At 71.9% G+C, this 370,531-nt stretch carries 328 protein-coding genes, 6 tRNA genes, 1 other RNA gene, 10 pseudogenes and 2 riboswitches; of the genes and pseudogenes, 170 read left to right on the plus strand and 175 right to left on the minus strand.

Features of this window, described 5'->3' with window-relative positions; translation table 11 throughout:
• Positions 1-168: 168 nt before the first annotated feature.
• From ACIGWZ_RS04670 to ACIGWZ_RS04685, 4 genes are all read right to left on the minus strand, one after another.
• The gene (locus tag ACIGWZ_RS04670) at positions 169-1,374 is read right to left on the minus strand and encodes an MFS transporter (protein WP_400060829.1); all 1,206 of its coding nucleotides are present in this window, start codon (positions 1,372-1,374) and stop codon (positions 169-171) included.
• Positions 1,375-1,508: 134 nt separating this feature from the next.
• On the minus strand, positions 1,509-2,513 hold the full coding sequence (locus tag ACIGWZ_RS04675) for an endonuclease/exonuclease/phosphatase family protein (RefSeq protein ID WP_400061981.1): 1,005 nt from the start codon (positions 2,511-2,513) through the stop codon (positions 1,509-1,511).
• 305 nt (positions 2,514-2,818) lie between these two features.
• On the minus strand, positions 2,819-3,490 hold the full coding sequence (locus tag ACIGWZ_RS04680; RefSeq protein WP_400060831.1) for a TetR/AcrR family transcriptional regulator: 672 nt from the start codon (positions 3,488-3,490) through the stop codon (positions 2,819-2,821).
• A complete protein-coding gene (locus ACIGWZ_RS04685; protein WP_400060833.1) occupies positions 3,487-5,103 on the minus strand; it encodes an MFS transporter in 1,617 nt (538 codons plus the stop codon). The genes ACIGWZ_RS04680 and ACIGWZ_RS04685 overlap by 4 nt, the downstream gene beginning before the upstream one ends.
• Positions 5,104-5,304: 201 nt before the next feature.
• Here ACIGWZ_RS04685 and panB point away from each other — a divergent pair, with 201 nt between their 5' ends.
• The 3 genes from panB to ACIGWZ_RS04700 all read left to right on the plus strand — a co-directional run bounded on the left by panB (position 5,305) and on the right by ACIGWZ_RS04700 (position 8,184).
• A complete protein-coding gene (gene panB / locus ACIGWZ_RS04690) occupies positions 5,305-6,183 on the plus strand; it encodes a 3-methyl-2-oxobutanoate hydroxymethyltransferase (protein WP_400060835.1) in 879 nt (292 codons plus the stop codon).
• 148 nt (positions 6,184-6,331) lie between these two features.
• A complete protein-coding gene (locus tag ACIGWZ_RS04695) occupies positions 6,332-7,357 on the plus strand; it encodes an ATP-binding cassette domain-containing protein (RefSeq protein WP_400060838.1) in 1,026 nt (341 codons plus the stop codon).
• Complete coding sequence (locus tag ACIGWZ_RS04700) at positions 7,354-8,184, plus strand: ABC transporter permease (RefSeq protein WP_400060840.1); 831 nt, start codon at positions 7,354-7,356, stop codon at positions 8,182-8,184. The genes ACIGWZ_RS04695 and ACIGWZ_RS04700 overlap by 4 nt, the downstream gene beginning before the upstream one ends.
• Before the next feature lie 51 nt (positions 8,185-8,235).
• On the opposite strand, the gene ACIGWZ_RS04705 is transcribed toward ACIGWZ_RS04700, so the two are convergent.
• Positions 8,236-11,595 carry an ATP-binding protein gene (locus ACIGWZ_RS04705; protein ID WP_400060842.1) on the minus strand — a complete coding sequence of 1,120 codons (3,360 nt, stop codon included), beginning with the start codon at positions 11,593-11,595 and terminating at the stop codon, positions 8,236-8,238.
• A 319-nt stretch (positions 11,596-11,914) separates the two neighbouring features.
• Between ACIGWZ_RS04705 and ACIGWZ_RS04710 the strand changes: the two genes are divergently transcribed.
• Positions 11,915-12,721, plus strand: a complete 807-nt coding sequence (locus tag ACIGWZ_RS04710; protein ID WP_400060843.1) for a site-2 protease family protein — start codon at positions 11,915-11,917, stop codon at positions 12,719-12,721.
• A gap of 14 nt (positions 12,722-12,735) precedes the next feature.
• Here ACIGWZ_RS04710 and ACIGWZ_RS04715 read toward each other — a convergent pair whose 3' ends face one another.
• The 7 genes from ACIGWZ_RS04715 to ACIGWZ_RS04745 form a co-directional block, all read right to left on the minus strand.
• Complete coding sequence (locus ACIGWZ_RS04715) at positions 12,736-12,945, minus strand: hypothetical protein (protein WP_400060845.1); 210 nt, start codon at positions 12,943-12,945, stop codon at positions 12,736-12,738.
• Positions 12,946-13,021: 76 nt separating this feature from the next.
• Positions 13,022-13,753 (minus strand): NADPH-dependent F420 reductase, encoded by a 732-nt coding sequence (gene npdG / locus ACIGWZ_RS04720; protein WP_400060847.1) that lies wholly within the window; start codon positions 13,751-13,753, stop codon positions 13,022-13,024.
• A 39-nt stretch (positions 13,754-13,792) separates the two neighbouring features.
• Positions 13,793-14,653: a carbohydrate ABC transporter permease gene (locus tag ACIGWZ_RS04725; RefSeq protein WP_400060849.1), complete on the minus strand. Its 861-nt coding sequence runs from the start codon at positions 14,651-14,653 to the stop codon at positions 13,793-13,795.
• Entirely contained in the window at positions 14,650-15,630 is a 981-nt protein-coding gene (locus tag ACIGWZ_RS04730) for a carbohydrate ABC transporter permease (RefSeq protein ID WP_400060851.1), read from the minus strand. Before ACIGWZ_RS04730 ends, ACIGWZ_RS04725 begins: the two co-directional genes overlap by 4 nt.
• Complete coding sequence (locus ACIGWZ_RS04735; protein ID WP_400060853.1) at positions 15,627-16,958, minus strand: ABC transporter substrate-binding protein; 1,332 nt, start codon at positions 16,956-16,958, stop codon at positions 15,627-15,629. The genes ACIGWZ_RS04730 and ACIGWZ_RS04735 overlap by 4 nt, the downstream gene beginning before the upstream one ends.
• Positions 16,955-18,046, minus strand: coding sequence for an exo-alpha-sialidase (locus ACIGWZ_RS04740; protein ID WP_400060854.1), 1,092 nt, complete (start codon positions 18,044-18,046; stop codon positions 16,955-16,957). Before ACIGWZ_RS04740 ends, ACIGWZ_RS04735 begins: the two co-directional genes overlap by 4 nt.
• Positions 18,047-18,254: 208 nt before the next feature.
• Positions 18,255-18,938, minus strand: coding sequence for a FadR/GntR family transcriptional regulator (locus ACIGWZ_RS04745; protein ID WP_400060856.1), 684 nt, complete (start codon positions 18,936-18,938; stop codon positions 18,255-18,257).
• A gap of 201 nt (positions 18,939-19,139) precedes the next feature.
• On the opposite strand from ACIGWZ_RS04745, the gene ACIGWZ_RS04750 reads away from it, so the two are divergent.
• The 3 genes from ACIGWZ_RS04750 to ACIGWZ_RS04760 all read left to right on the plus strand — a co-directional run bounded on the left by ACIGWZ_RS04750 (position 19,140) and on the right by ACIGWZ_RS04760 (position 22,248).
• Positions 19,140-20,111 (plus strand): dihydrodipicolinate synthase family protein, encoded by a 972-nt coding sequence (locus tag ACIGWZ_RS04750; protein ID WP_400060858.1) that lies wholly within the window; start codon positions 19,140-19,142, stop codon positions 20,109-20,111.
• A gap of 54 nt (positions 20,112-20,165) precedes the next feature.
• On the plus strand, positions 20,166-20,792 hold the full coding sequence (locus tag ACIGWZ_RS04755) for a hypothetical protein (protein WP_400060860.1): 627 nt from the start codon (positions 20,166-20,168) through the stop codon (positions 20,790-20,792).
• A 118-nt stretch (positions 20,793-20,910) separates the two neighbouring features.
• Positions 20,911-22,248, plus strand: a complete 1,338-nt coding sequence (locus ACIGWZ_RS04760; RefSeq protein WP_400060862.1) for an MFS transporter — start codon at positions 20,911-20,913, stop codon at positions 22,246-22,248.
• Positions 22,249-22,266: 18 nt separating this feature from the next.
• Here the strand turns inward: ACIGWZ_RS04760 and ACIGWZ_RS04765 are convergent, their stop codons facing one another.
• Positions 22,267-22,512, minus strand: coding sequence for a hypothetical protein (locus tag ACIGWZ_RS04765; RefSeq protein WP_400060863.1), 246 nt, complete (start codon positions 22,510-22,512; stop codon positions 22,267-22,269).
• Between the two features lie 67 nt (positions 22,513-22,579).
• Between ACIGWZ_RS04765 and map the strand changes: the two genes are divergently transcribed.
• The gene (gene map / locus ACIGWZ_RS04770; RefSeq protein WP_400060865.1) at positions 22,580-23,437 is read left to right on the plus strand and encodes a type I methionyl aminopeptidase; all 858 of its coding nucleotides are present in this window, start codon (positions 22,580-22,582) and stop codon (positions 23,435-23,437) included.
• A 167-nt stretch (positions 23,438-23,604) separates the two neighbouring features.
• Positions 23,605-24,303 (plus strand): heme oxygenase (biliverdin-producing), encoded by a 699-nt coding sequence (locus ACIGWZ_RS04775; RefSeq protein ID WP_400060867.1) that lies wholly within the window; start codon positions 23,605-23,607, stop codon positions 24,301-24,303.
• A gap of 82 nt (positions 24,304-24,385) precedes the next feature.
• On the opposite strand, the gene ACIGWZ_RS04780 is transcribed toward ACIGWZ_RS04775, so the two are convergent.
• Positions 24,386-25,069: a PhzF family phenazine biosynthesis protein gene (locus ACIGWZ_RS04780; RefSeq protein ID WP_400061982.1), complete on the minus strand. Its 684-nt coding sequence runs from the start codon at positions 25,067-25,069 to the stop codon at positions 24,386-24,388.
• Positions 25,070-25,486: 417 nt separating this feature from the next.
• Between ACIGWZ_RS04780 and efeO the strand changes: the two genes are divergently transcribed.
• The 4 genes from efeO (at position 25,487) to ACIGWZ_RS04800 (ending at position 29,889) form a co-directional block, all read left to right on the plus strand.
• A complete protein-coding gene (gene efeO / locus ACIGWZ_RS04785; RefSeq protein ID WP_400060869.1) occupies positions 25,487-26,641 on the plus strand; it encodes an iron uptake system protein EfeO in 1,155 nt (384 codons plus the stop codon).
• Between the two features lie 28 nt (positions 26,642-26,669).
• Positions 26,670-27,959 (plus strand): iron uptake transporter deferrochelatase/peroxidase subunit, encoded by a 1,290-nt coding sequence (gene efeB / locus ACIGWZ_RS04790; RefSeq protein ID WP_400060871.1) that lies wholly within the window; start codon positions 26,670-26,672, stop codon positions 27,957-27,959.
• A 69-nt stretch (positions 27,960-28,028) separates the two neighbouring features.
• Positions 28,029-29,021, plus strand: coding sequence for an iron uptake transporter permease EfeU (gene efeU, locus ACIGWZ_RS04795; protein ID WP_400060872.1), 993 nt, complete (start codon positions 28,029-28,031; stop codon positions 29,019-29,021).
• Positions 29,008-29,889 (plus strand): hypothetical protein, encoded by an 882-nt coding sequence (locus tag ACIGWZ_RS04800; RefSeq protein WP_400060874.1) that lies wholly within the window; start codon positions 29,008-29,010, stop codon positions 29,887-29,889. The genes efeU and ACIGWZ_RS04800 overlap by 14 nt, the downstream gene beginning before the upstream one ends.
• Positions 29,890-30,004: 115 nt before the next feature.
• On the opposite strand, the gene ACIGWZ_RS04805 is transcribed toward ACIGWZ_RS04800, so the two are convergent.
• On the minus strand, positions 30,005-30,748 hold the full coding sequence (locus tag ACIGWZ_RS04805; RefSeq protein ID WP_400060876.1) for a bifunctional DNA primase/polymerase: 744 nt from the start codon (positions 30,746-30,748) through the stop codon (positions 30,005-30,007).
• A 141-nt stretch (positions 30,749-30,889) separates the two neighbouring features.
• Positions 30,890-31,489: a TetR/AcrR family transcriptional regulator gene (locus tag ACIGWZ_RS04810; RefSeq protein ID WP_400060878.1), complete on the minus strand. Its 600-nt coding sequence runs from the start codon at positions 31,487-31,489 to the stop codon at positions 30,890-30,892.
• A gap of 131 nt (positions 31,490-31,620) precedes the next feature.
• On the opposite strand from ACIGWZ_RS04810, the gene ACIGWZ_RS04815 reads away from it, so the two are divergent.
• Entirely contained in the window at positions 31,621-31,797 is a 177-nt protein-coding gene (locus ACIGWZ_RS04815) for a DUF6243 family protein (protein ID WP_400060880.1), read from the plus strand.
• Between the two features lie 201 nt (positions 31,798-31,998).
• Here ACIGWZ_RS04815 and ACIGWZ_RS04820 read toward each other — a convergent pair whose 3' ends face one another.
• From ACIGWZ_RS04820 to ACIGWZ_RS04835, 4 genes are all read right to left on the minus strand, one after another.
• Positions 31,999-32,949 carry a small ribosomal subunit Rsm22 family protein gene (locus ACIGWZ_RS04820; protein ID WP_400060882.1) on the minus strand — a complete coding sequence of 317 codons (951 nt, stop codon included), beginning with the start codon at positions 32,947-32,949 and terminating at the stop codon, positions 31,999-32,001.
• A gap of 40 nt (positions 32,950-32,989) precedes the next feature.
• Positions 32,990-34,060 carry a serine hydrolase domain-containing protein gene (locus tag ACIGWZ_RS04825; RefSeq protein ID WP_400060884.1) on the minus strand — a complete coding sequence of 357 codons (1,071 nt, stop codon included), beginning with the start codon at positions 34,058-34,060 and terminating at the stop codon, positions 32,990-32,992.
• Between the two features lie 56 nt (positions 34,061-34,116).
• The gene (locus tag ACIGWZ_RS04830) at positions 34,117-35,448 is read right to left on the minus strand and encodes a multidrug effflux MFS transporter (protein ID WP_400060886.1); all 1,332 of its coding nucleotides are present in this window, start codon (positions 35,446-35,448) and stop codon (positions 34,117-34,119) included.
• Between the two features lie 158 nt (positions 35,449-35,606).
• Positions 35,607-37,259 carry an alkaline phosphatase D family protein gene (locus tag ACIGWZ_RS04835; protein ID WP_400060887.1) on the minus strand — a complete coding sequence of 551 codons (1,653 nt, stop codon included), beginning with the start codon at positions 37,257-37,259 and terminating at the stop codon, positions 35,607-35,609.
• 230 nt (positions 37,260-37,489) lie between these two features.
• Between ACIGWZ_RS04835 and ACIGWZ_RS04840 the strand changes: the two genes are divergently transcribed.
• Both ACIGWZ_RS04840 and ACIGWZ_RS04845 read left to right on the plus strand, forming a co-directional pair.
• Positions 37,490-38,314, plus strand: coding sequence for an SDR family oxidoreductase (locus tag ACIGWZ_RS04840; protein WP_400060889.1), 825 nt, complete (start codon positions 37,490-37,492; stop codon positions 38,312-38,314).
• 53 nt (positions 38,315-38,367) lie between these two features.
• Positions 38,368-39,264, plus strand: a complete 897-nt coding sequence (locus ACIGWZ_RS04845) for a PhzF family phenazine biosynthesis protein (protein ID WP_400060890.1) — start codon at positions 38,368-38,370, stop codon at positions 39,262-39,264.
• Positions 39,265-39,488: 224 nt separating this feature from the next.
• Here the strand turns inward: ACIGWZ_RS04845 and ACIGWZ_RS04850 are convergent, their stop codons facing one another.
• Positions 39,489-39,728 (minus strand): hypothetical protein, encoded by a 240-nt coding sequence (locus ACIGWZ_RS04850; protein WP_400060892.1) that lies wholly within the window; start codon positions 39,726-39,728, stop codon positions 39,489-39,491.
• Positions 39,729-39,944: 216 nt separating this feature from the next.
• The gene (locus ACIGWZ_RS04855) at positions 39,945-40,205 is read right to left on the minus strand and encodes a hypothetical protein (RefSeq protein WP_400060894.1); all 261 of its coding nucleotides are present in this window, start codon (positions 40,203-40,205) and stop codon (positions 39,945-39,947) included.
• 777 nt (positions 40,206-40,982) lie between these two features.
• Here ACIGWZ_RS04855 and ACIGWZ_RS04860 point away from each other — a divergent pair.
• Complete coding sequence (locus ACIGWZ_RS04860) at positions 40,983-41,135, plus strand: hypothetical protein (protein WP_400060896.1); 153 nt, start codon at positions 40,983-40,985, stop codon at positions 41,133-41,135.
• Positions 41,136-41,477: 342 nt separating this feature from the next.
• Here ACIGWZ_RS04860 and ACIGWZ_RS04865 read toward each other — a convergent pair.
• Positions 41,478-41,657 (minus strand): annotated as a pseudogene (locus ACIGWZ_RS04865) (hypothetical protein); the annotation flags it as partial.
• Between the two features lie 170 nt (positions 41,658-41,827).
• Positions 41,828-42,229: RNase P RNA component class A (gene rnpB / locus ACIGWZ_RS04870), an RNA gene on the minus strand.
• A 77-nt stretch (positions 42,230-42,306) separates the two neighbouring features.
• On the opposite strand from rnpB, the gene ACIGWZ_RS04875 reads away from it, so the two are divergent.
• Together ACIGWZ_RS04875 and ACIGWZ_RS04880 are read left to right on the plus strand one after the other, a co-directional pair.
• Positions 42,307-43,119 (plus strand): MerR family transcriptional regulator, encoded by an 813-nt coding sequence (locus ACIGWZ_RS04875; RefSeq protein ID WP_400060898.1) that lies wholly within the window; start codon positions 42,307-42,309, stop codon positions 43,117-43,119.
• Positions 43,116-43,766 carry a hypothetical protein gene (locus ACIGWZ_RS04880; protein ID WP_400060900.1) on the plus strand — a complete coding sequence of 217 codons (651 nt, stop codon included), beginning with the start codon at positions 43,116-43,118 and terminating at the stop codon, positions 43,764-43,766. The genes ACIGWZ_RS04875 and ACIGWZ_RS04880 overlap by 4 nt, the downstream gene beginning before the upstream one ends.
• On the opposite strand, the gene ACIGWZ_RS04885 is transcribed toward ACIGWZ_RS04880, so the two are convergent.
• Positions 43,753-45,237, minus strand: a complete 1,485-nt coding sequence (locus ACIGWZ_RS04885; protein ID WP_400060902.1) for an RNB domain-containing ribonuclease — start codon at positions 45,235-45,237, stop codon at positions 43,753-43,755. The two genes, ACIGWZ_RS04880 and ACIGWZ_RS04885, sit on opposite strands and share 14 nt — an antisense overlap.
• A gap of 201 nt (positions 45,238-45,438) precedes the next feature.
• Here ACIGWZ_RS04885 and yaaA point away from each other — a divergent pair, with 201 nt between their 5' ends.
• Together yaaA and eda are read left to right on the plus strand one after the other, a co-directional pair.
• A complete protein-coding gene (yaaA, locus tag ACIGWZ_RS04890; RefSeq protein WP_400060904.1) occupies positions 45,439-46,236 on the plus strand; it encodes a peroxide stress protein YaaA in 798 nt (265 codons plus the stop codon).
• An 88-nt stretch (positions 46,237-46,324) separates the two neighbouring features.
• A complete protein-coding gene (gene eda / locus ACIGWZ_RS04895) occupies positions 46,325-46,984 on the plus strand; it encodes a bifunctional 4-hydroxy-2-oxoglutarate aldolase/2-dehydro-3-deoxy-phosphogluconate aldolase (protein WP_400060906.1) in 660 nt (219 codons plus the stop codon).
• 106 nt (positions 46,985-47,090) lie between these two features.
• Here the strand turns inward: eda and ACIGWZ_RS04900 are convergent, their stop codons facing one another.
• The 3 genes from ACIGWZ_RS04900 to ACIGWZ_RS04910 are packed head-to-tail and all read right to left on the minus strand — an operon-like array spanning position 47,091 to position 49,882.
• Entirely contained in the window at positions 47,091-48,272 is a 1,182-nt protein-coding gene (locus ACIGWZ_RS04900; RefSeq protein WP_400060908.1) for a bifunctional RNase H/acid phosphatase, read from the minus strand.
• A 3-nt stretch (positions 48,273-48,275) separates the two neighbouring features.
• On the minus strand, positions 48,276-49,019 hold the full coding sequence (locus ACIGWZ_RS04905; protein ID WP_400061984.1) for a zinc ribbon domain-containing protein: 744 nt from the start codon (positions 49,017-49,019) through the stop codon (positions 48,276-48,278).
• Positions 49,016-49,882 (minus strand): Nif3-like dinuclear metal center hexameric protein, encoded by an 867-nt coding sequence (locus tag ACIGWZ_RS04910; RefSeq protein ID WP_400060909.1) that lies wholly within the window; start codon positions 49,880-49,882, stop codon positions 49,016-49,018. Before ACIGWZ_RS04910 ends, ACIGWZ_RS04905 begins: the two co-directional genes overlap by 4 nt.
• Positions 49,883-50,165: 283 nt before the next feature.
• Here ACIGWZ_RS04910 and ACIGWZ_RS04915 point away from each other — a divergent pair, with 283 nt between their 5' ends.
• Positions 50,166-51,602, plus strand: coding sequence for a hypothetical protein (locus ACIGWZ_RS04915; RefSeq protein WP_400060911.1), 1,437 nt, complete (start codon positions 50,166-50,168; stop codon positions 51,600-51,602).
• 8 nt (positions 51,603-51,610) lie between these two features.
• A complete protein-coding gene (locus tag ACIGWZ_RS04920) occupies positions 51,611-51,778 on the plus strand; it encodes a hypothetical protein (RefSeq protein WP_400060913.1) in 168 nt (55 codons plus the stop codon).
• A 99-nt stretch (positions 51,779-51,877) separates the two neighbouring features.
• Here the strand turns inward: ACIGWZ_RS04920 and ACIGWZ_RS04925 are convergent, their stop codons facing one another.
• From ACIGWZ_RS04925 to ACIGWZ_RS04935, 3 genes are all read right to left on the minus strand, one after another.
• A complete protein-coding gene (locus ACIGWZ_RS04925; protein WP_400060915.1) occupies positions 51,878-52,849 on the minus strand; it encodes a 3-oxoacyl-ACP reductase in 972 nt (323 codons plus the stop codon).
• A 29-nt stretch (positions 52,850-52,878) separates the two neighbouring features.
• Positions 52,879-53,964 carry a Zn-dependent alcohol dehydrogenase gene (locus tag ACIGWZ_RS04930; protein WP_400060917.1) on the minus strand — a complete coding sequence of 362 codons (1,086 nt, stop codon included), beginning with the start codon at positions 53,962-53,964 and terminating at the stop codon, positions 52,879-52,881.
• A gap of 78 nt (positions 53,965-54,042) precedes the next feature.
• The gene (locus ACIGWZ_RS04935) at positions 54,043-54,918 is read right to left on the minus strand and encodes a MaoC/PaaZ C-terminal domain-containing protein (RefSeq protein ID WP_400060919.1); all 876 of its coding nucleotides are present in this window, start codon (positions 54,916-54,918) and stop codon (positions 54,043-54,045) included.
• A 515-nt stretch (positions 54,919-55,433) separates the two neighbouring features.
• Between ACIGWZ_RS04935 and ACIGWZ_RS04940 the strand changes: the two genes are divergently transcribed.
• The 4 genes from ACIGWZ_RS04940 (at position 55,434) to ACIGWZ_RS04955 (ending at position 59,103) form a co-directional block, all read left to right on the plus strand.
• Positions 55,434-56,384 (plus strand): ABC transporter ATP-binding protein, encoded by a 951-nt coding sequence (locus ACIGWZ_RS04940; RefSeq protein WP_400060921.1) that lies wholly within the window; start codon positions 55,434-55,436, stop codon positions 56,382-56,384.
• Entirely contained in the window at positions 56,384-57,112 is a 729-nt protein-coding gene (locus ACIGWZ_RS04945; RefSeq protein ID WP_400060923.1) for an ABC transporter permease, read from the plus strand. The genes ACIGWZ_RS04940 and ACIGWZ_RS04945 overlap by 1 nt, the downstream gene beginning before the upstream one ends.
• Positions 57,113-57,283: 171 nt before the next feature.
• Positions 57,284-58,501 carry a histidine kinase gene (locus ACIGWZ_RS04950; protein WP_400061986.1) on the plus strand — a complete coding sequence of 406 codons (1,218 nt, stop codon included), beginning with the start codon at positions 57,284-57,286 and terminating at the stop codon, positions 58,499-58,501.
• Positions 58,498-59,103 (plus strand): response regulator, encoded by a 606-nt coding sequence (locus tag ACIGWZ_RS04955; protein WP_400060925.1) that lies wholly within the window; start codon positions 58,498-58,500, stop codon positions 59,101-59,103. The genes ACIGWZ_RS04950 and ACIGWZ_RS04955 overlap by 4 nt, the downstream gene beginning before the upstream one ends.
• A 131-nt stretch (positions 59,104-59,234) precedes the next feature.
• On the opposite strand, the gene ACIGWZ_RS04960 is transcribed toward ACIGWZ_RS04955, so the two are convergent.
• Positions 59,235-60,680, minus strand: a complete 1,446-nt coding sequence (locus ACIGWZ_RS04960) for an MFS transporter (protein ID WP_400060927.1) — start codon at positions 60,678-60,680, stop codon at positions 59,235-59,237.
• 559 nt (positions 60,681-61,239) lie between these two features.
• Here ACIGWZ_RS04960 and ACIGWZ_RS04965 point away from each other — a divergent pair.
• Positions 61,240-62,367 carry an FAD-dependent oxidoreductase gene (locus ACIGWZ_RS04965; protein ID WP_400060929.1) on the plus strand — a complete coding sequence of 376 codons (1,128 nt, stop codon included), beginning with the start codon at positions 61,240-61,242 and terminating at the stop codon, positions 62,365-62,367.
• A gap of 196 nt (positions 62,368-62,563) precedes the next feature.
• Here ACIGWZ_RS04965 and ACIGWZ_RS04970 read toward each other — a convergent pair whose 3' ends face one another.
• Both ACIGWZ_RS04970 and ACIGWZ_RS04975 read right to left on the minus strand, forming a co-directional pair.
• On the minus strand, positions 62,564-63,757 hold the full coding sequence (locus ACIGWZ_RS04970; RefSeq protein ID WP_400060931.1) for a lipid-transfer protein: 1,194 nt from the start codon (positions 63,755-63,757) through the stop codon (positions 62,564-62,566).
• A 53-nt stretch (positions 63,758-63,810) separates the two neighbouring features.
• Positions 63,811-65,994 carry an acyl-CoA dehydrogenase gene (locus ACIGWZ_RS04975; RefSeq protein ID WP_400060933.1) on the minus strand — a complete coding sequence of 728 codons (2,184 nt, stop codon included), beginning with the start codon at positions 65,992-65,994 and terminating at the stop codon, positions 63,811-63,813.
• 391 nt (positions 65,995-66,385) lie between these two features.
• Here ACIGWZ_RS04975 and ACIGWZ_RS04980 point away from each other — a divergent pair, with 391 nt between their 5' ends.
• The 4 genes from ACIGWZ_RS04980 (at position 66,386) to ACIGWZ_RS04995 (ending at position 70,441) form a co-directional block, all read left to right on the plus strand.
• Positions 66,386-67,045, plus strand: coding sequence for a class I SAM-dependent methyltransferase (locus tag ACIGWZ_RS04980; RefSeq protein WP_400060935.1), 660 nt, complete (start codon positions 66,386-66,388; stop codon positions 67,043-67,045).
• A 57-nt stretch (positions 67,046-67,102) separates the two neighbouring features.
• Complete coding sequence (locus tag ACIGWZ_RS04985) at positions 67,103-68,056, plus strand: N-acetylmuramoyl-L-alanine amidase (protein ID WP_400060937.1); 954 nt, start codon at positions 67,103-67,105, stop codon at positions 68,054-68,056.
• A gap of 221 nt (positions 68,057-68,277) precedes the next feature.
• The gene (locus ACIGWZ_RS04990; protein ID WP_400060939.1) at positions 68,278-69,201 is read left to right on the plus strand and encodes a hypothetical protein; all 924 of its coding nucleotides are present in this window, start codon (positions 68,278-68,280) and stop codon (positions 69,199-69,201) included.
• Positions 69,202-69,430: 229 nt separating this feature from the next.
• Complete coding sequence (locus ACIGWZ_RS04995; protein WP_400060940.1) at positions 69,431-70,441, plus strand: LLM class F420-dependent oxidoreductase; 1,011 nt, start codon at positions 69,431-69,433, stop codon at positions 70,439-70,441.
• A gap of 44 nt (positions 70,442-70,485) precedes the next feature.
• Here the strand turns inward: ACIGWZ_RS04995 and ACIGWZ_RS05000 are convergent, their stop codons facing one another.
• Positions 70,486-71,055: a hypothetical protein gene (locus ACIGWZ_RS05000; RefSeq protein WP_400060942.1), complete on the minus strand. Its 570-nt coding sequence runs from the start codon at positions 71,053-71,055 to the stop codon at positions 70,486-70,488.
• A gap of 228 nt (positions 71,056-71,283) precedes the next feature.
• On the opposite strand from ACIGWZ_RS05000, the gene ACIGWZ_RS05005 reads away from it, so the two are divergent.
• Complete coding sequence (locus ACIGWZ_RS05005) at positions 71,284-71,808, plus strand: DinB family protein (RefSeq protein ID WP_400060943.1); 525 nt, start codon at positions 71,284-71,286, stop codon at positions 71,806-71,808.
• Positions 71,809-72,013: 205 nt separating this feature from the next.
• On the opposite strand, the gene ACIGWZ_RS05010 is transcribed toward ACIGWZ_RS05005, so the two are convergent.
• From ACIGWZ_RS05010 to ACIGWZ_RS05020, 3 genes are all read right to left on the minus strand, one after another.
• A complete protein-coding gene (locus tag ACIGWZ_RS05010) occupies positions 72,014-73,081 on the minus strand; it encodes a prenyltransferase/squalene oxidase repeat-containing protein (protein ID WP_400060945.1) in 1,068 nt (355 codons plus the stop codon).
• Positions 73,078-73,944, minus strand: a complete 867-nt coding sequence (locus ACIGWZ_RS05015; protein WP_400060947.1) for a class I SAM-dependent methyltransferase — start codon at positions 73,942-73,944, stop codon at positions 73,078-73,080. The genes ACIGWZ_RS05010 and ACIGWZ_RS05015 overlap by 4 nt, the downstream gene beginning before the upstream one ends.
• A gap of 123 nt (positions 73,945-74,067) precedes the next feature.
• The gene (locus ACIGWZ_RS05020; protein WP_400060949.1) at positions 74,068-75,420 is read right to left on the minus strand and encodes a glycosyltransferase family 4 protein; all 1,353 of its coding nucleotides are present in this window, start codon (positions 75,418-75,420) and stop codon (positions 74,068-74,070) included.
• A gap of 295 nt (positions 75,421-75,715) precedes the next feature.
• Here ACIGWZ_RS05020 and ACIGWZ_RS05025 point away from each other — a divergent pair, with 295 nt between their 5' ends.
• Entirely contained in the window at positions 75,716-76,357 is a 642-nt protein-coding gene (locus ACIGWZ_RS05025) for a TetR family transcriptional regulator (RefSeq protein ID WP_400060951.1), read from the plus strand.
• Positions 76,358-76,620: 263 nt separating this feature from the next.
• Here ACIGWZ_RS05025 and ACIGWZ_RS05030 read toward each other — a convergent pair whose 3' ends face one another.
• Both ACIGWZ_RS05030 and ACIGWZ_RS05035 read right to left on the minus strand, forming a co-directional pair.
• Positions 76,621-76,854 (minus strand): ferredoxin, encoded by a 234-nt coding sequence (locus ACIGWZ_RS05030; RefSeq protein ID WP_400060953.1) that lies wholly within the window; start codon positions 76,852-76,854, stop codon positions 76,621-76,623.
• Positions 76,854-78,308: an aldehyde dehydrogenase gene (locus ACIGWZ_RS05035; protein ID WP_400060955.1), complete on the minus strand. Its 1,455-nt coding sequence runs from the start codon at positions 78,306-78,308 to the stop codon at positions 76,854-76,856. Before ACIGWZ_RS05035 ends, ACIGWZ_RS05030 begins: the two co-directional genes overlap by 1 nt.
• A 364-nt stretch (positions 78,309-78,672) precedes the next feature.
• On the opposite strand from ACIGWZ_RS05035, the gene ACIGWZ_RS05040 reads away from it, so the two are divergent.
• The 6 genes from ACIGWZ_RS05040 to ACIGWZ_RS05065 all read left to right on the plus strand — a co-directional run bounded on the left by ACIGWZ_RS05040 (position 78,673) and on the right by ACIGWZ_RS05065 (position 86,009).
• Positions 78,673-79,770, plus strand: coding sequence for an MBL fold metallo-hydrolase (locus ACIGWZ_RS05040; protein ID WP_400060957.1), 1,098 nt, complete (start codon positions 78,673-78,675; stop codon positions 79,768-79,770).
• A 178-nt stretch (positions 79,771-79,948) separates the two neighbouring features.
• Positions 79,949-80,020: riboswitch (cobalamin riboswitch) on the plus strand.
• 200 nt (positions 80,021-80,220) lie between these two features.
• A complete protein-coding gene (locus tag ACIGWZ_RS05045) occupies positions 80,221-81,501 on the plus strand; it encodes a prenyltransferase/squalene oxidase repeat-containing protein (protein WP_400060958.1) in 1,281 nt (426 codons plus the stop codon).
• Between the two features lie 17 nt (positions 81,502-81,518).
• The gene (locus tag ACIGWZ_RS05050) at positions 81,519-82,172 is read left to right on the plus strand and encodes an SCO2322 family protein (protein ID WP_400061988.1); all 654 of its coding nucleotides are present in this window, start codon (positions 81,519-81,521) and stop codon (positions 82,170-82,172) included.
• Positions 82,169-83,365, plus strand: coding sequence for a CbiQ family ECF transporter T component (locus tag ACIGWZ_RS05055; protein WP_400060960.1), 1,197 nt, complete (start codon positions 82,169-82,171; stop codon positions 83,363-83,365). Before ACIGWZ_RS05050 ends, ACIGWZ_RS05055 begins: the two co-directional genes overlap by 4 nt.
• Complete coding sequence (locus ACIGWZ_RS05060) at positions 83,362-85,116, plus strand: ABC transporter ATP-binding protein (RefSeq protein ID WP_400060962.1); 1,755 nt, start codon at positions 83,362-83,364, stop codon at positions 85,114-85,116. The genes ACIGWZ_RS05055 and ACIGWZ_RS05060 overlap by 4 nt, the downstream gene beginning before the upstream one ends.
• Complete coding sequence (locus ACIGWZ_RS05065; RefSeq protein ID WP_400060964.1) at positions 85,113-86,009, plus strand: ECF transporter S component; 897 nt, start codon at positions 85,113-85,115, stop codon at positions 86,007-86,009. The genes ACIGWZ_RS05060 and ACIGWZ_RS05065 overlap by 4 nt, the downstream gene beginning before the upstream one ends.
• Positions 86,010-86,232: 223 nt before the next feature.
• Here ACIGWZ_RS05065 and ACIGWZ_RS05070 read toward each other — a convergent pair whose 3' ends face one another.
• On the minus strand, positions 86,233-87,597 hold the full coding sequence (locus tag ACIGWZ_RS05070) for an alpha/beta hydrolase family protein (RefSeq protein WP_400060966.1): 1,365 nt from the start codon (positions 87,595-87,597) through the stop codon (positions 86,233-86,235).
• Positions 87,598-87,683: 86 nt separating this feature from the next.
• Positions 87,684-88,853: a steroid 3-ketoacyl-CoA thiolase gene (locus ACIGWZ_RS05075; RefSeq protein ID WP_400060968.1), complete on the minus strand. Its 1,170-nt coding sequence runs from the start codon at positions 88,851-88,853 to the stop codon at positions 87,684-87,686.
• Between the two features lie 366 nt (positions 88,854-89,219).
• On the opposite strand from ACIGWZ_RS05075, the gene ACIGWZ_RS05080 reads away from it, so the two are divergent.
• Complete coding sequence (locus ACIGWZ_RS05080) at positions 89,220-90,452, plus strand: cytochrome P450 (RefSeq protein ID WP_400060970.1); 1,233 nt, start codon at positions 89,220-89,222, stop codon at positions 90,450-90,452.
• 224 nt (positions 90,453-90,676) lie between these two features.
• On the opposite strand, the gene ACIGWZ_RS05085 is transcribed toward ACIGWZ_RS05080, so the two are convergent.
• Positions 90,677-91,015, minus strand: coding sequence for a hypothetical protein (locus ACIGWZ_RS05085; RefSeq protein WP_400060971.1), 339 nt, complete (start codon positions 91,013-91,015; stop codon positions 90,677-90,679).
• 20 nt (positions 91,016-91,035) lie between these two features.
• Positions 91,036-92,634, minus strand: a pseudogene (gene ctaD, locus ACIGWZ_RS05090) (cytochrome c oxidase subunit I); the annotation flags it as partial.
• Positions 92,635-92,787: 153 nt separating this feature from the next.
• Here ctaD and ACIGWZ_RS05095 point away from each other — a divergent pair.
• The 9 genes and pseudogenes from ACIGWZ_RS05095 to ACIGWZ_RS05135 all read left to right on the plus strand — a co-directional run bounded on the left by ACIGWZ_RS05095 (position 92,788) and on the right by ACIGWZ_RS05135 (position 102,233).
• Positions 92,788-93,327, plus strand: a complete 540-nt coding sequence (locus ACIGWZ_RS05095; RefSeq protein WP_400060973.1) for an RNA polymerase sigma factor — start codon at positions 92,788-92,790, stop codon at positions 93,325-93,327.
• Complete coding sequence (locus tag ACIGWZ_RS05100) at positions 93,320-94,330, plus strand: CU044_5270 family protein (RefSeq protein ID WP_400060975.1); 1,011 nt, start codon at positions 93,320-93,322, stop codon at positions 94,328-94,330. Before ACIGWZ_RS05095 ends, ACIGWZ_RS05100 begins: the two co-directional genes overlap by 8 nt.
• Positions 94,331-94,832: 502 nt before the next feature.
• Positions 94,833-96,317 carry a glycine betaine/L-proline transporter ProP gene (gene proP, locus ACIGWZ_RS05105; RefSeq protein ID WP_400060977.1) on the plus strand — a complete coding sequence of 495 codons (1,485 nt, stop codon included), beginning with the start codon at positions 94,833-94,835 and terminating at the stop codon, positions 96,315-96,317.
• Between the two features lie 344 nt (positions 96,318-96,661).
• The gene (locus tag ACIGWZ_RS05110; RefSeq protein ID WP_400061989.1) at positions 96,662-97,717 is read left to right on the plus strand and encodes a DUF2330 domain-containing protein; all 1,056 of its coding nucleotides are present in this window, start codon (positions 96,662-96,664) and stop codon (positions 97,715-97,717) included.
• Between the two features lie 362 nt (positions 97,718-98,079).
• Complete coding sequence (locus ACIGWZ_RS05115) at positions 98,080-98,304, plus strand: hypothetical protein (RefSeq protein WP_400060979.1); 225 nt, start codon at positions 98,080-98,082, stop codon at positions 98,302-98,304.
• Between the two features lie 669 nt (positions 98,305-98,973).
• Positions 98,974-99,105 (plus strand): annotated as a pseudogene (locus ACIGWZ_RS05120) (antibiotic biosynthesis monooxygenase family protein); the annotation flags it as partial.
• Between the two features lie 544 nt (positions 99,106-99,649).
• Positions 99,650-99,979: a WXG100 family type VII secretion target gene (locus tag ACIGWZ_RS05125; protein ID WP_400060981.1), complete on the plus strand. Its 330-nt coding sequence runs from the start codon at positions 99,650-99,652 to the stop codon at positions 99,977-99,979.
• On the plus strand, positions 99,976-101,331 hold the full coding sequence (locus ACIGWZ_RS05130) for a WXG100 family type VII secretion target (protein WP_400060983.1): 1,356 nt from the start codon (positions 99,976-99,978) through the stop codon (positions 101,329-101,331). The genes ACIGWZ_RS05125 and ACIGWZ_RS05130 overlap by 4 nt, the downstream gene beginning before the upstream one ends.
• Positions 101,328-102,233: a hypothetical protein gene (locus tag ACIGWZ_RS05135; protein ID WP_400060985.1), complete on the plus strand. Its 906-nt coding sequence runs from the start codon at positions 101,328-101,330 to the stop codon at positions 102,231-102,233. Before ACIGWZ_RS05130 ends, ACIGWZ_RS05135 begins: the two co-directional genes overlap by 4 nt.
• A 122-nt stretch (positions 102,234-102,355) precedes the next feature.
• Here ACIGWZ_RS05135 and ACIGWZ_RS05140 read toward each other — a convergent pair.
• Positions 102,356-102,538, minus strand: a pseudogene (locus ACIGWZ_RS05140) (histone-like nucleoid-structuring protein Lsr2); the annotation flags it as partial.
• A 32-nt stretch (positions 102,539-102,570) separates the two neighbouring features.
• Here ACIGWZ_RS05140 and ACIGWZ_RS05145 point away from each other — a divergent pair.
• A complete protein-coding gene (locus ACIGWZ_RS05145; RefSeq protein ID WP_400060987.1) occupies positions 102,571-102,897 on the plus strand; it encodes an antibiotic biosynthesis monooxygenase family protein in 327 nt (108 codons plus the stop codon).
• A gap of 95 nt (positions 102,898-102,992) precedes the next feature.
• A complete protein-coding gene (locus ACIGWZ_RS05150; RefSeq protein ID WP_400060989.1) occupies positions 102,993-103,538 on the plus strand; it encodes a GNAT family N-acetyltransferase in 546 nt (181 codons plus the stop codon).
• A 52-nt stretch (positions 103,539-103,590) separates the two neighbouring features.
• On the opposite strand, the gene ACIGWZ_RS05155 is transcribed toward ACIGWZ_RS05150, so the two are convergent.
• A complete protein-coding gene (locus ACIGWZ_RS05155) occupies positions 103,591-105,669 on the minus strand; it encodes a DHA2 family efflux MFS transporter permease subunit (RefSeq protein ID WP_400060991.1) in 2,079 nt (692 codons plus the stop codon).
• A gap of 262 nt (positions 105,670-105,931) precedes the next feature.
• Here ACIGWZ_RS05155 and ACIGWZ_RS05160 point away from each other — a divergent pair, with 262 nt between their 5' ends.
• Positions 105,932-106,891, plus strand: a complete 960-nt coding sequence (locus ACIGWZ_RS05160; RefSeq protein ID WP_400060993.1) for a peptidoglycan-binding protein — start codon at positions 105,932-105,934, stop codon at positions 106,889-106,891.
• 267 nt (positions 106,892-107,158) lie between these two features.
• Positions 107,159-107,821, plus strand: a complete 663-nt coding sequence (locus tag ACIGWZ_RS05165) for an HAD-IA family hydrolase (protein ID WP_400060995.1) — start codon at positions 107,159-107,161, stop codon at positions 107,819-107,821.
• 89 nt (positions 107,822-107,910) lie between these two features.
• Here the strand turns inward: ACIGWZ_RS05165 and ACIGWZ_RS05170 are convergent, their stop codons facing one another.
• On the minus strand, positions 107,911-108,492 hold the full coding sequence (locus ACIGWZ_RS05170) for a TMEM165/GDT1 family protein (RefSeq protein WP_400060997.1): 582 nt from the start codon (positions 108,490-108,492) through the stop codon (positions 107,911-107,913).
• A gap of 179 nt (positions 108,493-108,671) precedes the next feature.
• The gene (locus ACIGWZ_RS05175) at positions 108,672-109,430 is read right to left on the minus strand and encodes an ABC transporter permease (protein ID WP_400060999.1); all 759 of its coding nucleotides are present in this window, start codon (positions 109,428-109,430) and stop codon (positions 108,672-108,674) included.
• 210 nt (positions 109,431-109,640) lie between these two features.
• Between ACIGWZ_RS05175 and ACIGWZ_RS05180 the strand changes: the two genes are divergently transcribed.
• From ACIGWZ_RS05180 to ACIGWZ_RS05195, 4 genes are all read left to right on the plus strand, one after another.
• Positions 109,641-110,285: an HNH endonuclease family protein gene (locus ACIGWZ_RS05180; RefSeq protein WP_400061001.1), complete on the plus strand. Its 645-nt coding sequence runs from the start codon at positions 109,641-109,643 to the stop codon at positions 110,283-110,285.
• 284 nt (positions 110,286-110,569) lie between these two features.
• Positions 110,570-112,516, plus strand: a complete 1,947-nt coding sequence (locus ACIGWZ_RS05185; protein ID WP_400061003.1) for an FAD/NAD(P)-binding protein — start codon at positions 110,570-110,572, stop codon at positions 112,514-112,516.
• A 65-nt stretch (positions 112,517-112,581) separates the two neighbouring features.
• Positions 112,582-113,076, plus strand: a complete 495-nt coding sequence (locus ACIGWZ_RS05190; protein ID WP_400061005.1) for a DoxX family protein — start codon at positions 112,582-112,584, stop codon at positions 113,074-113,076.
• A 232-nt stretch (positions 113,077-113,308) separates the two neighbouring features.
• Positions 113,309-113,965, plus strand: coding sequence for a DedA family protein (locus tag ACIGWZ_RS05195; RefSeq protein ID WP_400061007.1), 657 nt, complete (start codon positions 113,309-113,311; stop codon positions 113,963-113,965).
• Positions 113,966-114,048: 83 nt separating this feature from the next.
• Here the strand turns inward: ACIGWZ_RS05195 and ACIGWZ_RS05200 are convergent, their stop codons facing one another.
• Positions 114,049-114,993: a universal stress protein gene (locus ACIGWZ_RS05200; protein ID WP_400061009.1), complete on the minus strand. Its 945-nt coding sequence runs from the start codon at positions 114,991-114,993 to the stop codon at positions 114,049-114,051.
• Positions 114,994-115,186: 193 nt separating this feature from the next.
• Between ACIGWZ_RS05200 and ACIGWZ_RS05205 the strand changes: the two genes are divergently transcribed.
• A complete protein-coding gene (locus tag ACIGWZ_RS05205) occupies positions 115,187-116,365 on the plus strand; it encodes a methyltransferase (protein ID WP_400061011.1) in 1,179 nt (392 codons plus the stop codon).
• 117 nt (positions 116,366-116,482) lie between these two features.
• Here ACIGWZ_RS05205 and ACIGWZ_RS05210 read toward each other — a convergent pair whose 3' ends face one another.
• Complete coding sequence (locus ACIGWZ_RS05210; protein ID WP_400061013.1) at positions 116,483-117,064, minus strand: TetR/AcrR family transcriptional regulator; 582 nt, start codon at positions 117,062-117,064, stop codon at positions 116,483-116,485.
• Between the two features lie 125 nt (positions 117,065-117,189).
• On the opposite strand from ACIGWZ_RS05210, the gene ACIGWZ_RS05215 reads away from it, so the two are divergent.
• A complete protein-coding gene (locus tag ACIGWZ_RS05215) occupies positions 117,190-117,675 on the plus strand; it encodes a cupin domain-containing protein (RefSeq protein WP_400061014.1) in 486 nt (161 codons plus the stop codon).
• Positions 117,676-117,721: 46 nt separating this feature from the next.
• Positions 117,722-118,393: a nucleoside/nucleotide kinase family protein gene (locus tag ACIGWZ_RS05220; protein ID WP_400061016.1), complete on the plus strand. Its 672-nt coding sequence runs from the start codon at positions 117,722-117,724 to the stop codon at positions 118,391-118,393.
• On the opposite strand, the gene ACIGWZ_RS05225 is transcribed toward ACIGWZ_RS05220, so the two are convergent.
• Positions 118,341-118,754, minus strand: a complete 414-nt coding sequence (locus ACIGWZ_RS05225) for a hypothetical protein (RefSeq protein WP_400061018.1) — start codon at positions 118,752-118,754, stop codon at positions 118,341-118,343. The two genes, ACIGWZ_RS05220 and ACIGWZ_RS05225, sit on opposite strands and share 53 nt — an antisense overlap.
• A 100-nt stretch (positions 118,755-118,854) precedes the next feature.
• Here ACIGWZ_RS05225 and ACIGWZ_RS05230 point away from each other — a divergent pair, with 100 nt between their 5' ends.
• The 3 genes from ACIGWZ_RS05230 to ACIGWZ_RS05240 all read left to right on the plus strand — a co-directional run bounded on the left by ACIGWZ_RS05230 (position 118,855) and on the right by ACIGWZ_RS05240 (position 121,710).
• A complete protein-coding gene (locus ACIGWZ_RS05230; protein ID WP_400061020.1) occupies positions 118,855-119,391 on the plus strand; it encodes a MarR family winged helix-turn-helix transcriptional regulator in 537 nt (178 codons plus the stop codon).
• 69 nt (positions 119,392-119,460) lie between these two features.
• Positions 119,461-120,309 (plus strand): alpha/beta fold hydrolase, encoded by an 849-nt coding sequence (locus ACIGWZ_RS05235; RefSeq protein ID WP_400061022.1) that lies wholly within the window; start codon positions 119,461-119,463, stop codon positions 120,307-120,309.
• Between the two features lie 46 nt (positions 120,310-120,355).
• Positions 120,356-120,570: riboswitch (cobalamin riboswitch) on the plus strand.
• A 30-nt stretch (positions 120,571-120,600) separates the two neighbouring features.
• Positions 120,601-121,710, plus strand: coding sequence for a HoxN/HupN/NixA family nickel/cobalt transporter (locus tag ACIGWZ_RS05240; RefSeq protein ID WP_400061990.1), 1,110 nt, complete (start codon positions 120,601-120,603; stop codon positions 121,708-121,710).
• Positions 121,711-121,738: 28 nt separating this feature from the next.
• Here the strand turns inward: ACIGWZ_RS05240 and ACIGWZ_RS05245 are convergent, their stop codons facing one another.
• The 6 genes from ACIGWZ_RS05245 to ACIGWZ_RS05270 form a co-directional block, all read right to left on the minus strand.
• Positions 121,739-122,239, minus strand: coding sequence for a VOC family protein (locus tag ACIGWZ_RS05245; protein ID WP_400061024.1), 501 nt, complete (start codon positions 122,237-122,239; stop codon positions 121,739-121,741).
• A 97-nt stretch (positions 122,240-122,336) separates the two neighbouring features.
• Positions 122,337-122,888, minus strand: a complete 552-nt coding sequence (locus ACIGWZ_RS05250; RefSeq protein ID WP_400061026.1) for a DoxX family protein — start codon at positions 122,886-122,888, stop codon at positions 122,337-122,339.
• A 188-nt stretch (positions 122,889-123,076) separates the two neighbouring features.
• Positions 123,077-123,607, minus strand: a complete 531-nt coding sequence (locus ACIGWZ_RS05255) for a hypothetical protein (protein ID WP_400061028.1) — start codon at positions 123,605-123,607, stop codon at positions 123,077-123,079.
• Between the two features lie 217 nt (positions 123,608-123,824).
• On the minus strand, positions 123,825-124,235 hold the full coding sequence (locus ACIGWZ_RS05260; RefSeq protein ID WP_400061030.1) for a VOC family protein: 411 nt from the start codon (positions 124,233-124,235) through the stop codon (positions 123,825-123,827).
• Positions 124,236-124,316: 81 nt separating this feature from the next.
• Entirely contained in the window at positions 124,317-124,709 is a 393-nt protein-coding gene (locus ACIGWZ_RS05265) for a helix-turn-helix domain-containing protein (protein WP_400061032.1), read from the minus strand.
• Positions 124,710-125,430: 721 nt separating this feature from the next.
• Positions 125,431-125,502, minus strand: a tRNA-Val gene (locus ACIGWZ_RS05270).
• A gap of 143 nt (positions 125,503-125,645) precedes the next feature.
• Here ACIGWZ_RS05270 and ACIGWZ_RS05275 point away from each other — a divergent pair.
• From ACIGWZ_RS05275 to ACIGWZ_RS05305, 7 genes are all read left to right on the plus strand, one after another.
• Positions 125,646-127,025 carry a hypothetical protein gene (locus ACIGWZ_RS05275; RefSeq protein ID WP_400061034.1) on the plus strand — a complete coding sequence of 460 codons (1,380 nt, stop codon included), beginning with the start codon at positions 125,646-125,648 and terminating at the stop codon, positions 127,023-127,025.
• Positions 127,026-127,190: 165 nt separating this feature from the next.
• Positions 127,191-127,922: a DUF4383 domain-containing protein gene (locus ACIGWZ_RS05280; RefSeq protein ID WP_400061036.1), complete on the plus strand. Its 732-nt coding sequence runs from the start codon at positions 127,191-127,193 to the stop codon at positions 127,920-127,922.
• A 105-nt stretch (positions 127,923-128,027) separates the two neighbouring features.
• On the plus strand, positions 128,028-128,732 hold the full coding sequence (locus ACIGWZ_RS05285; protein ID WP_400061038.1) for a FadR/GntR family transcriptional regulator: 705 nt from the start codon (positions 128,028-128,030) through the stop codon (positions 128,730-128,732).
• Between the two features lie 171 nt (positions 128,733-128,903).
• Positions 128,904-130,049 carry a galactonate dehydratase gene (gene dgoD, locus ACIGWZ_RS05290; RefSeq protein WP_400061040.1) on the plus strand — a complete coding sequence of 382 codons (1,146 nt, stop codon included), beginning with the start codon at positions 128,904-128,906 and terminating at the stop codon, positions 130,047-130,049.
• 37 nt (positions 130,050-130,086) lie between these two features.
• Complete coding sequence (locus tag ACIGWZ_RS05295) at positions 130,087-130,707, plus strand: bifunctional 4-hydroxy-2-oxoglutarate aldolase/2-dehydro-3-deoxy-phosphogluconate aldolase (protein WP_400061042.1); 621 nt, start codon at positions 130,087-130,089, stop codon at positions 130,705-130,707.
• The gene (locus ACIGWZ_RS05300; RefSeq protein ID WP_400061044.1) at positions 130,704-131,804 is read left to right on the plus strand and encodes a sugar kinase; all 1,101 of its coding nucleotides are present in this window, start codon (positions 130,704-130,706) and stop codon (positions 131,802-131,804) included. The genes ACIGWZ_RS05295 and ACIGWZ_RS05300 overlap by 4 nt, the downstream gene beginning before the upstream one ends.
• A gap of 24 nt (positions 131,805-131,828) precedes the next feature.
• A complete protein-coding gene (locus tag ACIGWZ_RS05305; protein ID WP_400061046.1) occupies positions 131,829-132,041 on the plus strand; it encodes a zinc ribbon domain-containing protein in 213 nt (70 codons plus the stop codon).
• Positions 132,042-132,056: 15 nt separating this feature from the next.
• Here the strand turns inward: ACIGWZ_RS05305 and ACIGWZ_RS05310 are convergent, their stop codons facing one another.
• From ACIGWZ_RS05310 to ACIGWZ_RS05320, 3 genes are all read right to left on the minus strand, one after another.
• On the minus strand, positions 132,057-132,716 hold the full coding sequence (locus tag ACIGWZ_RS05310; RefSeq protein WP_400061048.1) for an O-methyltransferase: 660 nt from the start codon (positions 132,714-132,716) through the stop codon (positions 132,057-132,059).
• Positions 132,717-132,801: 85 nt separating this feature from the next.
• Positions 132,802-133,443 carry a LuxR C-terminal-related transcriptional regulator gene (locus ACIGWZ_RS05315; RefSeq protein ID WP_400061992.1) on the minus strand — a complete coding sequence of 214 codons (642 nt, stop codon included), beginning with the start codon at positions 133,441-133,443 and terminating at the stop codon, positions 132,802-132,804.
• Positions 133,443-134,582 (minus strand): sensor histidine kinase, encoded by a 1,140-nt coding sequence (locus ACIGWZ_RS05320; RefSeq protein WP_400061049.1) that lies wholly within the window; start codon positions 134,580-134,582, stop codon positions 133,443-133,445. The genes ACIGWZ_RS05315 and ACIGWZ_RS05320 overlap by 1 nt, the downstream gene beginning before the upstream one ends.
• 109 nt (positions 134,583-134,691) lie before the next feature.
• On the opposite strand from ACIGWZ_RS05320, the gene ACIGWZ_RS05325 reads away from it, so the two are divergent.
• Entirely contained in the window at positions 134,692-135,330 is a 639-nt protein-coding gene (locus ACIGWZ_RS05325; RefSeq protein WP_400061051.1) for a DedA family protein, read from the plus strand.
• Here ACIGWZ_RS05325 and ACIGWZ_RS05330 read toward each other — a convergent pair.
• The 3 genes from ACIGWZ_RS05330 to ACIGWZ_RS05340 are packed head-to-tail and all read right to left on the minus strand — an operon-like array spanning position 135,293 to position 139,833.
• Entirely contained in the window at positions 135,293-136,114 is an 822-nt protein-coding gene (locus tag ACIGWZ_RS05330) for an HAD family hydrolase (RefSeq protein ID WP_400061053.1), read from the minus strand. The genes ACIGWZ_RS05325 and ACIGWZ_RS05330 overlap by 38 nt on opposite strands.
• Positions 136,114-138,645, minus strand: coding sequence for a phosphoribosyltransferase (locus ACIGWZ_RS05335; RefSeq protein WP_400061055.1), 2,532 nt, complete (start codon positions 138,643-138,645; stop codon positions 136,114-136,116). The genes ACIGWZ_RS05330 and ACIGWZ_RS05335 overlap by 1 nt, the downstream gene beginning before the upstream one ends.
• Before the next feature lie 15 nt (positions 138,646-138,660).
• Complete coding sequence (locus ACIGWZ_RS05340; RefSeq protein ID WP_400061057.1) at positions 138,661-139,833, minus strand: HpcH/HpaI aldolase/citrate lyase family protein; 1,173 nt, start codon at positions 139,831-139,833, stop codon at positions 138,661-138,663.
• Positions 139,834-140,050: 217 nt separating this feature from the next.
• Here ACIGWZ_RS05340 and ACIGWZ_RS05345 point away from each other — a divergent pair, with 217 nt between their 5' ends.
• Complete coding sequence (locus ACIGWZ_RS05345; protein WP_400061059.1) at positions 140,051-141,118, plus strand: TerD family protein; 1,068 nt, start codon at positions 140,051-140,053, stop codon at positions 141,116-141,118.
• Between the two features lie 35 nt (positions 141,119-141,153).
• On the opposite strand, the gene ACIGWZ_RS05350 is transcribed toward ACIGWZ_RS05345, so the two are convergent.
• The 6 genes from ACIGWZ_RS05350 to ACIGWZ_RS05375 form a co-directional block, all read right to left on the minus strand.
• On the minus strand, positions 141,154-141,897 hold the full coding sequence (locus ACIGWZ_RS05350; protein WP_400061061.1) for a Tellurium resistance: 744 nt from the start codon (positions 141,895-141,897) through the stop codon (positions 141,154-141,156).
• A 99-nt stretch (positions 141,898-141,996) separates the two neighbouring features.
• Complete coding sequence (locus ACIGWZ_RS05355) at positions 141,997-143,130, minus strand: DUF475 domain-containing protein (RefSeq protein WP_400061063.1); 1,134 nt, start codon at positions 143,128-143,130, stop codon at positions 141,997-141,999.
• Between the two features lie 53 nt (positions 143,131-143,183).
• Positions 143,184-143,759, minus strand: a complete 576-nt coding sequence (locus ACIGWZ_RS05360; protein ID WP_400061994.1) for a TerD family protein — start codon at positions 143,757-143,759, stop codon at positions 143,184-143,186.
• A 127-nt stretch (positions 143,760-143,886) separates the two neighbouring features.
• Positions 143,887-144,462 (minus strand): TerD family protein, encoded by a 576-nt coding sequence (locus ACIGWZ_RS05365; RefSeq protein ID WP_030068391.1) that lies wholly within the window; start codon positions 144,460-144,462, stop codon positions 143,887-143,889.
• Between the two features lie 171 nt (positions 144,463-144,633).
• Entirely contained in the window at positions 144,634-145,092 is a 459-nt protein-coding gene (locus ACIGWZ_RS05370; RefSeq protein WP_400061065.1) for a peroxiredoxin, read from the minus strand.
• 151 nt (positions 145,093-145,243) lie between these two features.
• Complete coding sequence (locus tag ACIGWZ_RS05375) at positions 145,244-145,684, minus strand: DUF3052 domain-containing protein (RefSeq protein ID WP_400061067.1); 441 nt, start codon at positions 145,682-145,684, stop codon at positions 145,244-145,246.
• Positions 145,685-146,199: 515 nt separating this feature from the next.
• Between ACIGWZ_RS05375 and aceE the strand changes: the two genes are divergently transcribed.
• A complete protein-coding gene (gene aceE, locus ACIGWZ_RS05380; RefSeq protein ID WP_400061069.1) occupies positions 146,200-148,932 on the plus strand; it encodes a pyruvate dehydrogenase (acetyl-transferring), homodimeric type in 2,733 nt (910 codons plus the stop codon).
• Positions 148,933-149,006: 74 nt separating this feature from the next.
• On the opposite strand, the gene ACIGWZ_RS05385 is transcribed toward aceE, so the two are convergent.
• Positions 149,007-149,423 carry a peptidase inhibitor family I36 protein gene (locus ACIGWZ_RS05385; protein WP_400061071.1) on the minus strand — a complete coding sequence of 139 codons (417 nt, stop codon included), beginning with the start codon at positions 149,421-149,423 and terminating at the stop codon, positions 149,007-149,009.
• A 524-nt stretch (positions 149,424-149,947) separates the two neighbouring features.
• Positions 149,948-151,549 carry an MFS transporter gene (locus ACIGWZ_RS05390; protein ID WP_400061073.1) on the minus strand — a complete coding sequence of 534 codons (1,602 nt, stop codon included), beginning with the start codon at positions 151,547-151,549 and terminating at the stop codon, positions 149,948-149,950.
• Between the two features lie 115 nt (positions 151,550-151,664).
• Between ACIGWZ_RS05390 and ACIGWZ_RS05395 the strand changes: the two genes are divergently transcribed.
• From ACIGWZ_RS05395 to ACIGWZ_RS05420, 6 genes and pseudogenes are all read left to right on the plus strand, one after another.
• On the plus strand, positions 151,665-152,321 hold the full coding sequence (locus tag ACIGWZ_RS05395; RefSeq protein WP_400061074.1) for a TetR/AcrR family transcriptional regulator: 657 nt from the start codon (positions 151,665-151,667) through the stop codon (positions 152,319-152,321).
• A 273-nt stretch (positions 152,322-152,594) separates the two neighbouring features.
• A complete protein-coding gene (locus ACIGWZ_RS05400; RefSeq protein WP_400061076.1) occupies positions 152,595-153,809 on the plus strand; it encodes an alpha/beta hydrolase in 1,215 nt (404 codons plus the stop codon).
• A 104-nt stretch (positions 153,810-153,913) separates the two neighbouring features.
• Positions 153,914-154,792, plus strand: a complete 879-nt coding sequence (locus tag ACIGWZ_RS05405) for a DUF4429 domain-containing protein (RefSeq protein WP_400061078.1) — start codon at positions 153,914-153,916, stop codon at positions 154,790-154,792.
• A 580-nt stretch (positions 154,793-155,372) separates the two neighbouring features.
• Positions 155,373-156,191 (plus strand): annotated as a pseudogene (locus tag ACIGWZ_RS05410) (sensor histidine kinase); the annotation flags it as partial.
• 128 nt (positions 156,192-156,319) lie between these two features.
• Positions 156,320-157,000, plus strand: a complete 681-nt coding sequence (locus ACIGWZ_RS05415; protein WP_400061995.1) for a response regulator — start codon at positions 156,320-156,322, stop codon at positions 156,998-157,000.
• A gap of 186 nt (positions 157,001-157,186) precedes the next feature.
• Positions 157,187-158,353 (plus strand): alpha/beta hydrolase, encoded by a 1,167-nt coding sequence (locus ACIGWZ_RS05420; protein ID WP_400061080.1) that lies wholly within the window; start codon positions 157,187-157,189, stop codon positions 158,351-158,353.
• 56 nt (positions 158,354-158,409) lie between these two features.
• On the opposite strand, the gene ACIGWZ_RS05425 is transcribed toward ACIGWZ_RS05420, so the two are convergent.
• Together ACIGWZ_RS05425 and ACIGWZ_RS05430 are read right to left on the minus strand one after the other, a co-directional pair.
• Positions 158,410-159,441: an aldo/keto reductase gene (locus ACIGWZ_RS05425; RefSeq protein WP_400061082.1), complete on the minus strand. Its 1,032-nt coding sequence runs from the start codon at positions 159,439-159,441 to the stop codon at positions 158,410-158,412.
• 6 nt (positions 159,442-159,447) lie between these two features.
• Complete coding sequence (locus ACIGWZ_RS05430) at positions 159,448-159,954, minus strand: MerR family transcriptional regulator (protein ID WP_400061084.1); 507 nt, start codon at positions 159,952-159,954, stop codon at positions 159,448-159,450.
• Between the two features lie 251 nt (positions 159,955-160,205).
• Here ACIGWZ_RS05430 and ACIGWZ_RS05435 point away from each other — a divergent pair, with 251 nt between their 5' ends.
• Entirely contained in the window at positions 160,206-161,018 is an 813-nt protein-coding gene (locus ACIGWZ_RS05435) for a serine hydrolase domain-containing protein (protein ID WP_400061085.1), read from the plus strand.
• Between the two features lie 81 nt (positions 161,019-161,099).
• On the opposite strand, the gene ACIGWZ_RS05440 is transcribed toward ACIGWZ_RS05435, so the two are convergent.
• On the minus strand, positions 161,100-161,777 hold the full coding sequence (locus tag ACIGWZ_RS05440; protein ID WP_400061087.1) for a pirin family protein: 678 nt from the start codon (positions 161,775-161,777) through the stop codon (positions 161,100-161,102).
• A 58-nt stretch (positions 161,778-161,835) separates the two neighbouring features.
• Here ACIGWZ_RS05440 and ACIGWZ_RS05445 point away from each other — a divergent pair, with 58 nt between their 5' ends.
• From ACIGWZ_RS05445 to ACIGWZ_RS05465, 5 genes are all read left to right on the plus strand, one after another.
• Entirely contained in the window at positions 161,836-163,020 is a 1,185-nt protein-coding gene (locus ACIGWZ_RS05445; protein WP_400061089.1) for a PucR family transcriptional regulator, read from the plus strand.
• An 89-nt stretch (positions 163,021-163,109) separates the two neighbouring features.
• Positions 163,110-164,066, plus strand: coding sequence for an ACP S-malonyltransferase (locus ACIGWZ_RS05450; protein WP_400061092.1), 957 nt, complete (start codon positions 163,110-163,112; stop codon positions 164,064-164,066).
• A 14-nt stretch (positions 164,067-164,080) separates the two neighbouring features.
• The gene (locus ACIGWZ_RS05455) at positions 164,081-165,127 is read left to right on the plus strand and encodes a ketoacyl-ACP synthase III (RefSeq protein WP_400061094.1); all 1,047 of its coding nucleotides are present in this window, start codon (positions 164,081-164,083) and stop codon (positions 165,125-165,127) included.
• A gap of 131 nt (positions 165,128-165,258) precedes the next feature.
• Positions 165,259-165,507 (plus strand): acyl carrier protein, encoded by a 249-nt coding sequence (locus ACIGWZ_RS05460; protein ID WP_400061095.1) that lies wholly within the window; start codon positions 165,259-165,261, stop codon positions 165,505-165,507.
• 77 nt (positions 165,508-165,584) lie between these two features.
• Complete coding sequence (locus ACIGWZ_RS05465; protein ID WP_400061097.1) at positions 165,585-166,850, plus strand: beta-ketoacyl-[acyl-carrier-protein] synthase family protein; 1,266 nt, start codon at positions 165,585-165,587, stop codon at positions 166,848-166,850.
• A 76-nt stretch (positions 166,851-166,926) separates the two neighbouring features.
• On the opposite strand, the gene ACIGWZ_RS05470 is transcribed toward ACIGWZ_RS05465, so the two are convergent.
• Both ACIGWZ_RS05470 and ACIGWZ_RS05475 read right to left on the minus strand, forming a co-directional pair.
• The gene (locus ACIGWZ_RS05470) at positions 166,927-167,802 is read right to left on the minus strand and encodes an NAD(P)-dependent oxidoreductase (RefSeq protein ID WP_400061100.1); all 876 of its coding nucleotides are present in this window, start codon (positions 167,800-167,802) and stop codon (positions 166,927-166,929) included.
• 111 nt (positions 167,803-167,913) lie between these two features.
• Complete coding sequence (locus tag ACIGWZ_RS05475) at positions 167,914-168,408, minus strand: DUF3145 domain-containing protein (RefSeq protein ID WP_400061102.1); 495 nt, start codon at positions 168,406-168,408, stop codon at positions 167,914-167,916.
• Between the two features lie 322 nt (positions 168,409-168,730).
• Here ACIGWZ_RS05475 and ACIGWZ_RS05480 point away from each other — a divergent pair, with 322 nt between their 5' ends.
• Positions 168,731-169,648: an SGNH/GDSL hydrolase family protein gene (locus tag ACIGWZ_RS05480; protein WP_400061104.1), complete on the plus strand. Its 918-nt coding sequence runs from the start codon at positions 168,731-168,733 to the stop codon at positions 169,646-169,648.
• A gap of 157 nt (positions 169,649-169,805) precedes the next feature.
• Entirely contained in the window at positions 169,806-170,510 is a 705-nt protein-coding gene (locus ACIGWZ_RS05485) for a DUF4097 family beta strand repeat-containing protein (RefSeq protein WP_400061106.1), read from the plus strand.
• A 104-nt stretch (positions 170,511-170,614) separates the two neighbouring features.
• Here the strand turns inward: ACIGWZ_RS05485 and ACIGWZ_RS05490 are convergent, their stop codons facing one another.
• Positions 170,615-171,496: an NAD(P)-dependent oxidoreductase gene (locus ACIGWZ_RS05490; RefSeq protein WP_400061108.1), complete on the minus strand. Its 882-nt coding sequence runs from the start codon at positions 171,494-171,496 to the stop codon at positions 170,615-170,617.
• A 155-nt stretch (positions 171,497-171,651) separates the two neighbouring features.
• Here ACIGWZ_RS05490 and ACIGWZ_RS05495 point away from each other — a divergent pair, with 155 nt between their 5' ends.
• On the plus strand, positions 171,652-172,686 hold the full coding sequence (locus ACIGWZ_RS05495) for a GlxA family transcriptional regulator (RefSeq protein ID WP_400061110.1): 1,035 nt from the start codon (positions 171,652-171,654) through the stop codon (positions 172,684-172,686).
• Between the two features lie 158 nt (positions 172,687-172,844).
• Here the strand turns inward: ACIGWZ_RS05495 and ACIGWZ_RS05500 are convergent, their stop codons facing one another.
• Entirely contained in the window at positions 172,845-174,173 is a 1,329-nt protein-coding gene (locus tag ACIGWZ_RS05500; protein WP_400061112.1) for a benzoate/H(+) symporter BenE family transporter, read from the minus strand.
• Positions 174,174-174,275: 102 nt separating this feature from the next.
• Here ACIGWZ_RS05500 and ACIGWZ_RS05505 point away from each other — a divergent pair, with 102 nt between their 5' ends.
• Positions 174,276-175,646: a nitrilase-related carbon-nitrogen hydrolase gene (locus ACIGWZ_RS05505; RefSeq protein ID WP_400061114.1), complete on the plus strand. Its 1,371-nt coding sequence runs from the start codon at positions 174,276-174,278 to the stop codon at positions 175,644-175,646.
• Between the two features lie 296 nt (positions 175,647-175,942).
• Here the strand turns inward: ACIGWZ_RS05505 and ACIGWZ_RS05510 are convergent, their stop codons facing one another.
• The 6 genes and pseudogenes from ACIGWZ_RS05510 to ACIGWZ_RS05535 all read right to left on the minus strand — a co-directional run bounded on the left by ACIGWZ_RS05510 (position 175,943) and on the right by ACIGWZ_RS05535 (position 183,520).
• On the minus strand, positions 175,943-176,854 hold the full coding sequence (locus ACIGWZ_RS05510) for a ribokinase (RefSeq protein WP_400061997.1): 912 nt from the start codon (positions 176,852-176,854) through the stop codon (positions 175,943-175,945).
• A gap of 23 nt (positions 176,855-176,877) precedes the next feature.
• Positions 176,878-178,841: pseudogene (locus ACIGWZ_RS05515) on the minus strand (substrate-binding domain-containing protein).
• A complete protein-coding gene (locus ACIGWZ_RS05520) occupies positions 178,831-180,420 on the minus strand; it encodes a sugar ABC transporter ATP-binding protein (RefSeq protein WP_400061115.1) in 1,590 nt (529 codons plus the stop codon). Before ACIGWZ_RS05520 ends, ACIGWZ_RS05515 begins: the two are co-directional and overlap by 11 nt.
• Positions 180,421-180,480: 60 nt before the next feature.
• Complete coding sequence (locus tag ACIGWZ_RS05525) at positions 180,481-181,479, minus strand: LacI family DNA-binding transcriptional regulator (protein WP_400061117.1); 999 nt, start codon at positions 181,477-181,479, stop codon at positions 180,481-180,483.
• 345 nt (positions 181,480-181,824) lie between these two features.
• Positions 181,825-182,253 carry an organic hydroperoxide resistance protein gene (locus ACIGWZ_RS05530; protein ID WP_400061119.1) on the minus strand — a complete coding sequence of 143 codons (429 nt, stop codon included), beginning with the start codon at positions 182,251-182,253 and terminating at the stop codon, positions 181,825-181,827.
• Positions 182,254-182,497: 244 nt separating this feature from the next.
• Positions 182,498-183,520 (minus strand): NADP-dependent oxidoreductase, encoded by a 1,023-nt coding sequence (locus ACIGWZ_RS05535; RefSeq protein ID WP_400061121.1) that lies wholly within the window; start codon positions 183,518-183,520, stop codon positions 182,498-182,500.
• Positions 183,521-183,637: 117 nt separating this feature from the next.
• On the opposite strand from ACIGWZ_RS05535, the gene ACIGWZ_RS05540 reads away from it, so the two are divergent.
• Together ACIGWZ_RS05540 and ACIGWZ_RS05545 are read left to right on the plus strand one after the other, a co-directional pair.
• Entirely contained in the window at positions 183,638-184,069 is a 432-nt protein-coding gene (locus ACIGWZ_RS05540) for a MarR family winged helix-turn-helix transcriptional regulator (RefSeq protein WP_400061123.1), read from the plus strand.
• A 92-nt stretch (positions 184,070-184,161) separates the two neighbouring features.
• Positions 184,162-184,866: a disulfide bond formation protein DsbA gene (locus tag ACIGWZ_RS05545; protein WP_400061125.1), complete on the plus strand. Its 705-nt coding sequence runs from the start codon at positions 184,162-184,164 to the stop codon at positions 184,864-184,866.
• A 113-nt stretch (positions 184,867-184,979) separates the two neighbouring features.
• Here the strand turns inward: ACIGWZ_RS05545 and ACIGWZ_RS05550 are convergent, their stop codons facing one another.
• Together ACIGWZ_RS05550 and ACIGWZ_RS05555 are read right to left on the minus strand one after the other, a co-directional pair.
• A complete protein-coding gene (locus tag ACIGWZ_RS05550) occupies positions 184,980-186,272 on the minus strand; it encodes a helix-turn-helix domain-containing protein (RefSeq protein ID WP_400061127.1) in 1,293 nt (430 codons plus the stop codon).
• A 32-nt stretch (positions 186,273-186,304) separates the two neighbouring features.
• Complete coding sequence (locus tag ACIGWZ_RS05555) at positions 186,305-186,451, minus strand: hypothetical protein (RefSeq protein ID WP_400061129.1); 147 nt, start codon at positions 186,449-186,451, stop codon at positions 186,305-186,307.
• Positions 186,452-186,786: 335 nt separating this feature from the next.
• Between ACIGWZ_RS05555 and ACIGWZ_RS05560 the strand changes: the two genes are divergently transcribed.
• The 11 genes and pseudogenes from ACIGWZ_RS05560 (at position 186,787) to ACIGWZ_RS05610 (ending at position 201,195) form a co-directional block, all read left to right on the plus strand.
• Entirely contained in the window at positions 186,787-187,776 is a 990-nt protein-coding gene (locus ACIGWZ_RS05560; RefSeq protein ID WP_400061131.1) for a DUF3068 domain-containing protein, read from the plus strand.
• A gap of 206 nt (positions 187,777-187,982) precedes the next feature.
• Complete coding sequence (locus tag ACIGWZ_RS05565; protein ID WP_400061132.1) at positions 187,983-189,164, plus strand: glycosyltransferase family 4 protein; 1,182 nt, start codon at positions 187,983-187,985, stop codon at positions 189,162-189,164.
• 7 nt (positions 189,165-189,171) lie between these two features.
• Positions 189,172-189,897: a class I SAM-dependent methyltransferase gene (locus tag ACIGWZ_RS05570; RefSeq protein ID WP_400061134.1), complete on the plus strand. Its 726-nt coding sequence runs from the start codon at positions 189,172-189,174 to the stop codon at positions 189,895-189,897.
• A gap of 41 nt (positions 189,898-189,938) precedes the next feature.
• Complete coding sequence (locus ACIGWZ_RS05575) at positions 189,939-194,411, plus strand: alpha-(1->3)-arabinofuranosyltransferase family protein (protein WP_400061999.1); 4,473 nt, start codon at positions 189,939-189,941, stop codon at positions 194,409-194,411.
• A complete protein-coding gene (locus ACIGWZ_RS05580; RefSeq protein ID WP_400061136.1) occupies positions 194,408-195,865 on the plus strand; it encodes a condensation protein in 1,458 nt (485 codons plus the stop codon). The genes ACIGWZ_RS05575 and ACIGWZ_RS05580 overlap by 4 nt, the downstream gene beginning before the upstream one ends.
• Positions 195,862-196,704 (plus strand): class I SAM-dependent methyltransferase, encoded by an 843-nt coding sequence (locus tag ACIGWZ_RS05585; RefSeq protein ID WP_400061138.1) that lies wholly within the window; start codon positions 195,862-195,864, stop codon positions 196,702-196,704. Before ACIGWZ_RS05580 ends, ACIGWZ_RS05585 begins: the two co-directional genes overlap by 4 nt.
• Before the next feature lie 178 nt (positions 196,705-196,882).
• On the plus strand, positions 196,883-197,959 hold the full coding sequence (locus ACIGWZ_RS05590) for a DMT family transporter (protein ID WP_400061139.1): 1,077 nt from the start codon (positions 196,883-196,885) through the stop codon (positions 197,957-197,959).
• Positions 197,960-197,962: 3 nt separating this feature from the next.
• Positions 197,963-198,166, plus strand: a pseudogene (locus tag ACIGWZ_RS05595) (Trm112 family protein); the annotation flags it as partial.
• Between the two features lie 269 nt (positions 198,167-198,435).
• Positions 198,436-199,365 (plus strand): FkbM family methyltransferase, encoded by a 930-nt coding sequence (locus ACIGWZ_RS05600; RefSeq protein ID WP_400061141.1) that lies wholly within the window; start codon positions 198,436-198,438, stop codon positions 199,363-199,365.
• The gene (locus tag ACIGWZ_RS05605; RefSeq protein WP_400061143.1) at positions 199,349-199,999 is read left to right on the plus strand and encodes a hypothetical protein; all 651 of its coding nucleotides are present in this window, start codon (positions 199,349-199,351) and stop codon (positions 199,997-199,999) included. Before ACIGWZ_RS05600 ends, ACIGWZ_RS05605 begins: the two co-directional genes overlap by 17 nt.
• A 167-nt stretch (positions 200,000-200,166) precedes the next feature.
• Positions 200,167-201,195 (plus strand): rod shape-determining protein, encoded by a 1,029-nt coding sequence (locus ACIGWZ_RS05610; RefSeq protein ID WP_400061145.1) that lies wholly within the window; start codon positions 200,167-200,169, stop codon positions 201,193-201,195.
• Positions 201,196-201,370: 175 nt separating this feature from the next.
• Here ACIGWZ_RS05610 and ACIGWZ_RS05615 read toward each other — a convergent pair whose 3' ends face one another.
• The 7 genes from ACIGWZ_RS05615 to ACIGWZ_RS05645 form a co-directional block, all read right to left on the minus strand.
• Complete coding sequence (locus tag ACIGWZ_RS05615; protein ID WP_400061147.1) at positions 201,371-201,967, minus strand: histidine phosphatase family protein; 597 nt, start codon at positions 201,965-201,967, stop codon at positions 201,371-201,373.
• Positions 201,964-202,503, minus strand: a complete 540-nt coding sequence (gene trxA, locus ACIGWZ_RS05620; protein ID WP_400061149.1) for a thioredoxin — start codon at positions 202,501-202,503, stop codon at positions 201,964-201,966. The genes ACIGWZ_RS05615 and trxA overlap by 4 nt, the downstream gene beginning before the upstream one ends.
• Before the next feature lie 144 nt (positions 202,504-202,647).
• Positions 202,648-203,376: a maleylpyruvate isomerase family mycothiol-dependent enzyme gene (locus ACIGWZ_RS05625; RefSeq protein ID WP_400061151.1), complete on the minus strand. Its 729-nt coding sequence runs from the start codon at positions 203,374-203,376 to the stop codon at positions 202,648-202,650.
• A gap of 327 nt (positions 203,377-203,703) precedes the next feature.
• A complete protein-coding gene (locus ACIGWZ_RS05630) occupies positions 203,704-204,321 on the minus strand; it encodes a LysE family translocator (protein WP_400061153.1) in 618 nt (205 codons plus the stop codon).
• Positions 204,322-205,068: 747 nt separating this feature from the next.
• A tRNA-Ile gene (locus ACIGWZ_RS05635) sits at positions 205,069-205,145 on the minus strand.
• Positions 205,146-205,336: 191 nt separating this feature from the next.
• Positions 205,337-205,409, minus strand: a tRNA-Asn gene (locus ACIGWZ_RS05640).
• 5 nt (positions 205,410-205,414) lie between these two features.
• A tRNA-Asn gene (locus tag ACIGWZ_RS05645) sits at positions 205,415-205,487 on the minus strand.
• Between the two features lie 263 nt (positions 205,488-205,750).
• Between ACIGWZ_RS05645 and ACIGWZ_RS05650 the strand changes: the two genes are divergently transcribed.
• Positions 205,751-206,050 carry a YtxH domain-containing protein gene (locus tag ACIGWZ_RS05650; protein ID WP_400061155.1) on the plus strand — a complete coding sequence of 100 codons (300 nt, stop codon included), beginning with the start codon at positions 205,751-205,753 and terminating at the stop codon, positions 206,048-206,050.
• Positions 206,051-206,168: 118 nt separating this feature from the next.
• Positions 206,169-207,650 (plus strand): FGGY family carbohydrate kinase, encoded by a 1,482-nt coding sequence (locus ACIGWZ_RS05655; protein ID WP_400061156.1) that lies wholly within the window; start codon positions 206,169-206,171, stop codon positions 207,648-207,650.
• A 27-nt stretch (positions 207,651-207,677) separates the two neighbouring features.
• Here the strand turns inward: ACIGWZ_RS05655 and ACIGWZ_RS05660 are convergent, their stop codons facing one another.
• From ACIGWZ_RS05660 to ACIGWZ_RS05705, 10 genes are all read right to left on the minus strand, one after another.
• Complete coding sequence (locus ACIGWZ_RS05660; protein ID WP_400061158.1) at positions 207,678-208,916, minus strand: sigma-70 family RNA polymerase sigma factor; 1,239 nt, start codon at positions 208,914-208,916, stop codon at positions 207,678-207,680.
• A gap of 337 nt (positions 208,917-209,253) precedes the next feature.
• Complete coding sequence (locus ACIGWZ_RS05665) at positions 209,254-209,685, minus strand: hypothetical protein (protein WP_400061160.1); 432 nt, start codon at positions 209,683-209,685, stop codon at positions 209,254-209,256.
• A gap of 234 nt (positions 209,686-209,919) precedes the next feature.
• A complete protein-coding gene (locus tag ACIGWZ_RS05670) occupies positions 209,920-210,909 on the minus strand; it encodes a helix-turn-helix domain-containing protein (RefSeq protein ID WP_400061162.1) in 990 nt (329 codons plus the stop codon).
• 178 nt (positions 210,910-211,087) lie between these two features.
• Positions 211,088-212,995 (minus strand): DNA primase, encoded by a 1,908-nt coding sequence (gene dnaG / locus ACIGWZ_RS05675; RefSeq protein WP_400061164.1) that lies wholly within the window; start codon positions 212,993-212,995, stop codon positions 211,088-211,090.
• A 62-nt stretch (positions 212,996-213,057) separates the two neighbouring features.
• Positions 213,058-214,101: a pyridoxal-phosphate dependent enzyme gene (locus tag ACIGWZ_RS05680; RefSeq protein ID WP_400061166.1), complete on the minus strand. Its 1,044-nt coding sequence runs from the start codon at positions 214,099-214,101 to the stop codon at positions 213,058-213,060.
• Between the two features lie 9 nt (positions 214,102-214,110).
• Positions 214,111-215,373: an NAD(P)/FAD-dependent oxidoreductase gene (locus ACIGWZ_RS05685; protein WP_400061168.1), complete on the minus strand. Its 1,263-nt coding sequence runs from the start codon at positions 215,371-215,373 to the stop codon at positions 214,111-214,113.
• Positions 215,374-215,659: 286 nt separating this feature from the next.
• Positions 215,660-216,991 carry a deoxyguanosinetriphosphate triphosphohydrolase gene (locus ACIGWZ_RS05690; RefSeq protein ID WP_400061170.1) on the minus strand — a complete coding sequence of 444 codons (1,332 nt, stop codon included), beginning with the start codon at positions 216,989-216,991 and terminating at the stop codon, positions 215,660-215,662.
• Positions 216,988-217,959: a sirohydrochlorin chelatase gene (locus ACIGWZ_RS05695; RefSeq protein WP_400061172.1), complete on the minus strand. Its 972-nt coding sequence runs from the start codon at positions 217,957-217,959 to the stop codon at positions 216,988-216,990. Before ACIGWZ_RS05695 ends, ACIGWZ_RS05690 begins: the two co-directional genes overlap by 4 nt.
• A gap of 112 nt (positions 217,960-218,071) precedes the next feature.
• Positions 218,072-219,097, minus strand: a complete 1,026-nt coding sequence (locus tag ACIGWZ_RS05700; protein WP_400061174.1) for an adenosine deaminase — start codon at positions 219,095-219,097, stop codon at positions 218,072-218,074.
• Between the two features lie 5 nt (positions 219,098-219,102).
• Positions 219,103-219,615: a gamma-glutamylcyclotransferase family protein gene (locus ACIGWZ_RS05705; protein ID WP_400061176.1), complete on the minus strand. Its 513-nt coding sequence runs from the start codon at positions 219,613-219,615 to the stop codon at positions 219,103-219,105.
• Positions 219,616-219,785: 170 nt separating this feature from the next.
• On the opposite strand from ACIGWZ_RS05705, the gene ACIGWZ_RS05710 reads away from it, so the two are divergent.
• A complete protein-coding gene (locus tag ACIGWZ_RS05710) occupies positions 219,786-220,493 on the plus strand; it encodes a vancomycin high temperature exclusion protein (protein ID WP_400061178.1) in 708 nt (235 codons plus the stop codon).
• A 108-nt stretch (positions 220,494-220,601) separates the two neighbouring features.
• Here ACIGWZ_RS05710 and ACIGWZ_RS05715 read toward each other — a convergent pair whose 3' ends face one another.
• Both ACIGWZ_RS05715 and cutA read right to left on the minus strand, forming a co-directional pair.
• Complete coding sequence (locus ACIGWZ_RS05715) at positions 220,602-221,591, minus strand: trypsin-like serine peptidase (protein WP_400061180.1); 990 nt, start codon at positions 221,589-221,591, stop codon at positions 220,602-220,604.
• Positions 221,591-221,962: a divalent-cation tolerance protein CutA gene (cutA, locus tag ACIGWZ_RS05720; protein ID WP_400061182.1), complete on the minus strand. Its 372-nt coding sequence runs from the start codon at positions 221,960-221,962 to the stop codon at positions 221,591-221,593. The genes ACIGWZ_RS05715 and cutA overlap by 1 nt, the downstream gene beginning before the upstream one ends.
• Positions 221,963-222,215: 253 nt before the next feature.
• Here cutA and ACIGWZ_RS05725 point away from each other — a divergent pair, with 253 nt between their 5' ends.
• Complete coding sequence (locus ACIGWZ_RS05725; protein WP_400061184.1) at positions 222,216-222,581, plus strand: cupin; 366 nt, start codon at positions 222,216-222,218, stop codon at positions 222,579-222,581.
• A 70-nt stretch (positions 222,582-222,651) separates the two neighbouring features.
• Positions 222,652-223,524 carry a class I SAM-dependent methyltransferase gene (locus ACIGWZ_RS05730; RefSeq protein WP_400061186.1) on the plus strand — a complete coding sequence of 291 codons (873 nt, stop codon included), beginning with the start codon at positions 222,652-222,654 and terminating at the stop codon, positions 223,522-223,524.
• Between the two features lie 40 nt (positions 223,525-223,564).
• Here the strand turns inward: ACIGWZ_RS05730 and ACIGWZ_RS05735 are convergent, their stop codons facing one another.
• The 3 genes from ACIGWZ_RS05735 to ACIGWZ_RS05745 all read right to left on the minus strand — a co-directional run bounded on the left by ACIGWZ_RS05735 (position 223,565) and on the right by ACIGWZ_RS05745 (position 226,094).
• Positions 223,565-224,353 carry a sulfite exporter TauE/SafE family protein gene (locus tag ACIGWZ_RS05735; protein WP_400061187.1) on the minus strand — a complete coding sequence of 263 codons (789 nt, stop codon included), beginning with the start codon at positions 224,351-224,353 and terminating at the stop codon, positions 223,565-223,567.
• A gap of 104 nt (positions 224,354-224,457) precedes the next feature.
• Positions 224,458-224,652 (minus strand): hypothetical protein, encoded by a 195-nt coding sequence (locus ACIGWZ_RS05740; RefSeq protein ID WP_400061189.1) that lies wholly within the window; start codon positions 224,650-224,652, stop codon positions 224,458-224,460.
• A 32-nt stretch (positions 224,653-224,684) separates the two neighbouring features.
• A complete protein-coding gene (locus ACIGWZ_RS05745; protein WP_400061191.1) occupies positions 224,685-226,094 on the minus strand; it encodes a ferric reductase-like transmembrane domain-containing protein in 1,410 nt (469 codons plus the stop codon).
• A 189-nt stretch (positions 226,095-226,283) separates the two neighbouring features.
• On the opposite strand from ACIGWZ_RS05745, the gene ACIGWZ_RS05750 reads away from it, so the two are divergent.
• The 9 genes from ACIGWZ_RS05750 (at position 226,284) to ACIGWZ_RS05790 (ending at position 235,394) form a co-directional block, all read left to right on the plus strand.
• Entirely contained in the window at positions 226,284-227,495 is a 1,212-nt protein-coding gene (locus tag ACIGWZ_RS05750; protein ID WP_400061193.1) for a M20 family metallopeptidase, read from the plus strand.
• Positions 227,496-227,652: 157 nt separating this feature from the next.
• Entirely contained in the window at positions 227,653-227,961 is a 309-nt protein-coding gene (locus tag ACIGWZ_RS05755) for a hypothetical protein (protein ID WP_400061195.1), read from the plus strand.
• A 95-nt stretch (positions 227,962-228,056) separates the two neighbouring features.
• The gene (locus tag ACIGWZ_RS05760; protein ID WP_400061197.1) at positions 228,057-230,018 is read left to right on the plus strand and encodes a glycoside hydrolase; all 1,962 of its coding nucleotides are present in this window, start codon (positions 228,057-228,059) and stop codon (positions 230,016-230,018) included.
• Between the two features lie 131 nt (positions 230,019-230,149).
• Entirely contained in the window at positions 230,150-230,341 is a 192-nt protein-coding gene (locus tag ACIGWZ_RS05765) for a hypothetical protein (protein ID WP_400061199.1), read from the plus strand.
• A gap of 2 nt (positions 230,342-230,343) precedes the next feature.
• On the plus strand, positions 230,344-232,956 hold the full coding sequence (nirB, locus tag ACIGWZ_RS05770) for a nitrite reductase large subunit NirB (protein ID WP_400061200.1): 2,613 nt from the start codon (positions 230,344-230,346) through the stop codon (positions 232,954-232,956).
• The gene (gene nirD / locus ACIGWZ_RS05775; RefSeq protein WP_400061201.1) at positions 232,956-233,369 is read left to right on the plus strand and encodes a nitrite reductase small subunit NirD; all 414 of its coding nucleotides are present in this window, start codon (positions 232,956-232,958) and stop codon (positions 233,367-233,369) included. Before nirB ends, nirD begins: the two co-directional genes overlap by 1 nt.
• Before the next feature lie 101 nt (positions 233,370-233,470).
• Positions 233,471-233,956 carry an SRPBCC family protein gene (locus tag ACIGWZ_RS05780; RefSeq protein WP_400061203.1) on the plus strand — a complete coding sequence of 162 codons (486 nt, stop codon included), beginning with the start codon at positions 233,471-233,473 and terminating at the stop codon, positions 233,954-233,956.
• Positions 233,953-234,315: an ArsR/SmtB family transcription factor gene (locus ACIGWZ_RS05785; RefSeq protein WP_400061205.1), complete on the plus strand. Its 363-nt coding sequence runs from the start codon at positions 233,953-233,955 to the stop codon at positions 234,313-234,315. The genes ACIGWZ_RS05780 and ACIGWZ_RS05785 overlap by 4 nt, the downstream gene beginning before the upstream one ends.
• Before the next feature lie 92 nt (positions 234,316-234,407).
• Positions 234,408-235,394, plus strand: coding sequence for an oxidoreductase (locus ACIGWZ_RS05790; protein WP_400061207.1), 987 nt, complete (start codon positions 234,408-234,410; stop codon positions 235,392-235,394).
• Here ACIGWZ_RS05790 and ACIGWZ_RS05795 read toward each other — a convergent pair.
• A complete protein-coding gene (locus ACIGWZ_RS05795; protein ID WP_400061209.1) occupies positions 235,380-235,958 on the minus strand; it encodes a hypothetical protein in 579 nt (192 codons plus the stop codon). The two genes, ACIGWZ_RS05790 and ACIGWZ_RS05795, sit on opposite strands and share 15 nt — an antisense overlap.
• Before the next feature lie 325 nt (positions 235,959-236,283).
• Here ACIGWZ_RS05795 and ACIGWZ_RS05800 point away from each other — a divergent pair, with 325 nt between their 5' ends.
• The 8 genes and pseudogenes from ACIGWZ_RS05800 (at position 236,284) to ACIGWZ_RS05835 (ending at position 243,333) form a co-directional block, all read left to right on the plus strand.
• Entirely contained in the window at positions 236,284-238,209 is a 1,926-nt protein-coding gene (locus tag ACIGWZ_RS05800; protein WP_400061211.1) for an APC family permease, read from the plus strand.
• A 113-nt stretch (positions 238,210-238,322) separates the two neighbouring features.
• Positions 238,323-239,144, plus strand: coding sequence for a maleylpyruvate isomerase family mycothiol-dependent enzyme (locus tag ACIGWZ_RS05805; protein ID WP_400061212.1), 822 nt, complete (start codon positions 238,323-238,325; stop codon positions 239,142-239,144).
• A 67-nt stretch (positions 239,145-239,211) separates the two neighbouring features.
• Positions 239,212-239,388: pseudogene (locus ACIGWZ_RS05810) on the plus strand (DUF397 domain-containing protein); the annotation flags it as partial.
• A gap of 32 nt (positions 239,389-239,420) precedes the next feature.
• Positions 239,421-239,552, plus strand: coding sequence for a hypothetical protein (locus tag ACIGWZ_RS05815; protein ID WP_400061213.1), 132 nt, complete (start codon positions 239,421-239,423; stop codon positions 239,550-239,552).
• A gap of 15 nt (positions 239,553-239,567) precedes the next feature.
• Complete coding sequence (locus ACIGWZ_RS05820; protein WP_400061215.1) at positions 239,568-239,873, plus strand: hypothetical protein; 306 nt, start codon at positions 239,568-239,570, stop codon at positions 239,871-239,873.
• A gap of 240 nt (positions 239,874-240,113) precedes the next feature.
• Positions 240,114-241,406, plus strand: coding sequence for an ABC transporter substrate-binding protein (locus tag ACIGWZ_RS05825; RefSeq protein ID WP_400061217.1), 1,293 nt, complete (start codon positions 240,114-240,116; stop codon positions 241,404-241,406).
• Positions 241,407-241,486: 80 nt separating this feature from the next.
• Positions 241,487-242,395 (plus strand): carbohydrate ABC transporter permease, encoded by a 909-nt coding sequence (locus tag ACIGWZ_RS05830; protein WP_400062001.1) that lies wholly within the window; start codon positions 241,487-241,489, stop codon positions 242,393-242,395.
• Positions 242,396-242,487: 92 nt separating this feature from the next.
• Positions 242,488-243,333 carry a carbohydrate ABC transporter permease gene (locus ACIGWZ_RS05835; RefSeq protein WP_400062003.1) on the plus strand — a complete coding sequence of 282 codons (846 nt, stop codon included), beginning with the start codon at positions 242,488-242,490 and terminating at the stop codon, positions 243,331-243,333.
• 74 nt (positions 243,334-243,407) lie between these two features.
• On the opposite strand, the gene ACIGWZ_RS05840 is transcribed toward ACIGWZ_RS05835, so the two are convergent.
• Complete coding sequence (locus ACIGWZ_RS05840; RefSeq protein WP_400061218.1) at positions 243,408-243,893, minus strand: hypothetical protein; 486 nt, start codon at positions 243,891-243,893, stop codon at positions 243,408-243,410.
• Positions 243,894-243,981: 88 nt separating this feature from the next.
• Between ACIGWZ_RS05840 and ACIGWZ_RS05845 the strand changes: the two genes are divergently transcribed.
• Positions 243,982-244,122, plus strand: a complete 141-nt coding sequence (locus tag ACIGWZ_RS05845; RefSeq protein ID WP_400061220.1) for a hypothetical protein — start codon at positions 243,982-243,984, stop codon at positions 244,120-244,122.
• A 216-nt stretch (positions 244,123-244,338) separates the two neighbouring features.
• Entirely contained in the window at positions 244,339-245,289 is a 951-nt protein-coding gene (locus ACIGWZ_RS05850; protein WP_400061222.1) for a TauD/TfdA dioxygenase family protein, read from the plus strand.
• A 25-nt stretch (positions 245,290-245,314) separates the two neighbouring features.
• Here ACIGWZ_RS05850 and ACIGWZ_RS05855 read toward each other — a convergent pair whose 3' ends face one another.
• Complete coding sequence (locus ACIGWZ_RS05855; protein WP_400061224.1) at positions 245,315-246,142, minus strand: helix-turn-helix domain-containing protein; 828 nt, start codon at positions 246,140-246,142, stop codon at positions 245,315-245,317.
• A gap of 629 nt (positions 246,143-246,771) precedes the next feature.
• On the opposite strand from ACIGWZ_RS05855, the gene ACIGWZ_RS05860 reads away from it, so the two are divergent.
• Positions 246,772-247,134 (plus strand): hypothetical protein, encoded by a 363-nt coding sequence (locus ACIGWZ_RS05860; protein WP_400061226.1) that lies wholly within the window; start codon positions 246,772-246,774, stop codon positions 247,132-247,134.
• Between the two features lie 182 nt (positions 247,135-247,316).
• Here ACIGWZ_RS05860 and ppdK read toward each other — a convergent pair whose 3' ends face one another.
• The 3 genes from ppdK to dusB form a co-directional block, all read right to left on the minus strand.
• Positions 247,317-250,010 (minus strand): pyruvate, phosphate dikinase, encoded by a 2,694-nt coding sequence (gene ppdK, locus ACIGWZ_RS05865; RefSeq protein ID WP_400062005.1) that lies wholly within the window; start codon positions 250,008-250,010, stop codon positions 247,317-247,319.
• 688 nt (positions 250,011-250,698) lie between these two features.
• Positions 250,699-251,274, minus strand: a complete 576-nt coding sequence (locus tag ACIGWZ_RS05870; RefSeq protein WP_400061228.1) for a MarR family winged helix-turn-helix transcriptional regulator — start codon at positions 251,272-251,274, stop codon at positions 250,699-250,701.
• Between the two features lie 140 nt (positions 251,275-251,414).
• Entirely contained in the window at positions 251,415-252,551 is a 1,137-nt protein-coding gene (dusB, locus tag ACIGWZ_RS05875) for a tRNA dihydrouridine synthase DusB (RefSeq protein ID WP_400061230.1), read from the minus strand.
• 64 nt (positions 252,552-252,615) lie between these two features.
• Between dusB and ACIGWZ_RS05880 the strand changes: the two genes are divergently transcribed.
• Positions 252,616-254,067 carry an MFS transporter gene (locus ACIGWZ_RS05880; protein ID WP_400061232.1) on the plus strand — a complete coding sequence of 484 codons (1,452 nt, stop codon included), beginning with the start codon at positions 252,616-252,618 and terminating at the stop codon, positions 254,065-254,067.
• Between the two features lie 38 nt (positions 254,068-254,105).
• On the opposite strand, the gene ACIGWZ_RS05885 is transcribed toward ACIGWZ_RS05880, so the two are convergent.
• Positions 254,106-255,023, minus strand: a complete 918-nt coding sequence (locus tag ACIGWZ_RS05885; RefSeq protein ID WP_400061234.1) for a helix-turn-helix transcriptional regulator — start codon at positions 255,021-255,023, stop codon at positions 254,106-254,108.
• Between the two features lie 101 nt (positions 255,024-255,124).
• On the opposite strand from ACIGWZ_RS05885, the gene ACIGWZ_RS05890 reads away from it, so the two are divergent.
• From ACIGWZ_RS05890 to ACIGWZ_RS05905, 4 genes are all read left to right on the plus strand, one after another.
• On the plus strand, positions 255,125-256,579 hold the full coding sequence (locus tag ACIGWZ_RS05890) for an MFS transporter (RefSeq protein ID WP_400061236.1): 1,455 nt from the start codon (positions 255,125-255,127) through the stop codon (positions 256,577-256,579).
• A gap of 168 nt (positions 256,580-256,747) precedes the next feature.
• Positions 256,748-257,752, plus strand: a complete 1,005-nt coding sequence (locus ACIGWZ_RS05895) for an aldo/keto reductase (protein WP_400061238.1) — start codon at positions 256,748-256,750, stop codon at positions 257,750-257,752.
• Positions 257,753-257,969: 217 nt separating this feature from the next.
• Complete coding sequence (locus ACIGWZ_RS05900; protein ID WP_400061240.1) at positions 257,970-258,551, plus strand: TetR family transcriptional regulator; 582 nt, start codon at positions 257,970-257,972, stop codon at positions 258,549-258,551.
• Positions 258,552-258,727: 176 nt separating this feature from the next.
• The gene (locus ACIGWZ_RS05905) at positions 258,728-260,086 is read left to right on the plus strand and encodes a hypothetical protein (protein WP_400061242.1); all 1,359 of its coding nucleotides are present in this window, start codon (positions 258,728-258,730) and stop codon (positions 260,084-260,086) included.
• A 158-nt stretch (positions 260,087-260,244) separates the two neighbouring features.
• Here the strand turns inward: ACIGWZ_RS05905 and ACIGWZ_RS05910 are convergent, their stop codons facing one another.
• Complete coding sequence (locus ACIGWZ_RS05910; RefSeq protein WP_400062006.1) at positions 260,245-260,883, minus strand: response regulator; 639 nt, start codon at positions 260,881-260,883, stop codon at positions 260,245-260,247.
• 8 nt (positions 260,884-260,891) lie between these two features.
• Positions 260,892-262,118, minus strand: a complete 1,227-nt coding sequence (locus tag ACIGWZ_RS05915) for a sensor histidine kinase (RefSeq protein WP_400061244.1) — start codon at positions 262,116-262,118, stop codon at positions 260,892-260,894.
• A 176-nt stretch (positions 262,119-262,294) separates the two neighbouring features.
• On the opposite strand from ACIGWZ_RS05915, the gene ACIGWZ_RS05920 reads away from it, so the two are divergent.
• Positions 262,295-262,732 (plus strand): hypothetical protein, encoded by a 438-nt coding sequence (locus tag ACIGWZ_RS05920; RefSeq protein ID WP_400061246.1) that lies wholly within the window; start codon positions 262,295-262,297, stop codon positions 262,730-262,732.
• Positions 262,733-263,030: 298 nt separating this feature from the next.
• Here ACIGWZ_RS05920 and ACIGWZ_RS05925 read toward each other — a convergent pair whose 3' ends face one another.
• Positions 263,031-264,413 carry a glycine--tRNA ligase gene (locus ACIGWZ_RS05925; RefSeq protein ID WP_400061248.1) on the minus strand — a complete coding sequence of 461 codons (1,383 nt, stop codon included), beginning with the start codon at positions 264,411-264,413 and terminating at the stop codon, positions 263,031-263,033.
• Between the two features lie 210 nt (positions 264,414-264,623).
• Here ACIGWZ_RS05925 and ACIGWZ_RS05930 point away from each other — a divergent pair, with 210 nt between their 5' ends.
• From ACIGWZ_RS05930 to ACIGWZ_RS05950, 5 genes are all read left to right on the plus strand, one after another.
• Positions 264,624-265,589, plus strand: a complete 966-nt coding sequence (locus tag ACIGWZ_RS05930) for a metal ABC transporter substrate-binding protein (protein WP_400061250.1) — start codon at positions 264,624-264,626, stop codon at positions 265,587-265,589.
• 11 nt (positions 265,590-265,600) lie between these two features.
• Positions 265,601-266,380, plus strand: a complete 780-nt coding sequence (locus ACIGWZ_RS05935; RefSeq protein WP_400061252.1) for a metal ABC transporter ATP-binding protein — start codon at positions 265,601-265,603, stop codon at positions 266,378-266,380.
• Entirely contained in the window at positions 266,380-267,276 is an 897-nt protein-coding gene (locus ACIGWZ_RS05940; protein WP_400061254.1) for a metal ABC transporter permease, read from the plus strand. Before ACIGWZ_RS05935 ends, ACIGWZ_RS05940 begins: the two co-directional genes overlap by 1 nt.
• A gap of 175 nt (positions 267,277-267,451) precedes the next feature.
• The gene (locus ACIGWZ_RS05945; RefSeq protein ID WP_400061256.1) at positions 267,452-267,880 is read left to right on the plus strand and encodes a Fur family transcriptional regulator; all 429 of its coding nucleotides are present in this window, start codon (positions 267,452-267,454) and stop codon (positions 267,878-267,880) included.
• 287 nt (positions 267,881-268,167) lie between these two features.
• Positions 268,168-268,743 (plus strand): hypothetical protein, encoded by a 576-nt coding sequence (locus ACIGWZ_RS05950; RefSeq protein ID WP_400061258.1) that lies wholly within the window; start codon positions 268,168-268,170, stop codon positions 268,741-268,743.
• 48 nt (positions 268,744-268,791) lie between these two features.
• Here the strand turns inward: ACIGWZ_RS05950 and ACIGWZ_RS05955 are convergent, their stop codons facing one another.
• Together ACIGWZ_RS05955 and recO are read right to left on the minus strand one after the other, a co-directional pair.
• Positions 268,792-269,610, minus strand: coding sequence for an isoprenyl transferase (locus ACIGWZ_RS05955; protein ID WP_400061260.1), 819 nt, complete (start codon positions 269,608-269,610; stop codon positions 268,792-268,794).
• A gap of 102 nt (positions 269,611-269,712) precedes the next feature.
• Positions 269,713-270,459 (minus strand): DNA repair protein RecO, encoded by a 747-nt coding sequence (recO, locus tag ACIGWZ_RS05960; RefSeq protein ID WP_400061262.1) that lies wholly within the window; start codon positions 270,457-270,459, stop codon positions 269,713-269,715.
• A gap of 114 nt (positions 270,460-270,573) precedes the next feature.
• On the opposite strand from recO, the gene ACIGWZ_RS05965 reads away from it, so the two are divergent.
• The 8 genes from ACIGWZ_RS05965 (at position 270,574) to ACIGWZ_RS06000 (ending at position 277,521) form a co-directional block, all read left to right on the plus strand.
• The gene (locus ACIGWZ_RS05965; RefSeq protein ID WP_400061264.1) at positions 270,574-271,419 is read left to right on the plus strand and encodes a helix-turn-helix domain-containing protein; all 846 of its coding nucleotides are present in this window, start codon (positions 270,574-270,576) and stop codon (positions 271,417-271,419) included.
• Positions 271,401-271,691: a DUF397 domain-containing protein gene (locus tag ACIGWZ_RS05970; RefSeq protein WP_400061266.1), complete on the plus strand. Its 291-nt coding sequence runs from the start codon at positions 271,401-271,403 to the stop codon at positions 271,689-271,691. The genes ACIGWZ_RS05965 and ACIGWZ_RS05970 overlap by 19 nt, the downstream gene beginning before the upstream one ends.
• A 221-nt stretch (positions 271,692-271,912) precedes the next feature.
• A complete protein-coding gene (locus ACIGWZ_RS05975; RefSeq protein ID WP_400061268.1) occupies positions 271,913-273,433 on the plus strand; it encodes an ATP-binding protein in 1,521 nt (506 codons plus the stop codon).
• The gene (locus ACIGWZ_RS05980; RefSeq protein ID WP_400061270.1) at positions 273,430-273,864 is read left to right on the plus strand and encodes a roadblock/LC7 domain-containing protein; all 435 of its coding nucleotides are present in this window, start codon (positions 273,430-273,432) and stop codon (positions 273,862-273,864) included. Before ACIGWZ_RS05975 ends, ACIGWZ_RS05980 begins: the two co-directional genes overlap by 4 nt.
• A complete protein-coding gene (locus ACIGWZ_RS05985) occupies positions 273,861-274,220 on the plus strand; it encodes a DUF742 domain-containing protein (protein ID WP_400061272.1) in 360 nt (119 codons plus the stop codon). The genes ACIGWZ_RS05980 and ACIGWZ_RS05985 overlap by 4 nt, the downstream gene beginning before the upstream one ends.
• 10 nt (positions 274,221-274,230) lie before the next feature.
• Positions 274,231-274,803 (plus strand): GTP-binding protein, encoded by a 573-nt coding sequence (locus tag ACIGWZ_RS05990; protein ID WP_400061273.1) that lies wholly within the window; start codon positions 274,231-274,233, stop codon positions 274,801-274,803.
• A gap of 97 nt (positions 274,804-274,900) precedes the next feature.
• Positions 274,901-276,319 (plus strand): cytochrome P450, encoded by a 1,419-nt coding sequence (locus ACIGWZ_RS05995; RefSeq protein ID WP_400061275.1) that lies wholly within the window; start codon positions 274,901-274,903, stop codon positions 276,317-276,319.
• Positions 276,244-277,521 (plus strand): cytochrome P450, encoded by a 1,278-nt coding sequence (locus ACIGWZ_RS06000; protein WP_400061277.1) that lies wholly within the window; start codon positions 276,244-276,246, stop codon positions 277,519-277,521. Before ACIGWZ_RS05995 ends, ACIGWZ_RS06000 begins: the two co-directional genes overlap by 76 nt.
• Before the next feature lie 261 nt (positions 277,522-277,782).
• On the opposite strand, the gene ACIGWZ_RS06005 is transcribed toward ACIGWZ_RS06000, so the two are convergent.
• Positions 277,783-278,490 carry a TerB family tellurite resistance protein gene (locus tag ACIGWZ_RS06005; RefSeq protein ID WP_400062008.1) on the minus strand — a complete coding sequence of 236 codons (708 nt, stop codon included), beginning with the start codon at positions 278,488-278,490 and terminating at the stop codon, positions 277,783-277,785.
• A 274-nt stretch (positions 278,491-278,764) separates the two neighbouring features.
• The gene (gene leuA, locus ACIGWZ_RS06010; RefSeq protein ID WP_400061279.1) at positions 278,765-280,543 is read right to left on the minus strand and encodes a 2-isopropylmalate synthase; all 1,779 of its coding nucleotides are present in this window, start codon (positions 280,541-280,543) and stop codon (positions 278,765-278,767) included.
• A 335-nt stretch (positions 280,544-280,878) separates the two neighbouring features.
• On the opposite strand from leuA, the gene ACIGWZ_RS06015 reads away from it, so the two are divergent.
• A complete protein-coding gene (locus ACIGWZ_RS06015) occupies positions 280,879-281,946 on the plus strand; it encodes a M4 family metallopeptidase (RefSeq protein ID WP_400061281.1) in 1,068 nt (355 codons plus the stop codon).
• Between the two features lie 82 nt (positions 281,947-282,028).
• Positions 282,029-282,295, plus strand: a complete 267-nt coding sequence (locus ACIGWZ_RS06020; protein WP_400061283.1) for a protealysin inhibitor emfourin — start codon at positions 282,029-282,031, stop codon at positions 282,293-282,295.
• A gap of 40 nt (positions 282,296-282,335) precedes the next feature.
• Here the strand turns inward: ACIGWZ_RS06020 and ACIGWZ_RS06025 are convergent, their stop codons facing one another.
• Positions 282,336-283,541, minus strand: coding sequence for an acyltransferase family protein (locus ACIGWZ_RS06025; protein ID WP_400061285.1), 1,206 nt, complete (start codon positions 283,539-283,541; stop codon positions 282,336-282,338).
• A gap of 30 nt (positions 283,542-283,571) precedes the next feature.
• Positions 283,572-284,279 (minus strand): TetR/AcrR family transcriptional regulator, encoded by a 708-nt coding sequence (locus tag ACIGWZ_RS06030; protein WP_400061288.1) that lies wholly within the window; start codon positions 284,277-284,279, stop codon positions 283,572-283,574.
• A 108-nt stretch (positions 284,280-284,387) separates the two neighbouring features.
• On the opposite strand from ACIGWZ_RS06030, the gene ACIGWZ_RS06035 reads away from it, so the two are divergent.
• The 3 genes from ACIGWZ_RS06035 to ACIGWZ_RS06045 all read left to right on the plus strand — a co-directional run bounded on the left by ACIGWZ_RS06035 (position 284,388) and on the right by ACIGWZ_RS06045 (position 288,106).
• Positions 284,388-285,761 carry a GH1 family beta-glucosidase gene (locus tag ACIGWZ_RS06035; protein ID WP_400061290.1) on the plus strand — a complete coding sequence of 458 codons (1,374 nt, stop codon included), beginning with the start codon at positions 284,388-284,390 and terminating at the stop codon, positions 285,759-285,761.
• Positions 285,758-286,999, plus strand: coding sequence for an MFS transporter (locus ACIGWZ_RS06040; protein WP_400061292.1), 1,242 nt, complete (start codon positions 285,758-285,760; stop codon positions 286,997-286,999). The genes ACIGWZ_RS06035 and ACIGWZ_RS06040 overlap by 4 nt, the downstream gene beginning before the upstream one ends.
• Positions 287,000-287,152: 153 nt before the next feature.
• Entirely contained in the window at positions 287,153-288,106 is a 954-nt protein-coding gene (locus ACIGWZ_RS06045; RefSeq protein WP_400061294.1) for an IS481 family transposase, read from the plus strand.
• On the opposite strand, the gene era is transcribed toward ACIGWZ_RS06045, so the two are convergent.
• The 4 genes from era to ACIGWZ_RS06065 form a co-directional block, all read right to left on the minus strand.
• Complete coding sequence (era, locus tag ACIGWZ_RS06050) at positions 288,103-289,041, minus strand: GTPase Era (RefSeq protein ID WP_400061296.1); 939 nt, start codon at positions 289,039-289,041, stop codon at positions 288,103-288,105. The two genes, ACIGWZ_RS06045 and era, sit on opposite strands and share 4 nt — an antisense overlap.
• 49 nt (positions 289,042-289,090) lie before the next feature.
• Positions 289,091-289,456 carry a cytidine deaminase gene (locus ACIGWZ_RS06055; RefSeq protein ID WP_400061298.1) on the minus strand — a complete coding sequence of 122 codons (366 nt, stop codon included), beginning with the start codon at positions 289,454-289,456 and terminating at the stop codon, positions 289,091-289,093.
• Between the two features lie 43 nt (positions 289,457-289,499).
• Positions 289,500-289,727 carry a hypothetical protein gene (locus ACIGWZ_RS06060; RefSeq protein ID WP_400062009.1) on the minus strand — a complete coding sequence of 76 codons (228 nt, stop codon included), beginning with the start codon at positions 289,725-289,727 and terminating at the stop codon, positions 289,500-289,502.
• 95 nt (positions 289,728-289,822) lie between these two features.
• Positions 289,823-290,200 (minus strand): hypothetical protein, encoded by a 378-nt coding sequence (locus ACIGWZ_RS06065; protein WP_400061300.1) that lies wholly within the window; start codon positions 290,198-290,200, stop codon positions 289,823-289,825.
• A 413-nt stretch (positions 290,201-290,613) separates the two neighbouring features.
• Between ACIGWZ_RS06065 and ACIGWZ_RS06070 the strand changes: the two genes are divergently transcribed.
• Positions 290,614-291,543, plus strand: a complete 930-nt coding sequence (locus tag ACIGWZ_RS06070; protein ID WP_400061301.1) for a LysR family transcriptional regulator — start codon at positions 290,614-290,616, stop codon at positions 291,541-291,543.
• 125 nt (positions 291,544-291,668) lie between these two features.
• Here the strand turns inward: ACIGWZ_RS06070 and ACIGWZ_RS06075 are convergent, their stop codons facing one another.
• The 4 genes from ACIGWZ_RS06075 to ACIGWZ_RS06090 all read right to left on the minus strand — a co-directional run bounded on the left by ACIGWZ_RS06075 (position 291,669) and on the right by ACIGWZ_RS06090 (position 295,917).
• Complete coding sequence (locus tag ACIGWZ_RS06075) at positions 291,669-293,000, minus strand: hemolysin family protein (RefSeq protein WP_400061303.1); 1,332 nt, start codon at positions 292,998-293,000, stop codon at positions 291,669-291,671.
• A gap of 13 nt (positions 293,001-293,013) precedes the next feature.
• Complete coding sequence (ybeY, locus tag ACIGWZ_RS06080) at positions 293,014-293,511, minus strand: rRNA maturation RNase YbeY (RefSeq protein ID WP_400061305.1); 498 nt, start codon at positions 293,509-293,511, stop codon at positions 293,014-293,016.
• A 59-nt stretch (positions 293,512-293,570) separates the two neighbouring features.
• Positions 293,571-294,584 carry a PhoH family protein gene (locus tag ACIGWZ_RS06085; protein ID WP_400061307.1) on the minus strand — a complete coding sequence of 338 codons (1,014 nt, stop codon included), beginning with the start codon at positions 294,582-294,584 and terminating at the stop codon, positions 293,571-293,573.
• A 184-nt stretch (positions 294,585-294,768) separates the two neighbouring features.
• Complete coding sequence (locus ACIGWZ_RS06090; protein ID WP_400061309.1) at positions 294,769-295,917, minus strand: carbohydrate kinase family protein; 1,149 nt, start codon at positions 295,915-295,917, stop codon at positions 294,769-294,771.
• Positions 295,918-295,983: 66 nt separating this feature from the next.
• Between ACIGWZ_RS06090 and ACIGWZ_RS06095 the strand changes: the two genes are divergently transcribed.
• A complete protein-coding gene (locus ACIGWZ_RS06095) occupies positions 295,984-297,318 on the plus strand; it encodes a 6-phospho-beta-glucosidase (RefSeq protein WP_400061311.1) in 1,335 nt (444 codons plus the stop codon).
• Positions 297,319-297,592: 274 nt separating this feature from the next.
• Here ACIGWZ_RS06095 and ACIGWZ_RS06100 read toward each other — a convergent pair whose 3' ends face one another.
• The 3 genes from ACIGWZ_RS06100 to ACIGWZ_RS06110 all read right to left on the minus strand — a co-directional run bounded on the left by ACIGWZ_RS06100 (position 297,593) and on the right by ACIGWZ_RS06110 (position 300,788).
• Entirely contained in the window at positions 297,593-298,222 is a 630-nt protein-coding gene (locus tag ACIGWZ_RS06100; protein WP_400061313.1) for an MBL fold metallo-hydrolase, read from the minus strand.
• Positions 298,222-299,307, minus strand: a complete 1,086-nt coding sequence (locus ACIGWZ_RS06105; RefSeq protein ID WP_400061315.1) for an S-(hydroxymethyl)mycothiol dehydrogenase — start codon at positions 299,305-299,307, stop codon at positions 298,222-298,224. The genes ACIGWZ_RS06100 and ACIGWZ_RS06105 overlap by 1 nt, the downstream gene beginning before the upstream one ends.
• 185 nt (positions 299,308-299,492) lie before the next feature.
• Positions 299,493-300,788: a glucarate dehydratase family protein gene (locus ACIGWZ_RS06110; RefSeq protein WP_400061317.1), complete on the minus strand. Its 1,296-nt coding sequence runs from the start codon at positions 300,786-300,788 to the stop codon at positions 299,493-299,495.
• 231 nt (positions 300,789-301,019) lie between these two features.
• Here ACIGWZ_RS06110 and ACIGWZ_RS06115 point away from each other — a divergent pair, with 231 nt between their 5' ends.
• Positions 301,020-301,841 carry an HAD family acid phosphatase gene (locus tag ACIGWZ_RS06115; RefSeq protein WP_400061319.1) on the plus strand — a complete coding sequence of 274 codons (822 nt, stop codon included), beginning with the start codon at positions 301,020-301,022 and terminating at the stop codon, positions 301,839-301,841.
• 73 nt (positions 301,842-301,914) lie between these two features.
• Here ACIGWZ_RS06115 and ACIGWZ_RS06120 read toward each other — a convergent pair whose 3' ends face one another.
• A complete protein-coding gene (locus ACIGWZ_RS06120; protein ID WP_400061321.1) occupies positions 301,915-302,820 on the minus strand; it encodes a ribonuclease Z in 906 nt (301 codons plus the stop codon).
• A 6-nt stretch (positions 302,821-302,826) separates the two neighbouring features.
• Positions 302,827-303,186, minus strand: a complete 360-nt coding sequence (locus tag ACIGWZ_RS06125) for a histidine triad nucleotide-binding protein (RefSeq protein WP_400061323.1) — start codon at positions 303,184-303,186, stop codon at positions 302,827-302,829.
• Positions 303,187-303,356: 170 nt separating this feature from the next.
• Here ACIGWZ_RS06125 and ACIGWZ_RS06130 point away from each other — a divergent pair, with 170 nt between their 5' ends.
• From ACIGWZ_RS06130 to ACIGWZ_RS06150, 5 genes are all read left to right on the plus strand, one after another.
• The gene (locus ACIGWZ_RS06130) at positions 303,357-303,785 is read left to right on the plus strand and encodes an OsmC family protein (protein WP_400061325.1); all 429 of its coding nucleotides are present in this window, start codon (positions 303,357-303,359) and stop codon (positions 303,783-303,785) included.
• A 198-nt stretch (positions 303,786-303,983) separates the two neighbouring features.
• Positions 303,984-306,419 carry a hypothetical protein gene (locus tag ACIGWZ_RS06135; RefSeq protein ID WP_400061327.1) on the plus strand — a complete coding sequence of 812 codons (2,436 nt, stop codon included), beginning with the start codon at positions 303,984-303,986 and terminating at the stop codon, positions 306,417-306,419.
• A 69-nt stretch (positions 306,420-306,488) separates the two neighbouring features.
• The gene (locus ACIGWZ_RS06140; RefSeq protein ID WP_400061329.1) at positions 306,489-309,041 is read left to right on the plus strand and encodes a hypothetical protein; all 2,553 of its coding nucleotides are present in this window, start codon (positions 306,489-306,491) and stop codon (positions 309,039-309,041) included.
• A 117-nt stretch (positions 309,042-309,158) separates the two neighbouring features.
• Complete coding sequence (locus tag ACIGWZ_RS06145) at positions 309,159-311,627, plus strand: hypothetical protein (RefSeq protein ID WP_400061332.1); 2,469 nt, start codon at positions 309,159-309,161, stop codon at positions 311,625-311,627.
• A gap of 137 nt (positions 311,628-311,764) precedes the next feature.
• The gene (locus ACIGWZ_RS06150; protein ID WP_400061334.1) at positions 311,765-314,182 is read left to right on the plus strand and encodes a hypothetical protein; all 2,418 of its coding nucleotides are present in this window, start codon (positions 311,765-311,767) and stop codon (positions 314,180-314,182) included.
• Between the two features lie 11 nt (positions 314,183-314,193).
• On the opposite strand, the gene ACIGWZ_RS06155 is transcribed toward ACIGWZ_RS06150, so the two are convergent.
• From ACIGWZ_RS06155 to hrcA, 4 genes are all read right to left on the minus strand, one after another.
• Complete coding sequence (locus ACIGWZ_RS06155; protein WP_400061336.1) at positions 314,194-314,937, minus strand: 16S rRNA (uracil(1498)-N(3))-methyltransferase; 744 nt, start codon at positions 314,935-314,937, stop codon at positions 314,194-314,196.
• Entirely contained in the window at positions 314,934-316,043 is a 1,110-nt protein-coding gene (locus ACIGWZ_RS06160; protein WP_400061338.1) for a nitronate monooxygenase, read from the minus strand. The genes ACIGWZ_RS06155 and ACIGWZ_RS06160 overlap by 4 nt, the downstream gene beginning before the upstream one ends.
• Positions 316,044-316,198: 155 nt before the next feature.
• A complete protein-coding gene (dnaJ, locus tag ACIGWZ_RS06165; protein ID WP_400061340.1) occupies positions 316,199-317,332 on the minus strand; it encodes a molecular chaperone DnaJ in 1,134 nt (377 codons plus the stop codon).
• A 2-nt stretch (positions 317,333-317,334) separates the two neighbouring features.
• Positions 317,335-318,351 carry a heat-inducible transcriptional repressor HrcA gene (hrcA, locus tag ACIGWZ_RS06170; RefSeq protein WP_400061342.1) on the minus strand — a complete coding sequence of 339 codons (1,017 nt, stop codon included), beginning with the start codon at positions 318,349-318,351 and terminating at the stop codon, positions 317,335-317,337.
• A 216-nt stretch (positions 318,352-318,567) separates the two neighbouring features.
• Between hrcA and ACIGWZ_RS06175 the strand changes: the two genes are divergently transcribed.
• Together ACIGWZ_RS06175 and ACIGWZ_RS06180 are read left to right on the plus strand one after the other, a co-directional pair.
• Positions 318,568-319,305, plus strand: a complete 738-nt coding sequence (locus ACIGWZ_RS06175; RefSeq protein ID WP_400061343.1) for an MBL fold metallo-hydrolase — start codon at positions 318,568-318,570, stop codon at positions 319,303-319,305.
• A 42-nt stretch (positions 319,306-319,347) separates the two neighbouring features.
• On the plus strand, positions 319,348-320,181 hold the full coding sequence (locus ACIGWZ_RS06180; RefSeq protein ID WP_400061345.1) for a DUF3097 domain-containing protein: 834 nt from the start codon (positions 319,348-319,350) through the stop codon (positions 320,179-320,181).
• A 107-nt stretch (positions 320,182-320,288) separates the two neighbouring features.
• On the opposite strand, the gene hemW is transcribed toward ACIGWZ_RS06180, so the two are convergent.
• The 4 genes from hemW to lepA form a co-directional block, all read right to left on the minus strand.
• Positions 320,289-321,521 carry a radical SAM family heme chaperone HemW gene (gene hemW / locus ACIGWZ_RS06185; RefSeq protein WP_400061347.1) on the minus strand — a complete coding sequence of 411 codons (1,233 nt, stop codon included), beginning with the start codon at positions 321,519-321,521 and terminating at the stop codon, positions 320,289-320,291.
• 56 nt (positions 321,522-321,577) lie between these two features.
• Entirely contained in the window at positions 321,578-323,650 is a 2,073-nt protein-coding gene (locus ACIGWZ_RS06190; RefSeq protein WP_400061349.1) for a SpoIIE family protein phosphatase, read from the minus strand.
• 264 nt (positions 323,651-323,914) lie between these two features.
• Positions 323,915-325,804 carry an AMP-dependent synthetase/ligase gene (locus tag ACIGWZ_RS06195; RefSeq protein ID WP_400061351.1) on the minus strand — a complete coding sequence of 630 codons (1,890 nt, stop codon included), beginning with the start codon at positions 325,802-325,804 and terminating at the stop codon, positions 323,915-323,917.
• Between the two features lie 462 nt (positions 325,805-326,266).
• Positions 326,267-328,135, minus strand: a complete 1,869-nt coding sequence (gene lepA / locus ACIGWZ_RS06200) for a translation elongation factor 4 (RefSeq protein WP_400061353.1) — start codon at positions 328,133-328,135, stop codon at positions 326,267-326,269.
• A 408-nt stretch (positions 328,136-328,543) separates the two neighbouring features.
• Here lepA and rpsT point away from each other — a divergent pair, with 408 nt between their 5' ends.
• Together rpsT and ACIGWZ_RS06210 are read left to right on the plus strand one after the other, a co-directional pair.
• Positions 328,544-328,810, plus strand: coding sequence for a 30S ribosomal protein S20 (rpsT, locus tag ACIGWZ_RS06205; protein WP_400061355.1), 267 nt, complete (start codon positions 328,544-328,546; stop codon positions 328,808-328,810).
• 671 nt (positions 328,811-329,481) lie between these two features.
• Complete coding sequence (locus ACIGWZ_RS06210) at positions 329,482-330,207, plus strand: hypothetical protein (protein WP_400061357.1); 726 nt, start codon at positions 329,482-329,484, stop codon at positions 330,205-330,207.
• 12 nt (positions 330,208-330,219) lie between these two features.
• On the opposite strand, the gene holA is transcribed toward ACIGWZ_RS06210, so the two are convergent.
• A complete protein-coding gene (holA, locus tag ACIGWZ_RS06215) occupies positions 330,220-331,206 on the minus strand; it encodes a DNA polymerase III subunit delta (RefSeq protein WP_400061359.1) in 987 nt (328 codons plus the stop codon).
• A gap of 71 nt (positions 331,207-331,277) precedes the next feature.
• Here holA and ACIGWZ_RS06220 point away from each other — a divergent pair, with 71 nt between their 5' ends.
• Positions 331,278-331,532 carry a hypothetical protein gene (locus tag ACIGWZ_RS06220; RefSeq protein ID WP_400061361.1) on the plus strand — a complete coding sequence of 85 codons (255 nt, stop codon included), beginning with the start codon at positions 331,278-331,280 and terminating at the stop codon, positions 331,530-331,532.
• Between the two features lie 144 nt (positions 331,533-331,676).
• On the opposite strand, the gene ACIGWZ_RS06225 is transcribed toward ACIGWZ_RS06220, so the two are convergent.
• Positions 331,677-332,165, minus strand: coding sequence for an RrF2 family transcriptional regulator (locus ACIGWZ_RS06225; protein ID WP_400061363.1), 489 nt, complete (start codon positions 332,163-332,165; stop codon positions 331,677-331,679).
• A 421-nt stretch (positions 332,166-332,586) separates the two neighbouring features.
• Between ACIGWZ_RS06225 and ACIGWZ_RS06230 the strand changes: the two genes are divergently transcribed.
• Positions 332,587-334,119 (plus strand): PstS family phosphate ABC transporter substrate-binding protein, encoded by a 1,533-nt coding sequence (locus ACIGWZ_RS06230; protein WP_400061365.1) that lies wholly within the window; start codon positions 332,587-332,589, stop codon positions 334,117-334,119.
• Here the strand turns inward: ACIGWZ_RS06230 and ACIGWZ_RS06235 are convergent.
• The 7 genes from ACIGWZ_RS06235 to ACIGWZ_RS06265 form a co-directional block, all read right to left on the minus strand.
• Complete coding sequence (locus tag ACIGWZ_RS06235; protein ID WP_400061367.1) at positions 334,049-336,742, minus strand: ComEC/Rec2 family competence protein; 2,694 nt, start codon at positions 336,740-336,742, stop codon at positions 334,049-334,051. The two genes, ACIGWZ_RS06230 and ACIGWZ_RS06235, sit on opposite strands and share 71 nt — an antisense overlap.
• Entirely contained in the window at positions 336,739-337,473 is a 735-nt protein-coding gene (locus ACIGWZ_RS06240; RefSeq protein ID WP_400061369.1) for a helix-hairpin-helix domain-containing protein, read from the minus strand. The genes ACIGWZ_RS06235 and ACIGWZ_RS06240 overlap by 4 nt, the downstream gene beginning before the upstream one ends.
• A gap of 492 nt (positions 337,474-337,965) precedes the next feature.
• On the minus strand, positions 337,966-338,811 hold the full coding sequence (locus ACIGWZ_RS06245) for a DegV family protein (protein ID WP_400061371.1): 846 nt from the start codon (positions 338,809-338,811) through the stop codon (positions 337,966-337,968).
• A 170-nt stretch (positions 338,812-338,981) separates the two neighbouring features.
• Positions 338,982-339,764: a hypothetical protein gene (locus ACIGWZ_RS06250; protein ID WP_400061373.1), complete on the minus strand. Its 783-nt coding sequence runs from the start codon at positions 339,762-339,764 to the stop codon at positions 338,982-338,984.
• A gap of 176 nt (positions 339,765-339,940) precedes the next feature.
• Complete coding sequence (locus ACIGWZ_RS06255; protein ID WP_400061375.1) at positions 339,941-342,862, minus strand: leucine--tRNA ligase; 2,922 nt, start codon at positions 342,860-342,862, stop codon at positions 339,941-339,943.
• Positions 342,863-343,145: 283 nt separating this feature from the next.
• Positions 343,146-345,104, minus strand: a complete 1,959-nt coding sequence (locus ACIGWZ_RS06260; protein ID WP_400061377.1) for a protease pro-enzyme activation domain-containing protein — start codon at positions 345,102-345,104, stop codon at positions 343,146-343,148.
• Positions 345,105-345,462: 358 nt separating this feature from the next.
• Positions 345,463-345,535 (minus strand) — tRNA-Ala (locus ACIGWZ_RS06265).
• 153 nt (positions 345,536-345,688) lie between these two features.
• Here ACIGWZ_RS06265 and ACIGWZ_RS06270 point away from each other — a divergent pair.
• On the plus strand, positions 345,689-347,047 hold the full coding sequence (locus tag ACIGWZ_RS06270) for a glycosyltransferase 87 family protein (RefSeq protein WP_400061379.1): 1,359 nt from the start codon (positions 345,689-345,691) through the stop codon (positions 347,045-347,047).
• Between the two features lie 243 nt (positions 347,048-347,290).
• Here ACIGWZ_RS06270 and ACIGWZ_RS06275 read toward each other — a convergent pair whose 3' ends face one another.
• From ACIGWZ_RS06275 to ACIGWZ_RS06285, 3 genes and pseudogenes are all read right to left on the minus strand, one after another.
• Positions 347,291-347,524 carry a hypothetical protein gene (locus ACIGWZ_RS06275; protein ID WP_360122434.1) on the minus strand — a complete coding sequence of 78 codons (234 nt, stop codon included), beginning with the start codon at positions 347,522-347,524 and terminating at the stop codon, positions 347,291-347,293.
• Positions 347,525-347,527: 3 nt separating this feature from the next.
• Positions 347,528-347,776, minus strand: coding sequence for a hypothetical protein (locus ACIGWZ_RS06280; protein ID WP_400061382.1), 249 nt, complete (start codon positions 347,774-347,776; stop codon positions 347,528-347,530).
• Positions 347,777-347,831: 55 nt separating this feature from the next.
• Positions 347,832-348,677 (minus strand): annotated as a pseudogene (locus tag ACIGWZ_RS06285) (MFS transporter); the annotation flags it as partial.
• Here ACIGWZ_RS06285 and ACIGWZ_RS06290 point away from each other — a divergent pair.
• Complete coding sequence (locus ACIGWZ_RS06290) at positions 348,645-348,821, plus strand: hypothetical protein (RefSeq protein ID WP_400061384.1); 177 nt, start codon at positions 348,645-348,647, stop codon at positions 348,819-348,821. The pseudogene ACIGWZ_RS06285 and the gene ACIGWZ_RS06290 overlap by 33 nt on opposite strands.
• A gap of 63 nt (positions 348,822-348,884) precedes the next feature.
• Here ACIGWZ_RS06290 and ACIGWZ_RS06295 read toward each other — a convergent pair.
• The 7 genes from ACIGWZ_RS06295 to ACIGWZ_RS06325 form a co-directional block, all read right to left on the minus strand.
• Positions 348,885-348,957 (minus strand) — tRNA-Ala (locus ACIGWZ_RS06295).
• A 123-nt stretch (positions 348,958-349,080) separates the two neighbouring features.
• Positions 349,081-349,734, minus strand: coding sequence for a histidine phosphatase family protein (locus ACIGWZ_RS06300; RefSeq protein ID WP_400062011.1), 654 nt, complete (start codon positions 349,732-349,734; stop codon positions 349,081-349,083).
• On the minus strand, positions 349,731-350,165 hold the full coding sequence (gene rsfS, locus ACIGWZ_RS06305; RefSeq protein ID WP_400061386.1) for a ribosome silencing factor: 435 nt from the start codon (positions 350,163-350,165) through the stop codon (positions 349,731-349,733). Before rsfS ends, ACIGWZ_RS06300 begins: the two co-directional genes overlap by 4 nt.
• Positions 350,166-350,351: 186 nt before the next feature.
• Entirely contained in the window at positions 350,352-352,190 is a 1,839-nt protein-coding gene (locus ACIGWZ_RS06310; protein ID WP_400061388.1) for a LytR C-terminal domain-containing protein, read from the minus strand.
• A gap of 24 nt (positions 352,191-352,214) precedes the next feature.
• Positions 352,215-352,826: a nicotinate-nucleotide adenylyltransferase gene (gene nadD / locus ACIGWZ_RS06315; RefSeq protein ID WP_400061390.1), complete on the minus strand. Its 612-nt coding sequence runs from the start codon at positions 352,824-352,826 to the stop codon at positions 352,215-352,217.
• Positions 352,827-352,878: 52 nt separating this feature from the next.
• Positions 352,879-353,088 carry a hypothetical protein gene (locus ACIGWZ_RS06320; protein ID WP_400062045.1) on the minus strand — a complete coding sequence of 70 codons (210 nt, stop codon included), beginning with the start codon at positions 353,086-353,088 and terminating at the stop codon, positions 352,879-352,881.
• Between the two features lie 70 nt (positions 353,089-353,158).
• Positions 353,159-353,311: a hypothetical protein gene (locus tag ACIGWZ_RS06325; protein WP_400061392.1), complete on the minus strand. Its 153-nt coding sequence runs from the start codon at positions 353,309-353,311 to the stop codon at positions 353,159-353,161.
• Between the two features lie 130 nt (positions 353,312-353,441).
• Between ACIGWZ_RS06325 and ACIGWZ_RS06330 the strand changes: the two genes are divergently transcribed.
• Entirely contained in the window at positions 353,442-354,545 is a 1,104-nt protein-coding gene (locus ACIGWZ_RS06330; RefSeq protein WP_400061394.1) for a M48 family metallopeptidase, read from the plus strand.
• Here the strand turns inward: ACIGWZ_RS06330 and ACIGWZ_RS06335 are convergent.
• The 5 genes from ACIGWZ_RS06335 to proB form a co-directional block, all read right to left on the minus strand.
• A complete protein-coding gene (locus ACIGWZ_RS06335; protein ID WP_400061396.1) occupies positions 354,508-355,641 on the minus strand; it encodes a hypothetical protein in 1,134 nt (377 codons plus the stop codon). The two genes, ACIGWZ_RS06330 and ACIGWZ_RS06335, sit on opposite strands and share 38 nt — an antisense overlap.
• A 126-nt stretch (positions 355,642-355,767) precedes the next feature.
• Positions 355,768-356,382, minus strand: coding sequence for a hypothetical protein (locus ACIGWZ_RS06340; protein ID WP_400061398.1), 615 nt, complete (start codon positions 356,380-356,382; stop codon positions 355,768-355,770).
• 157 nt (positions 356,383-356,539) lie between these two features.
• Positions 356,540-357,808: a glutamate-5-semialdehyde dehydrogenase gene (locus tag ACIGWZ_RS06345; protein WP_400061400.1), complete on the minus strand. Its 1,269-nt coding sequence runs from the start codon at positions 357,806-357,808 to the stop codon at positions 356,540-356,542.
• 397 nt (positions 357,809-358,205) lie between these two features.
• On the minus strand, positions 358,206-358,700 hold the full coding sequence (locus ACIGWZ_RS06350) for a hypothetical protein (protein WP_400061402.1): 495 nt from the start codon (positions 358,698-358,700) through the stop codon (positions 358,206-358,208).
• A gap of 271 nt (positions 358,701-358,971) precedes the next feature.
• Positions 358,972-360,069, minus strand: coding sequence for a glutamate 5-kinase (gene proB / locus ACIGWZ_RS06355; RefSeq protein ID WP_400062013.1), 1,098 nt, complete (start codon positions 360,067-360,069; stop codon positions 358,972-358,974).
• A 490-nt stretch (positions 360,070-360,559) separates the two neighbouring features.
• Between proB and ACIGWZ_RS06360 the strand changes: the two genes are divergently transcribed.
• Positions 360,560-362,656 carry a hypothetical protein gene (locus tag ACIGWZ_RS06360; RefSeq protein ID WP_400061404.1) on the plus strand — a complete coding sequence of 699 codons (2,097 nt, stop codon included), beginning with the start codon at positions 360,560-360,562 and terminating at the stop codon, positions 362,654-362,656.
• Between the two features lie 144 nt (positions 362,657-362,800).
• Here the strand turns inward: ACIGWZ_RS06360 and obgE are convergent, their stop codons facing one another.
• From obgE to ACIGWZ_RS06390, 6 genes and pseudogenes are all read right to left on the minus strand, one after another.
• Positions 362,801-364,237: a GTPase ObgE gene (gene obgE, locus ACIGWZ_RS06365; RefSeq protein ID WP_400061406.1), complete on the minus strand. Its 1,437-nt coding sequence runs from the start codon at positions 364,235-364,237 to the stop codon at positions 362,801-362,803.
• Positions 364,238-364,379: 142 nt separating this feature from the next.
• Entirely contained in the window at positions 364,380-364,637 is a 258-nt protein-coding gene (rpmA, locus tag ACIGWZ_RS06370) for a 50S ribosomal protein L27 (RefSeq protein ID WP_030066598.1), read from the minus strand.
• 14 nt (positions 364,638-364,651) lie between these two features.
• Positions 364,652-364,972, minus strand: coding sequence for a 50S ribosomal protein L21 (rplU, locus tag ACIGWZ_RS06375; RefSeq protein ID WP_393542324.1), 321 nt, complete (start codon positions 364,970-364,972; stop codon positions 364,652-364,654).
• A 229-nt stretch (positions 364,973-365,201) separates the two neighbouring features.
• Positions 365,202-368,915, minus strand: coding sequence for a ribonuclease E/G (locus tag ACIGWZ_RS06380; protein ID WP_400061409.1), 3,714 nt, complete (start codon positions 368,913-368,915; stop codon positions 365,202-365,204).
• 219 nt (positions 368,916-369,134) lie between these two features.
• Entirely contained in the window at positions 369,135-369,935 is an 801-nt protein-coding gene (locus ACIGWZ_RS06385; protein WP_400061411.1) for a TIGR03936 family radical SAM-associated protein, read from the minus strand.
• A gap of 47 nt (positions 369,936-369,982) precedes the next feature.
• Positions 369,983-370,531 (minus strand): annotated as a pseudogene (locus ACIGWZ_RS06390) (hypothetical protein); the annotation flags it as partial.

A 370,531-nucleotide genomic window follows, 5' to 3' on the forward strand; every position in this document is an offset into this window, starting at 1 on the left:
AACGGGGAGGTGCCGGGTCGTAGCGGCGGAGCCGTGTAGGCCCGGTGCCGCTGCCGAACAGCCCCGCGCAGCGGCAACCAGCCCGCCGCAGGCGCCACGGCGAGACACCACCACGGCGGGAAAGCCAAAAACGTGGGGCCCAGACCAAGCGCAGCGACAACGTGGGGGTCAAAGCCCCGCCGACGAGGCGACCGGTTCCGGGGAGCGGGCCACGATGCGGGAAGGGTCGTGGGTGTTGCGGTCCAGGAGGCCGGCGATCACGGCGACGGCCAGGCCCACGGCGGCCAGGACGGCGCCGACCAGGGTCGGGGACGTCCAGCCCCAGCCGGCCGACAGGGCCAGGCCGCCGACCCAGGCGCCGCCCGCGTTGGCGAGGTTGAAGGCGGACTGGTTGGAGGCGGCGGCCAGAGTGGGGGCCCGGTGGGCCTTGTTCATGACCAGCATCTGGAGCGGGGTGGTGGTCAGGAAGCCGATGGCGCCGATGAGGACGACGGTGACCAGGGCGGCCCATCTGACCTGGGCGGTGAAGTGGAAGGCCGCCAGGACGAGGGCCAGCGCCGCCAGGGAGCCGTAGAGGGTGGGGCGCAGAGCGCGGTCGGTGAGCGGTCCGGCGGCCAGCGCGCCGAGGGTCATGCCGATGCCGAAGAGGGCGAGGACGAGCGTGACCGAGGTCTCGGAGAAGCCGGTCACCTCGGTCATCATCGACGCGAGGTAGCTGTAGACGGCGAAGATGCCGGCGAAGCCGAAGACGGTGGTGAGGAGGCCGAGGAGGACCTGGCGGTCGCCGAGGGCGCGCAGTTCGCGGCCCAGGCCGGTGCGTTCCTCGGCAGGCAGCGGCGGGATCAGGCGGGCCAGTGAGGCCATCGCGGCGAGCCCGATGACGGCGACGACCAGGAAGGTGGCGCGCCAGCCGAGGTGCTGGCCGAGCAGGGTCGCGGCGGGCACGCCGACGATGTTGGCGATGGTCAGGCCGAGGAACATCGTGGCCACCGCGCGCGCCTGGCGGCCCTCGCGCACCAGCCGGGCCGCGACCACCGCGCCGACGCCGAAGAACGCGCCGTGCGGCAGCCCGGCCAGCAGTCGGCCGGCGATCAGCAGGCCGAAGGTGGGGGCGAGGGCGGAGGCGAGGTTGCCGGCCGTGAAGAGCGCCATGAGGAGGACCAGCATGCGCTTGCGCGGAATGCGGGAGCCGAGGGCGGTCAGCAGCGGGGCGCCGATGACGACGCCGAGGGCGTAGGCGGAGACGAGGTAGCCGGCGGTGGGCACCGAGGTGCCCAGATCGTCCGCGACGTTGGGCAGCAGGCCCATCATCACGAATTCCGTGGTGCCGATTCCGAAGGCCGAGATCGCGAGAGCGAGCAGAGCCAAGGGCATGTGGACCTGGACCTTTCAGGGGTGGGTGCGCGCGAGTGGGTGCGCGGCGACGGAGACCTTAAGTTCGTTTACGGAACAAAGTCTCTCAGGTCCAGTATTCCAGCGCGAAAACAGCAGGTTAAGAGCTCGCCACGTCAGATCTTGACGGACGCGGCGAGGGGCAGATGGTCGCTGCCGGTGGCCTTCAGCGTCCAGGCCGCGACCGGGTCGACGCCCTTCATCATGATCTGGTCGATCCGGGCCATCGGGAAGGCGGCCGGCCAGCTGAAGCCGAAACCGTCGCCCGCGGCGCCCTGCGCGGAGCGCATCTGGGAGGTGACCGGGGCCAGCGAGCGGTCGTTCATGGTGCCGTTGAGGTCGCCGAGCAGGACCACCTTCTTCAGCGGGTCGGCGGCGATCGCCTCGCCCAGCGCCTCGGCGCTGCCGTCGCGCTGTCCCGCGGTGAAGCCCGCCTCGACCTTGACCCGTACGGAGGGCAGGTGCGCGACATAGACGCCGGCCTTCTGGCCGTCGGCGGCGGTGACGGTGGCGCGCAGCGCGCGGGTCCAGCCCATCTTGATGTCCACCGGCCGGGCGTCGCTCAGCGGCAGCTTGCTCCACAGGCCGACGGTCCCCTCGACCGTGTGATACGGGTACGCCTTCGCCATCTCCCTCTTGTAGGTGGGCAGGGCGGTGGCGGTCAGCTCCTCCAGGGCGACCACGTCGGCCTTGGAGTTCACGATGTCCTGGGCGGTGGCCGCCGGGTCGGGGTTGTCGGCGTTGACGTTGTGGGTGACGACGGTGAGGTTGCCGCCGGTGTCCGCCTTGTCGGTGAGCTGTCCGCCGAAGAGGTTGAGCCAGACGGCGGCCGGCAGGACCAGCGCGAGCAGCGCGGTAGCGGAGCGGCGCAGCACCGCGAGGGCCAGCAGCAGCAGGACGGCGAATCCGAGCCAGGGCAGGAACGTCTCCAGCAGACTGCCCAGGTTCCCCACGGTGTTGGGGACCCGGGCGTGCAGGAACATCAGCAGCCCGAGCAGTACGGCCAGCACCGCGAGCACGATGCCGCGGCGCCACATCCCTTCGGGGCGCCACCAGTTCCGCAGGCGCCCGGCCCAGGAACGGGCCCGCTCGGGGGTGTGCCCCTGTCCCGGCTCCGTCATATATGCCTGCGCCATGTAGCTGCCCTCACTGCCTTGCTCTGTCGCGCCTCGCCTGTGATCCCCGACCCTAGGCGATGGCCCTTATAACCGTTCTTAGATCAGCACTGTCCCGGAAGTGCACCGCGTATGTGTGCACCGCGGCTTTCCGTCCGCGTCCGGTCGCCCGTGTAGACGGTGCGGCGGCGGGCCGGGGTTCCGGCGGAAGGGTTCGTGACAGCAGCTGTGACAGAACGGGCATGGTCCGGTCATGCGAGGAGGGACATTTGGGATGCGGGCGGCGCAACCGGCCGGTGCGGCGGCGGGGTTCAGCCGGCTGCCCGCTGCGGCCGGGGACGTACGCCCTCGAGGACCAGGTCGACGATGTCCGCCGCGAGCCCTTCGGGGAGTTCCTTCCATTCGTGGAGGATGGCGCGGGCCAGCATCGGGCCGACGAACAGGTCGGCGAGGGTCTCGGCGTCGTGGTCGCTGCGGATCTCGCCGCTGGCCATGCCGCGCCGGAGCACCTTGAGCACCGCCTCGTTACGGGCCCGTACGACCGTCTCGTGGTACTCCGCCCACAGCTCCGGGTGCCCCTGGACATGGCTGACGACGGTGCGCAGCAGCGCGGAGTTGCGCTTGGCCAGTCCGCGGCGGCGCAGGAACTCCAGCAGCGAGACCAGGTCGTCCCGTACGGATTCGCCGTCGAGCGGCGGGGGCGGCGCGTCCAGGGACCGCATGACGTCGAGCATCAGGGCGTTCTTGCCGGACCAGCGGCGGTAGACCGTGGCCTTGCCCACGCCGGCCTCGCGGGCGATGCGCTCCATCGACAGTTCGCCGATGGCCGCGCCCTCCTCGATCAGGCGGAGGACGGCCTCGATGATGGCGGAGTCGGCCGCGGCGCTGCGCGGTCTGCCGCGGCGCGCGGGATCCGCCTGGCCAGGCCGTCCCGGTCGCGCACCGGCTGCCGCCGCCTCGGAGTCTCCCGCCGCCCGGCTCATCCCTGTACGCCCGCCTTCCGCTGTTCGTTCGGCTCCGCGTCCCGCGGGGCCGGTGCCATTTTGCCGGGCAGGAACACGGCGACCACCACGGCACCCACCACCGCGATGCTCGCCGAGCCGAGCGCGGTGACGTGCATGGCGTGCACGAATGCCTCCCGGGCGGAGACGATCAGCGCCCGGCCGTCCGGGCCCAGGTGCCGGGCGAGGCCGAGGGTGGCCTCGATGGATTCGCCGGCCGCGTGCCGCGCGGCGGCCGGTACGCCGGGCAGCGCGCCGAGCTTGCCCTGGATGCCTTCGCGGTAGGTCGTGGACAGCACCGAGCCCAGTACGGCGACGCCGAGGGTGCCGCCGACCTGCCGGAAGACGTTGTTGAGCGCCGAGCCGGAGCCGGCCTTCTCGCGGGGCAGCGACTGCATGATCGCGACGGTGACCGGCGGCATGATGTGCGCCATGCCCGTGCCCTGGAGGAAGAAGAGCACCTCGAGGATCCAGATCGGGGAGTCGGTGTCCAGCAGCAGCATGCCGGTCATGGTCACGGCGATGGTCAGCATGCCGGCGGTGCACACCGCGCGGGCGCCGAAGCGGTCCACGGCGAGCCGGGCCCGGGGCGAGAAGATCAGCTGGGCGGCGGCCAGCGGCAGGATCAGCAGACCGGCCTCCAGCGGGCTGTAGCCGCGCACGCTCTGCACGTAGAAGACGATGAAGAAGGTGACGCCCATCAGCGCGAAGAAGACCAGCGCGATGGCGCCGACGGCGGCCGCGAAGGCGGGCTTGCGGAAGTAGCCGATGTCGATGGACGGATGGCTGCTGCGCTTCTGGTGCAGGACGAAGACCGTCATCACCGCGACGCCGCCGGCGAGGGTGCCCAGCACCTGCGGGTCGGTGAAGTCCGCGAGCTGGCCGCCCTTGATGATCCCGTAGACCAGCAGGACCAGGCCGACGACGGACAGCAGCACGCCGAACGGGTCGAGCCTGCCGGGCCGGGGGTCCCGGGAATCCGGCACCAGGATCAGCATCGCGACCAGCGCGATCAGCACGATCGGGACGTTGACCAGGAAGACCGAGCCCCACCAGAAGCGGTCGAGCAGCAGGCCGCCGGTGATCGGCCCGACGGCGATGGCCAGGCCCACGCCGCCGGCCCAGATGCCGATCGCCCGGGGCTGCTCGTCGCGCTCGAAGACGTTCATCAGGACGGCGAGCGTGGAGGGCATGACGAAGGCGCCGCCCAGGCCCATCACGGCGCGGAAGACGATCAGCTCGGTGGGCGAGCCGGCCATCCCGGCGAGTACCGAGCCGGCGCCGAAGACCGCCAGGCCGAAGAGCAGCACCTTCTTGCGGCCCAGGCGGTCGCCGAGCAGGCCGGAGGTGAACAGCAGCCCGGCGAAGACGAGCGTGTAGGAGTTGATCGCCCACTCCAGCTCGCCCTGGGTGGCGCCGAGGCCGTGCGGGGCCGGGGTCGCGATGGTCTTCATCGCGACATTGAGGATGGAGTTGTCCAGCACCACTATCAGCAGGCTGAGCATGAGGACGGACAGGATCATCCAGCGGCGCCGATGTATCCGGTCGGGGACCTGGCGGGCGGGCAGGCCGCCGGGTGCGGTGGAGGAGGTCATGGCGTCCACCATACCTTTTTCGATACGATCCCGTTCCGTATTGATGCAAGTGATCTTCCGGGCGGGCGCCGCCGCAGGTCATGGCCCTGCCCCCGGACGGGTCGCGGCCCCCTTCCCCTCCGCGCGCCGCGCATGCCAGCATGGAGGGGAGTCCGGGGACACCGTCAGGGTGCCTCGAGATGATGAACAGGAGCCGTCACCATGACGCAGCTTTCGCCTGCCCGGAAGCCGGGCAAGCCCGCCTCCGAGAGCAGCAAGACCCTGTACGGGGGAACCAGCTCGCGCCGCATCACGGTCCGCGACATCGCCGCCGCCAAGGAGCGCGGCGAGAAGTGGCCGATGCTCACCGCCTACGACGCGATGACCGCCTCCGTCTTCGACGAGGCCGGCATCCCGGTCCTGCTCGTCGGCGACTCGATGGGCAACTGCCACCTCGGCTACGAGTCCACCGTGCCCGTCACCATGGACGAGATGACCCTGCTGTCCGCCGCGGTCGTCCGCGGCACCAAGCGCGCCCTGATCGTCGGCGACCTGCCGTTCGGCTCGTACCAGGAAGGCCCGGTGCAGGCGCTGCGCAACGCCACCCGGCTGGTCAAGGAAGCGGGCGTGGGCGCCGTCAAGCTGGAGGGCGGGGAGCGCTCCGCGCACCAGGTGGAGCTGCTGGTCTCGTCCGGCATCCCGGTGATGGCCCATGTCGGGCTGACCCCGCAGTCCGTCAACGCCTACGGCGGCTACCCGGTCCAGGGGCGCGGCGAGGAGGCGGCCCAGCAGCTGCTGCGGGACGCCAAGGCGGTGCAGGACGCCGGCGCGTTCGCCGTCGTCCTGGAAGCCGTACCGGCGGAGCTGGCCGCCGAGGTCACCCGCTCCCTGCACATCCCGACCGTCGGCATCGGTGCGGGCCTGGACTGTGACGCCCAGGTGCTGGTGTGGACCGACATGGCGGGAATGACGGCGGGGCGGGTGCCGAAGTTCGTGAAGAAGTACCTCGAGCTGCGGGAGCTGCTCGGCGACGCGGCGAAGTCGTTCGCCGACGAGGTGGTCTCGGGCGCCTTCCCGGCGGAAGCGCACACGTTCCACTGAGACCCGGCAGGTCCGGCAGCCGGTGCCGCGGGCGCCGTCGGACGGCCGACAGGGGCGCCCCCCTTGTCGGCGCGATGTCGGCGCGGCCGGCCCCGGCTGTCGGCGGCCTGTCGGTGCGTTGTCGGTGCCGCATGGCACCTTGAGGGCCATGACGCGACAGACGATATCCACCAAGGGCGGCAACGCCGTGGAGGTGCGCGGTCTGGTCAAGCACTTCGGCGATGTCAAGGCCGTCGACGGTGTGGACCTGGACGTGCGGGAAGGCACCGTGCTCGGCGTGCTCGGCCCCAACGGCGCCGGCAAGACGACCCTCGTACGCTGCCTGTCCACCCTCCTGGTGCCGGACGCCGGCCGGGCCGTGGTGGCCGGCTACGACGTGGTGCGCCAGCCCCGGGCACTGCGCCGCACGATCGGCCTGACCGGGCAGTACGCCTCGGTCGACGAAAAGCTCTCCGGCTGGGAGAACCTCTACATGATCGGGCGGCTGCTCGATCTCTCCCGCAAGGACGCCCGCAAGCGCGCGGACGAGATGCTGGAGCGGTTCTCCCTGACCGAGGCCGCCAAGCGCCCCGCCGCCAAGTACTCCGGCGGTATGCGCCGCCGCCTGGACCTGGCCGCCTCGATGATCGGGCAGCCCGCGGTCCTCTATCTGGACGAGCCCACCACCGGCCTCGACCCCCGCACCCGCAACGAGGTGTGGGAAGAGGTGCAGCGGATGGTCCGCGAGGGCGCGACGGTGCTGCTCACCACCCAGTACATGGAAGAGGCCGAGCAGCTGGCGAACGAGCTGACGGTCATCGACCGCGGCCGGGTGATCGCCGAGGGCAAGGTCGATGAGCTGAAGGCCAAGGTCGGCGGCCGGACGCTGCAGATCCGGCCGACGGACTCCGGCGAACTGGACCGGATGGTCGGCGCCCTCGCGCAGGCCGGTCTGGACGGCATCGCGGGCGCCACCGCCGACCACCAGGAGGGCGTGGTCAACGTCCCCGTCATCAGCGACGAGCAGCTGACCGCCGTGGTCGGCCTGCTCGGGCAGCGGGGCTTCGCGCTCTCCGGGATCAGCACCCATCTGCCCAGCCTGGACGAGGTGTTCCTGGCCATCACGGGCCAGAAGACCTCCGCGGCCGGCGACGACCTGACGGACCAGCAGCAGTACGCGGAGGTGTCGGCATGAGTGCCGCAACGATGACGGCGCCGGCCGTGAAGCCGGGCGCCGACGAGGGACGGATCGGCCTGCGCGCCAATCTGCGGCACATCGGCGCGCTGGCGCGCCGCAACGCCCTGCAGATCAAGCAGGACCCGGAGTCGATGATGGACGTGCTGCTGATGCCCGTCATCTTCATCCTGCTGTTCACCTATGTCTTCGGTGGCGCCATCGCCGGCCGGAACCATCAGCAGGACTACCTCCAGCATCTGGTGCCCGGCCTGATGGCGATGATGGGACTGAACATCGCCATGGCGGTGGGCAGCGGCGTCAACGACGACTTCCGCAAGGGCGTCATGGACCGCTTCCGGACCATGCCGATAGCCCGCTCCTCGGTCCTGATAGCCAAGATCGTCGTGGAGATCGGCCGGATGCTGATCGCCACCGCGATCCTGCTCGGCATGGGCTTGCTCCTGGGCCTGCAGATCAAGGGCAGCCTGCTCGCCTTCCTCGCCGCGATCGTGCTGTCCACGGCCTTCGGTGCCGCCCTGATGTGGATCTTCATCCTGCTGGGGCTCAGCGTGAAGACCCCGCAGGCGGTGCAGGGCATGGCGATGCTGGTGCTGATGCCGCTGGAGTTCGGCTCGTCGATCTTCACGCCGACGACGGACATGCCCGGCTGGCTGAAGGACTTCACCACCGTCAATCCGCTCTCCAACCTCGCGGACGCGGCCCGCGCACTGATCAACGCGGACGGTGCCGTGGCGCACCCGGTGCTGATCACCCTCGGCTGGGCGGTCGCCATCACGGCCCTCACCATGCCGCTCGCGGTCCGGAAGTTCCGCAACAAGACCTGACGCATGCCCCGCGGGGGACTTCCCCGCGGGGCGGTCCTCGCCCGGCTCGCGTCAGATGAGGGCGGTGGCCTCTTCCAGTGAGAGGCCACCGCCTTCGGCGTACCCGCGCGCGTACGCCGCCTCGCCCAGCAGCGCCCGCGCGGCCTCCTCCGTACGTCGGCGGTCGACCCGTACGAGCATCGGCGGCACGTGCGAGGGTGACCGCAGTGCGTCGTAGGCCCCCACCAGACGTGCCGCGTCCGGGCCGGCGCGCTCGCCGTGCACGGCCATCAGCACCCGTGCCCCGGTGAGGAGTTGGATCACCGGGAGATCCGGGGCGACCATCTGCGTCATCTCGTCCTGCGTCAGCTCCAGTGCCGCCCGGAACCTCGGCAGCAGATCCCCGCCGCGTCCCTCGTCGACATCCAGCGAGACCAGCGACAGCTCCAGGACCCCCACGAACAGCTCCGGGGCGCGCGACCCGAACACCTCGCGCACCGTCTCCAGTTCCGCGCGCGCCTCCGCCGTGCGCCCCTGGACGGTCAGATGCGTCGCCAGCGTCAGACGGGCGAACGGCACCGCATCGCGGCCGCTGCCCTCCTCCTTGTCCTGCTCCAGGACCTCGCGCAGCAGCCGCTCCCCCGCCTCCGCCTGGCCGTCCTCGAGCAGGACGCCGCCGAGCCGGCCGCGCATCAGCAGGATCCGGCCGTGCGCACCCAGCTCCTCGGCGCAGTCCATCGCCGCCCGGTAGTCCTGCGCCGCGAGCCCGTACTCGCCGCGCTTCTCCCGGGTTTCGCCGCGCCCCTCCAGCGCCTCGGCGGCGCCCCAGGCATCGCCGAGGCGGCGGAAGATGCGCAAGGCCTCGTCGGCGTCCGCCAGCGCCTGTCCCAGGCCGCCGGCCCGGTCGTTGAAGACCTTGGAGCGCAGTTGCAGGATGTAGGCGAGCTCCCATTCGTGGCCGTAGCCGCGGCTGGCGCGCACCGCGCCGTCGACCAGCCCCGTCAGCTGGTCGAACCGGCCGGAGATCAGCACCGCGTAGTACCACATGGCGCCCGGCATCCGGCAGGTCTGCGGCATCCCGGCGCGGTAGGCGGCGATGATCCCCGCCAGCTGCTCGCTCATGTCAGGACTGCGCAGCGCCGCGATGTCGCTCTCGCGGCAGGAGAGCGCCACCAGCCGGACCCCGCGGCGGGCCTCCAGGAGCTGCTCGGGGTCCATCGGCGGCGGCTTGTCGATGGCCCGCTCGAAGAGGTCGGGGACGGCGGCGACCGGCGCCGCGAACGGATCGGGGCCGAGCGTGCCGGCCGCCTCCGCCCAGTGGCGGGCGTCGCTGCGGTGGTCGCGCAGCGACCAGAACCAGTGCAGCGACAGCACCAGGCACAGCGCCTCGTGTTCGTCGCGGGCGGCGACCGCGCGGCGCAGCGCGGTGCGCAGGTTGTCGTGTTCCAGCTCCAGGTGGTCCATCGCGGCGCGCTGGCCGGGCCCGCGCAGCAACGGGTCGGTGGTACGGGCCAGTTCGCGGTAGGCGACCAGATGGCGGCGCTCGGCCGCCTCCCTCTCGCCGGCCTCGTCCAGCCGCTCGCCGGCGTACTCCGCCACCGTCTCCAGCAGCCGGTAGCGCATGGCCCCCTCGGGCGCGGGCGCCGCCACCACCAGCGACTTGTCGATCAGCGAGCCGAGCAGCGCGGCCACATCGCGCCCGTCGACGCCGTCGCCGGCGCACACCTCCTCGGCGGCGGCCAGATCGCAGCCGCCGGCGAAGACGGACAGCCGGCGCAGCACCGCCCGCTCGGCGGCGTCGGTCAGCTCCCAGGACCAGTCCACGACGGCGCGCAGCGTCTGCTGGCGGGGCAGGACCGTACGGCTGCCGCTGGTCAGCAGCCGGAAGCGGTCGTCGAGGCGGTCGGCGATCCCGCGCGGGGAGAGCATCCGCAGCCGGGCGGCGGCCAGTTCGATGGCCAGCGGCAGTCCGTCCAGGCGGCGGCAGATCTCGGCGCAGGCCGCCGCGGTGTCCTCGTCGGCCTCGATCCGGAAGCCGGGGCGGGCGGCGGCCCCGCGGTCGGCGAGGAGGCGCAGCGCCACCGGGTCGGGCAGCGGCTCCACGGGCCGCAGCACCTCGCCCGGTACGGCCAGCGGCTCGCGGCTGGTCGCCAGGACCGTGACGCCGGGGCATTCGGCCAGCAGCCGCTCGGCGAGTTCGGCGGCGGCGCCGATCACATGCTCGCAGTTGTCGAGGACGAGCAGCATCCGGCGGCCCGCGCACTGCTCGGCGAGCCGGGCGAGCGGGTCCAGCGCGGTGGGATCGGCGGCGGCGCGCAGCCCCTCGGCGGCGGTGCCGCGGACGACGGTCTCGCGGCCGCCGAGCGCGGTGAGCACCGCCTCGGGCACGGTCGCCGGGTCGTCGACCGGCGCCAGCTCCGCCAGCCAAACGCCGTGCGGCCAGGCGTCCGGCGCGGCGGCCGCGGCGCTTTCGGCGCCCTCCTGCGAGAGCCGGGTCTTGCCGGCGCCGCCCGGTCCCAGCAGGGTCACCAGGCGGTGGGTGGCCAGGTCGGTGCGGAGCGCGGCGAGGTCGGCGTCGCGGCCCACGAAGGAGGTGAGGCGGGCGCGGAGATTGCCGGGGCGGCGGGCCGTCGCGGGCCGCAGGGGTTCCGTGGGCGGGGCCGGTGCGGGGGCCGTGGCGGGCGGTGCGGCCGGCTCCGGGGACAGCAGCTCGGCGTGCAGGGCGCGCAGCTCGGGGCCGGGGTCGGTGCCCAGGCGCTCGGCGAGATCGGTGCGTATCGCGTCGTAGGCGGCGAGCGCCTCGGCACCGCGCCCGGCGGCCCGCAGGGCGCGCAGCCGCAGGGCCTGGAGGGGCTCGTCCAGGGGATGGTCCTGGCAGAGCGCGGTCAGGGTGGGCAGCGCCCGCTCCGGGCGGCCCAGGGCGAGGTCGGCGGCGAGGCGGGCGCGCTGGGCGTCCAGGCGGCGGCTCTCGGCGCGGGCGCCCTCGACGCCCGGCTCGGGCAGATCGGCCAGCGCCGGGCCGCGCCAGAGGCCCAGCGCCTCGTCGAGGAGGGTGGCGGCGCGGGCCGGGTCCGCCTCGGCGAGCGCCCGGCCGCCTTCCGCGGCCAGCCGTTCGAAGCGGTGCAGATCGACGGCGTCGGGCTCGGCGCACAGGCGGTAGCCGCCGTCGGCCGAGGCGACGGCGGCGTGGCCCAGGGCCCGGCGCAGGCGGCCGACCAGCGCCTGGAGGGCACCGGCCGCGTCGGCGGGCGGTGCCACGCCCCAGACGTCGGCGATCAGCAGGTCCGGGGGGAGCGCCCGGCCGGGGCGCAGGGCCAGGGCGGCGAGCAGGGCGCGCAGCCGTGCGCCGCCGAGGGCGACGGGGGTCCCGTCGGCCCGGCCGGCCTGCGTGGTGCCGAGAATTCCGTAGCGCACCGGGTCATTGTCGTGCACGGCCGAGCCGCTCACCGTGCGTTCACGCCTCTCGCATTCCTGATACGGGCCCCCTGAAAAGTCGCCGATGTCACGGATGCATCCCTGTCGAGTCCCCGACGGGCCCCTGAGGCGCGGCCGACGCATACCCCCGATGCGTCCCCGATGCGGCCCGGGTCCGTCCCCTGATTTCCCCCCGAGGTCCACTGTGCCCGGAACCCGGCGGGTGCCGCGCGGCGTTTTCCGCCCGGGGCCACCGGAACGGGACCCGTGCGCCGAAGGCCGTCGCGCGGTTACGGTCATGGCTGCCCACCACGTCACCTCGGGAGAGCACGCCACCATGACCACAGCCAGTCCGCGGGCCGACCACCGCATCAGTCCGGTCTTTCTCGCGCTCGTCGCCGTCATGGCCGTGTCGGGATGGGCGGTATGGACCCGGACCATAGCCGCCAACACCGGCTTCGCGGTCTTCTTGTTCGTAGTGTCCGGCTGGGTGGTGTCCCTGTGCCTGCACGAGTACGCGCACGCCCGTACCGCGCTGCACAGCGGCGACATCTCGGTGGGCGCCAAGGGCTACTTGACGCTGAACCCGCTCAAGTACACCCATGCGCTGCTGAGCATCGTGCTGCCGGTGATCTTTGTGATCATGGGCGGGATCGGGCTGCCCGGCGGCGCGGTGTTCATCGAGCGCGGCCGGATCCGGGGCCGCTGGCGGCACAGCCTGATCTCGGCGGTCGGGCCGCTGACGAACGTGCTGTTCGCGGTGGTGTGCACCGCACCGTTCTGGCTGCACGGCCTGGACGGCGTGCCCGAGCCGTTCCGCTACGCCCTGGCGTTCCTGGCGCTGCTCCAGGTCACCGCCGCGATCTTGAACTTCGTGCCGGTGCCCGGCCTGGACGGCTACGGCGTGATCGAGCCGTGGCTGTCGCTGAAGATACGGCGGCAGGTGGAGCCGTTCGCGCCGTTCGGGCTGCTGGCGGTGTTCGGCCTGCTGTGGGTGCCGGAGGTCAACCACGTGTTCTTCGATGCGGTCGACGCAATCCTGCGCGCCCTGGGCGTGACGGACTGGGACGCGTTCCAGGGCCAGGAGCTCTTCCGGTTCTGGCGGGGCGAGCCGCAGGTTCCGCCGCTCGGCGGCACCCTGTAACACCCGGTGGGGCCTCAGCCGGCCGCCGCCTGACGCTCCAGCTTCGCCTTGCGCACGTAGAACCACGCCATGTTGCTGGAGATGCCGGCCATCAGGACCCAGACGATGCCGACGAAGCTGCCGTTCACGAACGACACGACGGCCGCGGCGACGGCGAGGACGCACAGAGCGATGGCCATGAGGGCGAGTCGCCGGGACGGGCCGGGCGGGAGCAGGGCGGGCATGGGGGCGTCTCCTGTGTGAAGGGTTCGGGCATTCCCACCCAGTGTCCCCCATGCCCCGCCGGCACCGAGGACCGCCTCAGACGTCCGTGATCCGCAGCCCCGCGTGCGCCTTGTAGCGGATGTTGGTCGAGATGAGGTTGGCGACCAGCGATTCGACCTGGTGGGCGTTGCGCAGCCGGCCGGCGAAGACGCCGCGCATCCCGGGGATACGGGCGGCCAGCGCCTGGACCAGATCGGTGTCGGCGCGGACCTCGCCCAGCACCATCACATCGGTGTCGATCCGCTCGGTCTCCGGGTCCTGGAGCAGCACCGCGGACAGGTGGTGGAAGGCGGCGGTGACCCGGGAGTCGGGCAGCAGGGCGGCGGCCTGCTCGGCGGCGCTGCCCTCCTCCGGCTCGAGCGCAAAGGCGCCCTTCTTGTCGAAGCCGAGCGGGTTGACGCAGTCGATGACGAGCTTGCCGGCCAGCTCCTCGCGCAGCGCCTCCAGCGTCTTGGCGTGGCCGTCCCACGGCACAGCGACGATCACCACGTCGCTGCGCCGCGCGCACTCGGCGTTGGCCGCGCCCTCGATGCCGAGGCCCAGCTCATCCGCGGCGGTCTGGGCGCGCTCGGCCACCCGGGAGCCGATGATCACCTTCTGGCCGGCCTTGGCGAACCGGTAGGCCAGGCCGCGTCCCTGGTCACCGGTGCCGCCGAGGACGCCGACGACGAGGCCGGAGACGTCCGGGAGGTCCCAGGGGTCGCGCTTGAGGGCGGCCTTCGCGCGGGTCGCGGCGTTCGGGGACTGGGCAGCGTCAGGAGTAGTCATGACAGCGATACTGTCACGCCATGGCGGCGGGCGATCCGGTCATGCCTTCACGCTGCCCTCCGTCAGCCCCGTACGCCAGTACCGCTGGAGCACCAGCATCAGCACCATCAGCGGCACCACGGACAGGAACGCGCCGCCCACCGTGTACTGGTAGAGCACCGGTTTGCGGTCGGCGAAGCCGGTCCAGGACGTCAGGCCCAGCTGGATCGGATAGAGGTCGGAGTCCGAGAGCATCACCAGCGGCAGGAAGTAGTTGTTCCAGATGTGCACGAACTGGAACAGGAAGACGGTGACCAGCGCCGGGGTCATCAGCCGCAGCCCGAGGCGGCCGAAGATCCGGGCCTCGCCCGCGCCGTCGATCCGGGCCGCCTCCAGAAGCGAGTCGGGCACCGCGGCGGTCGCGTAGATCCGGCACAGATAGACGCCGAAGGGGCTGACCATGCTGGGGATCAGCACCGCCCAGTAGGTGTTGGCCAGGCCCAGTTCGCTGAAGAGGAAGTAGAGCGGGAGGGCGAGCGCGGTGCCCGGGACGAGGACCCCGGCGAGCACGGTGTTGAAGACCGCCTCCCGGCCCCGGAAGGGGAATTTGGCCAGCGCGTAGCCGGCCGCGGCGGACAGCAGGGTCGCGCAGACGGCGCCGATCCCGGCGTAGAGGAGGGAGTTGGCGAACCAGCGGGCGTAGATGCCGTGGTCGTAGGTGAGGACGTCGGCGAGGTTTCCCAGGGGGCGCGGGTGGTCGGAGAACCAGAAGCCGAAGGTGCCGAAGAGGTCGGCGCTGGACTTGGTGGACGAGACGATCAGCCAGTAGACCGGCACCAGGAAGTAGAGCGCGGCAATGGTCAGCAGCGATGCGGTGATGATCCGGTAGCGGACCGGGGGCCGGGTCAGGGTCCGGGTCATCCGCGCTCCTTCTTGCGCCCGCCGACCAGGCGCAGAAAGCCGAAGGACAGCACGCACGCCACCAGCGCGAGCAGCACCGCCTCGGCCGCCGCCACATGCTGGTTGTTGCCGACGAACGCCTCGCTGTAGGCGTGCAGGTTGGGGGTGAAGCCGGTGTCGATCGTGGCGGCCAGCGGGCGCAGCACCTTGGGCTCGGCGAACAGCTGGAGGGTGCCGATGATGCTGAAGACGCAGGTCAGTACGAGCGCCGGCCGGATCAGCGGGATCTTGATGTGCCGGGCGACCTGCCAGGCGTTGGCGCCGTCGATCCGCGCGGCCTCGTACAGCTCGCTCGGTACGGACTTGAGCTGGGCGATCAGCACCAGCATGTTGTAGCCGGTGAACTGCCAGGTGACGATGTTGGCGATGGACCACAGGACGGTGCCGCGGGCGAGGAAATCGACGTCCCAGCCCACGGATTGGGCGATCTTCACCAGCGGGCTGATGCCGGGGACGTAGAGAAAGCCCCACAGGATCGAGGCGATCACGCCGGGCACGCCGTACGGGAGGAAGAAGGCGCTGCGGAAGAACGGGATGCCGCGGGCACCGGCGCTCTCCAGGAGCAGTGCGAGGGCGGTGGCGAGCACGATCATCAGCGGGACCTGGACGGCGCCGAAGAGCAGCACCCGGCCGAATCCGGCCAGGAACCGGTCGTCGGAGAGCGCATGGGCGTAATTGGCGAGGCCGGCGAACGCCTCGTGTTCCTGGCCGCCGAGGCCGAGCGGGCCGGTGCGTTCGGTCTTGTGCAGGCTCTGGTGGACGGCGTAGACGATCGGCGCGATGAAGCAGAGGGCGAACAGGGCGAGGAAGGGCAGGACGAAGCCGGCCGCGGCGCGGGCGTTGCGGATCTCGGTGCGCGAGGCGCGGCGCTTGGGGCGCCGGACGTCCCGCCTCGGCGGAGTGACCGGCTCGGGACGGCTGAGCGTGTCCCGGCTCACCCTCCGCTCTCCACCTTCAGGCCCTTGCCCTTGAGGTCGGCGACGGTCTGGCCCTGGACCTTCTTCAGCACGGAACGGAAGGAGGCGCCGGTGCCGAGCGCGTCGGTGAAGGCGTCGCCCAGGCGCTGGTAGAGGGTGTCGACGCCGGGGCCCCACTGCCAGCTGGTGTCGACGTGCGATCCGGCGTCGGCGAAGATCTTGCTGTACTCCTGGCCGCCGAAGAACGCCTTGTCGACGTCGAGGTCGGTGGTGGCGTAGCCCTTCTTGGCGCTGGGGAAGCCGTAGCCGCCGTCGATGAGCAGGGCGATGGACTCGGGGGCGGTGTTGAGCCAGACGGCGAAGTCCAGGGCGTCCTTGGGGTAGGGGGCCTTGGCGAAGACGGCGGTGGTCGAGCCGCCCCAGTTGGCGAACGTCTGCGCGCCCTTCTGCCACTGCGGCAGCGGCGCGGCCCGCCATTTGCCCTTGGTGCCCGGCGCGTTGCCGACCAGCAACGCATCGCCCCAGCTGGCGCCCACCCAGGCGGCGATGGCGCCGGTCTGCAGATCCTTGTACCAGGCGTTCTGCCGGTCGGGGATGGTCTTGACGATCTTCTGTTTGACGAGGGCTTCCCAGTAGTCGACGACCTTGCGGGTGGGTTCGTCGTCGACATTGATGATCCAGGTGTCGCCGTTGGTGGCGTACCACTTGGCGCCCGCCTGCCAGGCCAGTCCGGCGAGGCGGTTGCCGTTGGTGGCGGAGAAGGTCTCGATCCAGGCGCCCTTCTTGCGGATCTTCTTGGCGGCCGCCTCGTACTCGTCCCACGTTTCGGGGAGGGGGACGTCCCACTTCTCGAAGAGGTCCTGACGGACGAACAGGCCCATCGGGCCCGAGGCCTGGGGGATGGCGTAGATGCCCTTGCCGAACACCGACTGCTGCCACTGCCAGCCGAAGAACTTGTCCTTGTGGCGGGCCGCGCCGAGCGGGGCGAGATCGAGCAGGCCGTTGTCGAGCAGGAAGCTGGGGATCACCGGGAACTCGATCTGGCCCAGGTCGGGCGGGTTGCCCGTCTTGATGGCGGCGTGCATCTTCGCGTACTGCTCGCCGTCGACGGCCGACACCTTCTCGACCTTGACCTGCACCTCGGGATTCTTGCGGTTCCACAGATCGACGGGCTTGTCGATGCCCGGCACCCAGGACCAGAAGGTCAGCTCGATCTTCTGGCCCTTCTTGCGCTCCTTGGGCGCGGTGTCGTCGTCGCCGCTGTCGCCGCAGCCGGCGAGCGCGAAGGCGGCGGCGACGGCGGCCGCCCCACCCAGGACCGATCTGCGGTGCATGTCGTTGCTGGTCATGCCGGCTCCTCCACGGGGATGCGGCGGAAGGTGATCGTCGAGTAGGCGCTGTAGTCACCGGTTTCGTAGAGCAGTCCGACGCTCGCCGGGTCCAGCCGTACGAGGTCGGAGTAGGCGGCGGGCAGCCCGGAGACGGTGCGCAGGGTCCGCCAGGTCAGGCCGCGGTCGCGGCTGGCGCGCAGGGTGAGCAGGGCGCGGGCGGCGGGCAGCGCGGGCCCGGAGAACAGCAGCTCGTCGCGGTCGGCGAGGTGGAGCAGGCTGCCCTGGCAGACCGGTCCGGCCAGGGCGGCCTGCGGGCGGAAGGGCGCGAGGAGATGCTCGCCGCCGTCGGCCGAGCGGGCGTCGGCGCGGTGCCAGGCCGCGGTGGTCTCGGTCCGGGTGTTCAGATAGACGGTGCCGTCGGGGAGTTCGGCGGCGGTGGTCTCGTTGGGCGCCACGGAGGGGTGGGTGTCGCCGTCGGTGTAGCCGATCCGCCAGGTGGCGCCGTCGTCGTCGCTGAGCAGCGCGTGCCCGCCGTTGTAGCGGGCCTCGGTGCCGGTGTCGCCGGCGGCGCTCGGCGGGGTGGAGTGGTTGGCGGGGACGACCAGCCGTCCGGCGTACGGGCCGTGGCGCAGCCGCAGGGCGTGGCCGGGGCCGGTGGCGTACCACCGCCATTCGGGGCGTTTGGCCTGGTCGGTGATCTCGCGGGGCGCGCTCCAGGTCGCGCCGTCGTCGTCGCTGTGCTGGATCCAGGCGCGGCGGCCGTCGGCGGGCGGGACCTGGCCGCGGCGGATGCGGTCCTCGGTGGCGTCGGCGGCGTTGTGGACCTGCAGGAGCAGCACCCGGCCGCCGGCGAGGACGACGGGGGCGGGGTTGCCGGCGGTGCCGGTGCCGTTGCGGGCGAGGACCTGGAGGGGGCCCCAGGTGCGGCCGCCGTCGGTGGAGCGTTTGAGGACGACATCGATGTCGCCGGTGTCGGAGGCCGAGGCGACGCGGCCCTCGGCGAAGGCCAGCACGGCACCGGAGCGGGCCCGCACCACGGCCGGGATCCGGAAGCTCGCATACCCCTCGGTCCCGGCGCGGTACGGCACCGAGCTCTCGTCCACCACGGGTCACCCCCAACGGCCGGACGTAGGATGTCCGCTGTCCTGCGGCGACCATAAAGAGGGCCCAACTGACCGTCAAGGCACCCGACATGACCCGTTTTCGTGTCGGCAAAGAGACACCTGACGGCGAGTGAAATCGCGGTGAACAATGCGACGCCCGGGACCGGGGCGCCGCAGGGACCCGGGCCGCGGGACGCCCCGGCGGACGGCGCTACTCGGCGAGCCGGCGGCGGATGCCGTCGAAGTGCCGGTGCATGGCCGCCACGGCGCGGTCGCCGTCGCCCGCCTCCAGCGCCTCGACGATCGCCAGGTGCTGACGGTATGTCACCTGCGGGTCCTGGCTGTCGTCGGAGAGGTCGTCGCGCACCCGCCGCAGCGCCTCCCAGAACGCATCCAGCACCTCGCTCAGCAGGTGGTTGCCCAGCGAGCGGTACAGCGCCTGGTGGAAGGCCCGGTCGGTGACGCTGAGCACCGCGCCCCCGCGCGCCTCCGTCGCCATCCGCTCGACCAGGCTCCGCAGCACGGCGAGATCCGCGGCCGGCAGACCGCGCGCGACGGCGGGGACGAGCCCGGCCTCCAGCGCCTCGCGGACCTCCATCAGCTCGTACAGGCTGGGGACGCCGTGGTGGTGGCCCACCGCGGCGCGGAAGGCGACGCCCTCGACGAACGGTTCGAGGGTGAGCGGGCCGACGAAGGTGCCGAAACCGTGCCGGATCTCGACGATGCGCAGGGCCTGCAGCGCTTTGAGCGCCTCCCGGACCGAGTTGCGGCTGACGTGGAGCAGGTTGACCAGCTCGGTCTCCGACGGCAGCGGGTCACCCGGCGTCAGTCCGTCCTGGAGGATGAGCTGTTTGATCCGCGCCTGGACGACCTCCGCCATCGTGCCGTGTGCCATGTGGTCACTCTCCCTCTCCCGCGGCTGCCGCACCCCGCCCGTTCGGCCGCCGGACCGCGCGTCCCTGGGCCGGGCGTCGGAGCACGCGCCTATTGTGACCCCGCACAGGACATCCCACGTCCCACGTCCCACCTCCCCTTCGTCGACGGGATCGGGCGGGAAACCGGCGTGGGAACCGACCTCGGAGCCGCTGGAGCCCCCATGGCACTCCCCGCACCGCTGCGCGGCGTCATCCCGCCCGTCTGCACCCCGCTCGACCGGCACGGCGAGGTCGACATCGCCTCGCTCTCCCGCCTGGTCACCCACCTCGTCCACGGCGGCGTCCACGGGCTGTTCGCGCTCGGCTCCAGCGGCGAGGTCGCCTACCTCACCGACGCCCAGCGCGCCACCGTCCTGGAGACCGTCGTCAAGGCCGCGGACGGCCGGGTCCCGGTACTCGCCGGCGTCATCGACACCACCACCCCCCGCGTCCTGGACCACGCGAGGACCGCCGCCGCACTGGGCGCCGACGCCCTGGTCGCCACCGCGCCCTTCTACACCCGCACCCACCCGCGCGAGATCGCCGCGCACTTCCGCCGCCTGCGCGCCGACGCCGCCCTGCCCCTCTTCGCGTACGACATCCCCATGGCCGTGCACCGCAAGCTGCCCCTCGCCCTGATCCGCGAACTGGCCGAGGACGGCACCCTCGCCGGGCTCAAGGACAGCAGCGGCGACGAGGGCGCGCTGCGCCGCCTGCTCGTCGCACTCGGCGGCCGCACCGGCCGCGGCACCGGCCCCGCGCCCGCCTTCTCCGTCCTCACCGGCTCCGAACTCGCCGTGGACGCCGCCCTGCTGGCGGGCGCCGACGGCGTCGTGCCGGGCATCGGCAATGTCGACCCGGCGGGCTATGTGCGGCTCTACGAGGCCGCGCGGACCGGCGACTGGGCGCGGGCGGCGGCCGAACAGGAGCGCCTGGTCGCGCTGTTCTCCCTCACCGACATCGGCCCGGAGGACGAGATGGGCCGCAGCTCCGCCGCGCTGGGCTCCTTCAAGACGGCCCTGTGGCTGCGCGGGGTGATCGACCACGGCGCCACCGCCTTCCCGCAGATCCCGCTGAGCGAGGAGTCGGTGGCGGAGGTGGGACGTCTGCTCACCGCCGCGGGGCTGCCGCCGGAGAAGAGCCCGTACGGGTGACCCCCCGGGGAAACGGCAACCAGGTCCCGGCGGCCCGCGGCAGGATGCGGGCCCATGGATGCCGTACGGGTCGCGCTGCTGCGCGAGGTGCTCGCCGGAACGGAGTGGATCCAGTCCACCCGCCGGTTCGCCGGATCGCTGCGGGCCTCGGTCGCCGCGCACGACGGCGGCCTGCTCCTGGTCGGCAGCGCCGTGTACGAGCCCTGGCATCTGGCCGCCCACCTGGACGACGAGGCCGCCTGGTCGGGCCTGCCGGAGCTGTCGCCCACCCTGGTGCGGCACCGCGTCCCCGGTGGTGCGCCGGCCCATCTGTCCGTGGGGCTCGGCCGGCTGGAGGCCGCCGGGCGCGGCGCGACACTGCTGGTCGTCACGCCGGAGCGGCCCGGCGCCGGGCTGCTGGAGCGGGTGCACGACGCCCGCCGCAACGGCGCGACGGTGCTCGCGCTGGACGGCGGCGACCGCGATCTGCAGGCGCTGGCCCATGACGCGCTGACCGCGCCGGAGGACGCCGGCGGCCGGACCGGGGACCTCGATCTCGACACGGTGCAGCACCTGGTGAGCGCGGCCGCCGGGGAGAACAGCCTGCCCGCCCCGTTGGGCACCGCCCCCCGCCGCCGCTTCCGCGACCGGCTGGCCCGCCTCGCCGACGGGCTGACGGCGCCACCGCCGCCGCGGTGGTGAGCGGGCCGCCGCGGTGGTGAGCGGGCCGCGGTGCCCCCGCGCGGCGGCCGTGCGCGGCCGGTGGCCCGCCGGGTAAATCCTTTGCCCCGCCCGCCGCGGGCGCGCACGATGGTGGCTCGTGACCCCGGACCACCCGCCGTCGCCCGCGCCACGGCGCCGGGCCGCCGCGCTCCTCCCCGACCTCGCCCCGTGGCGCTCCTCCCGCGACTTCCGGCTGCTGTGGTGCGCGGGCGCGATCACGGTCTTCGGCAGCGCGCTGACCCTGGTCGCGCTGCCGCTCCAGCTCAAGGAACTGACCGGGTCCCCGCTCGCCGTCGGTGCGCTGGGCGCCGTCGAACTCGTCCCGCTGATCGTCTTCGGCCTCTACGGCGGCGCGCTCGCCGATGCCCTGGACCGCCGCGGGCTGATCATCCGCACCGAAGCCGCGCTCGGTGTCATGTCCGCGCTCCTGCTGCTCAACAGCCTGCTGCCGCACCCCCTGGTGTGGCCGCTCTATGCCGTCGCCGCCGCCGCGAGCGCGCTGACGGGTCTGCAACGTCCGGCGCTGGACGCGATCGTGCCGCGCATCGTGCCGCGCGAACAGCTCGCCGCGGCCGCCGCGCTCAATGCGCTGCGCTGGCAGCTCGGCACCATCGCGGGGCCCGCGGTGGCCGGCTGGCTGCTCGCCTGGGCCGGGCTGCGCTGGGCGTACGCCCTCGACGCGGCCACCTTCGCGGTCTCCGTGCTGCTCGCCCTGAAGCTGGCGCCGTCGCCCGCCTCGCACGACGCCTCCCGCCCGTCGCTGCGCGGGATCGCCGAGGGCGCACGGTACGCCTGGAGCCGCAAGGAGCTGCTGGGCACCTACGCCATCGACCTGACCGCGATGCTCTTCGCGTTCCCGCTGGCGATCTTCCCCTTCCTCGCGGACGACCTGGACGCCCCGTGGGCACTGGGGATGATGTACGCGGCGCTGCCGGCGGGTTCCGCCGTGGTGAGCCTGACCAGCGGCTGGACGACGCGGATCCACCGCCACGGCCGCGCGGTCGTGCTGGCGGCGGCCGGCTGGGGGCTGGCGGTCACCGCGGCCGGGCAGCTGCACAGCGTCTGGCTGGTGCTGCTCTGCCTCGCCCTGGCCGGTTCCTGCGACATGGTCAGCGGCATCTTCCGCTCGGCGATGTGGAACGGGACCATCCCCGACGCGCTGCGCGGCCGGCTGGCCGGTATCGAGCTGCTGTCGTACTCGGCGGGCCCGCAGCTGGGCCAGCTCCGGATCGGCTCGATGGCGGCGCTGACGTCCGTACGGACCTCGATCTGGGCGGGCGGGGCGCTGTGCTTCGCCGCGGTGGGACTGCTGGCGCTCGCGCTGCCGAAGCTGATGGCGTACGACGCGAGGACGGACGAGCATGCGGCGGCGTTGCGCGCGGGCGGAGCGGCGGACGAGGACAGCGCCCCGCGCACCGCGTCCGCCGGCGCCTAGGTGTATTGACCTGGGGCGTCAGGCCCCGGGGGCGGGTGGCTGGTCCCCCGGCCCCTCCCCCTTGTCGTGCCACTTGGGGTCGGTCTCCCACTCCAGGTTGCGTTCGCGTGCCGTCTCCATGGCGTGCGCCGCTTCCTCGCGGCTGGCGTAGGGGCCGAAGCGGTCGGCGGCCCGGCACTCGGGGCCTTCCTCGACCGTCTGGTGCCGCAGGCAGTAGTACCACTCGCCGGGCCTGCCGACCGTACGCCTCTTGAACAGCGCCATTGCCGCCTCCTGTGGGTGACTCCCGTGCCGCCATCCTGCCCGATGGCCCGCGGATACACTCGCTGGCATGTCTGGCCAGTCGCTTCTTGTCCCGGGGAGCATCTCCCCCACCCGCCCCGTCCCCGCCTCGATCCCTCGCCCCGAGTACGTCGGGAAGGACGCACCGACGCCGTACACCGGGCCCGAGGTGCAGGACGCCGAAACGATCGAGAAGATGCGGATCGCAGGCCGGATCGCCGCGCAGGCGATGGCGGAGGCCGCCAAGCACATCGCGCCGGGCGTGACGACCGATGAACTGGACCGGGTCGCCCATGAGTTCATGTGCGACCACGGCGCCTACCCGTCCACGCTCGGCTACCGCGGCTTCCCCAAGTCCCTGTGCTCCTCGCTCAACGAGGTCATCTGCCACGGGATCCCGGACTCCACCGTCCTCAAGGACGGCGACATCGTGAACCTGGACGTCACCGCCTACATCAACGGTGTGCACGGCGACAACAACGCCACGTACCTGTGCGGCGAGGTCGACGAGGAGTCGAAGCTCCTGGTGGAGCGCACCCGCGAGGCGCTCAACCGCGCCATCAAGGCGGTCAAGCCGGGCCGTCAGATCAACATCATCGGCCGGGTCATCGAGTCGTACGCCAAGCGCTTCGGCTACGGAGTCGTCCGCGACTTCACCGGTCACGGCATCAACTCCTCCTTCCACTCCGGCCTGATCGTTCCGCACTACGACAGCCCGCACCACGCCACCGACATCAAGCCCGGCATGACCTTCACCATCGAGCCGATGCTGACGCTGGGCACCCACGACTACGACATGTGGGAGGACGGCTGGACCGTGGTCACCAAGGACCGCAAGCGGACGGCGCAGTTCGAGCACACGCTGGTGGTGACGGAGACCGGGACCGAGATCCTCACGCTTCCCTGACGCGGGCGCGGCCGAGGCGGGGCCCGGACCGGGCCCGCGCCGGGCGAAGCCGGGTCAGATTTTACCGACAGGGCGTCGGGAACAGGGGTAGGCTGGTTACCGACAGGCTGTCGGGAACGGATGGACCGCCTGTTCCCGTCCGCTCCTCTCGGCCCCGGAGGCCCGCTTTGGAAGCGTCCCGCCCGACCCCGTCGCCCTCTGGCAAGCGTTCGGATCCGCCCCCGCCCTTCTCCACGGTCATCCGCACCGCCTCGCACGAGCAGCACACCGAGGCGGAGAACTCCTCCTTCATGAGCGACCTCCTCGGCGGCCGGCTCGGGGTCGCGGCCTACCGGCGCTATACCGAGCAGCTGTGGTTCGTCTACCGCGCCCTGGAGGAGACCTCCGGGACGCTCGGCGACGACCCGGTGGCGGGCCCCTTCATCCGCCCCGAGCTCGCCCGCACCACCGAGCTGGAACGCGACCTGACCCACCTGGGCGGCTCCTCCTGGCAATCCGGCCTGGAGCCGCTGCCCGCCACCGCCGCCTACGCCGACCGGGTCCGCGCCTGCGCCCGCGAGTGGCCGGCCGGCTACGTCGCCCACCACTACACCCGCTATCTCGGCGACCTCTCCGGCGGCCAGATCATCCGCGGCACCGCCGAGAAGACCTGGGGCTTTGCGCGCAAGGGCGACGGCGTGCGGTTCTACGTCTTCGAGGACATAGGCAACCCCGCCGCCTTCAAGCGCGAATACCGCGAACTGCTGGACGCGCTGCCCGTGGACGACCTGGAGAAGCAGCGGGTGGTCGACGAGTGCAAGCGCGCGTTCGCGCTGAACAGTGCGGTCTTCCGGGAGCTGGGCGAGGAGTTCCCGCTGAGCGCCTGAGGGGCGTACGGAGCGGACGGGCGGGGCGGGCACGTCACGCCCGTCCGTCCGTCACACCCGGTCCGTCACTTCCGCTCGTCCGTCACGCCCGTCCGGTCCGGCCGATCTCGGTGAGCGCGACGCGGCCACCGAGGTCGATGGCGCCGTCCGGCCGCGGCCGGGTCAGGATCTGTGAGCCCGCGCCCTGGCGGATGTCGAGGGCGCGGCCCAGCTCATGGGTGAGGGTGAGCGCGGCGGCACCGGTGGCCTCGTCCTCCCTGATGCCGTCGCCGCGCCGCGGAAAGGCGCGGGCCCGTACACCGCCCGCCGCCCGGTCCCGCCAGGCCCAGGCGTAGAGCCAGCCCTCGCCCGGCGGCGGCGCGGGCAGCGCATCGACCTCGGCGGGGGACCCGTACTCCTCGGTCCGGCGCCCGGTCGCCCACTCGGGCCGGCCGCGGACCCAGGTGAGATCCCCGTCGTACGCGACCGCCACCTCGCCGGCGGGCGGCCGCAGCGTCGCCACCGGACGCCCGAGGTGGCGCAGCAGCCAGGCCACGCCGACGAGCGGATGCCCGGCGAACGGCAGCCGCGCGGTCGGGGTGTAGATGTCGACCACGCCGCGGGCCGCATCGTCGATGAACACCGTCTCGCTGAAGCCGAGTCGAGCGGCGAGGGCCTGCCGGTCCGGCTCGGCCGGGACGGCGGCGCCGTCGCACACGACGCCCAGGGGGTTGCCGCCCCCGCCGTCGCCTCCGCAGAAGACGCGGAGCACATACAGCTCCGTCACCGCCCCGGTCGCGCCACCCGCCCCCGTATCGCCCGTCCCCGTATCGACCCTGCACCCACCGGTCGTCCCGCTCTCGGTCATCCCCGCATTCAACAGCAGCCGTTCCCGCATGGCGATCATGGCCGGGAGGCGGCCGGTCCGCCCGGCCGCGGCCGATCCGCCGGGAGAGCCGCGACGACTGGCCGAATATCACCGGTCATGCCCGGGCATGGGCGAGGCCCCTTACCTTGACCGTTCCATGACGGTTCCGTGACCGGGGTCGACCCAACCCGTGATCGGGTCGTTGTCCGTGAGAGCGGGATCACTGGACAGGGTGGGCAGAAGCAGGTAAGCCTCAGATAACTTAGGGCTGCCTTAGTGGCAGCCCTAGTGTTCGTCCCCCCGTTTGTGCACCGCTCGAGCCCGCCTGGAGTCCGTATGCGAGCCCACCGCTCCCCCGTCGTCGCCGCCATCGCCGTGGCCGCGACCCTGACCGCCGTCGCCGGCTGCGCCGAGAAGAGCGACGGCAAGGGCACGGGCGCCAAGGGTGCGATCGAGGTGACCGCGACGGACAGCGAGTGCAAGGTTTCGGCCAAGGAGTTCCCGGCCGGGCATGTGCAGTTCGCCGTCCAGAACAAGGGCTCCAAGGTCACCGAGATGTACGTCTATGCGCCCGGCGACCGGATCGTGACCGAGCGGGAGAACATCGGGCCCGGCACCAAGGTGGAGATCACCGCCGAGATCAAGCCCGGTACGTACGAGGTCGCGTGCAAGCCCGGCATGAAGGGCGACGGCATCCGCCAGAAGGTGACCGCGAGCGGCAAGGGCGCGGCGGTCAAGCGGGACCCGAAGCTGGACGCCGCGGTCGCCGCGTACCGCAAGTACGCCCAGGAGCAGGCCGACCTGACCCTCCCCGCGGCGCAGAAGTTCGCCGACGCGGTGAAGGCCGGGGACGTCGAGGCCGCGAAGAAGACCTATGCGGTGTCGCGGGTCGGGTGGGAGCGGACCGAGCCGGTGGCCGAGTCGTTCGGTGACATCGACCCCAAGGTCGACACCCGCGCGGACGGTCTGGCGAAGGGCCAGAAGTGGACCGGCTGGCACAAGCTGGAGCAGTCCCTGTGGGAGAAGAAGAAGATCTCCGGGGACGACAAGAAGCTCGCCGACACGCTGATGACCGACCTCAAGGACTGGCAGAAGCGGGTCGGCAAGGCCGTGATCAACCCGACCACCATGGCCAACGGCGCCAAGGAGCTGCTCGACGAGGTCGCCACCGGCAAGGTCACCGGTGAGGAAGAGCGCTACAGCCACACCGACCTGATCGACTTCCACGCCAACGTCGAGGGCGCCCAGAAGGCGTACGACCTGCTGAAGCCGGTCGCCGCCAAGAACGACCCGGCGCTGGCCAAGGAGCTGGACAAGCAGTTCAAGGCGATCCTCGGACAGCTCGACAAGCACCGCGACAGCAAGTCCGCCGACGGCTTCGCCTCGTACGACACGGTCGACAAGGGCGAGCGCAAGACCCTGTCCGACAGCGTCAACGCGCTGGCCGAGCCGCTGTCGAAGCTGGCCGCCGCGGTGGCCGTCAACAAGTAGTCGGGTACGGGAGAGGGAGGGACGCCGGATGTCCAACGACGAGACGCACGACGGCGCGGCCGGGCACGCCCCCTCGCGGCGGTCACTGCTGGGCTGGGGCGGCGCGGGGCTGGCGCTCGGTGCGGTCGCGGCCGGCGGTACGGCGGCGGCGCTGCGCACCGGCGGCGACGCCCAGCCGGCCGGGGCGGATGCGACGGCGGGCGCCGCGGTCGCCTTCCACGGCGCCCACCAGGCCGGAATCGCCTCGGCGGTCCAGGACCGGCTGCACTTCGCCGCCTTCGACGTCACGACGGACGACCGCGACGAGCTGATCGGGCTGCTCAAGGAGTGGACGAAGGCGGCGGCGCGGATGACCGCGGGCGACGCGGTCGGCGACGGCGCGGTCGGCGGGCTCGCGGAGGCGCCGCCGGACGACACCGGCGAGGCGCTGGGACTGCCGCCGTCCCGGCTCACCCTCACCTTCGGCATCGGCCCGTCGCTGTTCGAGAAGGACGGCAAGGACCGGTTCGGCATCAAGGCGCGCCGGCCCGAGGCACTGGTCGATCTGCCGCAGTTCCCCGGCGACAACCTCGACAAGGCGCGCAGCGGCGGCGATCTGTGTGTGCAGGCGTGTGCGGACGACCCGCAGGTCGCGGTGCATGCGATCCGTAATCTGGCCCGGATCGGCTTCGGCAAGATAGCCATCCGCTGGTCGCAGCTGGGGTTCGGCAAGACGTCCTCGACGACGCCGGATGCCCAGACCCCGCGCAACATGATGGGTTTCAAGGACGGCACCCACAACATCGCGGGCACCGACGCCGCGGCCCTGGACAAGCATGTCTGGGTCGGCGCGAAGGACGCCAAGGGCGACGCGGGCTGGATGGCCGGCGGCTCGTACCTCGTCGCGCGCCGGATCCGGATGCACATCGAGACCTGGGACCGCACCTCGCTCAAGGAGCAGGAGGACATCTTCGGCCGGGACAAGGGCGAAGGTGCCCCGGTCGGCAAGAAGCACGAGCGGGACACCCCGCATCTGAAGTCGATGCTGCCGACCGCGCATGTCCGCCTCGCACACCCGGACTCCAACGGCGGGGTGCGGATCCTGCGCCGCGGCTACTCCTTCACCGACGGGACGGACGGCCTGGGCCGGCTGGATGCGGGGCTGTTCTTCCTCGCCTACCAGCGCGACGTCCGCCATGGCTTCGTCCCGCTCCAGCAGAAGCTGGCGGCCGACGACGCCCTCAACGAATACATCCAGCACGTGGGTTCGGCGATCTTCGCGGTGCCGCCGGGCGTCCGGAATGCGGACGACTGGTGGGGCCGGGAGCTGTTCGCCTGATCCGTCCGACGCCGTCGGCACCGCCGTCGCCACCGTCGTCAACTTCATGAAGGAAGGGAAGAAACCGACGTGTTCGGCAACTACCTGATCGGTCTGCGCGAGGGCCTGGAAGCCAGCCTCGTGGTCTGCATCCTCATCGCCTATCTGGTCAAAACGGGCCGGCGGGAGGCGCTGCGGCCGGTCTGGGCCGGCATCGCCCTTGCGGTGGTGCTGTCGTTCGCCTTCGGGGCGGCGCTCCAGTTCGGCTCGCAGACGCTGACGTTCCAGGCGCAGGAGGCGCTCGGCGGCTCGCTGTCGGTCATCGCGGTGTGCCTGGTGACGTGGATGGTCTTCTGGATGCGGCGTACCGCGCGGCATCTGAAGAAGGAGCTGCACGGCAAGCTGGACCAGGCGCTCCAGATGGGCACCGTGGCGCTGGTGGTCACCGCATTTCTGTCGGTGGGCCGTGAAGGCCTGGAGACCGCGCTGTTCATCTGGACGGCCGCCCAGTCCGCCAACGACGGTGTACGGCCGCTGGTCGGGGCGCTGCTGGGGCTGCTGACGGCCGTGGTGCTGGGCTGGCTGTTCTACCGCGGCGCGGTGCGGATCAACCTGGCGAAGTTCTTCACCTGGACCGGCGGGATGCTGGTGGTGGTCGCGGCGGGCGTGCTGGCGTACGGCTTCCACGATCTGCAGGAGGCGGACATCCTGCCGGGGCTGAGCGCCCAGGCGTTCGACATCAGCGCGCAGATACCGGTCGACAGCTGGTACGGCACGCTGCTGAAGGGCATCTTCAACTTCCAGCCGGACCCGACAGTCCTTCAGGTCACGGTGTGGGCTCTGTATCTGATCCCGACCCTCGCGTTCTTCCTCGCCCCCGGTAGGGTTGCGCCGAATCGTGCCACCCCGGCGGAGCCCAAGTCCGCCCCGGTCGCCCCGAAGGAGCCCGAGCCCCATGACACGCAGGTCGCCGTTCCGGGTGCCCGTAACACTGACGTCGGCAGCGGCGGCGATGGTGATACTGAGCGGGTGCATGACGGTGCACGGCGAGCGGGAGAAGCTGCCGGCGGTGACGAAGGCTGAGGCCGACAAGGCCCTCGAGCGCTTCATCGGCGGCTTCAACAAGATCCGCCGCACCCTCGACCCCGAGCTGAACCCCCGCTACGAGGCGGGCGCGATGCTCGCCCTGGACCAGGCTGCGGTCAAGGCGGCGCACGGCGCGAACCCGAAGGGCGCGCCGAACTCCGCGCCGGTGACGTACAAGGACGCGCACTTCACCGTGCCCAAGCAGGTGGGCTGGCCGAGGTCGTTCGTCGCCGATGCGCTCACCAACCTCACGTCCCGCCGCACCGGCACGCTGATCCGCTGGTACCTGGTGTTCAGCCGGGACAGCATCGATGCACCGTGGCGCGTGGTCTACCAGGCGACGTTCCCGGACAACAAGGCGCCCGAGCTCAAAACGGACGCGGACGGCTTCGCCGAGTCGGTGCCCACGGGCGGCGCGTCGGACCTGGTGGTGGACCCGGGCGAGCTGAGCAAGACGTACGCGGACTACCTCAACACCGGCAAGGGCGACGTCTTCGCGTCCGGCCCGAACACCGACCAATGGCGGGCGAAGCGGGCCAAGGACGCCAACGGGGTGGGTTCGCGGATCCTGTACGAGGACTCCCCCGCCGCCTTCCCGCCGGTCGCGCTGCGCACGAAGGACGGCGGGGCGCTGGTGTTCTTCGCGACCTACTACCACCAGCAGAAGACGGTGTCCCCGGGGATGATCATCACGGTGGGGCCGGACCTGCGGGGGATACTGCAGGGCCCGATGAAGAAGAAGACCACCCAGATGGCGATCTCCAACGTCTCGGGACAGGCGGTCAAGGTGCCGGCGAAGAGCGCCGGCGGCAAGGTCGCCTTCCTCTACCGGCTGGATGCGAAGACCTCGCTGAAGGCCCAGTAGCCTCGCGCGCACCACGGGGCCGTCGGTTTTCCGGCGGCCCCTTTGCCGTGCCCACCTACCCCACGTGCCCCCGGGGCCGGGCGTACGGGAACGGGCTCGGCGTCCGGGAACGGGGTCAGCGGCCGATCGGCCAGGCCGCCGTCTCGTGGTCCGGCGAGCCTTCGAGGAACGCCGCGCAGGCGTCGGTGAGCGACTCCAGCAGCGTCAGCGGGTCGGGCAGCGGCAGCTCGGGGCCGCGCAGCCAGGTCACCGGGGGCTGCTCGCCGGGCAGCGTCGAGGGGGGCAGCAGGACGTAGCTGCCGCGGCAGTGCCAGCGCAGCCCGGGGTGCTCGTCGAGGGTCTCGGGGTGGCAGTCCAGCTCGCAGGGCCACCACTCGTCCTCGTCGTCCGGGGTGCCGCGGGTGGCGGTGAAGAACAGCATCCGGCCGTCGCCGAAGCCGGCGCCGCTGAGGGTGACGGGGCCGACGTCGATGCCCGCCGCGTCCAGTCGGCCCAGCGCGCTGCGGCCCGCCTCGACGGGGACGTCCAGCACGTCGTGGGCGATGCCGGTGGCGGTGATGAAGTTGGCCTGCGGGAAGGTGCGTACCCAGGCGGCGACCTTGTCGCGGTCGGTGGTGGCGACGGTCTGCCAGCCGAAGGAGACGGGATGCCGGCCCGGGGTGGGACAGCCGATGCGTTCACAGGAACAGCCGTAGCCGGAGGGGTGCGCCGCCGGGGCCACCGGGAAACCCGCGTCGGCCGCCGCCAGCAGCAGGTCCTCGCGGCCGCGCGCAGCCGTCGATCCCGTGTCCGTATCGCCGCCGTCCGATCCGCTCCTCGGGCGGCGCAGCCACTGGGAGAACCTGCTCTTGCGGTCCATCTATCCCCTCACTTCGAGCGGTGGTCTGGGATCAATGCTGCCACCATCCTGCGCCCCAGGTGACCGGTGTGCGGATCCGGGGTGAACGAATGAGGGGCGGATCCCGGCAAATGCCGCCTCAGCGGCAATCCGCCGGTTCGGTCAGTCGCGTGGCCGCAGACCACGCAACACCAGGTCGACCAGGGTGTCGACGTAGTCGTAGGTCAGTTCGCCGGTGCGCATCAGCCAGCGCTGTGAGAACGGACTCATCACCATTTCGGCGGCCACCCGGGGATCGACGTCGGCGGCCACTTCGCCGGATTCCTGGGCGGCGCGGATCCGGTCGGCGTAGACGCGGATGCCGGGTTCCAGCAGCCGGGTGACGAAGGTGCGCGAGAGCTCCTCGTCGTTGGCGCCGGCCGCCGCGAGGGCGCGGTACGGGGCCTGCCACGCGACGTCGTTGAACTCGTCGGCGGTCGCCCGCAGCACGAACTTCAGGTCCGCCGCCAGATCGCCGGTGTCCGGGAGGCCCTGTTCGTAGTCCTCGCCCACGCTGTCGGTGAACGCGTCCAGGAGAACGGCGGCCTTGGAGGGCCACCAGCGGTAGATCGTCTGCTTGCCGACGCCGGCTCGGGAGGCGATGCCCTCGATCGTGAGCTTGTCGTAGCCGACCTCGCCGACGAGGGCGAGGGCGGCGTCGAAGATCGCGTGGCGGGAGCGTTCGCTGCGGCGGGTGGCGTCGGGGGCTGTCTTGTCGGCCATGGGGCCGAGCTTACCGGGGCGTAAGGCGAGACGTATCGTCTTGGACGGCTTGACAAGACGCTTCGTCTCGCGGCATGCTCGGCAACAAGCGAGACGGACCGTCTCGCCGATGGCCGAGGAAAGGACCGATCATGAGCAAGGGAAACGCAGGCGGCATGCTCGGCGTGGGCGGCACCCGCAACAAGCTCTCCCGCGGCGCGCTGCGCGGCGGCGGGCAGGGCGGCCACGCCGCCGGAGGGCGCCCCGACCCCCAGGCGCAGCGCCGCGAGCTGCTGCGCAGACTCCAGGAGGAGCGAGGAGCCCGGTAGGGGGCGGGGGGGCGCCGCCGGCACCCCGCGACGGAGTGACTCGAGGCAGGAGCCGTTGCCGGTTGCGGTACACGATGCGCCGACCGGTCGGCGGCGACGCGTCAGGCCCAGTCGTCTCCGGCACCCCGCGGCGGAGTGACCCGAGGCAGGAGCCGTTGCCGGTTGCGGTACACGATGCGCCGACCCGGCAGCGGCATCGCGTCAGGCCCAGTCGTCGCCCCAGGACGCGTCCCGGGCGGCACGGTAGTCGGTGCCGTGCCGCTTGGTGACCGTGCTGCGCCGCAGGCCCTCCTTCGCGGTGCAGAGGTCCAACAGGACCTGGCCCTTGCGCAGTTGCGGCTTGCGGACGATCCGGGACGGGGCGGCGGAGGCGTCGAGGGAGGTGGCCGCGACATAGCTGAACTTCTCGTCCTCGTACGGCAAGGAGCCGCCCTTGACCTGCCGGTGCAGCGACGAGCGGCTGACCCGCGCCGAGAAGTGGCACCAGTCCTCGCCGACGGCGATCGGGCAGGTGTCGCCGTGCGGGCACGGCGCGACGACCCGCAGGCCCGCCGCGATGAGCTGGTCGCGGGCCTCGCGGATGCGGAGATAGCCGTCGGGGGTACCCGGCTCTATCAGGACGACGGACGTGGCGGAGGCGGCGGCTTCGACCACGGCGCGGCGGGCGTCGGGGCGCAGCTCGCCCAGCACGTAGGAGACGGTCACCAGGTCCGTGCCCGCCGGGACCGTCAGCCCCTCGCCGATGATCCCCCGCTGCCACTGGGTGCCGGGCAGGATCCCGGCGGCAAGTTCACGGCCCAGGTCGAGGGCGGGCTGCGCCCAGTCCAGGACCGTGCTGCGGTGGCCCTCCCAGGTGGCCGCGGCGGCCCAGGTGGCGGCGCCCGTGCCGCCGCCGATGTCGAGATGGGTGGCCGGGGACCAGTCCGGGACGCGGACGGCGAAGGCGGTCAGCGCGGCCCGTACGGCCTCGAAGGTCGCCGGCATCCGGTAGGCGGCGTACGCGGCGACATCGGCGCGGTCCCGCAGGACCGGGGCGTCGGTGGGGGTGGTGCCCCGGTAGTTGGCGATCAGCCGGTCGACGGCCTGCGCGGCCTGCTTGGGCGGCAGGCCGTCGAGCAGGCCGGCCAGGGCGGCGCGCAGTTCCTCGTGCATTGGGCCAAGTTTACGGGGCGCCCGGCCGGCCCCGGGCCGGTCAGCGGACGACGGCGCGCGCCAGGCAGGTCGCGGCGGCCGCCCGCGGGGCGCTGCCGCCGTTCGTGCGCCGGGGGTGGACGGTGTTGGCCAGCAGCACCAGGAACGTGTCGGTGGCCCGGTCCAGGACCAGGCTGGTGCCGGTGAACCCGGTGTGCCCGGCCGCGCCCCGCCCCGCCAACTCCCCCATGAAATACGGCTGGTCGACGCCGAAGCCGAGGCCGGGCGGATCCAGCAGGGCGGCCACCGCCTCCGGCCCCAGGATGCGGGCGGAGCCGTACGCGCCGCCGTTGAGCAGCGCCCGGCACAGCACGCCCAGGTCCTGGGCGGTGGAGAAGAGGCCCGCATGGCCGGCGACGCCGCCCAGCGCCCAGGCGTTCTCGTCGTGCACCACGCCGCGCAGCAGCCCCCGGTCCGCCTTGGCCCACGGCCGCCGCTGGTCCTCGGTCGCCGCCACGCCCGGCGGCGCCAGCGGCCCGTAGGAGGTGCTGGTCAGGCCCAGCGGCCGCGCGATGCCCTCCCGTACGAGGGCGTCCAGGCGGTGCCCGGTGACCGCCTCCAGGACCAGCTGGAGCGCGATCAGGTTGAGATCGGAGTAGCGGTACGCGCCACCGGGCGGGCCCGCCGGGGCGGCCGACTCCGCCCACAGCAGCGCCAGCTGGTCGGCGCGCCCGGTGCGCTCGTGGAACGGCAGCTCGGGGCGCAGGCCGGAGGTGTGGGTGAGCAGCAGGCGGACCGTGCTGCCCGGGGCGAAGGCCGGGAGATGGGCGTGCACCTCGTCGTCGAGGTCCAGGCGGCCGGCCTCCACCTGCTGCAGGGTGACGATCGCGGTGAAGAGCTTGCTGAGCGAGGCGAGGTCGAAGACCGTACCGACCCGCATCGGCTCCCACAGGTCGCGGGGAAGATCCAGGCCGCGGTCCCGCTCGGGGTCGTAGGCGCGGTAGCGGACCGCCCAGCCTGCGGCGGCCTCGGCGGCGACGAACGGGCCGCGCCCGGCCAGCACCACCGCGCCCGCGCACCAGGCGGGCCGCCCCTCGGGCAGCGCCCGCACACCCTGGACCAGCCGCTCCATCCATGCGGGGTCGAGTCCCGCCCGGGCCGGTGTGCCGTGTCTGAGTCCCGGTGCGTTCAGAGTGTCTTCCTCTCGCCCGCCGTGCCGCCGAAGTTCTCCCCCCTACGCTGCCACGGGCGGCACATTCCCAGGAAGCACACGAGCGCCGAAACGGCGCAGGAAAGCTGCACCACGGCCATCGGTACGGCGGTCCGCTCGCCCGCGATGCCCACCAGCGGGGAGGCGACCGAGCCGAGGAGGAACGTCGAGGTGCCCAGCAGGGCGGAGGCGGAGCCCGCCGCGTGCGGGGTGCGCAGCAGGGCCAGGGTGTTGGTGCTCGGCATGACCAGGCCCATCGCGGCCATCAGCACGAACAGCCCGGCGGCCACCGGCACCAGGCCCACCGCGCCGAAGACCCCGGAGGACATCAGCAGCAGCCCCGCCGCGGCGACGGCGATCAGCACCAGACCGACGCCCAGCACCTTGTCCATGGCGACCCGCCCGACCAGCACCTTGCCGTTGATCTGGCCGACCAGCACCAGGCCGACGGAGTTGAGGCCGAAGAGCAGGCTGAAGACCTGCGGGGAGGCGCCGTAGATCTCCTGGACGACGAACGGTGAGGCGGAGATGTAGGCGAAGAGGGCGGCGAAGGCGAAGGCGCCGGCCAGGAGGTAGCCGGAGAAGGCCCGGTCGGCGAGCAGGCCGCGCATGGTGCGCAGGGTGTGGACGAGGCCGCCGGAGTGCCGCCGGGCGGGCGGCAGCGTCTCGTGCAGCGTGCGCCACACCAGGAGGGTGAGCAGGACGCCGACGACGGTCAGGACGACGAAGACGCCGCGCCAGTCGGTGGCCCGCAGGATCTGGCCGCCGATCAGCGGTGCCACCACCGGGGCGACGCCCGAGATCAGCATCAGGGTGGAGAAGAACCGCGCCATCGCCACGCCGTCGTAGAGATCACGCACCACGGCCCGCGCGATGACGATGCCGGCCGCACCGGCCAGGCCCTGCAACAGGCGGAAGGCGATGAGCAGTTCGGCGGTGGTGGCGACCACGCACAGGGCGGTGGCCAGGATGTAGATCACCATGCCGGCCAGAAGCGGGCGGCGCCGTCCCCACTTGTCGCTCATCGGGCCGACGATCATCTGGCCCAGGGCCATGCCCGCCAGACATGTGGTGAGGGTCAGCTGGACGGTGGCGGCGGGGCTGTGCAGGGCGGCGGTGACCTGCGGCAGGGCCGGCAGGTACATGTCCATGGAGAGCGGCGGGACCGCCGTGAGGCCGCCGAGGACGAGGGTGACGAGGAGGCTGGTGCGGCGGGACGCGGACGGTGCAGACGGTGCTGCCGCCGCGCCCCGCCCGGATATTGCGGGCTGGTCCTGGGTTCCGGCCGTGCTGGGGCCCGGCTCCGTCATGAGCGTCTCCATGGGTGAGTGATGGCCGCACCATGGTGGCACGCAGACGGCGACGCCCGGCCGGGTTCCCGGCCCTCCATTGGTCCTACGCCGCGCGCATGAGCGGAATGTACGCAAGGACGTAGGACCAAGGGAGGTCACCGGCGGCCGGCCGTGCCTCAGGCGGGCTTCAGCCCCGGGTCGCCCGCCTCGGAGACGAACGACGCGGCGGTCCGCACCGGCGCCCCGGGCGTGGTGACGGCGGACACCGTCCGGTAGTCGCCGCGCGCGGCATCCTGCCCGAGGGTGACGGTCACATAGCCGCGCCGCCCGTTGTAGAACTTCAGATGCGGGTTGGCGGCCATGTACGTGCCCCAGTTGGCGGGCTTGTCCGCGCCGTCCTTGCCGCTGGCGATGGAGCTGGTCACGAACTCCACGCCGGCGGTCCGCGACCCCGGATCCTTGAAGTCCTTCTTGATGTCGAAGGCGTAGTGGACGTGCACATCGCCGGTGAGCACGACGAGGTTGTCCACGCCGGCCGATTCCGCGCCCGCCAGCACCCGCTCCCGGGAGGCCGTATAGCCGTCCCAGCCGTCCATGCTGACCTGGTAGTCGTCGCCCGTGGCATTGCGCCGCTCGGAGAACGTGACCTGCTGGGGCAGCACGTTCCACCGGGCGGTGGAGGCCCGCCAGCCGTCGATCAGCCACCGCTCCTGCGCCGCGCCGGTCAGGGTCCGCTTCGGGTCCTGCGACTCCGGGCCGGGCGCGTGCCAGCCGTCCCCGTACGCCTGGTCGGAGCGGTACTGGCGGGTGTCGAGGATGTCGAACTGGGCGAGCTGCCCGTACTGGACGCGGCGGTAGAGCTGGGCGTCGGAGCCGGTGGGCCGCTGCGGGCGGCGCAGCGGCTGGTTCTCCCAGTACGCGCGGTAGGCGGCGGCCCGGCGGACGAGGAACTCGGCGGGCGGGAGGTTGTCCTCGCTGATGTCGGAGGCGTAGTTGTTCTCCACCTCGTGGTCGTCCCAGGTGACGAGGAAGGGGTGCGCGGCATGGGCGGCCTGGAGGTCCGGGTCGGACTTGTACAGGGCGTAGCGCAGCCGGTAGTCGTCCAGGGTGACCGTCTCGCGGTTGAAGAACGCGGGCAGCGTCCGGTCGGTGTAGTTGCGGGCGCCGCCCACCGCGCTGACCGGGTACTCGTAGAGGTAGTCGCCGAGGTGGAAGACGATGTCGAGGTCCTCCTGCGCCAGGTGCCGGTAGGCCGTGAAGTAGCCGTCGTGGTAGGCCTGGCAGGAGACGGCGGCCAGCTTGAGGTCGGAGATCCGGGCGCCGCGGGCGGGCGCGGTGCGGGTGCGGCCGACGGGGCTGATCCAGCTGCCGGCGCGGAAGCGGTAGTAGTAGACGCGGTCGGGGGCGAGGCCGGTGGGCTCGATGTGCACGGAGTGGTTGAACTCCGGGTGCGCGTCGGCGCTGCCCTTGCCCGCGAGCCGCTGGAACCGCTCGTCGTAGGCGACCTCCCAGCGGACCGTGACCCGGGCGTTCGGCATGCCGTTGCCCGGCTCGTACGGGCGCGGGGCGAGCCGGGTCCACAGCACCACGGAGCCGGGCAGCGGGTCGCCGGAGGCGACGCCCAGGGTGAAGGGGTTCTCGCTGATCTTCCGGGCGTCGGCCTCCGCGGCGTAGGCGGCGCCGGTGCCCGGCAGGTTGGTCGCGAAGGCGAGCGCGGCGGCTGCGCCGGTGACGGTGAGAAAGCGACGGCGGCCGACGTGCGCGGCGGCGGCCCGGATCTCCTGCTCGTGCGCCGGGGTCTGCTGCTGGCGCGCGGCGTGCTGGGTCATCTGCCCCTCCCCTGACGGTGGTTGTCACCAGTGATTGGAGGGGTCGGTCCTGGCGTGCCGCTGTCGCCGGTCCGACGCATACATGACAGTCGGATGAGGACTGGGCCCGCAACGGACGCCCCGGGACAATCGCGGCACCCTGCCGCCCCGCCCCGGGCCGCCGCGCCGGGCCCGGTCCCACGTGGTGAGCGCGGCCCGTCCGCCCCGCGCCCGCCGTCTACGCTGCCGCCATGGCACAGAACACCAACCAGGCCGACGCGGTGGACGAGACGGACCGGGTACGTACGGCGCCCGCCAACGGCAAGGTGGCCGTGGTCACCGGCGCCGGTTCCGGCATCGGCCGGGCGGTCGCCCGGGAGCTGATCGCCGCCGGCTGGCACGTGGCCCTGGCCGGACGGCGCCCGGAGGCGCTCGACGAAACCGCCCGGCCGTTCGGCTCCCTCGGCACCAACGGCCCCGCGGTCGCCCCGGTGCCGACCGACGTCACCCGCCCCGACGAGGTCGACGCCCTCTTCGCCGCCGTCCGCGACCGCTTCGGCCGCCTGGACCTGCTCTTCAACAACGCGGGCACATTCGGCAGGCCGGGCCCGCTGGAGGACATCTCGTACGAGGACTGGCGCGCGGTCGTCGACGTCAACCTCACCGGCTCCTTCCTCTGCGCCCAGGCCGCGTTCCGCGCCATGAAGGAGCAGGATCCGCAGGGCGGCCGGATCATCAACAACGGTTCCGTCTCCGCCCACGTACCGCGGCCGCACTCCGTCGCCTACACGGCCACCAAGCACGCCATGACGGGCCTGACCAAGTCCCTGTCCCTGGACGGCCGTCCGTACCGGATCGCCTGCGGCCAGATCGACATCGGCAACGCCGCCACCGAGATGACCGGCCGGATGCAGACCGGCATCCTCCAGGCCAACGGCGGGACGGCGGTCGAGCCGGTGATGGACGCGACGGACGTCGCCCGTACGGTGCTGCACATGGCCTCGCTGCCGCTGGAGGCGAACGTGCAGTTCGCGACCGTCATGGCGACGGCCATGCCGTACATCGGACGGGGCTGAATTCCCCTCCGCCGAAGGGGAATAGCCGGACCCTAGCGCCGCGTTCCCCCGGCATGACAGAGAACAACACCGGCCAGGACACCTCCCGGACCACCCCCGAGGTCCTGCGTTACACCGCCTTCTCCACCGACCCGAAGGGCGGCAACCCGGCCGGTGTCGTCCTCGACGCCACGGGCCTGGACGACGCCGCGCAGCTGGCCATAGCGGCCGAAGTGGGCTATTCGGAGACGGCGTTCCTCACCCCGCCGCCCGAGGGCCTGGGCGGCGAGCCGGGCCGCGCCTTCACCATCCGCTTCTTCAGCCCGCTCGCCGAGGTGGCGTTCTGCGGCCATGCCACGGTCGCCACCGCCGTGGCCCTCGCCGAGCGGTCCGGCCCCGGCGACCTGCTCTTCGCCACCCAGGCGGGCCCGGTCCCGGTCACCGTCCGCGAGGAGTCCGGCGTCCTCCAAGCCACGCTCACCAGCGTCGAGCCCCACGTCACGGACGTCACCGACGCCGACCTCGCCGAGGCCCTGGCCGCCCTCGACTGGCCCGCCTCGGACCTCGACCCGGCCCTGCCGCCCCGCATCGCCTTCGCCGGAAACAACCACCTGGTCCTCGCCGCCGCCACCCGCGACCGCCTCGCCCGCCTCGACTACGACTTCGACCGCCTGGCGGCCCTGATGCGCCGTCTCGACCTGACCACCCTCCAACTGGTCTGGCGCGAGTCGGAGTCGGTCTTCCACGTCCGCGACCCCTTCCCGGTGGGCGGCGTCGTCGAGGACCCGGCCACGGGCGCCGCGGCGGCCGCCTTCGGCGCGTACGCCCGGGCGCTGAACCTCGTCGAGGAGCCCGCCACGCTGACGCTGCACCAGGGGCACGACCTGGGGCGGCCGGGGCTGCTGACGGTCGAGCTGCGGGCGGGGGACGCGCGGTCGCATGTGACGGGCGCGGCGACGGTCATCGACTGAGGGCAACGGGAGACGGCGACGGCCGTCGGGCAGGGCCGAGGGTCAGCGGGCGCCGGAAACCGGGAACCAGGAACCGGAGAACTCGGTAGGCAGCGCCTCGGCCGTCGCCCCGCCGGACGGCCCGGTCGACCCGCCCCCGGCCGTCCCGCGCGGGGCCGCACGACACGCAACGGACCGGACACCGACAGCCCGGACGACTGCCGTGGTGCGCCCCCGCGCCCCGCTCACCCCAGCGGGTGGTCCACCCACGCGACCATCGCCGACAGCGCGACGACGATCGCCACCAGCACGCCGAACACCAGCAACGGCCGTGCGTGGTAGGCCCATTGCCGGCCACGCGCCGATCCCCGCCCGGACGCACGCGGGTGCGCCCGCAGTCCCGCGCCCCGGCCTCCGCTCCGCAGGCCCAGCGCCCAGGTGACCCGTCGCTTCCAATAGACCAGCCGGTAGTAGTGCTTGAGCACCGCATCCCCCGCACGTTTTTTCGAATGAAATCCGTACGAGGGTACTGGCGCCCACCCGCCCACGGCCCCGGCGCCGACAAGCCGAAGCCCGTCGACGGCCGGTACGGCCATCGACGGGCTCAGACGTGACGGATCGGGACCGCGACGGTCGGGATTCCGACGGTCGGGATAGCGGCGGTCGGGACGATCCCGGCGGGCCGAGCGCAGGCAGGCCGTCTAGTAGCCGCCGTCGCCCTGCCCCTCCTCGCTCTCCCACCAACCGTCGTGGCAGACGCGGCCCTCAGGGTCGTGGTCGCCCTCGTTGTAGTCCCCGTACCCCGTCGTCTCACCATTGGGGCCCTGCCCCCAGCTGGTGTAGTAGTACCGGCACCCCTGCCCCTGCCCCTGCCCCTGCGCCGCCTGAGCGGCGGGCACCGCCGCCAGCCCGGCCCCCAGCACCATCAGCCCGGCGATCGCGGCACGCGTCAGCTTTCCCATGAACCAGCCTTTCCCTTGTTAGTGGCCGGACTTTTCCGCCCGGCGAAGAGAAATTCCGAAGAGGCCACAAAAGCCCTTCCACGGAGGGCAGGTACAAGAAATTCATGGGCCCCCTGCACCGAATCCGGACCCCTCCGGAACGCCGCCACATTAGCCCGCGGCACGGACGGCGCCGCATTACCCGATCGGACGAGTTTGACCCGAGGCGACACGGGCACACACAGGGACAACTAGCCTTTGAACAGGAATGATACGACCCTGAGGCATCGGGACGGACGAGCCTGAGGGCCGCACACCGACCACCACACCGTCCATTTCCCGCCTTTTCCTCTGGCCGGAACAACTCCCCTTCCACGGCGGCGGAATTTCCCAGACCGACGCAATTTCCGGCTGTCCCACTTTCCCTTGACAGACCCTCACCACGATGAGGTGAAGCAGGAAGCGGGAAGGCGGGAAGGGCGAGAACGCATAGAGCATCACGCACAGGAAACCGTCAGCCGATGGACGTCGAGACCGGGCCACCCCAACACCGCAGCCCCCGCCCAGCAGTTGGGACCACCCCGCGACACGGCCGCCCACTCCCCCGGACCCCCACCCCGCTTCGGCCACCACACGTCGAGGACCGACCCCCGGTTGATTTCACAAATGCACAATCGCGTAGGGTGGTTTGGTGCGAGGGAGCCCGCACCCGGCCTTCCGGCGACCAACCTCCGGCCGATGAGGGCTCCCCGCGTGGAACCCGCTGTCGTTTCTCGCGTTCACGAAAGGGGACTCCCCATGCAGTCTACGGAAGCACACCCGAACCCCCCTCGCCCCGGCCGATGGCACGGCTACCGCCGACTCGTGGCCACCAACTTCCTGCGCGGCGCCTCGTACGCCTGCGGCACGGCGGTCATCGGCCTCGCGACATGGTGGCTGCAGAACCGCTGAACCACACCTGAGGTCTCGTCAGGACCACCGGAGACGTGGGGAACTTCACCGGCCCTCGGTCACGCCGACCCGAGGGCCTGAAAGGCCCAGGACCTGCCCAACGGCGTACCGCGCGGTCCCCGCTGCGCCCGCTTTCCGCGCATGCCTTTCCCCGAACGGGCACCGCACCCAACTGGATCAGCGGACCGGGCACCGGCGGAGCACCGTGAGCCGGCGCTGTCACCCTGCGACGCACCCGGAACAAAGAGCGCCGCTCCGAGGCCGACGCGGTGGTGCGCCGGTCAGCGCGGGCGCGTTGGGTGGCGGCGTCAGCTGGAACCGACATTGCGGTGTGCGTGGTACTCGGCGGTGGTGCAGTCGCCGCGAAACAGATGGGCCGAGAGCGCGAGGGAGTGCAATTCGGCCCGCGGGGCGCCCCGTGTGCCGGTGCAGGGTGCCTGCGTGGGACCAGATGCGGAATGTGATCGCCTGGTCGCCCGGCAGTTCGGCCAGCACCTGGGCTTCGCGCATGTGCGCCGTGGCGCGGACTCGCCGCGCTCGGCGGTTGGCTTCGCCTGCGGGCCGATACCGCCACCGAAGGCACCGAGGAGCCCCTCGGGGAGCGGGCACCGATCGATTCTCCCCAGGCACTCCCCAGGGGAAGTACGGATCATGAAAAACGCCCCTCCGTTGCAGGTCAGGGGCGGAGGCGGCGGACGAGTCGGCCTGTACGCCGGGTTCTGTCTCCCCCGGTCCTTGCGGGCCGAGGGGAGGCGGCCATCCATCTAGGGCTGCCGTTGCCGACAGCCTCGTGCGGTCTACCCGCGGACTCGGGCGGGCAGCCCTCGGTCGTCCGCGCAGAGCCATCTGTCGAGGGCTCCTCTTGACCTTGCTCCGGGTGGGGTTTACCTAGCCCTCCGAGTCACCTCGGAGGCTGGTGGTCTCTTACACCACCGTTTCACCCTTACCGGCGGCCGAAGCCTCCGGCGGTCTGTTTTCTGTGGCACTGTCCCGCGGGTCACCCCGGGTGGGCGTTACCCACCACCCTGCCCTGTGGAGCCCGGACGTTCCTCGGGGAGACCTGATGATCTCCACGCGGCCGCCCGGCCGGCTCGTCCGCCGTGCCGACCATGCTACCTGGCGTACAACGGCGGCTTGACCTTGCCGCGACGGCAACGTTTTTACTGGCCGCATGAGGATCGGAGAACTCGCAGGTCTGGTCGGGGTCAGCACCCGCGCCGTACGTCACTACCACCACATCGGGCTGCTGGCCGAGCCCGAACGCCGCGCCAACGGCTACCGGGAGTACGGGCTGCGGGACGCGGTCGCCCTCGCGCGCCTGCGCCGGCTGACGGAGCTGGGATTCGGGCTGGACGAGGTGCGGGACATACTCGCCGACGATTCGGGGCGCGAGCTGCACGAGGTGCTGGCCGAGCTGGATGCGGACCTGGCCCGGCAGGAGGAGGAGATCCGGGCGCGGCGGGCCCGGCTGGCCGCCCTGAAACGGCAGGCGGAGGAGCACGGCGGACTGCCCGCGGAGGGTCCGGTGTCGGACGAACTGGCCGCGCTCTTCGGGGAGATGGCCCGCACCGCGGCCGCGCGTCCCGGCCCGGAGCCCGCGATGGCGGCGAAGGAACGGGAGGTGCTGGCGCTGCTGGAGTCGACGGCGGGCGGAGGAGCGGGCAGCCGGGTGGTGGAGCTGCTCGGGGAGGCGGGCGCGGAGCCGGGGGCGATGACCCGGATTTACGAGGTGTACGGGCTGCTCGATGCGCTGGCGGAAGCCGCGCCGGACGATCCGCGGGTGGCGCGGGTGGCGCAGGCGCTCGCCGACTGCATCCCGGATGCGGTGATCGCCGAGGTCGGCGAGGAGGACTGGGGGCGGGTGGCCGGGCAATGTGCGGAGCCGGAGGACGGATTCCTCGCGGCGTACTACGCGCACTTCGGGCCCGCGCAGGCCCAGGCCGTACGCCGGGCGATCCAGCTGGTCGTGGAGCGTGCGCGGTGAGCCGGGGCGGCACGCTGCGCCGGCTGGCCGTCCACGAGGCCCGGTCGATGGCCGGCCTGGTGCGGTGGGTGGCGCGGCGGCGGACCGGGGTGGCTGCGGGCGAACGGGAATGGGCGTACGCGGCGGGGCAGGCGGCCGTCGTTTACGGGCTGACGTTCGTGTGTGTGGTGGAGACCGTCGGGGTGAGTGTGCTGCTCGCGGACCATCCGGTGCCGCATGCGGTGATGCTAGCCGTCGATGTCTACACGGTGCTGATGATGCTGGGGTTCCAGGCCACGGCGGTCACCCGGCCGCATGTGCTCGGGGCCGACGCCCTGCTGGTGCGCGCCGGCGCCCGGATGGAGATACGGGTCCCCCTGGAGGCGATCGTCTCGGTACGGCATGAGCTCCGGTCCGCCCACGACGGCAAGGGCGGCGACGGGACCGTGGCGATGGCCGTGGGCGGGCAGACCTCGGTGACGCTCGAGCTGGCCGAACCGGTCGTTGCGGTGGGGCTGTCGGGGCGGCGCGACACGGTGCGTACGGTGCACTTCCATGCCGATGACGCGCGGGGCGCGGTGGCGGCCGTACGGGCCGCGGTCAGGGAGAGGGCCGCGGCCCTGGAGACGGCGGCGGCCGGGGAGACGGCGGCGGTCAGGCCGGAGTGAAGCGGATCGGGGCGTGTCCCGGGTCGGCGGCGGTCAGACGCACCTGGATGCGGTGGCCGAGGGGCAGGCCGGGGCCGTCGGGGGCGGATTCGATGCGGCCGATGACGGCCGGGTCGTAGAGGTGGACGGTGCCCTGGGTCGGGTCGTCCTCCTCGGTCTCGACCACCAGACCTTCGAAGATCTCGCCCACCCGGTCGCGCAACAGCGCCGCCTCCACGAGGTCGACGCAGGCCCGCTCGACCTGGTTGGCGCGCTGGGTACCGGTCTCCATCTCGCGCGGCAGGACGGCCAGCGCGCCGCGGACCCAGTCGGCCGGTTCGCTGCCGGCCGAGGCGGCCAGGCACAGCTCGGAGGTGTAGCGGTCGACCAGCCGCCGCAACGGCGCGGTGGCGTGCGCGTACGGGGCGGCGACGGCGGCGTGCAGCGCGGCGGAGGCGTCCGGCGGGGTGCCGTCGAAAGAGGTGTAGCCGGCGCCGCGCAGCAGGGCGGTGCACTCCTGGAGGAAGGCCGCGTGGGTGGCGCGGCGCGGGTCGAGGGTGCGGACGAGGGCGGCGTAGGACGTGTGGTGGGGCCAGTCGACACCGAGGGCGCGGGCGGTCAGCCGGAGGCGGGCCACGGAGCCGTCCGGGGCGAGGGGCAGCGTACGGAGGATGCCGGTGCCGGAGGCGAGCATCAGCTCGGCCGCGGCCATGCCGGTGAGCAGGGAGATCTGGGCGTTCCAGCCCTCGGCCGGGAGGGGGGCGCGGTAGGCGAGGGTGTAGCGGCCGCCGCGCTCGACGATCTGCTGCTCGGGGACGTTGAGGGAGATGGCGCCCCGGGCGACCTCCAGCTCCTCCCGCAGCAGGCCGATCTCGCGGAGCAGGGCGAGCGGTTCCTCGGCGGTCCTGTCGTCGACGACCCGCTGGACTCCCGCGTAGTCGAGCCGGGCGCGGGAGCGGACCAGGGCGCGGCGTACGGAGGTGGCGGTCAGGGCGCCGTGTTCGTCGAGGTCGTGCTGCCACAGGACGGCCGGGCGGTCCTGGTCGGGCAGCAGGCTGGCGGCGCCCTCGCTGAGGGTGTACGGGTGCAGCGGGACGCGTTCGTCGGGGAAGTAGAGGGTGGCCACGCGGTGGTGCGCCTCGGCGTCGAGGGCGCCGCCGGGGGTCACGAAGGAGGCCACGTCGGCGATGGCGTAGTGGATACGGAAGCCCCCGCCGGGCCGCCGGGACAGGAACATGGCCTGGTCGAGGTCGAGGGAGCCGGGCGGGTCGAGGGTGAAGAGGGGGAGGCCGGTGGCGTCCTCGAGGGTGTGCTCGGTCGCCACCGCGCCGTCGGCGGCCGGGATCCGCGGGGCACGGGCGGCGCTCTCCGCCTCGGCCTGGGCCGTGGGCGGGAAGTGGTCCGGGATCTCCAGCCGTGCGCGCAGGTCATGCAGCGCGGCGCGCAGCGGGGCCTCGGCAGCGTCGGTCACATGCATATGGCGACGGGGCATATAACCGAGCGTATGGCGGGGCGGCGCCGGTGGCGCGGTGTGATCGGCCGCCCCGCGCTCCGGGCGCCGCGGAGCGCGGGGCTCGGCCGCCCCGGGCGGGCCCCTTTCCCACGGGGTGAGCGTGTGCTTCGGCCGCGGGCCCCAGGCCATACGCTTTCTCGGGGCCGCACCCCCGCCCGTACCGCCGTGAAGGAGAACACCGTGCTCGTGCTGTTGCCGCCGTCCGAGGGGAAGGCCGCGGGAGGGACCGGGGCGAAGCTGGACGTGGGATCGCTGTCGCTGCCGGGGCTGAACGCGGCGCGCGAGGCGGTGCTGGAGGAGCTCGTCGAGCTGTGCGCGGCGGACGCGACCAAGGCCCAGGAGGTGCTCGGGCTCAGCCAGGGGCTGAGGGGCGAGATCGCCAAGAATGCCGGGTTGCGCACGGCCGGGACGCGGCCGGCCGGGGAGATCTACACCGGGGTGCTCTACGACGCCCTGGGGCTGGCCACGTTGGACAAGCGGGCGCGACGGCTGGCCGAGGAGTCGCTGCTGGTGTTCTCGGGGCTGTGGGGCGCCGTGCGGATCGGCGACCGGATTCCGTCCTACCGCTGCTCGATGGGCGTGAAGCTGCCGGCGCTGGGCGCCCTGGGGGCCCACTGGCGGGCGCCGATGGCCGAGGTGATGCCCGAGGCGGCCGGGGAGGGGCTGGTGCTCGATCTGCGGTCCGCGGCGTATGCGACGGCGTGGAAGCCCAAGGGCGAGGTCGCGGCGCGTACCGCCACGGTGCGGGTGCTGCAGTCGAAGATCGTGAACGGGGTCGAGAAGCGGTCGGTGGTGAGCCACTTCAACAAGGCGACCAAGGGCCGGCTGGTCCGCGACCTGCTGAGCGCGGGGCTGCGGCCGGAGGGTCCGGCGGAGCTGGTGGAGGCGCTGCGCGGGCTCGGTCATGCGGTGGAGGCCGAGGCCCCGGCCAAGGGCGGCAAGGCGTGGGCCATCGATGTGGTCGTGACGGAGCTGTAGGGCGGCTCCGTGGCGGCTCCGTGCACGCAACGCCTGTCGTTGCAGTGTGCGCAACGCTCGTTGCGAGGAGTGGGGCGGTGCACGCACTATGGGCGGCGTGACTAGCGCCGCCTCCTCCCCCGTGCCCCCCTCCCCCTCGGTCCTCGGGCTCGCCCCCGTCATCCCGGTCGTCGTACTGGAGGACGCCGCCGACGCCGTACCGCTCGCCCGCGCGCTCGTCGCGGGCGGGCTCCCGGCGATCGAGGTGACCCTGCGGACGCCCGCCGCCCTGGATGCCATCCGGGCCATCGCCGACGAGGTCCCGGACGCGGTGGTCGGTGCCGGGACGCTGCTCACCCCCGGGCACGTCGAGGCGGCCCGCGCGGCCGGGTCGCGGTTCCTGGTCAGCCCCGGCTGGTCGCCGCGGCTGCTGGGCGCGATGAAGGACTCGGGGGTGCCGTTCCTGCCGGGCGTCTCGACGGCGTCGGAAGTGGTGGCCCTGCTCGACGAAGGCATCACCGAGCTGAAGTTCTTCCCGGCCGAGGCGGCGGGCGGGACGGCCTACCTGAGGTCGCTGGCCTCCCCGCTGCCGCAGGCCCGCTTCTGCCCGACCGGCGGCATCGGTCTGGCGTCCGCGCCCTCGTACCTGGCCCTGCCGAACGTGGGCTGCGTCGGCGGCACCTGGATGCTCCCGGCCGATGCGCTGGCCGCGAAGGACTGGGGCCGGGTCCGTCAACTCGCCGAGGAGGCCGCGCAGTTGGCGGCCTGAGCCGCTCGCGCACCGGCGGCCGCGCGCCGGCCGTTCGCACGACAGGGGCCCGGGACATCGGCGATCCGACGTCCCGGGCCCCTGCGTACGGTGTCCGCAGGCTCTCCTACCGCAGATGCGCCGTCTCGTTCAGCAGCCGCAGCGAGGCGTTCCCGTCCGCGTAGTACGCCACCGCCGACAGCGACGCCGCCGACAGCTCCATCCGGAACAGCGACTCGGGCGGGGCGCCCAGCGCCAGCCGGACCAGGGTCTTGATCGGCGTGACATGCGTGACCAGGAGGACGGTCCTGCCCGTGTAGCGGGCGATCAGCTTGTCGCGGGCGACCGCGACCCGGCGGGCGACCGTGGCGAACGACTCGCCGCCACCGGTGGGCGCCGCCTCGGCGGAGCCGAGCCAGGCGTCGAGGTCCTCGGGGTGGCGCTCGCGCACCTCGGCGAAGGTCAGCCCCTCCCACGCCCCGAAGTCGGTCTCGCGCAGGCCCTCTTCGATACGGACCTCCAGGCCGAGCCGGGCGGCGACCGCCCCGGCCGTCTCCCGGCAGCGCCGCAGCGGCGAGCTGACGACGGCCTGGATCGTGCCGCGGGCGGCGAGCGCGGCGGCGGTGGCCTCGGCCTGGCGGCGGCCGACGGCGGAGAGTTCGGGGTCGCCGCCGCCGCTGCCGGAGAACCGCTTCTCGGGGGTCAGCGCCGTCTCGCCGTGCCGCAGCAGGACGAAGGTCGCGGGCACGCCGAGGTCGGGGGCGCCCCACCCGGCCTGCGGGCCCGCGGACTCGCCCGCCTCGGCGGCTTCGTCGGCGGCCCGCGCGGCGGCGCTGCGGGCGGGCGCGGCCGGGGTGGCGAGCGCCGCCCCGGAGTCGCGGGGCTCCCACTGCTTGCCGCTCTTGCCCGCGTCCATCGCCTCGTTGGCGAGCCGGTCGGCGTGCTTGTTCTTCTCCCGGGGGATCCACTCGTAGGTGACCCGGTCGGGCGGGAAGATCTTCTTCGCCTCGGCGGCCAGCGGCTTCATGTCCGGGTGCTTGATCTTCCAGCGGCCCGACATCTGCTCGACGACGAGCTTGGAGTCCATCCGTACGTGGATCGTGGCCTCGGGGTCCAGGGCGTGCGCGGCGCGCAGCCCGGCCACCAGGCCCTTGTACTCGGCGACGTTGTTGGTCGCCGTGCCGATGAACTCGGCGGCCTCGGCCAGCGCCTCGCCGGTCGCCGGGTCGAGGACCACCGCGCCGTAGCCGGCCGGCCCCGGGTTGCCCCGGGAGCCGCCGTCCGCCTCGACGATGAACTCCGCCGCCATGGCCTACAGGCCCGAGTCGGGCGTGCGGACCAGGATGCGGGTGCAGTTCTCGCAGCGGATGACGGTGTCGGCGGCGGCCGCCCGCACCTCGTTGAACTCGGTGATGTCCAGCTCCAGACGGCAGCCCTCGCAGCGGCGCTGGTAGAGGCGGGCCGCGCCGACGCCGCCCTCCTTGGCGCGGATCTTGTCGTAGAGCTTGAGGAGGTCGGCCGGGATGTCGGCGACGGTCAGCTCGCGCTCCTTGGTGACCGTGTCGCGCTCGGCGTCGATCTCGGCGTAGGCGGCGTCCCGGCGCGCGGCGGCGTCGTCGACCTTGGCCTGGATGGCCTCGACCCGCGCGGTGAGCTCGGTGACCCGCTCCTGGGCGGCCTCGCGGCGCTCCATGACCTCGAGGACGACGTCCTCCAGGTCACCCTGCCGCTTGGCGAGCGAGGTCAGCTCGCGCTGGAGGTTCTCCAGGTCCTTGGGGGAGGTGACGGCTCCGGAGTCCAGGCGCTTCTGGTCGCGGGCGGCGCGCTGGCGCACCTGGTCCACGTCCTGCTCGGCCTTGGTCTGCTCGCGGCTGGTGTCGCTCTCCTCGGTCTGCGCGGCGACGAGCAGGTCGCGCTGCTGGATGAGGTCGGCCTCCAGGGTCCCCAGCTCGGCGAGCTCGGGCAGGTTGTTGCGCCGGTGCGCGAGCTGGGTGAGCCTCACGTCCAGGGCCTGGATGTCGAGGAGGCGGATCTGGTCGGCGGGCGCGGCGTTCAGCGGGGGGCTCCTGGGGTGTTCGTCGGGGTGGTGAGCGGGGCGGACGCCGCGTGGGCGGTCCAGGGGTCGGTGACCGTACGGGAGACATGCGTGCGCAGGCCCCAGCCGTGCCGGTCGGAGACCGCGTCGAGCTGTGCGGCGGCCTGCTCGCACCAGGGCCATTCGGTGGCCCAGTGGGCGGCGTCGAGCAGCGCCAGCGGGGACTTCTGGGTGGCCTCGGAGGCCGGGTGGTGGCGCAGGTCGGCGGTGAGGAACGCGTCCACACCGGCCGCCCGTACGTCGTCGAAGAGACTGTCGCCGGAGCCGCCGGAGACGGCGACCGTACGGATCTCACGGTCGGGGTCGCCGGCCGCCCGGATGCCCTGCGCGGTGGCGGGCAGCCGGGCCGCGGCGTAGGAGGCGAAGTCGGCCAGCGTCATCGGGTGCGCCAGCTCGCAGATCCGGCCCAGGCCGCGACGGCCGGCCGGGTCGCTCGCGTCCGGCACCAGCGGGCCCAGGATGCGCAGATCCAGGGCTCCGGCCAGGGCGTCGGAGACGCCGGGGTCGGCGGTGTCGGCGTTGGTGTGCGCGACATGCAGTGCGATGTCGTGCTTGATCAGGGTGTGCACCGCCCTGCCCTTGAAGGTCGAGGCCGCGACCGTCGTCGTACCGCGCAGATAGAGCGGGTGGTGGGTGACCAGGAGGTCGGCGCCGAGCTGCACCGCCTCGTCGACGATCTCCTGGACCGGGTCGACGGCGAACAGCACGCGGCGGACCTCGGTGGAGGGGTCTCCGCAGACCGTGCCGACGGCGTCCCACCCTTCGGCCCGCTCGGGGGGCCACAGGGCGTCGAGCGCGGCGAGGACTTCAGACAGTACGGGCACGGGTGGAAGGTTACCTCCCGGCTGTGACGGAGCGGGGGCCGTGGCTCCGGCGGCCGCTTCCTTCCGGCCGTCGCGGAGCCGGGAGGCCGCGCCGCGGCGCGGCCGGCACCGCGCCGGCGCCCCGTGCGCGGCGGGCTCGGCCGTCGCGCACGCAGCACAAACACCCCGCCCATGACCGGCGAATTGGACAACTGACACCCTTATGCGTGAAGTGCGGAAACTCGCATTGATCGGCCGGAAGTGCGAAAACTACCGTCGCCTCCTGACTGGAGGTGACCACTCGATGACGATCTGTGCCACTGAGGACGCCACGGCGCTCGGCAGCCCGCACCGCGCGGCGCTGACGATCGCCGCCGACGGCTCGTACGCCGCCCGGCTCGCCCGTCACGACGACGCCGCCGGAAGCCGGTTTCCGGAGCGCTGGACGCTGAGCGGGCCCGAGCCGTACGCGGTACCGCTGCCCGGTAGCCAGCCCGAGGAGCCGGACAGCCAGCTGCTGCCGCTCGCCGACGGCCGGGTGCTGATCCTGCGCCGGATTGCCGACCGCTTCGCGCTCTCCCTGCTCTACCCGACGGGCCCGGGGACCGGCGAACTCCTGCTGGGCACCGTGGCGGCGCCGGAGCTGACCCTGCTGCCGCCCGCGCCGGGCGGCATGCTCGGCTACGCCCTGGCGCCCGGCGAGCGCGGCACCGTGCTGTGGCGGGTGCACGGCGGCGCACACGGCCCCGAGCGGGTCACCGAGATCCCGGGGCGCTGCAAGGGCGGCGTCTGGCTGGATCACGACGGTCGGCTGCTGGCCCTGGACCGTGAGCTCGGGGGCCGGACGAAGACCGTGGTGCTCGACCTGGAGCGGGGCGGCGAACCCAGCCCGCTGCTGCAGATCACCGACGAGAGCAACGACCGTCTGCTGCTGGCCGACCCGGACAGCGGACTGCTGCTGCTGAGGTCGGACGCGCCGGGGCACGACCGGCTGGGCTGGGGCGTGCTCGGCAGCAGCCTGCCGGTGCGCTTCCCCGAATGCCTGCGCCCGGCCGACGGTTTCGTCACGCCGTTCGCCGTCCAGCCGGGCCAGATGCTGATGCCGGAGAGCTGTGCGGTGGCGTTCCGGATCGATACCGCGGACGGGCCGCGGCTGGGCGTATGGCGGCCGTCAGGGCGGCAGTTGCGGCAGCTTCCGGTACCGGAGGGGTGGCTGGCGGGGACGGGGCTGTGGACGGCGGGCGGCGAACTGCTGCTGCCCTGCGCGACGGCGGCGCGGCCGTGCGGGGTGGCGCGGATGGCCGTACCGCTGGAGCCCGTGCGGGGCACGGGTGCGGGTCCGCGCAGGGGGGCGGGCCCGGACGGGCGGACGGACGCGGGCGCGCGGACGAGGCCGGGCGCCGGCTTCCCCGTGGAGGTCGCGGTGGGGAGCAAGGGCGGGATTGTCCCGGATGCTCGGGATACCGATAACCGCTCCACACCATCTGCACAACTTTCCGACGCCGGCGCGGAACCGCCGGAGATCCCCGCGCATCCCCAAATGTGCAGGCCAGTACCGCTGCAACAGGCACCTCTGGCGGCACCGGAGGCCCGGTGGAGCGCTATTTCCCGCCAAGTTAGAATTCCGACGGGGGCTACGCAGCCGGTTGACCCGGCCACCGACAGTTCCGTTTGGGGCCAGCCCCTGCGGTTGCTGGGGGAGGTCCCGACGCGTACAGCTGTAAGCGATCTGACGGAGTGACTCTTTCCATGTCCGAAGCCCGAACCGACACGACCGAGGCGCGCCCGCAGGAAGGTTCCGCCCAGGCCGCCGAGGCGGCAAGTTCCGGCAGGCACCGTGGCCCGGCCGCCGCGGAGCAGGGCCAGGCCGATGTGCACGGCCGGCACCGCCGGGAGAAGCAGACCCAGGGCGCCTGAGGGCGCCCGTCCGGACCGGCGGTTTTCCGCCAGCCGGACGGACAGCGGCCGTGGCCGCCGCTCCGCTTCACCGGGGCGGCGGCCACGGCCGTTGTGCGTTCACCCCCGTTTGAGGCCCAGCACCTCGGCCGCCGCGAAGGTCTCGTTCGGCGGCCGCTCCGCGTAGTACGGCGTGAGCAGTCCGTCCAGCTCCTCGAAGCTGAAGACGTCCTTCGCGGTGTCGAACTTGGCGGCGATTCTGGGGCGTTCGGCGATGGCCACCATGCCGCCGTGGACGACCAGCAGCTGGCCGTTGACCTTGGCGGCGGCCGGCGAGGCCAGATAGCCGACGAGCGGCGAGACATGCTCGGGCGCCAGCACGTCCAGCGCGCCCCCGCCGGAGTCCTGGCTCTCCTCGAATCCTGGAATGCCCGCGAAGACGTCCTCGGTCATCCGGGTGCGGGCGCGCGGGCAGATGACATTGGCGGTCACGCCGTACTTGGCCAGGGCCAGCGCCGTGGAGGTGGTGAGCCCGACGATGCCGCCCTTGGCCGCGGCGTAGTTGGGCTGCCCCGCCGAGCCCGCGAGGAACGCCTCGGACGAGGTGTTGACGATCCGCCCGTAGACCGCTCCGCCGGCCTCCTTGGAGCGCGCGCGCCAGTGGACCGCGGCGAAGTGGGTGGTGTTGAAGTGCCCCTTGAGGTGGACGCGGATCACCGAGTCCCATTCGTCCTCGGTCATGGAGAACACCATCCGGTCGCGGAGTATGCCCGCGTTGTTGACCAGGATGTCGAGTTTTCCGTAACGGTCTACGGCCAGTTGGACCAACGCGCGGGCCTGCTCGAAGTCGGCGACGTCGCCGAGGTGGGCGACGGCTCGGCCGCCCGCCGCCCGGATCTCTGCGGCCACCTCCTCGGCGGGGGCGGCGGATGCCTCGCCGGTGCCGTCCCGGCCCGGCTGCCCGAAGTCGTTGACGACGACGGCGGCACCGAGGCGGGCGAGTTCGAGGGCCTCGGCGCGCCCGAGGCCGCGGCCGGCACCGGTGACGATCGCGGTCCGGCCCTCAAGTGGCAGTGGCTCTGGCTGTGCCATTGCTGTCCTCTCCTTGGCGAACGGGGGCGTCAGATCTCTATGCAGGTACGCAGCGCGGTACCGGAGCGCATCTGGTCGAGGGCGTCATTGATCTCGGCGAGCTGGACGCGATGGGTGATCAGGCCCTCCAGGTCGATGCGGCCCGCTCGCCACAGGGCGATGGCCCGCTCGTAGGAGCGCAGCACATCCGCGCCCCCGTAGAGCGAGGGCAGGATCCGCTTCTCGTCGAAGAACAGCTCGAACATGTTGACCTGGAACGTGTCGTCCATCGCGCCCGCGCCGACCACGCACAGGGTGCCGCCGCGCCGGGTCGCCTCGTAGGCGGTGCGGGCGGTGGCGGACTTGCCGACCACCTCGAAGACGTAGTCGAAGCCCTCCCCCGCGGTGACGCGCTGCTTGGCATCGGCGAGTTCGTCGGGCGCGACCGCCTCGGTGGCGCCGAAGCGGAGCGCGGCCTCGCGGCGGGCGGCCACCGGGTCGACGGCGATGATCTGCGCCGCACCGCAGGCCTTCGCGCCCTGGATGGTGGAGATGCCGACGCCGCCGCAGCCGATCACCGCGACCGAGGAAGCGGCCTCCACCTTGGCGGTGTTGAGGGCGGCGCCGAGCCCGGTGGTGACGCCGCAGCCGATCAGGGCGGCGATCTCGTACGGGACGTCGTCCGGGATCGGGACCGCGCAGTTGGCGGCGACCACGACCTCCTCGGCGAAGGTGCCGGTCCCGGCGAAGCCGAAGACGTCGGAGGGGTTGCCGCCGGAGCGCCTGAAGTTGGGCGTGCCGGCGTTCATGAATCCGGCCAGGCACAGATGCGTCTGGCCGCGTTTGCAGGACGGACAGCTCCCGCAGGCGGGCAGCCAGCACATCAGGACGCGGTCGCCCTGGCTCAGGCCGGTGACGCCGTCGCCGACGTCGAGGATCTCGCCGGCGCCCTCGTGCCCGGGGACGAAGGGCGCGGGCTGCGGCAGCACCCCGTTCATCGCGGAGAGGTCGGAGTGGCACAGCCCGGTGGCCCGTACCCGCATCCTGACCTTGCCGGGCCCGAACCCCACCGCCTCGATGTCGTCGAGGACTTCGAGTTTGTCCTGTCCTGTCTCGTGCTGTACGGCTGCGCGCATGTCACGGCTCCTTCCGGGTTGCGGGCTGTCCCCTGGGGGCGCGGGGTGTCCTCCGGGGTGCGCGGGGTGTCCCCTGGGCTAGCTGTATTCGACGACGGTGTCCGCGAGGACCGGCGCGTCGTCCCGGTCGGCCGCGGTGACCGACACCTGCGTCCGGCCCTCGCCCTCCCACATGCGGATCCGCAGCGTCTCGCCGGGGAAGACGACGCCCGTGAAGCGCGTGGTGTACGAGCGGACGCGCGCCACATCGCCGCCGAGCACCGTGTCGACGACGGCCTTGAGAGTGACGCCGTACGAGCACAGCCCGTGCAGGATCGGCCGGTCGAAGCCGGCGAGCTTGGCGAATTCCGGGTCGGCGTGCAACGGGTTCCAGTCGCCGGAGAGGCGGTAGAGCAGGGCCTGGTCCTCGCGGATGAGCCGTTCGGTGGTGCGGTCGGGGGCCCGGTCGGGGAGTTCGAGGCGGGCGGAGGGGCCGCGGTCGCCGCCGAAACCGCCCTCGCCGCGGACGAAGATCTGGGTGTCGCAGGTCCACAACGGGCCGTCCTCGTCGGCCACTTCGGAGCGCAGCACGATGACGGCGGCCTTCTGCTTGTCGTAGACCGCCGGGACGGTGGAGGTCTGGGTGGCGCGGCCGCGCACCGGGAGGGCGCGGTGGACGGTGACGGTCTGGCCGCCGTGCAGGACGGCGGCGAGGTCGACGTCGATGCCGGGGGCGGACAGCCCGCCGGCCACCGCCATTCCGCCGCCGGCGACGGTGGCGAAGCTGGGCAGGACGTGCAGCGCGCTCTCGAGGGTGTAGCGCAGTTCGTCGGGGTCGGTGGCGGGGTGGGGCTTGTCGGGGGTGGCGGCGCCGGCGCCGATGCCGAGGTGGTAGAGCTGGATGTCCTTGTGGTCCCAGGCGAGTTCGGTGGTCCGCGGCTCGGCGGAAGTGGCCTTGGCGGCGTCGATGGGCATGGGGCGGTCGCTCCTTCACCACGGTGGAAGACCCCGGCCCGGCCGTCCGCACCGTCGGCCGTGCCGGGGTCGTTTCGGGTCGGCGGGGCGGCGTTCGGTGGGTGTGCCGCCGGTGTTCCGACGGGCCTCCGGCGGTGAGCCGGCGGGCTTCCGGTGGGCTCCCGACGGTCTCCCGGCGGGCTCCCGGTGGGCTTCCGGTGGGCTTCCGCCCGGCCTGTGCCGGGTTTCCGGTGGGCTCCCGTCGGCACACTTCTAGAACGCGTTCTAGCCGATGGCTCTCATGTATAGCCGATCCACCGGGCACTCGGAAGCCCCCTGACGCGTTGTCAGGTCGGGGGCGGGGGACGAGTGCCCCTGACACCCATCACGACGCCCCCGACACACTTCGGGGTGCCCCTGACACCCACCCCGCGCACCCATGACATTTGTCAGGGCCGATCACACACATTCGCATCTGCCGCCGCACCGCGACTCTCCGTAATCTCGTGGACAGGAAATCGACGGGGAGGTCGGACATGACGTCGGGCACGACACAGACGGCAGGGCCGGTGAGCGCGGCACGGACAGGCGGCGGCGCGGCGGTGGGATTCACGGGCGTGACCCGGAGTTACGGCGCGGTCCGTGCCGTACAGGGGATGGATCTGGAGATCGCCCCGGGCGAGACGGTGGCGCTGCTCGGGCGCAACGGCGCCGGGAAGTCCACCGCCATCAACATGCTGCTGGGACTCCTGCCGCCCAGCTCGGGGACGGTACGGCTGTTCGGCGGCGAGCCCGAGGCCGCGGTGCGCGCAGGCAGAGTGGGCGCGATGCTCCAGGACGGGCAGCCCATCCCAAGGGTCACCGTCCGTGAGCTGATCACCTTCGTCGCCTCGACCTACCCGCGCCCCATGGCCGTCACCGAGGCCCTGGAGCTGGCCGGCCTGGGCGAATTCGGCGGGCGGCGGGTGGACCGGCTCTCCGGCGGGCAGGCCCAGCGGGTCCGCTTCGCGGTGGCGCTGGCCGGCAACCCCGAGCTGCTGGTGCTCGACGAGCCGACCGCGGCGCTGGACGTCGAGGCCCGCCGCGCCTTCTGGCGCTCGATGCGGGCCTATGCGCGGCGCGGCAACACCATCCTCTTCTCCACGCACTATCTGGAGGAGGCCGACGACAACGCCGACCGGATCGTGGTGATCGACGGCGGCCGGGTGGTGGCCGATGGCAGCGGCGAGGCGATCAAGCGGCAGGCCGGCGGGTCGCTGGTCTCCTTCGACCTCGCGGGCGCGCCGTCCGGGCCCCTGCCTGCCCTGCCCGGCGTGAGCTCCGTGGAGATACGGGGCGACCGCGCTCTGCTGCGTACGGCGGACTCCGACGCGACGGTTCTGGCGCTGGCCGAGCTCGGTCTCGTACGGGGCCTGCAGGTCGCCCCCGCCAGCCTGGAGGACGCCTTCCTCACCCTCACCGCCTCGTCCCCGAAGGAGATCGCGTAATGCTCGGCTACATCCGCCTCGAAGTCCGCCGCACGCTCCGCGACAAGGGCTTTGTCATCTTCGGCATCGGGATGCCGGTGCTGATGTATGTGCTCATGACCAACATCGGCGCGGGCCCCGGCGGCGCGGCCATGGAGTGGAGGATCGCCTCGATGGTCGGCATGGCCGCGTACGGGGCGCTGGGCGCGGCGATCGGCGTGGGGACCGGCGTCGCCGAGGACAAGCACCTGGGCTGGCTGCGGCAGCTGCGCATCACCCCGCTGAGCCCGATACAGGTGGTGGTGGCCCGCGGGCTGACCAGCACGGTGACGGTGCTGCCCGCGATCGCCTCGGTGCTGCTGGTGGGCGCGCTGGTCAACGGCGTCCGGATGCCCGGCTGGCAGTGGGCCGCGCTGGCCGTACTGCTGTGGGTGGGCACCGCACCCTTCACCCTGCTGGGCCTCGGCAACGGCTACCGTCTCTCCTCGCAGTCCACCGGAGTGGTCAACACGGGCTGCATGCTGCTGCTCTCGATCATCGGCGGTCTGTGGTTCCCGGCCGAGCTGTTCCCCGGCTGGCTGCGCTCACTGTCCACCTGGACGCCCGGCAACCGCTTCGCCGAGCTCGGTCAGAGCGTCACCCAGGGCGGCGCACCGAGCCTGGGCACGGTGGCGGTGCTGGCCGCCTGGCTGGCGCTCTTCGGCGGATACGCGGTATATGCGTACCGTCGGGCCGCACGGACGGTGTGACCGACGATCACGCGGACCAGGGAAACGACAGTGCACTTCACCAAGCGGCAGGCCCTCGGCGGCGAAGACCGCGGCGGCAACGACACCGACGGCACCCCTTGCCTCACCAAGGGGGCGGAGAAGAAGCCGCACCGGGGGCCCGGCAAGTACGCCTTCCTGCCCTGGCTGCTGATGGGCCTGGGCGCCTTCTCCAACATCATCCAGGGCAAGACGGGCAACCCCTGGCTGGCCGGCCTCGGGCTCCTGGCCTTCAACTCCTTCTACCTCACCGTCGTCTGGTCCTCCTTCAGCCCGAGGCTGCGCGACTCCCGCTATCCGGTCATCGCGCTGGGTGTGCTGACGGTCATCACGTTCGCCATCGCGCTCGGGTTCGGCGGCAACTGGTTCCTGTTCTTCCCGCTGCTGTCGCTGGCCTCCGGCACGGTCCGCAGCCTGCGCGGAAAGAAGCTCTTCCTGTGGCTGATCACACTCAGCGGCACGGCCGGGTACCTGTCCGGATGGCATCACGAACGCCCGTGGGGCTCGTTCGGCATCGGCTACGGCACGTTCCTGTCCGGCGTGGTCACCGCCACGGTCCTCAGCCTCTTCGACACCATCCAGGAGCTCAACACCACCCGCCAGGAACTGGCCCGTAGCGCCGTGGAGAAGGAGCGGCTGCGCTTCTCCCGCGATCTGCACGACCTGCTGGGGCACACCCTGTCGGTGGTGGTGGTCAAGGCCGAGGCGGTCCGCCGGCTGGCGCCGCGCAATCTGGAGGCGGCGCTCGGGCAGGCCGCCGATATCGAGGCGGTCGGCCGTCAGGCGCTGACCGAGATCCGCGAGGCGGTCACCGGCTACCGCGAGGGCAGCCTGAGCACCGAGCTCGACCGGGCCCGCTCGGTGCTGGAGGCGGCCGGCATCGAGCCCGTCGTACGGCAGGCGGGGCCGCCGCTGCCGACACAGGCCGAAGCGCTGCTGGGCTGGGTGGTCCGCGAGGGCGTCACCAACGCCGTCCGGCACAGCCGCGCCACCCGATGCGAGATCGACGTCGGCGCCGACGAGGACCGCGTACGGCTGACGATCACGGACGACGGCCGCGGTCCCGTAAGCTCCGGTGCTGCCCCGGCACACGGCCTGGCCTGGCTACGGGACCGGACCACGGGGCACGGCGGTGACGGCGCGGGGGGCGGCGCAGGCGGTACGGACGGCACGAGCCGTACGAGCGGCGCGGCGGACCCCGGGCGTTCCGGTCCCGTGGGCGGCACCGGTCTGAAGGGGCTGGCCGAGCGGCTGGCCGCGGCGGGCGGCACCCTGCGGAGCGGGGCCGACGGCCGGCGCGGCTTCCGGGTCACGGCCGAACTGCCGGTCGGCACGGGCGATATGGCGGATGTGGAGGAGTTGACCAGGTGATCAAGGTCCTGCTGGCCGAGGACCAGGGAATGATGCGGAGCGCGCTGGCGCTGCTGCTCGACCTGGAGGAGGACATGAAGGTCGTGGCCCAGGTCGCGACGGGCGACCAGATCGTCCCCGCCGCCCTGGACGCCCGCCCCGACATCGCGCTCCTGGACATCGAACTCCCCGGCTGCAGCGGCCTGGACGCCGCGGCCGATCTGCGCGAGCAACTGCCGTCCTGCAAGGTACTGATCGTGACGACCTTCGGCCGCCCCGGCTACCTGCGCCGCGCCATGGAGGCCGGGGCGTCCGGTTTCCTGGTCAAGGACGGACCCGTGGAGGATCTGGCGGCGGCGATACGGCGCGTACTGGCCGGTGAACGGGTCATCGACCCCGGCCTCGCCGCGGCGGCCCTGAGCGCCGGCCCCAACCCGCTCACCCCGCGCGAACGCGACGTCCTCACGGCGGCCGTCGACGGCGCCACGGTCGCCGACATCGCCACCAAACTCCACCTCTCACAGGCCACGGTCCGCAACTACCTCTCCGCGGGCATCGGCAAGACCGGCACCCGTAACCGTATGGAGGCCGTGCGGGCGGCCCGGCGCAACGGGTGGCTTTAGCAGGCCGGGCCGGCCGTAAGGGACCGGCGGCCTAGCAGGCCTGGCCGGCCGTTTGGGACCGGCGGCGGGGACGACGGCTCCCGTTGCGGGTGGCGGTAAGGCGGCAGGGTCCGTTCGGTCCGGCCGCCCGCTCAGCCGTGGCCGACGTCCGCCCGGCGGCGGGGCAGGGCGAGGACCATCAGCGCGATGCTGCCGAGCAGCACCACCGACCCGACCTGGAACGCCAGGCCGTAACCGTCCGCCAGCCCCGCCCCGCCGTGCCCGCCGGCGATCCGGGAGGCGGCGACGGTGGACAGGACCGAGAGGCCGAGCGCGCCGCCCATCTGGCGGGAGGTGTTGATCAGGCCGGAGACCAGGCCCTGGTCGGCGGGGTCGGCGCCGGAGGTGGCGATGGAGGCGACCGGCGTGGCGGTCAGGCCCGCGCCCAGTGCCATCAGGATGCCGGGGCCGAGGATGGTGCCGAGGTAGGTGCCGTTGGCGTCCATCGTTCCCTGCCAGACCATGCCGCTCGCGGAGATCACCGCTCCGGTGACGGCCAGGCTCTTGGCGCCCAGCCGGTTCATCAGCCGCGGCGCGATCTTCGAGCCCAGCACGATGGACAGCGAGTGCGGGATGAAGGAGAGCCCCGCCTCCAGGGGCGTATAGGCCAGCACGTTCTGGGTGTAGAGGGACAGGAAGTACCACATCGAGAACATCGCGGCGCCGGACAGCACCATCGCCGCGTTCGCGGAGGAGACCGAGCGCAGCCGGAAGAGTCCCAGCGGCATCAACGGGGCCTTGGCGCGCGCCTCGACGGCGATGAAGGCGCCGATCACGACCAGCCCGGCGGCGAGCGGCAGCAGCGCGGACGCCGAGACCCAGCCGTCCGTCTCGGTCTGCACGATGCCGTACGCCACCAGGCCGAGACCACCGGTCGCCAGGACCGCGCCGGGCACATCCAGCCGCCGGCCGGACCCCTGCCGGCTCTCGATCAGCCACACCACCGCGCCGACCAGCACCAGCGCCCCGACCGGCACATTGATCAGCAGCACCCAGCGCCACGACAGATACTCGGTGAGCACCCCGCCGACCAGCCCGCCCACCGCGCCGCCGCCGGCGCCGACCGCCGTCCAGGTGGCTATGGCCTTCGTACGGGCCGGGCCGGTCGGGAACGACGTCGTCAGGATCGTGAGGGTGGCCGGGGAGAGAACCGCCGCGCCGACGCCCTGGATCGTACGGGCGGCGATCAGCTGCCAGGGCTGTTGGGCCAGCCCGCCGGCCAGGCTCGCGATGGTGAAGAGCATCAGCCCGACGACGAAGATCCGCTTACGGCCGAAGAGGTCGGCGGCCCGGCCGCCGAGGAGCATGAAGCCCGCGAAGGTGATGACGTAGGCGTTGACGATCCACTGGAGGCCCAGTTCGCTCAGGCCGAGGCCGGTCCGCATGGCGGGCAGCGCCACGTTCACGACGGAGACGTCCAGCACGACGAGGAACTGTCCGGCACAGACCACCAGCATCACCAGCCAGGGCGGTGCGGCCGTGCGGCGCTCGGTTCCGGACAGCGTGGTGGGGGTGGCTATCGGGGGCATGCGGACCATGCTCGCATTCGACGCTTGCACCCTGCATCGGTATATCGGCGCATCCGCGAACTGCGGGAAGACCTAGGCCGGGAGACGGAGGCCGGAGGCGGGCGGGGGTGGCGCTCACCGCGATAAATCCTTCGGCGGCACCGCCCGGCGGGGCTTAACGTGCCCTCATGGGAATCGGCGTCCGGGTTCGGGCACGCACAGGCGCGGTCGAAGCCGTGTGCATGCATCCGGCCTCCGCAGCCCGCTGCGGGCGGGGGGTGGGCCGGAACCTGCCCGTGCGCGGGTGCGGCGGCTCCTGCGACGACGCCGTGTCCAACCGGTCGCACCTCAGGATCCGCGTCCCGGAACTCCGGGCCCCGGCGGGCGGCGCAACCGCCTCAGAAGCCGAGGTGGTCGACGCAATCCTTGCCCCGGCCGTCCACGTCGAGTGCAAGGCTCACCGGCGCCTCGTCCGCAACGGCGACTGACGCCGCCACTGGCGCCACAGGCCCGTGGCGCCCACGGGAGCCGGCCCGGACCCGATACCGCCCGCTCCCCCGTACCCCCCTCCTCCGATCGGAGCACCACCATGTCCACCATCCCCCGTATCGCGATCGTCGGCGGCGGCCCCGGCGGCCTCGTCTGCGCCCGCACCCTTCAGCGGCACGGCATGCCCGTCACCGTCTTCGAGAGCGAGGCCACCCCCGACTCCCGTTCGCAGGGCGGCACTTTCGACATCCGTGACGACACCGGCCAGGTGGGCCTGCGCGCCGCCGGACTCTTCGACCAGTTCCTCGCCCTCTCCCGGCCCGAGGGCCAGGAATTACGCCTCATGGACCGGTCGGCCACCGTGCTGCGTCACCACCGTCCCGAGCCCGGTGACACCGGTGCCCCGGAGATCGACCGAGGACAGCTGCGCGCCCTCCTGCTCGACTCCCTCACCCCGGGCACCGTGCGCTGGGGCCACGCGGTCGAGAAGACCGTCCCGCTGCCCGACGGCACCGTCCGCCTGGAATTCACCCGCGGCACCGCCGAAGAATTCGACCTGGTCGTCGGCGCGGACGGCGCCTGGTCGCGGGTGCGCCCCGCACTCTCGGACGCCCGACCCGCCTACAGCGGCGTCACGTTCGTCGAGGTCCATTTCGACGACGTCGACCGCCGCTTCCCCGCCATCGCCGAACGGGTCGGCCAGGGCATGATGTGGGCCAAGGCCGGGCGCCTGAGCCTGATCGCCCAGCGCAGCGCAGACGCCCACATCCGCGTCCACGTCGCCTTCCGCGGCCCGCTCGACTGGCACGAGGGCATCGACCTGGCCGACACCGAAGCCGTGCGCGCCCGCCTGCTGGGCATGTACGAGGGCTTCGACGAGAGCCTGCGCGACCTGATGCGCCACAACGACGGCGCGTTCACCAACCGGCCCGTGTTCGTCCTCCCGGCCCCGCACACCTGGAACCGCGTCCCCGGCATCACCCTGCTCGGCGACGCCGCCCATCTGATGCCGCCCGCCGGCGTCGGCGCCAACCTCGCCCTGCTCGACGGCGCCGAACTCGCCCGGAGCATCATCGACCGGCCCGGCATCGACGACGCCGTCGCCGCGTACGAGAACGTCATGCTGCCCCGCTCCATCGACCGGGCCACCACCACCGCGGACATCCTCGCGGCCCTGATGCCCGACACCGACTCCACGGATCCGGCGTTCCCCGACTTCTTCGGCTAGGGCGCTTCTGACGGATCTCCGTCGTCGCGACGCCGCGGAGATCCGTCAGAAGCGCCCTAGGGGCAGAGTGCGCGAGGTCGTGGCGGTCGGACGGTGCCGCCCGCCGCGACCCGCCACCCGGCAGGGGTGTTGCGCGTCGTGGTCGATCCCCGGTCCGTGGCCGGTCGCGGAGACGCTCTCGGCGCGGACTCCGACGTCACTTCCGCAGCAACGTCACCACCGCCGCGCCGCCCAGCCCGATGTTGTGCGCCAGCCCCACCCGGGCCCCGGGCACCTGGCGCTCCCCCGCCGTGCCCCGTAGCTGCCACACCAGCTCGGCGGTCTGGGCGAGGCCGGTCGCGCCCAGGGGATGGCCCTTGGAGATCAGGCCGCCGGAGGGGTTGACCACCCATCGGCCGCCGTACGTCGTGGCGCCGTCGGCGACCAGCTTGCCCGAGTCCCCGTCCGCGCACATGCCCAGCGCCTCGTACGTCAGCAGCTCGTTGATGGAGAAGCAGTCGTGCAGCTCGATGACGTCCACGTCCTCGATGCCCAGTCCGCTCGCCGCGTAGACCTGCCGGGCCGCCGCCCGGGACATCGGCTTGCCGACGACGTCGATGCAGGAGCCGGAGGCGAAGCTTTCCTCGGTGTCCGTGGTCATGGCCTGGGCGGCGATCTCCACCGCGCGGTCGGCCAGGCCGTGTTCGCGCACGAAGCGTTCGGAGGCGATGACGGCCGCGGCCGCGCCGTCGGAGGTCGGCGAGCACTGGAGCTTGGTCAGCGGCCGGTGGATGGTCTTGGCGGCGAGGATCTCCTCGACCGTGTAGACGTCCTGGAACTGGGCGTGGGGGTTGTGCGCGGAGTGCCGGTGGTTCTTGGCGCCGACCGCGGCGAGCTGTTCGGCGGTGGTGCCGTGGCGCTCCATGTGCTCGCGGGCCGCGTTGCCGAAGATCTGGGCGGTGGGCGGGGTCATCTCGAAGCCGTGGGCGGCCGCCATCACCCCGTAGTGGCGGGCAACCGGGGACGTCGCGAAGTCGCCGCCGTCCGCGCCGCCGCCGAGCGCGCCGCGCTTCATCTTCTCGAAGCCGAGGGCCAGGACGCAGTCGTTGACGCCCGCCTCGACGAACTGACGCGCCATCATCAGCGCGGTCGAGGCGGTCGCGCAGTTGTTGTTGACGTTGTAGACGGGGATGCCGGTCAGCCCGAGTTCGTACGCGGCGCGCTGCCCGGCCGTCGAGGCCTGGTAGCAGTAGCCGACCGGCACCTGCTCGACGGCCTCGTATCCGATCCCGGCGTCGACGAGCGCTTTGCCACCGGCCTCCTTCGCCATGTCCCAGTACTGCCAGTCGCGGGTCTCGGGCTTCTCGAACTTGGTCATCCCGACACCGACGATGTACGCCTTGCCAGCCATGCAGGTCCTCCTGGAGGGTCGCCAAAGAGCTGCCGGAGAGAGTCACCGGGCGGTCAGATCAGGGGGCGGGGCTCCGGGTCGCGGGGCAGGCCCAGCAGCCGCTCCGCGACGACGTTCAGCTGCACCTGGGTGGTGCCGCCCGCGATGGTCAGACAGCGCGACATCAAGAAGCCGTGCAGCGCCCGCTCGCCGGCCCCCTCGCGTACCGCGCCGTCCGGGCCGAGCAGCTCCAGCGCCAGCTCGGCGACCTTCTGCTGGTGCGGGGTCTGCACCAGTTTGCGGATGCTGGCGCCGGCACCCGGTTCCAGGCCCGACACCTGCTGGAGCGTGGTGCGCAGTCCGATGCAGCCCAGGGCGTGCGCCTCGGCGGCCAGTGCGCCCACCCGGGCCCGTACGGCTCCGTCCAGTTCGGCCGAGCGGTCGATGAGCGCCGTCAGCCCGGTGTCGAAGGTCAACTGGTCGGCCATGTGGACGCGTTCGTTGTCCAGGGTGGTACGGGCGACCTTCCAGCCGTTGTCGACCTCGCCGACCACCGCGTCGGCGGGCAGCAGCACATCGTCGAAGTAGACCTCGTTGAAGAGCGCGTCGCCGGTGATCTCCTTCAGCGGGCGGATGTCGATCCCGGGGGTCTTCATGTCGACGAGGAAGAAGGTCAGCCCCTTGTGCTTGGGCGCGTGGGGGTCGGTGCGGGCGAGGAGGATTCCGTGGCTCGACCACTGGGCGGCCGAGGTCCACACCTTCTGGCCGTTGATCCGCCAGCCCCCGCTCTCCGTCCGCTCGGCGCGGGTGCGCAGCGAGGCCAGGTCCGAGCCGGCCTCGGGCTCGGAGAACAGCTGGCACCAGAGGAGGTCGCCGCGCAGGGAGGGCAGCAGATAGCGGTCCTTCTGTGCGTCGGTGCCGTGGGCGATGAGAGAGGGGACGACCCAGGTGGCGATGCCCAGGTCGCTGATCCTGACGTCGGCCGCCGCCAGTTCCTGCTGGATGGCGAGTTGCCGAACGGGGTCGGCGCCGAGTCCGTAGGGCCTGGGCAGGTGGGGGGCGGCGTATCCGGTGGGGGCCAGTGCGCGGCGGGCGGCTGCGGGGTCGAGGCCGCGTACGGCGTCGATGACCGTACGGGCCTCGTCGCGGTGGGCCGTCGCCTCGGCCGGGAGTTCCAGGCGCAGTGCGCGGCGGGCGCCGTCGGCGCCGTAGCGGGCGGCCCGCAGCCGGTGGGCGTCGCCGCCGCCGAGCAGCTGGCGGGCCGCGGTGGCCCGGCGCAGATGGAGATGGGCGTCGTGTTCCCAGGTGAAGCCGATGCCGCCGAGGATCTGAATGCAGTCCTTGGCGCAGGTGAAGGCGGCGTCGAGCGCGGTGGCGGTGGCCAGCGCGGCGACCAGGCCGCGGACCTCGGGGGCCTCGTCCACGGCGCGGGCGGCGTCCCAGACCAGGGCGCGGGCCTGTTCGCCGCGTACGAGCATGTCGGCGCAGAGGTGTTTGACCGCCTGGAACTGGCCGATCGGCCGGCCGAACTGTTCGCGCACCGCGGCGTGTTCGGCGGCGGTGGCCAGCGCCCAGGCGGCGGTGCCGCAGCCCTCGGCGGCGAACAGGACCCCGGCCAGGTCGCGGACGAGTGCGCTGTCGACGGCCAGGAGGCGCCCGGCGGGCACCGCGACGCCGTCGGCGGTCACCTCGGCGGTCGGCCGGGTCGGGTCGGCGCTTTCCTGGACGCGTACGGACAGCGTTCCGGCGTCGACCGCGAGCCAGAGCGTGCCCGTGGAGGCCTCCGCGGCCAGCACGATCAGGTCCGCGTCGCCGCCGGCCGGGACGGGGGGCGCGACGCCGTCGAGGACGTAGCCGTCGGCGCCTTCGACGGCGGTGAGGGAGCCCGTGCCGAGTGCGACGGCGCCGAGGAGTTCGCCGGCCGCCATGGCCCCGGCGAGGTGCCGGTGTCCGCCGCGGCGGAGCAGCTCGGCGGCGAGGGTGGTGGGCAGGTACGGGCCCGGGAGCCCGGCGCGGCCCATCTCCTCCAGGACGACGGCGAGGTCGAGCAGTTCGCCGCCGCCTCCGCCGTCGGATTCGGGCAGATGCAGTCCGAGCAGGCCCTGTGCGGCGAGCCCGTCCCAGTAGGCGGGCCTGCCGTGCCGGCCCGGTGGGGCGTCGAGCAGCTTGCGGATCTCCTCGGGCGGCATGGCCCGCGCGGCCCAGCCGCGCGCCGCCTCGGCCAGGTCACGTTGCTCTTGCGTGATTCCGATGCCCATGGGCGGCAGACTAGAACACGTTCCATTCTGACGGAAGGTCAGCAGCACCGCGGGAACCGTTCCGCCCGGATCCGGCACGCGTTCGCATTCATCCGGAAACGGTCCGGATCCAAACCGGAAACAGTTCGGTGAATTTCCACCACTGGCCGCCAATACCCGCATCCCGCGCCCACGCCCGCCCCCGCCCGCCCCGAATTCCCCGCATTCGGGCATCCGGTAATCGATCGGCAGGAAATACGGGCCGGCCCGCGCGCCGATATCCGGAATCGGAATACATGGTTCCGGGCGGACCTCGATTTGCCCGGCCGACGGGTACCCGCACACCGGCCATCCCGCCCCGTACGGCAGCATGAGCCACCCGACCCCCGACCGCACCACCAGGAGGAAGCCCATGGCCGCTCCCACGGCTCCGACAGCTCCGCAGCCGGAGATTCTCGCCGCGTTCGAGGCGGCGAAGGGCTTCATGCCCGTGGACGAGGGGCTCGCTCTGTACGCGGCGGCGGTCGAGGCGGCGGCGCTCGGGCTGCCGCTGGTGGAGGTCGGCACGTACTGCGGCCGGTCCACGATCCTGCTCGCGGACGCCGCGCGGGGCGCGGGCGTGGTGGCCGTCACCGTCGACCACCACCGTGGCAGCGAGGAGCAGCAGCCGGGCTGGGAGTACCACGACGCGACGGTCATCGACCCGGAGGTCGGCCGGATGGACACGCTGCCCACCTTCCGCCGCACCCTGCACGCCGCGGGGCTGGAGGAGCATGTGATCGCCATGGTGGGCCGGTCCCCGCAGGCCGCGGCCGTCTGGCGGGCGCCGGTGGGCCTGGTGTTCATCGACGGCGGGCACACCGACGAACACGCCGCCGCCGACTACGAGGGCTGGGCGCCGCATGTCGCGCCCGACGGTCTGCTGGTCATCCACGACGTCTTCGCGGACCCGGCGGACGGCGGCCAGGCCCCGTACCGCATCTACCGCAGGGCGCTGGAGTCCGGCGCCTTCACCGAGGTCGCGGCGCACCGTTCGCTGCATGTCCTGCGGCGCACCGGCTCCGGCATCTGAGCAGGCCGGACGGGCACCGAAGGGCCGGTACGGACCGCGCGGGCTACGATCGCGGGCGTGTCGAACGGCAGTACTTTCCCCCCGCACCGCCGCCTGCGCGGCACCACCGTCCTCCTTGTGCTGGCCGCCGTCCTGGTGGCCGCCGCCGTGGGCTATCTGGTCCTCCGGCCGCACAGAGGCAACGGCGGCGAGCCACCGGGGGCCGCGCACCCCGCCCCCGGCGCGTCCACCGGCGGCGGCCTCGAACCGGACAAGAAGGACGGCGCGAAGGACGGCAAGGGCGACGGTTCCCATGGCGGCGGGAGCGGCCACGGCAAGGGCAAGGGCAATCCGCACGGCAGCCTCAAGGGGAAGACCGTACTGATCGACCCCGGGCACAATCCGCGCAACCGCGATCACGGCCGGGAGATCGCCCGGCTGGTGAACATCGGCAACGACCGCAAGGAGTGCGACACCACCGGCACCTCCACCGACGCCGGTTACGCCGAGGCCTCCTTCACCCTGGACGTCGCCCGCCGGACCCGTACGCTCCTCCAGCGCCAGGGCGCCAAGGTCGTCTTCACCCAGGACGGCGACCGTCCGTACGGCCCGTGCGTCGACGAGCGCGCCGCCGCCGGGAACAGGGCGCACGCCGACGCCGCGGTCTCCGTCCACGCGGACGGCTCGGACGTCGGCAACCGCGGCTTCCACGTCATCCTGCCCGCGCGCGTCACGGCGGGCGCGGCCGACACCGCCGCGATCGTCGGGCCCTCGCGGCAGCTGGGTGAGCGACTGGCCGGACGGTTCGTGGCGGTCACCGGAAGCGCTCCGTCCAATTACATCGGCGACGGCACGGGCCTCGACGTACGCTCCGATCTCGGCGGCCTCAACCTCTCCACGGTGCCGAAGGTGTTCCTCGAGTGCGGCAATATGCGCGACCCGAAGGACGCCGCGCATTTGACCGACGCCGCCTGGCGGCAAAAGGCGGCGCGCGGGATCACCGAGGGCATTACGGACTTCCTGACAAGCTGACCGGACCCCGCGATACCGCCCGCGCACGGCATGCCATACGACACTCATACGGCGCCCGTGCGACACCGTGTACCGCATTCCCCACAGGAACCGATACCAAGAAGACGGCCCGGCGGATTCGGCGATAGGTTCCCCTTTACGATGGAACCCTGCCGTGCCTCGCACCGCGCGCGCCAGCGACAGCGTCCAACAGATCCACGAAAACGACAAAGGACCCTTACGTGAACATCCGCTCCCTCACTCGAGGCGACGGCGTGGTGATCGGAGCAGCGGTGTTGCTGTTCATCGCCTCGTTCCTCAACTTCTACTCCATGAGTTGCACCGGCGAGTGCGGCGACGGGACGAACGCCTGGGAATCCAAGATCTTCCCGGTCCTCCCGTCGATCTTCCTTGCCGGCCTCATCGCCGCGGCGCTGATCGTCGTCGGCCGCGCGCTGGGCGACCGCAAGTTCTCCGGCCTGGACCTCGGCCAGCTGGGCACCGGCATCGCCCTGTCCGGCGCCTGGGCCGCACTGTGGATGCTGTTCGACAGCGCCCTGCGTGGCCCCTCCTACGGCGGCACCGTCGTGATCGGCATCGGCCACATCCTCGGCTTCATCGCCCTGCTGGTGATCTCGGGTGTCGCGGTGGCCGGCGCCAAGATCCCCGCCCTTCAGGCCAAGCTGCTCCCCGACACCCCGGCCGGCGGCCCGTCCCCGTACGGCGTGAACCCCAACCCCGGCTACGGCTACCCCGGCGCCCAGCAGCAGGCGCAGCCCGGCCAGGGCTACGGCTACCCGGGCGGCCAGCAGCTGCCGCAGCCCGGACAGCCCCAGCCCGGCCAGCCCTACGGCCAGCAGCCTGCCGACGCCACGGCGGGCGGCCCGCAGGGCGCGGCCGCTCCGGCAGGCGCTGCCCCCGCGGGTGCCGCTCCGGCGGGCGCCACCCCCGCGGCCGGAGCGTCGGCCGACTTCGCGCCGTTCTGGTTCGCGGTGCCCGTCGCCCGCCCACTCTACGGCGAGGACGGCTCCCCGGCGCCGATCGCCGAACTGGCGCCCGGCACCTGGTACCTGGCGGTCGAGCAGCGCGGCCAGGCCCTGATCGCGCAGACCCAGGACGGCCGGCGCGGCGTGCTTCAGGACACCACCGGCATCCAGCGCGGCTGACACCGGACGCACGGCCGGACGCGCAACCGGACACACAGCGGTCCTTTCGCGGCCCCTCGCCCCTCGCGGGCGGGGGGCCGCTGCCGTGTCCGCCGCCGGATCGCGCCCCGTCCGCCGCCCGGCCGTTGCCATGTCCACGGCCCGGCCGTACAGTTCGCCCGATACCGCGTTTCTGACGGAGCGTCAGGAATGGGGAATGTCGGGTGAGTGACCGGAGAGGGGCGGCCGTATGCGACTGGGGCTGGCACTGGGCTACTGGGGCCGCGGCCCCGACCCCCGGCACCTCGAACTCGCCCGCGAGGCCGAGCGCCTGGGCTATGACTCGGTGTGGACCTCGGAGGCCTGGGGCTCGGACGCCTTCACGGCGCTGACCTGGATCGCCGCCCACACCTCCCGCATCTCACTCGGCACCGCCATCGCCCAGATGGCCGCCCGCACCCCCACCGCCACCGCCATGCACGCGCTCACCCTCGACCATCTCTCCGGTGGCCGGATGCTGCTGGGCCTGGGGCTGTCCGGGCCGCAGGTCGTCGAGGGGTGGTACGGGCGGCCGTTCCCCAAGAGCCCGCTGACCGCGACCCGCGAATATGTGGAGGTCATCCGCCAGGTCCTGCGCCGCGAGCACCCGGTGGAGGTGGACGGCCTCTTCCATCCGCACCCCTACCGCGGCGCGGACGGCACCGGCCTCGGCAAACCGCTGAAGCCCATCACCCACCCGCTGCGCGCCGACCTGCCCGTCCTCCTGGGCGCCGAGGGCCCCAAGAACATCGCCCAGACGACCCGGATCGCCGACGGCTGGCTGCCGCTGTACTGGTCGCCGCTGCGCACCGACGTCTACCGGGCGTCGCTGGCGGACGCCCCGGACGGCTTCCGCATCGCCCCGATGGCACGCGCCGTGGTCTGCGACGACGTCGCCGAGGGGCTGCTGCCGGTCAAGGCGATGCTCGGGTTCTACATCGGCGGGATGGGGCACGCGGCCAAGAACTTCCACGCCGACCTGATGGCCCGCATGGGGTACGAGGAGGAGGCGCGACGGATTCAGCAGCTCTTCCTCCAGGGCCGCAAGGAGGAGGCGGTGCTGGCCGTGCCGGATGCCTTCGCGGACGAGATCTCGCTGGTCGGACCGCGCGAACGGATCGCGCAGCGGCTGGAGTTGTGGCGCTCCGGGCCGGTCACCGACCTCCTGGTCACCGCCCCGGACCCGCAGACGCTACGCGTCCTGGCCGAGCTGAACTCCTGACGACGCCACCGCCCGCCCGCTCAGCCGAACGACGGTGGACGTCGTCAGCCTCCCAATTGCGAGGCGGACGGGACCTTGTCCTTCACCTCCGCGCCGGCGCTGCGGCCCGCCCCCTTGACCTCGTTGATGACGTTCTGGAACGAGCCGACGTCGTCGCCGCTCACGTCGCCCTTGCGCAGTTTGGTGCCCAGGCTCTTGAGCGAGTCGATGCCGCTGGTGAGCGGGGCGACGGCCTTGGACAGGGTCGGGTCGCCCTTGGCGTTGCCCACCGCGGCCTTGAGCCTGTTGTAGGTGAACACACCCGCCAGGCCCGCCTTGACCAGCGCGAACGTCCGCCCGTCCGCGCCCTTCTTGAACTTCCCGGCCCGGTACGGCTTGATGATCCACTGGTAGGTCGCACCCGCCGCCAGGCCCGCGTTGGTGACGAACCGCGTCTTGGCGAACTTCTGGCTCTCCGCGGAACTGGTGCCGCCGGGCGACGCGGAGGAGCCGCCGGTGTCGTCCTTGGGGCCGCAGCCGGCCACCCCCAGCGTCAGGGTGCAGGCCAGCAGCAGAGAAAGGGCGGCCCGGCGCAGCGGCAGCCGGTCATCGGTACGGGGCGGGGAAAAGGGCACGGCACGCCTCCGGCGGGCTCGGTCGTCTGCGGACACGTCCGCAGCGTGACCCGGCGGCCGGACCGCCGCCACCGGAAGTAGCCCGTACGGGGCGGCCCGGGTCCGTCCGCGGTGCCCGGTGGGATTCCGGAACGGACCCACCTGGGGGCCGCACCGGACGATCCCGTTCGCGGTCAGGTGCGGCCTTCCCCGGTGGCGGCCGGGCGACCTTGTGCAAAGGTGGCTCGCATGGCCATGACACCGGACGGGCGCCGCATCCCGCCCCCACGTGCCGATGAACGCACCACGCTGGAAAGCTGGTTGGACTTCCACCGCGCGACGCTCGCGTCGAAGTGCGCGGGGCTCGACGACCGTCAGCTGCGTCGGGCGGCGGCGCCGTCGCCGATGACGCTGCTGGGACTGGTCCAGCACCTTACGGAGGTCGAACGCAACTGGTTCCAGCGGGTGTTCGCCGGCCATGACGTGCCGCCGGTGTACGGAGAGGGCAAGGGGGACGGCTTCGAGCTGGTCCCGGAGCGCGGGATCGATGAGGCGCTGGCCGTTTGGCGCGCGGAAGTGGCACGGGGCCGCGAACTGATCGCCGGCTCGTCGCTGGAGGACTCCGGCGAGCTCCCCGCCCGGGAGGCCGCCCACGTCGGGGAACCGGAAGTCTCGCTGCGCTGGATCCTGGTCCACATGATCGAGGAGTACGCGCGCCACAACGGCCACGCCGACCTGATCCGGGAGGGCATCGACGGCGTCACGGGCGCGTGAAGGTCACGGGCGCGTGAGGCACGACCGGCGGAGCACGGACGGAGCCCCGTCCGCCCGCCGGTCCGGCGCGATCGGGAGCGCCGGGCGCGGCGCCCGCCTCACCGGTGAGGTGGACGGGGCGGGTCGCCCCGCCCCGGAAGCGACCGGGCCCCGCGTGGGGGCGGTGCTGCCGGGGCGACGCGGACCGGCGGATGCGGAGAAGGTCCTAACAGCAGTCCGGGGCCAGCCCCGCGGGCAGCCGCTCCCCGCCGAACACCGAGGTGGTCGCCTCGTCGCCGCCCAGGGCGGCCACCGCGAGCAGCAGCGAACCGGCCGTCCAGGAGGTGAGCTCCCGTGGCCAGATCGCGTCGTCGTCGAAGACGTAGCCCGTCCAGTACATGCCGTCCTCGGCGCGCAGATGCTGGATCCACTTGAGGATCTGCACCGCCCGGTCCGACTCCCCCATCGCCCACAGCGCCAGCGCCAGTTCGGCGCTCTCGCCGCCGGTGACCCAGGGGTTGGGCAGCACGCAGCGCACTCCCAGGCCGGGTACGACGAAGTCTTCCCAGTCCGCGTCGATGCGCTCTCGGGCCTGGGCGCCGCGCACCGCGCCGCCCAGGACGGGGTAGTACCAGTCCATGGAGTAGCGGGCCTTGTCCAGGAACCGCTCGGGGTGGCGGCGTATCGCATGGCCCAGGCGGCCGACGGCCAGCTCCCAGTCGGGCTGCGGTTCCTCCCGCTGCTCGGCGAGGGCCAGCGCGCAGCGCAGCGCCTGGTAGACGGAGGACGAGCCGGTCAGCAGCGCGTCCTTGACCGGGGTGCCGTCGTCCTCGCGCTTCCAGCCGATCTCGCCGCCGGGCTGCTGGAGCTCCAGGACGTACTCGATGGCCGCGTAGACGGCGGGCCACATGCGGTCGAGGAAGGTCTCGTCGCCGGTGGACAGGAAGTGGTGCCAGACGCCGACCGCGATGTAGGCGCAGAAGTTGGTCTCCCGGCCGCGGTCGGTGGGGGCCTCGGCGTCGCCGTCGGCGTAGGCCGCGTACCAGGAACCGTCCGGATTCTGATGCCGCACCAGCCAGTCGTACGCCGCCTCGGCGCGCTCGTGCTCGCCGGCCGCGTCCAGGGCCATGGCGGCCTCGGTGTGGTCCCACGGGTCGAGGTGATGGCCACGGAACCAGGGGATGGCGCCGTCCTCGCGCTGGATCGCCACGATGCCCGCGACCGTACGCGCCGCCTGTTCGGCGGTGAGTACCCCCGGCAGCACCAGCCGTTCGGTACGTCCGGGACTCGTCACTTGGCGGCCCCGGCGGCGGACTTGGCGGACGTGGCGGAGGTCTTGGCCGGCTTGGCGGCGGCGGCCTTGGCCGGCTTGGCGGACCGGGCCGCCTTCTTGGCCTCGGGGGCCGGCGCGCTCGCTTCGGTGGCCGCGGCGGGCTCCTCGGGCAGATGCGGCTTGGTGGCGTAGGCGACGAAGCTCTTGCCGATGACGGGGTTGAGCGCCTGCTCGGCGAGCCGGGTCGCCAGCGGCTTCTTCATGATGTCCCAGACCAGCAGCTTGTGGTACGCCTTCACCGGCAGCGCCTTGTCGTTGTCCACCCCGAACGCGCACTTGAGCCACCAGTACGGGCTGTGCAGGCCGTGCGCGTGGTGGGTCCCGTACGGTTCGAGCCCCGCCTCCCGCATCTTGCCCAGCAGTTCGTCGCCGCGGTAGATGCGGATATGGCCACCCTCGACCTCGTGGTAGGCGTCGCTGAGCGCCCAGCAGATCTTCTCGGGGCCGTAGCGGGGGACGGTGACGGCGATCCGGCCGCCGGGCTTGAGGACCCGGACCATCTCGGCGAGCACGCCCTTGTCGTCCGGGATGTGCTCCATGACCTCGGAGATGATCACGACGTCGAAGCTGTCGTCGGGGAAGGGCAGCGCCAGCGCGTCGCCCTCCATGGCGGTGGCGGAGGCACCGGCCGGGGCCTCACCGGCCTCCTTCATCGCGGCGAACCACTTGGCGACCTCGCGGATCTCGTCGCCGTTCTGGTCGAGGGCGACGACCTGCGCGCCGCGCCGGTAGCACTCGAAGGCGTGCCGGCCGGCGCCGCAGCCCAGGTCGAGTACGCGGTCGCCCGGGGCGAGCGGGAAGCGGGAAAAGTCGACGGTCAGCACGGCGTTCTGCTTTCGTCCGGCGGTAGTTGGGCTGTGGCGCGTAGCGCCGTCTTCTGGGGTGGAGATCGGGCGACGGGTGGGCTGGGTTGGCTGCGACGTGTGCGGAAGGGCGGTAGGGAGGTGTCAGGTGCGGCGGGCGGCGGCGGTGCGGCCGCCCTGGAGGGCGATGGCCGCGCGGTAGCGTTCGGCAGTGCCGATGGCGGCCTGCCGCCAGGTGAAGCGGGCCAGGACGCGTTCCCGGCCGGCCGCGCCGAGGCGGCGGCGCAGCGCCTCGTCGCCCAGCAGGCGCAGCAGCCCGGCGGCGAGCGCGCCGGAGTCGCCCGGCGGCACCGCCAGGCAGGTCTCGCCATCGGTCCCGGCGACCTCGGGGATGGCGCCGCCGGTGGTGGCCAGCAGGGGCGTCCCGGTGGCCATCGCCTCGGCGGCGGGCAGCGAGAAGCCCTCGTAGAGGGAGGGCACACAGGCGATCTGGGCGCTGCGGACGAGGTCGACGAGTTCGGCGTCGCTGATCCCCTTGACGAACTCGATGGCGCCGGACAGGCCGAGCCGCTCGATGGCGGCGGCGACCGGCCCGTCGTCGGCGCGCTTGCCGACGACCACCAGATGCGCCTCGGGGTTCTCGGTGCGGACCTTGGCGAGCGCCTCGACGAGGTGGATCAGGCCCTTGAGGGGGACGTCCGCGCTGGAGGTCGTGACGATCCGGCCCGGCACCTCGGGGACGGCGGGGTCGGGCGAGAAGAGGTCGGTGTCGGCGCCGATGTGGACGACGTGGATCCGGCCGGGGTGGACGCCGAGGTCGTCGACGATCTCCTGGCGGGAGGAGCCGGAGACGGTCAGGACGGACGGCAGGCGGCGGGCGACGCGCTTCTGCATCCGGGTGAATCCGTACCAGCGGCGGACCGAGGCGCGGCGCTTCCAGCCGTCGGCGGCGTTCAGGTCGAGGCGCCGGTCGACGGTGATGGGGTGGTGGATGGTGGTGACCAGCGGGGCGCCGAGCGCGCCGGGGCCGCCGAGCAGGCCGTAGCCGAGGGTCTGGTTGTCGTGGACGACGTCGAACCGGCCGCGGTGGGCGGCGAGATGGCGCCGGGCGCGCAGCGAGAACGTCAGCGGTTCGGGAAAGCCCCCGGTCCACATCGTGCCGACCTCGAGGGCGTCGACCCAGTCGCGGTACTCGCCGCGTTTCGGCGTACGGAACGGGTCGGGCTGGCGGTAGAGGTCGAGGCTGGGCAGTTCGGTCAGCGTCACTCCGTCGTCGAGGACGGGATAGGGCTGGGCGCCGATGACCTCGACGGTGTGGCCGAGCCGCGCCAGCTCGCGCGAGAGGTGCCGTACGTAGACGCCCTGCCCGCCGCAGAACGGGTTCCCCTTATAGGTGAGCATCGCGATGCTCAGGGGGCGATCACCGCCCGTCGGGGCGGAGGCCGAGGGGGCCTCTGCCGGGCGGGGCGCGGCTGCCTGGACGGCCTCTGCGGTCACGCTCGGCCCCCTTCTCACTGGACTTTCGCCGGAGCGTAACCGCTGGCGGTAATCTAGAACAAGTTACAGAACTGATCGGACGGCGATCGAACGGCCGTCGACCGGCGACCGGCCCGGCGACCGGCCGCCGACCGGTTACCGATCAGTTCAGGAAGTGTTGAATCTACCGGCCGAGAACGAAGCCAACAGAGGCGCACCAGGTGATTCGCGCCACGACCCGACCCCCTGCCATGCTGTGCCGATCACACCACCGGCACTCACCGCACAGCGGATGGAAAGCCACGGAATGGGACACATGACTACGGAATCCAAGGCGGCCAGGACGGCCGGGCCGACGCTTCCCGCGAGTCCTCCCCTGACCGAGCGTCAGGAGGCCCGGCGCCGCCGCATCCTGCACACCAGCGCCAAGCTGGCGTCCCGTGGCGGATTCGACGCCGTACAGATGCGGGAAGTCGCCGAGCTCTCGGGCGTTGCGCTCGGCACCCTCTACCGCTACTTCCCCTCCAAGGTGCATCTGCTGGTCGCCACCATGCAGGACCAGCTCCAGCACATGCACGAGACGCTGCGCAAGCGCCCCCCGTCCGAGGAGGATCCGGGCGCACGGGTCGCCCAGACCCTGATGCGGGCCTTCCGCGCCCTGCAGCGCGAGCCGCATCTGGCGGACGCCATGGTGCGCGCCCTGACCTTCGCCGACCGCTCGGTCAGCCCCGAGGTGGACACCGTCTCCCGGCTGACCACCGCGATCATCCTCGACGCCATGGGGCTGGACGGCCCGCCCACCCCCGAACAGCTCTCGGCGGTCCGGGTCATCGAGCACACCTGGCACTCGGCCCTGATCACCTGGCTGTCCGGACGCGCCTCCATCGCCCAGGTCAAGATCGACATCGAGACGGTGTGCCGACTGATCGGGGTGACGGCGCCGGAGTCCGCGGAGTAGCCGGAGTGCGCGGGTGGGAGTCCGCGGAGCAGCGGGAGTCCGCGGAGTAGCCGGAGTCCGCGGGTGGGAGTCCGCGGGTGGGAGTCCGCGGAGTGGCCGGAGTCCGCGGAGTGGCCGGAGTCCGCGGAGTGGCGGGCGGGCGGGTGGGCGCGGGACGTTAGCCCCGCCTCCCACCTGGGTAGTTGGCCCCGCAAGGGGCCCTCCGTACCCTTACGGGTCCGCCGCCCCCGCCCCTTACGGGGCTCCCACTCCACCCGCCCCCCTCACTCCTCCGGCGGGAACACGGCCTCCCCCGTCTTCGCGACGGTGATCAGGATCGCCTCCACCGGACACCCCTCGGCCGCCGCCAGCACGCCCTCGGAGGCCTCCCCCTCCGGCGCCACCGGATGCGACTGCCGCGCCGAGTCCAGCCGGAAGCCGTCCGGCGACGCACCGACGCACATCCCGGACCCGATGCACACGCTCCGGTCCACCTCCACCCGCCAGCGGTCCCCCATCACGCACCCGCCGGCAGATGGATCATCTTGTGCTCCAGATACTCGCCGAAGCCCTCCGGCCCGAACTCCCGCCCGATCCCGGAGTTCTTGTAGCCGCCGAACGGGCCGAGCATGTCGATGCTGAAGGTGTTCACCGAGTACGTACCGGTGCGCACCCGCCGCGCGATGTCGATGCCGCGGTCGAGGTCCGCCGTCCATACGGAACCCGACAGGCCGTAGTCCGAGTCGTTGGCGATCCGTACCGCCTCCGCCTCGTCCTCGTACGGCAGCAGACAGATGACCGGGCCGAAGATCTCCTCGCGGGCGATCCGCATGGAGTTGGCGACCTCGCCGAAGAGGGTCGGCTCGACGTACCAGCCCGTGGCCTGGTCCTTCGGCCGGCCGCCGCCGGTCAGGACCTTGGCGCCCTCCTGCTGCCCGAGCGCGATGTAGTCCAGCGAGCGCTGCTGCTGGCGGCGGGCGACCAGCGGGCCCAGTTCCGTGGCCGGATCCAGCGGGTCGCCGACCTTCAGCGCGGACGCCGCCGCGGTGAACCGTTCGGCGATCTCGTCGTAGCGGCTGCGCGGCGCGAGGATCCGCGTCTGGGCCACGCAGGCCTGGCCGTTGATCATCCAGGCGAACGGCACGATGCCGGCCACCGCCGCATCCAGGTCCGCGTCCGGCAGGATCACGGCCGCGGACTTGCCGCCGAGTTCGAGGGTGACCCGGCTGAGATTGCGGGCCGCGACCTCCATGACCCGCTTGCCCGCCGCCACCGAGCCGGTGAACGACACCTTGTCGACCCCCGGATGCCCGACCAGATACTCGCTCACCTCACGGTCCGCGGGCAGGATCGACAGCACCCCCTCCGGCAGCCCGGCCTCGGTCGCGATCTCGGCGAGAACGTACGCGTCGAGCGGGGTCTCCGGCGACACCTTCAGCACCGCCGAACAGCCGGCCAGCAGCGCCGGTGCGAGCTTGGCGGCCGCCGTGAACTGCGGGACGTTCCACGGCACCACGGCCGCGACCACCCCGGCCGGCTCCCGCCGTACCAGGATCGGACCCAGCGCCCCGGCCCGGCGCTCCTCGAAGGGGAAGTCACGGGCCACGGTCAGCGCCGAGTCCCACGCCATCATCGCGGCCAGCGACTGCACCATGACGCCGGAGGTGAACGGGGTGCCGTTCTCCGAGCTGATGACCTTGGCGATCTCCTCGCTGCGTACCGCGATGGCGTCCTTGATGCGGGTCACCACCGCGATCCGGTCCTCCAGAGGGGCGTTCGCCCAGACCCCTGAGTCGAAGGAGGTACGGGCCGCGGCCACCGCACGGTCGACGTCGGCCCGCGAGGCGTGCGGGACGCGGCCGATGACCTGTTCGGTGTGCGGTGAGACGACCTCGATCGTGTCGCTGCCGGCCGGGTCGACCAGCTCACCGCCTATATAGAGCTTTCCGTGCTCGACGAGGTCGTGGCTCATCGCTGCCGCCTCCCGACGGTTCTGACGGTTGCTGCCCTGGTTGCCGTGCTGGTGCCTGTGGTGGTTCGTGTGCCGGTTGCTGCGCTGGTCGCCGGTGTGCGGGGGTCGGTCCCGGGGTTCGATCCCGGGGGTTCGGGCTGGGGGTTCGGGCTGGGGGGTCGGGCTCGGGGTTCGGGCTCGGGTTCCGGTTTTCTGACGCTGCATCAGCTTCTGCGTGCCGCACAGGAACTGATACCAGTTCTAGTTGCCGGAGTCCACGGGGCGGACCGAATCCCAACCCCGTTCCCGCAAGGGCGACTTCAGGCAACCTTGAAACCAGTTCTAGTTATAGTGAAGTTGTACGGCACACCGAGAGGGGACCGGGATGACGACACAGGTGACCGACCACCAGGGCGGGGTGTGGAGCATCGCGGTGCCCATCCCTGACAACCCCCTCGGCCACACCCTCGTACACCTCCTGGAGACGGACCGCGGGCCGGTGCTGATCGACACCGGCTGGGACGACCCGGAGTCCTGGGACACGCTCGTTGCCGGGGTCGCTGCGTGCGGCTTCGCCCTCGCCGACATCCACGGCGTGCTGATCACTCACCACCACCCCGATCACCACGGACTGTCGGCCAAGGTGCGGGAGGCGTCCGGCGCATGGATCGCGATGCATGCGGCCGATACGGCCGTGGTCCGGCGCACCCGGGAGGCCGCGCCGGGGCAGTGGCTGGACTATCTGCTCGTCAAGCTGACGACGGCGGGCGCGCCGGAGGAGCATCTGGCGCCGCTGCGGGAGGCTCGCGCGAAGGGGGGTGGCCGAAAACTGCCCGGCCGACGGGCCGCGCTGCCGGACCGGGAGATCGAACCCGGCGAGCTGCTCGATCTGCCGGGGCGACGCGTGCGCGCGATCTGGACGCCGGGGCATACGCCGGGACATGTGTGCCTGCATCTGGAGGAGGAGCATCCGGGGGCGGGAACCTCGGGGCGGGCCGGCGGTTTCGGGCGGCTCTTCTCCGGCGATCATCTTCTGCCCGGCATCACCCCGCACATCGGCCTGTACGAGGCCCCGGACGAGGAGGGAAATCCCCCCTCCTACGCGAACGCGGTGGAGGGCTCGGGGGAGGTCATCGACCCCCTCGGCGACTACCTCGACTCCCTGGAGCGGATCGGTCGGCTGGCACCCGCCGAGGTGCTGCCCGCACATCAGCATGCGTTCAGCGACGCGGGCGGGCGCGTGCGCGAGCTCATCGCTCACCATGAGGAGCGGCTGTCCGGATTGAGAGCACTGCTCCGCGAACCGCTCACCGCCTGGCAGCTCGCCGAGTCCATGGAGTGGAACCGCCCCTGGGACCAGATCCCCTACGGCTCCCGCAACATCGCCGTCTCGGAAGCCGAGGCACATCTGCGACGCCTGGTGAAGCTGGGGCACGCCGAGAGGGTGCCGGGCTCGGAACCCGCGACGTACCTCGCGGTGTAAGGACCGCGGTACAAAGACGCGGCCGCCGCCGGTGACTTCCGTAACAGCCCCGGACGCAGGACGACGGCCGACGGCCGGGTACGGCCCGGGACGGGGCGTTCGTCGTCCCCGCACGGAGGGCGGGGACCCTACGGCCGCCGGTTAGGGTGTGCGGGACAACTTCATCCGTGCCCGATCGGGGGAAGCCGGTGGAAATCCGGCGCTGACCCGCAACCGTGAGGACGGCCCGGCCGTCCGAGCCGGAGCACCCGCTGGGGCACGACCAAGGCTCCCGCCACCAAGGCCGTCCCCGGCCGTCCGGTGAGCGGCACCGTCGAGGTATACGGAGCTGAGCCCGGTGCCACCGCCGCGATCCGCCGAACGGCGCGCGGACGGTCGGCCGAGCGCGGCTGCGTACCACCGCGGCGAACCGACCCGAGAGGCACCGACCCGATGGCCACCATGGCTCCCATGACGCATTCCCTCGCCGTCCTGGCACGCCGCGCCGCCCCGGCGCTGGCCACCGCGGCGCTGCTGGGCGCAGCCGCTGCCCCCGCCGCGTACGCCGACGCCGCCGCCCCGTCCGCGTCTCCGAAGAAGCTGCCGGCCGGTCTGTACGGGACCGGCGACCCGCAGTACGACGGCGTCTGGCGGCAGTCGCTGGCGCTGCTCGCGCAGGACACGGTGGGCGTGCGGCCCGCGGCGTCCGCCGTCGACTGGCTCACCGGGCAGCAGTGCGCCGACGGTTCGTTCACGGCCTTCCGCGCCGATGCGGGCAAGGCCTGCGACGCCAAGACGATGCGGGACACCAACCAGACCGGCGCCGCGGTGCAGGCACTGGCCGCGCTCGGCGGGCACGACGACACCGTGAAGAAGGCCGTGAGCTGGCTGAAGTCGGTGCAGAACGAGGACGGCGGCTGGAGCTCGCTGCCCGGGTCGGCCAGCGACGCCAACTCCACCTCGGTGGTCATCGGCGCGCTCGCCTCGGCCGGCGAGAAGCCCGCGTCCGTGACGGCGAAGAAGAGCGGCAAGAGCCCCTACGATGCGCTGCCGGCCTTCCAGCTGGGCTGCGACGCCAAGGAGGGCGAGCGCGGCGCGTTCGCCTACCAGCCCAAGGACGGCAAGCTCGCCCCGAACGCCGATGCCACCGCGGCGGCCGCGCTGGGCGCCCTGGGCAAGGGCTTTGCCGTGGCGCCCGCGGGCAAGGACGTGAACACGCCGATCAAGGCGCTGACCTGCAAGGACGGCAAGTCCGGTGGGAAGAAGGACCTGGAGTCGGCCGCGGAGGGCGCGGACGCCTACCTCGTCGCGCAGCTCGACAAGCACGGGCAGCATCTGCTGTCCGCGATGCCGGGCGCCGAGGCCCAGCCCGACGTCGGCAACACGGCCGACGCAGTCCTCGCGCTGGCGGCCGGTTCGCACGGGGCCGCCGCGCAGAAGCCCCTGAAGTGGCTGGAGAAGAACTCTGCGGGCTGGGCGAAGCAGAGCGGTCCCGCCGCCTACGCCCAGTTGGTGCTCGCCGCGCACGCCGCCGGCGCCGACCCGCACTCCTTCGGCGGCACCGACCTGGTGGCCGCGCTGAACGCCACCGGGCCCAAGCCGGCCGGCAGCGCGGCTCCGGCGCCCGGCCCGGAGAAGGACGCCAAGGACAACGACAGCGGCATCCCGTGGTGGATCATCGGGGTCGGGCTCGCCTTCGGCGCCGGGATCGGCTTCCTGCTCAGCAGCCGTAAGAAGAAGAACGAGCTGTGAGCCGGCGCAGGAGTTCCCTGCGGCGCGGCAGAACGGCCGGCGCGCTGCTGCTGGCCGGCGCGGTCACCGGGCTGGCGGCCGCGCCCGCGCAGGCGCAGGAGTACCGCTACTGGTCGTTCTGGGACAGCAAGGGCGGCGCCTGGTCGTACGCCTCCGAGGGCCCGGCCACCGTGCGCCCGGCCGACGGCAGTGTCCAGGGCTTCCGGTTCACCGTCAGCGCCGACTCCGCCGCGGCCGGCAAGCCGCGCACCGCCGCCGACTTCGATGCGCTGTGCCAGGGCACGCCCGCCAAGGACGGCAGCAAACGGGTCGGCATCGTCATCGACTTCGGCAGCGCGGCGGACGCGCCCGCCGGCGAGACGCCGCCCAAGGCCCGTACGGAGTGCGCGCGGGTGCCCGAGGACGCCTCGGCCGGCGATGCGCTGGCCGCGGTCGCCCGGCGGCTGCGCTACGACTCCAACGCGCTGCTGTGTGCCATCGCCGGCTATCCGAGGTCGGGGTGCGCGGACCAGGTGAGCGGGGCGAAGAAACCGCCCGCGCAGCCGTCCTCGCAGGCGGCGGCGGACGGAGACGGGGACGGCGGTCCGTCCGCCGGGCTGCTCGGCGGCATCGCGGCCGTCGTCGTACTGGGCGCGGCCGCCGTGTGGCAGGCACGCCGCCGGCGCGGATGAGCGCCCCGCGGACGACCCGCAGCAACGCGCTGCACGCCGGAGCGTGGTGGCTGTGGGCGCTCGGTCTGGCGACCGCGGCCTCGCGTACCACCAATCCGCTGCTGCTCGGGCTGCTGGCCGGCGTGGCGGGCTATGTCGTCGCCGCCCGCCGTACGGACGCGCCCTGGGCCCGCTCCTACGGGGCGTTCGTCAAGCTCGGCCTGCTGGTGATCGTCATCCGGCTGGTCTTCGCCGTTGTCCTCGGCTCGCCGATCCCCGGCACGCACACGCTGGTCACGCTGCCCGAAGTGCCGCTGCCCGACTGGGCGAAGGGGGTGCGGATCGGCGGCCGGGTCACCGCGGAGGGCATGGTCTTCGCCTTCTACGACGGGCTGAAGCTGGCCACCCTGCTGATCTGCGTCGGCGCCGCCAACGCGCTGGCCAACCCCGCCCGGCTCCTGAAGTCCCTGCCCGGTGCGCTGTACGAGGCGGGCGTGGCGGTCGTCGTCGCGATGACCTTCGCGCCGAATCTGGTCGCCGACGTCCAGCGGCTGCGGGCGGCCCGGCGGCTGCGCGGGCGGCCCGACCGGGGATTCAAGGCGCTGGTCCAGGTGGGTCTGCCGGTGCTGGAGGGCGCGCTGGAGCGGTCGGTGGCGCTGGCCGCGGCGATGGATGCGCGCGGTTACGGGCGCAGCGCCCGGGTCCCGCCCGCCGTACGGCACACCACCTCCGTCCTCACGCTCGGCGGGCTGCTCGGCGTCTGCGCGGGCACGTACGGACTGCTGTCGGACGCCGGTGCCGGTTACGGGCTGCCGCTGCTGCTCGCCGGGCTCGCGGCCGCGCTCGGGGGGCTCTGGCTCGGCGGCCGCCGCTCCGTACGCACCCGCTACCGGCCCGAACGCTGGGGCCCCCGCGCCTGCCTGGTCGCCGGCTCGGGTATCGCCGTGGCCGCCCTGATGATCTGGGCGAACGCCGCCGCCCCCACCGCCCTCCACCCGCCCGCCGTCCCCCTGACCGCCCCGGTCCTCCCCCTCTGGCCGGCCGCCGCCCTCCTCCTCGGCCTGCTGCCGGCGTTCGTCGCCCCGCTGCCGCCCGGCACGGAGCGCGGGGCGCGGGTCCGGGGGCGGACGGAACGGCCGGGCGCCGCGGAAGCCAGGTCCGTGACCGGGGCCGCGCGGCCCGCCGACCCGCTCAAGAAGGAGCCCAGCCAGTGATCCGGTTCGAGCAGGTCTCGGTCACCTACGGGGACGCCGTCGCGCCCGCCGTCCAGGGCATCGACCTGACCGTCCCCGAGGGCGAACTGTGCCTCCTGGTCGGACCGTCGGGCGTCGGCAAGTCCACCGTCCTGAACGCCGTCTGCGGTCTCGTACCGCATTTCACCGGGGGCACCCTGCGCGGCCGTGTCACCGTCGACGGCCGCGACACCCGTACCCACAAGCCGCGGGAACTGGCCGATGTGGTCGGCACGGTGGGCCAGGATCCGCTGTCCCACTTCGTCACCGACACCGTCGAGGACGAGCTCGCCTACGGCATGGAGTCGCTCGGCCTCGCCCCGGACGTGATGCGCCGCCGCGTCGAGGAAACCCTGGATCTGCTGGGCCTGGCCGACCTGCGCGACCGCGCCATCGCCACGCTGTCCGGCGGCCAGATGCAGCGGGTGGCGATCGGCTCGGTGCTCACCACCCACCCCAAGGTCCTGGTCCTCGACGAGCCGACGTCCGCGCTGGACCCGGCCGCCGCCGAGGAGGTCCTCGCCGTACTCCAGCGCCTGGTCCACGACCTCGGCACGACGGTCCTGCTGGCCGAACACCGGCTGGAGCGCGTCGTCCAATACGCGGACCAGGTCATTCTGCTGCCCGCGCCCGGCGCGGCCCCCCTCATGGGCGACCCCGCCGACATCATGGCCGTCTCCCCCGTACATCCCCCGGTCGTAGCCCTCGGCCGCCTCGCCCGCTGGTCCCCCCTGCCGCTGTCCGTACGCGATGCCCGGCGCAAGGCGGCCACGCTCCGCGAGCGACTGGCGGGTGTGACGCCGGGTGGTGCAGGCGGTTCTGCGGGGCTCGCCGGTTCCGCCGGTCCGGCTGGTCCCGCCGGTTCCGCCGGTTCCGTGCGTCCGGCTGATCCGGCCGGTGGCTCCGGGGGCGGGGGTGCGGGTGCCTCCGCCCCCCTCGGGGGGCCCTCCCCCCTCCCCCACCCCGCCCCCATCCCCTCTGTGGTTGTCTCGGGGCTCGGTGTCCGGCGCGGGCAGGTCGATGCCCTGCACCGGGTGGACCTCACCGTTCAACCGGGCGAGACCATCGCCCTGATGGGCCGCAACGGTGCGGGCAAGTCCACGCTCCTGAGCACCCTCGTCGGCATGCACGAACCCTCCGCCGGCACGGTCCGCGTCGGCGGTGCCACCCCGCACCGCACCAGCCCCCGCACCCTCCTCCAGCACGTCGGCCTCGTCCCCCAGGAACCCCGCGACCTCCTCTACGCCGACACCGTCGCCGCCGAATGCACCGCCGCCGACCACGACGCGGACGCCCCCGCCGGCACCTGCCGCGATCTCGTCACCCGGCTGCTGCCCGACGTTCCGGACTCCGTCCACCCCCGCGACCTGTCCGAGGGACAACGCCTCGCCCTCGCCCTGGCGGTCGTCCTGACCGCCCGCCCTCCTCTCCTCCTTCTCGACGAGCCCACCCGCGGCCTGGACTACGCCGCGAAGGCCCGCCTGATCGACGTGCTCCGCACCCTGGCCGCCCAAGGGCACGCCATCATCCTGGCCACCCACGACGTGGAACTGGCCGCCGAACTCTCCCATCGCGTCGTCATCCTCGCCGAGGGCGAGATCGTCGCCGACGGCCCCACCAGCGAGGTCGTGGTCTCCTCCCCGTCCTTCGCCCCTCAGGTCGCCAAGGTTCTCGCCCCGCTCCCCTGGCTGACCGTCCCCCAGGTCGCCCGCGCCCTGGAGGCCACGCCATGACGCCGCCCGTCCCCGAGTCCCGCACCGGGCACGAGCCCCAGGCCGACTCGCCGGGCCACGGACAACGTCCCGCCGAGCGGTCCGCCGCCGGTCGCCAGGCCCGCGCCATACGCCTGGGCCCCCGCTCCCTCACCGCCCTGGCACTCATCTCGGCGATCGGCGTGATGGCGTTCGGCTGGCCGCTGCTCGCCGACTCCGCCTCCGGGCTCGCCCACTCCAAGGACGCACCGTGGCTGTTCGCCGCGCTGCTGCCCATGCTGCTCGCGGTCGTCGTGGCGACCATCGCCGACAGCGGCCTGGACGCGAAGGCCATCGCCATGCTCGGCGTACTGGCCGCGGCCGGAGCCGCCATGCGCCCACTGGGAGCCGGCACCGCCGGCATCGAGCCGATGTTCTTCCTGATGGTGTTGTCGGGCCGTGTGCTCGGCCCCGGCTTCGGCTTCGTCCTGGGATCCGTGGCGATGTTCGCGTCGGCACTGCTGACCGGCGGTGTCGGCCCCTGGATGCCGTTCCAGATGCTGACCATGGGCTGGGTGTCCATGGGCGCCGGCCTGCTGCCGGGCCCCGACCGGCTGCGCGGCCGTCGTGAACTCGCCCTGCTCGCCGCGTACGGAGCGGTCGCCGCCGTTCTCTACGGCCTGATCATGAACCTCCAAGGCTGGCCCTATATCGCCGGAATGACCTCGGGAGTCTCCTTCGTCCCCGGTGACCCGCTGAACGAAAACCTCACCCGCTTCCTCGCCTACTGTCTCGCCACCTCCCTCGGCTGGGACCTGCCCCGAGCCCTGGTCACCGTGATCCTGACCTGCACCCTCGGCGGCACCATCCTCAAGGCCCTGCGCCGGGCCACCCGCCGCGCCGCCTTCGACGCCCCGGTGTCCTTCACCCCCTGAGGCGCAACCCCTGAGGCTCACGCCTGACACTCGCCGGGTGCCCTCCGCTGCCTCGGCCGGGTCACCTCGGTGACGCCCCTGTGCGCCGCGGCGCTCGGCATCTTCGCCCCTGCCCCGCGCCGCGCTCCGGGCGCCCAGGTCCCCCACGCCGCCCGGCCCCGGACCGTGGACTTCGGCGCTGCCGCGCGCCGTCGACCGTCCGGTTCCCGGCGATGCGCGCAGGCTATCGGCGGGAGACGGGGAGAGCGCGGGCTATGGACGGCGCCGAGCGGAGGAACGAGGTGTAGTGGTCGGCGTCGCGCCCCTGGTCGACGACCGTGGCCTTGGCGCCGTGGCGCGCCAGCTCCCCGGCGCAGCTGCGGGTGTTGGCCAGGGGGACGTCCCGGTCGCCCGTGGCCGTGTAGAGGGTGATGCGTATGGCGCGGTCCGGCGTCCAGTCGCAGGTGCGGTCGTTGGCGTGCAGCGCCTCCAGCAGGGCGCCGGAGGGGTGGCGGAGTTTGCTGTACCAGTCGTCGGTCAGTAGGTCTTCGAGGCGGTCGGGCAGCTTGCCTGCTATGTCCTCCGCCGGGTGCTCGCCGTCGAAGAGGTCTTCCACGCGGTCGGCGTAGGGGGCTCGGAACACCTCGCTCGGGTCGGCGTAGAGCGGGTGCAGGCGGTTCTGGGCGGTGAGGAAGAAGGAGAGGTAGAAGACGGCGGACCGGGGGTCGACCCGGCCGTCGAACATGCCGGGGAGTTCGCTGCCGTCGAGGTCGTAGGGGCCGCCGACCGGGGCGAGCATCCCGAGGCGGAATGAGGGATCGGCGCCGCGCTCCAGCACGCGGCCCAGCTCCATGGCGACCTGCCCGCCCTGCGAGAAGCCGGTCACGGAGACCTTGCTCTCGAGCGATGCGCCCCGCTTCGGGGCGGCGGAGCGGGCCGCACGGAGCATGTCGAGGGAAGCCGATGCCGCGGACCGGGCGTCCATATAGGGGTGGCGGCCGGGGCTTGTACCGAGGCCGAGGTAGTCGGGGGCGATGGCGGCGCGGCCCGCCGAGGCGTAGAGCAGCGAAACGGCCCGGTCGGGGCCCTCGGCGAAGACGGAGGGTGCGTAGCCGCGGTAGGCGAGGGTGCCGTGGGCGTGGACCACGGTCGGCAGGTGGCGTCCGCCGGCGAGGGGAAGCGCGAGCAGGCCGGATGCGGTGGTCGGGCGGCCGTTCGGTGTGACGGTGCGGTAGGTGAGGCGGTAGGCGGCGACGCCATGCCGTGCGGTGCCCGCATCGAGGCCCGACTTCCGCGCCCGGGCGATGACTTCGTCGCGGTTCAGGCTGCCGAGCGGGGTGAGGGAGAGCAGTGCCCCGCGCCCTTCCCCGCGCCCCTGCCGGGCCGTCGCGACGTCGGCCGATTCCGGTGCCGCGGCGGTCGGCGGCGCGGCGAGGGCCGGGGCCGCGGTCAGCGCCGCCAGCAGTAAGGCGGCGCCCGCGGCCAGTCCACGCGATACCCGTCGCGGTGACGGGCGTCGAGGGGATGCGCTTCGCTGCGAGGTGCTTCCGTGCGCCGGGGGTCGATTCCCGCTCGCCGCTGCCGATGAGTTCCGCTGCGTTGTGGTCATGCTTCGACGGTACGAAGCTCGTGCGTGGCCGAGAATGCGGTTTTCCACCCAACTCAGCTGTGGTTTTCCGCAGGTGGGGATGCCCCTTACAACCGCTGGATGATCGTCCCCGTGGCCAGCGCGCCCCCCGCGCACATCGTGATCAGCGCGAATTCCTTGTCCGTGCGCTCGAGTTCATGCAGCGCGGTGGTGATGAGGCGGGCGCCGGTGGCCCCGACCGGGTGGCCGAGGGCGATGGCGCCGCCGTTCACGTTCACCTTTGCCAGGTCCTGTTCGAAGACCTGGGCCCACGAGAGCACGACCGAGGCGAAGGCTTCGTTGATCTCGACGAGGTCGATGTCCTTGAGGGACATGCCGGCCTTGCCGAGCACGGCGCGGGTCGCGTCGATGGGCCCGTCGAGGTGGTAGTGCGGGTCGGAGCCGACCAGCGCCTGGGCCACGATGCGGGCCCGCGGCTTGAGTTTGAGGGCGCGTGCCATGCGCTTGGAGGCCCACATCACCGCGCTCGCGCCGTCGGAGATCTGCGAGGAGTTGCCCGCGGTGTGCACGGCGGTCGGCATCACCGCCTTGAGGCCGCCCAGTGCTTCCATGGTGGTGTCGCGCAGGCCCTCGTCGCGGTCGACCAGCCGCCACATGCCCTGGCCGGCGGCTTGTTCTTCCTCGGTGGTGGGGACCTGGACGGCAAAGGTTTCGCGTTTGAAGCGTTCCTCGGACCAGGCGGTGGCGGCCCGTTCCTGCGAGATCAGGCCGAGCGAGTCGACGTTCTCGCGGGTCAGCCCGCGGTTCCGGGCGATGCGTTCGGCCGCCTCGAACTGGTTGGGCAGGTCGACGTTCCACTCGTCGGGCCAGGGCTTTCCGGGGCCGTGCTTGGAGCCGCTGCCCAGTGGCACCCGGGACATCGCCTCGACGCCGCAGCCGATGCCGATGTCGATGACGCCGCCCGCGATCATGTTGGCGATCATGTGGTTGGCCTGCTGGGAGGATCCGCACTGGCAGTCCACGGTGGTGGCCGCGGTCTCGTACGGGAGGCCCATCGCGAGCCAGGCGTTGCGGGCGGGGTTCATGGACTGCTCGCCGGCGTGCGTGACGGTGCCGCCGACGATCTGTTCGATGCAGTCGGGCTGGATGGCGGTGCGGGCGAGGAGTTCGCGGTAGGTCTCGCCCAGGAGGTAGGCGGGGTGGAGGTTGGCGAGCGCGCCTCCGCGCTTGCCGATGGGGGTGCGTACGGCTTCGACGATGACGGGTTCCGCGGCCATGACTGACTCGTCCTCTCCTCGCGTCCGCGGGGCGTCCCGGCACCCACGGAAGAAGAACTAGTACGCGTTCTACTTCTACAAACAGTCTTATGAGCGCCGTCCTGGGACGCAAGGGTCGTGCACCAGACTTGTCGGCAACAGGTCCCGCCGCGACCCTTGCCACTTATAGAACTCGTTACTACCTTCACGGCGACCAGCGATATCTGATGACCCGTCAGGACCGATCGGAGCTGCCCAGGACCACCGCAGAACCGCCTCGGAACCGACCCGGAACCACCTCGGAACCGACCGGAACCGCCTCACCCCCGTGTCGGAAGCGTCAGACCAGACAGAACTCTCGGATGCCAGATTGGCCAGGAGTCGCCCATGTCATGCCCAGCGTTGCCCGAAGGGTTCGACTTCACCGACCCCGATGTCTACCGAACCCGCGTCCCGCTCCCGGAGTTCGCACAGCTGCGGGAGACCGCGCCCGTGTGGTGGAACGCCCAGCCGCACGGCATCGCAGGCTTCGGCGACGACGGCTACTGGGTCGTCACCCGCCACGAGGACGTCAAGGAGGTGTCCACCAAGCCTGACGTCTTCTCCGCCAACCTCAACACCTCCATCATCCGCTTCAACGAGTCCATGACCCGCGACCAGATCGACGTACAGAAGCTGATCATGCTGAACATGGACCCGCCGGAGCACACCCGGGTCCGCCAGATAGTGCAGCGCGGCTTCACCCCGCGCGCCATCCGCGCCCTGGAGGACGCCCTGCGCCACCGGGCGGCGCGGATCGTCGACGAGGCGCGGCAGAAGGGGTCCGGGGACTTCGTCACGGACATCGCCTGCGAACTCCCCCTCCAGGCGATCGCCGAACTCATCGGCATCCCCCAGGACGACCGGGCCCGCATCTTCGACTGGTCGAACAAGATGATCGCGTACGACGATCCCGAACTGGCCATCACCGAAGAGGTCGGCACCAACGCGGCCATGGAACTGATCTCATACGCGATGAACCTCGCCGCGGAGCGCAAGGAGTGCCCGGCCAAGGACATCGTCAGCCGCCTGGTGGCGGCGGAGGACGACGGGAACCTCGGTTCCGACGAATTCGGCTTCTTCGTCCTGCTGTTAGCGGTCGCCGGCAACGAGACGACGCGGAACGCCATCACCCACGGCATGCATGCCTTCCTCACCCATCCCGACCAGTGGGAGCTCTACAAGCGCGAGCGCCCCGCTACCGCGGCCGAGGAAATAGTGCGGTGGGCGACGCCGGTGGTCTCCTTCCAGCGCACCGCCACCCAGGACACCGAACTGGGCGGCGCAAAGATCAAGAAGGGCCAGCGGGTCGGGATCTTCTACTCCTCCGCCAACAACGATCCGGAGGTCTTCGACCACCCGGAGGTCTTCGACATCACCCGCGACCCCAACCCCCATCTGGGATTCGGGGGCGGCGGTCCGCACTTCTGCCTCGGCAAGTCCCTCGCGGTCCTGGAGATCAACCTGATCTTCAACGCCATCGCGGACGCCCTTCCCGGCATCTCGCTGGCGGGCGATCCGCGCCGGCTCCGCTCCGCCTGGCTCAACGGCGTCAAGGAACTACAGGTGCAGTACGGCTGACGGGGCGCGGACGGAGCCCCACCGCTTTGCCGCTCGGTCCCGCACGCCGCCCGCGTCCCCGGCCGATGGGCGCCCGCCGTGGCCCGCCCGGCCCCGTCGGCGCTTCCCCGTCGGCCGGGCCGGGCGGGCCTCGGCACGCGGCCGCCGGGAAGGGCGACGACCCGCCCGAGCTGCGGGCGACACGCCCTCGCCGCACCGTTCGTCGCCGGCGGACCGGGGCCCGTTCAGTGCGCGGTGAGCCCCACGGCCCCCAGCGCCACCAGGATCGCGACGGCAACCGATCCGCTGAGGCAGGCCACGATCAGGCGGCGCCGCAGCGCCCGGTACGCGCCGTCGTACTCCGCTCGCAGGGAGGCGCTGCGTGCGGCGATACGTTCCAGATAGGCCTGTGTCGCGCCGTGCTGGTCCTGGCAATAGCGCCGTTCCACTTCCCTGCGCTGGGTATCGGTGAGCCAGGGCAGGCCCGCGCAGAAGGCGTCCGCCCGGGTACGGGCCCGTTCCTTCTCCGCCTCCCAGAGCAGATATCCCTCGATCTCGTTGATGACCGCCTCGGCGTCGCTCATCCGCATTCCCCGTCCCTCGCTCATCCGCGGACCTCGCTCTCCACCTCGCGTGCGATCCGAGGGTGATGCAGGTCGAATGCCGGGGATTCGGAGCGAATACGCGGAAGCGTACGGAAGTTGTGCCGCGGCGGCGGGCAGGACGTCGCCCATTCCAGCGAACGGCCGTATCCCCAAGGGTCGTCGACCTCGACCTTCTTGCCGTACTTGGCGGTCTTCCAGACGTTGTAGAAGAACGGCAGGATCGACAGGCCCAAGAGGAACGAGAAGATGCTGGAAACGGTGTTGAGCGTGGTGAATCCGTCGGCGGCCAGATAATCGGGGATACGGCGCAGCATTCCGTTGGCACCGAGCCAGTGCTGGACGAGGAAGGTGCCGTGGAAGCCGATGAACAGCGTCCAGAAGGTGATCTTGCCGAGGCGTTCGTCGAGCATCTTGCCGGTGAATTTGGGCCACCAGAAGTGGAATCCGGCGAACATCGCGAAGACGACGGTGCCGAAGACGACGTAGTGGAAGTGCGCCACGACGAAGTACGAGTCGGAGACGTGGAAGTCCATGGGCGGGGAGGCGAGGATGACGCCGGTCAGACCGCCGAAGACGAAGGTGATCAGGAATCCGACGGTCCACAGCATCGGCGTTTCGAAGGACAGCGAGCCCTGCCACATCGTGCCGATCCAGTTGAAGAACTTCACGCCGGTCGGGACCGCGATCAGGAACGTCATGAAGGAGAAGAACGGCAGCAGCACGCCGCCGGTCACATACATGTGGTGCGCCCAGACCGTGACGGAAAGGCCGGCGATCGAGATCGTCGCCGCGATCAGACCGATGTAGCCGAACATCGGCTTCCGGGAGAACACCGGAATGACCTCGGAGATGATGCCGAAGAAAGGGAGGGCGATGATGTAGACCTCCGGGTGGCCGAAGAACCAGAAGAGGTGCTGCCAGAGCAGTGCTCCGCCATGTGCCGCGTCGAATACATGGGCGCCGAATTTACGGTCCGCCTCCAGAGCGAACAGCGCGGCGGCCAGGACCGGGAAGGCCAGCAGGACCAGCACACCGGTCAGCAGGACGTTCCAGGTGAAGATCGGCATCCGGAACATCGTCATGCCGGGCGCGCGCATGCAGATGATCGTGGTGATGAAGTTGACCGAACCGAGAATGGTGCCGAAGCCGGAGAACGCCAGGCCCATGATCCACATATCGGCGCCGACGCCGGGGGAATGCACGGCGTCGGCGAGCGGCGCGTACGCGAACCAGCCGAAATCCGCGGCGCCTTGCGGGGTGAGAAAGCCTCCCACGGCGATCAGGGAGCCGAAGAGATAGAGCCAGTAGGCGAACATGTTCAGCCGCGGAAAGGCGACATCCGGTGCGCCGATCTGCAGCGGCATGATCCAGTTCGCGAATCCGGCGAACAGCGGCGTCGCGAACATCAGCAGCATGATCGTGCCGTGCATCGTGAACGCCTGGTTGAACTGCTCGTTGGACATGATCTGGTGCCCGGGACGGGCCAGTTCGGCGCGCATCAGCAAGGCCAGCAGGCCGCCGACGCAGAAGAATCCGAAGGCGGTGATCAGGTAGAGCGTGCCGATCGTCTTGTGGTCCGTGGTGGTGAGCCATTTCAGCGGCAGCCGGGTCCCCGAGGGCCGTTTCCCTGGGGCCGTGGGGGATGTGGAGGTCGTGGTGAGGGCCGTCATGCCCGGTAGGTGTCCGGGGCCCGGGAAATATTCACCGGTCCAGGGTGTGAAGATCGGGGCCATGCCGGACACCAACGGTTCATGAGCACGGACGACGCCTTCGCCGATGCCTATCGCGCGCACTACTGGGCGGTCAGCCGCTTCGTGGCGCGGCGGCTGGACGGGCAGGCACACGAGGTCGAGGAAGTGGTGGCGGAGGTCTTCTCCATAGCCTGGAGACGCCGCGCCGAACTTCCCGACGCCCCGCTGCCGTGGCTGTACGGGGTGGCCCGGAACTGCCTGGCCAACACGGTGCGCGGGCTCGGGCGCTACCGCCGGCTGCTCCATCGGATCGGCCATCACGAGGCGGCGCACCGCAAGCAGACGGTGGAGAGTCCGGACGCGGAACGGCCCGGCTCCTGGGTGCACGACGTGCTGGCCCGCCTCTCGCCCGCCGACCAGGAAGTGCTGCGGCTCACGGCCTGGGAGGAACTGTCCCTCGAGGAGCTGGCGGTGACCCTGGGGTGCGGGCAGAGCGCGGCGGCCATGCGGCTGCACCGGGCGCGGCGGCGGCTGCGCGCAGAGATCGACCGTACGCGGACGACGGTGTCCGTACGAGCAGGAGGCGACGGCCATGAGTGACGAACTGGAGCTGCTGCGCGCGGCCGACCCCGTACCGAGCGGCGAAGGCCCCTGGCGGGACCGCCCGCTGCACGCCCGCGCCGAGCGCCACCTCAACCGGCTGCTGCACAGCGGGCGGACGAGGCGGGCCCGGCGGCGCCTCGTCCTGCGGGCCGAAGCGGCGGTGCTCGCGCTCGGCGCCGCGCTCGCGTTCACCTTCTCCGGCGCGGGCGCCGCAAAGGCCGTCGCCGTGCCCGTCGCGCTGGCGCCGCGCGCCGGCACCGCTTCCGTATCGCTGGACGAGCTGGCCCGGAGGGCGGAGGCCAGGGCCCGGGCGGCCGGCGCCGCGGACGGGCCGCACCGGGGCAGCCATGTGCAGAGCTGGTGTCTGAGCATGGCGGCGGGCCCCGACGCCGCGCCGCCCGTCACCGCGCCCGAGGAGCACCTCACCCGCTGGCGCGCCGACGGCAGCGGCTCCGAACTCGTGGTGGCCACCGACCCTCGGCACCCCGGGCGCCCGGTGATCGACGACACCGGTGGCAACTGGCGCACCGTCAATGACGGCGAGGTGCTGCACCGTAAGTCCTATCCGGCGGGCCCGGCGGGCGGGCAGCGCGGCCTCGCCGCCCGTACTCCGCCGCCGACCGATCCCGAGGCGCTGCGCGAGCAGCTCGCGGCGCTGTACGGAGGCGCCGGCGCCAGGACGCCGCGGCTGCTCTCCGCGCTGTCGTCGTTGCGTCAGGAATGGACGCCGGGGCCGCGGGAGACGGCGGCGATCGTCCGGGTGCTGGCCGATGCGGAGGGGCTGCGTCCGGCGGGCGCGGTCACCGACCGGCTGGGCCGTCGCGGTCAGGCGTATGTCTACGACGGTCCGGACGGCGGAATGAACGCCACCCGCCAGATGGTCGTCCTCGATCCCCGGACCGGGCAACTCATGGGCAGCGAGGTCACCTTCACCAGGGCTCTTCCTGACCTCCGGGTCAAGGCGGGGCAGGTGCTGTCGTACGAGACGTGGATGCCGTGAGCGCGCACCGCGTCCGGGAGCGCGTCACCTCCTGAAGCGCGCCCCCGGAAGCGCGCCCGGAGCGCATCCCGTCCGGGAGGGCGTCACCCCCGCCCGCCTCTCAGGTGGCGGGCCCTGCGCCGATGGCCGATCCTTGAGGAACGCGACGATCCATCGGCGCGGTGGCGGAGTACGCCGCCGCGCCGTTCTCGTGCCCGCGATCGGTGACGTCACCGATGTGCACGGTGACATCGCCGGCTTTCCGGGGGCGCGATCTCCGTGCGGTACGTCACAGAGCGTGATGGTTGCAGTGAATTACCGCGAGATGGATCACAAACGTAAGTCCCGCGAAATTCTCCGGCGACACGCGTTTGCCCAGCAAGGAGCGGGTATACGACCGACCGCGCGGTCATCCGCACACTGTCCGTGATGATCCGTTCTGCCCCTATGGTCGACCTTTGCCCGTCGCTCCACGGCGGGCACTGTCATGCAGTCGTCCAAGAGAGCGCAGGCGAGCGAACACGTGCCGACGCAGTCCCCCGTCGCACCCGGGCCCCTTACCCACGGCCGTGGCCGTACCGATGCCGCACCAGACCTGGAGAAGCGGCCGTCGGACGAGGTCACCGTCGTCGATCCCGCGATGGTCAAGCGCGCGGTGTCCGCGGCGGCCCTCGGCAATGCGATGGAGTGGTTCGACTTCGGCGTCTACAGCTACATCGCGGTCACCCTCGGACATGTCTTCTTCCCGTCCGGGAACCCGACCGCGCAGCTGCTGTCGACCTTTGGCGCGTTCGCGGCGGCGTTCCTGGTACGCCCGATCGGCGGCATGGTCTTCGGGCCGCTCGGCGACCGGATCGGGCGGCAGAAGGTCCTCGCGATCACCATGATCATGATGGCCGCGGGCACGTTCGCCATCGGCCTGATCCCCTCCTACGCCACCATCGGCGTCGGCGCGCCCGTCCTGCTGCTCGTCGCGCGCCTGGTGCAGGGCTTCTCCACCGGTGGTGAGTACGGTGGCGCCTCCACCTTCATCGCCGAGTACGCGCCCGACAAGAAGCGCGGCTTCCTCGGCAGCTGGCTGGAGTTCGGCACGCTGGCCGGCTACGTCGGCGGCGCCGGCCTGGTCACGTTGATGACCGCGCTGCTGTCCACCCACGACATGAACGCGTGGGGCTGGCGGATTCCGTTCCTGATCGCGGGCCCGATGGGCATCATCGGCCTCTACCTGCGGATGCGCCTCGAGGAGACCCCGGCCTTCGCCCGGCTGGAGAAGGAGGCGCGGACGAAGGAGAAGGCACGCCGGGAGGCCGAGAAGCGGATGGGCGTCCGCGAGATGATCTTCGGTCAGTGGCGGTCGATGCTGCTGTGCGTCGGGCTGGTGCTGGTCTTCAACGTCACCGACTACATGCTGCTGTCGTACATGCCGAGCTATCTGACCTCGGAGCTGAAGTACGACGAGACGCACGGGCTGCTGGTGGTGCTCGGCGTGATGGTCGTGATGATGGGCGTGCAGCCGTTCGCGGGCAAGCTGGCCGACCGCTTCGGTCGCCGCCCGGTCATCGCCGCGGGCTGCGCCGGCTTCCTGGTGCTGTCCGTGCCGGCGCTGCTGCTGATCCGGCAGGGTTCGCTGGCCGCCATCGCGCTGGGCATGGCGGCGCTGGGGCTGCTGCTGGTGTGCTTCACCTCGGCGATGCCGTCCGCGCTGCCCGCGCTCTTCCCGACCAAGGTCCGCTACGGCTCGCTGTCGATCGGCTTCAACATCTCGGTCTCGCTCTTCGGCGGGACGACTCCCCTGGTGGTCACCGCTCTCATCGGGGCGACCGGCAACAAGATGATGCCCGCGTACTACATGATGGCGGCGGCCGTGATCGGCGGAATCGCCGTCTGGCGGATGTCCGAGAGTGCCCGCAAGCCGCTGCCCGGCTCGCCGCCGGCCGTCGAGACCGAAGCGGAGGCCCGCGAGATCGTCCGCGCGGCCCGCCGCGCCGAGGTCGGCTCCGCGGCCTGACCGAGCCCGCACCCGTTCGCGCGGGGCCCGCTCGCCCGTACGAACGCGATCTCGCTCCGCCGCCCGGCGGCATCCGACGCCGCCGGGCACCGTGCACCGCGTGCACCCCACGAAGGCCGCCGGCCCCCTGGCGGCCTTCCGGCATCGTGGGACGCACCGCGCCTGGTTGCGTCCGCAGCCGGTGAGTGCCCCCTACCGGAACCCCGAAGGGGAACCATCCGTACCGTTCCACCCGTCTGTGTCGCTGCCGATCGCATCGACCGGCGCGGAGCGAACGGGGGACGACGGTGATCGCGGCAAGGGAACACCACGGAGTGCGGCGGCGAGCCCTGCTGGTGGTGCTGATGCTGCTGGCGGTGCAGCTGGTGTGGCTGGCCAGGCCGGCGTACGCCTGCGGCTGCGGCGCGATGGTCGTCGACCCGAAGACCACCATGTCGGTGGACCGGGAGACCTCGGCGGTGCGCTGGGACGGGCGGACCGAGCAGATCGTGATGAGCCTGACGGTGGCCGGGACCGCCCCGGACGCCGCCTGGATCATGCCGGTGCCGCACCGCGCCACGGTGAAGCTGGGCGACTCCCAGCTGTTCAACGAGCTCACCGCGCTCACCGCGCCGGCCGACGAAGAACGCTCCTACTTCTGGCCCCGGAGCGGCGACTGGCCGTTTTCCTGGGGTGACACGACCGGTGACGCGGCCCCGATGCCTGGCGCCCGGGGCCCCGGCGTCGGCGTCGTCGGCCGGGAACGCCTGGGCCCGTTCGATGTGGCCCGGCTGACCGCCACCGACCCCGACGCCCTGCGCGGCTGGCTGAAGTCCCATGGCTTCCGGCTGCCCGACTCGCTCGCGACCGCACTGCGTCCGTACGTGGCCCAGCACTGGGAATACGTCGCGATCCGGCTGGCCCCCGCCGCCCGCAACGGCTATCTGAGCGGCACCCTCGATCCGCTGCACCTGACCTTCGCCAGCGACCGGCTGATCTATCCGATGCGGCTGTCCCGGCTCGCCCGGACGCCGCAGTCGCTGGGCCTCTATGTGCTCGCGCCGCACCGGATGGAGCCGCGCGGCACCATCGGCGGCTCGCGACCGGACGTCTTCTTCGCGGGCCGGATCAAGCCCGGGCGGACCGCGGTCGGTGACCTCGCGGGCGGCGATGGGGCCTATCTGACCGCCATCGACCAGAGCTTTCCGCGTCCGGAGCGCATCACCGGCGACCATGAGCTGCGGCGGGCGGCGGCCGATACGCCGTACCGGCGGGTTCACTACATCTATGTGCTGATGAAGGTCGGTGACATACCGGCCTGGCTGCTTGCGGTGGGCGGTGCGCTGGGGCTGGCGGCGGGGTACGGGGTCGTGATCGCGCTGGTGCTGCGACGGCGCAGGCGGCGCCTTGGGATGCCGTAGGCCGCGGCACCGGCGGTGCCGGCGACGTCGTCGGCACCGGATCCAACGCGCCCTTTCCGCCGCCCGGAGTCCTGAGCGAATCCGTACGCCCCCGGCTTGACGACTTCGGCACCCGTACGGGAACACAGGCGCTCTCACGCTTCGGCATTCCGACCCGGCGACGGAAGGGATTCCGGGTCGGAAAACGCGGGCACCGGAACACGAGTACCGCTGAGCATTCGTCAGGCTCGGTCAGGGCGTGTCCGGTAAGCCGAGGTCACACGATGGAGGGCTTCTTCCGCGGCGTGGGAAGCGATCGGCACTCGCATGAATAAGCTGCCGATTCCGGTCACCATGCTGAACAACGGACGAGGGAGCACATCGTGGAATACGAGATGCGCGCAGAACACCCGGAAGGCGTCTCACCCCAGCAAGTCGATGCCCCGGTGAAAATCTGGCACATGGTGAAGTCGGACGGCGCCCTTGCCCTGTGCGGTCGCGACCTCGACCCCGCTGCCGCTACACAATCCGCCGACGCGTGGGGCACGCCGAAGGGCGAACCCTTCTGCCACGGCTGTGGGGCGCTGTTCCTTCGAGAAGTTCCCTGATGACTCTCGCTTGCCGGACCGCCCCTCGCCCGGCGAGCGACAGTTCCGTGGCCGCGCGGCCCCGCTCCCCTGGGCGCCGCCGCGCCGGCCTCCGCGCAGGTCGGGCAGCTTTGGCGGCATCGAAGATGTGCCAGAGTTGCCGGCCCTGCAGCCGCGCCGGTGGGATAGCGGCATGGCGAACAACCACACCCGCGCAACCGCCACGCCGGCGTTCGAATTTCGCTGCGGCGGAGTCCACTTGACCATCCAGCGTGTCCCCGCATGGCTGATCACGCTCGCAACAACGGCGGCCGGCTCGGGGGTGGTCCGGTGGACAAGGCATTGATGCGGCCGAAGAACCCGCCACGCAACCCCGGCCGGAATCGAAGCGGCGCACTGCCGGCCCGAGCCCATGCCCAGGGCATGCCCATGCCCATGCCCTGGGAAATGTGATCAGAAATCAGGTGTGTCGCTCTGATACCGCTGATTCGTGCAGGGACTCACGGCAACAACGAAGGGAAAGGGATCCGCAGTCCTGATCCCTTCGTCATCTCGATAGCCGAATTCCCACGTCGCGCCTCCTTGTTCGCTCTGGTTACGGCCTTTCCGGACCTACGAGCCCCGCCGCCTTGCGGGCTGCCTTCACGACTCGCTCGGTGCCGCGGTCCGCCCGTGCGGCAAGATAAAGCCATGAGCGTAGTCAAGATCAACGTGCTGGCCGTTCCTGCCGAGCAGCGGGAGACCCTCGAAAAGCGCTTCGCGTCCCGCGCCGGGACCGTGGACTCCTCGGACGGCTTCGAATGGTTCGAACTGCTGCGGCCGCAACGGATGCTCTGATCTACCACTAATGCTGGAGCCGTGGGGGAACACATCCGTGACCCTGTACCCGAGCATCCGCGACAGGGTCATGGATCAACGAGGAACCTCCGGCGCTCTCGCGTCAGACTGCTGCTCGTCCTGGCAGCGGTGTTGGCAACGTTCATCGTCGGCCTGACAGCGGTCTGCCGGCATGGTGGGACGGCACCTCGACGTCGGCCTGTATCACACAGGGGCAGCCGCCTTCGGCGTACCTCACGCCGAAGCGCCTCGTGGCGAGTGCTCAACAGACTTAAATCACCTCTCGATTGAGCAATTCAATCACCAGCCCACAATGCATCAGCACACCCTTCACCAGCCCTCCGTGTTAGTTGAACAACACACAATGCTGGCGACTTTGAGCCACGACTTGGCTACATCTGATGGGACGCAACATGCGCGATCACGCCGAAGTCAACTAACAGGTTGCGAGCGTAAGCCCGGCTAGGTGCAATGTCAGTGGCACAGGGTAGGTTCGTATCGAACCTGAGTTGAGCGTTAAGGGGGACTCGTGGCCGCTTCTGGCTTCGACGTGGACACAGACCAGCTGAAGAGTGAAGCACCGAAATTTCACAGGGAGTCTGCCGCATTAGAAAAGGCGACAGAGAGGCTGAAGCACTCGCTCGATGCACTCGGGGAGCCGTGGGGGGACGACGAACAAGGGAAGAAATTCGGACACCTCTACAGCCCGCATCGCAGCGAAATCGAGCGTGCTGCCCATGCTCTGGTGAAGGGACTGGAAAGCATTCACAAGGCCATGAAGGACATGGCTGACAATCACGAGGGCACGGACCACTCCAACGCCTCGGGCTTCAAGCGCCATGGCGGGGGTACGCATTGAGCGCCGGCGACAAGGCAAAGGAAATCGTCCAGGACCTCACTGGCATGTGGTGGCCAGAGGGTGATGAGGATGAACTTCGGGAAGCCGCACGGGCCTGGCGAACCTTCGCTGAAGACGTCAAGGACATCACCGCGGCGACTCACAAGTCGGCGCAAGACATCATCGACAACAACAAGGGCAAGTCGATCGAGTCCTTCGCCTCCTTCTGGCGCAAGTACCACGGTGGCGGCAAGGGTTACCTGGACGACGTTGCCGATGCAGCGCAGGACATGGCCAAGGCGCTGGACAGGTTCGCGGACCAGATCGCCGAGGCGACAAAGAAGCTCGAGCATGAGCTGGCGATCGCTGGAGCCGTCATAGTTGCGGGAACGGCCCTTGCGCTGTTCACAGGTGGCATCAGTGAAGCTGCTGCTGGCGCGGCGACGGCAGAAATCCTTGCAGCGTCCAGTGCGGCTGGCATTGCTGTCTCCACCACGGTTGCCGAGATCGCAGGCACCGTCCTGGCCACCGCAGCGATTGGCGGCATTGAGGCCATCACCGTAGACGTGGTCGTGGCCCAGGGCGGGCGGAACCTCCTCGGTGACCAACACGGCATCAACCTCGCTGAAGTCAAGGACGCTGGCACCTCCGGCGTAATCCTGGGCGGCGCTTTCGGCGCAGCCGGGCGTGGCGCCAAAGCCATCGCTGATGCGGGTGGCGTCAAGAACGTCTTCGGCAAGATGAATCTGGATGGCCTGGGCAACTTCAAGAACCCTTTGCGCGACTTTGAGATATCAATGCCCAACTTGGGTGGTCCGCGCCTGGCCATGGCTGGCGCGGGGCCCGTCGGCCCGGCAACCGGTTGGCGCTTGATGCGCAACGCTGAGGGCAGTGGTGGCGGAGCTTCCGGGACGCCGAAGGTGAGCGGATGGGAAGTTTCACCCGACGTAAAAGGCCCTGCAGCCGGCAAAACCCTCAGTCGCCCGAACGAGCGACATACAATTGGCGGGGCAGGACGAGCGGGCAAGAACATCAAGAAGGAGAACACCATCATCCTTCCCGGATACTATAGCGAAATCGAAAAGGACATCGCAGGGATCGCAGAGGGGAAGGCCGCTCTCACCCCGAAGGGTGATGGCTACATAATCAATGGTCGCGAATACAATGTTCACGAAAGTGGGACCGTGTTCCCTTGCCGGGGCCCGGGGCTTGTGGAAATGGACAGAAACGAATACTACGTGCTTTCACGTATCGTTAAAGCCAAGGGCGATCTCTCGGCTGTGCCAGAGTTGACGCATGCGCCACGGTTCGTCAATAATCCGCAGATGGTCGAAAAGGCTCTGGCCATTTACAATGGGACTTACACGCCATGACGTATAATCTTTTTCTCGTCGACAGTTGTGGGCCAGATGTGCTGGCTGAAGCGCTTTCGGCGGTTCTCCAGGTCCCGGTCAAGGAAGTAGATGTCGCCGACCCCGACGGCGACCAAGAGGGCCGCTACTGGGACGCCCTGGTGTCCTGTGACTATTCGCCCGTACAGGGCAACGTGTCTCTTTCCCTGAACATTTACGCTCAGGACTCAGTGAAACTGCAGCCCTCGGAAGCCCAGTTCTCCGCTGCACTTGCCCAGCGGATCGGGACACCCGTTCTGTATCCGCCGACAGAGAGCCCCGTCAGCGCCCACTCTCTGGTCACTCCAGAAGGAGAGGTGATCAGGGCTCGACTTCCCGATCCGGACGACGACGAAGAATTCATGGTCACGGCGGTTGAGGCGTTCGTCGAGCAGCTGCCGGAGGTTCCTGTGATGCACCTGCCGGAAGTAGTCCGCGCGCAGGTCATCGCAACCCCCCTGTCCGATTCTTTTGCGGAAGCGATCACGAGCTTGCCGCAGGACGGAAAGGGCGAGGAAGGTACCCCAATTTCGGCTGAGGTAGCCGAGGTAGCACGCTTTGCCGAATCATACCTAGGGGCATGGGAGAAGCTATCTCGACGTGTAGAGAACAACTGGGAACCATCTGGTTGGTACCCCTTGGATTTCTACCGGGAAGTTCTCGGATACCGCGATGACATCGAAGGATATCTGCGTCAGCTCCCAGAGAGCGTGGCAACGCTTTACAAGCGTTACGTGGACAAGGTCGACGGCCTCTACCAGGAGCTGACCGTCGAAGACACGGAACACGTTGTCATGGGCGACAGTGGTGGGCCCGTCACTGATTCGGTGCAGAAGGCATGGTGGTGGTACCGCCGCCCCGAGCCTATGCCCTGGGAAGAGTGACCAAAGACCACGTGTGCTGCTCAGGTTCCGCTGATTCTTGAATTCACTCGTGGCAACGACGAAGGGCTCCAAACCACGGAGCCCTTCGTCAACTTGACATATTGATTTCTACGTCCGTGCGCCTACTTGTCCGCTTTCTCGTACGCCTCGCGGATGTCGGCAGGTACCCGGCCACGATCGCTGACCTGGTAGCCGTTCTCCCTCGCCCACGTCCTGATTGCCGCGGAGTCGTCACCACTGGTTGCGGCCTCTCGGGGCTTACACGTTCTGCCCGCCTTGCGGGCTGCCTTCACGACTCGCTCGATGCCGCGGTCCGCCCGTGCGGCAAGATGGAGCCATGAGCGTAGTCAAGATCAACGTGCTGGCCGTTCCTGCCGAGCAGCGGGAGACCCTCGAAAAGCGCTTCGCGTCCCGTGCCGGGACCGTGGACTCCTCGGACGGCTTCGAATGGTTCGAACTGCTGCGGCCCGTGGAGGGCACCGACCAGTACCTCGTCTACACGCGCTGGCGGGACGAGGAGTCCTTCCAGGCCTGGATGGAGGGGCCGATGAAGGCCGCGCACCAGGGCGGCGCGGAGGGCGGCGAGCGGCCCAAGCCCGCCGCGTCCGGGTCCACCCTGTGGTCCTTCGAGGTGGTGCAGCAGGCCGGTCCCAGGAAGGGCTGACCGCAGGGCGGCGGGGCGGGCGCGCCGGACGCCCCGTCCCGCCGCCCCCGCAATTCCCTTGCTCTCCGCTTCTCGCGCGCGGCAACAATGTCTCCATGCGCGAGACCGCCGCCCGCCGGCTCCCCTGGACCATCTCCGCCGAGCCGTTCGACTCGCCGGACGCCTGGGCGCTGTTGCGGGAGTACTACACCGAGGTCGCCGACCGTTACTTCGAGCTGCACGAGGGCCGCCGCGCGACGCCCGAGGAGATCGCGGAAGGGCTGGCGGGGTATCCGAAGGACCATCTGACGCCTCCGGACGCCCTCCTGCTGATCGCCCGGTACGGCGAGGTCGCGGGCGGCTGTGCCGGGGTGCGGCTGCTGGACGGGCGGACCGCTGAGCTCAAGCAGCTGTTCGTACGGGTTCCGCACCGCGGCCTGGGGGGTGCGGGCGGGCTGCTCCGGGCCGCCGAGGCGGCCGCGGCCCGGATGGGTGCCGAACGCATCCGGCTGGACACCCGGCTGGATCTGGTGGAGGCCCTCGCGCTCTACCGGCGGCGCGGTTTCGTCGAGATCGCGCGCTACCACGACGACCCCTACGCGGAGATCTTCTTCGAGAAGCGGCTGGACGGGCCGGACGGCGAGGGCCGGCTCCGACCGTGACCGACCTCGCCGACGAGCGCCTCGGCGTGCGGCGGGGCGGCCCCGGTGGGCCCTACTTCGCCACCCCCGGCGGTCGCGGCGTCCCGCGCGGTGTGCGGGCGACGGTCGGGCGGGCATCGCCGTTGTGCGGCTCCTCCGCGTCCGAGCCGCACAGCTCGGCCGTCAGCTCCCGGACGAGTTCGGTCAGATCGGTGGGGCGATCCTTGGTCCACCAGTCGCCCAGCAGCTCCGCCAGTGATTCCTGGCGGGCGGCCGAGAGCCGTCCGGCCGCCTCGCGTCCGCGGTCGGTGAGCAGCAGCATCAGCCCCTCGCGTTCGGCCAGGCCGCGTTCCTCGATCTGGCGGGTGCCTTCGGAGATCACGCCGAGCGGCACGGTGGTGCGCTCGGCGAGCAGGGCCGGTTCCACCGATCCGTAGCGGTAGATGCGCAGCAGCAGCCAGCTGGAGGCCGGTTTGAGGTCGAGGCCGGCCTGCGCGGTGATCTTCTCGTAGATGTGCTTGCGGCCTTCCATGCTGCCCAGTTTGGACAGCGCGCGGGCGCATTCGTCGCGCGAGGAGCGCTCCACGGGGTTGGAGGAGAGCACCTCGCTGGTCTCGGGGGCGGTGACGCTCCGGCGCAGCGGCTCCTCCCTGAGGAACCAGGCCAGGGCGAAGGCGACGAGGACGACCGGGACGGCGTAGACGAAGACGTCGGTGATGGAGAGGGAGTAGGCGTTCAGGACGCCGGCGGCCTGGCTCGCCGGGAGTCGGGCGATGGTCCGTGGATCCTGGGCGATCGTCGAGGGGGCGACTCCGGGTGGCAGTTGCTGCCCGGCGAGGGCCCGGGTGATCTGCGGGCCGAGCGTGTTGGTGAAGATCGTGCCGAAGATGGAGACGCCGAACGAGGCGCCGATGGAGCGGAAGAACGTGGCGCCGGAGGTGGCGACGCCGAGGTCCTGGTAGGGGACGGCGTTCTGCACGATGAGCACCAGGACCTGCATGACCAGGCCGAGTCCCGCGCCGAAGACGAAGAAGTAGGCGCTCATTTCGGCGACGCTGGTGGCCGGGTCGAGCTGGTGGAGCAGCAGCAGGCCGAGCGCCACGACGGCGGTGCCGGTGATCGGGAAGACCTTGTAGCGGCCGGTGCGGGAGACGATCTGGCCGGATGCGGTGGACGAGAGCAGCATGCCGAAGACCATCGGCAGCATGTGCACTCCGGACATCGTCGGTGTGACCTTGTGGACGACCTGCAGGAACGTCGGCAGGAACGTCATCGAGCCGAACATCGCGAAGCCGATGACGAAGCCGATGGCGGCGCAGAGGGAGAAGGTGCGGAGGGTGAACAGGCGCAGGGGGAGGACGGGTTCGGCGGCCCGGCGCTCCACCAGGATGAACGCGCCGAGCAGCACGACGCCCAGCGCCCCGAATCCCACGATCTGCCAGGAGTCCCAGGGGTACGTCACGCCCCCGAGGGAGGCCATCAGCACAAAGCAGGTGGCGACGGCGGCGATCAGGGCGGTGCCCAGGTAGTCGATCCGGTGCGGGGTGCGGCGGCGCGGAATGTGCAGTACGGCGGCGATGACGGCCAGCGCGACGATGCCGACCGGGATGTTGATGTAGAAGACCCAACGCCAGCTGAGATGGTCGACGAACAGCCCGCCCAGCAGCGGCCCGAGGACGCTGGTACCGCCGAAGACGGCGCCGAAGAGGCCCTGGTACTTGCCGCGTTCGCGGGGCGGCACGATGTCGCCGACGATCGCCATCGACAGCACGATCAGGCCACCGCCGCCCAGCCCCTGGAGGGCCCGGAAGGCGATCAGCTGTCCCATGTTCTGCGCGATGCCGCACAGCACCGACCCGATCAGGAAGATCACGATCGCGGTCTGGAACAGCTTCTTGCGCCCGTACTGGTCGCCGAGCTTGCCCCACAGCGGGGTCGCGGCCGTCGAGGCCAGGAGGTAGGCGGTGACCACCCAGGAGAGGTGGTCGAGGCCGCCGAGGTCGCTGACGATGGTGGGCAGCGCGGTGGCGACGATGGTCTGGTCGAGCGCCGCGATCAGCAGGCCGAGCAGCAGTGCGCCGATCGCGACGAGGACCGCCCGCTGGGACCGGTCTTCGCCGGGTACGGCCGGAGCGCCGGTGTCCTGCGCCATGAACGTCTCCCTCGGTTCGGGACGGCCCTCCCCCGGCGCGGACCGCCCTTCGCGTTCCTTCCATCGTGGTGGGTTCCGCCCGATATGGCCCGCCGAGCGGTGATCCGGTGCCCCTGCCCGGGCGGCGGCGAGCTGTGTGGTCGTCCGGTGGTCACCGGGGGGATGCCTCGTGGATGTCCCGGAGTGCCTGTGCAGACCCCGGTGGGCTCTGCATAATCGCTGCCTGTTCGAGCGCTCGATGGCTCCACGGAGGGGACCGTTCGTGACGGCACAGACCTGCCCGCACTGCCTTGCCCCCGCACGCGGCGACGGCCGGCCGACCTGCCTGTGCGCGGCGGTCGGCGCGGAGGGCTTCGATCCACTGCGCATCCGGCCGTATGTGTCGTTACCCGGTCAGGACGGTGCCGACGAGGAGGGGAACGCCGGCTCGGACGGCTCGGGGGACGGCCCCGATACCCGTACGGGGACGGTCTCCCTCGTCCCCGAGCCGCTGCCCACCGCTCCCCGGCCGCGCCGTTCCGGTCCCACCTCCAGGACGTTCGTCTCGTCCGAGGCGGGACCGGCCGCCCGGGACACCGCGGACGAGCCGCCCGGCGCCGGCGCCCCGGGTGGCCCCGCCGGCCGCGCCTTACCCCGTAAGCGCGCGCTGTCCGCCGTACTGGCGGTCGCCGGAGCGGCGGTGGCGGCCACGGCGGTGCTGATCGCCGGCGAGGTGCTCTCCGGCGGCGAGCGGGACCGGGCCGCGCCGCCCGACCACGCAACGGCCGCCCCCACCGCCGCCTTCCCCACCCGCGGCGGCCCCCGCCCCTCCGCAACCGGCGCGCCCTCCGCCACGCCCCCGCACCGATCGGCCTCGCAGCGCCCCGGCGGCCGCCCGGCGCCCCGGGAAACGCCCACACCGGACCGGCCGGCGACGCCGCGCCCGCCCGCCCCCACCCAGGCCTCCGGCAGCGTCGGCCACACCCCCGGCGGGCGGCCGAGCACCGCGCCCACCGGTCCGATCGTGCTGCGCGAGGGGTCCAGCGGCCCGGAGGTGACCGAGCTGCAGAACCGGCTGCGGCAGCTGGGCGGCTATGCGGGTCCCGAGGACGGCCGGTACGACGCGGACGTACGGGACGCGGTGTCGCGCTATCAGCAGACGTACGCAGTGACGGGCGACCCCGACGGCGTCTACGGGGAGCGGACCCGGGCGTCCCTGGAAGCGGGGACCGACGAGCCGTAGGACCGAGGCGCGCCGCCGCGGCCGCGGAGCCGTGCCCGCGGGACCCCGTGAGAACGGGTTCCCGTAGGGGCGTGCCCCACCTGTGACCAGGGGCGGTTGTCGGGACCCGGAACCGTTTTGTATCGTGTAGAAACAAAGTGGTTCCGCCCGCATTCCCTGACCGGCGGGCGGGACCACTTATGTATGCGCGTCCCGTTACGTCTGCATGCCCCGTGACGTCTGCGCGTCCCGCCCGCCCCACTGTCCGTAGCGCCCAGGAGCCCGCCGATGACGGTCACCACCACGCTCACCGCCCGTGCCCTGCTGCTGGACATGGACAGCACGATCGTGAACTCCGAGGCCGTCGTCGAGCGCTGCTGGCGCCGCTGGGCGGCCGAGCAGGAGCTGGACGCGGACGAGGTGCTCAAGGTCGTCCACGGGCGGCAGGGGTGGGCCACCATGGCCGCGCTGCTCCCGGACCGCCCCATGGAACTCAATCTGGCCGACAACCGCCGGATGCTGGCGCAGGAGACGGCCGACACGGACGGCGTGGTGCCGGTCCCCGGCGCCCCCGCCTTCATGGACGCCATAGCCCGGCTCCCGCACGCCCTGGTCACCTCCGCCGACATCCCCCTCTCCGATGCCCGGATGGGTGCCGCCGGGCTGGCCATGCCGTCCGTACGGATCACCGCGGAGTGCGTGAGCGCCAGCAAGCCCGACCCGGAAGGCTTCCTCAAGGGCGCCGCCGAACTGGGCCACGCCCCCGAGGACTGCCTCGTCTTCGAGGACTCGGAGGCGGGCATCCTGGCCGGCCGGGCGGCGGGCATGCGGGTCGTCGGGGTCGGCGACCGCGCCGCCGCCTTCGCGCCCACCGTCCATGTGCGTGACCTCACCGCGATCCGCGTCGAGGCGCAGGCGGACGGCGTGGTCGCGCTGCACATCGCGGCCTGAGCCGTCGGCGCACCTGCGCACACCTTCGGCACACCTGCGCATTCCTGCGGGGCGACGCCGGACCCTCGCGCCGCCCCGTCCCGCGGGCTTCAGCCCGTGATCGCCTCGTACAGGCTGAACGCCGCCAGCAGCACCATCACCCCGGCCGCGACCTTGGTGATCAGCGCGAGCGGTACGTACTTCATCAGCGTCCGGCCACCGAGGATGCCCAGGCCCGCCACGGCCCACAGCCCCAGGACGGCGCCGACGCCGACCGAGACGGGGTCGTCGTAACGGGCGGCGAGGTTGGCCGTCATGATCTGGGTCAGATCGCCGAATTCGGCCACCAGGATCATCATGAAGCCCGCCCCGGAGACCTTCCAGAAGCTCTGGTCGGCGGGCTTCTTCACCTCTTCCTCGTCGTCGCCCTTCTTGAACAGCAGGACGGCGGCGCCCGCCAGGAAGAGCACTCCGACGACCGCCTGGACGACGCGGTGCGGCAGCAGGGTGAGCACGCTGCCCGCGGCGATGGCGAGCGCGACATGGACGAGGAACGCGGCGGCGACGCCGACGAAGACGTATGAGGCCCGGTAGCGGGCGCCGAGCATCAGGCCCGCGAGGGCGGTCTTGTCGGGCAGCTCGGCAAGGAAGATGACGCCGAACACCACGGCGGCGACGGTGAAGCTGAACACTGGGTGACTACCTCGATCGGTCGGGCCGCACCAAAGGGGCCCGGAAGAGGGGTCGCTTCGGCACGGCAGCGTCGAACACTGCGGCCGAAGGTCTCGCTGGCGCGGTACGGGATACGTACCGGGCTCCGGGCGCCGGCTCACCACGAGGGCGGGCAGTATGTCGACGGTCCGGCAGAGAGCTACTCCCCTTCTGCTGCCACCGAGGGTACGCGGTGCATCCGGCCGCGCGCGACCAGCTCGAGCACGACCGCGCAGGCCGCGGCCTGTACTGCGAGCAGGGCGACCAGCACGAACAGCTGGACCGCACCGGCCTGTACAGGGGAGGCGCCGCCCAGCAGCATCCCGACGAAGGCTCCGGGGAGTGTGACCAACCCCACGGTCCTGGTCTGGTCCAGCCCCGGCAGCAGCGCGTCCGACGCGGCCGGGCGGGCCACCTCCATCCGCGCGTCCCGGTCCAGCAGCCCGAGCGCGAGCCCCGCCTCGAACTCCCCGTGCCGGGTCTCCAGCTCGTCCAGCGCGCGCCGCCCGCCCAGGACGGTGGCGGTCAGCGCCCCGCCGATGAGGATGCCGGTGACGGGGATCAGGGTGAGGCCGCGCGGCGGGAGGAGGCCGGTGAGCAGCAGAAGGCCGACGACCGGGGCCACCCCGACGGCGATCGGCACGGCGGCCCACCACCAGGTGCGGTTGCGGGTGATCCGGCGGCCCGCGGTCCGTACCGCCACCGTGAACATCAGCACGAGGAAGCCCACCAGCCAGGGGAGCGCCCCCACCACCCAGCCGATGAGGTACGAGACGGCCGCCAGCTGGGCGGCGGCGCGCAGGCCCGCGACCGCGATGCCCCTGGCATGGCCGAGGCGCGCCCCGGCCGCGATGGCCACGGCGACGGCCAGCAGGACGGCAAGAACGACCCCGAGGGTGACGTTGACCGGCAGCAGCACGCGACAACTGTAGAGGGGCGCCTGCGCGGGCGCGTCCCAACCGAACTGCCCCGACACATTCATGGCGGACCGTCAGCGTCTCTCGTCAACCCCTTGAACTGACGTGAGCATGTCGCCACTCTGTTACCTGGAGCCCATTCGGTGGAAACCCCACGTCGCCACCATGGGCTCGCAGTGCTCTCGACTTCCCCCCACATCAAGGGAGTTCCCATGTCATTGGTCTACGCGCGTCGCGTGTCCGTCGCCGCAGGCGCGGCCGCGGCGCTGGTCGGCACGCTGGTGCTGAGCGGCCAGAGCGCCCAGGCCGCGCCGCCCAGCCCGCCCGACACGGCCACCGCCAGGACGTACCTCGCCGACATCAAGGAACAGCCCGAGGGCCCGCAGGACGGCTACAGCCGCGACAAGTTCCCGCACTGGATCGACCAGGGCGACGGCTGCAACACCCGCGAGGTCGTGCTCAAGCGCGACGGTACGGACGTGCAGCAGGACGGCAGCTGCGCGGCGGTGAGCGGCAAGTGGGTCTCGGCGTACGACGGGGCGACCTGGACCAAGGCGTCCGACCTGGACATCGACCATGTCGTACCGCTGTCGGAGGCGTGGAAGTCGGGCGCCGCCCAGTGGACGACGGAGCGCCGCCAGGAGCTCGCCAACGACCTGACGCACTCTCAGCTGATCGCCGTCACCGACAACGTCAACCAGGAGAAGGGCGACAAGGACCCGGCGAAGTGGCTGCCGCCGAAGGCGTCGTACCACTGTGAGTACGCCCGGATGTGGGTGTGGGTGAAGCACGAGTACGGCATGACCGCGGACTCCGCGGAGAAGGCCGCGCTGAAGAAGATCCTGGACGGCTGCTGAGCCTTCCGGTGACTCCGGGCGCCCGCCGGCCGGGACCACCGGGCGGCGGGCGCCGCGGCATCGAGGCGGCGTGGGACTTGGGCCGGTCCGGCGGGTTTTGGCCGCCGGTGCGCGGGTTGCCGGGCACGCGGTGATGCGGGGGATTCGGCACCCGCAGGCCGCCGGCGACCGGGCGGTGGCCTGCGGATCCGGGGCATTTCTTTTGCCGACCCGGGTACTGCGCCCGGGGTGCGGGCGGTGATGATAGGCCGCACCTTCGCCCGCCGCTCCAGGGAGTGCCTCTCTTGGCCGCCGACCACATCGCCGACCGCCACGCCCGGCCCGCCATCGCCATCGTCGGCGCCGGGCCGCGCGGCACGAGTGTCCTGGAGCGGATCTGCGCCTCGGCCGCCGAGCTGCCCCCCGGCGCCCGCCCGACCGTCCATCTCATCGATCCCGCGCCGCCCGGCGCCGGCCGGGTATGGCGCACCGCCCAGTCCCCCGAGCTGCTGATGAACACGGTGGCCTCGCAGGTCACGCTGTTCACCGACGAGAGCGTGGAGTGCGCGGGGCCGATCCGTACCGGGCCGAGCCTGTACGCCTGGGAGGGCTGCGACGTCGGCCCGGACGACTACCCGGGGCGGGCGCTGTACGGCCGCTATCTGGAGTGGTTCTACGGAGAGGTGGTGCGCACCGCCCCGGAGGGGGTGACGGTCGTGCCGCACGCCGCCCGCGCGGTGCGCCTGACGGAGGCCCCCGACGGCTCCCAGTCGCTCCGCCTCGACGACGGCCGGACGCTGCACGGCCTGGGCGCGGTGGTACTCGCCCAGGGCCATCTGCCGGCCGCGGCCGCCCCGGAACAGCAGCGGCTCGCCGACTACGCCGCCGGGCACGGCCTGCGCCATTTCCCGCCCGCCAACCCCGCCGACCTCACCGCGGAGCTGGCGGCGCTGCCCCCGGGCCGCCCCGTGCTGCTGCGCGGGCTCGGGCTGAACTTCTTCGATCACATGGCGCTGCTGACGACGGCCCGCGGCGGCCGGTTCGTACGGGGCGCGGACGGGGCGCTGGCCTATCAGCCGTCCGGGCGCGAACCCCGGTTGTACGCGGGCTCCCGGCGCGGCGTCCCGTACCACGCGCGCGGCGACAACGCCAAGGGCGCGCACGGCCGCCATCTGCCGCTGCTGCTCACCGCGGACGTGATCGCGGCCTTCCGCAAGCGCGCCGACTCCGGTGAGCTGCCCGACTTCCTGACGGAGGTGTGGCCGCTGGTGGCCAAGGAGGTGGAGACGGTCTACTACGAGGCGCTGCTGGCCCGGGGCGCGGGCGGTGCACCTGGTGGCGCCACGGTCCGGGAGCGGTTCCGCGCGCGCTTCCTGGGCAGCGCGCACCGCAGCCCCGAAGAGGCCGCCACCCTCGACGCGTTCGGCATCGCGCCGGCCGAGCGCTGGGACTGGGACCGGATCTCCCACCCGCACGCGGACCGGCGTTTCGCCGACCGCGCCGCCTTCCGGGAATGGCTGCTGGCGCGGCTGCGGCAGGACGTCGCGGACGCCCGGCGCGGCAATGTCGCGGGCCCCGTCAAGGCGGCCCTGGACGTACTGCGGGACCTGCGCAACGAGCTGCGGCAGATCATCGACCACGGCGGACTGCACGGCAGCTCCCGCCGCGACCACCTGGACCGCTGGTACACCCCGCTCAACGCGTTCCTGTCCATCGGCCCGCCGCGGCTGCGCATAGAGCAGATGGCGGCGCTGATGGAGGCGGGGGTGCTGGAGGTGATCGGGCCCCGCATGGAGGTACGGCTCGGCGCCGCGGACGGCCACGGGCCGGGTTTCACGGCGCATTCGCGGGATGTTCCGGGGTCCGAGGTGACGGCGGCGGCCCTGATAGAGGCGCGGCTGCCGGAGCCGGATCTGCGCCGCACCGCCGACGAGCTGCTGGCCGGCCTCCTGGCCGACGGGGGCTGCCGGCCGCACACGGTCGACGGCTACGAGACCGGCGGCCTGGATGTGTCGCCGAGCCCGTACCGCCTCATCGAGGCGGACGGCGCGTGCCATCCGCGGCGGTTCGCGGTCGGCGTGCCGACGGAGGGGGTGCACTGGGTGACGGCGGCGGGCGCCCGCCCCGGGGTGGGGTCGGTGACGCTGGCCGATACGGACGCGGTGGCGCGGGCGGCGCTCCAGGTGGCCGCGCGGGAGGCGGTGACGGTGCACGATGCGACCGCGCGACAGAAGTTGAACTTGCAAGTATAGATTAGGCTCCCCTAACCTATGCCTCCAACGGTTACCTCGTCCCCAGAAGCCGTAGGAGATCCCACATGTCCGCTCCCCTCAACGCTCTCACCCAGAGATCGGCCCCGCACATACTCGCGCTCTTCCGCGTGGTCATCGGCCTGCTCTTCGCCTGCCACGGCGCGTCCTCGCTGTTCGGCATCCTCGGCGGCGCCATGGGCACCGGCGCCACCGTCCCGACGGGCAGCTGGCCCGGCTGGTACGCCGCGGTCATCCAGCTGGCCGGCGGCCTCCTCGTGATGGTCGGCCTCAGCACCCGCGCGGCGGCCTTCGTCAGCTCCGGCTCGATGGCGTACGCGTACTTCTCCGCCCACCAGGGGTCCGCGCTCTGGCCGATCCAGAACGGCGGCGAAGCGTCCGCGATGTTCTGCTGGGCCTTCCTGCTGATCGTTTTCATCGGCCCCGGCGCCTGGTCGCTCGACCGCCTCTTCTTCGGCGACCGCCAGGCCGAGCAGGCGACGGCCGCGCAGACGCCGGCCGCGCAGACGCCGGCCGCGCAGGGCGAGCCCAGCGCCGCCTGACGCCTTTGCCCCGGGACCTTCGGGCCCGACGCCTGCACGGCCCGTACGGCACCGCTGCCGTACGGGCCGTGCCGCGTCCCACAGGGCCCCGGCACCCGGGATACGTGAGCTGTACAACAATCAGCGCCCCAGGTCAGGAGACCGAGAAGGCCAGGCGTACGCTGTATGGCTGTAGAGCCGCCCCTGCCGCACCGAGCGACGTCGCGGCGGGGTCCGGACCGGGAGTGGCACGTTGTTGGAAAGGCTGGGGTCCCTCAGCGGAACCCCCTGGGTGTATCTGATCGTCGGCCTCTCCGTCGTCCTCGACGTCTTTGTGCCGATCCTGCCCAGCGGAGTCCTGGTGATCGCCGCGGCCACCACGGCCGCCGGCACCGGCACCGCCGCCGAAGCGGTCGACTCCGTGCGCGTCGGCGCCGCCGTCCACAGCGGAACCCCTCACCTGGCCCAGATGTTCTCGCTGGTGCTGTGCGCGGCCACCGCCTCGGTGCTCGGCGACATGGTCGCCTACCGCCTGGCCTGGCGCGGCGGCGACCGCTTCGACCGGGCCATCGGCCGCTCCCGCCGCCTGTCCGCCGCGCAGGAACGTCTCGGCGCGGCGCTCACCCGCGGGGGCGGCGGCATCGTCGTCCTGGCCCGCTTCGCGCCCGCCGGACGCTCGGTGGTCAGCCTCGGCGCCGGAGTCGCCCACCGTACGGTCCGCGAGTTCCTGCCCTGGTCGGCGCTGGCCGGCCTCGCCTGGGCCGCATACAGCGTGAGCCTGGGCTACTTCGGCGGCCAGTGGCTCGGCACGTCCTGGGTGGGCCCCGCGCTGTCCGTGTGCGCGCTGTTCGCGGCGGGATCGGCGGCGGTGTTCCTGATGCGGCGGCCGGAGCGCCGGGCGGCGCACTGACGGCAGCGGGACGGCGGCGAGCGGTCGGGGCCGGCCGGCCGGTTCGGGCCCGTCCGGTCCACGGCCCTGCGGCGCCCCGGCGCCTACGCCTCCTGGGCCTCCTGGGCCTCCTGCGCCTCCGGCACGACGGCGATCGGGCAGACGGCGTGCAGCAGTACGGCATGCGCCACCGAGCCCAGCCGCCGACCGAACGGCAGCCGCCGGCGGCGGCGCGCGACCACCACGAGATCGCTGTCCCGGGACGCCTCCACCAACTGCCCGGCGGCGTCCGCGTTCCGCAGCTCCACCTGGACGTCGACCTCCGGGTAGCGGGCGCGGTGCGGGGCGAGGGCGTCCGCCAGCCGGGTGCCGAGCGCGTCCTCGTACTCCTGCTGCGTGGTCTCGCAGGCCGCGACGTACTCGAACGGTGGCGGCATCAGCATCGGCCAGGAGTAGCCGGAGACGACCTTGAGCCGGGCGCCGCGGCGGCTCGCCTCCGCGAGCGCGAAGCCGATCGCTCCGGACTCCTCAAAGGACGCGTCCGCACCGAGAGTCACCTGCGGGACGGGCGGCTCAGACGTCTCATCGCCCTCACCGTCCTCGTCGACATCGCCGGCCTCGCCGCGGTCCCGGTCCCGGTCCGGGCGGGGTACGACCACGACCGGGCAGGCCGACTGGGCGGCGCAGGCCAGACCGTTGGAGCCGAGCAGCAGGCTGGCGAAGCCGCCCCGCCCGCGCGAGCCCAGGACCAGCAGCTGCGCCTCGGCGCCGAGCGCGGGCAGCTGGGTGTCGGTCAGCCCGCTGAGGCTGCGGAACGCGACGTCCGGCAGGTTCCAGGCCAGCGGCTGGGCGCGGAGCTCGTCCAGCACCGGATCCCCGCTTCCGTCGTCGTCGGCGACCCGCGCGGCGGTGACGTACGGCCAGACATGGACCACCTGAAGCGACACGGACCGCAGCCGCGCCGCCTCCCCGGCCCAGCGCAACGCCCGCTCACTGTCCACCGAGCCGTCCACCGCGACGATGACCGGCAGGCTCCCGCTCTCCGCCATGCACTACCCCGTCCCGCTCGACGACCCCGGCGACAGCTCCTCGCCCCTCTCGCTCCTTTTGTCCGGCTCTCTCCATCCTGCGCCCGCGCGGGTGACGGCGACAGCGGACGAGGGTTCCGCCCCGGCACGGAGTAAAGTCGACCGTCCCCCTCCGCAGGGCGGGGCTCGAACCACTATCGCGAGGCACATTTCGGTGAACTCTCCGCCGGTCGTCGAATGGACCGAGGCCGACGAGGCCCGCTCCGCCCGTTGGCGTTCCGAGAACGGCTCCCCGCCGCCCCGCCGGATCGTGATCGCGGACGACCGTACGAAGGCGGACGACGCCTACAAACTCGCCTGCGAGGGCACCGCCCTCCTGTGGCGCGGCGATTTCCACAACGCCCGCCAGCTGCTGACGGCGCTGGCCCGCCGCATCGACCGCCGCCCCCGCAAAACGCCCCCCGCCGACGTCACCCAGGCCTTCCATCTGCACCGCGCGGCCCAGAACCAGCGCGCCCGCATCCTGGGCATGCTGCTGGTCCCGCTCGATGCGTCCTACGCCGTGCCGCTGCACCGTGCGCCCGACGTCCGCGAGGCCTGCACCCGCGCGTACGGCCCGCCCGCCGCCCCGGAAGCGACCGGGTCCGCCGGGTCGGCGCCGCCCCCGCCCGGCACCGCCTCCGTGCTCTCCCTGCGCGAACTGCTCGCCCTCATCGGCGCCAACGAGTGGCGCCGGAAGGGCGTCGAGATCCCGGCGCTCGGCGGCGACCGGATCCATCCGCACTACGGCGTCTTCTCACCGGCCCGCGGCGAGTACGTCGACCTGGTGGCCGAGGCCCCGCTGCCCGGCCAGGAGCTGGCGTTCGACATCGGCACCGGCACCGGCGTACTGGCCTCGGTGCTGGCACGGCGCGGCGTGCGACGGGTGGTGGCCACCGACCAGGACCCGCGCGCGCTGGCGTGCGCCCGCGAGAACACCGAACGGCTGGGCGTCGCCGGGCAGGTGGAGGTGATCGAGGCCGACCTGTTCCCGGCCGGGCGCGCCCCGCTGGTCGTCTGCAATCCCCCATGGGTGCCCGCCAAGCCGACGTCCCCGGTGGAGCGCGCGGTGTACGACCCGGGGAACCGGATGCTGCACGGCTTCCTGAGCGGCCTGGCGGACCATCTGACACCGGGCGGCGAGGGCTGGCTGATCCTGTCCGACCTGGCCGAACACCTCGGTCTGCGGCCGCGCGCCGAACTCCTCGACGCCTTCGCCCGGGGCGGCCTCACGGTCCTGGACCGGCACGACATCACGCCGCGCCATCCGCGCGCCCGCGACACCTCCGACCCACTGTACGTCGCCCGCGCGGCCGAGGTCACGTCCCTGTGGCGGCTGGGCGCGGCGGGCTGACGCCGTACGGCCGGATCCGGCCGGGCCCGGTCGGCGACCCGTGTCACCGGCGTCGCCGGCTCCGGCCTCCCCCGGCTCCGGCCCGCGCGCCCGGCGCCGCTCCGGACGGCCCCGCGCTCAGCCCGGAGCCCTCAGCCCCGCGCACGCGTTGCGCACATAGCGGCGCCAGTCCCCGGCGTCATTGCGGATCACCGCGGCCAGCCCGCACACGATCATCACCACGTCCGCGACCTCGGCATCCGCGCGCACGCTGCCCTCCTCCTTGCCACGGGCGAGGAGCTGGGCGGCGATCGTCTCGGCGCGCGCCCGCCCCTCCCCGGTCGGTTCGGTGGATCCGAATGCCGCCTCGATGGACGCGGACAGTCCGCGTTCGGCGCTGAGCAGCTCCCCGATGTGCCGGAGGTAGGCGGCCAGTCCGTCCGCCGCATCCGGACACGGAAGACAGGCCGTGCGCCCGAACTCGACGATCTCCGCCTGCCGTTGCTCCCCCACTGCGGCGATCAGAGCCGCCCGGCTGGGGAAGTGCCGGTAGACCGTCCCGACGCCGACCCCGGCGGCGCGGGCCACCTCGGGCATCTGCGCCTCGTCGCCACGTGCCCGGAACACCTCGCGCGCGGCGTTGAGCACGCGGGTGCGGTTGCGCTCGGCGTCGGCGCGCGGCCGGCGCTGTGGTGCGGGGGAGGCGGAGGAGGCTGTCACACGGCGATGCTACTGCTAGGGTAAGTAAACGGAATCGGATTCCGATTCCGTTTACTTATTCCGCCTTCACTTCGATCTCCCGATCCCGTGCACGCCTTCCGCCCCGGAGAGGACCAGCGATCACCATGCGCAAGGAGACAGACGAACCACGGCCGCCCGCGGAGCGCTTCTTCGTGCTGCCGGCCGGCGAACGGCGACCGGGACGCGTACCCCTGCCGCCGGGCTTCGCCGTCAAGGCCCGCGCGAACGAGACCGAGGGCCGGCTCTCGGTCCTGGAGACGCAGCTCGACATCGACATCCCGCCGCACGTCCACCACGGCGCGGACGAATTCCTCTACATCCTCGAGGGCGCGATGGAGGTCGACATCGAGGGCGAAACCCACCGGCTGACCCCCGGCATGTGCGCCCTGCTTCCGCACGGCGTCCCGCACGCCCTGCGCAACGCCTCCCGGCCGCCCGCCCGATGCCTTCAGATCTCCTCGCCCGGTGGCTGGGAGGAGTTCGTGGAGGACATGTTCGAGGCCGGCCCGGTGGTCATGAAGGACGGGCACCCCGACCTCGGCCGCCTCAACGAGATCGGCGCCAAGTACGGGATGGAGTACCAGGGCTGACACCCGGACCGGCGACCGGCCGCGCATCGGGCACGATGGACCCACCATGGACCTCCAGCACCTCCTGTCCCGCGCCCGCCGGCTCGCCGCGACCGCCCGCCCCGGCCGACGCCGCCTGCTCGGCATCGCGGGCCCGCCGGGCGCCGGCAAATCCACCCTCGCCGCCCACCTGGTGGCGGAGCTGGCGGGGCAGGCGGTGCTCGTCCCGATGGACGGCTTCCATCTCGCCGCGGCGGAGCTGCACCGCCTGGGCCGTACCGACCGCAAGGGCGCGCCCGACACCTTCGATCCCGCCGGGTACGCGGCGCTGCTGACCCGGCTGCGCTCCCCGGAACCCGGCACCGCCGTCTACGCCCCGGCCTTCGACCGCCGCATCGAGGAGCCGGTCGCCGGGAGCATCCCCGTAGCGCCCCATGTCCCCCTTGTCGTCACCGAGGGCAATTACCTCCTTCTCGACTCCGCACCATGGGCCCGCATCCGCACCCTTCTCGACGAGGTCTGGTACGTCGACCTGGACACCCCGGAACGCATCCGGCGCCTGGTCGACCGCCATGAGCGCTTCGGGCGCCCGCGCACCGACGCCGAACGCTTCGTCCGCACCTCGGACGAGGCCAACGCCCGTACCGTGGCGGCGACCCGCGACCGCGCCGACCTCGTCGTCACCTTCACTCCCGAAGAAGCCCCCCTCCCCGAAGCCCCTCTCCCCCGGGCCGAGTAGGCGCGCCCAGCAGACCCAGGACGGACAGCGCGCCCCACCCCAACGACACCGCCACCGCTTTCGCCTTCCGCTCCCCTCCCGGCAAGGTCGCGGCGAGCAGCGCGGCGTCCCCGAAATCCGCCGCGATACGCAGACAGGCCGCCGTGCGCAGCGCCGGCCCCTCCGGCGCCAGCACCATCGCGAGCCCGCTCGCCGCATCGCGCCAGCCGAGCGGCCGCAGCGAGGTCCGGGTCGCCCGCTCGCTCCGCCCGTCCTCGCCGACGAGCCCCGAGGGGCGGGCCAGCAGATCGGGCAGTACGGTCACCGCCACCCCGTACACCGCGGTGGCCGCCCCCACCGCGCGCAGCAGACGCACCGTCACCTTCCGCCCGCCTCCCGCCGTGGACCCGCCGGTTGCCTCGCTCTCGTCCTTCCGCGGCACGGCCCTTCTCAAACGACACTTCCAGTGTCATCATGACATCATGAGTGTCGTTGAGGCGGATGACAGTGACCGGCCGGCCCCCACCGAAGAGCTTCTGTACGACGTCATACGACGCCTGTGGCCCCTGCACCGCACGATCGTGCGCGCGGTGGAGCGCGAGCTGGAAGGCACCGGCATGACCGCCGGCGAGCACGCCCTGCTCGACGCACTCCGCAGCGAAGGCCCCCGGACCGTGCCGCAGTTGGCCCGCACCATGGGGCTCGACCGGCAGCCGGTGCAGCGCTGGGTGAACCACGCGGCGGAGCTGGGCCTGGTGGTGACGGCCCCCAACCCCGCCCACCGCCGCTCGCCTTTGATCGAGCTCACCACCGAGGGCGGCGAGGTGATGCGCGGAATCCAGCAGTTCGAGGCCGCCGAGCTGCGCCGCGGACTGGCCGACCTCTCGGCCGACGACGTCGGAACGGCCCTTCGCGTACTCGACCGGCTCGGCGAGGAGTTCCGGCACCTGGCGAACGGCTCACGCGTTGCCCCGGAGGGGCCGGACAACGAGGACAACCAGCCCGAACGGCATCATTAGCCACGGAGCGCCGAGACTCCGTACCACCGCAGCACCACCGCATCGCTGACACAAGGGAGTGCACAGAGAATGACCCACCCATTCGCCGCCTGGTCCGAGCTCGACAACGGCACCGTGCCGGTCGAGGACGGCGAGCTGTTCTACGAAACGGCCGGTGAGGGGCCCGCGGTGGTGCTGCTCCACGGCGGCATGCTCGACGTGCGCATGTGGGACGAACAGTTCTCCTGGCTGGCCGGCTCCGGTCACCGCGTGATCCGTTACGACTCCCGCGGCCACGGCCTCTCCTCCACCGTCACCGGCGACTGGTCCAACCACGACGACCTGTGTGCCCTCCTCGACGCCCTCGACGTCCCGAGTGCCGTCCTCGTCGGCCTCTCGCACGGCTCCCGGGTCGCCCTCGACGCCGCCCTCGCCCACCCGGACCGGGTCAGTGCCCTGGCCCTCGCCGCACCGGGCGTCAGCGGTCGCGCCTTCACCGACCCCTTCGTCCTGGAGCACATCAAGGAGCAGGTGGCGGCGATCGGCGCACCGGACGGCGCGGAGCGGTATGTCGAACACTTCCTGCGGATGTGGGTGGACGGCCCGCACCGCCGGCCGTCCGACGTGCACCCCGGGCTGCGCGAGCGGATGCGCGCCTCGGCCGCGGCCACGGTCGAGGTTCACGCCGACGGCGTGGGCGTCGGAATGCCGAGAGAGGTCGGCGCCGCCGACCGGCTGTCCGAGATACGGGTGCCGACGGTCGTGTTCGACGGCGACCTCGACAGCACGGACATCTCCGCCAACGCCCATGCGATCACCCTCGCCGTGCCGGGTGCCCGCAGGGTCCGGATACCGGGCGCGGCCCATATGGTCAATCTGGAGAACACCGCGGTCTACGACCGCGAACTGCGCGCCTTCCTCTCCTCCCTGGCGCGCTGATACCGCCGCGCTCCGAGGGGCCGTCCGCGCCGCGTGGGGCGGCGGCTAGAGTTGGCCGTGCCGTGGTGTTCGGGAAGACCGGTGACGGACCTTGTGGTCCCAGACCGGAGCGGCCCTCGCCACTGTGATCGGGGAGTTCCCGGCCCTTCCGTATGCGCTTGCGCGCCTACGGCGCCACTGACCGCAGCCCGCGGCCGGGAAGGCGGGGCCGGGCGCGTGCACCTGTAAGCCAGGAGACCGGCCACGGCATCTCACGAACTGATCCACGAGGTGCTGGAGCGTGACCGCCGGATGGCCCTGTCCACCGATACCCCGACCACCCCTGCTTCCGCCGCGTTCCGCTGGCGCCGGCAGGACACCGTCCGTACCGCGGGCCTGATGGCCGTCATAGCCGGGCTGCACGTCGTCGCCTTCGGCGTGCTCTTCCTGCTCGTCGTCCCCGGCCACTACACCGTGGGAAGCAAGGCCTTCGGTGTCGGACTCGGCATCACCGCGTACACCCTCGGCATGCGGCATGCCTTCGACGCCGACCACATCGCCGCGATCGACAACACCACCCGCAAGCTGATGGCAGACGGCAAGCGGCCGGTCTCGGTGGGCTTCTGGTTCGCCCTGGGCCACTCCAGCGTGGTCGTCCTGATGGCCGCCCTGGTGGCGGGCGGCGCCCAGCTCGCCGGCACGCTGCTCAACGACGAATCCCGCACCCATCAGATTCTCGGCACAGTCGGCACCACGGTCTCGGGGACGTTCCTCTACCTCATCGCCGCGCTCAACCTCATCGCCCTGACCGGGATCTGGCGGGTCTTCCGCGGGATGCGCGACGGCCACTACGACGAGGCCGAGCTGGAACAGCGCCTCGATGCGCGCGGCTTCATGAACCGCATCCTGGGGCGGTTCACCCGCGCGATCTCCCGCCCCGGCCAGATGTTCCCGCTCGGCTTCCTCTTCGGCCTCGGCTTCGACACCGCGACCGAAGTGACGCTGATGGTGATGGCGGGCAGCGGCGCCGCGGCCGGCCTTCCCTGGTACGCCGTCCTGTGCCTGCCGCTGCTGTTCGCCGCCGGAATGAGCCTCTTCGACACCCTCGACGGCACCTTCATGAACTTCGCCTACCAGTGGGCGTTCTCCAACCCGGTGCGCAAGGTCTACTACAACCTCACCATCACCGGCCTGTCGATCGCCGTCGCCCTCTTCATCGGCACCATCGAGCTGGTGACCGTGCTGCACGACAAGCTGGCCCTCAACGACCCGGTGACCGGCTGGGTTTCCGGCCTCGACCTCGACAATGTCGGCTTCGTCATCGTCGGCCTGTTCGTGGTGGTGTGGGCGGCGGCGTTGGCGTACTGGCGCCTGGCCGGGGTCGAAAAACGCTGGGCGGCGAGGACGTCGTCGGGCTCATAGGCCCGGACGCCCCGCTTCCGCGCGGCCGTCAGGTGGCCGAGCCGGCCGCCGCGCCGGTCATCAGGTCGGGCCCCCAGCGCTCGAGCTCCGCGGCAAGGTCCAGCGGGCGCAGCCGGTCCAGCACGTCCGGGCCGGGCCACTGCTCCCGCGGGACCCGCCACATCACCTCGAACTCGTTGCCGTCCGGATCCTTGGCGTACACGGACTTGGAGACGAGATGGTCGGTGGCGCCGACCAGCGCGCCGCGCGCCGCGAGCCGCCGCTCGGTCGCGGCGAGTTCGCCGAGCGTGCCGACTTCCCAAGCCAAGTGGTAGAGCCCGGCCCGGCCCGCCTCCGGGCCCGGCGCGTCCGGCCCCACCGCGAACAGCCCCAGGTCGTGGTCGTTGAGCGAGCCGGGAGCGCTGAGGAAGGCGGCGCGCCCCGGTATCTCGGCATCCAGCGTCAGCCCGAGGGCTTCGGTATAGAAGGCGACAGACCGCGCCACATCGCGGATATAGAGCACCGCGTGGTTGAGACGGCGTACGGACAAGATTCTCTCCCCACTCCCGCCGCGACGCCCTCAGGAGCCACGGCACACCTGCTTCTGCGTATCCCCGCTTCCGCGGGTTCCTGCCTGCGCTGCCTCGCTACTTCCGGACCAGCAGCACGCCCCCGGCGACCAGCACGGCGAGCACCAGCGCGACCACACCGTGGACGAGCCGGTGCACGCGCAGCGCGGGCAGGAGGCGGTCGGCGGCAAAGCGGCCGGGGCCGGTCAGCGCCAGCGCCGCCGCGCCCGCGGTCAGCAGCAGCTCGTACTCCACGCCCTTGGGTGCGAAGAATCCGCCGCCCCACTTCACGGCGAGGGCGTTGATCATCGTGCCGACGACCGCCGCGGCGGCGAGCGGCGTGAGCAGCCCGAGCACCAACCCGAGCCCGCCGAGCGTCTCGCTCACCCCCGCGACCAGGGCCATCGTCTTCCCCGACGGATAGCCGCTCATCGCGAAGAACTGCCCCGTCCCCTCCAGCCCGCCACCACCGAACCAGCCGAACAGCTTCTGGGCCCCATGCGCGGCCATGGTCAGCCCGAGCGCGATGCGCAGCAGGAGAAGTCCGGTGTCGGTGCCGTGCGTAGCGGGCGCCCGGCGCGTGTCCGCACCGAACAAGGGGGTCTGGCGAGTGCTGAGGGGGGACGTCATGGAGAGCGCTCTTCCCGTGTCGAGGTCGGCCGGGCCGAAGGCCTTGAGGATTTACTTGAAAGTTCAAATCTACGTCCACGACGATACACAGCCGCCCCGGGACGGACAACCATGAACAAGCCACACAACCCAACGGGATGAACCGCCACCGAAGCACCCAAAAACCCCACAAGGCACCGCCGAATCCCTCACGCGACGGGCACCACCGCGGCCTGCGCCTGCGCCTTCCCCTGCGCGCGCCCGTCCCACCGGACGCACACCTCACCGGGAAGCCGGCGCCCCACGCCCGCCGCCATCACGAACTGCACCGACTCATCGGGCCGGACGGTGGCGTCCTGCGGGAGGTTGCGCGCGCTCGCCCCCAGGCCATCGGGATCGACACGGACCCCGAAAGCGGTGGCCGAGCCCACATTCCGCAGCGCGAACCGGTGCCCGCCGCGCCGCCGCACCTCCCACCGCACCTCGCCATGCACCCCACCGAACGACTCGGGCAGCTCCAGAGAGGAACCCGGCCCCCGCTCCCCCAAAATGCGCAGCGCCGCGGCAAGCGTGTCCTCCACCGCACTCGCCCGCCGCGCGGCCGCCTCTGCCTGCAGATGGCTGATCTCGTTGGCTTCCTTGCCGATGCGGGCCTGCCGCCGCGAGTCGACCCAGGAGCAGCTCGAAATGACCAGTGTGACCGCTACGCCCGTCCATGTTGAGATATCTCCCGCTTGCATGCACGGACCATAGCGAGCCCCGGCACCACGAACGGCGATCACGCGCGAGGCCGCCACGGCACGGCGCGGCCTCGCGCGCCGGAACACGACGAAGGCCCCGCACCTTCCTCGGTACGGAGCCGTTTCGCCGGTCACGCAGAGAACCTGCATCACCAGCCCTTCGCCGTCTTCTCCCTCTCCGCTGTTGCCGTGTCGCCCGGACGCCCGCGGACCGGCCTCAGGCCCTCGGCTGCGTGAAGCGGATGCGGTTGCCGAAGGGGTCGCGGAGGCCGCAGTCGGTTCCGTACGGACGGTCGGTGGGCTCCTCGGTGAACTCGACGCCCCGGCCCAGCAGCGTCTGGTACGTCTTGCGGCAGTCGTCCGTGGTGAGAATGAGCCAGCCACCCATCGCGCCCTTGGTCACCAGCTCGCGGACCTGCTGCGCCGTCTCCTCGGACATCGCCGGAGCGCCCGGCTTCTCCAGCAGGATCTGCCGCTCCGGGTGGCCGGGGACGCTGACGGTCAGCCAGCGCATGAAGCCCATATCGACGTCCGCGCCGACCTCCAGGCCAAGCTTGCCGACGTAGAAGTCGAGTGCTTCGTCTTGGTCGAGGACGTAAATTGCTGAATGCGTGATTGCGGTGAACATGTGCATCACGCTACTGGTCACTCCGGACGAAAACTTATCCAAAACTGCTCAGTCGACGGACGCCACGAACGGTGCGGATGATCAGGCGCTCGGCCGCGTCCACGCCATCGTGAAGCAGGTCGGCACGCCCGTGGACGCCGCCTCCTGCCGGTACGTCCTCGGCGAGCGGCCGACGATGTCGCGGAACGTGCGGCTGAAGGTTCCCGGACTGCCGAAGCCGACTTCGAAGCAGATGTCCGTCACACTGCGGTCGGTCTCCCGCAGCAGGAACATCGCCCGCTCGACACGGCGGCGCTGCAGGTAGCGGTGTGGCGTCTCTCCGAACGTGGCCCGGAACGTACGCGTGAAGTGGGCCTCCGACACATGGGCGATCCGAGCCAGGGCCGGGACGTCCAGCGGCTGCGCATACGCGCGGTCCATCGCATCCCGTGCCCGAAGCATGCGGCGGTTGGTCTCTTCTGCAGCGCGGCTCACAGCGCCATCACACCACGGCTCTCCGCCGCCCATGACAGATCCGTTGACCGATCCGTTGACCGATCCGTCGCCCCGTCCGCCGACCGAGCTGTGACCGATTCACAACGCCCGCGTTCGCCCCACGCCCGTCACGGAACGCCCGTAGCCCTCGGCCACTCCCCGAAGCACCTGCGCAGACTGTTCGCCATCTCGCGCGCGGCCTCCAACAGGCTTGCGATCCCCACCAGTTCGCAGTGATCCCCTGGTCGGAGCGCTGGGCTGGCGGTGAGGCAAAGGTAGTAGATATGGGGTGGGCTGCGGTGTCGCACTTCGATTCCTTCGGGTAAGGAACACGTCGTGCCCACTCCCGGTGTGCTGAGGATCTTCCTCCCTGCGCTCTCGCTCCTGCCCCTGCTGCCGTTCGTCCTACTGTCGGCACCAGCGTGGGTTTGTCGACCCTTCACATGCCGGAACGAAAGCAGAGGGTCATGATCGAGGTGTCGCAGACGTTGATCGACTGGACGCGCGCCTGCGCCAAGGGCCGACAGCCGCCTGAGGAAGCAAGGAGACGGGTGGCTGCAAGCAGGAGCCGGGCAGGAGCAGGGGTTGGAGCAGGAGCAGGAGCAGGAATCGGCCCAGGAAGCGGCGGCCCGGCCGCACCGACATTCACTGCATGGGCACCAGCAGACGAAGACCCCTCCACGCAAGTGCGTGAAGGGGTCTCTGACCTGCTATTTCTCTGTGGGCACAGACGGATTTGAACCGCCGACATCTGCTTTGTAAGAGCAGCGCTCTACCGCTGAGCTATGCGCCCTGGCCGAGCCGACAGACTACCTTGCCGACGGGGCTGGACTGCAAACCCGTGCTCGAACTGCGAACTTACCGGCCGGTGTGTTCGTTTCCGTGGAGTGGGAGAATGACAGTCGGTTCTGGGGCGAATCCGATCGGGAGAGGGATGTGACGGCGACACACACGCAGCCGCATGAGCAGCGAGCACGCCGTCGTCCGCGTGGGGGTCCCGTCAGGGACATGGTGGCGCTCGTTCTGCTGCCGCTGCCGTTGCTGGTGGCGATGGCGCCGCAGTCGTTCGCGGGTGGAGGCACCCGCCGCTGGTTCGGGCGCGGGGAGAGTCAGCGGGCCGAGGCGCAGGCGGCGAAGGATGCCGCGGCGGCGGCGTTCTACGAGCTGGACACCGCGCAGCGGGATCTGCGGATCTCCATAGAGACCATCACCGCGGTCGACAGTTCGCCACCGGCCCGGAGGGCCGCGGAGGAGTACGAGGGGCTCGGCCGCCGGATCGACGAGGTGAGCCAGGGCTACATCACCGCCGTCGACGCCCATGACCTGGACCGTGACGACCTGGACGGTCCGGCGGTGTCGCGGGCGCGGACGGATCTGGTGCGCGCCAAGGACGAGCTCAACCGCGTCAAGGGCGACCTCGACCGCTTCGCGCAGGGGCTCGGGCCGCTGCTGCAGACCGCCGAGACGCAGCTGGCCCGGCTGGCCCCGGCGGTGGAGCGGGCGCGGCAGGCGCTGCTGGCGGCGAGCAACGCCCTGGACACGGTCCGGGCGCAGGGCCTGAAGGCCGACGACCTGGCAGCCCGGCTGGCGGCGCTCGCGCCGGAGCTGACCAAGCTCAACCAGGGCGCCGGGCAGCACGGCGTCCAGGAGACGATCCGGCGCGCCGACGACGTCCTGCGCAAGGCCGAGGACGTACGGACCGAGGCCGCACGGCTGCCGGGGAAAGCGGCGGAGATCGACAAGCGGCTGGTCTCGCTGCGGACGCGCGCGCAGGCGATCACGACGCGCGCCGAAAAGGTCGATCCGATCCTCAGCGAGCTGCGGCGACGGTACAGCGCGGCGTGCTGGCAGGACCTGCAGCAGGTGCCGGAACAGGCCGCGCAGTCCGTCAAACAGGCCGAGGTCAAGCTGCGGGAGGCGCAGCAGGCCCGCGACGAGCAGCGCTGGGCGGACGCCACGAGCAGGCTGGGGACCGTACGGGCGCTGCTGGACGGTACGGACGAGGCGGTGTCCGCGGCCGGTGACCGGCTGCAGCGACTGGATGCAGTGTCGTTCGACCGGCAGAAAGAGGTCGAGCGGACCCGCTTCGCGGTCCGGGACGCGCAGCGGCTGGCGATGTCCGGGCGCAACACCCCCGATCCGCGGCATGCGGGGCCCCTGGACGAGGCGGTGGCGCGGCTGGACCGGGCGGTTGCGGGCCTGGAGGGGCGGCATCCGGACTGGTGGCACTTCCTGACCGAGACCGAGGCCGTACGGCAGACGGCGGCCCGGGTGGTGCAGGAGATCCGGGACGCACGGGGCACGGCCGGCGGCTGAGACGCGGAAGGGCAAGGGCACCGGGGAGCCGTGGACGATCCGGTGCCGGAGGCGATCCGGTGCCGCAGCGGTCCGTTGTCCGGGCGCGATGGCGTGAAATGGGTCGTTGGCGGATGCTTGAGTGAGTACGGCCCAGGCGGCACATCTGCGCGAAGGAGGCCGGACATGGCTACTGGGGCTACTGACCAGATCCTGCACGGGCCCGCCAACCCTCTCCACCGGGTCAAGCTGAGGCGTACCCGGCTCGACGAGCATCTGCCGGTGGACCACCGGCTGAGCAAGATCTACCGCATCGGCGCCGGCCTGATGGGCTTGGTGCTGCTCGCCTTCGGTGTCCTCGGTCTGACCCACAACATCGGCTTCTTCGACACCGGCGGCGACACCGTAGCCGGGCTGAACACCAACGGCGCGCTGAGCGTGATCTCGATCGTCGTCGGAGCGATCCTCGCCGTCGGCGCGGTCATCGGCGGGAACTTCGCCTCCACGCTCAACATCGTGTGGGGCGTCCTCTTCCTCCTCAGCGGGTTTGTGAACCTGGCCCTGCTGCAGACCGGTGCGAACTTCCTCGCCTTCAAGATCCAGAACGTCCTCTTCAGCTTCGTGGTCGGCCTGATGCTGCTGGTCTTCGGGATGTACGGACGGGTGAGCGGCGGGCTGTCGCAGGACAACCCGTACTGGCGGGCCCGGCATCCGGAGGATGCCGAAGCCTTTGACCGCGGGCAGCTGCATGCCGTACCCGGAATGACTGCCGGACGACTCTCCTTCCGCACGCGGATACAGGGCACGCTGCACGCCGGACTCGGTTCGCTCGGCCCCGGGACCAGCGTCACCGGCCAAAAACGACCCGCCGGCAGCGGCACAAAGTCGGGGACCGGCACCGGCAGCAAGGAGTCGTGAGCCGGGGCGAGGAGACGTCAGGGCGTACCGAGGCGGGGTCGTGACTCGGTACGCCCTGACGGCTGGCCGGACGCAGCGAGCGGGACGGAGCAGGGAGCAAGCAGGATGACGCAGTCGGGCAACGCCGCCTCGCCCGCGGGACGCGGGATGCACAAAGTGACCGTCGAAGCGCTTGCCACGCGGATCCTCGACGGCACCTATGGTGAGGGCGACGCGCTCTCCCTGGCGGATCTCATGACGGAGCTGGACGTCAGCCAGACCGTGGCGCGCGAAGCGATCAAGGTACTGGCCGCCAAGGGCCTGGTCGACGCCAGTCAGAAGGGCGACGGCCTGGTCCGCCCCCGCGAGGACTGGAATCTGCTGGACAGCGATGTGCTGCGTTGGAAGCTCGCGGCCGGCGCCTCGTCCGATTTCTTCGCCGATATGCTCGAGCTCCGCCGGTCCATCGAGCCCGCGGCGGCCGCGCTCGCCGCGGAGCGCCGTACCGACGACGATCTCGCGGCACTCGACGCCGCGCTGAGCGCGATGGCGGCCACCGACGGCGATCCGGAGCTGCTGGTACGCGCCGACGCGTCCTTCCACACGGCGATGCTGCTCGCGTCGAACAACCGCTTCTATGCCCAGCTGCACCGCGTGATCGTGCCCGTCCTCATCCAGCGCGATCGGGCGGTGCAGGCCGGCGGCGACGAAATCGACCATCCGCATGCCGCGCACGCCGCGGTCGTCGAGGCCGTACGCAACCGGGACGTCGACGACGCCTATATGGCGATGCTCGAACTGCTCGACAAGTCCGCCCGAGAACACCGGTAGGCAACCGCCCGCTCCCCGGCGGTTCCGCGCGACAATCGCCGTGACCGAGGCCAGGACCGCGACTGCGACTGCGACTGCGACTGCGACTGCGACGACCCTTGCGGCTGCGGCGACGACAGCTTCGGGCAGGACGACGCGCAGGATCCCGACGCCGAAAGGACGGTCCGCTGAATGAAGATCAGCCGCATCGAGACGTTCCTCGCCCCGCCGCGCTGGATGTTCGTACGCGTGGAGACCGATGAGGGCGTTGTCGGCTGGGGGGAGCCGGTGGTCGAAGGGCGGGCGGAACCGGTCCGGGCGGCCGTGGAAGTGCTGTCCGAATACCTCCTGGGGCAGGACGCGTCGCGTATCGAGGACCACTGGCAGGTCATGACCAAGGGCGGTTTCTACCGTGGCGGACCGGTCCTTTCGTCCGCCGTCGCCGGCCTCGACCAGGCGCTGTGGGACATCAAGGGAAAACGCTACGGCGCCCCCGTCCATCAGCTGCTCGGCGGTCCCGTACGGGAGCGGATCCGCGCCTACGCCTGGGTCGGCGGGGACGAGCCGGGCGCCATCCGGGACGCGGTCACCGCGCAGATCGAGGCCGGCTTCACGGCCGTCAAGATGAACGGCTGCGGCCGGATGACCCCGGTGGCCACCCGCGCCGAGGTACGGGCGTGTCTGCTGCGCGCCGAGACCGCGCGCGAAGTGCTCGGCGACGAACGGGACTTCGGCCTCGACTTCCACGGGCGGGTCTCCCCCGCCAACGCCCGCAGACTGCTTCCGCTTCTGGCGGAGTACGCGCCGATGTTCGTCGAGGAGCCCGTCCTCTCCGACCACATGCATGCCCTCCATGACCTCGTGAACACCTCCCCCATTCCCCTCGCACTCGGTGAACGTCTCTTCACCCGCCGTGAGTTCCTGGATCCGCTCCAAGCCGGCGTGTCGATCCTGCAGCCCGACATCTCGCACGCGGGCGGCATCTCCGAGCTGCGCCGGATCGCCGCGCTCGCCGAGACGTACGGGGCACAGCTCGCCCCGCACTGCCCGCTCGGCCCGGTCGCTCTGGCCGCCAGCCTCCAAGTCGCCTTCGCCACACCGAACTTCCTCATCCAGGAGCAGTCCATCGGCATCCACTACAACCAGGGCGCCGAGCTGCTGGATTACGTCGTGGATCCGGAGCCGTTCCGCTTCCACGACGGGACTCTGCTGCGCACCGAGCGCCCGGGGCTCGGCGTGGAGGTGGACGAGGCTGCCGTGCGCGCGGCCGATGAGAAGGGCCACGCCTGGCGGAACCCCGTCTGGCGTCATGAGGACGGCGCGTTCGCAGAATGGTGACCGACCGGGCACCGAAGCAGGAGAGAGCGGGAAACCCATGGACTTGAGCACAGCGCTCCGGGCCGAGCGGCTGGTCGCCATCATCCGCGGCACGGATGGGGAGGCGTCCTTCCGTACGGTCATGGCATTGGCGGAGGAGGGCATTGCGCTGGTCGAGGTCTCGCTCAGCGGCCGCGACGCCCTCATGGTCATTCGGCGGGCGCGCGCCGCACTCGGCGATGCGGCCTGGCTCGGGGCGGGCACCGTCCTTTTCGCCGCCGACGCGCGCCGCGCCGCCGAAGCGGGGGCAAATCTGATCGTGACGCCCGGTCTCGGGACCGGCCTGGAGGAGGCCGTACGGCAGGGGCTGCCGACACTCGCCGGGGTGTGGACACCGTCCGAGGTGATCGCGGCCGATGCGCTGGGGGTCTCCGCGCTGAAACTCTTCCCGGCCTCCCTCGGTGGCCCCGGCTACCTGCGGGCGCTTCGTGCGCCCTTCCCCGAGCTGCCGTTCGTGCCGGTCGGCGGGGTGGACGCGGCCGCGGCGGGCGCGTACTTCGCGGCCGGAGCGGTAGCAGTGGGCGTCGGATCGCCGCTGATCGGGGACGCGGCAGACGGCGGCGACCTGGACGCGCTGCGCCGTCGCGCGGCGGAATTCAAGGCAGCGTGCGCGCGATGAGCGAGGAGTTGTCACAGGGGCAGGGGCGCGCGAGCCGGGAGACGCGGCGGGCGGCGCTGTGCGAGGGGCGGCGCCCCGGGCCGGACGTCCTCACCTTCGGCGAGACGATGATCTCCCTGCGCGGCAGCGGCCCGCTGAAACTCGGCGGCACGATGGCCGTCTCCATCGCCGGCGCGGAGAGCAATGTCGCGATCGGCCTGTCCCGGCTGGGGCACCGGGTGGGCTGGGCAGGCGCGGTCGGCAACGACGAGGCCGGGCAGCTGGTGCTCCGTACGCTCCGGGCCGAGGGTGTCGAGGTGTCCGCCGCCTCGACCGACCCGGACGCCCCGACCGGCCTGATCCTCTTCGAGCCCCGCCTCCCCGAGGTCACCCGGGTGCACTACTACCGTGCGGGATCGGCCGGTTCCCGGCTCCAGGAGGACGCGGTCGAACGCGCCTTTTCCGCCGCCCCGCCCCGCGTCCTGCACCTGACGGGCATCACCCCCGCGCTGAGCCCTGCAGCCCGCTCAGCGGCCCGCCACGCACTCCGACTCGCCCGGCAGAACGACTCGCTGGTCTGTCTCGATGTCAATTTCCGCGCGCGTCTGTGGACCCCGGAGGACGCCGCCCAGGTCCTGCGCGAGTGGATTCCCTCCGTGGACATCCTGATCGCCTCCGACGACGAGCTGCCCCTGTGTCTGCCTGCGGGCCTCTCGGCAGGCGCGCCGGGCACGGGGACAGGCACGCCGGGCACGGGCTCCGGGCCGCAGCACGACCCGGCCGCCACGCTCGCGGCACAGGCCGGGCTGCTGCTGGAGCAGGGCGTCGGCGAGGTCGTGGTCAAACTGGGCGCGGACGGGGCGACCGCCTTCACCGGCGACGGTTCACTCCACCGGCCCGCGCAGCCGGTACGGGCCGTGGACGCCGTGGGCGCGGGCGACGCCTTCGTGGCGGGCTATCTCTCCGCGCTGCTGGACGGCGCCGACCTGGCCGGACGGCTGGCCCGCGCGGTCACCACCGGCGCGTTCGCGGTCGCCTCGCCCGGGGACTGGGAGGGCGCGCCGACCCGCGCGGAGCTGGGCATGCTCAGCGCACCACCCGGCACGGTCGTGCGGTGACCGCACCGCGGCTAACCTGTGGCCATGCCTCGTTACGAATACCGGTGCCGCCCGTGTGACACCACCTTCGAGCTGAACCGGCCGATGGCCGAGTCCTCCGCCCCGGCCGTCTGCCCCGAAGGCCACGAGGACACCGTGAAGCTCCTGTCCGCGGTAGCCGTCGGCGGCTCCGCATCCGCCCCCGCCCCGAGCGGCGGCGGGGGTGGCGGCTGCTGCGGGGGCGGCTGCTGCGGCTAGGGTCTGTCCGGCCCGCTACCGCCTGCGCGCCAGCGTCACTCCGTCCGCCACGGTGAGCATCACCGCCTCCATACGGTCATCGGCCCGCACATGGTCGTTGAACCCTCTGATCGCCAGAGCCGATCCGGTCGCCGCCGGATCGGCGACCTGGCCGTGGAAGAGGACGTTGTCCGCGACGACCAGACCGCCCGGCCGCAGCCTGGGGACCACTTCCTCCCAGTAGGGGATGTAGTTGGCCTTGTCCGCGTCGAGATAGACGAGGTCGATATGCGGCTCGGCCGGCATGGCCCGCAGGGTGTCCAGGGCGGGCGCGATCCGCAGCTGGATACGGTCATCGACTCCGGCCGCCGCCCAGGCCTCGCGGCCGTAGGCCGTCCACTCCTCGGAGATGTCGCAGGCGATCAGGGTGCCGTCCGGGGGCAGCGCCTGGGCCATCGCCAGCGCCGAGAATCCGGTGAACGTCCCCACCTCGACGATGTGCCGAGCCCCGATCAGCCGTACCAGAAACGCGAGCATCGGCCCCTGCTCCTGCGCCGACTGTATCCCCGCCACATCCGGGAACTTCTGCTGTGTCGTCTCCACCAGGCCCCGCTGCACGGAGTCCAATGGCGGATTGTGCGCAAGGACGTAGTCGTACAGCTCAGGGGTGATCGGTGTGCTCTTGGTTTTGGTCACTGGGTCTCCTCCCATCCGCTTCACCCTTCCCTCCGCAGGCCGTCGTCATATCCCCATCGGGCCGACTCCCCCACCTCCGGGCTCCTCACGTCCCCAAGTAGCGCAGCACCGCCAGCACCCGGCGCGAGTAGCCCGATGTGCCGGTGAGGCCCAGCTTCTCGAAGATCGCATTGATGTGTTTCTCCACGGCGCTCTGCGAAATGTGCAGCCGGACGGCGATCGCCGCATTGGTGTGACCCTCCGCCATCTGCCCGAGCACCTCCCGCTCACGCCCGGTCAGCGTGCCCAGCGGGTCAGTCAGGCTGCTGCGCGCCAGCAACTGCCGTACGACTTCACGGTCGAACGCCGCCTGCCCGGCGCCCACCCGCTCCAGCGCGTCCAGGAACTCGTCCACACGCACCACTCGGTCCTTCAGGAGATAGCCCACGCCCTCGCTGTCGTCGGTGAGCAGCTCGGTCGCATAACGGCGCTCGACGTACTGGGACAGCACCAGTACGCCGACCTCCGGCCAGCGCTCCCGGATCTGTACGGCTGCCCGCAGCCCCTCATCGGTGTGCGTGGGGGGCATGCGCACATCCACGACCACCGCATGCGGCTTCTCCTCCGCTCGCTCCAGAACGGCGATCAGCTGATCGGCGTCGCCGACCGCGGCTGTCACCTGATGCCCCTCCTCGGCAAGGAGGCGCGCCAAGCCCTCCCGCAGCAGGGTGGAATCGTCGGCAAGCATTACGCGCACGGCAGCTCCGCGGTGATGGTGGTGGGTCCGCCGGCCGGACTGTCCACCCGGAACCGGCCGTCTAGGGCCGCGACCCGGCGCGCCAGCCCGAACAGGCCGCTGCCGGTGATGTCCGCGCCGCCCAGTCCGTTGTCCTCGATATGCACCAGCACGGCGTCCTCGCCAGGGGCGACGCGGACCGTTATCCGCCCGGCGCCCGAATGCTTGACCGCGTTGGTGACAGCTTCACAGATCACGAAGTAGGCCACTGTCGCCACATCGGACTCGGGTTCTGCTGCAAGCCGATAGTCGAGGCGTACGGGGATGGCGGACCGCTCGGCGACGGTCTCCAGAGCCGCCCGCAGCCCCGCCTCGTCCAGCACCGTCGGATAGACCCGCCACGCCACTTCGCGCAGCTCGGTGAGCGCCCGGCTGCTCTCTTCGTGGGCCTGGTGCAGGAGTTGGTTCGCGCGCCGCTCGTCCTGGCTGCGCAGCGCACGGCCGAGCAACATCCCCAGCGCCACCAGCCGCTGTTGCACACCGTCGTGCAGATCCCGCTCGATGCGGCGACGTTCGTCGTGCACCGCGGCGATGACGCCGGCGCGGGTGGCGGCCAACTGCTCGATACGGCGCTCCAACTCCTCCTGGCGGCTGGGACCGAGGTGATAGCGCGCCAGCTTGGTCTCCAGCCCGGCGACACCGATCGCGCCCTGCAGGCTGAGAAAGAGAAGGAACAGGCCGCCGGCGCTTGAGAACAGGAGGCTGCCGGGGTATCGGACTTCGGTGAACGGCAGGAGGAAGATCCAGGCGGAGCCGTACGCCGCTCCGAGCAGCGCGGCGCACAGGACGAGAGCGCTCAGCAGGCCCAACGTCCAGCGCAGCGACAGATATTGCAGGGCTCGGTGGCCCGTGTACTCATCTGCGGTGTCGACCGAGACATAGAGGCTGAGGCGTCGTCGGTTGGCCTCGGTCAGAGCCCGCGCGCCGGCCGTCACAGGCTTGAGGACCGAGCGGCGGCCCCTCGACGAGGCGAGCACGAGCAGCAGCGCCAGCGCGGAGAACATGACGAAGGGGAGCTCGGCCACCGCCACCACGGCACCGAGCACCAGCCCTGTCGTCAGGCGCAGTCCGCGCCGCGCAATTCCGAACATGATCAAAACGCTAGCCGCATCCCGCGTCCTCGCACACTGCGGAAAACCGCAATGTTTTGTGCGGTCCACCGCAATGTGCCGCCGCGCGGGAATTCATAGCTTTGAAAACATGATCGAGAGCATCGGAAACACCCCACCCGGCTGGATCACGGACCTCATGGACGCGCTCGGCGCGCCCGGCGCGGGTCTGGCGATCGCCGCAGAGAATCTGTTCCCGCCGCTGCCGAGCGAGGTGATCCTGCCGCTGGCGGGCTTCGCCGCGAGCCGCGGCACGATGCAGCTGGCGTCCGCGCTCGTGTGGACCACCCTCGGCTCGGTGATCGGCGCACTGGCGCTGTACGGCGCGGGCGCGCTGCTCGGGCGGGCACGCACGGTCGCGATCGCGGCGAAGCTGCCGCTGGTCAAGGTCTCCGATATCGAGAAGACGGAGCGCTGGTTCCAGCGGCACGGAACCAAGGCGGTGTTCTTCGGCCGGATGATTCCCCTCTTCCGCAGCCTGATCTCGATACCGGCCGGCATCGAGCGCATGCCGGTGCCCGTCTTTCTCGCCCTGACCACCCTCGGCAGCCTCATCTGGAACGCGATCTTCGTCCTCGCGGGCTATGCGCTCGGCGAGAACTGGGAGGAGGTGACCGGTTATGTGGACGTCTACTCGAAGGTGGTGCTCGCGGCAGCGGCGCTGTCGGTGGCGGCCTTTGCGCTTATCCGCGTCAGCAGGCGCGGCCCGGGGCTGCGGCGCCGCGGATGAAGGCCCGGACGATCTCCTCGCCCGCCGCGACGCCGCGCTCGTCGAGCGCCGTGACATGCGGGGCCTGCCAGCCGGAGTCCGCCAGCTCGCCGTGTCCCGGCCGCCATCCGCGGTCCGCCGCGAGCAGCAGATCGGCATCGAGAAGGGAATCGCCGGCCGCGAGGATCTCGGATGCCCCGGTGCGCCGCGCCACCTCCGCGACGGCAGCGCTCTTGGTGAGCGGCTTCGGCACGGCATAGATCTTGCGGCCTTGCAGAGACACCGTCCAGCCGCGCTGTTCCGCCCAGCCGGTGAGGTCCTTCACCCAGGTGTCCGGCAGCAGCGGCCGCTCGACCACGAGGTAGGCGAAGAGGTCCTCGGCGACCCGCTCCTTGAGCAGCCAGGCCGGGTCGGCGGTACGGACGAGATGCGCGCGGATCTCCTCGAGGGGTGCGCACTGCGAGGCGAGACGCTCGGCGACGATGCGCTGCCATTCGGGGTCCGATCGGCCTCGTACGAGAAGGTGGCCGCCGTTGGCGCAGATGGCGAACTCCGGCTCCGGACCCGGCAGATGGATGCGTCCGTACTGCTCGCGGGTGCGGGTGGTGGTCGGCACGAACGTGGCACCGGCGGCCAGTTCGGCGAGCATCGCGGCCGCCGTCTCCGTCATATAGGAGAGGGGCTTGCGTTCATAGGTCTCGACGCAGAGCAGGCGGGGCGCCTCGGCGTCGGGCATGGCGAGGTCCAGCGCGGCGGCCGAATAGATCAGGGTGCGGTCGAGGTCGCTGGCGACGATCGCGCTCATCAGGAGGCCACCGCCTTGCCGTCAGCGCCCGTCGCCCCGCGAGTGAAGCGGGGGTGGATCAACCCGACACAGGTATAGGGGAGTTCGTCGACTTCTTCGACGGGCACGCCCCGCTGTTCCGCCAGGAGGCGCACATGATCGAGATCGGCCCCGGCATCCCGCTGGGCGAGGATCTTCCAGGGGACGCGACGCAGCAGGACGCGGGTGGTCTCGCCCACACCGGGCTTGACGAGGTTGACGTCGTGGATGCCGTACTCCTCACTGATCCGCTCGACGGCCGCCCAGCCCTCCCAGGTGGGGGCCCGGTCGGCGGCGGCCAGCTCCTTCACATCCGCGGCGACGGCCGCGCCGACCTCGTCGAACCGCGCGCTGACCGCGTCGAGGAACGCACCCGACACATCGGCGTCGGCCAGTTCGCGGTAGAACTTCGCGCCATGGAAGTCGTTCGGGCCGACGAGGTCGTTGCGCAGAACGGTCCGCGATATGAGCCCGGAGACGGTGGAGTTGAGGCAGGCGGACGGAATGAGGAAATCGTCACGGGTGCCGTAGGTCTCGACGCAGCCGCCGGGGTCGGCGAGCACGGCGATCCGCGGGTCGAAGCCCGGGAAGTCCGCCAGCGCCTGGGCGAGTTCGCGGGTGATGGCGCCCTTGCCGGTCCAGCCGTCCACGAAGACGACGTCAGCCGGGTCGTGATGGGCGGCCAGCCAACGCAGTGCGGTGGTGTCGATCCCCCGGCCGCGCACGATGGAAACGGCGTAGTGCGGCAGGTCCAGGCCGTGGGCGTGCAGCGCCCAGCGGCGCATCAGCACACCGACGGGCGTACCGGCCCGCGCCAGCGACACCAGAACCGGTCGCGCCTGCGGGTTCTCCGGGCGAGGGGAGTCCCCCCGGCGCTTTCGGCGCTGGGGGAGTTCGGCGAGCACGGTCTCGGTGACGACACCGACGGCCCGCGCGATCCGGCTCGCCGAGGTCTGCAGCGCGCTGTGGAACAGCGCCTGGTACTGCTCGCTCGGCTGGTATTCGACCGGCAGCGACTCCGCGTAGTGGGCACCGCCGCTCTGGATCGCCTCCTCGCGCTCCTCGGTGGGCGCCTCCAGGGTGACGTCGGAGAGATCCTGCAGCAGCCAGCCGACCTCGTCGGGGGCGTACGAGGAGAAGGCGGGGCCGCGCAGCGGCTCGGGGAGGGGCATGGTGCTGGCCTGTTCTTGCGGGGCGTACGACGGGATGACGGCGAGCAGCAGCCGGTCGGTGTGTCCGGCGAGCCGGTCCAAAAGACCGTCGGTGGCATGCAGTTCGGGGCCGTCGCCATGCGAGTCGACGACGGCCACGACGGCGTCGAACCGGCGCGCGGGGTCGGCTCCGGGTGCGACGTTGTATGCGTATCGCTCCCCCGGCCCGTCGGCCGGCCGGTCGTGGGCCGGGAAGGAGAGCCGGGTCCTTATCGCGTAGCCGGGGTCGTCCACGGCGAGCACGGGAGACCGGGTGGTCGTCGAGAAGAAGACCTCCGCGCGCTCGTCCGGCGCACGGTGAGCGGCGAGGTGGGTGTCCAGGGTCTCGGCGATCCGCAGCGGCGCGTACATCAGTTCCTCGTTGCCGAGGACAAGGATCCGGCGGGCGCCGGCCAGCTGCGCCGCGAGACGGGCGGCCATGGCCGGCAGCCCGGCCTCCAGCCGCTCGCGGTGCGAGGGGGTGAAGCCGTGCCGGCCACCCTCGGGCAGCCCGGCGGGCCAGCCGAGGTCGACCCGTACGGCCTCATTTCGACGGCCGCTCACCGTCGCCGGGGCGGTGGCCGAGGACGTGGCGCCCTCGTGCGCGGCGACGAGTTCCTGGCCACGCTCCAGCACACCCGACGGCAGGCCTACGCCGCCCGCGGCAAGGGATATGAGGTCGACACGGGCGCCCAGTTCCGCGGCGAGCTTCTCCAGATGGCCGCGGTCGGCGTCCGAGCGCATGTCGACCAGCGCGACGACCACGTACCGGTCACGGGGAAAGCGCGAGTGCAGCGCCCTGATGGTGTTGAGGACGGTCCTGCCAGTGGAGAACTCGTCGTCGACGAGCACCAACGGCCCGTTCCCGGCGAGGAGGTCGCGGTCCTCCGGGAGCAGCAGATGCGAGGTGGCGTGGCTGTGCTCCTCCTCGAAGCCGCCCACCTTGTCGACGCCGCTCACGGGGCGGCGGGTGGAGTGCAGATAGGGCGCGAGCGCCAGGCCGTCGGCCACGGAGTGCCCCAGGCCGGTGGCGGTCTCGGCGTAGCCGAGGACGACGGAGCGGGCGGCGGCCTCGTCACCCAGCAGCTCGCGTACCCGGCGCCCCAGCCCGTAGCCGGCGCCCTGGACCACGGCGGGTCGCTGCGGTACGTGCTTGCCCAGCACGTTCGACACGAGCAGATGGGCCCGCTTGGGGTTGCGCCGCAGCGCAAGGCCCAGCAGCTCCGGCAGCTCGTCCCCGCCGCTCAGCGAGACTCCGAGCCGCTCGGCCACCCACTCTCCCGACCACACCACGCGTTCCGTCTCCTCCATCGTTCCGTCCATGTCGTTCACCGGTTTTCAGGTCTGCGGGAGGCTTGCCGTCAGCAGTTCCACGAACCCGATGCCCTCTCGGGCGACGCCGAATGCCTCGGCGCGCAACAGGGTGCGTTCGGCCCAGGCACGGTGCGGCTTCACCTCGTTCATCTTGTTGGTGTAGGCGGACCGCAGGACCCCGCCGTCGCAGCGCTCGGGCCGCAGGATGTCCGCCGCGTCGCTGAACTCCTCGTGGCTGACGACCGAGAGGGCGTGCACCGGCGCGACATGCGAGGGGTGGATGCAGGTCTTTCCCTGGAGCCCGTTCGCCCGGTCGAGTTCGATCTCGCGCAGCAGGCCGTCCATGTCGTGCTCGATCAGGGCCGTCCGCAGCTCCTCGGCCCGGCCGAGGAACGGGCTGCGGCGGAGCTGCGGCTTGAACATCCGCTCATGCAGCCGGAAGTACTCCCACACCGGGCCGGTGACCGTGAAGCCCGTGCCGTCCGCCCGGCCCAGCACGTTCACCACGTCGGCGATCACGGAGGCGACGATGTGGACGTCGTAAGCCGTCATGTCGGGGGCCCTGCGCAACCCATAGGCGGAGCAGAAGTCCGTGACGCCGAGCCGCAGGGCGAGCACGCGGTCCCGGTACTTGTCGACGGTCTCGGCGATGCCCCGGAGGGTCTCGACGCGGCTTTCCAGATGCAGCAGCTGCGGGGATTCGAGCACCGGCATCGCAAACAGCCGCCGCCCGCAGGCCGACTCGGCGGCGGCCAGGGCCTCCAGGAAGGGCACTCCGCGCTCCGCGGTGAACTTCGGCAGGACGAAGCCCGACAGCCTGCGCACCGTGGGCCCCATCCGGCGCACCAGATCCGTTATCTGTCCGGGCTCCCGGACGCGGATGAACAGCAGCGGAAGACCCGTGCCCGCGGCGGCCGCCTCGTCCAGCAGGCCGAACTGCCGCACGAGGTTCTCCTCGCCGGCCTCCACATCCCCGTCCCCTATGGAGTCCTCGAGGCACAGCACCATGGACATCACGCCCCGGTCGGCCTGTTTGAGGATGTCGCCGGCGAGCCGCGGGCGGGTGGCGGGGCTGTAGAGCGTGGCACCCAGGGCGGCCGCGAGCGTACGCGCCGGAGACTCGGCGGTGAAGTCCGCCGGCTCCTGGTGGAACAGCGTCTTCCGTATGTCGGGCGGAAGGTGCCCAAAATGCCGCATACAACTCCCCGTCTACAAGCGGGACCCGGCGCCCCCGCTGCGTCTCGCTGTCTGGATCCAGCCGGTAATCGTACGTGTGCGGAGGTGCGGTTAGTTCCCCCGTGCGTGAAAATCTCGTATCCCTCACGCGGCGTCCAGGTGGCCGTGCGAGCGCGGCAACCACGCCCGGCAGGCCCCCGCGTTGTCCCGGCGACCTCCGGGAAGGCAGGATTGCGGCATGACGCACGCGATGCTGAAAGGGTCGAACGTACCCCTCGACGCCACGGCCGTCCGGGCCGTCCTGCGCTGGACGCCCGGCGCCGGTGTCCCCGATGTCGATGCCTCGGCCCTGCTGGTGGGGTCCGCGGGATGCGTGCGCTCCGACGAGGACTTCGTCTTCTACAACCAGCCCCGGCACCCCAGCGGCCTGGTCCGGCATCTGCCCAAGACCCGCCTCTCCGACAGCCTGACGGACACCATCGAGGCGGATCTGGCCACCCTGGACCCGTCCGTGGACCGGGTGGTGCTGGCCGCGTCGTCGGACGGCGGGGCATTCCGGCTGGTGCCGGATCTGCGGGTCATGCTGTACGACGCGGCGGCGAGCGACGGCGATCCGATCGCGGTCTTCGACGTGGTGCCCGATACGGGCGACGAGACGGCACTGATCTGCGGAGAGCTCTACCGGCGCGGCGAGAGCTGGAAGTTCCGCGCGCTGGGACAGGGCTACGAGAGCGGACTGGTGGGCCTGGCGACCGAGTTCGGGATCTCGGTGGAGCAGGACGGACCCACGACCTCCCGGCCTGCGGCGGCACCGGCCCCGGGAACTTCGGCCTCGGCGACGCCCGCGGCGGAACCCACGGCAGACTCCGAGCCCACCACCGGCCAGTCCGCTCCCGGCCCGGCCGCCACCCCTGCTGCCCCGGTGAGCCCGCCGCCCAGCGCCTGGCCCGAGGAGGCGACCGCCCCGGCTGCGGGGCCGGACCCCGATACCGTCACCCAGCACATGCCGGACCCGATGCCGGAGCCGTACTCCGCGGCCCCGCCGCAGCCCACCGGCGGCTACGGCTACCCGCACCACGCCCCGCCGCCGCCCACGCAGCCCCCGGCCCAGCCCGCGTACGGCTATCCGGGGCCGCCGCCGCAGCAGCCCCCGTACCAGCCCCAGCAGCCGCCACCGTCCGCCTACGGCTATCCGCAGCCGCCCCAGCAGCCGCCTGCGCCGGCATACGGCTATCCGCAGCAGCCGTTCGTGCCGGACCCGTCGTTCGTGCTGCCGCCGCAGGGACCGCAGTTCCAGCGGCGATAACGCGGCGGCCACCAGCGGCACGCACCGTCAGAGCGTCAGACCTTCGACTTGTATCCCCGCCCCCACTGGAGGCCCCAGCCGTACAGCCGGTCGAGTTCCGCCTGGAATCCGTAGACGTACTTCACCTCGCGGCGCACGGTCAGCTCGTCCTTGGTGTTCTCGAGCATGAATATGGCGCAGGAGCGGGCCTGTGGCGCCCGCTCGTCCAGCCTGATCTCCATGCGCGGTCCGGTGCTCGGGTAGAGCGTGACAACGGCGTGCGTACGGTCGAAGGCCGGGGTCCCGTCGTAGATGTAGACGAAGATCAGCAGCCGTTTGATCTCGTCGCGGTGGTCCATGTTGATGTACAGCGTCTCGCCGGACGGCGAACCGAACCGGTCGTCGCCGCTGAGCTGCACATACGGCGGAGCATTCAGCTCGCCCAGGAAGTTGCCGAGCGGCTGCACGACGCCCTTGGTGCCGTCCTTGAGCTCGTACATGCAGGCCAGGTCCAGGTCGATCTTGACCACGGCCGGGCCCTGCGCCTGCACCACCTCGGGCTTGAACAGCCGACCCGGATGCCGCAGCAGACTGCTCGTGCGCCGGCCGCCCCGCTCACCGAGGTCGGAGCTCCGCATCTGCCAGTGCAGATTGACCCGGAGATGTCCGCTGGCCGCCCCCTGCTTGCTCAGCGAGACGACCGGATTCCGCTTCGTCAGTTCGACGACATACGACGCTCCGCCGCTGTCGAATTCGTACTTCGGCGCCCCACCGCGCCACCAGTTCCCCAGGAACGACACCCTGCCCACCCCATTGCTCGGCCCCAATTGCCACGGGGCGGCCCCGAGGTCCACACCCCATGGCCGCCCCGCAGAGAGCGTTCCTCAATCAGAGCTGCGTCACACTCCGGACGCAACTTCCGACTTGGCCCCCTCTTCGTCCCCCGGTTTGCCCTCGCGCCGGTTCCGGATCACCGACGAAGCGAAGGAGAGGCCGATCAGCGTGATGCCCACCAGGCCGGTGACGACCTCGGGGATCTCGTACTTGATCGTGAGGAGCAGGATGATGGCCAGCGCGCCGATCGCGTAGTGCGCGCCGTGCTCGAGGTAGACGTAGTCGTCCAGGGTCCCCTTGCGGACGAGGAAGACCGTCAGCGAACGGATGTACATCGCGCCGATGCCCAGACCCAGCGCCATCATGAAGATGTCGTTGGTGATGGCGAAGGCGCCGATGACGCCGTCGAAGGAGAAGGACGCGTCGATGACCTCCAGGTAGAGGAACATGAAGAACGCGGCCTTGCCGGCCAGGCCCACGGCCGCGCCCGTGCCGGCCTTCTTCTCGGGCTGCGCGGCGGGCTCGTCGTCCTCCGCCTCGTCCTCGTCCTCCAGCTTGTCCTCGAAGTAGCCGGAGATTCCGCCGACGACGAGGTAGGTGATGAGGCCGGCCACGCCCGACAGCAGCACCGTGGCGCTCTTGTCACCGGCGCCGTGCGCGACATTGGTGGCCACCGTCATCGCGGTCACCAGCAGGACGACCAGCGCGATGATGACGGACAGCATGTCGAGCTTGCCCATCTTGGCCATGGGCTTTTCGATCCACGACAGCCACTTGTAGTCGCGTTCCTCGAAAATGAAGTCGAGAAAGATCATCAGCAGGAAGATCCCGCCGAAGGCCGCGATGGCCGGATGGGCGCTGGTGACCAGTTCCTGGTAATGCTGCTTGTCGCTGATGGCGAGTTTGACAGCCTCGATCGGCCCCAGTTTGGCGGTGATCGCGACGATGACGACCGGGAAGACCAGCCGCATGCCGAACACCGCGATGAGGATGCCGAAGGTCAGGAAGATCTTCTGCCAGAAGGCGTTCATCTTCCGCAGGATGCCGGCGTTGATCACGGCGTTGTCGAACGAGAGCGAGATCTCCAGGATGGACAGGATCCCGACGATCGCGAGCCCCTGCCACCCCCAGAGAACGCCCGCCAAGGCAAGGCCGAGCACCGTGATGGCGAACGACCAGCCGAAGGTTTTCAGGAGCACTGCCTACCCAATCCCTCGCTGTATGGGGTCCCCCGCGCGCAGCGCGCGGCGCTTTACGAAACGTTGACCCCGAAGTCTAGAGCGATGCCTCGCAGGCCTGACGCGTACCCCTGCCCCACGGCCCTGAACTTCCATTCGCCGTTGTAGCGATATACCTCACCGAAGATCATCGCGGTCTCGCCGGCGGCGTCCTCGCTGAGGTCGTACCGGGCGAGTTCGCTGCCGTCGGCCTGATTGACGACGCGGATAAAGGCATTGCTCACCTGGCCGAAGCTCTGGCCGCGGAGTTCGGCCTCGTGAATCGAGACCGGAAAGATGATCTTGTCGACCTGTTCGGGCACCCCGCCGAGGTCCACGAGGATCGACTCGTCGTCGCCCTCCCCCTCGCCGGTGAGGTTGTCACCGGTGTGCTCGACGGAGCCCTCGGGGCTCTTGAGGTTGTTGTAGAAGACGAAGTACTCGTCCCCCAGCACCCGGCCCGACTGGCACAGCAGCGCGCTGGCGTCGAGGTCGAACGGCGCTCCTGTGGTGGAGCGCGCGTCCCAGCCGAGGCCGACCATGATCTGCGAAAGATTCGGCGCGGCCTTGGACAGGGAGACGTTGCCCCCCTTGGCGAGCGTGACGCCCATGATGTTCGCTTCCTCCCCGGTGTCGGTGCGGGCCGCGCTCACGCCCGGCCCGCGTTCCCTTCCCGCGCACTCGGCGCCGCACTCCCCGGGTGGGGTGTACGGCGCCGGACGCGGTGAATGTGCTCGCTCAGACGTTGACGCCGAAGTCCTGCGCGATGCCGCGCAGCCCCGAGGCGTAGCCCTGGCCGATGGCCCGGAACTTCCACTCGGCGCCGTTGCGGTAGAGCTCGCCGAAGACCATCGCGGTCTCGGTCGAGGCGTCCTCGCTCAGGTCGTAGCGCGCCAGCTCATTGCCGTCGGCCTGGTTGACGACGCGGATGTAGGCGTTGCGGACCTGGCCGAAGCTCTGCTGACGGGTCTCGGCGTCGTAGATCGACACCGGGAACACGATCTTGTGGACATCGGCCGGCACCCCGGCGAGGTTCACCTTGATCGCCTCGTCGTCGCCCTCGCCCTCACCGGTGGTGTTGTCACCGGTGTGTTCGACCGAACCGTCGGGGCTCTTCAGATTGTTGAAGAACACGAAGTTCTGGTCGTTGCCGACCTTGCCCTGGTCGTTCGTCAGCAGGGCACTGGCGTCCAGGTCGAAGTCCGTACCGGTGGTGGTACGCGCGTCCCAGCCCAGACCGACGAGGACGGCGGTCAGATTGGGGGCTTCCTTCGTCAGCGAGACGTTGCCGCCCTTGCTGAGGCTGACTCCCACGAGTCCTCCCATAGATTCGAGGGGTACGTAAAGTGTTTTGCGCCCCCATCGTGCATGGCATCAGATCAACGAATTGATCCTAGTGACCGGTTCCCACCGATTACAGGTCTCGCACTCGGATGCACACGGATGCCGGTCCGGCGGGCGCCGCAGGCGCCCCGGACGCGCAGCTCAGAGGGCGTCGAGAGCCTTGATGTAGTCGTTCAGGTCGCGGGCGTCGGGCAGACCGTTGACGACGGTCCAGCGCACCACGCCCTCCTTGTCGATGACGAAGGTGCCGCGCACCGCGCAACCCTTCTCCTCGTCGAAGACGCCGTACGCCCGCGAGGCCTCGCCGTGCGGCCAGAAGTCCGACAGCAGCGGGTACTCCAGGCCCTCCTGCTCGGCGAAGACGCGCAGCGAGAACGGGGAGTCGTTGGAGACGGCCAGCAGCTGGACGTCGTCGTTGGCGAACTTCGGCAGCTCGTCGCGGAGCGCGCAGAGCTCACCGGTGCACACACCGGTGAAGGCGAAGGGGTAGAAGAGGAGGACGACGGCCTTCTCGCCGCGGAAGTCGGAGAGCTTGACGAGCTCGCCGTGCTGGTTCTTCAGCTCGAAATCCGGAGCCTTCGTGCCGACCTCGATCGCCATGGGGTTGCTTCCCTTCCGCTCACGCACAACTGGACGCGACCAACCCTACGCGCCGCGCCGAACGCCCCGAAAACCGCTCCTGAACAGCGCCGAGCCCCCTCCGGAACGACCCGGAGAGGGCTCGGCACACTGTGCCCGGGTGCTGTGTGGATCAGCGCTTGCCGGACTTGGCCGCCTTGGGCGTGACCAGCCGGCTGCCGGTCCAGTCCTTGCCCGCGTTGATGCTCTTGGTCTGGGACAGACCCGCGGTCTGCGCGGCCTCATTGATATCGCTGGGTTCGACGTAGCCATCGCGCCCGGTCTTGGGGGTCAGCAGCCAGACCGGCGCGCCCTCGTCGATCAGCCCGATGGCGTCCACCAGCGCGTCCGTGAGGTCGCCGTCGTCTTCACGGAACCACAGCAGCACGACGTCTGCGACGTCGTCGTAGTCCTCGTCAACGAGGTCCTGGCCAATCACGGACTCAATGCCTTCTCGGAGCTCCTGCTCGACGTCGTCGTCGTAGCCGATCTCCTGGACCACCTGTCCGGGCTCGAACCCCAGCCTGGCGGCAGGGTTGGTCCGCTCCTCCGCGTGGTCCGCGGTCGCGCTCACGGATTGCCTCCTGTCATCTTTCGGAAAGTTTGGGACCCCGCGCGTGCGCGGAGCTTTGGGCGTAGTCCACACGGGCCGGGCGGATCGCGCAAGTACCCGGCGGCCGAGACCGCCGAAACGGTGACGATTGGACGCGTCTCACCGCAACCACGACCCCATTGGGACAGCCTGAAGTGATTCACACCACAGCGTTTTCCCGGCTTTATCGGGTAATCGCGCGCGGCTGGTCCCTTCGGGGGGCGCCGGGTGTGCGCCGGATGCGGATTCGGGAGGCGCACGGTCGTACGCGAAGGACTTTCGGCATGGGCGTATGGTTGCGATTTGGCCGACCTGAGAATCGGTCCTTTCAGCGCCCATCTCTCAGCGGGTGGTTACCCGACAGTAGAGATGACGTATCCCAGTGACTCGGTACACGATGGAAGACGGCGCGACACAAGGCAGAGACAGCATTCGTCCGCGTGCGCAGCATCAATAGTGTGCAGAGCACGATACGAACCGAACACCGAAGGAACAGCGTGGCTTCCGGATCCGATCGAAACCCGATCATCATTGGCGGCCTTCCCAGCCAGGTCCCGGACTTCGATCCAGAAGAGACCCAGGAATGGCTCGACTCGCTCGACGCAGCCGTCGATGAGCGAGGCCGGGAACGTGCCCGCTACCTCATGCTCCGGCTGATCGAGCGGGCCCGCGAGCGGCGCGTGGCCGTGCCCGAGATGCGCAGCACGGACTACGTCAACACCATCGCGACCAAGGACGAGCCGTTCTTCCCGGGCAACGAGGAGATCGAGCGCAAGGTCCTGAACGCGACCCGGTGGAACGCGGCGGTCATGGTCTCGCGCGCCCAGCGTCCCGGGATCGGCGTCGGCGGCCACATCGCCACCTTCGCCTCCTCCGCCTCCCTCTACGACGTGGGCTTCAACCACTTCTTCCGGGGCAAGGACGAGGGCGACGGCGGCGACCAGATCTTCTTCCAGGGCCACGCCTCGCCCGGTGTCTACGCCCGCGCCTATCTCCTGGACCGACTGGGTGAGGCGCAGCTCGACGCCTTCCGCCAGGAGAAGTCCAAGGCCCCCAACGGTCTCTCCAGCTACCCGCACCCGCGGCTGATGCCGGACTTCTGGGAGTTCCCGACCGTCTCGATGGGCCTGGGCCCCCTCGGCGCGATCTACCAGGCGCGGATGAACCGCTACATGGAGGCGCGCGGCATCGCCGACACCTCCAGGTCGCACGTCTGGGCCTACCTCGGCGACGGCGAGATGGACGAGCCCGAGTCGCTCGGCCAGCTGTCCATCGCCGCCCGCGAGGGCCTGGACAACCTGACCTTCGTCGTCAACTGCAACCTGCAGCGCCTGGACGGCCCGGTCCGCGGCAACGGCAAGATCATGCAGGAGCTGGAGTCGCAGTTCCGCGGGGCCGGCTGGAACGTCATCAAGCTCGTGTGGGACCGCAGCTGGGACCCGCTGCTCGCGCAGGACCGCGACGGCATCCTGGTCAACAAGCTCAACACCACCCCCGACGGCCAGTTCCAGACGTACGCCACCGAGACCGGCGCCTACATCCGCCAGCACTTCTTCGGTGACGACCACCGGCTGCGGGCGATGGTCGAGAACATGACCGACGACCAGATCCTGCACCTGGGCCGCGGCGGTCACGACCACAAGAAGATCTACGCGGCGTATGCGGCGGCCAAGGCCCACAAGGGCCAGCCGACGGTGATCCTCGCGCAGACCGTCAAGGGCTGGACGCTCGGTCCGAACTTCGAGGGCCGCAACGCGACCCACCAGATGAAGAAGCTGACCGTCGAGGACCTCAAGGGCTTCCGCGACCGGCTGCACCTGCCGATCCCGGACAAGGACCTGGAGGACGGCGTGCCGCCGTACTACCACCCGGGCCCGAAGTCCGAAGAGATCCAGTACATGCACGACCGCCGCAACGCGCTGGGCGGCTACGTACCGACCCGTGTCGTGCGCGCCAAGCCGCTGCAGCTGCCGGACGACAAGGCGTACGCGACGGCCAAGAAGGGCTCGGGACAGCAGAAGATCGCCACGACCATGGCGTTCGTCCGCGTCCTGAAGGACCTCATGCGGGACAAGGAGATCGGCAAGCGCTTCGTGCCGATCGCGCCCGACGAGTACCGCACCTTCGGTATGGACGCGTTCTTCCCGTCGGCCAAGATCTACAACCCGCTGGGCCAGCAGTACGAGTCCGTGGACCGCGAACTGCTCCTGGCCTACAAGGAGTCGCCGACCGGCCAGATGCTGCACGACGGCATCACCGAGGCGGGCTGCACCGCCTCGCTGATCGCGGCGGGCTCCGCCTATGCCACGCACGGCGAGCCGCTGATCCCGGTCTACGTCTTCTACTCGATGTTCGGCTTCCAGCGCACCGGTGACCAGTTCTGGCAGATGGCCGACCAGCTCGCCCGCGGCTTCGTGCTCGGCGCGACCGCCGGCCGGACGACGCTGACCGGTGAGGGTCTCCAGCACGCCGACGGCCACTCCCAGCTGCTGGCCTCGACCAACCCGGCCTGTGTCGCCTACGACCCGGCCTACGGGTACGAGATCGCGCACATCGTCAAGGACGGTCTGCGGAGGATGTACGGGGAGAACTCCGAGGACATCTTCTACTACCTGACCGTCTACAACGAGCCGATCCAGCACCCGGCGGAGCCGGCCGACGTCGACGTCGACGGCATCCTGAAGGGTCTGCACCGCGTCGCGCCGGGCGACAAGGGCGAGCACGCGGCCCAGATCCTCGCCTCCGGTGTCGCGGTGCCGTGGGCGATCGAGGCCCAGCGGATCCTGGCGGACGAGTGGAACGTCAAGGCGGACATCTGGTCGGCGACCTCCTGGAACGAGCTGCGCCGTGAGGCCGTCGCGGTCGAGGAGCACAACCTGCTGCACCCGGAGGAGGAGCAGAGCGTCCCGTACGTGACGCAGAAGCTCCAGGGTGCCGAGGGCCCGAAGGTGGCGGTCTCGGACTGGATGCGGTCCGTCCCCGACCAGATCGCGCGCTGGGTCCCGGGCACGTACCAGTCGCTGGGCGCCGACGGCTTCGGCTTCGCGGACACCCGTGGCGCGGCCCGTCGCTTCTTCCACATCGACGCGCAGTCGATCGTCCTCGCCGTGCTCACCGAGCTCGCCAAGGAGGGCAAGGTCGACCGGTCGCTGCTGAAGCAGGCGATCGACCGCTACCAGCTCCTGGACGTCACGGCCGCCGAGGCGGGCGAGGCCGGCGGCGACGCCTGACGCCCGGCCTGATCGCGCAGGATGTGCGACGCCCCCGACAGCGCCCCGCTGTCGGGGGCGTCGCACATCCGGCCTCACCGCTCCCAGACCTTGAACGCCCGTACCTGGTACGGGGAGCGGGGCACCCAGCTGCCGCCGCCCGGGTAGGTGTCGAACTCGGCGGTCTCGGCGCATTCCGCGCTCTGGTACGTCGTGACCGGCCGGCCGGTGCGGTTGGCGAGCGAGGCGGCGCTGCTCCCCTCGGGCAGCGGGACGCAGCTTTCGATGTCGGTGTCGGAGAGCTCGTAGGTGCGCCGCTCGCCGCCGAAATCCACCGTCGGCCAGACGCACAGCTGGCCCGCGGCGCAGTCTCCGGAGGCGGGGGCGGTGCGGCCACCGGCGGCCGCGTGCGCGGCCGGGATTCCGAGGGCGGACGGGACGGCGAGCGCCGCGGTGAGCGCGGCGAGGCCGGTGAGGAGCGCGGTGGTGCGGGACGTACGCGGACGCAGCATGGGAATCCCCCCGTGAAGTAACGCCGTACGGCGATGACCGCCCGCAGCGGGCCGCATTGCCCGCGGCGGGTTCTGCATCGAGCTTTGCGAGGGCGCGGCGCGGTTGCCAAGGCCGTGGCGGTGAGTCCATCCGGATCAGGGATGTGGACAGCCGGACGGCGCGGAAAGGCGTTCCGTGGCCGCGGTGTTGACGATGGCCCGGTGGCGGGAGGGGCGGCAGAACCGTTCCTCCCCGGGGCCGGAGGGGAGAGCGCGAGGCGCGGCGTGCCGGGCGCCTACCCGGTGCGGGGGCGGGTTCCCCGGATCGCCTCATCCGGATGAGTGATGCGGCGGTGGGGACGCGGGTCGGGCGTCCCTTGGAATGTGGCGGCCGGGTCCCCGCAGCGGTCCGCGGGGCTCGGTTGACGCGCGTGGCCGCCCGTACGCACAGCGGCGCGCGGCGGGCCGAGGAAGTACCTCGACCCGCCGCGCGCCGGATGCCGCTCGTGACGAGTCGGCCGGGGGCTGTCCGCGGATCCGCGGGGTCAGATGTGGCCGACGCCCGCGCCCGCCTCGGCGTTCGCGCCGCGCTTGGTGAAGATGGCGACGACCGCCGCGACGACCGCCACACCGCAGGCGACCGTGAAGGCCAGGCCCATGCCGGAGACGAAGGTGTCGTGGGCGACGGACGTGATCTTCTGGGCGATCTCCGGCGGGGTGTGCTTCGGCACCGGCGCGAGGCCCGCCGAGACGGCGTCGGACAGCTGGGAGGACTGCGCGGGCGGGACCGGCGGGAGGCCGGCCGACTGCCAGTTGCCCGGGAGGTCGCTGTCGACGCGGGAGGCCATCACCGCGCCGAGCACGGCCGTACCGAGGCTGCCGCCGACCTGCATCGCGGCCTGCTGGAGACCGCCGGCGACGCCGGAGAGTTCCAGGGGAGCGTTGCCGACGATGACCTCGGTGGCGCCGACCATGACGGGCGCCAGGCCCAGGCCCAGCAGGGCGAACCACACGGACATCGGGCCGGTGCCGGTGGTGGTGTCCAGGCCGGACATGCCGTACATGGCCACGGCGGTCAGGACCATGCCGCCCACCAGCGGGATGCGCGGTCCGAACTTGGTGATCAGGGTGCCGGCCAGCGGCGATCCGACGATCATCATGCCGGTGAGCGGCAGGAGGTGCAGTCCGCTGTCGACGGGGGTCATGCCGTGCACGTTCTGGAGGTAGAACGTCACGAAGAAGAGGCCGCCCATGAAGGCGAAGGCCATCAGGACCATCAGGACCGTGCCGGCGGTCAGCGGCACCGAGCGGAACATCCGCAGCGGGATGAGCGGCTCGCGGACCTTGGTCTCCAGAACGGCGAAGAGCGCGAAGAGGACGACCGAGCCGATCAGGAAGCCCACGGTCTTCATGTCGCCCCAGCCCCATTCCGAGGCCTTGATCAGCGGCCAGATGAGGCAGAACATCGCGCCGGAGAGCAGTGCGATGCCCGGGATGTCGAAGGAGCGCGGGGCGTTCTGCGCGCGGTGGTCCTTGAGGATCACCAGGCCGAGGACCAGGGCCAGGACGCCCACGGGGACGTTGATGAAGAACACCGACTGCCAGTTGACGTGCTCGACCAGCAGACCGCCGACGATGGGACCGCCGGCCGTGGAAGCGCCGATGACCATGCCCCAGATACCGATGGCCATGTTGAGCTTCTCGGCCGGGAAGGTGGCGCGCAGCAGGCCGAGCGCGGCGGGCATCAGCAGTGCGCCGAAGAGGCCCTGCAGCACGCGGAAGACGATGACCAGCGCGACCTCGCTGGAGAACCCGATGGCACCGGAGGCGGCGGCGAAGCCGATGATGCCGATGAGGAAGGTCTGGCGGTGGCCGAAGCGGTCGCCGAGCTTGCCCGCCGTGATCAACGAGACGGCCAGGGCGAGCATGTAGCCGTTGGTTATCCACTGGACGTCGGCGAGCGACGCGCCCAGGTCGTCCTTGATGGCGGGGTTGGCGATGGCGACGATGGTGCCGTCCAGGGCGACCATCATGACGCCGATGGCCACGGAGAAGAGGGTCAGCCACGGATGGCCACGCAGCCCCTTCGGGGGCTCCGGTACGGGAAGTTCCGGTGCGGCTTCGGCAACCGGGGTCTGAGAACTCATACAACGAGGCTAATGTCAGCGACTGACAGTTGACAAAGCAATTCATCAGTCGGTAACTGTCATTTTGCTCACAGGTATCCTGATCAGCGAGAACAACAGGGAGAGGCGGCGCAGGATGGCGACCCCGACGCCGCAGGCGACACCCCCGGGTGGGCTGCGCGAACGCAAGAAGCAGCGCACCCGCGACGCCCTGATCCGTGCGGCGCTGGAGCTGTTCACGGAGCAGGGGTACGAGGAAACGACGATCGACGAGATCGCGGAGGCGGTGAACGTCTCCCAGCGCACGTACTTCCGGTACTTCGCCAACAAGGAAGATGTCGTCTTCGCCGTCCAGGAGATGGTGGAGGCCCGCTTCCTCGAAGAGCTGCGGGAACGGCCCGCCACCGAGGCGCCGTTGACGGCGCTGCGCAGGGCGGTCATGGTCGCCTGGGACGAGATCGGCAGCGCGATCGAGTCGGTGGTGCCGGTGGAGCTGCACATGCGCTCGTACCGGATGATCGAATCGACGCCCGCGCTGATCGCCGCGCATCTGCGACGCTCCTCCGACCTGGAGGAGCAGATAGCGCGACTCATCGCCGCACGTGAGGGGCTGGACGCGGACGCCGACCCGCGGCCCAGAGTGGTGGTCGCGGCGTTCTGCGGCGTGATGCGGGTGGCCGGGAAGATCTGGGGCGAGGGGCAGGACTGCAGCGTGGCGTCCATCCGCGAGCTGACGCAGTCCTACCTGGATCACATCGGGCCGGCCATCGACGACAACTGGCGGACCCGGTGACGCACGGCGACCGGCCGATCCCGTGACGGCACTGATGTACGAGGCGCCGAAGCCGGCGGGAAACCGGCGCGGCACCCGGTGAGCTTCCTCACGCGCCGGTGCCAGGCGAACACCCTGGTGGGACCGCCCCGCGGCCCCATATGCCCAGGTCTGCCCGGCTGAGCACCGGGATGCGCCATCCGCCGTCCACTTCGGTCGAAATACCCGCCGCGAAACGTGATTTGGCTCACGGCCGCCGTGGGTACGCTCTCCCGTCTCCTAGGGTGGCTCGCGGTGAATTCCTTCCCGGGCCTCAGCCCCTCCTTCGGTTTCCTGCAGTCCACCGCATGGCGCGCCGCGTTCGCCCTGGTGGTGGTGTTCGTGATGCTTGCCCTGACCGGCTGGACGGCCATCAGAGGCACCAAGGAGGACGCCAACCCGCTGGCCACGGCCAGATCGGCCTGGCAGCACGCCACCTTCCACGGGCGGCCGCTGCCGGACCCCAAGGCCGCGCCGGCCACCCTCCGGGCCTTCTTCGCCACGCTCGACCGCGCCGAGCAGCGGCGCCTCGCGTCCCGGTACCCCCTGGTCGTCGGCAATATGGGCGGCGCGCCGGTGCAGCTGCGCTACCGCGCCAACCGGACGGCGATCGACCAGGCCCGCGCCATCGAGAAGAAACGCATGAGCGACCGCCGGCTCACGCCGGTCGGCCGCCAGACGGCGGGCAGGCTGATGCACCGCCTCGAGTCGATGATGAGCCGCGACCGGCAGATCCTGGCGTTCGACCCGGCCGGCGACGGGCGGGCGGCGGAGGTCTTCGGCAATCTCACGACGGCCCGCCGGGTCTCCGTCGTGGTGCCCGGTGTGGACACCAACCTGTCGACGTTCGAGCGCACCGCCAAGGCGCTCACCGCGCCCGTCGGCATGGCGAAGTCCCTGTACAAGGCCGAGCGCACGGCCCGCCCGGACGCCCGTACGGCGGTGATCGCCTGGGCCGACTACACCTCGCCCGCCGGACTGGGCGTGGAAGCGGCCACCGGGCAGCTCGCCGAGGCCGGCGCCGTCCGGCTGCGCGAGCTCACCGAATCGCTGCCCTCGACCGACTCCGTCTCGCTGTTCTGCCACAGCTACGGGTCCGTGGTGTGCGGCGTCGCCGCCCGGCAGCTGCCGTCCAACGTCGAGGACATCGCGGTGGCGGGCAGCCCCGGGATGCGAGCCGGGAACCTGTCCGGACTGGGCACCCACGCCCGGGTCTGGGCGATGCGGGACGCCGACGACTGGATCCAGGACGTGCCCTATATGGAGGTCGGCGGGATCGGCCACGGCGCCGACCCGGTCGATCCGTCCTTCGGGTCCCGGGTCCTGTCCGCGCGGGGCGCCCAGGGGCACACGGGCTACTTCACGCCCGGGACCCAGAGCCTGCGCAACTTCGCACTCGTCGGGGTCGGCGCGCTCACCTCGGTGGACTGCGCGTCCGACGACCCGCGCTGCAGCGCCGACCTGGCCTGAGGGGCCGGACGCCGCAGTTCCGGTGTGCGGCAGGTCGTGACGCGCGTAGCGCAAGGTGTCCGGAAGGGGGACGGGCGGGCAACCGCCCGCATACGATGAGCCGCATGGGTGATGTGCTGGCCGGTTTTCACGCCGTCTGGGAGTTCGACACGGACTCCGTACTCATCCGCTTCGAACGGGGGATCCGCAGGCCGAAGCTGTTCCAGGCGCTCGGCGAGCGACGCATTCCGTACGAGGCGTTGAGGTCCGTCGAGCTGACCGAGGGCAGACGCGGCGCGGTGGTGCTGCATGCCGTGCCACGGCACGGCGCCGACCCCCTGATGGAGGCGGCGGACGGACAGCTCAAGGAGGACGCCGACCCCTACCGGCTGGTGCTGCCGGCCGAGCGCGAGACGCTCGCCGAGTACTACGCGGACGAGCTGCGCAGTGCGCTGCGGCCGGACGCCAAGGAGCCCGCCGAGCACCATCTCGTGGCCGCGCCGGAGCCTCCGCTGCACTTCAAGGCGTATGACGGCAAGGCGTCCTTCGACGGCAGCTCGGTCGCCTTCCGCTGGTTCTGGACGGGTGCGTCGTCGGCCAAGTGGAAGCGCGGTGACCAGAGCTTCACGGTCGGCGAACTGGCCGGCGTCGAGTGGCGTTCGCCGGAGATCTTCAACGGTCATCTGCGGCTGCTGGAGCGCGGGGCGCGCGAGACGGGGACCGGCGCCGCCGACCAGGATCCGGCGGCGGTCGTCTTCGGGCTGGGCTACGGCCTGGTCCATGAGTCGCTGCCGTTCGCGGCCGCGGTGCTGCAGGCCGTTCGGGCCGCGGAGCAGGCGCCGGACACGCCGGAACGCGAGCCGGTGCGCCGGGCCGGGGACGCCCGCCGGGACCCGGCCGACATCGCGGAGCGGATACGGCATCTCGGCGCGCTGCACGACGCGGGGCTGCTGACGGACGACGAGTTCAGCGTGAAGAAGGCCGAGCTGCTGGCGGAGCTCTAGGCCGGGGGACCGGCCGGGCCCTTCGACCACGGGCCCGCGCACGTCATACCGTGGTACGCCCCGCAAGCCCGAACCGTGGTATGACGCCCGGCCGGAGCCGTCCGCCTACATTGACGGTGCGATGTTCAAGCGATCTCTCACCCCAGAAAGCGAACCGGCACCCGGCGGGGGGCCCGAGCCGGTCCGCGGCCGGACGATGCGCGCCGTGCGGCAGGCGCTGCACGTCCTCGCCGTCGAGCTCGGCACCCCGACCGACCCCGGCACCCCGCTGTTCGGCTCGGTCCAGAGCCCCTGGCTGCGCCGCCTTCCGTACGTCATCGCCGTGGTCTTCGCCGTCTCCCTGCTGCCGTCGGGCATCAACGTCCTCGGCCACGACTACGGCCTGAGCGGCGGGCTGGCGGGCGGGCTGGCCACGGTGCAGACCGTGCCGCTGCTGCTCGCGGTGACGCGGCCGCTGCAGGCCTGGTGGGTGATCTTCGCGGCGGACATCATCTGCGCCCTGGCCCTCACCGGAGCCGACGGCGTTCCGGGCCGCGCCTGGCCCTGGCCGCCCACGGTGATCGTCGGCTATCTCGTGCTGATGCTCGCGCTGTCGCTACGGGAGGGCCGTCGCACCCTCATCGGCGTATGGCTGACGACCGGAGCGGCCGGGATCCTCCTCGAGCTGATCGCCCCGCGGCACGGCGCCGACACCTGGGTGCTGCTCTTCCTGCTCTCCGGCGTGATACTGCTGATCGGCGGCGCCTTGCGGGAACGGGGCGACGCCCAGCGGAAGTTGCTGGAGCAGGAGACCATCAGCGAGGCCGAGCGCGCCCGGCGCACGCTGCTGGAGGAGCGCACGCGTATCGCCCGCGAGCTGCACGACGTCGTCGCCCACCACATGTCCGTGATCACGGTCCAGGCCGACAGCGCCCCCTACCGCATCAGCGGGATTCCCACGGAGGCCCAGGAGGAGTTCGGGGCGATCGCCGCGACCGCTCGGGAGTCGCTGGCGGAGATGCGGCGGCTGCTGGGCGTGCTGCGCAGCGAGGAGACCGAGCGCCACGGCGGCCCGGAAAAGGCCCCGCAGCCCGGCATCGGCCAGCTGTCGAAGCTGGTCGAGGGGACCGTACGGGCCGGTGTGCCGGTCGAGCTGGTGCTGCCCGAGGAGCCGGTGCCGCTGGAGCCTGCGGTGGACCTGTCGGCGTACCGTATCGTGCAGGAGGCGCTGGCCAACGTGGTCCGGCATGCCCCGGGGGCGCAGGCGCGGGTGTCGGTGACGACCACGGCGGACGGCTCGCGGCTGACCGTACTGGTCGTCAACTCCGCGCCGCCGGCGCCGTCCGCGCCGCTGGAACCCCATGGCACCGGGCACGGCCTGATCGGCATGCGGGAGCGGGTACGGCTGGTGGACGGCTCACTGGACACCGGGCCGCTGCCCGACGGCGGCTTCCGGGTCGCCGCCCAGCTGCCGCTGACGGGGGCCGCCGCCTCGCCCGCGTCCCCTCCTCCCGCCCCTCCCCTCTCAGCGAAGGATTCCGACTCCGCATGACCACTCGCGTGATCATCGTCGATGACCAGGCCATGGTGCGGGCGGGCTTCGCCGCGCTGCTCGCGGCGCAGAGCGATATCGATGTGGTCGGCGATGCGCCGGACGGGGCGCAGGGGGTGGAGCTGAGCCGCCGGGTGCATCCCGATGTGGTGCTGATGGATGTGCGGATGCCCGAGATGGACGGCCTGGAGGCGGCGCGTCGGCTGCTCGATCCGCCGACCGGTGTCGTCCACCGTCCCAAGGTGCTGATGCTGACCACCTTCGACGTCGACGACTACGTCTACGAGGCGCTGCGCGCGGGTGCGTCCGGATTTCTGCTGAAGGACGCGCCGCCGGCCGATCTGATCTCCGCGGTCCGTATCGTGGCGGCGGGTGAGGCGCTGCTCGCTCCCTCGGTGACCCGCCGGCTGATCGCCGACTTCGCGCGCCGCCGGCCGGCGCCGCGCAAGGACCGTGCGTCGCTGCGGTTGAACGGCCTGACCCCGCGCGAGACGGAGGTCCTGGAGCTGATCGCCCGCGGCCTGTCCAACCAGGAGATCGCCGATGCCCTCGTGCTCGCCGAGCAGACCGTCAAGACCCATATCGGCCGCGTGCTGGCGAAGATGGAGCTGCGGGACCGCGCGCAGGCCGTGATCTTCGCCTATGAGTCGGGGCTGGTGACGCCCGGGGAACGGTGACGGTGCGGCGCGGCCCGCCGTCATCCGTGCGCCGCGCCGCGCCCGCGCCTCCCTCCTGAGGACTAGCGCGGCCGATACCCCCTACCCCGGTATCACCCGGCAGTTGGCTCCGCGGTGTGACGTCGCGTCACCCGCCCGCTTTCTACGTTTCCCTCTGCCACACCACCGGAAAAGGGAGACGCCACCATGTCCGTGCTGCGAACCGCCGCGCTCCGCAGCAAGCGCACGCTCATCGCCGCCGGGCTCGCGGTCGCCGTCGCCGCCGGAACGGGCGGCTGGGCGGCCGGTTCCGCACAGACCGCCGTCACCGGCCCCGCGCCGGGCGCAGCCGCCTGGCGCGCGGATCACACCCTGGGCCGGCCGCTGCCGGACCCGGCGACCGCGTCCCCCGCCTCCGTCGCCCGCTTCTTCGCCTCGCTGACCGGCGCCCAGCGGCATGCGCTCGCGGCCCGGCACCCGCTCACCGTCGGCAACCTCGACGGCGCGCCCGTCCCGCTGCGCTACGAGGCCAACTCCCGGGCCCTGAAGGCGGAGCGGAACCATCAGCTCACGCTGGCCGGCGATCCGGCCGGCACCCTCCAGGACCACCAGCAGGCCAGAAAGGCGGCCGCCCACTGCGCCGAACTGCTCGCGCCCGGCCGCCGCATCCTCGCCTTCGACCCGCGGGGCCGGGGCCAAGTGGCCGAAGTGCACGGGGAGATCACCACCGCCCAGCGCGTCGCCGTCGTCGTGCCCGGCTCGGACATCGACCTGGGCTCCTTCGACCGTGCGCGGGACCCGTACGGCACGCCGACCGGCATGGCCACGTCGCTGCGCCGGCAGATGACCGCCACCGCGCCCCACACCCGTACCGCCGTCATCGCCTGGGCCGGATACACCACCCCGGTCGGACTCGGTCCGGACGCCGCCACCGGACGGCTGGCCGAGGCCGGGGCGCCGCGGCTGGCCCGTCTGCTGACCGGCCTCGCGGCCACCGGCGTACCGGCCCCCGCGGTGCTGTGCCACAGCTACGGCTCGGTGGTGTGCGGGCTGGCCGTATCGCAGACGGGCCGCGGCGACATCGCGGACCTGATCGTCTTCGCGTCGCCCGGGATGCGCCGGGACAGCGTGGCGGAGCTGGGCACTTCGGCGCGGGTGTGGGCGGCCCGGGACGCCTCCGACTGGATCGGCGACGTCCCGAACGTCGAGTTCCTGGGCCTGGGGCACGGCGAGGACCCCACCGACCCCGCTTTCGGTGCCCGCCGGGTCCCCACGGAGCGCGCCGAGGGCCACACCGGCTATCTCGCCCCCGGCACCGGCTCCCTCCGCAACTTCGCCGCCATCGCGCTGGGCCGCTACGGCGAGGTGCGCTGAGCCCGGCGGCAGGCGGCCTTGGCGCCCGCCGCGGTCCGGCCGAGCGGCGGCCTCCGCTACTCCCGCCCGGCCGAGGTGAACGTCATGTCGGCGTAGCGCGCACCCGCCACCTTCCCCGCGATGGGCTCCAGCAGGGCGAGGTCGTGGTCGGTCAGCCGGATCCGGGTCGCGCCCGTGTTCTCCTCGACCCGGGTGCGCTTGCGGGTACCCGGGATCGGCACCACGGCCAGGCCGCGCGCCGCGGCCTGCTGCTGGAGCCAGGCCAGGGCTATCTGGCCGGGCGTGGCGTCGTGGGCCGCGGCTATCGTGCGGACCGGCTCCAGCAGGGCGGCGTTGGCGGCCGCGTTGTCGCCGGTGAAGCGTGGCTGCTGGCGACGGAAGTCGTCGGAGGCCAGCTCCTTGTCGGCGTTGACGAAGGCGCCGGTCAGGAAGCCGCGGCCGAGCGGCGAGTACGGGACGAGGCCGACGCCGAGCTCGGCCGCGGCCGGCACCACGCCCTCCTCGATGTCGCGGCTGAAGAGGGACCACTCGGACTGGAGGGCCGCGATCGGGTGGACGGCCTGGGCGGCGCGCAGCTCGGAGGCGGTCACCTCGCTCAGGCCCAGGTGCTTGACCTTGCCCTCGGCCACCAGCTCGGCCATCGCGCCGACCGTCTCCTCGATGGGGACGTGCACATCGCGGCGGTGCATGTAGTAGAGGTCGATCTCGTCGATGCCGAGGCGCCGCAGGCTGCCCTCCACGGACTGGCGGATGTACGGCCGGTCGTTGCGGATGGTGCGCTTGGTGGGTTCGGCCGGGTCGATGGACAGCGCGAACTTGGTGGCGACCACGACCTCGTCGCGATGTGCCTGAAGGAAGGGGGCGATGAATTTCTCGTTCTCGCCCATGCCGTAGACGTCGGCGGTGTCGAAGAGCGTGACGCCCAGTTCCAGGGCGCGCTCCAGGGTGGCGCGTGCCTCGTCGGTGTCGGTCGGACCGTAGGCGAAGCTCATACCCATGCAGCCCAGGCCCTGGACGCCGACCTGCGGACCGCCGGTGCCCAGCTCGACGGTTTCGATCTTCTTGCCGGTCTTGGAAACCCCAGTCATGAGAACTCAGAACCTTTCGGACGCCCGCCGGGCGTCGGCATAGATGTCGATCTTGTAGTCGAGGACGTCCAGCGTGCTCTGGAGCTCCGCTATCCGCCGGCGCACGTCCTCGCGGTGCGCGGTCAGCAGTTCCTCGCGCTCGGGGAACGTGCCGTCGCCCTCCCGTACCAGCTCGGCGTAACGGACCATGTCGGCGACCGGCATGCCGGTCAGCCGCAGCTTGGTGACCAGGTTGAGCCAGTCGAGGTCACGGTTGGTGAAGCGGCGCTGGCCGGTGTGCGTGCGGTCCACATGCGGCATCAGGCCTATCCGCTCGTACCAGCGCAGGGTGTGGGCGCTGAGGCCGGTGTGCTCGGCCACCTCGCTGATCGTGTACTGGTCGCGGCCGGCCGGCCGCGGGTGGGTGAGCGTCGCCGCGCAGCCGCTCGGCTTGGCCGGCCGCTCCCTCGGACCGCGCGGGTCCTGGCCTGCGACCTGGTCCCAAAGGTCGGTGGCGATCATGTCGTCCGCCATCGTTTCACTGTGCGTGACCGTCATACCCCGTATCCCCATTTCCCCGGTCCGGCATCGTGGCCGGGCCGGCGTCGTGCCGGACGCCGCTGTCGCCGGGCGGCCCGCCGGTGGCGCTGCTCCGCGCCCCGAACTCCGCCCGCGTCCCTCACCATCCCCAACGCTAGAGACTTCGAGTGCACTCCAAGCAAGCGCGATCACGACCGGACTTGACCGGAATTTGAAGGCGCTGAGGCACCCCGTAGGCTCGGGACATGGAGAGCCTGCGGATGATCGAGAACTGGCCGGTGCCCACCGCTGCGGCCGCCGTCGTACGAGCCGACGGCACGGTGGCCGGCTCTCACGGGCCGCTGGAGCACCGGTTCCCGCTGGCGTCCGTCACCAAGCCGATCGCCGCGTACGCCGTGCTGCTGGCCGTCGAGGAGGGCGCCGTCGAGCTGGACGAGCCGGCCGGGCCGGCGGGTTCGACGGTTCGTCATCTGCTGGCCCACACCTCGGGGCTGGCCTTCGACGAGCACCGGACGATGGCCGAGCCGGGGGCCCGCCGGCTGTATTCCAACGCCGGGTTCGAGGTCCTGGGCGATCACCTCGCCAAGGCCACCGACATCCCCTTCGGCGAGTACGTCCGCGAGGCGGTGCTCGAACCGCTCGGCATGGGCGCGACCGAGCTGGCCGGCTCGCCCGCCAAGGACGGCATCTCGACGGTCGGGGATCTGATCCGTTTCGCGGCCGAGCTGCAGCGGCCGCGGCTGCTGGCGCCGCAGACGCTGGCCGAGGCGACGTCGGTGATCCATCCAGGGGTGAGCGGTGTGCTGCCGGGCTACGGGCACCAGAAGCCCAACGACTGGGGGCTCGGGTTCGAGATCCGGGACGGTAAGTCGCCGCACTGGACCGGCGCTTCGTCCTCGCCCCGCACCTTCGGGCACTTCGGGCAGTCCGGGACGTTTCTCTGGGTGGATCCGGATGCGGGCGCCGCCTGCATCGCCCTGAGCGACCGGGCCTTCGGGCCGTGGGCCGTCGAGGCCTGGCCGCCGCTGACCGATGCCGTGCTGGCCGAACTGCGCTGAGACCGCCCACGCCGAGTTGCGCCGGCCGGCCACACCGCACCGCGCCGAGCCCGGCGTGATCCACCGGAGAGTCCGCGCCGGTCAGCCGTACGCAGGCTCCGGCTCCGGCCGCATCTCCCAGATCAGGCACTCGGCGGCCCCCAGGCCCCGCAGCTCCAGGCCCTCCCCGTCGGTGATCCGCGCCGCGTCCCCGGCCTCCAGCCGGTCGTCGCCGAGCCGGACGCGGCCCCGTACGACATGGACGTAGGCCCGCGCGGCATCCGGGACGGCGGTGCGCTCGCCGTCGGCGAGGCGGCGCAGATGCAGCATGGCGCCCGCCCGGGGAAGGGCGTACGGGGTGCCGTCGGCGATGCCGCGCACCACCTCGTACGCGACCTCGCCGCCGAAGGAGAGGGGGGCCAGCCACATCTGGACGAAGCGCAGCGGGGCCGCGCCATCGTTGCGCTCGATGTGCCGGACCCCGCTCGCGGAGCTGAGCCGCTGGAGGTCGCCGGGCCGTACGGTGGTCTCGTGGCCGGCCGAGTCGCGGTGGGTCAGCTCGCCCTCGACGACCCAGGTCACGATCTCCGTGTCGCGGTGCGGGTGCTCGTCGAAGCCGGCGCCGGGCGCCAGGCGCTCCTCGTTGCAGGCGATCAGCGCGCCGAAGCGGAGGTTGTCCGGGTCGAAATGCGGCCCGAAGGAGAACGCGTGGAACGTCTCGATACCGGCATCCTGGTCGCCGCCCCGATAGCGTTCGCCGCCTGTGCGCACCTCAATCATGGCGCCACCGTAGCCCCGCCGCGTCAGCTCCTCATCCCGATAGGGCAGGCTTGTCCCCGTGTCTGAACCCGCATCGCGCGACGCGCACCCGCACTCCGCGACCCTCCGCCGCCTGGAGAAGTCGTCCGGCAAACTGGCGGCCGCGGCCATCGCCCGCATGGATGCCACCTTGCCGTGGTACCGCGCGATGCCACCGGAGAACCGTTCCTGGATCGGCCTGGTGGCACAGGCCGGTATCGCCGCCTTCACCGAATGGTTCCGGCACCCGGAGACCCCGCAGGCGATCAGCACCGATGTCTTCGGGACGGCGCCGCGCGAGCTGACCCGGGCGATCACGCTGCGGCAGACCGTGGAGATGGTCCGCACCACGATCGAGGTCATGGAGGCGGCGATCGACGAGGTCGCGGCGCCCGGTGACGAGTCCGTACTGCGCGAGGCGCTGCTGGTCTATGCACGCGAGATCGCCTTCGCCACCGCGCAGGTCTATGCGCAGGCCGCCGAGGCGCGTGGCGCGTGGGACGCCCGGCTGGAGTCGCTGGTCGTGAACGCGGTGCTCTCCGGGGAGGCGGACGAGGGCGCCGTATCGCGGGCCGCGGCCCTTGGCTGGAATTCGCCCGAGCATGTGTGTGTGGTGCTCGGTACAGCGCCCGACGGGGACAGCGAACTGACCGTCGAGGCGATCCGGCGGGCCGCGCGGCACGCCAAGCTCCAGGTGCTGACCGGGGTGCTGGGGTCGCGCCTGGTGGTGATCGCGGGCGGTTCGGACAATCCGCTCAAGGCGGCGAAGGCGCTGATCGGGCCGTACGCGGCGGGCCCCGTGGTGGCCGGACCGGTGGTCTCGGACCTGCTGGCCGCGACCCGTTCCGCGCAGGCCGCCGCCGCCGGGCTACGGGCCTGCGCGGCCTGGCCGGACGCCCCGCGGCCGGTGCTCGCGGACGATCTGCTGCCGGAGCGCGCGATGGCCTCCGATCCTGTCGCGCGGCAGCAGCTGGTGGAGGAGATCTACAGACCGCTGCAAGAGGCGGGGTCGGCGCTGCTGGAGACGCTGAGCGTCTATCTGGAGCAGGCGAGCAGCCTCGAGGGCGCGGCGCGGATGTTGTTCGTACACCCCAACACCGTGCGCTATCGGCTGCGACGTGTGACGGACGTCACCGGATGGTCGCCGTCCGATGTGCGCTCGGCGTTCACCCTGCGTATCGCGCTGATTCTGGGGCGCCTGGCTGACGGTGAGACGCAGCTCTAGACTTTTGTCCGACACCAACAATTCCCCCGATGGTTCTTCGTCCCTGTCCCCACGGGCGGGCGGGACCTCCCGCAAGAGAGAGTGTGAGGGTGCTCGTACTCGTCGCTCCCGGCCAAGGCGCTCAGACGCCCGGCTTCCTGACCCCCTGGCTCGACCTCCCCGGTGTCGAAGACCGGCTCCGTGAGTGGTCGGCCGCCATCGATCTGGACCTGGTCCACTACGGCACAAAGGCCGACGCGGAGGAGATCCGCGACACCGCGGTGGCGCAGCCGCTGCTGGTGGCCTCCGCTCTGCTCTCCGCCCGTCAGCTGTTCGCGACCGGCGAGGACGTCTCCCGCCTGGTCGGCGCCGCCGCCGGACACAGCGTCGGTGAGCTGGCCGCTGCCGCGCTGACCGGCGCGCTGTCCGACGAGGCGGCGATGACGCTGGTGCGCCGGCGCGGGCTGGCCATGGCCGAGGCCGCCGCCACCACCGAGACGGGCATGGCGGCCCTGCTGGGCGGCGACGAGGCCGTCGTCCTGCCCCATCTGGAGCAGCTGGGGCTGACGCCGGCGAATGTGAACGGCGCCGGTCAGATCGTTGCCGCGGGCACCGTCGAGCAGATCGCCGCGCTGACGGAGAACAAGCCGGAGGGCACCCGCCGGGTCGTGCCCCTGAAGGTGGCCGGTGCGTTCCATACTCACCACATGTCGCCCGCCGTGTCGGTCCTGGAGGCCGCGGTCACCGAGCTGCCGGTCGCCGATCCGCACACCGCCTACGTCTCCAACAGGGACGGTCAGGTGGTCACTTCCGGCCAGGAGCTGCTGCAGCGGCTGGTGGGCCAGGTGGCCAACCCGGTGCGCTGGGACCGGTGCATGGAGACGTTCAAGGAGCTCGGCGTGACCGCGCTCATCGAGGCGGCTCCCGGCGGCACGCTGGTCGGCCTGGCCAAGCGCGCGCTCCCCGGTGTGCAGACCCTCGCGCTCAAGACCCCGGAGGACCTCGACGCGGCCCGCACGCTGATCGCCGAGCACTCTTCTCCCACAGCCGACCTCTCGGCCGAATAAGGAGACCGAAGAGCATGACCTCGAAGATCAATCCGGCCAAGGGCGCCCCGTACGCACGGATCATGGGCGTCGGCGGCTACCGTCCGACCCGTGTCGTGCCGAACGACGAGATCCTCAAGCACATCGACTCGTCGGACGAGTGGATCCGTTCGCGCTCGGGCATCGCCACCCGCCACTGGGCGGGCCCGGACGAGACCGTCGCGATGATGTCGGTGGAGGCCGCCGGCAAGGCGATCGCCGACGCGGGTCTGACGCCGGAGCAGATCGGTGCCGTCATCGTCTCGACCGTCTCGCACTTCAAGCAGACCCCGGCGATCGCGACGGAGATCGCGCACCGCATCGGCGCGGGCAAGCCGGCCGCCTTCGACATCTCGGCGGGCTGTGCGGGCTTCGGCTACGGACTGACCCTGGCCAAGGGCATGGTGACCGACGGCTCCGCGGAGTACGTCCTGGTCATCGGCGTCGAGCGGCTCTCGGACCTGACCGATCTGGAGGACCGTGCGACGGCCTTCCTCTTCGGTGACGGTGCGGGCGCGGTGATCGTCGGCCCCGCCAAGGAGCCCGCGATCGGCCCGACCGTGTGGGGTTCGGAGGGCGACAAGTCCGAGACCATCAAGCAGACCCTCGCCTGGGACGTGTACCGGACCACTCCGGTGCCGGGCGGCGACGGGCCGGAGGAGCGCACCGCTCCCGAGGCAATCCGGTACCCCGCCATCACGCAGGAGGGCCAAGCGGTCTTCCGGTGGGCGGTGTTCGAGATGGCGAAGGTCGCCCAGCAGGCGCTGGACGCGGCCGGAGTCAGCCCGGACGACCTGGACGTCTTCATTCCGCACCAGGCCAATATGCGGATCATCGACTCGATGGTGAAGACTCTGAAGCTGCCGGAGAGCGTGACGGTCGCCCGCGATGTGGAGACCACCGGCAACACCTCGGCCGCCTCGATTCCGCTCGCCATGGAGCGGCTGCTGGCGACCGGTCAGGCCAAGAGCGGCGACACCGCGCTGGTCATCGGCTTCGGGGCGGGTCTCGTCTACGCCGCGACGGTCGTTACTCTCCCCTAGGCAAGAACTGCGCAGCACCCCACGAGTCCGTCGGTATCGGTCGCGTACGGGCGTTGCACAGCGCTTCACCGCTTCACCGTAAATACCGCAGTAAAAACGCACATTCCCCTATGACCCGAAGGAGCGCCATCATGGCCGCCACTCAGGAAGAGATCGTCGCCGGTCTCGCCGAGATCGTGAACGAGATCGCCGGGATCCCCACCGAGGACGTCAAGGTGGACAAGTCCTTCACCGACGACCTGGACGTCGACTCGCTGTCGATGGTCGAGGTCGTTGTCGCCGCCGAAGAGCGCTTCGACGTGAAGATCCCCGACGACGACGTCAAGAACCTCAAGACCGTCGGCGACGCGACGAACTACATCCTCAAGCACCAGAGCTGATCCAGCTCCCGCGCATGTCGCCACCTGGCGGTGGCGCCGTCGATTCAGACCCCTCTACCCGTGGAGTAAGAATTCCCGTGAACGCGACCAATCGCACCGTGGTCGTCACCGGTATCGGCGCAACCACACCGCTGGGTGGCGACAGCGCTTCGACCTGGGAGGCCATGCTCGCCGGCCGCTCCGGTGTGCGCGTCCTCGAGCAGGACTGGGCCGCCGACCTGCCGGTCCGTATCGCCGCATCGGCCGCCGTCGACCCGGGCGAGGTCATCCCCCGGGCGCAGGCCCGCAAGCTGGACCGCTCGGCGCAGCTCGCGCTGATCGCGGCCCGCGAGGCCTGGGCGGACGCCGGTTTCACCGCGAAGGCCGGTGAGGACACCTCGGTCGACCCCGACCGGCTCGGCACCGTCATCGCCTCCGGTATCGGCGGTGTGACCACCCTGCTCGGCCAGTACGACGTGCTCAAGGAGAAGGGCGTCCGCCGCGTCTCCCCGCACACCGTGCCGATGCTGATGCCCAACAGCCCGTCCGCCAACGTCGGTCTGGACGTGAACGCCCGCGCGGGTGTGCACACCCCGGTCAGCGCCTGTGCGTCCGGCTCCGAGGCGATCGGCTACGCCATCGAGATGATCCGTACGGGCCGTGCCGACATCGTCGTCGCGGGCGGCACGGAGGCGGCGATCCACCCGCTGCCGATCGTCGCGTTCGGCAACATGATGGCGATGTCGAAGTCCAACGACGACCCGCAGGGCGCCTCCCGCCCCTATGACGCCGCGCGCAACGGCTTCGTCATGGGCGAGGGTGCCGGTGTGATCGTCCTGGAGTCGGCCGAGCACGCCGCCAAGCGCGGCGCCAAGGTCTACGCCGAGGCCGTCGGCCAGGGCATCTCCGCCGACAGCCACGACATCGTGCAGCCCGAGCCGTCCGGCAACGGCATCGCGCACGCGCTGCAGAACCTCATCGACTCCAACGACCTCGACCCGGCCGAGATCGTGCACATCAACGCGCACGCCACCTCGACCCCGCAGGGCGACCTGGCCGAGCTGAAGGCGCTGCGCAAGGTCTTCGGTGACGACTTCGACCACATGGCCATCTCGGCCACGAAGTCGATGACCGGTCACCTCCTGGGCGGCGCGGGCGGTGTCGAGACGGTTGCCTCGATCCTGGCGCTGTACCACCGGGTGGCGCCGCCGACGATCAACGTCGAGAACCTCGACCCCGACGCGGACGGCGACATCGTGCAGAACGAGGCCCGCAAGCTGCCGGCCGAGGGCCGGATCGCCGCGCTGAACGACTCGTTCGGCTTCGGCGGCCACAACGTGGTGCTCGCCTTCCGCTCGGTCTGAGCAGGCACTCGGCCACGCGAAGGGCCCGCCCGGTGGAGACACCGGGTGGGCCCTTCGCCGTGCCGCCGCGACGGGCTCAGCCGTCGAAGCTCGCGAAGTACGCGGCCGCGCCGTCCTCTTCGCCGTGGCCCAGCTCCTGCGCCCGCCGGAACCGCTCGGCGACCGCCGCGGCCATGTCCATCCGTACCCCCGCCGCCTCGGCCGCCTCCGCGATCAGCCGGGCGTCCTTGCGCGCCGCGGAGACCGTGAAGCTCGCCGGGTAGTCGTCGGCCAGGATCAGTTCCGCCTTCATCCGCAGATACGGCGTGTCCAGCGGCCCGCCGGCGACCGCGGCCAGGAAGTCGCGCGGGTCCACGTCGAGCCCCTTGGCCAGCGCGAGCGCTTCGCCCGCGCCGCCGATCAGGGTCAGCACCCAGCTGTTGACCACGATCTTGAGGCGGCTGGCGGCGCCGCTCGTGGCGTCGTCGCCGACCCACTGGGTGCCGCGCCCGACGATGCCGAAGATTTCTCCGGCCCGCTCCCGTACGTCCTGCGGTCCGGCCGCCAGGATCGTCAACTCGCCCTTCTCGGCGGGCGCTTTGGTGCCCAGGACGGGGGCGTCCACCAGGAGCAGACGGTGTTCCCGGGCGAAGCCGGCCAGTGACGCGAAGGCTTCGGTGCCCACGGTGCCCATCTGGAGCCAGAGGCCGCCGGCCGTCAGCTTCGGGGCGGCCTGGCGCAGCGCGTCGAGGACGGCGGGGCCGTCGAGGAGCATCGTGAGGATCACCTCGGCGCCGTCGACCGCCTGTGCCGGGGTGTCGGTGACGCGGACGCCGTCGGCGGCCAGGGGCTCGGCCCGGGCGCGGGTGCGGTTCCAGGCGCGGACGTCCAGCCCGGCGCGGGCGAGGTTGCGGGCCATGGCGGTGCCCATGATTCCGGTGCCGAGCACCGCTACTGAGGTCTTGTCAGGCATGCCGGGAACGCTACGGGCTGGAGTGCGCTCCAGGGCAACACAGCGGCCCCGGCGGTTCGGCGGGCGCGCTTCGGACGGCCCGGTGGAGGCGGCGGAGCGGCGCCTGACTCCTCATACGACCTGATGCAGCCAGCGCACCGGGGCGCCCTCGCCCGCGTACCGGAACGGCTCCAGCTCGTCGTCCCAGGGCTTGCCGAGCAGCTTGGAGACCTCGGCGGCGAGCTCGGTCTCCCCGCGCGCGGAGCGGGCGACCGCGGCGCGCAGCCGGTCCTCGGGGATGAGGATGTCGCCGTGGATTCCCGTGACGGCGTGGAAGATGCCCAGGTCGGGGGTGGAGCTGTAGCGCTCGCCCTCGGCGGTGGGACAGGGTTCGGCGGTCACCTCGAAGCGCAGCAGATGCCAGCCGCGCAGCGCGGAGGCCAGCTTGGAGGCCGTACCGGCTTCGCCCTGCCAGGAGAACTCGGCTCTCCACGTGCCCGGGGACGCCGGCTGGCGGATCCAGTCGAGATTGACGCGCACGCCGAGGACGCCCGCCACGGCCCATTCGACATGCGGGCACAGCGCGCGCGGAGCGGAGTGGACGTACAGAACTCCACGTGTCGTCACCGGGACCTCCAGTGCGGTTCGAGGTTCGCCTTCCCCAGCGGCCTCGTGCCCGTTCCGGTTGCGGCCGGGACAGCTGACATTCTGCCCCAGTGATCACTTCGGCACCAGCATGCGAGGTGACCTACAGTAAACACCATTAGCCGTAATTTGCCGCAAATGGGACAGGAAATGACGTGATGTAATTTATCTGTGCCGACTGCACATGCCACTTTGCGTCACCGCCCGGCAGGCACGGGGCAAAGCTATCGCGCGGTGCCGGTCAGGGAGTGACGTACCGTCGGTACCCGAAGAGATATCACTCGCACGCCGGAGGGGACAGGGGATGACGCAGATCGATCGGCCCTTTCGCTGTCGGCGTCACCGCTCCCCCGGACCCGCTTCCCGCGCCGCGGCCGTCGCCTCCGCCCTGGTGATCGGGCTCGCCGGATGCAGCGAAGGCTCCGGCGCACCGCACCACGGCCCCGGCACCAAACGCCCGGCCGCGAAGGCGGGACCCGTCTGGCGCACCGCCCCCGGGTCCATCGCGGCGCTCGGCGACTCCATCACCGTCGGCTTCGACGCCTGTACGGTCCTCTCCGACTGCCCCGAGGTCTCCTGGGCCACCGGCACCGACCCCAAGGTCGACAGCCTCGCCCGGCGGCTGGTGAAGAACCCCGCCAAGCACAGCTGGAACTACGCCAGGACCGGCGCCCTGATGAGCGAGCTGCCCGACCAGATCGCGGCGGCCGCCGTCCACAAGCCCGAGCTGGTCACGGTCCTGATCGGCGCCAACGACGCATGCCGCAGCGACGTACGGGCGATGACCCCGGCCAAGGCCTTCCGCGCCGGTTTCGAGCGGTCGATGGAGAAGCTGCGGCGCGCCCTGCCGCGCACCCAGGTGTATGTCGCCGCGGTGCCGGATCTGCTGCGGCTGTGGTCGGAGGGGCGCAAGAACCCGCTCGGCAAGCAGGTGTGGAAGCTGGGGATCTGCGGATCCATGCTGCGCAACCCCGACGATCTGACCTGGTCGGCGGAGCGGCGGCGCGAGAAGGTGCGGCACCGGGTGATGGCTTACAACCAGGCGCTGGCACAGGTGTGCCGCAAGGACGCGCTGTGCCGGTTCGACGCGTCGGTCTTCGACTACCGCTTCACGGGCCGTCAGCTCAGCACCTGGGACTGGTTCCACCCGGGCATGCGCGGGCAGCGGGAGCTGGCGGAGCTGGCGTTCCGCACCATCACGCGGGCGGACTCGCGTACGTGAGGGGCGCCCGCCCCTGAGGCACGCCCCGGACTCCCGGGCCGAAATCCCTTAGGGGCGCGGCGATATTGATTCATCCCCAATGGTGACGCCCGCGGGCGGGCGGGGCAGGAGCATGGGTCGTGAAAGGTTCCATTACTGCCCCGGGGGAATTCTCGTCATGGCTCAGCTCCGCTCTTTTCATCTGGTCCTGTTCGGCGCCGTGCTGGTCGTGGGCGGATCGCTGACCGGCTGCTCGCTGGCCGCGGAGAAGAATGCGCAGCGTACGTACACGGTGGACGGGAAGGTCACCGCGGTGTCCGCGACCACGCACGGCGGGAACATCGAGATCGTGCCGATAGCGGCCGGCGGAACGGTCAAGGTGACCGAGAAGTACACGTACAACGAGGAGAAGCCGAGCCCCGCGCATGCGTTCAAGGACGGCCGGCTCACGCTGAAGGCCGAGGAGTGCACGGGCTCCGGCCGGCAGTGCGCGGTGTCCTACCGGGTTCTCCTTCCGCGTAACGCCTCGGTCGATCTGCACACCAGCGGCGGGAACATCACGGTACGCGGTACCTCCGGCGCCATCTCCGCACAGACCAGCGGCGGGAACATCACCGTCGCGGACTCCACCGCACGCCGGGCGAAGGTGAAGACCAGCGGCGGGGACCTGGATCTCGCCCTGGCCAGCGAGCCCGACGAGGTGTCGGCGCAGACCAGCGGCGGTGACGTCACCATCCGCGTGCCGAAGGGTTCGTACGCGGTGGACGCCTCGACCAGCGGCGGTACGCGCACGGTCTCGGTCCCGACGGACAAGGGCTCCGCGCACAAGATATCGGCGAGGACGAGCGGCGGCGACGTGTCGGTGGAGTACGCGAAGCCCTGAGGCGCCCGTCCTTCTGCGGTGAGCCCCGCGGTCGGTCGACGGCCGGCGGCGCCACCCGGGACCGCGTCCTTCTTCAGGACCCCTGGTGGCGCCGTTCCCGGCATCTACAGGGACCGCGGGCCCCGCAGGACCTCGATCACACTCGCGTAGCTGTCGCGGCCGTGGCCTGCCTTCGCGGCGCGTTCCATCGCGGACTTGAGGAGGTCCGGCAGGGCGTTGTCGATGCCGCGGGCCGCCGCGGCGTGACGGAGGTGGTCGATCGCGGCGATCTGCACCTCGACCGTGGCGTCATCGCCCGGATAGCGGCCGGCGTCCACTTGGGGTGCGTAGGCGGCGAAGAATCCGCCCACGGCCGTGAGCCAGCGGACCGCGACCCGGGTGAAGTCCGTCGCGGTGGCGTGCTCGGCGGTCACCAGCGCGGTGCCGTGCAGCCAGCCGGTCAGCGCGGACCACATCAGGCCGAGCAGGCCCGCGTCGTAGAGGGCGGCCAGGCCCGGGTCGGTGCCCAGGTGCAGGGGGTCGCCGAGGGCGGCCAGCGCCGGGCGGTGGTCGGCGAGGACGTCCGGCGAGCCGCTGTAGAGGAACATCATCTCGGGGCTGCCGACGCCCGGCGGGGTGGTCATGATCGCACCGTCCAGGTAGTCGGCGCCGTGCCCGGCCGCCCACTCGGCGGCCCGCTGCGCCTGCTCGGGCGTACCGGAGGTGAGGTTGACCAGTGTGGTGCCCGCGAGTGCGGCGGCCACCGGGTCCAGGATCGTGTGCACGGCCTCGTAGTCCAGTACGCAGACGATGACGAGCGAGCCGGCCCCCAGCGCCTCGGCGGGTGTTGCGGCGAGCCGCGCGCCGCGTGCGGTGAGCGGTGCGGCCTTCTCGGGCGAGCGGTTCCACACGGTCGTCGGGTGGCCCCGGTCGAGCAGCGCGGCGGCCAGCGCCGAGCCCATCGAGCCCAGTCCGATGACGGTCACGGCCTCGCGTTCGGATGGCATGCAGAACTCCTTGTACGGTCCGCTGAGTTGCGGTCGAGGTGGGTTGCGGTTGATCGGGCAGGAACCACCTTCGCCGCGCCCGCCGCGCCGGGACAGTGACCGCAGTGCCCGGTACCGCCAAATTCGTGCCACGGGGCCTGCTCTACTCTCGGCGCATGAACGCCGGATCCGTCGCAGTGGTCGTGCCCGAGGACATCGGCGTGCCGTCCTGGGACCTGTACGAACTGAGCATCCCGTGCACGGTGTTCGGCAAGCCGCAGTCCGATCTTGCCGACCCCTGGTACGAGCTGCGGCTGTGCCGGAGCGGGACGGGGGACGGCCGGCAGGAGGCGGAAGCCGACGGGTTCGGGCTCGCGGTGCGGACGCGCTACGGGCTCGATGATCTGGCCGACGCCGACACCGTCATCGTCACCTCGGTACCGGACGCCTGCGTCGAGGACGGCCGGCCGGTGCCGCCGGAGCTGGCGAAGGCGCTGCGCCGGGCCCATGAGGCGGGTGCCCGGATGGTGTCGCTGTGCACGGGCGCGTTCGCGCTGGCCGAGGCCGGGCTGCTGGACGGCCGCCGGGCCACCGCGCACTGGCTGCACACCGCCCAGCTCGCCGCGCGCTACCCGAAGGTGCGGGTGGACGACTCGGTGCTCTATGTGGACGACGGCGATGTGCTCACCAGCGCCGGGCTGACCGCCGGACTGGACCTGTGTCTGCATCTGGTCCGCCGCGACCTCGGCGCGCAGGTCGCCAATCAGCTGGCCCGCCGGATGGTGGTGCCCGCACACCGGCCGGGCGGCCAGGCCCAGTTCATCGATGTCGCGGTACCTGCCTCGGACGACGGCGGGCTGGGTCCCGTACTCGCCTGGGCACTCGACCGGCTCGACCGGCCGCTGACGGTCCAGGATCTGGCCCGGCGGGCGGCGATGAGCCCGCGGACCTTCTACCGGCGGCTCCGGGAGGCCACCGGCACCACCCCCGTGCAGTGGCTCCTCCACCAGCGCATCGGGCGGGCGCAGGCCCTGCTGGAGTCCACCGGCCTGCCCCTCGAGCAGATCGGCGAACTGTGCGGACTGGGCACGGCCAACAATGTCCGCCACCACTTCCGCAAGCAGGTCGGGGTGTCGCCGGCCGCGTACCGCCGGGCGTTTCCCGGACCGCGGACGGGTGCCGCGGACGGAACGGGGGCCGGGGTCGGCTGAGGGGGCGGGGCCGCTGAGCGGCCGGGCTCGGGTGAGGGGGCGGGCCGCGCCGAGTGGTCAGGGCCGGCTGAGGCTGAGCGGTCGGACCCGATGGGCGGTCAGGCCCGGCCGAGCGGTCAGCCCCGGCCGGGCCATCGGACCCGGCCGGGCGGTTGCTGTCAGGGGTTGTCGGACGTTTTCTTGCGCCATGCCTGCAGGATGAGATGCGCGGCGACGCCGAAGACCAGCCCCCAGAAGGCCGAGCCGATGCCGAAGAGGGTGACTCCGGAGGCGGTGGCCAGGAACGTGATCAGGGCGGCCTCGCGGTCCTTCTCGTCCTTCACCGCGCCCGTCAGCCCGCCGGCCAGCGCACCGAACAGGGCGACGCCGGCCAGCGCGGCGACCAGTTCCTTGGGCAGGCCCGCGAAGAGGGCGACGAGGGTCGATCCGAAGGCGCCGATGAGGAGGTAGAACGCTCCGGAGGCGACTCCCGCGACATAGCGGCGGCCCGGGTCGCGATGGGCTTCGGGACCGGTGCAGATGGCTGCGGTGATGGCCGCGAGGTTGATCGCGTGGGAGCCGAAGGGGGCGAGTGCGGTGGAGACCAGGCCGGTCGAGCCGATCAGCAGACGGTCCTTGGGGCGGTAGCCGGACGCGGTGAGGACGGCGATGCCGGGGGCGTTCTGGGAGGCGAGGGTGGCCAGGGTGAGCGGGACCGCGATGCCGATGAGGGAGGCCACGGAGAAGGCCGGGGTGGTGAACTGCGGGCGGGCCAGCTCGATGTGGTCCAGGTGGACATGGAGGCGCGCGGTGGCGGCGGCGGAGGCCACGCCCGCGACGAGGGCGAGAAGTACGGCGTAGCGGGGCAGCCACCGCTTGCCCAGGAGGTACGCCAGCAGAACGGCCCCGGCGATCAGCGGTGCGGTCCGGAGCGAGGTGAACACGCCCGTACCGAACGAGAAGAGGATGCCCGCGAGCATGGCGGAGACCACCGCCGGGGGTATCTGGCGCATCAGCCACCCGAAGACTCCGGTCAGCCCGACCAGCGTGATCACCACGCCGGTGACGAGGAACGCCCCGACGGCCTCCGGATAGGAGTACGCCCCCAGGCTGGTGACGAGGAGGGCGGCGCCCGGTGTCGACCAGGCGGTGATCACCGGCATCCGGGTCCGCAGGCTGAGGGCCAGGCAGGTCAGGCCGCTGCCGAGGGAGATCGCCCAGATCCAGGAGGTGGTCCGGGCCGCGTCCAGGTGCCCGGCCGACGCGGCGGCGAGCACGATGACCAGCGGGCCGGAGTAGGAGACGACGACGGCGACGAAGCCGGCCAGCACGGCGGAGAGGGAGAGGTCACGCCAGAGGCGGGGGTGAGGGGCGGCGGAGGCGGCGGTCTCTGCCTGCGCGCCAACGGGGTTGTCGGCGCGGGCGGTTGCGCCGGGGTCGGGGCCTGTGCCGGAGCCGGTCCCGGCGTCGGATCCGGTGTCGGTGTCGGTCTCGGTGTCGGAGCTCAACGGATTTCCCCCGTACGGGTGATCGACTTGTGGTCGGCTCCAGTATCTGGATCTGCGCCGCTTCGGGGCGGTCATCCGGTGAATCAGGGGCATCATGGCCGAATGATCATTGCTGCCGCACAGTTCGCGCCCGTACCGGGCGACATCGATGCCAACGCCGCGCGGATGGCCACGCTCATCACCGAGGCCGCCGGGCGCGGCGCCGGGCTGGTGGTCTTCGCCGAACTGGCGCTGACGCACTACGACCTGGCGGCGATAGCCGGCGATCCCGAGGCGATGTCGGTCACGCACGACGACGCCCGGCTGGCGCCCGTACGAGAGGCCTGCCGGGCGTCGGGGGTGGCGGCCGTGGTGAACGCGCCGGGGCGGGGGGCCGACGGATCCCCGCCCACCATCGCCTCGTTCGTCTACGGGCCCGACGGTGCGCTGCTCACCCGCTACGACAAGCGGCATCTGTTCGAGGCGGAGAACGAGGTCTTCGCGCCGGGCACGGCGGACGGGCGCTTCCGGCTGGGCGGGGTGCGCTTCGCGCTGGCCACCTGCAACGACAACAACTTCCCCGAGGTGGCGGAGCGGGCCGCGGCGGACAACTGCCGGGTGTATCTGGCCAGTTCGTTCCACGGTACGGCGGAGCGGGTGGCGCGGTATGCGGACCTGGCGCGGGAGACCGGGCTGCAGGTGCTGCTCGCCAACGGGGTGGGGGTCGGCAGCCCCGGTCCGGCGTGCGGGCTCAGCGGTGTCTGGCTGCCCGGTGGGGAGCGGGTGGCGACGGCCTCGTCCGATGGCTCCTCGGAGCTGGTACTGGCCGACGCCCAAGACCGGATCACGTTGATGGCCGACCCGGAGATCGCCGCGATTCCGGTCAGGGAGTGCGGTGAGGCCCTGGTGGACGTGCGGACCGCGGCGCCCGCGCTCCTGGTGGCCGACGCACGGCACGACGAGCGGGGCGCCTTCGCCCTGCTGCGCGAGGGCCTGGTGCGGCGGCTGCTGGCGGCGCAGGAGGCCCTGCCGGACGGTCTGCGGCTGGAGATCGTCGAGGGCTACCGGCCGCCGGGGCTCCAGCGCCGCTATTTCGAGGAGTACGCGGAGGAGCTGCGCGCCGTCCACCCCGACTGGGACGCGGCGCGCATTCACCAGGCCGCCAGCCGGTACGTGTCCCCGCCGGAGATCGCGCCGCACAGCGCGGGCGGCGCGGTGGATCTGACGCTCGTCACGACGGACGGGGGGTATGTCGACATGGGGACTCCGATCAACGCCTCCCCGGAGGAGAGCGGCGGCGCGTGCTACACCGCCGCCCCGGACCTGCCGCCCGCCGCCCGCGCCAACCGGCGGCTGCTGAGCGCCGCGCTGTCCGGCGCGGGTCTGGTCAACTACCCGACCGAGTGGTGGCACTGGTCCTACGGCGACCGCTACTGGGCGCTGACGACCGGCGCGGAGCACGCCCCGTACGGCCCCAGGGAGCCGGGCCGGTGACGGAACCGGCGGCGGCCACCGGGTGAACCGGGCGGCCGCCCTCGCTGCCGGTGCCCCGTGCGGAGGGCCGATCCCCCGCACGGGGCGGCCGGCCGCACGGGGAGTCCGGCGGGTGCCCGTGCCCGCCCTACCGGAAGGCGGCGACATGGCGCCGGCCCCAGTCGGCGAAGGTGCGCGGCGCGCGGCCGAGGGCCCGCTCGCCGCCAACCTCGGCGAGGTCGAGCGGGCCCGGGTCGACTACGACCGCGATCCGGCGCGGTAGCACCCCGGGCCCGGCGTCCTGGGCCCCTGCCGTCTCAGGCCCCGGGGAACGCCGCCAGCTCCGCCTGCGTCGGGTAGGACGGCTGGGCGCCCGGCTTGGTGACCGCCGCGGCGCCGACGCGTACGGCGAAGCGGGCCGCGTCGGCGAGGGCGTCACCGCGGGCCAGGCGGGTGGCGAGGGCGCCGGTGAAGGCGTCGCCGGCACCGGTGGTGTCCACGGCCTCGACCCGTACGCCCGGGACCTCACGCACTCCGGAGGCGTCCAGCACCAGCGCCCCCTCGCCGCCGAGGGTGACGACGACCGAGCGGGCGCCCTTCGCGCGCAGCGCCTGCGCCCACTCCCCCGGCTTGCCGTCGGTGAGCCCCGACAGCTGCCGGGCCTCGTGCTCGTTGACAACCAACGGGTCGGCGACGGCGAGGAGTTCGGGGGCCAGGGCCGCCTCGGGCGCCGGGGAGGGGTTGAGCACGACGCGGGTGCCGGCGTCCTCGGCGGCCGCGGCGGCGGCGCGTACCGACTCCATCGGGATCTCCAGCTGGAGGGAGACCACCGAGGCGGCGGCGATGGCATCCGCCGCCGCGGCCACATCGGCCGGGGTGAGGGCGGCGTTGGCGCCCGGCGAGACGACGATGCTGTTGTCGCCGTCCGGGTCGACGACGATCATCGCGGTGCCGGTGCGGGCCGTCCCGTCCACGATGACCGGTGCCACATCGGTGCCCGCCTCGCGCTGGGCGCTCAGCAGCAGTTCGCCGAACGCATCGCCGCCGACCCGCGCCAGCAGGGCGATGCGCCCACCGAGCCGGGCCGCGGCGGCCGCCTGGTTGGCTCCCTTGCCGCCGGCCGATTCGACCAGGTCCGTGCCGAGCACGGTCTCGCCCGCGCCGGGCCGCCGCTCCACCCGTACCGTCAGATCCGCGTTGGCCGAGCCGACCACCAGGACGTCGTACATGCGCCGCTCTCCCATTTTCCTTCTCACCCGTCTGTCGTGAACTTCGCGGCGTTCTTCGCCGTCACCAGTACCACCGGCACCTTGACCGTCTTCGGCAGCTTCTCACCGCGGGCGGCCTTCAGCGCCCAGTCCACGGCCTGCCTGCCCAGCAGTTGCGGCTGCTGGGCGACGGTGGCCGTCAGCGTGCCGCCCAAGACCGCCTTGACGCCGTCGGGGGTGCCGTCGAACGCCACCACCTTGACGTCCTTGCCGGAACGGGCGCCCAGCGCCTTGGACGCGCCGAGCGCCATCTCGTCGTTGGCGGCGAACACCCCGGCGATGTCGTGGTGCGCCTGGAGCATGTTGGACATCACGTCCATGCCCTTGGTGCGGTCGAAGTCGGCGGGCTGCCGGGCGACGACCTGGATACCGGGGTATTTCCTGATGCCTTCCTCGAATCCCCGGCCGCGCTCGCGGGCGGCGGAGGTGCCGGGCTGGCCCTCCAGGAAGGCCACCTTGCCCTTGCCGCCGAGGGACCGGGCCAGCGTGCGGGCGGCGAGGCGGCCGCCGGCGACGTTGTCGGAGGCGATGGTCGAGCCGACCGTGCCGCCGTTGACGCCGCGGTCGATGGAGATGACCGGCACCTTCGCACGGTTGGCGACGCCGACGGCGGGGACGGCGGCGTCGGAGTCGACCGGGTTGATGACGGCCGCCCGGACGTTCTGGCTGGTGAACGTCTCCATCTGGTTGATCTGCTGGGTGGGGTCGTTCTGCGCGTCGGTGATGTTGATGCGCAGCCCGCGGGCGTCCGCCTCGGCCTGGGCGCCTTCCTTGATGCCGACGAAGAACGGGTTGTTCATCGTGGACAGGGCCAGGCCCAGGTCCGTGTTGCCGCCGCGGTCGCAGCCCGAGAGGGCGAACGCCACCGCCAGAGCGGTCGCAGCCAGCACCCCCGTACGGCGCGTCACTCCCGTACGGCCCTTCACTCCCGCAGCGCCCGTCACCGCGCGCTCCGGCGGCGCAGCGTGTCCAGGAGGACGGCGAGCGCGATGACCAGCCCGGTGGCGACCTGCTGCCAGAACGCCGAGACGCTCAGCAGATTGAGGCCGTTGCGCAGGACGGCGAGGATCAGCGCGCCGATGAGGGTGCCGGAGGCCTTGCCGGAGCCGCCGGAGAGGCTGGCGCCGCCGATGACGACGGCGGCGATGGCGTCCAGTTCGTAGCCGGTGGCGGCCTGCGGCTGGGCCGAGGTGAGCCGGGCGGCGAGGACGATGCCGGCGACCGCGGCGAACACCCCGGACAGCGCGTAGATGACCAGCTTGCGGCGCTTGACGTCGATACCGGAGAGGCGGGCCGCCTCCTCGTTGCCGCCGATCGCGAACATCGCGCGCCCGGCGTACGTACGGGCCAGGATCAGCGCCGCGAGCAGCCCCATCGCGATCATGACGAGGACGGGGATCGGCAGCCAGCCGCCGAGGGTGTCGCCGAGCGCGCCGAGGGAGCCGGGGAAGGCGATCGGCGAACCGCCGGAGACGACCAGGGCCAGGCCGCGGCCTACGGAGAGCATCGCCAACGTGGCGATGAAGGCGGGCAGTTTGCCGTAGGCGACCAGCGCGCCGGAGATCAGGCCGGCCACCACGCCGACCGCGAGGCCGAGCAGGACGGCGATCCACACGGGCAGGTGCTGGTCGGTGGCCGCCCAGGCCACGACGACGGCGGAGAGCCCGGCGACCGAGCCCACCGACAGGTCGATGCCCGCCGCGACGATCACGAAGGTGACGCCGAAGGCGAGGATCGCGGTGACGGAGGCCTGGACGCCGACGTTGAGGAGGTTCTGGCCGTTGAGGAAGTCCGCGGACAGCACCGTCATGACGACGACCAGGGCGATCAGGCCGCCCAGCGGGCCGTTCTTGAGGACCGCCCGGTTCAGCCACGCGCCGGGGCCGTCCCCGTCCGGTGCCCGTCCCACCGCCTTCGCGGCGGCTCCCGTCTTCAGCTCAGCGGACATCGGAGCCCTCCCTCGCGCTCTCGTTCGTGTTCCGGGCGGGCGCCCGGACGGCCAGTTCCATCACGGCGTCCTGGGTGGCCTCTTCGGCCGACAGCTCGCCGGCCAGTCGGCCCCCCGACATCACCAGCACCCGGTCGCTCATCCCGAGTACCTCGGGCAGATCGCTGGAGATCATCAGCACCGCGCCGCCGGACGCCGTCAGGTCGTTGATGAGCCGGTAGATCTCGACCTTCGCGCCGACGTCGATGCCGCGCGTCGGCTCGTCGAGGATCAGCAGCCGGGTGTCCGTCAGCAGCCATTTGCCGATGACGATCTTCTGCTGGTTGCCACCGGACAGGGTGCGGGCGTGCTGCGCCAGGCCGCTCATCCGGACCTTCAGCCGGTCGGCGACGCCGGCCGCTTCGCGGCGCTGGGCGGCCCGGTCCACCAGGCCGCCGCGGGTGTCGCGGTCGAGGCGGGCGAGAGTGAGGTTGTCCTGGAGGGAGGCGTCCAGGACCAGGCCCTGGCCCTTGCGGTCCTCGGGGACGAGCCCCAGTCCGGCGCGCATCGCGGCCCGTACGTCGCCGCGGGCCAGCGCCGTGCCGTCGATCTCGACCGTTCCCGCGTCGTAGCGGTCCACGCCGAAGATGGCGCGGACGACTTCGGTGCGGCCCGCGCCGACCAGTCCGGCCAGGCCCACGACCTCACCGGCGCGCACCTCGAAGTCGATGCCCTCGAAGGCCGGTCCGGCCGTCGTGCCGCTGCGGGTCAGGCCGGTGACCTTCAGCAGCGGGGCGCCGGGCCCGTCGGGGCGGCGGCGCGGGTACTGCTCGGCGAGATCGCGGCCCACCATCAGCCGGATCAGCTCGTCCTCGCCGGTGGCCGCGGGTATCTCGGCGACGGAGCGGCCGTCGCGCAGGACGGTGACCCGGTCGCCGAGGGCGCCGATCTCCTCCAGGTGGTGGGTGATGAAGATGATGCCGACGCCGGATGCGCGCAGTTCGCGGACGATCGCGAAGAGCGTCTCGACCTCCTCGGAGGTGAGGACGGCGGTCGGCTCGTCCATGATCAGGACGCGGGCGTCGAGGCTGAGCGCCTTTGCGATCTCGACCATCTGGCGGCGGGCGATGCCGAGTTCGGCGACCGGGGTGCCGGGGGAGACATCGAGGCGTACGCGGGCGAGCAGTGCGGCGGCGCGCTTGCGCATCGCCTTCCGGTCGACCAGGCCGAGCGCGGTGCGCGGCTGGCGCCCCAGGAAGATGTTCTCGGCGACGGTCAGGCCCGGGACGAGGTTGAACTCCTGGTGGATGGTGGCGATGCCGAGGCGTGCGGCGTCCTGCGCGGAGCGGATCCGCACCTCGTGCAGGCCCGCTTCGCCGTCCACCAGGATGCGGCCCTCGTCGGGGCGGTGGGCGCCGGAGAGCATCTTGATCAGGGTGCTCTTGCCCGCGCCGTTCTCGCCGAGCAGGACGTGCACCTCGCCGGCGCGCAGGGTCAGGTCCACGCCGTCCAGGGCGCGCACGCCCGGGAAGGACTTGGTCACCCCCACCACGCGCAGCAGTTCGCGGCCGCCCGGTACGTCGTCGTTGACGCCGGTCATGCGCTGCCTTCCTTCCTTCGGGGTCTCTTTCTTCCGGATCCGGTTCCTCGTACGGCCGGGTCAGTGGGCGCGCTCGCCGCAGGAGCGGCGCGTCACGAGGCGGGCGGGCAGCAGCACCGAGTCGGCCGGGCGGCCCTCGATGCGCGCCAGCAGGGTGTGGACGGCGGCCCGGCCCAGTTCGCGGGTGGGCTGGGCGATGACGGTCAGCGGCGGATCGGTGTGGGCGAACCACGGCACGTCGTCGTAGACGACGAGGGCGACGTCGTCGGGGACCCGCAGCCCGCGGGCCTTGAGCTCGTCCATCGCGCCGAGCGCCATGAGGTTGTCGGTCGCCAGCACGGCGTCGGGCCGCTGCGACAGGTCGAGGAGGTCGCTCATCACCCGGCGGCCGCCGGTGTGCTGGAGGTCGAAGGTGGCGCCGACGCGTTCGTCGGGCAGGGCGATGCCGTGGGCGGCAAGCGCCTCGCGGAAGAGGCCGAGGCGCTCGTCGCCGGTGGGGGTGCCGGCCGGGGCGACGATGATGGCGGGGCGGCGGCGGCCGAGGACGGCGAGGTGGGCGGCCAGGTCGGACATCGCGGCGCGGCCGTCGGCGCGGACGCAAGGCGCGTCGATGCCGGGGACGGTGCGGTCGAGGAGGACCAGCGGGGTGCCGGATTCGACGACCTCGCCGAGCATCGCCGAGCCGGTGCCGGCCGAGCTGACCAGCAGTCCGTCGATGCGGCGGTCGAGCAGGGTGCGGATGTAGTCGTCCTGCTGCTCGGGGCGTTCGCCGGCGTTGCCGATGACCAGGCTGTAGCCGAGGCTGCGGGCCTCGTCCTCGACGGCGTCGGCGAGCTCGGTGAAGAAGGGGTTGGTGAGGTCGCTGATGATCAGGCCGAGCGCGCCGGTACGGGCGGTGCGCAGGGCGCGGGCGACGTTGTTGGGGCGGTAGCCCAGTTCCCGTACGGCGGCGAGCACCCGCTCGCGGGTCTCGGCGACCGGACTGTGGCCGTTGAGGACCCGGGAGACGGTGGCGACGGAGACTCCCGCCCGCTCCGCCACATCTTTGATGTTCGCCATGGCGCCGTTGCCGTCCTGTTCCTGCGGTCCGCGTCGTTGCGGAACCGGCCCGTAGGGTGTCCGGCCTGCCGGGAGGCGGGCGGATCACCGAAACCGCTGCGTGTAATCGATTCCGTGTTCCTGTGCGAGGCTCTACGTAATCGATTACACGGCGATGCGGTCAAGGCATTGCGAAGGTGACCTGCATCACAATGGGCGTGGCCTGCCCCCATGTCCGAGGCCGCACGGCCGAAGCCCCGTGACGAAGCGGCATGGCCGAGCCCGCACGGCCGAGGCCGCACCCCGCTGGGGGATGCGGCCTCGGCTTCGGGCTCTGCGGCAGGCGCGCCGGACGCGCCGGACGCGTCAGGCGACGGTCAGCTTGACCTCGATGTTGCCGCGGGTGGCGTGGGAGTACGGGCACACCTGGTGCGCCTTCTCCACCAGGGCCTTGGCGGTGTCCGCGTCGACGTTGGGGATCGAGGCGGAGATCTCGACCGTGAGGCCGAAGGCGCCGGCCTCGGTCTTGCCGATGCCGACCTTGGCGGTCACGCGGGAGCCGGAGACATCCTGCTTCTCCTGGCGGGCGACGACGCTGAGCGCGCCCTGGAAGCAGGCGCTGTAGCCCGCCGCGAAGAGCTGCTCGGGGTTGGTGCCGGCGCCGCTGCCACCCTGCTCCTTGGGCGGGTTGACGACCACGTCGAGCTTGCCGTCGTCGCTGGCGACGCGGCCGTCGCGGCCGTTCTCGGCGGTGGCAACGGCGGTGTAGACGACGTCAACGGTCGGGATGGACATAGCAATCCTCCTGTGATTCGCCGCGACTCGCGCCCACGGATCGCGACGGCTTGCCGCTGAGCCTAACGGGCGGGGCAAGGGGGCGGGGGGACGAGGGGTGGGCGGGCGCGCGGCCCTCCGGCTCCCCCTCCCCCGGGGCCCCGCCCCACCCCGCCCCACCACCGCCACCGCCGGTCGGCGAGCTTCGCCGTCGGCCGCCGGCCGGCAGGTGCCCGGCTTCAGGCGGCGGCGAGGCCCGTGGCCGTCATCCCTCCAGGCTCACGATCATCTTTCCGGTGTTCTCGCCGCGGAGCATGCCCAGGAAGGCCTCGACGCCGTTCTCGACGCCGATCACCTCGGTCTCGCGGTACTTGAGCTCGCCGGAGCGGATCCAGGCGGAGACCTCCTCCACGAACTTCGGCTGAAGGTCGGCGTGGTCGCTCACCAGGAGGCCCTGCATGCGCAGGCGCTTGCCGATCACCATGGCGAGGTTGCGCGGGGCGGGGCTCGGCTCGGTGGCGTTGTACATCGAGATCATGCCGCAGACCGCGATCCGGCCACGGACGTTGAGGGCGGAGATGGCCGCCTCGAGGTGGTCGCCGCCGACGTTGTCGAAGTAGACGTCGATGCCGTCGGGCGCGGCCGCCCTGAGCTGGCCCGTGACGTCGTCGCCGTGCTTGTAGTTGAAGGCGGCGTCGAAGCCGTACTCCTCCACCAGGAGCTTGACCTTCTCGTCGGAGCCGGCCGAGCCGATGACCCGGGAGGCGCCCTTGAGCCTGGCGATCTGGCCGACCTCGCTGCCCACGGCACCCGCGGCGCCGGAGACGAAGACGGCGTCGCCCTCCTTGAAGGAGGCGACCTCCAGCAGGCCCGCGTAGGCGGTCAGGCCCGGCATGCCCAGCACACCGAGGTAGGCGGTGAGCGGGGCCAGCGACGGGTCGACCTTCGCAGCGCGCTCGGCGTCCAGGACCGCGTACTCGCGCCAGCCCAGGCCGTGCAGGACGTGGTCGCCGACGGCGACGGACTCGGCACGCGAGGCGATGACCTCGCCGACCGCGCCGCCGTCCATCGGCTGGTCGAGCCGGAACGGCGGGACGTAGGACTTCACGTCGTTCATCCGGCCGCGCATGTAGGGGTCGACGGAGAAGTGCAGGTTGCGGACCAGGATCTGGCCCTCGCCGACCTCGGGGACCGCGGTCTCCCGCAGCGCGAAGTCATCGGCAGTGGGCCAGCCGTGCGGACGGGCGACGAGGTGCCATTCGCGGCCGGTTACGGGCAGTGCGGACATGAGCGCGATCCTCCAGCTTGCTTCGGCCCGAATACCTCAGGCCCGATACTTCATGTGCTGAAACAATGATGCTCCTCGATATTTCATGTTGTCAAGTAATTGGGTATCCTGGTCGGCATGACACCGCGTGCAGACCCCTTGACCGTCGAGGTCGTCGACCTGATCGGCACCGTCGTCGCCCGTTACTACGAGGAGTACGAGCACGCCGCGGCCGAGCACTCCCTCACCGGCGCGCAGGCGCGGGTGCTCAGCCTGCTCGCCGTCGAGCCGCTGCCCATGCGCAAGGTCGCCCAGCGGCTGAAGTGCGAGCCGTCGAACGTCACGGGGATAGTGGACCGCCTGGAGTCCCGGGGCCTGGTGGAGCGCCGCCCCGACCCGGCCGACCGCCGCGTCAAGCTGGCCGCGCCGACCGCCGAGGGCAGCCGTACGGCCGAGCGCCTGCGCACCTCCCTCGACTTCGCCCGCGAGCCGCTCGGCCAGCTGACCGTCGCGGAGCGCACGCTGCTCAAGCAGCTGCTCCAGCGGATGCTGGGCATCGCTCCCGAGTAGCGCGGCGGCGGGCCGGCGGGGGAATTGGCCCAGGAATGCCGGGGGCGAATGTCCCGGGTGCCGGGCGTCGGGGGCGCTCTACCCTGATCCGCATGACGTCCCAGAACCCCCAGAGCGCCCCGAACACCCGGAGCACCCAGGAATCGCAGAACTCCCCGGGTGCCCGGAGCGCCGGGAGCACCCCGGATCCCGCCCGCCACACCGTCGACTTCTACTTCGACCCGATCTGCCCGTTCGCCTGGATCTCCTCCCGCTGGATCCTGGAGGTCGAAAAGCACCGCGACCTCGATCTGCGTTTCCGGGTGATGAGCCTGTCCGTGCTCAACGAGGGCCGCGAGGACCTGCCCGAGAAGTACCGCGATCTGCTGGATGCGGGCTGGGGCCCGGTGCGGGTGTGCATCGCGGCCGCCCAGGAGCACGGCGAGGAGGTGCTGCGCGATCTGTACACCGCGCTCGGCACCCGGATCCACACCAACGGCCGCGAGGACACCGCGACCGTCATCGAGGAGGCGCTGGCCGAGGCCGGACTGCCGGTGGAGCTGGCCCGCGCCGCCGAGCGGGACACCTACGACGACGCGCTGCGCAAGAGCCACCACCAGGGCATGGACCCGGTCGGCGAGGACGTCGGGACGCCCACGATCCACATCGACGGGGTCGCGTTCTTCGGCCCGGTCCTGATGGCGATCCCGCGGGGCGAGGAGGCGGTACGGGTCTTCGACGGCGCCCGCCTGCTGGCCGGTTACGACAAGTTCTTCGAGCTGAAGCGGACCCGTACCGGGGAGTTCGACTTCAGCTGACGGGCTCGCGCCCCGTGGGCGCGGGGCGGTGGGGACGAAGGAGGGCGCGGTGAGCTGCGGGAGCCTCTTCGCGTTCGGGCCGGCCCGCGTCCTCGACGGCATGGAGGCCCTGGTCATGCGGACGGCGGCGGGCCCTGGCCGAGCTCGCCCCGTAACCGCCGTGCCCGCAGCACCAGCTCCAGTTCGAAGCGGCGGTCCGGATCGTCTACCTCGGCGCCCCACAACTCCCTGATCTGGCGCAGCCGGTAGCGCACGGTCTGTGGGTGGACGCCGAGCCGGGCGGCCACCTCGGGGGCGCCGCCGCGGGTCTCCAGCCAGGCGAGCAGGGTTTCGGCGAGGCGGCGGCCGTGGGTGGGGCCGCAGCGGGTGAGCGGGGCGAGGCGGCGGCGGGTGAGGTCCTCGATCAGCTCTTCGGGCGGCAGCAGGACCAGCGCCTCGGTGTGCTCGGTGCACTGGAGCAGCTCGCCGGCCGGCAGCAGCCCGCGCTCCATCAGGTCGACCGCGGACCCGGCCCAGCGCAGCGACTTGGCGGCGTCCAGCAGCGGCACGGCGGGCCCGATGGCGCCCGACCACCCGGCGGCCGCGCGGGCCAGCAGCTCGCGCCGCCCGGGGGCGTCCGGCTCGGGCACCACCATCCGGGGCCGTTCGCACTCCATGTCCAGCAGGACATCGGAGGCCACGGCGGGCGCCACCGCCTCGCGGGCCGGGCGCAGCAGGACGGCGACGGCGACGCGTTCGGGCAGCGGCCAGCCGATGCGGGCGGCGCGTTCGGCGAGCGGGGAGCGGGAACCGCGGGCGGCGGCGGGTCCCGCCGCGCCGCCCGGCACCGTCCGGGCCCAGGGGCCGGCCCGGCCGGTGCCGTTGGTGCTCGCGAACAGCTGCTCCATCAGGCGGCGTTGCAGCCGCAGCCGTTCCCCTGCCTGGCGGGCGGCGGCCTCGGCATAGCCGCGTACGGACTCGGCGACCAGCCCGTCGAGGTACTCGAAGCCCGACTCGGCGAGTTCGTACATCGCGGGTGCCGGGATGGCGACCTCCTGGCCGATCTCGGCGAGCCGCCGCCAGGCCAGTTTGACGCCGAGCCGGTACATGGCCTGGAGGGCGTCCAGGCTGCGGCCCTGGATGCCCTCGCCGCGGCCGAATTCCTGGAAGACCCGGGGGTGGACGTGCGGCCGGTCCAGCCCTGCGGTCATGTGCGCGACGAAGTGCTCCAGGGACTGCCGGATGCCGACCAGGGCGCGCGGCTCACCGAACTCGTCCGGAATCAGCGGCAGTTGGGGATAGGCGTGGCGGATCTCGCGCAGGATGTCCTCGGCCAGTGCGGGCACCTCGTCCAGGGCCAGGGCGGCGAACCGGTGTACCTGGCGGTGCGGGACCTCCCGCCAGGCGGAGCGTAAGGCGGTCACCATGGCCGGACCCTCCTGCGCATGTCCGGCCCGTCCTATTCGCCGGTCCGGTCGAAGGTCACCAGCGGCACGTTGGGCTGCCGGGGGGTGGAGTCCAGGGCGGCGGCGATGCCGAGCGCGGCGCCGACGGCCAGGGCGGCGGCGGCCAGTGCGGTCAGTGCGGCGGCGAGCGTTCGATGCATGGCGCGCGGGCCCTTCGTCGATGCCGGGAACCCTGGCCGGTCCCCGTCGAGGCTGGTACGGCACATCGCAACGGCCCCCTGGCGTACGGATCGGCGCGTACGGATCGGGCCGACGGATCGGCCGGTACGGAACGGGCCGTACGGATCGGGGCCTGCTCGGTGCCGCGTCCCACAGCGCGGCACCACGGCAGTCGTGGTGCCTGCCGAGTGTGGAAGGGCATTGACTCGCTGTCAAGAGTTCCCTTACGTTCCCGGCCCAGGGCGCCCCGGACCCCGCCGGCGCCGCCGCACGTGCACCAGAGCGTGTTTCCCCCACCGCTTCCAGGAGTGCTCGTATGCCCGAATCCGGCACACCCACCACCGCGGCCACCGCCGCCCGTACCGCCTCGCCCCTCTCGCTGGCCCTGCTGGGGCTCGGCGTGTTCCTGCTGGTCCTGGCGCCGCTGCTGGCCTGGTACGTCACGCCGCGGGCCAAGGTCACACCGGTCGATGTCGACGTCACCACCGTCTTCACCGGCACCGGCAGCTACTTCGACACCGGGGCGCTGGTGACCCGGAAGCGGCAGAAGATCACCATCACCCGGCATGTGCTGGGCGATGTCGCGGCGAGCGAGGAGAGCGGGCGGGCGGTGTGGGACGTGTCCACCACGGTCGACACCCCGAGGACGCTGCCGCTGAAGGATCCGCGCAAGGCGTTCCAGTGGACCGTCGAACGCTGGGTCACCGACCGCCGCAGCAACGCCCCGGTGCACTGCTGCCAGGAGGCGCCCACCCGGTTCGACGGCGATGCGTACCTCAAATTCCCCTTCGATGTGCAGCAGAAGAGTTATCGGTGGTGGGACAACACGCTGGGCGCGGCCGTCCCGCTCCGCTTCGCCGGTACGAAGACGGTCCAGGGGTATGCGGGCTATCGCTTCACCGGGACCGTGCCGGCCACCAGGACCGGCAGCCGGCAGGTGCCGGGCAAGCTCGTCGGGCGTCCGGAGCAGGGGCAGATCCAGGCCGAGGAGTGGTACGCCAATTCCGGTATCGAGATGGTCGTCGAGCGGCGCACCGGGCGGATCATCAGTGCCGCCATCTCGCCGCTGAAGACGCTGCGGGCCCCCGGCGCCCGGCGTGACGCGGTGACCCTGTTGCGCGGCGACCATCTGGAGTTCACCGCCGCCACGCAGCGGGCGCAGGTGCGGCTGGCGAAGGCCGACAGCGACAAGCTGGCACTGGTGAGCGGGCCGCTGCCGGTGGGCGCCGCGGCGGCGGGCGGCGCGCTGGCGCTGGTAGGGGTGGTGCTGGTGGTGCGGGGGAGGAAGCCGGGCGGCCGATCCTGAGCGAAGTGATGAACCGTCAGCCCAACCGGACCGGGTTTTTGTCACTCCGGTGAGTAGCCGCGGCGGGCCGCGCGGCGAAAACTGTCCACCCCACACCGGCACCACCCGTGCACCACCCGCGCCGTCCCCGCGCCGTCCCCGCACGACTCAGCACGCAGTACGTCCCCCACCGCCGGTACCGCACCCTGAGACGAGTTGGAGCGCCCATGCCCCAGCACGTACGACCGTCCCCGCAGCACGTACCGCCACCGTCCCCGCCCCGCGCGGCACCCTCCGGTCCGCCCCTCTCCGGTCCGCCCCCGCTCCCCCGCCGTATCGTCTTCCTCGCCCGCCGCGACCTGGACAACCCCGCCGCCGGCGGCTCCGAACTCCTGGTGGACAAGATCGCCGACGGGCTCACCGCACACGGCCACCAGGTCACCCTGCTGTGCGGCGGACCGGCCTCCGCAGGCACCCCCGCCCGCGGCTACCGGGTGGTCTCCGCGGGCGGCGACGCCGGTCATTTCCTGCGCGCACCGCGCGAGTTGGCCCGTCGGGTCGGCGCCTGCGATCTGCTGGTCGAGGTGTGCAACGGCATGCCGTACCTCGCGCCGCTGTGGCACCGCGGCCCCACCCTGTGCCTGGTCAACCACGTCCATACGGACCTGTGGGAGATGCGCTATCCGGGGCCCGCCGCCCGGCTCGGCCGCAGGCTGGAGCACTGGGCGCTGGCCGGCACCCACCGCCGCAACCTGATGGTCGCCGTCTCCGGCTCGACCGCGTCCGCGCTGCGCGGGCTCGGCGTGGACGGCGACCGTATCCGGCTGGTCCACAACGGCGTCGAGGAGCCGGGACCGCTCGCCCCCAAAGCCGCCGAACCGCTCTTCCTGGCCATGGGCCGGCTCGTCGAGTACAAGCGGATCGATCTGCTGCTGCGGCTGTGGGAGCGGGTCCGCCCGGTGACCGGCGGCCGGCTCGTCATCGTCGGCGACGGCCCCGAGCGGGCGCGGCTGACCGCGACGGCCGGTCCGGACGTCACCTTCACCGGCCACATCTCCGAACAGCGCAAGCATCAACTCCTGTGTTCCGCCTGGCTGTTGCTGCACCCCTCGCTGGTGGAGGGGTGGGGGCTGGTGGTCATGGAGGCCGCCGCCCGCCGCACGCCCGCCGTCGGCTTCGACGTCCCCGGACTGCGCGACTCCGTGACGGACGGCGTCACCGGGCTGCTGGCCCGCGGCGAGAGCGCCTTCGCCGCGCACTGGTGCACCCTCGCGCTCAGCGCCCGCCGCCGCGACGCCCTCGGCCGCGCGGCGGAGGCGCGCGCCGCCCGCTTCCGGTGGAGCCGTACGGTCAGCAGCTTCCGGGCGGTCGCCGCGGAGGCCGTCCTCACCACGCTCCCCGGGAGGTGAGGCCCCGGTGCGCGACCCCTCACTGCGCAGGTCCGTTGCCCTCTTCCGCGCCTTTCTGCGCGAACAGACCGAACCGGAACGCTGTTACACACTGCTCGCCCGGGACGCCGCCGACCAGGTGGAGCGCCACGCCCCGCTCAAGGGCGCGGTGGTCGCCGATGTCGGCGGCGGCAGCGGCCACTTCACCGAGGAGTTCCGGCGGCGCGGCGCCCAGGGCCTGCTCTTCGAGCCCGATACGGGCGAACTGACCGCCCGCGGCCGTGTCCCCGAAGGCGCGGTGGTCGCCGACGGCTATCTGCTGCCGCTCGCCGACGGCGCCGCCGACATCTGCTTCTCCTCCAACGTCCTGGAGCATGTCGCCGACCCGGAAACCTTCCTGAGCGAAATGATCCGGGTCACCCGCCCCGGCGGGCTGATCTACGTCTCCTTCACCAACTGGCTGTCCCCCTGGGGCGGCCATGAGACCGCGCCCTGGCACTACCTGGGCGCCGAACGGGCCCGCGCCCGCTACCTGCGGCGCACCGGCCGCCCCGCCAAACACACCCTGGGCGAGAACCTCTTCGCCCTCCACATCGGCCGCACCCTGCGCCAGGTCCGCGCCCGCGACGAGGTCTCCGTCCTCTCGGCCCGCTCCCGCTATGCGCCGTTCCTCGCCGAGACCATCCCCCGCCTCCCGGGCGTCCGCGAAGTCGCCACCTGGAACCTTCTCCTCATCCTCCGGCGGTTGCCATGACCCAGACGCCCCAGACGTCCCCGTCGACCCGGACGCTCCAGATGTCCATGTCACCGGGCTCGCCCGCCACCGGCGGCACCCCGACGCCCTCCCCCGCCGCCCCGCCACCGGGCCGGCCCCGCCGCAGAAGCTGGCTGTTCGCGTTCTGGGCGCTCGCCCTGACCGGCTTTCTGGCCCCCTCACCGGGGAAGATGACCTTCGAGACCAAACTGGGCGTGCCGAGCGACCCCTGGAAGTTCCTCGCCGACCTGGGGCAGCTGTGGCACGACCGGGCGGGCTTCGGCGGCATCGCCGACCAGTACTTCGGCTATGCCTTCCCCACCCTCCCCTACTACGGCCTGACGCATCTGGCGCACCTCCCCGTCTGGCTGGCCGAACGCCTGTGGATGTCGCTGATCGTCACCGCCGCGTTCTGGGGTGCGCTGCGGCTGGCCGAACGGCTCGGGTACGGCAGCCCGCCCACCCGGCTGCTCGCCGCCGCCTGCTACGCCCTGTGGCCGACCTTCACCATCGTCATCGGATCCACCTCCGCCGCCGCGCTCCCCGGCGCACTGCTGCCCTGGGTGCTGCTGCCGCTGACGAACCCTCGGACCGGCGCCCGCATCGCGGCCACCCGCTCGGCCCTGCTGATCCCCTTCATGGGCGGCGTCAACGCGGCCTCGACGCTGGCCTCCCTGTTACCCGTCGGCCTCTATCTGCTCGCCCGTACGGGGCCCCGCCGCCGGGCACTGCTCGCCTGGTGGCTGCCGGGCGTCGTACTGGCCACCGCCTGGTGGGTGGTCCCGCTGCTCCTCCTGGGCCTGCACGGCGAGAACTTCATGCCGTTCATCGAGCAGGCGGACACCACCACCGGCACCATGTCCGCCACCGAACTGCTGCGCGGCGCGGGCAACTGGGTCGGCTACCTCGACTTCGGCGAACCCTGGCTGCCGGCCGGCCGGACCATGACCGCCAACGCCTTCGCGGTGCTGGGCTCGGCGCTGGCCGCGGCCCTGGGGCTGGCCGGGCTGGCCCGCCGCGACCTGCCCGAGCGCCGCTGGCTGCTGCTGACCGTGCTGACCGTCGCGCTGATCGCACTGGCCGGATACGGCGGTGCCCTGGGCGGCCCCCTGCACGGCCCCTGGCAGGACTGGCTCAACGGCTGGCTCCGCCCGTTCCGCAACATCTACAAGTTCACCCCGGGCCTGGCCCTCGCCCTCACCCTGGGCCTGGCGCATCTGCTCGCCGTGCCGCATCCGCTCGCCGCCCGAAAGGCCGTCCGGCCCGCCGCCGAACGCCGCGGCACCCGCCGCCTCCCCGCCCCCGGCCGACTCCTGCCGCTGCTGACCGCCGCGGTGCTGCTGCCGGCGCTCGCCCTCCCCTTCCTGACCGGCGCCGTCCTCCAGCCCGGCGCCTTCACCAAGCTGCCCGGCTACTGGGAACAGACCGCGAGCTGGCTGCGGACCCACACCCCGCACGGCCGCGCCCTGGTCGTCCCCGCCACCGCCCACGGCATCTACACCTGGGGCTCCCCCATCGACGAACCCCTCGACGTCCTGGCCGAATCCCCCTGGGCGCAGCGCGACTTCGTCCCCTTCGGCACCCCCGGCGCCCGCCGCGCCCTGGACGCCGTCGAGCAGGCCCTGATGACCGGCGCCCAAGTCCCTGGCCTGCGGGACTTCCTGGGCCGGGCCGGCCTCCACGACGTGGTCGTACGCAACGATCTCGACCCGGACCAGATCGGCTACGTCCCGCCGGTGACCGTCACCCGCACCCTGGAGGCCTCCGGCTACCGCAAGGTGGCCGCCTTCGGCCCGCTGACCACCAGCGGCAGGATCCCCGCCGAGACGCCGCTGCAGGTCCAGGGCCTCTACCCGCGCCTGCGCTCCGTCGAGATCTACCGGCCCGAGGACACCCCCGCGCCCGGCCCCGTCACCGCCAAGGCCGTCGCGGACACCGCCCAGCTCAGCGGCGGCCCCGAGGCCCTGCTCCAGCTGTCCGCCGACCCCGCCCTGCGGGACCGGCCCACCGTCCTGACCGGCGACAACCATCCGGGCCTGGGCACCGTGCCGCTCCAGCTGACCGCCGACGGACTGCGCCGCGCCGACACCCGCTTCGGCCTGGTCAACAGCAACACGTCGTACACGTACACGGCCGAGGAGACCAACCACCCCGACAGCGTCCAGGACCCCGGCCGCCCGCCACGGCAGATCCTGCCCACCTCCGGCAGCGGCCACCAGACCACCGCCGTGCTGCGCGGCGCCTCCTCCGTCACCGCCTCCACCAGCGGCAACTGGCTCTTCCACCTGCCCCAGTACGACCCGGTGAACGCCTTCGACGGCAACCCCGACACCGCCTGGGCGGAGGGCAGCGCGGGCGACCCGGTCGGCCAGTGGCTGCGGATCGCCTTCACCCGGCCCACCCCGGTCCCCGCGTCGCTCTCCCTCACCCCGCTGCCCGGCGACGGCCTGCGGGCCGCCCCGACGTCCGTACGGGTGGCGACCGACCGCGGCAGCGTCGAGTCCCCACTGCGGCCGGACGGCACGAAGCAGCAGGTCAAGGCGCCCGCGGGCACCGCGAAATGGCTGAAGATCACCATCTTGGGCTCGCAGACGCCACGGGCAGGCCTCTCCGGCGCGGGCTTCCGCGAGATCTCCGTCCCCGGCGTCCAGGTCACCCGTCTCCTCCAACTGCCCACCGACGCGCAGCGTTCCGACGCCCCCGCGCAGACCTTCTCCCTCCACCGGGGCAGCGACCCCGGAGGCCTCTCCCCGGTCTCCGCCGAGACCGGCCTGCACCGCCAGTTCCGTACGGACGCGAGCGCGCCCTACGCCGTCTCCGGCAAGGCGCTGGCCGTCCCCGGCCCCGAACTCGACCGGCTGCTGGACACGCTCGCCCCCGAGCAGAAGGACCGGATCACCGCCACCGCGGACTCCACCGGCTTCGGCTTCGGCCGGTCGCTCAGCCCCCGCAACCTCGTCGACGGCGATCTGACCACCGCCTGGATCGCCGGCGACCGCCCCACCCTCCACCTCCGCTGGCCCGGCAAGAAGAAGATCGACCAGATCGTGCTGGCCGCGGCCGGCGGCATCTCCACCCGGCCCGAACAGATCCTGATCAACTCCCCGGACGGCGCGGCCACCGCCGGGGTCGACGACAACGGCCAGGCCCGCTTCGACCCGATCACCACCGACCGCCTCGACATCACCATCAGCAAGGTCAAGCCGCTGACCCTGCACAACCCGGTCGCGGGCCAGGCCCTGCAACTGCCGGTCGGGCTCAGCGAGGTCCATCTCCCCGCCCTGGACGCGTACCGCACCCCGCGCCCCGCCGCCGGGAAACGCTTCTCGGTCGGCTGCGGCCAGGGGCCGATGCTCGCCGTCGACGGCGTCCTGCACGCCACCAAGGCCTCGGGCCACATCCGCGATCTCACCGAACGGCGGCCGGTCACGGTGGAGTTGTGCGCGGGCGAGCAGCGCGAAGGACGGCTGGACCTGCCGGCAGGGCGGCACCGGGTCGAGGCGGGGGACCAGGGGCCGCTGGCGCTGACGGACGTGACGCTGAGCACGGGCAAGGCGGCGGCCCCGGCAGCCGCCACCGGACGGCCGGACCGGAAGGTCACCGCCAAGGACTGGGCGGGCGACCGGCGTACGGTCGCCGTCGGCGCGGGCACGGCCGTCTATCTCCAGATGTACGAGAACGCCAACGACGGCTGGCACGCCTCCCTCGACGGCCGGCCGCTGACCCCGGTACGGCTGGACGGCTGGCAGCAGGGATTCCTCGTCCCGGCCGGCGCGGGCGGCACCATCGAGCTCTCCTACGCCCCGGCCACCACCTACGACCTCGGGCTCATCGGCGGCGCGGTCGGCGTGCTGCTGCTCCTCGCCTCGGCACTCGTACGGCGCACCCCGCGGACACCACCGCCCGCTCCGGTGGCGCCGCCCCCCGCGCCGTCGTGGGTGCTGGGCGTGCTGGCGCTGACGGCCGTGGTGGCCCTGGCTTCGGGGCCGTTCGCCGTGGTCGTGCCGCTGCTGGCGGTGGCGGCACGATTCCGGCCCGCGCTGCTGGTGCCGGTGGCGTTCCTGGCCATGGCGGGCGCGGGGATCACGGCGGCCCTCGGGGCGGGCGAGCCGATCGCCGCGGATCAGGGGGCGTTCAGTGCGCTGGCCCAGGGGTGTGCGCTGGTGGCGCTGGCGGCGGCGGTGGTGACCGTGCCGGGGGTGGGCGGGGGTGCTGGAGCGGGTCCAGGTCCGGCTCCGGCTCCGGGCGACGGGACGGGCGCGGGTTCCGACGCTCCGGCCACACCCGTCACCCCGCCGTCCCCTCCGTCCCCTCCCCCGCTGCCCCGGCGGGCGCGGGACGTGGCGCGGCCGGGACCCGACGCCGGTCCGGACATCGGGAATGCGGAGGGCGGGAATCCGGACGTCGGGCGCCCCATCCGGGCCAGGGGGCGGACGCCGGGCGCCGGCCCCGACTGGGCCGACCGGCAGCGACCGGCCGTGCCGCCGCACAACGGGGAGGAGACCGAACGATGACCGCACTGCACCAGCCGCCCCGCCACGAGCCGGACGACCGGACCGCCGCCCCCACCGGCACCCCACCCCACGCGCCCCACCAACCCACCACTCGCCAACCCACCACCACCCGCCTCCCCTTCCCCGTCGTCGACGAGATCTCCCGGCACTGCCTCGGGGCCGACGAACCGGAGACCGTGCACCTCGAGGTGCATCTCCCGGGCCGGATCGACCATGAGCGGCTGCGCACCGCGTTCCACCGGGCGCTGTCCGACCACCCGCGCATCCTGATGCGGCAGGCCCCGGTGCGCTGGTGGCGCCGCCGCTACGAATGGCAGCTCACCGCCGCCCCCGACAGGGAGCCGGTCGTCCTTGCACCCCCCGGCCCCGACGCCCTCGCCCGCGCCCGGGTCCGCGCCCTCGCCGACTGCCCGCCACTGGACGCCGCACCCCCCGTCCGCCTCGAGGTGATCGAGCACCGCCCGGACGCGGCCGACGGCACCGTCCTCCTCCTGACCATCAACCACACCGCACTGGACGGCCCGGCCTGCCTCCGCGTCCTGGCCACCGCCGCCGAGCTGTACGGCGGAGCCGACAACTCCCCCGCCCCACCACCGGTGCGCGCCCCCGAAGCCCGTACGGACCGGCCGGCCCGACCCGGCGCAGGCGCGGCGGGCCCCGGGCCCGGTCTCGCCCGCCCGGTCCGCCTCGCCCCCGACACCGGGGACGAGGGGAACCCCCACCCCGGCGCTCGCCACAACGGCATGCTGCTCACCGAACTGCCCGTCCCGGCGCGGCCGCCGCGCGTCGGCGGCCGGGCCCCGTACACCGTCAACGACCAGCTCCTCGTCGCCACTTGCCTGACGATCGCCCGCTGGAACCGGCAGCACGGCCGGCCCACCGCACCCGTCGTCATCACCATGCCCGTCGACGACCGGCCGCGCGGCAGCGAGATGCCCATCGGCAACGGCACCCGGCTGGTCCCGGTCGGCTTCGGCCCCGAGGAACGCCGGGACGCCGAGCTGCTCTCCGCCGATCCGCCCGACCCCGACGCGGTCGCCCGCCTGCTGCGCCGCACGGCCGCCCGCACCCGCGCCCTCAAATCCGTACCGGGCTCCCAACTCGGCCTCGCCGGGACAGTATTGACCCTGCCGGTACTGCCCATAGGAATCCGCGGCGCCCTCACCCGCACGCTCCGCTCCGCCGCCGCCCCCTGGACCTCCAGCACCCTCCTCTCCAACATCGGGCGCATCCCCTACCCGCTGGACTTCGGCGACGCCGGGCGGCCGACCGCGGTGTGGTTCTCCGCGCCGGCCCGGATGCCGCGCGGACTGACCTTCACCACCGTGTCCGTCGGCGGCCGCATCCAGCTGGCGCTGCGCTGGTCGCACGCCCTCCTGGACGACGCGGCCGGCGCCCGCCTCGGCGCCCTCTTCGCCGCCTCCCTCGCCGCCACCGAAGGAGACGCCCGATGACCCCCTGCCCCGATGCCACGGCCCACCCCGACGCCGCGGCCCGGCCCCCCTCCTCGCCCCGGCCCCCCGCCGGACTCCGGGACTTCTACGAGAACCCGGCCGTCCCGGTCGCATCCGGCACCGCCCGCAGCCGACGGCAGGCCCGCCTCCTGGCCCGCGCCCTCGGGCCCGTACGCAACGGAACCCCCGCCGCGACCGTCCTGGACATCGGATGCGGCGACGGCACCGCGGCCGCCACCGCCGCGGACGCACTGACCGGGCACCGCCTGGTCGGCATCGACTGGTCCCAGGACGCACTGCGCCGCGCCCGGACCCGTATCCCCTGTGCCGTACGCGGCGAACTGACCGACGGCGGACTGCCGTTCGCGACCGGCTCCGCCGATGCCGTCCTCTTCAGCGAGGTCATCGAGCATCTCGTCGACCCGGACGCCGCCCTGGACGAACTCCACCGCGTGCTGCGCCCCGGCGGCCACCTCATGCTCTCCACCCCCAACCTCGCCGCCTGGTACAACCGCGGACTTCTGCTCGCCGGAGTCCAGCCCGTCTTCTCGGAGGTGAGCCTGCGTCACATCCACGGCCGCCCCGGCACCCAGGTCGTCGGCCATCTGCGCCTCTACACCGCCCGCGCCCTGCGCGGCTTCCTCACCGCCTCCGGCTTCGACGTCATACGAATCGCCGGCGCGCCCTATCACGACGTACCGCGCCCCCTACGCCCCCTCGACCGCGCCGCCTGCCACGTCCCGTCCCTGGCCTCCATCCTCCTGGCCCACGCCCGCCGAAGAAGCCCCTCCCCAACCCCCAACCCACTACGGACCGTAAAAACCCCCGGGAACCAATAACTCTCTGTAATCGTTGCCGAAAGAGAGGAAGGAGGCGCCACACGGCACAGCGCAGCACCAGGCCGCACGACGACGACACACACGCCGGACACACGAACACCCAACCCACGAGACACACATCGAGCACTCGCACGGCCCCGGACATCGGACGAACACCTACGGCGAAAGGAGCAGGGCGATGCCCTGGTGGGGCGTGGCGTCCGCGCTGCTCGCCAACGTCCTGTACAGCACCGGCTTTGTGCTGGAGAAACGCGCCCTGTCCACGCTGCCCGCACTGAGCACCCGTCAGCCCGCCCGAGTCGTCCGCCATCTGCTCAGCAGCCCGCTGTGGATCGGCGGCTCGCTCGCCCTGGCCGCCGGGTTCGCCGCCCAGCTCGCCGTCTATCGCACCCTCCCCCTCGCCGCCGCCCAGGGCATCTTCGTCTCGGGCCTGGTACTGCTGCTGCTTCTGTCCTCGGTGGTGCTGGGCGAGCGGACCAGCGGCCGAGAGCGGCGGAGCATCGTGGCGATCCTCGTGGCGCTGGTGATGGTCGTCGCCTCCCTGCAGGGCGACGACGCCCGGACCATCGCCCGCACCGCGCCGCCCACAACGCTGCTCGCCCTCGCCATACCCTCGCTGGCCGCGGGACTGCTGCTGTACGGCTCGGCGGAACGGCGCGCCGGACGCCGCCATCGCCTGCCGACCGCGGGCGTCCCCTACGGGGTGGCCGTCGGGCTGCTCTACGGCGTCAGCTCACTGGCCATCAAGGGCGTCTCCGGCCTGCTGACCACCCACGACATTCCGGCCGCAGCCGGGCAGCTCTTCCGCTCGCCGTATCCCTACCTGCTGTTGTTCACCGGGGCGACCGGCCTGGTGCTCTCGCAGACCGCCCTCCAGCGGTGCCGCGCCTCCGTCATCGTCCCGGTCTGCTCCACCATCACCTGCGTCTTCACGGTCGCCTGCGGCACCGTCGCGTTCGGCGAACCGCTGCCGGCCGATCCCCTACGGCTGACGTTACGGCTCGGCGGCACGGCCGTCGCCCTGGCCGTCCTGCTCGCCCTGCCCCGCCATGACGCCCCCGCCCCCGGCCCCGCCCCCACCTCCGCCGTCGACCCCGCCCCCGGAACCGGCCCCACACCCACATCCGCATGCGCATCCGCACCCCCTGCCCTCGCTCCCCCGCCGCTCCGCACCTCGCGCCCGAACCACCCGGTCCCGAACCACCCGGCCCCGAACCACCCGGTCCCGAACCACCCGCCGGCACCCCGGAGTTGAGTCATGAAGTCCGATGACCCGTTGCTGAAGATCCTTGCCTGTCCGCTCGACAAGGGGCCGCTGTCCCTTCTCGCGCCCGACGACGTCCTCTACAACCCTCGGCTCCGCCGCCGCTATCCGATCCTCGACGGCATTCCCCAGCTCCTTCCCTCTTCCGGCGAGCAGGTCTCCGATGCCGAGCACGACCGCATCGTCTGCCGACTCACGGGTGCGGCCCCGGGGGTCCCCGGGCACCCGGCGCCTCCGGTGCCCCCGGCACCTCCGGACGACGGCCCGGCCCCCACTCCGCCCGACGGCCCGGCCCCCACCCCGCCCGACGGCCCGGCAGTCACGCCAACACCACCCGCCGCACCCACCCCTTTCACGACATCAGTCACACCTGCCGCATCTGCGACTTCCACCGTGTCAGCCACACCTGAACCGGCCGCCGCACCCCCCGCTCCCGCCCCGGTCGTGCCCGATGTGGAGTCGAGGTCGTGACGCTTGCCGCGCGGCTGGGGCCGCGGCTGCCCGGCCGGCTGGTGGCGGCGGTGGCGGCCGGGCTCTATCCCCGGTTCGAACCGGAGCTCGGACGGCTGGCCGACTTCTGTCCGCCGGGCGGCACGGCCGTGGACGTCGGAGGGTGGCTCGGGCCGTGGACCCGGCGGCTGGCCCGGCGGGCGGACCGGGTCGTCACCATCGAGCCCGTCCCGCATCTGGCCCGCCTGATCGCCTCGGTCACCCCCGCGCACGTCGATGTGGTCTCCGCCGCGGCCGCCGACCACTCCGGCTGCGCCACACTCTGGCTGCCGGCGGACGGCCGCGGTGACCGCGGGGTCTCCTCGCTCGTCCGCCGAGAACTGCACGGCGCCGCGCTGGACGTCCCCTGCCTGCCCTTGGATTCGCTGGCGCTGACCTCGGTCACGTTCATCAAGATCGACGTGGACGGGGGCGAGCTGGCCGTGCTGCGCGGCGCGGCGCGCACCATTGAGCGCGAACTACCGGCGCTGTTCGTCGAGTTGGAGACCCGGATCCAGCCGCTGGCGCCCGTCCTGGACTGGACGGCCGCCCACGGCTATCACGGCTGGGTCCTGCCACACAGCCACTGGACCCCGCTGGCCGACTTCGATCTGTCCGCCCATCAGTCCCGTACCTCCCATGTCGCCGAGCACGGCCTGCTCCGCCGTTCCCTCGCCCCGCACCGCCGCTACGTCAATTCCGTGCTCTTCCTCCCCGCGGGCACTTGTCCCGGCCCCCGCCCCGACTCTCACCCCGGCCCCTCGCAGTCCCCGCCACGCACCCCCTCCCCGCACGACGCCCACAACGTCCAAGACATCCACGACACCCACGACACCCACGCCCCGGTCCGGGACCTCCCTGACCCCCCGGGCGTCCACGACCATGTCCCTCATGAACGCCGCCACTGACAATGACGCTCCGACCGGCCCCGCCGACCCCGGTCCCACCGGCACCACCGGCCCCGCCGACCCCTCCGGTCTGCCCGGCCCCGTCGCCTTCCAGCTCGTTCTGCTGCGCCGCATGGCCGACCACCAGCCCGGTCTCGTCGAGGACGCACTGCGCACGCTGGGCGTCTCGCGCGCCGATCTGCGCGCGGCCAACCGCCGCTGGCAGGCGCGGATGCACGCCCCCCGGGCGCCCGGCGGCCTGCAGCCCTACCGCGCGCTGCTCGGCGCCCCCGAGACCGTGCGCGCCCGTCGCATCGGCGATCTGCCCTGCGAGGCGCTGACCTGGCCGGTCCCGCTCTGGCCGGATCTGCGGTTCGAGATCCTGACCGCCGCGCGCGGCGTCGTATGGAACGCCTGGCTCGTGCGCGCCCCCGGCGCCGCCGCCCCCACGCTCCGTACGACCGCGGACCTCGTGCCGTGGTCCTGCACGGTCGACGAGGTCGCCCGCGCCTTTCCCCCGGCCCGCCCGATGGAGGGCAGCGCCCCCACCCGCTGGGCGCTGGCCTGTACGGTCCCCGACCCCGACGAGGACGCCGGGCCGCACTCCCTTGTCGCGGAATTCACCTGGGGCCTGTTCCAGCGACTGGTGGACTGACCTCCGCCCCTGGACACACCGCGCCCGCGACCCGCCGCGTGCCCGGCCCGCCGCGTCCCCCGACCGGACCTCCCCAACGGGCAGTCGGCAGCCGCTCGCCACACGATGGCCGGGAGTGCCCCTTTCCAGCACTCCACCCGAACTGGCCCATAGGGGAGGAATTCGCCATGACCATAAGCATCGCCCAGCTTCGGCGCTGCTCCGTTGCCGTCGACCTCGGCGCAGCCCGGACACGGGTGTATGTCAGGAACCAGGGGCTGATCGTCGACGAACCCTCGGTCGCCGCCGTCAACGTCCGTACCGGGGCGCTGCTGGCCGTCGGCAACCAGGCAGAGGTGATGGACGGCCGTACGCCCGACCACATCCGCGTGGTGCATCCGATCACCGGCGGCACGGTCGTGGACATCGACATGGCCCAGCGGCTGCTGCGCAACCTGGTCGGCGACAAGCTGCGCAAGACCTGGCGGCGCCGGCCCTCGATGCGGGCCGCGGTGTGTATGCCGTACGGCAGCGAGCCGCTGGCGCAGCGCGCCGCCGTGGAGACGCTGACCGGGCTGGGCGCCCGGCGGGTGGAGCTGGTGGACACGCTGATTGCGGCGGCGGTCGGCTGCGGTCTGCCGGTGGAGCAGGCGGAGGCGACCATGATCGTGGTGTGCGGGGCGGGCACCACGCAGATCGCGGTGCTCTCGGTCGGTTCGATCGTGGCCGCGGAGACCGTTCCGGTGGGCGGCAACACCATCGTCCACGCGGTCATCCAGCACATGAGGTTGCAGCACGAGCTGATGCTGCCGGGCCAGGCCGTCCGCCCGCTCCAGCTGATGCTGTCGGGCGACGACGCGCACGCCTCCTCGACGGAGGTGCACGGCCGGGATGTGGTCAGCGGCCTGGCGCGCTCCGTACGTGTCGACACCGAGCGGGTGCTCAAGGCCATCACCACTCCGCTGACCGCGATCCTCGACGGCATCGGGGCGGTGCTGCGCAACTGCCCGCCGGATCTGGTGGCGGACCTCGGGGAACGCGGCATCATGCTCGCCGGCGGCAGTGCGCTGACCCCCGGTCTGGAGTCGATGATCCAGCAGGCCACCAATATGCCGGTGCATATCGCGGACCGCCCCGACACCTGCGCGGTGCAGGGGCTGGGCGCCATGATCGAGGGCAAGGTGCAGCCCCTGCACCTCGATCCCATGGCTTCCTAGCGCCCCTGCGGGTCCGCCGGCGCCCCACTTCGGGGGTCCACGAAGGCCCCGCCCTGCGGGTGCGCGAAGACCCCAATGGCCGCCCCGTAACGGCCCGCCCGGCAGCCGGTCGTCCGGCAGCCGGTCGTCCCGCAGCCGGGCATCCGGCGGCCAGTCATCCGGCCACCGGTGCGGCTCACAGGCTCCGGGTGTTCCAGGCGACCACCGCGGGCCGGTCGTGCTCGGTCCCCAGGACGCCGACCGCCCCGGTCTCGAACGTGAACAGCCCGCCCGCGGCGGCCGGCAGGCCGAGCCGGCGGGCGGTCAGAACGCGCAGGAAGTGGGCGTGGGCCACCAGGGCCACGTCTCCCTCATCCGCCTCGAGGTGCGGCGCGATCCGCGCCAGCACCCGGTCGGCGCGCGCGCCGACCTGTGCGGGCGTCTCCCCCGGGTGTTCGGCGGGGCCGGGGGCGACGCCGTCGCGGAACAGGTACCAGTCGGGCCTGCTGCGGTGGATCTCGGCCGTGGTGACGCCCTCGTAACCGCCGTAGTCCCATTCCTGCAGGTCGGGGTCTATCTGCGGCTGCCCGAGACCGGCGAGTTCGGCGGTGCGCAGGGCTCGCGCCATCGGGCTGGCATACACCTGCCCGATCTTGCGGCCCGCCAGCAGCGGGCGCAGCCCGCGGGCCTGCTCCTCGCCGCCCGCGGTGAGCGGGAGGTCGGTCCGGCCGGTGTGCCGGCCGTTCCGGCTCCACTCGGTCTCGCCGTGCCGGATCAGCAGCAGTTCACTCACTTGCCCTGCGCCTGCTGTCCCTGCTCGCTCTGCGCCTGCTCGGCCTGCTGGGCCTCGGCGACCGATGCGCGGACCTCGTCCATGTCCAGCTCGCGGGCCTGGCCGATGACGTTTTCCAGGTCGGCTTCCGACAGCGCGCCGGGCTGGGCGAACACCGCGATGTTGTCGCGGACGATCATCACGGTCGGGATGGACTGGATCTGGAACGCCTGCGCCAGCTCGGGCTGGGCCTCCGTGTCGATCTTGGCGAAGACCAGGTCGTCGTGCTTCTCGGACGACCGCTGGAAGACCGGGCCGAACTGCTTGCAGGGGCCGCACCACTCGGCCCAGAAGTCGATCAGGACGAAGTCGCTGCCGGAGACGATCTCGTCGAAGTTTTCCTTGGTGAGCTCTACCGTGCTCATGCGTGCTTCCTGCTTCCGGTCTGGGGGTCGATGTCCGGTCCGTATCCAGAGGCGGTAACGGCCGCAATCCGCGCCGTATTCCACATACCGAACCGTCCCGCTCCCCTGCCCACCGAACGCCGTCCTAGACATCCGAACTGGGTGGCAATCCCCACGCGGCCGCGTGGCAGGCGACACCGCTTCGTACGGGCCCGGAGCATGACGAACGGGTCCGCGCGGAACAGGTCCGGGCGCCACCTCTCGGCCCCGGCCCCAGATCCGGCGCCGGGTCCGATCTCAGATCCAGTACGGCGCATCCGGCACACCCCGGGCCCCGGAAACGGACAGTCCCGCCGCCGCCCGTCCCCGCCCCGTGATCCAGGCCAGGAGATCCCCGAGCGGTCCGGTGACGAGCGGGCCGCCGCCGGCCCCGATGTCCCGGACCAGATCCACGTCCGTCGCCTCGATCCGCATCCCCGGCACCCCGTCCCGCACCGCCAGCGCGCCGATGACGTCGTCGATGACGAACCGGGCCGCGGCCTCCGGTACGTCTGCGAAGGTGTATCCGGCCGCCAGGTCCGCGTGATGGACCTCCAGCTCCCGTACCCGGGTGGCCACCAGGCTCCCGGGGGTGCGCAGTTCGCCGGTGCGCAGCCGTACACGGCTCCGCCAGGCCTCCTCGGGAAGCGCCCGCACCGCCGCGTCGAAGCGGGCCGCGCTCTCCATGACGTCGTCGACCAGCGCGGCGACCGGCCGATCCGCCCCGGCCTCGATCTCCTCCTCGCGCGCGGCCATGCTGGCGTACTGCGGGATTTCCGTGCCCGTCCGCGCGCCCTCCAGCAACCGGCAGAGGCTGTCCGAGGCCCGCGCCACATGGGTGATGACATGGCCTCGCGTCCAGGGCGGAATCAAGGTGTCCCCGGCGACCTGCCGCTCGGTGAGTCCGCCGACCGTCTCCACGAACCGCTTCGTCGATTCATCGACCGAGGCCAGCAGCGCGATCTCCAAGGCGTCCACCGTCTCCACCACTCTCTCCGTTGTTCGGCGACCTCGACCCCAGCACCCTCACCGTATTCCGCAAAGCAGAAACCTGGTGCCGCATCCCGACATTCACCCGAACGGCCTTCCGCACTCCTGGCTGGCGCCCGGTGTCGGCTGCGCGGACCCGGTCGGGGGTGGCAGTGGCCAGGAGGCCGAGGGGGAGAGGGCCGAACTTGCCCTCGGCGTCCCGCACCGCGTAGCGCCGGTCGCCGACGGGACCCCGGGCATCGACGGCGGCTTAGCCCACCGCCTCACCGCCGGCCGGGGGCCACTCCTCAGCAAGCCCTCTCGGTTGGTCTCTCGGTTGGCCGCTCAGTTGGCCTCCATGGCGACCCGCGCCCCGAAGCCGATGAGCACCACGCCCGTCACGCGGTCCAACAGGCGGCGGACGCGGGGCCGTTCGAAGACCGAGCGCGCCCGGGAGACGAGGTAGGCGTACGCGCCGAGCCAGGTCAGGCTCAGTGCTGCGTGCAGCAGGACCAGCAGCGCCATGCCGGCCGCCGCGGGCATCCCGTCCGGGGTCAGGGTCGGCAGCAGACCGGTGTAGAAGACGGCGATCTTGGGGTTGAGGACGTTGGTGGTCAGACCCGTCAGGTAGGCGCGCCCCGAACCCTTGGCCGTCGGTTCGGCGGTCCGCGGCGCGGAGCGGCGGCTCTGCCAGAGAGCCTGCAGACCGAGGAAGGCCAGGTACCCGGCGCCCAGGATCTTGACGACGAAGTAGGCCTCCGCCGAGGCCGCGAGGATCGCCGCGAGCCCGACAACGGTGCATACGCCCCACACCAGGAGCCCGGTGGTGATGCCGGCGGCGCTGCGCAGGGCCTCCGCCCTGCCGGAGGCGATCGCGCGCTTGGTGACCACGGCCATGTCCGGCCCCGGCACCACGGTGAGCAGGGCGAGCACTCCGGCTGCCGTGAGTATCTGCGTCCACATGGGAGTCAGTTTGCTGCGGAACGCTCGCAGGCGAGGGGTGAGAACGGTCACGGCCGACGTCCTCGGCGCACATGAGTTCGGGCCGAGGCGACCGCCACCGGAATCCCCGCCCCCGCGGTGGTCGCAGAGCCGCCGAGGCGATGTTCCGTCAGACCTCCTGTCCGACGGCGGTGGTGGACACCCTGCGCTCCCTCACCGGGCCGACCGCTTTCCCACCCGAGTTCCGCCCGAGTTCCCACTCGGATTTCCCTCGGCTTCTTCTCGGTCGCCGGTCCCGCAGTTGTCCGCAAACTCCGGACACCGCACAGGAACCACCGCGTCAATGTCTCGACGTTCCCGGATGGCTGACCGGCCTTGACAATGACGGCCGCCGGGGGCCGAACTCTCGCCCTCGGCCGATTGATTACGTGGACCGTTTCCTGCCGGTCCACCGCGTCGCCAACGGTGACCTCTGGGCCATTCGCGCGAGGAACCGGCATGACGGCGGTCGCGCGGGGAGGGGAGGGCGCACCGGCCACCGGCCAGCGACATCGAACAATCGAGCGGGCGCACAGCGCGGGGCGCTCGCGGGAGGGCCACGCGCCCCCGCCCCCGGATCCGCTCCGGCGGCCACCGCGCCGTCACCGCAGGACCGGCGCATGGCCACCGGATCACGGCCGGGAGCCGAAAAAAGGGCCGCCACGGTGTGCGTGGCGGCCCTTGTCAGTGCGTCTCACCTGGTCTGATCGTTTCTGCTTCACCAGGCTGTGGTGGGGCGGGTGGGACTCGAACCCACGGCCGACGGATTATGAGTCCGCTGCTCTAACCGGCTGAGCTACCGCCCCCTCACGGCGCGCCGCGCACATTTGTGCGCGCCGTCTGCCGCAGCATAGCCGCTCATACGATCTGCTGCCCGTGTGGGCTGCCGTTGGGCTGCCCTCGTGCGGCCATGCACGCCCAAGAGGACTTCGATCAAGGGTGGTTCGGTTCCACGGCACAAGAAAAAGGACCCCTTGCGGGGTCCTCGTTCTCTCTGCTCCCCCGACTGGACTCGAACCAGTAACCCTCCGGTTAACAGCCGAATGCTCTGCCAATTGAGCTACAGGGGACCGAGCTCCCCCGACTGGACTCGAACCAGTAACCTGCCGGTTAACAGCCGGCTGCTCTGCCAATTGAGCTACAGGGGATTGCTCTGTGTGCCTCGAATGCACTCCCGTCCGGGCCTCCGGACGGCGCGCGCTCGCTGCGACACATACATTAGCGCAAGCAGGGGGGTGCTCCGCCAATCGGTATCCCACCGGCGGCTCCGGGTGATCTCCGGCTCCGGCGGGTAGGCGGGCGGCACAGCCCGGCGGTCCGGTGCGTACGGGCATCGGGCGGGATCGAGCGGCATCGGGGCGCGGCGGCTTCGGCGACGGCGCGCGGGACCGACGAGAGGGAAGGTGGAGCGATGCGCTACCGGCTCACGTTCATCGCGGGACTGGCCATCGGATATGTGCTCGGCACGCGGGCCGGCCGGGAGCGGTACGAGCAGCTGCGCAAGGGCGCCCAGCGGATCGCGCAGAACCCCGCCGTCCGGAACACCGCCGAGTCCGCGGCGCTCAGCGGGCGCCAGGCGGCGTCGCGGGCCTTCGGCACGGTTTCGGCCAAGGTGAGCGACCGGCTGCCGTCGTCCGTGACCGACCGGGTGCGCTCGCTGCGGGAGCAGCGCCCGGACGCCGAGGACGACTGGGGCACCAGCAACACCTGAGCCTGCGGTGATCTTCCCGGCCGCCGGCAGGGGGCCGGGCCCCCGCTGACCACCCGCGCCGACCGCCCGCCGACGCTCTCCTTATCCGTTTATCCGTCCCATGGGGCAAAATCGGGGCATGGGGATAGTCGCCGGATTGGACAGTTCGTCCGCAAGCACACAGATCGTGGTCTGCGATGCGGATACGGGTGCCGTCATCAGGCGGGGGTATGCGCCACACCCTGTCGAGAAGGGGCCCGAGGCCGATCCGCAGGCGTGGCTGATGTCGCTGGGCGAGGCCGCGGGCAGCGGGCTGCTGGAGGGCGTCCAGGCGATCGGTGTCTCGGCGCAGCCGCACGGGCTGGTGCCGCTGGATGCGGAGGGCAATCTCGTACGGCCGGCGCTGGTCGGCAACGACAAGCGGGCGCAGAGCGCGGCCGCGGACCTGGTGGACGCGCTGGGCGGGCGGAGCGCGTGGGCGCAGGCCGTGGGGACGGTGCCGCAGGCGGCGCACCCGGTGACCAAGCTGCGCTGGCTGGCGCGCACCGAGCCGGAGAACGCGGCGCGGATCGTCGAGGTCATGCAGCCGCACGACTGGCTGGCGTGGCAGCTGCTGGGGCGGCCCGCGCGGCATACGACGGACCGGGGCGGGGCTTCGGCGACGGGGTTCTGGTCGGCGGCGACCGGGTCGTACCGGCCGGATCTGATCGAGCTGGCGCTGGGCCATCAGGTGCGGCTGCCGGAGGTGCTGGGGCCGTCCGGGACGGCCGGGTTCACGCCGGAGGGGCTGCTGATCTCGGCGGGTACGGGCGAGACGATGGCGGCGGCGTTCGGGCTGGGGGTCGGCGAGGGCGATGCGGTGGTGTCGCTCGGCGCCTCGGGGTCCGTCTTCGGGATTCATCACGAGGCGCTGGCGGATCCGACGGGCACGATCACGTCGTTCGCGGATGCCACCGGGCGGCATCTGCCCGTCGTGCACACGACCAATGCGGTGCGGGTGCTGCGGGGTGCCGCGGAGATGCTCGGGACGGACCTGGAGGGGCTGTCCGAGCTGGCGCTGAAGTCGTCGCCGGGTGCGTACGGCATGGTGATGCTGCCGTATCTGGAGGGCGAGCGGACGCCGCATCTGCCGCACACGGCCGGGTCCTTGCACGGGATGCGGCGGGAGAGCATGCGGCCGGAGCATCTGGCGCGGGCGGCCGTGGAGGGGATGCTGTGCGGTCTCGCCGATGCGCTGGATGTGCTGCGGGGGCGGGGGATGGTGGTGCGGCGGGTGTTCCTGCTGGGTGCTGCGGCGGAGCTGGGTGCGGTGCAGGCGGCGGCGCCGGGGCTGTTCGGGGTGCGGGTCGTGGTGCCGCAGCCGGCGGAGTATGCGGCGCTGGGTGCGGCCCGGCAGGCGGCGTGGGCGTGGGGGGTGGCCCATGGCACGCTCGCCCCGGCGGCCGGTGCGGAGCCGGGGCCGGGCGGCGGCTCGCCGTGGGTGGACCCGCCCCAGTGGCCGGCGGCCGCGAGTCAGGTCTTCGAGCCGGGTGACGAGCTGGCGGTCGGGCAGGCGGTGCGGCAGCAGTTCGCGGCGGTGCGCGAGGAGACCCACCCGGGGGCGTTCCGGCAGGAGGCGTGAGCCGTAGGGGCATCGGGCGGGCCGTCGTCAGTCGAGGTAGCCCCTCAGCTGGTCGGCGAAGGCGTGGTCGCGGAGTTTGTTGAGGGTCTTGGATTCGATCTGCCGTATCCGTTCGCGGGTGACGCCGAAGATCCGGCCGATTTCCTCCAGGGTCCGGGGGCGGCCGTCGGCGAGGCCGTAGCGGAGCTGGACGACCTTGCGTTCGCGTTCGCCGAGCGTGGACAGGACGGCGTCGAGGTGTTCGCGGAGCAGGAGGAAGGCCGCGGATTCGACGGGTGAGGCGGCGTCGCCGTCCTCGATGAGGTCGCCGAGGGCGACGTCGTCCTCCTCGCCGACGGGGGCGTGCAGGGAGACCGGTTCCTGGGCCAGGCGCAGTACTTCGCTGACGCGTTCCTCGGTGAGGTCGAGGTGGGCGGCGACTTCTTCGGGGGTGGGTTCGTAGCCGCGTTCCTGGAGCATCCGGCGCTGGACGCGGATGACGCGGTTGATCAGTTCGACGACGTGGACGGGGACGCGGATGGTGCGGGCCTGGTCGGCGAGGGCGCGGGACATCGCCTGGCGGATCCACCAGGTCGCGTAGGTGGAGAACTTGTAGCCGCGGGCGTAGTCGAATTTTTCGACGGCGCGGATGAGGCCGAGGTTTCCCTCCTGGACGAGGTCGAGCATGGTCAGGCCGCGGCCGACGTAGCGCTTGGCGACGGAGACGACGAGGCGGAGGTTGGCTTCGATCAGGCGGCGTTTGGCGATCCGGCCCAGAACCACCAACCGGTCGAGGTCGTGGGCGAGTTGGGAGTCCAGGTCGGGGGTGCTGGTGAGTTTCTCCTCGGCGAAGAGGCCGGCCTCGACGCGGCGGGCGAGCTCGACCTCCTCGACGGCGGTGAGCAGCGGGATCCGGCCGATCTCGCGGAGGTACTGGCGGAAGAGGTCGGAGGAGGGGCCGCCCGCATCGGGGCGGGGCGGGGGTCCCGGGGCGTCCCGGGGCTCCTGGGGTTCGGGGGCGATCTCCTCGGTGAGCGCCTCGGCGGTGGGTACTTTGGGCTGCTGCGGCACGGTGACCGGCTCCGTGGCCGTCTCCGCGGGGGCCGGCGCGTCGGCGAGGGTCTGGGTCTGCACGGGGGCGACCTCCAGTGTGATCGCTGCGAAGGCGGCAGAAAGGTCGGGTACGGATGCGGCCGAGCCGCCGTCCGTCCCGTACGTCAAGTGCGGTTCCGCGGGGGATTCCGGATCAGGGCAACCGGACCCGCCGCGCTCCGAGGACTGAGGCACCGCTCCTCAGTGTGGAGTACGACACACTCCCGCCACGAGGGGCGTGCGTCCACTTTTTGAGTCCGGTCCGTGACCGGACGGCTACCGCGGGGTGTTGTGGGGGCGGCCCGGGGCCCCGCCCGGGAGGGGCCTTCGGCTCGGGCCGGCGCAGCGGTGAAGATCCGCCCCCCGTGCACCGTCCGCAGCCGCAGCCGGTTGCGTACGCCCCCCATGAGCCGACCCGGCGGACGGCTGCGCCGAAGGACAGCCGGTGCGGTACGTGAAAGCGGTCGCGTAGATCACCCGCCGATGATCTACGCGACCGCGCCAACGATTCAGATGCCCCGAAGGGGACGGCCTAGCACTTGCCCATGGAGATCGCGCTGCTGTTCAAAGTCTTGACCAAGGCCCCTCCCTTGCTCGCCAGCACCTCGGTCCGGTACATCAGCGGAGCCGAGCAGCGCTTGGTCGCCGGCCAGGTCGACACGGAACTGCCGACCTTCTTGCTCTCCGAGTCCTGCGCCCACCACTGGACGCCGCCCGGTGCGGGATTGCCCGCCCAGAGGATGACCGTGACCTTGTCCCACTTACCGCCGCAGTTGTTGGCGCTGACGGTACCCCACATGTCCTTTCCGTTCTCGTACGGCACAAATGCCTTCAGCGTGCAGGCCTTGACGGTAGGCGCCGCAGGAGCGGCGGCAGCGGGTCCGGCAAATCCGATGGCGCCGAGGGCGGTCAATGCCGCCGTGGTGGCGATGGCGCGCCCGGGACGCGACGATTTGGAGAGCATGTCTCTATCCTTTGATGGATCGCTGTGACTTACCCGTTCAGCTGCACCGACCGTTGCAACACCCCATGCGGCACATGTCATTTCCGGTCCTGGCGCGACACCGACCGGCAATTGTCGGTTACGCGACTCGGGAATTACCCGGGACTTCATCACCCGGTCGGCAGCTCTCGCCCAGCTTGCCGGTGACACCGTCGGAAGTCGTTAGCACCGGGTGCACAGTTCTTAGCAATGGGTTCATGTGATCGGCTTGGGGCCGAGGAGGGCCTGGTGGCGGTAGTCCTTGGGCGTCATGCCATAGGCGGCACGGAAAGCGCGCGAGAAGTCGCCGGCCCGGGTGAAGCCCCAGCGGGCGGCGATGGCGTGGATGGCGACAGTGCAGATCGCGGGGTCGGTGAGATCGCGGCGGGCGCGTTCCAGGCGCTGGTGGCGGATCCAGGCGGCGACCGTCTCCTGCTCGGTCCGGAAGAGGCAGTGCAGATAGCTGGTGGAGATGCCGTGCACGGCGGCAATCGCACCGGGGGTCAGTCGCGGGTCGTGCAGGTTCCGCTGAACGTAGGACCGGATGCGGAGCAATAAGGTCCGGTTGCGGGATTCCGGAGGAATCGCGCGGTCGGTTTCCAGAGCATGCGCGCACAGTGCGGACAGCAGGTCGATCAGGGCCGTTCCCAGACGAGGGCCGTCGGATGGCTGATAGGGGCTGGTGTCCGACGTCAGCTGGGTGAGGAATTGCATGAGCAGGGCGCCTATCCCGACCCGCCCGGATATGCGTTGGGTGAACAGTCCGTCCAGCTTGGTCCGCGGCAGGTGAAGCAGCGCCTTGGGCACTTCGACCCCGATCCCCGAAAACAGATCGCGGCCGTTGGCAGAATTGATTTCGAAGGCCTGTGAGCTGTCGAAGACCTGTATCTCGTAAGGCCCCTGGACGATCTTCTGGTCACCCCAGGATATTCGGTTGGCCCCCTGCAGAGGGATCCCGATGTGATATTGCTCGGGATCGGACTGGCGGATGAGCTTCGGGGTCCGGCGGAATCGAAGGGACTGGTACGCCGTCGGCCAGACGTGAGCCGTGCCGAAATCCAGCACGCGCTGCTGTGCCTGGTAATCCTCCGCATATTCGCTGTGCAGGTCCAGCGGCGCATGGGTTCGGGCCATGCGCTCTTTCCAGAAGTCGAACCGGTCCGCAGCGGGTAGATCTTCGGTTCGGAACTCGGTCTCGGTCAGCATCCGGTCTCCTCTGCCTCGTGACCTTGCATACTGCCTCGTTGCCCTGGACCGGGTGCCGATTCCGCCGCGGCGGGGAGCGTCCCCGGGCCACGGATGCGCAGTGTGCGGGGAGCGAGCCGCTGCGTGCGTGCGGCGCAGCCCGGCCGGGCGACCGGCGGCCCCGGGCCGCGCCCCGGCCCTACAGGGCGGCGTAGCCGCGTTCGCGGAGGGACTGGCCGTACTGCTGCAGGACCCAGAGTTCGTTCTGTACGGCGGCGAGGTGTTCGGGGTCGGCGTGGGAGCCGAGGCGCTGGAGGGTGCCGCGGATTTCGGTGACGCGTCGGTTGACGGCGGCGAGACGGACGGCGACCAACTGGACGCCGGCGTAGGCCTCGTCGGGGTCGCGGCGGGTGTGCAGGGGCTCCACGGCGAGCTCGGTGACCATGGCGCGGACGGTGTCGTTGGGGGCGGCCTCGCGGACCCGGGGGACGTACTCGGCGTCGGCCGCGCCTGCGGTGGCGCCGCCGGCGTCCTCGATGCACTGGCGGACCGTGGCGTAGGGCGGGGCGGTGAACTCGTCGGTCCCGTAGGCGTCGAAGGCCGGGGAGACCAGGTCGGGGCGCTGGAGGGCGAGTTTGAGGAGTTCGCGTTCGACGCGGTGGGCGGGGCTGCGGAGGTTGAGGGCCGGGCCGCGGGGGGCGGTCGGCTGCGGGGGCGCCTCGGCGGTCGGCGCGCGGTGGGGCGTACGGGAGTGGTGCTGGCCGTCGCGGCCGCGCTCGCGGGCCCAGCGGGCGAGCTGGGAGACGCGCTTGACGACGAACTGCGTGTCCAGGATGCCGAGCATGCCGGCCAGCTGGACGGCGGATTCGTGCTGGATGGAGCTGTTCTTGATGTTGGCGACGATGGGCGCGGCTTCGTCGAGGGCGGCGGCGCGGCCGACGGTGGTGTCGAGGTTGTGCCGGGAGACGACGTGGCGGAGGGCGAATTCGAAGAGGGGGGTGCGGGACTCGACGAGGTCGGCGACGGCCGCGTCGCCCTTGGCGAGCCGCAGGTCGCAGGGGTCCATGCCGCCCGGGGTGATGGCGATGGAGGTCTCGGCGGCGAACTTCTGGTCGTCCTCGAAGGCGCGCAGGGCGGCCTTCTGGCCGGCGGCGTCGCCGTCGAAGGTGAAGACCACCTCGGAGCCGGCGTTGTCCATCAGGAGGCGGCGCAGGATCTTGATGTGGCCCTCGCCGAAGGACGTGCCGCAGGTGGCGATGGCGGTGGTGATGCCGGCGAGGTGGCAGGCCATGACGTCGGTGTAGCCCTCGACGACGACCGCGCGGTTGGTCTTGGCGATCTCCTTCTTGGCGAGGTCGATGCCGTAGAGGACCTGGGACTTGCGGTAGAGGGGCGTCTCGGGGGTGTTGAGGTACTTGGGGCCGTTGTCGTCGTCGCGGAGCTTGCGGGCGCCGAAGCCGACGACCTCGCCGGCGATGTCGCGGATGGGCCACATCAGGCGGCCGCGGAAGCGGTCGATGGGGCCGCGGCGGCCCTCCTGGGAGAGGCCGGAGAGGACCAGTTCCTGGTCGCTGAAGCCGCGACCGCGCAGGTAGCGGGTGAGGTGGTCCCAGCCGGCCGGGCTGTAGCCGACGCCGAAGTGCTGGGCGGCGGCCTGGTCGAAGCCCCGCTCGGCGAGGAATTTACGGCCGATCTCGGCCTCGGGGCTGTCGAGCTGGTCGACGTAGAACTGGGCGGCGGCTTTGTGGGCCTCGACCAGGCGGGTGCGTTCGCCCTGCTGGCGGCCGGGGGTGTAGCCGCCCTCTTCGTAGCGCAGGGTGATGCCGGCCTGGGAGGCGAGGCGCTCGATGGTCTCGGCGAAGGAGAGGTGGTCGATCTTCATGATGAAGTCGACGGTGTCGCCGCCCTCCTGGCAGCCGAAGCAGTGGTAGAGGCCCTTGGCGGTGCTGACGTGGAAGGACGGGGACTTCTCGTCGTGGAAGGGGCACAGGCCCTTGAGGTTGCCGCCGCCGGCGTTGCGGAGCTGGAGGTACTCGGACACGACGGCGTCGATCGGGACCGCGTCCCGTACCGCCTTCACATCGTCATCGTTGATCCTGCCTGCCACGCGTGAATTCTACGGCCGGGGTCGGACAGTCCCCGCCGCCCGCCCCTTCCCCGGGCCCCGCATCAGCCCGCCATCAGCTCCAGGAAGCGGTCGATGCCGATGTTTCCGCCCGAGAGGATCACGCCGATCCGGGGCGGATGGGGGGCCCGCCCGGGCCGTCCGGGCACTGAGGGAAGGTCGATGCGGTGGGCGAGGAGGGCGGCGAGGGCGCTGGCGCCGCTCGGCTCGGTGACGATCTTGAGTCGTTCGAAGGCCAGCCTCATGGCGGCGCGGATCTCGTCGTCGGTGACGAGAACGATGCGGTCGAGGAGCCGCTGGTTGATGGCGAAGGTCAGGTCGCCGGGTGCCTCGACGGCCTGGCCGTCGGCGATGGTGCGCGGGACGGGGATGGTGACCGGATGGCCGGCCGCCAGGGAGCGCAGGGTGTCGTCGCCCGCCTCGGGCTCGACGCCGATCATGCGGATGCCGGGCACCAGGGCCGTGGCGACGGTGGCCGAGCCCGCCATCAGGCCGCCGCCGCCGACCGGTGCCAGCAGCGCGTCCAGCGGGCCGGTCTCCTCGATCAGCTCGAGGGCGGCGGTGCCCTGTCCGGCGATGACGTGCGGATGGTCGTACGGCGGGATCAGGGCCAGGCCGCGCTCCTCGGCCAGCCGGCGGCTGAGGGCGGTGCGGTCTTCCGTGTAGCGGTCGTAGGTGACGATCTCGGCGCCGTATCCGGCGGTGGCGTCCAGTTTGGAGCGCGGGGTGTCCTCGGGCATCACGATGACGGCGCGGCTGCCCAGTTCGCGGGCGGCCAGCGCGACCGCCTGGGCGTGGTTGCCGGAGGAGTGGGCGACGACACCGCGGGCCAGCTGCTCCGGGGAGAGCCGCGAGACGGCGTTGTAGGCGCCGCGGAACTTGAACGCGCCGACCCGCTGGAAGTTCTCGCACTTGAGGAAGACCTCGGCGCCGACCAGCGCGTCCAGGGTCCGCGAGCGCAGCACGGGTGTGCGGTGGGCGATGCCCGCCAGCCGGCCGGCGGCGTCCCGGACGTCATCGAGGGTGACGGCCGGGACGGCGGCGGGGCGGGCGGGGTCGGCGGGGCTGCCGGTCTTCCGAGCGGTCATACAGGCACGCTAAGGGAGCAGCGACTCCAGCGGAACCTCCGGATCGGCCAGGGTGTCGGCGTCCAACGGGTTCCCGGCGCGGATCAGTTGCTGGATGCCGTCGCTGACGTCCCAGACGTTGACGTTCATGCCTGCCAGGAGGCGGCCCTCGGCGAGCCAGAAGGCGATGAACTCCCGTTTGCCGACGTCGCCCCGGCACACCACCTGGTCGTAGGAGCCGGGCGGGGCGTAGCCGGAGTACTCCATGCCGAGGTCGTACTGGTCGGAGAAGAAGTACGGGATGCGGTCGTAGCTGACCTCTCGGCCGAGCATGGCGCGGGCGGCGGCGGGGCCGCCGTTGAGGGCGTTGGCCCAGTGTTCGACGCGGATCCGGCTGCCGAGGAGCGGGTGGTGGGCGGCGGCGACGTCGCCGGCGGCGTAGATGTGCGGGTCGGAGGTGCGCTGCGCGGCGTCGACGGCGACGCCGCCGCCGTCCTCGCGGTCGACGAGGGCGAGTCCGGCCTGTTCGGCCAGGGCGGTGCGGGGGGCGGCGCCGATGGCGGCGAGCACGTCGTGGGCGGGGTGTTCCTCGCCGTCGTCGGTGCGCACGGCGAGCACCATGCCGTCCTGGCCGATGATCTCGGTGAAGCGGGCGCCGAAGTGGAAGCGGACGCCGTGTTCGCGGTGCAGGTCGGTGAACACGGCGCCGAGTTCGGGGCCCAGGACGCCGTGCAGCGGCGTCGGCGCGGACTCGATGACGGTGACCTCGGCGCCGTAGGAGCGGGCGGCGGCGGCGACCTCGAGGCCGATCCAGCCGGCGCCGGCGATGACCAGGTGTCCGTTGTCCCGGCCGAGCGAGGCGAGCACGCCGCGCAGGCGTTCGGCGTGGGCGAGGCGGCGGAGGTGGTGCACGCCGGCGAGTCCCGTGCCGGGGATGTCCAGGCGGCGGGGCTCGGCGCCGGTGGCGAGCAGCAGTTTGTCGTAGACGATCTGGGTGCCGTCGCCGAGGCGTACGGTCCTGGCCGCGGCATCCAGGTGGACGGCGGGCTGGCCGAGGTGCAGTTCGATGTGGGCCTGGGCGTACCAGGCGGGTTCGTGGACGAAGACGCTGTCCCGCTCCTGATTGCCGAGCAGATACCCCTTGGAGAGCGGGGGGCGTTCGTAGGGGTGGTCGCGCTCGTCACAGATGAGGATCACCCGGCCGGTGAAGCCCTCCGAGCGCAGCGTCTCGGCTGCCTTCGCCCCGGCCAGGCCACCCCCGACGATGACGAACGTCTGGTGTGCGTCGACCACTTGCTTCCTCCTCGTTGCGGTGCCGTACGGCCGCGTCCGCGTCCGTGAACGCCCCGGTGCTGCCCCCGTTTTCCTGCCCCCGTTTTCCTGACCCCGCTTCCGTTCGCGCTCCGTCGCGCTGTGTCGTCCCGCTTTCTCGTCCGTGCTTCTCGGTCCGCGCTTCCTTGCCGGCGCTTCCTTTTACGCGGTGATGGCGTCGGTGCCGTCAGGGTTCCCCGTTCGCGACAGTCGTGTTCGAGCGTCCCGCACGGAGCGTGATGGGGGAAGGGGGGCTTCCTCCCCAGGATCACCCTCGGTTGCCCTGAGCGTTACCAGGGGGACGCGTGAGGCGGGCGTGGAGAGAGCGTGCCGAGGCGTCGGTGAGGGCCGCGATCTGGTCGACGACGGCCCGCATGCGGGCGGTGTCGTCCTCGGCGGCGTCGAACAGCGAACGGAACTGCGGATCAAGGCCGTCGGGGGCGCGGGCGAGCAGCGCCTCGCCCAGTTCGGCGATGACGACGCGCTGGTCGGCGCGGAGGGCCTCCTGGTCGGGGCGCTGCATGACGTACCGGTCGGCGACGGCTTTCAAAACGGCGCATTCCAGCCGTGTTTCGTCCGGAACCACCAGCTGCGCCCCGTAGCGGGTGAGCCGTCCGGTGCCCCATGCGGACCTGGTGGCGGCCTCGGCGGCCAGACAGAAGCGGCCGATCAGCTGGCTGGTGGCGTCCTTGAGGCGGGCCTGGGCGAGCGCGGAGCCGTCGTAGCCGTGCGGCCACCACTCCTGGTCCAGGAGGCGGTCCAGGGCGGCGGCCAGCTCCGCGGGATCGGCGCCGGGGGCGTAGCGCACGGCGGCGACCGCGAAGATCTCGGCGCGTTCGGCGTCGGCGAGCAGGAGGTTGGGGTCGAGATGCCCGGCGTGCAGCCCGTCCTCGACGTCGTGCACCGAGTACGCCACATCGTCCGACCAGTCCATGACCTGCGCCTCGAAGCTGCGCGCCGCGGGGGGCGCGCCCTGCCGGAACCAGTCGAAGACCGGCAGGTCGTCCGCGTAGACGCCGAATTTCGGGGAGGCGGGGTCGGTGGGGTGCGCGCCGCGCGGCCAGGGGTATTTGGTGGCGGCGTCCAGGGTGGCGCGGGTGAGGTTGAGGCCGACGCTGACGGCCGTGCCGTCCGGGGCGGGCACGAAGCGTTTGGGTTCGAGGCGGGCCAGCAGGCGCAGCGACTGGGCGTTGCCCTCGAAGCCGCCGCAGGGTGCGGCCACTTGGTTGAGCGCCTGCTCGCCGTTGTGCCCGAAGGGCGGGTGGCCGAGATCGTGCGCCAGGCAGGCGGCCTCGACGAGGTCCGGGTCGCAGCCGAGGGCGGCGCCCAGTTCGCGGCCGACCTGGGCGCATTCCAGGGAGTGGGTGAGCCGGGTGCGGGGGCTGGCGTCCCAGACGTGAGTCTGCGTTCCGGGGGTGACGACCTGGGTCTTGCCGGCCAGGCGGCGCAGCGCGGCGGAGTGCAGGACCCGGGCCCGGTCACGTTGGAAGGCGGTGCGCCCGGGGCGTTTGTCGGGCTCGGCGACCCAGCGTTCGGCGTCCGCCTCGGTGTAGCCCAGGGTGCCGGGGGCCTGGCCGGTTGTCGATGGTGTGCCCGTCATACAGCGACGGTAGCCGCCTTGGTGCCGTGCGGGTCGGATCCGGTACGCGCCAGGAGCGCCTGGTCGTAACGGTGGAGTACGAGGCGGGCCAGGGCGGGGTGGTCGCCGAGGGGCGCGGCGGCGGTGTGGGGGGCGTGTGCGGCGCACTGGGTGGCGAAGCGGCCGGGGGCGGTGAAGCAGGCGGCGACGGCTATCCGGTCGTGGCCGCGGGCGGTGAGCAGCCGGACGGCTTCGGGGACGGTGGGGGTGGCGGCGGAGGCATGGGCGGGAAGTACGGGGATGCCGCCGAGGCGGGCCGAGAGGAGGCGGCCGATGCGGGCGGTGTCCTCGGTGGAGCGGGCCGCCCGGGAACCGGCCGAGGCCAGGACGACGGCGGTGCGGTGGCGGGCGGGCGCCTGGGGGAAGCCGGCCTCCAGGAGGCGGCCGTGCAGCGCCTCCGCCAGGAGGGGGTGCGGGCCCAGCGGCGCGGCGATCCGGCCGTCGAGGTGCGGCGCGGCCGCCAGGGCGGCGGGCAGGTCGTGGGTGACGTGGTGGCCGTGGCCGAACAGCAGCGGTACGAGGACGGCCGCGCCGCGCAGTTCGTCGAGGGTGTCGGCGAGCAGCGGCCGGTCCAGCTCGATATGGCCGAGGCGTACGGGCAGGCCGGGGCGGAGCGCGCGGATCCGGTCGAGCAGTGCGCGGACGGTGGGCAGGGCGCGCGGGTCGCGGCTGCCGTGGGCGACGGCGACCAGGGTGGGGGCGGTGTCACCGGGGGCGGGCCCGGGGCGTGGCGGGCGCCGGAAGCCGTGCAGCCGGACCCGGCCGAGCTGGCTGGTCAGCTGGGCGGTGATCTCGATGGCGAGGCCGGCCGGCCCCAGGGGCGCGGCGCCGCGGTCCCCGCCGTTCCGGGGGACGGGGGCGTCGTCGCGCGGGGCCCGGCCGGTGGGAGCGGCCGGCGGGGCGGGCTGGTGCGCTGTCGGCTCCGTCATGGCGGGAGCGTGGCAGCCGGTCGTTGCGGTTCCGTTTCCCCGTGGCGACATCCGTGTGGCGTTCCGCCGACCGGGCCCGGGGCGGGCGGGTGCGCCCCGCGCCCGTCCGCTCCTAGTGCGCCTCGATCTCCTTCAGATAGGCCGCCCGCGTCTCCTCGTCCAGGAACGAGGCCTTGAACGAGTTACGGGCGAGGGTGCGCAGCGTCGCGTCGTCGAGGCCGAGGGCGTCGCGCAGCGCGGTGTAGTTGTCGTGTGCGTAGCCGCCGAAGTAGGCCGGGTCGTCGGAGTTGACGGTGACCAGGAGGCCGGCGTCCAGCATGGCGGGGAGGGGGTGGTCGGCGAGGTCGTCGACGACGCGGAGCCGGACGTTGGAGAGGGGGCAGACGGTGAGCGGGATCCGGTCCGCCACCAGGCGGGCCACCAGCCGTTCGTCCTCCAGGGAGCGCACCCCGTGGTCGATGCGGTCCACGCCGAGGACGTCCAGCGCCTCCCACACGTACGCGGGCGGCCCCTCCTCCCCCGCGTGGGCCACGCACTTGAGCCCGGCCTCCCGGGCCAGCGCGTAGACCTCCTTGAACTTCGACGGCGGGTGCCCGACCTCGGCCGAGTCCAGTCCGACGGCGGTGATCCGGTCGAGGTAGGGGCGGGCCGCCTCGAAGGTCTCCAGGGCCGATTCGGCGCTCTCGTCGCGCAGGAAGCACATGATGAGCCGGGTGGTGATGCCGTAGGTCTCCGGGGCGGCGTCCAGTGCCCGGGACAGGCCGCGGACGACGGTGCCGATCGGGATGCCGCGGGCGGTGTGCGCCTGCGGGTCGAAGAAGATCTCGGCGTGCCGTACGCCCTGCTCCTTGGCGCGCGCGAGGTAGGCGTGGGTGAGGTCCGCGAAGTCGTCCTCGGTGCGCAGTACGGCCATCAGCGCGTAGTAGAGGTCGAGGAAGGACTGCAGGTCTTCGAAGGAGTAGGCGCGGCGCAGTTCGTCCTGGGTGGCGTACGGGAGGGTGACGCCGTTGCGTTCGGCGAGCGCGAAGGCCAGCTCGGGTTCCAGGGTGCCTTCGATGTGGAGGTGCAGTTCCGCCTTGGGCAGCGGGGCCCCGGGGGCGGATGCGGCGGACGAGGAGGGAGAGGGCGAAGGAGGCACGCGGGTCACACCTGTTCTGCGGCTTGGGAGGGATCATCCAGGTTAGCGGGGGCCCGATCGGGGGCACCCGGCCGCCGGGACCGCTCCGCCGCCGAGGCGCTCGGCCAGCAGCCGCCCTCGATCAGCGTCCCGCCGGCGCGCAGCCGTGCGGCGAGAGGTTCGGCCGCCAGATAGACCCAGGCCCGTTCGGTCCGGCCGTCGGAGCACACGGCCTCGGTGACCACGCGCTCGTAGACGTTCTCCGGGTCGCCGGGGGCGTAGTCCTCCAGCCGGTCCAGGACCGCGCACACCTCGTCGTAGTCGGCGTCGCGGGGCCGGATCAGGGTGCCGTGGACGATCGCGTCCGCCGGCCCGGCTGTGGCGTACGGGTATCCGGGGCCGTCGTACAGCAGGGCGCCGGCGATCCGGGCCGTCTCCTCGGTGGCGGTGCGGCCGCGCAGCGTCCAGCCGTAGTTGGCCTCGCCGGGGCGCAGCGTTCCGTAGACGAAGAACGGCAGCCGCCGGGGCTCGATGGTCATGGGCGTCGGTCCTCTCCAGGGCTGCCGGATGCCGTCTGAGCTGTGGCGTTGCGCTTCTCCTGCCACGATGCCAGGTCGCCGCTGCAACCAACACCGGCCACCGCGCGTCGCAGCTTGCGACATTGATCACCATCGACCACGACCGATCACAAAAGGGAACGGGGAGACGGATGCGAGGACGGCTGCCGGGGCTCGCACGGCGGATACGCGAGGGCGCGGGCCGCATCCGGCCGCCGCGGACCCGGCAAGGGTGGCGCCGCACCTATCAGGCCGTCGTGGCGCTGACGGTGCTGGCGCTGGCTCCCGCGACGTGGATGAACGCGATGGCCGGTCCCCGGGTCCGTACGGTCGCCGAGGCGCCGTCCGCGCCGGTCGCCGTGGTCTTCGGCGCGGGCCTGTGGAACGGCGAGCCGTCGCCGTACCTCGCCCACCGCCTGGACGCGGCGGTCGACCTCTACTCCCGCGGCACGGTCCGCGCCATCCTGGTGACCGGCGACAACAGCACCCACGACTACGACGAGCCGGACGCGATGCGCGGCTATCTGGTGCGGCACGGCGTCCCGGCCCGGAAGATCGTCAGCGATTACGCGGGCTTCGACACCTGGGACTCCTGCAGCCGCGCGCACCGGATCTTCGGTGTGAACCGGGCGGTGCTGGTCAGCCAGGGCTTTCACATCCGGCGGGCGCTGGCGCTGTGCGAGGCGGCCGGGATCGACGCGTATGGGGTCGGGGTCGCCGCCAAGCACGATGTGACCTGGGCCTATGGCGGCGTACGGGAGATCTTCGCGGCGGGGAAGGCGGCGGCGGACGCGGTGCTGCGGCCCGATCCGCGGTTCCTGGGGCCGCGGGAGAAGGGGGTGGCGGAGGCGCTCCGTTAGGGCGCTTCCGACGGATCTCCGCGGCGTCGCTCCTTCTCCACGGAGATCCGTCGGAAGCACCCAGGGCCTGTCCGGTGGATCAGGGCCCGGCCGCCTCCGCCCCCCTTGTCAGCTCTCCTGGATGGCGCGGGCGTACAGGTCGAAGACGGCCGCGTCGAAATACGGGCTGTAGGAGGTGCGGTCGCTGTGCGGGCCGGTCGGACCGCCGCCGTTGAGGCCGCCGATCAGGCCGACGACCTGGCCGGTGCGGGTGCGCTCGTCGAAGTGCGTCAGCCAGGGGCTGCCCGAGGTACCGCCGTAGAAGCCGCCGCAGTCCATGCGCAGTTGGCGGGTACCGGTCAGCCGGGTGGTGCGGGTGTCGCAGCGTACGGCGCGGTCCTGCGGGTCGTTGCGGACGCTGGGGTAGCCGATGACGGTGACGCGGTTGGTGTAACCGGGCGTGGCGGTGAGGGTGTTGCCCCCGGTGACCGATTCGAGCGTGCGGCCCCGGCCGTCCGGTGCGACGGTGGCGAAGGCGAAGTCGAGGTCGGCGCCGTCCCCGGTGGTGCCGCGGTCGGCGTAGTCGAAGGTCTCGCCGATCGCCCAGATGCCGTAGGGCTGGGTGGCCGCGCCGGAACGGTACTGCGGGACGAAGGCGGAGCGTGGGCCCGGGTTGCAGTGACCCGCGGTGAGGATCAGATTGCCGCGCGGGCTCTGCACCACGCTCGCGGTGCAGTGGTGCGTTTTCGCGTCCTTGTCGACGGTGAACAGCACGCCGACGGACGGGACGCCGCCGAAGTGGCGTGCGGCGGGGGCGACTCGGGACGCGGCCGGGGGCCCGGTGGTGGCCCCGGTGGGCGGTACGGGCGCGTGCCGGGGCCGGGTTCCGCCGGGTGCGTGCGCTATGGCGGCGGCCATCCGTTCGGGCGTCCAGTAGGCGGCCGCGTCCTTGCTGGTCCAGGTGGTGCGGTCGGTACCGCCGGAGTCGTCATCGAGCACGCCGTCGACCACGCCGTCGGTCAGCCCGGCGGCCACCGCCACGCCGCCGACCGGCGCCGTCGCCAGGCCCAGCGTGACGCCGAGCACCACGGCCGCCGTCCTCCCCCATCGCTGCCCCATCAGTTCGTCTCCTTCGCGATCCAGGCCAGGTAGCCGGCGCCGCCCCGGGTGACCGGGGTGGCGATGATCTCGGGCGTCTCGTAGTCGTGCGCGTCGAGGAGGTAGGCCTCCAGCGCCTCGTACCGCGCGGCCGCCGTCTTGAACAGCACCTGCCATTCCTGGCTGGTCTCGACGGCGCTCTCCCACCGGAACACCGAGGTCACCGGCGCACTGATCTGCGCACAGGCCGCGAGCCGGCCCTCGATCGCGCCGCGCGCCAGCCGCTCGGCCTTGCGCTCGCTGTCGGTGGTCGTCATGACGGTCAGGAAACGAGCCGACTGCCCGCCCGGATCGGACAGTTCGGCTGGCTGCAACAGCTCGGGGTCGGCCACGGGTGCGCATCCTTCGCGGTGGGGAACAGGGCGGATCTCGGTCGACGGCGTACGGGGTGATCGCCTCGCAATCGTACGGACCGTGATCATCGCCGCGGCCGTGACGGGCCGCCCCTGGCGGGCATGCACCCGGACGCCCCGTTTCGCCGTGATCGCCCCGCCCCATACGGGAACGCCCCGGTTGCGGCAACCCGAGCAGCGGCAACGATGGAAGGGGAGCCCCGCCACCGGCTCACACGGAAAGGCCCGCGCCATGAACGACCTGTACACCCTCGCCCGTGACCAGCTCGACGACGCCAGGGCCTCCGCGCACGGCCGCAGCGCCCATCTCTTTCTGCACGACGGCCCGCTGCGGCAGACCGTGATCGCACTGATCGCGGGGGCCTCGCTGGACGAGCACAATGCGCCGCCGGCGGCCAGCCTCCAGGTACTCAAGGGACGGGTCCGGCTGGTCGGGCCGCACGGCAGCGAGGAACTGAAGGCCGGTCAGGTCATCGCGATCGCGCACGAGCGGCACGGGCTACGAGCCCTGGAGGACTCGGTGGTGCTGCTGACGGCCGTGATGGCGGTACCGACGCGGGCCCGCGGCGAGGCCGCGGTGGCGGCGGCCCGCGGCTGAATCCGTGCGACCAACATTTCCCCACTTCCCACTCTTCACATTTTTCTGAAACTTCCGTAGTCTCTACGGCATGACCAGTCCGACCAGCCCCAGCGTCTCCGGCACCCCGAGCACCCCGAGCACCCCGAGCACCCCGCAGGCGAAGGTGCGGCTGACCGAGGAGAAGGAAACCCTCCTCGCCACGCTCTACGGCCGCGCGGTCGACAGCCGGGCGAAGAAGCCGATCCTCGGGGACACCACGGCCGCCGACACCGTGCGGAAGCTGGACTACGACTTCACGAAGCTGCGCATGGGGGCCGGGGATGCGGCCGGAGTGGCGCTGCGGGCCCGGCAGTTGGACGTCTGGACGGCGGGGTTCCTCGACGCGCACGAGGAGGCCACGGTGGTCCACCTGGGCTGCGGCCTCGACACCCGCGTCCACCGCCTCGACCCCGGCCCCGGGGTGCGGTGGTACGACATCGACTACCCCGAGGTCATCGCGCTGCGCAAGCGGCTGTACCCGGAGCGCGCGGGCTGCACCATGATCCCCTCGTCCGTCACCGACCCCGCATGGACCGCGCAGCTGCCCTCGGACCGGCCCGCGATCATCGTCGCCGAGGGGCTGCTGATGTATCTGACCGAGGAGGACGGCACGGCCCTGCTGCGGCGGCTGATGGCGCACGTACCGAGCGGGGAGCTGGCCTTCGACGCCTTCAGCCGGTTCGCCATCCGCACCCAGCGCCTCAACCGCGTCGTCGCGAACGCCGGGGCGACGCTGCACTGGGGAACGGACGCCGCGGGGATAGCGGCGCTGAGCCCGACGGTGGAGATCGTCGAGAACATCAGCGCCCTGGAGATTCCCGGCATGGAGAAGCTGCCGACGGCCTACCGGGTGGCGGCGCGGGCGACCTCATGGGTGCCCGGCGTGCGGGACATGGCCCGCATGTACCACTGCCGGTTCTGAACCGCCCGTCGCCGCCGGGCCGCCCGGGGGGCCGCCGCCGTCAGCGGGCCAGCCACTGGTCGTAGGCCAGCTTGCACAGCAGCGCGATGACCACGACCACCAGCACACCCCGGACGAAACCGGCGCCGCGCTTGAGGGCCATCCGGGCCCCCACCAGGCCGCCGACGAGGTTGAACGCCGCGAACAGCGCGCCCAGTTGCCACAGCACGGTGCCCTGTATCGCGAACATCGTCAGCGCGCCGACGTTGGTGCAGACATTGACGATCTTGGACGTGGCGGAGGAGGTGACCAGGTCCATGTGCAGCATGGCGGCGAGGGCGACGACCAGAAAGGCGCCCGTGCCGGGCCCGATCAGACCGTCGTAGAAGCCGATGCCCAGCCCCGCGACGAGGATCGCGGCCACCATCCGCCGCCGGGTGACCGGCTCCGAGGGCGCGGGGGCGGTCCCGAAGGTCGGCCGGAAGAGGACGAACGCCAGCACCGCGAGGAGTACGGCCATGATCAGCGGCCGCAGCACCGCACTGTTGATCCCCGCCGCGAAGAACGCCCCGCCCAGCGATCCGGCGGCCGCGGCGAGCCCGATCCGCAGCGCCGTGCGGAGATCGATCGGCGCCTTGCGGACGTAGGTGACGGCGGCCGCGGTGGTGCCGACGATGGCCGTGGACTTGTTGGTGCCCAGGACGTAGGCGGCGGGCGTGTGCGGCAGGCCGACCAACAGGGCGGGCAGGAAGAGGAGTCCGCCGCCGCCCACCACGGCGTCGATCCAGCCGGCGGCGAGGGCGGCGACGCAGAGCAGGCTCAGCGTGAGCAGTGATATGTCAGGGGGCACCGGTTGATCTTACGAAGGGCCGGCCGAGGGCGGCGGGGCATTCGGCGCATCCCGCGCCGGGTGTGCGACGGCCCGGGGTGCGGCCGGACGGAGCCGGGCGGGGGTCACGGCGCGGCCTGCGGTTCGGTGGCGGTGCGGCCCGCCGGGGTCCGGTCCGGGGCGGGCGGGCCGGCGGGGGTCACCGTCAGGGTGAGCAGCGTGGCGGTGAGGGCGCTCACGCCCGCCAGGCAGGCGGCGAGCCGGCGGCGGGCCCGGAGGGTGGCGGCGGGGACGGCCTGCGGTCTGCGATGTCTGGCCATGGGGTCCAAGTCCTGGAGGGGGAGAGGGCGGTTCAGAAGGTGAAGCGCTCCGTGTGGATGCGGGAGGCCGGGACGCCCGCCCGTTCCAGTGCGGTGCTCGCGGCCTCGGTCATGCCGGGCGGGCCGCACAGATACACATCGTGCTCGGGCAGGTCGGGGACGAGGTTGCGCAGGGCGCGGGGGGCCAGGGGGTCGAAGGGGGCGTCGGAGGGGCCGAGCAGGTAGTGCAGGGCGGCGCCGCGGGCGGCGGCGATGGCTTCGAGCTCGTCGCGCAGCACCAACTGGGCGGCGCTGCCCGCCCGGTAGAGGAGGGTGAGGTCACCGGGGTCGCCGGGGAGGGTTTCGAAGAGGGCGCGCATCGGGGTGATGCCGACGCCGCCGGCGAGGAGCAGGACCTTGCGGCGGGTGCGCCGGTGGGCGGTCATGGCGCCGAACGGTCCGGTGGCCAGCACCCGTACGCCGGGGCGCAGTCGGCGGATCCGGCGGGTGTGGTCGCCGCACGCCTTGACGGTGATCCGGAGGGAGTCGTTCCGAGGTGGGGCGGAGAGCGAGAAGGGCAGGGACGTACGCCACAGGCGGCGGTCCAGGAAGCGCCAGCGGAAGAACTGCCCCGGCTCCGCCCGCAACGCGTCCAGGGCCAGGCCCTGCATCACCACCGAGATGACGCCCGGCCCCTCCGAGCGGACCTCGATGACGCGGAGGCTGTGCCGCAGGGCCTGGCGCACCGGAACGATCAGCCGGTACCAGATCAGCAGGACGCCGACGGTGGTGTGCAGCATCGTCCACAGCCAGCCGGCGAGCGGCCCGGCCAGGTCGGGGCCGGCGAGCTGGTGGGCGAAGGCGAGGGCGGCACCGAGGTAGGTCAGCAGGTGCAGGGCGCGCCAGGTCTCGTGGCGGACGCGGCGGCGCACGGCGCGGGCGGAGGAGACGCCCACGGCGGCCAGCAGGGCCGTACCGGCGACGGCCGCGGCCAGGGCCGGGTAGCCCAGCAGGCCGCGCGCGGCGGTCAGCAGATCGGTGCCGGTGGCGGCGGTGGCGGCGCACAGCGCGAAGGCGGCGTGGGCCAGGCACAGGGTGAGGACGTAGCGGCCGCCGAGGGCGTGCCGGCGGGCCAGCCGGTCGGCGCCGACACCGTGTTCGAGGGCCGGGACGCGGGCCATCAGCAGCAGCATGACGAGGACGCCGTACGCCGCGAGCAGTCCGCTCAGGTGCGCGGCGGTGGCGAAGAGCGCGTCGAGGCGGAGGGAGGGAGCGGCCTGCGCCAGCCAGAGCGCGACAACCGTCCCGGCGCCCGCGGCCAGCCCGCTGCGCAGGGCCCGCGGCGAGGTCCGCAGGGGAGGCGCCGGGATGCGCGGGGCCCTCGCGGGACGGGGCGGTACGGCCTGCGGGGTGAGCCGCACGTAGAGGGGATGCGGGGGCGGGGTGTCGGGCCGGCTGGTCACGCGCCGAAAATACGGCCGCGCGTGGCATCGAAACAGCAGGTCAGGCCGTAATTCCCGATCCTTAAGGCGGCCTTGAGGAACGGCTGAAGGCGCGTTAAGAACGGCCGTCCGGCAACCTTCTCCGTGGCGGGCTGGTCCTCGTTCGCCCCCGCGGTCGAGAATGGAGGGCTCCCCGCCTAAGGAGCCCGTATGAACCTTCGCGACGATGCCCGCGCCCTCTCCGACGACCTGGTACGGATGCGGCGTTCGCTGCACCGCACCCCCGAGCTCGGCCTCGACCTGCCCCGTACCCAGGAGGCGGTGCTGGCCGGACTGGACGGCCTGCCGCTGGAGATCCGCACCGGCGACGCGCTCAGCTCGGTGACGGCGGTGCTGCGCGGCGGGCGGCCCGGCCCGGCCGTGCTGCTGCGCGGCGACATGGACGCGCTGCCGGTCGCCGAGCGCACCGGGCTGGACTTCGCCGCCGACGACGGCCGGATGCACGCCTGCGGCCACGATCTGCACACCACCATGCTCACCGGCGCCGCCAAGCTGCTCTCGGCGCACCGCGACCGGCTGGCGGGCGATGTGCTGTTCATGTTCCAGCCTGGCGAGGAGGGCTACGACGGCGCGCGGCACATGCTGGCCGAGGGGCTGCTGGATGCGGCGGGGCGGCGGCCGATCGCGGCGTATGCGCTCCATGTGCTGTCGGCCGGGCTGCCCAGCGGGGTCTTCCGTACCCGCGGCGGGCCGGCGATGGCCGCGTCCAATGTGCTGCGGGTGACGGTGCGCGGCGAGGGCGGGCACGGCTCGATGCCGTACCGCGCCAAGGACCCGGTGCAGGCGGCGTGTGCGATGGTGACCGCGCTCCAGGCGTGGATCACCCGTACCTTCGACGTCTTCGACCCGGTGGTCCTGACCGTGGGCACCTTCCAGGCCGGCACCCGGGCGAACGTCATCCCGGAGACCGCGGTCTTCGAGGCGACCGTGCGCAGCTTCTCGGACGCCGCCCAGGCGCGGGTGAAGGACGGCTCGGTGGAGGTGTGCCGGGGGATCGCGGCGGCGTACGGGGTGGGCGTGGACGCGGAGTTCGCCGAGCTGTATCCGGTGACCGTCAACGACCACGGCGAGGCGGACTTCGTGGCGGACGTGGTCCGCGAGGCGCTGGGCGAGGAGCGTTTCGCGCCGCAGTTGCAGCCGCTGCCGGGCTCGGAGGACTTCTCCCGTGTACTGGCCGACGTCCCCGGCGCGATGACGTTTCTCGGCGCGCCGCCGGCCGGCGCCGACCACGAGCGCAGCCCCAACAACCACTCCCCGCTCGCCGAGTTCGACGATGCGGTGCTGGCGGACGGGGCGGCGGTGTACGCGGAGCTGGCGGTGCGGCGGCTGGCGGCGGCCGAGCCTTCCGGGGCCGCCGGCTGACAGGGCCGAAGGGGGTGGGTTCCGGGCCGGATGCGTTCGCGGCGGCCATGGGACCGGCGCGTCGCTGACTGGTTGTCAGATAGTTCTGATTAGCATTTCGTCACTGAACGAAGTTGATCTGTTACAGATCGCATCCGCTCGATCCATCGGAGATGAAATGCGCAAGCTTCGCAAGGCTGCCGCCGTGGCCGCCGTCCTCGGCACCGTCGGTCTCTTCGGCGCCGGCACCGCCTACGCCGACGGCGGCATGTACGGCGGCGGGAAAGGCGGCGACACGTGGCAGGTCAAGTCGGGCAGCTCGTGCCGTTCGCACGACCTGAACGTCGACGTCCTCGGCGAGGTCGGGGTCGCGAACGGCCTGGGCGGCAACCTGCTCAACGGCGAGGGCAACGCGGGTGCGCAGGCGACCCCGGTCGGCTCGAGCCTGGGCTGCACCAACAGCGTCGGCAACGGCAACGGCAAGTAGCCGCAACGAGCCCCGGCGTCCGGGCCGCAGGCCGGACACCGGGGCCCTCGGGCGACTCTTAGAAGGTTCTTAGTCCCGGTCACTATCCAGGACGCATGACATCCAAGATCACCCGAGCGGTCGCCGCCGCCCTCGCGCTGACCGCCACCGGCCTGGGCCTCGCCGCCTGCGACAGCGCAGCCGCCGGGTCGCTCCGGGGCAGCCGTCTCGAACTCCCCGTCACCGGCGGCACGGCCGTCGTCGACACCGCGTCCCTCGCGGTGACCGCAACCACCGGTGACGGGCGGCGCACGGTGCTGTCGGAGGCGGCCGGGGGCGGGCTGGGCAAGCCCGGTCCGGTGACCCGTACGGCCGACGGGGCGCGGTGGAGCTATCCCGCCAAGGGGCTCGAGGTGACGGCCCGTTCGGAGCGCGGCCGGCTGCGGATCGCGCTGCGGTCGGACCGCGACGGATCCGTCAGCTGGCCGGTCACCGGCACCGACCGAACCGCCTCCGCCGTCCAGCTGCCGCGCGGCGAGGGCCTGGACATCCCCGTACGGGACGCCTTCTGGAACTCGGCGCGGGGCGGCCTGGCCGGCAGCACCGTGGACGTGGGCGCCGATCTGGCCCTGCCGCTGTGGGGCTACTCCCTGGGCGGCTCCGGCCGCGGCGTCAGCTACCTCACCCCCACCGACATCGGGACGTCGCTGCGCTTCGCCTCCACCGGCGGCCGCCTGCGGGCCACCGCCGCGCACGCCTTCTCCGCCGGCGAGGGCACCCGCGACTACGACGTCTCCTTCGCCCTCACCGACGGCAGCCCGACCGCCCCCGCCGCCGACTACCGCTCCTACCTCGCCCAGCACGGGCAGCTCGGCAGCCTGCGCGAGAAGATCCGGCGGAACCCGGCCAACGGCCGGCTGCTCGGCGCCTTCCACGCGTATGTGTGGGGCGAGGCCCGGACCGCCTCGGGCATCGACCGGCTGAAGAAGCTGGGCGTGGACCGGATGTGGCTCGGTTACGACGCGGGCCCCCACCCGATGGACGCCCGGTCCGTGCGGGCCGCGAAGAAGGCGGGCTATCTGGTCGGGCCCTACGACTCCTTCGCCAACGGGCAGGACCCCAAGTCGGCCGACAGCCCCACCTCGGCCTGGCCGGACCGCGTCTATCCCGACTTCTGTATACGGAAGGCGGACGGCACCCCGGAGACCGGGTTCGGCGGCCGTGGCTGCTATCTCAGCTCGCGCGCCTTCGAGAAGGCCGAGCCGGGCAAGCACTATCTGGCCGACCGCACCCGCAGCATGGTCGCCAACGGCGCGGACAGCTACTTCCTCGACGTGGACGCGACCGGCGAGGTGTTCCGCGATCACGGCAAGGGCCACGAGATGACCCGGAAGGGCGACCGCGAGATGCGCCTCGCCCGGATGCGGCGGCTGGCCCAGAACCTCGTCCTGGGCTCGGAGTCCGCCCAGCCCTGGGCCAACCAGGTGCTGGCCTTCGACCACGGCTCGGGCACCCCGGTGGCCGACGGGCTGTGGAAGCTGGAGCGCGACAGGCAGAAGTGGGGCGGCTACTACCCCGAGAACGCCCCGAAGATCTTCTTCCGGCCGGTCCGGCTGCCCGCCGACCTGGCCACCGCGATGTACGACCCGAAGTACCGCGTGCCGCTCTACGAGACCGCGCTGCACGGCTCGCTCGTCAACGCGGAGCGCTGGGAGCTGTCGTACGACAAGCTGCCGCAGCAGAAGACCACCCGCGCGCTGCTCGCGATGCTCTACAACACCCCGCTCAACTACGTCCTCGACGGCCCGGCGATCGGGCAGCACGGGCCGGAACTGGCCGCGCTGCAGCGGTACTTCTCCCCGCTGCACCGCGCCGCGGGCACCGAGCGGATGACGTCCTTCCGGTGGCTCACCGACGACCGCACCGTACAGCGCACGGTCTTCGGCGACGGCACGCTGACCGTCACCGCCAACTTCGGCAGCACGGCCCACGACGGGCTGCCGGGCGGCTGCGTCGACGCGAAGCTCCGTACGGACGCGCATCCGCGGCGGCTGTGCCCGGCACGGCTCGACGGGTGACGGGCGCCGGGCGGCCGGGGGATGCCTGCGCGCCGCCTCACACGGCGGCCGGCCCGCCACTGAGGGCAGCGTTCCGCCGGGGAAACAACGGGGATGCGGGCGGGTAACAGCGGGACCGCAGGCTGAGGGACATGACCTCGGCACTGCGTGTGGTGGTGACCGGCGGCGGGCCGCTCGACGTGTCGGCGGCCCGCGCGCCGGTCGGCGGCATCCTCCCCGGCGAACTCGGTGCCGCGGGCGCGCCCGCCCGTTTCCGGGAGGGCCACGAACGGCTCCCCGCTGCCCCGCCGCTCCATCCGCCCACCACCGACGGAGGCTTTTGAACATGGCCGTAGCCGCCAGCACTGCCGACACCGGCACCGCCCGCCCCACCATCGTCCTCATCGGGCACGGCATGGTCGGCCAGCGCTTCCTGGAGGAGCTCGCCGACCGGGGCGTCACCGAGCGGACCCGGGTGGTCGTGCTCTGCGAGGAGCCCCGGCCGGCCTACGACCGCGTCCGGCTGACCTCGTACTTCGCCGGCCGGACGCCGGACGACCTGAGCCTGACCGCCCCGGACTTCATGGCCCGGCACGGCATCGAACTGCACCTGGGCGACCCGGCCACCGCCGTCGACCGCGCCGCCCGCACGGTCACCGCCCGCTCCGGCCTGACCGTCGGCTACGACACGCTGGTGCTGGCCACCGGCTCGTACCCGTTCGTCCCGCCGGTGCCCGGCAAGGACGGCGCGGGCTGCTTCGTCTACCGCACCATCGAGGATCTGCTGGCCATCGAGGAGTACGCCAGGAACGCCGCCACCGGTGTGGTCGTCGGCGGCGGACTGCTCGGCCTGGAGGCGGCCGGCGCCCTCAAGGGCCTCGGACTGCGCACCCACATCGTGGAGTTCAACGCCCGGCTGATGGCCCTCCAGGTGGACGAGGGCGGCGGCGGCGCGCTGCGCCGTACCGTCGAGGGGATGGGCCTGGAGGTGCACACCGGCGTCGGCGGCAAGGAGATCGTCACGGACGGCGGATCGGTCACCGCCATGGAACTGTCCGACGGCTCCCGCATCGACACCGACCTCGTCGTCTTCTCGGCCGGGGTCCGCCCCCGCGACCAGCTCGCCCGGGACTGCGGTCTGACGGTCGGTGAGCGCGGCGGCATCGTCATCGACGAGCAGTGCCGCACCAGCGACCCCGCGATCCATGCGATCGGCGAATGCGCGCTGGCGAGCGACGGCCGGGTCTACGGCCTGGTGGCGCCCGGCTACGACATGGCCCGTACGGCCGCCGACACGATCGCCGGGCGGGCGGGCAGCTTCACCGGCGCCGACCTCTCCACCAAGCTCAAGCTGCTCGGCGTGGACGTGGCGTCCTTCGGCGACGCGCACGGCACCACCGAGGGCTGCCTGGACGTCGTCTACGCCGACTCCCGCAGCGGCGTCTACAAGAAGCTGGTGATCGGCCAGGAGGGCGAGCTGCTGGGCGGCGTGCTGGTCGGCGACGCAGAGGCGTACGGCATGCTGCGGCCGCTGACCGGCAGCGTCCCCCCGGTCGCGCCCGAGCAACTGGTGCTGCCCACCGGGGTCGGCGCCCCGGCCGCCCTGGGCCCCGCCGCGCTCCCCGACGACGCGGTGATCTGCAACTGCCACAACGTCACCAAGGGCGCGATCCGCGGCGCGGTCACCGAGCACTCCTGCGGCACGGTGCCCGAGGTCAAGAAGTGCACCAAGGCCGGCACCGGCTGCGGCTCCTGCGTCAAGGCGCTGACCACCCTGGTCAACGACGAGCTGGAGGCGAGCGGCGTCAGCGTCGACAAGGGCCTGTGCGGCTGCTTCCCGCACTCCCGCGCCGAGCTCTACGAGATCGTCCGGACCCTGCGGCTCACGTCGTACGCGGAACTGCTGGCCTCGCACGGCCGCCCGGAGGCGCGCACCGGCGACGGCTGCGAGATCTGCAAGCCCACCATCGGCTCCATCATCGCCTCCCTCGCGCCGTCCGTCGGCGCCGGCGGCTACATCCTGGACGGCGAACAGGCCGCCCTCCAGGACACCAACGACCATTTCCTGGCCAACCTCCAGCGCAACGGCTCGTACTCGATCGTGCCGCGCATCCCCGGCGGCGAGATCACCCCGGAGAAGCTGATCGTGATCGGCGAGGTGGCCCGCGACTTCGGCCTCTACACCAAGATCACCGGAGGCCAGCGGATCGACCTGTTCGGCGCCCGGGTCGACCAACTGCCGCTCATCTGGACCCGGCTGGTGGATGCCGGCTTCGAATCCGGGCACGCGTACGGCAAGGCGCTGCGCACCGTGAAGTCCTGCGTCGGCCGGACCTGGTGCCGCTACGGCGTCCAGGACTCGGTCCGGATGGCCATCGATCTGGAGCTGCGCTACCGGGGGCTGCGCTCCCCGCACAAGCTCAAGTCCGCGGTCTCCGGTTGCGCGCGGGAATGCGCGGAGGCACGCGGCAAGGACTTCGGCGTCATCGCCACCTCCAACGGCTGGAACCTGTACGTCGGCGGCAACGGCGGCGCGGACCCCCGGCACGCGGATCTGCTGGCCCAGGACCTGAGCGATGCCGAACTGATCCGGCTGATCGACCGGTTCCTGATGTTCTACATCCGCACCGCCGACCGCCTGGAGCGCACCTCCGCCTGGCTGGAGCGGATCGAGGGCGGCCTCGACCACGTACGCGACGTCGTCGTGCACGACTCCCTCGGCCTGTGCGAGGAGCTGGAGGCGCTGATGGCCGCCCATGTCTCCCACTACCGCGACGAATGGGCCGAGACCCTCGACGACCCCGAGCGGCTGGCCCGCTTCGTCTCCTTCGTCAACGCGCCCGACGCCCCGGACCCGTCGGTCCGCTTCGTGCCGGAGCGCGACCAGGTCAAGCCGGATCTGACGCTGCTGGCCGGCCCGACCCTGCCCGTACGCACCCTGGAAGGGACCTCCGTCTGATGACCACCGCCATCGAGACCGCCGCCGCCCCTGGGACGGCCACCGCCGCCGGGACCGGCGCCGCCGTCGTGACCGCCACCGTCGAGATCCTCGGCCCCGACGGCTGGCTCGCCGTCTGCGCCCTGGACGACCTGACCCCCGGACGCGGCGTCGCCGCCCTGCTCCCCGACGGCGCCCAGGCCGCCCTCTTCGTCGACCGCGGCGGCCGGGCGTACGCCATCGGAAACCAGGACCCGTTCACCGGCGCCCAGGTCCTCTCCCGGGGCCTGACGGGCTCCGCCGCGGACCGTCCGTTCGTGGCATCGCCGCTGCTCAAGCAGCGTTTCGATCTCGCTACGGGGGACTGTCTGGACGACCCGTCGGTGTCCGTACCGGCGTACCGGGTGCGGATCCGGGGCGCGGTCGCCGCCTGACCCCGCCCCGTTCGCGCAACCTACGGGTTGCACCTCCCGACGCTACGTGCAACCATCGGGTAGCACGTAAGAACGGACGACGAGCGGCGGGAGGCCCCCTCATGACCACCGACACCCATCAGGACAGCGGCGACAACCAGGACCGCATCGAGCGGGAGATCAGCATCGCGGCACCCGTGGAGCGCGTCTGGGCGGTGCTGACCGAGCCCGAGCACGTCGGCTCGTGGTTCGGACAGGGCGAGCCGACCCCGGTCGATCTGCGGCCGGGCGGCATCATGCACCTCGACCACGGCGAGTACGGCCAGTTCCCGACGGTGATCGTCAAGGTGGACCCGCCGCACCACTTCTCCTACCGCTGGGCCAGCGCCCACCCCGGGGACGTGGCGACCGAGCGCAACTCCACCCTCGTCGAATTCACCCTCACCCCGGAGGGCAACGGCACCCGCCTGCGCGTGGTGGAGACCGGGTTCGCGGCGCTGACCATCCCCGAGGAGCGCAGGCGGACCGCCTCGTACGAGAGCCACTCCGAGGGCTGGTCCGGGCAGGTCAAGAACATCCAGCAGTACGCGGAGCGGCTCGCGGCATGAGCCAGGACGCGGAGGCGGGCGCCGGCCGGGGTCCCGGCGCACCCGCGGACACCGTGGCGGAGGTGCTGTCCGCGCTGGCGGACCCGACCCGCCGCCGGATACTCGACGCCCTCGCCGACCGCGGCGAGGCGACCGCCACGGCCCTGGCGGCACAGCTGCCGGTCAGCCGCCAGGCCATCGTCAAACACCTGGGGATCCTGGACCGGGCCGGCCTGGTCGCCGGCCGCCGGGAGGGCCGCGAGTCGCGCTACCGGGTCGTACCGGAGCGGCTCGGGGTCACCGCCCGGTGGATGGACCGGGTCGCCGCCGACTGGGACTCCCGACTGTCGGCCATCAAGCGCCTGGCGGAAGGCGGATGACCACCGGCCCGGCCAGGGCACGCGGCCCCGGCCGGGCGACGGCGCGCACCCCCCGGGGCGTACGCTGATGCTCCCCTACCGAGGAGTACGGCGTGACCCGGTGGAACACCAGCCATATCCCCGACCAGACCGGCCGCTCGGTGGTGGTCACGGGCGCCAACAGCGGCATCGGCTACGTCACCGCGCGCGAACTGGCGCGGCACGGCGCCCGCGTGGTGCTGGCCTGCCGCAACGAGGCGCGCGGCGCCGCGGCGTTGGAGCGGCTGCGCACCGAAGTCCCCACCGCCGAGGCCGAGTTCCGCCCGCTGGACCTGGCCGACCTGTCCTCCGTACGGGACTTCGCGACCGGCCTCGACACCTTCGACGGCGACCGCCTCGACCTGCTCATCAACAACGCGGGCGTGATGGCGCTGCCGTACCGCACCACCGCCGACGGCTTCGAGATGCAGTTCGGCACCAACCACCTCGGCCACTTCGCGCTGACCGGCCTGCTGCTGCCCAAGCTCCTCGCCACCCCGGGCGCGCGCGTCGTCACCGTTTCGAGCATGCTGCACGCCCTCGCCGGGATCGACCTCGCCGCTCTCACCGACGGCACGGGGCCCACCGCCCCGTCCGGACCCGACAGCGAACGCTCCTACCGCCCTTGGATCGCCTACGCCCGTTCCAAGAGCGCCAATCTCCTCTTCACCCGCGAGCTGTCCCGCCGGCTGGCGGCGGCCGGCTCGGGGGTCGTCGCGGCCGCCTCGCACCCTGGCTACGCCGCCACCAATCTGCAGACCGCGGGCGCCCGGATGGCGGGCCGCTCCACCGCGGAGCGGGTCATCGAACTGGGCAACCGCATCATCGCCCAGCCCGCGGACGGCGGCGCCCTCGGCACGCTCTGCGCCGCCACCGCGCCCCATATGCGCCCGGATTCCTTCGTCGGGCCGAAGAGCGGGCTGCGGGGCGCACCGGCGCCGTCCTTCCGGGCGCCGTGGACGACGAAGGACGCGGTCGGCGAACGGCTGTGGGCCGCCTCCGAGGAATGCACCGGCGTGCGGTACGCGTTCGAGGGGCGCGGGACGTCAGTCCACTCGTAGGCCCGACGCCTCGAACACCCCCCGCGCCCCCTCCCCGTCGATCCGGTCACCGAGCGCCTGGAGCGGCACGGCGCCGCAGCGGAGCAGCCCGCGGGCGCGGGAGCGGCGTACGCCCTGGTCCAGGTGGTGCCACAGGAGGGGGTTCGCGGTGAGGACCTCGGGGTCGAGCTCGACCCGGCCGCCGAGGGCGTCGCGGAGCACCAACCGCGGTGCCGTCCCGGCGCTGTGGCGGACGAGGACCAGCAGATCGGTCCGTACCCGGCGGGTGCTCACCAGGCCGCGCGAGGCCAGCACGCCGTCGCCGTACGTCACCCGTGGCGGGTGGAGGACCGCGAAGAGCACCGTCGCGACGGCCACCCAGCACAGCAGGCGTGCCGGGGTGAGGCTCCCGTTGGCGAGATCGACGGACACCATGAGGACGAGCGGACCGGCCGTGCACCAGAGCGCGGCGCGCAGCTCGGGCGCCCAGGTCCGGTCCTGGACCGACGGCCGGCGGTCCCGGGCCACCGGTCGGCTGCCGCACCCCCGCGGCGGGGGTATTCCCTGGCCTCTTCGCCGTCGCATGGCGAGGACGTTAGGACCGCGCGGCCCGGGCGCCGCGGACGTTGATACGGCGCTGACACGGCGGCCGGGAGCCTTGACGTACCCCTGACACGCCTCTGCGGTGCGTCGGACGTGCCGGTCGGTATCCGGCGCGCGGCCGGCCGACGCCCCGGCGCACACCCCGGGCGCGGGAACCGGCTTCCGCGCGTCAGGATTCCGTGAAAATCACCCCCTCACCCGCCAAGGGCACGCTAGGGCGGCGAGCGCACGGCGACCGCACCCCACACGCTGTGCTGGATCAGCGCCACACAGCACAGCCCAGTGCGGTACGGAGGTACGAACAACAATGTCGACGGTTTCCCAGCCCGACAGCCGGCCCGAAGAACCGCCGGATACCGCAGCCGAGACCGGGACGAGGGGCAGGCGGCTCGTGGACGCCGCGGACCGGCCGGCCCCCACCGCCACCGGCCCCGGCACTGCCGACCCCGACTCCCGCCACCGGCTCACCGCCCTCCAGGGCCTGGCCGCCCTCTCGCTCGACGCCATGGCGTCCGTCGCGTACGGCCCCGAGTCGATCGTGCTGGTCCTGGCGGCAGCGGGCGGCTACGGCCTCGGGTTCACCCTCCCCGTCACGCTGGCCATCGCCGCCCTCCTCGCCGTACTGGTCGCCTCGTACCGCCAGGTGATCGCCGCCTTCCCCAATGGCGGCGGCTCCTACGCGGTCGCCAGGACCCACCTCGGCCGCCGCACCGCCCTGGTGGCAGCCGCCTCCCTCATCCTCGACTACGTCCTGAACGTCGCCGTCTCCGTGACCGCGGGCGTAGCGGCCCTGACCTCGGCCTTCCCCGGCCTCTACGGCGACCGCCTGTGGATCTGCCTCGCCGTCCTGGTCCTGATCACCGCCATCAACCTGCGCGGCATCGTCGACTCGGCGAAGGCCTTCATCCTCCCCACGGCCGTCTTCATCGCATCCATCCTCAGCATGGTCGTCGTCGGTCTCTTCCGCGACGCCCCGGCCTCCACCGTCACCGCCGACGGCCACGCCTCCGTCCTGGCGCACAACGCGACCGCCGTCGGCGCCCTGCTCCTCCTCAAGGCGTTCGCCTCCGGCTGCTCGGCGCTGACCGGCGTGGAGGCGGTCGCCAACGCGGTGCCCTCCTTCCGCGCACCGGCCGCCAAGCGCGCCCAGCGCACCGAGGTGGCCCTCGGCGCCCTGCTCGGCATCATGCTGATCGGCCTGTCCGTCCTGATCGGCCGCTTCCACCTCCAGCCGGTCGAGGGCGTCACCGTCCTCGCCCAGCTCGCGGACGCCTCCCTCGGACACAACTGGGCCTTCTACGTCGTCCAGTTCGCCACGATGGTCCTTCTCGCCCTGGCGGCGAACACCTCCTTCGGCGGCCTGCCCGTCCTGATGAGCCTGCTCGCCCGGGACAACTACCTCCCCCATGTCTTCGGCTTGAAGGCGGACCGGCAGGTCCACCGCCACGGCGTCCTGGCCCTCTCGGCCGTGGCGGCGGCCCTCCTCGCCTTCTCCGGCGGCGACGTCAACACCCTCGTCCCCCTCTTCGCCATCGGGGTCTTCGTCGGGTTCACCATCTGCCAGGTGGGCATGGTCCGGCACTGGCGCCGCGAGCGCTCCTCCGGCTGGCAGGCCAAGGCCGCCCTGAACGGCTTCGGCGCCGTCCTCACGGGCGTCTCGGCCGTCATCGTCACCGCCACCAAATTCACCGAGGGCGCCTGGCTGATCGTCGTCGCCCTGCCCCTTCTCGTCCTCGCCTTCGAGGCCGTCCACCGCGCCTACGGCCGGATCGGCGAGCGGCTGGGCCTGGGCCGCGTTCCCGAACCGCCCCGCGCCGCCCGCTCCCTCGTCGTCGTCCCCGTGTCCCACCTCTCCCTCCTGACCTCCGAGGCCCTGAACGCCGCGGTGTCCCTGGGCGACGAGGTGGTGGCGGTCACCGTCACCCACGGCGACCCCGAGGACCGCCCGGCCACCGAGGCCCTGCGCCGCGACTGGGAACTGTGGAACCCCGGCGTGGAACTCCTCGAACTCCCCTCCACCACCCGCTCCGTCGGCCGCCCCATAGCCGAGTACGTACGCGACCTGCCCCACCATCAGCCCGGCACCCGGGTCACCGTCCTCATCCCCGAGGCCGAACCCGCCCACCTGTGGCAGCGCCTGCTCCAGAACCAGCGCGGCGCGGTCGTCGCGCATGCGGTACGGCGGGACACCGACGCGGTGATCTGCCGCCTGCGGTTCCGGCTCGCGCCGTAGCCGGCCGGTACGCGCCACAGCGGCCGGTACGCGCCACAGCGGGCGGTACGTGCCGTAATGGTCGGTACGCGCCGTAACGGTCCGGTGTCAGTGGCAGCACCTACCGTGAACGCATGAGCCCGAATCCGCCCCTGAGCTACGCCGACCACTGCACCGAAATCGCCCACCAGGCCGAGCTCCTGGCGTCCTCCCTCACCGACGCCACGGAGCCGGCCATCGCCAAGGCCCTCGCCGCCTCCGTCCCCTCCTGCCCGGACTGGAACCTCGCCCAGCTGCTACGGCACCTGGGCGAGACCCACCGCTGGGTCGAGGAGATCGTCCGCACCCGAGCAGCGGAACCCCCGCCCGACACCGCCCTCCGCGTCCTCCCCCGCGACACCGCGGTCACGCCCCCCGAACTCGCCGCCTGGCTCACCGAAGGCGCCCAACGGCTTGCCGACACCCTCCGCGCCGCCGGCCCCGACGCCCGCATCTGGACCCCGCTGCCCTCGGGATCCCCCCGCTTCTTCGCCCGCCGCATGGCCCACGAGACGGTCGTCCACCGCGCCGACGCGTCCCTGACCCTCGGCGAGGACTTCACCGTCGACCCACGCGTCGCCCTCGACGCCCTCGACGAATGGATGGAACTGGGCTCCCTCCCCGAGATGTTCGACCACCACCCCGAGCGCCGCGCCCTCCTCGGCCCCGGCCGCACCCTCCACTTCCACGCCTCCGACACCCCACCCGAAGCCGCCGCCGACTGGCTCGTCGACCTCACCGGCGATGCCCTCGCCTGGCACCGCTCCCCCGGACCGGCCACCGTCTCGGTCAGCGCACCCCTGACTGACCTCCTGCTGCTGGTCTACGGGCGGCGACCGGCCGACACCGCCACCTTCGACATCCAGGGGGACACGGACCTGCTCGACTTCTGGCTGGCGGAGATGATCTTCGCGTGAGCGGGCAACCGCCAGAAGATCCGCCGGATCCGACGCCCCGCCAACTGCCGATCGGGCAGCGTGCCATGGCGTGCGCGACTCCCAGGACCCCGACGGTCCGATGCTGCGCCCCGCTCCGGCCTCCTGGGCCCGGTTCCGTGGCGCCGTCGTGGAAGGGCCGATCACGGCGGCTCGCCGACGGAAGGTCCCGTCTCCTGCCTTGTCCGTTCCCACAGAGGTTGGAGCGGTAGTGACAACGCGCTGACGCGGCGTAACCAGTCGTGGAATTCTTGAGGCATGACGATGCCGCCCGAAGTGCCGTGCGAGGAGTGCCGAGGGACCGGCACCGTCGAGTGGGAGACCCAGGACGGCAACCCCACGACGACGCAATGCTCCCGGTGCATGGGCACCGGCACGGTCCCGGCGTAGGAGGCGGACGACGACGTGACGACCCCCCGTGAGGGCAACCGGCTGCGAGCGCTGCCCCCCGAGTACGTCGACAGAATGCGCTGTACGCACTGCGAGTTGCGGACCATGAAGCTGCCCGGCACGGCGGGGGGGCTGTGCATCCCCTGCTATGCGCTGGAGCGGCAGGCGGCGCCTCGGCGGACCAGTCAGGGGATGCAGCTGGCCAACTTCGTGTCCGATCCGTGCATGGGGTGTGGCTCGCATGCCGTGGATGCCAACGGGTGGGCGTTCTGGTGCGACGCGTGCGGGATGCAGGTCGCGGTGGCGTATCCGCAGCCGTAGGTGCGGGGGTGCGTGGAGGGGGCGTCGGGGCGGGGGCTGTCGGTAGCCAGGAGGCCCCGGTTGTCGGTTTCGGCCGGCGGGCGCCCGCATGACCTTTCGGCGGGTTTCGGAAGGTCGATTCGTCAAGGTGCAATGCGGTTTTCACACGCGTGGGGCAGAGTGGTCGGGCGCACGACACGGTGATCGACAAGCACCAACGGCACACACTCCGGGGCCACGACCACAGGAGGCGACACGCGCATGGGCGGGACGACGGGAAGCGGCGTCGGTATCGGCAGGCGGCGGCTGTTGGCCGCATCCGGCGGCATCGCGGCGGCCGGGGCGCTTGCCGCCTGTGGGTCCAACACCGGGCGTGGTGGCGGGGGTTCGGGGCCGGCGATCAGCCAGTGGTACCACCAGTACGGCGAGCCGGGGACGCAGCGTGCCGTGCAGCGGTATGCCGCCGCGTACAAGAAGGCCGAGGTGCGGGTGCAGTGGCGGCCCGGGGACTACGACCGGCAGACGGCGGCGGCGCTGCTGACCGACTCCGGGCCCGATGTGTTCGAGGTCAACGGGCCCTTGCTGGATCAGATTCGGGGCGGGCAGGTCGTGGATCTGACCGCTGAAGTCGAGCCGGTCAAGGACGACTTCCCTCAGGCGGTGCTGGCGCCGAAGACCTGGCAGGGGAAGGTGTGGGGCATTCCGCAGGTCATTGACATGCAGATGCTCTATTACCGCAAGAGTTTGCTGAAGGAGGCCGGGGTTCAGCCTCCGCAGACGCTGGATGAGTTGGTGGATGCGGCGGGGAAGCTGAGCACGAAGAAGGTCAAGGGGCTGTTCCTCGGGAACGACGGCGGGGTCGGTGTGCTCAGCGGGACGCCGTTGCACGCGGCGGGGCTGAGTCTGATCACCGACGACGGCAAGGTCGGGTTCGACGATCCGGCGGCGGCGCGGGTGCTCGGCAAGATCCGGCAGTTGTACGCGGACAAGTCGTTGCTGCTGGGCGCGCCCACGGACTGGTCCGATCCGGCCGCGTTCATCCAGGGGCTGACCGCGATGCAGTGGTCGGGGCTGTGGGCACTGCCGGGGATCAAGAAGGCGCTGGGGGACGACTTCGGGGTGCTGCCGTTCCCGAAGGACGGCGCGGGTGGGAAGCCTGCCGTGCCGGTGGGTGCCTACGGGTCCGCCGTCAGCGCGCGGAGCAGGCGCAAGACGGAGGCCAAGGCCTTCGCGAAATGGCTGTGGGTGGATCGCACCGACTTTCAGCAAGACTTTGCGCTGTCCTACGGCTTCCACATTCCGGCGCGGATCTCGCTTGCACGGAAGGCCAAGCAGTTGCAGCAAGGTGTTGCCGCGGATGCGGTGCGGTTTGCGACGGAGTACGGCCATGCCGAGCCGCTGCTGTGGACGGCCGCCGACCGTAACGCCTACCAGGACGCGCTGAGCCGGATCATCAAGGACGGCGCGAACCCGGAGAGCGAGCTGAAGAGCGTGGTGCGCAAGGTCAACGCCGAGCTGCAGGGGATCGAGAAGAAGCAGAAGTCGGGGCGGTGAGCGCCGCGTCCACCCGGACCGCCCGCACCGCCCGGACCAGCCAGGCCACCCGGACCAGCCGGACATCCCGCGCCGGCCGGTTGCTGGGGCCGCAGCGGCGGAATCTCTGGTTCTGGGTCTTCGTCGGGCCGTTCGCGATCGGGCTGGGGCTGTTCACCTACGTACCGCTGGTGTGGAGCCTCTACCTCAGCCTCTTCGACGCGCACAACACCGTGACGCCGACGAAAACGGACTTCGTGGGGCTGGGCAATTACGCCACGATGCTGAGCGATGAGGCGTTTCTCGGCAGCCTGGGAACGTTCCTGCTGTTCACCGTCTTCATCGTCCCGGCGACCTACGCGCTCTCGCTCGCCCTCGCGCTGATGGTCAACCGGCTGCGCTTCGCCCAGGCGTTCTTCCGGTCGGTGTTCTTTCTGCCGACCGCCTGCTCGTATGTCGTCGCCGCGGTGATCTGGAAGCTGTCGATCTTCAACGGGGTGCGGTTCGGGCTGGCCAATACGGTGCTGGGGTGGTTCGGGGCCGATCAGACCGCTTGGCTGTCCACCACCGACCCGCCCTGGTACTGGCTGGTCATCGTCACCGTACGGCTGTGGCTGCAAGCCGGTTTCTACATGATTCTGTTTCTTGCGGGGCTGCAAAGGATTTCACCGCAGTTGTACGAGGCAGCGGCGGTGGACGGGGCGCGGCCGGGCTGGCAGGTCTTTCGGCACATCACCTTTCCACAGCTGCGGGCGACGTCCGTGGCCGTGGTGCTGCTGCTGGTGATCAATGCGTTTCAGGCGTTCGACGAGTTCTACAACCTGCTGAGCGATGCGCGCGGCTATCCGCCGTATGCCCGGCCGCCGTTGGTCTACCTCTACTACACGGCGCTCGGGCGGGACCAGAACCTCGGGCTCGGCAGTGCGGGCGCGGTGATCCTGGCGCTGATCATCGCGGTGGCGACGGTCGTCCAGGCCCGCTGGTTCGGCCTCGGCCGGAAGGAGGACTGAGGATGCCGAAGTCGCATCCGGTGCCGAAGTCGAAGTCGGTGCCGAAGTCGAAGTCGGTGCCGAAGCCGAAGTCGCATCCGGTGCCGAAGTCGATGTTGGGCACGCACGATGCGCTGACCAGGGCCGGGCGCGCGCTGCGGGTGGTCATACTCGTCGCCCTCGCCCTGCTGTTCCTCGTGCCGTTCTATCTGCTGGTACGGAACGGGCTGGCGTCCGAGCAGGAGATCACCTCGCCCGACTGGACGTTCTTCCCCGGCGAACCCCGCTGGTCGCATCTGACCGAGGTGTTCCGGGACCCGGGCCTGCCGATGGCGCGGGCGCTGCTCAACTCGACGCTGATTGCGGTGTCGACGACAGTCGGCACGGTCGTGCTCGCCTCGCTGGCGGGGTACGGGCTGGCGCGGATCCCGTACCGGTACGCCAATGTCGTCTTCTACGCGATCCTGGGGACGCTGATGGTCCCGGCGGCGGTGACGTTCGTGCCGAGCTTTGTGCTGGTGTCGTCGCTCGGGTGGGTCTCGACGCTGCGCGGGCTGGTGATTCCCACGCTGTTCAGCGCATTCGCTTGCTTCATCTTTCGGCAGTATTTCCTGGGCTTTCCGCAAGAGCTGGAGGACGCGGCCCGGGTGGACGGGCTCGGCTACTGGCGGACGTACTGGCGGATCGTCGTGCCCAACGCGCGGCCGGTCTTTGCCGCGGTCGGGACGATCGTGTTCATCGGAGCCTGGAACGCGTTCCTGTGGCCGCTGGTGATCGGGCAGGACCAGGAGGCATGGACGGTGCAGGTGGCGCTGTCCACGTTCACCACGGCGCAGAACCTGAATCTGCATGAGCTGTTCGTGGCCGCGGCCGTGTCGATCGCGCCGCTGGTGGTCGTGTTTCTGCTGCTCCAGCGGTACATCGTGGCGGGGGTGGAGCGCAGCGGTATCGATGACTGATGGGGTGGCCGACGGGTTGGCCGACGGACCGAGGGGCGTTACCCCGGTCGGCCCGGTCGGCCCCGTCGGCCCCGTCAATCATCCCAGCCCCGTCGGCCCCCTCGGCCGGATCGCTTCGCCCTCTCCCGGCCGGCCGGTGCGGCCAGGAATGCCGCGGCACCACCCGTCGCGACGACGAGCGCGATCGCCCACCAGAACGCGTGCCGGGCACCGTTGAGCGCCGCGTCGCCGGACAGCGGTGTGCCGGGAGCGGCGCCGTGGAGGAAGACCGTGCCGAGCAGCAAGGCCGTCAGCCCGGCGAACATCACGCGCGAGCCGTAGCGCGGCACCAGGCGCGTGCCGGCGATCCAGGACGCGACCGCCATCGCGCCCGACCACGGCAGCAGCGTCAGCCTGGCGGGGAGGACGTCGATGCCCGGTCCGAGTTCCCGCTGGAGCACGACGACCAGGGCCAGGCCGTTGACGACCGCGAAGAAGAGCGTGGACGCGGCCGGTGCGGCGCACCGGATTCCCGCCGGCCCTCCCCCGGGCGCCGTACCGGCCCTAGGTGGTGTCCGCAAAGTCCCGCCTGGCCCGCCCTCCGGGCGGACGACGGGACTTTGCGGACACCACCTAGCGGCGGCTGACGGATGCGGTACGGTGCGTGGCATGAGCACGCACCCCAACTTCCGTGAGGCGGAGCCGCGCGACGGCGGCCCCCACGGCGAGTGCGCGCCCCGCGGCCTGAGCTTTCTGCGCCGCCGCGGCCGGGTGGGATCTCCCCCGGCCGGCTGTTTCTGTACGGCCTGAGCCCTCCGGCGACCGCCCGGCCACATGACGCGTCGGCCCGGGACGTAACCCGTCAGCTCGGGACGTAACCCCTCGGCCCCGGACATGACCCGCCGGCTCGCCCTGCGACCGGCCGCTCGGGACACGCAACGCAGCCCCCGCCCCCGCTCCCGTTCCCCCTCCCTCGCATCCTCACCACCCCTTCCCTGTCTTCCCCCTTCCCACCAGGAGGACCAGATGACGACTCTCGCCACTCCCGCTCCCGCCGACCCCACCCCCACCCTGCGCCCCCACCGCATCCCCGCCGACGGGCTGTACGAGGGCCGCCGCGTCCTGCGCCGCACCCCCGACGGCTGGACGGACCGGCCGTACGAGCTCTTCGAGGTGGTACCGCAGGCCGCCACCATCGGGGCCGAAATTCGCGGGCTGGACCTCTCCCGGCCGCTGTCCGGGAAGCTGCGGGGGGAGCTGAACCGGGCGCTGCTGGAGTGGAAGGTGCTGTTCTTCCGCGGTCAGCATCTGGCCTCCGATGCGCAGCGGGAATTCGCTCGCAATTGGGGAGAGCTGGAGACCAATCCGTTGCTCGCGCGGGGCGATGCGAAGGATGTGGTGCGGTTCGAGAAGGCGGACGGTGCGGTTCCGACGTTCGAGAACGTATGGCACGCGGATGTCACCTTCCGCGAACGGCCCGCGATGGGCGCGGTGTTGCAGCTGCGCGAGGTTCCACCGGTCGGCGGGGACACGATGTGGGCCGATATGGCCGCCGCGTACGACAATTTGCCGGAGAAAATCCGGGCACGGATCAATTGCGCGCGGGCGGTGCACGACTACCTTCCGGGGTTCGCACGCTTCTACTCCGCTGCCCAACTGGCGCCATTTCAGGGGGAGTTCCCGCCGGTCGAGCATCCGGTGGTGCGCCGCCACCCGGAGACCGGGCGGCGGATGCTGTTCGTCAACGCGTCATTCACCACGCGGATCGTGGGGCTTGCGGAGACGGAGAGCGACCGGCTGTTGCGGGTGCTGTTCCAGCAGGCGCAGGTACCGGAGTTCCAGGTGCGGTGGCGGTGGCGGGCCGGGGACGTCGCGTTCTGGGACAACCGGGCCACGCAGCACTACGCGGTGAACGACTACGGGACGCACCGCCGGGTCGCCGAGCGCGTCGCCATCGCGGGCGACCGGCCGTACTGAGCGAGGAAGCGGCCGCGACGTCCGCTCATCCGTGCACCTCCGCCGGGCGCGCGCCGCGCAGCAGCGCCGCGCCCAGCGGGGTCAGGGTGTGGAGGACGGCGTTGCCCTGGCGCAGGGTCAGCAGGAGGCCGGCGTCGCGCAGGACGGTCGCATGCTGGCTGGCGGAGGCCAGGGAGACATCGACGCGGCGGGCGAGTTCGCTGGTGGTGCAGCCGACGCCGATGCCCTGGAGGATCGCGGAGCGGGTCTGGCCGACCAGCCGGCTCAAACAGCGTTCGGGCGGTTCGGGCGGGGCCAGGCGGGGCGTCTGGTGCTCTACGGGGTAGACCAGGACGGGCGTCAGATCGGGGTTGTGGAAGGTGACCGGGGTGCGGCGACAGAAGTAGGACGGCAGCAGGAGCAGGCCGCGGCCGTTCAGATGGAGGTCGCGGTCCACCGGGTAGTCGGCTTCCAGAACGGGCGCCCGCCAGCGGAGCATCGGCGGCAGGGAAGCGAGCAGCCGGTCCGCGCCGCCGTCCAGGAGGGCCCGGCCGCGGGCGGCCCGGTCGGCCTCGATACGGCCCTGGACGCGCGGCCAGTGCGGGGCGACGGCGGCCTCGTAGTAGCGCTGGAGGACGCCGGCGAGGCGGCCGAGCGAGCGGGTGCTGCCCTCGGCCATCTCGCGTATCCAGGTGGGCAGCGGGCGGGCGGCGGACAGCCGCGAGAGCTCGTCGTGCAGCCGGACGGCCGGGGTTTCCCGCAGCGCCTCGAGCGCCGCGTCCATGCCGAGGAGCCCTTCGGCGGGCGTGAGGAAATCGGGGAAATAGCCGCGGGTGGGCACCAGCGGGGCCAGCAGCCGCGTTTCGCCATTCAACCTTCCCCGCGTTTCCGATCGCCATCTGCCGAATGCGGAATCGTCGCGTCTGTCGCGTAGTCGGTGAAAGCTCAAAACGGTCTCCCACAGTGCGTCCGGGCGTGCGGCAATGCGCACCCGAGCCAGGTCGAGTCCACTGAAATGGACGCGTAACACCGAACCCCCACCTTGCTTTCCTCGGTTGACCCCCCGGTACGCCCTGAGTATGCACGCCAACACGCGCGGTCACCATGCCCTTTTGGCCAGAGTTGAAAAGGGTCGCGCCACCCGGCGGGCGACGGGAATGCTGTACTCAATTCAACGGCGAAGCGAGCGAAGCGGATTGCTCGATCCCGTGGGGGGTGATGGGCAAATGACCGCCCGCTCGCCGTTCCGTTGAAGAGTCGCCCTCCCACGCCGACAGGGACGGCGACAGCTCCCGAGGGGGGAGCCCGGAGAAGAGCGAGGGCGGTACCTCCGCACAGGTGCCGCCCTTGCCCCGTCGGCCGGGTGAGGTGGGATCATCCCGGGCATGCCCGGCAACCCGACCCGCATCCTGACGCGCGGCGATCTGCTGGCCGTCCTCGCTCCCGTGTCCTGTACGGACGCGCTGCGCGAGGGCTTTCGCCACGCCGGTCGCCGGGCAGCGCGTGCGTACGGACCTGCCGTTCCCCGGTACGGCCACGGCCCTGATACCCGGTGTACTGCCCGGAGTCGAGGCGTACACGGTGAAGGCCAACGCCACGTTCCCGGGCTCCCGGCCCGCCTTGCGCGGCGTGGTCTGCCTGCACAGCGGCACCGACGGGGCGCTCCTCGCACTGCCGGATCCGGCCACCGTCACCGCCTGGCGGACCGGCCTGGCCGCCGCCCTGGGGACCGACGCCCTGGCCGCCGCGGCCCGGACGGTCCACGCGCCCGTCGGGCTCCCCTGGCAGGCCCTCGCGCTCGCCCGGGCCGCGTACCGGCGGGCGGAGCGGCTGGGCATCGGGGCGACGACCGATCTGCCCGGGTGAGGCAGCGGGGCGGCCGCGCGCGGAAAAGGGTGAGGGCGGCACCTCCGCACAAGGTGCCGCCCTCATCGGGTCCCGGAGCCGACAGCCCGGTGGCTGAGGGTCGTGTGCCGGGCGGGGCCGGCTCCGGTGGTGAAGCGGGGGTGGTGCCGCGGACGTTGGGGCGTCCGCGGCACCGGGAGGGGTCAGCGGCTGTCGCTGCCCTGGGAGTCGGCCGCCGCGCGGCCCGCCTCCAGCCGTGCGACCGGGATACGGAACGGGGAGCAGGAGACGTAGTCCAGGCCGACCTCGTGGAAGAAGTGGACCGACTCCGGGTCGCCGCCGTGCTCACCGCAGACGCCGAGCTTGAGGTCCGGGCGGGTGGCGCGGCCGGCCTCGGCGGCGTTGCGGACGAGCCTGCCCACGCCGTCCCTGTCGATGGTCTCGAACGGGCTGACGCCGAAGATGCCCTTCTCCAGGTACGCGGTGAAGAAGCTGGCCTCGACGTCGTCGCGGGAGAAGCCCCAGACCATCTGCGTGAGGTCGTTCGTACCGAAGGAGAAGAAGTCGGCCGACTCGGCGATCTGGCCGGCCGTCAGGGCGGCGCGGGGCAGCTCGATCATCGTGCCGAGGGCGAGCGAGAGGCTGACGCCGGCGGTCTTTTCGACCTCGGCGATGACCTGCTCGGCCTCCTCGCGGACGATCTCCAGCTCCTGGACCGTACCGACCAGCGGGATCATGATCTCGGCGCGCGGGTCGCCGCCCGCCTTCCTGCGGTCGGCCGACGCCTCGGCGATCGCCCGTACCTGCATGGCGAACAGGCCGGGGATGACCAGGCCGAGGCGGACGCCGCGCAGACCCAGCATCGGGTTCTGCTCGTGCAGCTTGTGCACGGCCTGGAGGAGGCGCAGGTCGTTCTCGTTGGCGTCCTTGCGGGCCTCGGCGAGCGCGACCCGGACCGACAGCTCGGTGATGTCGGGCAGGAACTCGTGCAGCGGCGGGTCCAGCAGCCGTACGGTCACCGGCAGCCCGTCCATGGCCTCGAACAGCTCGGCGAAGTCGGCCTTCTGGAGCGGCAGCAGCTCGGCGAGCGCGGCGTCCCGGTCGGCGTCGGTGTCGGCCAGGATGAGGCGCTCGACCATCTCGCGGCGCTCACCGAGGAACATGTGCTCGGTGCGGCACAGGCCGATGCCCTGGGCACCGAACCGGCGGGCGCGGGCGGCGTCCTCGGCGTTGTCGGCGTTGGTACGGACGGCCAGGCGGCGCTGCGAGTCCGCGTACGTCATCAGGCGGTGCACGGAGCGTACGAGCTCGTCGGCGCCCGCCGCCTCCGCGTCGACCTTGCCCTCGAAGTACTCGACGACCGGGGACGGCACGACCGGCACCTCGCCGGCGTAGACCTTGCCGGTGGAACCGTCGATGGAGACGAGGTCGCCCTCCTCGATGACCACACCTTCCCGGGTCGTCATCCGGCGGGACTTGGTGTCGACCTCCAGCTCCTCGGCGCCGCAGACACAGGTCTTGCCCATGCCGCGGGCCACGACGGCGGCGTGCGAGGTCTTCCCGCCGCGGGAGGTGAGGATGCCCTCGGCGGCGATCATGCCGTTGAGGTCGTCGGGGTTGGTCTCGCGGCGGATCAGGATGACCTTCTCGCCGGAGCGGGACCACTTGACGGCGGTGTACGAGTCGAAGACGGCCTTGCCGACCGCCGCGCCCGGGGAGGCGGCAATGCCGCGGCCGAGCGTCGTGGACTTCGCGTCCAGGTCGAACCGGGGGAACATCAGCTGCGCCAGCTGCGCGCCGCTGACCCGCTGGAGGGCCTCGGCCTCGTCGATCAGGCCCTGGTCGACGAGCTGGGTGGCGATCCGGAAGGCGGCACCGGCGGTGCGCTTGCCGACGCGGGTCTGGAGCATCCACAGCTTGCCGCGCTCGATGGTGAACTCGATGTCGCACAGGTCCTTGTAGTGCGTCTCGAGGGTTTCCATGATCTGCATCAGCTGGTCGTACGACGCCTTGTCGATCCCCTCGAGATCGGCGAGCGGCACGGTGTTGCGGATACCGGCGACGACGTCCTCGCCCTGCGCGTTCTGCAGGTAGTCGCCGTAGACGCCCTGGTGGCCGCTGGCGGGGTCGCGGGTGAAGGCGACGCCGGTGCCCGAGTCGGGGCCGAGGTTGCCGAAGACCATGGAGCAGACGTTGACGGCTGTGCCGAGGTCGCCGGGGATGCGCTCCTGGCGGCGGTAGAGCTTGGCGCGGTCGGTGTTCCACGAGTCGAAGACCGCGCGCACGGCGAGGTCCATCTGCTCGCGCGGCTCCTGCGGGAAGTCGCGGCCGGTCTCCTTGGCGACGATGTCCTTGAAGTGCGCGACGAGGCTGCGGAGGTCGGCCGCGTCCAGGTCGACGTCGACGACGACGCCCTTGGCGCGCTTGGCCTCCTCGAGCGCCTCCTCGAAGAGCTCGCCGTCCACGCCCAGCACGGTCTTGCCGAACATCTGGATGAGGCGGCGGTAGGAGTCCCATGCGAACCGCTCGTCACCGGCTTGCTCGGCAAGGCCGGAAACCGATGCATCGGAGAGGCCGATGTTGAGGACGGTGTCCATCATGCCGGGCATGGAGAATTTCGCGCCGGAACGCACCGATACGAGCAGCGGGTCGTCGGCCTGGCCGAGCTTCTTGCCCATCTGCCGCTCGAGGGCCTCGAGGTGCTGGGAGACCTCGGCACGCAGTGCCGCGGGCTCGGAGCCGCTCTCGAGGTAGACCTTGCAGGCTTCGGTGGTGATCGTGAAGCCGGGAGGGACCGGAAGTCCCAGGTTGGTCATCTCCGCGAGGTTGGCGCCCTTGCCACCGAGGAGGTCCTTGAGGTCCTTGTTGCCCTCGGTGAAGTCGTAGACGAACTTCACCGACGCCGACGCGGACGCGGACTGGCTTACGTGGGGATCTTGTGTTTCCGGCACGGGAATGGCTCCTCGCCGACGGGCTGCCCTGACGGCGAGGAACATACCCAGATCGAAGGCGTATGGGTACGTCCACTTGGTCGACATACGTGCGTAACCGGGTGTCAGCCAGCGGATCGAAAGTGATCTAGCCTTCTGACTTAAGTTCATTACCTGAACGCATCATTCCGGTACGCAGTCAGGACGGCGCCATTGCGTTACTCATTGCAACCATTCACTTGATCAGTCGAACACATAGTGCGTGGCACCCAGTGCCATCATTGGAGAGATGGAGTCGGACTCAGGATGCTCATGTGAGCGGACCCCCTATCAGGGGTGGCGAGAATCACGCGCTCATGTGTGACGCGGGTCCATCATTTGGACCCCCTTCGGCTAAATGATCAAGGAATGCGTCCCTGTCAGCTCCGCCTCGATGCGCCAGGCGCTCCCATGCCGCGGGGCCCGAGTGTCGGGATCCGGCCATTCGTTCGAGGCCGACGGGATCCCCGCCCCGGCCGTCCGGCTTCGTATACGGCGCAAGGGCCCGCCGTCTCCCTCCGGCCCCGACGGCTGACGGAATCCCGTCGGCCGCCGCACGGTCGCCTCCATAGCCGTTCACACACGGGAGTTGGCAACCCGAAGGAGGCGACGGCCGTCAGCCCTTCGGCCGGCGGCCGCTGCGCCGCGGGTGCGGGTCCTGGCCGTCCAGCAGCTCCAGGCGGCGTTCCTCGCCGCACGTCTCGACCTGCACCACGATGCGGCGCAGCAGATCCGCCAGGCGCAGCACCTCGTCGTCGTTCAGCGGGCCGGTGACAAACCCTTCCTCGGCGTTGAACTGGGGGAAGACATCCGTCATCAGCGCCTCGCCCTCGGGGGTGAGCGCGAGCAGCGCGAGCCGTCCGTCCGTCGGGTGGGCGCTGCGCGCCATCAGGCCGCGGCCCTGGAGCGTGCGGGCGACGCCGGTGAGCGTGCCCTTGGAGATCCCGGCCTCCTCGGCCACCCTGCGGGTCTCCATCTCGCCCCAGATCCACACCACCCACAGCACGACGAAGGAGGTCCAGGTCAGCTCGACGCCGCGCAGCACGGAGTTCTCGAAGTGCTGCCGTACGGCGGCCGCGGCGCGGTAGATGTTGGCCACCGCGGCCATCTGCTCGTGCCGGACGGGGGCATCGCCGAGCTTGGCCCGGACGGCCTTCTCCGTGTCCCCGCTGGAACGGTGACCGCTGACCACGGCATCTCCCTCGATCGCGCCCGGTCCCTCGTCGGGACCCGTACGGGCTCCATCGATATCGCGGCCGAGGCCTCCCGGGACGGATCACCCGCCCGATGTCACCCGGCGGATGTCATGCGGGGGAGGGCATGCGCCAAAGGTCAGCCGCCCGACGTGTCCAGCTCCGCGTCCTCGCTGACGCCGGCGCAGTCGTAGGGGTCCTTGAGCCAGCCGTCCGGCAGCACCACCCGGTTGTTGCCGGAGGTACGGCCGCGGGGGCCGTCCGCGCCCTGCGGCCAGGGCTGGTCGAGGTCGAGCTCGCCGAGGCCGTCCTCCAGCTCGGCCAGCGACCCCGTCATGGCCAGCCGCTTGCGCATCTCGGAGCCGACCGCAAAACCCTTCAGGTACCAGGCGACGTGCTTGCGGAAGTCGATGACGCCGCGCGTCTCGTCGCCGATCCACTCGCCCAGCAGCGCGGCGTGCCGCAGCATGACGGCGGCGACCTCGCGCAGCCCGGGCGCCTTGGGTGCGCCGGTGCCTTCGAAGGCGGCCACCAGATCGCCGAAGAGCCAGGGGCGGCCGAGGCAGCCGCGGCCGACGACCACGCCGTCGCAGCCGGTCTCGCGCATCATCCGGACGGCGTCGTCGGACGACCAGATGTCGCCGTTGCCGAGCACCGGGATCTCCGGGACGTGCTCCTTCAGGCGCGCGATGGCGTCCCAGTCGGCGGTGCCGCCGTAGTGCTGAGCGGCCGTGCGGCCGTGCAGGGCGATGGCGGTGACGCCCTCCTCGACGGCGATCCGGCCGGCGTCGAGGAAGGTGATGTGGTCGTCGTCGATGCCCTTGCGCATCTTCATCGTGACGGGCAGGTCGCCGGCGCCGGTGACCGCCTCGCGCAGGATGGCGCGCAGGAGAGGGCGCTTGTACGGGAGCGCGGAGCCGCCGCCCTTGCGGGTGACCTTGGGGACGGGGCAGCCGAAGTTCAGGTCGATGTGGTCGGCGAGGTCCTCCTCCGCGATCATGCGGACGGCCTTGCCGACGGTGGCCGGGTCGACGCCGTACAGCTGGATCGAGCGCGGCTTCTCGGTCGCATCGAAGTGGATCAGCTGCATGGTCTTCTCGTTGCGCTCGACCAGTGCCCGGGTCGTGATCATCTCGCTGACGAAGAGGCCCTTGCCGCCGGAGAACTCCCGGCACAGCGTCCGGAACGGGGCATTGGTGATCCCGGCCATCGGCGCGAGCACCACGGGGGGCTGCACCGTATGCGGACCGATTCGCAGCGAAGTCATGGAAGTCATTGTCCCGCACTGCGCGGGTGCCCCTGCCAGGGCCGGAAGTCCCGGATCGTTGTAGCGTTCAACCATGGCCGAGCTCAGCCGCCGACGGCGTCTGCTCGTGCTGGCGATCTGCTGCATGAGCCTGCTGATCGTCAGCCTCGACAACACCGTCCTCAATGTCGCCCTGCCGTCCATGCAGCACGAGCTGGGCGCGTCGGTCTCCGGGATGCAGTGGACGATCGACGCCTACACGCTGGTGCTGGCGTCGCTGCTGATGCTGTCCGGGTCGACCGCGGACCGGCTCGGGCGGCGGCGGATATTCCTGGTCGGGCTGGTGGTGTTCGCCATCGGTTCGCTGTTGTGCAGCCTGGCGCCCGGCTTGGAATGGCTGGTGGCGTTCCGGATGGTGCAGGCGGTGGGCGGCTCGATGCTCAATCCCGTCGCGATGTCGATCATCACCAACACGTTCACCGAGCCCCGCGAGCGGGCCCGCGCCATCGGGGTGTGGGGCGGGGTCGTCGGCATCAGCATGGCGGCCGGGCCGGTGATCGGCGGGCTGCTGGTGCAGACCGTCGGCTGGCGCTCGATTTTCTGGATCAACGTCCCGATCGGCGCCCTCGCGCTCTTCCTCACCCTGCGCTACGTCCCCGAATCGCGCGCCCCCAAGCCGCGCCGCGTCGACCCGGTGGGCCAGCTGCTGGTGATCGCGCTGCTGGGCTCGCTGACGTACGCGATCATCGAGGCGCCGGAGGCGGGCTGGGCGTCGCCGGAGATCCTGGCGTTCGTGGTGGTGGCGCTGGTCTCGCTGGGGGCCCTGATCGGCTACGAGCGCCGGCGCCGCGAACCCCTTGTCGACCTGCGGTTCTTCCACAGCGCGCCGTTCAGCGGGGCGACCGTCATAGCGGTCTGTGCCTTTGCCTCGCTCGCCGGTTTCCTCTTCATCAACACCCTGTATCTGCAGAACGTGCGCGGGCTCTCCGCCCTGGACGCCGGGCTCTACATGATCCCCATGGCGGGTATGACGCTGATCTTCGCGCCGCTGTCGGGGCGGCTGGTCGGCAGCCACGGGCCCCGGCTGTCGCTGCTGCTGGCGGGGACGTTCATGGGGGCGAGCGGGCTGCTCTTCGCGGCGTTCGATGCGCAGGCGACGACGGCGCTGCTGTTCACCGGGTATGTGCTGTTCGGTATCGGGTTCGGGCTGGTCAATGCGCCGATCACCAACACCGCGGTGTCGGGGATGCCGCGCACCCAGGCGGGGGTGGCGGCCGCGGTCGCCTCGACCAGCCGTCAGGTGGGGCAGTCGCTGGGCGTGGCGGTGATCGGCGCCGTACTGGCGGGCGGGGCGGGGGCCGGCGCCACGGGGGCCGAGTTCCTCGCGGCCGGGCGCCCGGCCTGGTGGATCATCGCCGGGTGCGGTGCGGCCATTTTGCTGCTGGGCGCGCTGACGACCGGGCGGTGGGCGCTGCGGACGGCGCGGCGCACGGCGGAACTGTTCGAGGAGGAGCACCGGAACGGGCACGTCACGGCGAAGGCGTAGCCTGGCGGCGCCTCGCGAAGGCGTAGCCCGGCGGCGCCTCACATCCCGGTGAGCGCCAGCTTCTCCAAGCGTTCCAGGCGCTCGCGGGAGGCGTCGTCCACGGGTGTGTACGTCAGCACCTTCGGCCCGGGGTTGGGCCCCGTCCACAGGCTGCTGGCGGTGAGTTCCAGGATGCCGACCCGGGGGTGCCGGAAGACCTTGCAGGCGCTCAGGGGGCGCAGGACCTCGTGCTGCGCCCAGATCTCGCGGAACTCCGGCGACGCCTCGGTCAGCCGGGCGAGCAGCGCCTTCCAGGCGGGCTCGGCGAGGTGTCCGGCCATCGACGCACGGAACTTGGCGGCCATCACCCGCATCGTGGCGTCCAGATCGACCAGGCTGGCCCGCCACTGGGGGTGGGTGAACGCCAGCCACATGGAGTTGCGGTCCGCTTCGGGCAGCGCGTCGAGGTCGCACATCAGCTGCCCGAAGGTGCAGTTGTAGGCGAGGATGTCGAACCTGCTGTTCTGGACGGCGGCCGGGAACGGCGAGAGCTGGTGCAGCATCTGCCGCAACGCGGGCGACACGCCCGTGCATTCGGTGCCGGGCAGCGGGTCGACGGTCCCGGCCAGCGCGAAGAGATGGCTGCGTTCGGCGCGGTCCAGCAGCAGCGCGCGGGCGACCGCGTCCAGGACCTGGGGCGATACATGGATGTCCCGGGCCTGTTCGAGCCAGGTGTACCAGGTGACGCCGACCGCCCCGAGGTGGGCGACCTCCTCGCGGCGCAGCCCCGGGGTGCGGCGGCGGGCGCCGCGCGGCAGCCCCACCTGCTCCGGGGTGATCCGCTCCCGCCGGCTGCGCAGAAAGGCGGCCAACTCGGCCCGGCGGGCGGCGTCGTCGCGGGGCGCGGCGCCGTACCGTGGGGCGGCTCCGGCTCCGGCGGATATGGCAGCCTGCGTCAAGGTCGCGTCGACGGTCATGCCTCCAGCGTGCCGCAGGCGCCAGCCGGTTGCCAGGTAGCGCTGGTACCAGGATAAGGACACTCTGGTACCCGTCTGAGCGGTCGACGATCGTCGACTCCGTGAGCGATACCCGAGTTCGGACCACTGCCCCCGCAGCCCCACCCACGGCTGCCTCGCCCCGGTCGACGGCCACCCCGTTACTTACCGCGACAGGTCTGCTGACCGTCCTTCTGGGCGCGGCCCTGCCGATGATCGACTTCTTTATCGTCAATGTCGCGCTGCCGACCATCGACCACGATCTGCGCGCGGGCCCCGCGCTGCTGGAGATGGTGGTGGCGGGCTACGGCGTCGCCTACGCCATGCTGCTGGTCCTCGGCGGCCGGCTCGGCGACATGATCGGGCGCCGCCGGCTCTTCCTGTGGGGCCTGGCCGCGTTCGGACTGACCTCGCTCGCCTGCGGAGTGGCCCCGGACGCCTGGACGCTGGTGGCCGCCCGGGTGACCCAGGGCGCCGCGTCCGCGCTGCTGCTGCCGCAGGTGCTGGCCACCATCCAGGCCACGACCACCGGCAAGCACCGCGCCAAGGCCATGAGCCTCTACAGCGGGACGGCGGGCGTCGCCAGCGCCGTCGGCCAGGTGCTCGGCGGGCTGCTGGTCGCGGCCGACCTTGCGGGCACCGGCTGGCGTGCGGTCTTCCTGGTGAACGTGCCGATCGCCGCCGTGGCCTGGCTGCTTGCCGTCCGTACGGTCCCCGAGACCCGTTCCCCGCATCCGAGCCGGGTCGACGGCCCCGGCACCGCGCTGCTCGCCCTCGCCCTGATCACCCTGCTGCTGCCGCTGACCGAGGGCCGGGCGGCCGGGTGGCCCCTGTGGTCGTGGATCCTGCTGGCCGTCTTCCCCTTCGCCGCCACCGCGTTCCTCCTCGTCGAGCGCCGCGCCGAACGCGTCGGCCGCACCCCGCTCGTCCCTCCGTCCCTGCTGCGCATCCCGTCGGTGCACAGCGGCCTGTCCATGATCGTCCCGTTCTCGATCGGCTTCGGCGGGTTCATGTTCGTGGTGGCCGTGGCCCTCCAGACCGGCCTGCACTACGGCCCGTTCGCGGCCGGCCTGTCCCTCGCGCCTCTCTGCCTCACCTTCTTCCTCGCCTCGCTGGCGGGCCCCCGGCTGGTGCAGCGCTTCGGGCGGCGGGTGGTGATCGCCGGTTCGCTGATCCAGGGCACCGGGCTGCTCGTCCTGGCGCTGACCGTGTACGCCGGCTGGCCCGGCATCTCGGTGGCCGGACTCGCGCCGAGCATGGCGATCCTGGGGGCCGGCCAGGGCATGGTCCTGCCGACAGTGGTGCGCATCGTGCTGAGCGAGCTGCCGGTGGCGCAGGCCGGTGTGGGCGGCGGCGTCATGACCACCAGCCAGCAGTCCGGTCTCGCCCTGGGCGTGGCCACCCTCGGCACCCTCTTCCTCGCACTGCTGCCGTCGGTCGGCATCCGCGATGCGCTGCTCGCCGCCCTGCTGACCCAGCTGGCGATCGTCCTGGGCACGACCGTGCTCGCGCTACGCCTGCCGCGCACGGTGCGCTGACCTGCGGGAACGCGAGGGGAGACGGCAAGCTCACAGATGACGACTGACAGATATTGAAATCTGTCAGTCGTCATGCCATAGTGAATGCACCGGCCGGGCCGATGCGCCCTTCCGCTCACCGGCCCGGCCCGGTACCCCATCCCGTCCCTCCGCCCCCAGGAGACCGCTGTGCAGACCCGCACCCTCGGCACCACCGGCCCCCAGACCTCCGCCCTCGGCCTCGGCTGCATGGGCATGTCCGCCCTCTACGGCGACGCCGACCGCGCCGAATCCCTCGCCACCGTCCACGCCGCCCTCGAAGCGGGCATCACCCTGCTCGACACCGGCGACTTCTACGGCATGGGCCACAACGAACTCCTGCTCAACGAAGCCCTCGCGACGGCCCCCGCCGCCGCCCGCGAAAAGGCCCTGATCAGCGTCAAGTTCGGCGCCCTGCGCACCGTCGAAGGCGGCTTCAGCGGCTACGACGGCCGGCCGGACGCGGTGAAGAACTTCGCCGCGTACTCCCTCCAGCGCCTGGGCCGCGACCACATCGACGTCTACCGCATCGCCCGGGTCGACCCCGACGTCCCGGTGGAGGAGACCGTCGGCGCCATCGCCGAGCTGGTCGAGGCCGGACACGTCCGCCATATCGGCCTCTCCGAGGTCGGCGCCGAGACGCTGCGCCGGGCCGCAGCCGTCGCCCCGATCTCCGACCTCCAGATCGAGTACTCCCTCCTCTCCCGCGGCATCGAGGACGACATCCTGCCCACCGCCCGCGAGCTGGGCATCGGCATCACGGCCTACGGCGTCCTCTCCCGCGGTCTGATCAGCGGCCACTTCGGCCGCGACCGCAAGCTCGCCGCCAACGACTTCCGCGGGATGTCGCCGCGCTTCCAGGGCGAGAACCTCGCGCGCAACCTCGACCTGGTGGACGCGCTCCGCAAGATCGCGGAGCAGAAGGGCGCCACGGTCGCCCAGACCGCGATCGCCTGGGTGCTCTCGCGCGGCGAGGACATCGTCCCGCTGGTCGGCGCCCGCCGCCGCGACCGGCTGACCGAGGCGCTCGGCGCCATGGACCTCACGCTGGACGCCGACGACCTGGCCGCCATCGAGCGCGCGGTCCCGGCCGGCGCCGCCGCGGGCGAGCGCTATCCGGCCGAGCAGATGGCCCACCTGGACAGCGAGCGATGACCGCCCGGGACGACGGGCGCGGCCGCCAGGTACGGTCCGTAGTACCTGGCGGGCACATACCCGGTACGCAGGCACCCAGCGCACAGGCACTCGGTGTGCAGGCATCCGGTGTGCAGGCATCCGGCGCGGACGTACCCGGTGCGTGCGCCCACCGCGCGTCTGCCAGGCGTCCCCGCCCGTCGTCCTCGCCCGCTCTCCCGAAAGGCCGGCTCGTCCCATGGCCCCCGAGACACTGACCCCCGAGCGCATCCTCGAAGCCACCGAGGAGGTGCTGCGCCGCTACGGCCCGGCCAAGGCCACGGTCGTGGACGTCGCGCGCGCCCTGGGGGTGAGCCATGGCAGCGTCTACCGCCACTTCCGCACCAAGGCGGCGCTGCGGGAGGCGGTCACCGAGCGCTGGCTGGACCGTACGAGCCAGGAGCTCTCGGCGATCGTCACGGACCAGGGCCCGGCCGACGACCTCCTGCGCCGCTGGCTCGCCGCCCTCTTCGAGGCCAAGCGCCACAAGGCCGGCGACGATCCCGAACTCTTCGCCACCTACATGACATTGATCGGCGAGAGCGGCGGCGCGGTCGACCGCCATGTCACCGACCTCGAATCCCAGCTCACCACCATCATCGAAGCCGGCGTCTCCCAGGGCACCTTCCACACCCCCTCCCCCGCCACCGCCGCCCGCGCCGTCTTCTCCGCCACCGGCCGCTTCCACGACCCCTGTTACGCCCCCGAGTGGTCCCGCCCGGAGATCGAGGCCGACTTCGAGGCCGTACGGGAACTGATCCTGCGGGGGCTGCAGGCGTAGGACCGGCCGCCCGCACCCGCCCTGCGCACGTGCCACGCCGAGCCACGCCTAGCCGAGCCGAGCCGAGCCGAGCGCTGTGATCTTCGCGCGATCGGCATCCGTACCCGGTCGGTTCGTGCTGAGGATCGGTCATACTCGGTTCGCCTGAGCCACAACGGACCATGCGGGGGACAGAGATGAAGCCATTGTTGAGAGCGGCGGCCGGAACGGTCACCGCGCTTGCCGCCCTCTCGCTGACGGCGTGCGGCAGTTCATCGGACGGCACGGACGGCACGGACAAGAAGCCGAAGCAACAGCAGAGCACGCCCGCCGCCACCGCGCCGAAGAAGCGGATACCCGCGGCCTTCGACAACACCAAGGGATGGTCGGTCAAGGAGGGGAGCGGCGGCGAGGAGCTGGCCGGCCCCGTCATCGCGCCCGACGCGGGGCTGGTGCTCCTCCGGTCGAACGCCGCCGACGGCAAGAGCTCGCGCATCGTCGCTCACGACGCCAGGACCGGAGCGATCCGCTGGAGCAGCAAGCCGATGCCCCGGCCCACGTCCCCCGACGCCAGTACCACCACCGACGTCAAGGTGTTCGTGACGCACAAGGGCGGCAAGGAGTACGCCGTGCTCGCCGCCACCGGCAGCGAGGGCGGGGACTCCGTCAACAAGGCCGCCGGTGTGACCCGTCTCGCCACCTACGACACGGCCGCCACCGGCAAGCAGGTGGCACCGGTCAAGGAGACCACGTTCCCCGACCTGGCCTCCCATGGGTACACCGTCCAGCGGGACGGCGGCCAGGCCTTGGTGTCGCTGAACGCTTCCACGGCCGTGGTGGATGTGGTGTCGGGCAAGGTGACCACGTACGACGAGAAGAGCCCGGTCTTCAAGGCCCCCCGGCCGTGCCCCAACCTCATCGGATCCTGCGAGAGCGGCGCCCGGATCGTCGGGCAGACGCCGACCGGCCCCCTGGTCCGGGGCTTCCGGGCCTTCTGGGCGGCCGGCGGCTGGTTCAGCGGTGATGCCGTACCGGCCGGAGCGACCGCGAGCCAGGGCTCGGCCGATGTCACGGTCTACGGCACACCGGGCGGGCAAGCGGTGGCGGCCTGGCCGACCAAGAAGGCGATGACCAACGTAACGGTCTGGGCGGTGCACGACGGCCGTACCGGCAAGGTGATGGCCTCGGTCGCATGCACAGGGTCCGGGAACGACGACCAGTTGGAACCCACCGTGTCGACCGACGGCCGCTACGTGATCGCCGGTCCCACCGTCTTCGACGTTCAGGCGAAGCGCGGCCAGTGCTTCACGGCGAGCAGCGCCCGGAACGAGATCGAGGTGCTCGCGGTCGACAAGGACGGCACGGCGTACGGCAACGCCAAGGAGGTCGGCATCAGCGGAACCACCAATGCACCGGCCTCGGTGGATCTGGCCACGGGGAAGGCGTCCGCACTGCCGGAAGGGACGCTCGTACCGGATCTGATCGGCGCGGATGTAGCGGTCTTCGGCACGCACACGAGCGGCGGCGAACCCATCCTCGTCTATCCGCGCCGCTGACCACGGTCGCCGGCCGCCCGCGCCGCCGCGGCGTGGGCGGCCGACCCGCGGGGACGGCCCGCAGGGACGACCCGCGGGGACGGCCCGGAGACGCGGCCCGCAGCCGCTCCACGCGCGGTTCACACCGGCTCGGGCCGACCGGTGCACGCACCCACCCCCTATCCCCCGACCCCCAGGAACCGCAGCACGGCCAGCACCCGCCGGTGATCCGCATCCGCCTTCGGCAGATCCAGCTTCGCCAGGATGCTGTTGATGTGCTTGGCCACCGCGCTCTCGCTCACCACCAGTTGGGCGGCGATGCCCGCATTCGACCGGCCCTCGGCCATCAGGGCCAGGACGTCGCGTTCGCGGCCGGTGAGGCGTTCGAGGGGGTCGCTGGACCGCCGTACCAGGAGCTGGGCGACGACCTGCGGGTCCAGGGCCGTACCGCCGTCCGCCACCCGCCGCAGCGCCTCGATGAACTCCTCGACGTCCGCGACCCGTTGCTTGAGCAGATAGCCCACGCCGCTGGTGTTCGTCGCGAGCAGGTCGGCCGCGTAGCGCTCCTCGACGTACTGGGACAGCAGCAGCACGGCGGTGGACGGCCACTGCTGGCGGATCGCCAGGGCGGCGCGCACTCCCTCGTCCGTGAAGCCGGGCGGCATACGGACGTCGACGACCGCGATGTCCGGCCGGTGTTCCTCGACCGCCGCCAGCAGCCCCTGCGCCTCCCCCGCCTCGGCGGCCACCTCGAAGCCGGCCATTTCCAGCACTTTGACCAGCCCGATCCGCAGCAGGACGGAATCCTCGGCGATCACAGCACGTCTCACATCGGGCACGGCAGCTCCACGCTCATCATGGTCGGGCCCCCCACAGGGCTGCTCATCCGGAAAGTTCCGTCCACCGACCGGACCCGCTGGGCGAGCCCCTTCAGACCGGTCCCCTTGGACGTATCGGCGCCGCCCACACCGTCGTCGGCGATCACCACCCGAAGTATCCCGCCGAGCCGGGTGACCGTCACATCGGCCCGGGTCGCCTCCCGTGCGTGCTTGGCGATGTTGGTCAGCGCCTCGGAGACGACGAAGTAGGCGACGGCCTCGATGGCGGGCGAGGTGCGTTGAGGGAGGTCCGCCGGTATGTCGACGCGCAGGCGTACGGGCAGCGGGGCGCGGGCCGCCAGCCCCGACAGCGCGGCGTCCAGCCCCAGCTCGTCCAGGACGGCGGGGTGGAGGCCGCGGACGAGATTGTTCAGCTCCTCGATCGCGTCCTTCGCCTCGCGGTGCGCCGCATCGATCACCTCCCGCGCCTCCGGAGGCAGATCGGTGAGCGTGGCCTTGGCCAGCCCGAGGTTCAGGGCGAGCGAGACCAGCCGCTGCTGGGCGCCGTCGTGCAGATCCCGCTCGATACGGCGGCGCTCGGCGTCGGCGGCGTCCACCGCCCCGGCGCGGCTCTCGGTGAGGTCGACCACCCGTCGTTCCAGGTCCTCGCTCGGGTCGGGCCCCAGCAGGCCGGGGCCGAGGTGCGTCTCGAGGCGTACCAGGGCCCCGGCGAGGGCGGGTACCGCGGCGAGCGCGGCGAGGCCGGCGAGGGTGACGTAGAAGGCCCGGGTCGCGTAGCCGGGGTTGTCGGCCCGCCACTCCCAGGGAACCCCCCATATCCATCCGTACACCGTGGCGGCGGCCAGACCCGTCAGCAGCAGGGACAGCAGCAGCACCTCGAGGCTTCCGAACAGCGCCCCGACCAGGCAGTGGTATCCGAACTGCCGCTGCGGCCGCCGCCACCCCGCACGGGCGATGTCGATCCCGAGCAGCCGCCGGAAGCGCCAGCGTTCGGCGACGGTCAGCGCCGGAACGGAGAACACCGTCAGCATCAGCGCGAGGCCCAGGACCACCGGCACGCTGGTGTCCCGCCCCACGGCGATCTCCCACACAAGACCGAAGATCATGAACAGCAGGAACCCCGTGAGGAGGTGCAGCGGCACCCCCAGAGCGAGGAAGTACGTATCGCGGGTCAGGCGGGTGAGCGCGCGCCGCGGCCGGGGCGGGATTTTCATGATCCAACCGTACGTGCGGGGCGCCGCGACCTGCCATGAAGCCTGTTGCCGTACCGGGGGTGCAACTAGTGCCACCCCAAGTCGGAAAGCCTCGTTACCGACTGTGGCCGCCGCAACCTGGAGTGTTGATCACGAGCCCGACGGCCGGGTTCGTGACACCGAAAGAGACCTCCGCCATGGCCCTCACCGCCCTCAACTCCCCCGTTTCCCACGGCAGTTGCACCACTCGCGCGGCGGTACGGCTCAGCCCCGCCCGCCGTTGGCAGGGCCGGATCCTCGCCGGCGCCGGCCTCGTCCTCCTCCCCTGGCTCGGCTACCTCGCCGGCACCCTCCCGCCCGCCGAGGCGGCGGCCTGGGTGGCCCTGGACGCCCTGGAAGCCGCCTGTCTGCTGACCGCCGGCACCCGCCTCCTGCGCTCCGACCCCCGCCACCGCGCCCCCGCGGCCGCCGCGGCCGTCCTCCTCCTGGCCGACGCCTGCATCGACCTGGCCACCGCCGCCCCCGGCGCGGAACTGGCCGCCGCGACAGCCATGGCGTTGGCGGCGGAGCTTCCCCTGGCGGCCCTGTGCGCAACACTGGCGGCGCGCCCGGCCCGGGCCGCGCAGGGCGCCTGACCCGAGGCGTCCTAGGCGCTTGACCGGGGGCGTCCGAGGCACCCGACCGGGGCGGCCAGGGCACCTGCCCGGGGGGCGAGGTCACCTAGGGCACGCCCGAACAGAACCCGTAGGGGTGGCGAGGGCCCCCTGCGGGCCACAACGCGGCGGGGCCGAGGGGGTATTCCCACTTCCCGCACAAACAGACAACGGTGGTGCCGGGCCCCGTACGGGATCCGGCACCACCGTTGTCAGCGTTGTACGGCGTCAGCAGCGCAGCCGTTGATACGGCGTCAGCAGCCGAGCCGATGGTGCGGCGTCAGCAGCCGAGCAGTCGGCCGCCCAGGTAGGACTGGATCTGGTCCAGGCTCACCCGCTCCTGCTTCATCGTGTCGCGCTCGCGCACCGTGACGGCGTTGTCGTCGAGGGTGTCGAAGTCGACCGTGACGCAGAACGGCGTGCCGATCTCGTCCTGGCGGCGGTAGCGGCGGCCGATGGCGCCCGCGTCGTCGAACTCGATGTTCCAGTTCTTGCGCAGGTCGGCGGCGAGCCCCTTGGCCTTCGGGGAGAGCTGCGGGTTACGGGACAGCGGCAGGACCGCGACCTTGACCGGCGCCAGGCGCGGGTCGAGGCGCATGACCGTGCGCTTCTCCATCTTGCCCTTGGCGTTGGGGGCCTCGTCCTCGATGTACGCGTCGAGCATGAAGGCGAGCATCGCGCGGTTCACACCGGCGGCCGGCTCGATGACGTACGGAGTCCAGCGCTCGCCGGCCTCCTGGTCGAAGTACGACAGGTCCTGGCCGGAGGCCTTGGAGTGCGCCGAGAGGTCGAAGTCCGTCCGGTTGGCCACACCCTCCAGCTCCGAGAACTCGGTGCCGCCGAAGTTGAAGCGGTACTCGATGTCAGCGGTGCGCTTGGAGTAGTGCGAGAGCTTCTCGGCGGGGTGCTCGTACCAGCGGATGTTCTCCTCGCGGATGCCGAGGTCGCGGTACCAGTTCCACCGCTGCTCCATCCAGTACTCCTGCCACTGCTCGTCCTCGCCCGGCTTGACGAAGAACTCCATCTCCATCTGCTCGAACTCGCGGGTGCGGAAGATGAAGTTGCCCGGCGTGATCTCGTTACGGAACGACTTGCCCATCTGGGCGATGCCGAACGGCGGCTTCTTGCGGGAGGTCTGCTGCACCTGGGCGAAGTTGGTGAAGATGCCCTGGGCGGTCTCGGGGCGCAGGTAGGCGACCGAGGCGGTGTCCTGCGAGGGGCCGAGGTGGGTGGAGAGCAGGCCGGAGAACTGCTTGGGCTCGGTGAAGCCGCCCTTGTTGCCGCAGTGCGGGCAGTTGATGTCGGCGAGGCCGTTCTCGGGGAGCTTGCCGTGCTTGGCCTCGTACGCCTCCTCCAGGTGGTCGGCGCGGAAGCGCTTGTGGCAGGAGGTGCACTCGGTGAGCGGGTCGGTGAAGGTGGCGACGTGGCCGGACGCCTGCCACACCTCGGGGGCCAGGATCACCGACGAGTCGATGCCGACGACGTCCTCGCGCGAGGTGACCATGGCGCGCCACCACTGGCGCTTGATGTTTTCCTTGAGCTCGACGCCGAGCGGACCGTAATCCCAGGCAGCCCTGGAGCCGCCGTAGATCTCACTGCAGGGGTATACGAAGCCACGGCGCTTGCTCAGGCTGACGATGGTATCGATCTTGTCGGCGGCCACGGTGCTCTCTTCATTACGACGACGAACGATGAATAGGGCAGCGCCCTGCGCCTCCGTGTGGGGTGGTGGTCAGGAGACGGGCGGGCGAATAGTTCAGGGTACCGGCGGCCGTACCCCCTGGATCAAATCGGTTCCGGCCCGTTGTCGGGCCGCTCACACCGACCCCGGCCTTGTTGACAATCGTTTCCAGTTTTGTTGAAAATGACTGTCATGAACGTACGCCGTCAGATATCCACCGCAGCGGTCGCCGGGGTCTCGGTGCTCGGCCTGCTGGCCCTCTCCGCCTGCTCCACCTCGAGTGGCGCCCGCACCGCGGACGGCAGGCTGCGGGTGACGGCGTCCTTCTACCCCCTGCAGTTCCTCGCCGAGCAGATAGGCGGCAAGCACGTCGAGGTGTCCAACCTCACCAAGCCGGGTGTCGAGCCGCACGACCTGGAGCTCAAGCCGAAGCAGACCGCCCAGCTCGGCGAGTCCGGCGCGATCGTCTACCTCAAGGGCCTGCAGCCCGCCGTGGACGCAGCGGTCGAGCAGTCCGGCGTCGAGAACGTCGCCGACGCGGCCTCCCTCACCCGCCTCGAAGCACACGGCAACGAGGTCGACGGCCACCACCACACCACGGGCGACAACCACTCCGGCCACTCCGGCGAAGAGGGCGCGAACGACCCGCACATCTGGCTCGACCCGGTGAAGTTCGCCGAGGTCGCCAAGGGCGTGGGCAAGACCCTGGCCAAGGCCGACCCGGCCCACAAGGCCGACTACCGGAAGAACACCGACGCGCTGGTGACGAAGCTGAACCGGCTGGACACGGACTTCCGCGACGGCCTGAAGAACAAGGCGTCCGACACCTTCATCACCACCCACGCGGCCTTCGGCTACCTCGCCGAGCGCTACGGGCTCACCGAAGAGGCCATCAGCGGCATCGACCCCGAGTCCGAGCCCAGCGCCAACCGCATCAAGGACCTGCACACCCTCGCCGCCGAGCACCACGTCTCCACGGTCTTCTTCGAGACGATCGCCAACCCGGCCACGGCCAAGGCGCTGGCCGGCGATCTGCATCTGAAGACCGACGTCCTCGACCCGCTCGAGGGGATCACGGACACGTCGCGCGGCAAGGACTACTTCGGCGTGCAGCGGGCCAATCTCGCCGCCCTCCAGAAGGCGCTCGGCAGCAAATGACGGAGGTCACCATGAACGAGTCGCACCCCCCACAGGTCATCGATCTGCGCGCCGCCACCGCCTCGCTGGGCGCCCGCCCGGTGCTGCGCGGTGTCGACCTGACCGTCCGCTCCGGCGAGGTCGTCGCCCTGCTCGGGGCCAACGGCTCCGGCAAGTCGACCGCCGTGCGCTCCGTCATCGGCCAGGTCCCGCTCACCGGCGGCGAGCTGTCCCTCTTCGGCACGGAGTTCCGGCGCTTCCGGGACTGGGCCCGCATCGGCTACGTGCCCCAGCGCACCACCGCCTCCAGCGGCGTCCCCGCCACCGTCCGCGAGGTCGTCACGGCCGGCCGGCTGGCCCGTACGAAGCTGGGCATCCTGCGCAAGGCCGACCGGGCCGCCGTCCACCGCGCCCTGGAGCTGGTGGGCATGGCGGACCGCGCCAAGGACTCCGTCAACGCGCTCTCCGGCGGCCAGCACCAGCGGGTGCTGATAGCCCGCGCCCTGGCGGGCGAACCGGAACTGCTGATCATGGACGAGCCGATGGCCGGCGTCGACCTGGCCAGCCAGGAGGTGCTCGCGAGCGCGCTGCGCGAACAGGTCGCCCGCGGCACCACCGTCCTGCTCGTCCTGCACGAGCTGGGACCGCTGGAGCCGCTGATCGACCGCGCGGTGGTGCTGCGCGACGGCTGCGTCGTCCACGACGGCCCGCCGCCCGAGGCCGTGGGCCAGCACGCCCTGCCCGGCCACGACCACGTCCACCCGCACGCCGACGCGGCCGCGGAACCGATCCGGACGGGACTGCTGACCTGATGGAAATCCTCGACTACGCCTTCATGCAGCGGGCCCTGCTCGCCGCCCTGATCGTCGGCGTCACCGCCCCCGCGATCGGCATCTACCTCGTCCAGCGCCGCCAGGCCCTGATGGGCGACGGCATCGGCCATGTCGCCCTCACCGGCGTCGGCCTCGGCTTCCTCCTCAACACCAGCCCCGTCTGGGTCGCCACGGCGGTCGCCGTCGTCGGCTCGGTCGTCATGGAGCTGATCCGCTGGTACGGCAAGACCCGCGGCGACCTCGCGCTGGCCATGCTGTTCTACGGCGGTATGGCCGGCGGCGTGATGCTGATGAACCTCTCCGACGCGGGCTCCAACGCCAACCTCAGCACCTATCTCTTCGGCTCGATCACCACGGTCTCGCCGCAGGACATGGTCACGATCTGCGTCCTGGCGGCCCTGGTGCTGGCGATCACCGTCGGGCTGCGCCGTCAGCTGTTCGCGGTCTGCCAGGACGAGGAATTCGCCCGGGTGACCGGCCTGCCCGTACGGCTGCTGAACCTCCTGGTCGCCGTCACCGCCGCGGTCACCGTCACCGTCGCCATGCGGGTCGTCGGCCTGCTGCTGGTCAGCGCCCTGATGGTGATCCCCGTCGCGGCCGCCCAGCAGCTCAGCCGCAGCTTCGCGGTGACCTTCGCGGCCGCCCTCGGGATCGGCGTCACGGTCACCCTCACCGGCACCGCCACCTCGTACTACGTGGACGTCCCGTCCGGCGCGACCATCGTCCTCTTCGCGATCGGCCTCTTCGTGCTCTTCACCGCCCTCGCCGCGCCGCTGGCGAAAAAACGCGCCAGGACTGCCGCGAGTACGGGCAAGGGGTGCACCCTGGAGGTACCTGGCAGCCGCACCCCCGCCGCAGACGACGTCAGCGTGTGACGGACGGATCCACGGGCACGCGGATCCACGGACACCGAGACGGCGGAGACGACGAAGACAACGCAGTCAGCCGAAGGTGTAAGCGTTCCCCCAGGGTTCCGGTCATCACCTGGCACAATGGCCGACGCACGTGGCAGGGGAATTCCTGACAGTCCTGACGTCCTAGGAGGCAACGGTGGCGACGAGCGCGGGATCTCCGGTACGCGGCCGGTCGACGCGGCAGCGGACCGCGGTGTCGGCCGCACTCGACGAGGTCGACGAGTTCCGCAGCGCGCAGGAACTCCATGACATGCTCAAGCACCGGGGCGATTCGGTCGGGTTGACCACCGTCTACCGAACGCTCCAGTCGCTCGCCGACGCCGGCGAGGTCGATGTACTGCGCACCAGCGAAGGCGAGGCCGTCTACCGCCGGTGCAGCACCGACGATCACCATCACCACCTGGTGTGCCGCGCCTGCGGCAAGGCCGTCGAGGTCGAGGGCCCGGCGGTCGAGAAGTGGGCCGACCAGATCGCCGCGGAGCACGGTTTCCGCGATGTCGCGCACACCATCGAGATCTTCGGGACGTGCGGAGACTGCGCGGAGCGGGCTGCGGAGCAGAAGTAGCACCACGCATACGGAGCGGGCCGCCTTCTTCGGAAGGCGGCCCGCTCCGTGTGCGTTTCCCCGGTGGTCGTTTCCCCGGTGGTCGTTTCCCGTGTGGTCGTTTCCGTTGACAGATCTGTCAGGTACACGCCGGTGTTAACCTTCGCCGAGGCATCGGCGCGGATCTTCGCGCACCACGGGGGTACGCATGCTCGTTCTCGGGGAGTTCTGTCCCCCGTCGGCCTCCGGCCCGCAACGGCGCAGCCGGCGTACCCGCGGCGGCGCCATGAACGAGAGAGAACGCCGACATGTTCACCCGCCGCCTGCTCGCCGCAGCCGTCCTCGCTGCGACGCTGACCACGCTCACCTCCTGCAAGGGCGAGGACGCGCCCGCGTCGGCCTCCCCGGAGGCCACCGCACCGTCCGCCTCGTCCCCGGCGCCCGCACCGTCCGGCACGCCGACGTCCTCACCGAGCCCCTCGGCCTCGCCCTCGAAGGACCTGTCGGCCGACCCTGAGCCGTCCTCCGACTGCACGCCCCGCACACTGGCCAAGGGCCACCGGATGGTGCAGCTCACGGGCGCACCGGCCGGCGGCACCGTGCCCGCCAGGGAGGCGAAGTTCGCCTGCGACCCCAACGGCGGAGGATATGCGGGGACGGGGAAGGCTGCCCGGCTGCGGCTCGCCTCCGGCGCCACGGCCGAGCTGAGCACCGGCGCGGTCGACCACCGTACGGCGACCCTCGCCCAGCTGACCGCGCACCTCACCGCCTGCCTGCGGCACGAGACCGTCGAGCAGCCGCTGGCCTGCTCGGGCGACCTCTACGAGATCACCGTGAACGGCTCCGGTGACGTCACGCACCTCAGCGAGCTCTGGCACTCCTGACGCCCGCGGCCCGGCCCCCCGTACAGCGGGAAGCCGGGCCGCCCCGTCTCACGTCGCGGACTCGCCCGCCGCCAACTGCGCGCCACCGAACCGGCGGTCCCGCTTCGCGTACTCCAGGCACGCCTCCCACAGGTTCCGGCGGTCGAAGTCCGGCCACAGAATGTCCTGGAAGACCATCTCGGCGTAGGCGCTCTGCCAGATCAGGTAATTCGACGTCCGCTGCTCGCCCGACGGCCGCACGAAAAGATCCACGTCCGGCATGTCCGGGTAGTACATGTACTTCGCGACGGTCTTCTCGTTCACCTTCGACGGGTCCAGCTTTCCGGCCCGTACGTCCGCGGCGATGGCCGCCGCGGCATCCGCGATCTCCGCGCGACCGCCGTAATTCACGCAGAAATACAGCGTCATCGCGTCATTGTTCTTGGTCTGCTCCTGGGCGATCTGGAGCTCCTGCACCACGGACTTCCACAGCTTCGGCATCCGCCCGACCCAGCGGATACGGATACCGAGCGCATCCATTTCGTCACGGCGCCGGCGGATGACGTCCCGGTTGAAGTTCATCAGGAACTTGACCTCGTCGGGCGACCGCTTCCAGTTCTCCGTGGAGAAGGCGTAGAGCGAAAGGTTCTTCACGCCCATTTCGATGCAGCCCTTGAGGACGTCCAGGACGACGGCCTCGCCGACCTTGTGGCCCTCGGTGCGCGGCAGCCCGCGCTCCTTGGCCCAGCGGCCGTTGCCGTCCATCACGACCGCCACGTGGTTCGGGACGAGTTCGCCGGGAATCTTCGGCGGACGCGCACCGGACGGGTGCGGCTCGGGCGTCTCGTACTCGCGCCGGTTACGCCCCAGAATCCCGCGTCGTGCCATGCGCCCCACAACTCCTATGTGCCTTGACGTACGTATCTGTATTGCGGGCCGATCCTTCTTGGGAACCGGCCCGTTCCGAGGGTCGTTCTTCGAGGTCGTTCGCTACTTCTCTACGTACCGGAGAGAGCGCAGGCCCCGCTCCAGGTGCCACTGCAAATACGCCGCGACCAGCCCGCTGCCCTCCCGGACATGGCGCGCCTCACACGCATCAGCCGTCTCCCAGTCACCGGTCAGCAGCGCGCCCAGGAGGACGATGGCCTCCGAGGAGGGTACGACGCTCCCCGGCACCCGGCAGTCCCCGCAGATCACACCGCCCGACGCGACCGAGAAGAACCGGTTGGGACCGGGCATTCCGCACCGCGCGCAGCTGTCGAAACTTGGCGCATAACCGTTCACGGCGAGCGAGCGCAGCAGGAAGGCGTCCAGCACGAGGTGCGGCGCGTGCTCGCCGCGGGAGAGCGTGCGCAGCGCGCCGACCAGCAGCAGGTACTGCTGGACGGCCGGCTCGCCCTCGTGGTCGGTGAACCGCTCGGCCGTCTCCAGCATGGCCGTTCCGGCCGTATAGCGGGCGTAGTCCTGCACGATCCCGCCGCCGTACGCCGCGATCGTCTCGCTCTGCGTGCACAGCGGCAGCCCGCGCCCGATCAGCTCGCCGCCCCGCGCGAAGAACTGCACATCGACGTGCGAGAACGGCTCCAGCCGCGCCCCGAACTTCGACTTCGTCCGCCGCACACCGCGGGCCACGGCCCGCACCCGCCCGTTGCCCCGGGTCAGCAGCGTGATGATCCGGTCCGCCTCACCGAGCTTCTGGGTGCGCAGCACGATGCCGTCGTCGCGGAACAGACTCATGGAGACATTCTCGCGTATGGGCGAGCGGGCGTGGGCACCGGAGAGATTTCACTGTTCGTATCCTCTCGGTGACGTAGCGGCACTAGCCTCCTTCCGGAAAGGAAGGTGGCGCCCATGCCCAATCGCCGACCTCGCGAGACGCAGGAGGCCGGGTGGGAGTTCCTGGCCTCGGAACTCAGAGATCGCCGGTTGTCGGCCGGCTTGACCCAGGAGGAGCTCGGGAGGCGGGTGTTCGTCTCCGCCGCCTACATCGGCGCATTCGAGGCAGGGTGGCGCAAGCCGTCGCCGGAATTGGCGGCCCAGCTCGACGTCACACTGGAGACCGACGGATTCTTTGAGCGGCTGTGCCGGAAGCTGCTGGAGAAGTCACCGTTCGCGGCGTATTTCGCGAAGGCCGCGGAGCTGGAGAAGCTCGCCACGAAGATCTGCGACTTCGAGTCGATGACGGTGCCTGGGCTGTTGCAGACAAAGGCGTACGCGCGGGCCCTGACGATCGCGGGCAATCCACTCGCGGAGGACGAGTACATCGAGGGGAAGGCGTCGTCCCGGATAGCGCGGGCCTGCATCCTCGACAACACCCCACGGCTCGACTACAGGCCGATCCTGCACGAAGCCGTGCTGCGTGTACCCGTGGGCGGTCCGGTCACCATGGCCGAGCAGTTGGACCACATCGCCCGGCTCATCCGCGACCGCAGGACCCTGATGCAGATCCTCCCCTTCGCGGCGGGGCCGGTCCCCTTTATCGGCCGGATGCTGAAGCTCATGGAATTCGAGGACGCCCCGCCAACGGTCTATACGGAAGGCGCGTATTCGGGCAATTTGCTGGACGAACCGGCCACGGTGAAGCGCGTACAGAAGGACTACGATCTGCTGAGGGCCGTCGCCCTGTCTCCGGAGGCGTCCCTCTCCCTGATCGAATCGGCGGCTGAGGAATACAGACGATGCGCGAGTACAACTTGAGCAGCGCTCAGTGGCGCAAGAGCAGTTACAGCGACGGGCACGGCGGCGACTGCATCGAAGTCGCCCACGACTTCCCCGGCGCCGCCCACTGGCGCAAGAGCAGCTACAGCGACCACAACGGCGGCGACTGCCTGGAGGTCCGCGACGACCGCCCCGGCGTCGTCCCCGTCCGCGACAGCAAGGACCCCCACGGCCCGGTCCTGGTCATATCGGCCGCAAGCTGGTCCACGTTCGTGAACAGCATCAAGACCGCTCCATCACCGGCAAGTTAATACCGCATCAATAAACGTCTCGGCCCCGCCGTCGTCCCCACGACCGCGGGGCCGCAACACGTAACCCTCTGCCGCACAAAGGGCGGAATGCGACCTTCTGCATTTCTCACGCAGGCCTTACCGGGGGCCTCACAGGACGTCATGTCCCCGGTAGCATCGCGTGATGATCGGCAACACACCGCTGTGTGCCGGTCACCACATTCCCCCACCCGAGGATCCCGATGACATCCATACCCGAGGCGCTGTTGTGGTGCCTCAGCGCTGGAACGGCCGCCGCCTTGGTGCTCGCGGCCTTTGTGATCCGCGCGAGGATGCAAAGCGCCGCCTTGAGACAGCGCCTCAGCACCGCTGAGGAGCAGAACTCCGCCTCACTGCACGCCAATACGGAGCTGACGGCCCGGCTGCGGGCGACCGAGGCCGAGATCCGGCATCTGGCGGGGGCCCGCCTCCCCGATCTGACCCTGGCACTGGCGCATCCGCACGTGCCCGTACGGGGGCTGCTGGACTCCCGGTTCGCCGGGTCGGAGACCGACCAGGCACTGAACAACGTGCTGGAGCAGATCGCCGAGGCGGTCGCCAAGGAGCGGGAACGCGTCGACGCCGCGGCGCAGTCCACGCTGCGGGGCGCGACCACCACCATCCAGGCGCTGCTCTACCAGCTCCAGACCCAGCTGCAGGGGATGCAGCACCGCTACGACGACCCGAACGTCGCGCAGGATCTCCTGGCGGCGGACTTCCTCAACGAGCAGGCGCTGCGGCGTATTCAGGCGACGGGTGTGGTCTGTGCCGCCTGGCCGGGGCTGACCCGTGAGGACTCCTACCTCGCCGAGCTCGTCGTCGGCGCCACCTCCCGGCTGCGCGGCTACGAGCGCGTACAGGTCACCAACCAGCTGCGCGACCCGATCGCCGTCGTCGCCCGAGCGGTCGAGCCGATCGCGATCACCGTCACCGAGCTGCTGGCCAACGCGCTGCACCACTCGCACCAGGAACTGCCCGTCAACGTCACCCTCCAGCAGGGCAACCGCGGTGCCTCGGTCATCATCGACGACTACGGCGTCGGGATGCACGAGGAGGAGCTCAAGCACGCCGCGACGCTGCTGTCCGGTGACGGCGACCTGATGCTCACCCAGCTCGGCGACCCGCCACGCACCGGGTTCGCGGCGGCGGGCCAGCTGGTCCGGCAGTACGGCTACCGGGTGCACATCGAGGCGTCCCCGTACGGCGGGGTGCGCGCGATCGTCTACATCCCGGGCGACCCCCTGCTCACCATCCTCGACGAGAGCCAGCAGCCCATGTCCGTAATGGCTCCTGTTCCGCACCGATCCGGCGCACAGGACCGGGGCACCCTGCCGACCCGCAACCCGGGTCGCGCCGCGCACCAGTCCCCGGCTCCCGCCGCCTCGCCCGCCTCCCCTCCGGCGCCCAACCCGGCGGATCTGTACGACACCAGTTCTTTCGCCGCTCCCGCTCCCGCGCCCGCGCCCGCTCCCGCTCCCGCGCCTGCAGCCGCGCCCGCCGCCGGGCCCCTCGCGGGGGACGAGCCCGAGCTTCCGCGTCGCCGCCGCCGTAATCCGGTGTCCGAGCACGACCAGAACGCCCTGCGCAGCGAACCGCAGTCCGCGCGCACCCCGGAAGAGACCGCTTCCCGCTGGGCCGCACTCCAGCAGGGCACCGAATCCGGGCGGGCCGCAGCACAACAGTCACAGCCCCCTCGCAGTACCGAAGGGAACCCCCAGTCATGAACACCCCCGCCCCCGCTCGCCGCCGCAACATCGAGGACAAGTCCTGGGTGCTGGCGCCTCTCCTGGAGCTGCCGCATGTTATCCACGCAGCCGTTATTTCCGGTGACGGATTCATCGAGGGCTCCTCGCCCGGTCTCCAGCGGGACGCCGCCGAGGGCGTGGCGGCCATGATGTCCGCGCTCCAGGGCGCCGGACGCGCGGTGACCGCGGCCTTCGCCGAGCAGCAGGACGCCAAGCTGCGGCAGACGGTGATCGAATCCGAGGAGGGCTGGGTCTTCGCGATACCCGCCGGCGAGAACACCTGCCTGGCCGTCTTCGCGGCGCCCGATGTGAACATGGGCGTCGTCGCGCACCATATGCAGATCCAGGTGTCGACCCTGGGCGCCAAGGTCATGAGCAGCCCGGCGCGAGATCTGGGCAACTCCGCATGACCCCCCGCCAGAGCAACAGGCGCCTCGTACCGGCCTATCTGGCCACCGGCGGCCGCGCCCGCCCCAGCCGCAACACCCTGGACCGGCTCTCCCTGCTGCACAGCGCGGGGATGCCGGTCACCAGTGAGGTCCGCCCCGAAGAGCGGCGCATCCTGGAACTGTTGCAGCCGGGGGCCTTGTCTCTGGCGGAGGTCGCCGCCCACCTTCAGCTGCCCGTCAGCGTGGTGAAGGTGCTGGTGGCCGATCTCGTCGATGCCGGGCGGCTGTTCGCCCGTGTCCCCATTCCCGAAGCCGAGCAATTCGACCGGCAGATCCTGGAGAGGGTTCTCGATGGACTCCGCTCTCTCAAGTCCTAGCACCGGCGGCATGTACCTTTCCGGCGCCGACCAGACACTCGTCAAGCTCCTGGTCGCGGGGCCTTTCGGAGTCGGCAAGACCACGCTCATCCGTACGCTGTCCGAAACCCCGCCGCTGCACACCGAAGAGGTCATGACGCAGACCGGCGCGGTCGTCGACGATCTCGCCGGCGTCCGGGACAAGACCACCACCACCGTCGCGATCGACTTCGGGCGGCTGACGCTGCCCGGAGACCTGGTGCTGTATCTCTTCGGCACCCCGGGGCAGAAGCGTTTCCGGCCGCTGTGGGCGGACATCGCGCGCGGCGCGCTGGGCGCCCTCGTCCTCGCGGACACCCGCCGGCTGGCGGACTCCTTCGAGGTGATGGACATCATCGAGGAGGCCGGGCTGCGCTACGCGGTCGCGGTCAACGCCTTCCCCGACGCGCCGCACTACGACGTCGACAAGCTCCGGGAGGCCCTCGATCTGCACCCGGACACGCCGCTGGTGCTGTGCGACGCCCGGGACCGTGGCCAGTCCGTCGACGCGTTGATCGCGCTGGTCTCGCATGTGCTGGCGCACACGCCCCAGGAAAACCAGTAGGGGCGCAGGACAACCGGCCGGCGCGTTCACGCCCCCGTGACGGCCCTGAGCGCGGCACTGGCATGCCCCTGACACCCCCGTCGTCCCAGGAGAATTCGTGACATCCCCGCACCCCCCCGGTGCCACTCCCCCGCCCGGCTGCCCGGCGCACGCCCACGGCGGCGTCGACACCGGCGGCGGCATCGACACCAGCGGCTGGCAGCAGCCCGCCCACCACCCGCTCGGCCGGCCCGATCCCTACGCCCCCCTCAAGCTGTACGGGCCGGAGTTCGCCGCCGAACCGAACCGGTTCTACGACTATCTGCGCCAGTACGGCGCGCTGGCGCCCGTCGAGATCGCCCCCGATGTGACGGCCATGCTGGTCATCGACTACCGGGCCGCGCTGGACCTGCTGAACGACACCGCCACCTGGTCCAAGGACTCCCGGGACTGGCAGAAGTCCGTCCCGGCCGACTCCCAGGTCATCCCGATGCTGGGCTACCGGCCCAACGCCCTGTTCAACGACGGCGAGACGCACCGGCGCTACCGGCAGGTCATCTCCGAGAGCTTCGAGCTGGTCGAACCGCACATCCTGCGCGCCAAGGTCCGGCACGCGGCGGACACCCTCATCCAGGCGTTCGGGGCCAACGGTGAGGTCGATCTCATCGGCGAGTACGCCCGGCGGCTGCCGCTGATGATGTTCAACGACCTCTTCGGGATGCCGGACTCCTACAACGACCGTCTGATCTCGGCGATCGGCGGGCTGATGGAGGCCGCCGATCCCGAGTCGGCCGCCACTGCGGACGCCGCGTTCACCTCCTACATCATGGAACTGATCGCGGCGAAGAAGGCCCAGCGCGGGCCGGACCTCACCTCCTGGTTCATGGACCACCCCAACGGGCTGTCCGACGAGGAAGTGATCCCGCAGATCGTTCTGACGATGGCGGCGGGCAACGAACCGCTGACCAACCTCATCGGCAACGCGCTCTCGCGGATGCTGTCCGACGACCGTTACTACAACACCCTCTCCGGCGGCGCCCTCACCGCGCAGGACGCCATCAACGAGGTGCTGTGGAACGACCCGCCGATGACCAACTACTCGGCGCACTACCCCCGCCGCGATGTGTTCTTCCACGGCACCTGGGTACGCCAGGGCCAGTTGGTACTGGTCTCCTACGCCGCCGCCAACGGCCAGTTCGGTACGACGACGCTCGATCAGACGCGTACGGGCGGCGGCTCGCACCTGGCATGGGCGTCGGGACCGCACGCCTGCCCCGTCCAGCGGCATGCACTCGTGATCGCCACCACGGCGATCGAGCGGCTCACCGCGTGGCTCTCCGACATCGAACTCGCGGTGACACCCGACAAGTTGGAGTGGCGTCCCGGCGCCTTCCACCGTGCACTCGCAGCCCTTCCGGCCCGTTTCACCCCCATCACCCCCGATCAGGCAGGAGCTACCCCATGGGACAGCAGCCCGTCGTCATCGACCCGACCGGAGCCGATATCCACGGAGAGGCAGCCCGCCTCCGCGAGCTAGGCTCCGCGGTCCTCATAGAGATACCCGCCGGCGTCCAGGCCTGGGCCATCACCAGTCACTCCCTCCTCAAGGACCTGCTGACCGACCCCCGGGTCTCCAAGGACCCGCGCCAGCACTGGCCCGCCTGGCAGCGCGGCGAGTACCACGACAGCTGGCTGCAGACCTGGGTCGGCGTCACCAATATGTTCACCGCATACGGCGCGGACCACCGCCGGCTGCGCAAGCTGATCGCCCCGGCGTTCACCGCGCGCCGCACCGACGCGATGCTCCCGCGCGTCGAGCGGATCACCGCCGCGCTGCTGGACGAGCTCACCGCCGTCCCGGCCGGAGAGGTCGTCGACCTCCGCGCGACCTTCTCTCACCGCCTCCCCATGCAGGTCATCTGCGAGTTGTTCGGCGTGCCGGACGGCGACATGCGCGCCGAGCTGTCCCGGCTCTCCGATGCGATCATGGACCCCACTCTCACCCCCGAACAGGCCGGTCAGACGGCCATCGAAGTCCATACGCTGCTCAGCAACCTGGTCGCCCTCAAGCGGGAGACCCCCGACGACGACCTGACCAGCCTGCTCGTCAGCGCGCGGGACGACGACGGCGAGCGGATGACCGAGACGGAGCTGGTCGACACCCTCCTCCTGGTCATCGTCGCCGGTCACGAGACGACCGTGGACCTGATCGGCAACGCGGTGCACGCCCTGCTCACGCACCCCGAGCAGCTCGAACTTGTCCGCAGCGGCAAGGCCTCCTGGAACGACGTCATCGAGGAGACCCTCCGCTGGGACCCCAGCATCGCCAATCTCCCGCTGCGCTTCGCGGTCGAGGACATCGAGATCCCGGGCGGCCCCACCATCCGCAAGGGCGAGGCGATCATGCCGTCGTACGTGGCCGCCGGCCGCGACCCCGAGCAGCACAGCACCACGGCCGCCGACTTCGACATCCAGCGCCCCGGCCAGGAACACCTCGCCTTCGGCTACGGCGTCCATCACTGCCTGGGCGCCCCGCTCGCCCGCATGGAAGCCCGCATCGCCCTGCCGGCCGTCTTCGAGCGCTTCCCCGACCTGCAACTGGCCGTCCCGACGGAGCAGTTGGTGCCGATCGAGGGATTCATCTCCGGCGGCTACCGGACCCTTCCCGTCAGGCTCACGTCCGAGCCCGGGTCCGAGACCGGGGTCGACGCGGCGGCGTCGGTGCCGGCGTCGGCCTGATGCGTATCGCGTAGTCCATCGTCACCACCCCCGTAGTTCGTTTCGCATATCTGAAACACCACGGCCGGCCGCTCGGTTGCATCGAGCGGCCGGCCGCTTTCGCGCGGGTCCCCGTGCCCTCCGAGGCCGCGGAGGACGTCGGGACCGCCAGGAGCAGCTGGGAGCAGCCGGGAGCAGCCGGGACCGTCGCAACCGTCGGCAGCTCGCGGCAGGCCGATCCGCCCCAGGCGCCAAAAAGTTCCGGAGGGTGGAATCCCGCCGTCAGGACGGCGTCCGCGCCGCCGCCAGCAGCCGGTTGACATCGGCCGGGCAGAGCATCAGCGCGGCGCCGACGGTCGCCAGGACTTCGCGTTCGGCGGGGGTGTAGGAGCCGTCGGCGAGGGCGATCCGGGCGCCCTGGAGAAGGAGGGATTCGCGGCCGGCCGGGGCGAGATGGGGCGCCAGCGGCTCCAGGGACTCGTGGAGCTCTATGGCCAGCGCGGTGCCGCACGGGTCGAGGCCGTGGTGGCCGCAGTCGCCGCCGGTCACCGCGTCGTAGGTGCCGGTCAGCCGGCCGGTGTCGGCGGCGAGCGCGGCAAGGAGGGTCAGCAGCTGGTCCTCGGAGCAGTCGGCGAAACCGGACGCCCGGACCGTGGCGACGGCGCTCTCGCGGACCGCGCGGGAGGACGTGCCACCGGCCGCGAGAAGGGCCAGCGTCATGGTGTGGACGGCGTCCCGGAGCATCGCGGAGAGCCGGACGGTGGTGGGGTGGTCGAGGGCGTCCAGGCCGAAGTGCCCGTGACAGGCGGAACATTCCAGGACCGGGCCCGCGGCGCCGCGCGAGAGGAGGGGCACGCCGAGGACGGTGAGCCGACGGCGGCCCGCCCGGCGGAGATAGTTACGGTCCCCGCCGCAGTCCGGGCAGAAGAATTCCCCGTCGGCGACGGTACGCCAGGACGTGCGCACGCCCATCACACACATCTTGTGCATCACGTCAGCCCTCCGTCACCCTGCGGCCCCGTTGCCGTCATGGGACGTGATGTTAGCCACATCATTGATGCGCCGTCAGTACCTTGTACAGGGCAACTGGCCGGATGACAGGGGGCCGATACCCGGTGGCGCACCCGGCCACCGGCGGCAACGCCCTCCGACCAGGACCGAGGTCTTGGCCGGAACGAGGGGGTCGCGGCCCATCAGCCGGACGCACACGGCGCCCCCGCCGCTCTGCGCGAGCGGCGGGGGCGCCGTGATGAAGCGGTCCGCGTCAGCGCGCCGCGCGGTTGACCGCCGAGACGACGGCCTTGATGGAGGCGCGGACGATGTTGGCGTCGATGCCGACGCCCCACAGCACCTTGTCGCCGATCGCGCACTCGATGTACGCGGCGGCCTGGGCGCCGGCGCCCTCGCTCATGGTGTGCTCGACGTAGTCCAGCAGGCGCACGTCCACGTCGACGGCGTGCAGCGCGTCGAAGAACGCCGCCAGCGGGCCGTTGCCGGTGCCGGTCAGCACCGTGTCGGCGCCGTCGACCACGGCCTCGACGGTCAGCGCGTCGGTGCCGTCGCTGGTGGACGAGGTCTGGGCGGAGCGCAGCGCGATCCGGCCCCAGGCGTTGTCCGGGGTGGGCAGGTACTCGTCCTGGAAGACGGACCAGATGGCGGCCGGGGTGACCTCGCCGCCCTCGGAGTCGGTCTTCTCCTGGATGATCCGGGAGAACTCGATCTGCATCCGGCGCGGCAGGTCCAGCTTGTGGTCGTTCTTCAGGACGTAGGCGATACCGCCCTTGCCGGACTGGGAGTTGACGCGGATGACGGCCTCGTAGGAGCGGCCGACGTCCTTGGGGTCGATGGGCAGGTACGGGACCGCCCACTCGATCTCGTCGACGGTCCTGCCGACGGACGCCGCCTGGGCCTCCATCGCGTCGAAGCCCTTCTTGATGGCGTCCTGGTGGGAGCCGGAGAAGGCGGTGTAGACCAGGTCGCCCGCGTAGGGGTGGCGCGGGTGGACCTCCATCTGGTTGCAGTACTCGGACGTACGGCGGATCTCGTCGATCTGGGAGAAGTCGATCTGCGGGTCGACGCCCTGGGAGAAGAGGTTCATGCCCAGGGTCACCAGGTCGACGTTGCCGGTGCGCTCGCCCTGGCCGAACAGGCAGCCCTCGATGCGGTCCGCGCCGGCCATGATCGCCAGCTCCGCCGCGGCCACGGCGGTGCCGCGGTCGTTGTGCGGGTGGACCGACAGGCAGACGTGCTCGCGGCGCGAGAGGTTGCGCGACATCCACTCGAAGCGGTCGGCGTGCGTGGAGGGCGTGGAGCGCTCGACGGTGGCGGGCAGGTTCAGGATGATCTCGCGGCCCTCCTCGGGCTGCCAGACGTCCATCACGCCCTCGCAGACCTCCAGCGCGAAGTCCAGCTCGGTGTCGGTGAAGATCTCCGGGCTGTACTGGTAGCCGAAGGCGGTCTCGTCGCCCAGCAGCTTGTCGGCGTACTCCATCACCAGCCGGGTGCCGTCCACCGCGATCTGCTTGACCTGCTCCTTCGAGCCGCGGAAGACGACCCGGCGGAAGACCGGCGCGGTGGCGTTGTACAGGTGCACGGTGGCGCTGTGGGCGCCGCGCAGCGACTCGACGGTGCGCTCGATCAGCTCTTCGCGGGCCTGGGTCAGGACGGAGATGGTCACGTCCTCGGGGATCGCGCCCTCTTCGATGATGGAGCGGACGAAGTCGAAGTCCGTCTGGCCCGACGAGGGGAAGCCGACCTCGATCTCCTTGTAGCCCATACGCACCAGGAGGTCGAACATCTCCCGCTTACGGGCCGGCGACATCGGGTCGATCAGCGCCTGGTTGCCGTCGCGGAGGTCCGTGGACAGCCAGCGGGGCGCGACCGTGATCCGGTTGTCCGGCCACGTACGGTCCGGAATGTCGACGGCCTCGTAGCGGCCGTACTTGTGGATCGGCATCCCGGAGGGCCGCTGCCGCTGCGTCGCGGCCGTGACGGGGGTACGGCGGCCTACGGCGTTCTCGGCGGGGCTCGACGGATTCGTCATGATGCGTGGGGCTCCTCGTGTGTCCACTGGAGGATGGGTGTCCCCCTTGCTCCTCAGGAGCCAGGGAGAGGCCGACGGGGCGGATTTCCGCAACACCGAACTCCGCGGGGAGGGGGTCGGCCTACGACTACAGGCCCTCGCCGCGGCAGCTAAGGAGAAGCAGCCCGAAACGCATGATGCTCAGCAGCGTAACCGAGGATCGCGATGACCGGTCGTCGCGTATCAGTATGCGGGACCGGAGGGACGTAACGGCCCAAGTGCGACGAACCACACGTTTTCAGGAATCTGGTCGGCGGGCAGTGACATCGGGGTTACAGGGTGCCACCTTTTTGTTCATGGACCTCACTCACATGGACCGCACCCAGATGCCCGCCACCCCGGTCTTCTGCACCATCGTCCCGCCGCACATCCTCAGCAATCTCGCCGACGCGCACGAGCACGCCCGCCGCACCCTGGAGCACGACGACACCCACCGCGCCCGCCGCCGCGAGATCGTTGCCCGCGGCATCACCCCCGGCGAGCCCGGTGCCGCCGCGGACAAGCCGAACCGCACCATCTTCGACGCCAAGCACCAGGAGACGGTGCCCGGCACCAAGGTGCATGCCGAGTCCGACGGTCCCGCCAAGGACGTCTCCGTCACCCGCGCGCACGCCGGCCTGGGCGCCACCTTCGAGCTCTATCTGAAGGTCTACGGCCGCAAGTCCATCGACGGCGCCGGCCTGCCGCTGGACGCCACCGTCCACTACGGCCAGAAGTACGACAACGCCTTCTGGGACGGCGAGCGGATGGTCTTCGGCGACGGCGACAACGACCTGTTCCTGGACTTCACCATCCCGGTCGACGTCATCGGCCATGAGCTCACCCACGGCGTCACCCAGTACACCGCCAACCTCGACTACCAGGGCCAGTCCGGGGCGCTCAACGAATCCATCTCGGACGTCTTCGGCTCCCTGATCAAGCAGTACGCGCTGGGCCAGAGCACCGACCAGGCCGACTGGCTGATCGGCTCCGGGCTGCTGGGCCCGAACGTCACCGGCAAGGCACTGCGCTCCATGAAGGCGCCGGGGACGGCGTACGACGACGATGTGCTGGGCAAGGACCCGCAGCCCGCGAACATGAAGGGCTACGTCGACACCGCCGACGACAACGGCGGGGTGCACCTCAACTCCGGCATTCCCAACCACGCCTTCTACCTGGCCGCCACGGCGCTCGGCGGCAACGCCTGGGAGAAGGCGGGACAGGTCTGGTACGACGTGCTCACCGGCGGCGAGCTCGCCAAGGACGCCCGGTTCACCGACTTCGCCTCGCTGACCATCGCCGCCGCCCGCGCCCGCTTCGGCGCCGGCGACGAGCACGAGGCCATGGTCAAGGCGTGGACCCAGGTCGGCGTGGGCACCAAGTAGGGCCCTTGGGCGCGTGGACGCAGACGGGCCAACGAGGGGCCTCGGGTGCAGTGCCCCGCGCCCTACGGGGTAGGAGCCCACCATGCGTATTGAGATCCGGCGCACCGGTGGCTTCGCCGGCGTCGAGCGTCGCGCCGAGGTCGACACCTCGGCGCGGTCCGATGCCGGCGAGTGGCACGCCCTGGCCGAACAGTCCCTCGCCGACGCCCATGACACTCCGCCCCTCGGGGTGCCGGACGGCTTCCGCTATCAGCTCACGGTCGACGGGCGGACGGTGTACTGCGCCGATCCCCGGCTGACCGACGAGCAGCGGAAGCTGATCACGTGGGTGATGAAGGAGGGCGGGTAGACGGGGCCGCCCGCCGCCGGGCCGGGTCCGGCGGCGGGGCTCACAGCACGCGGTCGGCGCGCGGCAGGGAGCGGACGGCGTAGGCGACGGCCCAGCACAGCGGCAGGGCCAGCGCGGCGACGAGGGCGAACTTGGCCGCCGCCGGGGCGTGCAGCCAGCGGAACGCGTAACCGAGGCCGACGAGCACGGGCGCGTGGAGGACATACACCGCGAAGGCGTGGCGGGAGAGGAACGCCGTGCCGGGCCCCTGCCGGTTGAATCGCTCACGGAAGAGGACGGTCAGGCCGATCACGACTCCGATGGCGAACACCGACTCCCAGGTGGCCGAGGCCAGCGACTGCCAGGTGCCGTGCCCGTCCAGCGCGCCCTCCTTCGCGGTCATCGCCACCGGAAGGTAGGCGAGCGTCGCGACGGAGGCGACGACGAAGCCCGCCCGGCCCGCCGCCTTGGAGAGCATGCCCGGCCAGCCGCGGCGGTGGGCGAGCACCCCGAGGACGAAGAAGCTCGCGTACTGCGGGAAGTAGCTGGGCGTGGGCAGGCCGAGGTAGGGGACATAGGTGCCGTTCGGCACGGGGAAGCGCCACAGGTACGTGGCGAGCGCCAGGGCGACGGTGAAGACGACGACGGCGAGCGGCCGCAGGGGCCGCGGGGTGCGCACCGGTTCGCGGCCGGCGTCACCGCCGGGGGCGAGGAGGCGGCGCGCTCCGCGGCGTCGGACGAGGGCGTACAGCGCGGCGAACACCAGGAGCACCTCGACGAACCACATCGGGCCCGCGTCCCAGCTCAGCACGTAGTAGATCCAGTAGGGCAGGGACTCCCCGCGGGCGGCGAATTCGGCCCGCAGGTCGGCGTACCCGGCGAAGCCCGTCAGGGGGCGTATCAGCAGCAGGAAGAGCAGCAGCGGAATGCCGAGCCGCTTGAGGCGGTCCCGGACGAACGGCCGGGTGCCCTTGCGGTCGTAGGAGGGCGGCGTGAAGTACCCGGCGATCATGAAGAAGAAGCCCATGAAGAACGCCTGGTTGAACATGACGAAGACGTCCAGGAGCAGCCCGGAGCCGTCCCGTGCGGGCTCGGTGTAGTACCAGGCGGGGATGTTGCCGTAGGTGACGGCGGTGTGGTGCAGGACCACCAGCGCCGTCAGCAGGATGCGCAGATTGTCGACATAGAGCATGCGGGCGCGCGGCGGGCGCGCGGCGGCCGGTGCGGGTCCGGCCTGTACGGCCGTGGACCCCGGTTCGTCCGTCATCAAGTACTCCCCCGTTCAGTGCAGTTCAGTTCATTGCGGTTCGGTGCCGGGCGGTTCGGTGCCCGGCTGCGCGGCCGGCGCGCGCGTGGCGTGCTCGAAGAGGGCGGCGAGTTCGCGGGCGTGGGCCGCCAGGTCGTGCTCGGGGCGGGCGCTCCAGTACGCGAACATGTTGTCGATCCCGGCCTGGAGGCTGACGGCCATGACGCGGACGTCGAACGCGCGGAGTTCGCCGCTGCGCTGCCCCTCCAGGAAGACGTTCTCCAGCGCGGTGTAGATCGGTTCGCTCGAGGCGACGCCGTAGCGCGGCGCTCCGTCGGCGGTGCGGAAGTGGCTGAAGACCTCGCCGAGCGCGGCGAGCCGGGTCGGGTGGTCGTGCATATATGCGGCGACCGACTCGATATAGACGCGCAGCCTCGCGGACGCCCCGGTGTGCTCTTCGAGCCGGGCGCCGACGAAGGCGCCGATGTCCCCGTAGACCTGCTCGACGAGCCGCTCGATCAGCTCGGTCTTGCCCGCGAAGTGGTAGGAGATCACGCCCTTGCTGATCCCCGCCCGCTCCGCGATCTGCGCCAGCGAGGCCTTCGCGAACCCCCGTACCGCGATGGTCTCGACGGCGGCGTCGATGATCTGGGCGCGGCGCGCCTTCTCGATGAACGAGCGCTCCGGCTCCGGGGACTCCCGCTCGCCCTCGCCCTCCCCGACGCCGTCCTGGCCGCCGGGATTATTTTTTGACCGCATGGCCAAATTATGGGCCACGCGGCCAGCGGCTGTCCAGCGGAGCCGCCCAACTCCCCGGACGGTCGGACCTCTTGACGGTGTTACCGGCGGTAAACGAAGATCCGGCGCATGACAACCGAGCCGGTGGCGCCGCCCCTCCCCCGCTTCCCCCGCGACTTCCTGTGGGGCGTGTCGACCTCGGCCGCCCAGATCGAGGGCGCGGTGGACGAGGACGGGCGGGGGCGCTCCGCCTGGGACGCGTTCACGGCGGAGGCCGGGCGGATCAAGGACGGGTCCGACGCCCGGATCGCCACCGACCACTACCACCGCTACCGCGAGGACGTCGCGCTCCTGAAGGAGCTCGGCGTCGGCGCGTACCGCTTCTCGGTGGCCTGGCCGCGGGTGGTGCCGGACGGCGGCGGGACGGTCAACGCGGCCGGGCTGGACTTCTACGACCGGCTGGTGGACGAACTGCTGGCGGCCGGGGTCGCGCCCGTACCGACGCTGTTCCACTGGGACACCCCGCAGGCCCTGGAGGAGCGCGGCGGCTGGCTCGTACGGGAGACCGCGGAGCACTTCGCGGCGTACGCGGACGCCGTGGCGGCGCGGCTCGGGGACCGGGTGGCGCGCTGGATCACGCTCAACGAGCCGGCCGAACTCACCTTGCTGGGCTACGGGCTGGGGCAGCACGCGCCCGGCCGGACGCTGCTCTTCGACGCGCTGCCGGCCGCCCACCACCAGCTGCTCGGCCACGGCCTCGCCGTCCAGGCCCTGCGCGCCCGCGGCGCCACCGGCATCGGCATCGCCAACTCCCACGGCCCCACCTGGAAGGCCTCGGAATCCGCGGCCGACACCGAGGCCGCCGACTTCTACGACCTCCTCCTCAACCGGCTGTTCGCCGACCCCGTCCTGCTCGGCCGCTACCCGGACGAGGGCCTCGCGGCGATGCTCCCGGGGCCCGTCGCCGACGACCTGAAGATCATCTCCCAGCCGCTGGACTGGTACGGGATCAACTACTACCAGCCCACCCTGGTCGGCGCCCCACAGCCGGACGCCGGCGGACCCGCCGACTTCGCCGGGATCGCGCTGCCCCCCGAACTGCCCTTCGCACCCCGGGAGATCGAGGGCTACCCGCGTACCGACTTCGGCTGGCCCGTGGTCCCCCACGCGCTCACCGAACTGCTGCTCTCCTTCCGGGAGCGCTACGGCGCGAGCCTGCCGCCGATCATGATCACCGAGAACGGCTGCTCCTACGAGGGCATCGAGGACACCGACCGGATCGCCTTCCTGGACGGTCATCTGCGGGCGCTGCACGACGCGATGGCCGCCGGCGTCGACGTCCGCGGCTACTTCGTCTGGTCGCTGATGGACAACTTCGAATGGGCGGAGGGCTACGCCCGGCGCTTCGGCCTCGTGCACATCGACTACGCGACGCTGGCCCGCACCCCCAAGGCGTCCTACCGCTGGCTGCGGGACGCGCTGCGGGCCCAGGCCCGGGGGTGAGCGCTCCCGCGGCCCTGACGGAACCGACCGAGCGGGTCGGCCGCGGCTGGACCCTCTCCCTCTCGCTGGCGAACGGCGCGATCTGGGTCGGCTGGTACGGCCCGATCCAGATCCTCCTCGCCCTGCAGGCCGCCGAACTCGCGCCGCCCGGCACCTCCAAGGAAACGGTGCTGGCCTGGGTGACCGGCCTCGGCGCCGCGGTCTCCCTGATCTCCAACCCGCTGTTCGGCGCGCTCTCGGACCGTACGACCTCGCGGTACGGGCGCCGTACGCCCTGGATCCTGGCAGGGGTGCTGGGCGGGGCGGCGGCGCTGGTGCTGCTCGCCGGGGCGCGTACGGTCCCCGCGATGGCGGTCGGCTGGTGCCTGGTCCAGCTCACCCTCAACGCGGCGTTCGCGGCGGTCACCGCGGCCGTCCCGGACCGCGTCCCGCACCTCCAGCGCGGCGCGGTGGGCGGCTGGCTGGGCGCGGCCCAGGTCCTCGGCGTCGTCGTCGGCACCGGCCTGGCCACCGTGGCGGGCGGCATCACCGCGGGCTACCTGGCCTGCGCCGCCTTCACCCTCCTGGGCACGCTCCCCTACCCGCTCCGCCACCGGGACCTGGTGCTGCCGGCCGCGGCCCGCCCGCCGTTCACCTGGCGCGCCTTCCTCGCCGGCTTCTGGCTCGGCCCCCGCCGCCACCCCGACCTCGGCTGGGCCTGGCTGACCCGCTTCCTGATCAACCTCGGCAACGCGCTGGCGCTGCTCTATCTCCTGTACTACCTGCGGGACGCGCTGCACCATCCGGATCCGGACGGCGGGGTGCTGATCCTGACGGCGGTCAACGGCGTGACCCTGCTGGCCACCGTGGTCGTCGGGGGCATCTGGTCGGACCGGGCGGGACGCCGGAAGCCGTTCGTCCTGTGGGCAGGGGCGATCATGGCCGCGGCCACCCTGCTGCTCGGCACCTGGCAGACCTGGACCGGCGCGCTGTGCGCCGCGGCGCTGCTCGGCGTCGGCTTCGGCGTCTTCACCTCCGTCGACTTCGCCCTGATGACGGACGTCCTGCCGGCCGCCACCCACCGCGGCAAGGACCTCGGCGTCATCAACATCGCCAACTCGCTGCCGCAGGTCGCCGCGCCGGCGCTGGCCGCGCCGATCGTGAACCACCTCGGCGGCTATCGCGTCCTGTACATGGTGGCGGCGGCGATCGGGCTGGCGGGGGCGCTGCTGGTGCGGCGTATCCGGGGCGTGGCGTAGGGCCGGGCGGCGCGGACGGGCCGTTCGCCGGCCCCCTCGCGGTGCAGGCCCTAGATGTATTGATCACGAGCGTTGTTAACGGTTGGGTCTTGATTACGGCGAAGGCCTCCGTGTGTGGTGGAGGTGTCGAATCTTCACCGCACGGAGGCCTTCGTGTCCCACCGTAATGCCCGACTGACCGTCTTCGGCAGGCGGCTGCTGGTCGAACGTGTCCGCTCCGGCCGTCCCGTCGCCCACGTGGCCGCTGAGATGGGCGTCTCCCGCATCACGGCCCACAAATGGGTCCGCCGCTGGCGGACCGAAGGTGAAGCGGGCCTGCACGACCGCTCCAGCCGGCCGAGGACCACACCGCACCGCACTGCGGCCCGCACCGAGTCACAGGTGTGCCGCCTGCGGCAGGACCGCAAGCTCGGCCCGGCCCGCATCGGCCCGATCCTGGGCCTGCCCACGTCGACCGTCCACCGGATCCTTGCCCGCCACGGCCTGAACCGACTGGCCTTCATCGACCGCCCCACCGGCCAGATCATCCGCCGCTACGAACGCCAACACCCAGGTGAACTGGTCCACGTCGACGTCAAGAAACTCGGCCGGATCCCCGACGGCGGCGGCCACAAAGTCCACGGCCGCGCCGCAGACCGGCCCATCCGCGGCATGGGCTTCGACTACCTGCACTCCGCCGTCGACGACCACTCCCGCCTCGCCTACACCGAGATCCACCCCGACGAGAAGGTCGCCACCTGCGCGGACTTCCTCACCCGCGCCGCCACGTTCTTCCACGCCCACGGCATCACCCGCATCGAACGCGTCCTGACCGACAACGCCTGGTCCTACCGCAAGGGCCTGGCCTGGAAGCAGGCCCTGGCCGACCTCGGAGCAACCGGCAAACTCACCCGCGCCTACCGGCCCCAGACCAACGGCAAAGTCGAACGCTTCCACCGCACCCTGGCCGAGGAATGGGCCTACATCAGGCCCTACACCAGCAACGACGAACGCACAGCCGCCCTGCCAGACTTCCTCCACACCTACAACCACCACCGCTGCCACACCGCACTCAACGGCCAGCCACCCATCACCCGCGTGAACAACGCTCCGGGTCAATACACCTAGAAGCCGAGCTTGCGCAGCTGCTTCGGGTCGCGCTGCCAGTCCTTGGCGACCTTCACATGCAGGTCCAGGAAGACGGGCGTACCGAGCAGCGCCTCGATGTGCTTGCGGGACTTCATCCCGACCTCCTTCAGGCGCTTGCCCTTGGGGCCGATGATGATGCCCTTCTGGCTGGGCCGCTCGATGTAGACATTCGCGTGAATGTCGAGGAGCGGCTTGTCGGCCGGGCGGTCCTCCCGCGGGATCATCTCCTCGACGACCACCGCGATGGAGTGCGGCAGCTCGTCCCGTACGCCCTCCAGCGCGGCCTCGCGGATCAGCTCGGCGACCATGACCTGCTCGGGCTCGTCGGTGAGGTCGCCCTCGGGGTAGAGCGCCGGGCTCTCCGGGAGGAGGGGCACCAGGAGGTCGGCGAGGAGGGAGACCTGCTGGTCGCCGACGGCCGAGACCGGGATGATCTCGGCCCATTCGATGCCCAGCTCCTTGCCGAGCTGGTCGATGGCGATCAGCTGAGTGGCCAGCGCCTTGGAGTCGACCAGGTCGGTCTTGGTGACGATGGCGACCTTGGGCGTCTTCTTGATGCCGGCCAGCTCGGTGGCGATATAGCGGTCGCCGGGGCCGAGCTTCTGGTCGGCGGGCAGGCAGAAGCCGATGACGTCGACCTCGGCCCAGGTGGTCCGTACGACGTCGTTCAGCCGCTCGCCGAGCAGGGTGCGCGGCTTGTGCAGGCCGGGGGTGTCCACCAGGACCAGCTGGGCCTCGGGGCGGTGCACGATGCCGCGCACGGTGTGGCGGGTGGTCTGCGGCCGGTTGGAGGTGATGGCCACCTTCGTACCGACCAGAGCGTTCGTGAGGGTGGACTTGCCCGCGTTCGGACGGCCGACGAAGCAGGCGAAGCCGGCGCGGTGCGGGGCGGAGGAGTCAGTACGGACGCTCATGGCGCCCATTCTCCCTGATCGCCGGGGCCGCGCCGACCATCGCGCACGCTCAGGCGGCCGGCCCGCCCGCCGGGACGCTGGCGCGCAGGGCGCCGTCCGGGCCCGCGACCAGGACCGGGGTCCCGGGCCCGCCGAGGTCCCGTACGGCCGCCCGGTCCGCGTCCGCGGCCTGCTCGGCCTCGGTGACCACGGCCGCGGCCTCCAGGGAGGTGGCGCCGCTGGCCACGGCCATCGCCACGGCCGTCTGCAACGCGCTCAGCTTCAGCGATTCCAGCGCCACGGTCCCGGCGACGTACGTGCGGCCGGTCTCGTCGCGTACGGCGGCCCCCTCGGGCACACCGTTGCGGGCCCGCGCCGAGCGCGCGAGCGTGATGATCTTGCGGTCTTCGGGGTCCAGCGGTGCGGAGTCGGTCATACGGGCGAGCATATGCGCCGCCCCCGCCGCGGCCTTACGGGGATCAGCCGGCCACCGGGTACGTCCCTCCCCCGCACTCGGCGACGCTCGCGAGAGGGCGCCTGCGCGCTCGTCCCTCCGGAGAGACGAGCCGGGCCGGCTTCGCCGCCGTGTCCGAGTCCGGCAGCGGGTTGTGCCTCACCACGGTCAGGTCCGGGCGGGCCGGCACCCGCAGCGTCGTGGTCTCGAACCGCAGCGTGCCGATCAGCGGGTGCTCCAGCCCCTTGATGATCTACCCGCTGTCCTGGACGTCGCGCAGCGAACTGAAGACGGCGGTTGCCCCGCTCCCCTGCGCCGGGGCAACCGCTCTTCAGCAGGCAGCAGCCATTACGTGGCGCCGCTGCAGTCCACAACGAGGGAGGGACCGGTGCCCTTGCCGGAATCCGTGTCGACGGATTTCCCCGAGACCAGCATTTCGCACCTCACCTCCCCCTTTTCGGCGGCGTTCACCGGCGCCACCGAAACTCCCGGATAGCGGTCCCTTTCCACCGTGACGGTCTTGGACCACGGCCCCCTGATCCTCTTGAATTCCTCCACCTGCCCACCGGAACCCCGGGTACCGGTCATGGAGATATTCAGCGGAAGATTCGACACCACTTCGAACCGGACGGAAACCTTCCCGCCGCCGCTCCCCGCGGAGTCGTCCTTGCCCCCCGAACTGCCGGTACAGCCCGCCAACAGCGCCGACACGGCGACCGCCCCCATCGCCGCATTGAATGCACGCATTCCTTGCAACTTTCCTCTCGGGTATCGCGGTCGGCGGCCCTCGGCAACCGGCCCGATCGATCTTTCCATGGTCATCGGGACGGAATCCAGCGTCCCGAAACCTGGAATGCAGAAAAGTTGCAGTGCACTGGGGATCAGTGCGGCCGCTCCCGCCTCACGATGAGGCGCGGTGAGGCGCGGTGAGGCGCGGTGAGCCGTCGGCCACGGAAGGGGACGCGTCGAGGAGCGGCACGGGGGCGTCCCTGAGGAACGCGCGGGCCGGGGCGATCCGTTGGCGCCGACCGGCGGAGAGTCCGGGTGCGACCGTGGAGAGAAGCGCTTATGCACTCCACGACGGGTTTCGCCGTGTGAAAATGACGCGGACGGCATAAGCGCATACATGAAGGTGGACCGTGGATCTGCTGCAGTTGCGTTACTTCCAGGCCGTCGCCCGCTACGAGCACATCAGCCGCGCCGCGGAGGAGCTGCGCGTCGCCCAGCCCTCGCTCAGCCGCACCATCGGGCGCCTGGAGGCCGAGCTCGGCTCCCCGCTCTTCGACCGGCAGGGCCGCCGCATCCGGCTCAACCAGCACGGCGCGATGTTCCTGCGCCATGTCGACCGCGCCCTGAGCGAGCTGGACGACGGCCGCAGGGCTGTCCGTGAGGCCCGCGACATGGGGCTCGGCCGGGTCGGTGTCGCCTCCGAGACCCTTTTGACGATCAGCCCGCTCCTGGGCAGCTTCCGGGCCGCCTGTCCGCGTGCCGACGTCCGGCTCTTCCAGTCGAACGCGCAGGAGATGGACCGCCAACTGCGCGCCAGAGAGGTCGACTTCTGCGTGGCCTCGCAGCCGCTGACCGGTACGCACCTCGAGTCGGTCGAGCTCTTCCGCGAGGAGGTGCTGCTCGCGGTCCCCTACGGGCACCGGCTCGACGGCCGGGAGAGCGTGACGATCCGCGAGATCGCCGACGAGCCCTTCGTCACCACACGCCGCGGCAACTGGCAGCGCGCCCTCCTCGACCGGCTGTTCGCGTCCGAGGGACTCACGCCGCTGCTGTCCTGCGAGGGCGACGAACCGGCCGCCAGCCAGGACATGATCAGCGCGGGCCTCGGCATCGGCCTCATCCCGGCGATCTCCCGCCGGGCCGGTACGGATTCACGCGTCCCGGTCGCCTGGGTGCACATGGACGCGCCCGACTGCCACCGGGTGCTCACGCTGGTGTGGAACCGCGACGGCTACCTCTCCGAAGCCGCCCTGAAATTCCGCGAGTTCACCACCGGCAGACCCTTCATGACGCACCGCCTGCCCGACCCGCGCCGCGAGCGCGGCCACGATCGGCCCTAGGTGGTGTCCGCCCAGGACCTGCCAGGTGGATCGGAGCCCGGGCGTCGGCATCGGGCATCTCTTCGTCCTCGACGCCCCTGCCGCCGGGCAGCTCCTCCCGCGCGGACGCCGCCGACGGCGCGGCGTCAGTTCTCGGAGCGCTGTGCGTCGGCGCCGCTGTCGCCCTCCGGGCGGACCGGCTCGCAGAGCACCGTGATGATCTTGTTGCGGCGGCCGGCCGGGGACTCGGCGGTCAGTCGCAGCGCCTTGAGCCCGGGATCGTGGGCGTCGCCGGAGAAGTCGATCTCGGCCGTGGCGCCCGCGATCGGCACCCGCCCCAGGAGCTTGGCGAGCAGTCCGCCGACCGTCTCCACGTCCTCGTCGTCCAGCTCGGCCATGCCGTAGAGCTCGCCGAGGTCGCCGATGTCCAGCCGGGCGGTGACCCGGTAGCGGCCGTCGCCGAGGTCCTCGACGGGCGGCAGCTCGCGGTCGTACTCGTCGGTGATCTCGCCGACGATCTCCTCCAGGATGTCCTCGATGGTGACGATGCCGGCTGTACCGCCGTACTCGTCGATCACCACCGCGACGTGATTGCGGTCCTGCTGCATCTCGCGCAGCAGATCACCGGCGTTCTTGGTGTCCGGCACGAAGACCGCCGGGCGCATCGCCGACGACACCAGCTCGGTCTCCGCGTCCCGGCTGATGTGCACCTTGCGGGCCAGGTCCTTGAGGTAGACGACGCCGACGACGTCGTCCTCGTTCTCGCCGGTCACCGGGATCCGGGAGAAGCCGGAGCGCAGCGCGAGGGTCAGCGCCTGGCGGATGGTCTTGAAACGCTCGACGGACACCAGGTCCGTGCGGGGCACCATCACCTCCCGTACGAGGGTGTCGCCGAGCTGGAAGACGGAGTGCACCATGCGGCGCTCCTCGTCCTCGATCAGCGACTCCTTCTCGGCCAGGTCCACCAGGGAGCGCAGCTCGGCCTCGGAGGCGAACGGGCCCTTGCGGAAGCCCTTTCCGGGGGTGAGGGCGTTGCCGATGAGGATCAGCAGCTGCGGGATGGGGCCCATGATGCGGGCCAGCGGCAGCAGGACGTACGCGGCGGCCGTCGCGGTGTTGAGCGGGTGCTGGCGGCCGATGGTGCGCGGCGAGACGCCGACGGCGACGTACGAGACGAGCACCATCACGGCGATGGCGACGGCCAGCGCCTGCCAGGTCTCCTCGAAGGAGCGCAGGCAGGTGTAGGTGACGAGGACGCCGGCGGCCATCTCGCAGCCGACCCGCACCAGCAGCGCGACGTTCAGATAGCGGGTGGGGTCGGCGGCGACCTGGGCGAGCTTGGCGCTGCCGCGGCGGCCGGAGCGGACGGCTTCCTCGGCGCGGAAGCTCGTCGTACGGGCCAGGCCCGCCTCGGCGCAGGCCGCGAGCCAGGCGATCACGACGAGGAGGACCGCGACCGCGATCAGCTGGGTGGTCATCGTGGACGTCCGGTCAGGACATGGTGGGGGCGGGCGAGGGACCGGTCAGGCCCCGCTCCGCCCGCCAGCCGTCGATGATCGCCGCCTGGAGGCCGAACATCTCGGCCTTCTCGTCCGGCTCCTCATGGTCGTAACCGAGCAGATGCAGCACGCCGTGGACGGTGAGCAGCTGGAGCTCCTCGTCCATGCTGTGGCCGGTCGGGGCCTCCTCGCCCTGCTTCTTGGCGACCTCGGGGCACAGCACGATGTCACCGAGGAGCCCCTGCGGGGGCTCCTCGTCGTCCTTGGCCGGCGGACGCAGTTCGTCCATCGGGAAGGACATGACATCCGTCGGACCCGGCAGGTCCATCCACTGGATGTGGAGCTGCTCCATGGCCTCGGCGTCCACGACGATGACGGACAGCTCGGAGAGCGGGTGGATGCGCATCCGGGCAATGGCATAGCGGGCGACGTCCAGGACGGCCTGCTCGTCGATGTCCGTTCCGGACTCGTTGTTGACGTCGATCGACATGGGAGGTGTTTCGTCTCGCTTCTCGCGCTGAGCGGGTTCGGTGCTGACCGGCCGTGCGGCTACTTGCCGTTCTGGCCGTTGCGGCTGTCGTACTTCTCGTAGGCGTCGACGATACGGCCGACGAGCTTGTGCCGGACCACGTCCTTGCTGGTGAGGAGGGAGAAATGAACGTCCTCGACGCCGTCGAGGATCTCCCGGACCTGGCGCAGACCGCTCTTCGTGCCGCCCGGCAGGTCGACCTGGGTGACGTCACCGGTGATGACGATCTTCGACTCGAAGCCGAGGCGGGTGAGGAACATCTTCATCTGCTCGGGGTTGGTGTTCTGCGCCTCGTCGAGAATGATGAAGGCGTCGTTGAGGGTCCTGCCGCGCATGTAGGCCAGCGGCGCCACCTCGATCGTGCCCGCCGCCATCAGCCGCGGGATCGAATCGGGGTCGAGCATGTCGTGCAGCGCGTCGTAGAGCGGGCGCAGATACGGGTCGATCTTCTCGTAGAGCGTGCCGGGCAGGAAGCCCAGCCGCTCGCCGGCCTCGACCGCGGGGCGGGTCAGGATGATGCGGTTGACCTGCTTGGCCTGCAGCGCCTGGACGGCCTTGGCCATGGCGAGATACGTCTTGCCCGTGCCGGCCGGGCCGATGCCGAAGACGACGGTGTGGTCGTCGATGGCGTCGACATAGCGCTTCTGGTTGAGGGTCTTGGGCCGGATCGTGCGGCCGCGGTTGGACAGGATGTTCTGGGTCAGCACCTCGGCGGGTGTCTCGCCGACCGCGCCCTCGCCGTCCTCCGCCGCGCGCAGCATGGCGATGGAGCGTTCCACAGCGTCCTCCGTCATCGGTTGTCCGGTGCGGAGCACCAGCATCATCTCGTCGAACAGGCGCTGGATGAGGCCCACTTCCCGGGCGTCTCCGACAGCGCTGACTTCGTTGCCCCGGACATGGATGTCGGTCGCCGGGAAGGCCTTTTCGATCACCCGCAGCAGCGAATCACCGGATCCCAGAACCGTCACCATCGGATGCTTGGCCGGAACGGTGAACTGGGCGCTGGCCTGCGGTTGTGTGGGTGTCTGCGTCATGGGCCGGCTCTGCAGCCTGCTCAACCCCCATCCTTTGCTCATTCAGAGGTACCCGCTGCTGGGAACGAGGCGCCTGAGGCCGGACTCTCCTTGGGATACAAGAGTACGACGGTGCACCGACATGCCCGAAGGCTTTTCCCGGGCGGGGGCGGCCGGCCCGGCGCCGCACGGGCGGAGCGGGCGCTCAGGCCGGGCGCCGGAAGCCGATCGTGGGCACCGCACGGGCCAGCGGGGCGGGCCGGTAGGCGGCGGGCAGCACATCGTCCAGGAATCCGTACTGGCGGCGCAGCGCGGCCGGCGCCGCGGCGTCGCACATCCGTACGCCCTGCCACCACGCCGCGATCTCGGCCCAGCCGGGCGCCGAGAGCGAGCCGCCGAATTCCTGCACGGACAGGGCGGCGCTCAGGCCCGCGAAGGCCAGGCGGTCGGTGAGCGGCCAGTCGGCGAGGGTGCCGGTGACGAACCCGGCGACGAAGACGTCTCCGGCGCCGGTGGGGTCCAGCGCCTCCACGGCGATGGCGGGCACCTCGGCGATCTCCCCGGTCCGCCCGTCCGCGGCGCAGGCGCCCTCGGCGCCCAGGGTGACCACCGCGAGCGGGACCCGTTCGGCCAGCTTGCGGGCGGCCGCTCGGGGGCACTGCGTGCGGGTGTAGCGCATCGCCTCCTCGGCATTGGGCAGGAAGGCCTCGCAGTGGTCGAGGTCGGCGAGGTCGGCCGGGTCCCAGCGGCCGCTGTCGTCCCAGCCCACGTCCGCGAAGATCCGGCTGCCGCGGCCGGCCGCGCAGCCCAGCCAGCCCTCCCGACGGCCGGGCACCAGCGAGGCGACGCAGGCGCGGGACGGCGGCGGGCAGCCCGGGGCGTGCGCGCCGTCGAAGGCGGACTCGGGCGGCGGCGCCTCATGGCCGTGCGAGACCATCGTGCGCTCGCCCTCGTAGGCCATGGAGACCGTCACCGGGGAGTGCCAGCCGGGGACCGTACGGGACATCGTCAGGTCGATGCCCTCGCCCTGGGCGAGCGCCTCCCAGCAGTACTCGCCGTACATGTCGTCGCCGAACGCGGCGGCCAGGGAGGTGCGCAGCCCGAGCCGGGCCAGCGCGGTGGCCATGTTGGCGACGCCGCCCGGGCTGGAGCCCATGCCGCGGGCCCAGGACTCGGTGCCGCGGACGGGGGCGGAGTCCAGGCCGGTGAAGATGATGTCCAGGAAGACCGTGCCGGTCAGATAGACGTCGGTGTGCGGATCGCCCGCGTGCCGCACCTCGGCGAGCGGGTCGAGGGCCGTCGGCACGGGAGCCGGGCCCGCAGGCGGTTGGACATCGCGTCGGCCACTGCTCACCGCGCTCGCCCCTCTCATCTCGGCACGTGCCGCCAGTGTGCCTGATGCTGCGGTACGTTCCGCCTCATGAGGCTCACGATTCTCGGCGGAGGCGGTTTCCGGGTGCCGCTGGTCTACCGCGCGCTGCTGGACGACCCGGCACGCTCCGTCTCCGAGGTGACCCTGTACGACACCGACGCGCGGCGGGTGGCGGTGATCGCCGATGTGCTGGCGCGGCTGGCGCAAGGGCGTCCCGATCCGGTGGCCGTCCGCGTCGCCCGCGACCTCGACGACGCCGTGACCGGCGCCGATTTCCTCTTCTCCGCGATACGGGTGGGCGGTACGGCGGGCCGGATCCACGATGAGCGCATCCCGCTGGCCGAGGGGGTGCTGGGACAGGAGACGGTCGGGGCGGGCGGTGTCCTGTACGGCCTGCGGACCATCCCGGTGGCGCTGGGCATCGCCGAACGCGTCGCCGCCCTCGCCCCTCATGCCTGGGTCATCAACTTCACCAACCCGGCGGGCATGGTCACCGAGGCGATGTCGCAGGTGCTGGGCGACCGCGTCATCGGGATCTGCGACTCCCCGGTGGGGCTGGTGCGCCGGGCGGCGCGCGCGGCCGGCGCGGATCCGGGCCGCGTGGGCTACGACTACATCGGCCTCAACCACCTCGGCTGGCTGCGGTCGTTGACGCTCGACGGCACCGAGCTGCTGCCCGGGCTCCTGGAGGACGCGGCCGCGCTCGGCTCGTTCGAGGAAGGACGCCTCTTCGGCGCCGACTGGCTGCACACCCTGGGCGCGCTCCCCAACGAGTATCTGCACTACTACTACTTCCGCCGCGAGACCCTCGCCTCCGTACGGGACACCCCCGAGACCCGCGGCGAGTTCCTCGACCAGCAGCAGGGCGGCTTCTTCGAGCGGGCCGCGGCGGCGGGCGGCCCGCAGGCGGCGTACGAGATGTGGGAGCGGACCCGGCTGGAGCGCGAGGAGACGTACATGGCGCACAGCCGGGAGGCGAGCGGCGGCTGGCAGCGCGACAGTCACGACCTGGAGGGCGGCGGCTACGACCGGGTGGCGCTGGCGCTGATGCACGCCATCGCGGGCGACCGCGGCAGCCGGCTGATCCTCAATGTCCGCAACGGTTCGACGGTGCCGCAGCTGGCGCCGGACGCGATCGTGGAGACGGTCTGCGAGGTGACGTCCAAGGGCGCCCGCCCGCTGCCCTGCGCGCCCTTGCGGGAGGATCAGCTGGGGCTGATGTTGCAGGTCAAGGCGGTGGAGCGGGCGACGGTGGAGGCCGCGACGTTCAAGGACCGGGGCGCGGCGCTGCGGGCGCTGGCGCTGCACCCGCTGGTGGACTCCCCCGCGGTGGCCGCCCGCATCCTGGAGCGGGCGGCCGGGGGCTGGGGCGGGGAGGGGTGAGGGGGTAACGGCGTGCGGGCCGGTTGGGGCGGCGCGTCGGCCATCTGCCGCTTGGGCGGCGCGTTGCATGCCGCTCGGGCGGCGCGTTGCCGAACCGCCGGCTCGGGCGGCGTCCTGCCGATCCGCGGTGAGCCGCGGTGAGCCGCGGGAATACCGCCCCGTCCGCGCCGCGTTGAGGCCCCGTAGGGGGCGCTCGTATCCCCTACGGGATCTGTTCGCCCGCCCCCTAGTGGCCCGCCTGCTAGTGGCCCGCCCCCCGGTGGCCCGCCCGGCCTCAGTGGCCTCTCGTGATCCACTCCTCCAGGTGCGGGGCCTCGTCCCCGATGGTCGTCGGCTCGCCGTGTCCGGTACGGACCTCGGTCCGGGGCGGCAGGGTCAGCAGCCGGTCCCGGATCGATTCGATGATCGTCGGGAAGTGGGAGAAGGACCGTCCGGTGGCCCCGGGGCCGCCCCGGAAGAGGGTGTCGCCGGTGAAGACCGTGCCCAGGTCGGGCGCGTAGAGGCAGACCGCGCCCGGCGCGTGCCCCGGGGTGTGCAGCACCGTCAGATCCGTACCGGCGATGGTGAGTACCTGCCCGTCGGTCAGATAGGCGTCCGGGGCGTGGTCGGCATGGGTCTGCTTCCAGAGCGGCAGGTCGTCGGGGTGCAGATGGATCAGCGCTCCGGTACGGGCGGCCAGCGCCGGAGCGGCATCGATGTGGTCGTTGTGGCCGTGGGTGCAGATGATGGCGCGCAGCGTCCGGCCGCCGAGGGCTTCGAGGATGGCCTCGGCATCGTGTGCCGCGTCGATGACGACCGCCTCGACATCGTCACCGACGATCCACACGTTGTTGTCCACCTCCCACGTGCCGCCGTCCAGCGAGAACGTCCCCGAGGTGACCAGGTGATCGATACGGGCCGTCATCAGAGCATCACCACCGAGCGCAGGACGTCGCCCGCGTGCATCCGCTCGAAGGCCTGCTCGACGTCCTCGATGCCGATGGTCTCGGTGACGAAGGCGCCGAGGTCGATCCGGCCCTGCTGATGCAGGTCGATCAGCATCGGGAAGTCGCGGGAGGGCAGACAGTCGCCGTACCAGGAGGACTTGAGGGCGCCGCCGCGTCCGAAGACGTCCAGGAGGGGAAGTTCCAGGGCCATCTCCGGGGTGGGGACGCCCACCAGGACGACGGTACCGGCGAGATCCCGGGCGTAGAACGCCTGTTTGTACGTCTCCGGACGGCCCACCGCGTCGATGACCACATCCGCGCCGAAGCCGCCGGTCAGCCCGCGGATCGCCTCGACCGGGTCGGTGGAACGGGAGTTGACGGTGTGGGTGGCGCCCATGGACCGGGCCTTCTCCAGCTTCCGGTCGTCGATGTCCACCGCGACGATCTTCGCCGCGCCCGCCAGCCGCGCACCGACGACGGCGGCGTCCCCCACTCCGCCGCAGCCGATGACCGCCACCGAGTCGCCGCGCCCCACCCCGCCGGTGTTGATGGCCGCACCGATGCCCGCCATCACCCCGCAGCCGAGCAGCCCGGCGACGGCCGGTGAGACCTCGGGGTCGACCTTGGTGCACTGCCCGGCGGCGACCAGCGTCTTGTCGGCGAACGCCCCGATGCCCAGCGCCGGGCTCAGCTCGGTGCCGTCCTTCAGGGTCATCTTCTGCGTGGCGTTGTGGGTGTCGAAGCAGTACTGCGGACGCCCGCGCCGGCACGCCCGGCACGCCCCGCACACCGCCCGCCAGTTGAGGACGACGAAGTCCCCCGGCGCCACGTCCGTGACATCCGCCCCGACGGACTCGACCACACCCGCCGCCTCGTGCCCCAGCAGGAACGGGAACTCGTCGTTGATCCCGCCCTGCTTGTAGTGCAGATCGGTGTGGCACACCCCGCACGCCTGGATCTTCACCACGGCCTCACCGGGGCCGGGGTCCGGCACCAGGATCGTCTCCAGCCGGACGGGTTCGTTCTTCCCCGGCGCAATGACGCCGCGCACTTCCTGTGCCATGGAACAGCCCCTTTCAAAGATCACTTACGGGACCACTGTGGCGCACCGCCACTGACCGTGCCACACCGTACGCGGAAGGGGGGTCGTTGGGGAGGATTGGCCGCATCGTCGTCAGCCGGGAAGGACCGCGCGGCGGGGCGGCCGCGCGGCGCGGCGGGCGGCGTGTCCGCCCGCGCGCGGCGGTCTCACCAGCGCGGAACGGCAGGAGTGACCCACTGCGGATCGGCCACCCGCATCGCCGCCGCGTCGTCGCGGGAGCGGTAGGTGCCGTCGTCCTCCAGCCAGCGCCGGTGCAGGGCGGCGAGCCGGTCGCGGTCGAGGGCGACGCCCAGGCCCGGAGCGTCGCCGACGTCCAGACGGCCGTCGCGGAAGGTGAGGCGTTCGGTGAGGACGTCCTCGGCCTGCCAGGGGTAGTGGGTGTCGCAGGCGTGGTCGAGGTTCGGGACGGTCGCCGCGACCTGGGTCATGGCGGCGAGGCTGATGCCCAGGTGGGTGTTGGAGTGCATGGACAGTCCGACGCCGAAGGTGCGGCAGACGGCGGCGAGTTCGCGGGTGCTGCGCAGGCCGCCCCAGTAGTGGTGGTCGCAGAGCAGGACCTGCACGGCGCCGCGGGTGAATGCCTCGGGGATCTCCTCGAAGGTCGTCACGCACATGTTGGTGGCCAGCGGAAGCCGCGTGCCGGCCGCCACCTCCGCCATCTGTGCGGTGCCGCTCGCCGGGTCCTCCAGGTATTCGAGGACGTCGCGCAGCTCGTCCGCCACCTTGAGCGAGGTGTCCACGCTCCAGGCGCTGTTGGGGTCCAGGCGGAGCGGGTGGCCGGGGAACGCGGCGGCGAGCGCCTTGATTGCCGCGATCTCCCGTGCGGGCTCAAAGACGCCGCCCTTGAGCTTGAAGGACGTGAAGCCGTAGCGGTCCGCGAAGCGGCGGGCCTGGGCGACGATGCCGTCCGGGTCGAGCGCCGCGCCCCAGTCGTCGCGTTCGCCGCGGCCGCCCGGGTGGGCGTCCCACCGGTAGAAGAGGTATCCGCTGTACTCGATGCGGTCGCGGACCTTGCCGCCGAGCAGGGCGTGTACGGGCAGTTGGGTGGCGTGTCCCCAGGCGTCCAGGCAGGCCACCTCGAAGCCGGAGAGCACCGAGAGCCGTAGTTTGTCGGCGGTCCGTACGCCGCGCAGCCCGCCGGCGTCAACGGCGTCGGGGCCGGTGGCGGCGGGCGGGTCGCCGCACACCTGGGCGGCCAGCGCGGGCAGTGCGTTCAGGTCCGTGACCGTGCGGCCGACCAGTGCGGTGGCCAGCGGGCGGGCCAGTTCGAGGTATTCGGTGTCGCCGTAGGTCTCGCCGAGTCCGGTGGCGCCGTCCGCCGTCACGACCTCGATGATCAAGCGGGGGGTGTACGGCTGGTGTACACCCTGGGTGTTGAGGAGCGGCGGGTCGGCTACCAGGACCGGGGTGAGCCGGACCTCGGTGAGGGTGAGGCTGTCCATGCGGGGGACTCCTGCACTGTCGAGAGGCGCTTACCTATTCGTTTACATATCTGGTCGACATCCTCATATGCAGTCGGAGAGTAAGGAGCCCCGCGGCGATCGTCAACACCCCCCATTCCGTGAGGCTTTACCAACCATTGAATCTTCGCGCGTAGATACCGAATTGACGGCTCTGTTAGACCTACTCGCAGTGCAATCCGAGCCTGTTCATGTCATCCGAAGGAGCCGCGCATGCCCCGTCCCGTCCTCTCCCGTCGCGCCCGCCTCGGCGCCGCGACGGTCGCCGCCCTGGTCACCGGTACCGCCGTGTTCGGCATCGGCCAGGCGACCGCCGAGCACTCGGTCCCCCGCACCGACAAGGAGATCCCCAACCTCACCCAGGTGCAGGACCGGATCAAGGCGTACTACGGCGACACGGTGACGGCCGACGGCGAGCACTACGCCTCGCCGCACAGCAACTACGCCCGACAGGTCCGCGGCATCGAGACCAGGGCCCGCAGCTATCTGACGAAGGCGCTCGCGAAACCCGCCGACCGGTCCGGCGCGCACGGCAAGCCCGTCGAGCGGACCAGGCCCGCCATCGTCCTGGACATGGACGACACCACCCTGCTCACCTACAACTACGAGCTCCAGGTGGGCTTCCACTTCACCCCGGAGAGCCAGGACAAGTACCTCGCCTCCACCGACATGGACCCGGTCTTCGGCATGAACCGCCTGGTCAACTGGGCGCACGACAAGGGGGCCGAGGTCTTCTTCATCACCGGCCGCAAGGAGGCGCAGCGCGAGTGGAGCGTGCGCAACCTCAAGAACGTCGGCTACGGGGTGCCGCTGGACCGGACGCATGTGTTCCTGAAGAACAAGGAGAACCCGCCCCCCTACCTCCCCTGCGGGGCGGACTGCTCGACCGTCGAGTACAAGTCGGGCACGCGCCGGCACATCGAGTCGCTCGGCTACGACATCGTCGCCAACTTCGGGGACCAGTACAGCGACCTGCAGGGCGGCGCCGGAAACCGGACCTTCAAGCTGCCCAACCCGATGTACTACCTGCCGTAGGCGCCGGCACGCCCGTAGGCGCTCGCAGACGGGCGCAGGCACTCGTAGGCGCTCCGGGAAGAGCCGGCAGCGCCTAGTGCCTCTTGGGGAGCGGCACGCGCATCAGGTCCTGGGCGATGGTGAGTTCGCCGCCGAACCCGGCTGCGCGTGCCTGCCGCTCGAACTCCTCGGGGTCGGAGTAGCGCTGCGAGAAGTGGGTCAGGACGAGATGCCGTACGCCCGCGTCCACGGCCACGCGGGCCGCCTGGCCGACCGTCAGATGGCCATGATCGACGGCCAGTTGGAGGTCCTCGTCCAGGAAAGTCGACTCGATGACGAGCATGTCCACGCCCGCCGCGAGCGCGTGCACGCCCTCGCACAGCCTGGTGTCCATCACGAAGGCGAACTTCTGGCCGGGGCGCAGCTCGCTGACCTCGTCCAGGTGGACGCCGTTGAGCTCGCCGGTCCGCTGCAGCCGGCCGATGTCGGGGCCGGCGATGCCGTGCGCGGCCAGCCGGTCCGGGAGCATCCGCCGGGCATCCGGCTCCACCAGGCGGTAGCCGTAGGACTCGACGGGGTGGGAGAGCTTGCGCGCCTCCAGGACGTAGGACCTCGAACGGTCCAGTTCACCGTCGGCGGCCACCGGGCGCTGCTTGAGCCGGACCGTCTCGCGGTAGGCGGTGGCATACCGCAGCCGGTCGAAGAAGTGCTGGCCACTGGCCGGGTAGTGGGCGGTGACGGGGTGCGGCACCCGGTCGAGGTTGATCCGCTGGATCACCCCGGCCAGGCCCAGCGAGTGGTCACCGTGGAAATGCGTGACACAGATCCGGTTGAGGTCGTGCGCGGCGACCCCGGCGCGCAGCATCTGGCGCTGGGTGCCCTCACCGGGGTCGAAGAGCAGCCCCTGGCCGTCCCAGCGCAGCAGATAGCCGTTGTGGTTGCGGTGCCGGGTGGGGACCTGACTGGCGGTGCCGAGGACGACCAATTCACGTACGGACATGGCTGGTTATCCGGGCGGCCACTGGAGGCCGCGGCCACCGAGGACGTGCAGATGCGCGTGGAAGACGGTCTGGCCGGCGCCGGCACCGGTGTTGAAGACGACCCGGTAGCCCCGGTCCTCGACCTTGTCCTCGGCGGCGACCTCACGGGATTCGCGCAGTATGTCGGCGATGATCTGCGGTTCGGCGGCGGCGAGGGCCGCGGCGTCCGGATAGTGCACCTTGGGGATCACCAGGACGTGGGTCGGGGCCTGGGGGTTGATGTCGCGGAACGCGACGGTGGTCTCGGTCTCCCGGACGATGGTCGCCGGCACCTCCCCCGCCACGATCTTGCAGAACAGGCAGTCGGCCTGCGGTTCTCCCGCCACCGGTGAGCTCCTTAGGGTTCCGCGGCGCGCACCGTGTGCACGCGCCGTACGCACGGTGCGTACGGCCTCGGATGCTACCGGGCCGCGGCCCGATCGCCCGGTCGCGGGGCCCGGGGATCACTAAGCTGGCCCGGCAGATGCTTATCGCCCACAACCGGGAGTTATCCACCATGGCAACCACGCGCACCGCCAAGACCCACTGGGAAGGCAACCTCCTGGAGGGCAAGGGCACCGTCGCCCTGGAGTCCTCCAAGGTCGGTACGTACGACGTGAACTGGCCCGCCCGCGCCGAGCAGCCCAACGGCGTCACCAGCCCCGAGGAGCTGATCGCGGCGGCCCACTCCTCCTGCTACTCCATGGCCTTCTCGCACGGTCTGGCGGGCAAGGGGTACACCGTCGCCGCGCTCGACACCCAGGCCGATGTCACCTTCCAGCCGGGTGAGGGCATCACCGGCATCGTGCTGACCGTCAGGGCCAGCGTCCCGGGGCTGTCCGAGGAGGACTTCCAGGCGGCGGCCCAGGACGCCAAGGCCAACTGCCCGGTGAGCCAGGCGCTGGCGGGGGTCAAGAACATCACGCTGGATGCGCAGCTGGTCTGATGCGACCGGCCTGACGCCTCGTGAGGTGAGAGGAACGGCGGCGCGCCGACCGGGCCCTGAGGGGCGGTCGGCGCGCCGCCGCGCTGTCCGCGGGAGCTGTCCACGGGCGTTGTCAGTGGGGCATGTCACGATCGTTTGCGTACCGACCGTCGGGTACCGCCCGCGGCTCGGCCGCCGCCCCACGAAGGGATCAGCCCCGTGACCGACGACCCCCACTTCGCGCTCCGCCTGGCGCTGCGCCTCGCCGACCCGGCCACCGCCGACGCGCTCGCCGAGCGGCTGCAGCCGGAGCTGTCGGCCCTCCTCGCCGACCGGTTCGGGCTGCCGGCGGAAATGATCGAGGAGCTGCTGGGGGCGGACCCTGTGCAGATGCGGGCCGCGCTGACCATAGCCCCCGAGGAATGGCTCCTGGGGGCGGCCGAGCTCGGCGATCCGCAGACCGGTGCGGCCCTGTGGCATGCCGTGTACCGCAACGACTCGGGGTACCAGGAGCCGGCGGCGGAGATACCCGGTCTGCTGGCGACGCTCCTGGGTGCCGCCGACCTTTCGGACCCGCGCTGGTACGAGGACGGCGGGCTGTTCGACGCCCTGCACGACGTGACCGGGGGTCCCGCGCTCGTCACCGTACTGACCAGCGGGTTCCTCGGGGTGACGCTCGGCTCCGTCGCCCAGTTCGGCAAGCACCTCCCGCCGCCGGCCGCCGTGGACGCCTGCCTCGACTTCCAGGAGATCTGGGGCGCCGAGGCGCTCACGCGCTTTCTCGACCTGCTCGAGGACGTGCCGGATCTCAACACGGGACATCCGTGGCTGCCGGGGCTGTTGCGGCGGGCCGTCGAGGCGCCCGATGCGGCGGCCTTCCTCAGGGAGCACCGGCCCGCCGGGTGGACCGATCCGGCACATCTGCACGCGCTGCTGGAACTCCGCTACGGCCACCGCCTCCCGGCCGAGCCCGACGGCCTCGACTGGGAGCTGATCCGGCGCGAGCACGAGCGGCTTCCCCTCGACCAGGACGACCCCCGGTACACCAACGGGCTGCTCCGGCTGGTCAAGTGGGAGGGCTGCCCCGCCGACCTGGTGATGGAGAGCTTCGGCAAGGACCCCTACAACACCGCGGAGTACGCCTTCAAGCTGCCCTTCGAGGCGCTCACCAGCCCCGTGAGCCACCCCTACTCGGTCTTCACCCACAGCCTCGAGCACAACATCCGTACGGCTCGGCTGTCCGTGGACCGCGTCCTGGCCGAGGTGACACCGGCAGAGGGGGTGCTGTGGCATCTGCCGGACGACCACGAACCGACCCGCAAGGCGCTGTCCGGCCTGGTCGCCCGGCTCGGCACCAACCCCGTGAACTGGCTGACCTGCTATGCGCGGATGGAGCGCGCCACCCGCAGCAGCGTCGCCGGACTGATCGTCGATGCCGCCTCGACGGACAGCCGGAAGAAGCGCTACACCAGCTGGCCGCAGCCGGAGGACGCGGCGTTCCCGACCGTCTTCGCCGACAGCTCCCGGCGCAGGTTCCTGAAGCTGCTCCTCTGCGCCTCCGAGGAGGCCCAGAAGGCCGTCGTCCCGTACCTCGACGCGCTGGCCGTCCAGGATCTCCTGGTACACGAGGACCCCTCCCCGGCGCTCCGCGAGGCGGTCGTGGCCGCCCACGGCCTCCCGGCCCTGGTGGCGATGGCCTCGCCGGGCTCCCGCTTCCCCGGCCTCCTCTCCGCCGAAAAGCTGGCGTACCTCCTGGATCTCGACGAACCGGCGGTGGACGCCCAGCTCTTCCGCTACGCCGACCTCGACCAAGCCGAGCGGGAGCGGATGCTGGCCGGCCGGCTGCGGAGCGGTGGCAGCCGCCCGCTCCCGGAGGAGCTGACAGCGGTGCTGGGCCTCACGGAGGATCCCCAGCGGCTGAGGGCCGCGCTGGAACTCGGCCACCCTCGCGTGGTCCGCGACGTGCTCGGCCGGCGGCAGCCGCAGGTCCCGGCGACCCGGCTGCGGCTGCTGGTCGCCCTCTGGGAGCGCAGCGGACCGGACGCCGTACGGGACATCCTGGCCATGGACCGCCTCCCCCTCACCCTGCGCCGCACGACCGAGAAGCTGCTGGACGCGCCCGACGGGCTGGAGCGGCTGCGCGCCCAGTTCGCCGAGGAGGCGGCGCCGGACCGGCTGCTGGCGTATCTCACCAGGTCGGCGCGCCACCCCGAGAAGCAGCTGGGCCGGCTCCTGAGCGAGGGCCTGGAGCCGCCCTGGTCCGCGCTGGTGGCGGCGCAGCGCACCGGCACGCTCCCCGTGGGCCTCATGGCTGCGCTGCTCGAGCTTCCGGACTGTCCGCGCGCACTGCTGCTGACGGCGCTGGGCACCGTTGCCGAGTCCGGGGCGAAATGGCTCGATGACGCCCTCGCGCGCGGCACGCTCACCCCCGAGGACATCCTGCTGCACGCGGCCCCCGCCCACGCCGCCCTCGGCCTGCTGCGACGCCACGCCCGCGGCGGGCCCGGCGCGCCGGGCCGGCTGCCGGTCCGGCGCGCCGCGGCCCTGACCCGCGAGCATCTGGCCACGGACGTCGCAGCGTGGGCCGCCTGCCTGCGGCTGCTGCCGACGTTCACCGGGACGCTGCCCGAACTCCTCGCGACGGCGGGACGGTGAGGCGCCCTCGCGCCTGAAGGGCCGTGCCACGGCGGCCGTTGAGGGCGCACGCCGCATTGTCAGTGGTCCATGTCACGATCGGTTACGTACGACGATCGGCACCACCGGTTGCGTACCGACCGCTCCGCGAAGGGACCCGCCCAGGTGACCGCCGACCCGCCCCCGTACCTCCGTCACGCGCTGCAACTCGCCGACCCGGCCACCGCCGACGCGCTCGCCGAGCGGCTGCGGCCGGAGCTGCTGGCCGTCCTCGCCGACCGGTTCGGGCTGCCGGAGGAGCTGGTGGAGGTGCTGGCCGGACCGGACGCCGCCGGGCTGCGGGCCGCACTGACCGCGGATCCCGGGGCGTTCCTGACCGCGGCGGCGGAGAGGGGCGATCCGGTGGTCGGGCTTGCGCTGTGGAGGGCGGAGTTCCGCGACGCCTCGGGGCGGAAGCTGCGCGCGACGGAGGCGATCCCGAGCCTGCTGGCGGCCGTCCTGCACGCCGCCGATCCCCTGGACCGGCGCTGGTACGACGAGGACGACGGCCTGATCCCGGTCCTCTACGAAGAGGCCGTCGGCCCCGTTCTCGTCCCCGCGCTGACCAGCCGGTTCCCCGGTCTGGTCACCGGCTCCGTCGCCCAGCTCGGTCCGCACCTCCCGCCACCGGTCGTCCTGGACGCCTTCATCGGCCTGGTGGAGTTCTGGGGCGCGGACGCGCTCGTGCGCTTCCTCTCCCTCGCCGAGGAGATGCCGGAACTGGCCGGCCTCGGACACCCCTGGCTGCCGGGCCTGTTGCGCCAGGCCCTCGACGCCCCCGACCCGGAGTCCTTCCTCAGGGAGCACCGGCCCGCCGGGGAGTGGACCGACCCGGAGCATGTGCGGGTGCTGCTGGAGCTCCGTTACGGCGACGGGCCCTCGGTGCGGCCCGACGGCCTCGACTGGGACCTGATCCGGCGCGAGCACGACCGTCTGCCCCTCGGGCACGATCCTCGCCGCGCCCCGGACCTGCCGCAACGCGTCCGGCTGCTCCGGCTCGTCCAGTGGGAGGGCTGCCCCGCCGACCTGGTGAGGGAGAGCTTCCGGGAAGTGCCCCGCGAGACCGCGCGGTTCGCCGCCGAGCTGCCCTTCGAGGCGCTCCTCCACCCCGAGCTGCGGATGCACCGGACCGACCTCCGGGACGTCCTCGAACGCGGCATCGCCGAGGGCCGCCTGCCCGTGGACCGGGTCCTGACCGAGGTGGCGCCCGCGGAGACGGTGCTCAACGCCCTGCCGTACGGCCATGAACCGACCCGCAAGGCCCTGGCCGGTCTGCTCACCCGGCTCGGCACGGACCCCGTCAACTGGCTGACGTGCTACGCCCGGACGGGGCGCGCCCACGGCAGCGTCGCCGAGCTGATCGCGGACGCCGCCTCGACGACCACCGGCGGGAAGCGCTGCTCCGCCTGGCCACGGCCGGCACCGGCGCAGTTCCCGGCCGGCCCGCCCCAGGACGCCAGGCGGGCGTTCCTGGGCATGTTCCGGTGCGCCTCGCCGGAAGCCCAGAGAGCGGTCGTCCCGTACTTGGACGCGCGGGCGGTGCAGCATCTCCTCGTCCATGGAGACCCGTCCCCGGAGATCCGCGACGCGGTGGTGGCCGCCCACGGCCTCCCGGCACAGGTGGCGATGGCCGCCGCGTACGACCTCTCGGCGGAGAAGCTGGAGTACCTCCTGGATCTCGACGAACCCGCGGTGGACGCCCAGCTGTTCCGCTACGCCGACCTCGACCGGGCCGAGCGGGAGCGGATGCTGGCCGGCCGGCTGCGCGGCGGCGGCATCCGCGCGGTCCCGCCGGAACTGCTCGCGACGGTGGAGGAGATCAGCGTCAGCCACCACCGCCCCTGGCTCATGGCCGGTCTGGAGTCCGGCGATCCCGGCGTGGCCCGCGCGCTCGTCGGCCGGCTGCGGCTGCACGTACCGGCCACCCGGCTGCGGCTGCTGGTCGCCGTATGGGAGCGCGGCGGCCCGGACGCCGTCCGCGAGATCCTGGCCATGGACCGCCTCCCCCTCACCCTCCGCCGCCGGACGGAGAAACTGCTGGACGCCCCCGACGGCCCGGACCGGATACGGGCCCTGCTCGCCGCCGAGGAGTCACCGGACCGGCTCGCGGCATTCCTCATGAGGGCGGGCAGCCGACCCGGCGAGCGGCTGCACCGGTTGCGCAGCGAGGGCCTGGAGCCGCCCTGGCCGGCGCTGGTCGCGGCGCGGGAGGCCGGGACGCTCCCCGACGGCCTGCTGGATGCGCTGGCGGACCACCCCGGCTGCCCGCGCGCACTGCTGCTGGCGGCGCCGGCGAACCTCCGCGGGGCCGGGACCGACCGGCTCCACGACGCCCTCCTGAGCGGGAGGCTCACCCCCGAGGACGTCCTGACCCGCGCGGCCCCCGCCCACGCCGCCCTCGACCGTCTGCGACGGTACGCCGCCGACCGGTCCGCCCTGCGGGGCCTGCACGCGGTCCGCGGCCGCGCCAGGGCCCTGACCCGCGAGCATCTGGCCACCGATGCCGAGGCCTGGGCCGTGGCCCTTCAGCTGCTGCCGACGTTCGCCGGGACGCTTCCCGAACTCCTCGCGACGGCCGGGGCGATGACGCGCGTTCACCACTGAAGTCCCCTGCGGTGGCGGTCCGTTCGGTGCTGCGGCGGCGTTGTCAGTGGTCGATGTCACGATCGATCACGTACCGGGCGACACTCGCTCACCCCGCCCCGTGAAGGGACCCGCCCCATGCACCACAGCCCGCGCCCCGCGCTCTGCCTCGCGCTGGACCTCGCCGACCCGGCCACCGCCGACGCGCTCGCCGAGCGGCTGCGGCCGGAGCTGCTGACCGTCCTCGCCGACCGGTTCGGGCTGCCGGAGGAGATGATCGAGGAGCTGCTGGGGGCGGACCCTGTGCAGATGCGGGCCGCGCTGACCACAGCCCCCGAGGAATGGCTCCTGGGGGCGGCCGAGCTGGGCGATCCGGTGGTCGGGCGGGCGCTGTGGGATGCGTGGTACCGCGACGGGTCGGGGAACCGGTCGCGCGCGATGGAGGAGATCCCGGGCCTCCTGGCCGCCGTGCTGTACGCCGCCGACCTCGGTGATCCACGCTGGCACGACGACGACGGCCTCGTCCCGCTCCTTTACCGGCAGCCCGAAGGCCCGGGACTGGTCGCCATCCTGACCAGCGGGTTCCCCGGGCTGACCGCCGGCACCCTCGCCGGATGCGCGCCGTATCTCCCGCCGGCGGTCGTGGTGGACGCCTGCCTCGCCCTCTTGGAGGTCTGGGGCAGCACGGAGCCGTTCGCACAGTTCCTTCGCCTGCTCGAGGAGACGCCGGCCCTGGATCGTGGGCATCCCTGGCTGCCGGATCTGTTGCGCCGGGCCATCGGGGCCGCCGATCCGGCGGCCTTCCTCGAAGCGCACCGGCCCGCCGGGGAGTGGGAGGACCCGGCGCACCTCCATGCGCTGATGAAGCTCCGCTACAGCAGTACGCTCCCGGTCGAGCCCGAGGGCCTCGACTGGGACGTACTCCGGCGCGAGCACCGGCGACTGCCCATCGGCCTGACGCCCGGCGCCCGTCACGGCACCCGGGTGTGCAGGCTCATCGAGTGGGCGGGCTGCCCCGCCGACCTGGTGATGGAGAGCTTCCGCGAAGATCCCCGCGAGACCGCATGGAACGCCGCCGAGCTGCCCTTCGAGGCCTTTACGGAGCCCCGCGGGCGCGCTGTCCACCTGGGCACCGCTTTCAAGCGCGGCATCCGCGAGGGCCGGCTGCCCGTGGACCGAGTGCTGGCCGAGGTGGCTCCGGCGGTGAAGGTGCTGGGGGCGCTGCCGTACGACCACGAACCGACCCGCACGGCCCTCACCGCTCTGCTGGCCCCGCTCGGCACGGATCCCGTCAACTGGCTGACCTGCTATGCCCGGATGGGGCGTGCGCCCCGTAGCAGCGTCGCCGAGCTGATCGCGGCGGTCGCCGGTCCCGGCGCGCGTACGAAGCGCTGCGTCGGCTGGCCACGGCCGCGCGAGGCCGAGTTCCCGCCCCGCCCTTCCGAGCACTCCCGGGCCGCTTTCGTCGGCATGCTCCGGTGCGCCTCGCCGGAGGCCCAGATCGCCGTCGTCCCGTACTTCGACGCGCTCGCCGTCCAGCACTTCCTGCTGGAGTGCGACCCGTCCCCGGCGGTCCTCGACGCGGTGGTGGCCGCCCACGGCCTCCCGGCCTGCATCGCCGTGATCGCCGGGCGCCTCGACGACGCCAAGCGGGCATACCTCCTGGATCTCGACGAACCCTCGGTGGACGCCGAGCTGTTCCGCCGGCGCTCGCTCGACCGGGCCGAGCAGGAGCGGCTGCTGGCCGGACGGCTGCGCGGCGGCGGCACCCGCCCGGTCCCCCAGGAGCTGCTGGCGGCAGTGGACGACCTGCGCGTCAGCGAGGACCGCGACCTGCTGACGGCCGGTGTGACATCCGGCGACCTGAACGTGGCCCGCCGGGTCGTGGAACGGGTACGGCTGCAGGTACCCGCCACCCGGCTGCGGCTGCTGGTCGCCGTATGGGAGCGCGGCGGCCCGGACGCCGTCCGCGAGATCCTCGCCATGGACCGCCTCCCCCTCACCCTCCGCCGCCGGACGGAGAAACTGCTGGACACCCCCGACGGCCTCGACCGGATACGGGCCCTGCTCGCCGACGAGGAGTCACCCGACCGGCTCGCGGCATACCTCATGAGGGCGAGCAGCCGACCCGAGAAGCGGCTGAGGCTGTTCCTCGGCGAGGGATTCCGTACGCCCTGGCCCGCCCTGCTGGCGGCGCACCGCGCCGCGCCGCTCACTGCGGACCTGGTGGCGGCGCTCGTGGAACTTCCGGACTGCCCCCGGGAACTGCTGCTGGCGGGCCTGGGCAGCGCTTCCGCCGACTGGACGTCCTGGTTCGACTGGGTCGCCCCCGCCCTGGCGCGCGGGACGCTCACCCCCGATGATCTGCTGACCCGTTCGGACCCCGCCGAGCTGGCCCTCGACCTCCTGCAGCGCTGGGCGAGGGACCGGAGCTTCGAAGGGGAGGACGTCCAGCGCTTCCGGGACGACGCGCTGGCCCTCACCCGGGAGCACCTGGGCACGGACACCGACGCCTGGACCGTGGCCCTTCATCTGTTGCCGACGTTCGCGGGGACCGTGCCCGAACTCCTCGCGACGGCCGGGGCGATGACGCGCGTGCAGGCGTGACGCCGGAGGCCGCCGCGGGGTGCCGGCCCCGTGCCCGGCGTTGTCAGTGGTCCGTGCCACGATCGGCTGTGTACCGGTGCTGAGACGGCGTCGCCCGCCGGCCGCGCACCGTCCGCTTCTGGAAAGGACCCGTCCGGATGTCCGACAGCACGCCGCCGTACCTCTGCCACGCGTTGCGACTCGCCGACCCGGCCACCGCCGACGCGCTCGCGGAGCGGATGCGTCCGGAGGTGCTGGCAGCCCTCGCCGACCGGCTCGGGCTGCCGGAGGACGCGGTGGAGACGATGACGCGGTGGGAATCCTCGGGTCGCCGGCGTGCGATGACCGAGGACGTCGGGGAGTTCCTGCTGCGCGCGGTCGGGACCGGCGACCCGGAGATCGCCCGGGTGCTGTACGTCGAGCGGTACCGCCGGGTCCCCTGGGTCCTGTCGGCGATCCTCGCCGCCGCCGACCCCGCGGACGCGCGCTGGTACGCCGAGAACGGGCTCGTCCCGTGCGTGCTGAAGGACGCCGACGGCCTCGCGCTCGAACCTGCATTGCGCGGCCCGTTCCCCGAGCTGGTCCGGCATGCCGTCGTCCGACTGGGCCGGGAGCTTCCGCTGCCCGTCGTGCTCGACGCCTGCCGCCACCTCGCCGGTCTGAGCGGGGCCGCCGGGATCGAGAAGCTGGCCGATGGCGTCGAGGCGTCGGGGGACGAGCTCTGCCACCCGGGGCTGGCCGAGCTGCTGCGGGCCGCCGCCGCGGCACCGGACCCGGCGGGCCGTATCCGGGAGAGCCGGCCGGCCGGCGAGTGGACGGACCCGGCACATGCGCTCGCGCTGCTGCGGGTGCGTCTCGGGGAGCGGGAGGTCGAGCAGCCCGCCGGTCTCGGCTGGGATCTGATACGGCGGGAGCACGACCGGCGGCCCCTCGCGACGTGGTCCGCCCGGGAGCAGCGGTATGTGCCCTGCTTGTCCGTCCTCGTCGGCTGGGAGGGCTGCCCGGACGCGTTGATCATGGAGAGCTTCCGGGACCGCCCCGGGGTGGTCGCCGGCACGGGTGCCCCGCTGCCCTTCGAGGCGGTGGCCGGTCTGTGGAACGACCCCCGTTGGCGGCACCCCGGCGAACTGGTCAGGCCCGGCATTCGTGCCGGCCGGCTCCCCGTCGACCGTGTGCTGAACGAACTGACACCGGCCCGCGAAGTGCTGGACATGCTGCCGTACGACCATGAACCGACCCGGAAGGCCGTGGCCGATCTGCTCGCCCCGCTCGGCACGGACCCGGTCAACTGGCTGACGTTCTACGCCCGGATGGGGCGTGCCGACGGCACGGCCGTCGACCTGGTCGCCGACGCCGTCTCGACCACCTCCCGCAAGAAGCGCAACACCACCTGGCCGCGCCGCCTGGACGCGGTGTTCCCGGTCACCGCCCCCGGGGAATCCCGCGCTCCCTTCCTCCAAGTCCTCCAGTGCGTTTCCGAGGCGGCGCAACTCGCGCTCGTCCCCCATCTGGACGCGCGCGCCGTGCAGCACTTCCTGGTGTACGGCGACCCCGCCCCGGCCGTCCGGGAGGCGATCGTGGCCGCACACGGTGTGCCGGCCCTCGCCTCCTGCGCGTCCAGCCGTCGGCTGCCCGCCGCGGAGGTCGAGCGCCTCCTCGACCTCGACGAACCGGCCGTCGACGCCAACGTGTTCCTGCACTGCTCCATCGACCAGCCGGAGCGGGAGCGGCTGCTCGCGGGGCGGCTGCGCGGCGGCGGTACCCGCGCCGCAGTCCCCCAGGAACTGCTGGACGCGCTCGACGAGATCAACCTCGGCCATTACCGTCACTGGGTCATCGCGGGGCTGGAGTCCGGCGACCTCGGTGTGGCCCGTAAGGTCGTCGGCCGCCTCAGGCTCCAGGTACCGGCCGCCCGGCTGCGGCTGCTGATCGCCGTATGGGAGCGCGGCGGCCCGGACGCCGTCCGCGAGATCCTGGCCATGGACCGCCTCCCGGCGACCCTCCGCCGCCGGACGGAGAAACTGCTGGACGCCCCCGACGGCCTGGAGCGGATGCGGGCCCTGCTCGCCGACGAGGAGTCACCGGTCGCGCTGACAGGCCAGCCGTTCCAGAAGCTCCTCGGCGACGGGATCCCGATCCCCTGGCCCGCGATGGCCGACGCGCTGCGTGACGGCCGGCTGCCGGACGGCGCCGCGAGAACCCTGTCGGCGGTCGCGGGCTGCCCCCGCGAGATCCAGGTGGCGGCCCTGCGCACCACGCCGGTGCCGCAACTGCCGCGCCACCGCCGCAGCGACACCTGGCCCCAGAAGGCCCTCGCACACGGCACGCTCACCGTCGAGGACGTCCTGACCCACGCCGCCCCCGCCAGGGCGGCCCTGGACCACCTCGTCCACGCCGTCACCTCATCGCCGCCGAGCCCGGACCGTCAGGCCCTGCGTGCCCTGATCACCGCCCTCACCGAAGACCACCTGGGCGGCAACGTCGAGGCCTGGGCCGTCTGTCTCCAGCTGCTGCCGACCTTCGCCGGCACCCTCACCGAGCTGATATCCACCGCCGGGGCGGTGGCCCAGGCGTAAGGCGTCCGAGGTCAGCTCCAGCGCCCGGTACGGCCCAGCAGCAATGCCGTCGCGGCCGTACCGGCGGTGGAGGTGCGCAGGACGGTCGGGCCGAGGCGGTAGGGCTGCGCGCCGGCCTCGGCGAAGGCGGCCAACTCCTCGGGCGAGACCCCGCCTTCGGGGCCGACGACGAGCACGATCGAGCCCTCGGTGGGGAGTTCGGCGGTGGCCAGCGGGCTGCTGCCCTCCTCGTGGAGGACGGCGGCGAAGTCGGCGTCGGCGAGGAGGGCGGCCACCTCTTTGGTCGACAGCGGGTCGGCGACTTCCGGAAAGGTCAGGCGACGCGACTGCTTGCCCGCCTCGCGGGCCGTGGCGCGCCACTTGGCCAGGGACTTGGCGGCCCGCTCGCCCCGCCACTGGGTGACGCAGCGCGCCGCCGACCAGGGCACGACGGCGTCCACGCCGGTCTCGGTCATCGTCTCGACGGCCAGTTCGCCGCGGTCGCCCTTGGGCAGCGCCTGGACGACGGTGAGGGTGGGCGTCGGCGGGGCCTCGGTGCGGAGGTCGGTGACGGCGACGGTGAGGCGGTCCTTGCCCTCGACGGCGGCGACCGCGCCGTAGGCGCCCGTTCCCCGGCCGTCCGTCAGCACGACCTCCTCGCCCACCCGCAGCCGTCGCACCGACACCGCGTGCCGGCCCTCCGGCCCGTCCAGGGTCAGCGACCCGCAGGCCCGTACGTCCGCGAGCGAATCGACGAGGAAGACGGGGGCGGTCATGACGCGGCACCGGCCTCGGCGCCGGAACCGCTGCCCGGGTTCAACGCGGCGCGCGCCACCTCCAGTTCGGCCACCAGCACCTCGACCAGCTGCCCGGCCGGCAGCTCGCGCGCCATCCGGTGGCCCTGCCCGGCCCACAGCGCCATGCCCTGCGCATCGCCGGCCTTGGCCGCGGCCTTGCGCAGCCCGGAGGTCAGGTGGTGAACGGCGGGGTAGGCGGCCGGCGCGTACGGGCCGTGCTCGCGAAGGAAACGGTTCGCCAGGCCGCGGGCCGGGCGCCCGGAGAACGCCCGGGTCAGCTCGGTGCGGGTGAACAGCGGGTTGGTCAACGCCTGCTTGTGCAGAGGGTTGGCGCCGGACTCGGGCGTCGCCAGGAACGCCGTGCCGAGCTGCGCCATCGAGGCGCCCGCGGCCAGCGCGGCGGCGATCGCCGAGCCGCGCATCAGGCCGCCCGCGGCGATGATCGGGATCTGCACCGCCTCGTGGACCTGGGCGATGAGGCAGAGCAGTCCGACGCCCGCCCCGGTGCCGTCGGACTGCGGGTCGTCGCGATGGGTGCTCTGGTGGCCGCCCGCCTCGATTCCCTGGACACAGACCGCGTCCGCGCCCGACCACTGCGCGGCCTGCGCCTCGGCCGCGGTGGTGACCGTCACGACGGTGAACGTACCGACCTTGGCGAAGGCGTCGAGCACCGCGCGGGAGGGGCAGCCGAAGGCGAACGAGACCACCGGCACCGGGTCCTCGCGCAGGATCGCCAGCTTGGCCTCGTAGCCGTCGTCGGAGCCGCCGTACGGGTCGAGTTCGGCGATCGGGCTCTCGTACCAGGCGGCTTCGCCCGCGAGCTGCTCGCGGTAGACCTCGACCGGGGTGACGTCGGCGAGGCTGGGCTGCGGCATGAACAGGTTCACGCCGAAGGGCCGGCCGGTCAGCCCGCGCAGCTGTTTGATCTCCTGATACATGCCGTCGGCGGTTTTGTAACCGGCGGCGAGGAAGCCGAGACCACCGGCTTCACTGACGGCGGCGGCCAGCTCCGGGCGGGCGGCGCCGCCCGCCATCGGGGCCTGCACGATCGGGTAGCGGCAGAGATCGCTGAGCGGGGTGGGCATGACCACATCGTGTCACGCCCACCGCTTCACCCCGAACCGGGGCCGGGCCCCGTCTACCGCCCGTTGAACGCATCCTTCAACCGGGAGAACAGCCCTTGCTGCCCCGGCTGACAGCGCACCCCGGGGACAACCCCCGGAACCCCCGGCCGACTCACCTACCGCCCGTTGAACGCATCCTTCAGCCGAGAGAACAGCCCTTGCTGCCCCGGCTGGAACTGGCCCGTCGGGCGTTCCTCACCCCGGAGCTTGGCGAGCCGTCGCATCAGCTCCTCCTGCTCGGGGTCGAGCTTGGTGGGCGTCTGCACCTCGACATGGACGATCAGATCGCCGCGGCCGCCGCCGCGCAGATGCGTCACACCGCGCTGGTGCAGCGGGATCGACTGGCCGGACTGGGTGCCGGGCCGGACGTCGATCTCCTCCACCCCGTCCAGCGTCTCCAGCGGGCATTTCGTGCCCAGCGCCGCCGCCGTCATGGGGATGGTGACCGTGCAGTGCAGATCGTCGCCACGCCGCTGGAAGACCGGGTGCGGCAGCTCATGGATCTCGACGTAGAGGTCGCCGGCCGGGCCGCCGCCGGGGCCGACCTCGCCCTCGCCCGCGAGCTGGATGCGGGTGCCGTTGTCGACACCGGCGGGGATCTTGACGGTGAGCGTGCGGCGGGAGCGGATCCGGCCGTCGCCGGCGCACTCGGGGCACGGCGTCGGCACGACCGTACCGAAGCCCTGGCACTGCGGGCAGGGCCGCGACGTCATGACCTGGCCGAGGAAGGACCGGGTGACCTGCGAGACCTCACCGCGGCCGCGGCACATGTCACAGGTCTGCGCGGAGGTGCCGGGCGCCGCGCCCTCGCCGCTGCACGTCGTGCAGACGATGGCGGTGTCGACCTGGAGGTCCTTGGTCGTACCGAAGGCCGCTTCGTTCAGCTCGACGTCGAGCCGGATCATGGCGTCCTGGCCGCGGCGGGTGCGCGAGCGCGGGCCGCGCTGCGAGGCCGTGCCGAAGAAGGCATCCATGATGTCGGAGAAGTTGCCGAAGCCGGCGCCGAAGCCGCCCGCGCCACCGCCGCCCGCCTGCGAGAGCGGGTCGCCGCCGAGGTCGTAGACCTGCTTCTTCTGCGGGTCCGACAACACCTCGTAAGCGGCGTTGATCTCCTTGAACCGCTCCTGGGTCTTGGGATCCGGGTTCACGTCCGGGTGCAGTTCGCGCGCCAGCCGACGGAAGGCCTTCTTGATCTGGTCCTGCGAGGCATCGCGACTGACACCGAGTACCGAGTAGTAATCCGTGGCCACTTTTACGACTCCGCGAGGATTTGTCCGACGTAACGTGCCACTGCGCGTACCGCTCCCATCGTTCCGGGGTAGTCCATGCGGGTCGGTCCGACCACGCCGAGTTTGGCGACTGCCTCGTCGCCCGAACCGTAACCGACCGCGACGACCGATGTGGACGTCAGGCCTTCGTGGGCATTCTCATGCCCGATACGTACGGTCATGCCCGAGTCCTTGGCCTCCCCCAGCAGCTTGAGCAGCACCACATGCTCCTCAAGGGCCTCCAGCACCGGGCGGATGGTCAGGGGGAAGTCGTGTCCGAAGCGCGTGAGATTGGCGGTGCCGCCGATCATCAGCCGCTCTTCGGTCTCCTCCACCAGAGTTTCCAGCAGCACCGACAGCACTGTCGAGACCGTGCCGCGGTCGTCCTGCTCGAAGGACTCCGGGAGATCCTGCACCAACTGCGGCACATCCGCGAACCGGCGCCCCACCACACGGCTGTTGAGCCGCGCCCGCAGATCCGCGAGCGACGTCTCGCCGAACGGCGCCGGGCAGTCGATCAGCCGCTGCTCGACCCGTCCGGTGTCCGTGATCAGTACGAGCATCAGCCGGGCCGGGGCCAGCGCCAGCAGCTCGACATGGCGGACCGTGGACCGGGTCAGGGACGGGTACTGCACGACCGCCACCTGACGGGTCAGCTGCGCCAGCAGCCGGACCGTACGGCCGACGACATCGTCGAGGTCGACGGCGCCGTCGAGGAAGTTCTGGATGGCCCGCCGCTCCGGGGAGGACAGCGGCTTGACGCCCGCCAGCTTGTCGACGAAGAGGCGATAGCCCTTGTCGGTGGGGATCCGCCCGGCGCTGGTGTGCGGCTGGGCGATGAAACCCTCGTCCTCCAGCGCCGCCATGTCGTTGCGGACCGTGGCCGGGGAGACGCCCAGCTGGTGGCGCTCGGTGAGTGCCTTGGAGCCGACCGGCTCCTCCGTCCCGACATAGTCCTGGACGATGGCGCGCAGCACTTCGAGCCTGCGTTCACTGAGCATTCTGCGCACCTCCAGTCCAGCCGGGTTGCCGTCTCGTCACTCCTGGCACTCACACGGGCCGAGTGCCAGACCCGGAAGCCAGTGTACGGCCGGGTAGCACAGCTGCGGCAAGAGCCGCCGCAACGATCGGCCGGCGAAGCGCCGCACGATGACCGTGATCGGCCGTTGTGGCCGGTCTGTCGGGCAACGCTATCGCGAGGGAGCTAGCGTCTCGGTATGCACACTGCTTGGGAAGAGGCCGGGTGGGAACAGCTCGGTGAAGGCGTCGCGCGGCGCCGGATGCCGGGCTGGGACGAGACGATCGGCGTGATCGCCGGATCGGCCGGGGTGATGATCGTCGATACCGGCGCGTCCATCCGCGACGGCGCCGATCTGCGCCGCGCCATCCGCGGCGTGCTGGGCCGGGAAGTGACGCATGTCGCTCTCACCCACCCGCATTTCGATCATGTTCTGGGCACCGCCGCCTTCGCGGGCGTCGAGGTGTTCGGCGCGGCCGGGGTGGGCGATCTGCTCGGGCGCGACCGGGACGAGCTGCGGCGGGACGCGGTACGGCACGGCCTCGCCCCGGAAGCCGCCGCGGAGGCCGCCGACCTCCTCGTCCGCCCGCACCACCACGTCCACGGCGAACTGACCGTCGACCTCGGCGACCGGCAGGTGCTGCTCGCCAATGTCGGCCCCGGTCACACCGCCCACGATCTGGCGGTTCTGGTGCCGGGCCGGGGCGGCGCCCGGGAGATCGTCTTCTGCGGTGACCTGGTCGAGGAGTCCGGCGAACCGAACGCCGGCCTGGACTCGCTGCCCCAGCAGTGGCCGGCCGCGCTGGACCGGCTGCTGGCCCTGGGCGGCGAGGAGGCGGTGTACGTACCGGGGCACGGGGCCGTGGTGGACGCGGCCTTCGTGCGCGCCCAGCGGGACGCCCTCGCCATCCGCTTCGGCGTGCCGCCGTCTTCCTGACCGCGCCCGCCCGCACCCGACGCCCCGAGAGAACTGGACCCCATGCGCAGCAAGCAGTACGGCCCCGACCTCACCCCGCCCTGGAAGAAGCAGCGGCCCGCCCCCGAGGTGGCCGCCGATCCCGACCTGGTCGTCGAGGAGGTCACCACGGGCTTCTGCGGCGCCGTGATCCGCTGCGAGAAGACGGCCGAGGGCCCGACGGTGACGCTGGAGGACCGCTTCGGCAAGCACCGGGTCTTCCCGATGGTGCCGCGCGGCTTCCTGCTGGAGGGGCGCGTCGTCACCCTCGTACGCCCGTCGGGCCGGCCGGCGCCGAGCGGCCCCGCCCGTACGGCGTCCGGCTCACTCGCGGTGCCCGGCGCCCGCGCCCGGGTCGCGCGCGCCGGGCGCATTTATGTGGAGGGGCGGCACGACGCGGAGCTGGTCGAGCGGGTGTGGGGCGACGATCTGCGCATCGAGGGCGTGGTCGTGGAGTACCTGGAGGGGATCGACGACCTTCCGGCGATCGTGCGGGGCTTCGCGCCGGGGCCGGATGCCCGGCTGGGCGTCCTGGTGGACCATCTCGTGCCCGGCTCGAAGGAGTCGCGGATCGCGGCCGAGGTGACCGGAGCGCATGCGCTGGTGGTCGGCCACCCGTACATCGACGTGTGGGAGGCCGTGAAGCCCTCCTCGGTGGGGATCCCTGCGTGGCCGAGGGTGCCGCGCGGTCAGGACTGGAAGACGGGCGTGTGCCGGGCGCTGGGCTGGCCGGAGAACACCGGGGCGGCGTGGCAGCGGATCCTGGGCTGCGTGCGGTCGTACAAGGACCTGGAGCCGCAACTCCTCGGGCGGGTGGAGGAGTTGATCGACTTCGTTACGGCAGGCGATGCGGTCTGACGCCGGGGGCTCGGCGAGGAGGATGCACCGGCCCATGACGGGATCGATGATCAGGTAGACGGGCACCTGGCCCGCAGGACCGTCGCATCGCGTCAGTCACACGGGTATCAGTCCACCAGATCCCGCACCACAGCGTCAGCCAACAACCGCCCGCGGAGTGTCAGCACCGCCCGCCCGGCCTCGTACGGCCCCGCCTCCAGCAGCCCGTCGGCCAACGCGCGGGCGGCCGCCCGCGCCCCCTCCGGCGCGAGGATGTCGAGCGGACACCCCTCCACCAGTCGCAGCTCCAGCAGGATGCGCTCCACCCGCCGGTCCTCGTCGGGCAGGATCTCGCGGCCCGCGCCCGGGGAGCGGCCCTCGGCCAGGGCCTGGGCGTAGGCGCCGGGGTGCTTGACGTTCCACCAGCGGACGCCGCCGACGTGGCTGTGGGCGCCGGGGCCGGCGCCCCACCAGTCGGCGCCGGTCCAGTACAGCTCGTTGTGGCGGCAGCGGGCGGCTTCGGTGGTGGCCCAGTTGGAGACCTCGTACCAGGTGAAACCGGCGGCGGCGAGGCGCTCCTCGGCGATCAGATAGCGGTCGGCGTGGACGTCGTCGTCGGTCATCGGGACCTCGCCGCGGCGGATCCGGCGGGCGAGCTGGGTGCCCTCCTCGACGATCAGGGCGTAGGCGGAGATGTGGTCGGGGCCGGCGCCGAGGGCGGCGTCCAGGGAGGCCCGCCAGTCGTCGTCGGTCTCGCCGGGGGTGCCGTAGATCAGATCGAGGTTGACGTGGTCGAAACCGGCGGCGCGGGCCTCGGCGACGCACGCCTCGGGGCGGCCGGGGGTGTGCGTACGGTCGAGGATCTTCAGGACGTGCTGCCGGGCGCTCTGCATGCCGAAGGAGACGCGGTTGTAGCCGCCCTCGCGGAGCTCGGCGAGGTAGCGGGGGTCGACGGACTCCGGGTTGGCCTCGGTGGTGATCTCGGCGCCCGGTGCGAGGCCGAATTCGTCGCGGATGGCCGCCAGCATGCGGCCGAGGTCGGCGGCGGGCAGCAGGGTCGGGGTGCCGCCGCCCACGAAGACCGTCTCGACGGGGCGGGGGTCGTCGCCGAGCACCTTGCGGGCCAGCCGGATCTCCTCGACGACATGGTCGGCGTAGTTGTCGCGGGAGGCCAGGGCGCCGCCGGAGCCGCGCAGCTCGCTCGCGGTGTAGGTGTTGAAGTCGCAGTAGCCGCAGCGGGTCGCGCAGTAGGGCACATGCAGATAGAAGCCGAGGGGCCGCCCGGCCGCCCCGGTCAGCGCATGGCGGGGCAGTGCCCCGTCCTCGGGCATCGGCTCACCATCAGGCAGTGCGGAAGGCATGGGGTCCATTGTCCGTCATGACGGGGGTGGTCCGGTGTCCGTCATGGCGGGGGCGGTCAGGGCAGGCCCGCGCCGCCCGTCCGCTCCGCCGCCGTCCCCGGCCCCGCGGCCTGGAGCACCAGCAGCGCCAGGTCGTCGTCCGGCGGCGTCGGCGCGAAGGCGTGGACCGTGCTGCGGATGTGTTCGGCGACGGCGGTGGCACCGAGGCCCGTGCAGGCGGCGAGGGCCGTGGTCAGGCCGTCCTCGTCGTCGAAGAGGCGGCCGTCCGAGCGGCGCTCGGTCACGCCGTCGGTCACGCACAGCAGCGTCTCCCCGGGGCAGAGGTCGAAGGACTCGCTGACGTACGCCGCATCCTCGACCACCCCCAGCAGCATCTGGGGCGCCGCGACCACCCGGACCGCGCCGTCGGCGCCCAGCACCAGCGGGAGCGGGTGGCCGGCGCTGGCGAGGGTGCAGCGGGCGCCGCCGGAGCCGTGGTACGGCACGATCTCGCCGTAGAGGAGGGACAGGAAGCGGGCCTGTTCGCCCTCGTCGCGGATCTCGACGGGGGCCTCGGCGCCCGCTCCGGCGGCCGCCACGGCCGCGGCGACCGCGGCGACGGAATCGGCGGCCTCCCTCGCCATCGTCTTGTTGAGGCGGTCGAGGACCTCGGCGACGCCGAAGCCGTCGCGGGCCAGCAGCCGCAGCACCGGGCGGGCCAGGCCCGTCACCGCGGCGGCCTCCGGGCCGCTGCCGCACACATCGCCGAGGGCGAAGCACCAGCGGCCGTCACCGGCGTCGAAGAGGTCCCAGAAGTCGCCGCCCGCCCAGGCGCCCTCGCGGGGCTCGTAGACCACCGCCGACTCCACCCCGGGCACCTGCGCCCGCCCCCGGGGCAGCAGCCGGCGCTGCAGGACCTGGCTGATGCGCTCCTGGCGGCTGTAGGCGCGGGCGGTGGCCATGGCGCGGGCGACCCGGCGGCACAGGTCCTCCACCAGGCCGATCACCTCGTCGGGGAACCGGAGCAGGCCGGACCGGCCGAGCAGCAGGGTGCCCAGCCGGCGGCCGCCCGCCACCAGGGGGCAGGCCAGGGCCGCGCCGCCGGGGCCGTAGCCGCCCGGCTCCGGCGGCCAGGGCCAGCGGACCGCGGCGGGGGTGCTGCTCAGGCCCGTCTCGCCGCCCGCCATCGGCGGCGGGTCCTTTTCCAGGACGGTGCGCAGGGCATCGATCAGGCTCTCGCTGGAGTGCCAGACGCGCGCGAGCCGCTGCGCCTCGCCGTCCCCCTCGATGCCGCGGCCGGGCGCGCCGCCGTCGCCGTCGTGCAGCCACACCGCGCACCAGTCGGCGAGCCGCGGCACCGTCAGCTGGGCGGCGAGCGAGGCGACCTGGTCGGCGTCGAGCTGGCCGGAGAGCAGGTCGGAGGCCTCGGCGAGGAAGGAGAGGGCGCCCTGGTGCACCCAGTCGCCCTCGGACACCTGGCGGACGGCTCGGCGCGGGGTGGGCGCGAGGAGTTCGGCGGCACGCAGTCCGCGCTGCAGGAGCTGGTTGTCGACGGCGCCCTCCGGCTCGGGCCGGGCGACGCCGTCCGGAGTCGCGGGCAGCCGGAACCACACGGTCTTCATGGCGCGGCGGTAGGTGATGCCCCAGGACTCGGCGACCGCGCTGATCAATTGCAGTCCGTGGCCGCCGCTTTCGGACGTCGGGCCCTCCTCGCGGGCGCGCACCGGCCGGGCCGGGTGGTGGTCGGAGACCTCGATGACCACGCCGGTGCCGTCCGGGCCTCCGGGGTCGGACTCCGGGTGCTCGTAGGGATCGGGCCCGGTTGCCGGTTCCAGGCGGCAGCGGAGTTCGACGGCGGTGCCCGCGTGCACCACGGCGTTGGTGACCAGCTCGCTGACGAGCAGTACCGCTTCGTCCGCGAGGCGCTCGGTGAGGTCCGGCGAGCCGGGCAGCGCCTGGGCGGTCCAGTCGGCGAACACCGTCCGGACGAACTGCCGGGCGGCGGCCGCGGCCCGCGGGTCACCGGGCAGGCAGGCGGCGCGGGAGTACCCGCCACCGGGGTGGCTGCCGGATGCCGCAGGCGCGGCCGTGGAGCCGTCCCGTGGCGAGTCCGGTAGTGAGTCCGGTGGTGGTGAAGTTGTCGTCCTCATAGACCAACTCCCGAGCAGCTGCGCGTCAGCGCCGGATGCGCCACCGACAGAGTGACAGACCGAGGGCAGCCATAAGCGCGGAGTCACCGAAGTTGGTGCTCAAGGGGGGCGATTCGGCTGACACGCCAGGGGAGTTGGCCGACATGTGCGGGATGTCCGTTGGTGGACCTGTGTGGACAACCGGAGGAAGGACGTCCGTACGAGGGACGGGGCGGTCCGGGACGGCGTACGCGCCACCCCGGACCACCCTGCCCGGCCGTGCCGCTACGCCTCCCGCGCCCCGGCGTACATCTCGTCGAGCAGGTCCTTGAACGCCCGCTCCACCACCGGCCGCTTGACCTTGAGGCTGGGGGTGACCTCGCCGTGCTCGATGTCCAGGTCGCGCGGCAGCAGCCGGAACTTACGGATCTGCTGCCAGCGCTGCAGGCCCTCGTTGACCCGCTCGACATAGCCGTCGATCAGCGCGCGCACCTGGTCGGTGGCGACGACGTCGGCGTACGTCCTGCCGCCCAGGCCGTGCTCCTTGGCCCAGCCCATGATCGTGGGCTCGTCGAGGGCGATCAGCGCGGTGCAGAAGTTCCGGTTGGCGCCGTGCACCAGCACATTGGAGACGAACGGGCAGACCGCCTTGAACTGGCCCTCCACCTCGGCCGGCGCGATGTACTTGCCGCCGGAGGTCTTGATCAGGTCCTTCTTGCGGTCGGTGATCCGCAGATAGCCGTCCGCGGACAGCTCGCCGATGTCGCCGGTGTGGAACCAGCCGTCCTCCTCCAGGACCTCGGCGGTCTTGTCCGGCAGGCCGTGGTAGCCCTGCATGATGCCGGGGCCGCGCAGCAGGATCTCGCCGTCCCCTTCGGCGATGCGCACCTCGGTGCCGGGCAGCGGCTTGCCGACCGTGCCGGTGCGGTAGGCCTCGCCGGGGTTGACGAAGCTGGCGGCGCTGGACTCCGTCAGGCCGTAGCCCTCGAGGATGTGGATGCCGGCGCCGGAGAAGAAGTAGCCGATCTCCGGGGAGAGCGCGGCCGAGCCGGAAACGGCCGCGCGCAGCCGTCCGCCGAACGCCTCGCGCAGCTTGCCGTAGACCAGCGCATCGGCGACCTTGTGCTTGGCGCCCAGCGCGAACGGCACCGAGGCGTTGCCGGTGCGCCGGAAGCTGTCCTGCGAGACCTTGGCGTACTCGCGGGCCACTCCCGCCGCCCACTGGAAGATCTTGTACTTCGCGCCGCCGCCCGCCCGGGCCTTGGCCGCGACGCCGTTGTAGACCTTCTCGAAGATCCGCGGGACGGCCGCCATGTAGGTGGGGCGGACGACCGGCAGATTCTCGATGATCTTGTCGACGCGGCCGTCCACGGCGATCACATGCCCGACGGAGATCTGCCCGGCGGTGAGCACCTTGCCGAAGACATGCGCCAGCGGCAGCCACAGATACTGCACGTCCTCCTCGGCGACCATCCCGGTCGCCTCGATCGCGCGGGCCATGTACGCCCAGCAGTCGTGCGACAGCCGTACGCCCTTGGGACGGCCGGTGGTCCCCGAGGTGTAGATCAGCGTCGCCAGCTGGTCGGCGCGCAGCGCGGCGACCCGCTCCGTCACACAGTCCGGGTTCGCCTCCAGATGGGCGGCGCCGCGCTTCTCCAGGTCGGCGAGCGAGAGCACCCAGCCGTCGGGGTCGCCCTCGGCGGGCTGTGCGTCCGCCTCCTCGATGACCACGACATGGGCGAGGTCGGGCAGTTCGGCGCGCTTCTCGCGGGCCTTGGCGAGCTGCCCGGCATCCTCCGCGATCAGTACCCGGCTGCCGGAGTCGGCCAGGATGTAGGCCGTCTCCTCGGTGTTGGTGCTGGGGTAGACCGTGGTGGTGGCGGCACCGGAGCACAGCACACCGAGGTCGGCCAGGATCCATTCGACGCGGGTGTTGGCGGCCAGCGCCACCCGCTCCTCCGGCCGTACGCCCAGGGCGATCAGCCCGGCGGCGATGCCGTAGACGCGCTGCGCGGCCTCGGTCCAGGTGAGCGCCTTCCAGCCGTCCGGGCCGCCGCCCGGGGAGGGGACCGGATAGCGGTAGGCCTCGGTATCAGGAGTGGCCGCCACCCGCTCCAGGAAGAGGGTCGCCACCGAGGGCGGCCGGTTTTCGATCAGCGTGTGGGTGTCCGTCACGGCATCCTCCGGGGCCCGCTTCGTTGCTGGTGACTCGCGAGTAACCTTTGAGCAGTGATCAGGGTAGAGCGCGTTGCGCCGACGCGTAAGGGGCTACGGCCGACTGGTTCACGATGTGACCGGTGCGATAGGTGCACATAGCACCCACACCGCCCGCCACGGGGCTACGCCGACCGCGAAACCGTGCAAACCTCCAGGTCACACCCCGTATCACGGCGCGCACGGACCGGACACGCAACGCTCCGCACGCCCCGGACATGCACCCCGCATACGCATCGATACCCACCCGGACGGCCGCATCCGGGCGGACGGCCGCATCCGGCCACCGGCAAACGCGACAGGGCGCCGGCCCCTGGGGACCTGCGCCCTGCTCCGTGCCGTGGGCTCCGCTTCGCGCGCGCCGCCTCCGGCGGGCCCGTGCGCCCGACGGATTCGTCGGGCCCGACGGGCTCCTGCTGCCGGCTACTTCTTCTTGTCGCCGTCGGTGTCCGAGGACAGCACCGCGATGAAGGCGTCCTGCGGAACCTCCACGCTGCCGACCATCTTCATCCGCTTCTTGCCTTCCTTCTGCTTCTCCAGCAGCTTCCGCTTACGGGAGATGTCACCGCCGTAGCACTTGGCGAGGACGTCCTTGCGGATGGCGCGGACCGTCTCACGGGCGATGACCCGGCTGCCGATGGCGGCCTGGATCGGCACCTCGAAGCCCTGCCGCGGGATCAGCTCGCGCAGCTTGGCGACCAGCCGCACGCCGTACGCGTACGCCTTGTCCTTGTGGGTGATCGCGGAGAACGCGTCGACCTTGTCGCCGTGCAGCAGGATGTCGACCTTGACCAGGTCGGACGTCTGCTCGCCGGTGGGCTCGTAGTCCAGCGAGGCATAGCCGCGGGTCTTGGACTTGAGCTGGTCGAAGAAGTCGAAGACGACCTCGGCGAGCGGCAGGGTGTAGCGGATCTCGACCCGGTCCTCGGAGAGGTAGTCCATGCCGAGCAGGGTGCCGCGCCGGGTCTGGCACAGCTCCATGATCGCGCCGATGAACTCGCTCGGGGCGAGGATCGTGGCCCGGACGACCGGCTCGTGCACCTGGTCGATCTTGCCGACGGGGAACTCGCTGGGGTTGGTGACGGTGTGCTCGGTGCCGTCCTCCATGTCCACCCGGTAGACCACGTTCGGCGCCGTGGCGATCAGGTCCAGCCCGAACTCGCGCTCCAGGCGCTCGCGGACGACCTCGAGGTGCAGCAGGCCCAGGAAGCCGACGCGGAAACCGAAGCCGAGGGCCGCGGAGGTCTCCGGCTCGTACACCAGCGCGGCGTCGTTGAGCTGGAGCTTGTCCAGCGCCTCGCGCAGCTCCGGGTAGTCCGAGCCGTCGAGCGGGTACAGCCCCGAGAACACCATCGGCTTCGGGTCCTTGTAGCCGCCCAGCGGATCCACGGCACCCTTGCTGAGCTGGGTGATCGTGTCGCCGACCTTCGACTGCCGGACGTCCTTCACGCCGGTGATGAGGTAGCCCACCTCGCCGACGGACAGCCCGTCCGCGGCCGTCATCTCGGGAGAGTTGGTGCCGATCTCCAGCAGCTCGTGCGCGGCGCCGGTGGACATCATCTTGATGCGCTCGCGCTTGCTGAGCGTGCCGTCGACGACCTTGACGTAGGTCACGACGCCGCGGTACGCGTCGTAGACCGAGTCGAAGATCATCGCGCGGGCGGGCGCGTCCTTGACGCCGACCGGCGCCGGGACCTCGCGGACCACCTTGTCCAGCAGCTCGGGAACGCCGACGCCGGTCTTGGCCGACACCCGCAGCACGTCCTCCGGCTCGCAGCCGACCAGGTTCGCCAGCTCGGCGGCGAACTTCTCGGGCTGCGCGGCCGGCAGGTCGATCTTGTTGAGGACGGGGATGATCGTGAGGTCGTTCTCCATCGCCAGGTAGAGGTTGGCGAGCGTCTGCGCCTCGATGCCCTGGGCGGCGTCGACGAGGAGGATGCAGCCCTCGCACGCGGCGAGCGAGCGGGAGACCTCGTAGGTGAAGTCGACGTGACCCGGGGTGTCGATCATGTTGAGGATGTGGGTGGTCCCACTGGCCTCTTCGCCCTCGGACGGGGCCCAGGGCAGCCGGACCGCCTGGGACTTGATCGTGATGCCGCGCTCGCGCTCGATGTCCATGCGGTCGAGATACTGCGCGCGCATCTGCCGCTGGTCGACGACACCGGTGAGCTGGAGCATCCGGTCGGCGAGCGTCGACTTGCCGTGGTCGATGTGCGCGATGATGCAGAAGTTACGGAGGAGAGCCGGGTCGGTACGGCTCGGCTCCGGCACGTTCGTAGGGGTCGCGGGCACGCAGGATCCATTCAGTGAACGCGGGTAGGCGGGACTCGGTTGTGTGACGTCTCCCCCATGGTCCCATGAGCGACGGGCGCGGGTGGGTCTGGGCGGGGCGGGACGGGCTTGCGAGCGGGGCCGGATCGCCGCGGGGGCCGGGCGCCGGGACCCTGGGAACGGGCGGCGGGAGCGGGGCGCCTTGCGCGGCGTCCGGGGCGGTTCGGGTGCACCCGGAGGGTTCGGCCGGAGGCTTCGCCGCGCACCCGGAAGGCGGCCCTGACGGCCGCCCGGACGAGGGTCTTGACGGCGGACCCGGACCGGTTTGGGACGTCGTAGACCCAGCTGGTAGCCTGGTCCACTGCGCTTCGTGCCCTCTCTCGTGCGCGGCGCAACTCGAAACTCCAACGAACCTGAAAAGGCTCTTTCGTGGCGAACATCAAGTCCCAGATGAAGCGGATCAAGACCAACGAGAAGGCTCGTCAGCGCAACAAGGCTGTCAAGTCCGCTCTGCGCACCTCGATCCGTCGCACCCGTGAGGCCATCGAGGCCGGCGACCTGGCGAAGGCCACCGCCGCCCAGGCCGCGGCGGCCAAGAAGCTCGACAAGGCCGTCAGCAAGGGTGTCATTCACAAGAACGCCGCCGCCAACAAGAAGTCGGCGCTGGCCAAGAAGGTCGCCGGCCTCCAGGGCTGAAACCTTCGCTTGACCGCATGACCTGCAGTACCCCTGCCGACAGGGACCCAGCGGCCCCTCTCTCCGCTCCTTGATCGGTGCAGCACCGCGCCGCACACGGCCTGCGTTCGCCACGCGGGTGCGGCGCACCGGCCCGGCCGGCGATTTCCGCCGACGGCCGCGCATGCTTGAAGGCCCCGCCTTCGCCCCTTCCCCGGGGCGGTGGCGGGGCCTTTTGCTGTGGTGGGCTCCTTGGTGTGGCGGGGTGTTGGTGTGCTGTGGCGTTGGTGTGCTGTGGCGTTGGTGTGCTGTGGCGGGGCCCTTCCTCCGGCGGGCCCGTTCCTGCGGCGGGGCGGTGGGTCGATGCCGGTGGGTCGAGGTCGGCCGCCACGTCCGCTCGGGGGCGCTCGCCGGTCCGGTACGGCGGGGCCGTTCGGTCGTCCGCTCGCCGGAGTGACCGGCCAGGGTGAGTTTTCTCGTTCATCCGCTAATCTGCGGGCATGTCGCTCTCGGGGGATCAGAACAACCCGTACTCGCCTTATGGCGCACCTGGGACACCCGGGATACCGGGCGCGCCTGGCATACCTGGGGCACCTGGCATACCTGGCGCGCCCGGCACGCCTGGTCCGCCTGGTCCGCCTGGGGTCAATCCGTACGGACAGGCACCCGGCAATTACGGCTACCCGCCGGCGGTGCCGCCGGGCGGAGCGGGCGGCACCGGCGGCGCGCCCCGGGGCGTGTCCGGCTGGATCTGGGCGATCGGCGGGGCGGTCGCCGCCTCCGCGATCTGGGCCTCCGTGATGTTCGCCACCGGCGCCTTCTCCTCGGAGCCCGGCGCTGACCTGGCGGGCTACTCGTACACCGACGACCTGTGCGCAGCCACGTCGATGACGCCGTTCAAGAACGCCGACTTCACCGTCGAGGCGAACAGGGCAACCACCGGCTCGGACCCCGCGACCGCCAATCCACAGCACAGCGGCTCCCAGCAGGACGCGGTGGACACCATGTGGTGCAACACCTCGCTGAAGGCAAAGAACGCAAGCAGCTCCGGGTACTCCTCGACCTGGCTCTACAGCACCCTCACCCTGCACAAGAAGACCGACCCCGGCCCCGAGTTCGCGGCCGGCTACCGCGCGTACGAGAAGCAGGCGAGCTCGATCGACTACCAGGTCGAGTCGGTGACGGGCATCGGCGACGAGGCCTATCTGGTGACCCAGAAGAAGAAGGACGGCGGCACCGACGGCACGTATGTGATCCTCGGGGTGCGGGACGGCTGGATGACGTATCAGTCGACGTGGTCGAACTACGCCTCGAGCAGCAGCTCCGGCACCCAGCCGACCGGCGATGAAGTGGCGACGATGCTGAAGACCAGCGCACGGGAGACGCTTCAGCGCTTGCGGGGCTCCGGATCGCGGTGAGGCCGCCGGCCGTCAGCGGCGCGACCGGGCCGCGCGCGCGATGGCCACGACGGCCTTCTCCAGGGCGTACTCGGGGTCGTCACCGCCGCCCTTGACGCCCGCGTCCGCCGCGGCGACCGCCTGGAGCGCCGTGGCGACGCCGTCCGCCGACCAGCCGCGCATCTGCTGCCGTACCCGGTCGATCTTCCACGGCGGCATCCCCAGATCGCGGGCGAGATCACCGGGGCGGGCGCCGCGCGGGGCGGAGGCGAGCTTGCCGATGGCGCGGACGCCCTGGGCCAGCGCGCTGGTGATCATGACGGGCGCCACGCCGGTCGCCATCGCCCAGCGCAGTGCCTCCAGCGCCTCGGCGGCGCGGCCCTCCACGGCGCGGTCCGCGACCGTGAAACTCGATGTCTCGGCCCGGCCCGTGTAGTAACGCGCGACGATGGCCTCGTCGATCGTGCCCTCGATATCGGCGGTCAGCTGCGAACAGGCCGCGGCCAGCTCGCGCAGATCGCTGCCGATCGCGTCGACCAGCGCCTGGCACGCCTCCGGCGTCGCGGAGCGCCCGACCGCCCGGAACTCGCCCCGTACGAACGCCAGCCGGTCCGCGGGCTTGGTCATCTTGGGGCATGCCACCTCGCGTGCCCCCGCCTTACGGGCGGCGTCCAGGAGGCCCTTGCCCTTGGCGCCGCCGGCGTGCAGCAGGACGAGGGTGATCTCCTCGGCGGGGGCGCCGAGATACCCCTTGACGTCCTTGATGGTGTCCGCCGACAGGTCCTGGGCCCCGCGGACGACGACCACCTTGCGCTCGGCGAAGAGCGAGGGGCTGGTGAGCTCGGCGAGGGTGCCGGGCTGCAGCTGGTCGGAGGTGAGGTCGCGCACGTCGGTGTCCGCGTCGGCGGCGCGGGCGGCCGCCACCACCTGCTGCACGGCGCGGTCGAGGAGCAGGTCTTCCTGGCCCACGGCAATCGTGACGGGGGCGAGAGGGTCGTCGTTAGCTGTCTTCCTGGCCATCGCGGTCCAGCATCCCACGCCCCACTGACACCGCCGTCCCGGCGGCGCTCCCGCTACCGGACAATGGTCCGGTGAGCGATGTACAACACCTACGACATGTCCTGGTGCTGCCCGACCGCGATGCGGCAGAGGAGCTGGCGGAGCAACTGACCGAACGCTTCGGCCTCTCCGAGGAGCCCCAGCTCGTACGGGACGCCCTGGCCGGCGAGGACGACGCGGAGGACGCCCAGTGGCTGGTGGTGGTCGAGGACCCGGCCGCGGCCTACGACCCTGCCCGGCTCGACGGGCTCGCGGCGGAGTACGAGGGGTGGCGGGAGGCCGAATAGGCGCTCCGCGGGGGCCGGGGGCGGGGGGCGGGGCGGACCGGGTGGCTCGGGACCGGGCTGGGCGGACCGGGCAGGGCTGGGCGGCGGGCGCTGGGCGGCGGGCTGCCCCGGACGTCCCCTACGGGCTCCGGTCCGGAGTGGTGTTCATCCGCCGGGCGTCCGCTCTGCGGCGAACCAGCGGCGGGTACGTTCGACCACCGCGGCGGAGGGGCCCGCGGCCACATCGGCGATGGTCTGCGCGGCGAGTTCGCGGCGCCACGCCAGCTCGGCCTTGCGCATCGCCGTCGAGATACCGCAGGGCCGCCCGTACTCCCTGTCGGACGCCTCAGCGCCGGACCCCTGACGGCGGATCTCGGTGCACCGGAATGCGTCCTCCGGCCCCTCGATCGCCGCGACCACGTCCATGAGAGTGATCCGCTCCGGCGGCCGAGCGAGGCGGAACCCGCCGCGGGCGCCAGGGGTGGAGCTGAGGATTCCGGCACGCACCAACGCCTGCAACCGCTTGTTCAGATAGGCCTGCGGAAGCTCGAAGGAGGCCGCGAGCCGGGCCGTCGACACGGGCCCCTCACCCTCCAGCCAGGCCAGCGTCACGCAACAGTGCAGGCCCCATTCGACGCCCTCGCTCATCCTCATGGCCGCAAGCCTACCGAATCTGGAGATTACGGGTCCGGGTTCGGGGGTCCGGGTTCGGGGGTCCGGGTTCGGGGCCCAGGGTCGGGGGTCTGGGTCGGGGGTCTGGGTCGGGGGTCTGGGTCGGGGCCCGGGTTCGGTGTGCCGGGTTCGGTGTCCCGGTTCGAGGTCCGGGACGGGGCCATATCCGGGTGACGGGGGCGGGGGGCGAGGTCCGGGACGGGGATGGGGCGGCGATCCTCACCCGACGGCGGCGGGCCCGTCGGCCGGTGGGCCGGATGGCGGTCAACGTCCTTTCGTGGCACGGCAGTTCGCTGGACGATGGATGAACCTTTGATGACCGGCTGCCGAAGCTCCATCGGGTCCTGTTCCGCCTCCCTACAGTGCAGACACCCCACCGTCCGATCATCTGTGCGAGGTTGCCGTGGCTCTGCCGGACACCGAGACGATCCTGACCGCGGCCGGGCTCGTGGCCACGGCCGTCGTCTGGGCCGTCGAGCGCTTTCTGCCGGGCCGGAAGCGGATCGGCTATCGCGTCCAGATGGACACCGCGATCGGCATGAACCCCCAAGATGCCCACAGCCTGGTGCAGTTGCGGCTGCTGCGGCAGGACCAGGAGATCAGCGACGCGACGCTGGCGCTGCTGCGGTTCGAGAACGACGGCGGCAAGGACATCGTCCGGCAGGACTACCAGGAGCCGCTGACCGTGGAGTTCGCCGGCCGCACCGTCATCGGGGTCGAGGTGCCGGACGCCAACCCGACGGATCTGGTCGGCATGCTGACCCGCAACGGCGGCGGACTGCGGCACGACGGCGGCCGGCTGCTCGTCCCCAAGGTGCCGCTGAACAAGCGCAATCACTTCAAGCTGCTGGTGCTGCTCTCGGGCCCCGGAGACGGGTCCGGGGCGGGAGCCGGCTCCGGGAGCGGTGACGGACCCGGAACGGTGACCGTCGGCGGGTTCATCAGCGGCGGACGGATCCGGCGCAACGCCCAGCGCTGGGGACCGCGCAAGCTCAGCCTCGCCTTGGGCGGCACGTTCATCGTCCTGCTGGGGCTGCTCGGCGGGCTGCTGCTCAGCGGCCGTACGGCACCGGTGCCCAGCGAATGCGCCGCCGGGCGGCTGACCATCGACGGGTCCACGGCCTTCGCCCCACCGATGCGGGAGATCGCCCGGCAGTACCGGGCCCGGTGCGCGGGCGCCGCCATCACCGTCCTGGAGAGCGGAAGCCTGTCCGGCCTGGGCAACCTCAGCCGGGAGGCCAAGCCCGCAACCGCCGAGGGGCCGGGCTTCATCGCCGTATCGGATGTGCCTGCGCCGTCCCTCTACCGGCGCCTGGAGGGCGAGCGGGTGGGCGTCATCCTGCTCAGCCTGGTGGCGAACGAGAAGGCCGGCATCGACGACCTCACCCTCGACCAGGTCCGCAAGATCTACGACGGGACGTACACCAACTGGAAGCAGCTGCACGGGAACGACGTGCCGATCCACCTCGTCAGCCGGGACGCCGGCTCGGGCACCCGCCGGGCGTTCGAGACGTCCGTGCTGCACCGCTCGGAGCCGGGTGTGGTGTCGTCGTACGACTGCGGCGACAAGGACCGCGACGAGCGAGCGCGACTGACGCGCTGCGAGGTGAACAGCACCAAGGGCCTGTTGGACGCGGTGGACCGGGTGCCGGGCGCCATCGGCTACGCCGAGGTCTACGCGGCGGCGAAGCGGCCGCACCTGGTCAGCGTGCGGCTGGACGGACATGAGCCGGACATCGAATGGGGACAGCAACGCGATTACCCCTTCTGGACGGTGGAGTACCTCTACACCTACGGGCGGCCCGAGGACGGTTCTCTGACCGCGAAGTTCCTGGCGTTCATGGACTCCGACACGGCGAAGAACATCATGCGGATGTACAAGCACGTGCCCTGCGCCGACCGGCAGAGTCTGCCGGACGACGTCTGCCGCCCCTGAGCCCACGCCCCTTCCTCCAACGGCCACAGGGCCGGGTGCCACAGGACCGGCCGTCCCGGCGCCGGCCGTCCCGGCGCCGATGGCCGCGGACCGTCGCGGTCAGCCGGTCCCGGCTTCCCAGAACCGCGAGGGATCCGTCGGTGTCGGTGCGCAGCACCCGGGCACCCAGGGCCCGCAGCGTCGAAACGGTACGGGGCGCCGGATGGCCGTACGGGTTGTCGGCGCCGACGGATATCAAGGCCAGACGCGGGGCCAGGCGCCGTAGCAGCTGCGGGTCCTGGTAGGCGGAGCCGTGGTGCGCCACCTTGAGGACGTCCACGGCAGGCAGCTCCGGGTGGGCCGCCAACAGGGCCTGCTGGGCCGGGGGTTCGAGATCGCCGGGCAGGAGGAGGGTCAGCCCGCCCGTGCGGACGAGCAGGGTGACGCTGGCGTCGTTGGGGCCGGGAAGGTCGGGAGCCGACGCCGGTACCCCCGGGATCGCGGGGGCGGGCGGCCAGAGGACTTCCCAGGTCAGCGGGCCCAGCCGGCGGCGCTCCCCAGGTACGGCGCGAATGATCGGCACCCCGGCTGCCGCGGCTTTGCGGCGTACGAACTCGGCCTGGCCCGGTGGATCTTGGAGCGTGGTGGTCTCGATGGCGCCGACCTCGCGGCCGTGCAACGCGCCGGGGAGGCCGTCCACATGGTCGGCGTGGAAGTGCGTCAGCACGAGAAGCGGGATGCGGCGGATACCGAGGTCGGCCAGGCAGCGGTCGATGGCGCGGGGCTCGGGGCCGGTGTCGACGACGAGCGCCGTGCCGTCGCCGGCGGCCAGGACCAGGCCGTCGCCCTGCCCGACATCGCAGACCACGGCCCGCCACCCCGGTGGTGGCCAGCCGGTGAGGATACGGGTGAAGGGGGCCGGGCGGCAGATCGCCAGGATCAGGGCCAGGGCGCAGAGCACACAGAGCCAGCGGCGGCGCAGCGCTCTGCGGCCCACCGCAACCAGGGCGGCGGTGGCGGCCGCCAGCAACAGGCCGCCCGGCCAGCCGCCGGGCCATTCGAGCTCCGCTCCGGGCAGCGACGCTCCCGTACGGGCGATTTTGGCGATGCCTTCCGCCGGCCAGGCCGCGCACCAGGCCAGCACCTGGGCGACCGGCGGAGCGAGCGGGGCGAGGGCGAGGACCGCGAAGCCGAGGACGGTGGCCGGGGCCACGGCCAGTTCGGCGAGCAGGTTGCAGGGCACGGCGACCAGGCCGACCCGGGCGGCGAGCACGGCGACGACGGGCGCGCAGACGGCCTGCGCGGCGGCCGCGGCGGCCAGCACCTCGGCCAGGCGGGGCGGCACCCGGCGCCGCTGGAGGGCTGCGCTCCAGCGCGGGGCGAGCAGCAGCAGCGCGCCGGTCGCCAGGACGGAGAGCAGAAAACCGTAACTGCGAGTGAGCCAGGGGTCGTAGAGCACCAGCAGCAGGACCGCGGCGGCGAGCGCGGGGAGCAGGGAGCGCCGGCGCCCGCTGCCGATCGCGAGCAGGGTGATCAGCCCGCAGGCGGCGGCCCGCAGCACGCTCGGGTCCGGCCGGCACACCACGACGAAGGCGAGGGCGAGTGCCCCGCCGATGAGGGCGGTGCCGCGCAGCGACAGGCCCAGGCGAGGCGCCAGACCACGGCGTTCGGCACGCAGCGCCAGATGGGGCGGGCCGATCAGGAGGGCGAGCACGATGGTCAGGTTGCTGCCGGAGACGGCGAGCAGATGCGTCAGATCGGTGGCCCGGAAGGCATCGTCCAGGTCCGGCGGCACCCGCGAGGTGTCGCCCACGACGAGGCCGGGCAGCAGCGCTCGGGCATCGGGGCGCAGCCCGTCGGTGGCCTCGCGCAGTCCGGCACGCAGGCTTCCGGCCAGCCGCTGAAGGGTGGCCGGCGCCCCGGTCCTGACCGGCGGCGTATCGGCGCCGACCCGCAGCACGGCGGCGACCCGGTCGGCCGACGACAGCGGCGGGGCGGCGCGCGCCACCACACGGATACGGGTCGACGGCAGCAGTCCGCGCCAGGCCGGGGGCGGCCCGCGGCGCGCCTCGCCGCCCTTCGGTCCCCGGCCGGCGCCCTGGACGACGACCAGCACCGGCGTGCGGAGGGCGGTCGCCGCCCCGTCCGGCGCGGCCAGCCGGACGGCGTCGGCGGTGAACACCAGCGCCGGGGGCGTCCGTTGGGAGCCGCGCACCTTGGGCCGGGTCAGCCGAGGATCGCCGGTGACCTTCAGCTCGACCGTGACCCGCGCATAGCGCTGCGCCCAGCCGGGCAGCGGGCCCCGCCGCAGATCCGCCGCATGCAGCGCCGCGGACGCGGCCCCGGCCGCGGCACACAGCAGCACCGCCGCCAGCGCAACGAACGCGCCGGGCGACCAGCGCCGGGAGGACCGGGCGCCGCGCCGCATCACCGCCACCCGCAACGCGATCACCGCGAGGACCGCGGCCCCGGCGCAGGCCGCCGCCACCACGCCGCCCGGTGCGCCCAGGCCCGCCGCCGCGGCACCCCACGCCGCCAGCGCCGGTCCCACCAGCCGGAGGTCGGCCGGGCCCTCCTGATGCGGGTCCGAGTGGCCGTACGACGACTCCGCCGCGGAGTGCACGGGAGCGCGGGGGGTGGTCATGGCTGCACCAGAGGGCGGAGATCGGCGAACCGCCGGTCGCCGATCCCGGTCACCTGACGAAGCTGGTCCACCGAGGCGAATCCGCCGTACCGGGTGCGGAATTCGATGATGTGCCGGGCGAGCACGGGTCCCACTCCGGGGAGGGTGTCGAGTTGCTGCTCGGTCGCCGTGCTCAAGCTGACCGGGCCGCCGGGTCCGCCCTCGCCACCCGACGGCCCGCTCCCGGCGCCGCCGGCCCCTGCGGCACCGCTCGCGGCATCCGCCGGACCGCCCGCGCTCGCCTCGCCCACCACGATCTGTTCGCCGTCCGTCAGCAGCCGCGCCCGGTTCAGCCCACGCATGCTCGTCCCGCGCAGCGCGCCGCCCGCGGCCCGTAAGGCATCGGTCACCCGCGAGCCCGGCGGCAGCCGATGGATCCCGGGATGCCGCACCTTTCCCGCGACATCGATGACCAGCTCGCGCGCCGCACCGCCCGGCGGCCCGCTCACCGCCGAGCCGGGCGGCGAAAGGGACGGTGCGAGAGACGGCGACAAGGGTGGCGGCCCGGAGCCGGCGTCCCGTGCCGCCTCCGACCGCTCGGCCGCCGGGGCACGTACCGGCTCCGGCCGCGCGCCCCAGAAGTGATGCACGGCGAACCCCACGGCCACCACGAGCACCAGAGCCAGAGCGGCGAGCGCCTTCGGGTCCGTGCCGCACCGTAACTGCACCCACAGGGGGAGCCGTTCGCGCACCGCGAGCCACAGCCGTTCCCCTCTGCGGGAGCCCGGCGGATCGGGAGGCCGAGGCGGTCCGTGGTCGGGACGGCCGCTCGGCGGGTCGTGCTCGCGGCGCGGTGGATCGGGAGCATCGGGCGGCGCGCCCGGGCCCGGGCCCGAGAACGCGGCTCCCGCGTCGGCGAACAACGCGGCCGCCCGCTCCCGAACCGATGCAACCGAACGGCCGGAAGGCGCCGACGAGGCCGACGGGCCCGGCAAGTCCACCGGCTCCGCCAGGTTCACCGGGTCCACCGGGCCCGACAACCACAGCGACCCCGGAGACCCGGACGACCCGGACGACGACCCCGCCGAATCGACCGACCCGGACAGAGGAAACGAAGCTGATCGAGAGTTCATACTCCGACGCTAAGCACCTCGCGCAGATCTCGCCGAGCCGCCTCACATTCCGTGGATATCGGGCCAGTTGTGGATAACTACGTCACCCACAGGAGCGCCCCGGCACGCCTCTCACCTCGGTGAGACCACGGCCCCCAGCAGCCCCGGCCCGGTGTGCGCCCCGATCACCGCGCCCACCTCGCTCACATGCAGCTCGTTCAGTCCCGGGACCCGCTCCCGAAGCCGCTGGGCCAGTGCGTCCGCACGCTCCGCCGCCGCAAGATGGTGGACCGCGATGTCGACCTCGCCCTCCCCCGCCCGCTCCGCGGCGATCTCCTCCAGCCGTGCGATGGCCTTGGACGCCGTACGGACCTTCTCCAGCAGTTCGATCCGCCCGTCGGCCAGTTGGAGGATCGGTTTGACGGCCAGCGCCGAGCCGAGCAGCGCCTGCGTCGCGCCGATCCGGCCGCCGCGTCGCAGGTAGTCAAGGGTGTCGACGTAGAAATAGGCGGAGGTGCCCGCGGCCCGCTTCTCCGCGGCCGCCACCGCCTCGTCGACGTCCCCGCCGGCCTCCGCCACCTCGGCCGCCGCCAGGGCGCAGAACCCGAGGGCCATCGCGACCATCCCCGTATCCACGACCCGCACCGGCACCGGCGCCTCCTTGGCCGCGAGCACCGCCGCATCATAGGTACCGGAGAACTCCGAGGACAGGTGCAGCGAGACGATTCCGCTCGCACCGCTCTCCGCGACCGCGCGATAGGTGTCCGCGAAGGTCGCGGGGCTGGGCCGCGAGGTCGTCACCGAGCGGCGCTTCTGCAGCGCCTGGGCGACGGATCTCGCGGAGATCTCGGTGCCCTCTTCCAGGGCCTGGTCCCCCAGGACGACGGTCAGCGGTACGGCCGTGATGTGGTGACGCTCGATTGCCGTCCGTGGCAAGTAGGCCGTGGAATCGGTGACGATGACGACATGGCGGGACATGACTGGGAGGTTAGCCGGGGAACCCGGCACCCGACAGTGCGGGCCCCTCCTCAAGATCCTCCAAGTTTCGCCAAGGCTCTGCCAAGAGGCCTCCGGCCGCCGCCATCAACACTAAGGCCTCTCCCCCCGCCCCCGCCCCACCCCTCCCCCTCGCGCGCTGCGTGATCGGTTCACGTCGACGTCCCCTCCGCCCGGGGTGGGCGCTCCGTCCGGGGCCGGCGCCCGTCCCGGACCTCCTCCTCCGCCCGCGGCGGCTTCTCCCACGCGTAGGTCGGCCGGGTGCGCGGGTCCCGGGCCGTGATCGCCGGAGACTCCTCGCCCGCCGGGCCCGAGGAATACGGGCCCCCGCCCGCGCCCGCCGACGCCACCGGCTCTCCGGCGGGCTCCTGCGCCGATCCCGGCGCCGGCTCCTGTGTCCAGTGCCGCAGCGCGCCCGCCTCGACATCGATCTGGTCGGTCAGCGCGGCCAGATCATCGTCCGCGAACTTCCGGGCCCGGTCGCTGGCCGCCCAGCGCAGGGACTCCGCGGAGTGCGTGATCCGCTCCATGCGCTCGCGCAGCTCCGGCAGGCGGGCCGCGATGGTGGCGCGGTCGGGCTCGCGCTCCAGGCGCTTGAGTTCCTCGTCCAGCTCATGGCCGTGGGCGCTGAGGCGCGCGAAGAGGCTCATCGACTCGCTGAGGGAGGCGTCGTCCGGTGAGCCGCCACGCAGCACCTCCTGCGTGGCGCGCATGGAGGTGCGCAGCGAGAGCCGCAGCTGCGCCAGCTCGCCGACCACGCCCGGCTGGGTGAGCCGACGGGCGTGCAGGCCGGTGTCCTCGACGGTGCGCCGGGCCTGGGCGACCGTACGGTCCACACCGCGCTTGGCCGCCTTGACGGCCTTGACCGTGACGATCACCCCAGCAGCGACGAACAACACGAAGAGCAGCGCGACGATCGCGACGGCTACTTCCATGGGCTCTCCCCAACGGTCTCGGAGGCGCCGGTTCGTGCCCCGCGCCCTCTCCCTCAACCGTAAACGGCGCGGGCAGGCCAGGGGTTCCAGACGAACCCCCAACCTGCCCGTAGGGGAAACCCCCGATGCAGGACGCGACGGCGCGCCCAGGACGACCCCGGGCGCGCGTCGGCCGGCTACGCGGGGACGATGTTCACCAGCTTCGGCGCCCGGACGATCACCTTCCGGATGCCCGCACCGCCCAGCGCCGCGACCACGCCCGGATCGGCCAGCGCGGCCGCCTCCAGGTCCGCGTCGGAGATCGTCGGGGCGACCTCCAGCCGGGCCTTGACCTTGCCCTTGACCTGAACGACGCAGGTCACGGTCTCGTCCACGACGTACGCGGGGTCGGCGACGGGGAAGTCGGCGTGCACCACGGAGTCGGTGTGGCCCAGCTTGCGCCACAGTTCCTCGGCGATGTGCGGGGCCAGCGGGGCGATCAGCAGCACCAGCTGGTCGGCGACCGTGCGCGAGATCGGGCCGCCGGTCTTGGTCAGGTGGTTGTTCAGCTCGGTGACCTTGGCGATGGCGGTGTTGAACCGCAGGTTCGCCATGTCCTGGGTGACGCCGTCGATGGCCTTGTGCAGGGCCCGCAGGGTCGCCTCGTCCGGCTCCGTGTCGACGACGGTGACCTCGCCGGTCGCCTCGTCCACGACGTTGCGCCACAGGCGCTGCAGCAGGCGGTACTGACCGACGACGGCCCGGGTGTCCCACGGCCGCGACACGTCCAGCGGGCCCATCGCCATCTCGTACAGGCGCAGGGTGTCCGCGCCGTACTCGGCGCAGATCTCGTCCGGCGTGACGGCGTTCTTCAGGGACTTGCCCATCTTGCCCAGCAGCCGGGAGACCTTGCCGCCCTCGTAGTAGAAGACGCCGTCGCGCTCCTCGGCCTCCGCCGCCGGGACGGCGATGCCGCGGGCGTCCCGGTAGACGTACGCCTGGATCATGCCCTGGTTGTACAGCTTGTGGAACGGCTCGGCGGACGAGACGTGCCCCAGGTCGTGCAGCACCTTGGACCAGAAGCGGGCGTACAGCAGGTGCAGTACGGCGTGCTCGGCGCCGCCCACGTACAGGTCGACGCCGCCGTGCGGCTGGCCCTCGCGCGGCCCCATCCAGTACTGCTCGACGGCCGGGTCGACCAGCGCGTCGTCGTTGTGCGGGTCCAGGTAGCGCATCTCGTACCAGCACGAACCCGCCCAGTTGGGCATGGTGTTGGTCTCGCGGCGGAAGCGCCGCACGCCCTTGCCGTCGCCCAGGTCCAGCTCGACATTGACCCAGTCCTCATTACGGGACAGCGGGGTCTCGGGCTGGGTGTCGGCGTCGTCCGCGTCGAAGGTGCGCGGCGAGTAGTCCTCGACCTCCGGCAGCTCCAGCGGCAGCATCGACGCGGGCAGCGCGTGCGCCACGCCCTCCTCGTCGTAGACGATCGGGAACGGCTCGCCCCAGTAGCGCTGACGGCTGAACAGCCAGTCACGCAGCCGGAAGTTGACCGTGCCCTCGCCGATGCCCTGGGACTCCAGCCACTGGGTGATCTTCTCCTTGGCCTCGGTCACGCCCAGGCCGTCCAGCGAGATCGTCGCGTTCGACGAGTTGACGATCTTCGCGTCGTACGAGGCGAAGGCGTCGTCCCAGGTGGCGGGGTCCATGCCGCGGCCGTCCGACGGCTCGACCACGCAGCGCATCGGCAGCTCGAAGGCGCGGGCGAAGGCGAAGTCGCGGCCGTCGTGCGCCGGGACGGCCATGATCGCGCCGGTGCCGTAGCCCATCAGCACGTAGTCGGCGATGAAGACCGGGACCCGCTCGCCGCTGACCGGGTTGGTGGCGTACACGCCGGTGAAGACGCCGGTCTTGTCCTTGGCCTCGGCCTGCCGCTCGACGTCCGACTTCGCGGCGGCCTGCTTGCGGTAGGCGGCGACGGCGTCGGCGGGGGTTGCGTGGCCGCCGGTCCACACCTCGTGGGTGCCCTCGGGCCAGGCACCCGGGACGATGGAGGGCGTGCCGTTGGAGCCCGAGATCAGGTCGTGCTCCGGCGCCAGCACCATGTAGGTCGCGCCGAACAGGGTGTCCTGGCGGGTGGTGAAGACCGTGATCTTGTCGGAGTCGCCGACGGGGAAGTCGACGCGCGCGCCCTCGGAGCGGCCGATCCAGTTGCGCTGCTGCAGCTTGATGGCCTCGGGCCAGTCCAGCGCGTCCAGGTCGTTCAGCAGGCGGTCGGCGTAGGCGGTGATGCGCATGTTCCACTGGCGCAGCTTGGCCTTGAAGACCGGGTAGTTCCCGCGCTCGGAGCGGCCCTCGGCCGTGACCTCCTCGTTGGCCAGCACCGTGCCCAGGCCGGGGCACCAGTTGACCGGCGCGTCGGAGGCGTACGCCAGGCGGTACTCGCCCAGGACGTCGGCCCGCTCCAGGGCGCTCAGGTCGTTCCAGGCCCGCCCGTCGGGGGTCTGGCGGGCGCCGGACTCGAACTGGTCGACCAGGGTGTCGATCGGGCGGGCCGCGTCCGCCTCCGGGTCGTACCAGGAGTTGAAGACCTGCAGGAAGATCCACTGGGTCCACTTGTAGTACGCCGGGTCGATCGTCTCGATCGAGCGGCGCTGGTCGTGGCCCAGGCCCAGGCGGCGCAGCTGGCGCCGCATGTTGACGATGTTGGCCTCGGTGGAGACCCGCGGGTGGGTGCCGGTCTGTACGGCGTACTGCTCCGCGGGCAGGCCGAAGGCGTCGAAGCCCAGGGTGTGCAGGACGTTGTGGCCCGTCATGCGCTGGTGGCGGGCGTAGACGTCGGTGGCGATGAAGCCCAGCGGGTGGCCGACGTGCAGGCCCGCGCCCGACGGGTACGGGAACATGTCCATGATGAACTTCTTGGGACGGGCCACCAGGTCGGCGTCGCCGGCCAGGTCACCTGCCGGGTTCGGGGCCTCGTAGGTCCCCTCCGTCTCCCAGAAGTCCTGCCAGCGTGCCTCGATGTCGGCGGCCAGCGCGGCCGTGTAGCGGTGCGGCGCTGCCACCTCGGTGGGGGCACCGCCCGCGCCATTACCAGCAGGGGAGGTGGTCGTCTCGCTCATCGTCCTCAAAGCTCCATCAATCGTCTCTGCCTGCGGCTGCTGCGGACACGGTTTCTGCGGAAACAAAAATGCCCCTCACACAGGAGGGGACGCCACGCCGATGCCGGCCCGGGCGGCCACAGCGGTTGGCCCGGTCGGGACTGATCAGCGCGGCCCGCTAAGCAGAAGGCGTACGGCACGCATGGCGCCAGGGTACCGCAGGGCCTGCGGGGCCCGCGCCGAGGATTCCCCCGGCCGGGCCCCGCCGCCCGGACGCCCCGGTCACCGGGGCGTCCGGAGCGCCTCAGGGGCGGTAGGAGCTCACATAGCCGGCGCCCGGGGTGCCCACGCCGGTGACGTCGTCGTAGCCGACGGTCGCCTTGAGCGAGCTGTCCTTGCCCAGGCTGCGCAGCGAGGTCGTGGTGCCCTTGCTGTCGTCGGTGCTGTTGACATAGTCGACGCGGACGACCGCCAGGTCACGGCCGGCGCCCAGCGGGTGGTCGGTGACGTCGTGGTACGCGGCGGTGCCGTAGCGCTGGTAGATGCCGGGGTTGGCGAAGCCGATGGCCACGCCGTGCCGGGCCTGCTGCGCCAGCGCCTGGACGCCGGCGATCACCGGCGCGGCCAGCGAGGTGCCGCCGATGCGGTACTCGTCGTAGCCGAGCTTGCCGCCGGGCAGGGTCTGGGTCTGGCCGACCAGGAATCCGGTGTTGGGGTCGGCGACCGCCGCGATGTCCGGAACGGTACGCATCCTGCCCTTGAGGGCGACGGTGGAGAGCCCGTCGGGGACGATGCCGCGCTGGTAGTAGGGCTGCTGGACGGAGTGGCTGACGCCACCGCCCGCGCCGCCGGTGAAGGCGCCGGGGAAGCCGGTCCAGTCGCCGCCGCTCTTGGCGAGGGTCGCCTTGAGGGTGCCCCAGCCGGTCTCCCACTGGTACGTGTCGCGCTTGCCCACGGCCAGCGAGGTGCCGCCGACGGCGGTCACCCAGGCGGAGTTCGCCGGGGTGTCCACCTGCTTGATGCCGGTGTTGGCGACCTCGTCGCCGTTGTCGCCGGAGGAGAAGTAGAAGCCGATGCCCTGGACGGCGCCCTGCTGGAAGAGCTGGTCGTAGGCGGCGGCCACGTCCGGCGTCTCGTTGGCCTCGATGTCGCCCCAGGAGTTGGAGACGATGTCGGCGAGATGCCCGTCGACGATCTTGCCGAGCGAGTCGAGCAGATCGTCGTCCTGGCAGGAGGCGCCGCCGACGTAGACGATGTCGGAGTCGGGGGCGACCGCGTGGACGGCCTCGACGTCGAGGGTCTCCTCGCCGTACCAGCCGGCCGCGCCGCAGTCCTCGATGTGCGAGTAGTCCTTGGGCAGCACCTGGGAGAGCTGGCCGCGGCGGTAGGGCTGGTCGCCGTTGCGGGCGGCGTACTTGCCCGCGTCCTGGGCGATGGTCGGCGAGGCGTAGGCGTCGGTGATCGCCACGGTGACGCCCTTGCCGGTCCACTTCTTCGCCCCGTAGGCGGCGCGCAGCTGCTTACCGGTGTAGCCCTTGATCGCGTACGGCGCCTTGTTCCCGTAGGCCGACGGCAGGCTCTTGTCGGTCTTGGACCCGTAGTACGAGGAGAACGGGCCGGAGTTGCGGAAGACCGGCGACGGCGGCGGCAGTTCGGTGGAGTGGTGCCTGGCGAGCCGGGGCGCGTTGTCCAGGCCGGTGACCGTGAGGACCGCGTCGGCCAGGGAGGCGGGCGCGGAGGCGGTGGCCGACGGCGCGTGGTACGTGTGGCCGCTCTTGAGGTAGTTGTGCAGGTCGGTGGCGAAGGCGCGCTGCGCGGCGGCCGCGTCGCCCCGGACCGTGACATAGCGATTGGTGGTTCCGGTGACCTTCAGGCCGGACTTCTTCAGCCAGTCGGTCACCTTGGCTATCTGGTCGTGCGTGGCACCGTAGCGGGCGCGTACCTGTGCGGCGCTCAGATACTTCCCGTACGAGGCGGAGTGCGGGTCGGACACCGCCTTGGCGTAGCTCGCCAGGCCCTTGGCGTCGCGGCCGGCGAGGTAGACGCGGGCGGAGATGCCGGTGGAGCCGGACGTGGCGCCCCGGTCGGTCTTGTTGGTGGCCCACAGCGGCTTGGTGCCCAGCAGCGCGTGCCGGCCGCCGTCGTGGCCCGCGGCATCGGCCGCGGGTGCGCCGAGCGCGAGCGCGCCGGCGACCAGCGGCAGCGCCGCCGCCCAGGCCAGACCGGTGCGGACGCGCGGAACTCTGGTGCGGGTTGATCTCATATGACCCCCTGCTGTGGCGATGCGGTGCGCTGCGTGGTGACGCGCTGCTCCGGTGCGCCGGTGCGCGTCGCCGCACGAGCGGTGAAGGCGTTGGTGACGCTCACGCGATCCGCCACTCTTTCGGTGAACTGTTCATGTCAGGGGCATGCGATCACCAAGAAGAGACCAAGGAATGGCAAGGATCGGGCAGGAACGGAACCGAGGGTGCCCGCAAAGGGAAGCCAACTCGCCACATCGGACGGCCCGCTGACCGAATTTCAGGACACCCCGGGAGGAACTCCCCACGGTCCGGGCGGTGCCGTACAACAACGCACAACAAAGTGGGCCGTCCGACTCGGACGACCCACTCCGTATTCTGTGGAGCTAAGGAGAATTGAACTCCTGACCTCCTGCATGCCATGCAGGCGCTCTACCAACTGAGCTATAGCCCCTTGCTGCGTTTCCGCCCGGTTCCCCGCTGCGGCATCGCCTACATTACACGGCTCTCCCGGGCTTCTGCCAAATCGTTCTGCCGGGGCCCTCCGGCCGGACGCCACGGTACTGTCGAGCGTCCATGCCCGATTCGTCCTGGGGAGCCGTACGCCGTGACCGCGCTGGAGCTGGAACAGCCCACCGACCCCCGCGGCTCCGCCCCCCTCCGGGGCCTCCTCCGCCGGCACCCGACCCTGATGGCGGCCCTGGCCTGCGCCGTCTCCTTCACCGCGTTCTGGGTCGCGCAGCGGCTCGCCCATGTGACCATGATCGACCTCATGGTCTACCGCGCCGAGGGCTGGACCGCCCGCAACGGCGAGGACCTCTACGACATGGTGGCGACCTCCGCCCACCTGCCCAACACCTATCCCCCCTTCGCCGCGCTGCTCTTCACCCCGCTCACCCTCGTCGGCGTCCCGGCGATGCGCACCCTCGCCACCGCCGGCAACCTCGCCCTGTTCGTCTGCGTCGTCCATCTCTCCCTACGCCTGGTCGGCCGGCCGCGGCGGCTGCCCCGGCCCGCGGCGACGCTGGCGGTCGCCGCGCTGCTGGTGTGGGTCGAGCCGGTCTGGACGACCCTGCGCTACGGGCAGATAAACCTCCTCCTTGCCGTGCTGGTGCTGTGGGACCTCACCCGCAAGGACACCAACCGCTGGGCGGGCATCGGCACCGGCATCGCGGCCGGTATCAAACTCACCCCGGCGCTGTTCGCCGTCTTCCTCGCGCTGGCCGGCGTCGTCCGCGCCGTGAAACTGCTGCGCTCCGGCGCGGGCGCGCGGGCCGCCTGGAACCCCTGGCTGCGGCAGGCCGCCGTGGCCACCCTCACCTTCCTCGTCACCGCCCTCCTCGCGGCGCTCGCACTGCCGCGGGACACCCATCGCTTCTGGACCGAGATCGTCTTCGCCGCCGACCGGGTCGGCGAGGTGGAGATCACCGCGAACCAGTCGCTGCGCGGCGCCCTCGCCCGGCTGCTGCACACCCACGACCCGGGTGCGGCCTGGCTCGTGGTGGCCGCGCTGACCGCCGGGCTCGGGCTGACGCTGGCGGTCCGGTCGCTGCTGCGCGGCCGGCGGGCCTGGGCGGCCGTGGCCTGCGCCACCACCGCCCTGCTGGTCAGCCCGATCTCCTGGTCGCACCACTGGGTGTGGGCCGTGCCGATGCTGATCCTGCTCGGCTCCGAGGCGCTGGGCCGCAGTGGCCGGGCCGCCCGGCGCCGCTGGACGACCGTCTCGGTGATGGGCGTCCTGTTCAGCTCGTTCGCGCTGTGGTGGGTGCCGCACCGCTGGAATCACCACCAGGAACTGCACCAGAACGGCGTCCAGATGCTGCTCTCCGACGTCTACCCGCTCGCCGGTCTGGCGCTGCTCGCGCTGACCGCCGCCCGGCTGTGGCGGCGCGGCGAGCGCCCTGGACCCGACCGTGACCCCCGCCCGGCGGATGAGGAGGGAGCGCCGGCGTCTCCGGCGGCATGACGGCAAAGGGCGCAGCGCCCCGGACCCTTGCGCATCCGCCGCAGGGCCCGCGGAATGCGTAACGCCGCGGTGGAGGGCGTCGGTTCGGCGGCGTTCTCGCACCGCGTCTGTCGCCCGGCGATGGCGCTCCCGCATGTGCCGATGCGGGAGTTGCGGTCCGCCCGGATCGGCCGGAAAGGGCTTCGCGGGGCGTCGAATTCCGCCCGCCGGGGCCGGTCGGGCCGGTGAGCCGGGTCGGCCCGGTCAGGCGGTGGCGAAGGAGTAGAAGCGTTTCAGCGTGCAGTGCTCGTCCAGCAGCCGTCCGTAGATCGGCTCCCCGTCCAGCTCGCGGTAGGTCTCGATCGGGTCGCCCTTTATGACCAGGGCGCGGGCGCATTCCTCGCACCAGTACTGGTAATCGGAATTGACCGGCTCCATGTCACGGACGATGGGCGTGCCGCTGCCGCACCAGTCGCATTTCCTGCTATGAGCGCCCATCAGTCAGCTCCAACTGTGGCCGCAGGCCGTGCAGACGAAAGAAATGCCGCCATTGTCGCCCAGCACCTGGGCGACATGGGAGGAACCACACGAGGGACACTGCAAAGCGGAAGCGTCGCCGCCGCGGCGGGCGGTCCAGGGACCGTCGACGGGGCAGGTGAAGCGAAGCGCGTATTCCGGCAACCAGTCATATCCCTGCGCCTCGGCCAATTCGAGCAGGTCATTGACCTCCTCAAGGATGCTCGGCGGCATCGCGATCACTCCTCCCCTGGGCGCCGTCCGATTCTGCCACGGACTACCGACGGGGTCAGGTCCGCCTTTTCGCCGACCCGGCGAGCCCGCCCACGGCCGCCGCGCCCGCCAGCGAGAGCAGCGTCACCCATAGTGCCCGCGGCCCCGCATCCGCCCCCGTCGCGCCCAGCCGATTAAGGAAGAGCGTCCCGAAAAGCGATGTCCCGAGCAGCAGCCCCACCTGGTTGACGGTCACCACCAGGCCGCTCGCATCCGCCGCGTGCTCCTTGCGTACGGATGCCAACGCACCGGACAGATGGGGACCGTGGGCGAACCCGAGCCCGGAACCGACCGCAACATACCCGGCACATGCCCAGACGCCGCCGTCCCCACCGTCCTTCAGCGCCGGCCCGACGCCCACCAGCGCGGCGCATAGAGCCCGCATTGACGGCCATCACCACGGCGATCCGCACCACCGCAAGCGGCATCCCCGGGGCCCGCACCACCCGCGGCGCGATCAACGGCGCACCGCCGCGCCGACCAGCGCCCCGCCCGCGATCTGCCCGCCCGCCGCGCCGACGGCCATCACCGCGGTGTACGCCCCGAGCGCCCGCGCCCGCGCCGCACCGGTGTACGTACGCTGGACGAGCCCCAGCACCTGCGGAATCATCACCGCCGCGCCCGCCCCCTGGATGACCCGGAAGGCGATCAACTGGCCGGTGCCCACGGCCAGTCCACAGGCCAGCGAGGCGCCGGTGAACACCGCGAGCCCGGCGAGGAACGCCCGCCGCGGGCCGAGCAGTTCCCCCAGCCGCGCACCGGTGATCAGCAGCGCGGCGTACGCGAGGGTGCAGCCGGCGATGACCAACTGGAGGGCGGCGCCCGAGGCATGGAGGTCCGCGCCGATGAGGAGAGCCGCGAGCTGACAGCGGCGCTGCGCGGCATCCTCGACCCGCTGATCGGCTGCCCGGACCCACTGCGGCCCGCCTCGCAGGCCCGCGCGGACCTGGAGCGCCAGTGGGAGAGCGCGTCGGCGTTGCCGCCCCGTACGACGCAGCCGCCATGACCGCCGACGACCTCATGCAAAAATCCCGCCCCCTCGACGGAGGGGACGGGATCTTCCGGGTTGTGGAGCTAAGGAGAATTGAACTCCTGACCTCCTGCATGCCATGCAGGCGCTCTACCAACTGAGCTATAGCCCCGGGTCTTGTTCCGCTCCTCCGGGTCTCCCCCGGCGGCGCCGCGAACAAGATGAACTTTAGCCTGCGACCTGCCCAGATGTGAAATCCGGTCCCGGAAGGCCGGTGGCGGCGGCCGGTCCGGGGTCAGTCGTCGTCGCCGAGGACCGGCTCGGGGAGGGTGCCGGCGTTGTGCTCCAGGAGGCGCCATCCGCGGGCGCCCTCGCCCAGGACGGACCAGCAGCAGTTCGACAGGCCGCCCAGGCCCTCCCAGTGGTGGGCGTCCAGGCCGAGGAGGCGGCCGATGGTGGTACGGATGGTGCCGCCGTGGCTGACGACGACCAGGGTGCCGTTCGCGGGCAGCTTGTCGGCGTGGTTGAGCACCACCGGGGCGGCACGGTCGGCGACCTCGGTTTCCAGTTCGCCACCGCCGCGGCGCACCGGCTCACCGCGCTTCCAGGCCGTGTACTGCTCGCCGTACTGCGCGAGGATCTCGTCGTGCGTGAGCCCCTGCCAGGAGCCCGCGTACGTCTCCCGCAGTGCGGCGTCGTGCGTCACGTCCAGCTGGGTGAGGACGGCCAGCTCGTTCGCCGTGGCGGCGGCGCGCCTCAGGTCGGAGGCGATGATCGCGTCCGGCCTGAGGGCGGCGAGCAGCCGGGCGGCGCGACGCGCCTGCCCGACGCCGGCCTCGGTCAGCTCGATGTCCGTCGAGCCCTGGAAGCGGCGCTCGAGGTTCCAGCCCGTCTGGCCGTGCCGCCACAGGACGACGCGACGGCCACGGTCGGATTTCGTGCCGTTCAGTGCAGCTCTCCGTCCTGCGCGCCCGCCGTGGCCTCGGCGTGCGCGGCGGCCTTGCCGCGGGTCGCCTTGGCCTCCTCGGGGAGGTCGATCTCGGGGCAGTCCTTCCACAGGCGCTCGAGCGCGTAGAAGACACGCTCCTCGCTGTGCTGGACGTGCACCACGATGTCGACGTAGTCGAGCAGCACCCAGCGGGCCTCGCGGTCGCCCTCGCGGCGCACCGGCTTGGCGCCGAGGTCCTTGTTGAGCCGCTCCTCGATCTCGTCGACGATCGACTTGACCTGGCGGTCGCTGGGCGCCGACGCCAGCAGGAAGGCGTCGGTGATCGAGAGGACGTCGCTGACGTCGTACGCGATGATGTCGTGCGCGAGCTTGTCGGCCGCTGCCTGAGCGGCGGCGTTGATGAGCTCGATGGAGCGGTCCGTGGCGGTCACAAGCGGCTTTCCGGGTCGGGGGCAGTCCGCCGGCCGAGGCGGCCGGCGAGACGGTGGAGTACCCCTCAAGGGTCTCACGGACCACCGACACTCCCGGCGGGCTTTTCGCCTCCCCGTTCGATCGAACCTCCGGCCGACCGTTGGGCCGGAGGTCCGATCGGGGTTCGAGCGCCCCGAACCCGCTGGTCAGCCCTTGAAATCCTGGCCCAGGACGACGGTGATGTCCGCGTTGGCGGCACCCTTGCCCTGCTTGACGGCACCGGCCGACAGCCCCAGCGTCTTGGCGACCTCCACGGCCTTCGCCTTCTTGCCGGCGTCCGCGTACGTCACCTGGGACGCGGCCCTGGCCACCGTCACGCTGCCGTCGTCGACGAAGGTGTAGCCGCCGTTGAGCAGCGCGACCTGCGCCTTTCCGGTGGCGCCCCGGACACCGCTGGCGTTGCGGACCGCGACCCGGGCGACGGCATCGGGGGCGGTCTTCTTGACCGTGCCGCCGAGCACGTCCTTGACCACGGCGTTCGAGGCGGCCTGGCCGAGCGTGCCGTTCGCCTGCACCGGCAGCAGGGTGGTGCGGTACGCGCCGGTCTTCGCCAGCTCCGCCCGCTGCGCCAGCGAGCTGCCCAGCTCGGCCTCGGTCAGCGGCGGGTCGAGGACCTGGAGCAGCGTCTTGACGGTGGCGGTGGCGCCGTCCGCCTCGCTGGAGACCTTCTTCAAGGTGGCCTGCATGACCTGCCCGAAGCGCTGCAGCTGCCTGGTCTGGGGCTCGCCGGGTCCCTGATAAGTGGCGTACGCCACGGCCGCCTGGCCGTTGAGGTCCTGGGCGCGGCCCTGCTTGACCACCGGGGAGTCGCCCTTCTTGGCGCCCGGCACGGTGGCGTCGGTGTCGAGGGTGATGCCGCCGACCGTCTCGACGAGGTTCTCCAGATACGGAGTGTCCAGCCGCCAGCTGGCCTTGAGGTCGGTGCCCAGGAGGGTGTTGAGGGAGTCCTTGGTGGCGTCGGCGCCGTCCTCCTTGACCGACTTGGCCAAGGTGGTGGGCGTCCCGTCGTCCTTGGGGAGGACGAGGCTGTTGGGCAACAGGACGGTGGTGCCCTTGTGGGTGGTCGTGTTGTCCACCAGGAGCGCCGTCGAGCTGTTGCCGCTCCGGGTGTCCCGCAGATGGACGACGAGGACGTCCCGCTTCTGCCCGCCGGCCTCGGCGGACCGGTCGGTGCCCGGTCCGGCCAGCCCCGGCAGCTTCCCCGCCCACCACAGATAGCCGACGCCGCCGGCCACCAGGAGCGCGAGCACGACGGACAGCGCGACGATCCGGCTGCGGCCGCGCCGCTTGGCCTCCTCGCGCCGCTCGGTGCGGCTCTCGGTGAACTTCAGCCAGTCGATGACGTCTTCGGAGTCCTCGTCCGGCTCCTCGATGAACGAGAACTGCTCGGTGCGGTAGTCGCCGTCCGCACCGGCCACCGTCCCGGGCCCGCCGGGGTTGCCCGAGGGCGCCGACGGGGCCGGTTCCGCACGGGGTGCGGGCGGGGGCTCCTCGTCGTACACGGGCTGCTCGTACGGCGGTCGCGGCGCCTGCTGCGGGATCCAGTCCTGCTGGGCCTGGTGGCCCGGCTGCTGCTGGCCGGGCTGCTGCTGGGGCTGTGCGTACGGGTCGTACTGCGGCGCATAGCTCTGCTGCTGCACCGGCGGGCGGCCGTAGGCGTCGTAGCCGTACTCCTGCTGCGCCGGGTACTGCTGCCCGCCCTGGTGGCCCTGCTGGCCGCCCTGGTGACCCTGCTGCGCACCCTGGTGGCCCTGCTGCCCGCCGTACGGGTCGTAGCCGTCATAGCCGTCGTACGACTGGGCCGCGGGCGCCACCGGCTGCCCGTACTGGTCGTAGGACTGCTCGTACGGCCCCTGGGAGGCGTCGCGGTACACCGGCTGCCCGTAGGCGTCGTAGGTGTAGCCCGGCCGGCCCTGCCGCTCCTGGGCGTACGGGTCCTGGGCATACGGGTCCTGCGGCCCGTACGGATCGTGTCGGTCGCTCACCGGTGCCCCTTTCCGTCAGGTGCGTCAGCGGTCGCTGCGGTACAGCTGCTTCTTGTCGATGTAGCGCACCACTCCGTCGGGCACCAGGTACCAGACCGGGTCCCCCTGGGCGACGCGCGCTCGGCAGTCGGTCGAGGAGATGGCCAGCGCGGGCACCTCGATCAGCGACACCGCGCCCTCGGGCAGCCCCGGGTCCGCGAGGACATGGCCGGGCCTGGTCACCCCGATGAAGTGCGCGAGCGACACCAGCTCCGCGGCATCGTGCCAGGTCAGGATCTGGCTGAGCGCATCGGCGCCGGTGATGAAGAAAAGATCCGCGTCCTGGTGCTCGGCCCGCAGATCACGCAGCGTGTCTATCGTGTACGTCTTGCCGCCACGGTCGATGTCGATGCGGCTGACGGAGAACTGCGGATTCGACGCGGTCGCGATGACCGTCATCAGATACCGGTCCTCGGCCGGAGACACCGTCTTGTGGATCTTCTGCCACGGCTGTCCCGTGGGTACGAAGATGACCTCGTCGAGGTGGAACTGGCTGGCCACCTCGCTGGCGGCGACAAGGTGACCGTGATGGATCGGGTCGAACGTCCCGCCCATCACTCCGAGCCGCCGCTTCACGGGCCCTGTGTGCTCTCCCATGCGTGCAGACCCTACTGGGCGCCGCGCGCCGACGGGGGGCCGGTGCCGGGGCTCAGCGGTCGCGGTTGAAGCGGGTCGTGATCCACAGCAGGAGAAGAAGGATAAACAGGGCGCCACCGCCGGTCAGGAAGGGACTGAGGCTGGCGTGGCCGCCCTCGTGTCCGGGCTCGGCTGCGAGGGAGACCAGGGACTGTGCGGTGGGGTGCAGGCTCATCGTCGGCAGGACCAATCCGGGCTGGGGTCGGACAGTAACTTCCGCCACATCGTAAGCGTCCCCTCACCGCGGGCTCACGGCGACTCCACCCACGGCCCCCCGAAGGCGGCTGCGGGGGTCAGTCCTGGTTGCCGTAACCGCGCAGCAGGAACCACGCGAGGAGGATCGCGCCCAGGACGCCGACGACGATCACGGTGCGCAGGATCCAGCCGGGGCCGTCGGCCCTGGAGGTCTGCTGGACGGCGGCGAGCAGCATGCTCGAATGCAGCATGAGGGCGCTCCCTTTTGTACGAACGTGTACGGGCATTGGTGCGATCGCCAGCGTACGCCCGAGCATCCAATCGGCTGTCGGTGGCGTCCTCTAGTCTGAAACACACGAAGTCGAACAGGGGGAGGCCCCAATGACGGAGAGCCCAGGCGGCAGCGACAACGTACCCAGCCGGGACCGTAGGCGGTTCCCCGGCATCTCGTCCCGGGCGTACGAACACCCGGCGGACCGCTCGGCGCTGGTGGCGCTGCGCAAGCTGAGCGGGTTCGACACGGTCTTCAAGACGCTCAGCGGCCTGCTGCCGGAGCGCAGCCTGCGGCTGATGTTCCTGTCGGACTCGGTCCGGGTCGGCGACCAGCAGTTCGCGCACCTCAACGACATGCTGCGCGACGCGTGCTACATCCTGGACCTGGAGAAGGTCCCGCCGATGTACGTCAACCAGGACCCGACCCCGAACGCCATGTGCATCGGCCTGGACGAGCCGATCATCGTGGTGACGACCGGCCTGGTCGAGCTCCTGGACGAGGAGGAGATGCGGGCCGTCATCGGCCATGAGGTCGGCCATGCGCTGTCCGGTCACGCCGTGTACCGCACGATCCTGCTGTTCCTGACGAATCTGGCGGCGAAGGTCACCTGGATCCCGCTGGGCAATGTCGCGGTCATGGCGATCGTGACGGCGCTGCGCGAGTGGTTCCGCAAGTCGGAGCTGTCCGCGGACCGGGCCGGCCTGCTGGCCGGGCAGGATCTGCAGGCCTCGATGCGCGGTCTGATGAAGCTGGCGGGCGGCAACCATCTGCACGAGATGAACGTCGACGCCTTCCTCAAGCAGGCGGAGGAGTACGAGGCGGGCGGCGATCTGCGCGACTCCGTGCTGAAGATCCTGAACCTGCTGCCGCGCAGCCACCCGTTCACCACCGTGCGGGCGGCCGAGCTGAAGAAGTGGGCGGCCAGCCGCGACTACCAGCGGATCATGGACGGCCACTACCCGCGCCGGGACGAGGACAAGGACGCCTCGGTGTCCGACTCCTTCCGGGACTCCGCGGCCCACTACGCCGACTCGGTGCGCAACAGCAAGGACCCGCTGATGGGCCTGGTGCGCGATATCGCGGGCGGTGCGGGCGACTTGGGCGGCAAGCTGCGCGACACGGTCTTCCGTGGCGGCTCCCGCCCCGGCGGCGGCACGAACGGATCGGACGGCGCTAACGGATCGGACGGCTCGGACTCGGCTGGGCACTAGGCGCCAGGTCACCGCAGAGGGAGGGATTGGCCCGGCCCCTGGCGTAGGGGTCGGTGCTCGTCGGCCGGTCGTACCCGGCGCGCTGCCCGGCAAGCAGCGGGCGCAGGGTGTCGGCCGGCATCGAGGAGCAGGCCAGCGGCCCTGCCTGGAGGTTGCTCTGCACGACTTCCAGGCGGTGGTCGGCCAGGCCGTCCCGGTCGATACGGAAGTGCACCTCGCGCCGGACGGTGAACAGCGAGGCGGCGCCCGGGGTGACCTTGCCCACACCATGGTCGGCGGGGCCGGTCTTCAACGCCTGATCGGTGGGCCGTACGGCGTAGACGAAGGTGTAGTCGGCGGTGACATCGAGCGCGTCCGGGCTCGATTCCGTCGCCGAGAGCGTGCCGTTGACCCGTACGTTCCGGTCGGCGAGCCGGGTCTGCCGGGGGTCGAAGCGGACCAGCCAGCCGGTCGCCGCAAGGCGTCCGTTGTCGTCGGGATGCGTCATGCTCCGGTCGAACTGGTCGAGTTGGCCGGTGTCCAGCAGCAGCCGCACCGGCCGTACGGAACCGCCGGTGAGCGTGGCCGGATCCAGCGAGGAGCGCACGAGGTAATCCTTCGCGATGGTCAGGGCGGAGACGATCTGGCCGTCGGAGAAGTGCTCGGTACGGGCGACGGAGGGCAGATTGACACCCGCGGCGCCGACCGCGAAGTCCTTCGCCGGGCTGTGCGCAAAGAGATCCTCGGGCGTCGCCCCCGGCACGGCACCGTTCGGCGCGAGCGGTACGACCGAGGAGCGCAGCGGCTGCACCCGGGCGGTCTCGGGAGTCTTGTACGGATGGCGGACGCCCATGTAGACGGCGGTACCGAAAGCGAGCACGATCAACAGCACCAGCAGGATCGCCTGCCGGGAGCCGCCGGCGGCGCGCAGCAGCCAGCGGTGGCGGGGTTTGACGGCGGGCGAGTGCTGCTCACCAAGCCGCTCGTCGGCGGAGAACTCCTGCAGTCGCGCCGCGCGCACAAACGATTCGTCGAAGACAACGGATCGGTATTCGTCCTCACCGCCGCCCGGGGCGCCGTTGGGCGTCCCTTCGGGAGGGTCACCAGGCCCGGTCATACAACTAGGGTAGGTCCGCCGGGGCGAAGGTAAACGCTGGGACGGACGCCAACTTCACCGGACCGCTCCGTTTCGCCCACCGCCCGGCCCGCCGGATTCCCCTCGCCCGGCCCGCCGGGTGCGCGGTCAGTGCGCGCGGTGCCCCGCGGAGGCCGACGGCGCGGATTCGGCGGACGCGGAGGGCAGCAGCCCGGGCCGTATCGTGCGGACGCCCTTGGGGTCGCCCGAGGACGGCTCGCTGGAGGCGGGCCGCGGCGCCGGGCCCTGGTTCTTGCCGGAGGCCCCGCGATAGACCGCGCTGAAGGCCAGCGCGACCAGCCCGATGCCCATCACGACGGCCAGCACCCAGGCCATCGGCCGGTGCCAGCGGGGCGCGCCGCGGTAGGGGCGCAGCGACCCGCCGTAGGGGCCGTACGGGCCGTGCTCGGCGTATTCCCCGTAGCCGCCGTACACGTCGTAGTCGTCGGCGCGCCCTACGGCCTCGTCCCGGCCCTGGGGGCCGTCAGCGCTCTCGGGACCGAACCCGGGCACCGAGCGGGCCGCCTCGGCCTCGGCGCGCGCCTCGGCCGCGGCCAGCATCCGCTCGACCGCCGAGGGCTCATGGATCCGCGCGGACCGGACGAATTCCTCGTCGAAGACCACGGAAGCGAATTCCTCATCCGCTTTTCCGTGGCTCCCGTGGTGGTGCTCGTCGGGCTCTTCGCCGTCCGGGAACGGCTTGCCCCCCACGTCGTCCGGCACCCGTCCAGGGTAGCCCCGGCCGCGCGTTTTGGGCAGGGATCCGCCCGGGAAGAACGACCAGCCGCACCCCGCGGGAGACCCGCCGACCACGACCACGGGAGAACCACCAACCGCGACCCGCAACGGCTCCCGCCCCGGCCCACCACGCCGTACGGCGCTAGCGGGTGTGCCCGTCCCCGGTGAGGATGTACTTGGTGGAGGTGAGCTCCGGCAGGCCCATGGGGCCGCGGGCGTGCAGCTTCTGGGTGGAGATGCCGATCTCGGCGCCGAAGCCGAACTGGCCGCCGTCGGTGAAGCGGGTGGAGGCATTCACCGCGACGGTGGTGGAATCCACCAACTGGGTGAACCTGCGGGCGGCGGCCTGCGAGGTGGTGACGATGGCCTCGGTGTGGCCGGAGGTCCAGCGGCGGATGTGCGCCACCGCCGCGTCCAGGTCGGGCACCACGGCCGCCGCGATGTCGTACGAGAGGTACTCCGCTGCCCAGTCCTCGTCGTCGGCGGGCGCGACGAGCCCGGGGCCGGCCTGCTGCCAGGCGGCGTCGCCGTGCACGATCACCCCGGCCTCGGTCAGCGCCTCCAGGGCCCGCGGCAGGAACTTCTCGGCGATCCCGGCGTGCACCAGGACGGTCTCCGCGGCGTTGCAGACGCTGGGCCGCTGCGCCTTGGAGTTGATCAGGATGTCGATCGCCATGTCGATGTCGGCGGCCTCGTCGACGTAGACGTGGCAGTTGCCGGTGCCGGTCTCGATCACGGGGACGGTGGACTCCTCGACGACCGTACGGATCAGCGAGGCGCCGCCGCGCGGGATCAGCACGTCCACCAGGCCGCGGGCGCGCATCAGCTCCCGTACCGAGTCGCGGCTCTCGCCGGGCACCAGCTGCACCGCGTCGGCAGGCAGCCCGGCGCCCTCGACGGCGTCCCGCAGCACCTGGACCAGGGCGGTGTTCGAGGCGTACGCGGAGGACGAGCCGCGCAGCAGCACGGCGTTGCCGGACTTCAGGCACAGGGCCGCGGCGTCGACCGTCACATTGGGCCGCGCCTCGTAGATGATGCCGATGACGCCGAGGGGGACGCGGACCTGGCGCAGGTCCAGACCGTTGGGCAGGGTCGAGCCGCGCACGACCTCGCCCACCGGGTCGGGCAGCGCCACCACGTCGCGGACGTCCGCGGCGATCGCCGCGATCCGCTCCGGGGTCAGGGTGAGCCGGTCCACGATCGACTCCGAGGTGCCGGCGGCGCGCGCCTTGGCGATGTCCTCGGCGTTGGCGGCGACGATGGCGTCGGTGCGCGCCACCAGGGCGTCGGCGATGGCGAGCAGCGCCCCGTCACGGGCCGTCCGCGGCAGCGGCGCCAGGTGGGCGGCCGCCTCCTTCGCGCGGCGGGCGGTCTCGAGGACGGGCGAGGTGTGGGATGCGCTGCTGGTCATGGCCGAAGCGTAGCTCGGTGGCAGGCCGCGGCCACGCCGGATTTCACAGTGCGGGACGTACGGGACCGCGGGGCGGGCCCGTAGGGGGTGGGCGAACACATCCCGTAGGGGATGCGAGGGCCCCCTGCGGGGCCACAACGCGGTGGGTCCGGGGCGGTATTCCCGTGATTCCCGGTCCGGTACGGGGTGATCCAGTGCGAGATGACCGCGTACGGGGCGACCCGCACGGGGCGACGCCGTAGGAGGTGATCCGGTACGGGGTGATCCCGTAGGAGGCCATCCGGTACGAGGTGGTCCGATACGGGTGAACCAGTACCCGGGAATCCAGTACCCGGGAATCCAGTACACGGGAATCCAGTACACGGAATCCAGTACTGGACGACCAGCACAGCGGCATCTAGTACGGATGCACCCCGACCGGCGACGCCGGAGGCGGTCCGTAGCCCTCGGCGATGCGCTGGTGGTAGGTCTCGCGGTCGATGACTTCCAGGCCGACGATCTCCCACGGCGGCAGCTTGGCCGTCGAGCGGTGCTCGCCCCACAGCCGTAGCGCGACCGCCGCGGCGTCGTGCAGGTCCCGGGCCTCCTCCCAGTAGCGGATCTCCGCATGGTCGTTGGCGTAACGGCTGGTCAGCAGGAAGGGATGGTCGTGGGCGAGCTGTTCGAGCGAGCGCCGGACCTCCTTCAGGGGAGCCTCGGCCCCCGAGACGCTGAGGGTGATGTGCCACAGCCGGGACGCCTCCCGGCGCTCGCCCTCCGGCGCCGCCGGGGCCGTCCCGTTCCGCTCCGTACGCTCGTCGTCCGGGCGGTCGGCGTCGTCGCCGGCCCGGACGCTGGTCAGTGCGCGCTCCGCCGTCCCTCGGGGCAGAGCCCCCGGGCGCCCTCGTCTCACCGGCGGCCTCCTGTGATGCGAATCGCTCCGCCCTCCCGAGGTGCGGAGCCGATTGTGCGGTCGTACTTCGGCGTGTGCGCTCGCGCGCTGCGGGCGCCGCTCCCCTACGGCGCCCCCGCAACAAAGTTGACCAGCCCGCGGGCCCTCGCGGGGCGGTTTTCGCGAAGGTCTCCGCGGAAAGGCTGGACTTCACACCGTCGCGGGGAGGGTGATTTCCGATGGCCCCGCGGTGTTTTCCCGGCGTGACGGCCGTCAGTGGCGCGGCAGGTTCTCAGCGGTGCAGCAGCACGAGATCGTCACGGTGGACGACCTCCCGCTCGTAGGCGGGGCCCAGCTCACGGGCCAGATCGCGGGTCGAACGTCCCATCAAACGGGGGATTTCCCGGGCATCGAAATTGACCAGCCCACGGGCCACCGCGCGGCCGCCGGCGTCCCGCAGCTCGACCGGGTCCCCGGCGGAGAACTCCCCTTCGACGGAGGCGATGCCGGCGGGCAGCAGCGAGGAGTGCCGGTCGACGACGGCCGCCACGGCGCCGTCGTCCAGGATGAGCGCGCCCTGCGGCGTGGAGGCGTGCGCCAGCCACAGCAGCCGGTCGGCGGAGCGCCGGCCGGTGCGCAGGAAGTGGGTGCCGGTCGGGCCGCCGGACAGCGCGTCGGCGGCGTGCACGGCGGAGGTCAGGACGACGGGGATGCCGGCCGCGGCCGCGATCCGGGCCGCCTCGACCTTGGTGACCATGCCTCCGGTGCCGACGCCGGCCTTGCCCGCGCTCCCGATGGAGACGCCTTCCAGGTCCTGGGGACCGGTGACCTCCGCTATCCGGGACGTGCCGGGGGTGGCGGGGTCCCCGTCGTAGAGGCCGTCCACGTCGGAGAGCAGGATCAGCAGGTCGGCGCGCACCAGATGGGCGACCAGCGCCGCCAGCCGGTCGTTGTCGCCGAAGCGGATCTCATCGGTGGCGACCGTGTCGTTCTCGTTGACGATCGGTACGGCGCCCATGGCCAGCAGCTGGTCGAGGGTGCGGTAGGCGTTGCGGTAGTGGGCGCGGCGGCTGGTGTCGTCGGAGGTCAGCAGGACCTGGCCGACCCGGCGGCCGTAGCGGGCGAAGGACGCGGTGTAGCGGGCCACCAGCAGGCCCTGCCCGACGCTGGCGGCGGCCTGCTGCCGGGCCAGGTCGCGCGGGCGCCGCTCCAGCCCCAGCGGCGCCAGGCCGGCCGCGATGGCACCGGAGGAGACCAGCACGACCTCCTTGTCCTGGTGCTTGGCCAGCACGTCCACCAGCGCATCCACGCGGTCCGCGTCCAGCCCCCCGGCGGCGGTGGTCAGCGAGGACGAGCCGACCTTCACCACGATCCGCCGGGCGTCCGCCACGTCCTGCCTTGCGCCTGTTGCGCCTGCCACTTCTGTAACCCCTGTGCTCGCCGGTCCCGCTGCCGTACGGACGATCCGTGCCCGATTCGTCGTACGGCCCCTACGGGCGCAATCTACGGCAGGTCGGCCCACCGGTGCGCTTCGATATCGCCTGACGGACGCCCGCGCGGACACCGGGGTTCGCCGGGGCGTCGCCGCCGTCCGGTCCCCTATACCTAGGGACACCCGAAGGAATGCCCGTGCCACCGGCCGGCGACGTCCCGGTGTTGTCCGGGAATTTCTAAGACGGCGGCCGCGGCCAACAGGTTGCGTTCGATTGGTCCGCTTTCGCGGTGATGAGAGCCACAGCAGATTGTCACCAAGGCCAACAAGGTCATACGGTCGGGTGTCCATCGGTCCCGTTTCGCCGCTCCGGCGGTGTCGCAGCGCGGGACCCGGCCGCCCCCCTCGGCCTCCCCCTGACCTTTATTGCTGCCAGGAGCCCTCCCCCGTGCCTTCCGCCGGAATCGTCCCCCGCCGAGCCGTACAGCTCGCGGCCCTCATCGCGATGATGCTCGCGTTCGCCGCTCAGCTCGTCGGTGCGCTGCTGCCCGTCATCCCGCTGTTCATCGCCGCGTCCGTGGTCAACCTGGGACTCGACCTGATCCTCCAGCACAAGCAGCCCGGCCTGCTGTCCGTGCTCGGCCGGATCCGGTTCGACGTCACAGTGCGCCAGCTGCTGCGCGACATGCTGATACTGGTCGGTCTGCTGCACATCGACGGCATCAACCCGCTCGAGGAGCAGGCGCCGCTCACCATCACGCTGCTGCTCTTCTACGGCACCCACTTCGTGTGCCAGGCGGTCGCGGTGCTGGTCCGGCGGACCCGCAGTCTGCCGTTCGTGACGCGGAACATCGACGCCAGTACGCTGCGGCTGTCCGACGCCCCGCCGCGCATCCTCTCCCGCCAGACCGGCCGGCGGCTGCTGCGCTTCTCGGTGCCCACCACGACGGGCATGATGCTGACCTCGATCACCACGGACGCGTACTGGGGCGGCATCGGCATCGCCGTCTCCCTGGTCCTGTCCGCCGCCGGCACCGTCTACCTGGGCACCTGGCTGCTGCCCAAGAAGCGGGTCGTCTCGGAGCGGCGCGCCCTGGAGTGGCTGGACAACTGGCTCGCGGAGTACCGGCCCACCGTCGGCATGTACTTCTCCGGCGGCGCCTCGTCCGCCTACCAGGCCAACATGTGGCTGAGCACCCTCGCCGACCTGGACGGCAACCCGATCATCGTGCTCCGCGAGCGCTTCATGGTCCAGAAGATCGAGGCCACGGACATCCCGATCGTCTGCATCCCCAAGGTCGCCAACCTGATGCGTCTGGAGCACTCCGCGCTCAAGGTCCTGCTGCACCCGGCGAACTCCGGCAAGACCTCGCAGATCCTGCGCATCCCCTCCATCAAGCACGCCTTCATCAACCACGGTGAGAGCGACAAGCTCTCGTCCTGCAACCCGTACGCGAAGGCCTACGACGAGGTCTGGGTGGCGGGCCCGGCGGCCCGCGACCGCTACCAGCTCGCCGACATCGGCGTCGAGGACAAGGACGTCGTCGAGGTCGGCCGTCCGCAGCTGTCCCCGATCCTGCCGTACGAGGGCGCCCCGGCCGGCCGGCCGACCACCGTGCTGTACGCCCCGACCTGGGAGGGCTGGGACGGCAACCCGGGCAACACCTCGGTGATCCTGGCGGGCGAGAACATCGTCCGCGAGCTGCTCGCCGACGAGGACGTCCGGCTGGTGTACAAGCCGCACCCGATGACCGGCTCCGTCGACCCGCGGGCCAAGGCCGCCAACGCCCGTATCCAGGCGATGATCACGGAGGCCAACGGCCGGCGCAGCGGTGCGCAGCCCGGCCCGGAGGCCGCCGCCGAGCTGGACCGCCGCACCGAGGAGCTGCAGCGGCTCACCACCTCCGGCTTCCGCAAGAGCGCGGACGAGCTGGAGCGGATGCGGCTCCAGGGCACCCCGGAGGAGGGCCGCTCGGCCGCCGTGTCGGCCGCCGTGGACGCCTGGGAGGAGGCGTACTGGAACTCCTTCCCGCAGTGGCAGCACCTGATCATCACGACCGCCAGGCCCGGCATCTTCGGCTGTTTCAACCAGGCCGACGTGCTGATCAGCGACGTCTCCAGCGTCGTCTCCGACTACCTGACCAGCGAGAAGCCGTACGCGGTCGCCAACACTTCCGGGATGGACGAGGCCGACTTCCGGGCCAACTTCCCCACCGTCCGGGCGGCGACGATCCTCACGCCCGAGGCGGACGGCGTGGCCGGGCTCCTGGAGGCCGTGCGCAACCCGGAGCGCGACACCCTCGCCGCCGAGCGCGCCGAGCTCAAGGAGCATCTGCTCGGCCCGTCGGACCCGCCGTCCCCGGTGCGCTTCAACCAGGCCGCGCTGGCACTGGGTGCGAAGGCCGACGAACGGCGGGTGCGGATGGAGAGCCGGCTGGCGGGTATCCCCGGGCAGCGGGCGCAGAGTGCCGTGGACGACGCAGAAGCCGACGAGACGGCCGACCGCGAGTCCAGCGGCGCCTCGGACGCACCGGCGGCCGTCTAGCCCGCAGCGGGGCGCCCACGGCCCCGCACAGCGGCTTTGCGACATCCGGCGGACACGGGGAAGGCCCCGGGAGGAGTTCCTCCCGGGGCCTTCCCCGTTGTCGCGCGTACCCGGTCCGCCCGCAAGGGCCGCCGGGGGGCGCCGTCAGAACGGGCGGAAGCCGTCGTACTCCTCGTCGGCCTCGTCCCGCTGCGCGTCCCGGTCCCGGCGGCGCTGCGTGGCCGGCCGCGGCGCCTCCAGACGGTGGTCCTCGCCACGGCGGCCCAGCATCTCCGCCCCGGCCGCCATCATCGGCTCCCAGTCGAACACGACGGCGTTGTCCTCGGCGCCGATGGCGATGCCGTCGCCGGCGTGGGCGCCCGCCTTGCGCAGCGCGTCCTCCACGCCCAGGCGGTTCAGGCGGTCGGCGAGGTAACCGACGGCCTCGTCGTTGTTGAAGTCGGTCTGCAGGATCCAGCGCTCGGGCTTCTCGCCCCGGACGCGGAAGAAGTTCTCGCCCTCGGCCGTGACCGTGAAGCCCGTGTCGTCCACGGCCTTGGGCCGGATGACGATACGGGTGGCTTCCTGTACGGGCTTGGCGGCACGGGCCTTGGCGACGATGTCGGCCAGCGCGTACGACAGCTCCTTGAGGCCCATGTGGGCGACCGCCGAGACCTCGAACACGCGGTAGCCGCGCTCCTCCAGGTCGGGGCGGATCAGGTCGGCGAGGTCCTTGCCGTCCGGCACATCGATCTTGTTGAGGACGACCACCCGGGGACGGTTGTCGAGACCGCCGTACTGGGTGAGCTCCTCCTCGATGGTGTCGAGGTCGGAGACCGGGTCGCGGTCGGACTCCAGGGTCGCGGTGTCCAGAACGTGGACGAGCACCTCGCAGCGCTCGACGTGCCGCAGGAACTCCAGGCCCAGGCCCTTGCCCTGGCTGGCGCCGGGGATCAGACCGGGGACGTCCGCGATGGTGTAGACGGTCGAACCGGCGGTCACCACACCGAGGTTGGGCACCAGGGTGGTGAAGGGGTAGTCCGCGATCTTCGGCTTGGCGGCCGAGAGGACCGAGATGAGGGAGGACTTGCCGGCGCTGGGGTAGCCGACCAGGGCCACGTCCGCGACGGTCTTCAGCTCGAGGACGATGTCGCGGGCCTCGCCGGGCTCGCCGAGCAGCGCGAAGCCGGGGGCCTTGCGGCGGGCGGAGGCCAGCGCGGCGTTGCCGAGTCCGCCGCGGCCGCCCTGGCCGGCGATGAAGGTGGTGCCCTGGCCGACGAGGTCGGCGAGGACCTCGCCGTTCCTGTCGAGCACGACCGTGCCGTCGGGGACCGGCAGCACCAGGTCCTGGCCGTTCTTGCCGGAACGGTTGTCGCCCGCGCCGGGCGCACCGTTGGTGGCCTTGCGATGCGGGTGGTGGTGGTATTCGAGGAGCGTGGTGACGTCCTGGTCGACGACCAGGATCACATCGCCGCCGCGGCCGCCGTTGCCGCCGTCGGGGCCGCCCAGCGGTTTGAACTTCTCCCGCATCACGGAGGCCACGCCGTGGCCTCCGTTACCCGCGGCGACATGCAGCTCGACGCGGTCCACGAAGGTGGTCATGGTGGGGGTGCCTCCAGATAAACGGGAATGTCTGCGTACTGCGGAATGTCTCTGTCGTAACACACCAGGGGCGGACCGGCCTTCCCGCTCGCGCGGGAGGCGGTCCGCCCCTGGTGTGTGCTGTGCTACGTCCGTGCCGTGATTACTGGGCGACCGGGACGATGTTCACGACCTTGCGGCCACGGTGGGTGCCGAACTGCACCGCGCCGGCCTCAAGGGCGAACAGGGTGTCGTCGCCGCCGCGGCCGACGCCCGTGCCCGGGTGGAAGTGGGTGCCACGCTGGCGGACCAGGATCTCACCGGCGAGGACGGCCTGACCGCCGAAGCGCTTCACGCCGAGCCGCTGAGCATTGGAATCGCGACCGTTCCGAGTGGACGATGCGCCCTTCTTATGTGCCATGTCTCCTCAGTCCCTTACTTCGCCGGAGCGTCGATGCCGGTGATCTTCAGCGCCGTGTGGAGCTGGCGGTGGCCGATCCGCTTCTTGTAGCCGGTCTTGTTCTTGTACTTCTGGATCCGGATCTTGTCGCCCTTGTGGTGGTCGACGACCTCGGTCTGGACCTTGACGCCGGCCAGGACCCAGGGGTCGCTGGTGACCGCGTCACCGTCGACGACCAGCAGCGTGGAGAGCTCGACGGTGTCGCCGACCTTGCTGGTGGAAATGCGGTCAACCTCGATGACGTCGCCAACAGCAACCTTCTGCTGGCGTCCGCCGGTGCGCACGATCGCGTACACGCGGAACTCTCTTTCGCTAGGAACGGATCCTCTGATGCCAGCCGCTCACACGGGCTCGGGATACGGCCCGTGGAATCCGAGTGGACGAGCGGCCTCCCTCGGCGGAGCCGAGAGGTGTTTGCTCAGGGGTTTGGTGTCACACAGACACCGACGGTCAAGGTTACGGGGCCTCGACCAGGGGGTCAAACCGGCCCCGGACCACCGCAGCGGTCCGGGGCCGGTGTCGTGCTCAGTCCTCCGTGGAAGCGGACACCGACGCCACCGAGGCCTGCTCGGCGGCGGCGGTCTTCTTGGCCGCCGCCTTCTTCGTCGTCGCCTTCTTCGTGGTGGTCTTCTTGGCCGTGGCCTTCTTGGCGGTGGTGGTCTTCTTCGCCGCCGCCTTCTTGGCCGTGGTCTTCTTCGCGGTCGTCGTCTTCTTGGCCGCGGCCTTCTTCGTCGTCGCCTTCTTCGCCGTCTTCTTGGCGGCGGGCGCGGCCTCGACCTCGGCGGGCGCCTCGACCGGCTCCGCCACGGGCTCGGCCACCGTCTCGACGACGGGCTCCGCCTCGGCGGCCGGCGCCGCGATGACGACCGTCCCCGCGGACTCCGCGGACACCTCGGGCGACCCCGCCGGAGCGCTCGCCCTACGGGTCGCACGGCGGCGCGGACGCGGCGGCACGGGCTCGGCCACCGGGGCCTCCGCGGCCGGCTCCGGCTCGGTGACGGGCTCCGCCACCGGCTCGGCCGGCACCACGATCGCGGCGGCCTCCGCGGCGGCCTTGGGGGCGCCCGCCGGAGCGGACACCTTCCGGCTCACCCGGCGGCGGCCACGGCCGCGTCCGGCGGCCGCCTCGGCCTCCGCCGGGCTGCTGAACCACTCGTCGGCGTCGGCCACCGCGGGCTGCAGCTCGGCCTCGGTCACCGGGGCGGGCTCCAGCTCCGGCGCGCCGCCGTCCGGGGTCGGCTCGGCCGCCTCGACCTCGTGGACGTGCGGCTCGGCCGGCGCGCCCTTGCCCTTCTTCTTGCGCTTGCCGCCACCGCCGACGGACGTCGGCTGGTCCATGTGGACGATGACGCCGCGGCCGTTGCAGTGGACGCACGGCTCGGAGAAGGCCTCCAGCAGGCCCTGGCCGACCCGCTTACGGGTCATCTGGACCAGGCCCAGCGAGGTGACCTCGGCCACCTGGTGCTTCGTGCGGTCGCGGCCCAGGCACTCCAGGAGGCGCCGCAGGACGAGGTCCCGGTTGGACTCCAGCACCATGTCGATGAAGTCGATCACGATGATGCCGCCGAGGTCGCGCAGCCGCAGCTGGCGCACGATCTCCTCGGCCGCCTCCAGGTTGTTCCTGGTGACGGTCTCCTCGAGATTGCCGCCCTGGCCGGTGAACTTCCCGGTGTTGACGTCGATCACGACCATGGCTTCGGTCTTGTCGATCACCAGCGAACCGCCGCTCGGCAGCCAGACCTTGCGGTCCAGCGCCTTCATCAGCTGCTCGTCGATGCGGTACGTCGCGAAGACGTCGACGTCCGAGGTCCACTTCTGCAGCCGGTCGGTGAGGTCCGGCGCGACGTGGGCGACATAGCCGTGGATGGTCTCCCAGGCGTCGTCACCGCTGACGATGACCTTGGAGAAGTCCTCGTTGAAGATGTCGCGGACGACTCGGACGGTCATGTCCGGCTCGCCGTAGAGCAGCGAGGGAGAGCTGGTGGAAGCGGCCTTCGCCTTCTTCTGGATCTCCTCCCACTGCGCTTGGAGGCGCTGCACGTCGCGCGCCAGCTCCTCCTCGCTCGCGCCCTCCGCGGCGGTGCGCACGATGACGCCCGCGTCCTCGGGGACGATCTTCTTGAGGATCTGCTTCAGCCGCGCCCGCTCGGTGTCCGGGAGCTTGCGGCTGATACCGGTCATCGAGCCCTCGGGCACGTAGACCAGGTAGCGGCCGGGCAGCGAGACCTGGCTGGTGAGCCGGGCGCCCTTGTGGCCGATGGGGTCCTTGGTGACCTGCACCAGCACGGACTGGCCGGACTTCAGCGCGGTCTCGATGCGGCGCGGCCCGTTGGCCATGCCCAGCGCCTCGAAGTTGACCTCGCCGGCGTACAGGACGGCGTTGCGGCCCTTGCCGATGTCGACGAAGGCGGCCTCCATGGAGGGCAGAACGTTCTGCACCTTGCCCAGGTAGACGTTGCCGACGTAGCTGGTCGCCTGCTCCTTGTTGACGAAGTGCTCGACGAGGACGTTGTCCTCCATCACGCCGATCTGGGTGCGCTCGCCGCTCTGGCGGACGACCATGACCCGCTCGACGGCCTCGCGGCGCGCCAGGAACTCCGCCTCGGTAATGATCGGCACCCGGCGGCGGCCCTGCTCGCGGCCCTCGCGGCGACGCTGCTTCTTGGCCTCCAGGCGCGTCGAGCCCTTGATCGACTGCACCTCGTCGGCGCTGGTCGACTCGTCCTTCTTACGGGGCTCGCGGACCTTGACGACGGTGCGCTCGGGGTCGTCGGTCTGACCGGCCTCGGCCTCGCCGGGCTCACCGCTGCGGCGACGACGGCGACGGCGACGACGGCTGCTGCTGGAGCCGCCGCCCTGCTGCTCCTCGGCGGCCTCCGCCTCCTCGGCCTCCTCCTCGGACTCGGCGGCCTCCTCGGCCTCCAGCTCCTCGGCCGTACGGCCCTGCTCGGGCTGCTCCTCGCCGCCCTCGGCCAGCTCACCGCGACGGCGGCGACGGCCGCCACGACGGCGGCGACGCGAGGGACGCTCGCCCGACTCCTCGTCGCCGTGCGCCTCGGCCTCCTCGGCCTCCTCGGGCTCAGCGGCCTCCTCGGCCTCCGGCTCCTCGACGGGCGCAACGACCTGCGGCTCGACCGGGGCACCGCGACGGCGGCGGCGACGCGCACCGGCGGCGGGCTGCTCCTCGGCGGCCGGCTCGACGGCGGTCTCCTCCTGGCGGGCCGCGGCGTGCGCGGCGGCCGCGCTCTCCGGGGTCTGGAACATCGGCTCGGCGAAGACCGGCGCCTGGAAGACGGCGGTCGGCGGCCGCTGCGCCCGGCGGCGGCCGCGCGCCGGAGCCTCCGGCGCGGCCTCGTCCTCGGCGCGGGCCGGCTCGGCGACCGGCTCCACGGCCCGCTCGCCACGGCGCCGCGCACGGCGCTTGGGCTCGGCGGCCTCGGCGGGCTCGGCCTCGCGGGCGGCGGGGGCGGCCTCCTCGACGGGCTGCGGTGCGCCCTCGGGTGCGGTCGCCTTACGGGTGGCGCGGCGGCGGGTACGGGCCGGCTTGGCCTCCGCGGCGGGGGCCTCGGCGGGCTCCTCCTCGGCGACGGGTGCGGCCACGGGCTCGACGACGGAAGCGACCGCCGCGGCGGTCTCCTCGGCGGCGCTCACCTGGGGGGACCCGGCGGGCGCGGTCGCCTTGCGGGTCGCGCGGCGGCGGGTACGGGCGGGCTTGGCGTCGTCCTCCGGCGCGGCGGCCGGGGCGGCCTCGGCGGCGGGCGCGGGCGCCTCGACAGCAACCGGGGCCGGCTCGGCGTCGCCGGCCTGCGGCGATCCGGCGGGCGCGGTCGCCTTACGGGTGGCGCGGCGGCGGGTACGGGCGGGCTTGGCCGCTTCTTCGGCCGCCGGGGCCTCGACGGCGGCCGGGACCTCGGCCTCGGCCGGCTCGGCGTCGCCGGCCTGCGGGGACCCGGCGGGCGCGGTCGCCTTACGGGTGGCGCGGCGGCGGGTACGGGCGGGCTTGGCCTCGTCGCCGGTGACGACCGCGGATGCGGCGGGCTCCTCGGCGGCGGGCTGCGCCGCCGCCGGGCTCTCGGCGCTCACCACCGCGGCCTCGGCGGTGCCGACCGGCGGACCGGCCGGCCGGGATGCCGCGCGGCGCCTGCGGCGCGGCGGCAGGGTGTCACTGGGTGAGTGGTTGTCGTCCACGCCACGGTCCGTGGACGGCGCGGATTCGTTGGGCTCAATTGGTTCGAGCATGCGGGCGGTTCTCCCGTCACGCTCCCGGGCGCCGCGCCTGAATCCGGCTGCGGCCCGCGTGATGAGCGCGGTTCCGCCGTCCGGGGCGTGGGCGCCGCACGGGAGCTGTCGTCTCGCTCGCCGGGCCCGTAGGTCGGGGACCGGCGAAAGTCTCCTGGTCAGTGCGTCTGCCGGGCCGGGGACGTTCCCTGGCTGATCGGCGACGCGGCGACGACGGTCCTACGCAGTGCCTTCCCCGGCTGCCGGGGAGGCCCCGCTCGCCGCCTTCGCGGCACGTGGCCCGGCGGCCGTGGATGGGGCGGCCGTGGCAGCGTCGCGGTCGGGCGCAAGCGGGTCGGTCACCGTGCCGGACTCCGCATCGAGCGGCCCCTGCGCCAGCCTGGTCACCGCAGCGGGGACCGGCGGCGCCAGGTCGGCCGCAGCTCGGAGACCGGACAGGACGTCGTCGGGTCGTACGGCGGGTGTCAGATGCCGAACAACCAGCCGCAGTATCGCACAGGCTTTGCCGTCGGGCCTATCGCCCTGGCATTCGGCGGCCTCCAGACTCAGCACCGCCGCACGGGCGTCGAAGCTGCGCATGCCGTTCTTGGTGCGGCGCTGGACCTGCACCTCTTCGGCCGCGAGGAACGCCTCGACGGCGGCCGCGGCCGCGGCGGGCTCGACCTCGTCGAGCCGGATCTCCCACACCGAGGCCTCGAGCCGGTCGGCGAGACCGCTGGTGTGTGCCTCGACGGCGTCGGTCACATCGAGCCCCGTCGGCAGCGACTCGTCCAGCAGCTCGCGGAGCTTGACCGGGTCGCGGCGCTCGGTGAGCTGGATCTCCAGATACTCGGCCTCACTGCCCGTACCCGTCGGGGCGGCGTTCGCGTACGACACCTTGGGGTGCGGGGTGAAGCCCGCCGAATAGGCCATGGGGACCTCGGCGCGGCGCAGCGCCCGCTCGAAAGCTCGCTGGAAGTCGCGGTGGCTGGTGAACCGGAGGCGGCCGCGCTTGGTGTAGCGCAGTCGGATGCGCTGCACCGCCGGTGCGGGCGGCGGGCCTTCGGGCTGTCGCTTGCCCAGTTCGCTCAGTCCTTCGTGAGTGCGGTCGTACTGCTACCTAGAGTACGTGCCCCGGGAGTGCCCGGTTCCCGCCGGGGCGGTTCGGCTTCTTCCCGGGCCGGTTTTCCGGGCGCGCCGAACAGGGCGTGGCGGATTTCCCGGCGGGTCCGGCGCGCGCTGTGCCGGGCGGCGCTCAGCGCGCCGCGGACGGCGCGGCCGGCATCGGCCAGGCCCCGCCGGACCGGGCGCCAGATGCCGTCCCGGATGCCGTGGCCGAGCGGGGTGAGCAGGGTCCGGTAGACCCAGCGGACGGGTTCGGCGACGAGATGGCGCAGCAGCGTCCGCAGGAAGCGGCCGATCGCCCGGGAGACGAATCCCGCGGCCCGCCAGCAGAGCCCGACGGCATCGGCGACCTCACGGGCGACCACGGTCACCGCGGTGGCCAGCGCCCGTCCGACCGGTTGGAGCACCCACCGCCACAGTGCGACGGCCGGGACGATCACGACCCATCGGACCAGGGCCGCGACGGCCGCCGCGACGCCGCGCGCCAGCCACGCCAGCGCCGCGCCCACACC

It is taken from the genome of Streptomyces sp. NPDC053427, assembly GCF_044544985.1.
Taxonomy (GTDB): domain Bacteria; phylum Actinomycetota; class Actinomycetes; order Streptomycetales; family Streptomycetaceae; genus Streptomyces.

Bases quoted from the DNA above. Each gene is read 5' to 3' on its own strand.
- ACIGWZ_RS04670 (WP_400060829.1), bottom strand. From the start codon at position 1,374: ATGCCCTTGGCTCTGCTCGCTCTCGCGATCTCGGCCTTCGGAATCGGC.
- ACIGWZ_RS04675 (WP_400061981.1), bottom strand. From the start codon at position 2,513: ATGACGGAGCCGGGACAGGGGCACACCCCCGAGCGGGCCCGTTCCTGG.
- ACIGWZ_RS04680 (WP_400060831.1), bottom strand. From the start codon at position 3,490: ATGAGCCGGGCGGCGGGAGACTCCGAGGCGGCGGCAGCCGGTGCGCGA.
- ACIGWZ_RS04685 (WP_400060833.1), bottom strand. From the start codon at position 5,103: ATGACCTCCTCCACCGCACCCGGCGGCCTGCCCGCCCGCCAGGTCCCC.
- panB (WP_400060835.1), top strand. From the start codon at position 5,305: ATGACGCAGCTTTCGCCTGCCCGGAAGCCGGGCAAGCCCGCCTCCGAG.
- ACIGWZ_RS04695 (WP_400060838.1), top strand. From the start codon at position 6,332: ATGACGCGACAGACGATATCCACCAAGGGCGGCAACGCCGTGGAGGTG.
- ACIGWZ_RS04700 (WP_400060840.1), top strand. From the start codon at position 7,354: ATGAGTGCCGCAACGATGACGGCGCCGGCCGTGAAGCCGGGCGCCGAC.
- ACIGWZ_RS04710 (WP_400060843.1), top strand. From the start codon at position 11,915: ATGACCACAGCCAGTCCGCGGGCCGACCACCGCATCAGTCCGGTCTTT.
- ACIGWZ_RS04715 (WP_400060845.1), bottom strand. From the start codon at position 12,945: ATGCCCGCCCTGCTCCCGCCCGGCCCGTCCCGGCGACTCGCCCTCATG.
- npdG (WP_400060847.1), bottom strand. From the start codon at position 13,753: ATGACTACTCCTGACGCTGCCCAGTCCCCGAACGCCGCGACCCGCGCG.
- ACIGWZ_RS04725 (WP_400060849.1), bottom strand. From the start codon at position 14,653: ATGACCCGGACCCTGACCCGGCCCCCGGTCCGCTACCGGATCATCACC.
- ACIGWZ_RS04735 (WP_400060853.1), bottom strand. From the start codon at position 16,958: ATGACCAGCAACGACATGCACCGCAGATCGGTCCTGGGTGGGGCGGCC.
- ACIGWZ_RS04745 (WP_400060856.1), bottom strand. From the start codon at position 18,938: ATGGCACACGGCACGATGGCGGAGGTCGTCCAGGCGCGGATCAAACAG.
- ACIGWZ_RS04750 (WP_400060858.1), top strand. From the start codon at position 19,140: ATGGCACTCCCCGCACCGCTGCGCGGCGTCATCCCGCCCGTCTGCACC.
- ACIGWZ_RS04755 (WP_400060860.1), top strand. From the start codon at position 20,166: ATGGATGCCGTACGGGTCGCGCTGCTGCGCGAGGTGCTCGCCGGAACG.
- ACIGWZ_RS04765 (WP_400060863.1), bottom strand. From the start codon at position 22,512: ATGGCGCTGTTCAAGAGGCGTACGGTCGGCAGGCCCGGCGAGTGGTAC.
- map (WP_400060865.1), top strand. From the start codon at position 22,580: ATGTCTGGCCAGTCGCTTCTTGTCCCGGGGAGCATCTCCCCCACCCGC.
- efeO (WP_400060869.1), top strand. From the start codon at position 25,487: ATGCGAGCCCACCGCTCCCCCGTCGTCGCCGCCATCGCCGTGGCCGCG.
- efeB (WP_400060871.1), top strand. From the start codon at position 26,670: ATGTCCAACGACGAGACGCACGACGGCGCGGCCGGGCACGCCCCCTCG.
- ACIGWZ_RS04805 (WP_400060876.1), bottom strand. From the start codon at position 30,748: ATGGACCGCAAGAGCAGGTTCTCCCAGTGGCTGCGCCGCCCGAGGAGC.
- ACIGWZ_RS04810 (WP_400060878.1), bottom strand. From the start codon at position 31,489: ATGGCCGACAAGACAGCCCCCGACGCCACCCGCCGCAGCGAACGCTCC.
- ACIGWZ_RS04815 (WP_400060880.1), top strand. From the start codon at position 31,621: ATGAGCAAGGGAAACGCAGGCGGCATGCTCGGCGTGGGCGGCACCCGC.
- ACIGWZ_RS04820 (WP_400060882.1), bottom strand. From the start codon at position 32,949: ATGCACGAGGAACTGCGCGCCGCCCTGGCCGGCCTGCTCGACGGCCTG.
- ACIGWZ_RS04825 (WP_400060884.1), bottom strand. From the start codon at position 34,060: ATGGAGCGGCTGGTCCAGGGTGTGCGGGCGCTGCCCGAGGGGCGGCCC.
- ACIGWZ_RS04830 (WP_400060886.1), bottom strand. From the start codon at position 35,448: ATGACGGAGCCGGGCCCCAGCACGGCCGGAACCCAGGACCAGCCCGCA.
- ACIGWZ_RS04835 (WP_400060887.1), bottom strand. From the start codon at position 37,259: ATGACCCAGCACGCCGCGCGCCAGCAGCAGACCCCGGCGCACGAGCAG.
- ACIGWZ_RS04840 (WP_400060889.1), top strand. From the start codon at position 37,490: ATGGCACAGAACACCAACCAGGCCGACGCGGTGGACGAGACGGACCGG.
- ACIGWZ_RS04845 (WP_400060890.1), top strand. From the start codon at position 38,368: ATGACAGAGAACAACACCGGCCAGGACACCTCCCGGACCACCCCCGAG.
- ACIGWZ_RS04855 (WP_400060894.1), bottom strand. From the start codon at position 40,205: ATGGGAAAGCTGACGCGTGCCGCGATCGCCGGGCTGATGGTGCTGGGG.
- ACIGWZ_RS04860 (WP_400060896.1), top strand. From the start codon at position 40,983: ATGCAGTCTACGGAAGCACACCCGAACCCCCCTCGCCCCGGCCGATGG.
- ACIGWZ_RS04875 (WP_400060898.1), top strand. From the start codon at position 42,307: ATGAGGATCGGAGAACTCGCAGGTCTGGTCGGGGTCAGCACCCGCGCC.
- ACIGWZ_RS04885 (WP_400060902.1), bottom strand. From the start codon at position 45,237: ATGCCCCGTCGCCATATGCATGTGACCGACGCTGCCGAGGCCCCGCTG.
- eda (WP_400060906.1), top strand. From the start codon at position 46,325: ATGGGCGGCGTGACTAGCGCCGCCTCCTCCCCCGTGCCCCCCTCCCCC.
- ACIGWZ_RS04900 (WP_400060908.1), bottom strand. From the start codon at position 48,272: ATGGCGGCGGAGTTCATCGTCGAGGCGGACGGCGGCTCCCGGGGCAAC.
- ACIGWZ_RS04915 (WP_400060911.1), top strand. From the start codon at position 50,166: ATGACGATCTGTGCCACTGAGGACGCCACGGCGCTCGGCAGCCCGCAC.
- ACIGWZ_RS04920 (WP_400060913.1), top strand. From the start codon at position 51,611: ATGTCCGAAGCCCGAACCGACACGACCGAGGCGCGCCCGCAGGAAGGT.
- ACIGWZ_RS04925 (WP_400060915.1), bottom strand. From the start codon at position 52,849: ATGGCACAGCCAGAGCCACTGCCACTTGAGGGCCGGACCGCGATCGTC.
- ACIGWZ_RS04930 (WP_400060917.1), bottom strand. From the start codon at position 53,964: ATGCGCGCAGCCGTACAGCACGAGACAGGACAGGACAAACTCGAAGTC.
- ACIGWZ_RS04935 (WP_400060919.1), bottom strand. From the start codon at position 54,918: ATGCCCATCGACGCCGCCAAGGCCACTTCCGCCGAGCCGCGGACCACC.
- ACIGWZ_RS04940 (WP_400060921.1), top strand. From the start codon at position 55,434: ATGACGTCGGGCACGACACAGACGGCAGGGCCGGTGAGCGCGGCACGG.
- ACIGWZ_RS04945 (WP_400060923.1), top strand. From the start codon at position 56,384: ATGCTCGGCTACATCCGCCTCGAAGTCCGCCGCACGCTCCGCGACAAG.
- ACIGWZ_RS04950 (WP_400061986.1), top strand. From the start codon at position 57,284: ATGGGCCTGGGCGCCTTCTCCAACATCATCCAGGGCAAGACGGGCAAC.
- ACIGWZ_RS04960 (WP_400060927.1), bottom strand. From the start codon at position 60,680: ATGGTCCGCATGCCCCCGATAGCCACCCCCACCACGCTGTCCGGAACC.
- ACIGWZ_RS04965 (WP_400060929.1), top strand. From the start codon at position 61,240: ATGTCCACCATCCCCCGTATCGCGATCGTCGGCGGCGGCCCCGGCGGC.
- ACIGWZ_RS04970 (WP_400060931.1), bottom strand. From the start codon at position 63,757: ATGGCTGGCAAGGCGTACATCGTCGGTGTCGGGATGACCAAGTTCGAG.
- ACIGWZ_RS04975 (WP_400060933.1), bottom strand. From the start codon at position 65,994: ATGGGCATCGGAATCACGCAAGAGCAACGTGACCTGGCCGAGGCGGCG.
- ACIGWZ_RS04980 (WP_400060935.1), top strand. From the start codon at position 66,386: ATGGCCGCTCCCACGGCTCCGACAGCTCCGCAGCCGGAGATTCTCGCC.
- ACIGWZ_RS04995 (WP_400060940.1), top strand. From the start codon at position 69,431: ATGCGACTGGGGCTGGCACTGGGCTACTGGGGCCGCGGCCCCGACCCC.
- ACIGWZ_RS05005 (WP_400060943.1), top strand. From the start codon at position 71,284: ATGGCCATGACACCGGACGGGCGCCGCATCCCGCCCCCACGTGCCGAT.
- ACIGWZ_RS05025 (WP_400060951.1), top strand. From the start codon at position 75,716: ATGACTACGGAATCCAAGGCGGCCAGGACGGCCGGGCCGACGCTTCCC.
- ACIGWZ_RS05030 (WP_400060953.1), bottom strand. From the start codon at position 76,854: ATGGGGGACCGCTGGCGGGTGGAGGTGGACCGGAGCGTGTGCATCGGG.
- ACIGWZ_RS05035 (WP_400060955.1), bottom strand. From the start codon at position 78,308: ATGAGCCACGACCTCGTCGAGCACGGAAAGCTCTATATAGGCGGTGAG.
- ACIGWZ_RS05040 (WP_400060957.1), top strand. From the start codon at position 78,673: ATGACGACACAGGTGACCGACCACCAGGGCGGGGTGTGGAGCATCGCG.
- ACIGWZ_RS05045 (WP_400060958.1), top strand. From the start codon at position 80,221: ATGACGCATTCCCTCGCCGTCCTGGCACGCCGCGCCGCCCCGGCGCTG.
- ACIGWZ_RS05055 (WP_400060960.1), top strand. From the start codon at position 82,169: ATGAGCGCCCCGCGGACGACCCGCAGCAACGCGCTGCACGCCGGAGCG.
- ACIGWZ_RS05065 (WP_400060964.1), top strand. From the start codon at position 85,113: ATGACGCCGCCCGTCCCCGAGTCCCGCACCGGGCACGAGCCCCAGGCC.
- ACIGWZ_RS05070 (WP_400060966.1), bottom strand. From the start codon at position 87,597: ATGACCACAACGCAGCGGAACTCATCGGCAGCGGCGAGCGGGAATCGA.
- ACIGWZ_RS05075 (WP_400060968.1), bottom strand. From the start codon at position 88,853: ATGGCCGCGGAACCCGTCATCGTCGAAGCCGTACGCACCCCCATCGGC.
- ACIGWZ_RS05080 (WP_400060970.1), top strand. From the start codon at position 89,220: ATGTCATGCCCAGCGTTGCCCGAAGGGTTCGACTTCACCGACCCCGAT.
- ACIGWZ_RS05085 (WP_400060971.1), bottom strand. From the start codon at position 91,015: ATGAGCGACGCCGAGGCGGTCATCAACGAGATCGAGGGATATCTGCTC.
- ACIGWZ_RS05095 (WP_400060973.1), top strand. From the start codon at position 92,788: ATGAGCACGGACGACGCCTTCGCCGATGCCTATCGCGCGCACTACTGG.
- ACIGWZ_RS05100 (WP_400060975.1), top strand. From the start codon at position 93,320: ATGAGTGACGAACTGGAGCTGCTGCGCGCGGCCGACCCCGTACCGAGC.
- ACIGWZ_RS05110 (WP_400061989.1), top strand. From the start codon at position 96,662: ATGCTGCTGGCGGTGCAGCTGGTGTGGCTGGCCAGGCCGGCGTACGCC.
- ACIGWZ_RS05135 (WP_400060985.1), top strand. From the start codon at position 101,328: ATGACGTATAATCTTTTTCTCGTCGACAGTTGTGGGCCAGATGTGCTG.
- ACIGWZ_RS05145 (WP_400060987.1), top strand. From the start codon at position 102,571: ATGAGCGTAGTCAAGATCAACGTGCTGGCCGTTCCTGCCGAGCAGCGG.
- ACIGWZ_RS05150 (WP_400060989.1), top strand. From the start codon at position 102,993: ATGCGCGAGACCGCCGCCCGCCGGCTCCCCTGGACCATCTCCGCCGAG.
- ACIGWZ_RS05155 (WP_400060991.1), bottom strand. From the start codon at position 105,669: ATGGCGCAGGACACCGGCGCTCCGGCCGTACCCGGCGAAGACCGGTCC.
- ACIGWZ_RS05165 (WP_400060995.1), top strand. From the start codon at position 107,159: ATGACGGTCACCACCACGCTCACCGCCCGTGCCCTGCTGCTGGACATG.
- ACIGWZ_RS05180 (WP_400061001.1), top strand. From the start codon at position 109,641: ATGTCATTGGTCTACGCGCGTCGCGTGTCCGTCGCCGCAGGCGCGGCC.
- ACIGWZ_RS05190 (WP_400061005.1), top strand. From the start codon at position 112,582: ATGTCCGCTCCCCTCAACGCTCTCACCCAGAGATCGGCCCCGCACATA.
- ACIGWZ_RS05200 (WP_400061009.1), bottom strand. From the start codon at position 114,993: ATGGCGGAGAGCGGGAGCCTGCCGGTCATCGTCGCGGTGGACGGCTCG.
- ACIGWZ_RS05215 (WP_400061014.1), top strand. From the start codon at position 117,190: ATGCGCAAGGAGACAGACGAACCACGGCCGCCCGCGGAGCGCTTCTTC.
- ACIGWZ_RS05220 (WP_400061016.1), top strand. From the start codon at position 117,722: ATGGACCTCCAGCACCTCCTGTCCCGCGCCCGCCGGCTCGCCGCGACC.
- ACIGWZ_RS05230 (WP_400061020.1), top strand. From the start codon at position 118,855: ATGAGTGTCGTTGAGGCGGATGACAGTGACCGGCCGGCCCCCACCGAA.
- ACIGWZ_RS05235 (WP_400061022.1), top strand. From the start codon at position 119,461: ATGACCCACCCATTCGCCGCCTGGTCCGAGCTCGACAACGGCACCGTG.
- ACIGWZ_RS05240 (WP_400061990.1), top strand. From the start codon at position 120,601: ATGGCCCTGTCCACCGATACCCCGACCACCCCTGCTTCCGCCGCGTTC.
- ACIGWZ_RS05250 (WP_400061026.1), bottom strand. From the start codon at position 122,888: ATGACGTCCCCCCTCAGCACTCGCCAGACCCCCTTGTTCGGTGCGGAC.
- ACIGWZ_RS05255 (WP_400061028.1), bottom strand. From the start codon at position 123,607: ATGCAAGCGGGAGATATCTCAACATGGACGGGCGTAGCGGTCACACTG.
- ACIGWZ_RS05260 (WP_400061030.1), bottom strand. From the start codon at position 124,235: ATGTTCACCGCAATCACGCATTCAGCAATTTACGTCCTCGACCAAGAC.
- ACIGWZ_RS05280 (WP_400061036.1), top strand. From the start codon at position 127,191: ATGGCTACTGGGGCTACTGACCAGATCCTGCACGGGCCCGCCAACCCT.
- ACIGWZ_RS05285 (WP_400061038.1), top strand. From the start codon at position 128,028: ATGACGCAGTCGGGCAACGCCGCCTCGCCCGCGGGACGCGGGATGCAC.
- dgoD (WP_400061040.1), top strand. From the start codon at position 128,904: ATGAAGATCAGCCGCATCGAGACGTTCCTCGCCCCGCCGCGCTGGATG.
- ACIGWZ_RS05295 (WP_400061042.1), top strand. From the start codon at position 130,087: ATGGACTTGAGCACAGCGCTCCGGGCCGAGCGGCTGGTCGCCATCATC.
- ACIGWZ_RS05300 (WP_400061044.1), top strand. From the start codon at position 130,704: ATGAGCGAGGAGTTGTCACAGGGGCAGGGGCGCGCGAGCCGGGAGACG.
- ACIGWZ_RS05305 (WP_400061046.1), top strand. From the start codon at position 131,829: ATGCCTCGTTACGAATACCGGTGCCGCCCGTGTGACACCACCTTCGAG.
- ACIGWZ_RS05315 (WP_400061992.1), bottom strand. From the start codon at position 133,443: ATGCTTGCCGACGATTCCACCCTGCTGCGGGAGGGCTTGGCGCGCCTC.
- ACIGWZ_RS05320 (WP_400061049.1), bottom strand. From the start codon at position 134,582: ATGTTCGGAATTGCGCGGCGCGGACTGCGCCTGACGACAGGGCTGGTG.
- ACIGWZ_RS05325 (WP_400061051.1), top strand. From the start codon at position 134,692: ATGATCGAGAGCATCGGAAACACCCCACCCGGCTGGATCACGGACCTC.
- ACIGWZ_RS05330 (WP_400061053.1), bottom strand. From the start codon at position 136,114: ATGAGCGCGATCGTCGCCAGCGACCTCGACCGCACCCTGATCTATTCG.
- ACIGWZ_RS05335 (WP_400061055.1), bottom strand. From the start codon at position 138,645: ATGGACGGAACGATGGAGGAGACGGAACGCGTGGTGTGGTCGGGAGAG.
- ACIGWZ_RS05340 (WP_400061057.1), bottom strand. From the start codon at position 139,833: ATGCGGCATTTTGGGCACCTTCCGCCCGACATACGGAAGACGCTGTTC.
- ACIGWZ_RS05345 (WP_400061059.1), top strand. From the start codon at position 140,051: ATGACGCACGCGATGCTGAAAGGGTCGAACGTACCCCTCGACGCCACG.
- ACIGWZ_RS05360 (WP_400061994.1), bottom strand. From the start codon at position 143,759: ATGGGCGTCACGCTCGCCAAGGGGGGCAACGTCTCCCTGTCCAAGGCC.
- ACIGWZ_RS05370 (WP_400061065.1), bottom strand. From the start codon at position 145,092: ATGGCGATCGAGGTCGGCACGAAGGCTCCGGATTTCGAGCTGAAGAAC.
- ACIGWZ_RS05385 (WP_400061071.1), bottom strand. From the start codon at position 149,423: ATGCTGCGTCCGCGTACGTCCCGCACCACCGCGCTCCTCACCGGCCTC.
- ACIGWZ_RS05390 (WP_400061073.1), bottom strand. From the start codon at position 151,549: ATGAGTTCTCAGACCCCGGTTGCCGAAGCCGCACCGGAACTTCCCGTA.
- ACIGWZ_RS05395 (WP_400061074.1), top strand. From the start codon at position 151,665: ATGGCGACCCCGACGCCGCAGGCGACACCCCCGGGTGGGCTGCGCGAA.
- ACIGWZ_RS05405 (WP_400061078.1), top strand. From the start codon at position 153,914: ATGGGTGATGTGCTGGCCGGTTTTCACGCCGTCTGGGAGTTCGACACG.
- ACIGWZ_RS05415 (WP_400061995.1), top strand. From the start codon at position 156,320: ATGACCACTCGCGTGATCATCGTCGATGACCAGGCCATGGTGCGGGCG.
- ACIGWZ_RS05420 (WP_400061080.1), top strand. From the start codon at position 157,187: ATGTCCGTGCTGCGAACCGCCGCGCTCCGCAGCAAGCGCACGCTCATC.
- ACIGWZ_RS05425 (WP_400061082.1), bottom strand. From the start codon at position 159,441: ATGACTGGGGTTTCCAAGACCGGCAAGAAGATCGAAACCGTCGAGCTG.
- ACIGWZ_RS05430 (WP_400061084.1), bottom strand. From the start codon at position 159,954: ATGGCGGACGACATGATCGCCACCGACCTTTGGGACCAGGTCGCAGGC.
- ACIGWZ_RS05435 (WP_400061085.1), top strand. From the start codon at position 160,206: ATGGAGAGCCTGCGGATGATCGAGAACTGGCCGGTGCCCACCGCTGCG.
- ACIGWZ_RS05440 (WP_400061087.1), bottom strand. From the start codon at position 161,777: ATGATTGAGGTGCGCACAGGCGGCGAACGCTATCGGGGCGGCGACCAG.
- ACIGWZ_RS05455 (WP_400061094.1), top strand. From the start codon at position 164,081: ATGACCTCGAAGATCAATCCGGCCAAGGGCGCCCCGTACGCACGGATC.
- ACIGWZ_RS05460 (WP_400061095.1), top strand. From the start codon at position 165,259: ATGGCCGCCACTCAGGAAGAGATCGTCGCCGGTCTCGCCGAGATCGTG.
- ACIGWZ_RS05470 (WP_400061100.1), bottom strand. From the start codon at position 167,802: ATGCCTGACAAGACCTCAGTAGCGGTGCTCGGCACCGGAATCATGGGC.
- ACIGWZ_RS05480 (WP_400061104.1), top strand. From the start codon at position 168,731: ATGACGCAGATCGATCGGCCCTTTCGCTGTCGGCGTCACCGCTCCCCC.
- ACIGWZ_RS05485 (WP_400061106.1), top strand. From the start codon at position 169,806: ATGGCTCAGCTCCGCTCTTTTCATCTGGTCCTGTTCGGCGCCGTGCTG.
- ACIGWZ_RS05490 (WP_400061108.1), bottom strand. From the start codon at position 171,496: ATGCCATCCGAACGCGAGGCCGTGACCGTCATCGGACTGGGCTCGATG.
- ACIGWZ_RS05495 (WP_400061110.1), top strand. From the start codon at position 171,652: ATGAACGCCGGATCCGTCGCAGTGGTCGTGCCCGAGGACATCGGCGTG.
- ACIGWZ_RS05505 (WP_400061114.1), top strand. From the start codon at position 174,276: ATGATCATTGCTGCCGCACAGTTCGCGCCCGTACCGGGCGACATCGAT.
- ACIGWZ_RS05510 (WP_400061997.1), bottom strand. From the start codon at position 176,854: ATGTACGACGTCCTGGTGGTCGGCTCGGCCAACGCGGATCTGACGGTA.
- ACIGWZ_RS05520 (WP_400061115.1), bottom strand. From the start codon at position 180,420: ATGACCGGCGTCAACGACGACGTACCGGGCGGCCGCGAACTGCTGCGC.
- ACIGWZ_RS05525 (WP_400061117.1), bottom strand. From the start codon at position 181,479: ATGGCGAACATCAAAGATGTGGCGGAGCGGGCGGGAGTCTCCGTCGCC.
- ACIGWZ_RS05530 (WP_400061119.1), bottom strand. From the start codon at position 182,253: ATGTCCATCCCGACCGTTGACGTCGTCTACACCGCCGTTGCCACCGCC.
- ACIGWZ_RS05535 (WP_400061121.1), bottom strand. From the start codon at position 183,520: ATGTCCGCACTGCCCGTAACCGGCCGCGAATGGCACCTCGTCGCCCGT.
- ACIGWZ_RS05540 (WP_400061123.1), top strand. From the start codon at position 183,638: ATGACACCGCGTGCAGACCCCTTGACCGTCGAGGTCGTCGACCTGATC.
- ACIGWZ_RS05545 (WP_400061125.1), top strand. From the start codon at position 184,162: ATGACGTCCCAGAACCCCCAGAGCGCCCCGAACACCCGGAGCACCCAG.
- ACIGWZ_RS05550 (WP_400061127.1), bottom strand. From the start codon at position 186,272: ATGGTGACCGCCTTACGCTCCGCCTGGCGGGAGGTCCCGCACCGCCAG.
- ACIGWZ_RS05555 (WP_400061129.1), bottom strand. From the start codon at position 186,451: ATGCATCGAACGCTCGCCGCCGCACTGACCGCACTGGCCGCCGCCGCC.
- ACIGWZ_RS05560 (WP_400061131.1), top strand. From the start codon at position 186,787: ATGCCCGAATCCGGCACACCCACCACCGCGGCCACCGCCGCCCGTACC.
- ACIGWZ_RS05565 (WP_400061132.1), top strand. From the start codon at position 187,983: ATGCCCCAGCACGTACGACCGTCCCCGCAGCACGTACCGCCACCGTCC.
- ACIGWZ_RS05575 (WP_400061999.1), top strand. From the start codon at position 189,939: ATGTCCATGTCACCGGGCTCGCCCGCCACCGGCGGCACCCCGACGCCC.
- ACIGWZ_RS05580 (WP_400061136.1), top strand. From the start codon at position 194,408: ATGACCGCACTGCACCAGCCGCCCCGCCACGAGCCGGACGACCGGACC.
- ACIGWZ_RS05585 (WP_400061138.1), top strand. From the start codon at position 195,862: ATGACCCCCTGCCCCGATGCCACGGCCCACCCCGACGCCGCGGCCCGG.
- ACIGWZ_RS05590 (WP_400061139.1), top strand. From the start codon at position 196,883: ATGCCCTGGTGGGGCGTGGCGTCCGCGCTGCTCGCCAACGTCCTGTAC.
- ACIGWZ_RS05605 (WP_400061143.1), top strand. From the start codon at position 199,349: ATGAACGCCGCCACTGACAATGACGCTCCGACCGGCCCCGCCGACCCC.
- ACIGWZ_RS05610 (WP_400061145.1), top strand. From the start codon at position 200,167: ATGACCATAAGCATCGCCCAGCTTCGGCGCTGCTCCGTTGCCGTCGAC.
- trxA (WP_400061149.1), bottom strand. From the start codon at position 202,503: ATGTCTAGGACGGCGTTCGGTGGGCAGGGGAGCGGGACGGTTCGGTAT.
- ACIGWZ_RS05630 (WP_400061153.1), bottom strand. From the start codon at position 204,321: ATGTGGACGCAGATACTCACGGCAGCCGGAGTGCTCGCCCTGCTCACC.
- ACIGWZ_RS05650 (WP_400061155.1), top strand. From the start codon at position 205,751: ATGCGCTACCGGCTCACGTTCATCGCGGGACTGGCCATCGGATATGTG.
- ACIGWZ_RS05655 (WP_400061156.1), top strand. From the start codon at position 206,169: ATGGGGATAGTCGCCGGATTGGACAGTTCGTCCGCAAGCACACAGATC.
- ACIGWZ_RS05665 (WP_400061160.1), bottom strand. From the start codon at position 209,685: ATGCTCTCCAAATCGTCGCGTCCCGGGCGCGCCATCGCCACCACGGCG.
- ACIGWZ_RS05670 (WP_400061162.1), bottom strand. From the start codon at position 210,909: ATGCTGACCGAGACCGAGTTCCGAACCGAAGATCTACCCGCTGCGGAC.
- ACIGWZ_RS05680 (WP_400061166.1), bottom strand. From the start codon at position 214,101: ATGACCGCTCGGAAGACCGGCAGCCCCGCCGACCCCGCCCGCCCCGCC.
- ACIGWZ_RS05690 (WP_400061170.1), bottom strand. From the start codon at position 216,991: ATGACGGGCACACCATCGACAACCGGCCAGGCCCCCGGCACCCTGGGC.
- ACIGWZ_RS05695 (WP_400061172.1), bottom strand. From the start codon at position 217,959: ATGACGGAGCCGACAGCGCACCAGCCCGCCCCGCCGGCCGCTCCCACC.
- ACIGWZ_RS05705 (WP_400061176.1), bottom strand. From the start codon at position 219,615: ATGACCATCGAGCCCCGGCGGCTGCCGTTCTTCGTCTACGGAACGCTG.
- ACIGWZ_RS05710 (WP_400061178.1), top strand. From the start codon at position 219,786: ATGCGAGGACGGCTGCCGGGGCTCGCACGGCGGATACGCGAGGGCGCG.
- ACIGWZ_RS05715 (WP_400061180.1), bottom strand. From the start codon at position 221,591: ATGGGGCAGCGATGGGGGAGGACGGCGGCCGTGGTGCTCGGCGTCACG.
- ACIGWZ_RS05725 (WP_400061184.1), top strand. From the start codon at position 222,216: ATGAACGACCTGTACACCCTCGCCCGTGACCAGCTCGACGACGCCAGG.
- ACIGWZ_RS05730 (WP_400061186.1), top strand. From the start codon at position 222,652: ATGACCAGTCCGACCAGCCCCAGCGTCTCCGGCACCCCGAGCACCCCG.
- ACIGWZ_RS05740 (WP_400061189.1), bottom strand. From the start codon at position 224,652: ATGGCCAGACATCGCAGACCGCAGGCCGTCCCCGCCGCCACCCTCCGG.
- ACIGWZ_RS05750 (WP_400061193.1), top strand. From the start codon at position 226,284: ATGAACCTTCGCGACGATGCCCGCGCCCTCTCCGACGACCTGGTACGG.
- ACIGWZ_RS05755 (WP_400061195.1), top strand. From the start codon at position 227,653: ATGCGCAAGCTTCGCAAGGCTGCCGCCGTGGCCGCCGTCCTCGGCACC.
- ACIGWZ_RS05760 (WP_400061197.1), top strand. From the start codon at position 228,057: ATGACATCCAAGATCACCCGAGCGGTCGCCGCCGCCCTCGCGCTGACC.
- ACIGWZ_RS05765 (WP_400061199.1), top strand. From the start codon at position 230,150: ATGACCTCGGCACTGCGTGTGGTGGTGACCGGCGGCGGGCCGCTCGAC.
- nirB (WP_400061200.1), top strand. From the start codon at position 230,344: ATGGCCGTAGCCGCCAGCACTGCCGACACCGGCACCGCCCGCCCCACC.
- nirD (WP_400061201.1), top strand. From the start codon at position 232,956: ATGACCACCGCCATCGAGACCGCCGCCGCCCCTGGGACGGCCACCGCC.
- ACIGWZ_RS05780 (WP_400061203.1), top strand. From the start codon at position 233,471: ATGACCACCGACACCCATCAGGACAGCGGCGACAACCAGGACCGCATC.
- ACIGWZ_RS05785 (WP_400061205.1), top strand. From the start codon at position 233,953: ATGAGCCAGGACGCGGAGGCGGGCGCCGGCCGGGGTCCCGGCGCACCC.
- ACIGWZ_RS05795 (WP_400061209.1), bottom strand. From the start codon at position 235,958: ATGCGACGGCGAAGAGGCCAGGGAATACCCCCGCCGCGGGGGTGCGGC.
- ACIGWZ_RS05800 (WP_400061211.1), top strand. From the start codon at position 236,284: ATGTCGACGGTTTCCCAGCCCGACAGCCGGCCCGAAGAACCGCCGGAT.
- ACIGWZ_RS05805 (WP_400061212.1), top strand. From the start codon at position 238,323: ATGAGCCCGAATCCGCCCCTGAGCTACGCCGACCACTGCACCGAAATC.
- ACIGWZ_RS05815 (WP_400061213.1), top strand. From the start codon at position 239,421: ATGACGATGCCGCCCGAAGTGCCGTGCGAGGAGTGCCGAGGGACCGGC.
- ACIGWZ_RS05825 (WP_400061217.1), top strand. From the start codon at position 240,114: ATGGGCGGGACGACGGGAAGCGGCGTCGGTATCGGCAGGCGGCGGCTG.
- ACIGWZ_RS05835 (WP_400062003.1), top strand. From the start codon at position 242,488: ATGTTGGGCACGCACGATGCGCTGACCAGGGCCGGGCGCGCGCTGCGG.
- ACIGWZ_RS05845 (WP_400061220.1), top strand. From the start codon at position 243,982: ATGAGCACGCACCCCAACTTCCGTGAGGCGGAGCCGCGCGACGGCGGC.
- ACIGWZ_RS05850 (WP_400061222.1), top strand. From the start codon at position 244,339: ATGACGACTCTCGCCACTCCCGCTCCCGCCGACCCCACCCCCACCCTG.
- dusB (WP_400061230.1), bottom strand. From the start codon at position 252,551: ATGACTTCCATGACTTCGCTGCGAATCGGTCCGCATACGGTGCAGCCC.
- ACIGWZ_RS05880 (WP_400061232.1), top strand. From the start codon at position 252,616: ATGGCCGAGCTCAGCCGCCGACGGCGTCTGCTCGTGCTGGCGATCTGC.
- ACIGWZ_RS05885 (WP_400061234.1), bottom strand. From the start codon at position 255,023: ATGACCGTCGACGCGACCTTGACGCAGGCTGCCATATCCGCCGGAGCC.
- ACIGWZ_RS05900 (WP_400061240.1), top strand. From the start codon at position 257,970: ATGGCCCCCGAGACACTGACCCCCGAGCGCATCCTCGAAGCCACCGAG.
- ACIGWZ_RS05905 (WP_400061242.1), top strand. From the start codon at position 258,728: ATGAAGCCATTGTTGAGAGCGGCGGCCGGAACGGTCACCGCGCTTGCC.
- ACIGWZ_RS05915 (WP_400061244.1), bottom strand. From the start codon at position 262,118: ATGAAAATCCCGCCCCGGCCGCGGCGCGCGCTCACCCGCCTGACCCGC.
- ACIGWZ_RS05920 (WP_400061246.1), top strand. From the start codon at position 262,295: ATGGCCCTCACCGCCCTCAACTCCCCCGTTTCCCACGGCAGTTGCACC.
- ACIGWZ_RS05930 (WP_400061250.1), top strand. From the start codon at position 264,624: ATGAACGTACGCCGTCAGATATCCACCGCAGCGGTCGCCGGGGTCTCG.
- ACIGWZ_RS05935 (WP_400061252.1), top strand. From the start codon at position 265,601: ATGAACGAGTCGCACCCCCCACAGGTCATCGATCTGCGCGCCGCCACC.
- ACIGWZ_RS05940 (WP_400061254.1), top strand. From the start codon at position 266,380: ATGGAAATCCTCGACTACGCCTTCATGCAGCGGGCCCTGCTCGCCGCC.
- ACIGWZ_RS05950 (WP_400061258.1), top strand. From the start codon at position 268,168: ATGTTCACCCGCCGCCTGCTCGCCGCAGCCGTCCTCGCTGCGACGCTG.
- ACIGWZ_RS05955 (WP_400061260.1), bottom strand. From the start codon at position 269,610: ATGGCACGACGCGGGATTCTGGGGCGTAACCGGCGCGAGTACGAGACG.
- recO (WP_400061262.1), bottom strand. From the start codon at position 270,459: ATGAGTCTGTTCCGCGACGACGGCATCGTGCTGCGCACCCAGAAGCTC.
- ACIGWZ_RS05965 (WP_400061264.1), top strand. From the start codon at position 270,574: ATGCCCAATCGCCGACCTCGCGAGACGCAGGAGGCCGGGTGGGAGTTC.
- ACIGWZ_RS05970 (WP_400061266.1), top strand. From the start codon at position 271,401: ATGCGCGAGTACAACTTGAGCAGCGCTCAGTGGCGCAAGAGCAGTTAC.
- ACIGWZ_RS05975 (WP_400061268.1), top strand. From the start codon at position 271,913: ATGACATCCATACCCGAGGCGCTGTTGTGGTGCCTCAGCGCTGGAACG.
- ACIGWZ_RS05980 (WP_400061270.1), top strand. From the start codon at position 273,430: ATGAACACCCCCGCCCCCGCTCGCCGCCGCAACATCGAGGACAAGTCC.
- ACIGWZ_RS05985 (WP_400061272.1), top strand. From the start codon at position 273,861: ATGACCCCCCGCCAGAGCAACAGGCGCCTCGTACCGGCCTATCTGGCC.
- ACIGWZ_RS05990 (WP_400061273.1), top strand. From the start codon at position 274,231: ATGTACCTTTCCGGCGCCGACCAGACACTCGTCAAGCTCCTGGTCGCG.
- ACIGWZ_RS06000 (WP_400061277.1), top strand. From the start codon at position 276,244: ATGGGACAGCAGCCCGTCGTCATCGACCCGACCGGAGCCGATATCCAC.
- ACIGWZ_RS06005 (WP_400062008.1), bottom strand. From the start codon at position 278,490: ATGCACAAGATGTGTGTGATGGGCGTGCGCACGTCCTGGCGTACCGTC.
- leuA (WP_400061279.1), bottom strand. From the start codon at position 280,543: ATGACGAATCCGTCGAGCCCCGCCGAGAACGCCGTAGGCCGCCGTACC.
- ACIGWZ_RS06015 (WP_400061281.1), top strand. From the start codon at position 280,879: ATGGACCTCACTCACATGGACCGCACCCAGATGCCCGCCACCCCGGTC.
- ACIGWZ_RS06020 (WP_400061283.1), top strand. From the start codon at position 282,029: ATGCGTATTGAGATCCGGCGCACCGGTGGCTTCGCCGGCGTCGAGCGT.
- ACIGWZ_RS06025 (WP_400061285.1), bottom strand. From the start codon at position 283,541: ATGACGGACGAACCGGGGTCCACGGCCGTACAGGCCGGACCCGCACCG.
- ACIGWZ_RS06030 (WP_400061288.1), bottom strand. From the start codon at position 284,279: ATGCGGTCAAAAAATAATCCCGGCGGCCAGGACGGCGTCGGGGAGGGC.
- ACIGWZ_RS06035 (WP_400061290.1), top strand. From the start codon at position 284,388: ATGACAACCGAGCCGGTGGCGCCGCCCCTCCCCCGCTTCCCCCGCGAC.
- era (WP_400061296.1), bottom strand. From the start codon at position 289,041: ATGAGCGTCCGTACTGACTCCTCCGCCCCGCACCGCGCCGGCTTCGCC.
- ACIGWZ_RS06055 (WP_400061298.1), bottom strand. From the start codon at position 289,456: ATGACCGACTCCGCACCGCTGGACCCCGAAGACCGCAAGATCATCACG.
- ACIGWZ_RS06065 (WP_400061300.1), bottom strand. From the start codon at position 290,200: ATGGGGGCGGTCGCCGTGTCGGCGCTGTTGGCGGGCTGTACCGGCAGT.
- ACIGWZ_RS06075 (WP_400061303.1), bottom strand. From the start codon at position 293,000: ATGACCACCCAGCTGATCGCGGTCGCGGTCCTCCTCGTCGTGATCGCC.
- ybeY (WP_400061305.1), bottom strand. From the start codon at position 293,511: ATGTCGATCGACGTCAACAACGAGTCCGGAACGGACATCGACGAGCAG.
- ACIGWZ_RS06085 (WP_400061307.1), bottom strand. From the start codon at position 294,584: ATGACGCAGACACCCACACAACCGCAGGCCAGCGCCCAGTTCACCGTT.
- ACIGWZ_RS06095 (WP_400061311.1), top strand. From the start codon at position 295,984: ATGAGGCTCACGATTCTCGGCGGAGGCGGTTTCCGGGTGCCGCTGGTC.
- ACIGWZ_RS06100 (WP_400061313.1), bottom strand. From the start codon at position 298,222: ATGACGGCCCGTATCGATCACCTGGTCACCTCGGGGACGTTCTCGCTG.
- ACIGWZ_RS06105 (WP_400061315.1), bottom strand. From the start codon at position 299,307: ATGGCACAGGAAGTGCGCGGCGTCATTGCGCCGGGGAAGAACGAACCC.
- ACIGWZ_RS06110 (WP_400061317.1), bottom strand. From the start codon at position 300,788: ATGGACAGCCTCACCCTCACCGAGGTCCGGCTCACCCCGGTCCTGGTA.
- ACIGWZ_RS06115 (WP_400061319.1), top strand. From the start codon at position 301,020: ATGCCCCGTCCCGTCCTCTCCCGTCGCGCCCGCCTCGGCGCCGCGACG.
- ACIGWZ_RS06120 (WP_400061321.1), bottom strand. From the start codon at position 302,820: ATGTCCGTACGTGAATTGGTCGTCCTCGGCACCGCCAGTCAGGTCCCC.
- ACIGWZ_RS06130 (WP_400061325.1), top strand. From the start codon at position 303,357: ATGGCAACCACGCGCACCGCCAAGACCCACTGGGAAGGCAACCTCCTG.
- ACIGWZ_RS06140 (WP_400061329.1), top strand. From the start codon at position 306,489: ATGTCACGATCGGTTACGTACGACGATCGGCACCACCGGTTGCGTACC.
- ACIGWZ_RS06145 (WP_400061332.1), top strand. From the start codon at position 309,159: ATGCACCACAGCCCGCGCCCCGCGCTCTGCCTCGCGCTGGACCTCGCC.
- ACIGWZ_RS06150 (WP_400061334.1), top strand. From the start codon at position 311,765: ATGTCCGACAGCACGCCGCCGTACCTCTGCCACGCGTTGCGACTCGCC.
- ACIGWZ_RS06155 (WP_400061336.1), bottom strand. From the start codon at position 314,937: ATGACCGCCCCCGTCTTCCTCGTCGATTCGCTCGCGGACGTACGGGCC.
- ACIGWZ_RS06160 (WP_400061338.1), bottom strand. From the start codon at position 316,043: ATGCCCACCCCGCTCAGCGATCTCTGCCGCTACCCGATCGTGCAGGCC.
- hrcA (WP_400061342.1), bottom strand. From the start codon at position 318,351: ATGCTCAGTGAACGCAGGCTCGAAGTGCTGCGCGCCATCGTCCAGGAC.
- ACIGWZ_RS06175 (WP_400061343.1), top strand. From the start codon at position 318,568: ATGCACACTGCTTGGGAAGAGGCCGGGTGGGAACAGCTCGGTGAAGGC.
- ACIGWZ_RS06180 (WP_400061345.1), top strand. From the start codon at position 319,348: ATGCGCAGCAAGCAGTACGGCCCCGACCTCACCCCGCCCTGGAAGAAG.
- hemW (WP_400061347.1), bottom strand. From the start codon at position 321,521: ATGCCTTCCGCACTGCCTGATGGTGAGCCGATGCCCGAGGACGGGGCA.
- ACIGWZ_RS06190 (WP_400061349.1), bottom strand. From the start codon at position 323,650: ATGAGGACGACAACTTCACCACCACCGGACTCACTACCGGACTCGCCA.
- holA (WP_400061359.1), bottom strand. From the start codon at position 331,206: ATGGCCAGGAAGACAGCTAACGACGACCCTCTCGCCCCCGTCACGATT.
- ACIGWZ_RS06225 (WP_400061363.1), bottom strand. From the start codon at position 332,165: ATGAGGATGAGCGAGGGCGTCGAATGGGGCCTGCACTGTTGCGTGACG.
- ACIGWZ_RS06235 (WP_400061367.1), bottom strand. From the start codon at position 336,742: ATGACCACCCCCCGCGCTCCCGTGCACTCCGCGGCGGAGTCGTCGTAC.
- ACIGWZ_RS06245 (WP_400061371.1), bottom strand. From the start codon at position 338,811: ATGTCCCGCCATGTCGTCATCGTCACCGATTCCACGGCCTACTTGCCA.
- ACIGWZ_RS06250 (WP_400061373.1), bottom strand. From the start codon at position 339,764: ATGGAAGTAGCCGTCGCGATCGTCGCGCTGCTCTTCGTGTTGTTCGTC.
- ACIGWZ_RS06255 (WP_400061375.1), bottom strand. From the start codon at position 342,862: ATGAGCGAGACGACCACCTCCCCTGCTGGTAATGGCGCGGGCGGTGCC.
- ACIGWZ_RS06260 (WP_400061377.1), bottom strand. From the start codon at position 345,104: ATGAGATCAACCCGCACCAGAGTTCCGCGCGTCCGCACCGGTCTGGCC.
- ACIGWZ_RS06275 (WP_360122434.1), bottom strand. From the start codon at position 347,524: ATGGGCGCTCATAGCAGGAAATGCGACTGGTGCGGCAGCGGCACGCCC.
- ACIGWZ_RS06280 (WP_400061382.1), bottom strand. From the start codon at position 347,776: ATGCCGCCGAGCATCCTTGAGGAGGTCAATGACCTGCTCGAATTGGCC.
- ACIGWZ_RS06290 (WP_400061384.1), top strand. From the start codon at position 348,645: ATGGAGGTCCGCGCCGATGAGGAGAGCCGCGAGCTGACAGCGGCGCTG.
- nadD (WP_400061390.1), bottom strand. From the start codon at position 352,826: ATGGGAGAGCACACAGGGCCCGTGAAGCGGCGGCTCGGAGTGATGGGC.
- ACIGWZ_RS06325 (WP_400061392.1), bottom strand. From the start codon at position 353,311: ATGCTGCATTCGAGCATGCTGCTCGCCGCCGTCCAGCAGACCTCCAGG.
- ACIGWZ_RS06330 (WP_400061394.1), top strand. From the start codon at position 353,442: ATGACGGAGAGCCCAGGCGGCAGCGACAACGTACCCAGCCGGGACCGT.
- ACIGWZ_RS06335 (WP_400061396.1), bottom strand. From the start codon at position 355,641: ATGACCGGGCCTGGTGACCCTCCCGAAGGGACGCCCAACGGCGCCCCG.
- ACIGWZ_RS06345 (WP_400061400.1), bottom strand. From the start codon at position 357,808: ATGACCAGCAGCGCATCCCACACCTCGCCCGTCCTCGAGACCGCCCGC.
- obgE (WP_400061406.1), bottom strand. From the start codon at position 364,237: ATGACCACCTTCGTGGACCGCGTCGAGCTGCATGTCGCCGCGGGTAAC.
- rpmA (WP_030066598.1), bottom strand. From the start codon at position 364,637: ATGGCACATAAGAAGGGCGCATCGTCCACTCGGAACGGTCGCGATTCC.
- ACIGWZ_RS06380 (WP_400061409.1), bottom strand. From the start codon at position 368,915: ATGCTCGAACCAATTGAGCCCAACGAATCCGCGCCGTCCACGGACCGT.